Below are 461,373 nucleotides of genomic sequence, written 5' to 3' on the forward strand. Positions count from 1 at the left end.
CCGACGGCCACCCGGAGGACGCCCCCTACGACCGGGTGCTGGCCACCTGCGCCGTACGGGCGGTGCCGTACGCCTGGATCGAACAGACCGCGCCCAGCGGGATCGTGCTCGCGCCCTGGGAAACCCCCTGGCTTTCCCACGGACTGCTGCGGCTCACCGTCGAGGGCGACGGCACCGCCTCCGGCTGGTTCACCCCGCACCCCGCCTGTATGCCCCTGCGCGCCCACCGCACCGACCCGCGGATCCTCCGAGATGTCGTACGCGACGAGGACCAGCCGGAGGAGACCACCACCGGCGTCTCGCCCTGCGCGGTCACCGGGGACAACTGGAACGCCCGGTTCGCCATCGGCCTCCAGACCCGCGACATCTCACACACCTGGCAACACGACCCCGGCATCGACGGCGTGACCTCACGGCTCTGGCTCACCACTACCGATGCCACCTCCCGGGCCGCCATCGACCCCGATCCCGAAAACCCCGAAGGCCCGGAAGACGGGGAGCGGTTCACCATCCACCAGCACGGGCCCCGACGGCTCTGGGACGAGGTGACGGCCGCGCTCACCTGGTGGCACCAGGCCGGATCCCCCGGGCCCGAGCGGTTCGGGATGACCGTGCAGCCGGACGGGACCCATCACGCCTGGCTGGACACCCCCGACCGACCCGTCCCCCGGACCGGCTGACCGCCGGCGGACGACGGGATCCGGAACCGCCCCGGCCCCCGGCTCCGTGGGAACGGAGACCGGGGGCCGGGCGGGGTGCGGGAGTTGGCCGGAGGGTCAGCCCTCGACGCCGAGGCGGGACAGGATCAGCTCGCGGACGCGGGCGGCGTCGGCCTGGCCACGGGTGGCCTTCATGACCGCGCCGACCAGGGCGCCGGCGGCGGCGACCTTTCCGCCGCGGATCTTGTCGGCGATGGCCGCGTTGGCCGCGATGGCCTCGTCCACGGCGGCGCCCAGCGCGCCCTCGTCCGAGACGACCTTCAGACCGCGCTTCTCCACGACCTGGTCCGGCTCGCCCTCGCCGGCCAGGACGCCCTCGATGACCTGGCGGGCCAGCTTGTCGTTGAGGTCGCCGGAGGAGACCAGCTCGGTGACCCGGGCGACCTGGGCCGGGGTGATGGCCAGGGCGTCCAGCGGAGTGCCCGACTCGTTGGCGTGGCGGGCCAGTTCGCCCATCCACCACTTGCGGGCCTGGTCCGCGGGGGCGCCCGCCTCGGTGGTGGCGACGATCAGATCGACCGCGCCCGCGTTGAGGATGGACTGCATGTCGTGCTCGGAGACACCCCACTCCTCGCGGAGCCGGTTGCGGCGCACGCGCGGCAGCTCGGGCAGGGTCGCCCGCAGCTCCTCGACCCAGGCGCGGGCCGGGGCGACCGGGACGAGGTCGGGCTCCGGGAAGTACCGGTAGTCCTCGGCCTCCTCCTTCACCCGGCCGGAGGTGGTGGAGCCGTCCTCCTCGTGGAAGTGGCGGGTCTCCTGGACGATGGTGCCGCCCCCGCCGAGGACGGCGGCGTGGCGCTGGATCTCGTACCGCGCGGCCCGCTCGACCGACCGCAGCGAGTTGACGTTCTTCGTCTCGGAGCGGGTGCCGAACTTCTCGGTGCCGTGCGGGCGCAGCGACAGGTTGACGTCGCAGCGCATCTGGCCCATCTCCATGCGTGCGTCGGAGACGTCCAGGGCCCGGATCAGCTCGCGCAGCTCGGCCACGTACGCCTTGGCGACCTCGGGCGCGCGGGAACCGGCGCCGGTGATCGGCTTGGTGACGATCTCGATCAGCGGGATGCCGGCCCGGTTGTAGTCGAGCAGCGAGTGGGAGGCGCCGTGGATGCGGCCGGTGGCACCGCCGACGTGGGTCGACTTGCCGGTGTCCTCCTCCATGTGGGCGCGCTCGATCTCCACCCGGAAGACCTCGCCGTCCTCCAGTTGGACGTCCAGATAGCCGTTGAAGGCGATCGGCTCGTCGTACTGCGAGGTCTGGAAGTTCTTCGGCATGTCCGGATAGAAGTAGTTCTTCCGGGCGAAACGGCACCACTCCGCGATCTCGCAGTGCAGCGCCAGGCCGATCTTCACGGCCGACTCGACGGCGGTCGCGTTGACCACCGGCAGCGAGCCGGGCAGGCCGAGGCAGGTCGGGCAGGTCTGGGAGTTGGCGTCGGCGCCGAGCTCCGTCGAACAGCCGCAGAACATCTTGGTCCGGGTGCCGAGCTCGACGTGGACCTCCAGGCCCATGACGGGGTCATAGGCGGCGAGGGCGTCCTCGTACGGCACCAGGTCGGTGATGACGGTCACGGTGAAACTTTCCCTCTCAGCCGAACAGGACGTCGTCGTCACCGAGGCGCTTCAGCTCCCGCACCAGGATGGCGAGGCCGGTCGCGATGGCGGCGGCGGAGACGGCGGCGTCCAGCAGCAGCAGCGTGTCGCTGTCGGAGCGGGCCTTGCGGGCCTGCTTGATCACGCTCAGCGCGCCGAACGCGGTGGTGCCGATGGACAGATACGTACCGGTCCGGGACTTCTTGAAGCCCTTGGCCTTGGTCAGTGCGCTCACAGCGACGGAGCCTCCTCCAGCAGCGGGTGACCCCACTTTTCCACGAAGGCGGCCTCGACGGCGGCGCCGACCTTGTAGAGCCGGTCGTCCTTCATGGCGGGGGCGATGATCTGCAGACCGACCGGCAGGTTGTCCTCCGGTGCCAGGCCGCAGGGCAGCGACATGGCGGCGTTGCCTGCCAGGTTGGTCGGGATGGTGCACAGGTCGGCGAGGTACATCGCCATCGGGTCGTCGGCGCGCTCACCGATCGGGAAGGCGGTGGTCGGGGTCGTCGGGGAGACGATCACGTCGACCTGCTCGAAGGCCTTCTCGAAGTCCCGGGTGATGAGCGTCCGGACCTTCTGCGCCGAGCCGTAGTACGCGTCGTAGTAGCCGGAGCTGAGCGCGTACGTGCCGAGCATGATCCGGCGCTTGACCTCGTCACCGAAGCCCGCCTCACGGGTGAGGGCGGTGACCTCCTCGGCCGACCTGCCGCCGTCGTCCCCGACCCGCAGGCCGTAGCGCATGGCGTCGAACCGGGCCAGGTTGGAGGAGCACTCGGACGGGGCGATGAGGTAGTACGCGGAGAGCGCCAGGTCGAAGGAGGGGCAGTCCAGCTCCACGATCTCGGCGCCCAGCTCCTTGAGCAGCTCGACCGACTCGTCGAACCGCTGGACGACGCCGGCCTGGTAGCCCTCGCCGCGGAACTGCTTGACCACACCGACGCGCATCCCGGCCACCGAGCCGTTCCGCGCGGCCTCGACGACCGGCGGCACCGGGGCGTCGATGGAGGTGGAGTCGAGCGGGTCGTGCCCGGCGATGGCCTCGTGCAACAGCGCCGCGTCCAGCACCGTACGGGCGCACGGACCGCCCTGGTCCAGGCTGCTGGAGAAGGCGACCATGCCGTAGCGGGAGACCCCGCCGTACGTGGGCTTCACACCGACCGTGCCGGTGACGGCGGCCGGCTGGCGGATGGAGCCGCCGGTGTCGGTGCCGATGGCCAGCGGCGCCTGGAACGACGCCAGCGCGGCGCTGGACCCACCGCCGGAGCCGCCCGGGATACGGGTCAGGTCCCAGGGGTTGCCGGTCGGGCCGTAGGCGCTGTTCTCGGTGGAGGACCCCATGGCGAACTCGTCCATGTTGGTCTTGCCGAGGATGACGACGTCGGCGTCACGGAGCTTCGTGGTGAGGGTGGCGTCGTACGGTGGCAGCCAGCCCTCAAGGATCTTGGAACCGACGGTGGTCGGCATGTCCTTAGTGGTGAAGATGTCCTTCAGCGCCAGCGGCACACCGGCCAGCGGGCCGAGCTTCTCGCCGCGCTCGCGCTTGGCGTCCACGGCACGGGCCTGCGCCAGCGCGCCCTCGCGGTCGACGTGCAGGAAGGCGTGCACCTTCTCGTCGACGGCCTCGATCCGGGCCAGGTGGGCCTCGGTGACCTCGACGGCGGTGAGCGCGCCGGAGGCGATGCGGCTCGCCGTCTCGGCGGCGGTGAGCTTGGTGATGTCCGTCATCGTGTCAGTCCTCCCCCAGGATCTGCGGCACCTTGAAACGCTGCTGCTCCTGTGCCGGGGCGCCGGAGAGCGCCTGCTCGGGGGTGAGCGAGGGACGGACCTCGTCCGCGCGCATGACGTTGGTCAGCGGCAGCGGGTGGGAGGTCGGCGGGACGTCTTGGTCGGCGACCTCGGAGACGCGGGCGACCGCGCCGATGATGTCGTCGAGCTGTCCGGCGAAGTGGTCGAGCTCTTCCGCCTTCAGCTCCAGACGTGCCAGCCGGGCGAGGTGAGCGACCTCCTCGCGCGTGATGCCAGGCATGCAGCGATCCTCAGGGTGGGTGAATGTTGGTTTTGGCCCCAATCCTATGGGGCGCCGCGCACTGCCCGTGAAACGGTTTGGGGCGGGGCGGCCGACGACCCCCGCCGGGCCCCGGAACGATCCGTCCGCTCATGGGGGCCGGTGCCCCGGTGCCCGGCCCGGCAGGCGTGCCGAGTCCCCGCCGGTGGCGCCCCGGAGGCCGGACCCGATGAGCCGGTCGTGCCGGAGCGGTGGCCGGTGGTGGGTGTGGGCCGGTGGCGAGTGGGGGCCGATGGTGGGACGGGTGACCGACGGCGACACACCGGCGGCCGGGGATGCCGGGGGCGGTGCCTCGGAGACCGGGTGCGCTCCCGTGCCGCCGAGGGCCGGTGGCCGGGAGGCGGCGGGCCCGGGGGATGCTCGCGCCGTACGGCTGCGAGCGGGCGGCCGGTGGCACGGTGGCGGGTGGCACCCCGGTCCGGCTCACCCCGGAGGGATGTGGCGCGGTGCGCCTGCGGGAGTGTGCCCCGGTGGTACGCCCGCAGGGCCGTGAGCAGCGCCGTACGCCCCCGCGCCGGCGCACCGGTCGGACACACCCGCGCGCCCGGGCTGCCGCACCGCACGGAAGCGGGCCCCACACTCCCCCGCCGGGCGACCGGTGGGACGCGGCCCCCTCCGGCCGTACCCGTCCGGTGACACCCCGCCGACCGGCCGGACGGTCACCCCCGCCGCCTCCGCGCGGCGCTCACCCGGCCCCGACTGGGAAGAGTGTGAGCCGAGGACAGCACCCGCCCGGCCCCGCACCCCTATAGCCGGATGCCTCTCGTGGGGCCCCGGACGAAGTCTGGGGGAACGCGCAGGCCGCCGGGGAACGAGGGGGTCGAGCATGGTCGACCGTCGGCACCCGCACAAGGCGCCCCGGTGGGGCCCCCGGACGGGGTCTGGGGGAGAAGGAGCCCTACCAAGTCACGGCGTGGCCGCCGAAGAGGCCGGGGGTCCCGTGGGGGACGCCGGGCGGAGTTCGGCGGAGGGGGGGTGCCAGCCGCCCTCGCCGCGGGCGCGGAGCCAGGCGGTGGTCTCGGCGGGGGGCATGGCGGCGGCGACCAGCCAGCCCTGGACGGCGTCGCAGCCGAGGTCGCGGAGGCGCTCCCAGGTCTCGTCGTCCTCGACGCCCTCGGCCACCACGAGGAGGCCCAGGGAGTGGGCCAGATCCACGGTGCAGCGAACGATCTCGGCGTCCTCGGTGTCAACCGCCAGACGGGCGACGAAGGAGCGGTCGATCTTCAGCTCGCTGACCGGGAGGCGGCGGAGGTGGACGAGGGAGGAGTAGCCGGTGCCGAAGTCGTCGAGCGACATCTTCACCCCGTGGGCGGTGAGCCCGGCGAGGGTGTCGGCGGCGCGCTGGGGGTCCTCCAGCAGGACGTGTTCGGTTATCTCCAGCTGGAGCGCCCCGGCCGGGACGCCGTGGCGGGCGAGGCGGGCGGCGACGGAGCCGGCGAAGCCGGGGGTGTGGACGTCCCGGGGTGAGACATTGACGGCGACCGGGACCAGCAGGCCCTGGGCGCGCCAGCGGGCCACCTGGGCGAGGGCGGTCTCCAGGACGTACTCGGTGAGGTGGGGCATCAGCCCGCTGGACTCCGCGATGGCGATGAACTCGTCGGGCGGGACCTTGCCGCGCTCCGGGTGCACCCAGCGGACCAGGGCCTCCAGGCCGGCCACCTGGCCGTCGAAGCGGACCTTCGGCTGGTAGTGGAGCTCGACGTCACCGGCGTCCAGGGCGCGGCGCAGGTCGCCGAGGAGGCCGAGCCGGTCGGGGGTGTTGGAGTCGCGCTTGGACTCGTACACCTCCACGCCCGTGCGGTCCCGCTTCGCCTGGTACATGGCGACGTCGGCGCGCTGGAGGAGGCCCTCGGCGTCGAGCGCGTGGTCGGGGAAGACGGCGACACCCGCGCTGGCCTCCAGGACCAGGGTGAGGCCGTCCAGGTCGAGCGGGGAGGAGAACTCCGCGACCAGGTGGCGGGCGACCCGCTGGGCGCTGGTGGCGGAGTCGGTGGTGGGGAGCAGTACGGCGAACTCGTCGCCGCCGAGCCGGGCGGCCTCGGCGCCGCGTGGCAGGGCGAGCCGGAGCCGGTCCGCGATCTGGAGGAGTAACCGGTCGCCGGCCAGGTGGCCGAGGGTGTCGTTGACCGACCGGAAGCGGTCCAGGTCGATGAGGACCAGCGCCGCGCGGACGCCCTCGCCCTCGGCCTCCTCCAGCGCCGACCAGGTGCGCTCCAGCAGCCACTGGCGGTTGGGCAACCCGGTCAGCGGGTCGCGGAGCTGCTCCTCGGCGCGGGCGCGGGCGATCCAGAGGGTGGAGTCCAGGGCGATGAGCGGCACCGCGAAGAGCGGCAGCAGTACCGGCAGGGAGACGGCGACCACGCAGATCAGCGGGGCGATGCCGAGCAGGGCGACGGCGACCAGGCCCTGGCGCAGCAGCGCGGTGCGGGCGGCGGTGGGCAGCCCGCCGCTCTGCGGGGCCAGGGTGTACCAGAGCAGCAGCCGGGTGACCATCAGATAGGCGCCGGCGGCGAGGGTCACCTCGGGGACGGCCGTGAAGCCCCAGGCGAGGGGCTGCCAGGGCTGTTCCACCGAGGGCGCGTCCCCGAAGGCGGCGAGGACCAGCGCGGCCCCGCCGATGCCGAGGATGTCGGCGGCGCCGTGCAGCAGGCCCTGGCGCCAGCGGTGGCGTCGGGCCATTCCGACGAGGACGACGACGGCGAGGCTGACCAGGCCGGCCGGGACCCAGCCGTACAGCAGCAGGACGGCGAGGGTGAGGGCGGCGCCGGAGCCGGTGCCGCCCCACCAGCGGTCCCGGCCGAGCGCGACCAGGTGGCCGACGACCAGGCCGGTGAGGACGGCGAGCGACCAGCCGGGGGCCCCGCCGGGGAAGAGGCCCTGTCCGTTCTGGACGGTGCGGACGAGGCCCGTCGCCAGGACGAGACCGGCGAGGACGACGACGGCGGCGGGAAGCCGTACGGCCAGACCGGCGCGGACCGCGTGCACACGCGGTCGTGCCGCCGGGGTGGCGCTCTCGGTGGGTTTCATTGCGTCCCTCTCACAGCCGGCGGTGCCGATGCCACGCGATGGCCCGTTGTCATGCCACCACGACCGGAATCCACCCCGCAGCCGTGCACGACAGGCGCACCTTCCAACAGTAGGCCGCGGATGGCTTCGGCGGGCAGCGCTCTACAGGTCTTGCCCGAATGCGACCGCGCCACCCTTAACCGGCCGGTATGCGCCGTACGGGTGACTCTGAACTGCCCTATTCGGGTTGCTGTTCGGCCGAAACGGCTACCTCGCGGGCCGCGTCGGGCCCCTGTTCGAGCAGCACCGCGAACCCGTCCTCGTCCAGGACCGGCACCTTCAGCTGGACCGCCTTGTCGTACTTGGAACCGGGGTTGTCCCCCACCACCACGAAGGAGGTCTTCTTGGAGACCGCCCCGGTGACCTTGGCGCCCCGGCTCTGCAGGGCCTCCTTGGCGCCGTCCCGGGTGTGGTGCTCCAGGGTGCCGGTGACCACCACGGCGAGCCCCTCCAGCGGGCGCGGGCCCTCGTCCTCGCCGGTGGACTCCTCCTCCCACCGGACCCCGGCCGCCTTCCACTTGCGCAGGATCTCGCGGTGCCACTCCTCCTCGTGCCACTGCTTGATGGCGGCGGCGATGGTGGGGCCGACGCCCTCGGTGGCGGCCAGCTCCTCCTCGGTGGCGGCGAAGACCCGGTCGATCGAGCGGAACTCCCGGGCCAGCGCCTGGGCGGCGACCGGGCCGACATGACGGATCGACAGGCCGTTGATGATCCGGGCGAGCGGGCGCTCCTTGGCCGCCGCGATGTTGTCCAGCATGGCCCGGGCGTTCTTCTTCAGCTCGCCCTTCTGGTTGGCGAAGACCCGGGCGATCTTCTCCTCGCCGGTCTTCGGGTCGCGCTTGGGCAGCCCGCTGTCCGGGTCCAGGACGTACGCCCGGATGTCGAGGAGCTGCTCCTCCCGCAGATCGAAGAGGTCGCCCTCGTCGGCCAGCGGCGGCGCGGCGGGCTCCAGCGGGCCGGTCAGCGCGGCGGCGGCCACCATGCCGAAGTGCTCGATGTCCAGGCTGGAGCGGCCGCCCAGATAGAACAGCCGCTCCCGGAGCTGGGCCGGGCAGGCGCGGGCGTTGGGGCAGCGCACATCGATGTCGCCCTCCTTCATGGGCTTCAGCGGTGTGCCGCACTCGGGGCACTCGGCGGGCATCACGAACTCGCGCTCGCTGCCGTCCCGCAGGTCCACCACCGGGCCCAGAATCTCCGGGATGACGTCACCCGCCTTGCGGAGCACCACGGTGTCCCCGATGAGCACGCCCTTGGCCTTCACCACCTCCTGGTTGTGCAGGGTGGCGAACTCGACCTCGGAACCGGCCACCGTCACCGGCTCCACCTGGGCGAACGGGGTGACCCGGCCGGTGCGCCCGACGCCCACCTTGATGTCGATCAGCTTGCTGTTGACCTCCTCGGGCGCGTACTTCCAGGCGATGGCCCAGCGCGGCGCCCGGGCGGTCGAGCCCAGTCTGCCCTGGAGCGGGATCTCGTCCAGCTTGACGACGACCCCGTCGATCTCGTGCTCCACCGAGTGCCGGTGCTCGCCGAAGTGGGCGATGAACTCGCGTACGCCGTCGAGCCCGTCGACCACCTTGTTGTGCCGGGCGGTGGGCAGTCCCCACTCGCGCAGCAGCGCGTACGCCCCGGAGAGCCGGCCGGTGCCGGACCCGGTCCTCGCCCAGCCCTCGTGGGCGCCGATGCCGTGCACCACCATGTGGAGCGGGCGGGTGGCGGTGACCTTGGGATCCTTCTGGCGCAGCGACCCGGCCGCCGCGTTGCGCGGGTTGGCGAAGGGCTTGTCGCCCGCCGCCACCAGCCGGGCGTTCAACTCCTCGAACTTCTCCATCGGGAAGAAGACCTCGCCCCGGATCTCCACCAGGTCCGGGACCCGGTCGCCCTTCAGCCGCTCGGGGATGTCGGAGATGGTGCGGATGTTCGGGGTGATGTCCTCACCCGTACGGCCGTCCCCGCGGGTGGCGGCGCGGGTCAGCCGGCCTTTCTCGTACGTGAGGTTGACGGCGAGTCCGTCCACCTTCAGCTCGCAGAGGAAGTGGTACGACGAGGAGCCGACCTCCCGCGCCACCCGGTCGGCCCAGGCGGCCAGCTCCTCGTCGTCGAAGGCGTTGTCCAGCGAGAGCATCCGCTCCCGGTGCTCGACGGCGGTGAACTCGGTGGCGTACTGCCCGGCGACCTTCTGGGTCGGGGAGTCCGGCGTGCGCAGCTCCGGGTACTCCTCCTCCAGCGCCTCCAGGTCGCGCATCCGCCGGTCGAACTCGGCGTCGCTGACGACCGGCTGGTCCCGGACGTAGTACCGGAAGCGGTGCTCCTCGATCTGCTCGGCCAGCAGGCCGTGCCGCTCACGCACCTCCGCCGGAACCACGTCCTTCCGGTCACCGTCCCGCTGGTCACCCGCGTCGACAGCCACTGTCATTCCTCCCGTTACCACCGTCGCCAACGTCACTCAGGGTTGTCCGCGAGTGAGCGTGCCGCCTTGCCGCAGTGGGCGAGGACCGCACGGGCGTACGCGGGTGAGGCACCCGCCAGCCCGCACGTGGGAGTGACCGTCACGGACTCCGCGAGAGTCCCCGGATTCAGCCCCAGCCTGCGCCACAGCGTTCTGACACCCATGACGCTACCGGCAGGGTCGGACAATGGACCGTCGGTGCCGGGCACCACGCCCGTGAACAGGTGGGTACCGCCCTCGACGGCCTCCCCGATCGCCTCTTCCTCACGCTCGGTGAGCAGCGTGAGATCGAACGAGACGGCGGCGGCCCCCGCCCGGCGCAGCAGTCCGAACGGCACCGCCGGCGCGCAGGAGTGCACCGACACCGGGACCCCGGCGGCGGCGATCACCTCCCGGAGCGTGCCCTCCACCACCTGACGGTCCACCGCCCGGTGGGTGCGGTAGCCGCTGGCGGTCGGCACCCGGCCGCCCAGCACCGAGGTGAGCGCGGGCTCGTCCAGCTGGAGCACCGGCCGGGCGCCCGGGATCCGCCTGCCGACCTCGGCCAGCTGGGCGCGCAGCCCCTCCGCCAGCGAACCGGCCAGGTACCGGCAGGCGCCCGGGTCGCCCAGCGCCGCCTCGCCGCCGTGCAGTTCCAGGGTGGCGGCGAGCGTCCAGGGCCCCACCGCCTGGAGCTTCAGCGGGCCCTGGTACCCCTGGGTGAACTCCTCCAGGGCGTCCAGGTCCTCGGTCAGCCAGGACCGGGCCCGGCGGGTGTCGCGGCCGGGCCGGTCGCTGATCCGCCAGCCGCTCGGCTCCACGTGCGCGTACACGTCGACCAGCAGCCCGGTGGTGCGGCCGATCATGTCGGCGCCCGGGCCCCGGGCGGGCAGCTCCGGAAGGTACGGGAAGTCCTCGAAGCTGCCGGTGACGGTCTTCGCCGCCTCCCGGGCGTCGCCGCCCGGCATCGATCCGACCCCGGTCGCGGGGCCCCAGCCCGCGCTCACCGTCCGGGCCGGACCGAGAGGTCGGTGACCTCGGCGTCCCGGGGCAGGTCGATCGCGGTCAGCAGGGCGGTGGCCACCGACTCGGGGTCGATGTGCCGGGTCGCGTCGTACTCCTTGCCCTCCTGGGCGTGCACCTTCGCCTGCATCGGGCTGGCGGTGCGGCCCGGGTAGACCGTGGTGACCCGCACTCCGTTGCCGTGCTCCTCCTGGCGCAGCGCGTCCGCGAGCGCCTTCAGACCGTGCTTGGAGGCGGCGTACGCGGCCCACTCGGCGTGCGCGGCGAGCCCGGCGCCCGAGTTGACGAAGACGACATGGCCCTGGGAGGCGCGCAGCGACGGCAGGAGCAGCCGGGTCAGCTCGGCGGGCGCCAGCAGATTGACGTCCAGCTGGCCGCGCCACGCCTTGGCGGAGAGGTCCCCGACCCGGCCGAGGTCGACCACGCCGGCGATGTGCAGCAGGGAGTCGAGCCGGTCCGGGAGCTCCTGGTGGGAGAGGGCCCAGGAGAGCCGGTCGGGGGTGCCCAGGTCGCCCACGAGGGCGCGGGAGCCGGGGTAGGTGGCGGTCAGTTCCTTGGCGCGTCCGGCGTCCCGGGCCATGAGGATCAGGTCGTCGCCGCGCTCGTGCAGTCGGCGGGCCACGGCCGCGCCAATGCCGGAACCCGCTCCAGTGATCATGTGTGTAGCCATGCGCCCCATCGTCGCACTGGTCAGGCGCGGTGTCCGAGCCGGAGGGGCGGGGCGGAGCCGTAGCCCTGGTGACACCCCTGTGACACCCCTGCGACACCCCTGGTGACGTCCGGCCGGCCGGGCGGGACGCCGCCGCCGTGGCCGGTCCGGGGGGCCGGTCCAGTGGCGGCCGGGCGCGGGTCGTGGGTCGCCTGCGTGATCCCCGCCTCCGTGATCTCCATGTCCTCGATCTCCGTGTCCTCGAACTCCATGTCCTCGCGCGTGGCCGATTCCGCGCCCCGGGGAATCGGCGCTCCGGCGGGCTCGTTGGTCCGGGTATGACTCAAGGGCATCGCATCACCGTCGAACCGTCCACCGATCATGTACGGGTCGTCCACGACGGCCGTCTGGTCGCGGAGAGCCGGCGTCCGCTGGCGCTGCGCGAGACGGGCTGTCCCGTCCGGTACTACCTGCCTCCGGAGGACGTCAGCACCGAGCTGCTGACCGCCTCCGACACCCACACCACCTGTCCCTTCAAGGGCGTCGCCGACTACTGGTCGCTGCCCGGCGCGCGGGACGCGGTCTGGGCGTACCCGGACCCGAAGCCGGGGGTGGCGGAGATCAAGGACCACCTCTGCTTCTACGAGACGGAGGTGGTGTCCGGGGGCTGATCCCCCGGGATGGGGGCTGAGCCTCCTGGGCCGGGGGCTGACCCCCTGAACCGGGGCCGGCCGGCCGCCGCCCGCCTCCGGCCGGCCACCGCCCGTCCCGGGGCGCGTACGGCTCCGGGACGGGGGTGGCTCCGGCGGGGCTTCGCCGCACGGCCGCACGGATGGCCGGAAGTGCTCGAACCTTTGCGCCCCTCCTCACCCGGTCGATGAGTCCCGGGGCCGGCCCGGGTCTGCCCCGGCATGGAGAACCAGAGCGGGACACCGGGCGGGGTCACGGACACGGTCCGGGGGCGGGTCGCCTCGCGGGACGGCACGCCGATCGCGTACGAGCGGCGCGGGGAGGGGCCGCCGGTGGTGCTGGTCGGCGGGGCGCTCTCCACCGCCCGCAGCGAGGCGCCGCTGGCCGGGCTGCTGGCGGGCGGCGCGCGCCGGGCCGGTGACGGGGAGCACGGAGAGTACGGGGCGTACGGGGGCCACGGGGAGCGCACCGGACACCCGGGCTTCCGGGTCTACACGTACGACCGCCGGGGGCGCGGCGCCAGCGGGGACGCGCCCGGGTACGCGGTGGCGCGCGAGGTCGAGGACCTGGCGGCGGTGCTCGGGGCGGCGGGACCCGGCGCCCATCTGCACGGCGACTCCTCCGGCGGGGCACTCGCCCTGGAGGCGGCGGCGGCCGGGCTGCCGATAGGGCGGCTCTCGGTGTACGAGCCGCCGTACGGTACGGATCCGGCCGACCGCGCCCCCTTCGCCCGGGTCGCCGGGCGGCTGACCGGGCTGCTGGCGGAGGGCCGCCGGGAGGAGGCGCTGGCGTTCTTCCTGGGCGCGTCGATGCCGGCGGCCGAGCTGGACCGGTTGCGCAGCTCCCCCGCCTGGCGCGGGCTGACGGCCCTGGCGCCGACCCTGCGCTACGACCACGAGGTGCTCGGCGAGGGCCTGGTGCCGGGCGGCCGGCTGGGCGCGGTGACGGCGCGGGCGATGGTGGTGGACGGCGGCTCCAGCCCGGCCTGGCTGCGCACGGCCGCCCGGGCGGTCTCCCGGGCCCTCCCGCGCGGCCGGCACCGCACCCTCACCGGTCAGACCCGCACCCCGGCGCCCCAGGTGCTGGCGCCGGTGCTGGCGGAGTTCTACCGGGCGTGAGGCCCGCCGCGTACGCCCCTCGTACGCCCCCGGGCCGCCCCCGCGAGCGCCCGGGACCGAGCGCCCGGGACCGAACGCCCGGTACGCCCCTCGGGACCGGGGTCTCGCGGTCAGGCGCCGATCCGGGCGGTGCGGGGGCGGGTGCGGGTGGTGGCGGCGATGGTGGCGGAGCCGACGACCCGGGTGTCGTCGTACAGGACGATCGCCTGGCCCGGGGCGACCCCGCGCACCGGCTCGGCGAAGGTGACGTGCAGCTCGCCGTTCTCCAGGACGGCGGTCACCCCGGTCTCGCCGCCGTGCGCCCGGAGCTGGGCGGTGTAGGTGCCGGGCCCGGTGGGGGCGGTGCCGCACCAGCGGGGCTTGATGGCGGTGAGCGCGGTGACGTCGAGCGCCTCGGCGGGGCCCACCGTCACCGTGTTGTTCACCGGCGAGATGTCCAGGACGTACCGGGGCTTGCCGTCCGGGGCCGGGTGGCCGATGCGCAGGCCCTTGCGCTGGCCGATGGTGAAGCCGTACGCGCCCTCGTGGGTGCCGACCTTCTGGCCGTCCTCGTCCACGATGTCGCCCTCGGTACGGCCCAGCCGCCGGGCCAGGAAGCCCTGGGTGTCGCCGTCGGCGATGAAGCAGATGTCGTGGCTGTCCGGCTTCTTGGCGACCGCCAGGCCCCGGCGCTCGGCCTCGGCGCGGATCTCGTCCTTGGTGGTCAGGGTGTCGCCCAGCGGGAACATCGCGTGCGCGAGCTGCCGCTCGTCCAGCACCCCGAGGACGTACGACTGGTCCTTGGCCATGTCGGACGCCCGGTGCAGCTCCCGGCTGCCGTCCGGGTGCTCGACCACGGTGGCGTAGTGGCCGGTGCACACCGCGTCGAAGCCCAGCGCCAGCGCCTTGTCCAGCAGCGCGGCGAACTTGATCTTCTCGTTGCAGCGCAGACACGGATTGGGGGTGCGCCCGGCCTCGTACTCCGCGACGAAGTCGTCCACCACGTCCTCGCGGAACCGTTCCGCCAGGTCCCAGACGTAGAACGGGATGCCGATCACATCGGCGGCGCGCCGGGCGTCGCGGGAGTCCTCGACGGTGCAGCAGCCACGGGCGCCGGTACGGAAGGACTGCGGGTTCGCGGAGAGCGCCAGGTGCACCCCGGTCACATCGTGTCCCGCCTCGGCGGCACGGGCGGCGGCGACGGCGGAGTCCACCCCGCCCGACATGGCGGCGAGCACACGGAGAGGGCGCTGGGGAGTCTGATTCATAGCCCCACCAGGGTACGGGGCCCGGGAACCGTCGTCGCGCGCGTATGCGTTGACGCTCGTGTGAGCGGAGCCGACCGTACCGGGAGAGCCGGGGCGGCCGTGGCGGAAGGCGCGGAAGGCGCGGAAGGCGCGGAAGCAGGGAAGCGCGGAAGCACTGACGGAATCTTGGGACACCGGGATGCGCGATACGGGATACGGGGATGGCGGCCGGGTGGGCGGAAACAGCGGGAAAGCCGGGAACGGGGGAAGGAGCGGGTCCAGCGGAAAGAGTGGGAGGAGCGGGAGAGGCAGGGCCGGCGGGACCGGCGGGAGCCGGAAGGGGGGCGGCGGCCGGGGCGCCGGGACCGGGAAGGGCGCGGACGGCCGGCGGCTCGGCCGGCGGGCCCTGCTGATCGGCGGGGGCGCCGCCCTGCTCGGCGGGGCGGTGCTCGCCCGCGAGGAACTGGAGCGGTACTGGTGGCTGGTGCCGGGGGTGGAGAAGGAGCGGGTGGAGGGCGCGCTCGACCACCCGGGCGCGGAGTGGACGGCGGCCTCCCGCGCCAACTGGCGGCGGGCCGACCGGCCGGACGACTACCGGGTCGACCGGGTCGTCATCCATGTCGTCCAGGGCAGCTATCCGACCGCCCTGAAGGTGTTCAAGGACCCGTTCCACGGGGCGGCGGCCCACTATGTGGTGCGCGAGGACGGCCATGTGGCGCAGATGATCCGCGAGCTGGACGTGGCCTTCCACGCGGGCAACCGGGAGATGAACGAGCGGAGCATCGGCATCGAGCACGAGGGCTTCGTGGACCGGCCGGAGGACTTCACGGACGCGATGTACGCCGCCTCCGCGCGGCTGACGGCCGGGATCTGCGCGCGGTACGGCTTCCCGGCCGACCGGGAGCACATCATCGGCCACGCGGAGGTGCCGGGCACCGACCACACCGACCCGGGGCCGCACTGGGACTGGGACCGGTATCTGCGGCTGGTCCGCGCGGCGGCGCCGCCCCGGAAGGAGCGGGCCGGGGGGTGAGGCGTGGCGCCCCCGGCGGAGCCCGTACGGCCTCCCGGGGCGGGTGCGGCTTCCGTGCGGGACGCGCGTACGGCTTCGGCTCCCGGGTCAGAAGAGGGAGGCCATCCGGGCGACGAAGTAGCCGGCGACCAGGGCGGCGCCGATGATGACGAGCCACACCCACAGACCCGGGTGCTCCCACGGGCCGCCGTCGGCGCGCTCCTCGTGCGCCTCGGCCGTCGAGCCCTCGACGGGCGGTGTCTCTTCCGGCGGTACGAGTGGTTCGGTCATGTCTTCAGCTTGGGCCCGGTCCGGCCGGTCCGCATGCGGCGCGCGGCGGGCCGGGGACCCGGGCCCCGGTGTGACAGACGCGGAAACGGAAGGGCCGTGCCGCCCGCCCGGTACGGGGCGGGCGACACGGCCCGGGGCCGGCCCGACCGTGGATCGATCGGTCCGGCCCGGATCGGCTCGGAGTGGCTCAGGGCGCCTCAGAGCAGTTCAGGGGGATACCCCAGGTGGTCCCCGTCGGGCCGGGCGAAGGCCCGCCATGCCTCGAAGGGACCGGAGCAGTCCGGGAACACCTCGATGGCGAAGCCGTGCTCGCAGTCGAGCGTGAGCGCGCCCGCCCGGCCGAGGGTCACCCCGGCCACCCGGGGCCGGGCCTCGCCGAGCACACCGGTGAGCTTCTCGGCGTTGGTGTCGTACATCGTCTGAAAGGCGTCGAAGGCGTCCGCCCCCGCACCCTTGCGCGGGTATCGCATGTCCTGTGACCCGATGATCACCCGATCCTTGTGGAGGATCCGGAACCGGCACTGGATGTGGAGGGCCACCTCCCTGCCGTCCGGACCGGTGAACTCCATCACGCCCATGCTCACCGCCCGGCCCACGGACCGGAACACGGCCCCGTCGAACAGCGCCCGGACGTCGCCGGCGTCCGGACCGGTCTCCGTCCTCCGCTCGGTCTTCCGCTCAGCAACCACCGAACAACCCCTTGGCCTCCTCGATGATCCGATGGTAGTCGTAGCCCCGGCCGGTGATGTTGTCGTGCAGCGCACGCCGCTGGGCCGGGGTGATCTTCTTGCCGGACTCGCGCTCATAGGCGCGCAGGGCGTCGTTGAACTCCCGGTTCTCCGCCTGGTTGCCGCGCGGCGAGTGCTTGCCGTCGTCGTCCAGGTCACCGTTGTCCCAGGAGTTCTTGAGGTCCTCCAGGCCCTTCTCCCAGTCGAACCCGCCGTCGTTGTGCACCAGGACCGGGGTGTTCCCCGCCAGGGCGTAGAAGGTGTGGACGTTGCCGACGGAGAGGTTGTGGACCCGCTGGACCTGGGCCCACGAGCGGGTGCCGGTGACCGTGCAGGTGCCGCCGTCGGGGGTGCGCAGGGTGTCTCCGGGCACGATCCGCCCGGCCGGCACCCAGCTGCCCCGGCCGACCACCCAGAACGGGTGGTTGTCGGTGGCGGTGAGCTCGCCGCCGGTGGCGGCACCGGTGGCTCCGGCACCGGCGCGGACGGTCAGGCGCACCAGGCTCTTCGCGCCGCCGCCGGTGATGAGCCGCTGGACGGTCTGCGGCCCGGTGAGGCCCGTCCGGGGGTCGGTGGCGAGGACCCGGTCACCCAGCCGGACGTCCTGGATCTGCCGGTAGGTGCCGTCCGCCATGACCACCCGGGTGCCGGGGACGAGGCTGTTGGGCACCGGGACCTTGCACGCCTTCTCCGCGCGGCCGAACATGCCCTTGAAGAAGCCGTACGCCTTGTCGCCCCACTTGCCGAACTTGACGGCGGAGGCCCCGTATCCGGCGACCGGGACGGCCGAGGCGCAGGAGAGACCGGCGTTCAGGGCGTCGCCCTCGGAGCCGTACCAGGCGCAGTTGGCGCCGTCGGCGAACTCACCGACGCCGGGGACCAGTCCGGCCACGTCGAGCAGCAGATGCCCGCCGTCGGACCAGCTCCAGCCGGAGTCCTCCTCTTCCTGGGCCTCCTTCTCGGCGGCCTCGATCGCCTCGCGGATCTCCTGTTCGCGCGCCTTGCGGGCGGCCTCGTCGCGGCGCCGCTGCTCCTCCTCGGCGCGCCGCTTGGTCTCCGAGATCTTCTTGGCCTCCTTGGACGCCTTGTCGGCGGCGTCGGCGTCCTGGCCGGCGGCGTCGGCGGAGGCACGGGCCTGCCGGGCCGACTCCGACGCCTCGGCGGCGGAGCTCTGGGCCCAGGCGGCGGAGGCGCGGGCCTTCTCGGCGGAGATCCGGGCCTCACGGGCGGACTCGTTCGCCTCGGCCTCGGCCTTGCGGGCGGCCTTGGCCGACGCGCGGGCGTCCTCGGCCGACGCGGCGGCGGCGTCGGCGGACTTGTCGGCGTCGGCGGCGAACTTCTTCGCGTCGTCGGCGGCGTCCTTCGCCTTGGCCGCCCAGCCCTTGGCGTCGTCCGCCTTCTTGGCCGCGAGTGCGGCGACCCGCTTGGCCTCGGCGGCGTTCTGCTGGGCCTTGGCCGCGATCCCGGCGGCACCGGCGATCAGATACTGCACATCGGCCGTATGGGTGACGGTCAGGGCGTCCTTGCGCTTGGCCCGGTACTGGCCGACGGTGATGAACTGGTGGAGCGAGAGGGTGGTGCCCTCCAGCGCGATCCGGGCCGCCGCCTTGAGCTCCGGGCCGCCGGTGCTGATCAGCTGCGAGGCGCGGAGCCGTTCGTCATTGGCGCGGGCCGTGTACTGGCCGGTGGTGAGGAAGGTGCGCAGGGCGCCGGTGCCGCCGTCCAGGGCGGCCAGCGCCGCCTCCTTGGTCGCCGGTCCGCCGGTGCTCACGGAGCGCGAGACGCGCAGCCGGTAGTCGTTGGCGGCGGCCTCGTGCTGGCCGGTGGTGAGGAAGGCGTGGATCTTCGCGCCGTCCCCGGCGAGCGCCGTCTCGGCGGCGCCGCGGACGGCCGGTGAGTCCGCCTCGTCCGCGAGCCGCTCGGCCCGGGCGCGCTCGTCCTGCTCGGCGGCCTCGCGCCAGCCCGTACGGACATAGGAGACGACCTCGGCGTCGCTGCCACCGAGGGCGTCCTCGGCGGCGACGACGCTCCAGGGGCCCCGCGACTTCAGCGTGGTGAGGGCGAGCAGCCGGCCCTTCGCGGCGATCCCGGACCGATCGGCGCCCGGCTGGGCTGCGCGCTCGGTCAGCCCGTCCACCAGGGCGTCCAGGCCGGCGACCGTCTTGGCGGTCCGGGTGGCGCGGGCCGCCCGGGCGTCCTCCTCGGCCTTCTGCTCCCGGGCCGTCTCCATGGCGGCGGCGGTACGGGTGGCCAGTTCCTCGGCCTCGCTGCGCCGGGTCAGGTCGAAGACCTTGCGGGCCTGGGCCACCGCTGCGGTGGCCGTGTCGGCCGCCTTCTGGGCCTCGGTGGCGTGGGCGGCGGACTCCTTGGCCGCCTGCTGGGACTTGCCCGCCTGCTTGGCGGCCTCCTCGGCGGCCTTGGCGGCCTTCTCCGCGTGGTCGGCGGCGCTGTTGGCCGCGTCCCTGGCCTGGTAGGCGGCGGCCGAGGACTCATTGGCGAGGGCCTGGGAGGCGCTGGCCGCGCGGCCGGCCTCGCGCGCCTGGCGGCGGGCGGTCGCGGCGGCGGCGTCCGCCTCGGCGGAGTGCGCTCCGGCGGCGGTCGCGAGGCTTCCGGCGCGGGCGGCCTCGGCCGCCGCGGCGTCGGCGTTGGCGCCCGCGTCGGCCGCCGAAGCGGCGGCGGAACCGGCCGCCGCGGCGGCGATCCCCGCGGCCTGCGCGGCGATCGCGGCCTGCCGGGCCTGCTTGGCGATGTCCCGGGCCTGCTCGGCGGCCTTGCGGGCGAACGACGCGGCGTTGGCGTCGTTCGCCGCCGCGGCGGCGGCACCCCGGGCGTTGGCGGCGGCCTCGGCGGCACCCGCGGCCGCTGCCGCCGCCTCGGAGGCCGCGGCGGCGGCGACCCGGGCGGCGGAGTTGGCGGCCCGGGCCGCCGTGATGGCCTGCTGGGCGGCGGCGGCCGCGCCCCGGGCCGCCTGGGCCGCGCGGGCGGAGGCGTTGGCGGCCCGCTTGGAGTCCTTGCCGGCCTGGGCGGTCTCCTTGGCCGCCTGGACGGCGGCCGCCTTGGCCAGCTCGGACGCCTTCACGGCGCGGGCGGACGCCTCCTTGGCGGCGTCCGTCTGCCGCTTGGCCTGGACACCGGCCCGGGACGCCCGTTCCGCCAGCTGGGCGACGGTGGCGCGCTCCTGGTCCCGGGCGGCGGCGGTGTACTGGCCGACCTCCAGGAACTCCCGGATGTCGTCGATGGTGCCTTCGGTGGCGGCCATGGCGGCGGCCTTGGTGGCCGGGCCGCCGGTGCTCACGATCCTGGACAGCGCCAGCCGGTCATCCGCCTCCCGGGCGGTGTACTGGCCCTTCTCCAGGAAGTCCCGCACCTTTTCCGGGCCGCCGTCGAGCGCGGCCACCCCGGCCGCCTTGAGGTTGCCGCCGCCGGCGCTGACGAGCTGCGAGACCTGGAGCTGACGGTCACGGGTGAGCGGCTCCTGCCAGCCGTCCTTCAGGAAGGCGCTCAGTTCCTCCGGCTTTCCGGTGTCCAGCGCCTTGAGCGCCGCCTCCCGCACGCTCGGTCCACTGACCGAATAGATCTGCGAGAACAGCAGCTGCCGGTCATGACGCTCGGCAACGGCGTTCTCGGTGTCCAGGAACTGCCGCACATCGGCGTCGGATCCCAGCAGCGCGGTCTCGGCCGCGGCCCGTACGGCCGGTCCCCCGGCGTCCCAGAGCCGCACCACCCGCTCCCGGTCGGTGAGCGTTTCCGCCGCTGTGACCTGCGGTCCCCGCGCCTGGGCCGGAACGGCCGCCCCGAACGTCAGCGTGAGCGCCAGGGCACCGAGACACACCGTCCGGGTGCCACGGGCCCATCGCCCTCCCCCTGCTCTATTCACGTTTTGTTTTCCGTTCAATAAACCCGTCCGGTCATGACGGGTTCGCCGGACATCGGCGCGCAGAGCATATATCCGGCCTCTCGGCGGACATCGCCCGGAAAAAGTGGAATAATTAATTCCGGTGCGGATGCGAATTGCCTGACGGTGGTTGCCTTCACCATGAATGCGTTATTGTTTCGTTATGCATGCTGTCTGTGAAGAAATCGCGACGGCCAGTGGTACCTTCTGAAAAGGCCCTGGGGGAACGGGCCTTCTATGCGGCTGCCTGAGTGCGCCGCTCCGCTGAAAGGGAAAACTCGTGAAATTGCGCGCGCGTGGAGCACTGCTCGCGGGACTCGTGGGCACGGTCGCGGCGCTGGGGGGCACCCTCGCGACGACCACCGCGACCGCCACGACCCGGACCGCCACGACGGCCATGACGGCGACCACGGCGACCACGGCGACGGACGGAACGACGACCGCCGGGACCGCCGCGGTGGCGCCTGCCGGGGCGCCCGCGACGGCGACCGCCGGGGACGACACACCGCCGCCGGCCGTCGAGGACTTCGCCTACCCGGACGCCGGCCGGCTGCTGGCCGAGAAGGGCATCGCGCTGCGCCAGGGCGACGGCCACATCCTGCTGACCGACTGCGCCGCCCCGCACCAGATCCAGGTGTGGACCCTGCAGAACGCCGAGGGCCGCTACTGCTTCCGGGTCACCGGGAAGACCGGCTACCTCGCGCTGGAGGTCAAGCGGGTGCACGCCATCCGCACCGATGACCGGGCGGTCCGGGCCAAGCTGACCGTCGACGGCCAGTCCACCACGGTGGACATCCCGAAGGACGACTACAAGCCGGTGGGCGAGGGCGACCAGAAGGACCCGCGGCCGGCCGTGCTGGTGGAACTCAGGGTGACCGCGTGAGCCGGCCCGCCCCGGGCGCGTCGCGCCCGGAGACGCCGTACCGCGCCCCGATCACCGCCGAAGGAACCACCATGACCGCCACGCGCACCTCCGCGCGCCGGACCCGCACCGGCGTGCCCGGCCTGCTCTCCGCCCTCGCCGTCACCGCCGGCGCGCTGACCGCGGGCGCGGTCACCGCCGCCCCCGCGCACGCCGTCGCCGGCGGCGGGCCGGCGGACGCCACGTACGCCTACACCGCCAAGCTCGACATCGGCCCGGGACGCCGCGCCTGCACCGGGACGCTGGTGGACCAGCAGTGGCTGCTCACCGCGGCCTCCTGCTTCGCGGACGACCCGGCGACCGGCAAGGTCACGGCCGGGGCGCCCCGCTGGAAGACCACCGCCACCATCGGCCGCGCCGACCTCTCGGCCGGCGGCGGCAGCGTCGTCGAGGTGGTGGAACTGGTGCCCCGGACCGACCGCGACCTGGTGCTGGCCCGGCTCGCCGCGCCGGTCACCGGTACGGCTCCGGTCCGGCTCGCCACCGCGGCTCCCCGCGCGGGCGAGCAGCTGACCGCGCTCGGCTACGGCCGCACCGCCGACGAGTGGGTGCCCGACCGGCTCCGCGCCGGCGCCTTCGTGACGGGCGAGGCCGCGGCCACCACCGTCCCCCTGGAGCCCACGGCAGCGGGCACCGCCCTCTGCAAGGGCGACAACGGCGGGCCCGCCCTCCGTGAGACGGACGGCTCCACCGAGCTGGTGGCCGTCACCAGCCGCTCCTGGGCCGGGGGTTGTCTCGGCAGCGGGACGGAGACCCGCAAGGGGGCCGTCTCCACCCGGGTCGACGACATCGCGGACTGGGTCCGTACCACCACCTTCCGCGGCCGGATGAAGGGCGTCGACTGGAAGACGGCCGACCTGCTGGCCTCCGGCTACTTCACGGGCGGCTCGGCGGGCGGCAAGCGTCACATGGACCTGCTGGTCCGCTGGACGAACGGCTCGGTCTCGCTCTTCCAGGGCAGTGAGACCAGCAACCCGGAGACCCCCTTCTCGGCGCGGTACGAGCTGGCCAAGGCCGACAGCGTCTGGAAGCACGCCCGGGCCATCTCCGGGGGCGAGTTCACCTCCGGCGGCGACGGGTTGTTCGTCCGCTGGTCGGACGGCGAGGTCACCCAGTACGGCCGCGTCGACCAGAAGGGCTTCCACCAGGAGAAGATGCTGGCCAAGACCGAGGCGTGGAAGCAGGCCAAGCTGGCGACGGTGGGCCGCTTCAACGGCGGGACCAGCCGTGACGACCTGATGGTGGTCTGGGACAACGGCACCGTCTCCCTCTACCCGGACCTCGACACCAACGGGCTCAAGAAGGAGAACCAGATCGTCAAGACGTCCAAGACCTGGACGTACGCCGAGCAGATCGGCGCCGCCGAGTTCACCGGTGGCCGCACCTCGGACCTGATGGTGCGCTGGAAGGACGGCGAGACCACCATCTACCCGGCCGTGGACGAGAAGGGCTTCCACGGCGAGACCAAGATCCGGGAGCCGAAGTCCCCCTGGATCGACGCCAAGGTCCTCACCGTCGGTGCCTTCACCACCAACAAGGCGCCCAACGACGTGCTGGTCCGCTGGACCGACGGCAAGCTGACCCTGCACCCGAAGGTGGACGCCGCCGGCCTCCACAGCGAGGTCCGGATCAACGACTGAGCCGTCCGGCACACCGGCGGTGACCCCGATGCCTCGCGGCTCCGGGGTCGCCGCCGGCCGGGCCCCCGGACCGTCTCCCGGGCCCGCTCCGAGTGTCCCGTGCGGGCCCGCCTCGCGGACCGGGCGGGCCGGCTCCCGGACCCGCGCCGGGTGCGTGCCGGGCGGGCCGCGCGCCGGGTGCCCCGCGCGGGGCCGCCGTGTGAAGCCGCCCGGCGTACCGTACGCGCCCGGGCCGTCCCGGGCCGGCGCCCGCGAGGTGCCCGGGCCGTGAGGCACCCGGGCCGCGCCCCGGCATCCGCCCGGGCCGGCATCCGGTCGGCCCGGGCGGGCCGGGCCTTCGAGGGCCTCGGGTGCGGCTGCGCGGTTTCCGGGGCCGTGCCCTGGGACCTTCCGGGGCCGCGGCCTCGGAGGCTTCCGGGCCTGCGGCTTCGGTGCCGAGCGTGCCCGCGCCCGGCCCTGGGGCGAACTGCCGTACCGCGCATGGCGTTCGGCCGTGCCACACCGGAACTCGCGCCGTGCGCGCGGGCGGGCTCCGAGGCCGGGGCCGGACTTCCCGGCCGGGACCGGGCCTTCGGGGCTGCGGCTTCGGTGGCTCCCGGTCCGGCCCGGGCCTTCCGGGCCCGTGGCCCGAGGTGCGCCCCCCGACTTGGCCCGGGGCGGAGCCTCCGGACCGGGACCGGATCCCGCCGGGCTCGCCCGCCGCTCCGACGGTCCTCGCCCGGACGGCTCCCGGGCCACCGGACGCCGGATCGCCTCCGTGGTCCGTACCCCGCTTCTTCCCGACGTCACTCGTATGGCGTCGTCACTCGTATCGCGTTGCCACTCGTATCCCGTCGTACCGTCTCCCGTACCAGGAGCCCAGACGTGTCCCATGGACGCCCTCTCCGCCGACTCGCCGCCGTGCTGGTGGTCTGCGGAACACTGCTCACCCCTGCGACCGCGCTCGCCGCGCCCACCCCCGTACCCACGCCCACGCCCACGGCCTCGCCCACGCCCGGCCCGGCCGGTGACGGCTGGACGGTCGAGGAGGCCCTGCGGTTCTGGACCCCGGAGCGCATCAGCTCCGCGACCGACCCCGCCCCCGCCCCGCCGGCCCCGCTGACCTCCCGCCGGCCCAGGGCGGTCGGCCAGGGCCGGGAAGGGGGCGGCGACACCTCCGTCCACTTCGACGGCGTCGACTCGGTCGGCATGCTGTTCGCCGTCGACAAGGACATGCGGGCGCACTACTGCTCCGCCGCCTCGGTGCACGGCAGCGGGCGGGATCTGATCCTCACGGCGGGACACTGCGTCAACTCCAAGGCCGTGTTCGTCCCCCGCTACGACCCGGCCAAGCCCCTCGCCGGACAGCCGCACGGCATCTGGCCGGTGGAGGAGTGGTTCACCGACCCCCGCTACCAGCGCAACAGCCGCGCGGCCGACTCCGATCTGGACTTCGCCTTCGGCCGCGTCCGGGCGGACGGCGACCGGAAGCTGGAGGACGTGGTGGGCGGGAACACCGTCGCCCGCACTCCCAGTGCCGCCAATGACGTCACGGTCATCGGCTACCCCAGCGTCGGTCACAACCCCGAGGACCGGCCGGTGCGCTGCGCGACCCGGACGGCGGCGCTCGCCGGCTTCCACCAGATGCGGATCGACTGCGCCGGCATGTGGGGCGGTGTCTCCGGCGGCCCCTGGTTCTCCCGGCTGGACGCCAAGGGCACCGGCGAGATCATCGGCAATGTCGGCGGCTTCAACGGCGGCGGCCCCGCCGTTCCGTCGAGCGACCCGCTGTACAACCGGATCTCGTACAGCCCGCTCTACGGCGACCGGTTCCTCCGGCTCTACGAGGACGCCCAGCAGGACCGGCACAGCGACCCCGGCCCGTACGTCCCCCCGGCGGCGCCCTTCACACCGGGCACACCGGAGAAGTGGCGCAACGCCCGGCTGATGACCTCGGGCAACTTCACCGGCGCGAACCGCGACGACCTTCTGGTGGTGTGGACGGACGGCTCGGCCTCGCTGTTCCGGGGCAGCGACTCCGCCGACCCGGCCGTCCCGTTCTCCGCGCGGTACGAGGTGGCCAAGGCCGGCAGCGTCTGGAAGCACGCCCAGGCCATCTCCGCAGGCTCGTTCCGGCCGGGCACCGACGGCGTGGTGGTGCGCTGGGTGGACGGTGAGGTCACCGAGTACGCCCACGCGGACGAGCGCGGCTTCCACGACGAGAAGCAGCTCATCAAGGCCGAGGGCTGGCAGAAGGCCAAGCTGATCACGGTCGGCCGCTTCAACGGCACCGCCCGCGACGACCTCCTGGTGGTGTGGAGCTACGGCACCGTCACGATCTACCCCGACCTGGACACCCGTGGTGTGAGCAAGGGCACCCACCTGGTCGTGAGCGACAAGACGTGGACGTACGCCGAGCAGGTCGGCGCCGGGGAGTTCACCGGCGGCCGCACCTCGGACCTGATCGTGCGCTGGAAGGACGGCGAGACCACCATCCACCCGGCCGTGGACGAGAAGGGCTTCCACGGCGAGACCAAGGTCCGGCCGGCGAAGTCGCCCTGGGTCAATGCCGCTCTCGTCGCCCCCGGGGCGTTCACCGGGACCGGGGCCACCCGGGACGATGTGCTCGTACGGTGGACCGACGGGGCACTGAGCGTCTACCCGCAGGTGGACGCCGCCGGCACCCACCGCGAGGTGCAGATCGTCGGCTGACCCCGGCCCGGGGCCGGACCAGGATCCAGGTCCGGCCCGCCCGGATCGGCCCCGGCCCTCTTCGGAGGGCCGGGGCCCTGGCGTAGCGGAGAACGGCGCGGACCGGGGCGTACCGGAAACCGGCGCGGACCGGGGCGTGCCGGAAGACGGTGACGGGACCCGTCAGCTCAGACCGGCCGTACGGGCGCGCTCCACGACCGGGCCGATGGCCTTGGCGACGGCCTCCACATCGGCGCGGGTGGAGGTGTGGCCGAGCGAGAAGCGCAGGGTGCCCCGCGCCAGCTCCGGCGCGGTCCCGGCGGCCAGCAGCACATGACTGGGCTGGGCGACCCCGGCGGTGCAGGCGGAGCCGGTCGAGCACTCGATGCCCTGGGCGTCCAGCAGCAGCAGCAGGGAATCGCCCTCGCAGCCGGGGAAGGCGAAGTGGGCGTTGGCGGGCAGCCGGTCCGCCGGGTCGCCGCTGAGCACGGCGTCCGGAACGGCGGAGCGCACGGCGCCGATCAGCTCATCCCGGAGCGCGCCGACCTCCCGGGCGAACCGCTCCTGGCGCTCGGCGGCCAGCCGGCCGGCCACGGCGAAGGCGGCGATCGCCGGGACGTCCAGGGTGCCGGAGCGCACCTGTCGTTCCTGGCCGCCGCCGTGCAGGACCGGGACCGGGGTCTGGGACCGGCCGAGCAGCAGGGCGCCGATGCCGTACGGTCCGCCGACCTTGTGCCCGGAGACGGTCATGGCGGCCGTCCCGGAGGCGGCGAAGTCCAGTGGCACCTGGCCGAACGCCTGCACCGCGTCGGTGTGCAGCGGCACCTCGAACTCGGCGGCCACGGCGGCCAGTTCCGGCACCGGCAGGAGGGTGCCGATCTCGTTGTTGGCGTACATCACGGTGGCGAGGGCGACGGTCTCCGGGCCGCGTCCGATCGCCTCCCGCAGCGCCTCGGGGCTCACCCGGCCGAAGCGGTCGACGGGCAGATACTCGACGGTGGCGCCCTCGTGGGTGCCGAGCCAGTCGACGGCGTCCAGCACGGCGTGGTGCTCCACCGGACTGGCGAGCACCCTGACCCGGCGCGGGTCGGCGTCCCGGCGGGCCCAGTAGAGGCCCTTGACGGCCAGGTTGTCGGCCTCGGTGCCGCCGGAGGTGAACACCAGCTCGCTGGGCCGCGCCCCGAGCGCCTCGGCCAGGGCCTCGCGGGCCTCCTCGACGGTACGGCGAGCCCGGCGTCCGGCGGCGTGGAGCGAGGACGCGTTGCCGGTGGCGCCGAGCAGGGCGGTCATCGCCTCGGCCGCCTCGGGAAGCATCGGGGTGGTCGCGGCGTGGTCGAGGTAAGCCATGATGACCCCGATTCTACGAGCACCCCCGGAGCCCCGGGCACCGCCTCCGGCCCGGACGGGGACCGGTCAGAACAGGCCCCAGGACCAGGTGCGGTCCATCGAGACGAGAACGGCCAGTACGACGAGGTCGGCGATGCCCAGGCCGAGCCCCAGGAAGGCGCGGAAGCGGCGGGTGGTGCCGCGCCGGAGGGCGAGGAGCGCGAGGCCGATGGCGACGGGCCCGAGGACGATATTGCCGATCAGCAGGCCCACCAGGCCGAGGACGAACGAGGTGACGGCCATGCCGTCGGCGTCCCGGGTGCCGGTGCGACGGCGCGGGGATGCGGTGATCTCCACGGGGATGTCCTGATTCTGTGAGAAGGGGCTCGGTGGCTCGGGGCCCGTGACACGGAGGCGTCGCGGGCGGGGCGCTGTGCGTCGGGGTGCGTCGGAGGCGCGTCGGGCCGTGCTCCGGGATCGCGCCGGGCCGCGCTTCGGGGCCATGTCGACCCGTGTTTCAGGGCCGCTCCGGGCCGGGCTTCGGGCCGGGTCGGGCCCTGCTGCGAGCCCGGGTCGGCCCCGCCGCGAGCCTGGGTCGGGCGCTGGTTCACGGCCGGGTCGGGCCGGGAACCGCCAGGGGTCAGCGCTGGTGTCGGCGGCGGGTGAGGCGTTCGCGGCCGGCGAAGAGGAACAGCCAGGCCCCGATGACCACGGCGACGGCGATGCTGACCGGGACGGGCACATGGGCCACCGTCCCGAGGACGACACCCAGCAGCAACAGGGCGGCGACAAGGACGAACATGGACGTTTCCTTCCATGGGCGGGTGAACGGCCGGGCGCCGGTCGCGGATCCCGCACGACCCCGGGCGGCACGGACGGCGCCGGCGGCGGACCTCACGCCTGGTGGGCGGAGTTGATCGCCGGTCCGGATAGGCGTGTACCCGGCCTCGTCCCGTCTATCGCACGGCTCCCGCCCGTCGCCGCGCGAGCCGCGTCACAGCCCCCGGCCCGGCAGCGCGCGGGGGCCACGCCCAGACTCCCCCCGGCGCGCCTTCAGCGCCCAGGTCGCGTCACGGCGCCGGAGGCCGCCGGGCCCGCTCAGCCGAACTGGTCGACGCCGAGCTTGACGACCATGCCGGTCACCACCACCAGCAGCACCGTACGGACGAAGCCGGAGCCCCGCCGCAGCGCGGTGGCGGCGCCCAGCCGGGCGCCGAGGACGTTGCACACCGCCATCGCGGCGCCGAGCGTCCACAGCACCTGCCCCTGCGCGGCGAAGACCGTCAGCGCGCCCAGATTGGTGCCGACGTTCACCACCTTGGCCAGCGCCGAGCTCTCCAGGAACTCCATGGCCAGCAGGGAGGTGAAGATCATGATCAGGAAGGTCCCGGTACCGGGTCCGAAGACCCCGTCGTAGAAACCGATCCCGCAGCCGGCGAACGCCACCACGAAGATCCGCCGGTGCCGGCTGACCGCCTCCGGCGACTCCTGGACCGCCCCGAAGGCCGGCCGGGCGGCGACGAAGACCGCGACCACGATCAGCAGCGCCATGATCACCGGCCGGAACCAGGCGGCCGGCAGCGCGGACGCCGAGAGCGCGCCGAACCCGGCGGCCGGGACGGCCAGACCGGCGGCCGGCAGGGCGACGGAGCGGTCGGGTCCGGTACGCCGGGCATAGGTGACCGCGGCCACGGTGGTGCCGGAGATGGCGGTGAGCTTGTTGGTGCCGAGCGCCACGGCGGGCGACAGCGCCGGGAACGCCATGAGAAGCGCCGGGATCAGCACCAGGCCGCCGCCACCGACGACCGCGTCCACCCAGCCCGCCGCCGTCGCCGCGCCCAGCAGCCCCGCCGCCCCCAAGGCGTCCACCGTCATCTCCCCCGCTCAATCGGCCACTCGGCCACTCGGCCACCTGATCGACCGTCTCGCCGGCCGGCCGCGCCGAAGAGTACCCGGCGCGGCCCGGACCCAGCCGCCTCCCCGAGGCTGTGAAGGGAGGGGAGCGGCCCGGTCCGGTCCGGAGCACCAGGGCGACCCGGTACGGCTGCGCGCCGCCTCGCTCACCGAGCCCGGCTGGGCGGACGGGCTGATGTCCCCGGAGGCCGGCGCCCACGGGGGCGATGCCCCGGAAGCGGGTGCCCCGGAAGCGGGTGCCCCGGAAGCCGGTGCTCCGAAGGCGGGCGCATCGGAAGCCCGCGTCCCGGACGGGCCGGCGGCGCGGCGACCCGTCCTGGTGCCGGCCGAAGGAGTGCTGATGTATTTCGACCCGGCCGGGCTGGCCGGCTTCCTGACCGAGAGCCGCCGGGCGCTCGGGCCCCGGGTGGAGCTGGCCGGGGACTACTTCCACCCGAGGGTGGCGCTCAGCGACCGGCACCCGATCGTGAAGGCCACCGGCGCCCGGTTCCGCTCCGGCGCCCGGACCGGAACCGGGCGCCGGCCGCGCTCGCGCCGGGCCGGCGGCTGGTGGCCGAGCGCCCGGTCGCCGAGCTGGTCGGGCCGGTCCATGCGGCCGCCGCCGGGCTCTTCCGCGCCCTCAGCCTGGGCGGCCGGGCGTACGCGGTCGCCCACCTCCGCTCGACGGACCCGGACTGGGCCCGTCCGGCCCGGGCGGGAGCCGCCCCCGCCCGGGGTTCCCGCGCCTCCCCGGGCCGTCAGCCCCGGGGCGCGCGGGCCAGCTGGCGGGACTGGGCGACCAGCCGGTCGGCGCTGTCCCAGACCTCGGCGTCCTCCTCCAGGAACCCACCCGCCAGATTGCGGGTGGAGATGGCGACCCGCAGCGGCCCCGGGGCCGGGCGGCGGCGGATGTGCGCCGTCAGCTCGATGGTGGGCGTCCAGCCCGAGAGGCCCAGGTCGAACGAGGTCGGGGGCAGGGCGTCGACGGTCAGCAGCAGCGACAGCGGATCGGCGTCCCGGCCGTCGGCCAGCCCGAACCAGGCACGCATCTCGCCCTTGCCGGACGGGGCGCCGACCGCCCAGCCGGCCGTGGCCGGGTCCAGCCGGATGTCCAGCCGGTCCGCGATGGCCCAGGCGGACGAGTCCGGCGGCGCCGGGTGGTCGGCGGCGCCCAGGCAGAGTTCGCGCGGCGGGATGGCGGGCGGCTTGGCGGCGGTACGGGCCTCCTCCGGGAGCGCGCCGAGGTCGCCGTAGGTGGCGAGCACCCGGATCCGCTCGACCTCGGTGCCGTCCTCGGCGTACTGGAGGAGCGACGCCTGACCGGTGGAGAGCGTACGGCCGGTACGGATCGTCTCGGTGCGCACCACGGCGGGGCCGGGCAGCGAGGGGGTGAGGTAGTACGCCGAGACGCTGAACGGGTCGGTGTACGGCAGCGCCGCGCCGAGCGCCCGGCCGAGCACGGCCAGCGCGTAGCCGCCGTTGACGGCGCCCAGAATGGTCCAGCCGGCCGAGAGCCCGGCGTCGTACACCCCCGGCTCCCGGAGCGTGACGGCGGTGTCCCGGTCGAACTCGCTGCCGGACCCACCGCCGGCCCTCTCCGGACCGCCCGCCGCGCCCGTCCCCGGGCCATGAGTCGTCCGGCCTTCCGTCTCCCGGCCGTCCGTCTCCCGGCCTCGCGTCTCCCGGTCGGCTGCCTCGCCGCTCATGCGTCGCCCCTCTCCCCGGTCCCCGCCCGGCCGGTGCCGGCGGGCCTCGGCCGCACAGTACAACAGCCAACTACTAAGCGGTAGCTTTCCTTGCGGAAGGCCGGCTGCTACCGCCGGGCGGACTCCGGCCCGGCGAACGCCCGCCGGCCGTGGACGAGCAACTCGCGCAGCGCGGGGTTGTGCGCGCCCCGCCAGACCAGTGCGAGCAGCGCCGGCGTCTCGATGTCCTCGATGGTGCGGGCGATGAGCCGGTCTCCGTGATCCGCGGCCATCGAGGCGCTGAGGACGCCGACCCCGAGCCCGCGGGCGGCGAGGTCCGCGATGGCGTCCGCGGCACTGGCCTGGAGCGCGATCGAGGGCTGGAGGCTCCGCGCCGCGCAGGCGCGGTCCAGCACCGCGCGCAGGCCGGTGCCGGGCGGCATGCACACGAGGGGGTGGGCGACCAGGTCCCGCAGGGCGACCCGCCGCCGCCGGGCCAGGGGGTGTCCGGCCGGGACCGCCGCGACGAGCCGCTCGCTGACGATGGTCAGCGCCTCCAGCCCGTCCGGGGTGGCGGCCGCCGCACCGATGAGAGCCATGTCGACGGCACCGGCGCGCACTCCCTCCACCAGCCGGCCGGAGTTCTCCTCCAGCAGCGAGATCTCCACCCCGGGATGTGCCCGGTGGAACGCGGCGAGGGCGTCGAACAGCGGGGTGACGGTGCAGCCGATGACCATGCCGACCGCGAGCCGGCCCCGGATCAGCTCGGTCACCTCGCCCACCGCCTGACCGACCGCTCCGGCGGCGGCCAGTGCGGCGCGCGCGTGCTCGAGCGCGGCCTTTCCGGCGACGGTGAGGGTGACGGTGCGCGCCGACCGGTCGAACAGCTCGGCGCCGAGCTCCCGTTCCAGCCGGCGGATCTGGGCGCTGACGCCCGACTGGCTGATGTGCACTCGCTCGGCGGCCCGGGTGAAGTTCCGCTCCTCGGCGACCGCGACGAAGTACTCCAGCTGCCTCAGCTCCATGACTCCGAATTCTAGCTTCCAGCAAAACCATCTGTTGGACTTCTGACCGGCCGCCGACCACGCTGGAAGCACCGACGGACTGAAGGCCGAAGTCCGGACCGAAGACCGACGAACCGAAGACGGACGACCGAAGCCCGAAGGCCGAAGGTGGTCCACCGACGCCAGGAGGAGCCCATGCCGGAGCACGAGTCGACGGACAAGCCGGAGTACGCGAGGGCCATGCGGCCCGAGGAGATCACCCGGCTGTTCGTGGAGCGGTCCAACGCCGGGGACGCGGCCGGAGTCGCCGCGCTCTACGAGGAGGACGCGGTGCTGGCCTATCCGCCCGGTGAGCTGACGGTCGGGCGGGAGGCGATCCGCGCGCTGTGGGAGAAGGTGCTGTCCGGCCGCCCCCGCTTCGAGCCGGAATCGCCACTGCCCACGCTGATCAGCGGCGACCTCGCCCTCACCTCGACCCCGCCGAAGGACGGGGCCGGCGCCCGCGCCCAGGTGGTCCGGCGCCAGCCCGACGGCAGCTGGCTGCGCGTACTCGACCAGCCCGAGTTCACCCCGCCCGGCGCCTGACCCCCTCGGCCGCACCCCCGCGCCGCGGCGGTGGCCGGCACACACGCGCCCGCCGGCCGCCGGACGCACAGCGGTGACGGGCGGCTGGGCGGCTCGTACCGCCCGCCGTCACCGCGTACGCGAACGGGTGCGCAGGAACAGGGCGCTGGTGAGGGTGCCGAGGAGCACGAGGGCGGCGTTCACCGCGATCGCGACCTTCAGACCGCCGAGGACGGCCGGGGCTCCGGCCCCGGTCATGGCAGCGGTGGCGACGGCGCTCATGACCGGCGTGCCCATGGTGATGCCGACCTGCTGGGTCATGGTGGCGAGGCCGGTGGCCAGGCCCTGTTCGTGATCGGCGAGCCCCGAGGTGGCGGTGACCATGAAGCCCACGATGACGAGCATGTTGCCGACCCCACCGGCGAAGGTGCCGATCAGCAGCAGCCACATCGACGAGCGGTCGTCCCCGAGGCCGAGCAGCGCGGTCGTGAAGACGGTCTGCAGAAGGCCGCCGGTGATCAGCGTCGACGTGCTGCCGATCTGTCCGATGACCTTCGGGGCGATGGTGCCGCCGAGGACCGTTCCGATGCCGAGCACGCCGAAGGACAGCCCGGCGGCGAGCGGCGAGAAGCCGAGCACCTTCTGGAGGTGGAGCGTCAGCAGGAAGACCAGGGAGGTCTCGGTGAGGAACGCGACCAGACCGGCGATGTTGCCCCAGGCCACCGACCGCTTGCCGAGCACACCGAGCGGCACGAGCGGCGCGGACACCGTGCGCTCGACGGCGTAGAACACCAGCAGCAGGGCGACACCCACGGCCAGCGGCACCAAGGCCTCCACCGAGCCCCAGCCCTTCTCGCCCGCCCGGGTGAGCCCGAAGACGACAGCCAGCAGGCCGAGCGTGACACTGACGGCGCCGGGCAGGTCCAGCGCGGGGCGCTCGTCGGGACGGGACTCCTTGATGACCGCCGGGGCGATGACCAGCACGGCGAGGGCGACGGGCACATTGACGAAAAACGCCCAGCGCCACGACAGCAGGTCGGTCAGCAGACCGCCGAGGACGGCGCCGGTGGTGAATCCGGCCGACATGAGCGCCCCGTTGAGGCCGAGCGCCTTCTCACGCAGCGGGCCCTCCGGGAACGAGGTCGTCAGCAGCGAGAGTCCGGCCGGGGTGACCGCGGCGGTGGCCAGGCCCTGGAAGACGCGGGCCGCGATCAGTACCTCGGGGCTCCGCGCCAGACCGCCCACGAGCGAGGCCGCGCCCAGGACGACGAGGCCGCCGAGGAACAGCCGGCGGCGGCCGAACAGGTCCGCGACGCGGCCGAACAGCAGGGTGAAGCCGGCCGCGCACAGCGCGAACGAGGTGGCGATCCACTGCAGATGGGACAGCGAGAAACCCAGGCCCTCACCGATCACCGGCAGCGCCACGTTCAGGATGGAGAAATCCACGGCCAGCATGAACTGGGCCGCGAGCAACAGCACCAGCACCAGCCGGAGCCGGGGGGTGAGCGCGACCGGGGCCGCCCCGGCCGCGCTGCCGGAGGCGGTGTCCGCTGCGGTGCCGGAGGCGGTGCCGGCCGCCTCCACATCAGTGACAGACATGACGTCGAGTCCCTTTCCTCGTGTTTCCTGACACCCGGCGCGCTCGGTCGCGGCACGCGCGGTCACGAAGGAAGAGGCTCGTCGACACCCGGAATCCCAGCCAGGCCCCTCTCTCGCACAGCCGGCGCGAGGGTGGTCATCACACGACCACCCTGACGGCCTCCGGTCACCGGGCCGGGCGGGCATGATGGGGAAGTCAGTGGCCACGGCCTGTCGCACACCGCCGACCTGGAGGCATGGATGGACGCCCCGTCCGAGCTGGGAGACTTTCTCAAGTCGCGTCGCGCCGCACTGCGCCCCGAGGAGGTCGGCATCGCTCCGCACCCGACCCGCCGCCGCGTCAGCGGTCTGCGCCGGGAGGAGTTGGCGATGCTCGCCGGGGTCAGCATCACCCACTACACCCGTCTCGAACAGGGCCGGGCCACCGGCGCCTCCGACAGTGTGCTGGAGGCGATAGCGCGTACGCTGCGCCTCTCCGACGACGAGACGGCCCATCTGAAGGACCTCGCCCGCCCCGCCGCTTCGTCCCGGCCGGCCCCACCGCGGGCGGCCCATGCCGGCGCCTCAGCCCGGCAGTTGCTGGCGGCCATGAGCGAAGTTCCGGCCCTGGTCCTCAGCCGGCACAACGACGTCCTCGCCTGGAACCGCATAGGGCATGCGCTGCTCGCCGGACACCTGGCGCCCGAGAGCCCCGACACACCGGCCACCCGCCCCAACCTGACCCGGATGCTGTTCCTGGACGAGCAGTACCGGGATCTGTTCACGAACTGGAACGAGGAGGCGCAACTCGGCGTGGCCTCCCTGCGCCTGATCGCCGGCCGCCATCCCCACGACCGCGCCCTCACCGAGCTTGTCGGACAACTCGTCATGAATTCCGAGGAGTTCGCCTCTCGCTGGGCCCGGCACCCGGTGCGCACCTGCACCTCCGGGGTGAAGCACCTGCGGCATCCGCTGGTCGGCGCGATGGACCTGAGCTTCGAGAACCTCGTCATCCCCGGGGCCTCCGGCCAGCGCCTCATCGCCTACACGGCCGAGCCCGGCTCGCCGTCGGAGGCCGCGCTGCGGCTCCTCGGCAGTGTGACGGCCCCGATGGCGCAGGACCCGCCGGTCGCACCGGGCCCGACGCCGGTACGGCGCTGAGACACCGCCGTACCGCCGTACGGCCCGCCCGGCCCGCTCGGCGTCGGACGACACCACGGGATCGTCGGCCCCGGACGGCTCACACCGGACCGACGACGAACCCCCGGCTCAGGTCACTAGGCGCTCGGCTGGTCCTCCGGGGCTTCGCGGGCCGAGGAGCGCCGGTTCCAGGCGCGTGGCGCCCGCCAGCGGAAGCGGAGCGCGGCCAGCCGGATCAGGAACGCGGAGACCGCGGCCAGTCCGCTGGTGACGGGGTTGAGCGCGTCGAAGCGGAGGCAGAGCACCACCATGGTGGCGCCGACGATCGCGGGGACGGCGTAGAGGTCCCGGTCCCAGCGGAGCAGCGAGGGCACCTCGTTGGCGAGTACGTCCCGCAGCACACCGCCCCCGACGGCGGTGGCAAGTCCCATGACGGCGGACGAGGTGAGGCCGAGCCCGTACTCGTACGCCTTGGTGGTGCCGGCCACGCAGAACAGCCCGAGTCCGGCCGCGTCGAAGACGTTGACCGCCGCCTGGGTGCGCTCGACCACCGGGTGGAGGAAGAACACCAGCACGGTGGCGACCAGGGGCATCAGGAAGTACCCGAGGTCGGTGAAGGCGGCGGGCGGTACGGCGCCGATGACGAGGTCGCGGAAGAGGCCCCCGCCCAGCGCGGTCACCTCGGCCAGGACGGCCATGCCGAAGACGTCGAAGTTCTTCCGGACGGCGAGCAGCGCGCCGGAGATCGCGAAGACGAAGATGCCGACGAGGTCCAGCGCGTGTTGTACGGAGGGGGTGAACAGGTCCAGGAGCACCGGGCATTTTACCCCGCCCGGTGCTCCTGCCCGTGCTCCCACCTGGTGTTCCTGCCCGGTGCTCCCCCCGGGGCTCATGCCCCCTGGTGTTCCCGCCCGCCGGGGCCGGGGCCGGGGTCAGGACCCGAGCCATGCCCGGGGCCGGGTCCGGGACGCGGGTCCCCGCGTCGGCCGGACTCGCGCGCCCCGGGGCTGCCCGGCTAGCCCCGGTCGGCGGCCGGCTGCCCGGCTCCCCCAGTCGTTCTCCCGTGTCCGCCCTCGGCCGCTTCGCCGGGGCCGGCCGGCGGGGGTGCTCCCGGCGCCCCGGCCGGGCCCGGGGCGGGGGCGCCGCCCAGCACGCCGGGCACCGGCAGCTTGGGGTCCGCCTCCGCCGCGGGCGCGGGCACCCCGGGCACGGGGGCCGGCGGCTCCGGGCCGGACACCAGGTCCGGGGCGGGGCCGGCGTCCGCCGCCTCCGGCTCCTCCGCGACCGCCGCCGTCTCGGTCACCGCCTCGATACCGGTGGCCCGGGTGCGGACGAGGGTGCCCGCCTCGATCCCGGCCGTCCAGTGGCAGGCCACCCGGTGCCCGTCGCCGGTGTCGGTCAGCTCCGGCCGGTCGGTGGCGCACAGGGTGTCCTGCACCCACGGGCAGCGGGTGTGGAACCGGCACCCGGCGGGCGGGTTCGCCGGGGACGGCAGGTCCCCGTGGAGCAGGATGCGCTCCCGGCGGTCCTCCAGGTCCGGATCGGGCACCGGCACCGCCGACATCAGCGCCTTGGTGTACGGGTGCCGGGGCGCGGCGTACAGGGCGTCGCTGGGCGCCTCCTCCACCAGCGACCCCAGGTACATCACCCCGATGACGTCCGAGATGTGCCGCACCACCGCCAGGTCGTGGGCGATCACCAGATAGGTGAGGCCCAGTGACTCCTGGAGCTCCTCCAGCAGATTGATCACCTGCGCCTGGATGGAGACGTCCAGCGCGGAGACCGGCTCGTCGCAGATGATCACGTCCGGCTCCAGGACCAGCGCGCGGGCGATGCCGATGCGCTGGCGCTGGCCGCCGGAGAACTCGTGGGGGTAGCGGTTGAGCGCGTCGGCGGGCAGCCCGACCCGCGCCAGGATCTCCTTGATCTTCTCCCGGCGCTCCTCCCGGTCGGCGCCGATGCCGTGCGCGGCCATGCCCTCGGCGAGGATGGACTCGATGTTCTGCCGGGGGTTGAGGCTGCCCAGCGGGTCCTGGAAGACCATCTGGAGCCGGCGGCGGAAGCGGCGCATGGCCTCGTCGTCGAGACCGGCCAGGTCGGTGCCGTCGAAGACCACCTCGCCGGAGGTGATGCCGGTGAGCCGCAGCACGGCCCGGCCCAGGGTCGTCTTGCCGCAGCCGGACTCCCCGACCAGGCCGTACGTCTGGCCCGCCTCGACCTTCAGCGAGACCCCGTCCACCGCGTAGACATGGCCGACCACCCGGTCGAAGAGGATCCCCTTCCGGATCGGGAAGTGGACCTTGAGGCCGTCGAGTTCGAGCAGGCTCATGCCGGCACCTCCGCGGTGGGCGGGACGGCGGGCAGGACCGGGTTGACACAGCGCACCCGGTGGCCGGCGGCCCGTGGCTCGGTCAGTTCGGGGGTGCCGGTGAGGCACTCCAGTGTGTAGTGGTCGCAGCGCGGGGCGAAGGCGCAGCCGTCGGCCCAGGCGATCTTGTCGTTGATGGAGCCGCGGATGGGGTGGAGCGGCTCGCCGCGCGGGGCGTCCAGGCGCGGGATGGAGCCGAGCAGCCCGTGGGCGTACGGATGGGTGGGGTGGCCGAACAGCTCGCGGCGGCCCGCCGTCTCCACCGCCTTGCCCGCGTAGAGGACATTGACCTGGTCGCAGAGGCCGGCGACCACCCCCAGATCGTGGGTGATCATCAGCAGCGCGGTGCCCTCCTGGTCGACCAGTTCCCTGAGCAGTTCCAGGATCTGGGCCTGGATGGTCACGTCCAGCGCGGTGGTGGGCTCGTCGGCGATGAGCAGCCGGGGCGCGCAGGCCACCGCCATGGCGATCAGCGCGCGCTGCCGCATCCCGCCGGAGAGCTGGTGGGGGTACTCCTTGAGCCGCCGGCCGGGGTCCGGGATGCCGACCCGGTCGAGCAGTTGGGCGGCCTCCTTCCGGGCGGGCTCGCCCTTGAGCCCCCGGTGGCGCCGGAGGATCTCGGTGACCTGAAGGCCGATCGGGACGACCGGGTTCAGCGAGGAGAGCGGGTCCTGGAAGATCATGGCCAGCTCGCGGCCGCGCAGGTCGCGCATCCGCGCGGGGCTCAGGGTGAGCAGGTCGGTGCCGTCGAAGTCGGCGCGCCCGCCGACGGTGACGCCCTTGGCCGGCAGCAGCCCCATCAGGGCGAGCGAGGTCACGGACTTGCCGCACCCCGACTCGCCCACCAGGCCCACGACCTGGCCCTGGCCTACGGTGAAGGAGACCCCGTCCACGGCGGTCGACGGCCGGCGGTCACGGCCGCCGAAGGTGACGGTGAGTTCGTCAACGGAAAGCAGTGGCATGGGACTTCAGCCTCGCAGCTTCGGATCGAGCGCTTCGCGCATGGCCTCGCCGAGCAGCGTGAAGCCGAGGGCGGTGATGATGATCCCGACCGCCGGATAGACGGCCATCATCGGCGCGTTGTCGAAGAACCGCTGGGCCTGGGAGAGCATCACACCCCACTCCGGCACGGCCGGGTCCGGATTGCCGAGCCCCAGGTAGGAGAGGGCGGCGGCCTCGATGATGGCGGTGGCGAGGCTCAGGGTGGCCTGCACGATCACCGGGCTCAGCGAGTTGGGCAGGATCTGGGTGAGGACGATCCGCTTCCGGCGGATGCCGAGCGCCTTGGCGGCCAGCACATAGTCGGCGCCGCCCTGGGCGAGCATCGAGCCGCGCAACAGCCGGGCGAAGACGGGAATCTGCACCACCCCGACGGCGATCATGACGGTGGTGAGCGACTGTCCCATGACGGCCGCGATGGAGACCGCCAGCAGCAGCGAGGGCAGCGACAACAGGATGTCGATGACCCGCATGACCACGGTGTCGATCCGGCGTCCGGCCCGCCCGCCGAGGGTGACGGCGGCCCCGGAGAGCGTACCGATCAGCGCTCCGAGCAGCAGTCCGATGAGCATGGAGACCACCCCGACCAGCAGGGTCTGCCGGGCGCCGACGAGCATCCGGGAGAACATGTCGCGTCCCAGATGGTCGAGACCGAACCAGTTCTCGCCGCGCGCTCCGACGAACTTCCCCTGATTGGCGAGGACTTCGCCGCGCCAAGTCTGGGCCGTGGGTGAGTACGGCGTCACCCACGGGCCGACCACGGCCACGACGACGAACAGGGCGATCACCACGGCGCCGATGACCGCCATCCGGTTGGACCGCAGCCGCCGGAACGCCTCTTTCCAGAGGCTGTTGCCCACGGTGGCCCCGGTCCGCCGGGTCAGTTCGGCGAGCCGGTCGATCTTCGCGGCCCGCCCGGTCGCGACGGCCCCGGCGGTCCCGGCCGTTCCTGCGGCTCCACCGCTTCCCTGGCTTCCCTTGGCTCCCTGGCTTCCCTTGCTTCCCTGGCTTTCACCGCGTTCCTTGCTTCCGTCTCCGGCATCGCTTTCCTTGCCGGCCTGGGTTCGATTGGTTCCGGCGGTCATGTCAGTGCACCCGCACTCTCGGGTCGATGAGGCTGTACGCCAGATCGACCAGCAGGTTGATGAGGACGTACACCATCGCGATGAACATGATGAAACCGACGAGCACCGGGTAGTCCCGGGCGTCGATCGAGGTGCGGATGAAGGAGCCGATCCCGCCGAAGGAGAAGACGGATTCGGTGAGCACCGCCCCGGAGAGCAGGCTGCCGGTCAGCAGGCCCACGGCGGTGACCACCGGCAGCAGCGCGTTGCGCAGCACATGGCGGACCCGGACCACCCGCTTCTCCAGGCCCTTGGACTCGGCGGTACGGACATAGTCCTCACCCACCACCTCCAGCACACTGGCCCGGGTCATCCGGACGATGACGGCGAGCGGGATGGAGGCCAGGGTCACCGCCGGTAGCACCAGATGGACGAGCGCGTCCCAGGTGGCGTCGAACTCCCCGGTGAGCAGGCCGTCCAGGACGGCGAAGCCGGTGACACCGGTGGCGTCGAGACCGGTGGAGAGCCGTCCGTAGCTGGGGAAGAGGCCCAGGCCGACGGCGAAGACACCCTTGAGGAGCAGGGCGAGGAAGAAGACGGGTACGCAGATCCCGATCAGCGAGCCGGAGACCGCCGTCACATCGAGCCAGCCGCCGCGGCGCCGGGCCGCGAGGTAGCCGAGCGGGATGCCGGCCGCCACCGCGATCAGCATCGCGGCGACGCTCAGTTCCACGGTGGCCGGGAAGCGCAGTACGAACTCGTCCCACACCGGCTGGCCGGTCTGGGTGGAGGTGCCGAGGTCCAGCTGGACGACGCGCTTGAGGAAGCGGCCGTACTGGACCCAGACCGGCTGGTCGAGCCCGAGGGCCCGGTTGATGCGTGCCACGTCGGCCTCGGTCGCGCGCTCGCCCAGGATGGCCGAGGCGGGCCCGCCGGGGAGCCGGTTCAGCCAGAGGAAGAGCAGGACCGACAGGCCGAGCAGGGTGGGAATGAGCTGGAGCAGTCGTCGTACGACGAGACGCAGCACCCCGGGCCCCTTTCTTGTGTTCTCGGTGAGGTCGTCACGGACGCGCCCGCGGTCACGGATACGGTCCGGCCCCCGCACGCCGGCCGTGGTACGGGTCCAGCCCCGTGCGCCCGCCCGCGCACGAATACGGGCACGAGCACGCGCACGGGACGAGCACGGGCGCGGGAGCGGGGTCCGGATCCGGGTACGCCGGAGTGAGGTCCGCCCGGCCACCTGTGCTGGGGCCGGGCGAACCCGCGGGCTCCGCTGCTTACGTGAAGGAGACCTCGGCGAAGTTCTCCTGGGTCAGCGGAGAGACCTTCGGCGGGTTGACGTTCTTGCCGAAGGCGATGGCCGGCGGCGAGGAGGAGATCGGCACACCCGGCAGATAGGCCATGATCGTCTCATTGGCCTTCTTGTAGGAGGCGACCCGCTTGGCCGGGTCCACCTGCTTCGAGGCGTCGGTCACCGCCGCGAAGACGGCCGGGTCCTTGAAGCCCCACTGCTTGTCGTACTCGGCGAACCAGGTGCCGATGAAGTTGTAGCCGTCGTTGAAGTCACCGGTCCAGCCCAGCATGTGCAGGGCGCAGGCGCCCGCCTCGGTGGCGTCCAGGTAGTCCGGGCTCCACTTGAGCGGCTTCGGGACGACGGTGATGCCGGCCTTCTCCAGATCGGCCTTGATCAGCTCGAAGATGTCCTGCGGGGCCGGCATGTACGGCCGGGTGACCTCGGTCGGGTAGCAGAACTCGACCTTGAGGCTCGACTCGCCCGCCGCCTTCAGCAGTTGCTTGGCCTTGTCGGTGTCGAAGGAGTACTTCGTCACCTTGTCGGACCAGCCGGCCACCGTGTCCGGCATGAACTGGGTGGCGAGCTTGCCGCCCTCGGGGAGCTGCGTCTTGACGATGTTCTCGCGGTCCATGGCGTACGCGATGGCCTGGCGGACCTGCGGCTTCTTCAGCGCCGGGTTCTTCTCCTGGGTCATGCCCAGGTACAGCAGGTTGAAGACGTCCCGGGTCGGGACCTGATAGCCCTGCCCCTTCAGCGTCTTGACGTCGGCGGGCGACACCAGGTCGTAGCCGTCGATGTCACCGGCCTGGAGCGCCTGGCGGCGGCCCTCCTCGGTGTCGATGGTGCGGAAGACCAGGTTCTTCACCTTGGCCTTGTCGCCCCAGTAGCCGTCGAAGCGGGTGAGGGTGACCTCCTTGTTGCCCTTGTTCCACTTGGTGATCTTGTAAGGCCCGGTGCCGGCGACCGTGCCGGCCTCCTGGCTGTACTTCGGGTAGGTGATGGCGTCGCCCTTGCCGGACGCCGCCTGCTTCTCGTACTCCTTCAGCGCCTTGGGCGAATGGATCGCCAGCGCCTGGAGGGAGAAGCCGCCGGGCAGGTTGGCGGAGGGCCGGTCGACCTCGATGACGGCGGTGTTCTCGTCCTTCGCGGTGCAGGACTTGTAGTTCGCCTTGGGCGCCTCGGGGTCCTCGTTCTTGGCGAAGCCACCCATGATGGCCTGCCAGTAGTAGGAGACCGCGCTCGACTGGTAGGTGCCCTTCCAGTTGAACCAGTGGTCGTAATTGGCGCACACCGCCGCCGCGTTGAACTTCTCGCCGTCGTGGAACGTCACATTCTTACGGAGGTTGAACGTCCACACCGTGCCGGCCGGGTTGCTGGACCACTTCTCGGCCAGGCCGCCGACCAGCTTGGTGCCGCCCGGCTCGTGCTCCAGAAGCGCCTCGAACGCCTGCCGGGTGACCCGGAAGGTCTCGCCGTCACTGGCGAGCGCGGGGTCGAGCGAACCGGGGTCACCGGCACCGGCGAAGACAAAGGTGTCCTTGGCCCCGCCCTTGTCACCGTCCTTGCCCCGCTCACTCGCACACCCGGTGGCGATCAGGCCGACGGCGACCGCCGCCGTGACCGCTCTGGTGGTTCGGGATCTGAACATGCGCATGGGCCCACCCCAGGATTCCGCCGTGACACGTGGTCTTGACCGGCCGAACACTACCCACGCCTCCGGCGGCCGAGAACAGTCCGGATAGCGGTGATACCCAGTCGAGACCCGGACGCCCAACAAACCGGCCTGATACGGGACATGAACGTTCGGCGCGGTCATATGAGCGGCTTGCGGGACAGGCGCCGCGAAGCGCCGGGCGCCGACGGGCGCGGTCCGGGGGCGGGAGTCCGCCGGGGCCCGCCCCCGGACCGGCCGGAGCGGCGCCGGTGACGTGCGGGGACGTGCGGAAACGGCTCCGGAGACGCGGTACGGGTCCGGAGCCGGGGACGCGGGACGGCTCAGGCGCCCCGGGGCGGGTAGCCGTAGGCGGGACCGGCCGGCGGGGCGGCGTGCGCCTCGCGGTCGTAGAACGGCCGGGCGTTGGCGCGCAGCCAGAGAGTGACCGGATCGTGCGGGTCGGACATCGCGACCGTGGAGACCGGCAGCCCCTCGGGGACGGCGGTGACCGACTGGCGCATCATCGCCCGCACCGACTCCACGGCGGCGTGCCCGGCGTCGTACAGATCGAGTCCGATGGCGAGGTACGGCGAGCCCAGCGCCGGGTGCACCCAGGCGCGGCGCAGCGAGCGGACCACCGGAGTGCGGTGCGCGTTCTGCGCCAACAGGGCGTAGAACTGCGGCAGTTCGATGGCGGGTTCGGAGAGCCGCAGCGGCCCGGCGGGCATCCGGTCGAGCCCGGTGGCGATCCGGCGCAGGTCCGGCCAGGGAATGCCCACACCACCGCCGGGGGCGTGCGGGTTGAGCCAGACGCCCCAGCGGTCCGGGTAGAGGGCCCGGGCGATCTCCGGGCCGCCGACCACCTCATGGGCGCGGGTCCAGCCGGAGGCGGCCAGCTCCTCGGCGGAGGTGACGCAGGGCGCGTAACAGACGCCGTCGACCTCCATGTTGCCGTACTGGGCGTCGGGCGAGCCGGGCCGGCCGTGCCAGAGCAGCATCCAGAGCCGGCCGCCCGCCGGGTCGGCCAGGGCGCGCAGCAGCGCCTCGTAGGCGTCGTAACGCCCGGGCGCCACCTGGCGCAGCATGTGCTCGACCTGTCCGGTCGCCGGGGTGCCCGGTGCACTCACCCTCGGTCCCGCCCCTCTTCCGTCCACCGCTCCACTTTATGCGGGACTCCGCCGCGGATCTTTATCCGGATCCGCGGCCGGATCTCCCTCCGGACCTCTCCGCGGCTCTCTCTCCGGGCCTCTTCCCGGACCTCCGGGGATCTCGCGGTCTCGCGGATCTCGCGGTCTCGCGGACCTCTAGGCGGGGAGCCGCTGGTGGAAGGGCCGCACCCGCGCCAGCAGCCAGTCCCCCACCGGGTCCCGCACCACGTCCAGCAGGATCAGATGGACCGGCCAGGCCACTGGCGCCCGGCCCAGCGCCCGGCCCAGCGCGTCCAGGGCCACCGCCCGGCCGGCGTCCGGGGTCCACTCCTCGTGGAGCTGGACCCCGACGAACAGGGTGGGCGGCTCGCCCTCCACGCTGGCCAGCGCCCGGCGGGCGGTGAGCACCGCGCCGGAGGCCTGGAACTCGGCGGCGGCGGCGGTCAGGAAGTCGACCGGGTCCTCCTGCCAGTCGGGCTCGAAGAGCCGCACCCGGCCCCCGGAGGCGGGCCCGTCCAGCTCGGTGCGCCCGGCCCGGCAGAGCGCGGCCACCGCGGGGGGCGGCAGCGGGACGCCGACCGTGCCGCCCGGGTTGACCGCGATGCCCAGCTGGGGCGGCAGCCCCCGGGCGAACTCGACGGCGGGGGCGACGGTGTACGAGAGATGGGCGCCGGCGCCGCGCCGGAACTCCCCCTCGGAGCTGAACACCGGTACGTAGGGGGCGCCGTCCAGCTCCAGCGTCGGCAGGTCCAGGCCGGGGCTGTCGGGCGCGCCGCCGTTGGGCAGCGGCACCCAGACCGGGCTGCGCCCCAGCACCTCGACCAGCCGGGCGCCCGCGCCGGGGTCACCGAGCGAGGCGGCGAGCACCTCCTCCAACTCGTTGCCCGGCCAGACCGGTGCGTCCGGCAGCGACTGGTGGCCCGGCCATGCTGTGTCCACTGGTGGTTCCTCGCCCTTTCCCGCTCTCCCACGACCTCGGTACGGCCGGGTACGCGCCCGCCGGCGGTGACGGTGCCAGCCGGTACGCGCCTGCCGGCCCACCGCCATCGCCGGTACGCCCCTGCCCGCCGTTCCGTCGCAGCACGATAGGCCCTGGCCAGGGGCGGGTGCCAGACGCGCGGGCGAGGCCACCGGGCGCGAGGGGCGCCGGGCGGGCCGGCGGGGCAGGCCGGACGGCGCGCCCGGCGGTCCGACGCGACGGACCGGACGGGCTCGGGCCCTGTCCGGACGGGTCGCGCATGCCGGACCGGGGCGGGTCGGGGCTGCCGGGCCGCGTGTACGGCCCGGGGCCTGATCGGATCGGGCCCCGTCCGGACCCGGAACCGGCCGGACTCCCCGGCGCGGGCCCCGGGGGGCTCAGCGCCGGTCGGGGCCCCGGTTTCCCGGGCGGCCGGGAGCGTCGGGGCTCCCCGGACTCCCCGGCCCCCGGTCCGCCGGGGCTCACCGGCCGCCCGGCCCCACTCCGCCGTCCCGCTCGCCCGGCACCGCGCCGAACCCGATCCGCCGCAGGGCCGTCGCGGCCAGCCGGTCCAGCAGGGTCACCGAGGCACACCCGGCCGGCACCACGCCCCGCTCGGCGTCCCGCACCAGCCGGCCGGCCGCCGCGCGGTGCCGGGCGAAGGCGTACCGGGAGACCCCCCGGCCCCGATCCCGCTGGCCCTCGCGCGCGGCGTCGGGCGCCACGTCGAGCAGCAGCAGGTGCAGGCTCCGGCCGCGCCGCCGGGCCTCCCGGGCCAGCCAGCGGCGCACCCAGACCTGGGTCCCGCAGTCGTGCACCACCAAGTGGGCGCCGGCCCGCAGCGCCCGGCGCAGCCCCCAGTAGTGCGCCGCCCGGACCAGCGGGCGGTAGACGGCGTACGGCAGCCGGCCGGGCATCCGGCGCTCCCAGCGGTCCCGGGCATCCTGCGAGTCGACGCCCAGACCCCCGGCGGTGCGGGCGATCAGCGTGGACTTGCCGCTGCCGGGCAGCCCGGAGACGACCACCAGGTCCCCGGCGGCGAAGGTCAGCGCCCGGGGCCCGCGCCCGCCCCGGCCTCGCAGGTCCCGGACGACCGGCAGGACGGCGGCGAGCGGACGGCGCCGTACCAGCGCCCCGAACCGGTCCGGCCGTCCCGCCCGGCCCGCCGGCAGCGCCACCTCGGGGAGCCCCGGGCCCCCGGAGGCGCCCGAGACCCCGGAGCCGCCGGACATCCCGCCCCCCGGCAGTCCGGGCCGGCCCCCCGGGACCGCTCCGGCGGACGCGCCCGCCCGCGCCGCGCCCGCTCGTGTCCCGTACGCACCGGACCGCTGCGACACCATCGCTACTCCCCGCTACTCCCCCTGCTCGGGCTCGGCTGTCCGACCCTTGCCCAAGAAGTGTAAAGAATGGGTAATGAGTCACAACCGATTTGCCGAAGAGACCCCGCGTGCAATGATGTGCGCGCCAGGCGCCGCGCGGTCGGGAATGACGCGAACGCGCACACAACCGCATACCGGCCGCTCGAATCCGCGCGGGAGAGTTCCGGAACATGGTCGGACGTGATCACTTCACGACCGGGTTCCGGGCGCCGAAGGAGCAAGCACCTCCCTTGAATCTCTCAGGCCCCGTACCGCGCGAATGAGGCAACTCTGAAAAGCGGACCGCCCCGGCGGTCCCACCCAAGGTGCAAGCCGATACCCACCGGGTCGCGGCGAACCTCTCAGGTTCCGATGACAGAGGGGGAGGATCGTCCTCGTCCGCGAGGACCGTCCCCGCCCGTCGTGACCCGTGCCGTCATGACCCGCGCCCGTCATGATCCGTACCGGTCGTGGTCCGTGGGGGCCGTCCTCACCAGTCGTGCCGTCATCGCCAAACCGGGACCTCGGGAGCCACACCTCATGAGCACTGCCGCCGCCCCCCGCCGCACCGCGCTCGACGCGCTGCACCGTTCGCTGGGCGCCACCATGACCGACTTCGCGGGCTGGGACATGCCGCTGCGGTACGCCAGCGAGCGCGAGGAGCACCTCGCCGTCCGCACCCGCGCCGGACTCTTCGACCTCTCCCACATGGGCGAGATCACCGTCACCGGGCCCGGCGCGGCGGACCTGCTGGACTACGCGCTGGTCGGCAACATCGGCTCGGTCGCCCCGGGCCGGGCCCGCTACACCATGATCTGCCAGGAGGACGGCGGCATCCTGGACGACCTGATCGTCTACCGGCTGGACAAGGGTGAGGCCGCCGGAGCCGCCGGAGCCGCCGGAGCCGCCGAAGCCGCCGAAGCCGCCGAAGCCGCCGAATACATGGTGGTGGCCAACGCCTCCAACGCCCAGATCGTGCTGGACGCGCTGACCGCGCGGGCGGCCGGCTTCGACGCCGAGGTGCGGGACGACCGGGACGCCTACGCGCTGCTCGCCGTCCAGGGCCCGGAGTCGCCCGGCATCCTGAAGGCCCTCACCGACGCCGACCTGGACGGACTGAAGTACTACGCCGGACTGCCCGGCACCGTCGCCGGGGTGCCCGCGCTGATCGCCCGTACCGGCTACACCGGCGAGGACGGCTTCGAACTCTTCGTGGCGCCGGAGCACGCGGAGGAGCTGTGGCGGGCGCTCACCGAGGCGGGCGCGGGTGCCGGTCTGGTCCCGTGCGGGCTCTCCTGCCGGGACACCCTGCGCCTGGAGGCGGGCATGCCGCTGTACGGGCACGAGCTGACGACCGGGCTCACCCCGTTCGACGCCGGGCTCGGCCGGGTGGTCAAGTTCGACAAGACCGGCAACGACGGGGCCTTCGTCGGCCGGGAGGCCCTGACGGCCGCCGCCGAGCGGGCCGCCGCGAAGCCGCCCCGGAAGCTGGTCGGGCTGATCGCCGGGGGCCGCCGGGTGCCGCGCGCCGGGATGGCCGTGATGGCGGGCGGCGAGGTGATCGGCGAGGTGACCTCCGGCGCCCCGTCGCCGACCCTGGGCAAGCCGATCGCCATGGCGTACGTCGACGCCACGCACGCCGAGCCCGGCACCCCGGGTGTGGGCGTGGACATCCGCGGTACGCACGAGCCGTACGAGGTCGTGGCGCTGCCGTTCTACAAGCGCCAGAAGTAGCGGCCACCCGCACCCATGGGCCGGCCGCCCGCCTGTTCCCGCGCCGACCGCGTCCACGGACCGGCCGCCCGTCCCCGGCTCGCCCGCGACCGCGGACCGGCCGGCTCGCCCCGGGCCCCGCGCCCGTCCGCGACACGCGGGCACGGGTGGCGGCGGCGACACCCGCCGGACGGCGCCCCGGGCACCGGTTCGCGCCCATCCGGCGGCCGGGGCGCCGGCCCGCACCCTCCGGCGGCCGGCCGGTCACCCCGGCCGGCCAGGCAGGAGGGGCAGCACACCCCGGGTCACCACCCGCCCACACACCGCGATCGCACCATCCACATCCCGGACACCGGCCACCGGACCCGCAGGTCCGGCCCGGGCCCGGCCGGGACCCGGCCACGGCCCGCCCGACCGGTGGGCTCCCCGTTCACCAGCACTCCCCCGCGTACAGGAGAATTCAGGTCATGAGCAACCCCCAGCAGCTGCGCTACAGCAAGGAGCACGAGTGGCTGTCGGCCGCCGAGGACGGCGTCTCGACGGTCGGCATCACGGAGCACGCGGCCAACGCGCTCGGCGACGTGGTGTACGTCCAGCTCCCGGAGGTCGGTGACACGGTGACCGCGGGCGAGACCTGCGGCGAGCTGGAGTCGACCAAGTCCGTCAGCGACCTGTACTCCCCGGTGACCGGCGAGGTCGTCGCGGCCAACCAGGACGTCGTGGACGATCCGTCGCTGGTCAACTCCGCCCCGTTCGACGGCGGCTGGCTCTTCCAGGTGCGGGTCACGGAGGAGCCGGCCGACCTGCTCTCCGCCGACGAGTACACCGAATTCGCCAGCTGACCACGAGACCCCAAGGGACCGCCTGATGTCGCTTCTGAACACCCCTCTCCATGAGCTGGACCCGGATGTCGCCGCCGCCGTCGACGCCGAGCTCCACCGTCAGCAGTCCACCCTGGAAATGATCGCCTCGGAGAACTTCGCTCCGGTCGCGGTCATGGAGGCCCAGGGCTCCGTTCTCACCAACAAGTACGCCGAGGGCTACCCGGGCCGCCGTTACTACGGTGGGTGCGAGCACGTCGACGTGGTCGAGCAGATCGCGATCGACCGCGTCAAGGAGCTGTTCGGCGCCGAGCACGCCAACGTCCAGCCGCACTCGGGCGCGCAGGCCAACGCGGCGGCGATGTTCGCGCTGCTCAAGCCGGGCGACACGATCATGGGCCTGAACCTGGCCCACGGCGGTCACCTGACCCACGGCATGAAGATCAACTTCTCCGGCAAGCTCTACGACGTGGTGGCCTACCACGTGGACGACGCCACCGGCCAGGTCGACATGACCGAGGTCGAGCGGCTCGCCAAGGAGTCCAAGCCGAAGCTGATCGTGGCCGGCTGGTCGGCGTACCCGCGTCAGCTGGACTTCGCCGCCTTCCGCCGGATCGCGGACGAGGTCGGCGCCTACCTGATGGTCGACATGGCCCACTTCGCGGGTCTGGTCGCGGCCGGGCTGCACCCCTCGCCGGTGCCGCACGCCCATGTCGTCACCACGACCACCCACAAGACCCTGGGCGGCCCGCGCGGCGGAGTGATCCTCTCCACGGCCGAGCTGGCCAAGAAGATCAACTCGGCGGTCTTCCCCGGTCAGCAGGGCGGTCCGCTGGAGCACGTGATCGCGGCCAAGGCGGTCGCCTTCAAGGTCGCCGCGTCGGAGGAGTTCAAGGAGCGCCAGCAGCGCACCCTGGACGGCGCCCGCATCCTGGCCGAGCGCCTGGTGCGGTCGGACGTCACCGAGCACGGCGTCTCGGTCCTCTCCGGGGGCACCGATGTGCACCTGGTCCTGGTGGACCTGCGCGACAGCGAGCTGGACGGCCAGCAGGCCGAGGACCGGCTGCACGAGGTGGGCATCACGGTCAACCGGAACGCCGTTCCGAACGACCCCCGCCCGCCGATGGTCACCTCGGGTCTGCGGATCGGCACGCCCGCGCTGGCCACCCGGGGCTTCCAGGAGGAGGACTTCCGGGAGGTCGCCGACATCATCGCGGAGGCGCTGAAGCCTTCGTACGACGCGGAGGCACTGAAGGGCAGGGTCGCCGCCCTGGCCACGAAGCACCCGCTTTATCCTGGTCTGTGAGCCGTCCCGCGAGCTTCGCGACGCGTTCGCGGAGACGTTAGGTACGCAACAGACTGATTTGCGGGGCACCGCGCACACTGGAGAGTGAGTGCGGTGCCCCGTCCCTTGCCCCGCCCGACCGACCCGACCGCCCCACCGGCCGCCCGGCCCCGACCGGTCCCGCGCCATCGCCGTCCCGCCCCACCCCACCCCTTCCCGCCCAGCCCGCGTTGCCCAGCACCATCCGGCGGACAACGACGTCTTCCCCACGCTAGGAGTTCCCCCGTGGCCATCTCGGTCTTCGACCTGTTCTCGATCGGCATCGGCCCGTCCAGCTCCCACACCGTCGGCCCGATGCGGGCCGCCGGCCTGTTCGCGCGCCGGCTGAAGAACGAGGGCCTGCTCGCCCACACCGCCCGCGTCCGCTCGGAGCTGTACGGCTCCCTGGGCGCCACCGGCCACGGCCACGGCACCCCCAAAGCGGTCCTGCTCGGCCTGGAGGGCGAGTCGCCCCGTACGGTCGACGTGGAGACCGCCGACGAGCGGGTGGAGACCATCAAGTCGGACGGCCGGATCAATCTGCTCGGCGCCCACGAGATCCCCTTCGACTTCGACGAGGATCTGATCCTGCACCGCCGCGAGACCCTCCCGTACCACGCCAACGGGATGACCATCCGGGCGTACGACGCCGAGGGCGCGACCCTGCTGGAGAAGACCTACTACTCGGTCGGCGGCGGCTTCGTCGTGGACGAGGACGCGGTCGGCGCGGACCGGATCAAGCTGGACGACACCGTCCTCCGGCACCCCTTCCGCACCGGCGACGAGCTGCTCCGGCTCACCCGGGAGACCGGCCTGTCGATCTCCGCCCTGATGCTGGAGAACGAGAAGGCCTGGCGCACCGAGGACGAGATACGGACCGGGCTGCTGGAGATCTGGCGGGTCATGGAGGCGTGCGTGGCGCGCGGCATGTCCCGCGAGGGCATCCTCCCGGGTGGCCTGAAGGTCCGCCGCCGGGCCGCCAACACCGCCCGCAAGCTCCGCTCCGAGGGCGACCCGCTGGCCCTCTCCATGGAGTGGATCACCCTCTACGCCATGGCGGTCAACGAGGAGAACGCCGCCGGCGGCCGGGTCGTCACCGCCCCCACCAACGGCGCCGCCGGCATCATCCCGGCCGTCCTGCACTACTACGTGAACTTCGTCCCGGGCGCCGACGAGGACGGCGTGGTCCGCTTCCTGCTCGCGGCCGGCGCCATCGGCATGCTCTTCAAGGAGAACGCCTCCATCTCCGGCGCCGAGGTCGGCTGCCAGGGCGAGGTCGGCTCCGCCTGCTCCATGGCCGCCGGTGCCCTCGCCGAGGTCATGGGCGGCTCCCCCGAGCAGGTCGAGAACGCCGCCGAGATCGGCATGGAGCACAACCTGGGCCTCACCTGCGACCCGGTCGGCGGCTTGGTCCAGATTCCCTGCATCGAGCGCAACGGCATGGCCGCCGTCAAGGCCGTCACCGCCGCCCGGATGGCCCTGCGCGGCGACGGCAGCCACAAGGTCTCCCTCGACAAGGTCATCAAGACCATGAAGGAGACCGGCGCCGACATGTCCGTCAAGTACAAGGAGACCGCCCGCGGCGGCCTCGCGGTGAACATCATCGAGTGCTGAGGGGTCTGAGGGCTCTGAGGGCTCTGGCAGATCCGAGGAGTACGGCCCCGGGCAGCGCGTCCGGGTAGGTGAGCGCTGTCAGGGGCCTCAGGCCCCGGCGGGGCGCCGCCCCGGTCGGCGCTCCCCGGGTGACGACGTGCGCCCCGGGCGACGACGCCGGGCGGCTCGCGGCCGGCGTGCCCGTACGCGGCGGTCCGGGCACACGTGCCCGTACGCGGCGGTGCGGGCGCACCGGGGGCCGCACGCGGAGTGCGGCCCCCGGTGTGCCCGGTCCGGATCGGCGGCGCCGCTCCCCCGCTGCCGTGCGGGCGCGTCATCGCCGCGGCCGCCGGCCCGGGGACCGGTGAACGGGCGACCCGCTACCGCGCGGGCGTGTTCTTGCGGAAGACCCAGTAGTCGGCGCCCTCTTCCGCGATGTAGTTGGCGTCCGGCAGCTTGAACCGCAGCGTGGCCAGTTCCCTGACCTCGGGCGAGAGGGCGAACTCCTCGAAGCCGGTCTCGGTGGCGTAGCTGCCCCGGGTGGAGACCAGGATCAGGCCGCCGGGCAGGGCGTACTCGATCAGTGTGAGCAGCGCCGTCGGGCGCACATGGCCGAGCGTGAACACCCCGCTGCTGACGACGATGCCGTACTGCCCGAGCCGCTCGTCACGCTTCGGCTCCGAGAGGTCCACGCCGCCGAAGACCTTCCGGTAGGCCTGGGTCTTGCGCGCCTCGGCGGCCATGTTCTCCGAGAGGTCGACACCGTCGATCTCGTAGCTGCCCAGGGTGCTGAGGAAGCTGCCGACGAGGCCCGTACCGCAGCCCGCGTCGAATATCTCCGTGTCCGGCGATCCATAGGCCGAGGCGAGCAGGTGCACGAAGTTGGCCGCGACCCTCGGTGCCACCCACTTCTGATCCGCCAGGTCCCCGTTGTAGCCCGGCGCCCAGTCCTCGTAGTAGCGCTTCAGCCCGGGGGCGTCCTCGAAGAAGACATGGGACCGCGCGACCTTGGTGAAGGAGTTGCTCATGGAATTGCCTCTCTGTCCGGCCGAGCCGACGATCATGACCGTTCCTTTTTGCCGCCCCGCTGTGTCGCGTCGCCGTCCCGCTAGGTCACGACGGGCACACCCGACGCGTCCGAGCTCCGCTCGTCGTCATCCCCGCCGTGCCCGCCGCTCCCGCCGTTCCCTCCGTTCCTTGTGCGGGAGTTCTTCACGTCGAAGAACATGTAGACCCCGATTCCGGCGAGCACGAACAGGGCACCGGTGACCTCCGACCAGGTCGGCAGCCGCCTCTCCACCGGCAGACTCAGGATCGCTCCGAAAATCGTCTCCGTGGCGAGCAGCGGCCCCACCAGGGGCACCGGAATGCCCTGCGCCGCCTTCACCCAGATGTAGGTCCCCCACCAGGAGGCGATGACGCCGAGGAACACGCACCACGCGATGATTTTGAAGAGCGGATACGGTTCGAACGTCTCGGCCGGCGTGGAGGCGATGGCGAAGGGCAGCAGCACCATCGAGGCCCCGCCCGCCCCCATGGCGACAAGCCCCGCCCAGAGTGTGGGGTCGGGCTTCGTCTCCCAGGTCCGTTGCGACTGGGCGTTGCGGACCACGAAGTAGGACCAGGTCAGCATGGCCCCGAGCGCCAGCAGAATCGCGAAGAGGGAGTCGTTCGCGCCTTCCAGGTCGTCTCCCTGGATGAGGTCCGACACGCTGAGGAGCGTCAGGCCGACGATGATCAGGACGACCGGTGCGATCAGCTCGCGCCAGGACATCCGCTTTTCCGCGAAGTTGCCGGCCACGGCGATGGTGATCGGTGACGATCCCACGACGACCGCGGTGATGAAACCGCTGTCCATGGTCGCCGAGTACGAGACGCAGACGTAGAAGACGAAGTACCCCACGAAGCCGATGTACAGGCCGAAGAGGATTCTCCGGGTCGGCATCAGCCCGAGCTGCCTCCGGCCCCGCCACAGGACATAGAGGCCGCACAGGCCGAACAGGGAGTACCGGCCGGTGACCAGGAGCAGTTCACTCGCGGGCCGCACGGCCGCCGGGGCGACGAAGGCGAAGGCCCAGAGCAGGGCGGCCGTCAGCGCGGCGAGGACGTTCTTCTGCGTACTTCCCATGACAGGTTCTGTTCCAGTCCGCGGGTTCGTCCGGCGCCGAGGCGATTCCGCCCCGGCCGGTCCGGGTGGTAGATCGTGGTGAGGGTTGTCTCCGCCGCGCCTCCGCCGCGTCGGCGCCGTCCGACGGGGACGTCCGAAGGGGCCGCCCGACGGAGGCATCCGACGGGGGCATCCGCTGGGCGCGTCCGACGGAGCCGTCCGGCGGAGGCATCCGGCCGGGGCCGGCCCCTTCGGCCCGGGCGCCGGGCGGTGCACGGCGGGGAGCGGTCAGAGGGCGGAGTCGGGGATCTTGACGGAGTCGAGGATCGCGACGGTGTGTCCGACCTTCTCGCCCTTCTCCACCAGAGCCAGGGCGTCCACCGCCGGTATCTCGTGCGGCGCCAACTCCTCCTCGATGCGCAGGGCCTGCGCGCCGGCCGCCGCGACCGAGATGCCTCCGAAGGCCTCGCGCAGCACCTGCACCGGATAGAAGTGGAACGGCCCCAGGCCCTCCCGCTCCCACTGGGCGTATCCGCCGACCACGTCGTGCGGCTCGGACTGGACCTTCCAGGTGTAGGTCAGAATGCTGCCGTTGTATCCGGCGGCCCTGGAGAGAGTGAGGATCTCGGCCAGCGGGATCCTCGCACCGACCGATGAGAGCACCCGGCCGCCGACCCGGAGGAGCGGGTGCGCCTGCTGAAGGGCGAGATAGTGCAGGGTGATGAGGTTCTTCTCGGCGAAGCCGGGGATCTCCTCACTGCGCTCCGCGATGAAGGTGGAGCTCGCCTGGCCGTCATCGAGGTCGACCCTCCCCGCGATGGGGATGTTGGGAAGGTTCTCGTAGACGACGTCGACCTGCGACATCCTTCCGGCCAGCGGCGCGAGGAGGTCCCCGGCGCCTCCGATCAGCTCGACGTCCTGGCTGAGAAGATTGTTCCGGATGTTCTCCCGCGCGTAGTCGAGTACGTCGTCGTGGAGGTCCGTGAAGCCCACCGTGCGGGCGCGGAGAATCTCCACGGCCGCCAGGGCGTCCAGGCCGGCACCGGTACCGATGGTGCAGAACGTCGGCGCGAGAACGCCCATCCGGGCCAGCGTCTTGAACGCGGGCACGGCGACGCTGGCGACCCAGTCCGCGCGCGGCTCGTCCGCCTTCGGAAGGTACGAATGGTCCGAGAGCTTGAGCCCGACGGATGATCTGATCCGCTCCGTCTCTCCGAGCCGGAAGAACTCGCGTGGCGACACAACCAGTTCTACGAAGTCGGTGCGCGTACCCATGTCGGCCCTCCTGCGGTGGAAGTGACTTCACTATCCGCAGTTCCCGCCGGCCCTGTACAGGGGCGCCCTGTTGCCACTCCAGAGGCAACAGCAACAACGTGCGGGACCACGCGATGAGAGCTCGCGGTACGGCCACCGGACGGCGATCCCTGCGCGGCGGTGGTACGCGCGTTCCCGCCACGCCCCGTCCCTTCCCGCCCCTTCCCGCTTCGCGCGCACGGCTCCGCGCAGACGGCTCCGCACACCGGAGAGGTCATCGGTTCGACCGGCCACGAACCGTGCCGGGCACGCCAGTTGGGGTCGTTGACACCTTGAGAAACAGCTCCCTAGCATGTATCTATACCGGTTGGTATACGCAGGTGAGTCGCCCCCGATCCGAAGGAGACGCACGCGTGTCGCTCCGTGTGTCCGGTCACGCACCCGGCGGAACACTGCCTCTCCCCGCCACGGCAGGCGAGGAGGGCCCGTGAAGCCCGTACGCATCCGCGAGGACGCCGAACTCCAGCGCCAACTGCTGTCACGCGTCTGCCGGTCGCCGGCCTGGCGCGGCCGGCCGGGAAGAGCGCCCGGCAGCATCTCGGTCCGCTCGGACGAAGCCGTCATCATCACGACGGGTGAGACGGGTGATCCGTACGGGGACCCGGCCGGGCAGGACACCGTGATGGTCGATCCCTCGGACGGCCTGCCACTGCTCGGCGAGGTCGAGTGGCCTCCCGCCGAGACTCCGGCGCATCTCGCGATCCACCGGCGGCTCCCCGGCTGCGGAGCCGTGGTCCACACCCGCGAGCCGCACTCCGCCGCACTCGCCGCCCTCGCCGGCGGCGCCCGTGCGGCGGCCGGCGCGGTCGTGCTGGTGGCCGCCGGTGACCGGTACGGCACCTGCCACCTTCCCGACGACGCCGTGGCCCGTCTCGGCGCCCCGGCCCCGGGCGGGCCGGCGGCCCTCCTGGTCGAGGGGACAGGTGTCTTCACCTGGGGCCGCGACCTGGACGAGGCGCTCGGCGAGCTGGAGCGGATCGAGGAGCTCGGCCGTCCGCTCCTGCCGGAGAGCGCCGGCGGTTCCGGGGAGGCCGGCGCGGCCCGGGAGGCCGGGGAGGCCGCCGGGTGACCCTGCTGCAGATCATGCCGGCGGCCGGACCCGGGACGGTGTACCTGCGGACGGAGGACCTGGGCGCCATCCGCGGCGAACTGCTGAAGATCGGCGTGCGTTTCGCGCGGTGGCACGCCGCCCGCCGGATCCCGGCGGACGCCGACGACGCCACCATCATGAACGCCTACCGCAGCCATATCGGCCAGGTGAGCGCCGAGAGCGGCTACCGCGTCGTCGACGTCGCACGCCTCACCCACACCTCGGCCGATCCCGAACCGTCCGGGCCGGGCCGTCCGAACCGGGACAAGTTCCGCGAGGAGCACATCCACGACGAGGATCTGACGCGCTTCGTCGTGGCGGGGGCCGGCTGCCTCTATCTCCATGCCGCGGGCCTGGTGTACGCGGTGCTCTGCACGGGCGGTGACCTGCTGTCGGTGCCCAGCCGTACGGCCCACTGGTTCGACGCCGGAGCGCGCCCCCGTTACACGGCCGTCCGCTTCTTCCGCGAGGACGGCAGACGTACCACCCGGTTCCTGCCGGACGGCATCGCCGCCCGCTTCCCGACGCTCGACGACCTGCTGGCGCCGCCCTGAGCGGTGCGGCCAGTACGGCCGGTCGCGGCGGGACCCGCGCCGCTCACGAGGTCCACGACGGAGACGCTGTATGCGCTGTATGCGCTTTTAGGGGATGCACAGTGGTACGGAAACCAGCGCGGGGCTCGGCGGTCAACCGGCCCTCGCACGGCACGTCGGGCTACCCGCCGGACATCGGCGCCCAGGCGACGTTCGGGAAACTGCTCCGGGCCCACCGCGAACGGCGCGGGCTCTCGCTCGCCCAGCTCGCCACCCGGGTCCATTTCAACCGGGGCCACATCAGCAAGATCGAGACCGACAAGCGAACACCTTCGGTGGCCTTCGCGGAGGCGTGTGACCGGGTGCTGAACACCGGGACCACCTTCACCTCCATCGCCACGGCTCTGGAGGCGGCCGCCCGTCACCGGCCCGCCTGGATCGTGCCGGCCCAACTGCCTCCGGCCAAGCGTCACTTCATGGGCCGCCGGGACTGTCTGGAGCAGCTCACCCGTCGATTACAGGACGACGGGCAGTCCCTCGCCGTGCCGGTCGCGGTCATCGACGGACCGACCGGCGTGGGAAAGACCGCCCTGGCGGTGCAGTGGGCCCACCAGGCGGTCAGCGACGGCCGCTTCGCCGACGGGCAGCTGTTCGTCAGCCTCGGGGGCCCCGAGCCGGGCACCGCGGCCGATCCGTTCGACGTCCTGGAGGACCTGCTCCGGGCGGTGGGCGTACCGGCCGACCGCGTACCGGCGGATCTGGACCAGCGCTCGGCCACCTTCCGTTCCTACCTGCACGGGCGCGAGATGCTCCTGGTGCTGGACGGTGCCGTGGACGCGCGGCAGATCCTCCCCCTGCTGCCCGGCTCCGCGGGATGCGCCGTCGTGGTGACCAGCCGCTCGCGGCTGCCCGGCCTGCTGTCCCGGGTGGACGCCGTCACCGTTCCCCTGACGGAACTGTGCCGTCCGGAGGCCGCGAAGCTGATCCGGGCCATGATCGGTGACGCGCGCGCGGACGCCGACCCCGCCGCGGTGACCGCACTGGCCGAACGCTGCGGACACCTTCCGCTGGCCCTGGTGCTGGCCGCCGAGCACATCGTGAACCGCCGGCACCGCAGCGCCGCCCCGCTCACTGCCGAACTCCGGCTCGAAAGCGCCCGGTTGGACCCCGCCGAGGGTGACGTGACACTCCACGACCCGGTCGGCACCGGCGCACCCCACCGGGCTCTCGACGAGCAGAGCGCCCGCTTGTTCCGGTTGCTCGGCATGACCCCCGGCCCGGTGACCGGCGCCGCCGCCACCGCGGCGGCGACCGCGGGTGTCGGCCAGGACGAAGCGGTACGACTGCTGGTCGGCCTCGCGAGCGCGCACCTGGTCGGACACCAGGACGAGCGCCACCACCTCATGCAGGACCTGCTGCGCGCGTACGCGGCGGATCTCGTGAGACAGCTGGGCGGCGAGGCCCCGGGCGCGACGACCCGGCGGCGGACGGCCGACCCGGCCTTCACGGCGACCCCGCCGGCCCTCTCCACCCTCTCGGCCCTCTCGGCCCTCGTCGCCTAGCGCCCGCCCGGGGCCCGGGGCCCGCGCGTCACTCCGGGAGCGACCTCTCGATGAGGATCGCGGCCACCTGCTCGGCCCGGAGCACGGCCTGGTCCACCGAACCCATGGAGCCGGCGACACAGGCTCCCTCGTGCAGGATCAGCACCTGCGCGGCGAGTGCGGCGGGCGCCTCGGCGTTGCCTTCCCTCGCGAGGTCCTCGAGGTAGGCGAGGAACCAGGTCTTCTGGTCGCGGGCGACCTCCCGGCCGGGGTGGTCGTCCGGCAGTTCCACGGACGCGTTGATGAAGGCGCAGCCCCGCCGGTTCCGCTCGTGCATCCAGTCGCGCAGGGCGCCGAAGGTGGCCAGGATCTTCTGTCCGGCCGGCCCCTTGTGACCGTTGACGTGCCGCACCAGAGTGGCCCGCCACAGGCCGTCGCGAGCCCGCAGATAGGCGACGATGAGGTCCTCTTTCGAGCCGAAACAGTCGTAGAGGGTCTTCTTCGTGACGCCCGCCTGCTCCGCGATCGCCTCCACACCGATGGCCCGGATCCCCTGCTCGTAGAAGAGCCGTGAGGCGGCTTCGAGGATCTTCACACCGGCCGGCGTCAGATGCTGGGTGCCGCGCCGCTTTGTCCTTCTACCGGTGGTTTCGCTGCTGATGCTCACCCAGCGAACGGTACACCCAGCGGTATACCGAGGACAGCTTCCGAACCGGCCCGGCCCCCGGCTGAGCCGGGCGGCTCCCCCGCGCTGCCACAGGTGCCCCAACCACCTCCGTCGGCCTGTGACATGCCGCCGAACGGCCCAATGGGCGGCGTGCGCCGCTCCCCGGGTGAGCCTGTGCCGGGTGACGGCCGGCGCACGGCGCGACACCCGGACACGGAGATGGGGAGGGTGGATGACCCAGGCATACGACATCGAGGTCGTCGTTTTCGACGTCCTCGGCACCATGGTCGACCAGCCGGGCGGGCTGCGAGCCGCGATCCGCGACGCGGTGCCGGCGGCCGACGAAACGACGCTCGACCGGCTGCTCGCCCTGTGGCTGGAGCATGTCGAACACGAGCAGCGGCGCATCGAGGACGGGGAACGAGCCTACGCCGACTCCGCGGCCCTCGACCGCGAGGCGGCCGAACGCGTGGCCGAACGCACCGGCCTCACCGACCCCGCCGCCGTCCGGCACCTGGCCACGGCCGGCCAGCGCCTCGACGCCTGGGAGGACTCCCGCACCGGCCTGGCCCGCCTCGCGCGGCGGTTCCCCGTCCTGGGACTGACCCACGCCAGTCGCGCGACCCTGCTCCGCCTCAACGCCCACACCGGGCTGCGGTGGCACCAGGCCCTCTCCGCCGAGGATGCCCGCGCCTTCAAGCCCGCGAAGGAGGTCTACCAGCTCGCGCTCGACACGGCGGGCTGCCCTCCGGAGCGCCTGCTGATGGTCGCCGCCCACGCCTGGGACCTGCGGGGAGCCCAGGCAGTGGGCATGCGCACGGCCTACGTCCAGCGCCCCGGCGGCGACCCCCCGGGCACGGCCGACACCTTCGACTGGCACACCGACAGCCTGAACGACCTGGCCACCGAACTGACTTCGGCCGCCTAGGGGGCGGTGTCGCCGGGCACACTCTCCGGGTCGTACCGGTTGAGCCCCGCACACCTGTGAGGTGCGGCCTCGACGGATTCGCCGGGCCGGCCGGTGGTGACGAGGAACCAGCCGATGCGAGTGACCCCTTCGGGGTGGCGGAAGAGCCAGGCCATCGGGTCGGGCGCTGCCCGGCCGGGACGGCCGGCCGCCCGGCGCAGAAGCGCGGTGGCGAACCGGAGCACCAGGAAGAGGTGTTCACGACGGCGGATCCGCCCGCTCGCCCCGTGCGAAGTCGGCCCGCAGGCGCCGAAGACACCGGTCCGTGTGGTCCGGCGACTTCCACTCGGGCGGCACCGTGGCTTCCACGCGGGCGCGCAGCGCGTCCAGTGCCCGGTGCAGCTCCCGGTGGCGGACATACCGGCTCCACAGCTCCTCCAGCCACCGGAGAGGCCGTATGACACGGTCGCGCAGCCGAGGACGGGGCGGGCGGAAGATCCGGTCCAGGTTGCGTGCCCTGTTCCGCTCCGCCTCGGTGAGCGGGGGCTCTCCCCGCCCGAACCTCACCGGGGGCACCGCTGCTCGGTACGGGGAACGATGATGTACGGGCCCGGCTGCTCGGGCAACGGCGGTTTCCTGGGGTCCGGCACAGCGGGCGAACTCTCCAATCAGGGGTTCGTGCGGGGCGGTCGTTGAGGGCGTTCGAGCCGGAATGGCTCCGGGCCCACGACGGCGGTCACGCAGTCGCTCTGTCGGGCCCGGGAGCGAGGCCCACGGGCGGGAGCGGCGGCTCAAGGAAGCGGTACGGCGCCGCTGATCAGGCACCAGACTTGTTTGCCGGGGCCCTCCGGGCTCGGCCCGTACCCCCAGCAGTCGGTCAGCGCCTCCACCAGCGCCAGCCCCCGACCGTCCACGGCGCCGTCCCCCGCCGGGCGCGGCACCGGCGGCGCCGGAGAGGGGTCCGCCACTGTGACCAGCAGCAGCCCCTCCGCATAATGAGCGGCCAGCCGCACCACGTCCCCGGTGGAAGCGCACCCGTGCCGGACGGCGTTCGCCACCAGCTCGTGCACCGCCAGCACCACGGCATCCACCTCCGGGCAGCCCCACTTCGTCAACCGCTGCTCCAGCAGACGCCGTACGCCCGCGACCTCCGCGAGTTCACCCGGGATCACAGCGCTGAACGACTCCCGCACCGGCCGGGAAGCCGCCACCTGACCGCCGCTCACCACACCGCCACCGGCGGCGCGCCCTCCAGCAGCGCTTCGATGCGAAGTCATCCTGTCCCTTTCTCTCTTCAGGGCCCTCCCCGCCCGAGGTATTCGAGCCGTGGGGGGACTCGGTTTCGGTACGTTCGGGCGGGGAGGGGCTTGTCGCGGTCCGGGGTGTGCCGCCCGGCTGCCGGCTAGCCCCTTGCGTGGCGGTAGCCGGGCGGTCCCCGCCTTCTCGTGCCGGATCCATGGGCACATGACGCAGGGGGCGAGGGGTCTTGAGGGCTGCGGGAGTTCAGCGCGTCAGCACGACGGCCGGCAGCCAACCGAGCACGGCGTAGGAAGCCAGAGCGGCCAGGCAGATCAGGGCGGTACGGGCCACCGCCCACAGTCCTGTCCTGCGGCCGCACCTCCGGTGACCGGCCGGCGGGCGGGGTATCGGCTCAACACCCCTCTTGGCGCCTGCGATCGGCCGGCTCGGGCGGGCCGACAGCGTGACCCGGTGATACGGGTCCGAGAACACGGTGCTCCACACCTGCCCCGCTTTGACACGCTGGTGTGCGTCACTGTGGCCGGTGGTGTCCTCGCACCAGGCCCGTAACTGCCCGGCACACGCCACCACCGCGCGTTCCCCGGAGGTTTCGGGCACGCGGCCCAGCGGGTTGCGGTCCAAGGTCTCCGCCGTACGCCAGGCCGCCGAACACAGCCAGCGAAGCACCAGCCTCGGCCCCAGCAGGGACGTAGGAGACGCGTACGCGTACGGCACCGTGATCCCCTCGGCGATGAGCTCCTCCACCAGGACCTCACACCGGTAGTAACTGGGCTCCGGCGCGCTCACATCAACCGCCAGTCCGTCGACCGCCGGTGCGGATGCTGACGGATCACCTCCCCCCAGTCCCGCTCACCGGGCACCCCGCCGACCGAGGCCCGCTTTCCCCGAGCCACCCGGCACACCAGACACCGCTCGAAGACGACGGGCGGCTCCCCCTCCCCCAGCTGCACATCGGTGTGCCGCCGCCTCAGGCCCCCCACCCCGGCGCGGGCGCCGCCGGGCGGCCCTCCCGTCCTTGACCGCACGGACGTACTCTCGTTCACGTCAGCGCCCCTTCGCAGCGTCGTCCGCGCCCCCGAGCCGCTCCAACGGCTGTGGGGGCTTTTCCTTCTGAAGAGCTTCAACCACGTGCAGCTCCTCACGGAACGGCGAACGGGGAACCCCGCAAGCCCATTTGGGGAACCCCGCTCCCACTCGTTTGGGGTTCCCCGCCGGAGTCCTGGGGCTACGCTGGACGCAGATCACTTCGGTTCTTGGTAGGTGGCTACATGGGTGACCGCGCAGCTCGGCGGAGTGGATATCCGCTGACGATTCCCGACGCACTTCTCGACAGCGAGGCCATGCGGCAAGCCTGCGCCGCCCGGAACTTCCAAAAGATCTTCCGCCTTGTCAATCGCCGTACTGGATCAAGTCACGCTGTCATGGCGGCGGCTATCGGGAAAATGACCAGCTCTCGGGTCAGTGACATTATCCGTGGTGTCAGGGGAATCCGAGGGCGTGAGGTAATCGAGCGCGTAGCAGACGGATTCGGCATCCCTGGGGAAATACTCGGGTTGGCAGCGCGCCCTTGGGAAGGGCACACCAACACAGGGCAGACCCGCGTCGGGATTACGTGTGATCCCGAGGAACCAGCGCCACAGCGGGAGGAGCCGGTATCCGCCGACCGACGGACTTTCGCCTCAGGGTCTGCCGTCGCTTTGTCAGTGACGGCAACGCAGTTCGCTCGGGGACAGCGCGCCATCCAGGCACTTGAAGTGATGGGCAACGACAGCGTGAGCACGCTTCCCGTTGTCCTGGGTGATCTAATCGCCCACTACACACTGACCGTTTGCTCTATGCCTCCAGCGGATGTGTACGACGAACTACTGACCGTCAGAGCATACACAAGCGGCGTCCTGGAAACCCGCATGCCCGAGAAGAAACGAAGAGAAATCACACTATCCGTTGGCTGGCTTTCTTGCCTGCTGGGTATCGCAGCATGCGACATGGGGACGCACGCGGCAGCGCACATTTGGTGCAGCGACACTGAACGACGAAGCCAGGAAGTAGGGCACCCGGAACTTTCGGGATGGGCTGTTCTGACGAAGTCACTCATTGCCTTCTACCAGGGACGCCCCCATCAATCGCTGTTGCTGGCATCCCAAGGACAAGGTTCCACAGCGTCAGGAACCCTTGTCCACACAAAGCTAGCGACGCAGGAAATGCGGGCAGCGGCAATGACAGGCGACGCCGACCGCACGGAAAAAGCACGACGCTACGCAACGAATGAGATCGCAAGGCTGCCCGCTGATGTCAGCGTAACGGGCGCTTTTTCGATTTCCCCCGGAGAAGATCCTCCGTATACGGCCACATCCTTGATGCTGCTAGGCCGCCACGAAGAGGCGGTATCCGCGACTAAGCAAGTACTGCAAGTCCTCTACAGGCCGGACGCACGACAGCGCGGCGAGCACCCGTCCAGCTACGCCCGCGCCCTGCTGATCCTGGGACTTGCTCAAGCTGGGGCCGGAAATGTGGACGAAGCTGTCTCCGCTGGACATGAGGCCCTTTCGGGAAGCCGTCCGGCCTGGCCGACTGTAACGCTCGCTGGCCAACTCAGCCGCGCGCTGGAAGGCCGCTTCGCCAAAGCCTTTCAGGTAGAGGAATATCGAGACCGATACCTCGAAGTGACCAGCCAGCTGACCGGCAATACCATCTAGCCATACCCTCACACGAGAGGATGCGATGAGCGGCAAGGATCTCAGCTCGGAAGAGATTCATAAAATCACGAGTTTCGTAGATATTGAGGCACCACCACCACAGGGTGAACCAACCGCCCACATCCTATTCGGCACGAACCAAACTCAGCCGGTAGAAATTGCGGCGGACCGGTACCACAAGGGTCTAGCGCCGTTGATCATTGCGACTGGCGGGGTCAACCGGCACAACGGAATCGTAGAGGCACAAGTTTTCCGTGATCTCCTCATTGAGCGTGACGTTCCGAATGCTGTCATTCGATGTGAAGACCAGGCAGCCAACACCTGGCAGAATGTGGAATTTTCCCTACCCTATGTGCGCGAAGCCTTGGGTTCAGGTTTGAGGATCACGGCGGTCAGCAAGTGGTACCATCGCCGGACCGTTCACTGTCTGGCATCGGTCGTGCCTGGCCTCGACCTCTTCTACGCCATCTCCTGGGAACCCCTGTATTCCGATGAGGTAGTCGACCGCACTAGCTGGCCTTCCATCCCGGAAGGCAGGCGCCGTGTAGTCCGCGAATGGGAGGAGATTCCTCGGCGTGTCACAGAGGGGAGCTTCACAGTCCTGCGCCGCATTAACGGGGCCTGGAAAGTGTGCTCAACTACACGGCGATGCGGCTCACCCCTCCATGGGTCGCGAGCCAGTCAGGTGGACAATGTGGAGCCTCGTGACCGGCATTGACATGCAGCACTACGACCACCACGACGCCGCCGAGCTGCGCCCGCTGCTGCTCGACGTCTACGCCGAGGTATACGCCGAGGCCGCGGCCACCGATCCGTTCGCCAGTGTCGACCGCTTCGCTCAGGGCCTCGACGGCTGGAGTCGCCACCCCGGCTGGACATGCACCGTCGGCTACGACGGTGACCAGGCCGTCGGCTACGCCTATGGAGCCCCGCTCCCACCCGACGCGAAGTGGTGGGGCGGACTGCTCACCGACGTGCCGGCCGACATCATCAAGGAGACCGGCACCCGTACCTACGCCCTCTCCGAGCTGATGGTCCGTGCCCCGTGGCGCAAAACCGGCACCGCCCGCCGACTGCACGACGCACTGCTCACCCCACGCACCGAAGAACGCGCGACCCTGCTGGTCGACCGGGAACACCCCAAGGTCCGGGCATTGTACGAGTCGTGGGGCTGGACGACGCTCGCAGACCTGCGCCCCCGCATCCCGGACGCCCCGCTGTTCCACGCGATGCTGCTCGGCCTCCCCCAGCGCTGACCGGCCGGGCGGCGCGCCCTTGATGAATCCCGCACCGGTCGGCCTCCAGTTGGAAAGTGCGCTCACCCACACGGCGATGCGGCTCACGCCTCCATGGGTCGTGAGCCAGTCATGGGGACGACGCGGAGCCCCGCGACCGGCATCGGCATACGGCACTACGACCCAACGGCAGCCCCCGGAGGGTTCACCGAGGCCGAGATGCGCCAAGTCCTCGAACGGGCATGCGCGGCTGTGGGCCTCGACAGCGCAGACGCGCAGCTTCTCCGAGGACATACCAACGCTGTTGTCCTTCTCGAAGCGGAGAAGGTCGTCGTCAAGATCGCCCGAAAGGGAACAGCGGTCGAGGAGGTACGCCGGACGGTCGAGTTCGTGCGGTGGCTGATGGACGTCGGCTTCCCCACCGTGACGCTGCATCCCGCCGAAGTGGTGGCAGGTGGGCACGCGGCCATCTTGTGGACGTACCTGCCTCAGCCGGACCACTCCATAGAGGCGGCTCAACTCGCGAAGCCACTGTTCGGATTGCACAACCTTCCCACACCGCCGGCACCCCCTCCCGGGCATGACAATTTCGCTGCGATTCGACGGTCCCTCCAAGAGATCACCTGTCTGCCCTCGGAAGACCTGAGGTTCTTGCAGCGGCACGCCGAGCGGCTTTCGTCGGACCTGGAGACTGTGAGGTTCGCTCTCCCCGGAGGGGTCATTCAGGGTGATCCCCAGCGCCGCTGGTGCTCTCCATGTGGGTAGCGGCGATGCCGTGCTCTGCGATTGGGACACCGTGTGTATGGGGCAGCCGGAATGGGACCTGGTGACGGTGGAAGTCCACTGCCGAAGGTTCGGCCACGGCCAGGAGCACTACCAGGCTTTCGCTGACGCGTACGGATGGGACGTAACCCGCTGGTCGGGGTATCGGACACTGGCCGCCATCCGCGAGTTGCAGATGATCACCACCAACGCCCGCAAAGTGCCGGATGCCCCTCGTAGCCTTGAGGAGATCAAGCGACGCGTGGAAGGAATACGTCACCGGGACGAGCACATGCTGTGGAAGATCCTCTAGACGTGAACGCGTGGTGAGCCCTCGAGAAGTTCTCCGACGGGCTTGTGACGGCTCACTGCCTCGCATCGACAGCCGTGCGCGCTCGTCATCCGCGAGCTCCGGGGCGCCTGCTGACTCAGGGCCGGACGCGTATCCGCCGTCCGTCCTCTCGATCTTGAGCAATCCACCGAAGTAGAAGAGTGACCGGTCACCTTTCGGGAGAGACTGGCCGAACACGTCGCCGGCACGGACGAGGACATGGCGGCGCTCCTCAGCAGTTGCACGGCTTCGCCGTGCCGGGCGTCGGACGGGGCTGTCTCGCGCCATTCATCCGGGTGACCGAGCGGCTGGAGGTCGCCGCCTCAACGCTTCACAACGACAATCGACGGTGGCGGCAAGGCCGCCCCCACGCGGGCGTCTCGCCCGTACGGTGGGAGTCACAGCGAAGACCGCCGAGAGGTGGGTGTCCGACCCGTCGCGTGTGCCGCATCCGCGGACCCGCGCTGATGTCGCGAGCGTTTTGGGAGTGAGTCCAGAGGTGTTGTGGCCCAAGGCAGTCCGCTCCGCCGTGAAGACCGGCCCGGACCGCGAGATCGTGTCCGCGTACCCCTACCGCAACGCCTGCCCCACCTCGGTGTGGGCGAGCCTGATCGACGGGGCCTCCCAACAGATCACCTTCGCCGGTTACACCAACTACTTCGTCTGGCAGGAACAGCCCAGACTCGCCGCCCGCCTCGCACGCAAGGCCCAGGACGGCTGCGCGGTGCGGTTCATTGTCGGGGACCCCGACTCCGAGGTGACTCGGCGCAGGGAAGCCGCCGAAGCGGTACCGCTGACCGTGGGTACCCGTATCCGCATCACCCTGGACGCGCTGGAGAAGATCAAGCACTCCCCCGGCATCGAGGCGCGGTTCAGCGACGAGCACATCGCCCTGTCCGTCTTCACCTTCGACGACCAGATGCTGGTCACACCCCACATCTCCAATCTGCTCGGCCACGAGTCTCCCCTGCTCCATCTGCGCCGCCTGGGCGAAGACGGCCTGTACGACCGATTCGCCGCCCACGCCACCGCCCTCTGGCAGAACGGCCGCCCCATCTGGCCGGACGACGGGACGACAACGACCACGAGCTGACGCCGACATACTCGCCGTCGGCGGTGGCATCCCGCGATCATCGGCGGGCAGGCTGAGCGGCGGAGGTGGTCGGTGTGACCGAGCAGGGAAGTCATCCGCAGCTGTGCCAGACGGTGCTGGACTGCGTGGACGCCAGGGAGCTGGCGGAGTTCTACCGGGTGCTGCTGGGCTTCCGCTACCGGCCCGGGGACGAGCCGCCGGCGTCGGGACGGCCGGACGAGCGGGGGGCGGACTGGCTCGTACTGCGGGCGCCGGACGGCGGACGGCAGCTCGCCTTCCAGCGGGTCGACCGGCTCGCGCGGCCGACCTGGCCGGAGGGGCCGGTGCCGCAGCAGATGCACCTGGACCTGACCGTGCCGTCGGTGGCGGAGCTGAGGGCGCAGCACGAGCGCGTTCTCGCCCTGGGCGGGCGGCTGCTCTCCGACCGCAGCGACGACGCCGAGGAGCCGCTGTTCGTGTACGCCGACCCGGCCGGGCATCCGTTCTGCGTCTTCGTCGCGTGAGGGGGCTCGCCGGGCGACGGATCCACGTATGGGCGCCCCGGCACGGGACCCGGTGCTCGATTAACAAGGAATTTGTTAAAGTGGGTCCATGAGTGAATCGTCCATGCCGGGCACCGGGCCCGTCAGGCCCGTGTCCGTTTCTCTGCACGAAGGCACCATCGCGGCGGTGCGGGCGCGTACCGGCAGGCGGGGTATGTCGGCCTATGTCGAAGCGCTCATCCAGCGGCAGCTGGAGCGGGACCGGCTGAGGGAGCTCATCGAAGCGGCGGAGAGCCAACACGGGCCGGTCGATGCGGCGGCCGTCGAGAGCAAGCGAGCCATTCTGCGCGGTGACGCCGTGAGCCCGGCGGACGCCGCGTGAGCGGGACGGTCGTCCTGGACTGCGAGGGCCTGTCGAAGCTGGTCCGTCAGTCGGCGGACATCACGGAGTGGCTGGTCGCGGCGGAGGCGGAGGACATGCGGGTGATCACCAGCTCGGTCACCCTGGTCGAGGCGCGCCACCCGAAGACCGGTCAGGCCCGGTTCGACTACGCCGTGTCGCGCGTCGTTGTCGTCCCCCCTACCGAGGCGATCGCCCGCCACGCAAGCAAGCTCCTCGCATCGGCCGGTCTGCACGGCCACAAGTACGCACTCGACGCGATCGTCGCCGCCACCGCACTCGCCTCGCCCGCCCCGGTGACCGTATTGACCTCCGGCCCCGAAGACCTCCGGGCGCTGTGCGGGACGGGCGGCGTACGGGTGGCCAAGGTGTGAGAAGCCCGGTCGGGCAGCAGGGCGGCGAAGCGCACCGTACGGCCCGGGTGCGCGTGCGGGCCCGGCGGGCGGGGGCCGGGCCCGTACGGCGGAGGGTCAGGCGTTCTTGCTGAAACGCGCCCAGAACTCGTCGAAGGAGAGCAGGCCGTCGCCGTTGCCGTCCTGGGAGTTGATCACGGCCTGGGCGACCGTCTCAGTGACGTTGAAGTCGCCCAGCTGCGCCATGACGCTCTTGTACTCGGCGGCGGTGATGAAACCGTCCCCGTCCACGTCGAACCGCTCGAACGCCTTGCGCGCCGACTCGATGTCCGCCACTGGGTCCACCCCTTATTGCTTGGTGCGATCGCTTGCTGCGTTACTGACGGCGGTCAGATTAGCCGGAGAACGCACGATCACCACCACCGGTGGGGGTCAGCGGAAGACTCCGGTGTGGCCGAGGGAGTAGCGGCCGGGCTGCGGATAGACCGCCAGGCCGTGCGGGCCGCCGCCGACCGGGATGCGGGCCAGCTGCTCGCCGGTGCGGGTGTCGATGGCGTACACCTCCCCGTCGTACCGCCCGGAGAGCCAGAGCACCCGGCCGTCGGCGGAGATGCCGCCCATGTCGGGGGAGCCGCCGTCCGGAAGCCACCACTTCTTGGTGAGGCGCCGGGTCCGGAAGTCGAAGACGGAGATCGAGCCCTCGCCCCGGTTGGGCACGTACATCTCCCGGGAGTCGCGGGAGACGTACAGTCCGTGCGCGCCCCTGCCGGTGGGGAGCAGCGCCGGGGTGGTGAAGCGCTCGCCGTCCAGCGCCCAGATGCCGTGGGCCATCATGTCCGCCACATAGAAGGTGCGGCCGTCCGGCGAGAGCTTGACGTCCTGCGGCATGGCGCCCCGGAACGGCAGCTTCTGCCGGGCGGTGACCCGCATCCGGGCGGTGTCCACCTTGAGCAGCTCGCCGGAGAACTCGCAGGAGACGACGAAGTACCGGCCGTCGGCGGAGAAGTCCGCGTGGTTGACGCCGGAGCACTCGACCGGCTCGGTGTGCCGCACCGCCATGGTGTGCGGGTCCCGGAAGACCAGCTGCCGGTCGCGCGAGGCCATGACGACGGCGTGCCGGCCGTCCGGCGTGAAGTAGAGGTTGTACGGGTCGTGGACCGGCACGTCCGCGCCCCGCTCCCCGGTGGCGGGGTCGATCGGGGTGAGGGTGTGGCCCCGGTTGTTGTTGACCCAGAGGGTCTTGAGGTCCCAGGACGGGACCACGTGCTGGGGCTGCTTGCCGACCGGGATGGTCGCCACCACCCGATAGCGGGCCGGGTCGATGACGGAGACGGTGTCGTCCAGGGTGTTGGGCACATAGATCCGGGGCGGGAAGCCCCGGACGGTACGGGAGAGCCGGCCGGGCCGGTCGGCGGCGTAGACGTCCCGGGGGTCGAGCGGCGGCGGCATGCCGGGCAGCCCGGCCGGTGCCGCGCTCCCCGGTACGGGACGGGGAGCGGCCGTGCCGGGGGCCGGTGAGCCGGCGTGTTCCCCGCCGGTACCGCAGCCGGCGAAGAGGGCGAGGAGGCCGGCGAGCGCGGCCGGGGCGAGCAGCCGCAGAACCCGGATGGCGCGCGGACGGCGGGGCGGCGGTCCGCCGGGAAGAGCACTCGGGGGCACTCGATCATTTAAGGGGCGAGACGGGCATTTCCGGATGATTTGCGGCGGGGTGATTCGCGGCGGCCGGGGCGAGGGACCGGACGGGGCGAGGGGCCTGGCGGGGCGAGGGGCCGGATGGGGCGAGGGGTCGGACGGGGTGAAGGGCCTGGCGGGGCGACAAGCGAAGGGAGAGACCGTTCGTGGGCCGAGGTTTCGATGAAACACCCGCCCGATTCGATAGTCATTCATCGAATGGCAGGTCAGTGGCTCAGGTCACCTGGGATTCCACGAAGCGGTGCCGCTTTTGGGGTGGCATGGGATGCTTTGTCGTTTTGGCCGCTAGGCTCCCGTCTGCCATAGTCGGGTGCACGACCCCCATTGACCCGGGCCAGGTCGTTCACGCGGCGGGGATACACCCCAAATCTTCCACCGCCGCCCGCACGGAAGCCCCCGTTGCGCCCCCAACCGTGGCGCGAGGGGGCTTCCGCGCGTTCCGGCCTCCGGCCTCCGGCCTCGCCCACCGGGAAGGCGGTCAGCGGTCGGTGACGCGCATCTCGAACCAGGTGGTCTTGCCGCGCGGCAGCAGATCGACGCCCCAGCGGTCGGAGAGCTTGTCGACCAGGAAGAGCCCCCGGCCGCTGGTGTCCAGCTCCCGCACCGGCATCAGGCACGGCAGCCCGCGCGAGGGGTCACGCACCTCGATCCGGATCCAGCCCCGGCGCCGCAGCATCCGTAAGCCGAAGACCCGGGCCCCGGTGTGCCGGACGGCGTTGCCGACCAGCTCCGAGACGAGCAGGATCGCGTGCTCGGCGATCACCGGGGAGAGCCCCCACTGGCGCAGTACGACGCACTGGGTCAGCCGCCGGGCGGTACGGGCCGACTCGGGGCGGGACGGCAGCCGCACCTCCCGCTCGGTGGGATCGCCGTACGTCTCCCAGGCCCTGAGCGCGTCTTCGTCATCTGCCACCGGCGCCCATCGCGCGGTGCTCTCCAGCCTCGCCATGGACCCATCTTGGAGCGCCGCCGGGGGGCCCGGGGGCCGTTCGGTGAAATTGCATTCTGGCTCGGAGGGGCGCTCAAGAGGCTGGAAGGGGCGCACTCGGGGACGGGCCGTGCGCCGGTGAACCGGGCGCCAACTGCGGCGACCCCGGGCGCGTGGCGGGAGCACTCGGGAGATGGGAGAGTCCGGAGCCGGACCGCCCGGCAAGGTTGCCTTAAGGCCCCCTTGAGCCGCCCGTGAGCCAGGCCGGGGGCCCGGCGTGGCGAGCGGCGCCGGAGCCGGGGGCCGCAGCCCGGCCGGCGCCCGAGCCGGGGCCGCAGGCGCGGTGCCCGGCCTCGGACGGCGCGGCGGCCGGGCCCGGGCGGCCCGGCGCCCGGCCTCACGGGGCCCGGTGCCGGACGGGTCTCGCCCCGCGGGGCGCCCCGCCCGCGTCAGACGAACTTCGCCTTGCCCGGCCCCTCCTCCACGAAGCTGCGCATTCCGCGCTCGCGGTCCTCGGTGGCGAACAGCCCGGCGAACCAGGTGCGCTCGACCGCCAGTCCGGTGTCGATGTCGGCCTCCAGTCCGGTGTCCACGCACTCCTTGGCGGCCCGCAGCGCCAGCGCCGGCCCCCGGGCGAGCCGGGCGGCCCAGGCGTGCGCCTGCTCGTACACCTCGGCCGCCGGGACCACCCGGTCGACCAGCCCGATGGACAGGGCCTCGTCGGCCTTCACCTGGCGGCCGGTGAAGATCAGGTCCTTGGCGCGGGACGGGCCGACGAGGCGGGCCAGCCGCTGGGTGCCGCCGGCGCCCGGGATGAGACCGAGCAGGATCTCGGGCTGGCCCAGCTTGGCCGTGTCCCCCGCGATCCGGAAGTCCGCGCAGAGCGCCAGCTCGCAGCCGCCGCCCAGGGCGTACCCGGTGACGGCCGCGACGACCGGCTTGGGGATCCGGGCGACCGCGGTGAACGCCTCCTGAAGGCCACGGGACCGCAGCACCATGGCCGCGTGGTCCATCGCCCGCATCTCCTTGATGTCCGCGCCCGCCGCGAACACCTTCTCGCCGCCGTAGATCACCACGGCGCGCACGTCCTCCCGGCGGGTGGCCTCCTGGGCCAGTTCCAGCAGCCGGTCCTGGGTGGCGATGTCCAGCGCGTTCATCGGCGGACGGTCCAGCCGCAGGGTGCCGACGCCTTCGGAGACTTCGAGGGTCACAGTCATGACGGCAGGTTAGCCGCCGTTAACGACGGCGGACCCGGTGCCGTTGGTCACAGCACCGGGTCCGTAGGTCATGCGCGTCCGTGCGGGATGTCATGCGCGCCCGTGCGGGCGGGAGCCCGTACCCCGTCCGTCCCGGAAGGGGAACGTTTCTACTTGATCCACTCCGACCACGCCATGTTCCAGCCGTTGAGGCCGTTGTCCGGCTTGATGTCCTTGTCCTTGGAGTTCTTCACGACCACCACGTCCCCGATGAGGGAGCTGTCGTAGAACCAGGCGGCCGGGGTGTCCGGGTCGCCGGCGCCCCGGGCGTCCCGCAGGCCCACACAGCCGTGGCTGACGTTGCTGGAGCCGAAAGTCCCGCTGGAGGCCCAGTAGTTGCCGTGCACGAAGGTGCCCGAGGTGGAGAGCCGCATGGCGTGCGGGACGTCCTTGATGTCGTACTCGCCGCCGAAGCCGACGGTGTCGCCGTTCATCCGGGTCACCTTGTACTTCTCGCTGATGACCATCTGACCGTTGTACGTGGTGCTGGACGGGGCCCCGGCGGTGATCGGGATGTTCTTGATCTCCTTGCCGTCGCGGACCACCTTCATGGTGTGCTCGCTCGCGTCGACCGTGGAGACCTGGCTGCGGCCGACAGTGAAGGTGACGGTCTTGTTCTGCTTGCCGTAGACCCCGGGGCGGCCCTCGACGCCGTCCAGGCCGAGGCTGACGGTCACCTTGGTACCGGCCGCCCAGTACTTCTCGGGGCGGAAGTCGAGCCGGTCGTTGCCGAACCAGTGGCCCTCGATGGGCACCGCCGGCACGGCGGTCACCTTGATGGCCTTCTCCACGGCCGCCGGATCGGTGATGCCCCGGCTGAAGTTGATGGAGACCGGCATACCGACACCGACGGTGGAGCCGTCCTCGGGGGTGTACTGGCCGATGAAGGTGTTCTTCGGTACGAGGGTGGTGAAGGTGGTGTCCTTCGCGGACTCCCGCCCCTCCGCGTCCTTGGCGATCGCGTGCACCTTGTACCTGGTGCCGGCGGCGAGATGCCGTACGGGCTCCCAACTGGCCCCGTCGGCGGCCAGCTTGCCCTCCACCGGAGCGCCCTTGGCGTCGGTGACGGCGACGGTCTCCAGCTTGCCCTGCTCGGCGGTGACCTTGAGCGCCCCACTGGTGGCGACCGACACGGACCCGTCCTTGGGAGCCACGTTCACCATGGCCTCGGAGGCCGCGTTCCCGGCGGCACCGGCCTTGCCGTCCGCCTTGCCGCCGTCCGCCTTGTCGCCGCCCCCGCAGGCCGTCGCCAGCAGCAGCACCGCCGCCACGACCGCCGCCGCCGGACCGGTAACCCCGCGCCTGCGGCTCCGACCGGACCGTACGCCCGGCGCTCTCGATATCGGCGACCCGTTCACGATGGTTCTCTCCCCTCAGCGACCTGGCCCCGCCACGGTCGCACCCCCGCGTGCTGCTCTCACACGCACCGCGACAGATAATCACATCGCGAGTGGCGCGGAGAGTCCGGGAATGTCACCGTTCAGTTCCAAGTTTTTCCCCGCGCGTCACGGTCATGCCCGCTGGTCGGGGGCGCGTGGCAGCGCCACGGGGGCAGGAGGCGAACCGTCCGGTTCCGGCCTTTGTCGCCAAGTGGCTTGACGGGCCGGGGCCGTGGAGGCGTACGCCCCGGGACGGGGCCCGCGGGACGGCGGGAGCCGGGGTCGGGACGGTACGGGCGTCCCGGCCGGCCGACCGGGACGGTACGGGCCGGGGGGCCGGCCCCGAGCGGTACGGCCCGGGGCCGGTCCCGGGTCGTACGGGCCGGGCGGGACGCCCCCGGCTGCCCCGCCCCCGGCGCCAGGGCCAAGGGAGTGCCCGCCCTCGGGTGCCAGGCGCCAGGGGGGTGCCCGCCCCGCGCCAGGACCCAGGGGTGCCCGCCCCGGGTGCCGGGAGCCCCGCTCCGGGAACCCCCGGAGGCCCCGCCTCAGCCCGCCGCCCGGACGGCCGAGCCGGCCTTCCAGCGGGTCCAGCTCATGTTCCAGCCGCCCAGGCCGTTGTCCGGGGCCACCTGGCGGTCCGGCGAGTTGACCACCTCCACCACGTCCCCGACCAGCGTCCGGTCGAAGAACCAGCCCGCCGGGGTGTCCGCGCCGCCGCCCTTGACGTCCCGCAGCCCGACGCAGCCGTGGCTGACGTTCTCCTTGCCGAAGACGGACTCCGCCGCCCAGTAGTTGCCGTGCAGAAAGGTGCCCGAGTCGGTGAGCCGCATGGCATGCGGGACGTCCTTGATGTCGTACTCCCCCTTGCCGTCCTCCTTGGTGAAGCCGACGGTCGCCCCGTTCATCCGGGTGACGTCGTACAACTCGGTGACCACCATTTTCCCGTTGTACGTCGTGGACTTGGGCGCCCCGGCGGTGATCGGCACCGTGCTGACCAGGTCGCCGTCCCGCCGTACCTCCATGAAGTGCTTCTCCGCGTCCACCCGGGAGACCTGGGAGCGGCCCACCGTGAAGGTGACCGTCCGGTCCTGGATGCCGTACACCCCCGGCGCGCCCTGCACGTCCCGCAGCCGCAGGTCGAGGGTGACCCGGGTGCCGGGCTCCCAGTAGGCGCTGGGCCGGAAGTCCAGCCGCTCCCGGCCGAACCAGTGGCCCGCCACCTCCACCGGCGGGTCCGAGGTGATCCGGATGGCCCGCTCGACCGCCGCCCGGTCGGAGATGGGCCGGCTGAAGCCGAACGAGACGATCATTCCGGTACCGACGGTGGAGCGGTGCTCGGGCGAGAAGTAGCCGATGAAGCGGCGCTCGGGCACGGCGGTGGTGAAGGTGGTGTGGCGGGCCGCCCGGCGCCCGTCGCCGTCCAGGGCCACCGCGTCCACGGTGTACTTGGCGGCCAGCGAGAGCCGGGCGCCGTCCGAAGGGCGCCAGCTCCGCCCGTCCCGCGCGATCGTGCCCGGCACCACCGCCCGCTGGGCATCCTCCACCCGGGTGACCACCACCCGCTCGAGACGGCCGTCCTCGACCGTCACCTCCAGTCTCCCGTCCGGCGCCACGTCCTTCGCCCGGTCGTCCGGCGTCACCCGGATGGTCTCGTCGTCCTGGCCCTTGTCCCCGAACGGGAGGCCGAGCCCGCCGCCGGTGCAGCCGGCCGCCCCGGCCGCCAGCACCACACCTGTGAGGGCGACCGCCGCCGCGCGCCCTGCCCGCTTCAGTACGTTTCTCACGATCCGCCCAACGAGTGCCCCCCTGTGGGGGAAACGTCGGGATGCGTCTGGGAGCGGGCGCGTCCGGGCAGAACAGGGGGAGACGAGCGGACAGCCGAGCAGGGAGTCAAGGCGGAGACAGACAGAGACAGACAGGGACAGGCGAAGACAGGCGGAGACAGGCGAGACCAGCAGGGACAGACCAGGACCGGGCGGAGACAGGTCGGGACAGGCGGGTGGCGTGGCCGTGGCCGGGACGCCGCGCGCCCGGGGCCCGGAACCGGACGAGCCGTGGGAGGCCGGCAGGTGTCGAGCGCAGCCGAGCAGGAGGCAGTGGCCGGAGCGGTCCGGGGCGGGGCGCGGGACGGGGCCGCCGTCGCCGCGGACACCGGTACCCGCGGTGTGCTGAACGGGCGCCCCCGGAGCTCTCCGGGACTCGTACCGCCCGTGTGGCCGGGGGCGCCGACGCCGCTGGGCGCCCGGTTCCGGGACGGGCCGGAGGGGGTGGCGGGTACCAACTTCGCGCTCTGGGCGGGCGGGGCGGAGGCAGTGGAGCTCTGTCTGTTCGACGAGGACGGCACCGAGACCCGGCTGCCGCTGGGCGAGCTGACGCACGAGATCTGGCACGGTTTCGTGCCCGGCATACGCCCCGGTCGGCGGTACGGCTACCGGGTGCACGGCCGCTGGGACCCGTGGACCGGTGCCCGCTGGAACCCGGCCAAGCTGCTGCTCGACCCCTACGCCCGGGCGGTGGACGGGGAGTTCACGCTGCCGCCCGAGGTGTACGGGCACGTCCGCGACTGGCCCGAGCAGCATGTGGCCGACACCGTGCGGGACGCCCGGGACTCGGCGCCGTACGTCCCCAAGGGGGTCGTCGTCCACGATGACGACGACTGGTCGGACGACCGGCGCCCCAAGACGCCCTGGGCCGACTCGGTCATCTACGAGCTGCACGTCAGGGGCTTCACCATGCGCCACCCGGGGGTGCCGGAGGAACTGCGCGGCACCTACGCCGGGCTCGCCCATCCGGCGGCCGTGGAGCATCTGACGCGGCTGGGGGTGACGGCGGTGGAGCTGCTGCCGGTGCACCAGTTCGCCCACGAGGACCATCTGCTCCGCCGGGGCCTGCGGAACTACTGGGGCTACAACTCGGTCGGCTACTTCGCCCCGCATGCCGGGTACAGCGCCTCCGGCACGGCGGGCCAGCAGGTGGGCGAGTTCAAGCGGATGGTGAAGGCGCTGCACGCGGCCGGGATCGAGGTCATCCTGGACGTGGTCTACAACCACACCGCCGAGGCGGGCGAGTTGGGCCCGACGCTCTCGCTGCGCGGCATCGACAACCGGGGCTACTACCGGCTCCCGCCCGACGCCCGCCGGTACGCCGACTACACCGGCTGCGGCAACACCCTGCACGTGGTCCGGCCCCAGGTGCTCCGGCTGATCACCGACTCGCTGCGCTACTGGGTCACCGAGATGGGCGTGGACGGCTTCCGGTTCGACCTGGCGGCGGCGCTGGCCCGGTCCATGCACGACGTGGACATGCTCTCGCCGTTCCTGGCGGTGATCGCCCAGGACCCGGTGCTGCGGCGGGTGAAGCTGATCGCCGAGCCCTGGGACGTGGGCAGCGGCGGCTACCAGGTGGGGGCGTTCCCGCCGCTGTGGACCGAGTGGAACGACCGCTACCGGGACGCCGTACGGGACTTCTGGCGCGGCGCGCTGCCGGACGTACGGGACCTGGGCTACCGGCTCTCCGGCTCCAGCGACCTCTACGCCTGGGGCGGGCGGCGCCCGTACGCCTCGGTCAACTTCGTGACGGCGCACGACGGTTTCACCCTGCGCGACCTGGTGACGTACGAGCACAAGCACAACGAGGCCAACGGCGAGGGCAACCGGGACGGCACCCACGACAACCGCGCCTGGAACTGCGGCACCGAGGGCGAGAGCGAGGACCCGGCCGTCAACGCGCTGCGGCTGCGCCAGATCCGCAACCTGCTCACCACGCTGCTGCTCTCCACCGGGGTGCCGATGCTGGTGGCGGGCGACGAGATGGGCCGCACCCAGGGCGGCAACAACAACGCCTACTGCCAGGACAACGAGGTCTCCTGGCTGGACTGGTCGCTGCCGGACCGGCCCGGCACCGCGCAACTGCTCGCGCTGACCCGGCGGTTGCTGGCACTGCGCCAGTCCCATCCGGTGCTGCGCCGCCGGGCGTTCTTCTCGGGCCGGCCGCACGCCCCGGACGGGCTGCGGGACCTGGCCTGGTTCACCGCGTCGGGCGAGGAGATGACCGAGGCCGACTGGTGGGCGCCCGCCCCCTCGGTCTGCCTCTATCTCTCGGGCCGGGACATCCCCGGGCGGGACGCGCACGGCGAGGCGATCACCGACGTCAGCTTCCTGGCGATCCTGCACGCGGCCGGCGCCCCGGCCTCGTTCCGGCTGCCGGGCGAGCCCTGGGCCCGCTCCTACGAAGTGGTCGTGGACACCTCGCGCGAGGACCAGTCGGCCGAACCGGGCACGGTCCACCCGGGCGGTGCCTCGCTCCTGGTCCCGGAGCGGTGCGCGCTGCTGCTCCGGGTGCGGGAGTAGGGCCCCCGGGGCCCCGGCGGTTCCCCGGTGGGGGCGTACGGACCGGGCCTGCGGGGTGCCCCCCGGGCCGGGACGTACGGGCCCCCGCCGGGCGTGCGGGAGTCCCGGGCCTGGGCCGCCGGGCTCCCCCGGCTCGGAGCGGGCGGACTCCCCCGGTCGGCCGAAAAGCGGGTGAGCCGGGGCGGGGGCGGACCGTAGGCTCGGCCTGATGCCCGGAGAAGATGCAACCACCAAGGACCGTTCGGCCGTTCGCTCCCTGCTGCGGCTCTGGCCGTATGTGCGCCCGGTGCGGGCACGGATGGGCACGGCCGCCGCGGTCGCCGTCGTGGCGTCCTGCCTGGGACTGGTCATCCCGTTGGTGCTCAAGTGGATCGTGGACGGCCCGGTGGCGGCGCGGGATCCCGGCGGGGTCTGGCTGGGGGCGCTGGCGGTGCTCGGGCTGGGGATCGCGGAGGCCGTGCTGTTCGGTCTGCGGCGGTGGCTGGTGGCCCGGCCGCTGGCCTCGGTGGAGGCGGCGATGCGGGCCGACCTCTACCGGCACCTCCAGCGGGTGCCGGTGGCCTTCCACGACCGCTGGCCGTCGGGGCAGTTGCTCTCCCGGGCGACCGGTGACCTGTCGCTGCTGCGGCTGTTCCTGATCTTCCCGCTGACCTTTCTCTTCGTGAACGGTGTGACCATCCTGGTCGGCTGCGCGCTGCTGCTGGCGCAGGACTGGGCGCTGGGTCTGGTGCTGCTGCTGCCGGTGGTGCCGCTGATCGTGGTCTGCGGGGTCTTCGAGGGCCGGTACGCGCTGGCCGCCCGGCGCGCCCAGGACCAGATCGGGGATCTGACGACGCTGGTCGAGGAGAGCGTCCTCGGCATCCGGGTCGTCAAGGGCTTCGGCCGGCACCGCAGCCAGGCGCGGGCGTTCCGGGAGAAGGCCGGGCGGCTGCGCGGCACCGAGCTGGTCAAGGCCCGGCTGCTGGCGGCCATCTGGGCGGTGATCACCGCCGTACCGGAGGTGGCGATCGGGGCCGCGCTGGTGCTGGGCACCGTACGGGTGGCCGACGGGGAGCTGTCGGCGGGCACCCTGGTGGCCTTTCTCTCGACCGCGCTGGCGCTGCGCTGGCCGGTGGACTCGATCGGCTTCCTGCTGGCGATGAGCCAGGAGGCGGCGACCGCGACGGAGCGGTACTTCGAGGTGATGGACGAGCCCGCGGAGACCGGGGAGACCGCTCCGGCCCGCCCCGTCCCCGGCACCGCCCCGGCCCCGGCCGCCCCCGGCCCCGTCTCCGCCCCCGGCCCCGCCCCCGCTCCCGGCTCCGGCTCCGGCTCCGGCTCCGGCTCCGGCTCCGGCTCCACCCTTCCCGGCGGGCTGCGGTTCGAGGGGGTGAGCTTCCGTTATCCGGACGCGCCGCCGGAGGCCGCGCCGGTGCTGGCCGGGATCGATCTGTGGATCCGGCCGGGCGAGACCATGGCGCTGGTCGGGGCGACGGGCTCCGGGAAGACCACGCTCACCGCGCTGGTGCCCCGGCTGTACGAGGCGTCCGGCGGCCGGATCCTGCTGGACGGCGAGGACATCGCGGGGATGCCCCGGGAGCGGCTGCGCGGGTTGGTGACGGTGGCCTTCGAGGAGCCGACCCTCTTCTCCGCGTCGGTGGCCGAGAACGTGCTGATGGGCGGCGCGGCGGACGCGGGGCCCGGGGAGCTGGACCGGGCGCTCGCGGTGGCCCAGGCCGGTTTCGTACGGGAGCTGCCGGAGGGGACGGCGACCCAGGTGGGCGAGCAGGGGCTGAGCCTCTCCGGCGGCCAGCGGCAGCGGCTGGCGCTGGCCCGGGCGGTGGTGGGCCGGCCCCGGTTCCTGGTGCTCGACGACCCGCTGTCGGCACTGGACGTGCACACCGAGGCGCTGGTGGAGGCCGCCCTGCGGGAGGTGCTGGCCGGGACGACGGCGCTGGTGGTGGCGCACCGGCCGTCCACGGTGCAGCTGGCCGACCGGGTGGCGCTGCTGTCGGGCGGCCGGATCGCGGCCGTGGGCACCCACCGGGAGCTGCTGCGGGACAGCGCGGAGTACGCCTGGCTGATGTCGGGCGAGGCGACGGCCACGGCGACGGGCGGTGTGCGATGACGGTGACGAGCGGCGGCACCCCCGGGCCGGGCCCGGACGGCGGTACGGCTCCGAGTCCCGGCCCGGAGACGGGCACGGGCCCGGACGGCGGTACGCCCCCGGGCGGGAGCCCGCGGCCGGGTGCGGCCGGGCGGCCGGGCACCCCGCCCGCCGGGGACCCGGACGCGGCCAGGGGTCCGGACACGGCCGGGGACCCGTTCGACCGGGACGACCTGCCGGCGCCGAAGGGCGCGACCGGGGGGCTGCTCCGGTCGCTGCTCCGGCCCCGGCGCGGCCGGGCGGTGCTGGCCGTGCTGTTCCTGCTGCTCCAGCAGGCGGCCTCGCAGGCGGGCCCGCTGCTGGTCGCGTACGCCATCGACCGGGCCGTACCGGCGCTGCGCCAGGGCGACCACGGGCCGCTGGTGGCGGTGGCGGCCGGGTTCGCGGCCTGTACGGCCGGGTCCGGGCTCTTCCAGTACGCCTTCGTCCGGACGGCGGCCCGGGTCAGCCAGGACGTGCTGCTGGATCTGCGCGGGCGGATCTTCCGGCACGCCCAGGCACTGAGTGTGGACTTCCACGAGCGGTACACCTCGGGCCGGCTGATCTCCCGGTCCACCGCGGATGTGGAGTCGCTGCGGGAGCTGCTGGACGAGGGGCTCCAGGAACTCGTCACCGTGGTGCTGTCGTTCGCGTACATCTCGGTGCTGCTGCTCTGGCTGGACGCGGGTACCGGCGCGGTGGCGGTGGTTTCCTTCGTACCGCTGTATCTGCTGGTACGGCGGTACCGGCGGCGGGCCCGGGTGGTCTTCGGGGCCAGGTCCACGGCGATCGCGGCGGTGATCGTGCGGTTCGCCGAGACGGTGAACGGCATCCGGCCGGTCCGGGCGTTCCGCCGGGAGCGGGCCAACGAGGCGCGGTTCCTGGAGCTGAACCGGACGCACGAGCACACCAACGGCGACGCCAGCACGGAGATGGCCCGCTATGTGGTGGGCTCCCGGCTGGTGGCCAACACGGCGGTGGCCGCCATGGTGCTCTGGGGCGCCTACCGGGTGGCCGGCGGCGGTCTGGCGCTCGGGGTGCTGGCGGCGGCGGTGCTCTATCTGCGCCGGCTGTACGACCCGATCGACCGGCTGGGGATGTTCCTCAACTCCTACGAGTCGGCGGCAGCCTCCCTGGTGAAGATCGCCGGCCTGCTGGCCCAGACCCCGGCGGTGGCGGAACCGGCCGAGCCGCGCGAGCTGCCGGTCCGTACCGGCGCGCCGGGGCGTGAAGTGACCTTCGAGGGCGTCCGGTTCGCCTACCGGGGCGGCACCGAGGTACTGCCGCGCTTCGATCTGACGATCCCGGCCGGCCAGACGGTGGCCGTGGTCGGCTCCACGGGCGCCGGCAAGTCGACGCTGGCCAAGCTGCTGGCCCGGTTCTACGACCCGACCGAGGGCCGGGTGCTGCTCGACGGCGTGGACCTGCGCGAGCTGGCCGTGCCGGAGCTGCGGCGCGGGGTGGTGATGGTGACCCAGGAGGCGTTCCTCTTCTCCGGGACGGTCGCGGAGAACATCGCCGTCGGCCGCCCGGACGCCGGCCGGGCGGAGATCGAGGCCGCCGCCAAGGCGATCGGCGCCCATGACTTCATCACCGCGCTCCCGGACGGCTACGACACCGATGTGCGCAAGCGCGGCGGCCGGATCTCGGCCGGCCAGCGCCAGCTGGTCTCCTTCGCCCGGGCCCTGCTGGCCGATCCGGCGGTGCTCATCCTGGACGAGGCGACCAGTTCGCTGGACGTGCCCGGCGAACGGGCGGTGCAGCGCGCCATGGACACGGTGCTGCACGGCCGTACGGCGGTGGTGATCGCCCACCGGCTCTCCACGGTGGAGATCGCGGACCGGGTCCTGGTGATGGAGTCCGGCCGGGTGGTGGAGGACGGCTCCCCCGCCGGCCTGATCTCCGGCGACGGCCGCTTCGCCGCCCTCCACCGGGCCTGGCGGGAGAGCGTGGTGGGCTGAGGGACCGGTCCGTCCGTCCGGGCTCCACGGTCTCCTGGGCGCTTCCAGGCGACGAGGAGCACCGTTCCCGCCCTGGCCGCGTCCGGGGCCCCGGACGCCGCGGGCGGTACCGCGCCCGGGGCCCCGCGTACTCCGTACGGCGCGGGCCCCGGCGGCACCGACGGCCCGGACGGCGTCCGGCCGTCTGCGGTCTCCCGGCCGTACGGTCGTGGAGCCGTACGGGCCCCGGGACCGCACGGCGGCGGGGTGCGAGGTGGTGTCCGTGGGGCCCTGGCCCGGGGCTCGGGCCAGGGCTGCTCGGCGTCCGGGGGCGTTCCCCGGAGGGCGAGGCGGGGCTCAGAAGGCGAGGTGGAATCCGGCGCCCACCCCGCCGGCCGCGTTCAGCTCCGCGATGATGTCCTGCATCGCCGAACTGTGCTGCGCGCCCCAGGCGTTGCCGACCAGCGCCCCGTCCACGACCACGGGGGAGCCGGAGTCACCGCCGTTGGTCCAGATGAGGTGGGTGAACCAGATGCCATGGGTGCCCAGCTTGATGCCGCAGGTCAGTCCCGTGCGGTGGCCCTGCTTGCACATGCGGACCCCGTTGGCGGGTGGTGCGCCGATCGTCCGGATGGTCGTCTCGCCCACCGTGTCGGTGGGCGCGACCCGGGACTCGTCCAGCTCGATCACCGCGTAGTCCAGGCCCTTGGGGCCGAGGTTGAGCAGATTGTTCGGGGTGCTGACATAGGTCACGGTGCCGATGACACCCGTCGTGAGATCCGGGCGGCTCTCGGTCAGCGGGGCCGGGGCGGCCGCCGTGCCGGCGGGCGAGCTGTCGCGGTAGACCTTCTCGCCGACCAGTTTCCTGCCCTGGTCGTCGATGAAGCAGTGGGCGTTGGTGAGACCGACCAGGCGGCCCGCGGCGTCCCGGCCCACTGCGGTGAGCGTACAGACATAGAGGGCCTGCGGGTCCTCGGGACCCGGGCTCATCCGGAAGATGATCCCGGTGCCGCCGCCGATCTGGGTGAGGCCGTCGGCCGACCGGTCCGGGGCCTTCGCCGGGGCCGGGGACTTCACCGGGGCCGCGGTGTGGGCGCTCGCGGGCGGGGACACGAGGAGGGGGCCGCCTGCCAGCAGCAGGACGAGGCCCAGGGCACGTACGAAACGGAGCATGCGATCACTTCCCTGGTGGGGCCGGAGCGCGGGCGCGGCAGCGGTCGGAGTCCGGCCACCGGCCCTGCCGAGGTGACTCCGGCGCGGCGTGCGAAAGCCTCGCGGAACCCGCTGGAATTCCGATGAACGACCGCCCTGACGCGGCGGGCGGAGGCTTCGCGGGTGGCGGGTGGCGCGGGTGACACAGTGCGGCGGCTGCGGACCGATCTGCTCGGTCCGCCCGGGGCGGCGCGCGACGGAACACCGGGGGGAGCCGGGCCCGTTCGCCGGCGGGCCGTCCTCGCCGCGCCCGCCGCCCGGCACCGGTCAGCGCCGGGCGGCGGGCGCGCAGGGGGCGGGCAGCGGTCCGGTGCGGTCGTACGGGTCCGCCCCCGCGCCGGCCGACGGGGTGGGCGCCTGCTTGGCGAAGTACGGGTGGACGAAGCCGTCCGCCTTCCCGCAGTCGTGGTTGCCCAGGTAGTGGTGCTGCTCCACCGGGACCAGCGCCCCCGGCGTCTTCCCGGCCCCCGGTACGGCCCGGACCGCGACGACCAGTCGCCGGCGCACGATCGCCCGGGCCGCCTCCTCGGCCTCCACCCCCGGAATGGGAGCCGGGCGCCCGCCGGGCGTGGCGGCGGCCAGCGCGTACACAAAGGTGACGTCCGCCCGGACCAGCACCTCGCCGGAGCTCCGCCCCGGGCCGTAGCTCAGGGCGCCGAGCACCCGGGTCCCGCCCGTCAGCACCCGCACCTCGGCCGGGTCGAACCGGGTGACCAGCCGGGCCGGGTCGGCGTCCCCCTCCCCCGGCGCCCGCAGCGCGGCCGCCAGCCGGGCCCGGCTCGGCGGGTCCAGCAGCGCGAGCGCCCGCTCCGGCCGGCCGCCGGCCAGCACCCCCGGGTCCAGATTGGCGGCGGTCAGCAGCTCCCGCGTGCGCCACAGGGCGTCCCGCACCCGCTCGGCCGGCACCCCCGGCACGGCCCCGGCCGCCGGTACGTCGATGCCGCCCTCACCGGTCAGCCAGCCCCGGGCGGGCGAATTCCGGTAGGGCATCCGGGTGGTGAGCGGCCAGGGCGCGGGCCACTGGGCCTCCTCCAGCAGCGGGGCCGCGAACGGCTCGTCGGCCGGCCGCTTCCCGACCGACCCGTACAGCCAGCCGCCCAGGGCCGCCACGACCGCGACCGCTCCCACCGACACCCAGACGGTCTTCCGCCGCCGGGTCCGCCGGTCCGCCGCCAGCCTGCCCGCGCGCTCCGGGTCCGTCCGCTCGGCCCTCAGCCGCGCCACGAAATCATCCGGCTCCGACACCGTGATCCCCCCTCAGGTCGCGAGGACGCTACCGCACCCCTGTGACAGCGAGGCCCCCCGGGGCCCGGCACCGCACCGCACCGCACCGCACCGCACCGCACCGCACCGCACCGCACCGCACCGCACCGCACCGGGTGATTCTCCCCGTCACACCACCACCGGCAGCGACGCCAGGCCGCGCATCACGAACCCGGAACGCCGGACCGGCTCGGCGGCCGGCGCGAGCTTCGGCGCCCGTTCCAGCAACGCCCGCAGTGAGGCGGCCAGTTCGATACGTGCCAGCGGGGCGCCGACGCAGTAGTGGATGCCCGCGCCGAAGGAGATGTGCGGGTTGGACGCGCGGGTCGGATCCAGTGTGTCCGGGCGGTCGAAGACCTCCGGATCGTGGTTGGCCGACCCGAAGAGCAGGGCCAGTTCGGCGCCGCGCGGGACGGTGACACCGTCGATCTCGATCTCGTCCAGCACCCAGCGCTCGAAAAGCTGAAGCGGAGTGTCGTAGCGGAGCAACTCCTCGACGGCACCGGGCAGCAGGGAGTGGTCGGCCCGGAGCGCGGCGAGCTGCCCGGGGTTGCGGAACAGCGCCCACCAGCCGTTGGCGGTGGCGTTGACGGTCGCCTCGTGGCCCGCGTTGAGCAGCAGCACACAGGTGGAGATCATCTCCTGCTCGGTGAGCCGTTCGCCCTCGTCATGGGCGGCGATCAGCCCGGAGACCAGGTCCTCGCCCGGTGCCGCCCGGCGGGCCGCGATCAGCTCCCGGAGGTACGCCGAGAACTCCACCGAGGCCGCCACGGCCCGGGCGGCGGTCTCCTCGGAGGGCGCCAGCTCGTACATCCCGCAGATCGCCGCCGACCAGGGCCGCAGCAGAGGGCGGTCCGGCTCCGGCACCCCGAGCATCTCCGCGATGACCGCCACCGGCAGCGGCTCGGCCACCTCGGTCACCAGATCGCCGCCGCCCCGCTCGACCAGCCCGTCCGCCAACTCCTCGGCCAGCCGCCGCACATAGGGGCTCAGCCGCTCGACGGTACGCGGGGTGAACGCCTTGGCCACCAGTCGCCTGATCCGGGTGTGGTCCGGCGGCTCCAGGTCCAGCATCCCCTGGTCGTTGAGCGTGTGGAACGGCTCCTGCGCGGCGGGCGGCGCCGTACGGCCGAACTCCTCGTGGCTGAACCGGTGCCGGTACGTCCGCCCGAGCCGCCGGTCCCGCAGCAGCGCCGCCACATCGGCGTGCCGCGGCACCAGCCACTGCCGGGACGGCTCGAACCAGTGCACCCGCCCGCTCTCCCGCAGCCGCGCGTACGCCGGATACGGATCCGCCGTGAAGCCGGCGTCCCAGGGATCGAATACCGCGTCCATCCCCGGACGCTAGACGACCCCGCCCCCCCCTGTCACCCACGGGCACCCGGTCCGCCCGGTGGTCTCAGGGGCGGCGGCCGCGGGAGTGGTAGGGGGTGTTGTGGACGGACCAGGAGCTGTAGGCGGTGCGGTCGGCGCGGGCCTGGAGGCGGTGGTGCCGCTCCAGGAGGAGACCGTCGGTGTTCTCGGTACGGGAGCCGGCGCGGCGGAGGAGCACCGTGACGGCGGCCGCCACGGCGAGGCCCAGGATCCCCAGCAGGGTGATGAGTGCGGTCATGGTCGTCCCCCCGGATCGAACGGTGTGCGGAGGGGCAGTGGATCACACCGGCCGGGACGGTACAAGGAGTGGGAGGTCGGGATTCGGCCAGGGGGGTATGCCCGGCGGGGGCGGGAGCGTCACACTCCGTTCATCAGGTGACACACCTGATCCGCGCTGGGAGCGAAGACCGGTGACACGATGAAACGTCCGGTTAACGAACAGGGTTTTTCGGGCAACGGACCAATTCTGGCCAAGTTGTTGACGCGGTCCTGACATCACAGGGCGGCGGCTGTCACTCTTCCCACGTTCTCCGCACCAACCGTTCGACACGCGTTCCCATCGTGTTCGGACGGTGCCGCTTGCTCTGCTTGCTCGCCGGACGGCCCACCCCGCCGTCCGTAACCCCCCTCGCAAAAGGAGTCTGCGTGAGATCCACGCCCAGCCGTCGCGCCACCGCGACCGGCGCTCTGATCGCCGCTGCCGCCATGCTCGCCGTGGGAGTGCAGTCCGGTGCCGCCACCGCCGCCCCCGACACCTTCCGCGCCGCGCCCAAGGCGCAGGCCGCGGGACCGGCCAACCCCGGCGCGCTGCCCGCCGACCTCACCCCCGCCCAGCGCACCGCGCTGATACGCGCGGCCGACGCCGGCAAGGCCGAGACCGCCCGTGAACTCGGCCTCGGCGCCCAGGAGAAGCTGGTCGTCCGGGACGTGGTCCAGGACCGCGACGGCACCACCCACACCCGTTACGAGCGCACCTACGCGGGCCTCCCGGTCCTCGGCGGCGACCTGGTCGTGGCCGAGACCAGGGCGGGGAAGACCGAGAGCGTCAGCAAGGCGTCCCGGGCGGTGCTCAAGAACGTCGACGTCACCGCCGACGTGGCTCCGGCCGGCGCCGAGAAGCAGGCGCTGACCGCCGCCCGGGCGGAGGGCTCCAAGGCGGCCAAGGCGACGAACGCGCCCCGCAAGGTGGTCTGGCTGGCGCAGGGCAAGCCGGTGCTCGCGTACGAGACCGTCGTCGGCGGCCTCCAGCACGACGGCACCCCCAACGAGCTGCACGTCGTCACCGACGCCACCACCGGCGCCAAGCTGTACGAGTGGCAGGGCGTCCAGGAGGGCACCGGCAACACCCAGTACAGCGGCCAGGTCACCCTGGGCACCAGCGGCAGCGGCTCCTCGTACACGCTGACCGACACCGGGCGCGGCGGCCACAAGACGTACAACCTCAACCGGGGCACCTCGGGCACCGGCACGCTGTTCACCGGACCGGACGACGTCTGGGGCGACGGCACCCCGGGCAACGCCGAGACGGCCGGCGCCGACGCCCACTACGGCGCCGCGCTGACCTGGGACTACTACAAGAACGTGCACGGCCGCACCGGTATCCGGGGCGACGGCGTCGGCGCGTACTCCCGGGTCCACTACGGCAACAACTACGTCAACGCGTTCTGGCAGGACAGCTGCTTCTGCATGACGTACGGCGACGGCTCGGGCAACTCCAAGCCGCTGACCTCCATCGACGTGGCCGCCCACGAGATGACCCACGGCGTCACCGCCGCCACCGCCAAGCTGGTCTACAGCGGCGAGTCCGGCGGCCTCAACGAGGCGACCTCGGACATCTTCGCCGCCGCCGTCGAGTTCTACGCCAACAACGCCCAGGACAAGGGCGACTACCTGGTCGGCGAGAAGATCGACATCCGCGGCGACGGATCCCCGCTGCGGTACATGGACAAGCCGAGCAAGGACGGCGCCTCCAAGGACGCCTGGTACTCCGGCATCGGCAACATCGACGTCCACTACTCCTCGGGCCCGGCGAACCACTGGTTCTACCTGCTCTCCGAGGGCAGCGGCGCCAAGACCGTCAACGGCGTCAACTACGACTCCCCGACCTCGGACGGCCTGCCCGTCACCGGGATCGGCCGGGACAAGGCCGCGCTGATCTGGTTCAAGGCGCTCACCACCAAGTTCAACTCGACCACCAACTACGCCGCCGCCCGCACCGGTACGGTCGCCGCCGCGACCGAGCTGTACGGCGCGAACAGCGCGGAGGTGAAGGCGGTCGAGAACGCCTGGGCCGGCATCAACGTCGGCGCCCGTCCGGGCGGCGGCGACCCCGGCGGCAAGGTCTTCGAGAACACCGCCCGGGTCAACATCCCGGACAACGGCGCGGCCGTCACCTCGGCCGTCAACGTCACCGGGATCACCGGCAACGCGCCCTCGGCCCTCAAGGTGGACGTGGACATCGTCCACACCTACCGCGGCGACCTGGTCGTGGACCTGGTCGCCCCGGACGGCTCGGTCTACAACCTGAAGCCGTACAGTTCCTCGGACTCGGCGGACAACGTGAAGGCCACCTACACGGTGAACGCCTCCAGCGAGGTCGCCAACGGCTCCTGGAAGCTGCGGGTCCAGGACAAGGCCGCGCAGGACACCGGCTACATCAACGGGTTCAAGCTCACCTTCCCGTAACCCCGTGACCGGTCCGGTGGACGGCGGGACCTGTGAGTGAGTCCGCGCGCGGGTGAGTCCGTGCACGGGTGAGTACGGCGGTGGCCGCCCGGAAGACCCCGGGCGGCCACCTCGTGCGTGGTCGCACCTCGTGCGTGCTCGTGTCTCGTGCGTGCTCGTGTCTCGTACGCGGCCGGGCGGTGCGGTACGGCGCCGGGCCGCGCCGCACCGGCCGGGTCAGCGCATCAGGACCCCGGCGCCCTCCCCGGTGCTCTCGGTCGGCAGCGCGACCAGGCCCAGATCGGCGCCGGCCGGCAGCAGACGGTGGGCCGGCAGTATCCGGACGGTGTAGCCGAACGGCCCGGTGCGGTCCAGGGTGAGCGGGCCCTCGAAGACCCAGCGGCCCTGCTGGTCCGGGCCGCCGGCCGGTTTGAGCGGGAACGGCTGGGCGTCGGCCAGCGAGTCCTGGGCGTCCACCCGGCCGGCCACCGCCTGGACGTCCACGTCCTCGGGCCGGAGGTCGCCGAGGGTGACCCGGACCCGCAGCGCCAGGGTGGAGCCCAGTTCGGCCACCCCGCTGGCCTCGTCCACCTCCACGTGGTCGACCGTCACCCCGGGCCAGGCGGCGCGCACCCGGGCCTTCCACTCGGCCAGGTCGTGCGCCGCGGTGGCGTCCATGGCGCGGTGCGCCTGCGCGGCGGGGGCGTACAGCCGCTCGACGTACTCGCGCACCATCCGGCCGGCCAGCACCCTGGGGCCGAGGTTGGCCAGCGTGGAGCGGACCATCTCCACCCACCGCTGCGGCACCCCGGCCGGGCCCCGGTCGTAGAACCTCGGCGCCACCCGCTGCTCGATCAGCTCGTAGAGGGCATGGGCCTCCAGGTCGTCCCGGCGCTCCTCGTCGGTGGTGGGCCCGTCGGCGGTGGGGATGGCCCAGCCGAAGTCCGGCTCGTACCACTCGTCCCACCAGCCGTCCAGCACCGAGAGGTTGAGGCCGCCGTTGAGCGCGGCCTTCATCCCGCTGGTGCCGCACGCCTCCAGCGGGCGCAGCGGGTTGTTCAGCCACACGTCGCAGCCGGGGTAGAGCTTCTGGGCCATCCCCATGCCGTAGTCCGGCAGGAAGACGATCCGGTGCCGGACGCGCGGGTCGTCGGAGAACCGCACCAGCTCCTGCACCAGCCGCTTGCCGCCGTCGTCGGCCGGGTGCGCCTTGCCGGCGACCACGATCTGCACCGGCCGGGTCGGGTGGAGCAGCAGTTCGGTGAGGCGCTCGCGGTCCCGCAGCATCAGGGTGAGCCGCTTGTACGAGGGCACCCGGCGGGCGAAGCCGATGGTGAGCACCTCCGGGTCGAGCACCCCGTCGATCCAGCCCAGCTCGGCGGAGCCGGCCCCGCGCTGCCGCCAGGAGGCGCGCAGCCGGGTGCGGACCTCGGTCACCAGCTGTTCGCGCAGCTCCCGGCGGAGCTCCCAGATGGCCGTGTCCGGGATCTCCCCGACGGCCTCCCAGCGCTGCGCGCCGCCGAAGCTCAGCGCGTCCTCGGCCTGCTGGGCACCGATCCGCCGGGAGCCGAGCCGGAACACCTCGGGCGCCACCCAGGTGGGCGCGTGGACGCCGTTGGTGATGGAGGTGATGGGCACCTCCTCGGCGTCGAAGCCCGGCCAGAGCCCGGCGAACATCCCCCGGCTGACCGCCCCGTGCAGGGTGGAGACGCCATTGGCGCGCTGGGCCAGGCGCAGCCCCATCACGGCCATGTTGAACAGGTCGGGCCGCCCGCCGGGGTAGGTCTCCTGGCCGAGCTGGAGGATCCGGGCGGTGTCGAGACCGGGCAGCTCGGCGCCCTCGCCGAAGTGCCGGGCTACCAGCTCCCGGTCGAAGCGGTCGATGCCGGCCGGGACGGGGGTGTGGGTGGTGAAGACGGTGCCGGCCCGGACCGCCTCCAGCGCGGCGTCGAAGGAGACGCCCCGCTCGCTCAGCTCCCGGATGCGCTCCAGGCCGAGGAAGCCGGCGTGCCCCTCGTTGGTGTGGAACACCTCGGGCTCGGGGTGGCCGGTGAGGGCGCAGTACGCCCGTACCGCCCGGACACCTCCTATTCCGAGCAGCATTTCCTGGAGCAGCCGGTGCTCGCTGCCGCCGCCGTAGAGCCGGTCGGTGACGTTCCGCTCGGAGGGGCCGTTCTCCTCCACGTCCGAGTCGAGCAGCAGCAGCGGCACCCGGCCGACCCGGGCCACCCAGACATGGGCGTGCAGACAGCGGCCGGCCGGCAGCGCGAGCCGCACCCGGACGGGGGCGCCGCCGGCGTCCCGGAGCAGGCTGAGCGGCAGCTCGTTGGGGTCGAGCAGCGGGTACTGCTCCTGCTGCCAGCCGTCCCGGGAGAGCGACTGCCGGAAGTAGCCGTGGCGGTAGAGCAGGCCGACGCCGACGAGCGGTACGCCGAGGTCGGAGGCGGCCTTGAGGTGGTCGCCGGCGAGGATGCCGAGCCCGCCGGAGTACTGCGGCAGGGCGGCGGTGACGCCGAACTCGGGCGAGAAGTAGGCGATGGCGGCGGGGAGGTCGGCGTCCTGCTGGGTCTGGTACCAGCGGCGGCCGCGCAGATAGTCGTCGAGGTCGTCGGAGGCGGCGGCGAGGCGGCGCAGGAAGCGCCGGTCCCGGGAGAGCTCGGTGAGCCGCGCGGCCGGTACTGAGCCGAGCAGCCGCACCGGGTCGCAGCCGGCCGCGGACCAGCCTTCGGGATCGACGGCCTGGAACAGCTCGCGGGTCTCGGCATGCCAGGACCAGCGCAGATTCCGCGCGAGGTCGCTGAGCGGTCGCAGGGGTTCGGGCAGGACGGGGCGCACGGTGAATCGACGGATTGCCTTCACGTGTTCCACCTTCGCAGGGCAGGGGCGTCTCGGTACGTATTTGGCGCCGGTACGCGTTCGGTGAGCGTGGAGCGCCGGGCGTTGTGCGTGGAGCGCCGGGCGTTGTACGTGGACGGGGCGGGCGTCGTGCGTGGACGGGGCGGGGGGACTGGGGGTGCGGACGGGCGGGCCGTGCGGACGGGGCGGGCGCGCACGGCCGCGCGTCCGCCCTCGTCCGTCCGGCGGTAGTCGTGACGGTAGTCGTCCCGTGCCCCTGGCAACCACGGCGCACGGGACCGTACGCACCTCTCTCACCCGCCCGGCCAGCCTCGCCCGGACGGCGGTGCGGGGGCCGACCGGGCGACCCGGACGACACCCGCGCGGCTGGGGCGCGGGGGGCCGCCGGGACCGGCGGGACCCGCGCCGAGCTGCGGCGACGGCGCCCGACGGGACCGCCCGGGAGATGTCGGGCCGGGGAGCCGGGCGCCGGTCCGGCACCTCCCGGCGGGCCGCGCCCCGGGGGCGTACAGGGGGCGCATTCCTCCCGGTGCGCCGGGCGCGTATCGGGACCGCGCCCGGCCGGAAGGGGGAACCGATGACCCATCAGAAGATTCAGCGGGGCACGGCGGCCGGAATGTGGTACGGCGAACCCGCGTTGACCGCGGCCGGGTCGAAGGAGCCGGTGACGGCGTACCGGGCGGCGATCTCCCGGCGCTCCTCCGGCGGGATGACGGCGTCAATGTCGGTGAAGCCGCCGGGGGCCCGCCGGTGCGCCAGATCGATGACCACCTCGGGGCCGAGCCGGCGGTTGGCGTGCTGGAGCGCCGTCATGGCGGGCCGCCGCCCGGCCTCGTAGGCGGCGAGCGCCTCGACCGGGTCGTGGTGGCGGGCCAGCGCGTGGGCGAGGGCGCGGGCGTCCATCACGGCCTGGCTGGCGCCGTTGGAACCGATCGGGTACATGGCGTGCGCGGCGTCCCCGACCAGGGTGGTGCGGCCCAGGCTCCAGCGCGTCAGCGGCTCCCGGTCCGCCATCGGGTACTCGAACGCCCCGTCGGCCGCCCGCAGCACCTCGGGTACGCGCCAGCCGCCGAACTCCCAGCCCTCGTAGTGCGGGGCGAACCGGGCGACCGGCACCGGCCGGTTCCAGTCCCCGCGCGGCAGGTCCGGGCCGGGCCCGCGCGGATACGCCTCGGCGGCGGGCAGGGCCAGCGCCCAGTTGACGAGAACCTCGGAGCGGCCCGGCGTGGGCTCGGTGAGCGGGTAGAGCACCGCCTTCCGCCGGTCGTCGCCGGCGATGACCATGTACGGGGCGGTCCGCGCGGCGGCCATCCGGGAGACCCCGCGCCAGATCAGGGTGCCCTTCCAGGGCGGCTCGCCCTCGTCCGGACGGAGGGCGGCGCGGACGGCCGACCGGATGCCGTCGGCGCCGATCAGCAGATCGGGTTCGAGCGTGGCGAGCCCCTGCCGGCTGCCGTCCCGGTGCGCCAGCCGCACCCGGGGCCGGCCGTCCGGGCGCGGGTCGACCCCGGTCACCCGGACCCCGCCGACGATGGCCGCCGCGCCCAGCCGGGCCCGTACCGCGCCGGCCAGGACGAGCTGGAGATGGCCCCGGTGGACGGAGAGCTGGGGCCAGCGGTAGCCGGCGGCGGTGCCCCGGTCCTCCCGGGCGATCAGTCCGCCGCTCCGGTGGTAGTAGCGCAGCTCCCGGGTGCGTACGGCACCGGCGGCCAGCGCGTCCAGCACCCCGAGGGCGTCCAGTTCCCGGACGGCGTTGGGCATCAGGTTCAGCCCGGCGCCGACCGGTTTGATCTCGCGGGCCGCCTCCACCACGGTGATCCGCTCGTACCCCGCGTGGTGCAGGGCCAGCGCGGTGGTGAGCCCGGCGACGCCGCCGCCGGCGACGAGGATGTGCGGGGTCGCCGGGAGCACCGGGGGCGCCGGGGTCGTGGGGCTGATGGGGGTCGTCGGGCTCATGGGCGGTGTCCTTCACGTCCTGCTGCGTCCAGCCGTGTCCGGCACGTCCCGCACGTCCCGTACATCCCGCACGTCCGGCGCGCCGGCGCCTCCCGGGCGGCGCCCCGGGCCTCAGGCGGCCGGGGTGCGGGGGCGTTCGGCGGCACGGCGGACCAGCGTCTCGTTGTCCCGGGTCAGATCGAGCACGGTGCGCAGCAGGGCGACCGGCGCACCACCGCTGCCCGCCTCGTAGAGCCGTACCTCCTCGCCGTACGCCTTGCGGGCGATCCCGAAGTGGCGGGCCCGGAAGGTCTTCAGGATCCGCAGCAGCTCCGCCAGCGAGCGCGCGGACCGGGCGAGCGCCGGGGGCGTCCGGGACCCGCCCTCCCAGCTGAGCGCGGCGGAGAGCTTGCTGACGGCGGAGGTGCCGCCCCGGTGCGCGGACCGGAAGGCCCGCCAGGCCGGCAGGGCGTAGACGGCGGACTCGTCCAGGAAGGCGTCGTAGGCCGGGTCGGACCGGTCGCACTGCCACACCGTCAGGTCCACCAGCCAGAGCGGCACCTGGGCGGCGGCCGGGCCCAGATAGCGGCGGCCCGCGATCTCGACCTCCTCGAAGTAGGGGCGCAGGCCGCGCGCGAAGAAGACCGGCGAGACCTGGGCGACGGTGAAGTCGATGGAGTCGACCATGGCCCGCACCTGGTGGGCGGTACGGTCCAGGGCGGTGGCGAAGCCGGGGTCGTACGGTTCGAGCCGGGCCAGCTCCCCGCAGGTGTCCAGGGCGGCGACCAGCGCGGGGAAGACCATCCGGACGGCCTGCTGGAGATGGGCCTCCATCCGCTCCCCGGTGAACATCCGCTGCCGGGCGCCGGGCGGGTTCCAGGTGGTGTAGTGGTGCACGGTGTCCCGGGGGACCATCCCGGTACGCCTGCCGAGCGCGGCCAGCACCGGCAGGGCGTCCGGGACGGCGGCGAGCGGCTCGGTGCCGTGACGTTTCAGCGACCCGAGCAGCATCCCGAGGTCGCGCATCGCGGCCAGTGCCTCCGGCACGCTCCACCGGGCCACCCCGGCGGGGTCGGGCAGCAGCCCGCGCAGGGCGGCGGTGAGCGCGGGCACATCGGCGTCCCGGTTCATGCCGGGCAGCGCGGCGAGCGGCTGATCGGCGCCGAGCGGGTCGGCCGCGCGGATCTCGGCTATCCGGTAGCGCGGGTCGGCGCTGCCGTCGAGACCGGGCGCGACGAGGTCGTACAGGGTCAACGGGATGTCTCCCTCGGGCGGTGTCGATGACGATGCCGCGCCGGCGGCCGGCCGCCCCGGGCCACGACCGGTGCGCCGGCCCGGCCGGGCGGATCGGGGTGGCCGGTTCGGCCGGTGTGACCGGCATATTCGGCGTGATCGGCGTGATCGGCATCAGTGGTGTGATCGGTGTCAGTGGTGTGATCGGCTTGATCGACGTGAGTGCTGTGACCAGTGTGGTCATTGTGATTGCTGTGATTGCTGTGATTGCTGTGATCAATGGTGTCAATGTGACTGAGCGGGTCGATGTGATCCCGGTGGCCGAAGTGACCGACCGGGCCAGGGGATTCGGCCGCTCGGCCGGGGTGGCCGGTCCTCGCTGCGCGGGGCATCCGTCAGCCCCCCGGCGCGTGGCCGGCGGCACTGGACGCGTGGCCGGCGGCACCCGGCACGGGACGACCGCTCCCGAGGCCCCGGCCGGGCACCCCCGCCGTGCCTGCCGTGCCCACCGCACTCGCCGTATCCGCGCCGTTCACCGCCCGGGTGCCCCTCATGCCCGGCCGCTCCCCCGGTCACCCGGCCGGCCGTCGCCCCGGTCGCCGCCCAGTTCGTAGCCGGCCAGGCAGTCGCGGGCCAGTGCCTCGCAGGCGGCGCCGTCGCCCGCCCAGGCCTGCTGGGCCAGATAGACGTGCGGGGCGCCGTGGTAGAAGCGCTCGTACTGTTCATGGCGCCCGGCGAACTCCGAACCCAGCGCGTCCCAGGCCAGCTTGAGCAGTTTCACCCGCTCCTCCGCCGGGGTGCCGGGCGAGCGGACGTACTTGCGGATCAGCGGCCCCAGCTCCGGGTGGAGCAGGTCGTCGCCGGAGGCGGGCAGCTGGATGAGCCCGCCGCCCGCCAGCAGCTTGATCTCCCGCACCGCCCGGGGGTACAGCTCCCCGGCCATGATCCGGTGGGCGTACGAGATCTCGGTGCCGGGCATCACCCCGCCGCGCCCGCCGTCCACCTCCTCGTACGACACTTCGGCGGCCAGTACGAACGCCTTGGCCTGGGCGACCCAGCCGAGCAGCCGGCCGACGGACTGGACGACCTGCGGCAGCGCGTGGGTGTCGTTGGCCCGGGTCAGCAGGATGGCGAGGCCGGTGAGGAACTCCAGCTTGGTCCAGAAGCGGGTGGCCGCCTGGTGGACGAAGTTGACGTACGCCGGGGTCCGCCACCACATGTGATGGCTGGTCTCCACGTCCCGGTAGGTGAGGACGTTCTCCCAGGGGACGAAGACGTCGTCGCAGACGAGCAGCGCGTCGTTCTCGTCGAACCGGGCGGAGAGCGGGTTGTCGAAGACACTGCGGGCCCGGCCCTCGTAGGAGGTGCGGGCGATCAGTTTCAGCCCGGGGGCGGCCACCGGGAGCGAGAACGAGACGGCGTGCTCGATGTCGGCGGGGGCGAGCGGCTCGATGGTGCCGACGATCACCTCGTTGGCGAAGACCGTGCCGGTGCCGATCGTCTTGGCGCCCCGGACGACGATGCCGCCGTCCTTCTCCGCGACCACCCGCACCACCGGGTCGTCCTCCTCCTGTCCCGCGGTGGACCGGACGCGGTCGTTCCGGGGGTTGGTGAGGGTGAAGGCCGCGTGCAGGTCCCCCTCGGCCAGCCGCCGGTGGCAGGCGAGGGCGTTGGCCGCCCCGTCGTACGTCTCCCCGGTGAACACCCCGGGCGCGGCGGCGAATCCGGCCGCCCCGGCCGCCATGCAGTCCGGGGCGCGGCCCAGGAAGCCGTAGCTCGCCTCGGCCCACACCTTGTGGGCCCGGCGGCGGGCGACCAGGTCCGGGTGGTCGCGCGGGACGAGGAAGGCGCGGTGGACACCGTCCCGGGTGAGCACCGGGGTGTGCGGGGAGTCGTGCGCCAGGTCGTAGAGGCCGGCCAGCGAGGCGGCGGTGTTCCGGAAGGCCGGGTGCGCGGTGACGTCCGCGATCCGTTCGCCGTCGAGCCACACCTCGCGGCCGTCGCGCAGCGACTCCAGATACTCCCGGCCGGACCTCGTCAACCGTCTCTCCCCCTCTCCCCCGATCGATGACCCCCTGGCGGCTCCGCTCGCGGACCTCTCGTGGGCCCCTCGTGGGCCCTCGCGGACCCGCTCGCCCGGCCGGCGGGCATCCCTCGTGCGGATTCCGCGCGGATCGCTCGCGTCCCGCGGTGAGTCTTTGCCGGTGCAGAGCCTCTCCGGCGGCGTGTGTCCGGGGCAATGAACGTCCGTCCAGGGGTCCTTAAGAACCCGCCAGCGGCTGTCCCCACATGTCACGCATGTCAGGCGGCTCCGGTGTCATCGGTGTCACCGGGGTCAGGCGGCCCCGGCCGTCCCCGCCCGGTACTCCCCCGGGGTCTGTCCGAACCATTTGCGGAAGGCGAGATGGAAACCGACCGCGCTCTGGTAGCCGACCCGCTGCGGCACGGCCGACTGCGGCAGTGAGGTCTCACCGAGCAGCCGCGCCGCCTCCTGCATCCGGCGGCCGGTCAGATGGCGGGCCGGTGCCTCCCCGACCAGCGCCCGGAAGGCCGAGGTGAAGGCCGAGCGGGACATGCCGGCCTCCCGGGCGAGCGACTCGATGGTCCAGGGCTCGGAGAACCTGGTCGCGATCATCACCAGGGCCCGGCTGATCCCCGGGTGGCTCAGCACCGGCAGTGCCCCGGGGTTCTCGGTGAGCTCCCGCAGCAGCGGCCGGAGCGCCAGTACCAGCGCCATCTCGAAGGCGCGCAGGGTGATCAGCCGGTCGCCGGGGCCGGCCGGCCGGTGCGGGGCGGCGAGCAGGCGCAGGGTGTCCCGGAGCAGTGGCTCCCGCTTCACCTGGGTGCCGTCCAGCACCAGCGCCCAGGGCAGCGCCCGGTAGAGACCGGTGGCGGCGCTGGCGTCGTAGTGCAGGCCCGCGCAGAGCAGCCGGCTGACCGGTCCGGTGCCCTCGATCCGCAGCTCGCCTGAGGTGCCCGGCTGCCGCCCGGGCAGCACGGCGTTGAGCGGCAGGCCCTGCCGCTCGGGCCGGTCGGAGAGCCGGTGCGCGGTGCCGGTGGGGAAGACGGCGAGGTCGCCGGCGCGCAGCCGCAGCGGTGTCCGGCCCTCACTGGTGATCCAGCACTCGCCCTCCACGAGGTAGTGCAGGATCGCGCAGCTCTGCTCGGCGTCGCCCTCGATCGCCCAGGGGGCGCGGACGTGCCAGCGGCTGTCGAAGACGCCCGTCAGGCGCAGTGGTTTGAGCAGTTCGCTCAGGAGGTCGTCGCTGTCGGTTCCCACGGTGTCCATGGACGATCCTTCAACCCCCGCCCCGGTTTGTTAATTGATCGGCCAAAGCCGTCGCCGCCAGCCTGAGCAGTGTCGTCCCGGCGCAATCCCACCCTATCGAAGGGCCCTTCAGCCGTATGTCCGATCACATGCCGATGTGGGTGGCCGTCGTGGGGGCGACGGGTTTCCAGGGCGGTGCGATCGCCCGTCTCCTGACCGAGCGGAATCACCGGGTCCGGTCGCTCAGCCGGCGTCCGGCCGGCGACCGGCCGCCGCTGCCCGGCGTCACCTTCACCACCGGTGACCTGGGCGATCTGGACGACGTACGGCAGTTGTTCGCCGGGGCGACCCATGCCGTGGTGACCATGCCGCTGGTGTACGAGCCCGCCCGGGTGCGCGCCTACGCCCGCAACCTGGTGGTGGCGGCCCAGGAGACCGGGGTGCTGCGCATCGTCCACAACGCCAACACCCGGATCCCGGCGGGCGCCACCGGGGTGGCCGCCTTCGAGACCCGCCGGGTGACCGAGGAGCTGCTGGCCGCTTCCGGGGTGGAGCTGGTGGTGCTGCGGCCCCCGGTCTATCTGGACAACCTGTTCAGCCCGTGGACCGGCCCGGCCCTGGTGGACGACGGGATCCTCGGCTGTCCGCTGCCGGCCGCCGCCCCGGTGGCCTGGCTGTCGCACCGGGACCTGGCCGAGGCGGTGCTCGCCGCGCTCACCGCCGACGGGGTGGCGGGCCGCGCCTGGGAGCTGGGCGGCGGGCGGTCGCTGACCGGCGGTGAACTGGCGGCGGCGTTCGGCCGTGGGCTCGGCCGGGCGGTGCGCTACCGGGCCCTGGAGCCGGAGGTGTTCGAGCGGGGCCTCGCCCGGGTGCTGGGCCCGGGCCCGGCGGCGGGTGTGGCGGGCCTCTACCACCACCTCGCCACCGGGGCCGACCCGCTGCTGATGGCGGACGACGGGGGCGAGGCGGCCCGGGCCCTGGGGCTGCGGCCGGCCCCGGTGGAGGAGTGGGTCACCCGCCAGCCGTGGCAGATCTGGTCGTCCGCCCCGACCGAAGAGACCCGCCGCCGCGCCTGACCCGCCGGCAGGCCGCCGGTGGCCCACCGGCGGGGTCGCCGGTGACCCACCGGCAGGCCGCCGGTCGTATACAACCGCCCCGCCGCCCACCCCCCTCATACCGGTGGGACCACTGAGCCATCCGGGGGGCGTGAAGTGCTTGGACACTCCCGACAGGGGGCGCTTCCGTGATTTTCATCCGAATGGGGCCGGATCTCGCCGTACGACTACCCCCAGGTAGTTAACAAACGGCCGGATTGCCCACACGGAGTGTGTGGGAAGGCTCAACCGGTACCCGCCCACCCGAGTGAACCCGGACAGGAGCGGCAATGCCGGCGTCCCGTCCCGTGTCAACGGAACAGCTACAAAGAGCGCTATCCCGTTAAGCAACCGTCAGGTGATGCCGTGAACCCGCAGATCGGTCGTATCCCCGTATGTGACGTCAGCCCCCTGGTGGACTGCGGAAGAAGGCCCGCCAAGGCGGTGGTGGGCGAGAGTTTCCAGGTCACGGCCACCGTCTTCCGGGAAGGCCATGACGCCGTCGCCGCCAATGTGGTGCTGACCGACCCCACCGGCCGGCCGGGCCCGTGGACCCCGATGCGTGAACTGGCCCCCGGCACCGACCGGTGGGGCGCCGAGGTCGCACCGGACGCCGAGGGCCGCTGGTCGTACGCCGTGGAGGCGTGGGGCGACCCGGTCGCCACCTGGCGCCACCACGCCGGGATCAAGATTCCGGCCGGTATCGACACCGCCCTGGTCTTCGCGGAGGGCGCCGCCCTGCACGAGCGGGCCGCCGAGGGGGTGCCGAAGAGCGAGGGCCGGGAGGCCGTGCTGGCCGTGGTGGACGCGCTGCGCGACGAACGCCGCACGGACCAGGAGAGACTGGCCGCCGCGCTGGCGCCCGAGGCGGTGGCCGCGCTGGACCGCCATCCCCTCCGTGAACTGGTCAGCTCCTCCCGGCCGCTCCCCCTGCTGGTGGAGCGGGAACGGGCGCTCTACGGCTCCTGGTACGAGATGTTCCCGCGCTCCGAGGGCGCCCGGACGGCGGCCGACGGCACCCTGGTCTCCGGCACCTTCCGTACCGCCGCCGAACGGCTGCCGGCCATCGCCGCGATGGGCTTCGACGTGGTGTATCTGCCGCCGGTCCACCCGATCGGCACCACCCACCGGAAGGGCCGGAACAACACTCTCGCCGCCGCCCCGGACGATGTGGGCGTGCCGTGGGCGATCGGCTCGGAGGCGGGCGGCCACGACGCGATCCACCCGGACCTCGGCACCCTGGACGACTTCGACGCCTTCGTGGCCCGGGCGCGCGAACTCCGGCTGGAGGTGGCGCTGGACTTCGCGCTCCAGTGCTCGCCGGACCACCCCTGGGTGGCGAAGAAGCCGGCATGGTTCCACCACCGGGCCGACGGCACCATCGCGTACGCCGAGAATCCGCCAAAAAAATACCAGGACATCTATCCCCTCGCGTTCGACAAGGACATGCGGGGCCTGGTCCGGGAGACGGTGCGGATCCTCCGGCACTGGATGGACCACGGGGTGCGGATCTTCCGGGTGGACAACCCGCACACCAAGCCGGTGGTCTTCTGGGAGAAGGTCATCGCGACGATCAACAAGACCGATCCCGATGTGATCTTCCTGGCCGAGGCGTTCACCCGGCCCGCGATGATGCGGACCCTGGCGGCGGTCGGCTTCCAGCAGTCGTACACCTACTTCACCTGGCGCAACTCCAAGCAGGAACTGACCGAGTACGTCACCGAGCTGACCGGCGACGACTCCGCCGCCGTGATGCGGCCCAACTTCTTCGTCAACACCCCGGACATCCTGCACGCCTTCCTCCAGCACGGTGGCCGGGGCGCCTTCGCCTCGCGCGCGGTGCTCGCCGCCACCCTCTCCCCCACCTGGGGCGTGTACGCCGGGTACGAGCTGTGCGAGAACACCCCGCTGCGCCCCGGCAGCGAGGAGTACCTCGACTCGGAGAAGTACCAACTGCGGCCCCGCGACTGGGAGTCGGCCGAGCGGGAAGGCCGTACGATCACCCCGCTGATCACCGCGCTGAACCGGGTGCGGCGCCGGAACGCCGCGCTCCGGCAGCTCCGTCACACCCACTTCCACCATGCCGACAACGACGCGGTCATCGCGTACAGCAAGCGCTCGGGTTCGAACATCGTTCTGGTGGTGGTCAACCTCGACCCCCACCACACCCAGGAGGCGACGGTCTCGTTGGACATGCCGGAGCTCGGCCTCGACTGGCACGAGCACGTACCGGTGCGCGACGAGCTCACCGGCGAGACCTATCACTGGGGCAGGGCCAACTATGTGCGTCTGGATCCGGGCGTCACGCCGGCGCACATCCTGGTGCTGCGACCGTCCCCGCCGATCGGAGGGTCACCCACATCATGATCGTCAACGAGCCCGTCCACGACACGTTCGCGGACACTCCCGCCAAGGACCGTGACCCCGACTGGTTCAAGCGAGCCGTCTTCTACGAGGTGCTGGTCCGCTCCTTCCAGGACAGCAACGGAGACGGCGTAGGAGACCTCAAGGGCATCACGGCCAAACTGGACTACCTCCAGTGGCTCGGTGTCGACTGCCTCTGGCTGCCGCCGTTCTTCAAATCCCCGCTCCGGGACGGCGGTTACGACGTATCGGACTACACGTCCGTCCTGCCCGAATTCGGCGACCTGGCCGACTTCGTGGAGTTCGTCGACGCCGCACACCAGCGCGGCATGCGGGTCATCATCGACTTCGTCATGAACCACACGAGCGACCAGCACCCGTGGTTCCAGGAGTCCCGGAACGACCCGGAGGGGCCGTACGGCGACTACTACGTCTGGGCGGACGACGACAAACAGTTCCAGGACGCCCGGATCATCTTCGTGGACACCGAGACGTCCAACTGGACCTTCGACCCGGTCCGCAAGCAGTACTACTGGCACCGCTTCTTCTCGCACCAGCCCGACCTCAACTACGAGAACCCCGCCGTGCAGCAGGAGATCCTGTCCGCGCTGCGGTTCTGGCTGGACCTGGGCATCGACGGCTTCCGCCTCGACGCCGTGCCGTACCTCTACCAGGAGGAGGGCACCAACTGCGAGAACCTGCCGGCCACCCACGCGTTCCTGAAGCGGGTGCGCAAGGAGATCGACGCCGCCTACCCGGACACCGTGCTGCTCGCCGAGGCCAACCAGTGGCCGGAGGACGTGGTCGACTACTTCGGGGACTTCCCGTCCGGCGGCGACGAGTGCCACATGGCCTTCCACTTCCCGGTGATGCCGCGCATCTTCATGGCGGTGCGCCGGGAGTCCCGCTACCCGGTCTCCGAAGTCCTGGCCAAGACCCCGGCGATCCCGGCGGGCTGCCAGTGGGGCATCTTCCTGCGCAACCACGACGAACTCACGCTGGAAATGGTCACGGACGAGGAACGTGACTACATGTACGCGGAGTACGCCAAGGACCCCCGGATGCGCGCCAACATCGGCATCCGCCGGCGGCTCGCCCCGCTGCTCGACAACGACCGCAACCAGATCGAGCTGTTCACCGCGCTGCTGCTCTCGCTCCCCGGCTCGCCCATCCTCTACTACGGGGACGAGATCGGGATGGGCGACAACATCTGGCTGGGCGACCGGGACGGGGTGCGCACCCCCATGCAGTGGACGCCGGACCGGAACGCCGGCTTCTCGTCCTGCGACCCGGGACGGCTCTACCTGCCCACCATCATGGACCCGGTCTACGGCTACCAGGTGACCAATGTGGAGGCGTCCATGGCCTCCCCGTCGTCGCTGCTGCACTGGACCCGGCGGATGATCGAGATCCGGAAGCAGAACCCGGCCTTCGGACTCGGCTCGTACACCGAGCTGCCCTCGTCCAACCCGGCCGTCCTCGCCTTCCTCCGGGAGTACGGCGACGACCTGGTGATGTGTGTGCACAACTTCTCGCGCTTCCCGCAGCCGACCGAGCTGGACCTGCGCCAGTTCAACGGCATGAGCCCGGTGGAGCTGATCGGCGGGGTGCGCTTCCCGGCGATCGGGGAGTGGCCGTACCTGCTCACCCTCGCCGGACACGGCTTCTACTGGTTCCGGCTCCGCAAGGAGACCCTCAAGCCGGCCAAGCCCGCCAAGCAGGCGGTCTCCGGCGAGACGGTGGCGGCGGTGACCACGGCGCTGAGCGAGGCCAGGAGCGGCGCCAAGGACCCGAATCGCTGAGGGAGTTGCGGGCGGGGCGGTTTCCCCCGTCCCGCCCGGGGCACGCTCGGACTCGTACGTCTCGCACGCCGATTCGGATCGATCCGGCGGACGATACGGATCGATCCGGCGGCCGGCCGGTTCGGCTGGTCCGGCCGGTTCGGTCGGACCGGTAGGGCCAGTCGATTCGGTTGGTTCCGGTCGGCCCCACCGCTCGGCCGGCTCCACCGGCCCGGCGGTTCGGCCGCCCGACCGGTTCGTCCGGCTCGGCGGTCCGGCGGTCCGGCCCGGCAGCCGGTCGGGCTCTGTCCGGCAGCCGGTCGGGTCCGGCCCGGCAGCCGGTCGAGGTCGCCCCGGCAGCCGGCCGGGGTCGGTCCGGATCGGTCCACTGGTCGATCGGGAGCGGTCCGGTAGTCGATTCGGGTCGTTCTCGATCATCCCCGCACGACACGTCCCGCACAGCCGGACAGCACTCGCCGCATTCCGGGACACTTCTGCACGTTCTGTGCATTTCGTAGTACCCGGGGAAAGGACGCGCTGCCATGCCGGAGACCGCCTCCACTGCCCGGGTCCCCGTCGCTCTGCTCCCGTCACTGGCACCACTGCTCCATGAATGGCTGCCCCGCCAGCGCTGGTTCGCCGGCAAGGGGCGCCCCGTGATCGGCTTCAGCCTGGTCTCCGCCACCGAACTCCTGCCGCTCGACTCCACCGGACCCGGTCTGCTGCATCTGATGGTCTGTGTCCGGCAGCCCGGTCTCACCCCGGAGGAGACCGCCGCCTCCGGGGACTGCTACCAGCTGCTGCTGGGGGTCCGGGAGGCGCTGCCGCCCCAGCTGGCGCCCGCGCTGATCGGCCGGGTCACCGAGGGTCCGCTCGCCGGGCGGACCGTCTACGAGGGGCTGCGCGACCCCCGGCTCGCGGCCCTGCTGCTGGAACGATTGCGCACCCCGGGACCGCTGGGCACCCTCCGCTTCGCGCGCACCGTCCCGATCCCGGACGGGCTGGCCCCCCGGGTGCTCGACGCCGAGCAGTCCAACTCCTCACTGGTGTACGGGGACTCCTACATCCTCAAGGTGTTCCGCCGGGTCTACGCGGGCGCCAACCCGGACCTGGAGCTGCCGCTGGCGCTCGCCCGGGCCGGGTGTGCCCGGGTGCCGGCGCCGGTCGCCTGGTACGAGACCGACACGGACAAGCCGGAGGCCAGCACCCTCGGTGTGCTCCAGCCGTTCCTGCGCGGCTCCCAGGACGGCTGGCAGCTGGCGCTGGACGCGCTCGCCGCCGGGCGGGAGTTCACCGCCGAGGCCCGGGCGCTGGGCCGGGCCACCGCCGAGGTGCACACCGTGCTGGCCGAGGCCCTGCCGACGGTGACCCTGGGCCGGGTGCAGACCGAGCACCTGGCCGTCGCCATGGGCCGCCGGCTGGACGCCGCCGCCCAGGCGGTGCCGGCCCTGCTGCCGTACGTCCCCGGGCTGCGCGCGGCCTTCGAGGCGGTCGGCGGTCTCTCCGGCGGCGGCGACGGCCTCTGGCGGGCCCAGCGGATCCACGGCGACCTCCATCTGGGCCAGACGCTGCGCACCCCGGACGGCGACTGGTCGGTGATCGACTTCGAGGGCGAGCCCGCCAAGCCCCTCGCCGAGCGCCGCCGCCCGCAGCCCCCGGTCCGCGACGTGGCCGGGATGCTGCGCTCCTTCGACTACGCGGCCCGCTCGCACCGCCCGTGGAACGACCCCTGGGCCGAGCGGTGCCGGGACGCCTACTGCGCCGGGTACGCCGAGGCGTCCGGCACCGACCCGCGCGAGGAGGCCGCGCTGCTGCGCGCGTACGAGACGGACAAGGCCGTCTACGAGGTCCTGTACGAGGCCCGGCACCGCCCCGACTGGCTCCCGGTCCCGATGGCGGCGATCCGCCGTCTGGCCGGCCAGCCGACCCAGCCGACCCCCTGACACCGAGGAGGCTCTCCCCCGTGACCCCCCGTCGCCCCGCCCGGGCCGCCAAGAAACCGCCGGCGTCCGCCCCGAAGCCGCCGTCCGCGCCCACCGGTGGAGCCGACACCCCCGGTGCCGTACCGCTCGCCGGCCCCGCCACCGCACCGGCCGGTCCGGCGACCCCGGCCACCCCGGCGGGCGCCCCGGTGGCCGATCTGCCGGTGGGCGACGCCCCGGTGGTGACCCGTACCGGCGCCGTACCGGAACCGCCGCGCGCCGCCGCCGTGCCGGAACCGCCACGCGTCCCCGGGCCCGAGGCGCCGCGCAGCGCCGCCGAGGCCGCGGCGGCGGCCGCCGCCACCGTCCGGGAACCGTTCCCCGAGGCGACCGGGCTGCCGGTGCCGCCCGCCGGGGTGCCGCCGCACCCCCGCCGCCCGGACCCGGTGAGCGGCCCGGCGACCACGCCCGCGCTGAGCGAGGCCGACCGGGGGCGGCTGCTGGCCGGGGAGCACCACGACCCGCACGGGCTGCTCGGCGCCCACCCGGGGCCGGACGGGGTGGTGGTGCGGGTGCTCCGCCCGTACGCCCGCCGGGTCGCCGTCCTGACCGGTGAGGGCGCCGGCGGCGAGCGCACCGAGCTGCGGGACGACGGCGACGGGCTGTTCTCGGGCGTACTGCCGTGGACCACCGTGCCGGAGTACCGGCTGGCGGTGGCGTACTCGGGCGAGCCGGAGACCGTGACCGGCGACCCGTACCGCTTCCTGCCCGCCCTCGGCGAGCTGGACCTCCACCTCATCGGGGAGGGCCGCCACGAGCAGCTGTGGACCGCGCTCGGCGCCCATCCGATGACCCACCAGGGCGTGTCCGGCACCCGGTTCACGGTCTGGGCGCCCAACGCGCGCGGGGTGCGGCTGGCGGGTGACTTCAACCACTGGGACGGCACCGGGCTGCCGCTCCGCTCGCTCGGCGGCACCGGGGTGTGGGAGCTGTTCGTGCCCGGCCTCGGGGAGGGCACGCTCTACAAGTTCGAGGTGATCGGGCCGGACGGCGGCCACTCGCTGCGCGCCGACCCGATGGCCCGCCGCACCCAGTGCCCGCCGGAGACCGCCTCGGTGGTCACCGCCTCCCACTACACCTGGGGGGACGGCGACTGGATGGCCCGGCGCGGTGAACGGCCCGCGCACCGGGCGCCGTTCTCGGTCTACGAGCTGCACCTCGGCTCCTGGCGGCCGGGGCTCGGCTACCGGGAGCTGGCCGAGGTGCTGCCGGAGTACGTCCGGGACCTGGGCTTCACCCATGTCGAGCTGATGCCGGTGGCGGAGCACCCGTACGCCCCCTCCTGGGGCTACCAGGTGACCTCGTACTACGCCCCCACCGCCCGGCTGGGCGCCCCGGACGACTTCCGGCACCTGGTGGACGCGCTGCACCGGGCGGGCATCGGTGTGCTGGTGGACTGGGTGCCCGCGCACTTCCCCAAGGACGACTGGGCGCTGGCCCGGTTCGACGGCACCCCGCTCTACGAGCACCCGGACCCGCGCCGTTCCGAGCATCCGGACTGGGGCACCCTGGAGTTCGACTACGGCCGGACCGAAGTGCGGAACTTCCTGGTCGCCAACGCGGTCTACTGGTGCGAGGAGTTCCACATCGACGGCCTCCGGGTGGACGCGGTGGCCTCCATGCTCTACCTGGACTACTCGCGGGAGCACGGCGAGTGGGTGCCCAACGAGTACGGCGGGCGGGAGAACTTCGACGCGGTGCGCTTCCTCCAGGAGATGAACGCCACCGTCTACCGGCGCTGCCCCGGAGTGGTGACCGTCGCCGAGGAGTCCACCGCCTGGGAGGGGGTCACCCGTCCCACCGACTCCGGCGGGCTCGGCTTCGGGCTCAAGTGGAACATGGGCTGGATGCACGACTCGCTGGAGTACGTCTCCAAGGAGCCGGTGCACCGGAGGTACCACCACAACGAGATGACCTTCTCGATGGTGTACGCGTACAGCGAGAACTACGTCCTGCCGATCTCGCACGACGAGGTGGTGCACGGCAAGGGTTCGCTGGTCACCAAGATGCCCGGCGACTGGTGGCAGCGCCGTGCCACCCACCGGGCCTACCTCGGCTTCATGTGGGCCCACCCGGGCAAGCAACTCATCTTCATGGGCCAGGAGTTCGCCCAGGGCGCCGAGTGGGCGGAGGCGCACGGCCCGGAGTGGTGGCTGCTGGACGAGACCTACCACTCGGCCGGTGACCACCGGGGCGTCCGGGACCTGGTGCGCGACCTCAACACGGTGTACGCGGCCACCCCGGCGCTCTGGGAGCGGGACACCGACCCGGCCGGCTTCTCCTGGGTGCTGGGGGACGCCGCCGAGGACAATGTCTTCGCCTTCCTGCGGTACGACGGCCGGGGCAACCCGCTGCTCGCGGTGAGCAACTTCTCACCGGTGGTCCGGCACGACTACCGGCTCTGGTCGCCGGAGGGCGTGGCCGCCTGGACCGAGGTGCTCAACACCGACGCGGCCCGCTACGGCGGCGGCGACGTCCGCAACCCGGAGCCGGTGAAGCGCGAGCCGGACGGCGTACGGCTGACGCTGCCGCCGCTGGCCACGGTCTGGTTCCGCCCGGCCTGACCGGGCGGTCCGCCCCGGGACCCCGCGCGGGCCCGGGGCGGACCGCTCACTTCCTGGCCAGGGGCCGGATCACACCGAGCCGCTGGGTGGCCCGGGTCAGCGCCACATACAGGTCGTTGACCCCGTGCGGCGCGGTGGCCCGGATGCCGTCCGGGTCGGCCACCAGCACGGTGTCGAACTCCAGCCCCTTGGCCTGCCGGGGGTCGAGCAGCACCACCGGCCGGGTCAGGTCGGGGACCGGCCCGTACGCCGCCTCCGGCAGCGCGGCGGCGAGCGCCGGCAGCAGGGCGGCCGGCGCGATCACCGCGAGCCGCCCGGCACCGGCCCCGTCTTCGCCTCCGTTCCCGTCCTCGTCCTTCCTCGCGCCGGTGGGCTGCTCCCGGCCGACCGCCGCCGCCACCGCGCCGGGCAGGTCCTCGGCGGCCGCCTCCCAGGGCGGTACGCCGGTGGAGCGCACCGAGCGGGGCGGCTCGAACCCCGGGTCGCCGGCCCGGCGCACCTCGGCGGCGACGGCCATGATCTCGGCGGGCGTACGGTAGTTGACGCCGAGCCGCACCCGCTCGTAGCGGTCCCCGACGTACGGGGCGAGGATCTCGTCCCAGGAGCCGAGCCCGGCCGCGTCGCCGGTCTGGGCCGGGTCTCCGACCAGGGTCATGGAGCGGGTCGGCACCCGGCGCATCAGCAACCGCCAGGCCATGGCGGAGAGTTCCTGCGCCTCGTCCACGATGACATGGCCGAACGCCCAGGTGCGGTCGGCGGCGGCCCGCTCGGCGGCGGTGCGGTGGTCCAGCTCCTCGTGGCGCTCCGCGAACCGCTCGGCGTCGATGATGTCGTGAGCGGCCAGCACCTCGGACTCGGCGTCCTCGAACTCGTACGTCCGGGAGGCGTACGACACGTCCAGCACGCCCTGGGCGTACGCGATCCGCTGGTTCTTCCGGCGCAGGGCCGCGGCCTTCGCGGCGGTGTCGTCCTCGCCCAGCAGCTCCGCCGCCTCGTCGAGCAGCGGCACGTCGGCGGGGGTCCAGTCGGCCTCGGCGGTGGTCTCGCGGCGGACGAACTCGGCCTCGCCGTCCGGGAGGTAGCCGTCCGGGGCGGCGAGGAAGTCCGCGACCAGCCGCTTCGGGGTCAGTGTCGGCCAGAGGGTCTCGACGGCGGCGTGCACCTCCGGGCTGGCGGCCACCTCCTTGCCGATCTGCACCACGTCGGACCGGTCGAGCAGGTTCTCGCCGCCGAACGGGTCGGCGCCCAGCCGTTCCACCAGCTGGTCGGTGAGGGCGTCGATGATCCGGAAGGCGAACCGGGGGCGCGCCAGATTGTGCGGCAGCCCGGTGCCGCGGGCGTCCCAGCGGGCGTCCTCGGCCATCTCCCGGTCGAGCAGCAGGGTGCCGTAGTCCTCGTGGTCGATCTCCAGCGGCGCACCGGTCTCCGGTACGGCCTGCCGGTCGCGGACCACCCGGGCCAGCACCTCCGCCATGGTGGCGCGGCCCTTGATCTCGGCGGCCTCCGGGGTGTCGGTGCCGGTGGCGCGGACGCCCGGGAACAGTTCGCCGGGGGTGGCGAGCAGCACCCCGGTCTCGCCGAGCGCGGGCAGCACCTCCCCGATGTAGTCGAGGAAGGCGGGACCGGGACCCACGATGAGCACCGCCCGGCGGGCCAGCAGCTCGCGGTGGGCGAAGAGCAGATAGGCGGCCCGGTGCAGGGCGACGGCGGTCTTCCCGGTGCCGGGGCCGCCCTCCACGACCAGCACGCCCTGGTGCGGCGCGCGGATGATCCGGTCCTGCTCGGCCTGGATGGTCTGGACGATGTCGCTCATCCGGCCGGTGCGGGCGGCGTCCAGGGCGGCGAGCAGCACCGCGTCGGCGTCCCGGTTCTCGTGGCCGGTCCGGGTGGGGTCGCGCAGGTCGAGGATCTCGTCGTGCAGGGCGGTGACCTCCCGCCCCCGGGTGGTGATGTGCCGCCGGCGGCGCAGCCCCATGGGCGCGTGGCCGGTGGCGAGGTAGAACGGCCGGGCGACGTCGGCGCGCCAGTCGATCACCAGCGGGGTGCGGTCGTCGCCCTCGCGGATGCCGATGCGCCCGATGTGGTGGTCACGGCCATCCCGGAATTCCAGCCGGCCGAAGCAGAGCCCGTTCTCCCCGGCGTCGTACGCGGCGAGCAGCCCGGACTGCTCGGCCACCAGCACCTCCCGCTCCACCAGCGCCTGGCGGTTCTTCCCGACCTCCTTGCGCGCGGCCTTGACCGCCCGCTCCGCCTGGTCGCGCAGGGCGTCGAGGCGCGCGTAGAGGCCGCTGATGAATCGCTGCTCGTTCCGAAGTTCGCCGGCCGCCTGATCCCCGGTTGACAATTCGACTCCTGAAGCGCTACATTGCCGTTATCGACTTTCCGTCGCGGTTTTCTGTGTCCGCATACGGAAACGTCCAATATACGCGAGGATTCACGAGAATTCACCCCGGCCGCCCATGGTGGCGCCGGGGTTTTTGTTTGCCCTTTCACCCCGGGATACCGGCCGCGCTCCCTGCCACCGGCGCTTGACCCTGACACCTGCGGCAGGGTCGCACGATGACCGGCATGAACACCGACAAGAGCGGGAGCACCGCGGCGCGGGGCAGCGGGGTGGTCGTCGTCACCGGGGCCGGCACGGGGATCGGCCGGGCCACCGCCCGCGCCTTCGCCGCCGGCGGCGCCCGGGTGGTGGCGGTCGGACGGCGGGCGGAGCCGCTCCGCGAGACCGCCGCCGGGCACGGGCCGATCACCCCGCTGACCGCCGACATCACCGCCGAGGGCGAGCCCGACCGGATCGTCCGGGCCGTGCTGGCGGCACACGGCCGGCTGGACGTGCTGGTCAACAACGCCGGGATCGTCCGCGGCGGCGCCCTCGGGACGCTGACCCCGGAGGCGATCACGGCGCAGCTCGCCACCAATCTGGTCGCCCCCGCGCTGCTCTCCCAGGCCGCGCTGCCCGCCCTGGAGCGGTCGGGCGGAGTGATCGTCAATGTCAGCACCTCGGTGGGACAGCGGGCCTGGCCCGGCAACGCGGTCTACGCGGCGACCAAGACCGCCCTTGAACTGCTCACCCGAAGCTGGGCGGTCGAGCTGGCACCGCGCGGGATCCGGGTGGTCGCGGTCGCCCCGGGCGCGATCGACACTCCCATCGGTGAGCACCAGGGACTGACCCCGGAACGCCGGGCGGCGGTACGGGAATGGCAGCTGGCGCACACCCCGCTGCGCCGGATCGGCCGGCCCGAGGAGGTGGCCTGGGCGATCACCGGACTCGCCGCCCCGGGTGCGTCGTTCATCACCGGAGTGGTGCTTCCGGTCGACGGCGGGGCGGTCGTGGCGTGATAGGGCTTGTCCGGGAGGTGGCTGGAATGCGGATCGGTGAGCTGGCGGAGGCGACCGGGGCGACCGCCCGTGCGCTGCGGCACTACGAGCAGGCCGGGTTGATCTCCTCGGAGCGGGCAGCCAACGGCTACCGCGTCTACGACCGGTCGGCGGTGGTGCGGGTCCGCAATGTCGGCCATCTGCTCGCCGCCGGGCTCACCCTGGACGATGTGCGGGTGTTCCTGCCGTGCCTGGACGGCGATGTGGCCGCCGCGCCGCCCTCGCCGGCGGGGCTGCGGGTCGCGCGGGACCGGCTGGCCGTCCTCGACCGGCGGATCGCCGCCCAGACCGAGACCCGCGACCGGCTGGCGGCCGCGCTCCGGGAGGCGACCGGCAGCGGGATCCGCCCGGTCGCCTGAGCGGCCCCGCCGGACCCGGGGCCGGATCCGCCCGGTCGCCCGAACGGAGCCGCGGGACCCGGGGGCCGAATCCACCTGGGGTACGGGGACACGGGCCCGCCGCCCCGGGGCCGGGTCCACCCGCAGCCCGAGAGGACACGGGCCGACCGCGCCCGGCCCGGCGCCGGATCCGCCCGGAGTACGGGGACACGGGCCCGCCGCCCCGCCCCGGCCCGCCGCCCCGGCCCCGGCTCCGGCCGCTCAGTCCAGCACGTCCGCCAGTTCCTCGCGCAGCCGCCGGCCCGAGCGGGCGCCGACCATCGAGCGCACCGGCTCACCGGCCCGGAACAGCAGCAACGTGGGCGTGGCCAGCACCCGGTGGCGCAGGGTGGTCTCCGGATTGGCGTCCACATCCAGCCGGACGACCTTCAGGCGCTCCCGCTCCTCGGCGGCGAGCGCGCGCAGCACCGGCGCCAGTTGACGGCAGGGCGAGCACCACGCGGCGGTGAACTGCACCAGCACGGGCCGGCCGGCCGCCAGCACCTCCGTACCGAAGTTCGCGTCGGTCACCTCGATGACACCGGCCGTATCGGTCGCGTCGGACACAGCCGGTGCGTGGACCGCGCCGGTCACATCGAGACGGGTCGTACTCATTCCGCTTCTCCCTCTCTTCCCCCGAACTCGAACGCGCAGCGCGGTTCGGGAACTCCGGTCGCCAGGGCCAGCCGGGCGGCCACCTCGTCGCGCACCGAGTGGAGCCGGCCGATCAGCTCGTCCAGCTCCGCGAGCTTGCGCCGGTAGACCGCCACCGACGCGGAGCAGGAGTCGCCCGCCGGGTGTCCGGCGCGCAGGCACTCCACGAACGGGCGGGTCTCCTCCAGCCCGAAGCCGAAGTCCTGGAGGGTGCGGATCTGTTCCAGCAACCGCAGGTCGTCCTCGTCGTAGGTGCGGTGCCCGTTCTCCGCCCGCCGGGCGGGCAGCAGTCCCAGGGACTCGTAGTACCGCAGGGCTCTCGCGGTGGTGCCCGCCCGCTCCGCCAGCTCTCCGATGCGCATGCGGAGAACGTACGACCTGACGCGGACGTCAGGGCAAGCCCGGCCTCCCCACCCCACCTTGCTCTTAGTTTATTTCGACTATACGATCTCGACCATGCCGCGACGCACCCTCGACAACCCGCTGGTGCTCACCGTCCTCGGACGCCTGCTGGAAGAGCCCGCGCACCCCTATCAGCTCTACGCCGACCTCCGGAAGCGCGGCGAGCACCACGCCGCCGTCCTCAACCGGGGCTCGCTCTACAACGTGGTCGACGCCCTGGCGGCGGCCGGCTGGGTGGCCGCCACCGGCCAGGAGCGCGCGGGCAACCGCCCGGAGCGGACCGTCTACGCGCTCACCGAGGCGGGCCGCGCCGAGCTGGTCCGGCGGCTCGACGCCCATATCCGCACCCCCGAGCGGGAGTTCTCCGCGTTTCTGGGCGCCGTGAGCCATCTCGGCGCCCTGGGGCCGGAGGGCGCGGTGGCCGCGCTCACCGAACGGTCCCGCCGGCTCCGCGAGCGGACGGCGGCCGACGCCGAACGACTGGCCGGGGTGCTGGACTCGGGGGTGCCCAGGCTGTTCGTCATCGAGGCCGAGTACGCGCTTCACCAGGACCGCGCCGAGGCGGAGTGGGTGGACGCGCTGGCCGACGAGATCCGGGCCGGCGGCCTCCCCTGGCCCGCCGGTTCTCCCGCCTGAAACCACGCGCTTGAAACCACGCGCCTGAAAAGGAGAGTGCCCATGGCCCTGCTCTTCGGCATCTACCCGGGCGGCGTCTCCGGTGACGACACCGGGGGACTCGCGGTGGGTCCGCCGGACGACCCGGAGCGGATCACTGCGGCGCTGGACGAGCTCCAGGGCCGTCCGGACCGCCCCTTCCTGGTCCGCGCCTACCTGGCCTTCACCGACGCCACCCGCCCCGGGACCCACCACCCCACCGCCGCCCCCGCCGGGGCCGCCCGGTACGCGGCCCGGGGCCGGCGGCTGGACCTGGTGGCGCAGTACCAGTCCCGCTCCGGCGATGTGGCCGGCTACTGCGCCTGGCTCCGCGAACTGGTCGACCAGTACGGGGAGATGACGGCCACGCTCCAGGTGACCGAGGAGCCGAACGTCACCGGGAATCCCGCCCTGGACGGCGACTGTCCGGAGGTGGCGGAGGCGATCGTGCGGGGCGTCTCGGCCGTCAAGGCCCGCGCCCGGGAGCGGGGCCTGGACCACCTGCGGGCCGGCTTCAACACCACCCCGCTCTTCGGGCCGGCCACCTCCTTCGTGGCCGGGCTCACCGAACGCGGCGGCCCCGCCTTCGTCCGCGACCTGGACTACGCGGGCCTGGACTTCTTCCCGGACGTCTTCCGCCCGGTGGCCCCGGCCGGCCTGGCGGAGGCGGTGGCGGGACTGCTGCGCCACCACCGGGAGGCGGTGCTGGACCGGCCGGCCTGGGCGCGCTGCCGCTCCACCTCACCGAGCACGGCTGGCCGACGGGCCCGGACCGCTCCCCCGCCCGGCAGGCCGAGGTGGTCAGCACCGTCGTCCGTACCGCCGCCGCCCTCGCGGCCGAACTGAACCTCGCCGGCTACACCCACTTCGCCCTGCGCGACGCCGACAGCTCCCGCCCGGGCCTCTTCCACCAATTCGGGCTCACCACCGACGACTACACCCCCAAGCCCGCCTTCGCCGCCTTCCGCGACCTGGTGGCCGAGCACGGCTCCCCCACGACCCCATTCTCATACCGGTAGAGTGAGATCGGTATAGTTATTGGACACACAGAAGAGGCCCGCCATGATCGAGATCCTGAACTCCGCGCGGCTGGAGCGGGCGAGGGACACCGGCGCCCTGGTCGGAACCATCCTGCACACGCTGAAGCAGCGCAGCACGGTCGGGACGAATCTGCTGGACATCGACCGGTGGGCCAGGGAGATGATCACCGAGGCGGGAGCGCGGTCCTGCTATGTCGACTACGCGCCCTCCTTCGGGCGCGGCCCGTTCGGGCACTACATCTGCACGGCCGTCAACGACGGGGTGCTCCACGGGAAGCCGCACGACTACGCACTGGCGGACGGGGATCTGCTGACCCTCGACCTCGCCGTGGCCAGGGGCGGGGTGGCCGCAGACGCCGCGATCAGCTTTCTGGTGGGCGAGGCCAGGCCGGCGGAGAGCGTCGCGATGATCGAGACGACCGAACGCGCACTCGCCGCCGGCATCGCCGCCGCCAGGCCCGGGGCGCGCGTCGGTGACCTCTCCCACGCCATCGGCACGGTCCTCGGCGAGGCGGGCTACCCCGTCAACACCGAGTTCGGAGGCCATGGCATCGGCTCGACCATGCACCAGGACCCGCATGTCGCGAACGCCGGGCGGCCCGGCCGCGGATACCAGCTGCGTCCCGGACTGCTGCTCGCCCTGGAGCCCTGGGTCATGGCCGACACCGCCACCCTCGTCACCGACGCCGACGGCTGGACACTGCGCAGCGCGACGGGCTGCCGGACCGCGCACAGCGAGCACACCATCGCCATCACCGAGGACGGAGCCGAGATCCTCACCCTGCCCCCGCGGGCACGAGCGTAGGAAAGCCCGCACCGCCGCCTCCTCACCCGACGCCGGATCACCTCGGGGTGCCCGCCGCCGTCGGCCGGGGCGATTGTCGGTCCCCGGTGCGAGACTGCGTGCCATGACCGACATCACCGGCCCCAAGCCGAAGGCAGACCTGCACCGTTATCTCCAGACCGCCCGCGAGGCCCTGTTGTGGAAGCTCGACGGGCTCTCGGAGTACGACGTCCGCCGTCCGCTCACGCCCACCGGCACCAATCTCCTGGGACTGGTGAAACATGTGGCCAGCGTGGAACTGGGCTACTTCGGGGACACGTTCGGGCGCCCGTCCGGCGAACCGCTGCCCTGGTTCGCGGACGATGCCGAACCCAACGCGGACATGTGGGCCACCGCCGACGAGTCGCGCGAGCGGATCACCGGCCTCTACCGCCGTTCCTGGCAGCACGCCGACGCCACCATCGCCGCCCTGCCGCTGGACGCGCCCGGCCGTGTCCCCTGGTGGACGGCCGGACGGGACGAGGTCACCCTCCACCAGATCCTGATCCATATGATCGCCGAGACCCAGCGGCACGCGGGCCACGCCGACATCGTCCGGGAGCTCATCGACGGAGCGGTCGGCCTGCGCGACGGCAGCGACAACATGCCGGAGGGCGACCGCACCTGGTGGGAGGAGTACCGGAACCGCCTGGAGCGGACCGCCAAGGAGGCCGGCACCGTCTGACCGCGCGGGGCACCGGACGAAAGGCACGGGTCCCGGGGGCGTACACCCCGGAAGCCGTACGCACCGGAGCCCCCGTGCCCCTGCGACGACAGGGGTACGGGGGCTCCGGTGTCCGGCGGGCGGGCGTCGCCGCGCTCCGGCGGGCGCCCGCGTCCGGAAGGGGTCAGCCGCGCGGGCGGCGCGGGAGGAGCAGGGCGACCAGTACGGTGCCCGCGCCCAGGACGATCGCGCCGACCAGGCTGGTGTGGGCGACCGCGTCGGAGAAGGCCGAGCCCACGGCGTCCTTCATCTGCCGGGCGCCCTGGACCAGGCCCTCGGCCTGCGCCTTGAGCTGGGCCGCCTGGCGGGGGTCGGTCACCTTGGCCGCCTGCTCCATGAGGCCCTGGGCCTTCTGGCCGATGCCCTGGGCCACCGCGTATCCGGCGCCGACGGAGTCCTGGGCGGTGTCCAGCGCGTCGGCCGGCAGCTTGGAGCCGGCGGTGGCGTCACCGAGCTTGGCGGAGTACGAGGAGGCCAGCACCGAGCCGAGGATGGCGATGCCCAGCGAGCCGCCCAGCTCCAGCGAGGTGTCGTTCACCGCGCCGCCGACGCCCAGTTCGGACTCGGGGAAGGCGCCCATGATGGCGTCGGTGCAGGGCGAGAGCGCCAGCCCGATGGCGAGGCCGAGCACGATCAGCGGGGCCACGAAGTCGCCGTAGCCGGAGCCCGCGTCCACCCGGGTGAGCAGGGCGAGCGCGAGGGTGCCGAAGGCCATGCCGGCCGAGACGGTGACCTTCATACCGAGGCGCGGGGTCAGGAAGCCGGTCAGCGCCGAGCCGACGAAGACCGCGCCGGCCAGCGGCAGCATCCGTACGCCGGTCTCCAGCGGGTTGTAGCCGAGCACGAACTGGAGGTGCTGGGTCAGGTAGTAGAACGCGCCGAAGACCGCGAGGAAGAAGAGGGCGACGGCGAGGTTGGAACCGGCGAAGGCCCGGTCCACGAAGCGGCGCACATCGAGCACCGGGCTCGGGTGGCGCAGCTCCCAGCCGACGAAGGCGAGCAGCCCGACACCGGCGACGATCGCCGCGCCCACCGCCTTGGCGTCCCAGCCGAAGTGCGGGCCCTGAATGATCATGTAGACCAACGCGCCGACCCAGATCACCGAGAGGACGCCGCCGACGTAGTCGATCCGGTCGTGGCGGCCCGCCCTGGACGGCGGTACGAGGGTGAAGGCGCCGATGACGGCGAGCACCGCGACGGGCACATTGATCAGGAACGTGGACGCCCAGCCGTGGTTCTCCAGCAGCGCGCCGGCCACCAGCGGGCCGGCCGCGATGGCGATGCCGGCGGTCGCGGTCCAGAGCACGATCGCCTTGGCCCGCTCGGCGCGCGGGAAGGTGGCGGCGAGCAGGGAGAGCGTGGCGGGCATGATCATGGCGGCGCCGAAGCCCATCACCGCGCGGGCCGTGATCACCCCGGCGGAGCTGTCCACCAGTGACCCGGCCACCGAGCCCGCGCCGAAGACGACGAGCCCGAGGACCAGTGCGCCGCGCCGGCTGTACTTGTCGCCGATGGCACCGAGCAGCAGCATCAGCGCCGCGTACGGGACGGTGTAGCCGTCGATGACCCACTGGAGGTCGGAGCTGCTGAGCCCGAGGTCCTGGGTCATGTCCGGGGCCGCGACGGTCAGGGCGGTGTTCGCCATGACGATGATCAGCAGGCTCAGACAGAGCACGCCCAGCGCCCACCAGCGCCGTGAGTAGGGCCGGTCCATGGTGTCGACCGGCTCGTTCAGGACGAGGCGCATCAGCCTGGTCTTCCTTCCGTCTCGCTCACACGTTGCACAGCGCTGTGCAAGTACACATGAGTGTGCAATTTACGCTCCTGCACAGCCGTGTGCAAAATATGGGCGTGACTTCTTCCGGAAGGGCCGACGCGAACCGGCGTCGTATCGAGCGGGTGGCACTCACCGAGCTGCTGCGCGACCCGGACGCCTCCATGGACCAGATCGCCCGCGCCGCCGGGGTCGTGCGGCGGACGGTGTACGGGCACTTCCCCAGCCGGGACGCGCTGATCGCCGCCCTGGTGGACAGCGCCGTCGACTCGGTGGCGCGGGCCCAGGCGGCGGGCGTGGCGGGGGCGACCGGGCCGGCCGAGGCGATGGCCCGGGCGACGCTGCGGGTGTGGGAGATCGCCGACGGCTACCGGCTGCTGGTGTCACTGGCGCAGCGGAGCCTCACCATGGAGGGCATCCTCGACCGGCTCGCCCCGGTCCGGGCCGCCTGTACGGAGGTGCTGCAACGGGGCCTGGACGCGGGCGTGTTCGCCTCGCCACTGCCGGCCGGCGCCCTCGCCTTCGTCCATGAGCAGCTGCTGTTCGGGCTGATGGAGGCGGTGAACCAGGGCGCCCTGCCCGCCGAGGGCGCCGGCCGGGCGGCGGCCACCACCGCGCTGATCGCCGCCGGTATGCCGGCCGGCCGGGCGACCGCCCTGGTCGCCGCGCTGCCGGCCGGTGACGACGAGGACACGGGGGCGGCGGAAGCCGGAGCCGTGGCAGCGGAAGCGGGTGGGTCCAGGGGCGGCGGAGGCTGAGGCCGAGGGGGCGACCGGCGGCTGGCCCGCGCCAGCGCCCTGTCCGGGCCCCGCCCGCGCCACGGGCCGGATGCCCTCCCGCCGGACGGACGCCCGAGCGGAGTCGTACACCGTCGTCGGCGTGCACCGTCGTGGGGCGTGCACCGTCGTAGAGCGTGCACCGTCGTTGGCGTGCACCGTCGTAGAGCGTGCACCGTCGTTGGCGTGCACCGTCGTTGGTGTACGCCTCGGAGCCGTACGCGCTCGGGGACGCACCCCGCCGGAGACCACCCCGGGCCGGAGGCTCACGTCTCCGGGGCGGTACGTCCCCGGGACTGTACGTCCCCGGGGTCAGCCGGCCACCGGGCCGCCGGGGGCCGGTTCCGGGGGCTCCGGCACCGGGCGGGCCCCCGGCTTGTCCGCACCCGCGCCCGGGTCGCCACCCGCACCGGCTTCCGCACCGGCACCGGCGGGAGCGCCCACCGGGGCCTCCCCACGCGCCGCCGGCACCGAGGGCGCGGGGCCGGCACGCTCAGTGGGGCCGGCCGAAGCGGGCGGCGCCGGGGACGCGGCTGTCAGCAGATGGCCCGCCGTGGCCCCGGCGAACCGGCGGTGCCAGCGGGCGAGAGGCGCCGGCGCCCACCAGTTGGCCCGGCCGAGCAGACACATCGCGGCGGGCACCAGCACGCCCCGGACGAGCGTGGCGTCCACCAGCACCGCCAGGGCGAGCCCCAGGCCCAGCATCTTGAGGATCGTCAGCCGCGAGACGACCAGGGGCAGCAGCGCCAGGGCGACGACCAGGGCGGCGAGGCTGATCACCCGGGAAGTCCCCGCGACCCCGGCCACCACCGCGCCCCGCAGCCCGCGCCCCCGCGCGTACTCCTCGGTCACCCGGCTCAGCATGAACACCTCGTAGTCGACGCTCAGCCCGAAGGCGATGGCGAACATCAACAGCATGACGGGCATGATGAGTTCGCCGGTGGCGGTGTCGGCACCGAGCAGCGGGAGCAGATGGCCGTCCTGGAAGACGAAGACCACCGCACCGAAGCTGGCACCGAGGCTCAACACCCCCACCACGATGGCCTTCAGCGGCAGGACGAGCGAGCCGGTCAGCAGGAAGAGCAGCACCGTCACGGCGAGGGCCGCGCAGCCGGCCGCCCACGGCAGCCGGGCGGCCAGGGCGCGCTGGGTGTCGATGTGCCGGGCGGGCTCGCCCGAGACCAGATGACCGCCGGGTGAGCGCAACGCGCGGACCTCGTCCACCAGTTCGGGATCCTTGGAGCGATCCTCCCCGGCCACCACCTCCAGCCAGGTGGCGCCCGGCGCGGTGTAGAAGACCGGGTTGCCGACCGGACCGGAGACCCGGCGGCCGTCCCGGTAGGTGCCGGTCACGCCCTCCACCACCGCCACGTGCGACAGCGTCGAGACCCGGCGGGCGAAGGCGTCGAGCCGGGCCTCGTCCGCCAGCGCGTCGGTACGCGGCAGGACGACCTGGAGCGCCCGGTTCCAGGGCAGCGCGAACTCCTGGTCGATCTTCCGGGCGACGGCGTGCGACTCGGCGTCCCGGGGCAGCACCCGGGCGTCGCTCGGTCCGAACCGGACATGGGTGAACGGCAGCAGCAGACAGCCGAGCAGCACCGCGGCCCCGGTGCCGAGCAGCAGCGGCCGGGCGGTCACCACCCGGGCGATCCGGGTCCAGGAGAGAAACCGCGCCGGCCGCCCGCCGCCCCGGTTCCGGCGCGGTCGCCGCCGGCCCACCCGTTCCCCCAGCAACAGCAGGGCGGCGGGGAGCAACAGCATGGTGGCGGCGGCCGCCAGGCTCACCACGATCACCCCGGCCACCGCGAGCGAGCGCAGGAAGGGCAGCGGGAAGAGGAACAGCGCCAGCAGGCTGAGCACAATGGTGCCGGCCGAGAACAGCACGGCGTGGCCGGTCGTCCGCATCGCGGTGACCGTGGCCTCGCGCACCGGCGCCCCGGCGGCGAACTCGTCGCGGTACCGGGTGACCACGAAGAGCGCGTAGTCGACCGCGAGCCCGAAGCCCAGCGCGGTGGCGATGTTGGGCGCGAACACCGACACCGGCTGGACCAGGGCGACCAGCCGCAGGGCGGCGAGCGTGCCGGCGACGGCCACGCCCCCGACGACGGCGGCGAGCAGCGCGGCGGCGACCGAGCCGAAGGCCAGCCACAGTACGAGCATCACCAGCGGTACGCCGATGAGTTCGGCCCGCACCAGGTCCGAGGCACTGAACCGGGAGACCTCCGCACTGACCCAGGCGGCCCCGGTGGCGGAGACGTCCAGCGGCCCGTGCCGGCCGGTCAGCTCCGGCACCAGCGACCGGCCGATCCCGGCCGCGTCGGCCTCCGTACCGGCCAGTTCGAGGGTGACCAGCGCCACCCGGCGGTCCCGGGAGAGCAGCCGGGCGTCCCGCTCGGTCCAGTACGAGAACACCTGCCGTACGCCGGGCCGGGCGGCGATCCCCTCGACCAGCCGCAGCCCCGCGTCCGCCATGGCCGGGTCGTCGGCGTCCCGCTCGGTGCGGACCCGCAGCACCACATCGGGCAGCCCGGCGCCGAAGCGCTCCCGCAGCTCGGCGTCGGCGCGGGTGGCCTCGGTGCCCGGGGTGACGTAACCACCCGGCGAGAGACCCAGCGGTACCAGGAGCAGCACGGCGCCCATGAGCAGGGCGGCGAGCAGACCGCTCAGCACCACCCGCCGGGGATGGCGCAGCACAAGGCGGAGCGCGCGGGGCGCACGCCCACCGCGCACGGTCGGCGTGGGCGCGGCACGCGGAGCGTCGGCACTCATCGGCGCTGTCTTCCTCACTACTCTTCACCACGCAAGGCAGTCGTTCGAACACAGGGAGTCACACATGTTCAAGGCATCACCGCTCGGCCGCGCCGGGCAGCCCTCCGGTCCGGCGCTGCGCCGGGCGCTCCGGGCGGCGGCGGCCGGCGGGGCCGCGCTGCTGGCGGTCCTGGGCACCCAGACGGTGACCTCGCCGTCGGCGGACGCCGCGTCCGCGCACGTGAAGTGCTCCGCCCGTACGCTCCCGGGGCAACCGATCCGCATCAGCCCGGCCGTCAACTCCCGCACCAAGGCGGTGCGGGCCGAGGGCACCGTCGTCCTGGAGAACTGCACCTCGCCCGACCGCAGCCAGCGGGTGATCCGCTCCGGGCGGCTGACCTTCTCGGGGAGCGCCACGGCCAGCTGCACCGCGGCCCGGGACGTGCGCGGCAGCGCCACGGTGACCTGGTACGACGTCAAGGGCGGCAAGGTCGGCACCTCGACGGTGGTGCCGCGCCCGGGCTCGGGCGCGGCGCTCAACACTCCGCTGTCCGGCAGCGTCAGCAAGGGCCGGATGGCCGGCTCACCGGTGCGCGCCACGGTGCGGCCCACCAGCGACGTACGTGGCTGTGGCAGCAAGGGCCTGTCCTCCGTACACGGCAAGGGCAACGTCTCCTTCGGCTGACGACCCGTCCGGCCCGCCCCGGTGACGGCGGGCCGGCCCCGGGGCCGAACGCGGGGCCGGAACCGAACCCGGGACCAGGGCCGAATCCAGGTCCGGGACCAGAGCCGGAACCCCGTCCGGGCCCGGGGCAGCGGTGGGGCCGGTGCCCCTGACGGGCGCCGGCCCCACCGCTGCCCGGCCGGCCCACCGACGCGGGGTTCGCGTCCCGCGTCCGCACGGGCGGGAGGACTCGGGAAAGCCCCCGAAAGCGACCAAAGGCGCCAATCGGGAGATCAGCTGACGACCGCGCCCTGAAGGAACCACGAAAGAACCGGGCGCGACAACTTCCGCGCCCTCCGGTGTCACCCGATTGCCGGTCGCACACGCGTACAAGTGGGGTCCCGGAGCGCCGGAGGGGCCGCCGCCCCGCCCACGCACCCCGGGCACGCCAGGAAAGCCGGGTGGGCGGCGCTCGTCGCGCACTACCCACCCGGCCCCGTGGCTCGTGAACCGTGGCCTGTGGCCCGTGGTGTGGACCCAGGGTGTGACCCCTCAGACCTGCGCCGGACGCTTCTCCTCCGGCACGTCCGGGCCGTCGCCCCCGGCACCGGGAGCGGTCTCGGCGGCGCTCCCGGCCGGGCGGCCCCCCTCGCTCTGCTCGCCCTCGCCCTCACGCCCGTGCTCGTGCTCGTGCCCGTGCTCGTGCTCGTGCTCGTGCTCGTGCTCGTCCATCAGGGTGCGCTCGTCGAAGGGCACCCGGCCGGCCAGCACCGCGGCGGCCCGCTCCTTGTCGATCTCCTTGGTCCAGGTGCCGACCAGCACCGTGGCGACGGCGTTGCCCGCGAAGTTGGTGAGGGCCCGGGCCTCGCTCATGAACCGGTCGATGCCCACGATCAGGCCCACCCCGTCGACCAGGGCCGGCTTGTGCGACTGGAGGCCGCCGGCCAGGGTGGCGAGACCGGCGCCGGTGACGCCCGCCGCCCCCTTGGAAGCGATGATCATGAAGACCAGCAGCGAGATCTGCTCCCCCACCGACAGCGGATCGCCCATCGCCTCCGCCACGAACAGCGAGGCCATCGTCAGATAGATGGCGGTGCCGTCCAGGTTGAAGGAGTAGCCGGTCGGGACGGTGATGCCGACCACCGGCTTGCTGACGCCCAGGTGCTCCATCTTGGCGATCAGCCGGGGCAGCGCCGACTCGGAGGAGGAGGTGGAGAGGATCAGCAGGAACTCCCGGGCCAGATACTTCAGCAGCCGCCAGACGCTGACGCCCGCGAACAGCCGGAGCAGCGCGCCCAGGACGACGAAGACGAAAATCACACAGGTCAGATAGAAGCCGAGCATGATCACGGCCAGCGACTTCAGGGCGTCCACCCCGGTCTCGCCCACCACGGCGGCGATGGCGCCGAAGGCACCGACCGGGGCGGCCCACATGATCATCGCCAGGATGCGGAAGACCAGCCGCTGGAGGTGCCCGATGCCCCGCAGCACCGGCTCGCCGGCCCGTCCCATCGCCTGGAGCGCGAAGCCCGCGAGCAGCGCCACCAGCAGGGTCTGGAGCACCTCGCCCTCGGTGAAGGCGGAGACCAGGGTCTTGGGGATGACGCCGAGCAGGAAGTCGGCGGTGCCCTCGCTCGCACCCGCCGCCTGCTTCTCGCCGGCCGCCGCCACCTCCTTGGTCAGATGCAGGCTCGCGCCGGGCTCCAGCAGATTGCCGACGAGCAGGCCGATGCCGAGCGCCACGGTGGACATCACCATGAAGTAGCCCAGCGCCAGACCGCCGACCGCGCCCACCTTGGCGGCCTTTCGCACCGAACCGACCCCGAGCACGATCGTGCAGAAGATGATCGGCGAGATCATCATCTTGATCAGGTTGACGAAGCCGGTGCCCAGCGGCTTGAGCTCCACGGCCACCCCGGGCGCGAGGAAGCCCACGGCGATGCCGAGCAGCACCGCCCCGATCACGGCCAGATACAGATAGTGGGTGCGGTCCCGTCGTGGGCCTGGCACGGCTCGTACGGTCACGGGGTTCTCCTCGATACGGCGTTACGGCATTGCGGCTCCCGGCGCCCCGGCGCCCCGGTGCCCCGGTGCCCCCGGCGGACGGACCGCCGGACCAGTGGAACGGTGGCCGGTTGACCGCCGGACCGGTGGACCGGCGGCCGGTGGGGGCGCGTCCCGGCGTCCCTCCGAGCCGGCGTCCCGGCGTCCCCGCGGGCCACCGGCGTCGGCGTCGGTGGATCCCGCAGACCATCTCGCACCCTGTGACCCGGGTCACGATTGCGTGCGTTTCGTTCACGCGATTTCCGGCCAGGCACACTTGCCGCATGCCTCTGGTCCGCCGTCTCTTCCGGCGTCTCCCCCGGCCCCGCAGTCTCGCCGGGCAGCTCTTCGCCATGCAGGTGGTGCTGGTGGCCGCCGCCGTGGCCGGCTGCGCGCTCTTCACGTACGTCTCCGATCTCGACCAGGCGGAGGAGACCGCGCGCCGGCAGACCACCGCCACCGCCACGGCCGTGGCGCACTCCCCCTCGGTGGCCGCCGCCGTCCGGTCGGCCGACCCGGCCGCCGTGCTGGCCCCGTACGCCGCCTCGCTGATCGGGGACACCGGCGTCACCTTTCTGGTGGTGATGGCCCCGGACGGCACCCGCTGGACGCACCCACAGCCGGACCAGGTGGGCCGGACGTACATCGGCCACCGGGAGGCCGCGCTGCGCGGTGAGACGTACTCGGAGACGTACGAGGGCACGCTCGGCCCCTCGGTGCGGACCGTGACCCCGGTGTACGGCGGCGGCGACGGGGGACGGCGGGTGGTCGCCCTGGTCAGCGCGGGGATCACGGTGGACCGGATCAGCGCGCAGGTGCGCGGGCAGCTGACGGCGCTGGCGGTGGTGGCGGGCGGGGTGCTGCTGGCCGGCGGGCTCGGCACCTATGTGATCAACGCCCGGCTGCGGCGCCACACCCATGGGATGAACGCGGCCGAGCTGAGCCGGATGCACGACTACCACGAGGCGGCCCTGCACGCGGTGCGGGAGGGGCTGGTGATGCTGGACGGCCGGCGGCGGATCGCGCTCCTCAACGACGGGGCGCGGGAGCTGCTGGGACTCGGCCCGGACGCGGTGGGCGCCCGGGTGGACGAGCTGGGTCTGCCGCCGTCGCTGACCGGGGCGCTGCTGGCGGCCGGGGACCGGGTGGACGAGCTGCATCTGACGGCCGACCGGGTGCTGGTGGTCTCGACCCGGCCGGTGGTAGGCGGCGAGCGGCGCGGCACGGTGGTGACGCTGCGGGACCACACCGAACTCCAGGCGCTCTCCGGGGAGCTGGACTCGGAGCGGGGCTTCACCCAGGCGCTGCGCTCCCAGGCGCACGAGGCCGCCAACCGGCTGCACACGGTGGTCTCGCTGATCGAACTGGGCCGGGCGGACGAGGCGGTGGAGTTCGCCACCGCCGAACTGGAGCTGGCGCAGACCCTGACCGACCGGGTGGTGGACGCGGTCGCCGAACCGGTGCTCGCCGCGCTGCTGCTGGGCAAGGCGGCCCAGGCCAACGAGCAGGGCGTGGAGCTGGTGCTGGCCCCGGACAGCCGGATCGACGACGGGGTGCTGCCGGCCGCGCTGCCGGCCCGGGACCTGGTGACCGTGCTGGGCAATCTGATCGACAACGCCCTGGACGCCGCCCGGTCGACCGCCGCCGCCCGGGTGACGGTCACCGCCCGGGCCGAAGGGCGGGAGCTGCTGCTGCGGGTGGCGGACAGCGGGCCGGGCATCGGAGCCGGTGACCACGAGGCGGTCTTCGAACGCGGCTGGTCCACCCGGGGCGCCGGGCGCGGTCTGGGCCTGGCGCTGGTCCGGCAGGCCGCGCACCGGGCACGGGGCTCCGTGGAGCTGGGCGAGGGACCGGACGGCGGCGCCCGGTTCACCGTACGGCTGCCGCTGGAACCCGCGGGAGCGGACGCGTGACGGCCGGGGCCCCCGGGACGGGGGCGGTGCGGGTGCTGGTCGTGGAGGACGATCCGGTGGCGGCCGACGCCCACGCGCTCTATGTGGGCCGGGTGCCCGGCTTCCGCGTGGTGGGGGTGGTCCACTCCCGGTCCGCCGCCGCCCGGGCGCTGGAGCGGACCCCGGTCGATCTGCTCCTGCTCGACCTCTGTCTGCCGGACGGGCACGGTCTCGGGCTGCTCCGCTCGCTGCGCGCCGCCGGACACACCGCCGATGTCATCGCGGTCACCTCGGCCCGGGACCTGGCGGTGGTGCGGGAGGGCGTGTCGCTGGGCGTGGTGCAGTACGTGCTCAAGCCGTTCACCTTCGCCACCCTGCGGGACCGGCTGGTCCGGTACGCCGAGTTCCGCGCCGCCGCCGGGGAGGCCTCGGGCCAGGAGGAGGTGGACCGGGCGCTCGGGGCGCTGCGGGCGCCGGGCCCGGCCGCGCTGCCCAAGGGGCTGTCCACGCCGACCCTGTCGGCGGTGACCGGGGTGTTGCGGGCGGCGCCGGAGGGGCTGACGGCGGCCGGCGCGGGGGCGGCGGTGGGCATCTCCCGGATCACCGCCCGGCGCTATCTGGAGCATCTGGTCACCGCCGGGCTCGCCGCCCGGAGCCCGCAGTACGGGCAGGTGGGCCGGCCCGAGCTCCAGTACCGCTGGCTGGGCTCGGCCCGGTGAGCCGACGGGCCCCGTCCCGGGCAGGCTCTTGGGCCCGGGGGCCGTCCCGGGCCTCCCGGGTCGGGGACCGTCCCGCGAGCTATCGTCCTGGGCCCGGGATTCGGGGCCGCACAGGGCGCGGGAACAGTCCCGGGGACGGGCCCCGGGGCAACCCCCGTCGTGGGCGCGGAACGGTTCCGCCGGTGGGTCCTGTGGCCCGGGGCCGCACCCCGGGGGACGGCACGGGCCTCGTCCTGGCCGGGCTCCCGGGGCCTGGGCCTCGGCCGCGGGAAGCCCCCGGCGCTCCGGGCCCGGACCGGGGCTCCCGGGAGGAGGCGGGCCCGTACCAGGACCAAGCGCCGAGGTCGGACCGGGCGCCGGGCGTCAGGTGCTGCGGGCGCCGGGGCCTCAGTCGCCGGGGACGGACCCGGGGCGGGGGTCGAAGCTGAACGACTGGCCGGCGCCGTCGGCCGCGCAGGGTTCCTGGACGGCCGCCGCCCCCGGCGCCCGGGAGGCGCGGGCGACCGTCAGACAGAGCCCCGAGTGGGCCGAGCGGACCCGGTACCCGGGCGCCGTCCGGCCGGCCGGGAACGGCTCGATGAAGAACTGCTCCCGGGCGCCACGCGCCCCGCACTCCTCGTCCACCAGCGGGGTGCCCGCCGGACCGGTCGCGGAGACCGGGAAGCCCGCGCAACCGCCGCCGGGGCCCGCGCCGTCCGCCCGGATCCGCCAGCGACCGCCGCCCAGCGGGACCAGTGCGTAGCGCGGCACGGCGGCCGGGTCGCACGGGAGCTGGCGGATCACCCCGGCGTCCTCGCCCGGGCGCTCGCCCAGGCAGAGCCCGGAGTGGACCGCCCGCACCTCCACCGGCCTGGCCTCCGGGGCGGCGGCCGGCCGCCGGCCCGGCTCGTGGTCTGGCCGGCGGTGGCCGTCACCGCCCCGGACGAACGAGATCACGGTGGTGACGGCCATCAGCAAGGCCAGGATCCCGGCCAGCGGAACGAAGAGCCGGGCCCCGCGCCAAGGCCCCCCATGCGCGGTGGCCGGGCCGGCCGCCGGAGAGGCGAAGAGGGCCGGACCGCCGGCCGCGTCCGTGGCCGAGTCCGTGGCCGAGTCCGTGGCCGAGTCATCCGCCGGGCCGGGGGCCGAGCCGCCCGCCGGGGTACCCGCCGTCGGAGCGGCGGACGGGGCCCGGCTGCCGGCCGGACCGCCGGCCGCGTCCGTGGCGGGACCGCCCGCCGGGCCGGTGGGCGGCGTGTCCGCCGGACCGGTGCCGGAGGTGCCGCCCGAGGCGGTCGCCGGGCCGGTGCCGGAGGTACTGCCGGAGGTGGTCACCGGGCCGGTGGCCGGATCCCTGGCGGGAGTGTCCGCCGGGCCGCCCGCCGGGGCCGCGAGCGGGTCGCGCTGGGCCGGTACCCGGGGCATCCCGCCCGGCCGGGCGGGGGGCCGGGCGGCCGGGGGCGTGCCGGGGTCCGCCGCCGGGCCGGCCCCCGGATCCGTACGGCCACCGGCACCACCACGTCCATGACCACCGCCCTCGCCACCGTCACGGCCGTGGCCGCCGTCACCACCCGCGCCACCGTCACGGCCGTGACCGCCGTGACCGCCGCCGGAAGGCCTGTCGTCCGGTCCGGCACCGCCCTCACCACCGGACGCCGCGCCGGGGTGTCCGGCCTCCGGGCGCCCGTGCCCGTCCGGTCCGGGGCCCGGCAGGGGTGCCCGCCCGCTGCCCGACGCCGGATCCGTACCGGCGCCCGGCACGGATGCGCGACCGGCCCCCGCTGCGGGGCCGCCGGTGTCCCGTGGGTCGGGAGCTCTGCCTCCCGCCGCCATGCGCCTTCCCCCTCACGTCCGACCGGCTCCCGCACCTGAGCGGGCCATGTCCGGGGCAGCCGCCAGCCTGGTCGAACGGGCGCACCAACTCAAGAGGCTGGAGAGGCAATTGCGCGGCCGGATCCGGCGGCCCCGCACGACGAAGCGGCCCCGGCCGCCCGGCGCGGAAGCCTTCCGCGCGGACATACCGGGACCGCTCGTCCCATCCCTGTGCGCCATCCCTGTGCGCCATCCCTGTACGTCTCCCGCCGGACCGGCCGGCCGGAAGCCGGGCCCGACCGGCGGACCGGCCGCCGACCGGTCCTCGGCCCGCCCCGGCGGCACCCGCACCGGACCGTACGCGGCCGACCCACCGGCCACCGGACAGCGCTCCCGGTCCCGACGCCCCGTCGGGCCGCGCGGCCCCCGGCCCCGGGTGCCACCACCCGCAGCCGGCCACCGTGTCACCGAGGCCGACCACGGCGGCCGGCCACCACGGCCCGGCCACTCGCGTTCGGTCCCCGCGGCCGGTCAGAAGACCGACTCGGCCTCGTACATCCGGTCCTCCGGGACCGTCTTCAGCCGGGTCACCGCGTCGGCCAGCGGCACCATGTGCACCTGGGTGCCGCGCAGCGCCGTCATCCGGCCGAACTCCCCGCGGTGCGCGGCCTCGACCGCGTGCCAGCCGAACCGGGTGGCGAGCACCCTGTCGTACGCGGTGGGCACGCCGCCCCGCTGGACATGGCCCAGGATCACCGGGCGGGCCTCCTTGCCCAGGCGCCGCTCCAGCTCGGCGGCGAGCCGGTTGCCGATGCCCTGGAAGCGCTCGTGGCCGAACTGGTCGATGGCGCCCTTCTCGTACTCCATCGAGCCCTCGGCCGGGTGCGCGCCCTCGGCCACGCAGACCACGGCGAACTTCTTGCCGCGCGCGAACCGCTCCTCGACCATCTTCACCAGGTCGTCGACCTCGAAGGGCCGCTCCGGCAGGCAGATGCCGTGGGCGCCGCCCGCCATGCCGGACTCCAGGGCGATCCACCCGGCGTGCCGGCCCATCACCTCGACCACCATGACCCGCTGGTGCGACTCGGCGGTGGTCTTCAGACGGTCTATGGCCTCGGTGGCGACCGTGACGGCGGTGTCGAAGCCGAAGGTGCGGTCGGTGGCGGAGATGTCGTTGTCGATGGTCTTCGGCACCCCTACGACCGGCATGCCCGCCTCGGACAGCAGCCGGGCGGCGGTCAGGGTGCCCTCGCCGCCGATCGGGATCAGCACGTCGAGGCCGTACCGCTGGCGCAGCTCCTCGCAGTTCTCCGAGGCCTCGCGGAGCCGGGCGCGCTCCAGCCGGGCGGAGCCGAGTATGGTGCCGCCGCGGGCCAGGATGCCGCTGACCGCGTTGAGGTCCAGGGGCCGGTAGTGGCCGTCGAGCAGGCCCTTGAAGCCGTCCTCGAAGCCGATGACCTCGTCGCCGTGACCGGTGAGCGCCCGGTGCACGACCGACCGGATCACGGCGTTGAGGCCGGGGCAGTCGCCGCCTGCGGTGAGAACTCCGATGCGCATCGTGCTCCGTCTCCTGCTCGTGATGGTGCTCATGGTGGTGCTCGGGCGGGGCGCGCGCACGGACGCGCACGCTCCGGCGTCCGGCGCGTGCACGGCGGAGACGCATGCACGGCGGAAACGCGAAGGGCGCCCGGCGGATACGCGCGAGCCTTCCCGAATTGTCCCACGGAGACGGGCCCCCTCGCGTTCCCCCATCCGTGTCCATCCGTGTCCATCCACGCCCATCGGCACCCACCGGCGTCCGTCTGGCGTCCGTCGGCGCCCGCCCAGGTCCGTCGGCGCCCGTCCGCAGCGACTGACGTCCGTCCTCAGCTGTCGGCACCCATACCGCGCCCGCCGGGCCGCCGCCGGCCGGAGTGCGCCGCCCCGGGGTCCGTACCACCCGCCCCTCCGAGCTCCCTCCCGGACCGGCGGGCGTCTACCTCCGGCGGGCGCTCTACCCACCCGGAGAGGTATTGTCAAGAGGGTATCGGCCATCCTATCGGTGCTTTTTGTTTGGTCCCGGTTGACTGACGCATGCGTACATCCGGGTACCCGATCATCCGATGGCGCACGGCTTCGGGTATGGCTTTCGTTCGACAGGGAGTGCTTGCGTGGCGCGCAGCGTGTACGTGACCGGGATCGATCGCGGGGACGGCCGCCAGGTCGTGGAGCTGGGAGTGATGGAACTCCTGACCCGCCAGGTGGACCGGGTCGGAGTCTTCCGGCCGCTGGTGCACGACGGACCGGACCGGCTCTTCGACCTGCTGCGGGCGCGCTACCGGCTCTCCCAGGACCCGGCGACCGTCTACGGCATGGACTACCAGGAGGCCACCGCCCTCCAGGCCGAGCAGGGCACCGACGAGCTGGTCTCCCGGCTGGTGGACCGCTTCCACCAGGTGGCCCGGGAGTACGAGTTCGTCCTGGTGCTGGGCACCGACTTCGCCGCCACCCAGCTCCCCGAGGAGGTGGCGCTCAACGCCCGGCTGGCCAATGAGTTCGGCGCCTCGGTGATCACCGTGGTGGGCGGCAAGGGGCAGCCGGCCGAGTCGGTGCGCGCCGAGACCCGCAACGCCTTCCGCGCCTACGAGAGCCTCGGCTGCGACGTGCTCGCCGTGGTGGTCAACCGGGTGGCGGCCGAGGACCGGGCGGCGATCGCCGAGCGGCTCGCGGCCCGGGTGCCGGTGCCCTGTTACGTCCTGCCGGACGAGCCCGCGCTCGCCGCGCCGACCGTCTCGCAGATCCAGCACGCGCTGGGCGCCGAGATCGTGCTCGGTGACGACTCGGGGCTGGCCCGGGACGCCCTGGACTTCGTCTTCGGCGGCGCGATGCTGCCGAACTTCCTCAACGCCCTGACCCCCGGCTGCCTGGTCGTCACCCCCGGCGACCGGGCCGATCTGGTGGTGGGCGCGCTGGCGGCGCACTCGGCCGGGACGCCGCCGATCGCGGGCGTGCTGCTCACCCTCCACGAGCGGCCGAGCCGGGAGATCCTCACCCTGGCCGCCCGGCTGGCGCCCGGCACCCCGGTGCTCTCGGTGCCCGGGAACAGCTTCCCGACCGCCGCCGAGCTGTTCGCCCTGGAGGGCAAGCTCAACGCGGCGACCCCGCGCAAGGCGGAGACCGCGCTCGGTCTCTTCGAGCGGCACGCGGACACCGCCGAGCTGCTGAAGCGGCTCTCGGTGGCGCCCAGCGACCGGGTGACCCCGATGATGTTCGAGCACGAGCTGCTGGAGCAGGCCCGCGCCGACCGCCGCCGGGTGGTGCTGCCGGAGGGCACCGAGGAGCGGGTGCTGCGCGCCGCCGACGTCCTGGTCCGCCGGGACGTGTGCGAGCTGACCCTGCTGGGCGACGTGGAGGTGATCCGCAAGAAGGCCGCCGACCTCGGCGTGGACCTGCGGGGCACCCAGCTGATCGACCCGGCCGCCTCGGAGCTGCGCCAGCGCTTCGCGGAGCGGTACGCCGAGCTGCGCGCCCACAAGGGCGTGACGGTGGAGCTGGCGTACGACGTGGTGGCGGACGTCAACTACTTCGGCACCCTGATGGTGCAGGAGGGCCTGGCCGACGGCATGGTGTCGGGGTCGGTGCACTCCACGGCGGCGACCATCCGGCCGGCCTTCGAGATCATCAAGACCAAGCCGGACGCCTCGATCGTCTCCTCGGTCTTCTTCATGTGCCTGGCCGACAAGGTGCTGGTGTACGGCGACTGCGCGGTCAACCCGGACCCGAACGCCGAGCAGCTCGCGGACATCGCGGTGCAGTCGGCGGCGACGGCGGCCAGGTTCGGCGTGGACCCGCGGATCGCCATGCTCTCGTACTCGACCGGCACCTCCGGCTCCGGCGCCGACGTGGACAAGGTGCGGGAGGCCACCGGGCTGGTCCGCGCCGCCCGGCCGGAGCTGCGGATCGAGGGCCCGATCCAGTACGACGCGGCGGTGGAGCCCTCGGTGGCGGCGACCAAGCTGCCGGACTCCGAGGTGGCCGGCCAGGCGACCGTGCTGATCTTCCCTGACCTGAACACCGGCAACAACACCTACAAGGCCGTGCAGCGCTCGGCCGGCGCGGTCGCGGTGGGCCCGGTCCTCCAGGGGCTGCGCAAGCCGGTGAACGACCTGTCGCGGGGCGCGCTGGTCAGCGACATCGTCAACACGGTCGCCATCACCGCCATCCAGGCCCAGGGCTCCCCGGCATGACCGGCCGCCCGCCCCTCCCCCGTACCGCGTCCCCGACCGCGTCCGGGACCGGGGTCGGCTCCGGGTCCGGCTCCCACGACGCCGCCGGCCCCCGCGACTCCGCTGATCTCCCCGCCCCCCGTGACCCCTGGAAGGAAGGCCCCGCCTCCGTGACCTCCCCGAACACCGGCACCACCCCGAAGCCCGCCACCGCCACCCGGGTCCTCGTCCTCAACTCCGGCTCCTCGTCGGTGAAGTACCAGCTGCTCGACATGGCCGACGGCGCGCGGCTGGCCGTCGGTCTGGTGGAGCGGATCGGTGAGGAGACCTCCCGGCTGGTGCACACCCCGCTGACCGGCGGGGCCGAGCGCCGCGAGCGTACGGCTCCGATCGCGGACCACCGGGCCGCGCTGGAGGCGGTCGCCGCCGAGCTGAAGGCGGACGGCACCGGCCTGGACTCGCCGGAGCTGGCGGCGATCGGGCACCGGGTGGTGCACGGCGGGCTGAAGTTCTCGGCGCCGACGGTGATCACCGACGAGGTGCTGGCGGAGGTGGAGCGCCTGGTGCCGGTGGCGCCGCTGCACAACCCGGCCAACATCACCGGCATCCGTACCGCCCAGGCGCTCCGCCCGGATCTGCCGCAGGTGGCGGTCTTCGACACGGCCTTCCACACCACGATGCCGGAGTACGCGGCCCGGTACGCGATCGACGCGGAGACCGCCGACGCGCACCGGATCCGCCGGTACGGGTTCCACGGCACCTCGCACGCGTATGTCTCGCGGCGCACCGCCCAGCTGCTGGGCAAGGACCCGTCCGAGGTCAATGTGATCGTGCTGCACCTGGGCAACGGCGCCTCCGCCTCGGCGGTGGCCGGCGGCCGGTGCGTGGACACCTCCATGGGGCTGACCCCGCTGGAGGGGCTGGTGATGGGCACCCGCTCGGGCGACATCGACCCGGCGGTCGTCTTCCATCTGAAGCGGGTGGCCGGAATGTCGGACGACGAGATCGACGTCCTGCTGAACAAGAAGAGCGGCCTGGTGGGGCTCTGCGGCGACAATGACATGCGGGAGATCCGGCGGCGCATCGACGAGGGGGGCGACCAGGCCGCGGCGCTCGCCTTCGACGTTTACATCCACCGGCTGAAGAAGTACATCGGCGCCTATTACGCGGTGCTCGGCACGGTGGACGCGGTGGCCTTCACCGCCGGGGTCGGGGAGAACGCCGCGCCGGTCCGGGCGGCCGCCGTCGCCGGTCTGGAGGAGCTGGGCCTCGCCGTGGACGCGGGCCTCAACGCGGTCCGTTCGGACGAGCCCCGGCTGATCTCGCCGGAGTACGCGCGGGTGGCGGTGGCCGTGGTGCCGACCGACGAGGAACTGGAGATCGCGCAGCAGGTGTACGCGCTGGTGCGCTCGGAAGCCGCTGTTCCGGGTAATCGTGGTCCGACGGGTCCGGCACACGACTGAGCACCCTTCCGCCCATCTGTACATTCCACCAGCCGGAATATTCCGCGCCGAAACAAACCGATAGGATCCGCCTTATGCGCCGTTCCAAAATCGTCTGCACACTGGGCCCCGCCGTCGACTCGTACGAGCAGCTGAAAGCGCTCATCGAGGCCGGTATGAACGTGGCCCGCTTCAACATGAGCCACGGGTCCCAGGCCGAGCACGAGGAGCGGTACCACCGGCTCCGCCGGGCCTCCGAGGAGACCGGCCGGGCGGTCGGCGTGCTGGCCGACCTCCAGGGCCCCAAGATCCGTCTGGAGACCTTCGCCGACGGACCGGTCGAGCTGGAGCGCGGTGACGAGTTCGTCATCACCACCGAGGACGTGGCGGGCGACAAGTCGATCTGCGGCACCACCTACAAGGGCCTGCCGGGCGACGTCTCCAAGGGCGACCAGATCCTCATCAACGACGGCAATGTGGAGCTGCGCGTCGTCGAGGTCGACGGCTCGCGGGTGAAGACGATCGTCGTGGAGGGCGGGGTCGTCTCCGACCACAAGGGGATCAACCTGCCGGGTGCGGCGGTCAATGTGCCGGCGCTCTCCGAGAAGGACGTGGAGGATCTCCGGTTCGCCCTGCGCATGGGCTGCGACCTGGTGGCGCTCTCCTTCGTCCGGGACGCCCATGACGTCAAGGACGTCCACAAGGTGATGGACGAGGTGGGCCGCCGGGTCCCGGTCATCGCCAAGGTGGAGAAGCCGCAGGCGGTCGAGAACATGGCGGACGTCGTCATGGCGTTCGACGGGGTGATGGTGGCCCGCGGCGACCTCGCCGTGGAGTACCCGCTGGAGCGGGTGCCGATGGTGCAGAAGCGGCTGATCGAGCTCTGCCGCCGGAACGCCAAGCCGGTGATCGTGGCGACCCAGATGATGGAGTCGATGATCACCAACTCCCGCCCGACCCGCGCCGAGGCGTCCGACGTGGCCAACGCGATCCTGGACGGCGCGGACGCGGTCATGCTCTCCGCCGAGTCCTCGGTGGGCGCGTACCCGATCGAGACGGTCAAGACCATGTCGAAGATCGTCGTCGCGGCCGAGGAGGAGCTGCTCTCCAAGGGCCTCCAGCCCCTCGTCCCCGGCAAGAAGCCGCGCACCCAGGGCGGTTCGGTCGCCCGCGCGGCCGCGGAGATCGCGGACTTCCTGGACGGCAAGGCGCTGGTGGCGTTCACCAAGTCCGGTGACACCGCCCGCCGCCTCTCCCGCTACCGCGCCGCCCAGCCGATCCTGGCCTTCACCACGGAGGCCGCCACCCGCAGCCAGCTCGCGCTGAGCTGGGGCGTGGAGTCGTACGTCGTCCCGCACGTGGACAACACCGACGCCATGGTGGAGCTGGTCGACGCCGAGCTGCTGAAGCTCCAGCGGTACAACGAGGGCGACACCATGATCATCACCGCCGGCTCGCCCCCCGGCGTCCCCGGCACCACCAACATGGTCCGCGTCCACCACCTCGGCGGCGAACCGACCGCCTGACCGAGCGGCCCGCGCCACCCGCGCGGCGAAACGGCCTCCCCGCCGGGTTCGGTGGGGAGGCCGTTGGCGTAGGGCACGAGGGTAGGGCGGACGGTCAGCCCTCGATGTAGTTGTGCAGGCCGGGGATGGTGAGGGTGCCGCCGAACTGGGCGGCCTGGGTGACCTTGACGCTGGTGAAGAACGCGTACGGCACATTGAGCGGGGGCGGGCTGGACGGGCTGAAGGTGATCGGGAGGAACCCGAAGAGGTTCCCCTTCAGCTCCTCGGTGTACATCGTCACCGTGCCGCCCTCGATGGTGGAGGTGGAGCCGGGGCGGGAGGTGACATGGCCGGTGCGGCCCTCGGAGTGGACCGTCATCTGGTGCAGGTTGTCGATCTCCAGCGACGACGCGGTGAACTTCAGCACCTTCTTGAGCTCGCCGCCGGCGGTCCGTACCTCCACGATCCCCTTGTAGTCCAGGCCGTTGAGGGTGAGCTTGGTGCTCTCCAGCTTCCAGGGGTCGTCCGGCACCAGCGGGATGCCGGGCTCAGGCTCGGCCTCGGCCAGGGCCTTGGGGTCGGGGCTGGGGCAGGGGAAGCGGGGCTTGGCACCTTCGGGTATGTCCGCGTCCTCCCGCGGGTCGAGCCCCTTGGCGCCCTCGGGGAGTTCCTCGACCGCCCGGCCCGCCTTCCCGGCGGCGTCCTCGATCGCGTGTTTGGCCGCGTCCTCGGCCGGCGTCTCCTTGCCGGCGCCCTTGGGGCTGTCCGTCTCCGGCTCCGACTCCGGCTCGTCCTGCGGGGTCTTCTCGCCCTGTCGTCCGGCGGGCCGCTCCGTCGACTGCTTCCCGGTGGAGGGGACTGCGGCGGCCGGGGCCTTGGTGGTCGGGGCTTTCGGCGCCGGGGCCTTCGTGGCCGGAGTGGCGGCCGGGGAGTCGTCGGGGCCGTCGAAGATGTCCCGGAGGGCGTCCCCGAGGCCCAGCGGGTCCAGCGGGTCGCGGGTCCTGGTGGGCGTGGGCGCCGGGGAGTCGGGGGCCGGGGCGGTGTCGCTCGCGGAAGGTGACGAAGACGGAGCCGAGGGGGTGGGCTTCGGCTCCGGCTTGCCCGCCTGGGGGCTGGTGGACGGGGCGGGCGACCGGCTCTCCGAGGGGTCCGGGCTCCGGTCCGGCGCGGGCTTCGCGGCCGACGAGGCGCTCGCGCTGGGCGAGGGCGCCGGGGAACCCGAGGACTTCTCCGGGGCCGGCTCGTCGGAGCGGGTCACGCACGGGCCGGGGGCGAACGGGATGTCCTTCTCGTCCGCCAGGGCCAGCCGGGGGGTGAGGCCCATCCCGACGAGGACGGCGGTCGGCATGGCCGCCAGGGCCATCGCCTTGCCGGCCGGCGACTGGAGCTTGGCCAGCAGGGACTTCCGGGGGGCCGCGTGGCGCCCGCGCCCGCCTGTCGCCTGCCGGGCTTCCTCACCCCGCACTGTTCCTCCAGCCGTGAGCGTTGATGATGGGCCCGGCGTGGGTGTCCGTCGCCCCGGCGCCGTCCGGGTCGCCGTCCCGCGCCACCGGCTTGGCGGGCTCGGCCGGCGGCACCCCGGGCGCCCAGGCGACCGCCAGGGCACCGCCGATGAGCGCGAGCAGGAAGCCGACGACGAAGCCGCCGAAGTTGGCGATGGGGATCGAGACCAGGGCCAGCAGAATCGCGGCGATGCCCGCGAAGACCCGGACGACGGCCTGGAACCACATGGTCAGCCCGAGGGTGATCAGCAGGACGCCGATGATCAGCGACCCGGCGCCCGCGGTGGTGGCGAGGTTGACCGTCATCGCACCGAACTTGAGGCTCGCGTACGGGAAGTAGGCGATCGGGATCCCGCCCAGTACGGTCAACAGCCCGGCCCAGAAGGGGCGCTGGCCCCGCCACTCACGGAAGCGCCTCCGGAAGACGCGGAGGTAGTGCTCGTTCTTGTCCGGTGACTCGGCGCTCATGGAAAGCTCCCTGGAACTGGCATCGCTGGTGGAGAAGGGAGACGGACGGGCACGGCGCCGTGAGCCCCGGCCCGCCCGCACGGTTCACCGGTCAGTAGCACTCGACCTTGGGACCGTCGCCCCGGAGCAGCCGCAGGCTCAGCCCCTTGAGCTCGAACGAGCCGGCCGTGGTCGCCCACGCCTTCTGCTCGACATTGGTCAGCTCGGCCTTCTCCGCCTGCTGGGCGAAGCCGTTCTGGTTGATGTTCTTGTCCTTGACGGCCGGGCCCCAGCCGGAGCCTGGCTTGGCGGTGTCCTTGGCGGCCACGCCGATGTCGATGTTGGTGAACTTGGCGTTGGCGTCCAGTTCGGTGACGTCAAGGTACAGGTTCTTGGCGACGACCGGGTCCGACTTGCCCGCCGTCAGCTTCAGCGTGATCTTGCCGAAGACCGGTACGTCGGGGGTGACCACGGACTGACACATGTCGTGGATCTCGGCGTTCTTGAACGACGAGATCGCCACCGGGCGCGGGACGACCTTGTCGCCCTCCTTGATCTCGGCGTACCCCATGTCCACGCCGCCGTACTGGGCGAAGCCGTAGCCCTCCAGATAACCGGCCTTGACCTTGAACTCCTGGCCGGACACGGCGAACGACGCCGCCAGGGCCCCCTGCGCCAGGCCGACGCCGATCGCGGCCGTGGCGGCCACGCTGGGCACCATGACGACGGCGAAGCGCTTCCATCTGGTCCCACCACGAGCCTGGGACTGCATAGGTCTTCCTCCTTCTCGGACGTACATCTCCACAGGGCCGGAGGCCCGTATGGGAGGGGAGAAGTGCTACGTCCTCGGGAAGGAGAGCGCCTGCGGGTCAGGCGCGAGCAGCGTCCGAATCACCGGCGTTCACCCCCGAGCGACAACCACCGGGTGCGCCTGGTGCGCACCCCGAGCCGGACAGGCCCCGCCAGGTTGTGCGGGAACCCCCCTGTCCGCGGCCGGCGTCAGGTGTGCCGACCGGCTCGGTGGGGACCCGAGACCGCTTCGCGCGGCTGGTTGCCGGGCTGGTGCGGTGTCGGACCGAGCGTGGCCGATCGTGGTGCATTCGGGGCCGGGGCACAAGGGGTTCATTACCGGCTGGTAACGCGTGTATTGCCCCGCCACTGCGGAGCGGGGTCGAAACGGCGCACAGGGTGTTACCCGCGAGTTCGCCAAAAGGCGATGTATCACCCCATAGGGGGACATGAAGAGGGTGTGGATTTACTGCAAGTAACAGCGGCCGCGCTTACCAAGTTTTAGTAAAACGCGGCCGTTGTTTGTCACTCTGTCGACAGAGCGTCGGAATCCGTGGGGGTTCGGTGAACCCCGGCCGGGACGGTCGGAACGACCAGCACGGCCGGGGCGGCCGGCACGGTCAGAAGAGCACCCGGGCCAGCGCCGAGCGGGCCGCGGTCACCCGGGGGTCGTCGCCGCCGATCACCTCGAAGAGGGCCAGCAGCCGGAGGCGGGCCTTGTCGCGGTCGTCGCCCGCGGTGCGGCGCACGGCCTCCACCAGGCGGCCGAAGGCGTCCTCGACATGGCCGCCCACCAGATCCAGGTCGGCGGCGGCGAGCTGGGCGTCCACATCGGCCGGGCGGTCGGCGGCGTCCTTGCGGACCTGGCCCGGGTCCATCCCCTGGACGCGGGAGAGGAGTTCGGCCTGCGCCAGGCCGAGCGTGGCCTCGGTGTTGCCCGGGTCGTCGGCGAGCACGTTCTTGTACGCCTGGATGGCACCCGGGAAGTCATTGGCGTCCAGCGCCGAGACCGCCGCCTCCAGCAGGGCGTCGTACGGGCCGGGCGGCGCGGGCGGGGCACCTTCGGCACCGGCGCCGTAGGCCGCCTCGGCGTTCGGGTCGACGGCGATGCCGGTCAGCCCGAAGCGCTCCTCGCCCACCTGGATCAGCTGGTCCAGGGTCTGGCGGATCTGCGCCTCGGGGGCGGCTCCCTGGAAGAGCGGCAGCGCCTGACCGGCGACCACCGCGAAGACGGCCGGGATGCCCTGGACCCCGAACTGCTGCATCAGCAGCTGGTTGGCGTCGACATCGATCTTGGCGAGGACGAACCGGCCGTTGTACTCGGCGGCGAGCCGCTCCAGGACCGGGCTGAGCTGCTTGCAGGGCTCGCACCACTCGGCCCAGAAGTCGATCACGACCGGGACCTCGGTGGAGCGCTGGAGGACCTCGCGCTCGAAACCGGCCTCGTCGACATCGATCACCAGGGCGGCGGGCGGTACGGTCCCGCCGCCACCCTGCCGGGCGGCCTGCGCGCGGGCCTCCTCGGCCTTCGCCTTGGCCTCTCCGGCCGCCTTCACCGCGGCGAGGTCGACGACGCCGCTCATGGACATGTTCCTAGGCTGCATGGTCCCATCCTCCCCCTTCCGCGCGCGTGACCGGTACGCCGGGCCGCGAACCCGCGGCAGGACCGCGGCGCGCTCCGCCGACGCCGCCGGTGTGCGGCTCGTACGGGCGTACGCGATCCGGTACTTCATACTGGGCGCCAGGTCCCCACCGGGCGCCGGGTGGTCGTCGCTCGGGCTGTTGCGCACAGCCTTTCGCTACGGGTCGTAGCGTAACTGGACCGCCCCGGGCGCGGGAAGGGCCCGCGGGTGAAGTGCCTCACACGTACGGCGGGGAGGCAGCCGACCTACTGGCCGGTATGGTCGCCGTCATGTGCAGCCGTACCAGCTCTCGCAGCCGTACCGGGCGGCCCCGCAGCGCCGAGGCGGACGCGGCCATCCTGGACGCCACCCGCGCCGCCCTGGTCGAACTGGGCTGGTCCAAGCTGACCATGGGCGACGTGGCCACCCGCGCCGGGGTCGCCAAGACCACCCTCTACCGGCGCTGGGCGAGCAAGAACGAGCTGGTGGTGGACGCGGTCGCGGTCCTCTTCGACGAGCTGGAGCTCCCCGACCGGGGCAGCCTCGCCGCCGACATCGAGGGCGTGGTCCGGCAGTTCGCCGCCCTGCTGGAGCGGCCCGAGGCGAAGACCGCGCTGATGGCGGTGGTCGCGGAGTCCACCCGGGACGAGCCGCTGCGGCAGCGCATCCGCGCCTCGATCGTGGAGCGCCAGAAGCGGCTGGTGCTGCAGGGCCGCCGGCGCGCCCAGGAGCGGGGCGAACTGCCGCCGCCCGCCCCGGACTCCGGACCCTCCTCCGGCACCGACGACCTGATCTTCGACGTGGTGGCGGGCGCGGTGGTGCACCGGGCGCTGGTGAGCGCCGAGCCCGTCGACGCCGACTGGGCCCAGCGCTTCACCGCCCTGCTGCTCGGCGGACTCGCCGCCGCCACGCAGGGCTGAACCGGCGCGGTTCCGGACCCGGTGGGGCCCGGGGCCGAACCGGCGCGGTTCCGCGGCCGGTGGCGTGAGGGTCCCGGGCCCGGCGGACACACGGCCCTCCACCCGGTTCGCGCGGGTCCCGGGCCCTACACCTGGTAGCGGTGGGCCGCGAAGAGGTGCGGGTGGCCGGCGATCCACTCCGAGGTGTGCTTCAGCCCCTCCTCCAGGGTGACCTCCGGGCGCCAGCCCGCCCACTCCCGGGCCCGGCGGTTGTCGGAGAGCAGCCGCTCCACCTCGCTGCCGGCCGGCCGCAGCCGCGCGGGATCGACCACGACCTCCACCCCGTCCCGGCCGGACGCCTCGATCAGCTTCCGGGCCAGCTCCCCGACGGCGATCTCCTGCCCGGTGCCGAGGTTGACCACCTCGCCCAGCGCCCGGTCGCACTCGGCCAGCGCCAGGAAGCCGCGCGCGGTGTCGGTGACATAGGTGAAGTCACGGGTCGGGGTGAGCGAGCCGAGCCGGATCTCCCGTGCGCCCGCGTGGAGTTGGGCCAGGATCGTCGGGATGACCGCCCGGGCGGACTGGCGGGGGCCATAGGTGTTGAACGGCCGGACGACGGTGACCGGCAGCTCGAAGGCGTGCCAGTGCGAGAGCGCCATCATGTCGGCGCCGATCTTGGAGGCGGAGTACGGCGACTGCGGCTGGAACGGGTGGTCCTCGCTGATCGGAGCCGTGAGGGCGGTGCCGTAGACCTCGCTGGTGGAGGTGTGCACCATCCGCCGGACGCCGTGGCGGCGGCATGCCTCCGCGACGTTCTCGGTGCCCCCCACGTTGGTGGCGACATAGGCACCCGGCGAGTCGTAGCTGTACGGGATGCCGATCAGCGCCGCCAGATGGAAGACGGTGTCGCAGCCGGCCACCGCGTCCATCACCCGGCCGGCGTCACGGACGTCGCCCGCCACCGTCTCCACCCGGTCGAGGAGGTGGGCGAGATGGCCCCGCTCGCCGTACGGCTTGTAGTGGACGAAGGCACGGACCTTCGCGCCGCGCTCCAGGAGCAGTTCGGTGAGGGCGGACCCGATGAAGCCCTCCGCGCCGGTGACCAGCACGGTGCGGCCGGTCCAGTCGAAGGCGGGGCCCGGCATGGGGGTGGTGGTCATGCGGCGTACTCCTCGGTGCGGGTGGTGGTGGGGCGGGCGAGGTCGCGGACCCGCTCGGCGAGCAGATCGGCGGCGTGGGCGTGCGGGCCCGGGTCGGCGGCACCACTCATCGCGGCGAGCCGGGCCGGGTCGGCGAGCAGCGGCTCGACCAGCGCGGCGAGCCGTTCGGCGGTGGTGTCGGCGTCCGGCAGCAGCAGCCCGGCGCCGGCGTCGGTGAGCACCCGGGCGTTGTGGGTCTGGTGGTCGCCGGGGGCGTGCGGGTACGGCACCAGCACGGCGGGCACCCCGGTGGTGGCCAGCTCCGCGACGGTGGCCGAACCGGCCCGGCAGACCACCAGGTCGGCGGCGGCGTACGCCAGGTCCATCCGGTCCAGATAGGGCACCGCCCGGGCGACCGGACTGTCCCCGAGCGCCTCCCGGGTGGCGTCCAGGGCGGCCGGACCGGTCTTGACCAGCAGATACGCGTCGTCCCTGTGGCGCCAGCGGTGGGCCAGCCCCACGGCGGCCTCGGTGAGCCGCCGGGCGCCCAGGCTGCCGCCGTTGAAGAGCACCAGCCGCCGCCCCTCGGGCACGCCCAGCTCCCGGCGGGCGGTGCGGCGCGACGCGGACCGGTCGAGCCCGGCCACGGCGGCGGCGATCGGCATGCCGGTGGTGACGGCGCCCGGGAGATGGCCGGTGTCGAAGGCGACGGCGATGTGCGGAGTGAGCCGGGCGGCGAACTGGTTGGCCCGGCCGGGCACCGCGTTGGACTCATGGATCAGGCTCGGCAGCCCGGCGAACTTCGCGCCGAGGACGACCGGGGCGCTGGGGTAGCCGCCCATTCCCACCGCCACCCGGGCGCCCTGCTCCCGCAGCAGGGCCCGGCACTGGGCGGCGGACTTCAGCAGGGCGGCGGGCAGCAGATAGCGCCGGGCGCCGAGCGCGGGGTCGAAGGGGATCATGTCGACGGTGTGCAGCCGGTAGCCGGCGGCCGGTATCAGCTCGGTCTCCAGGCCCCGGGTGGTGCCGACGAAGGAGATCACCGCGTCGGGCTCGGCCCGGCGCAGCGCCTCCGCGAGGGCGAGGCCGGGATAGATGTGTCCGCCCGTGCCGCCCGCGCCGATCACGACGGAGAGTGGTGGTGTGGTGCGCATGGCACCGAAGCGTCGCGGGGCGGTTTAAGAGGCTTCTAAGAGGCCGTTTTGGCAGGCTGGGCCCCATGAGCGCAGCGAGGGTCCTGGTCGTCGACGACGAACCGGAGGTACGGGCGGCCGTCGAGGACGGGCTGACCGTGGAGGGGTACGAGGTCCGGGGCGCCGCCGACGGACTGGCGGCGCTCTCGGCGGTGGCCGCCTGGCGGCCGGACGCCATCGTGCTCGATGTGATGATGCCGGTCCTGGACGGGCTCGCGGTCTGCCGCCGGCTGCGCGCCCTGGACGACCGGACGCCGGTGATCGTGCTGACCGCGCTGGACTCGGTGAGCGAGCGGGTGGACGGGCTTGACGCGGGCGCCGACGACTATCTGGTGAAGCCGTTCGCGCTGGACGAGCTGACCGCCCGGCTCCGGGCACTGCTGCGGCGCACGGCTCCGGAGCCGGCCGGTCCGGAGGGACTCGGCTTCGCGGACCTGACCGTGGACCCGGAGACCCGTACCGGCCGGCGGGGCGGCCGGGCCCTGGAGTTCAGCCGCACCGAGTTCGCCCTGCTGGATCTGCTGCTGCGGCACCCCCGCCAGGTGCTGCCGCGCGAACTGATTCTGGAGCGGGTGTGGGGGCGGGACTTCGGACCGTCCTCCAACTCGCTTGCGGTGTACGTCGGTTACCTGCGCCGCAAGCTGGAGGCGGGCGGCGAGCCACGGCTGGTGCACACCGTGCACGGCATCGGCTACCGGCTGGACGAGTCATGAGGCCGGCACACCGAGCGGCACCGGAACGCGGTACAGCCGTCCCGGCCCCCGGCCCCGCCCCCACCTCGGCCACCGCCGGGTGCCGCCCGGCCACCGTCGCCGGGTCCGTCCCGGCTTCCCGTGGATGCGGCCCGGCCGCCGGCGCCGGAGCCGGCCCTTCCGGCGGGAGCGGCACGGCCATCGCCGCCCCCGCCGGGCCAGACGACCCCGCCCTCCCGGCCGCCGAGCCCGGGGGCGCCCCGGGCGCCGCCGGGGCCGGCCCCGCTCCCGGCCCTGCCGCCGATCCCGCCGGGCCGCGTGGACTCGGCGGGTGCCGCCCGGCCACCGGCCCTTCCGGCGGGGGCGGTACGGCCACCGGGGCCACCGAGCCCGGGGCCGGCCCCGCTTCCCGTGGGCGCGGTACGGCTGCCGGCGGGACGGGACGGGTTTCCGGTGCGCGCGGCGCGACCCGGTGCGGTGCCGCGCCTTCCGGAGCCGCCCCGGCCGCCGCCTCCGGGGCCGACCCGGGCTCCGTGCCCGCCGGGTCACACGGCCCCGCCCTCGGCCCGGGCGCCGATCCCGCCGGGCCGCGTGGCCCCGCCCTGCCGGAGGCTGACCCGGCCGCCGATCCCGCCGGGCCGCGTGGACTCGCCGGGTGCCGCCCGGCCACCGGCCCTTCCGGCGGGGATGGTACGGCCACCGGGGCCACCAACCCCGGGGTCGGCACAGCCACCGCCGGGGGCGGCCGGTGAGCGCGCGGCGGCGGTTGGGGGCGCGGTGGCGGCGGAGGCGGCCGCTGCGGACCCGGCTGGCGGTGGCGGCCTCGGCGGCGGTGGCGCTGGTCGCGGTCGGGGTGTGCGCGGCGGCCTTCCTGGTCATCCGGTACGCGCTCTACCACCAGCTGGACCTGAACCTCACCCAGTCGGCCACCCTCACCACCCAGCAGAACCGGACCGAGCCGCCCGGGGTCCTGGCGGGCGAGTGCCGGTTCCTGTCGGCGCCCGCCTGCGCCCAGATCGTCCCGGCCGGCCGGGCGGACGACCCGGGGACGCCGTACCGGCTCCCGGTCACCGGACCGGTGCGCGAGGTGGCGGCCGGGCAGCGGGCCGCGTACTTCACCAACATCACGCTGGCCGGGCGGCCCGGCCGGATGCTCACCACCCCGCTCGGGGACGGCCGGGCGCTCCAGGTGGCGCTGCGCGCCGACACCGTGGAGAAGGGCGTCCGGCAGGCGGCCGGGCTGCTGGCGGCGGTCGGCGGCACCGGGGTGCTGCTGGCGGCGGCGCTCGGCTACGGCGTCTCGCGCACCGGTCTGGCGCCGGTGGCCCGGCTCACCGCCACCGCCGAGCGGATCGCCGCCACCCGGGACCCCCGGCACCGGATCGAGCTGCCGCCCGGGCCGCCGGGCCGGGAGGACGAGGTGACCCGGCTCGCCGCCACCTTCAACACCATGCTGGGCGAGCTGGAGCAGTCGGTCACCGCCCAGCGGCGGCTGGTGGCGGACGCCTCGCACGAGCTGCGCACCCCGCTCACCGCGCTGCGCACCAACGCCGAGCTGCTGGCCCGGGCCGACCGGCTCACCCCGGCCCAGCGGGACCGGGCGTCGGCCGCGCTGGGCCGCCAGCTCCGGGAGGTGACCGGCCTGGTCAACGACCTGATCGAGCTGGCCAGGGACGAGGAGCCGCAGCCGCTCCTGGAGGAGGTGCGCCCGGCCGCGCTGCTGGAGCACGCGGTGGCCACCGCCCGGACGCACTGGCCCCGGGTCGGCTTCACGCTGCGGATCGCGCCCGAGGCGGCCGGGCTCACCGTGCCGGGGGTGCCCGCCCGGCTGGCCCGGCTGCTCACCAACCTGCTGGACAACGCCGCCAAGTTCAGCCCGCGGGACCCGGCCGGCGCACCGGTGGAGGTGGCCCTCGACGGACGGGAGCTGACCGTACGGGACCACGGTCCGGGCATCGACCCGGCGGACCTGCCGTACCTCTTCGACCGGTTCTACCGCGCCGAGTCGGCCCGCGCCCTGCCCGGCTCGGGGCTCGGTCTGGCGATGGCCCGGCAGATCGCCCGCGCCCACGGCGCCGAGCTGACCGCCGCCAACGCCCCGGGCGGCGGCGCGCTCTTCCGGCTCACCCTGCCGGAACCGTCCCCCGGGGTCGGAGCGGCCGGTGCATGATGTGCAGCCCCACATAGCCGTGCTCCGGGTGCCGGAAGCCCTCCGGGACGGTGCCGACGATCCGGAAGCCCAGCCGCTCGTAGAGCCGTACCGCGTGCTCGTTGGTGGCCACCACGGCGTTGAACTGCATGCCCCGGAACCCGGCCGCCCGGGCCCACGCGATGCTCTCCTCCACCAGCAGCCGGCCGATGCCGCGCCCGCCGTGCGCCGGGTCGACCAGGTAGCTGGCACTGGCGATGTGGGCCCCGTTGCCGTGCTGGTTGTTGTTCATCTTGGCGGTGCCCACCACCGCCCCGGTCGCCTCGTCCACCGCGACCACGGTGCGGTGGGGCGCGGTCAGCATCCACCAGCCGCGCCCCTCCTCCTCACCGAGACCGGTCGGGAAGGCGAAGGTCTCACCGGCGGCCACGACCGTGCGGAAGAACGGCCAGATGGCCGCCCAGTCCCCGGCGGTGGCCTCCCGGATCCGGACGGGCGCCGGGCCGGTGGCGGAGCCGGGGACTGGGGCGGGGGCGGGGGTCGGGTCGTTCATCGGCTCCTGATTTCGGGCGGGCGGCGCCGGCCGACGGTGCCGGCCGGAAGGGCGTACGGACGCACGGACGGCTCGCGCCGTCGTGCGCGCGTACCGCCGTCCACACCTACCAGCGGGTGCCCCGCCCGCGCACCCGCGTTTCCGGGCCCCGGAGCCCCCGTGCCCGGTGCCGGCCGTCGGAGCGGGTCAGAACCCCGGCGGCTCGGTGTAGGTGCCCCACTCGTCCCGCAGCACCCCGCAGATCTCACCGAGCGTCGCCTCGGCGCGGACCGCGTCCAGCATCGGTCCGATCATGTTGGCGTCGCTCCGGGCGGCGGCCAGCATGGCGTCCAGCGCGGCCCGGACCCGGGCGTCGTCCCGGTGGGTCCGGCGGTCGGCCAGGACCCGCACCTGCTCGCGCTCGACCTCGTGGCTCACCCGCAGGATCTCCAGGTCGCCGGTGACCGAGCCGGTGGCGACGTTCACCCCGACCACCCGCTTGTCGCCCTTCTCCAGGGCCTGCTGGTAGCGGAAGGCGGACTCCGCGATCTCCCCGGTGAACCAGCCGTCCTCGATCCCGCGCAGAATGCCCGAGGTCATCGGGCCGATGGGGTGGCGGCCGTCGGGGTGGGCGCGCAGGCCCCGCTCCTTGATCTGGTCGAAGATCTTCTCGGCGTCGGCCTCGATCCGGTCGGTGAGCTGCTCCACGTACCAGGCGCCGCCCAGCGGGTCGGCCACGTTGGCGACGCCGGTCTCCTCCATCAGCACCTGCTGGGTCCGCAGGGCGATCTCGGCGGCCTGCTCGGAGGGGAGCGCCAGGGTCTCGTCCAGGGCGTTGGTGTGCAGCGAGTTGGTGCCGCCGAGCACCGCCGCCAGCGCCTCTACGGCGGTCCGCACCACGTTGTTGTACGGCTGCTGGGCGGTGAGCGAGACCCCCGCCGTCTGGGTGTGGAACCGCAGCCACTGGGCCTTGTCGGTCCTCGCCCCGTACACCTCGCGCATCCAGCGGGCCCAGATGCGGCGGGCGGCGCGGAACTTGGCGATCTCCTCGAAGAAGTCCACGTGCGCGTCGAAGAAGAAGGAGAGCCCGGGTGCGAAGACGTCCACGTCGAGCCCGCGCGAGAGCCCCAGCTCCACGTAGCCGAAGCCGTCCGCGAGGGTGTACGCCAGCTCCTGCGCGGCCGTCGCCCCGGCCTCCCGGATGTGGTAGCCGGAGACCGAGAGCGGCTTGTACGCGGGGATGCCCGAGGCGCAGTGCTCCATCAGGTCGCCGATCAGCCGCAGGTGCGGCTCGGGCTGGAAGAGCCATTCCTTCTGGGCGATGTACTCCTTGAAGATGTCGGTCTGGAGCGTGCCGTTGAGCACCGCCGGATCCACGCCCTGGCGCTCGGCGGCGACCAGGTACATGCAGAAGACCGGGACGGCGGGCCCGGAGATGGTCATGGAGGTGGTGACGTCCCCCAGCGGGATGTCTTGGAAGAGGATCTCCATGTCGGCGGCCGAGTCGATGGCGACGCCGCAGTGGCCGACCTCGCCCAGCGAGCGGGGGTCGTCGGAGTCCCGGCCCATCAGGGTGGGCATGTCGAAGGCCACCGAGAGCCCGCCGCCGCCGGCCGCCAGGATCATCTTGTAGCGCTCATTGGTCTGCTCGGCGTTGCCGAAGCCGGCGAACTGCCGGATGGTCCAGGTGCGGCCCCGGTAGCCGGTCGGGTGGAGGCCGCGGGTGAAGGGGTACTCGCCCGGCCAGCCGATCCGCTCGAAGCCCGCGTAGGTGTCACCGGGCCGGGGTCCGTACAGCGGCTCCACGGGGTCCCCGGAGAGCGTGGTGAAATCGGCGTCGCGCGTCCGGGCGGCGTCGTACCGGGCCTGCCAGCGACGGCGGCCCTCCTCGATGGCGTCAGCGTCCATGCTGCAAATTTACTAGGACGTCCTAGTAAATGTCGATGGAACCGCCGTACGCATGTGTGGCGTACGGCGGCGGGGCGGGTCCCCCGGAAGGGTTCAGGCCTCGACGGGCGCGGGCCGGGCGCCGTCGATCAGCGGCTCGACCTCCCGCACCACCTGGCGCTCCACGAAGAAGGCGGCGAGCGGAATGGTGCCGGAGACCAGCACCCAGAGCAGCTTGCCGAACGGCCACTTCGCCTTGGAGCCCAGGTCGAAGGCGAAGACCAGATAGATGATGAAGAGGACGCCGTGGATCTGGGAGACCATGAAGGTCAGATCCTCGCCCTTGCCGAACCCGTACTTGGCGACCATGCATCCGCAGAGGATGAGCAACATGCAGGCCGTCACATAGGCCATCACCCGGTACCGGGTCAGCACGCTTCGTTTCATGAGGTCGAGCGTAACGGGCGGTTTTGGACGATCTTCGCGGGGGTCACCGCCGGCGTCGTACCGGGGCCGGGCCCGTCCGAGCCCGGCCGGCACCGGTTCCGCGCCGGTCGGCCGCCGTACCGGACCGGGCCGTCACCCGCCCGGTTCAGCCGCGTCCGGCGCCGCACCAGGAGCGACCGGTCAGTCCCGCTCGTCGAAGTCGGCCGCCGCGACCCGGAGCGGGCGGAGCATGGTGAAGATCTCCCCGCACTGCCCGGCGTCGTAGGCGCCGAGACCGAAGTCCATCGCCATCAGATCGGCGGTGGCGGCCTCCACCACCTCGCGCCCCTTGTCGGTGATGGAGGCGAGGGTGCCGCGCCCGTCGTCCGGGTTGGGCCGCTTGGCCACCAGGCCCGACTTCACCAGCCGGTCCACGGTGTTCGTCACCGACGTGGGGTGGACCATCAGCCGCTCACCGATCTTGGACATGGGCAGCTCACCCGCCTTGGAGAAGGTGAGCAGCACCAGCGCCTCGTAGCGCGCGAAGGTGAGTCCGTACGGCTTGACCACCGCGTCCACCTCCCCCAGGAGGATCTGGTGGGCCCGCATGATCGAGGTGATCGCGGCCATGGCCGGTACGGGCCCCCAGCGGCGCTGCCAGAGTTCATCGGCGCGGGCGATGGGATCGAAGGGAAGACTGAGCGGCTTGGGCACGGGACGACCTTACCGACTGGTCATATGCCGGTCAGCCCCGTCTCGCCCCTCGGTCCGCCCCGCCCCTCGGGAACCCTGCCTTCCGCTTGGCGGCTCCGGAGAGAACGGCCGCCCGGGCCCGTCCGCCCGGCCGGCGAGACGCCGTTCAGCCGGCGAGGTGCCGTTCGACCGTCTCGACCTTGGAGGTAAGCCCGTCGGTGACGCCCGGCCGGATGTCGGCCTTCAGCACCAGCGAGACCCGGGGCGCCCGGGCCTCCACGGCGGCGACGGCCCGGCGGACCACGTCCATGACCTCGTCCCACTCGCCCTCGACGGAGGTGAACATGGCGTCGGTGCGGTTCGGCAGCCCGGACTCGCGGACGACCCGGACCGCGTCGGCCACGTACGCGCCGACGTCCTCGCCGACACCGAGCGGGGTGATGGAGAAGGCGACGATCACGCGTTCACCACGCCCTCGCGGCGGGCCCGGGAGGCGATGATCGCGTCCTGGGCGGCGCGCTTGAGCCTGCGCTCGGCGTAGAAGCCGCCGAACGGCAGCACCGAGAGCACGAAGTAGAGGGCGGCGGTCGTGAACTGCCACTTGGCGCGGTTCCAGGCGTCCAGCCAGAAGACCAGGTAGATCAGGAAGAGCACGCCGTGGACCATGCCCATCACCGGCACGGCGTTGAAGTCGGTCGTGCGCTTGAGCACGGAGCAGACGATGAGCACCAGGAAGGAGACGGCCTCCGGGGCGGAGACCAGTCGCAGGCGGTGGAGGGCGGAGGCGGTCTTGATGTCCACGGGCGGCACCTTCGGCGTCGGTCGGATGGCGCGGTCCACCGGACCCGGGGCCCCGGGGCGGATCTTGTGAACGCGCGCACAAGCGTGGGCCCATTGTGACAGGCGGCTTTGCCGACCCGTGACCAGGGGTGCCGGACCTCGCCCACCGGGACCTCCCCTCCTGCCCTCGTACGGCGCCGGGCCCGCCCCTCGTACGGCGCCGGCGCCCGTGTCCGTACGGGTGGCGGGGCCCTGCCCGTACGGCATCGGGGCGCGTGGGCGGCCCGGGGGCGGGCGGGCCGACCGGGAGCGGGGTCCCGTTCCGGCGCGCGGCCGGTTACCTTCGTGCGGTGGCAACCTTCCGGCTCCAGGGGAGCAAAGTGCTCGCCGTCGATCTGACCGGCGACACCGTCAAGGCGAAGAACGGCTCGATGGTCGCGTACGACGGCCAGATGGCCTTCAAGAAGCTGTCCGGCGGAGGTGAGGGCCTGCGCGGGATGGTCACCCGCCGGCTGACCGGCGAGCAGATGACCATGATGGAGGCGAAGGGGCAGGGCACCTGCTTCCTCGCCGACCGGGCCTCCGAGATCAATCTGGTCGCGCTGCACGGCGACACCCTCTATGTCGAGGCCAGCAATCTGCTCTGCGCCGACGGCGGGCTGCGCACCGGCACCAGCTTCACCGGGCTGCGCGGCGGCGCGAGCGGCAACGGCCTGTTCACCACCACCCTGGAGGGCTCCGGCCAGGCGGCGATCATGTCGGACGGTCCGGCCGTGGTGCTCCGGGTCAGCCCGCAGTATCCGCTCTCGGTCGATCCCGGCGCCTACATCGCCCATCAGGGCAGGCTCCAGCAGAGCTTCCAGTCGGGCGTCACCTTCCGCACCTTCCTCGGCGAGGGCGGCGGCGAGGCGTTCCAGATCCGGTTCGAGGGCGACGGACTGGTCTATGTCCAGCCCAGCGAGCGCAACACCGTGGCAGGTGACGTCTGATGCCGTTCCGCGAGGTCAACTCCAAGATGGTCGAGGCGACCCTCACACCCGGGCAGCGGATGTTCAGCCAGCGCGGCGCGATGCTCGCCTACCGGGGCGAGGTCACCTTCACGCCGAACCTCACCGGCGGCCAGGGCGGGGTGATGTCGATGATCGGCCGCCGGGTGGCCAACGAGGCGGCGCCGCTGATGACCGTCGAGGGCAGCGGCACCGTGATGTTCGGCCACGGCGGCCACCACATCCAGGTGATCGAGCTGTCCGGGGACACCCTCTGCGTCGAGGCCGACCGGCTGCTGGCCTTCGACGGCACCCTCACCCAGGGCACCCTGTTCCTGGGTTCCCAGGGCGGGGTGATGGGCATGGTGCGCGGCCAGGTGACCGGCCAGGGCCTCTTCACCACCACCCTCCAGGGCCATGGCGCGGTCGCGGTGATGGCGCACGGCGGGATGATCGAGCTGCCGATCACGCCGGGCCGACCGGTGCACGTGGATCCGCAGGCGTACGTGGCCCACCACGGCGACGTACGGAACAAGCTCTCCACCGCGCTGGGCTGGCGGGACATGGTGGGCCGGGGTTCCGGCGAGGCGTTCCAGCTGGAGCTGAGCGGCAGCGGTGCGGTGTACGTCCAGGCGTCGGAGGAGAAGCTGTGAGCACACCCGTGATCTTCGACCCGATGACGCTGCCGAGCGACGACAACGTCAACGCGTACACCTTCTGCGTGGAGCTCAAGGGCTCCCAGTGGTTCCTCCAGAAGGGGAAGATGATCGCCTACTACGGGCGGATCGACTTCAACGGCATCGGCCACGGGCGGCTCGACCGGCTGGTGCGGACGAGCTTCCACTCCCCGCTGCACGCGAGCGACTGGGTGGTGGCCGAGGGCAGCGGCAAGATGCTGCTGGCGGACCGGGCCTTCGATGTGAACTCGTACGACCTGGACGAGGGCAATCTGACCATCCGGGCCGGCAATCTGCTGGCCTACCAGCCCTCGCTGGCGCTGAAGCAGTCGATCGTGCCGGGCTTCCTCACCCTGATCGGCACCGGCACGTTCGTGGCCGCCTCCAACGGCCCGGTGGTCTTCATGGAGCCGCCGCTCCGGGTGGACCCGCAGGCCCTGGTGGGCTGGGCGGACTGCCCCTCGCCGTGCCACCACTACGACCACGGCTATCTGTCCGGGGTGCTGGGCGGGCTGCGCTCGCTGACCGGGCTGGGCGGAGTCTCCGGCGAGGAGCACCAGTTCGAGTTCGTCGGGGCGGGCACGGTGCTGCTCCAGTCCACCGAGACCCTGATGCCGGAACAGTTCGCCGGGACGGTGCCGAACGAGCCGGGCGTCCCCGGCGCCGGACCGGCGGGTTCCGGCCACGGCGGCCCCGGCGCGGGCCAGGGCGGTATGGGCGGGGTGCCGCGCCTTCCCGGTCAGCTGGGGGACCTCCAGCGCCGCTTCGGGCTGTGAGCGGTAGGCTGCGAAGTGTGACGCCCTCGAACATCTGCGCCGTCCGGGTGGAGTCGGGGGCGGGGAACCGGACCGCTCGACCTCACCTGCCCCATTAATTCACAATTAAACTTCTTAGGATAGAATCCTCATCATGGAGACCGAGAAGGCCACCCGCTGGCTCAGCGACGACGAGCAGTGTGCCTGGCGTACCTATCTGGACGTCAACAGGCTGCTGACCTACCAGATGGAGCGCGACCTCCAGCCCTTCGGCCTGACCAACAACGACTACGAGATCCTGGTGAACCTCTCCGAGGCGCCCGACCAGCGCCTCCGGATGAGCGACCTCGCGGCCGCCACCCTCCAGTCCAAGAGCCGGCTCTCCCACCAGATCACCCGCATGGAGAACGCCGGTCTGGTCCGCCGGGAGAACTGCGAGTCCGACCGGCGCGGGCTCTTCGCGGTCCTCACCGACCATGGCATGGACACCATGCGCCAGGTCGCCCCCCACCATGTGGAGTCGGTGCGCAAGCACTTCATCGACCTGCTGAGTCCCGAGGCGCTGGCCGGTCTCCGCGAGAACCTCGGCCCCATCGCCGAGAAGCTCCGCGAACTGCGCGGCAAGCCGTAGCCCCTGTCGTTCAGCTCTCCTCCGCCACCGGCAGCCGCAGCTCGAAGAGCGCGCCGCCCCCGGGCGACCGCCGTACCGCCAGAGTGCCGCCGTGGCGGGCGGCGACGTCCCGGGCGATGGCGAGCCCCAGTCCGGCCCCGCCCTCGTCGCGCGAGCGGGCGTCGTCCAGCCGGACGAACCGCTCGAAGATCCGCTCCCGCTCCCCCTCCGGGACCCCCGCGCCGTCGTCCGCCACCCCCAGCACCGCCTGCCGCCCGGCCGTCCGCACCGACACGGTGACCGCCGCCTCCGCGTGCCGCTGGGCGTTGTCGAGCAGGTTCCCCAGCAGCCGCCCCAGCTGCCCGCGCGAGCCCGCCACCGGCGCCGGCTCCGCCGCCTCCACGGCCACCGGCACCCGGTCCCCCGCCCGCTGCGCCAGCTCCTCGCGCACCAGGGCGGCCAGCTCCACCCGCGCCTGCCCCGGCCGCTCCCCCGCGTCCAGCCGGGCGAGCAGCAGCAGATCGGCGGCGAGCTGCTGGAGCCGTACGGTGTCGGCCACCGCGCCCGGCACGTCCAGCAGCTCTGGATGGGCCGCGCCGACCTCCAGCTGGGTGCGGAGGCTGGCGATGGGGCTGCGCAGCTCGTGCGAGGCGTCCGCGACGAACCGCCGCTGCCGCTCCACCGACGCCTCCAGGGCGGCCAGCGTCTCATTGGTGGTACGGGCCAGCCGGGCCACCTCGTCATGCGTGCCCGGCTCGGGCACCCGCCGCGCCAGGTCCTCGGAAGCGGTGATGGTCGCCATCCGGCGCCGGATCGCCTCGACCGGCTTCAGCGCCCGGCCGGTGACCAGCCAGGTCACCCCCGCCACCACCACCAGCAGCGCGGGCAGGGCGGCCAGCATCGCGTCCTGGACGTCCGAGACCGTGGCCGCCTCGGCCGCCAGCGGAGCACCCGCCCAGACGGTGGCCTCCGTGCCGTCCGGCGCCTTCGCCTCCACCGCCGCGAACCGGTACGCGGCCCGCTCCCCGGCCACGGTGACCGCGCCCGACGCGTACGTCACGTCGTCCCCGACCTGTCCGCCGCCCTCGGTGTCGGCGTCGGTGTCCGTGTCGTCATCGCCGTCGGGCTCGGCGTTCCCGGCCGTCGGTACCGGGCGGGTCGCCCGCGCGGCGGTTCCCTCGATGGCGTCGATGTGCTTTCCGACGGCCACCACCCGGTCCTTGCCGTCCAGCACCTGGACGGGGTGCTCCTCGGTGTCGTCCGGCAGATCCAGCCGCCCGAACGGCACCCCGCCCGCCACCTGCTCGGCCACCGAACGGGCGGTGACATTGGCCTGGAAACCCGCCTGGTCGACCAGGTTGCCGCGCAGCACGGCCAGCAGGGCGATGCCCGCCGCCGCCAGGGCCAGCGCCACCACGAGCGTCGCGCCCAGGGCCGTACGGGCGCGGACCGAGCCCAGCGGACGCCTCACCGGGACTCCAGCCGGTACCCGGCCCCGCGCACCGTCCGGATGCGCTCCGCGCCGAGCTTCCGGCGGAGGGTGCTGATGTAGACCTCCACGATGTTGGGGTCGCCCTCGTAGGCGAAGTCCCAGACGTGCTCCAGGATCTCCGCCTTGGACACCACCTCCCCGGCCCGGGTGGCGAGTTGCTCCAGCACCGCGAACTCCCGCGCGGTGAGCGTCACCTCGTCGTCCCCGACGCGCACCCGGTGGCTCGCGGTGTCCACGGTGAGCTCCCCGGCCCGCAGCACCGGCGAGGCGCCCGGCCCCCGCCGCCGCAGCAGCGCCCGTACCCGGGCCAGCAGCACCACGTACGAGAACGGCTTGGTGAGGTAGTCGTCGGCGCCCGTGTCGAGCCCCTCGGCCTCGTCGTACTCGCCGTCCTTGGCGGTGAGCATCAGGATCGGCACCTCGTGCCCGGCCGCCCGCAGCGCCGCGCAGACCCGGTAGCCGTTCATGCCCGGCAGCATGATGTCCAGCACCACCAGGTCGTACGTCCCCGTCCCCGCCCGGTGCAGCCCCTCCCGCCCGTCGTGCTCCACGTCCACGGCGAAGCCCTCGGCCCGCAGCCCGGCGGCCAGGGACAGGGCGAGCCGCTTTTCGTCCTCCACGAGCAACAGGCGCATGCGCCCAGGGTCGCAGACGGACCTGAAGACGCCTTCAGCTCGCTTCAGCTCCCGTTCAGGCGGCCACCCGCACGGTGGTTGTCGTACGGAACGCACCACACCCGGAGGTACTCATGAAGCGCAAGCTGATCGTCGCGACCGTGGCCACGGCGGCCCTGCTCACCGGTGGCACGGCGGCCGCCTTCGCCGCCGGCTCGGACGACGGCGGCGCCACCACCGTCAAGCCGCCGAAGGTGACCGCCGAGCAGGCCCTCAAGGCCGCGTCCGCCAAGGGCACGGTGATCGGCCTCGACCTGGAGGACAACCGCTCCTGGGACGTCGACGTCCTGAAGAACGGCAAGGTCCAGGAGTGGCAGGTCGACGGCACCACCGCGAAGGTCACCCCGGACCACGACGACGAGGACTGACCCGTACGGGTCCTCCCGCCGCCCCGCCCCCCGCGGGGCGGCCCCCCACCGGAGCCCGGTGCCGCTCCCCTCGCGGCACCGGGCTCCGGTGTCGTCGGCCGGCGGTGGGGTGGGGCCACTGCCGCGTGGGCGGGTGCGGGTGGTCCGCTGCCGGTGGGACCTGCCGCCGCGTGGGCGGGTGCGCGATCGGGGGCTGTGGCGCCTGCGCGGTGCCTCGACGCACGGTGGGCCGATGGGCCGGTGTCGTTTCCCGTGCCTGCGGCGCTGGACGGTGCCTCGACGCACGGTGGACCCGTGCCGCTTCCGGCGCCTGCGGCGCGGACGATGCCTCGACCGCACGGTGGACCCGTGCGCCGCCGTCGCTTGCGGTGCCTGCGGCGCTGGACGGTGCCCCGACCGCACGGTGGACCGGTGCGCCGCCGTCGCTTGCGGTGCCTGCGGCGCTGGACGGTGCTCCGACCGCACGGTGGACCGGTGCGCCGCCGTCGCTTGCGGTGCCTGCGGCGCTGGACGGTGCCTCGACGCACGGTGGACCGGTGCCGCTTCCGGCGCCTGCGGCGCGGACGATGCCTCGACCGCACGGTGGACCCGTGCGCCGCCGTCGCTTGCGGTGCCTGCGGCGCTTTCGGTGGGTGGGTGGGGGCGTGGCCCCTCCGGGCTCGCCTCCTCGGAGCCGGCGGAACAACCGTACGGAAGGTTGGTGACCGGGTATGACCGCCGACTCCTGCGGGGGCGACCCTGCACGGCCCCACCCGGCCGCCGTGTGTCCGCGGACCGCGGCACCCGGGGCTACTGCCCCGTCAGCCCCGCCACCAGTTCGTCGGCCGCCGCGTACGGGTCGAGGGTGCCCGCCGTGATGCGCTCGGCCAGCGCGTCCAGGCGCTGGTCGCCCCGGAGGTCCCCGATCCGCTCGCGCAGGGCGGTGACCGCGATGGTCTCGACCTCCCGGGCCGCGCGGGCCCGGCGGCGCGCGGCCAGCACCCCGCGCTCCTCCATCCAGGCGCGGTGCTTCTCCAGCGCGGCCACCACCTCGTCGGTGCCCTCGCCGCGCGCCGCCACCGTCTTGACGATCGGCGCCCGCCAGTCGCCCGGCTTCCGGGCCTCGCCCAGGCCCAGCATGTGGTTGAGCTCCCGGGCGGTGGCGTCGGCGCCGTCCCGGTCGGCCTTGTTGACGACGTACACGTCACCGATCTCCAGGATCCCGGCCTTCGCCGCCTGGATGCCGTCGCCCATGCCCGGGGCGAGCAGCACCACCGAGGTGTCGGCCTGGGAGGCGATCTCCACCTCGGACTGCCCGACGCCCACCGTCTCCACCAGGACCACGTCGCACCCGGCCGCGTCCAGCACCCGGATGGCCTGGGGGGCGGCCCAGGCGAGGCCGCCGAGGTGGCCCCGGGTGGCCATGGAGCGGATGTAGACGCCGGGGTCGGAGGCGTGCTCCGACATCCGCACCCGGTCACCGAGGAGCGCGCCGCCGCTGAACGGCGAGGAGGGGTCCACGGCGAGCACCCCGACCCGTTTGCCGGCCCGGCGATACGCCGAGACCAGCGCCGAGGTCGAGGTGGACTTGCCGACACCGGGCGAGCCGGTCAGCCCGACCACGTACGCGTTCCCGGCGAGCGGGGCCAGCGCCGCCATCACCTCGCGCAGCTGCGGGGACGCCCCCTCCACCAGTGAGATCAGCCGGGCCACCGCCCGGGGCCTGCCCTCCCGTGCCTGGGCGACCAGTGCGGGGACGTCCACCTTCACGCGCTCTGCTCCTCGGATGACAGTGACGGCCGGGTCCTGACCGGTCAGGCCGACGGGGCGGGAACGCGGAGGATCAGCGCGTCGCCCTGACCGCCGCCGCCGCAGAGCGCCGCCGCTCCGGTGCCGCCGCCGCGCCGCCCGAGCTCCAGGGCGAGATGGAGCACCACCCGGGCGCCGGACATGCCGATGGGGTGACCCAGCGCGATGGCGCCGCCGTTCACGTTCACCTTTTCGGGGGTGACCCCGAGGTCCTTCATGGACTGGACGGCGACCGCGGCGAACGCCTCGTTGATCTCGATCAGGTCCAGGTCGGCGACGTCCAGGCCCTCCTTGGCGAGGGCGTGCCGGATGGCGTTGGACGGCTGGGACTGGAGGGAGTTGTCCGGGCCCGCGACATTGCCGTGGGCGCCGATCTCCGCGATCCACTCCAGCCCCAGCTCCTCGGCCTTCGCCTTGCTCATCACGACCACCGCGGCGGCGCCGTCGGAGATCTGCGAGGAGGTGCCGGCGGTGATGGTGCCGTCCTTGGTGAAGGCGGGGCGGAGCCGGCCGAGCGTCTCGACGGTGGTCTCGCCGCGAATGCCCTCGTCGGTGCCGAAGACCACCGGGTCGCCCTTGCGCTGCGGGATCTCCACCGGGGCGATCTCCGCGTCGAAGATCCCGTTCTTCTGGGCGGCGGCGGCGCGCTGGTGGGAGAGGGCGGCGATCTCGTCCTGCTCGGCGCGGCCGATGCCCAGCCGGGTGTTGTGGGTCTCGGTGGACTCGCCCATCGCGATGTGCTCGAACGGGTCGGTGAGCCCGTCGTACGCCATGGCGTCGAGCATCTCGACGGCGCCGTACTTGTAGCCCTCGCGGGACTTGGGCAGCAGATGCGGGGCGTTGGTCATGGACTCCTGGCCGCCGGCCACGATCACCTCGAACTCGCCGGCCCGGATGAGCTGGTCGGCCAGGGCGATGGCGTCCAGGCCGGAGAGGCAGACCTTGTTGACGGTGAGGGCGGGGACGTTCATCGGGATGCCGGCCTTGACGGCGGCCTGGCGGGCGGGGATCTGGCCGGCCCCGGCCTGGAGCACCTGGCCCATGATCACGTACTGCACCTGCTCGCCGGTGATCCCGGCCCGCTCCAGGGCGGCCTTGATGGCGAACCCGCCGAGGTCGGCGCCGGAGAAGGACTTCAGCGAGCCGAGGAGCCGGCCCATGGGCGTGCGCGCGCCCGCGACGATGACGGAGGTGGTACCGGTCGTTCCGGACATGAGGCGGATCCCCTTTCAGCCCGGGAGGGCTGCGGAGTGAACGAGGGTTTACCGACAATGTACTGAGCGGTACGGCGCCGGGTCACCGGGCGGACGGTGTGACGGCCCGCACGTTGCGTAACCACCCCCCGGGCGCTGCACTGGTGCCATGCTGACGAGAATCGACCACATCGGGATCGCCTGCTTCGATCTGGACAGGACCGTCGAGTTCTACCGTGCCACCTACGGTTTCGAGGTCTTCCACACCGAGGTCAACGAGGAGCAGGGGGTCCGCGAGGCCATGCTCCGGATCAACGGCACGTCGGACGGCGGGGCCTCCTACCTCCAGCTGCTCGAACCCACCAGGGAGGACTCCGGGGTGGGCAAGTGGCTCGCCAAGAACGGCGAGGGCGTCCACCACGTCGCGTTCGGCACCGCGGACGTGGACGGGGACGCGGCGGCGATCCGGGAGAAGGGCGTACGGGTGCTCTACGACGAGCCCCGGACCGGGTCGATGGGGTCGCGGATCACCTTCCTCCACCCGAAGGACTGCCACGGGGTGCTGACCGAGCTGGTCACGGCGGCCGGCCGGGGACAAGGGGACGCCGGGACCGACGGGACCGACGGGCCGCACGGCGGCTGACCGGGCGGGCGGCCGACCGGCGGGACGGCTCCGCCGCCGGGAGCACCCGGTGCGCCGGCCGGGACGGCGACCACGCCGGCCGGTGCGCCGACCCGGAGCACCGGGTGCGCTGACCGGGAGTCAGGGAGCCGCCGCACCGGGTGGTGAACCGCGCGCGAAAGCCCCCGTGACCACTGACCTCCTCTTTCCCGGCCCGGTAGAGTGGGCGGTTCCGGGCCGGGGACGACATTCGAGGCCGTGGCGTCGTCGCCGGGGTCCCTCATCTGACACCATTCCCCGGGGGTCCCGTTCGCCGCCGAACGGTGCCCGTGTCAGGAGAATTGCGACCAGGGGACGGATGGACCGCGCAGTGCGGGGCTACGAACGCCAGGAGAGCCACCGGGCTGACGACCACCTTTCGCGGTTCGAGGCCGAGATGGACCGGCTGAAGACCGAGCGGGAGAAGGCCGTCCAGCACGCCGAGGACCTCGGTTACCAGGTCGAGGTGTTGCGCGCCAAGCTCCACGAGGCGCGCCGGACCATCGCGTCCCGGCCCGCGTACGACAGCGCCGACATGGGCTACCAGGCCGAGCAGTTGCTGCGGAACGCCCAGGCGCAGGCCGAGCAGCTGCGGGTGGACGCCGAGCGTGAGCTCCGCGAGGCCCGGGCGCAGACCCAGCGCATCCTCCAGGAGCACGCCGAGCACCAGGCCCGTCTCCAGGCCGAGTTGCACACCGAGGCGGTGCAGCGCCGGCAGCAGCTGGACCAGGAGCTGGCCGAGCGGCGCCAGACGGTCGAGGCGCATGTCAACGAGAACGTGGCCTGGGCGGAGCAGCTGCGGGCCAGGACCGAGTCGCAGGCCCGGCGGCTGATGGAGGAGTCCCGCGCGGAGGCCGAGCAGTCGCTCGCCACCGCCCGCGCGGAGGCGGCCCGGCTCGCCGAGGAGGCCCGGCAGCGGCTGACCGCCGACGCCGAGACGGCCCGGGCGGACGCCGAGGCGATCCTGCTGCGGGCCCGGCGGGACGCCGAGCGGCTGCTGAACGCCGCGTCCGCGCAGGCCCAGGAGGCCACCGACCACGCCGAGCAGCTGCGCACCGCGACCTCGGCCGAGTCGGAGCAGGCCCGGCAGCAGGCGGCGGAGCTGAGCCGGTCGGCCGGACAGCGGCTGTCGGAGGCCGAGGAGAAGCTCCGCGAGGCGCGCGCCGAGGCGGAGAAGCTGGTCACGGAGGCCCGGGACGCGGCGGCCAAGCGGCTGGCGAGCGCCGAATCGGAGAACGAGCAGCGCAGCCGGACCGCCAAGTCGGAGATCGCCCGGCTGGTGGCGGAGGCCACCGAGGAGTCGGAGAGCCTCAAGGCGGAGGCCGGGCGGGCGCTCGCGGACGCCCGGGCGGAGGCCGAGAAGGTCGTCGCGCAGGCGGCCGAGAAGGCCCGTACGGCGGCGGCCGAGGACTCGGCGGCACAGCTGGCGGCGGCGGCCAGGACCGCCGAGGAGGTGCTGTCCAAGGCGTCCGAGGACGCCCGGGAGACCACCCGCAAGGCGGCCGAGGAGGCGGAGCGGGTCCGCCGCGAGGCCGAGGCCGAGGCGGACCGGCTGCGGGACGAGGCGGCCGACACCGCCGAGCAGCTGAAGGGCGCGGCCAAGGACGACACCAAGGAGTACCGCGCCAAGACCGTCGAGCTCCAGGAGGAGGCGCGGCGGCTGCGCGGCGAGGCCGAGCAGCTGCGCGCCGAGGCGATCGACGAGGGCGAGCGCATCCGGGGCGAGGCCCGGCGCGAGGCCGTGCAGCGGGTCGAGGAGGCGGCGAAGACCGCCGAGCAGCTGCTGACCAAGGCGAAGGCCGACGCCGACGAGCTGCGGAGCGCGGCCGACGGCGAGAGCGAGCGGCTGCGCGCCGAGGCGGCGGAGCGGGCGGCGGCGCTGCGCAAGCAGGCCGAGGAGACGCTGGAGCGCACCCGCGAGGAGGCCGGCCGGCTGAGCGCCGAGGCCGAGGAGCAGGCCGCGTCGGTGCGGGAGGCGGCCGAGCAGGCGGCGGCCGCGCTGCGCGGGGAGACCGAGCGCGCGGTGGCCGCCCGGCAGGCGGAGGCGGCCGAGGAGCTGGCCCGGCTGCACGCGGAGGCGGAGGCCCGGCTGGGCGCCGCCGAGACCACGCTGAGCGACGCCCGCGCGGAGAGCGAGCGGCTGCGCCGGGAGACCGCCGAGGAGACCGAGCGGCTGCGCACCGAGGCGGCGGAGCGCGTCCGGACCCTCCAGGACCAGGCGGACCAGGAGGCGGAGCGGCTGCGCACCGAGGCGGCGGCCGACGCGGCGGCCGCCCGCGCCGAGGCGGAGAACGCGGCGGTACGGCTCCGCTCGGAGGCGGCCGCCGAGGCGGAGCGGCTGAAGACCGAGGCGCAGGAGACCGCCGACCGGGTACGGGCCGAGGCGGCCGCGGCGGCCGAGCGGGTCACGGCGGAGGCGGCCGAGGAACTGGCCGCCGCGCAGGAGGAGGCCAACCGGCGGCGCCGGGAGGCCGAGGAGACCCTGGGCGCGGCCAGGTCCGAGGCGGACCAGGAGCGCGAGCGGGCCCGGGAGCGGAGTGAGGAGCTGCTCGCCTCCGCGCGCAAGCGGGTGGAGGAGGCGCAGACCGAGGCGCTGCGGCTGGTCGAGGAGGCGGAGCAGCGGGCCGGCGAGCTGGTCACCACCGCCGAGGCGACCGCCCAGCAGGTGCGGGAGTCGGTGGCCGGGCTGCACGAGCAGGCCGAGGAGGAGATCACCGGGCTGCGGTCGGCCGCCGAGCACGCGGCGGAGCGCACCCGGACCGAGGCGCAGGAGGAGGCCGACCGGGTCAGGTCGGACGCGTACGCGGAGCGGGAGCGGGCCGCCGAGGACTCGGCGCGGGTCCGTTCGCGCGCCCAGGAGGAGGCGGACGCGGCCAGGGAGCTGGCCGAGCGCACGGTGACGGAGGCCACCGCGGAGGCGGACCGGCTCCGGACGGACGCCGTCACGGAGGCCGACCGGCTGAAGGCGGACACCGCCGAATACGCCCAGCGGGTGCGGACCGAGGCGTCCGACTCGCTGGCCTCCGCCGAGCAGGACGCCTCGCGCACCCGGGCGGACGCCCGGGAGGACGCCAACCGGATCCGTTCCGAGGCGGCGGCCAAGGCCGAGCGGCTGGTGGGCGAGGCCGGTGCCGAGGCAGAGCGGCTCACGGCCGCGGCGGCCGAGACGCTCTCCGGCGCCGAGCAGGAGGCGGCCCGGCTGCGCGCCGAGGCGGAGACGGTGCTCGCGGACGGCGAGGCGCAGGCCGAGGAGCTGCGCGCGGCGGCCCGCGCCGAGGGCGACCGGGTGCTGGACGAGGCCCGCGAGGCGGCCGGCAAGCGCCGGGCCGACGCGGCCGAGCAGGCCGACCAGCTGATCGCGGAGGCGACCGGCGAGGCCGAGCGGATCGGCACCGAGACCGCCGAGCGCGCCGAGCGGCTGACCACCGAGGCGACCGCCGAGGCGGAGCGCCTGGTGGCGGAGGCCACGGCCGAGGCCGAGCGGCGGGTCGGCGAGGCCGCGAGCGAGGCCGACCGGCTGACCGGCGAGGCCGTCGCCGAGGCCGACCGGCTGGTGACGGAGGCGAACGCCACGGCCGAGCGGCTGGTCGCGGAGGCCACCGGGGAGGCCGAGCGGCTGCGCGCCGAGGCGGCCGAGACGGTCGGCTCCGCCCAGCAGGCGGCCGAGCGCATCCGGACCGAGGCCGAGCGGCACCGCGCCGAGACCGAGGAGGCGGCCGAGCGGCTGCGCGCCGAGGCCCGGGAGGAGGCCGACCGGACGCTGGACGAGGCCCGGGAGGCGGCGGCCAAGCGCCGGGCGGACGCGGCCGAGCAGGCCGACGAGCTGGTGGCGAAGGCCCAGGAGGAGGCGCTGCGGGCGACCGCCGACGCCGAGTCGCAGGCCGACACCATGGTGGGCGCGGCCCGCCAGGAGGCCGAGCGGATCGTCGCGGAGGCGACCGTGCGCGGCAACTCCCTGGTGGAGAAGGCCCGTACCGACGCGGACGAGCTGCTGGTCGGCGCGCGCGGCGACGCCACCGCCATAAGGGAGCGGACCGAGGAGCTGCGCCGCCGTACCGAGTCGGAGATCGAGGAGCTGCACGAGCGCGCCCGCCGGGAGAGCGCCGAGCAGGTGCGGACGGCCGGCGAGCGGGCCGACAAGCTGGTGGCGGCCGCCACCGAGCAGCGCGCCGAGGCCGAGGCGAAGGCCAAGGAGCTGGTGTCGGAGGCGGGTTCGGAGGCCGGCCGGGTCCGGATCGCCGCCGTGAAGAAGGCGGAGGGGCTGCTCAAGGAGGCGGAGCAGAAGAAGGCGGCGCTCGGCCGCGAGGCCGAGCAGATCAAGGCCGACGCGGAGGCGGAGGCGGAGCGGATGGTGGCCGAGGGCAAGCAGGAGCTGGAGCTGCTGGTCCGCCGCCGGGAGGACATCCAGACCGAGATCTCCCGGGTCCAGGACGTGCTGGAGGCGCTGGAGTCGTTCGAGGCCCCGGGTTCCGCCGGGAGTTCGGGCGCTGCGGGAGCCACCGGATCGCCGGACTCCGGCGGCCGGGAGAACGGCTCCGGGGGCGGCGGGGTCAAGGCCGGCGCGGGCGCGGGGGTTACCCGTTCCGGCGGCAAGTCAACCAACCGATAAGCCACTCAAAAGGCTGGACATTCTCCAGATTGACCGCGCATCCGCTCGATGACACGCCGTATGGGAGCCTAGGATTCCCCCTAACACCTCAGCCGGTCTCATCGAACGGAACCCCATGAGCGACACATCCTCCCCCTTCGGCTTCGAGCTCGTGCGGCGTGGGTACGACCGCGGTCAGGTGGACGACCGCATTACCAAGCTCGTCGCCGACCGTGACAGTGCGCTGGGCCGCATCACCTCGCTGGAAAAGCGGATCGAGGAGCTGCACCTCGAAACGCAGAATGCCCAGGCGCAGGTCAGCGACGCCGAACCGTCGTACGCCGGTCTCGGTGCCCGGGTCGAGAAGATCCTCCGGCTGGCCGAGGAAGAGGCGAAGGATCTGCGCGAGGAGGCCCGGCGCGCCGCCGAACAGCACCGCGAGCTGGCCGAGTCGGCGGCCCAGCAGGTGCGCAACGACGCCGAGCAGTTCGCGGCCGACCGCAAGGCGAAGGCCGAGGACGAGGGCGTCCGGATCGTCGAGAAGGCCCAGGGCGAGGCGAACACCCTGCGCGCCGACGCGCAGAAGGACGCCCAGTCCAAGCTGGACGAGGCGGACGCGGTCTTCGAGGAGACCCGCGCCAAGGCCGCCCAGGCCGCCGCCGACTTCGAGACCAACCTCGCCAAGCGCCGCGAGCAGTCCGAGCGCGACCTGGCCTCCCGTCAGGCCAAGGCGGAGAAGCGGCTCGCGGAGATCGAGCACCGCGCCGAGCAGCTGCGCCTGGAGGCCGAGAAGCTGCGCACCGACGCCGAGCGCCGGGCCCGCCAGACGGTGGAGACCGCCCAGCGCCAGGCCGAGGACATCGTGGCGGACGCCAACGCCAAGGCGGACCGGATCCGCAGCGAGTCCGAGCGCGAGCTCGCCGCGCTGACCAACCGCCGCGACTCGATCAACGCCCAGCTGACCAATGTCCGCGAGATGCTGGCCACGCTGACCGGCGCGGCGGTGGCCGCGGCGGGCTCCCCGGCCGACGACGAGCCGACCTCCCGGGGCGTCCCGGCCCAGCAGACCCGCTGACCCGCCGCCCCACCGACCCGCAGATCCGCAGATCCGCAGTGCTATGGATCCGTAGATCCACTGATCCGTCGGTTCGTCGGTTCGTCGGTCCGCTGATCCTCTCGATCCCTGATCCCTGATCCCTCGACCCGCCGGCGCTCCGGCCGGGCCGGCCGTCCCGGGTAGCTCCCCCGTCCACCCGGGCCTCTCCGCCCGCCGTCCGGTGTCCGGCGTCCGGTGTCGTACGCCGTCGAAGCCCTCCGCACGGATCCGGTCATTCCGGTGGCGGAGGGCTTCGCGCGCCCCTAGCGTGGTCGGATGATCGAGCTGGACGGTCTCACCAAGCGCTTCGGCGCGAAGACGGCGGTCGACCATCTGTCCTGCCAGGTGCGGCCCGGCGTGGTGACCGGTTTCCTGGGTCCCAACGGGGCGGGCAAGTCGACCACGATGCGGATGATCCTGGGGCTGGACCACCCCACCGGCGGCACCGTGCGGATCGACGGCCGGCACTACCGCGACCTGGAAGAACCGCTGAAGTACATCGGCGCGCTGCTGGAGGCGCGCGGACTGCACGGCGGACGCAGCGCGTACCACAATCTCCTCTGTCTGGCCCAGGCGAACCGCATTCCGGAGAGCCGGGTGACCGCGGTGCTCGGCCTGGTCGGTCTCTCCGCCGTGGCGAAGAAGAAGCCGAAAAGTTTTTCGATGGGAATGGGCCAGCGGCTGGGAATCGCCGCCGCACTCCTCGGAGATCCGCGGATCTTGATGTTCGACGAACCCGTCAATGGTCTGGACCCCGAGGGAATTCACTGGATCCGCAATCTGATGAAGGCGCTGGCCGCCGATGGACGGACCGTGTTCGTTTCCAGCCATCTGATGAGTGAAATGGCACTGACCGCCGACCATCTCATCGTCATCGGCCAGGGAAAACTGCTCGCGGACACCTCGATGGCCGATTTCATCCAGCGGAACTCCCGGAGCTATGTACGGCTCCGCTCCCCTGACCGGGAACGTCTCCTCGACGCGCTGGCGGCCGGCGGGCTGACCCCGGCCGACGCGGGCGGGGGCGTACTGGAGGTCGACGGGGTGAGCACCGAGGAGGTGGGCGAGCTGGCCGGCCGGAACGGCATCACCCTGCACGAGCTGAGCGCCCAGCGGGCCTCACTGGAGGAGGCGTTCATGCGGATGACGGCGGACGCGGTGGAGTACCAGGCGCACGGCGACCCGGCGGCCCCGCCGCCCGGCCGGCCGCGCTGGGGCGAGACGTCCGGCTTCCCTGCGAAGGGAGTTTGAGCCATGCCGGCCACCTCCGCCGTGCTCCGCTCGGAGTGGACCAAGATCCGTACGGTCTCCTCCACGGTCTGGACGCTGACCGCCGCCCTGGTGGTCACCGTCGCCATGGGCGCCGGGCTCTCCGCGCTGATGAACGCCAACTTCTCCGATCTGCCGCCGGAGCAGCGCGCCACCTTCGACCCGACCTTCGTCAGCTTCTCGGGGACGGTGCTGGGCCAGCTGGCGATGGTGGTCTTCGGGGTGCTGGTGGTCGCCACCGAGTACAGCACCGGCATGATCCGCACCTCGCTGGCCGCCGTGCCCCGGCGCGGCCGGTTCCTCTTCGCCAAGGTCGCGGTCGCCGGGGCGCTGGCCCTGCTGACCGGCCTCGCCACCAGCTTCCTCACCTTCTTCCTCGGCCAGGCGCTGCTGGGCGAGCACGCCACCTCGATCGGCGCGGAGAACGTGCTCCGCGCGGTGATCGGCGGCGGGATCTACATGGGGCTGATGGCGGTCTTCTCCATGGGCGTGGCCACGATGCTGCGCTCCCCCATGCTCTCCCTCGGCATCCTGGTCCCGTTCTTCTTCCTGGTCTCCACCATCCTGGCGTCGGTGCCCAAGGCGAAGGAGGTCGCCACGTACTTCCCGGACCAGGCGGGCTCCAAGATCATGCGGGTGGTGCCCGGCGCCCTGGACAGCGAGGCCGCCCCGTACGGCCCCTGGGCGGGCCTCGGGATCATGGTCCTCTGGGTGATCGCCGCCCTGGCCGGCGGCTATCTGGTCCTCCGCGAGCGCGACGCGTAGGCCGTACGCCCCGCGCCGAGGCCGGGCCGCACGGAAGCCCCCGGCCGTGCGCGCCCCGGAAGGCCCCCCGGCCGTGCGGGACCACCCCCGTCGTCACCCGTTCCGTACGGCCCGGCGGCGGGCTGTTACGGCTTGGCCGGAACCGTCAAGGGCTGGGTAGGCTCTTAGCTCCTACGGGGGGCACGGGCCGCGGCTCCACTGCCCCGATCAGTGAGCACGCGACCTGTCGATGGGGATGGAGAATGATCGAGGCAGTCGGCCTGACGAAGCGCTACGGCGCCAAGACAGCCGTGTACAACCTGTCGTTCCAGGTGCGGCCCGGGACGGTGACCGGCTTCCTGGGGCCCAACGGCTCCGGCAAGTCGACCACCATGCGCATGATCCTCGGGCTGGACCGGCCGACCGCCGGGCACGTCACCATCGGAGGCCACCCCTTCCGGCAGTTGCCCAACGCACCCCGGCAGGTCGGCGCGCTGCTCGACGCCAAGGCGGTGCACGGCGGGCGCAGCGCCCGGAACCATCTGCTCTCCCTGGCGCAGCTCGCCGGGATCCCGGCCCGCCGGGTGGACGAGGTGCTCGGGGTGGTCGGCCTCCAGGGCGTGGCCAAGCGGCGGTCCAACGGCTTCTCGCTCGGCATGGGCCAGCGGCTGGGCATCGCGGCCGCGCTGCTGGGCGACCCGCAGGTGCTGCTCTTCGACGAGCCGGTCAACGGCCTCGACCCCGAGGGCATCCTCTGGGTGCGCAATCTGATGAAGTCGCTGGCCGCCGAGGGCCGTACCGTCTTCGTCTCCTCGCACCTGATGAGCGAGATGGCGCTGACCGCCGAGCATCTGATCGTGATCGGCCGGGGCCAGCTGCTGGCCGACATGAGCGTCAAGGAGTTCATCTCGGTCAACTCCTCGGACTTCGCCCGGGTCCGGGCCCCCGGCACCGAGCCGGAGCAGCGGGAGAAACTGCTCGGCGTGCTGACCGAGGCCGGCGGCCAGGTGCTGTCCGAGCCGGACGGCGCGCTGCGGGTGACCGGGCTGGCGCTGCCCCGGATCAGCGACCTGGCGCACGAGGCGGGGGTGCGCCTCTGGGAGCTGTCGCCGCACCAGGCGTCGCTGGAGGAGGCGTACATGCGCCTCACCCAGTCGGCGGTCGACTACCGCTCCACGACGGACCAGAAGAACGGGCTGATGGAGCAGGCCCCGCCGGGTGCCTGGATGCCCCCGGCCGTCCCGGAGGTGCCGCAGCAGGGCTGGTACGCCCCGCCGCCGCCCGGACCGAACCCGTACGGGGGCGGCCCCGGCCCGTACGCCGGTGCTCCGGGCCGGCCGCCCGCGCCGCCGGCCGGCCCCTCGGCGCACCCCGGCGGCCCGCTGCCCGGGGCCACCGCGCCCGCCGCGCCCCCGGCCCCGGCCGGCCCGCCCGCGGCCGGTACCGCGCCGCAGCCGCCGGCCCGGCCGCCCGCCGCCCCGGCTCCCGCCCCGACCACGAGCGACTCCGAGGACGCCCGATGACCGCCGCCCACCCCCAGCCCCCGGCCCAGCAGCCGTACGCGCACCAGCAGCAGCCGTACCACCAGCAGCCGGGCGGATACGCCTACACCTCCCCCATCCCGCTGCGCCGCGCCCATCTCGGAGACGCGCTCGCCTCCGAGTGGACCAAGATCCGCTCGGTGCGCTCCACCCTGTGGACGCTGGGCGTCATGGTCGTCCTGATGGTGGGTGTCGGCCTGCTGGCCGCCGTCGCGGTCTCCGCCTCCGGTGCCGATCTGGAGGGCCAGTCGATCCTGCTGCTCGGCTTCTACGGGATGCTGCTCGGCTCCCTCTGCGTGGTGACCCTCGGCGTGCTCACCATCTCCTCCGAGTACGGCACCGGCATGATCCGTACGACCCTGACGGCGAGCCCCAACCGCAGCCGGGTGCTGGCGGCCAAGGCGATCGTCTTCTTCCTGCTCGCCTTCACGGTCACCACGGTCACCGCCACCGTGGTCGGCATGGCGCAGAGCGCCATCGTGGACACCGGCTCGTCCACCGGCGAGGAGTGGCTGCGCGCCACCGTCGGCGCCGGGCTCTTCGTGGCCCTGCTGGGGCTGCTGTCGCTGGCCATCGGCGCGCTGGTGCGGCACTCGGCCGGCGCCATCACGGTCATGATCGGCGTGCTGCTGCTGCCGCTGGTGGCCGCCATGTTCATGTTCTCGGAACAGCTGGAGACCGTACGGCAGTTCCTGTTCGCGTACTCGGTGCCGAGCCTGCTGGTGGCCTTCTACGGCGACGCCGGGCTCACCGAGTCCGGGCCGCACGGCTGGACGCCGCTGCTGATCATGGCCGGGATCACCGCCGTGGCGCTGGCCGGGGCGTTCCTCGCCCTGGAGAAGCGCGACGTCTGAGCCGCTCCGGGTCCCGGCCGGCCGGGACCCGCGGCCGGGCCCGGCCGGCTCTTCGGCCCCGGGGCACGTGCCTCAGTGGCGTGGCGCGTTGCGGGACCGCTGCACCTTCGCGGTGCGGCGGTCCTTCGCGTTCCAGCACGCCTTGTGCCAGTGCCGGCGGTCGTCCACGCCGCCGTACTCCGGCCAGGCCACCACATGGGCGACGCCGGAGGGGATCTCCTGGTCGCAGCCGGGGCAGCGGTAGCGCTTGGCGGTGGCGCCGCTGCCCGCCACATGCCGTACGGCCCACTCCTCGCCCTGCCAGGACTCGGTGCGCTGGAAACCGCCGTAGCGGTCGCCGCGCAGGGTGGCGCTCTCGGCGGACTCGGCGGAGCCGCCGGGTCCGGTGGGTTTCTCGCCGCCGCGGGGGCGGTTCCGGCGCGGGGACACGAGTCACCTCGAAGGCGGTCGGGGACAGGGCAGCACTACGGCGGACGTCCAGCCTACGGGCCGCGCCCGGGGGTATCCGTCACTTCGGAGCGACCGGGGAGTACGGGACGGCTCTTCCGTCCAGGTGAGTTACCGGACAATCGCAAGATCTTTGGGCCAGGCCGTTGCCTTTGGCACGTGTCGGGCGTTGTTGCCCATGAGAGGAGCCGCGTCGGCCGTCGAGGAGGCATGAGGCGATGCGCGTGGGAACGTTCGTACTGGCGGCCCAGTTCCCGGGTCAGGAGGCGGGCGAGGCGCTGCACCGGGCGGTGCGGTCGGCCGTGGTCGCCGAGGAGAGCGGGCTGGACTCCGTCTGGCTGGCCGAGCACCACTTCGTACCGTACGGAGTCTGTCCCTCGGCCGTGACGCTCGCCGCCCAACTGCTGGGCCGGACCCGCCGTATCCGGGTGGGCACGGCGGTGAGCGTGCTGCCGACGGTCCATCCGGTGGCGCTGGGCGAGCAGGCGGCGCTGCTCCATCTGACCTCGGGCGGCCGGTTCTCGCTCGGGGTCGGGCGGGGCGGGCCCTGGGTGGACCTGGAGGTGTTCGGCGCGGGCCTGTCCGCGTACGAGCGGGGCTTCCCGGAGTCGCTGGAGCTGCTGCTGCGGTGGCTGCGCGAGCCCCGGGTGGGCGCCGGAGGCGAGCGCTACCGCTTCCGGGAGGTGGCGGTGGTGCCGCGCGCGGGTGAACTCGCCGGGTGCGCCGGCCACACCGGGCCGCACGACCCCGCCGGGCTCCGGGTCCTTCCCGGCGCCGGCCCCGGGCGGGCGGCCCTCCTCGGTGCCGGAGCAGCCGGCCCCGACGGCCCCAGCGGTCCGTACGGCGGCCCGGACGACCCGGCGGGACCGGAGGTGATCGTCGCCTGCACCTCGCCCGCGAGCGTCGGACTGGCCGCCCGGCACGGGCTGCCGATGCTGCTCGGGATGCACTGCGGCGACGAGGAGAAGGCGGAGATGACCGCCCGGTGGCGGACGGACGCGCGGGCGGCCGGGCATCCCCCGGAGACGGTCGCCCGCGTCGGCGCCCGGCATGTCTCGGCCGGGGTGGCACAGCTCGCCGACCGGACCGAGGACGCCCGGGAGACGCTGGTCAAGACGCTGCCCGGCTGGCTGAAGCAGGGGCTGGACGCCCATGTGACGGTGGACGACCGGGTCCGGTCGATGCGCGACCCGGTGGCGTACACCGAGCTGCTCTGCCGGCTGCACCCGGTGGGCACCCCCCGGCTGGCGGCCGACCGGCTGGCGGCGACCGCCGAGCGGACCGGCATCACCCGGTTCGCGCTGCTGGTGGAGGGGTCGGGCCAGACCCTGGCCACCGAGGAGAACGTCCGGCGGCTGGGCGCCGAGGTGTTGCCGCTCCTCCCCGGGACCGAGGCCGGGGCCGGTGCCGGGACGGGGCCGGCGGCGGGCACCGGCGCTCCGGGGTGGTGATCCGGTTCCCCGGTGCGGTGATCCGGTTGGTGCCGGCCCGTTCGCCGGTGATCCGCTGGGCGGTGATCCGCTCGGTGCCGACCCGCCCGGCGCCGACCCGGTCGGCGGTGATCCGCTCGGTGGCGGTCCGGCCGATGGCGGTCCGGTCGGCGGTGATCGCTCCATGGCGGTCCGGCCGGCGGTGATCCGGTTGGTGGCGGCGGTGGCCGTGCGGCCCGGCGGACGGGCCGGGTACGGCCGCTCCGGCGCCCCCGCCCGGCGCTCCCCGGGCACGAGGCGCCGGAGCGGCGGCACACGGCGTCAGCAGTCCCGGAGTTCGGGCGACTGGTTGAGGAGCTGAGCCCGTACGGAGGTGAAGCGGGCGAGCCGTTCGTCCACCGAGGAATCCAGCGGGAAGACCGCGACCCGGTGACAGTTCTGGAAGGCCAGCCGGACGCCGAAGTGCCGCTGGAGCGCACCCCGGATCGCGTCACTCGCCAGCGCGCGGAGCAGCTGGCCCCGGGCCTGCTCGTCCGGCGGCGGCGTCTGGTTGTCGGCGAACGCGCCGCCGTCCACCTTCTGCTGGGCCACCAGAGAACTGATCAGCTCCCATGCGTAGGGCAGGGAGGTCCGGACGCAGTCGACGAAGTCGGCTTCGTCGACCTCGCCTCGCTCGGCCTGTTCCAACAGCGCCGGTGAGACGTCGAGCGACATGGGTTCTCCTCTCGCGACCCCGGGGCCCGGGGTCTTACGGGCAAGGGACGGAGCGCGCCGGCGCGCGACGGAGCGTGCACGACCGGCGACCTCCCGCGTCCACGGTATGCGCGCCGCCGGGACGGCACCAGGCGAACGGGGCCACAACCGGCCATGCAGGTAAGGGGATTTAGGGCCGAATCGCGCGGAAGCGGAGGTGTCGAGTAGCGTTGCGCACCATGCGTCTCGTCATCGCCCGTTGCTCCGTGGACTACGCGGGGCGGCTCACCGCCCATCTGCCCTCCGCCCCCCGTCTGATCCTGGTCAAGGCAGACGGCAGTGTCTCGATCCATGCGGACGACCGGGCGTACAAACCGCTCAACTGGATGTCGCCGCCCTGCACCCTGAAGGAGGGCGAGGACAACGTCTGGACGGTCGTCAACAAGGCGGGCGAGAAACTGATCATCACCATGGAGGAGGTCCTCCATGACTCCTCGCACGAGCTCGGTGTCGACCCCGGGCTCATCAAGGACGGCGTGGAGGCGCACCTCCAGGAGCTGCTCGCGGACCGGATCGAGACCCTGGGCGACGGCTACACCCTGATCCGCCGCGAGTACATGACCGCGATCGGCCCGGTGGACATCCTCTGCCGGGACTGCGACGGGGCGACCGTGGCGGTGGAGATCAAGCGGCGCGGCGAGATCGACGGCGTGGAGCAGCTGACCCGGTATCTGGAGCTGCTCAACCGCGATCCGCACCTGGCCCCGGTCAAGGGCATCTTCGCGGCCCAGGAGATCAAGCCGCAGGCCCGGGTGCTGGCCACCGACCGGGGCATCGGCTGCGTGATCCTGGACTACAACGCGATGCGCGGCATCGAGGACGACAAGCTGCGGCTGTTCTGACCGCCCCGGCGGCCACGGCGACGGCTGCCTCTGTGGCCGTACGGCCGCCCCTCCGCCGCTGACCGGTGCCCCGGTGGCCTCGCCACCGGGGCACCCGTACGCCCGGGGCCGGGCGGCGGGTCAGGCGGCCGAGCCGCTGGGGGCGGGGCCGGCGGAGGTGACGGACGCGGAGGCGGAGGCGGACGAACCGCCGCCGGAGCCGCCGCTGGTGGGCGAGCCACTCGTCGATGAACCGGTCGAACCGGAGGACCCGCCGGAGCCGCCGTTGGTGGAGCCGCCGGCCGCCCCGCCGCTCCCGGTGGAACCGCCGGTGGAGCCGCTCGTCGTGCCGCCGGCGCCACCCGTCCCGCCGGCACCGCCCGAGCCGCCGGTCTGGCCGCCGGCCGGGTTGCCGCCCGTCTGACCGCCCTCGGTGCCGGTGCCGCCCTGGGTGCCGCCGGACTGGTCGCCGCCGCTCCCGGAGCCGCCCGTACCGCCCGAGCCGCCGGTGCCGCCCGAGCCGCCGGTGCCACTCGTCGTGCCGCCGCTCCCGGTGGAGCCGCTGCCGCCGGTGGACGTACCGCCGCCGGACGGGCTGCCGCTGGGGCCGCCGGACGCCGAGCCGGAGGTGCCGGCCGAGGGGCTGCCCGAGCCCGGGCCACCGGTGTTTCCCGAGCCGGTCGGGTCCTCGCCGGGGGCCGACGGGGAGCCGGCCGTCCCGGTCTCGCCCGGAGTGCCCGGGGAGGTCCGGCCGCCGGAGCCCCCGGTGCCGCCCTGGCCGCCGGAGGTGCCGTCGCCCGGGCGGTAGGTGCTGTCGCCCGGGTCGCCGCCGGGGTCCTCGGTGGCCGGGTCGGCCGAGCCGGTGCCGGACGGGTCGGCGGACTGCCTGGAGGTGGTCCGGTCGGACACCTCCGTGCTGTTCTTGGTCCCGGAGGTCGCGCCGAGCGTCACCACGGTGCCCAGCACCGCCGCGAGCAGGGCGCCCGTCACGGCCGCGACCAGGTTCCGCCGGGCCCCCGTGAGGATGGCGCGCCGGGCCCAGGCTCCGCGCCCGCCCCGCACCCGGGGAGCCACCCGGGTGGGCGCCGCGCCGGTTCCGTGACCCGGCGTCCCGGTGCCCCCGCCGGGGGTGGCGGCGCCCGGGGAGCCGCCCGCGCCCGCCGGTACCGGCACCGCGCCGGTGGCGAGCCCGGAGCCAGGACCGGCGGCCGGCCCCGCGACCGCGCCGTGCCCGTGCCCGGGGACCGCGCCCGGCACCGTACCGGCACTCAGCACCGCTCCCGCCGCGCCCCGGGCGCCCCCGGCCGTGCCGTCGCCGGGGGGCGCCGCCTCCGGGGGACGGGCCTCCCGGTACGGCGCCGGGACCGGGTCGGGGTCCCCGCCCGGCAGGAAGCCCCGCTCCCGGTCGGCCACCAGCGCCAGCGCCCGGCGCCCGGCGACGGCACCCGGCTTGTCGGCCAGCGCGCCGCGCATGCCGATGGACGCCTCCAGTTCGGCGCGGGCCCGCTCCAGGTTCCCGGCGCAGAGCGCGAGGACGCCCAGCTCGTGGTGGAAGTACGCCTCCTCGGCCACCTCGCCCGCGATCCGCGCGGCCTCCTGACCGGTGCGCAGCGCCCGTTCCCAGGCGCCCCAGTGCGGCCCGGCGGCGAAGGCGGGGGCGGCTCCGCGCGCCAGCAGCACCGCCGCGCTCGCGTGTCCCGCCTCGCTGCCGGGCACCAGCGCGGCCATGGCGGCCAGCACCGCGTCGGCCTCGGCGGCGGCCCGCTCGGGTGCCACCGACGGATGGGCGACCCACCAGGCGTAGTGCTGGGCGGCGGTGTGGGCGCGGGCGGCGGACCCGTCCGCGTACCCGCCGTCGGCCAACTGCTCCAGCACCCCGGCCGCCAGCCGGTAGCGGGTGCCGACGGGCGTCAGCAGTCCGGCGCGCAGCAGCTCGCCGACGGCGGCGTCGGCGCGGGTGTCACCGGTGAGGGCCGGGAGGTGGGCCTGGTGCGGCACCTCGCCGCCGAGCGCCACCGCGAAGCGCAGGGTGTCCCGGGCGGCGTCGCTCATCCGGGCGGCGAGCGGCCGGGCGGGCGCGGCGCCCTCGCCCAGGGCCGGCAGCGCCCGGGCGCCGGTGAACACGTCGTCGTCGGCCGGGTCCCCGGCGGTGTCGTCGGCGGCGCCGTCGTCCGGCGCTCCGTGCAGTTCGTCGTGGCGCCGCAGCAGCGCGCCGGCCTGGACGAAGCCGCGCGGCAGTCCGTCGGACGCGAACCAGAGGTCGCCCGCCCAGCTCACCTCGTCCTCGGTGAGCGGCCTGCCGACCGTGTCCGCCAGCAGCTCCAGCGCCGCCGGCCGGGTCAGCCCGGTCAGCACCACCTCGTCGAGCGGCGCGCCGGCGGGCCCCTCCGCCCCGGGCGGCCCGGCGAGCACGAAGGCGCACTCGGGCGCGGCGTCCAGCAGCTCGTCCAGCGCGGCGCCGTCGAGCTCCAGGTCGTCCACGAGGACGATCGCCCCGGTCTCCCGGACGGCGGCGGCGAGCGCGGCACGGTCCGGGCGGTAGCCGGGGGTGTGCCGGACGGCCGCGTGAATCGCGTACAGCAGCTCGGCCGGGGTGCGGTGATGGCCGGAGAGCCGGATCACCCCGTCGGGCGCGGTGCCGGCGCACTCCGCCGCCACGGCGTCGAGCAGTGCGGTGCGCCCGGAGCCGGCCGGCCCGGTCAGCCGCGCCGAGCGGCCGCGCTCCAGCAGCCGCACCAGCCGGTCGAGTTCCTCCGCCCGCTCCAGCAGCCGCACCGGCGGCGCGGCCGGACCCGGCGGCACCGGGGGCGCGGCGGCACGCGAGAGTTCGGCGCGCTCCTCGGCGGTGCGGCGGCGGGGCTCCCCGGGCCGGCGGCCGGGCGGGCAGGGCTCTATCTCGCTGCCGTCGACGGGGTTGACGGTGAGCAGCAGATCGCCGGTGACCAGTTGCGCGGTACGGGCGCGGCCGGGCGGGCCGCCCTTGGCCCCCTTGGTGAGCGCGTGCGAGGCGGCGCCGCGTCCGGCGGCCGGGGCGCCGGCGACGCGGTCACCCGGGCGATGCTCGGTACGGTCGGCGTGGCTGCCCTGTTCGCGGTGGTTGCCGTGTTCGCCTTCGCCGTGGTCTCCGGCTGCCCGGTTGATCGGGTCCATGGTCAAAGCTCCCAAAAGCGTCGCGCGCCGAAGCCCCTCCCGGCCGTTCTGCACGCCTTCTGTCGCTTCTGGTCCGGTGCCCGCCGTGTGGGTCGTCATTCGGCAGTCGTTCGAAACCCTAGACGCTCACCCGGATTCCCGGAACATCCGGGGGCGGCTCTGCCCAAGACTTCACGTTCCGTTGGGTTTTGCGAGGATCGCGCGGTCCGCGCGCCTCACCCGGACGGCGGTTCCCGCCCGTACTCCCGCCGTGCGTACCGGTCCACGGCGCCATGCCGCCGTCCCGTACACCCCGAGCCGTAGGCCCGGATCCCGTACGCCGCGATCCCGTGCGCCAGGACCGGGCCGCGCCCCGGGGCCGTACCCGTCCCGGCGTCCCGGAGCCGTACGCCCGGTCCCGGTACGCCCCTCCTCCGCCCCCGGGGGCATCGGCTCAGCTCAGACGCGGGGAAGCGTTTCCGCCGCGATACCGCCCTCGATGGCGAGGATGCGGTGCAGCCGGGTGGCCACCAGCAGGCGCTGCAACTGCGGCGGCACCCCGCGCAGCACGAGCCGGCGGCCGCACCGCCCGGCCCGGCGGTGGGCGCCCATGATGACCCCGAGCCCGGTGGCGTCCCAGGAGTCGAGGCCGGTGAGGTCGAGGACCAGGTCTCCGGAACCGTCGTCCACAGCCGAATGCAGGACCGTACGGGCGTCCGCCGCGCTGCGGACGTCGAGGCGGCCCCCGACGACCAGCTCGGCATGGTCGCCCCTGATGTGCATATGCGCTCCCCTGGAGTGCGTCGTTTCCGTCGTCACGTCTTTCTATGCATCAACTTGACTGTGCCGCAGACACAGCAGTTGCGCCTTGTAAGCGAACCGATACCGAAATCACCCGGACGGGTGAGGTCGCACCACGGGGCCGACCGCGCGGAACCGGCCGGGTCCCCGGTGGACGGGGGCCCGGCACGGTGCACCCGGGGCGGCGCCCGGGGCGGGAATCAGTGCTTGTAGAAGCCCTGCCCGCTCTTGCGGCCGATGTCACCCGCGTCCACCATCCGGCGCATCAGCTCCGGCGGGGCGAACTTCTCGTCCTGGGACTCCGTGTAGATGTTGCTGGTGGCGTGCAGCAGGATGTCCACGCCGGTGAGGTCGGCCGTGGCCAGCGGCCCCATCGCGTGGCCGAAGCCGAGCTTGCAGGCGATGTCGATGTCCTCGGCCGAGGCCACGCCCGATTCGTACAGCTTGGCGGCCTCCACCACCAGCGCGGAGATCAGCCGGGTGGTGACGAAGCCGGCCACGTCCCGGTTGACCACGATGCAGGTCTTGCCGACCGACTCGGCGAACTCCCGCGCGGTGGCCAGGGTTTCGTCGCTGGTCTTGTAACCCCGTACCAGCTCGCAGAGTTGCATCATCGGGACCGGCGAGAAGAAGTGGGTGCCCACCACCCGGTCCGGACGGGCGGTCACCGCCGCGATCTTGGTGATCGGGATGGCCGAGGTGTTGGAGGCGAGCACCGCGTCCTCCCGGACCAGGGAGTCCAGGGTCCGGAAGATCTCGTGCTTGACGTCCAGCTTCTCGAAGACCGCCTCCACCACGATGTCCGCGTCCGCGGCCGCGTCCAGGTCGGTGGTGGTGGTGATGCGACCCAACGCGGCCTCGGCGTCGGCGGCTTCGAGCTTCCCCTTGGCCACGAACCGGTCGTAGGAGCTCTTGATGCCGTCCGTGCCCCGGGTCAGGGCCGCGTCGGTGACGTCGCGCAGCACGACCTCCCAGCCCGCCTGGGCGGAGACCTGCGCGATGCCGGACCCCATGAGACCGGCACCGATGACGGCGAGCTTCCTGGCCACGTTCTACCCCTTAACACCCGTTTACTTGTCGTCTCTCCGGCGGAGGTTATCGGGCCCGGCGGCCCGCCGGGCGGCGAAGAGATGCGCGTCACGCCCCGTACGACGGACATCACACCGGGCACGGCGCCGCACCGCGCGCCGGAGGCCGCGCGAGCACCACTCCGGAAGGCCGCTCCGAGCGGCGGGCCGCGGCCTCCGGGAGGACACGTACCGGTCCCGCCGAACCCCGTGCGGGGCGGCCGGGGCGCCACTACAGTCGACGGGGTGACCGACACCGCGACGGCCGCCCGGTCCGGGGGCGGCGACGGGCCGGAGGAGACGACCGGGGGGCGGGCGCCCGTGCACCCCTCGGTGAGCGAGGCGGGCCGGCTGATGTGCGCGGGCACCTATCTGGACCCGCGCTTCCGCGACCGGGTGATCGAGGAGCTGTACGTCCACGAGGAGCGGATCGCCGCCCCCGCGTACGGCTTCGACTCCGCCCGGGTCCTCGCCCACGCGTTACGGGCCCGCCGGTTCGGGCTCGGCTGGGCGGCGCTGCTGCTCGCCGGCTGGGCGGCCGGGACCGTGCTCAGCGGCGGGCTGCTGCCGCTGCTGCTCCTCCCCTTCCTGCTGCGGGCCCCGGCCGGCCCGTCGCCCGGCACCGGCCGGGGCGCGCCCCGGTTGCTGAGCGCGCTGCTGATGGTGGTGGCGGCCGTCGTCGGGCACTGGGTCAACCCGGCTCCGATGGACCTGCTGCTCTTCCCCCTTCTGCCGCTGCCGGAACAGCTCTCCTCCCCCGGCTACGGCGAGGAGTTGGCGGCCGTCGAGGCGGAGCCGGTGGCCGGCGACGCGGTCGGCTGGTTCCTGGCGTGTCTGCTCGCCCTCGCCGTACCGGCCGCCGTCATCGCGCTGCGGACCGGCTGGTTCGCCCGGCTCGTCCTGGACGACCTCGCGCCCGAGCTGTACACCGACCCGGAGACCGACCCCGCCGAGGCCAATCCGGGGGCCCGGTTCCGCCGGGTCCGGCGCAGGATCCGCGCCGAGCAGCACGCGCCGCTGATCCTCTTCGACCCCGACCGCCCGTTCTGCGGCGCGGGCACCCCGTACCGGCCGTGGCATCTCACCGTGGAGCTGCGCCCCCGGGACGACCTGGGCCCGGGCCGGGAGCCGGAACCGGAGCCGGTGACCAACGCGCGCATGGTGGAGCGGATCGTGCCGCTCATCGAGGAACTCCGGGTGCCCTCGCACCACGGTTCCTCCCGGGCCGAGGCGGCCGTCCTCGACCGACTGCGCGAACTGGTCGTGGACGAGTGTGTCTTCCTGCCCGTCCGGGGGCTGCCGCACCGCGAGGAGGCCCCGCTGTCGGCGGCCGCGTTCGCGCGGCACCGGGCGGACGCCATCGAGGAGGGCGGCGAGCAGCGCCGGCACTTCCTCCGGGCCCGGGTGGGCGGCTGGGACGAGAACCTGGTGGTCACCGTCTTCGTCCGGGTGCACACCCAGGGCGGGATGCTCATGCTGGAGGTGGCGCCGTACATCCTGCTGCCGCTGCCGACGCACTTCCGGGACGCCGACGCCCGCCGCCAGCTGCGCGGCAACGCCTTCGGCAAGGCGGTACGGGCGCTGGGGCGCGTACCGGCGTCCCTCGGTGACGCGATCGCCACCCTGGCCCGGGGGCTGGCGGCCGGGGTCCGGATCGCCGCCGCCGGCCACGGCGGGACGCTGCCGGAGGGGCCCGCGCTGTCGGTGCGTGAGCTGGCGGCGCAGCGGGCGGGCTCGCTGTTCCATCTCATGGACGCCCACCGGTACTTGAGGACCATCCAGGAGCGGGTGGTGAGCGGGGTCGCCCAGGCGCTGCACGAAGCGGGCTGGCACACCGAGGAGTTCGCCCGGCGCGCGGTCCATGTCGCGGAGGGCGGGGTGTACATCCAGTCGGTGAGCGCGAGTGCCTTCAGTATCGGCGGCAGCGAGGCGCGCAACAGCGTGCACGGTGCCCGGCGCGGTACCAACGGGGCGGGCGACGACCCCGACGGCTTCGGCGGCTTCGGCACGGCCGCCGGGCCGGCCATGCCGGGCGGCGCCCACATGGGCAAGGGCAGGGACAGGGGCAGGAACCGAGGCAAGGGGGAGATGGGCGATGGCGGCTGACGGCAGAGATCCGACGGTACGGCTGGGCGACATCAGCGGCAGCAGCTTCAGCATCGGCGGCAGTGGCAATCACAACACCACCACCCACACGGTGCGGCAGGACTCCGCCACACCGGAGCACACGGAACTGCTGGCAGCCGTACGGGAGTTGCGCGCCGCACTGGCGGAGCTGCCGCACTCCGGCGAGCGGACGGCGCTCGACACCGAGCTGGCCGGCGCGGCGGGCGAGCTGGAGCGAGCCGGGGCGGTCCGGCCCGGCCCGGTGGGCCGGCTCCGGGCCGCCCTGGAGCACTGGGCCCCGCTGGTGGAGACGGTGAGCGCGGCGACCGCTCTCGCCGGGCTGCTCCAGGCGTCCGGCGGCTGACCGTGGCCGCCCACTGGGACGCCCGGCGGCAGAGCTGGGTGGCGGACGACGAGGACCCGGCCGGCTCCGGTGGCTCCCCGGAGGCCGGGTACGCCCTGTACGCAGAGGACACAGCGTATGCCGCGTACGCCGGAGCGGGCGAGGACGGACCGGTGGGAGCCGCGGCCCCGGTGGCGCGGCCCGGCCTCCCGGGCCCGGACGCGCCCGCCACCGGCGCCCGGCCCGGGACCGGCCCCGTCTGGGACGGCACCGCGTGGTCCGGTGCGGCGCGCCCCGGGGCCCCGGCCGGGCGGCGGCGTCCGGTCCTGATCGCCGTACTGGTGGCGGGGGTGCTGGCGGCCGGGGCGGTGGGCGTCCGGCTGGGCTCGCGGGACACCGGCCCCGGGCCGGCCACCCCCGGGACGGCGTCCCGGAGCGGCTCCCCGGCCTCCAGCGCCTCCGCCTCCGATTCCGGCTGGCCGCCCGGCACCCGGCTCGTCCGGGACGAGGCCGGCTTCACCGTCGCGCTGCCCGACGGGTGGCAGCGGGAGCCGTTCGACACCGGTGCCACCTACCGTTCGCCCGACCGGACGGCCGTGCTCACCGTCCGCCCGCTCTCCGGGCTGTCCGTCACCCCGCAGGAACTGGTCCAGCAGACCGACCCGCAACTGCGGGCGAGCCTCGGCGGGTATGTCCGGATACGGCTGGACGGGACCCCGGGGACCTCCGGCGCGGGAGAGCTGGTCTACGAGTACGACGAGACACTGCCCCGCCAGCGCACCCGCGTCCTGGAGCGGGTGTTCACGAGCGGCGACGGCGGCGTGTGGGTGATCTTCACGGCCGGTCCTGCCAGTGACCCGAGCGCCGTGGAGGCGCGCCACCAGGCCGCCGTCGCCGGCTTCCGCCCCACCGCGTGAGCGACCCGGCCCGATGACCGATTCCTGAGCGATCCCCGCCCGACGACCGGTCCCACCCGACGACCGATCCCGCCGACGACCGGCCCGGTCCCGGGGCCGGATCCGGACCGACGACCGGTCGATCCGGCCCCGGGGAGGGTCCCGTTGCCGTCGCCCCGTCCCCCGACCGCCCCGCGCTCACTACGCTGACCCCATGGTCAATCTGACGCGCATCTACACCCGCACCGGCGACAAGGGCACCACGGCGCTCGGTGACATGAGCCGCACCGCCAAGACCGATCTCCGGATCGCCGCCTACGCGGACGCCAACGAGGCCAACGCGGCCATCGGTACCGCCGTCGCCCTCGGCGACCTCGGCGAGGACCTGGTCAAGGTCCTGATCCGGGTGCAGAACGACCTCTTCGACGTGGGCGCGGACCTCTCGACGCCCGTGGTGGAGAACCCGGAGTATCCGCCGCTGCGGGTGGAGCAGTCGTACATCGACAAGCTGGAGGCCGACTGCGACCGGTATCTGGAGGACCTGGAGAAGCTGCGCTCCTTCATCCTGCCGGGCGGCACCCCGGGCGCCGCGCTGCTGCACCAGGCGTGCACGGTGGTCCGGCGGGCCGAGCGCTCCACCTGGGCGGCCCTGGAGCAGCACGGCGAGACGATGAACGCGCTGACGGCGACGTATCTCAACCGCCTCTCCGACCTGCTGTTCATCCTCGCCCGCACCGCCAACAAGGAGGTGGGCGACATCCTCTGGGTCCCCGGCGGCGAACGCTGAGCCGACACCCCACGGCCCCCGGGCCCCGCGACCCGGCGCGGCTCGCGGCGCCCCGGCCCAGCCGCGCCCCGGCTCAGCGGCTCACCCGGGCCGGCTCGCGGTCCGCGCCGCCGGGTCCCGGGGCGGTGCCGCCGGGTGGCCGCTTCGGCCAGATGGCGTACGCCAGGGCGACCAGCCCATGGATGCCGGCCACCCGCCAGGCGGTGTGCGTCCACTGCTCCAGCGAGCCGGTGCGGCCCGGGTCGCCCACGTACCGGATGGCCAGCCAGAGCAGTCCGGTGGCGACGGCCGCGCCCAGCAGGGTGCCCAGCCAGAGGGTGGCCTCGTACCGGGCGCGGGCCATGCCGTAGCGGGGCGGCCCCGGCGGGCGCGGGGCGCCGGCCAGCCGGTGGGCGGCGTGGCCGTCGAGCCACTTCACGGTGCGGTGGCCGTGGCCCACCGTGTAGCCGATGTAGAGGGCCGCCAGGCCGTGCGCGGCGCTCGGGTCGGCGCCGTTCTTGAGGTCGATCGCCGTGGCGATCAGCAGCACGACCTCCAGAAGCGGCTCGCAGAGCAGCAGCGCGGCGCCGGTGCGGGGCATGCGCAGCAGATACCGGACGGCGAGTCCGGCCGCCAGCAGCACCCAGAAGCCGATCTCACAGCTGATGATCAGTGCCACGACCACGACGGCTCTCCCTTCTCCACTCCCCACCCCCAGCGTGGCGGCCGACCGCCGGCGGATCGTCGTCCTCGCCGGTGAACCGGGACTGCATCCTTCGATGTAGCGGGGCGCGCCCGGAACACCCCGCTCCGGTGAGGCCCGGGGCGGCCGGGGCGTATTGGATGGCGGAGTGACCCTCCCCCGCCCCCACCGCGATGATGTGCTGCTCGCCGCCGGCAGTCTGGCCCTCGGGCTGCTGCTCTGGTCGCTGGGGCTGCACACCCAGGGCGGTCGCTGGTTCTCCCAGCCCTGGCAGGCGCTGGTCCCGCTGGCACTGATGAGCGTGCTGGAAGTGGTGCGCCGCTCGTGGCCGCAGACGGCGCTGACGGCCGGGACGGTGCTGATCGTCGCGGACCAGTTCACCCAGGGCAATCTGGCCACCGTCCTGATGTTCGCGGACATCGTCTACGCGGCCGTGCTCTACGGGACTCCCGCCGCCGCCCGGCGCATCCCGGTGACCACGGCGGTGGTCACCCTCGCCGTCACGGTCGGCTTCCTGGCCTGGTTCCGGAAGCCGGACGCCCTGCTGATCGGCCTGGTCACCGGGCTGGTGTCGTTCTTCCCGGCGATCACCGGCGCGATCGTGCGCAACCACCGGGAGGCCGCCGAGACGGCCCGGCTGCGGGCGGCACAGACGGCGCTGCTGGCCGAGATGGACCGGGTGCAGGCGGTCACCGCCGAGCGGGCCCGGATGGCCCGGGAGCTGCACGACATGGTGGCCAACCATCTGTCGGCCATCGCCATCCACGCCACGGCCGCGCTCTCCCTGGAGGACCCGGCGACCACCCGGCGGGCGCTCGGGGTGATCCGGGAGAACAGCGTGGCCGGGCTGGACGAGATGCGGCGGCTGATCGGGCTGCTGCGGGACGGCACCGGGCACGAGGAACCGGCCGCCGCCCCGACGCTCGACGGGCTGGACGCCCTGGTGCGGGGGGTCGCGGCGCACGGCACGGCGAGCGGGCTGACGTACCGGCTGGAGGACCGGCGCGACCCGGCCGAGAAGCTGCCCGCGCCGGTCGGCCTGGCGGCGTACCGGCTGGTCCAGGAGTCGCTGACCAACACGCTCAAGCACGCCGGCGCCGGGGAGGTGGTGGTGAGCCTGGAGCGCACCGCCGACGCCCTCGTGGTGGCGGTCACCAGTCCGGGCGCCCACCGCTCGGGCCCCCGCGCGCCGGGGTCGGGCGCCGGTCTGGTGGGGATGCGGGAACGGGTCGCGCTGCTGGGCGGCACCTTCGAGGCGGGCCCGGTGGCGGCCGGCGACGGACCGGCGCCCGGTCCGGACCATGGCGCGGCACCCGGCGGTCCGGCACCCGGCCCGGACGGCGGCCGGGGGACCCGTACGGGCAGGGCCGCGGCGACCCGGCCGGACCCCGGCGCGGGCCCCCGCCCCGACGGGGACGCGGCCCTGGCAAGCGGCCCCGGCGGCGGCCCGGGGGACGGCTCCGGAAAGATCTGGCGGGTACGGGCGGTGTTGCCCGTACGGGACGACGGGGAGCCGGAAGCATGAGCGGGGCGACTGGTACGAGCGGGGCGACTGGTACGAGCGGGGCGGCGGCAGCGGGCACGGAGGGCGCGCGGACGGTGCGGGTGCTCGTCGCGGAGGACCAGAGCGCGGTACGCGCCGGTCTGGTGCTGATCCTGGGCAGCGCCCCGGACATCACGGTGGCCGGGGAGGCGGCGGACGGCGAGGAGGCGGTGCGGCTCGCCCGGGAACTCCGGCCGGACGTGGTGCTGATGGACGTGCAGATGCCCCGGCTGGACGGGGTGTCCGCGACCCGGCAGGTGGTGGCCGAGGGGCTGGCCGATGTCCTGGTGCTGACCACCTTCGATCTGGACGAGTACGTCTTCGGGGCGCTGCGCGCCGGGGCGGCGGGCTTTCTGCTGAAGAACGCCGAGGCGCGGGAACTGGTCGAGGCGGTGCGGACGGTGGCCCGGGGCGAGGGCCTGATCGCCCCGGCGGTGACCCGCCGGCTGATCGCGGAGTTCGCCGGGACGGCCCGGCCCCCGGCGGCGGACGCGCCCGATCCCTCGGTGCTCGACGCGCTGACCCGTCGGGAGCGCGAGGTGCTCTCCTGTCTGGGTCTCGGCCTCTCCAACGCGGGGATCGCGGAACGCCTGGACATGGCGGAGGCGACGGTGAAGACCCATGTGAGCCGGTTGCTGAGGAAGCTGGAGCTGCGCAGCCGGGTGCAAGCGGCGGTACTCGCGCAGGAGTTGGGTGTCTGACCTCCCTCGCTTCCTATGGTCTGGACCTATTGACGATTGGTCCAGACCTTCCTACGCTCACACGGCGCGCACACCCTTCCGGGGACCACCCCCACGTGTCCTTCCCCATCGTGAGGAGCACCGTTGAGCACTCAAGCACTCCCGGGCCGAGGCCCGGGCAGCGGGCGGATCAGGGCCAGAGCCACGGCCGGATTCACCGCACTGCTGCTGCCGCTGGCCGCCCTGGTCGGCCTCGCCACCCCCGCCGAGGCCGCCACGGGGGCCACCGCCACCTACACCAAGACCTCCGACTGGGGCTCCGGCTTCGGCGGCAACTGGACCGTGAAGAACACCGGCACCACCGCGCTGAGCTCCTGGACGGTGGAGTGGGACTTCCCCGCCGACACCAAGGTGACCTCCGCCTGGGACGCCACCGTCACCAACAGCGGCACCCACTGGACCGCCAAGAACCTGGGCTGGAACGGCAGCATCGCCCCCGGCGCCTCCGTCTCCTTCGGCTTCAACGGCACCGGCCCCGGCTCCCCGGCCGGCTGCAAGATCAACGGCGGCTCCTGCGACGGCGGCAGCGTCCCCGGCGACAACCCGCCCAGCGCGCCCGGCACCCCGACCGCGTCCGGTGTCACCGACACCTCGGTGAAGCTCTCCTGGAGCGCCGCCACCGACGACAACGGCGTCAAGAGCTACGACGTGCTCCGCGACGGCACCAAGGTCACCACGGTGACCGGCACGACCTACACGGACACCAAGCTCACCGCCGGCACCGACTACTCGTACGCCGTCCAGGCGCGGGACACCAAGGACCAGACGGGACCCGTCAGCGCCTCGGTCAAGGTCCGCACCACCGGCGGCGGCACCGACCCCGGCCCGGGTCCCGGCCCCGGCTCGGCGGTGAAGCTGGGCTACTTCACCAACTGGGGCGTCTACGGGCGGAACTACCACGTCAAGAACCTGGTCACCTCCGGTTCCGCCAACAAGATCACCCACATCAACTACGCCTTCGGCAATGTCACCGGCGGCAAGTGCGCCATCGGTGACTCCTACGCCGACTACGACAAGGCGTACACCGCCGACCAGTCCGTCGACGGGGTGGCCGACAACTGGGACCAGCCGCTGCGCGGCAACTTCAACCAGCTGCGCAAGCTGAAGGCGAAGTACCCGCACATCAAGGTGCTCTGGTCGTTCGGCGGCTGGACCTGGTCCGGCGGCTTCGGCCAGGCGGCGGCCAACCCGGCGGCCTTCGCCCAGTCCTGCTACGACCTGGTGGAGGACCCGCGCTGGGCCGATGTCTTCGACGGCATCGACCTGGACTGGGAGTACCCGAACGCCTGCGGTCTCACCTGTGACACCAGCGGCCCGGCGGCCCTGAAGAACCTGGTGCAGGCCGTGCGCGCCAAGTTCGGCGCCGACAACCTGGTCACCGCGGCCGTCACGGCCGACGGCTCGGACGGCGGCAAGATCGACGCGGCCGACTACGGCGGCGCCGCGCAGTACCTCGACTGGTACAACGTGATGACCTACGACTTCTTCGGCGCCTGGGCGGAGAAGGGCCCGACGGCCCCGCACTCCCCGCTCACCTCGTACCCGGGCATCCCGCAGGCGGGCTTCAACTCCGCCGACGCGATCGCCAAGTTCAAGTCCAAGGGCGTCCCGGCCAAGAAGCTGCTGCTCGGCATCGGTTTCTACGGCCGCGGCTGGACCGGGGTCACCCAGTCCGCCCCGGGCGGCACCGCCACCGGCGCGGCCAACGGCACGTACGAGAAGGGCATCGAGGACTACAAGGTCCTCAAGACCTCCTGCCCGGCCACCGGCACCATCGCCGGCACCGCCTACGCCCACTGCGGCACCAACTGGTGGAGCTACGACACCCCGGCGACCGTCACCTCCAAGATGGGCTGGGCCAAGAGCCAGGGCCTGGGCGGCGCCTTCTTCTGGGAGTTCAGCGGCGACACCGCCAACGGTGAGCTGGTGAGCGCCATCCACAGCGGCCTCGGGTAACTCCCGGACCGCCCCCGATCCCTCCCGCCGCGCGTCCATGGGCGCCCGGCCGGAGGAACGACGGAAGCCGCACCCGGCGGGGTGCGGCTTCTGTCATGTCCGTTCGTCCCTACCCGGTCTACGCGGTACGGGGCCGGTGCGGCCGGCCCGTACGGTACGAACCCGGCCGGCCAGTCGTACGTACGCGATCGGGCCGGTCACCCGTCAGGCGACATTCACTCTCTGTCCGGGCGGCGCGGCTTCCAGCCAGGCGAGGAAGCCGGTGAGGGCGTCCTCGCTCATGGCCAGCTCCACATGGGTGCCCCGGTGCAGACAGCCGAGGACCACCGAGTCGGAGAGCAGGGCCAGTTCCTCCTCGCCCTCGGGCATCCGGCGGGCCAGCACCTCGATCGCCGAGCGCTCCAGGACGCGGCGGGGGCGGGGGGCGTAGGAGAAGACCCGGAACCAGGCGATCCGGTCGCCGCCGTAGCGGGCCACGCCGTACACCCAGCCCTTGCCGGACGGCGTACCGGCCACGGAAGCGGCGGGACCGGCCGGCGGGGCGGGGACGGCGGGGGCCGGGCCGGTGTCCGCGTCGGGGGCGCCGGCGGGCTCCTCCCGGGGCGGGGCGTCCCAGCGCAGGCTGCAGTCGAAGGTACCGCCCGAGCGCTGGATCAGCCGGCGCCGCAGCCCGAAGGCGAACAGCCCGACCACCACCAGTGCGACGACCACGGCGCTCACGACCAGAGCGAGGAACATCTCCACCGACCTCCTCGCCTTGTCCCGTAACAACAGTTGTATGGCCCGGCTGGCTTCCGCATCGCCTCAGCCGCGGCTCGGTCCGAAGAGTTCCGGACCGGCCGCGGCTGAGGGGACGACGTATCGGCGCGGGGCGTCAGCGTACCGCCACCGCACGCAGCCGGACGTCCGCGCGCCGCTCGGCGGCGGCGTCCGAGTCGGCCTTGGCGCGCTCCAGGGCGCGCTCGGCGCGCTGGGCGTCGATCTCGTCGGCCAGCTCGGCGATCTCCGCCAGCAGCGACAGCTTGTTGTCCGCGAACGAGATGAAACCGCCGTGCACCGCGGCGATGACGGTGCCGCCCTCGGTCGTACGGATGGTCACCGGGCCCGACTCCAGCACACCCAGCAGCGGCTGGTGGCCGGGCATGACGCCGATGTCGCCGGAGGTGGTGCGCGCGATGACCAGGGTGGCCTCGCCGGACCAGACACTCCGGTCCGCGGCGACCAGCTCGACGTGCAGCTCAGCGGCCAAGGGTGGCTCCTCGGGTCTCCACCCGGCGGATGTGCCGGGTGTTGGGTCAATTCTAAGGGGCGTGCGGAGGGGGGCGGGACGTGTGCCCGCCCCCGTCCGTGAGTCACCGGCGGAGCCGTCCGCCGGGGGCCTCGCGGGCACCCCGGCGGAGGTCACCGGGAACGTCAGGAGACGCCGAGCTCCTTGGCGTTCTTCTTGAGGTCCTCAAGACCACCGCACATGAAGAACGCCTGCTCCGGGAAGTGGTCGTACTCGCCGTCGCAGATCGCGTTGAACGCGGCGATCGACTCGTCCAGCGGCACGTCCGAACCGTCCACACCGGTGAACTGCTTGGCGGCGTGGGTGTTCTGGGAGAGGAAGCGCTCCACGCGACGGGCACGGTGGACGACGAGCTTGTCCTCCTCGCCCAGCTCGTCGATGCCGAGGATCGCGATGATGTCCTGGAGGTCCTTGTACTTCTGGAGGATCCCCTTGACGCGGCTGGCCGCCTCGTAGTGCTCCTGGGTGATGTAGCGCGGGTCCAGGATGCGGGACGTGGAGTCCAGCGGGTCCACGGCCGGGTAGATGCCCTTCTCCGAGATCGGACGGGAGAGCACCGTCGTCGCGTCGAGGTGGGCGAAGGTGGTGGCCGGGGCCGGGTCGGTCAGGTCGTCGGCGGGGACGTAGATCGCCTGCATGGAGGTGATCGAGTGTCCGCGGGTCGAGGTGATGCGCTCCTGGAGGAGGCCCATCTCGTCCGCCAGGTTCGGCTGGTAACCCACCGCGGACGGCATGCGGCCGAGCAGGGTGGACACCTCGGAACCGGCCTGGGTGAACCGGAAGATGTTGTCGATGAAGAAGAGCACGTCCTGCTTCTGCACATCGCGGAAGTACTCCGCCATGGTCAGACCGGCGAGGGCGACCCGGAGACGGGTGCCCGGCGGCTCGTCCATCTGGCCGAAGACCAGCGCGGTCTTGTCGAGAACGCCGGCCTCCTCCATCTCGACCATGAGGTCGTTGCCCTCACGGGTGCGCTCACCGACGCCCGCGAAGACCGACACACCGTCGTGCAGCTTCGCCACACGCATGATCATTTCCTGGATCAGCACGGTCTTGCCGACACCGGCACCACCGAACAGACCGATCTTTCCACCCTTGACGTACGGGGTGAGGAGGTCGACCACCTTGAGGCCGGTCTCGAACATCTCGGTCTTGGACTCGAGCTGGTCGAAGGCCGGGGCCTTGCGGTGGATCGCCCAGCGCTCGGAGCCCGCCACGGAGGACGGCTCGTCGTTGAGCACCTGGCCGAGGGTGTTGAACACCCGGCCCTTGGTGACGTCACCGACCGGGACGGTGATGCCCGCGCCGGTGTTGCGGACCGGGGCCTGGCGGACCAGACCGTCGGTCGGCTGCATGGAGATGGTGCGGACCAGGCCGTCACCCAGGTGCTGGGCGACCTCCAGGGTCAGCGTCTTGGTCGCGCCGGGGGTCGCCGGGTCCGGGACCTCGACGGTCAGCGCGTTGTAGATGTCGGGCATCGCGTCGACGGGGAACTCCACGTCGACGACCGGGCCGATGACCCGGGCGACGCGGCCCGTGGCGGCGGCCGTCTCAACTGTCGTCGTCATTACTTGTCACTCCCCGCGGCGTCGGCGAGGGCTGCGGAGCCACCGACGATCTCGCTGATTTCCTGGGTGATTTCGGCCTGGCGGGCCGCGTTGGCAAGCCGGGAGAGCGAGTTGATCAGCTCTCCGGCGTTGTCCGTCGCCGACTTCATCGCGCGGCGGCGGGCGGCGTGCTCGGAAGCGGCGGCCTGCAGCAGCGCGTTGTAGATGCGGCTCTCGACGTACCGGGGCAGCAGGGCGTCCAGGACGTCCTCGGCCGACGGCTCGAAGTCGAACAGCGGAAGGATCTCGCCCTTGGTCCCGGACTCCTCGGCGGCCTGCTCCAGGGAGAGCGGCAGCATCCGGTTCCGCACGGGCGTCTGCGTCATCATCGACACGAACTCGGTGAAGACGATGTGCAGCTCGTCGACCCCGCCCTCGGCCGTCTCCTGGGTGATGGCCTCGATGAGCGGGGCGGCGACCTTCTTGGCGTCCGCGTAGCTCGGGCTGTCGGTGAAGCCGGTCCACGCCTCCGCGACCTTGCGCTCGCGGAAGCCGTAGTAGGCGACACCCTTGCGGCCGACGATGTACGTGTCGACCTCCTTGCCCTCGCCGCGCAGCCGCTCGGTCAGCTGGTCCGCGGCCTTGATGGCGTTGGACGAGTAACCGCCGGCCAGCCCGCGGTCGCTCGTGACGAGCAGGACCGCGGCCCGGGTCGGGTTCTCCGTCTCGGTGGTCAGCGGGTGCGAGGTGTTCGACCCGGTGGCCACCGCCGTGACCGCGCGGGTGAGCTCGGTCGCGTACGGCGTGGAGGCCGCCACCTTGCGCTGCGCCTTGACGATGCGCGAGGCGGCGATCATCTCCATCGCCTTGGTGATCTTCTTGGTCGCCGTGACGGATTTGATGCGACGCTTGTAGACCCGGAGCTGCGCTCCCATGAGTCAGGTCCCTTCCGTCGTCACTTCGAGACGTTGGCGGCGGCCGGGGCGTCCTCGGCCAGCAGCTTTCCGTCCGAGGTCTCGAACTGCTTCTTGAAGCCGGCGATGGCGTCCGCGACCGACTGGAGGGTGTCGTCGGACATCTTGCCGCCCTCGGCGATCGAGGTCATCAGGGGCTTGTGCTCCCGGTGCAGGTGCTCCAGCAGTTCGGCCTCGAACCGGCGGATGTCCTGGACCGGGACGTCGTCCATCTTGCCGGTGGTGCCGGCCCAGACGGAGACCACCTGGTTCTCGGTGGCCATCGGCTGGTACTGCTGCTGCTTCAGCAGCTCGACCATGCGCTTGCCGCGCTCCAGCGACGACTTGGAGGCCGCGTCCAGGTCGGAACCGAAGGCGGCGAACGCCTCCAGCTCGCGATACTGGGCGAGGTCCACGCGGAGCCGGCCGGAGACCTGCTTCATGGCCTTGTGCTGGGCGGAGCCACCGACACGGGAGACCGAGATACCGACGTTCAGGGCCGGACGCTGGCCGGCGTTGAACAGGTCGGACTCCAGGAAGCACTGACCGTCGGTGATGGAGATGACGTTGGTCGGGATGAACGCCGAGACGTCGTTGGCCTTGGTCTCGACGATCGGCAGACCGGTCATCGAGCCCTTGCCCATCTCGTCGGAGAGCTTGGCGCAGCGCTCCAGCAGACGGGAGTGCAGGTAGAAGACGTCACCCGGGTACGCCTCGCGGCCCGGCGGGCGGCGCAGCAGCAGGGAGACGGCGCGGTAGGCGTCGGCCTGCTTCGACAGGTCGTCGAAGACGATCAGGACGTGCTTGCCCTGGTACATCCAGTGCTGGCCGATGGCGGAGCCGGTGTAGGGCGCCAGGTACTTGAAGCCGGCCGGGTCGGACGCCGGGGCGGCGACGATGGTCGTGTACTCCAGGGCACCGGCCTCCTCCAGCGCGCCGCGCACGGACGCGATGGTGGAGCCCTTCTGGCCGATGGCGACGTAGATGCAGCGGACCTGCTTCTCCGGGTCGCCCGAGCGCCAGTTGTCGCGCTGGTTGATGATCGTGTCGACGGCCAGGGCGGTCTTGCCGGTCTGGCGGTCGCCGATGATCAGCTGGCGCTGGCCGCGGCCGATCGGGGTCATGGCGTCGACGGCCTTGTAGCCCGTCTCCATCGGCTCGTGCACCGACTTGCGCTGCATGACCGTGGGCGCCTGAAGTTCGAGGGCGCGGCGGCCCTCGGTCGCGATCTCGCCGAGGCCGTCGATCGGGTTGCCGAGCGGGTCCACGACCCGGCCCAGGTACCCCTCGCCGACGGCGACGGACAGGACCTCGCCGGTGCGGGTGACCGACTGGCCCTCCTCGATGCCGCTGAACTCACCGAGGACAATGGCACCGATCTCGCGCTCTTCGAGGTTGAGCGCGAGGCCGAGGGTGCCGTCCTCGAACTTCAGCAGCTCGTTCGCCATGGCCGAGGGCAGGCCCTCCACCTTCGCGATGCCGTCGCCGGCCAGGCTGACCGTACCGACCTCCTCGCGCGAGGCCGCGTCCGGCTTGTACGACTGGACGAAGTTCTCCAGTGCGTCCCGGATCTCCTCCGGCCGGATCGTGAGCTCCGCCATCTGGGTTCCCTGCTCTCCTTGTTGGGCCCGAAGTTTCTTTGGGGGTCCGGGGGGCGACCCCCAGGAATCTTCCGCGTGTGCACGGCCCAACCGGGCCGCTGGTGTTGCTGGTTGTACGGGGCTGGTGCGGGTGCCGCCGGGGCGGCCGGTGACGCCTGGGCGTCAGCCGGCCAGCCGGCGGGCCGCCTCGCCGAGACGGTCCGCGACGGTCCCGTCGATCACCTCGTCGCCGACCCGCACCGAGATCCCGCCGAGGACCGCGGGGTCCACGTCCAGGTTGAGGTGCATCTGGCGGCCGTAGAGCTTCGCCAGTACGGCGCCGAGGCGCTGCTTCTGCTGGTCGGTGAGCGGCACCGCGGAGGTCACCACCGCGACCATCCGGTCCCGGCGTCCGGCCGCCAGCCTGGACAGGGACTCCAGTCCCGCCTCCAGGCTACGTCCCCGCGGGTGGGTGACAAGCCGGGTGACCAGGCGCACGGTGGCCGGGTGGGCCCGGCCGCCGAGCAGACCGCGCAGCAGCTCGCCCTTGGCGGCGGCGGTGGCGGACTTGTCGGTCAGCGCGGCGCGCAGCTCGGTGCTGGAGGCGACGATCCGGCCGAACCGGAACAGCTCGTCCTCCACGTCGTCCAGGCCGCCGGTCCGCTGGGCCGCCGTGAGGTCGGCGGTGTCGGCCAGTTCCTCGGTGGCGTCCGCCAGGTCGCGCGAGCGCGACCAGCGGGAGCGGGCCATCCCGGAGACCAGGTCGACGGTCGCGCCGCCCACCTGACCGCTCAGGAGCCGCCCGGCCAGCTCGGCCTTGGCCTCGCCGGCCTGCGCCGGGTCGGTGAGGACCCGGCGCAGCGACACCTCGCGGTCGAGCAGCGCGGTGACGGCGGCCAGCTCCCCGGCGAGCTTCTCGGCGTCGACCGAGGTGCTGTCGGTCAGCGCGTCGAGGCGCTCGCGCGCGGCAGCCAGTGCCTCGCGGCTCGCTCCGTTCATCGGGCGGCTCCGGTGGGCACGGCCCGCTCCTCGAGCTCGTCGAGGAAGCGGTCGATGACGCGGCTCTGGCGGGCGTGGTCCTCCAGGGACTCGCCGACCAGCTTGCCGGCCAGGTCGGTGGCGAGCTTGCCGACGTCCTGGCGGAGCGCGGTGGCCGCGGACTTGCGGTCGGCCTCGATCTGGGCGTGGCCGGCCGCGATGATGTCCTCGCGCTGGCGCTGCCCCTCCGCCCTCATCTCCTGGATGATCGCGGTGCCCTGCTCCGTCGCCTCCTGGCGGAGACGCGCGGCCTCGTGGCGGGCCTCGGCCAGCTGAGCCTTGTACTGCTCAAGGACACTCTGGGCCTCGATCTGGGCCGACTCGGCCTTCTCGATGCCACCCTCGATGGCCTCACGGCGCTCGTCCAGAACCTTGTTGATGTTCGGGAGGAGCTTCTTGGCGAGGAAGCCGAAGACGATGACGAAGGCGATCAGGCCGATGACGAGCTCGTCGAGATGCGGGATGAGCGGGGGCTGCTCCTCCGCTGCTGCCGCAAGAAGCAGAGCGTTCACATCAGTGCCTTCCGTGGTGGTAAATGGCTGTCAGTGCGGCTTACTTGTAGACGAAGCCCATGACGATGCCGATGAGGGCGAGCGCCTCACAGAAGGCGAAACCCATGATCTGGTTGGTGCGGATCAGGCCGGCCGCCTCGGGCTGGCGGGCGAGGGCCTGGGTGCCGTTACCGAAGATGATGCCGACGCCGACGCCGGGGCCGATGGCCGCGAGGCCGTAGCCGATGGAGGCGACGTTGCCGTTGACGGCGGCGAGGGTCTCAAGAGCGGACATGCCGGTTCTTCCTTCTCTTTCAAGAACCCGGTGGGGGTTGGCCACCGGACGTCTGGGGGTGGAGTGGTGCGGGCCGGGGCGGGGCTCAGTGGTGCTCGGCGAGCGCGCCCTGGACGTAGCTGCACGCCAGGAGGACGAAGACGTACGCCTGGACGGCCTGGATGAAGAGCTCGAAGGCGGTCATCACGAGGACCATCACGAAGGAGGCGCCGGCGTAGACGATGCCGACCCCGTTGAGCAGGTACCAGGAGGCCAGGGTGAACATCACGATCAGCAGGTGGCCCGCGAACATGTTCGCGAAGAGCCGCACCGCGTGCGTGAAGGGCCGGATGATCAGGTTGGAGAAGAACTCCAGCAGCATGATCAGCGGGAGAATGGCGCCCAGGCTCTTGTCGTAGCCGAGGATGTTCTTCCAGCCGCCGGCGAAGCCGTGCTTCTTGAAGGTCAGGCCCACCCACATCACATAGACGACCAGCGCGAGACCGGCCGGGAAGGCGATCAGGGAGGTGACCGGGAACTGGGCGAGCGGGATGATGGACCAGAGGTTCATGATCCACACGAAGAAGAACAGCGAGACCATGAAGGGGACGTACTTCTCGCCGTCCTTCTTGCCGATGATCTCGTAGACGATGCCGCGGCGCACGAAGTCGTAACCGGCCTCACCGACCATCTGGAGCTTGCCGGGCACCAGCTTCGGCTTGGCGAAGGCGGCCCAGAAGAAGCCGACGATCAAGACCGAGCCGAGCAGCGCGAGCAGCATCGGCTTGTTGATCTCGAAGCCGGCGACGGTCGCGACAGGCTCGTAGATGAACGTGTGCAGGCCCGGAGCCGGGAACCCGCATTTGGTGAAGATGTGGCAGCTCGCGTCGAAGGCGAGCGTCTGGTCAGCACTCACCGCGGGCTCCTTCAGCGTGGCGCATGGGTACGGCAACCTCGTTGTGTCGTCGCGGCGCGCGGCCGCTGTTCGGCACTGGACTGGTCTTACGGATGGAGGGGCGGCGGTTCGGCGTCGAGCCTCGCGCTGGGACAGGCGTCAGCTCGGATGCCCGCGCCCGCAGTGCCGCAGTTGGCACCGGACGATAGCAGCATCTCGAACGCGCCTTTATACCGGCCCTACCTCTCACGTGGACGCCCCGGTCCTGGCGGGCCTGTCACCCTTGCCCGGCTCGGGTTCCACGTAGAGGATCTTGGCCTTCAGGTACGCCCGGGCCTGTGCGGCGACCCAGACCACGGTCACCGCGAGGAGCGAGAAGGCGAAGGCCTTGAAGTCGAACAGCGTCGTGCCCTTGAGCAAGGCCAGGACGATGAACAGCAGCAGCAGCTGAGCCGTATAGAGCATCAGCCCCATCATCTGGAACAGATGCGGGAACTGCTTGGCCGTCCGCTGGAGGACGATCAGTCCGACCCCCATGAAGACCAGCACGAGCAGCGTACCGGCGCCGGCTCCGATCGCTCCGTCGCCCCCCGCGACCGCGCCGCTCACGGCGGCGGCGACGACGCCGGCGGCGAGTGCGGGCACGGCGGTGTGCAGGAGGAGGCGGGCGTCGTTGGACGGCATGGCGGCAGCTCCGCTTACTGGTGGGGGCAGGGTGTCGTCATGGACGAGCGTAGTCCCGGTCCGAGGCAGGTCTCGGCGGCCGTGAACCGTTGCACTACGGTCCTTCGGCTCTGGCGCCGGGTCTCGTGAACCGTATCACAAACTATTTGATGAGGTCTTTACCCGTAAGTGTGCCAACTGTCACACATGAGAGTGACCCTGCGCGTCTGTGCGGGGCGCGCCCGTGAATTGTCTGGTAATGGACCGCGCTGCCGGTTTCGGCGAGGGCGGACGGGCCGTACGGCGGGCGGGCGTCAACCGCGCGTTCCGGCCTTCCTTCGCACGGGGTGGGTACTCCGGGCGCCCAGCGCCGTCGCCCCGTTGACCCCGGCGGGGAGCCGGACCTCCTCGCCGCCGTCCGGCCCGGGGGCGGTGGCGGCCGCCGGTCCGGCCGGGCTCGCGGGTGCGGCACCGGCCGCCGGGACCGGTCCGGCCGTCTCCGCCGGCTCCCCGGCGCCGGCCGCCGGGACGGCATCGCCGCCGGGGGTCCCGTCTTCGGGGGCCTCGTCGGCGGTGGCCGCCGCGTCGGGGCGGACCTTGCGGCGCCGGTAGCGGGGCGGCACGAACGCCTCCGCCCAGCGCGGGGCGCGCGGGGTGAAGCGCGGCAGCAGCAGGAGCACCAGGCCGATGGCGCTCAGCGCGACGATGCCCAGCACGATCCACATGGGCGCGGCCGAGTGCACGGAATAGGCCAGGGTGCCGAAGGCGATCAGCGCCGACCAGAAGTACAGGATCAGCACCGAGCGGCTGTGCGAGTGGCCGATCTCCAGCAGCCGGTGGTGGAGGTGGCCCCGGTCGGCGGCGAACGGCGACTGGCCGTTCCAGGTGCGGCGCACGATCGCCAGCAGCAGGTCGGCCATGGGGATGGCGATGATGGTCAGCGGCAGCAGCAGCGGGATGAAGACCGGCAGCGCGGAGTGGGTGGCCTCCCGGGCGGAGCCCTCGAAGATCTGGAGCACGTCCATGTCCACCTGGCCGGTGAGCGAGATGGCGGAGGCGGCCAGCACCAGGCCGATCAGCATCGAGCCCGAGTCGCCCATGAAAATCCGCGCCGGGTGCATGTTGTGCGGCAGGAAGCCCAGGCACATGCCCATGAGGATGACCGCGAAGAGCGTCGCGGGGGCGGCGGCCTCGACCGTGTAGCCGTACCAGACCCGGTAGGCGTACAGGAAGAACGCGGTGGCGGCGATGCAGACCATGCCGGCGGCCAGCCCGTCGAGCCCGTCCACGAAGTTCACCGCGTTGATGGTGATCACCACCAGGGCGACCGTCAGCAGGGTGCCCTGCCACTGGGTGAGCGCCACGATGCCGATGCCCGGGATCGGCAGCCAGAGGATGGTCAGACCCTGGACGACCATCACACCGGCGGCGATCATCTGGCCGCCGAGCTTGATCAGGGCGTCGATCTCGAACTTGTCGTCCAGCACGCCGATCAGCCAGATCAGCGCGGCGCCCGAGAGCAGCGCGCGCGGCTCGTTGGACTGGGCGTAGACGCTGTTGAGGTTGTCCAGGTGGTCCGCGACCAGCAGCCCCGCGCAGAGCCCGAAGAACATCGCGATGCCGCCGAGCCGGGGCGTCGGCTCCCGGTGCACGTCCCGGGCGCGGATCTCCGGCATCGCGCCGGCCGCGATGGCGAACTTCCGCACCGGACCGGTGAGCAGATAGGTCACCGCGGCCGTGACACAGAGCGTCAGCAGGTAATCACGCACGGGCTGCCCCACAGGAATCGCTGGCCATCTCAGCCCCACACCCTAGCCGTGCCGCCCACGTGGTGGAGGACACCAGGGTCGCCCCGGCCGGTTCCACGGTCCCCGGCCCGGTCGGTTCCACGGCGCTCACCCCGGTCGGTCGCGCGGGCCGCGCCCGCTCGGTTCCGGCCCCTACGGGCCCTGGTCCACCCCCTGATACGGCGGGAACCGGGCGGTGAGTTCACGTACGGCCGCACGGGTCCGGGTGCTCACCGTCTCGTCCGCGGCCGGGTCCAGCGCCCGGGTGAGCAGCCCGGCGATCCGCTCCATCTCCGGCTCCCCCATCCCCTGGGTGGTCACCGCGGCGGTGCCCAGCCGCAGCCCGCGCCCGGGGCCGGCCGGCAGGGCGCAGGTGTCCAGCACGATCCCGGCGGCGGCCAGCCGGATCCTGGCCTCCCGCCCGTCCGGGCCGAGCGGGGCGGGGTCGGCGGTGACGAGGTGGGTGTCGGTGCCGCCGGTGACGACGGCGAGACCCCGGTCCGCGAGCGCCGCCGCCAGAGTGCGGGCGTTGGCCACCACCCGCCGGGCGTACCCGGCGTACGCCCGGGTCGCCGCCTCCCCGAACGCCACCGCCTTGGCGGCGATGGTGTGCATCTGGGCACCGCCCTGGGTGAACGGGAAGACCGCCCGGTCGACCCGGGCCGCCAGCTCCGTGCCGCAGAGCAGCATCCCGCCGCGCGGCCCGCGCAGCACCTTGTGGGTGGTGGCGCACACCACGTCCGCGTACGGCACCGGGCTGGGCGCCACTCCCCCGGCGACCAGGCCGATGGGATGGGCGGCGTCCGCGACGAGGAAGGCCCCGGTCTCGTCCGCGATGGCCCGGAAGGCCGGGTAGTCGAGATGGCGGGGGTACGAGATCGAGCCACAGACGATCGCCTTGGGACGGTGCGCCCGGGCCAGCGCCCGGACCCGGTCGCAGTCGATCAGACCGGTCGCGGGATCGGGGCCGTACGGGACGAAGTGGAACCAGCGCCCGGAGAAGTTGGCGGGTGAGCCATGGGTGAGGTGGCCGCCCCGGGTGAGGGCCAGCGCCAGCACGGTGTCCCCGGGCCGGAGCAGCGCGGCGTACGCGGCCAGGACGGCGGCCGAGCCGGAGTGCGGCTGGACATTGGCGTGCGCGGCGCCGAAGAGCGCGGTGGCCCGGTCGGTGGCGATCCGTTCGGCGGTGTCCGCCAGGGCGCAGCCGCCGTGGTGGCGGGCGCCGGGATAGCCCTCGGCGTACTTGTTGGCGAGGGCCGAGCCGAGCGCGGCGAGTACGGCGGGCGAGACGAAGTTCTCGGCGGCGCTCAGCTGGAGCCCCTCCGCCTGCCGCCGCGCCTCCCCGGCGAGCACCTCGGCGAGCTCCGGGTCCTGGCGGCGCAGCGCCCCGGCGTCGGCCGGGTGGCCGGCCGGGTGCGCGGTCACCCGCGCGTCGGCGGCGGCTGCGGTGAGCGGCATCTGCGGCTCCGGGCGTGACGGACCGGTCCTCCGGCCGGGCCCCGGGGCGGGGTGCGGCCGGGTGTGCTTGCGGGTGTTCTCTCGGTGTGCTCGGTGTGCTCGGTGTGCTCGGTGTGCTCGGTGTGCTCGGTGTGCTCGGTGTGCAGCGGGATTCCCTCGGCGCTCTCCCAGAGTAGGCCGGTGCCGGGAGGGCCGCGCGCGGAGCGATTTCCGGCCATCCGCGGGACGCTGCCGTGCGGGCCGCGGCGGGGGCCGGCGGGAGGGGCGCGGTGGAGTGCGGGGGCCGGGCCGGGGAGGGCGGTGCCCGGGCGGCGGGGCGCCGGTGCGGTCCCCGGCGGGGCCGGGAAAGGGCGGGCCCGGGCGGCGGATTCCGGGGGCGGCGCGTTCCCGTGCGGGCGGGGACGAGGCCGGGGCCGGGCGGCCGGGGCGGGGCGGTGGGCTGCCGGGGCGGTGCCGGCGGGGCCGGGGTGGCGGGCTGCGGGTGCGCCGGGCTGCCGGTGAGGGGCGGGCGGCCTCGGGGGCCGCCGGAGGAACGGACGGCCGGGCTCAGTGGGCCGTCAGGCTCGGCGGGCGGCCGGGCTCAGCGGGCCGTCGGACGCCGGGGCGGGGCGGGCGGCCGGGGGCCGCCGGAGGAACGGACGGCCGGGCTCAGCGGACCGTCAGGCTCGGCGGGCGGCCGGGCTCAGTGGGCCGTCGGGACGCCGGTGAGGGCGGTGACGACCGGGTCCAGCGCCTGGTTGATCTCGTCCCCGACCGAGCGGAAGAAGGTGATGGGGGCGCCGTACGGGTCGTTGACCTCGTCCGCCTCGGCGTCCGGCGCCAGCAGCCAGCCCCGCAGTGCCGCGGCCGCCCGGACCAGGGCGCGGGCGCGCTCGACCACGCCCTCGTCCCGGGGGTCGGGCAGGGTGGCGGGGTCTATGGCCCGGACCAGCCGGGTGAACTCCTTGAGCGTGAAGGTGCGCAACCCGGCCGAGTGCCCCATGGAGATGACCTGGGCCCGGTGGTCCCGGGTCGCGGTGAGCACCAGATCGGCGCGGATGACGTGCTCGTCCAGCAGCTCCCGCCCGGCGAACCCGGTGGCGTCGGCGCCGAAGTCCGCGAGGACCGTCTCGGCGTTGGCCTCCATGGGCGCGCCCTCGTGGCCCCAGGTGCCGGCGCTCTCCACGACCAGGCCGCCGCCCAGCGGATCACCCAGCCGGGCCGCCAGGGCATGCCGGGTCAGCCGCTCGGTGATCGGTGAGCGGCAGACATTGCCGGTGCTGACGTGGAGGATCCGGAACGTGTCGCCGGTGGCGGCGGTGCCGCCTATGCCACGCCCCTCAGGGGCGGTCAATTCGCCACCTCGAGGTCGGGTACCACCTTGCGCAGCTCGGCCGGCGAGAGGGCACCCTCGCGCAGCAGCACCGGGACCTTGCCGGTCACGTCCACGATCGACGAGGGGACGTTGCCCGGGGTGGGCCCGCCGTCCAGGTAGACCGAGACCGAGTCACCGAGCATCCGCTGGGCGGCGTCGCAGTCCTCCGGGGCCGGGTGGCCGGTCAGATTGGCCGACGAGACGCCCATCGGGCCGACCTCGGTGAGCAGCTCGATGGCGACCGGGTGCAGCGGCATCCGGATCGCGACGGTGCCCCGGGTGTCGCCCAGGTCCCACTGGAGCGACGGCTGGTGGCGGGCGACCAGGGTCAGCGCGCCCGGCCAGAACGCGTCGACCAGCTCCCACGCCTGCTCCGAGAAGTCGGTGACCAGGCCGTGCAGGGTGTTGGGCGAGCCGATCAGCACCGGCGTCGGCATGGAGCGGCCCCGCCCCTTGGCCCCGAGCAGATCCGCGACGGCCTCCGCGCTGAAGGCGTCGGCCCCGATCCCGTACACGGTGTCGGTGGGCAGCACGACCAGTTCGCCGCGGCGGACGGCGGACGCTGCCTCACGCAGGCCGGTGGTGCGGTCGGTCGCGTCGTTGCAGTCGTATCGCCGTGCCATCAGCCGATCTCCCTTTTCCTAGTCACTCGGTTCTCCCCCTGCGTGCGGCGGGGGGACCCCCACGGAGCGCCAAAGGCGCTGCCGACGGTCGACCGTGCTCGGTCGCTCGCGCGGCGGCAGCCGCATGTCTGGCAGAGCCCTCGCAACCTCCGCGCACCCCCAGACTTCGTCCGGGGGTGCCCCCACTCCCTCTCGGCGGCACCGCGCCCCGTCAGCTCGCTCGCTCCGGGCGGGCGCACCGCGCAGCGCGGGAAAGCGGCCGCCGCGCCGCCGCCGGGAGTGGCACCGCGCGGGTGGGTCGCGCGGTGGAGGGGCGGCCTCGCCGTGTCCCGGGGCGGCCTCATGGCAGGGCCTTGCGGGCGGTGGCGAAGCGGGGGCGGTTGTTCAGGTCGGGGTGGTCGGCGGCGTCGGCCCAGCCGGCCGCCTCGTTGAAGATCCACGGCACCTGGCCGCCCTGGGTGTCGGCGTGCTCGACCACGACCAGGCCGCCGGGGCGCAGCAGCCGGTGGGCGGTGCGCTCCAGGCCCCGGATGGTGTCGAGCCCGTCCTCGCCGGAGAAGAGGGCCATCTCCGGATCGTGGTCGCGCGCCTCGGGGGCGACGTACTCCCACTCGGTGAGCGGGATGTACGGGGGGTTGGAGATCACCAGGTCGACCTGGCCGTCCAGCTCCGGGAGGGCGGTCAGCGCGTCGCCCTGGTGGACGGTGACCCGGGAGCCCTCGGCGTTCTTCCGGGTCCAGACCAGGGCGTCCTCGGAGAGCTCCACCGCGTGCACCCGGGAGCGGGGCACCTCCTGGGCGATGGCCAGCGCGATGGCGCCGGAGCCGGAGCAGAGGTCCACCACGACCGGTTCGACCACGTCCATGGCGCGTACCGCGTCTATGGCCCAGCCGACCACCGACTCGGTCTCCGGGCGCGGCACGAAGACCCCCGGACCGACCTGGAGTTCCAGATAGCGGAAGAAGACCCGTCCGGTGATGTGCTGGAGCGGTTCGCGGGCCTCGCGGCGGGCCACGGCCTCCCAGTAGCGGGCGTCGAAGTCGGCGTCCTTGACCAGGTGCAGCTCTCCCCGCTTGACGCCGTGCACGAAGGCGGCGAGCTCCTCCGCGTCGAAGCGCGGCGAGGGAACGCCGGCGTCGGCCAGCCGCTGGGTGGCCTGGGCCACCTCGGCTAGCAGCAGGGTGCGGGGGCCTGGGGGGCGCCCCCCAGAGTGTGGCTGCACGCTGGTCCTCCGGGCTGAACGGTGAGTGATTACGCGGCGGCGAGCTTCGCGGCGGAGTCCGCGTCGACGCACGCCTGGATGACGGCGTCGAGGTCTCCGTCGAGCACCTGGTCCAAGTTGTACGCCTTGAAGCCCACGCGGTGGTCCGAGATCCGGTTCTCCGGATAGTTGTACGTCCGGATCTTCTCCGACCGGTCGACGGTCCGCACCTGGCTGCGGCGGGCGTCCGCCGCCTCCTTCTCCGCCTCCTCCTGGGCCGCGGCGAGCAGCCGGGAGCGCAGGATGCGCAGGGCCTGCTCCTTGTTCTGGAGCTGGCTCTTCTCGTTCTGGCAGGAGGCGACGATGCCGGTCGGCAGGTGGGTGATGCGGACGGCGGAGTCGGTGGTGTTGACCGACTGGCCGCCGGGGCCGGAGGAGCGGTAGACGTCGATCCGCAGGTCGTTGGCGTGGATCTCGACCTCGACCTCCTCGGCCTCGGGCGTCACCAGGACACCGGCGGCGGAGGTGTGGATGCGGCCCTGGGACTCGGTGGCGGGCACCCGCTGCACCCGGTGCACCCCGCCCTCGTACTTCAGCCGGGCCCAGACGCCCTGGCCGGGCTCGGTGGCGCCCTGGCCGCCCTTGGTCTTCACGGCGACCTGGACGTCCTTGTAGCCGCCCAGCTCGGACTCGTTGGCGTCGATGATCTCGGTCTTCCAGCCCACCCGCTCGGCGTACCGCAGATACATCCGGAGCAGGTCGCCGGCGAAGAGGGCCGACTCGTCGCCGCCCGCGCCCGCCTTGATCTCCAGGATGACGTCCTTGTCGTCGCTGGGGTCGCGCGGCACCAGCAGCAGCCGCAGCCGGTCGGTGAGCTCCTCGCGGCGCCGGTCCAGTTCCTTCACCTCGGCGGCGAAGTCCGGGTCCTCGGCGGCGAGTTCGCGAGCGGTCTCGATGTCCTCGCCGGTCTGCTTCCAGGACCGGTAGACGGTGATGATCGGGGTCAGCTCGGCGTACCGCTTGTTCAGCCGGCGGGCGTTGGCCTGGTCGGCGTGGACCGAAGGGTCGGCGAGCTTCTTCTCCAGATCGGCGTGCTCACCGATCAGTTCCTCGACCGCCTCGAACATCGGGGGGCTCCTGTTGTCTGCTGTGTCCGCGCGCTCGGGGTCGCGGGTGGGGGCTGCTGCGGGAGACGGCAAACGCCGGTCCCGGCCGCCCCCGTCGGGACGGCCGGAGACCGGCGCAGTGGCTCGCTACTTCTTGGCGGAGCCGGCAGCCTTGCCGAAGCGGGCCTCGAAGCGGGCCACGCGGCCACCGGTGTCGAGGATCTTCTGCTTGCCCGTGTAGAACGGGTGGCACTCGGAGCAGACCTCGGCACGGATGGTGCCGCCGTCGATGGTGCTCCGGGTGGTGAACGACGCGCCGCAGGTGCAGCTGACCTGGGTCTCGACGTACTCGGGGTGGATGTCGCGCTTCAAGGTGTCTCCTAGTTTCGGGAGGGCACCGGGTCGCAGGCGCGGGATGCGCGTACGTGAACCGGGGCCGACGTACCAGTCTGCCAGGACCGGCCGTATCTCCCAAAACCGGGGGGCGGCCGGATCTATTCCACGGCCTCCGGGGGCGGCCGGCGCCCCGGACCTCTCGCCCTGCCCGGAGGCGGCCGGCGCGGCGCACCGGACTCGCTCGCCCTGCCCGGAAGCCGTCGGCCCGGCGGGCTCCGCCCCGCCGCCCCGCCCGGGGGCGGCCGGCTAGCGGACCAGGCCCTCGGCCTGCCCGGAGGCGGTGTCCTTGGTGGCGGAGGCGGGGATCGGCTTGTCCGCCCGGAGCGCCTGCCAGACCTGCTCGGCCTTGGCCTGGAGCGGGACCACCCGGTTCGGGTCGCTGGGGTCGTACTGCACCGGCAGGGTGACCATGTGGACGTCCTTCGCGCCGAGCCCGCTGAGCCCGCGCCCGAAGGAGGCCAGCTCATTGACGGAGTTCAGCTCGGAGTCGGGCTTGATCGCCTTGGTGGCCGAGTCGGCGATGTCCAGCAGCTTCTTGGGGTTGGTGAAGATCCCGACGCTCTTCACCTGCTCGATGAACGCCTTCATGAACGCCTGCTGGAGCTGGATGCGCCCGAGGTCGCTGCCGTCGCCGACGCTCTTGCGGGTCCTGACCAGGCCGAGGGACTGCTCGCCGTCGAGCGTGTGGGTGCCCGCCGGGAGCGTGAGGTGGCTCTTCTTGTCGTCGATCGGCTTGGTGGTGGTGATCTCGACGCCGCCGAGGTCGTCGATGAACTTCTTGAAACCGGAGAAATCGACCTCGATGTAGTGGTCCATCCGGATGCCGGACATCTGCTCGACCGTCTTCACCGCGCAGGCCGGGCCGCCGGTCTCGAACGCCGTGTTGAACATCGCCCGGTGCCGGGCCGGGGCCGTCCCGCCGTCCGGCGTCGGGCACTCCGGGCGCTGCACGATGGTGTCCCGGGGGATGGAGACCACGCTGGCCTTCTTGTGGCCCTCGTAGACGTGCAGGATCATCGCCGTGTCCGAGCGGGCGGCGCCTTCGTCGCGGCCGTACGAGGAGTTGGCGCCGGACCGGGTGTCGGAGCCGAGGACGAGCACGTCCATCGACCCGTTGTCGATGTCCTGGGGGCGGTCGTCGTCCTTGAGCTGGGCGTTGATGTCCACGCTCTGGATGTTGCCGTTGAGCGAGAGATAGACGTACCCGAGCCCCGCACCGCCGGCCAGCACCAGCCCGGTGGCGGCCCAGGCGGCCACGGTGACCTTCTTGTTCTTCGGAGCCCGCCCTCTGCGGCGGCGCCCGGTGGCGCGTATTCGGCTGCTGCCCTGGTCGGCCATGTCTCCCTCTGTCCTCGGCGAATCGCTACCCCCGACCATGGCGATCAGGCCATGGTCCGTAGCCGGTCGTGCGAAGCCGACCTGTCAGACGGGGAAGCGTCCCCGAGGGTTGCACGGGGTTGTGAGAAGAACTTGAGAATCGGAGCCGGGCCCATGGCCGCCGGTTCCGGGCCATTCGGCCCGCCGGTGAGCCGGCCGACGGCCGCGCGGCCATCCGGCCACCCGTCCGCCTGCCGGGCCGAGCCCCCCCGCGCCGGTACGAGCCCGGGGGCGTGGCCGCCCGGCGGCGGAGCCGTACCCCCGACTCCCGGCCAGTGCCGCGCGGTTCCCGTCCCGGGACACCCGCCCCTGGGCACCCGTACCGGTGCGGCCCGGGGACGGCCCACCCGGCAGCGGCGGGGCCCGTACCGCCGGGCCCGTACCGCCGGGCCCGGGCCTGAGCAGCGGTGACACCGGGGCCCCGGCTCCGGTGTGCCGGGCCCAGGACGCCGGGCCGCGTGACGACCCCGGGCCGTCCTGGACCGGACGCTCCGGCGCGGGCTAGGGAAGCGGAGCCGTACAGCGTCGTACGGCGGGGATCCGGGACCGGGCCGGCCCACGGGCCCGGGTGCCGGAAACGCCGGCGCGCCGTGGCCCCGTACCGGAAGTACGGGGCCACGGCGCGCAAGATGCCGGACGGCGGGCCGCTATGGCCCGGCGGCCGGGTCCGGCGGGGACACGGTGAGCAACACCGCGCCCCCACCGGACAGCCGGTCGGCCGGTCAACCAATCGGCCAGTCAGCCGGTCAGCCGGTCAGCCGAAGAGGTTGAAGGCGTTCCAGCCGCCGCCGATCTTCACCCGGGCCGCGAACGGCGCCGAGGCGGATCCGCGACCGGGGTAGAGCCAGAGCGTCCCGGCGCTGTCGCGGGCGAACAGGTCGGCCCGGCCGTCACCGTTGACGTCGCCGGTGGCGGCGAACGCGGTGAAGGTCCAGCCGCCGCCGATCAGCGTCCGGGCCCCGAAGGGCGCGGAGGCCGAGCCGGTGCCCGGGTAGACGTACAGCCGGCCGGCGGTGTCGCGGGCGAGCAGGTCGGCCCGGCCGTCACCGGTGTAGTCGCCGCGGCCGGTGAGGGTCATGGTGCCCCAGCCGCCGCCCACCCTGACGCGGGCGCCGAAGGTGCCGTCGCCCCGGCCCGGGTACGTCCACATCACGCCCGAGGCGTCCACCGCGAGCAGGTCGGCCGCGCCGTCGCCGGTCAGGTCGCCCGGGACCGCGAGGGACTTCATCGCGCCCCAGCCGCCGCCGATCCGGGTCCGGACGAAGGTCATGGTCCGCTCGTCCAGGTGGTACCAGCCCAGGTCGCCCTTGGTGGTGCGGTACAGGTACTCGAAGACGCCGTCCCGCTTCAGGTCGGCCTGGCGGACGAGGTTGACGTCGCTCCAGTTGCCGTAGCTCTCCCGGCCGCCCAGCGTGGTGCCGCGCGAGTAGTACTCGAACAGCTCGCCGCCGGTGGTGCGGGCCAGCAGGTCCGCCCGGCCGTCGTCGTTCAGGTCGGCGTCGTCCAGCCGCGGGGCTATCCGCCCGGTGTAGCTGGCGGCCTTGGCGAAGACGCCGTAGGCGCCCTTGGCCACGCAGTCGGTGACGCCCCAGGAGACCACGCCGACGATCCGGCCGCCGACCACGAGCGGGCCGCCCGAGTCGCCGTTGCAGGCCGTCACCGTGCCGGCGTCCTGGCCGGAGGCCGCGTTGCCCGCGCAGAACATGTTGCGGGGGGTGAACTCGCCGCCGTAGTAGCTCGCGCAGGAGGAGTCGGCCCGGACCGGGACGGTCGCCTTCTGGAGGGTCGGCGCCAGGTCGTCCTTGGTGGAGCTGGTGCGGCCCCAGCCGTAGACGGTGGCGGCGGTGCCCGCCTTGTACGAGGCGGTGTCGGTGGCCGGGGTCACCGGGAGCGTCTTGTACGGCAGCGGGGCGCTGAGCGTGAGCACCGCGACGTCGTTGTCGAGCGTGACGTCGTTGAAGGTGGGCTCCACCCACTGGCGGGTGACGCCGACGACGGTGGCGTTGTCGTCGAAGAGCTTCGCCGAGCCGGCCAGCACCGCGCCGCGCGAGGTCCAGTCGCTGCCGTACGCGCAGTGCGCGGCCGTCAGGACCTTGTTCGGCGCGACCAGGGTGCCGCCGCAGAAGAAGCTGTCGTCACCGTTCTCGTAGTACAGCTGCACCATCCACGGCGCCTCGTTGATCGCCGCGGACTTACCGCTGATGATCTTCGGGTCCACGGTGCGGCGCGGCGACCCGCTCGGCGCGGGCTGCGGCGCGGCGGTGACGGCGGCGGGCTCCGGGTCGTCCTGCCCGGCGCCCTTGCGCAGGGCCGCGCGGACGTCCGCCACCCGGGCGCGCAGCTCCGCCGCCGAGGGCGCGGCCGGCTCGCGCAGGGTGCGCGCGTCCGGGTGCGGAACCGGGGCGGCCTGGGCGGATACGGCGCCGAGCACGCCGCCTCCCAGGGTGAGTGCGGCGAGGGCCGCGGGGAGGGCGAGCCGCGCCCTCCGCTGAGCAGATGTCACTCAGGTCTCCTCTCCAGGGCCGTGCGGGGAGGGACCGAGCGGTCGGCGACCGCGACGCGGGACACCACCGGGAGAGGCACGGAGGGACCGGACCCGGCCGGATGGGCCGAATGGGCCCACGCTCCGGCGCGGAGCCGTGCCGCCGGCATGGCTCCGCCCACCCAGTGGGCCAGATTCGGAAATACGTTCCCCCCACTACGACCCGCTGATCGTACAACGCCGAACCGCCCCCGTCACGACGTGACGGGGGCGGTTCGGCGTACGGTGCGACACCCGGCCGGGCGGGGCACGGAAGGCCGGTCAGGACCGGCCGGAAGACCGGTCGGGACGGGCCGGAAGGCCGGTCGGGACAGGCCGGGACGGGCCGGAAGGACCCCTCCTGACGGTCGTCGCGGTCAGTCGTTTCCGTTGCCGGCCGACGGGGTCGTCTTCTGGATCTGGAGCAGGAACTCCGCGTTGGACTTCGTCTGCTTCATCTTGTCGAGCAGCAGCTCGATCGCCTGCTGCTGGTCGAGCGCGTGCAGCACCCGGCGCAGCTTCCAGACGATGCCCAGCTCCTCGCCGCCCAGCAGGATCTCCTCCTTGCGGGTGCCGGACGCGTCCACGTCCACCGCCGGGAAGATGCGCTTGTCCGCGAGCTTCCGGTCGAGCTTGAGCTCCATGTTGCCGGTGCCCTTGAACTCCTCGAAGATCACCTCGTCCATCCGCGAGCCGGTGTCGACCAGCGCGGTGGCCAGGATGGTCAGCGAGCCGCCGTCCTCGATGTTCCGCGCGGCACCGAAGAAGCGCTTCGGCGGGTAGAGCGCGGTCGAGTCGACACCACCGGACAGGATGCGGCCGGAGGCGGGCGCCGCGAGGTTGTACGCACGGCCCAGACGGGTGATGGAGTCCAGCAGGACGACCACGTCGTGGCCCAGCTCGACCAGGCGCTTGGCGCGCTCGATGGCCAGCTCGGCGACGGTGGTGTGGTCCTCGGCGGGACGGTCGAAGGTCGAGGAGATGACCTCGCCCTTCACCGACCGCTGCATGTCGGTGACCTCTTCCGGACGCTCGTCGACGAGGACGACCATCAGGTGGCACTCGGGGTTGTTGTGGGTGATCGCGTTGGCGATCGCCTGCATGATCATGGTCTTGCCGGTCTTCGGCGGGGCCACGATCAGACCGCGCTGGCCCTTGCCGATCGGCGACACCAGGTCGATGATCCGGGTGGTCAGCACGCCCGGGTCGGTCTCCAGGCGGAGCCGGTCCTGCGGGTAGAGCGGGGTGAGCTTGTTGAACTCCGGACGGCCCCGGCCCGAGTCGGCGGCCATGCCGTTGGCGGAGTCCAGCCGCACCAGGGCGTTGAACTTCTCGCGGCGCTCGCCCTCCTTGGGCTGGCGCACGGCACCGGTGATGTGGTCGCCCTTGCGCAGGCCGTTCTTGCGGACCTGGGCGAGGGAGACGTACACGTCGTTCGGGCCCGGCAGGTAGCCGGAGGTCCGGATGAACGCGTAGTTGTCGAGGATGTCGAGGATGCCCGCGACCGGGATCAGGACGTCGTCGTCGGAGACCTGGGGCTCGCCGCCGCCGGCGAAGTCCTCACGGCCCCGGCGGCCCCGGCGGTCGCGGTACCGGCCGCGCCGGCCGCGGCGGCCGCCCTGCTCGTCGTCGAAGTCGTCCTGCGGGCCGCTCTGGCCGCCCTGCTGACCGCCCTGGCGCTGCTGGCGCTGGCCACCGCCGCCGCCCTGCTGCTGGTCGTCGCCCTTGCGGTCGCGCTGGCGGTCCCGCTGGCGGTCGCCCCGGTCCCGGCGGCGATCGCGGCGGCCGTCGGCGCCGTCCTGGCCGTCGCCCTTGGCGGTGTCGGGCCGCTCCTCGGTGCGGGTGTCGGTCCTGGCCTCGGTGCGCACCTCGGTGGCGACGTCGCCGCGCGCCTCGGAACGGGACTCCGTGCGGGCCTCGCCCTCCGGGGCACCGGCCGGCGCGGTGGCGCGACGGCGGCGGCGCTCGGCCGCGGGCTGGTCGTCGCTGGCGGGCTGGCCCGGGATGTCGATCTGCTGCTGGGCGACCGGCTGGCCCGCCTTCACCGTCTTGGCGGCGGACTTCCCGGCGGCGGAGTCGGCGGCGCCGGCGGACTTGTCGGCGGCCTCCTCGCCCGTACGGGCCTTGGAGGTGGTCCGGCGCTTGGGCTTGGCCCCGTCCGCGTCGGCGCTCTTCGCCGCGGGGGCGCCGCCGGCCGCGGCCTGCGCCTCCTTGATGACCTCGATCAGCTGGCTCTTGCGCATCCGCGCGGTGCCCCTGATGCCGAGGCCGGACGCGACCTGCTGCAGCTCGGCCAGGACCATGCCCTCAAGGCCGGTGCCGGAGCGGCGGCGCCGTGCGGTGGTGCCAGTGGCAGCACCTGCGGCGGGCGCGGCGCTGTCGACACTGGTGTCGGCGGGCACGCCCATCAGATCGGTGGTGTCGCTCACGAAGGGTCCTTCCCTGGAGCGGACGTCGGCCTTCTGGCTCGGCGACCGGTTGTGCTGTCCGGCCCGGTCCGTGATCTCGTTCGATCGCGGCCGGAGCCGGGGCGGTGGTCCCGCCGGGATGTACGGCGGAAGAAGAAACAACGTGCGTGGGTCCGGCCCGAGGCCCCCTGCTCGGCCCACTCGCGCGGAGAGCGAGGGGTGTCGCGTGCCGGTTCCGGAGCGTGCTCGAAACTGCTCAGGCGGGCTGCTCAGGCAGTTGGGGAGGCTCCCGGAAGAAAGGTGGTCCCGGAAGGGGACACGCAGCACCACGCCACAAAGACGTCGGGTGCAGACTTGAGGTTAACACTACCGGCTCCAACAAACATTCCCCCTCTCCCACACCGGCAATCCCGCACCTGTGCGCGGCGCCCGCTCAGGCGGCCAGCGGCAGCACGCTCGCCCCGGAAACGTCCAGGTCGAGCCGGTTGGCGGCCCAGCCGTCGCCCGCCAGTCTGGCCACCTTCTCGGCCGTCCCCTCGTCGGCCAGCGCCAGCACCGTGGGCCCCGCGCCGGAGATGACCGCGGGTACGCCGTCCGCGCGCAGCCGCCGCACCAGGGCGACGCTCTCCGGCATGGCCGGCGCCCGGTACTCCTGGTGCAGCCGGTCCTCGGTGGCGGCGAGCAGCAGCTCGGGGCGCCTGGTCAGCGCCTCCACCAGCAGTGCGGCCCGGCCGGCGTTGGCGGCGGCGTCCACATGGGGGACGGTACGGGGCAGCAGCCCGCGGGCGGTCTCGGTGAGAACCGGCCGGTCGGGGACGAAGACCACCGGAACGACGGTGGCGGCGGGGTCCATCCGGATCGCGCGCGCCGCTCCGCCCTCGCTCCAGGCGAGCGTGAAGCCGCCGAAGAGACAGGCGGCCACGTTGTCGGGGTGTCCCTCGATCTCGGTGGCGAGCTCCAGCAGCGCCGCGTCGTCGAGCCGGGCGTCGCCGCCTATGGTCACCGCGCGGGCGGCGACGATTCCGGCGCAGATGGCGGCCGACGAGGAGCCGAGGCCCCGGCCGTGCGGAATGCGGTTGGCGCAGACGACCTCCAGGCCGCGCGGCTGGCCGCCGAGCAACTCGAAGGCGGTGCGCAGGGAGCGTACGAGCAGATGGCTCTCGTCGCGCGGGAGCGAGTCGGCGCCCTCACCTGCGATGTCGATGTGCAGTCCGGAGTCGGCGACCCGGACGACCACGTCGTCGTAGAGGCCCAGCGACAGGCCCAGGGCGTCGAAGCCCGGCCCCAGATTGGCGCTGGTGGCGGGAACGCGCACCCGGACGGCGGCGGCGCGGAACGCGGGACCGGCCATCTTGCGATGACTCTCCTTGGCTATGGACGACGTGCGGGGGACGGCGTGGCTGCGACGACCGGCCCGGACGGGCTCGCGCGGCCTGCGCGGCGCCCGTTCCGCCTCGCCCCTGGGGGCGGCGTCGGCAGCAACGGCGACGGTGCCGCGGCATATGCGGCGCGGCGGGTTCGGTACAGCCTATCGAAGGAAGGTTCTGGGACGACACAGGGCGCACAGGAGGCGCACGATGCGTGTCGCGGGGCCTCCGTGCTCCTTTGGGGCATGCGGTACGGCTTGCGGCTTTTTCCGGTACGGCGCCGGGCTCGTCCGGCCGGGAGGCGTACGGCGGCACAAGGCGCGCCGGGGCGTGAGACGCGGGCGGCACAGGGCACGTCGGGCCGTGCGACGTACGGCGTCGCCGGTCCCGGCCGGGCCGCGGGCGTACGGCCCTCACCAGGCACGCCCGCCCCGGAGACGTACGACGGCCCGGGGCGCACCGGTCCGCGAACGCCCGGCATTCCCGGGCACGTCGGGCCCGGACACGTACGACCGCACAGGGCGCCCCGGGACCATGGACGCGCGGCGGCGGGACGGGGCGCGCCCGATCCGGGGACGTACGACGGCCGCGACGACGTACGACGGGCCCGAGGACGTACGGCGGGCCGTAGAGGTACGACGGGCACGCGCGATCCGCGAACGAGCGGCGTCCCCGGGCAGGTCGGGCTCGGAGACGTACGAGGCGCCGGGCGCGCCCGGGCCGCGAACGGATGGCGCGGTTCCGGCCGGGCGGGCCCGATCGCCGCTCGGACGGCGGGAGTTCGGGCACCCTTCCGTCCGTCGACTTCCGGCCGGGTACCGCACACCGCGCCTCCGGCCGGGTACGCCCCCGTCGGCGGGCACCCGGCCCGGCGAGCCGACGCCACAGGCCCCGTCCCGGGACCCGGCCCGGGACGCGCCGGACGGGCGCCGGACACGCCGTCAGGAAGGGCGTCCCGCCCGGCTCCGGGTGGCCGGCACCGCACCGCCCGGCGTCACCGGCAGCGGGCGTTCCCGGGCAGGTCGTACGTCCAAGGCGACCGCCCGTGACCTGCGCACTCCCGCGCCGCGCCCGTGCGTCCGGCACGCCTCGGCGTCCCGTGCACCCCCGTGCGGAACGCGCACCGGGCCGCCGATCCCGCCCGGCCGGGCGAACGCCGGGCCCGCCCCGGACAGGACGCACCCGGCGCGACGGCGGCACGAGTCCCCGTCGGGCCGCCCCGGATCCGGAGCCGTCAGGCGAGGCCGAGGCGCCCGGCGGCGGCGGCCGCGTCGACCGGGACGGTGACCGGCTGCGGGGCTCCCGCGACCGCCCAGTCCGGGTCCTTGAGGCCATTTCCGGTCACCGTGCAGACGATGGTCTGGCCCGGGTCGACCTTGCCCTGCTCGGCCGCCTTCAGCAGACCGGCCACCGAGGCGGCCGAGGCGGGCTCCACGAAGACGCCCTCCTGCGCGGCCAACAGCCGGTAGGCGCGCAGGATCTCACGGTCCGTCACCTCGTCGATGAAGCCGCCGGACTCGTCGCGCGCGGCGAGGGCGTAGTTCCAGGAGGCCGGGTTGCCGATCCGGATGGCGGTGGCGATGGTGGACGGGTCCTTGACCACCTCGCCGCGCACCAGCGGGGCCGAACCGGACGCCTGGAAGCCCCACATGCGCGGGGTCCGGGTGGCCACGGCGTCCGCCGCGTACTCCCGGTAGCCCTTCCAGTAGGCGGTGATGTTGCCGGCGTTGCCGACCGGCAGGACATGGATGTCGGGGGCGTCGCCGAGCATGTCCACGATCTCGAAGGCGGCCGTCTTCTGGCCCTCGATACGGACCGGGTTGACCGAATTGACCAGCGCCACCGGGTAGTTGTCGGAGAGCGCGCGGGCCAGCGTCAGGCAGTCGTCGAAATTGCCGTCCACCTGGAGGATCTTGGCGCCGTGCACCAGCGCCTGGCCCATCTTGCCGAGGGCGATCTTGCCCCGCGGGACCAGCACCGCCGAGACCATCCCGGCGCGCACCGCGTAGGCGGCGGCCGAGGCGGAGGTGTTGCCGGTGGAGGCGCAGATGACGGCCTGGGCGCCCTCCTCCTTGGCGCGGGTGATGGCCATGGTCATGCCCCGGTCCTTGAAGGAACCGGTGGGGTTGGCCCCCTCGACCTTCAGGTGCACCTCACAGCCGGTGCGCTCGGAGAGGACCTGGGCCGGGACGAGCGGGGTGCCGCCCTCGCGCAGCGTGACGACGGGCGTGGTGGCCGTGACCGGAAGACGGTCCCGGTACTCCTCGATGATGCCGCGCCACTGGTGGGTCCTGGTCATGGGTCCTTACTCCCCTTCAACACGCATGATGCTGGCGACACCGCGCACGGTGTCGAGCTTGCGCAGCGCCTCGACGGTCCCGGAGAGGGCGGCGTCGGGCGCGCGGTGGGTGACGACGACGAGGGACGCCTCGCCGCCTCCGTCCTGGCGGCTCTGCTGGCGCACCGTGTCGATGGAGACACCGTGCTCCGCGAAGACCGTCGCGACCTGGGCGAGCACGCCCGGTTTGTCGGCCACGTCCAGGCTGATGTGGTACCGCGTCACCACGTCGCCCATGGGGCTCACGGGCAGCTGGGTGTACGCGGACTCGCCGGGCCCGGTCGATCCTTCGACCCGGTTGCGGCAGACGGCGACCAGGTCGCCGAGGACGGCCGAGGCGGTCGGCGAACCGCCGGCGCCGGGGCCGTAGAACATCAGCTGCCCGGCCGCCTCGGCCTCCACGAAGACCGCGTTGTACGCGCCGCGGACGGAGGCGAGCGGGTGGCTGAGCGGGATCATCGCGGGGTGCACCCGGGCGGTGACGGAGCCCCCGTCGGCGGCCCGCTCGCAGATGGCGAGCAGCTTGATGGTGCAGCCCATCCGCTTGGCGGAGGCGAAGTCGGCGGAGGTGACCTCGGTCATCCCCTCGCGGTAGACGTCGTCCAGCCGGACCCGGGTGTGGAAGGCGATCCCGGCGAGGATGGCGGCCTTGGCGGCGGCGTCGAAGCCCTCGACGTCGGCGGTCGGGTCGGCCTCGGCGTACCCGAGCGCGGTGGCCTCGTCGAGCGCCTCGGAGTAACCGGCGCCGGAGGTGTCCATCTTGTCGAGGATGAAGTTGGTGGTGCCGTTGACGATGCCGAGCACCCGGTTGACCTTGTCCCCGGCGAGCGACTCGCGCAGCGGCCGGACCAGCGGGATGGCGCCGGCGACGGCGGCCTCGTAATAGAGGTCCTGGCCGTGCCGCTCGGCCACCGCGTGCAGGGCGGCGCCGTCCTCGGCGAGCAGCGCCTTGTTGGCGGAGACGACCGAGGCGCCGTGCTCGAAGGCCGTGGTGATCAGCGTCCGGGCCGGCTCGACGCCCCCGATGACCTCCACCACGACGTCGATGTCGCCGCGCTTGACCAGCGCGGTGGCGTCGGTGGTGACCAGCTCGGGCGCGATGCCCGCGCGCACCTTGCCGGGGCGGCGTACGGCCACTCCGGCGAGCTCCACCGGGGCGCCGATGCGGGCGGCGAGGTCGGCGGCATGCGTCGTCATGATGCGCGCCACCTCTGAGCCGACCACTCCACAGCCCAGCAGCGCCACCTTCAACGGACGCGTACGCATCATCCGACCTCGATTCCTTCTCCAGCGTGAATGTCAACCAGTCTCACTCACCGGACGGGGCTTTCCGCCCGCGGTCCGGATCCTGAGACATGAATTTCATCACCCGGGCCTCGGGCACCGGGGCGGCCGCCCGGGCGAGGCGCGCGCGAGCATCGCCCCCCGACCAGCTTCTCATCGCCCCACCCGCGCCGGGCGGATCGGCCCCCACCTGACCGCGAGGTCCTCACCGGTCCGGGGCCCCACCGGACCGGAAGGACCCCAGCCGTCCGAGAACCCCACCTGGCCGGGAGACCTCCGGGTCCGGAAGGCCGCGCCGGGCCGGGAAGGCCCTCACCGGACCCGGAAGACCTTCGGATCCGGAAGGCCCCCGGTCCGGAGGGACCCCCGCCCCACTCCCCCTCGGCTCCCGGTCCCCCTCGCGGGAAGCTTCCCCTCACCCCACATCGAGACGGAGCAGGTCCTCCTCCGTCTCCCGGCGGACGATCACCCGGGTCTGCCCGTCCCCGACCGCGACCACCGGCGGGCGGAGGGCGTGGTTGTAGTTGCTGGCCATGGAGCGGCAGTACGCGCCGGTGGCCGGCACCGCGAGCAGATCGCCCGGCGCCACGTCCTCCGGCAGGAAGGCGTCCTTCACCACGATGTCGCCGCTCTCGCAGTGCTTGCCGACCACCCGGCTGAGCATCGGCCCGGCGTCGCTGGCCCGGGAGACCAGGGCGACCGTGTACTCGGCGTCGTAGAGCGCGGTACGGATGTTGTCGGACATGCCGCCGTCCACGCTGACGTACGTCCGCAGGCCCTCCAGCGGCTTCACCGTGCCCACCTCGTACAGCGTGAACGCGGTCGGGCCCACGATCGCGCGGCCGGGCTCCACCGAGATCCGCGGCGTCGCCAGCCCCGCCGCCTCGCACTCCCGGGAGACGATGTCGCGCAGCGCCTTGGCGATCTCGTGCGGCTCGCGGGGGTCGTCGTCCGGGGTGTACGCGATGCCGAGGCCGCCGCCGAGGTCGATCTCGGGCAGCTCGACGCCGTGCTCGTCGCGGACCTGGGCGAGGAGCTGGACGACCCGGCGGGCGGAGACCTCGAAGCCGGCCATGTCGAAGATCTGCGAGCCGATGTGCGAGTGGACGCCGATCAGCTCCAGGCCGTCCAGCGACAGCGCCCGGCGGACCGCCTCGGCCGCCTGGCCGCCGGCGAGCGCGATGCCGAACTTCTGGTCCTCGTGGGCGGTGGCGATGAACTCGTGGGTGTGCGCCTCGACCCCCACGGTGACCCGGATCTGCACCCGCTGCCGGACGCCCAGCGACTGGGCGGCGTGTGCGACCCGGACGATCTCCTGGAAGGAGTCGAGCACGATCCGCCCGACCCCGGTCTCCACGGCCCGCCGGATCTCCGCGTCGGACTTGTTGTTGCCGTGGAAGGCGATCCGCTCGGCGGGCATCCCGGCGTCGAGCGCGGTGGTCAGCTCGCCGCCGGAGCAGACGTCCAGGTTGAGCCCCTCCTCGGTGAGCCAGCGCACCACCGCGCGGGAGAGGAAGGCCTTGCCGGCGTAGAACACGTCGGCGTCCGGCCCGAACGCCTCCGCCCACGCCCGGCACCGGGCCCGGAAGTCCGACTCGTCCAGGATGTACGCCGGGGTGCCGAACTCCTCGGCGAGCCGGGTGACCTCGATCCCGCCGACCCGTACGACACCGTCGGCGCCGCGCTCCACGGTGCGGGCCCAGACCTTGCCGTCCAGGCCGTTGAGGTCGGTGGGCGGGGCCGAGTAGTGGCCTTCGGGGAACACATCGGCGTGGCGGGGACCGGCGGGGTGTGCGGAACGGCTCATGTCTCTCTCACAGGTTCACGTGTCACGAGGTCACAGAGGTCACAGAGGTCACAGAGGTCACAGGTGGACGGGTGCGCTGATGCCGAGCAGGGACAGGCCGCCGGCCAGCACCGTCCCGGCGGCTTCGGCGAGCGCGAGCCGGGCCCGGTGGGCGGCCGAGGGTTTCTCGTCCCCCCGGGGCAGCACGGTGTGCTGGAACCCCAGGAACGCGTCCGCCACGGCCTCCAGCTGCCGGGCCACCCGGTCCGGGGCCCGCAGCCGCGCGGCCCCCGCCAGCGTTTCCGGCCAGTCCCCGAGCGCCCGCAGCAGCCGGGCGTCCCCGTCCTCCCCCGGCTCGGCGCGCACCCCCAGCGCCTCGGCGTTCCCCAGCACCGCGCGGGTCCGGGCGTGGGCGTACCGGACGGTGAACAGCCCGTTGGCCTCCGTCTGCACCAGCAGCGGCGCGGGGTCCAGCGCCCGGTCGCGCCCGGCCGGCCGCAGCAGCGCCCAGCGCACCGCGTCCGCGCCGTACCGCCGTACGTCCGGATCGGCCGGCACCACCCGCAGCCGCTCCCCCCGGTCGGCCCGCACCTCCACCCGGGCCCCCTGCCCGCGCAGCAGCCGCGCCACGACCTCGGTCACCACCGCGGCCCGGGCCTCCCCGGGCTCCCGCAGCACGACCTCCGAGCCGCGCAGCCCGTCACCGCCACCGCCACCGACCCCGGCCGCCAGCGCCGCCCGGACCACCGAGGCGCCGCTGCCCCCGCCGAGCGTGAAGTTCAGAAACCCCGGCCCCGTGACATCCACCCGCTCGATGCCCGGTACGCCCGCCAGCCGGTCCCGCAGGATCTCCGCCACCCGCAGCGGCGGCAGCCCCACCGGCCCGGCGAGCCGCAGCGCCGCGTTGCTGGCCCAGTCGCCGCACCCGCCCGCGCGGGGCCGGCCGACCGTGATCCCGGACGGCGGCCCGGCCCCCTTCAGCGCTCCCTCGTCCATCGCACGCCGCACGGCGTCCTGGACGATCAGCGAGAGCTCGGCGGGGGTCACACGCCCAGCGTATGGGAGATCGGAGCCGCCCCCGCGACCGGTTCCGCGATGCGGTCACCCCGCCCGCCGCCCTACCGACAGGTCTGCTTCCCCGGCGGCGCCGGCGTCTCCCGCCGCAGCAGCTCCCGCACCACCCGCACCAGTTCCTCCGGCTCGAACGGCTTGGCCAGGAACGCGTCCACCCCGCTGACCCCCGCCTGCCCGCACCCGCTCACCATCGCCACCGGCAGATGGCTCGTCCGCGGGTCCTCCCGCAACCGCGCCGCCGTCCGCAGCCCGTCCAGCCGGGGCATGACCATGTCCAGCGTGATCACATCGGGCCGCACCCGGTGGACGACCTCCAGGCACTCGGCACCATCGGCCGCGGTCACCACCTCGAAGCCCTCCAGCTCAAGGTTGACCCTGATCAGCTGCCGGATGACCCTGTTGTCGTCCACAACGAGGACCCGGCCAAGGACGCCTGACACACCTCGAGCGTAGGACCCCGCCCCGCCCCGCGCCCCGGTTTTCCCCACTTCCACCCCCACGAGCGAGCACCCCCGCTCCCACCTCCCCGAACACCCGGTCACGGACACCCTCCCGGAGCTGGTAGTGTTCTACCCGTCGCCGCGAGAACGCAGCGAATGCCCCCGTAGCTCAGGGGATAGAGCAACGGCCTCCGGAGCCGTGTGCGCAGGTTCGAATCCTGCCGGGGGCACTCGCCAGACCACCTACGAAAATCCGTAGGTGCCCAGGGCGGATGTCTATGCGAGAGAGCGGGAGTCAGTCTCACTGACTCCCGCTCTTTCTCGTTGCCTCTCAGTATTCGCGACACACCTCCGACACATTCTCTAGAGCTTCGATGCTCGATCGTGGCCGCGCTGGGAATCGGGCCGGACCATCTGGACCGGTCGTGCGTGCTGGAGGCAATCAGCTTGGATCCAGGTGCCGTCCTCGCGGCCGTCACCATCGCCCAGATCCGCGGCGTGGTCGAGCGGTTGATCGCCGCTGGCCAGGAACAACGGAGATCCGGAGGGATCTCGACTTGCGCAGGCCAATCCCTTTGTGAACATCTGGTCCCGCGTTATGCACGGTCAGTCCGGTTGGTTAGCCGGCCGGCAACGCATTCACGGGTGTCGGCGCCCGTCAGCCGCTCGGTAGGCTCTCAGCCCTCGGCCGTGAGCGCGGCAGCGGTTGAGTGCACGAATGCGTCCGGATTGTCCAGCATGATGTTGTGCCCGCAATCGGGGATCGCGGCCACGCGCACACCGGCTTCCGCGAGTTCACCGGCACCGCTGAGCGGGCCGTCGGCCCGGGGGAACAGGAAGGCGCGCGGGATCCGCAGCCCCAACAGCAGCTCACGCATCGTGGGAGTGGTCCCACGGGCGAGGTGCACCGCGCTGCGGTGCAGGGCCTCACGGCCGGCTAGGCGCATCGTGGACCACCAGTGGGGGCCCGCCAGGTCGCTGATGTGCTGCCAGCCGCCCGCCAGGAACTCAAGCTCGGAGAGGGCGGCGATGCCGCTGCTCCCGGGGGCGCCGGGCACCGGCGTGACGGGGTCAAGGTTGGCGTCCACCAGGACCAGCCGGGACACCAAGTGGGGGTGACGGGTCGCCAGGACGATGGCGACGGAACCGCCCATGCTGTGCGCGATCACCTCCGCGCCGTAGACGCCCGCGCACGTCAGGGCGGCAGCCAGCGCGTCGGCGTGGGACTCGAGACGGTAGTCGAAGTCCGCGGGCCGGTCGCTGATGCCGTGACCCAGGAGATCGACGAGCAGCGACCGGTGACCCGCGAGAAGCGGATGAACAGCCGCTTCCGCGAAGTAGGCGGGTGAAGTGGCGCCCAGGCCGTGCACATAGACGCGGGCCGGCTCCTGCCCCGGCAGTTCCACCCAACGGATCTGGTCCCCTCCGGGCGTCACGGTGGCGTTACGCACTCTTCGCTCCCCTGCGGTCATCGCTGATCGGCAAGAGCGTAGCCACCGCCACCGGGGTAAGGGCGTGCCGGGGCTCTTCTCATCGCGAAGCCCGGAAGTCAGGCGGCCTTGGCGGACTCCGGGGCCGGATCGCTCGGCCGGGTGTCACGAGGAGCCTTGTTCCGGCCACGAGTGATCGCGGCCACAGCAGCGAGAATGAGCGCCGTTCCCGCGAGGTGGTGCCACGTCAGTTGCTCGTCCGCGAGAGTCGCGCCGAGCAGCAGCGCGATGACCGGGGTCACGAACGCGTACGCGGAGGTACGGGTGGGTCCCCATTCCCGTAGCAGGTACGTGTAGGCGGTGAAGCCCAGCACCGAGCCCACCAGCACCAAGTATCCCCAGCTGAGCCATGCCGGGCCCTCCTCCGGCAGCGGCTGCCGGAAGATCCGCTCCCCTTCGACGGCGACGGAGACGGGCAGCAGGATCAGGCCGCCCACGAGGTTCTCGAAGGCGGACATCAGGGCCGCGGGGTACCGGGACAGGACGTCGCCGCCGTAGACCCCCGCCCAGTCGTAAACGAGCGTGCCAACCACAATGGCCAGAGCGGCCACGATCTTCCGCGACGACCAGTCGCTGCCGCTCTGCCCGTACAGCAGGAGCACCACTCCGCACAGACCGATGCCTAGGGAGGTCCACTGGGTCCGTCCGATCACCTCACGGGTCATCGTGGCAGCGAAGAAGAACAGGCCGATCGGCACAAACCCCTGAACCAAGACGCCGGCCGTTCCCGAGTCGATGTACTGCTCGCCCCAGAAGATGAGGCCGAAGCAGACGCTGATCGCCCCTGCCGACATCACCGTCAGCGGTCGCAGGTCGCGGCGCGCGATCCGCTGCCAGCCGCCGAGCCACCGCGCGAGCAGGAGCAGGAGCAGACCCGCCACGATGAAGCGGGTCGCGGCGAACCACAGCGGAGGCATCGCGGTGACCCCGAATCGGATCGCCACCCAGGTGCTGCCCCACGCGACACAGAGAGTCGTGAAGACGGCCCAGGTGAACGCGGACGGCCGGCCGCGCGCCTCAGGCATGGGGGCCGCTCTTGCGCAACGCCAGCACCGTGGTGCTCCCGAAGGCGGCTGTGCGGCTGCTGAGGTCGGCAACGAGCGCGAACCCGTGCGCGCAGATCTCCTCGATGAGCTCGCTCGTCGGGCTCTCCTTGTACGGGACGAGGGGCAGCATGATGTCCGTGGTGCCGCCGTCCTCCAGCCGGATGCGGCGCGGGATGACGCGTCCGGGTATGACGGGGCCCACTGACTCGTAGTCGGGCACGGAGAAGAACCCGTCGAGCCACCGCTCACGGCAGTGCGCCACCAGGAACAGCCCGTCCGGTACGAGCAGCTCGTGCACCCGCCTCAGGTGGGCCGAGCGCAGGTCACTGTCCGGGAGCATGTGCAGGCATCCCATGTTGACGGCGAGGGCGAACCGGGCTCTGGGGAGGTCCGCCAGGACGCAGATGTCCCGTTCGAGGAAGGCGGCCGCGACCCCCGAGGCGGCGGCGCGCTCCCGAGCCTTGGTCAGTGCAGGACGGGCCACGTCGACGCCCACCACGTCGAACCCCCGGCCAGCCAGGTAGGTGGAGTCCCGCCCCTCGCCGCAGCCGAGGTCAATGACGGGGCACGGCTCGATGTCCAGCACGTCCAGCGCGTGTACGAGCGCGTCGTTGGGCTCGGGGGGTTCCCACAGGGGTGCTCCGGCGGCGTAGACGGTCGCGTAGCGGTCGGAGTAGCCGTAGTAGTAGTCACGCAGTGGAGGGATCGACTCGATCTCCGGAAGACGCTCGGGACACTCGATCAGCGCGTCCGGTGCGGCGGAGATCTCGACGACGACACAGGTCTCCGTTCCGGAGCTGGGCCTCAGGCCCGCCGATGCGCCCTGCTCCAGGCGGCGTGCCTGTCCTTCCCCGACCAACTCGGCAGGCGTCCCGCCGGCGAGGGGGATGAATTCCGCCCGGCCGGAGATCACTATGAGGAAGGCGTCGCCCTTCGCGGTGAGGCAGACCGGCCGGGTGACGCACCGCTTGGCGAGGGTCCGGCCGTCGGCAAGGCAGCGGCGGTCCTCGAGGCGGTGGAAGGAGTCGATGTCCACCGAGCCCTGGGTCAGCAGCATGGCGAGGGCCGGATCGTTGGTGCCGGGATCGAGGACAATCTCCAGCGAGACGGAGTGGTGCGGCTGGGTTCTCGCGGTCATCACATGGCCCCTTCGCCGGCGGTTGCACGGCTGAGCTTGATCCTGCGGACGAGCTGGCGCTGCTCGTCCGGCCACCAGGCGCCGCAGTCGTCACTGACCACACAGGCCGCGCACCGCTCCAGGTCGTAGACCCGCATGCCGGTGATCGGCGGCGCGTACAGGTGGAGGGTCACCGTCAGCCCGTCCGACGGGTTCTCCATGCTGTGGACCACGGAGCGGGGTGCGAAGTACCGTGAGCCGCACGGCTCCTCGCGCGTGAGGAACGGAACCGGTATGTCGTCCTGGTCCAGGGTGTACAAGGTGTGTCGGACCGTGCCCGACATGACGTTGATCCACCCGAACGACTGCCCGTGGTCGTGCGGAGCGCACGGGCGGCGCGCCGCCCAGTTCATGGCGAGGATCTCGATGTCCTGGGAGGCGTAGAGCTTCTTGCGTCCGTACGGGTACACGCCGGGATCACCGGCGTACGGAAGAATCTCGTCGAGCGAGGCGCCCACGTTCTCCCAGGCCTCCCGAAGTTGCTGCGGTGTCGGGCGAAGCAGGGTGTCGAACGCGCTGGAGATACGTTCCATCAGGTGCATGACGCAGCAACCTTCCGTGGTGGGTGACTAATCCGCGATGCCGCCGAAGGCGATGACACGGTCGACGGTGGCCCGGACCAAATACTCGCCCGGTACGGAGTTGCGGATCCCGTACCGTTCAGCGAGTTCCTCACCCATGTAGCGTCCGCCGATGCGGGTCGCCCAGTGCCTCAGCTCATGGGGGTCGTCCGTGAAGTGGGCGGTGCACTCCAGCATGACGTAGCCGTAAGGCGGTTCTTGGTCGTCAACACACAGCGCAACGGCAGGCGACCGGCGCAGCGCCTTCGCCTTCAGGGAGGCGTGCCAGGTGGTGAAGACGACCTGCGGCCGGCCGCCGGTGGTGTCGTCGAGGAGGAACCACACCGGGGTGACGTGCGGCCGTCCGTCCGCGCGCCGCGTCGCAAGCTTCGCCGTGCGGGTACCCCTCAGGACGAACGCGCGCCACTCGGCTTCTGACATGAGGTGCATGCAGACCTTGCTCCATACGGGGCTTTCACAGGGCGGCCGGGGGGCTGGGAAGGGTCACTGCTCCTCGGCGAGTTCATACATGCCGTCGCCGTCCAGGTAGTGGATGGTGCCGATGTCCCGCATCACGACCTCCTCCGTCTCGTGGAACAAGCGCACGAAGCCGACATAGGTGAAGTCGTCGACCGTGGGAACGACGGTGCCGCCGACCGGCACGAATTGCGACAGGTCGTGGAAGCTCTCCAGCTTCTCGATCTGGTCGAGGTACCGCATGGAATTCAGCGTGCCGGTCTTGGGCGAGACCAGCCCCACCGAGGCGAAGTACCGCTCGATCCGGTAGTCGTCCTCGCACCGCGCGTGGAACCGCTCTGGCCGTACGAAGGCGTCCACGGTCCAGTCGAACGGGGACTGGCCGGTCGCCTTCTGCACGTAGTGCGGGAGGTCGCCGCCGCTGATCCGGGCGCCCATCTCGATGAGCACCGGTCCCTCGGGGGTCAGCTTCAGCTCGATGTGGGAAGGGCCGTGCTGCACGCCGAGGGCGTCCAGGACCTCGAAGGCATAGGGAACAAGCTGGTCCTGGGCCTCACCACGGCGCGGCAGCAGGTACACGGAGTTACTGATGTCATGAACGCCATTCACGGAAATGCGCGTGGTGGCGATGATGTCGGTGACGTGGTGCCGGCCGTCCCGGCTGACGGTGTTGACCATGTACTCGCTGCCGTAGAGGTACTCCTGGGCCACGACCGCGTCATTGGTCTCGGAGAACAGGTCTTCGGACGCGGTGAGTTCATGGAAGGCGGCCGCGCTCTGCTCTGGGGTGTCACAGAACCTGACGCCGTTGTTGCCGGCGCTCCGCAGCGGCTTCACGACGATGCGGCCGCCGAAGTCACGGTGCCAATCCTCCAGTTCCCCGGCGCTCCTGGTGAGCAGCTGCCGGGCGCCTCGCAGGCCGGCGGCCTTGATGGTCTCGATCATGGAAAACTTGTTGCGGCGCGCGGCGCTCAGCTTGCTGCCGTTGGTGGGCAGGTTCATCGCCTCGCTGAGCCGGTCGGCGAACTCGACACCGAACTCGTGCCCGGCGAAGACGGCGGCTGGCTCGTACGCGCTGACGGCGCGTACCGTCTCGTCCAGGTCTCCGGTGTGAACGATGTTGTCGGCGTAGAGCGTGAGATCCAGCGAGTCCGCGAAGGCCGCCGGGGAATCCGGCGTGCTCTGGACGCGTACGCATTCGTAGCCGGCTTTCCGGAACTCTTCCGGGAAGAAGCGTGCTGTGCCGAATGCGTCGACCAGGACGACATAACGCTTGTTGGTCACCGGGATCCCCCTACTGGTTTCGTTATGTGAGAAGTCGGTAGTGATGTGCACGTCACGCGGAGGCGTTGGCCATGACCTGCGGCGGCTGATCCTCGGCGGCGCGCCGCCGGGCCAGTCGACTCTGTCCGAGGAGCGCGAGGACGGAAAGCGTGGCGCTTGTGAGTCCGACGACGGCGAAGGCCCAGACAGGGCCCTTCTCGTCCTGCACCGCGCCGGAAAGCGGGGCACCGATGCTGTTGCCGAGGGTGAGAGCCGTGCTGTAGCAGCCCATCACCACCCCGCGGGCCCCTGCCGGTGCCAGTTCGCTGGCGGCGCTCCCCGTCGCTGCGAAGGCAGGTGAGCACAGGGCCGCGGGCAGCACCATGGCGAGCGCGAGCAGACGCCAGTCATGGGTCGCGAATCCGCCGATGATGGTTGTCAGGCCGACGAGCCCGGTGATGACGGCGAAGCCGGGCGAGCGCTTCAGCGTGCCGTAGATCAGTGCACCGAACAGCGAGCAGAGGCCGCAGACTGTCAGCACCAGCCCTGCCCACTCGACCTGCCCCGAGTGTCGGAGCCCACCGACGATCGCCGACTCGTAACCCGCCGTGGCCAGCGTGGTGGCCGTGGTGGCCGCCAGCACCGGGAGGAGCGCGGGCGTGAACCAGTCCCGGAACTTCAGACGCCGCCCAGGGCCCCCGGTCGCGGTGCCCTTCGCGTCGCGCACCTGCGGGTTGAGCACCGCCAGGCCCACCCCGGTGAGGGCGATGACCAGGCCGAGGCCACGCATGGACGCGTCGCTGGAGACAGTAGTGGCGACGACCACACCGAGCGCCGGACCGGCCATGTACGAGATGTTGGACGTCATGGCGTCCAGGGCGAAGGCGGTGTGCCGCTGCTCCTCGGGGATGGCGACGGCGAGACGCAGGCGCAGGAGCGAGAACCCCGGAAGGTTCAGCAGCCCGCATCCGGCGGCGCCGACGACGAGCATCCCGTACGGCATGACGGGGCCGAAGCCCCAGAAGAGCACCTGGGCGGCGGCGCAGACCAGAAGGACGGGGCGCGCCCCGTACTTGTCCATCATTCGGCCCTGGACGGGGCCGCCGACGCCGACGCCGACGGCGTACGCCGCGATCACCATGCCCGCGGCGCCGAAGCCGAGACCGAGGCCGAGGACGACGCCGAGGTTGAGCACAACGGGGATCGCAACGATGGCGATCTTCGAGAGGGTCCCCAGCATCATGAGCGGGGTGATGCCCGGGCGGGTGAGTACCTTGCGGTATCCGTCCATCCACATGTCAGTTCCCCGCGCCCTTCGCAGAGACGTCCGCGACGCCGACCACCCGGGAGATCTGTGCCAAGAGGGCGGGGTCGGTGAATTCGTGCCGCTGCTGGAGCGAGGCCAGTCGGGCGGGGAGTGTGTCCCGGTCGCCGAGTTCGCAGGTGATGATCATGTTGGGGTACTCGGTCTCGTCGATGGTGAGCGTCTGCGTCCGAACGACGTCGAGCTCCTGGGTGACGTCCCGTACGAACGCGGGGGACAGCTCCCGGACCGGGAACTGCAGGCACACACGCTCCACGGCCGGCTCACGGTGTATCCCGGCCGGCCAGGTCCCGTTCAGGATGGAGAGCAGGCAGTCGTAGGTGTTGACCCCGGAGGCGGCGACGCACGGCACGGTCGTCCCGGTGACGCGTGGGTTGATCTCCAGGATCTGGTAGATGCCGTTCTCGTAGATCATGTCCAGGCCGATGGCGCCCTCGATGTCGAGCTGCCGGGACAGCCGCTTCAGCTTCTCGGCCAGCGGGGCGAAGGCCCTGTCCTCGGCCTCGCGCGGTGTCACATAGCGCAGGCGGCCGAAGTTGAACACCGGACCGGCCTCCGCCGGGCCCTGCCACACGACCGGCTGGACCAAGTAGTGTCCCTGGGCACCGACCACCTCCACCGAGCAGATCTCGCCGGTCGCACACTTTTCCAGGATGAAATTGCCGTGGTGTGGCTGCGCCAAGTGCGCCAGCAGTTCCGTCTCGTCGGAGAGGGCGACCATGCCGACGCCCATACAGTCCCACAGCGGTTTGCTGATGACGGGATAACCGATGTCGGCGACCTGGAGGAGAATCGAGTCGACGTAGGCCGGTATCGCCAGTCCGCGCCCGGCCAGGACGTCGTTGTCGACCAGCACTCCAGGCGGGGTGTCGAATCCGTGCCGGTCGAGCAGTGCCTTGGTGTCCCACTTGTTCGCCGCGAGGCTCGTGGCGCCAAGGGTGTGGCCGACCATCGCGATGTCCACAGTCTTAAGTAGGCGCTTCACCACCGCGTCACGCAGGGCGTTCTCGTCGGCGATGGACAGAGAGACCACACCGTCCGCGCCCCACTCGATCACCTTCTTGGCGAGGTCGCCAGCGGATATGTCACCCGGCACCTTCTCGGATTCCCCGGGAAAGTCATCCGGCCCGCAGATCCCGTCCGTGTAGAAGAGCTTGGGCTCGATTCCCTCTCTCTCAAATCGCGACCCGAGAGTCTGTAGGAACGGCCTGGTCTGCTGAATCTCAATGGAACGCAAAAACGCAACCTTGCGCATTTCTCAACCCTTTCGGGGACCGCGGCCATTCAAAAGGGCCGTGCCGTGGAGCGCGATGGGCCGACTCTGGCAGCAGCCCGTACCCCGACGGAAGAGATACTTGGTGTCCTAAGGCGGTCCGGCCGGAAGAGGTAGGCGACAAATGGCACAAGAACGGGCAGAAGGCGGCGTTGTGGTGCCGCCCCTCGGGCCGCACTCTTTGTCCCTCTATGAGTGGGTTCTGCGGAAGGGTGCGGTGCTGGACGTCCACGAGGCCGAGACAGAACTGGACCTGCCGGCGGGCGCGGTCCGCGACGCGCTGAACAACCTCCGGCACTTCGGGCTGCTTCTGCCCGCGAGTGAGGGCGGGGAGCTCATTCCGGTCGATCCCACCGTCGCCGAAATGACCATTCGCGCGCCACTGGAGCGGGAGATCCGCGAGCGGCAGCAGGAACTCGCCTCGCTGCACAGACAGTTGCGCCCTCTGGCGTTGCTCTTCGCGGAGAGCACTCGCAGCGGACGGCGCCCCGAGGGCATACGTGTCATCCATGAGGCCGCTGAGGTACGACAGGAGCTGTCCCTGATGACCCGCCTGTGCACTCAGGAAATGGTGAGCATGCAGCCGGGTGGCGGTCGCAATGCCGACACGCTCCACAGCATCGTGGCGGAGAGCCTCGCCATGCTGGAGCGCGGCGTGGCGCTGCGCACCCTGTACCAGCACACCGCACGTGCCAGCCTGACAACGCGGACGTACGTCCGGGCAGTGTCAGGCGCAGGTGGTGAAATCCGTACAGCCGCCGAGGTTTTCGACCGAATCGTCATCTTCGACCGCGAGACGGCGTTCGTACCGCAGTCCCGCTCGCCCGGCAGACCCCCGGGGGCATCGGTCGTCACCGACCCGACGGTCGTGGGCTTCCTGTACCGGATGTTCGAGGGCATGTGGCAATCGGGGCGGGTATTCGACGCCCAGGAGGAGGAGCAGCAGCGGCCCACCGACGAGCTGCAGGTCACCATTCTGCGACTGATGGCGGCTGGCCTCAAAGACGACGTGATCTCCCAGCGACTAGGCATGGCGCCCCGCACCCTGCGCCGGCACATGAAGAGCATCATGGACGAGCTGGACGCGGAGAGCAGGTTCCAAGTCGGATATCGCATATGGAAATTGGGCCTCCGCTTGGACAGCGGCAGCGAGGAGTGAGATTCGAAAATATGCTCGATAACTGGCCATGTGAATGAGCTACACTCCCCACTTTGCGATCGTCAGCTCAGAGGAGTCGACTGTGTACACAGCGAGGCCAGGCGCGGTGAGACCCACCGCAGAGGCACGTGCGACGTACGTCAACCTGGTCCGCAAGGAACTGGACCGCGAGGACGCACCGGAGAACTCCGGCACTCGTGCGGACGGTGTCACGGACCCGCACCTACTCAGAGAGCTCCTGGAGATGGGGATGGTGCGCGAAGACGCGTCCGGCGTCGAGAAGGTGGCCGCCGTGGACCCCGCCACCGTGGAGGCGCGGATTGGGGCGATGCTCCGCTCCGAGGCGCTGACCTTGCTGGAGGAGGCACACAACCTGTCGAACATGCTGCGGCCCCTGATCCAGGAGTCGGGTCGCGGCTCCGGCACAATGAGCACGGAGCGCCTCGTCAGAATTGAGGGCAAGGCCGCGATCAACGCGATCATCAGTGAGTCCGTGGAACGGTGCACGGAGGAGCTGTTCACCGCACAGCCAGGCGGCGGACGGCCCAAGGCGACGCTGGAGACCGTGCGTCATCAGACCGCTGCACTGCTCGACCGGGGGGTGCAAGTAAGAACGCTCTACCAGCACACAGCCTGGCACGACGGGCCAACGCGTGCGTTTGTAGCCGAAATGACGTCCTACGGTGCGGAGTTCCGTACCGTCGATGAGCTTCTGGACCGGGCCATCATCATCGATCGCCGTCTCGCGTTCATCCCTGCCGACAGTGAGAGAGACCAGGCCATCGCGATCAAGGAACCTGCCGTGGTCCGCTTCCTCGTGGGGGTTTTCGAGCGCAACTGGTTCAGAGCCAGGCCGTTCAAGGGATCGCGCAGTCCGGACGAGTCGAGCAGTATCAGCTCCGTCCTGAGAGAGACGATCATCAAGTGTCTCATCGACGGGGAAAGCGACAAGGCGATCGCCAAGAGAATAGGGCTCAGCACCCGCGCGTACGCCTCGCACCTCGCCAAGCTCAAGGAAGAGCTCAGGGTGGAGACACGCTTCCAACTCGGCTACAAGCTGGGCCGCTCGGTGGGCAGCTGTTCATGCGACAACGAGGACGCGGCGGGGCGTGAGGCGACCTGACGGTAGCCTCATGCCGCCTACGGTGAGCAGTGTGCGTGCTTAGGACGACGACACCCTGCTCGCCTTCGGCTCGTCTTCCCACTCCGCGTCGTGCAGCCGCCCGGCTCCCCCCGCGGCCGGTAGGTGGCCCACCGGGACCGGCTCGGCGGCGGGCCTGCGGTCCCGGGCGGGCGCGACCCGTCCGCCGGCCAGGGCGAGCACGTGGTAGCCGACGAGTGTGGCTACGGTGCCCAGGGCGATGCCGCTGATCGAGAAGCTCCCCATCGTGAGGGAGACACCGCCGATGCCCAGAACGCAACCCGCCGCTATGGGCACCAGGTTCACCGGGTCCGCGAGGTCCACCGACGCCTTGATCCAGATCTTGGCGCCGAGCAGTCCGATCATCCCGTACAGCACGACGGTTATGCCGCCGAGGACCCCACCGGGAGTGGCCGCGACGATCGCGCCGAACTTTGGGCAAAGCCCAAAGGCCAGGGCCGTGGCGGCGGCCATCCAGTAGGCGGCGGTGGAGTAGACCCGGGTGGCGGCCATGACCCCGATGTTCTCTGCGTACGTGGTTGTCGGGGCGCCCCCGACCGCGGTGGAGGCCGCTGTGGCCAGGCCATCGGCGAACACGGCACGGCCAAGTACCGGGTCGAGGTCACGGCCTGTCATCTCCGCCACCGCCTTGACGTGGCCGGTGTTCTCCGCGACCAGGGCGATCACGCCCGGCAGGACGAGCAGGGCGGCGGAGGCGCTGAACGAGGGGGCGTGCAGCGAGGGCAGGCCGAACCACTCGGCGGACGCGACGTCCTGGAGCTGCACCCGGAAGTGGCTGCTCACCGCCCCGGTCGGCCCAGGCGCCGTGATGGGACCCGCCACCCGGTCCAGAATCCAGGAGAGCGCGTAACCGAAGACCAGCCCGACGAATACCGCGAGTCTGCTCCAGAATCCGCGCAACAGCACACCCGTCGCGACGACCACGCACATGGTGGCGAGTGCCACCCACTGGTCCTGGGGCCAGTAGATGGTGGCGACCACGGGTGCCAGGCTGAGCCCGATGAGCAGGACGACGGCGCCCGACACGGCGGGCGGGAACGCCTTGTTGACGAGGTCTGGCCCGAGGTAGTGAATCAGTAGGCCGACCAACGCCAGCACCAGTCCGGCAACCAGCAGAGCGCCGGTGACCGTGGACGTGCTGCCGCCGGCGTCCCGGATCGCGACGACCGCGCCGACGAAGGACGCGCTTGTGCCGAGGTAGCTGGGGATCCTGCCCTGAACGACGAGCAGGAAGAGGACCGTCGAGAACCCGGACATCAGGATGGCCAGGTTCGGGTCGAGTCCCATGATGACGGGGAAGACGAACGTCGCTCCGAACATGGCCACGACGTGCTGCGCCCCCAGGCCCGCTGTCCGCAGCCAGGAGAGCCGCTCCTCTGGCATCACGGCGGCTCCCGGCCGTGGCACCCTGCCGTCGCCGTGGAGCCGCCAGCCGACGCCGATGAGCCCCCGTATGCGGGAGCGCGTACTTTCCATGGTTCCTCCGGTGGTGAGGTGTGCCGCCGAGTCCGGCGGAGCGCCCGCCGGGATCCGGGCCACGAGCGCGCTCTCACGCCTCCACGTGGCTGGAGATGCCCTCCACGGCGCGGTCGGCGTACGCGTCGGCCTGGGGCGGGGTCGCCGCCACGACGATGAGGTGGCCGAGGCGGGTGTGTGTCACATACGTGTCACCCACGAGCTCGCCCGGCTCCGCGCAGGAGCGGACGGCTATCACGTGAGGGCTCACGGAGAGGCCGGTCAGCTCGTGGAAGACACCGTGGTGCACCGTGCTGATGAAGCGGACGGCGGCGGCCTCTCTGCGCGCGGGCCGGATGTCAGGAGGCTGTCCCAAGGTGGCCTGGAGATACGTCCGGGCGACGTTCACTCCGGTCGCGTGTTCGATCATCTCCATGGTGGCGCCGTCCGGTGGTCCGGCCCCGACCTGGATGAGCTTGGACCCCTCGGATGTGAACGCCAGGTTGGTGTGTGCGATGCCATCACGCAGTCCCAGCACCTCCAGCCCGAGGCTCACCGCCGCGAGGATTGCTGCCTCGGTGTACGCCTCGACACCGGCAGGGACGGTCCGTCCGGTCACCTCGCGGACCGGTCCCCCGGTGGTGACTCCGGATGACCGCAACGTGTTCGGGCCTGCCGCCGTGCAGGACGGTCACGACGATGTACTCGGGTCCCTCCAGGTACTCCTGGATGAGAGCCACCGGGTGGCACGGGCCGCCGCACCCCGATGCGCGTGAGGACATCAGGGCCCGCCGGACGGCGCCGGGCAGCACGACGCGAGACGCCACCACGCTCATGCCCGCGGCGTCCGGACCGTTGGCGGGTGTGACGACGAGGACCCCTCCAGTTCTGCCGCGCGCACCTGTTCGTCGGCCGTCTCGGGGGAGCCGATGACCAGGGTGAACGGGCTGGGTACCCCGTTCTCGCGAAACGCCTGCGCCATATGCCACCTGTTGCAGGCGGCGCTGGCCCGGTCGGGGTCGTGGCCCGGCAGACGCAGCCGGGCGCTCAGCGCGGCGGCGGTGGGCGACAGGGAATCCCTGCTCACCGCCACCGCACCGATGCCTTCCCGGAGGTAATACGCGGCGAGGTGGTCGACGGCGCACTCAGGGATGTGGAAGTCGGTAAAGACGACACCGGAGAGCTGCTTGCGCAGCCGGTCACCGCACTGCTCGTACAGCGCCCGGGTGGTCGCGACATGGAGCCCGACCCCCAGCTGGCGGGCCGCTCGGACCCGTTGCTCAGCCGCGAGCCCTTCCGCACCCAGAAGCAGGACTGCCGTGCCCATGTTGTCCCCTCGCCCTCACCGATGTCATGCGTGATCGCCGAGCGAGTCACGTCATCACCCGCCGTAGGCTCTGCCGAACTTGCCGACGATGTAGTCGCCCGAGCGGACCGGCGCGTGCCGCGGCGGATTGTCCGGTCCGGTGCACGTGGGGATGCATTCGATGAGAGCGTCGTACGCGGGCTGATGGAAGAAGGGCACCGAGTACCGTTCCGTGCCGGCCAGCGCCCGCGGCGGATTCACGACGCGGTGTACGGTGCTCACCCAGCGGTTGTTGGTCCAGATCGCCATCAAGTCGCCGATGTTCACGACGAACGATCCCTCGATGTACGGCACGTCGAGCCACTGCCCCGACTTGTCCTGCACCTGCAGGCCGCCGGGGCCCTCGTCCTGATAGAGGATGGTCAGGCTGCCCCAGTCGCTGTGCACGCCCTTGCGCAGCTGGCCCGGGGCGGGGGGTATCGACTGGCGCGGGTAGTAGTTCGCCGTCAGGTTGGTCATGTGCCGGCGGATCTTCTCCTCGAACCAGTCCTCCGGCAGCTCCAGGGCCAGCGCGAACAGCCGCATAATGTCCGCCGCCAACACCTCCATGGCCGCGTAATAGGAGCGGTACGCCTCGGCGAACCCGGGGTCCACGGGCCACTTGTTGGGGGTAGCCAGGGCGGGATCTGCTTCCGCCGGGAGCATCCGGGGCCCGTCCGGCTCGCCCAGCCTGTTGACCGTAAAGGTCTCCGATATGTCGGGCAGCGCCCGCTCCCGCTCGACCAGGGCGTCCGCGTTGGACGCGGCGAGACTGCCCTTACGACCGAAGCCGCGCATCAGCGGATCGGCGGGATCCGCGAGGAGGTCAGCCTTCTTCTCGATCGGCAGCGCGAAGAACTCCCGAGTGGCTCGGTACATCTCCGAGATCGTGTGCTCCGGAACCCCGTGGCCCACGATCACCAGAAATCCGCTGGTACGGCAGACCTCGTCGATCACAGTGGCCAGCCGGCGGTCCGCCGCTTCCGACGACCGCGCGGACGATAGGTCGATGACCGGGACGTAACCGTCGACGACGGTGACTTCCGCGGCTTCCCCAACCGCACTGTCCAGATTCAGACTCACGCTCAACACCTGCTTTCGCTTCGGGCCCAGCGCGGCGGCGGGGGTTCCCAGTCCCGTACGAGCTGGAAGAATTCGTCCGCGTCACCCACGGGCGCGAGGGTGTTGACCTCCTGCTCACGGAGGAATCCGCTGGCGGACATGCGGGCGTTCATCCGCACCAGGAGGTCCCAATAGCCCTCGACATTCAGCAGCGCCATGGGCTTGGTGTGGTGGCCGAGGACCAGCCACGCCCATGCCTCGAGGATCTCCTCGGCCGTGCCCACTCCGCCCGGCAGAGCCACGAAGGCGTCCGCCAGGTCGGCCATCATCTGCTTGCGCTGGTGCATGGTGTCGACGATGTGCAGTCGGGTCAGCCCCCGGTGGGCGACCTCCGCGTCGACAAGATGCTTGGGCATTACTCCGGTAACGCTGCCGCCGGCCGCCAGGGCGGAGTCAGCGACGACGCCCATGAGTCCGGCGGCTCCCCCGCCGTAGACGATCTCGTGACCGCCGGCGACCAGTTCCTTGGCGAAGGCGTTCGCCGCCTCCTGATAGACCGGCCGGTTCCCCAGTGCCGATCCCGCGTAAAGGGTGACGCGCATAATGTGGTCCTCCGGCCGGTCAGGGGCTCACGCGTCCGAACTTCTCGAAAGCCTCGTGGGTCAGCGGCATCAGCCGGGCGAACTGCGCCTCCATCTGCTCGGCCACCAGCTCGATCTCCCGCTGCGGGTGGGACACATAGGTGGCGTCGGCGCGGTTGGTGCGCAGCCCGAGGAAGTGCATGAGCGAGCGGGCGTTGCAGGTCGCGTACACCGTGGAGTACGTGGCCACGGGCAGCACCACACGGGCGAGTTCGCGGGCGATTCCGGCGTCCAGCATGCGCTGGTACTCGCAGAAAGCGGCGCGGTAAGCCTGGCTGGTGGCCTCGCTGACCAGTTCGTAGTCCTGTTCGCTACCCGGCACGTACTGATAGTGGCCGGGCTTTCCCACCTGCTTCAGCGCTCGGTCGCGATCCGGTACGTAAAATACGCTCTCAAGGTCCTTGTAGCGCGCGCTTTCCTCGTTGAAGGACCACATCCGGTGGCGCATCATATGGCGGATCGTAAAGATCGGTGCGTGCACGAGGAACGTCATCGAATTGTGCTCGAAGGGGCTGCCGTGACGGCTCCGCATCAAATAGCGGATGAGCCCCCCGATGTACTCGTCGCCTCGTTCCTCGCGATGCGCCTCCTCGCCGGCGGTCGAGACACGTGCCGCCCGAACCACCCCGAGGTCCGAAGCTGTGTGGTCGACGAGCTCCACGCTGATATGGCTGCGCAGCTCGATCTCCGGGCCGAGGACCGTCGACTCGATGGTCTCGCTCTCAATGGACGGGCTGATCGTCATCGTTCATACCTCCGCTGGATTGGCGTAAGTTCGTTGGTCGGCCGGTGGGCCGGAGCTCAGTCCCAGCCGTGGTCGTTCAGCGGGTACTCCGCAGTGGCCACGGTCGCGCTTGCAACGGCTGTGGAAGGACTGGCCGACTGGACATCGGCGATGGCGATGGCGCCTACGACGGCGGCGATGACGACGGCTCGCATAGTGCGGCAATCAGTCGAGATGGATGTCTGAAAACCGATGTTCTTCATTTCCCCCGTGCCCCCGTATGACTCTCTGTGGCGGGTTCCCGCTCACAGCTCCCATTCTTCAGAAGCAAGGGGTGCGCTGTAGGATCAGACTTGTGCACTGCAGAAGTACGAACCTGATCACAGGTTCGAGGGCTGCCAGAGCAAGGACCCCCTGCTTGGGTGGGGCGTCCGGGCAGTGGGCAGGGGCCATGACCGACGCGCCTCCTGCGGGTGACCGTGAACGCCGGCACCTCCGAGTGAGGGCGCGTCCTGGTGGCGCTGTGGCCCCAGAGACTCACGAGTGCGGCGGGGGCCGGAATCCCCGCACTCTCCCCCTGGCCGCGGTGGACGGCGAAGTTGCAGCCTGGATTGGGTGAAGACACAGGAGGCGGCGAAGTCAGGGCACCCCAGGCTCCGCACCCGCACCACCACGCGTCGGCCGTCTACCGGCATACCGGCGTACCGTCCACGGTTCGCTCGTGATAGCTACGCGCTCGTCCGGATTCGGCCCCGGCTGTCGGGACACAGGAGGGCCGTCTCCTTCGGCGTGCGCGCCCGCGCCATCTCCGCGACCGTGTCGCTGGCCCATGCCGTTGCCGAGCAGATGCGTCCGGCCTTGGTCCATCTGACGCCGTGGCAGGTGCTGCACGCCCTGTCGCGCGGCTACATGCTGGCCAGCCAGGGAATGGGACGCGGGCTCGCGGAGCACTGGCCGAGTCTGAAGTACTGCGAGGCGCTGGACGGCAATCGCGCTGGCTCCATGGATCTCACCGAGAAAGGCAGCAGCTCCGAGCGCTGGTACAAGGGCATGCAGGCCCGGGAACTGGCCGTCGGCTTCGGGCTCGCCGTGGCGGAACACATCGTGCAGCAGCGCTACCCGGACCACATCGTGTCGGTCGTGGACACGAGCACGGTGCTGCGAGCGGGCTGGCCCGAGAGCGTCTCTCAGCGGAACAAGGGCTCACGGCCCCGGCCCGACCACCTCGTCGAGGTCACGTTCGTGGCCTGCCGCGGAAACCACCAGAAGCCGAGCAAGCGGACCAGCCGGACCGGCAGCACCACGATCCAGCAGCTGGTCAAGGGCTCCGAACTGACCGAGGGCATGCAGATCGGCCCGTGGAACACCACACCGTGCCTGATGCTGTCCACCGAACTCATCGGCCAGGGCAAAGTCGTGGTCAACATCCTGCAATCACCCGGCGAGGCGCTTCTGCCTCTCCGTGTACCGGGCGCCAAGGGAAACGCCGACGAGGAAATCCGAGACAAGTCCGGAATCCCCTACCCCAGCGCCATACGCATACCAGCCAGTGGAGGCAAAAGGGCGCGGACCGTCGACGGATTCCACGTGCCCGAGAACGACCTCAGCTGGTTCGGTCAACTCCTGACCCGCACCGCGACAGCGGGCCTGACCGCATTCGCGGGCGGAGGACCAACCACAGCCCGGTACCTCACCGCACGCCAAGGACAAAAGCACTACGCCGCGCCCACGTTCGCCGCCACATCCAGCTTCCACGACGCAGACATCGAGGTCGGCGATACGAAATTCGTCGGCACGGACCACGTCTTCCGCATGGAGACCGTACGCATCGAGGCGTTGTCCGGTATGGTCCCGAACTGTACGAACTCATCAGAGACGGCCGCGTAGAAGAGCACCGGCAAACGGCCTACGAACTCCGTTCGAAAATAAACACCACCGATGCAGCCGGGAAATGGAACGGCCCGATCTCGTTCCACGGCGACGGCACCGTCATGGCCCTGAGCATCCTGCCCATCCACAAACGGCGCCCGCCCTGAACCAAGAGCGTACGAGTCGGGCAGCGCAACATAGCTCGGGATCGCCGGTTGGCCAAACCGGCGATCCCTTACATCATTGATAGTCCACCGCCACTACCTGCCCACGTGCCGAAAGGCCGCATCCCAAACTCAACCTCACAACTCCACACGACGGCCGCCCTTATTCACGGTCGCTCCCCCCACGGAGGTGTAGGGGCGCCGTCGGGATTCAGCCCGTATGGCCACCGGCGTGCAGGGTTGACGAGCCAGGCCAAGCCGGCATCAGCAGTCTGACGGTAGAGAGCTTCGGCGCTGATTCGGTCCCTCGCTTCTTCCCGCATCCGGGCGAGGGCAGCCAGGGCGAAAGCGTTGCCTGCATCCGCCGCTTGGCGGTAGAGCGTCTCGGCGCCTTCCCGGTCTCCTTCCTCCTGCCGCGCCCGAGCTGAATCAACGAGTGGGAGGACATCATTGCTGTCCGCAGCCGTGTGCGCAGGTTCGAATCCTGCCGGGGGCACTTCGCGAGAAGTGCCAAGAAAGGCGCTGATCGGCAGAAATGCCGATCAGCGCCTTTCTTGCACCTACCGAAACGCAAGCGACTCTGCTGTCCGTCGCTCCCTCACAACCTGCCGCACCCCGCGCACCAGCCCCGGCTGTTTCGGCGCACGCGTTCACCCGCATCGGCCCCCTCACACCGGGCACTTGATCACCGCAGCAGCATTCCGGCACCGTCGACCTGACGCGTCGTCAGTTCACCGAGCGCCGATCTGTGGGGCGCACGCGCGGCTCTTGGCGTTCATGAGGCACGGTCTGCGTGGGCAGCCACTCCAGGTGCTGACCGTGCGGGCCGGTGCGGGCGAGCGGGTGCTCGTTCAGGGCGAGGGTGAACAGCAGGCTGTCGGGACCGGGGCCGGGCGGCAGCCGGCGGTCCACGGCGGGGAGGGTGCCCGGGGCCTCGTTGGAGATCCAGGGGCAGCCCAGCTCCCGCATGGTGGCGGTGAAGGTCTCGCGTTCCTCGGGTGGCAGGTAGGCGAGGACCGCGCTGTGGAGGACGACCGGGGTGGCGCCCGCCGGGGCGGCGGCGACCAGGTCGCGGACGGTCTCGTTGAGGTCGCCGCGGACCAGCACCGGGGGCTCGGCCCGCGCGATCCGCACGGCGTCCCGCAGCCGGGCCAGGCGCTGGTGCTGCTCGGGCCAGACCAGGCACTCCAGCCAGCGCGTGTCCCGGGGATCGGCCACATCGAGCGGGTTCAGATCGGCACCGGCCCGCCAGGCGATCTCCGGCAGCCGGGCGGGCAGCGGAACGGCGCCGGCCGTGCCGCACTCCAGGACGACCGGGCTGTCCGGGGGGCCCAACGTGTCTCCCCCGTCGTAGCGGTAGCGGTAGCGATCGGGGTAGAGGCAGAGACCGGCCGAGGCACCGACCTCGATGAGCGCCAGCGGCTGGGGCAGCCGGGCCAGCACGGGGAGCAGGACGGAGCACCGGCCCGGCTCGTTGGTCTGGGTCCGCCTCTCCAGCATCGTGGCGCGCACCCGGGCCCAGTGGGCGGTGGTCCACTCCCGGAAGGCGGCGAAGCCGTCGACGGGGCCGTCCAGATAGCGCACCGCGGCCAGCAGCAGGTTGGGCTGCCGCTTGTCCGCCGGGAGTTGGTCGATCAGCGCCAGCAGGGGTGGGGCGTCGGCGATCGCGGCGGTCAGCCGCTCGTACGCCGGGGAGTGGCCCCGCGCCTCCATCGCCGCGAACCGCCGGTACCGCTCCGCCGTGTCCACCACCGCGCCCCTTTCCGCCGACCGTACGGCAGCTTAGGCCACCGCACTCGGCTCGCCCGGGCCGGTGGCCGAGCCGCCTCACCGGGGTGGATGGGCGGCGCGGAGCCCGCCGGGTCCGGGGGGATCGGGCGGGCTCCGGGGTGGTGGGGTGATCAGGGGGCGGGGGGTCGGGTCATGGTGGCGAGGGTGGTGCGCCAGTCCTCGCCGGGGTGCGGGTGGAGGGCGGGGGCGAGGTGGTCGGCGCGGTAGTGCCAGGGGTGGTCGAGGTCCTGGGGGACCTGGTCGGTCTCGTGGATCTCGCTCGTACTGCCGAGCAGGCGGGCCAGTTCGGCGGCGAGGTCGCGCCAGGCCACATGGCCGCCGACGGCGTTGGCCACGCCGGTCACGGGGGCGTCCAGGCAGGAGACCACGGCGCGGGCCAGGGCGGCGGCGTGCACCCAGGGCGCCCCGTACCAGGGGCGGCCGGCGGCGCCGGGGCGGGGGACGACCAGAGGCCGGCCCTCGGCCGCGGCCTGGTACAGGGAGCCGGTGGCGCCCCAGCGGAGCTGGTCGCGGAGGCGGTCGTGGGCGCCCCAGACCAGCGGGGCGCGTACGGCCCGGGCGGCGCCCCGGCCCTCGGTGCCGGCCGCGCGCAACAGCAGGGCCTCGCAGTCGCGTTTGGCCCGGCCGTAGGGGCTGAGCGGTTCGGCGGCGGGGGTGTCCTCGGTGATCTCGTCCGGGCCGGGGTGGCCGTAGGCGTCGACGCTGCTGACGAAGACGAACGGGCCCCGCCGCCAGGCACCGGCCATCGCCGCCATGGCCGCGAGGTCGGTGTCGTGGCGGGTGAAGGTGCAGGCGGCGTGGACGACGGCGTCCGCCTCGCGCACCGCGGCGCGCAGCCCGTCCGGGTCCGCGAGGTCGCCCTCCAGGACGTCCACGCCGTCCAGGCCCGCCGCGGCGATCAGATGGGCCGACTCGGGGCGGGCCAGGGCGAGCACCGGGCGGCCCCGGGCGGCGAGTTCGCGCAGGACGAAGGTGCCGACCCCACCGGTGGCCCCGGTGACCAGGACCGCGCCCGTACGGGGGCGCCGGGGCCGGGTCGCGGTGGGCGCGGCCGCCGCGCGTTCGGCTGCCCGGGTGGCGAGCAGGGCGGTGAGCGCCCGGGGGGTGCGGGCCTGGAGGACGTCGAGCCCGGTGAGTGGCAGGCGCAGGGCCTCCCGCAGCCGTTCGGCCAGCCGGACGGCGGTCAGCGAGCCGCCGCCCAGGGCGAAGAAGTCGTCGTCCGGGCCGGGGGCGCGGCCGAGCAGGGTCCGGAAGCCCTCGGTGACGGCCTCGGCGGCCGGGCCGGTCGGCGCGGGGGCGGCGGGCAGGCCCGGAAGGGCGGTGCGGTCCGGGTCGCCGCCGGGCGTACGGGGCAGGGCGTCCAGCAGCGTGACCGCGGCCGGCAGCCGGTCCTCCGGAAGCCGGCCGCGCAGAAAGGCGCGCAGCTCGGCGGGCGGGGGGCCGGAGACGCCTCGTAGCACGGCGTACGCCAGCAGGGGACCGCCGTCCGGGTGGACCACGGCGGCCTCGGCGACGGCCGGATGGGAGAGCAGCGCCTCCTCGGCCGGGTGGCGGGCGGCGAGGGAGTACGCGGAGGAAGCGGCGGCGGGCAGCCGGGAGAGCGGCAGCGACGGGTCGGCGGCCACGGCGGCGAGCAGGGCGGCGTGCGCGGCACCGAGCGCGGCGGCGGTCGCCTCGTCCAGCGCCGCCCCGTGCCGGACGACGGCGGCCGGCCGGTCGGTGTCCCGCAGCGCGAAGGTGAGGTCGAACTTGACGTCACCGGTGGCGATGTCGACGTACTCCGCCGTACAGCCGGGCAGCCGCAGCACGGTGGGCTCACCGAGGACATCGGCGGTGCAGCGGACCAGCGCCGTGCCGTCGGGGTCGCGGGCGGTGGCGCCGAGCCGTTCCAGGACCAGGTCGAACGGGACGTCGCCGTGTTCCTGGGCGGTCAGCTGGGCGTCCCGTACCCGCTCCAGCAGGGTGGTGAAGGACGGGTCACCGGAGAGGTCCACCCGGATCGGCAGGGTGTTGACGCACAGTCCGACCAGGCCGCGCATGCCGCTGCCCCTGCGGTGGGTACCGGCGACGCCGATCAGCAGGTCGTCCTCGCCGGTGAGCCGGTGCAGGGTGGCGAAGGCCGCGGCGAGGGCGAGGGTGAACAGGGTGGCCCGGTGCCGGGTGCCGAGCGCGCGCAGGGCCTCGGGCAGCCCGTCCGCCAGGGGGTGGACGGCGGTCCCGGCGGCCCCGGGCGCCCCGGGCGCCGGGCGGGGCAGCCGGACGGGCGCGGCGCCCGCCAGCCGCCCGGTCCAGTGGCGCAGCCCGTCCGTGTGCGCGGCGGCGCTCTCGCGGCGGGCGTGGTCGGCGTACGAGGGCGGCCGCTGCTCCAGCCCGGGTTCGCCACCGTGGCGTGCGGCGGTGTACAGGGCGGTCAGCTCGGTGGCCACCGTCGCGAGGGAGGCGCCGTCGACGCTTATGTGGTGGAAGGTCAGCAGAACCGTGTGGTCCCGCTCCCCGTGCCGCAGGACCAGGGCCCGGGGCAGGGCGCCGGCGGCGAGATCGAAGGGGCGCCGCGCCTCCTCGGCCAGCCGGGCCGGGGCGGTGGCCTCGGGGCACTCCTCGACGGTGAGCGCGAGCCGGTCGGGGGCGGGCAGCGTCTGCTGGCTGGGCTCGCCGTCGTGCTCCGCGAACCGGGTGCGCAGCGCGGTGTGGCGGCGGACCACGGCGGTCAGCGCGGCAGCGAGGGCGTCGAGGTCGAGCGGCCCGCGCAACCGGGTGGCGAAGGGGACGCTGTACGCCGCCCCGGCGCCGCCCAGGCGGTCCATCAGCCACATCCGGCGCTGGGCGTGGGAGAGGGGCACCGGCCCGGTGGACGCGGACGCCGGAGCGGTGTTCGCGGAGGTGGTGTTCATGGGGGTGGTGTCGGCAGTGGGCCCGTCGGCCCCGGAGGGCCCGGCGGCTCCGGGGGCGGTGTCCGGAGGGGCGGCGGAGGTGGTGGACCCGAGCTCGGTGGGCCCCGTGGACGTGGTGGATCCCGTGGACGTGGTGGATCCCGTAGATCCGGTGGGACCCGTAGTCCCGGAGGCCGCGCCGGGGCGGGCGGCAGCGCGGGCCCGGGCCCGGCGGAGCAGTTCCTCCTGGCGGGCGGTGGTCGAGGCCGGGACCGAGGCCGAGGGGGTGGCGGGGGTGATGTCAGCGGCCATCGGTGGGCTCCGGGGTGTTGATGTCGGTGTCGGTGGACGGGGTGGAGTGGTGCGTGCTGTCGGTGGACGGGGCGGGATGGGCGCTGTCGGTGGACGAGGCCGGGTGGGTGGTGTGGGCAGACGAGGCCGGGCGGGGGGTGTCCGTGTACGGGTCGGGGTGGACGGTGTCGGTGGCCGGGGCCGGGGCCGGGTGGAGGGTGTCGGTGTACGGGTCGGGGTGGGCGGCCAGCAGGGCTTGTTCGAGCAGGGCGGCGTGCGCGGCCAGCGTGGGAGCGGCGAAGAAGTCGGCCAGGGCCAGTTCGACGCCCAGTTCCTCGCGGAGGTCGTCGGCCACGCCCATGGCGAGCAGCGAGTGGCCGCCGAGGGCGAGGAAGTCGGCGTCGGGGCTGGTCACCTCCGTGCCGAGGGCCCGCGACCAGATGTCCGCGACCGCCTGCTGGAGCGGGGTCAGCGCGGTGGCGGCGGGGGTGCCGTCTTCCGTCCCCGCGTCGAACAGGCCGGCCAGCGCCCGCCGGTCGACCTTGCCGGACGAGGTGAGCGGCAGCCGGTCGACGACCAGCAGTTCGTCCGGGACCAAGTGGGCTGGGAGCGTGGCGGCGAGCCGTTCGCGGAGGACGGCGGCGCGCGGGACGGGCCCGGCCGCCGGGACGACGCAGCCGGCCAGCCGGGCGTCGTCCGGCGTGGGGCGGTGCACGGTGACGGCCGCCTCGGCCACCTCCGGCTGCTCGCGCAGGGCGTGCTCGATCTCGCCCGGTTCGATCCGGTGGCCGCGCACCTTCACCTGGTCGTCCAGCCGGCCGTGGAAGAGAAGGACGCCGTCGGGGCGGGCCGACACCAGGTCGCCGGTGCGGTAGCGGCGCCCCGTGGCGGGGTCGTCCAGGAACCGCTCGGCGGTGAGGTCGGGGCGGCCGACATAGCCGGAGGACAGCCGGCTGCCACCGATCCACAACTCGCCGCGCGCACCGGCGGGGACGGGCCGGCCGGCCTCGTCCAGGATGTGGAGGGTGGCGCCGGCGACGGGACGGCCAATGGGCACCTGGCCGTCGCAGTCCGCGTCGGTGACCCGGTGGGCGGTGGCGAAGGTGGTCGCCTCCGTGGGGCCGTATCCGTTGACCAACTCCAGCCAGGGGAAGGCCCGCAGCACCTCACGGGCTGGCCGGGCGGCCAGTGCCTCGCCGCCCACCACCACACCGCGCAGCAGCGAGAAGATCCGGGAGCGGCGGGCGGCGAGCCGGTGGAAGAGGGCCGTGGTGAGGAAGGCCACCGTGACGCCGTGCCGTTCCACCTGCTGGGCCAGGTCCTCGAAGGAGGGCCGGTCGACCGTGCAGACCACCACGGCGGCGCCGTTGGCGAGGGCGCCCCACACCTCGAAGGTGGAGGCGTCGAAGGTGGCCGGCGAGTGGAACAGCACCCGGTCGCGCGGGGTCAGCGTCACGAACTCCGGCTCGCTGAGCAGTTCGGCGGCCGCGCGGTGCGGGACGGCGACGCCCTTGGGCCGGCCGGTGGAGCCGGAGGTGAACATGATGAAGGCGGTGGCGTCCGGGGCCGGTTCGGCCGGTCCCGGGTCCTCGGCGGCCGGCAGGTCGAGCCGGGGCAGCCGCAGCACCGGTCCGGAGAGCCCGGCCGACTCCAGCAGCTTGCCGTCACCGGCGATCAGGGTCACCCCGGCGTCGGCGGCCATGGCCTCGGTACGCGGGCGCGGATGCGCCGGGTCGAGCGGTACGCACACGGCGCCCGCCCACCACAGGGCGAGCTGGGCGACCACCGTCCCGACCGACCGGGGCATCAGCAGGCCGACCGGGTCACCGGGAGCGACCCCGTGTTCCCGCAGGTGTCCGGCGAGTGCCCGGGCGGCGGCGACCAGCCGGGCGTAGGTGAGCGTGGTGTCCCCGTCGACCACGGCCAGGGCGTCCGGGGTCCGGGCGGCCTGCCGGGCCACCAGGGCGGGCAGGGTCCGGGGGGCGTCCCCGGGGGCGGTGACGGGCACGGTGCTCTCCTCATGCGTACGCGTACGGGTATCTGTACGGGGCCCGGCCGGGCCGCGATCGGCGGTACGGGCGGGGGTGGGGGCAGGGGCGGGAGCGGCCGGCATCTCAGGTCCCCTCCGGTCGCCGGCCGGCGCCGCGCTCGTCCACCAGGGCGGCGACCGACCGCAGCCCGGGGGCGCGCAGCACCTCCGGGGCGCGGAGCCGTATCCCGGCCTCCCGCCGGATCACCGTCAGCAGCCGGGCGACGAGGAGCGAGGTGCCACCGGCGGCGGCGAAGTCGTCGTCGAGGGTGAGGTCCGGGCGGCCGAGGAGATCGCGTACGGCGGTGAGCACCAGCCGCTCGCCGGACGTGCCGTCCACCGGGGTGACGCCACTTCCACCGGCCGGTCCGCCGGTCGATCCGCCGGCCGGCCCGCCGATCGGGGCGGGCGTGGCGGCGAGCCGGGCCAGTTCGGCGCGGTCCACCTTGCCGTTGGCGTCCAGCGGAAAGGCGTCGGTGATCCGCACGGTGCCGGGCACCGCCTGCTCGGGCAGCCAGGCGCGTACGGCGGCGACCAGGGCGTCCTCGGTGGGCGTGGCGCCGGGGGCCGGGCGGACATGGGCGACCAGCCGGGCCGGGCCGCCGCCCGAGGCACCCGGGAGGTCCGGGGCGTCCTGGGTGCGGACCGCGGTGACGACGGCGGAGTGGACGTCCGGGTTCTCTTCGAAAGCGGCCTCGACTTCGGCGGGTTCGATCCGTACGCCGCTGATCTTGACCTGGTCGTCCAGCCGGCCGAGGAACTCCAGCAGCCCGTCGGGGCGCATCCGCACCCGGTCGCCGGTGCGGTAGACGCGGTCCACCCGGGACGGGACCGGGGACGACCCCAGGGGCGGGACGGACCGGGCAGGCCCGGCCGACTCCGCCGGTCCGGCCGACTCCGCTGGTCCGGCCAACTCTTCCGGCGGGGTGGTGAAGCGGCGGGCAGTCAGCTCCGGGTCGAGATAGCCGAGCGCCAGGCCCGTGCCGCCGATGCGCAGTTCACCCTCCTCGCCGATGGCGACCGGCCGGCCGTCGGGGTCGGTGACGACGACGGTGACGCCCGGGAGCGGCCGGCCGATCGGGGGCGCGGCCGACGGGTCGGCGGGGCGGTCGGCGGCCCGCATGGCGTGGGTGGTGGTGACGACGGTGGCCTCGGCGGGGCCGTACGCGTTGTGGACGGTGGCGGTCACATCGGCGCCGGGCCTGCGGCGCATCCGGTCACCGCCGGCGATCAGATGGCGGAGCGCCAGTCCGGCGGGCCAGGGCAGGTCGAGCAAGGGCTCGACCATGGGCGTGGCCGCGACGCAGACCGTGACTCCGGCCGTGCGCCACCAGTCGGTGAGGACGGCGGGGTCCCAGCGGACGTCGTCCGGGGCGGGCACCAGGGTCGCGCCCGAGGTCAGACCGGCCCACAGCTCCATCAGGTGCGGGTCGAAGGCGACGCCGATCAGCAGCGACTGCCGCTCCCCGGGGACGAGTCCGGTCTCCGCGCGGTACCAGTCGAGCACGGCGCCGAGGGCGGTTTCCGCGACGGCCACGGCCTTGGGGCGGCCGGTGGAACCGGAGGTGAGCACCGCGTAGAAGGTGCCGTCGGGGGCGCGCCGGGCACCGGGGGCGGGGCGGGCGAAGGCCGCGACGACGGTGGCCGGTGCGTTGGCACCCCGGTCGGGCAGCTCCAGTTTCCGCTGCTCGGCCTCCCGGTACCGGGGCGGCAGGGTGGCCGGCTCCCCGATCAGACAGACGACATCGAGGTCCTCGGTGACGGCCTCGGTGCGGCGGGCCCCGGGGCGCGGGCCGAGCGGCAGATACACCGCGCCGATCCGGGCCAGCGCGACGGCGGTGACCACCAGGGCGGCGGACCGGTCGAGGCAGACGCCGACCAGGTCTCTGGGACGCACCCGGTCACCCAGGGTGCCGACCATCTCGTCAGCAAACGAGGCGAGTTGGCGGTACGTCCAGGTGTGCGGGCCGTCGCTGATCGCGGGGGCGTCCGGGGTACGGCGTACCCACTCCTCGAAACGGGCGAGCACCTCCGGCGCGGAGGCCGGAGCGGCGGGCCCGTGCGCGATGGCGAGCGGGGCGGACTGAGCCTTCCGGACGGGCTGAGCGGTCTGAGCGGTCTGGGTCATCACGACTCCGTACGCGTGCTCGTGGCGGCGGTGACAGTGGTGGCGGTGGCCGCGAGGGCGTCGGCCTGGTCGGCGAGGACCGGGTGCTGGAAAATCAGGCGCAGCGGCGGGCGTTGACCCAGGTGCGGTTCCAGCCAGGCGGCCAACTGGGCGGCGAGCAGGGAGTGGCCGCCGGTGCGGAAGAAGTGTGAGGTCGCGTCGAAGCGGCCGTGGCCGAGCACCGCGCGCCAGCCGTCGGCCAGCAGCGCCGTCATGGGGTCGTCGCCGGCCGAGGCGGCGACCGGGCCGTCCAAGGCGACCGGGGCATCCGGGGCATCCGGCTCACCCGGGAGGGCGCCGGAGCCGTACCCGGCGGTCCCGAACTCCGCCCGGCCGGCCTCGCGTTCGAGCCCTGCGGCCTTGGCCCCGGCCCCGGCGGCCTCGGACCCGGCGGCCTCGGCGTCGGACCCGGCGGTTCCGGAGAGCCCGCCTCCGGCCGCCTCGGTCCCGGGTTCGTCCCGGTCGAGTGCGGCCGCGGCGCGGGTGAGTTCGGCCCGGTTCGGCTTGCCGCCCGCGAGGGTGGGCATGGTGGCGAGGAGCGTCCACCTGGCGGGCACCAGGGCCCCGGGCAGCCGCCGGCTCAACTCGGCGTACAGAGCCTGCTCGTCCCAGTCGGCGTCGCTGCCGGCGGCCTCCAGGAAGCCGACCAGGCGAGGACCGCCCGGGGCCTCCCGGTCCAGGACGACCGCGCAGGACCGGCCGCCGAGCGCGGCGGACGCGGCCGCCTCCACCTCCTCCAGCTCGATCCGGTGGCCCCGCAGTTTGACCTGGTGGTCGCGGCGGCCGAGGAAGTACAGCCGGCCGTCGAGGCCCCGGTAGCCGAGGTCGCCGGTGAGATAGGCGCGGCGTCCGCCGAGCGCCTCGACGGAGACGAAACGGGCGGCGGTCGCCTCGGGGTTGCCGGGATATCCCTCGGCAAGTCCGGCTCCGGAGATGGCCAGTTCACCGACGGCGCCGTCCGGGAGCGGCCGCAGGTGCGCGTCGAGCACATGCACGGTCTCACCGGGCAGTTCGGTGCCGAGCGGGATCTCGGCGGCGAGCGCGCCGTCGGAGTCATCGGGGCTGACGGGCCCCTCGGGGCTGACGGGGAGGAGGGACTCGGCGGTGATCTCGTGGACGGTGGTGCTGATCGCCGCCTCGGTGACGCCGTACACATTGAGCAGCCGCGCGTCGGTCCCGGCACGGAAGGCGCGCATCACCTCCGCCGGAAGACGTTCGCCGCCGAGGGCCAGGAGGCGGGGCGTCCAGTGGCCGGCCTCCAGGGCGCCGGCCAGCTCCTTCCGTACGGCCAGGAAGTAGCTGGTGGGCAGGTTGGCGACGGTGACCCGGGCGGCGGCCAGCAGTTCGGCCAGTTCGGCGCCGGTGGGCACCTCGTACGCGGGAACGACGAGACAGGCCCCGGCGTGCAGGGAGGGCAGCACCTCCTCCAGGGAGACGTCGAAGGACGGCTGGGCGAAGAGCAGCGCCCGGTCGCCGGGCACCAGGCCGAAGCGGTCGGCCACCCCGGTGAGGTGGTTCTCCAGGGCGGCCCGGCCGACCGCCACCGGCTTGGGCGTGCCCGTGGAGCCCGAGGTGTGGATGAGGTACGCCGCTCCCGGCACCGTCGCGGCGGCCCGGGCGCGCGGGAAGGGCGAGCCGTCGGCGGGGGTGAGAGCGGAGCCGACCTGAGCGGTCGGCAGCCCGTCGGGCACCGGGACCGGGGCGCCGGGAGCGGTCAGCACCAGCGCCGGGGCGAGGCGGCTCAGCAGCAGTTCGAGCCTGGCCGGCGGGTCGGACGGCGAGAGCGGACAGTAGACCGCACCGGTCCGCAGACAGGCGAGCAGCGCCACCACCGCGTCGGCGCCCCGGGGCAGTACGACGGCCACCGGCTGCCCGGCGGTCACCCCGGCCTCCCGCAGCCGCCCGGCCAATGAGGCCACCAGCGCGTCGAGTTCGCCATAACTGAGGCACCGGTCGCCGGCGAGCAGCGCGGGCCGCGCCGGGTCCTGGGCGGCCACCGGGTCGAGCAGATCGCGGCCGGCCGGCGCGGCGGCCCCGGCGTCGAGCGGATCACCCCCGGCTGCCCCGGCCGGCACCGGGCCCGACGACACCGGCACCAGGCCCGATGGCACGGACTCGGACTCGGACTCGGGCACAGGCACAGGTGCAGGTGCAGGTGCAGGCACAGGTGCAGGCGCAGGAGGCACCGGGGGCGGGGCGAGGTCGGCCAGGGCGGCCGAGGGGTCGGCCAGATAGGCCCGGAGCAGGCCGGCGAAGCGCTCGGCGAGCAGGGTCACCACATCCGCGCCGAACAGGTCGGCGTCGTAGTCCCAGACGAGCGTCATCCCGGCGGCCCCGTGCCGGGGGCTCACCCCCCGCCGGTCGTCGGGCAGCAGCACCACATCGAGGTCGAACCGGGTGGTGCCGGTGTTGAACCCCTCGAAGAGGGTGACGTCCAGGCCGGGGACGTCGATCTCGGGCAGCTCCGCGTCATGGGCGCTGAACATGACGCCGAACAGCGGATTGTCCGCGCCCGAGGTGTGCAGCCCGAGGGCCCGGGTCAGCTCCTGGACCGGGATCTCCTGGTGCGGCAGCGCCCGTATCAGGGTGTCGGTGACCTCGTCCGTCATCTCCTCGGCGGGCGCCGCCGGGTCCAGCCGCAGGGCGAGCGGGATGGTGTTGACGAACATGCCGACGGCGTCCTCGAAGCCCCGGGGACGGTTGCCGACCGCCGTGCCCACGACCATCCGGGAGCGTCCGCTGTGCCGGCGCAGCAGCTCCGCGAAGAGCCCGAGCAGGGTGGCGAACGGGGTGAGCCCCCGGGTACGGGCGTGCGCCCGCAGCCGCTCGGCCAGATCGGCGCCGATCGACTGGCGCAACTGGCCGCCGTGGTGCCTGCGACGGGTGCCGGGCCGGGTGAGGCCGGGCAACGGCAGGTCGTACGAGACCTCCCGCAGCTCCTCCGTCCAGAACTCCAGGCTCTCGTCCGCCTCGCCGGTCTGGCGGGTCTCGCCGGTCCCGCCCGTCTCGCGGGCCCGCCGGGCCGCGCGCTCGGCGGCCTGGGCGCGTACATGGTCGGCGTACGAGGGAGCCGGCGGGAGCGCCACCGGCTCTCCGAGGACATGGGCCCGGTAGACGGTGAAGACGTCCCGCAGCAGGATCGCGAACGAGTGGCCGTCGTGGATCAGATGGTGCTCCACATGGATCAGCCGGTGCCGGTCGTCCGCGAGGCGTACCAGGGTCCAGCGCAGCAGCGGCGCCTCATGGGTGTCGAGCGGGGTCTCCGCCTCGGTGCGCAGCAGTTCCTGGAAGGCGGCCTCGGGATCGGCCTCACCGCCGAGGTCCACGGTGCGCAGCCGGGGCGGGCAGGCGGGGGCGACCCGCTGTCCCGGTACGGCGCCGGGGACGGCGACCAGTTCCAGCCGCAGTCCGGGATGGCGGTCGAGCGTGGCGGCCAGGCCACGGCGCAGCGCCTCGGGGTCGAGGCTGCCCCAGAGGTCGAGTACGGCGGTGAAGTTGTAGGCGCGGCTGCCCGGTTGCACCTGTTCGTGCAGCCAGACGATCTCCTGCGAGGAGGAGAGCGGAAGCATGGGCGGTCCCTGAGGTCGGTCGTCGGGTCGGACGTGCGGCGGCCGGGCACGGTCGTACCGGGCCGGTGGTACGGGCCGGTCCACGGATCGCGCGGAACCGGCCGGTCGGGGGCGGTGGGCCGGGGCCGCCCGTCGAACGGGGCGGTGGACCGGCGGGGTGGTGGGCCGGGGCGGTGGTGGGCCGGATGCCGATCCGGTACGGCTCAGACCACCCGGGCACCGGCGGAGGCACCGGCGCCGGCCGAGGCAGCGGCGGCGGCCCGCACGGCACCGGCGAGCGCGGCGAACCCCCGCTCGGCGGCCTCGTCGGTGAGGATCGCGCGGTCCCAGGCCATCCGCAGCCGCAGCTCGGAGCCCTGGGTGACGGCGACGGCGAACGGTCCGCGCACCGGGCGGCCGTCGATCTGGATCTCGGTGCCCGGCACGCCGCCGAGGACGAGCGGCGGGCGGCGGCGCTCGTCGTCCACGGTGAGCAGGCCGTCGAGCCGTCCGGTCCAGCCGGAGCCGGCCGCGCGGGCGGCGTGCACCACCGCGTCGAAGGGGGTGTCAGCGTGGTCCAGGTCGTCCCACCACCCGTCGGCGGTGGAAGCGGCAGCGTGGCCGGAGCCGGGAGCAGAGCCGGGACCGGGACCGGGGGCGAGGGCGTCGCCGGTCCCGGCCGGGAAGACCACGGTGTTGAGGAAGCAGCCGAGCACCGGGGCGGCGCCCGGTGGCCGGCCGCCCCAGGGATAGCCCAGCGGGACGATCCGGTCCGGCCCGTACAGGGCGCCGGCGGCGGCCCGGCAGGCATCGAGCAGATCGGGGAAGGGCACCCCGTCCGGCCCTGCGGGCAGCCGGGCCTCCGCCGCGCCGCCGGGCAGCGCGCCGGGGGCGGCCGGGCCGGTACGCGGCAGGGGGGCGCATTCGCGGACCGGCCGGAGCCGCTCGCCCCAGTAGGCCAGGGCGGACGGGGAGGTGGCACGGTCCTCGGCGTCTAGCTGGCCGAGCACCGCCGCGCGGTAGGCGGCGAGTTCGGCCGCGCTGTCACCGGAGACCTCCCCGGCACCGGCCGCGTACGCGTCGCTCAGCTCCGCCACCAGCCGGGCGAGGGACTGCCCGTCGCAGGCGGCGTGGTCCAGCACCACGGCGACGATCTCCCGGGCGCCGCCGGGCGCGTCGGCCTCCTCGTACGTCACATAAAGCCGCAGCGGCGGGCCGTCCGGGGCCCAGGCGGCCAGGGCCCGGCGCAGCGCGGCGGCGGCGCTCTCCCCCGGCGCCCGGTCGACCCGGGTCACCGGCACGTCCGGGGCGGCGAGCGCCAGGGCGGGGGTGCCGCGCAGCACGGTGGGCCGGCCGCGCAGTACGGGATGGAGGGCGGCGAGCCGGTTCGCGGCGGCGCGCAGCCGCACCGGGTCCACGGTGCCGGGCGGAAAGGCGAAGAACATCGGCACGAGGTCCGGCCGGCCCGCCCGGTCCAGCGAGCGCACCAGCAGGAAGCGGCGCTGCGCCCCCGTGACGGGCAGCAGATGCGGCGCCCCGTCACCGGGGTCGAGCCGCCGGAAGCGGTCCAGATACTGGCGCGTGATGCTGGGCACGTGTTCCTCTCTCGGATGGCGCGGGTCCGCCCGCCCGGACACCCGGCGCGGGACGCCGGGGAGCCGGGCCGTACCGGACACCGCCGGACACCGGATCGCCGTGGGACGGCGGAGCGGTGGGCGGGCGGGGCGGCACAGCGGAGCAGTGGGTGAGGGGGTACGAGGCCGCGGCGGCACGGAGCCAAGGGGACAGGGGGATGGGGGGAGCAAGGGGGGCAAGGGACTGCTGATGCACGGCTTCAGAGCCACGGGCGTTCACAGAGCTACGAGGACACCCGGTCACTGATTCACTGATTCACCGGGTCACCGGATCGCCGGTCCACAGCGCCGCCGGGCCACCGGGGCCACCGGGGCCACCGGGATCATGGAGCTTCCGTCCCTACGGGCGCCCCGGACGTCCCAGGTGTCCCGGGCGTCCCACCGGCCCGGCCGGGGTCCTCGGTGGCGGCCGTGACGGCGGTGACGGCGGTGGCGGTGGCGGGGAGGTCGCGCAGGCGGCGCAGCGGGGAGAGCAGCAGGGGAAGCGGGAAGAGCAGCAGGCCCGCGGCACAGCAGACCAGCGCCGCGCGGGAGCCGAGGGCGTCGGCCAGCGCGCCGCCGGCGAGGGCCCCGAGGGGCAGGGTGCCCCACATGACGAACCGGAGGGTGGCGTTCATCCGGCCCAGGAGCCTCGGCGGGCACAGGGCCTGGCGGAGACTGACCTGTGCCACGTTGTAGACGACGGCGCCGAAGAAGACGGCGCCCGACCCGACCGCGAAGAGCACGGCGCCCGCTCCCCCGTACGACAACGGCCAGAGCAGGCCGAACGGTGCCGAGACCAGGGCCGACAGCCGGATGACACGGGCCTGGCCGAAGCGCCGGCCGAGGGCCCCGGCGCAGAGCGCGCCGGCCAGGCCGCCGACGGCCGCGGCGGAGAGGACCAGCCCGAGCGCGGCGGGGCGCAGGCCGAGGACCCGGACGAGAAAGACGGTCTGGGTGGCCATCAGCATCGCCGCGAAGAAGTTGGCAAGGCCGGTGGCGGCGGCGATCACCCGCAGCAGCGGGTGGCCGGCGACGAAGCGCAGGCCCTCGGCGACGTCCTTGCGGAGCGAGGCCCCGGGGACGGGCTCCGGGCGTTCCTCGGTGACTCTGATGCCGAGCAGGAACAGGGCGCTGAGCGCGTAGCCGATCGCGTCGGCCACGATCGCCAGCTGCGCGCCGAGGAGCTGGACCAGTCCGCCGCCGACACCGGGTCCGGCGACCTGCGCGGAGGAACGGACGGTCTCCAGCGCCCCGTTGCCGGCGACCAGGTGCTCGGTGCGGAGCAGGTGCGGCAGAAAGCTCTGGTGGGCCACGTCGAAGAAGACGGTGGCGGTGCCGGTGACCAGGGCGACGACATAGAGCTGGGCCATCGTCAGCACGCCGGCCGCACCGGCCACCGGGACGCTGGCCATGGCGAGAGCCCGTACGGCATCGGCGCGGATCATCAGCGGCAGCTTGCGCGCCCGGTCCGTCCAGGCACCGGCGGGTAGGCCGATCAGCAGGAAGGCGGCCGTCTCCGCCGCGGTGAGCAGCCCCACCTGGAACGCGGACGCGTCCAGGACCAGAACGGCCACCAGTGGCAGCGCCACCAGGGCGATCTGGGCTCCGGCCTGCCCGGCGGCGGCCCCGGCGAGCAGCAGGCGGAAGTCGCGCAGGCGCAGCGGGCCGCCACCCGGAGGGGCGGGACTTGTGAGGGACATGTGAACGACCATCACCGGACGGCCGATCGGAGGTCAAGGTTCAAAGCTCAGTTTTGATCATTTTCCTTCGATGATTCGGTGTTGTTTCAGTAAATCCTTCACCGAAATCGAGCGACTCCGGAATGAACAACTACGCGCGGCACGCGAAACACCGGGCGGTCACCCCCGATCGACCTTCACGATCGGAACAGCCGCACGGAGAGTCACCGACCGCACTCTGACCGAAAACGACCGTCAGGGCACCGTCGCGGACGGAATGGTCCATTCCGGGTGTTAGGGACCGGGATTCCCGGGGTGTCCTGACATGCACCTATCATGTCGGCCCGGCGCCCCGCCCGTGCGAGTACGCCTCCGCACCCACGCTGCCGTACAGCCGTACAGCCATATCGATGTATCGCCGTACAGCCGTATCGCCGTACACCACCATGACCGCGCCGGTCACCCGCCCGCCGCACGGCGGCCCGGCGCCCGGCCGCTCAGGCCGAGCGCTTGGGAGCGACCGTCTTCTTGGCGGGGGACTTCCCTGCCGCGGACTTCCCGGCGGCGGGCTTGGCCGTGGACGACCTGCCGGCGGACGACTTGGCGGCGGCCTGCCCGGCCTCGGCCGACTTGCCGGCGGACGACTTGGCGGCGGACGACTTGCCTGACGTGGAAGCGGACTTGGCGGCCGGAGCGGCGGACTTGTCGGTCCTGGCGGACTTGGCCGTCTTCTTCGCGGCCGCCGTCTTCTTGGCGCCGGAGCCCGCACCGGCGGACTTGGCGCCGGCCTTCCCGGCCGTGGCGGCGGACTTCCCGCGGCCCCGGGCGGGGAGTTCCGTGACGGACGCCTCCGCGGGCTCACCCCCGGGCTCCTCCCCGACACCCTCCCGCTCTTCGGCGGCCCGCTCCTCGCCCCGGGACTCCCGGGCCGCGCGGACGCTGCCCTCCAGCGCGGCCATCAGGTCGATCACCTGGCCGCCCCGCTCCCGCTTCGGCTCGGGCGCGGCCTCCAGGGCGCCCTCCGCCTTGGCGGCGATCATCTCCTCGACCGCCGCCCGGTAGTCGTCGTGCAGCTCGTCGATGTCCACCTGGCCCAGGGTGTCCATCAGGGCGTCCGCCAGGTCGAGTTCGGCGTCCCGGACACTGACCGAGGTGTCCGGGGCGACCCCCTCGGGGCGGCGGATCTCGTCCGGCCAGAGCAGCCCGTGCATGGCGATCACCTCGTCGACGACCCGCAGCATGCCGAGCCGCTCCCGGCCGCGCAGCGCGAACTTGGCGATGGCCACCCGGTCGCTGCGCTTCAGCGCCTCGCGCAGCAGGGTGTACGGCTTGGCGGCGGGCACCCCGTTGGCGGAGAGGTAGTACGCGGTGCCCATCTGGAGCGGGTCGATCTCGGACGCCGGCACGAAGGAGACGATCTCGATGGTCTTGGCGGTGGGCAGCGGCAGCGCGGCGAGATCCTCGTCGGTGATCGGGATCATGGTGCCGTCGGTCTCTTCGTACGCCTTGCCGATCTCCTCCGAGCCGACCTCCTCGCCGTCCAGCTCGCAGACCTTGCGGTAGCGGATCCGGCCGCCGTCCTCGGCGTGGATCTGCCGGAAGGAGATGGACCGGTTCTCGGTGGCGTTCACCAGCTTGATCGGAATGCTGACCAGTCCGAACGAGATCGCGCCATTCCATATCGACCGCACGTTTCCTCCTCGCGCCCGGCCCGGTGAGCGATGCGCACCGACTCGCACCTCTATGAGTGAACCGACTTGTACTTATATGTGCAAAAGGTGCGATTCTCATCGTATGACGCCGATCACGGAGGTGGCGGGGCGGCGGATCGCCCTCAGCAATCTGGAGAAGGTCATCCACCCCGCCACCGGCACCACCAAGGGCGAGCTGCTGCACTACTACGCCACGGTCGTGGACGCCCTCCTCCCCCACCTCCGGGACCGCCCGCTCTCCTTCCTGCGCTACCCGGACGGCCCGGACGGACAGCTGTTCTTCACCAAGAACCCGCCCCCGGGAACACCCGGATGGGTGAAAACCGCGCCCGTTCCCCGATCCGAGGACCCCGGGACCCGGCAGGTGATGGTGGACGGCCTGGCGTCGCTGATGTGGGCGGCCAATCTGGTGGTCGAGTTCCACACCCCGCAGTGGCGGGCGGCGGCCCCCGCCGTCGCCGACCGGCTGGTGCTGGACCTCGATCCCGGGGCGCCCGCCACCGTGGTGGAGTGCTGCCGGGTCGCGGCCTGGCTGCGCCGACGGCTCGCCGCCGACGGGCTGGAGGCGTACGCCAAGACCTCGGGCGCCAAGGGCCTGCACCTCTACGCCCCGCTGGAGCCGACCCCGTCCGAGCGGGTGTCGGCGTACGCGCGGGCGCTGGCGGTCGAGGCGGAGGCCGAGCTGCCGGAGCTGGTGGTGCACCGGATGGCGAAGGCGCTGCGCCCCGGCAAGGTCTTCGTGGACCACAGCCAGAACTCCGCCGCCAAGACCACCGCCGCCCCCTACACCCTGCGGGCCCGCCGGGAGCCGGCCGTCTCCACGCCGGTGACCTGGGAGGAGGTGGCGGGGTGCGGGGATCCGGCGCAGCTCGTCTTCCTGCTGCCGGACATCGGCCCCCGGCTGCGGCGGTACGGCGATCTGCTCGCCCCGCTGACCGCCGGGCCCCCGGCGGCCGGACGGCTGCCGTGACCCCGCCGGCCGGCGCGGACGGCGGCCGTGACCTCGCCGGCCGGCGCGGCTGGGGCGAGCAGGTCGGGCGGGCCGGGCAGCGGCCGGGACCGGCGGCCGGCCGCCAGGACCACCGGAACCGGCGGGTGGTCGCCGTGACCGGCGGTCCCGCCGCCCGGAGCGCCGGAGGGCCGGCATGAGCGACGGACCGCCGCGGCCGCCGGTGCGAGTGGCGCTCGCGGAGTGGGTCACCGACCTGCCGCGCGAGCCGGGTCTGGCGTACGAACCGAAGTTCGACGGCCACCGCATGGTGATCTTCCGTCAATCCGGCGACGTGGTGCTCCAGGCCCGCTCCGGGCGGATCGTGACCTCGGCCTTCCCGGATCTGGTGGCCGCCGCCCGGGCCCTGCCGCCGGGCACGGTGCTCGACGGCGAGGTGGTGGTGTGGACCGGCGGCCGGACCGACTTCGCCGCCGTGCAGGGCCGGGCCGCGGCGACTCCCGGCCGGGCGCCGGGGCTGGCGCGCCGGCTGCCGGCCTCGTACGCCGCCTTCGACCTTCTCGCGGCGGACGGCGAGGACCTCCGCACGGCCCGCTACGACCGGCGACGCGCCCGGCTGGTGGAACTGTTGGACAAAGTTGAACCACCTATTCAGGCCGTCCCTGCGACAACCGACCCGGACCTGGCCCTGACGTGGTACGAGACGCTGCCGCGCATCGGGGTGGAGGGGCTGGTCGTCAAGCGGCTGGACCAGCCGTACCGGGGCGGCCGGCGGGCCTGGCGGAAGCTCCGCCACACCCGCACCAGGGATGCCGTGGTGGTGGGCTACACCGGCGCCCCCGAACGGCCGAACGCGCTGGTCCTGGTGGTGCCGGACGACGACACGCCGTTCGTCTCCAGCCCGCTGCCGGCCGCGCTGCGGGCCCGCGCCGGGGCGGTGCTGCGGAGGCTGCCGCCCGGCGGCGAGCCCGGTTCGGCGGTGGCCCCGGGCCTCGGCGAGGTGGCCTACCAGGGGGTTCCGCCCGCCCTGACGGTGGAGGTCGCGACCGGGACGACCCGTCATGGGGTGGTGGCCGTACTGCGTCTCAAAGACGCCTGAACCGGGCGGTCCCGGGCACCCCGGCGGGCGCCGAGCGTGACGAAAACGGGACCTTTGGCCCTGTCCGATTGGCGGGTCATGCCGCCCGGCGGTGTGGTGCACTATTGCCCCCAAGCGCAGTGTTCATGGGGAGGGATCGGCGTGTTCACGGGGATCGACGAGGTCGACTGGACCTCGCTGGGCCATGCCTACGGCCCGGCCGACGACGTGCCCGCCCTGCTTCGCGGGCTCGCCTCCACGGACCCGGCCGAGCGCGAGATCGCGCTCGACGGGATGTACGGCGCGGTGCACCACCAGGGCGACGTGTACGACTCGACGCTCGCCTGCATCCCGTTCCTGCTGGAGCTGGTGGCCGATCCGGCGGTGCAGGACCGGGGCGCCCTGGTCGAGCTGCTGACCAGCATCGGCGGCATCGACCTGGACGGCGACGACGAGCTGGCGGAGCTGGACCCGGAGGACGAGGAGTTCGAGGACGCGGCCAACTACGCGATGGCCTCGGCGGCGGTGGCGGCGGGCGCCGATGTGTTCCTGGAGCTGCTGGGCGACGCGGACCCGGAGGTGCGGATCGCCGCCCCGGGCGCGCTCGCCTCGCTGCACGGCGAACCGGCCCGGGTGCTGGAGCTGCTGCGCGAACGGCTGACCGTCGAGCGGTCGGCGGAGGTGCGGCTCGCGCTGGTGGAGGCGGTCGGCCGGATCGCCCTGCGGTACGAGTCGCTGCGCGACGAGACCGTGGACTGGCTGGGCTGGCTGATGGGCGCCGCCCAGGACCCGGGGCTCCGGCTGGCCGCGCTCGCCCAGCTGGCCCGGTGCGCGCCCGCCCGGCTCCCGCGCGATGTGGTGGCGACCGTCACCGACCTGCTGGCGGAGCTGCGCGAGGCACCGGACGGGCCGGGCCGGGGCGCCCCGGCCGACCGCCGGGCCAACCGGCTGCCGCTGGACGAGCTGGCGGAGCTGGACGCCTGGGACGGGCCGGGGGACGGCTCCGGGGCCGGCGACGGCCCGGCGGGCCGGGGTGGCGGGCCGGCGGCGCGGGAGACCGCCGGCACCTGGGACGGCGCGGCGGCCAGGGACGGCTCCGGGGCACGGGACGGCTCCGGAGGCCGGGACGGTTCGGGAGGCCGGGACGGCTCCGGGGTCCGGGACGGACGGGAACCGGCCGCGGCACCGGACGGCGGGGCGGTGGCCCGGCCGTCCGCGCCGATCCTGATCGAGCAGGCGTACCAGGCGTGTCAGCCGTACGGCGCCCGGGGCGAGCGCGCGGAACTCCCGGCGGGGCGCGGCACCGCCTGGGCGGACGATCTGCTGCGCACCCTGCACGGCGCCCTGGACGACCGGGTGGAGGACCGGATCGCCCTGCTCACGGTCCAGTTGCGCAGCCCGGACTGGGGCCAGCGGGCGGACGCCGTCTGGATGGGCGGCGGTCTGGTGCACACCTGGCGGGGCGCGTACGACGAGGTGGTCCGGCTGATCGGGGCGCAGCTGGCCGACCCCGAACCCCGGTTGCGGGAGGCCGCGGCCGGCTGGCTGGGCGACCTCTTCGGGCTGGCCCGCCCGGCGGCCGACGCGCTGGCCGCCCGGGTCGCGGCCGATCCGGAGCCCTGGGTGCCGGAGCGGGCCGGAGGCTGGCCGGGCACCGGGAGCGCTCTGCTCGCCCTCACCCGTGCGGGTGATGCCAGGGCGGTGCCCGCGCTGATCTGCGCGCTGGAGCAGCCCGCGCTGGACGGTCCGCTGGCGCACGCCGTCCGCCAGCTGGGCCGGGCCGGCACCGCACTGGTGCCCGCGCTGCGCAGGCGGCTGGCCGGACTGCCGCTCGCCGGCCGGGCCGGGCCGGCGGAGCAGGCCGAGCCGCTGCTGCTCGCCCTGGCGCGGATGGGCGCCGCCGAGGCGCTGCCCGAGGTGCTGCGGATGTTGCGGGCGGCGGCGCCCGGACACCTCGGGGAGCGGCTGGCCGAGCCCGCGCTGCGCGCGCTGGCCGCGTTCGGCCCGGCGGCGGCCCCGGCGGTGCCGGAGCTGCGGGCGCTGCTGGCCGACGGCTCGGCCCCGGCGGCGGTGACCGCGACGGCGGCGCACGCCCTCTGGACGGCCGGCGGCGACGTACGGCCGGTGCTGCCGGTGCTGCGGACCATGCTGCTGGCGCCGGACACCCAGGACCGGTCGCAGGCGGCCCGGGCGGTCGGGGCGATCGGGCCGGCGGCCTCCCCCGCGGTACCGGAGCTGATGGCCGGCCTCTCCTCGCACCCGCCGCGGCTCCGGGTGGCGGCGGCGCTGGCACTGTGCCGGGTCACCCGGGACGTGGGCGAGGCGCTGCCGGTGCTGGTGGCGGCCTGGCGGGAGGACCGGCACAGCCGCCCGGGGATCGCGGAGTGCCTGTCCGAGCTGGGCCCGGCGGCGGCTCCGGCCGCCCCGATGCTCCGCGCCGAGCTGGCCCGCTCGCGGCGCCACCATGTGCCGGACGGCCGCTCCGGCGGCCGGGACATCCACCACGACGAGCGGCTGCTCACCCACTGCCGCCAGGCGCTGGGCCTGCCCGGCCCCTCGGCCTGACCGACCCCTCCTGGGGACTCCTTCCGGGGACTCCTCCCGGGGGGCTCCTCCGGCCTTCCGGTACGCGCCGGTACGTGCCGAAACGTACCCCGTCCCCGGGCGCCGGGCCCGCCCGGGAACCGGCCGGTGGGTGCCCGGCGCGGAGGGCGTCCGGTCCGGGAGAGGGCGGGCGCGGGGCCTCGACAGGGACCGGACGCGGCCCGGCGAGGCGGCGTACGGAGCCCGGGCATCCCCGGCAGGACCAGGACGGGCCCGGCCGGCGGTCGGGCAGGACCCGGACAAGGCCCGGCGGGCCGGCGCGAGTCCGGCGCGCGCACGGATACGGAAGAGGACCCGGCGAAGAACACCGGTCGAGGCGTCAGGGCCCGGCGGCGGCACGGGCGGAGCCCCGCCGGAAGCACCGGTGAGGATCCCGGCGGAGTACGGACGGAGACCCCCGCCGACAGCACCGGTGAAGACCCGGCGGGAGCCCGACCGGTGACCAGTGGGACCCGGCGGGAGCCCGGCAGGAGACCGGTGAGACCCGGCGGCAGCCCGAACGGTGGCCGGCGGGGCCCGGCGGCAGCCCGAACGGTGACCAGCGGGGGCCGGCGGCAGCCCGGCCGGAGACCGGCGGGACCCGGCAGAAGCCCGAATGGCGACCGGTGAGGCCCGGCAGAAGCCCGGCCGGAGACCGGCGAGGCCCGGCGGCAGCCCGAACCGTGACCGGCAGAAGCCCGGACGGTGGTCGGCGGGACCCGGCGGCAGCCCGGACGGCGACCGGTGAGACCCGGCGGCAGCCCGGCCGGAACACCGGTCAGATCGTCCGCCGATCGGACCGGTCGACAAATGGGACTTCCTGCCGAATATGGTGGTCGGGACCGACCGAACCCGGTGACCCGATCCCGATAGGAGCGCACGAGCGCCGTGAGCCCGCACCGTCCCGCCGCCCGCACGGCTCTGCTCCTGTCCATCGCGGCGGCGGCCGTCCTGCTGGCCGGGTGCGCCGACGCGGGCGGGCTGCGCGGGGCGGGGCCCACCCCCACCGCCGTCGGCCCGGTACGGCTCTGGCCCGGGCTGCCGCCGGTCACCGCGCCGCCCTTCGACTACGGCGAGAGCGACACCGAGCGGGTTCCGGGCGTCTCGCTGCCGGACGGCGACGTACGCAAGACCAGCCCGGTGGCGGTGCTCCAGGCCGAGGTGGCCGCCCATCCGGACCAGGTCACCGGCGCCGACGGGATGTACGAGGAGACGGCCCGGGCCATCCGGGACTGCGGGCGCCGGCCGAAGGGCTGCCCGGTGCTCCGGCCGTACTACCGGGACCTGACCGGGGACGGCAAGGACGAGCTGATCGTCGGCTTCACCATGCCCGACCAGCAGGTCGGTCTGCGCTGCTACATGCCGGAGAACGGCGGGCTGACCCGGATCATGTCCACCAGCGACCAGGTGGTGCGGGTGGAGCTGGCCGGCCGCGATCTGATCGTCCGGGTGGTCTCGGCCGGCATCCCGGGATACGAGTACCGCACCGCCTGGTCCTGGGACGCCCAGCAGCGGACCATGCTGCCGAAGAAGGACGAGATCATCCGGGTCAAGCCGGCCGCTCCGCCCGGGACCCCGCCGCCGGGGGACGACTCCGCCGCGCCGGAGGAGCCCGCGCCGCCGGAGGAGTCCGAGCAGGGCCCGTCGGTGGTGTCCGGCGGATCGCCCGGCGCCTCGGTGTCCGGCGCGTCCCCCGCACCCGCGGTCTCGGGCGAGTCCCCCGCACCCGCCGGGCCCGGGGAGTCGTCCGCGCCCGCCGCCTCCGGCGCTCCGGATCCGCGATGAGGCGCCGGCTCCGGCTGCCCGCCTGGACCGCCACCCTCACCTGGAAGGCCGCGGTCTTCATCACCGTCATGTGCTGCGCCCTGGCGGCGCTGCTCGGCGCCCTGGTCCATGTGTCGGTGACCCGCCAGACGGTGGACTCGGCCCGTGAGAAGGCCCTGGAGCGGCTGACCGACGTGACCGAGGCGTACGAGGCGGGCGAGCCGCTGCCCCGGTTCGCGGGCGTGGACCCGCCGGGGCTGCCGTCCGCGCTGCGCGGTCTGGCCACCGGGGGCCGGCGGGGCACCCTGGTCGCGAAGCTCGACGGGCGGCCGGTGATGTGGGCGGCCGGCCCCGCCGACGGCCGGGCGCTGGCGGTGCGGGTGGACTACTCGCTGAGCGCCCGCACCATCAGCGGTCTGGACAAGGCGATCGTGGGCTCGTCGGTGCTGGCGATCGGGGCGACCCTGCTGGTCGGGGCGTTCGCGGTCACCCGGATCACCCGGCGGCTGCATCTGACCGCCCAGGTGGCGCGGCGGATCAGCGCGGGCGATCTGGACGCCCGGGTCAACGACCCCCGCACCCGGGACCCGTCGCGCCCCGAGGACGAGGTGGCCACCGTCTCCGGGGCGCTGGACACCATGGCCTCCAGCCTCCAGGGCAAACTGGAGCGCGAGCAGCGGTTCACCGCCGATGTGGCGCACGAGCTGCGCACCCCGCTGACCGGTCTCTCGGCGGCGGCCGAGCTGCTGCCGGCGGGCCGGCCTTCGGAGCTGGTGCAGGACCGGGTGCGGACCATGCGGGCGCTGACGGAGGACCTGCTGGAGATCTCCCGGCTGGACGCCCGCTCCGAACAGGCCGACCTCGATGTGCACGAGCTGGGTCCGCTGACCGAGCGCGCGGTACGCGCCACCGGCACCGGGGCCGAGGTGCGGATCGTCCGGGACGTCCGGGTGGAGACCGACCGGCGGCGGTTGGAGCGGGTGCTCGGCAATCTGGTGGCCAACGCCCACAAGCACGGCCGGGTGCCGGTCGTGGTGACGGTGGACGGCCCGGTGGTGACGGTCCGGGACCACGGCCCGGGGTTCCCGGCGTATCTGCTGGAGCACGGGCCGCAGCGGTTCCGCACCGAGAGCGGTGGCAAGGGCCACGGGCTCGGGCTGACGATCGCGGTGGGCCAGTCGGCGATGATCGGCGCCCGGCTGGAGTTCGCCGACGCCCCGGGCGGCGGCGCACTCGCCCGGCTGACCCTCCCCGTCGGCCCGGAAGCGCCGGACGACGCTCCCTGACCCTCCGCCCGCGCCCCCACCCACGTCCGCACGCCCACGCCCACCCCCACCCCCACGCCCACGTCCATGTCCATGTCCATCGGCCGAACAACGAGCCACACGACTCCACATAAGCCACGTAAGGGACATAACCCTCCCCCCTTGCTACGTTGCCGTGCATGACCGCCACGACGGCCGACACCCCGCCGCCCCGGCCGCGGCGTGCCCGGCGGCGCGGGGTGGAGCTGTCGCTGCTGGTCGGCGCGGTGCTGGTCGCCGTGCAGGGGTACGTCTCCGTCGGCCTCGCCCGGGAGGGCGCCGTGCCGCCGGACGCGGTCGGCTACGGCGCCGGGCTCGGACTGCTGGCGCTGCTCGCCCATCTGGCGGTGCGGCTGTGCGCCCCGTACGCCGATCCCCTGCTGCTCCCGATCGCGGTGCTGCTCAACGGGCTCGGCCTGGTACTGATCTACCGGCTCGACCTGGAGACCCCCGCCGACCGCGCCGCGCCCGCCCAACTGGTGTGGTCCACCCTCGGGGTGGCGCTGTTCATCGTGGCCGTGGCGGTGCTGCGGGACCACCGGCTCGCCCAGCGGTACGCCTATCTCTCGGTCGCCACCGCGCTGGTCCTGCTGCTGGCGCCGATCTTCTTCCCCGCCGTCAACGGGGCGAAGATCTGGATCCGGATCGGCGGACTCTCCTTTCAGCCCGGTGAGTTCGCCAAGATCCTGCTGGCCGTGTTCTTCGCCGCCTACCTGGCGGGCAGTCAGCGGGCGCTCAACCACACCGGGCGGCGGGTGTGGCGGCTGCGGCTGCCGACCGGGCGGGTGCTCGGGCCGATCGTGGCGATCTGGCTGCTCAGCGTCGGGGTGCTGGTCCTGGAGCGGGACCTCGGCACCTCGCTGCTCTTCTTCGGACTGTTCGTGATCATGCTCTATGTGGCCACCGGCCGGATCGGCTGGACCGCCGTCTGGCTGCTGGTGGCCGGGGCGGGCGCGTTCGTGATCGGCCGGCTGGAGCCGCATGTCAACGGCCGGGTGGCGGACTGGCTGCACCCCTTCGCCTCCATCGAGGCCGGCCAGGGCCCCGGGCAGCTCGCCCAGTCGCTCTTCGCCTTCGCCGCCGGCGGGATGACCGGCACCGGCCTCGGCCTCGGCCACTCGGCGCTGATCGGGTTCGCCACGAAGTCGGACTTCATCCTGGCCACCGCCGGTGAGGAGCTGGGACTCGCCGGGCTGACCGCGATCTTCCTGCTCTACGCGCTGCTGGTGGCCCGGGGCTACCGGGCCGCGCTCGATCTGCGCGATCCGTTCGGGCAGTTGCTCGCGGTGGGGCTGGCCTCCATTCCGGCGCTCCAGGTCTTCGTCATCGCGGGCGGGGTGATGGGGCTGATCCCGCTGACCGGTATGGCCATGCCGTTCCTCGCGCAGGGAGGTTCCTCGGTGGTGGCCAACTGGATCATCGTGGCGCTGCTGATCCGGCTCAGTGACTCGGCCCGCGCCCCCGCGCCCGAACCCACCGGGCCCCCGGCCCCGGTGCCGGTCCCGGAGGGGGCCCGGTGATCCGGCCGATCCGGCGGGCGGCCGTGCTCGGACTGGTGCTGCTCGCCGCGCTGCTGGTCAACGCGGCACGGGTGCAGCTCTTCCAGGCCCGGGAGCTCAACGAGAACCCGGCCAACCGGCGGATCGCCATCAGCCGGTACGCCCAGCCGCGCGGGGACGTCCTGGTGCAGGGGGCTCCGGTGACCGGCTCCCGGGACACCCGCGAGCAGCTGCGCTACGAGCGCGTCTACCGGGACGGGCCGCTCTACGCCCCGGTGACCGGGTACGCCTCGCAGACGTACGGGACGACACTGCTGGAGCACGCCGAGGACGCGGTGCTCGCCGGGACCGACCCGCTGCTGGCGCCGTTCCCGTTCCTGGGCGGGGACGGGCAGGGGCGCTGGCCGGGCGGGGACGTGGCGACGACGATCCGGGCCTCGCTCCAGCGGGCGGCGTACGAGGGACTGGCCGGGCGGCGGGGGGCGGTGGCGGCGGTGGAGCCCTCGACCGGCCGGGTGCTGGCGCTGGTGTCCAGCCCCTCGTACGACCCGGGTCTGCTCTCCGGCACCGGGCGGGCGGTACGGGACGCCTGGGCCCGGCTGAACCGGGAGCCCGGCCGGCCGATGCTCAACCGGGCGATCCGCGAGACCTATCCGCCGGGCTCGACCTTCAAGCTGGTGACGGCGGCGGCGGCGCTGGACGAGGGGGTCGTCACCGATGTGGACGCGCCGACCGGGACGCCCGACCCCTATCTGCTGCCGGGCACCCGCACCGAGCTGCCGAACGCCTCGGACGGCTGCGGCGACGCCTCGCTCTCGTACGCCGTCCGCTGGTCCTGCAACACCGTGCTGGCCCAGGTCGGCGTCCGGGTCGGGCTGCGCGGGATGTCCGAGGCGGCCGAGCGGTTCGGCTTCAACGACCCGGGGCTGCGGATCCCGGCGGCGGTCGCCCCCTCGAACTTCGACACCGGGATGTCGCGGGACCAGCTGGCGCTCTCCTCGATCGGGCAGTACGACACCACGGCGACCCCGCTCCAGATGGCCCTGGTCTCGGCCGCCGTCGCCAACGGCGGGGAGCTGCCCCGGCCGCACCTGGTCGAGCGCACCACCCGGGCGGGCGGCGGCCTGGTCCGGGGTGCCGAACCGGACACCTACCGCCGGGCGATGAAGCCCTCGACGGCGGCCCGGCTGAAGGAGCTGATGGTGGCGGTGGTCGAGGAGGGCTCGGGCCACCGGGCGGCCGTCCCGGGCGCGGTCGTCGGCGGCAAGACCGGCACCGCCCAGCACGGCGTCGGCAACCTCGGCACCCCCTACGCCTGGTTCACCGGCTGGGCCCAGCCGGAGGACTCCGCCCGGCCGGTGGTCGCGGTGGCGGTAGTCGTGGAGGACGCCTCGGCCCGCCGCGAGGACATCAGCGGCGGCGGCAGCGCGGCCCCCCTCGCCCGAGCCGTCCTGGCGGCAGCGGTGACGGAGGCAGCGACCGAGGAGGCGGCCGAGCCCGAGGAGGAGTAGGCACAGCCGGGCGGGCAGGACGCTCATCGTGACCGCCCGGGGCGACCGGTGGCCCCCAGGTCGATGTCGAGACCGAACGGCACGGCGAGCCGGAGGTGGTCCCGGTGGACGCCGGTCGGCACATAGGCCCGGGTGGCCGGGTCGAGCTCGTGCACGTACACCACCGGCCGCACGTCGTCGTGCTCCACCCGCCAGTGGTGCGGGATGCCCGCCCGCGCGTACTTCAGGGGCTTGACCTCCCGGTCCCGGCCGGCGGTGTCCGGCGCCGTGACCTCCACCGCCAGCAGCACCTCTCCGGGGTGGAAGGTGACCTGGCGGGGCCCGGTGAGCGCCTCCCGCCGCACCACCAGGACATCGGGGTCCAGCCGGTTGCGGCGATCCAGGGTGATCGTCATATGGCGCTTGGCCTTCATCCCCTCCGGAGCCTGTTCGCGGAGCGCCCGGTCCAGCAGGCCGGTCGTCCGCTCGTGAAGGACCGTCTGCGGGCTCAGCAGCACCAGGGCCCCGTCGATCAGCTCCGTCTTCCGGGGCAGATGGGGCAGCAGGTCGAGATCGTCCGCCACCCATCCCCGGTGCGGCGGACGCACCCACGCGTGGTCGTCGGGCGGCCAGAGGTGGTCGGGATCGCGGACGGAGTCACCGACCGGGCCGCAGGCGGGGCCGGCGTCCCCCGCCGGGCCGCGAGCGGGGCCGGGGCCGTCGGCCGGGACGAAGCGGGGCCCGGCGGCATCGGTCGTGCCGGATTCATGGCGAGTCATGCCCACAGACTGTCGGCAAAACCGGCATCAACGGGCGCATGCGCCCGAACATCCCTAGAACGAGTGAACGACTGTGCGAGATTGACCGCGCCGCCGCCCACCGCGGTGAGCCACGGTGAGCCCCGCCGCGCCCGCGGCGCACCCGGCCGCACCGGACGGCAGACGCACCGGACCACAGCGGGCCGCGCCACCCGCAACGGGCCACACGCCACCCGCAACGGACCGCAGGAGCGGGTCCTACCGGCGCGGCCCGCTCCGCGGCTCATCCCCGGGCCCCGGGCCCCGCTCACTCCTCCGCGCCGCCCGCGGCGATCGCGGCCTGGACCTCGGCCACCCGGGCGGCCTCCTCCTCGGCGAAGCGGGCCCGGTCGAGTTCCTCGGCGACCTCCTCGTCCTGGGACATCAGCAGGTCCAGGTTGGAGTCGCCGAGGTCGAAGACGCCCATGTCCAGATAGGCCTTCTGGAGCCGCTCGCCCCAGAGCCCGATGTCCTTGACGCAGGGCACGATCCGGCTGAACAGCAGCTTCCGGAAGAGGTGCAGGAACTCGGACTGCTCGCTGTACTCCGCCGCCTCCCGCTTCGAGATGCCGAAGTTCTCCAGCACCTCCACCCCGCGCAGCCGGTCGCGCATCAGATAGCAGCCCTCGATGACGAACTCCTCGCGCTCCCGGAGTTCGGCGTCGGTGAGCTGCTTGTAGTAGTCCCGCAGCGCCATCCGGCCGAAGGCCACGTGCCGGGCCTCGTCCTGCATCACATAGGCCAGGATCTGCTTGGGCAGCGGCTTGTCGGTGCTGTCCCGGATCATGCCGAAGGCGGCCAGCGCCAGGCCCTCGATGAGCACCTGCATGCCCAGATAGGGCATGTCCCAGCGGGAGTCGCGCAGGGTGTCGCCCAGCAGTCCCTGGAGGTTGTCGTTGATCGGGTAGAGCATCCCGATCTTCTCGTGCAGGAACCGCCCGTAGATCTCCGCGTGCCGGGCCTCGTCCATGGTCTGGGTCGCGGAGTAGAACTTGGCGTCCAGGTCCGGGGCGGACTCCACGATCCGCGCCGCGCAGACCATGGCGCCCTGCTCGCCGTGGAGGAACTGGCTGAACTGCCAGGCGGTGTAGTGCTTCCGCAGCTCGCCCTTGTCCTTCTCGGTGAGCCGGGCCCAGTGCGGGGTGCCGTACAGCGTCAGCGCCTCGTCCGGGGTGCCGAGCGCGTCGTACGGGTCCACCTCCAGGTCCCAGTCGATGCGCTTGGCGCCGTCCCACTGCTTGTCCTTGCCCTTCTGGTAGAGCGCCAGCAGCCGGTCACGCCCTCCGTCGTACTCCCAGCCGAAGCGCGCCGCGCCGCTCGCCGGCACCTGCCAGACGGGCTCTCCGGGGTCCTTGGTGTACAGGTCACGCGTCGACACTGACGGCTCCTTCGCGTCCGGCACGCCCGCTCCCTCGCGGGTCCTTCGCAGGCTCACACTTGTTGGACACCGGGTCAACAAGTAGCGCACAGGGGATTGACGGCCTTGCTGACAAGCAGTCTCATAAGGGGTGACCGCTGGTAACCCGACCACGAGGTGCTCTCCGCCATGACGATCGCGACCGAACCCGGGACCCGCCTCCTCCGCGACGCACTGGGCCCGCTCCGGGATCGCGAGCAGGTCGCCGAGCGCCTGCTCGAGTCCTCGGCCAAGCACTCCTTCGACCCCGACAAGGACCTGGACTGGGACGCGCCCGCCGAGGAGGGCAAGTGGTTCTGGCCGCCGGAGCTGGTCTCGCTCTACGACACCCCGCTGTGGCGGAGGATGTCCGAGGAACAGCGGATGGAGCTCGCCCGGCACGAGGCGGCCTCGCTCGCCTCGCTGGGCATCTGGTTCGAGATCATCCTGATGCAGCTGCTGATCCGGCACATCTACGACCGGTCGGTCACCAGCAACCATGTCCGCTACGCCCTCACCGAGATCGCGGACGAGTGCCGGCACTCGATGATGTTCGCCAGGATGATCAAGAAGGGTGGCGCGCCCACCTATCCGGTGCCCAGGCTCTACCACAACATGGCGCGGCTGCTGAAGACCGTCTCCACCACCCCCGGCTCCTTCGCCGCCACCCTGCTCGGCGAGGAGATACTCGACTGGATGCAGCGCCTCACGTTCCCGGACGAGCGGGTGCAGACCCTGATCCGGGGCGTCACCCGGATCCATGTCGTGGAGGAGGCGCGCCACGTCCGGTACGCCCGGGAGGAGTTGCGGCGCCAGATGGTCACCGCGCCGCGCTGGGAGCGGGAGCTCACCCGGCTCAGCTGCGGGGAGGCGGCCCGGGTCTTCTCCATCTGCTTCGTCAACCCGGCGGTCTACGAGAACGTCGGCCTGGACCGGCGGGAGGCGGTGGGCCAGGTGAAGGCCAGCGGGCACCGCGCCGAGGTCATGCGGTCCGGTGCCGGGCGGCTCACCGACTTCCTGGACGACATCGGCGTGCTGCGGGGCCCGGGGCGGCGGCTGTGGCAGAGTTCCGGGCTCCTCGCCCGGTGAGCCCGGTGACCCCGGCCGGGCCCGGGACCGGGCACCGCCACGGGCCGAGCGGGCCGGCGGAGCGGGTGCGCCGGGGCCCGAGGGGAGCGGGCGGTTCCGGGGGCGGGTGGGCCGGTCCGTTCCGACCTGGTTCGCGTACCGGGGACTGCCGTTCGGAGCCGGGGAGTTACGCTGCGGGCATGACCGCTGCCGCCACGCCCTCCTACCGACGGCTCAGCGTGGAGGAGCGCCGCGCGCAGCTCCTCGGCGCCGCCCTGTCGCTCTTCGCGCACCGGGCTCCGGCGGACGTCTCGCTGGACGACGTGGCCGAGGCCGCCGGGGTCTCGCGCCCGCTGGTGTACCGCTACTTCCCCGGCGGCAAGCAGCAGCTCTACGAGGCCGCGCTGCGCTCGGCCGCCGACGACCTGGAGCTGTGCTTCGCCGAACCGGCCGCGGGCCCGCCGACCGAGCGGCTCGCCCGGGTGCTCGACCGCTATCTGAGCTTCGTGGACGAGCACGACGCCGGGTTCAGCGCCCTGCTCCAGGGCGGCAGCGTGGCCGAGACCTCCCGCACCGTCGCCGTGGTGGACGGGGTGCGCCGGGCCGCCGCCGAACAGATCCTGCTCCACCTGGGCGTGCCCGAGCCGGGCCGCCGGCTGCGGATGATGGTGCGCACCTGGATCGCGGCGGTGGAGGCGGCCTCGCTCATCTGGCTGGACGAGGGGAAGCAGCCCCCCGCCGACGAACTGCGCGGCTGGCTGGTCGACCATCTGGTGGCGCTGCTGACCGCCACCGCCGCGACCGACGAGCAGACCGCCGGGGTGGTCGCCGCGCTGCTGGCCCAGGAGACGACGGGCGGCCCGGTCGGCACCCTGGCCCGCCGGGCCCTGCCCGTCGTGGGCGGGGCCGGCCACCTGCTGTGACACTGGGGGCGTGCGAAGCGAGAACACCCCCTTCAGGGGCGGCCCCCTGGACGGCCGGACCCTGCCGGTACTGACCGGCCTCACCGGCCATCCGCCCACGTGGTACCAGGTGCCCGTCCCGGACGACGCCGGCGGGCCGCCGACCGTGTACGCCTACCGCCGGGTGCCGTCCGGATACACCAGACGGCTCGGCCTGCGGCGGGGCTGGGTCTACGAGTACGCCCCCGGCGGCAAGGAGCGCCGGGAGCTCCGCTGGCCGTGGTCGAAGCCGAAGCCGAAGCCGCCCGGGAGCCCCTGACCACCCCGCGCCCAGCCCCGTCCCCGCCGCCGCCGCTCCGGAACCGCCCGGACGGATGACGGCTGTGGGCCGAACCGCCTAGTCATGCGTTAGTCGTACGATCCTCCGCCGTATCCATTCCGGCGGAGGTGATGGGGTGTCAGAACCACTGCCGCGATCGTCCCGTACGCCCGCCGGACCCGCCGCGCCCGCGTCCGTCCGCCGGTCCGGGCACACTTTCGTCCGCGCCGCTCTCTGTACGGCGGTGCTGGCCGCCGCCCTGCCGCTGGCCCCGGTCGCCTCGGCGGCCCCCGCGCCCGAGCCGGACACCCCGGTCGTCGAGATCGAGGTACCGGAGCACACGAGTCCGGTGGCGGAGACCGGGAGTCCGGTGCCTCCGGTGCCTCCGGTGCCGGAGAGCGGCGGCCCGGCCGGTGACCCCACCGGGCCGCCCGGCGCCACCGGGGGCGCCGTCCCGGATCCCGCCCCGGGGCCCCCGGCCGCCGGGGCGCCGGCCTCCCCCGTCGAGGCTCCGGCCTCCCCGGTGGCGGCCCTGCTGACCCGGCTGCGGGCGCTCTACCAGGCGGCCGAGGAGGCGACGGAGACGTACAACGCCGCCGAGGAGGCGCTGCGGAGGCAGACCATCGAGACCCGGCGGCTCGGCGGCGACCTGGGCCGCACCCGGGACGCCCTGACCCGCGCCCGGGACGAGGCGGGGCGGCTGGCGCGGGCCCAGTACCAGGGGCGGCTCGGCTTCTCCCCCGCCCTTCAGCTGCTGCTGGCCCGGGACCCGGACCACGCCCTGGACCAGAACCACCTGGTCCGCAAGGCGGCGCGGGAACAGGCGCTCACCGTGGCCCGGCTGGAGCGCGGCGAGCGGCGGGCCGACCTGCTGGCGACCGCCGCCGGGCGGGCCCTGACCCGGGAACGGCAGCTGGCGGCCCGGCAGCGGCAGGCCCGGGACACCGTGCGGGCCCGGCTGAAGGCGGTCGAGGTGGTGCTCGCGGGCCTCTCCCCCGGTCAGGCGGGCGAGCTGGCCGACCTGGAGCGGGCCGAGACGGCCGGCGCCCAGCGCGATCTGCTGGCCGGCGGCGAGCTGGACGGCTCCCGCACCCCGTCCCGCCAGGGTGACCGGGCGGTGGCGTACGCGGTGGACCAGCTCGGCAAGCCGTACGTCTGGGGCGCCGAGGGCCCGGAGTCGTACGACTGCTCGGGACTCACCTCGGGGGCCTGGGCGGCGGCCGGCCGGCCCATTCCGCGCACCAGCCAGGAGCAGTGGCGCACCCTGCCGAAGGTGCCGCTGCGCGCACTGCGCCCCGGTGACCTGGTGGTCTACTTCCCCAGGGCCACCCATGTGGCGCTCTATCTGGGCGAGGGCCTGGTGATCCAGGCCCCGCGTCCGGGCGGCCGGGTCAAGGTCTCCCCGCTCGCCGCCAACCCGCTGCTCGGAGCCGTACGCCCGGACCCGGCGGCCGCGCCCCTCGCCGCGTACACCCCGCCGGAGCTCCCCGCGGGGGCGGCGGACGGCTCCGACCAGGGATACGACCGGGGCCGGGGGTAGGCCCCGGGCGCCGGCCGACCACACCCCGAAGCCCCGGGACTGGCCCCCGGGCGCCCGGCCGACGTCGTCCGAAGCCCCGGGCCGGTCCCGGGCGCCGACGCCCCGGCGGTCCGGGCCCCGGACCGAGCGGGGCCCGGGCCCGGGGCCGGGAAAGGCCCGGCCCCGGCCCGCACCGTCCCGGCCTACGCCGTCCCGGCCGAGGCCAGATAGCCGGCGGCCTTGTCGGGGTCGTAGAAGAAGTTCTCGAAGTCCGCCGGGTCGTCGAAGCCGTTGGCGAAGCGGTCGGCCACCGGGGGCAGCTCGCCCGCCGCGCCGATCAGGTTCAGGACGTGCTCCGGCGGCGGGGCGAGCATGGCGTTGGTCCACTTGGTGACATGCCGGGCGGTCTCCCAGTAGCGGTCGAAGGTGGCCCGCATCCACGCCTCGTCGAACGGCCGGTCGCCGTGGGCCGTGATCGAGTCGAGGTAGGAGGCCGCGCACTTGGCCGCCGAGTTGGCACCCTGGCCGGTGATCGGGTCGTTGGCGACCACCACGTCCGCGACGCCCAGCACCAGTCCGCCGCCGGGCAGCCGGCCGACCGGGTTGCGGACGGTGGGGGCGTAGCGCCCGGCCAGCGTGGCGTGGGCGTCGGTCAGCTCGACCTTGGTGGCCCGGGCGTACTCCCAGGGCGTGAACCGCTCCATCAGCTCCAGGGTGAGCGCCAGGTGCTCGGAGGGATCGCGGACGCCCTTGAACACATCGAGCGGCCCGCCCGGGACGCCCTCCCAGAAGAGGATGTCGGCCCGGCCGCTCAGGGTGTACGTGGGCATCACGAACAACTCGCCCGCGCCCGGCACCAGGTTGCAGCGGACCGCGTCGGTGTCCGGGTGCTCGGGGCGCGGCCCGAGGCCGTGCACATAGGCGACGGCCAGCGCGCGCTGCGGCTCGGCGTACGGCGAACGCGCCGCGTCCCGGCCGAACATCGAGACCAGCTCACCCTTGCCCGCCGCGACCAGCACCAGGTCGTAGGTGCGGGAGAAGTAGTCCAGGTCGGAGACGGCCGCGCCGTGGATCACCAACTGGCCACCGCGCTGGGCGAAGGTCTCCATCCAGCCGGCCATCTTCAGCCGCTGGTCGACGGATTGGGCGTACCCGTCCAGCCTGCCCAGCCAGTCCACCGCGCGCCCGCCGTCGGGGCCGGTGACCGAGACGCCCAGGCCCTCGATGCGCGGGGCCCGGTCCTCCCAGAAGTTGAGGCCGAGGTCCCGCTCGTGCTGGAGCGCGGTGTGGAACATGCACTGGGTGGACATGACCCGGCCGGACCGGATCTCGTCCGCCGTGCGGTTCGACATCAGGGTGACCTCGTACCCCTGGGCCTGGAGGCCGAGGGCGAGCTGAAGACCGGACTGGCCGGCACCGACTATCAGTATTCTGCGCATCGGTTCTGCGTCTTCTCCGCGGTACGTGCGTACGTTCGTACGGTGTGCAGGTGGCCCGAGCGGTCCCGGCCGCCCCGCGCCGGGGGCGGCGCCGGGGTTACTCGGGGGTGGTCTCCAGGGCGCGGGCGACCAGCGCGAGCAGGGTCTCGATGACGGTGAACCGCTTGCGGGCGTCCATGACGACGATCGGCACCTCCGCCGGGACGGTCAGCGCGTCGCGCACGTCCTCGGCGTCGAACCGCTCGGTGCCCTCGAAGTGGTTGACGGCCACGATGTACGGCAGCCCGCAGCTCTCGAAGTAGTCCAGCGCCGGGAAGCAGTCGGTCAGCCGCCGGGTGTCGGCCATGACTATCGCCCCGATGGCGCCGCGCACCAGGTCGTCCCACATGAACCAGAAGCGCTGCTGGCCGGGGGTGCCGAAGACATAGAGCACCAGGTCGTCGTCGAGCGTGATCCGCCCGAAGTCCATCGCGACCGTGGTGGTGAGCTTCTCCGGGGTGGCGGAGAGGTCGTCGGTCTCCTCGCTCGCCCGGGTCATCAGCGCCTCGGTGCGCAGCGGGGTGATCTCGGAGACCGCGCCGACGAAGGTGGTCTTGCCGACGCCGAATCCGCCCGCCACCACCACCTTGGTGGCGATCGGCGCCCGGGTGTGGTCCAGCTGCCAGGACTGCGGCGACTCCTCGGGATCGAGGAAGGGGTTGGCCGCCTCGGCCGCCTCCCCGCCGGGCCCCGGGGCCGTGGTTCCCGGGCCCGTGGTTCCCGCCCCGGTCGCGTCCGGGCCGGTGGTGTCCGGTCCGGCGGTACCGGGCGGGGCGCCGTCGGGCGCGGCCGGGTCCGTGCCGGGTTCGGTCAGCGGCGCGGTCGTGGTGGCCCCGGTGGACCGGACGCGCACCCCTCCGGAGACCTCTTCAGAGACGGCGGAGTCCACTGAGCACCCTTTCGAGCAGCGCGCGGTCGGGCTGGCCGGTGGCGTGACCGGTGCCGTACACGCGGATCTTTCCCTGGTCGGCCAGGTCGCTGAGCAGCACCCTGACGACCCCCAACGGCATCTTGAGCAGTGCGGAGATCTCGGCGACCGTACGCATCCGGCGGCAGATCTCCACGATGGCCCGCATCTCGGGCATGACGCGCGGCCCGGGGCCGCCGTTCGTCAGTTGCTTGCGCTCCTCCGGCGCCTCCAGCGCGGCGACGAAGGTCTCCACCAGCAGCACGTGCCCGAACCGGGTCCGGCCGCCGGTGAGTGAGTAGGGACGGACCCGGGCGGGTCGCCGTCCCTCGCCCCGGACCGGGAGCTTCCCGGCGGAGGCGGCGGCCGTCACTGGGCGTTCTCCAGCGACTTCCGCAGCTCGCTGCGGAGTTCGGGGGTGAGGACGTGTCCGGCCCGGCCGACGAAGAGCGCCATGTGGTACGCGACGACGCTCATGTCGCAATCGGGCGCGGCGTGCACCCCGAGGAGGGAGCCGTCGCTGATCGACATGACGAAGACGCTGCCCTCCTCCATGGCGACCATCGTCTGCTTGACCCCGCCGCCCTCCATCAGCCGGGCCGCGCCGACGGTGAGGCTGCCGATGCCCGAGACGATGGTGGCCAGGTCGGCGCTGGAGCCGCGCGGTCCGCGGGTACGGGGCCCGGGCGCGCCCTCCTTGTTCCGGTCGGGGTCGGAGGAGAGCAGCAGCAGCCCGTCGGACGAGACGACGGCGACCGAATGGACCCCCGGCACCTCCTCGACGAGGTTGCCCAGCAGCCAGTGCAGGTTGCGGGCCTCGCTGCTCAGTCCGAATGTGCCGGTGCCGGTCGTCGCGGTCAACTGCGTGCCTCCTCGACTGTGTCCCCCGTGTCTTCGGTACGTACCGCTTCGGTCCGCCGGGTGGTCTGGGCGGTGGTCCGTGTGGTCTCGCCGGCCGGGGCGGCCCGGCCGGCGCGGTCGTTCCCCGCCCGGGCGGTCCCGGCCTGGATGTCCCCGGCCTCGCTGTCCCCCGCTTGGGCGGTCTCCGCCTGGGCGATCTCCGCCTCGGCGTCGCGCCGCCCGTCACGGGCCCCCCGGTGGAACCCGCCGAGCCTCCGGCGCAGTTCCTCGGCGTCCACCCCGCCGGTGCGCGCGGGGCGCGGTCCGCCGGTGCTGACGACCCTGGGGGTGCGCTTGGGCAGCCCCTTGTCGGTGAACCTCGGTTCCCCGGCGTCCGGTTCCTCGGCGTCCGGTGCGCCGGCCGACTGGGCGCCGTCGGTGAGCGCCCCGTCCCCCGGGTGCTCCTGGGCGACGGCCTGGTCGGGGCCGTCGGTGCCCAGGGGGTGCGGGGCGGGGACGTACGACTCCGGGGCCGGGTGCTCCGGCCCCGCGGGCCCGGCGGCGTCCGGCTCCGGCGCCCGGCCGTGCGGGACGGCGGGAGCCTCCGGGGCCTCCGCCGCGGCCGGGGCCGCCTCGGGCGCGGGCGCCGGGGACGGCACGCGGAACTGCAGGGTGGTCTCGGGGTGCTCGGGCGACGGGGCCCCGGCGCGGGTGCTGTCGTCCGGCTCCTGGTCCAGGTCCCGGTACGAGCCGGGCTCCTGGTCCTGGTCCAGGTCCGCCGCACCCGTACCGGCGGCCGTGCGCCCGGCCGGTTCGGATCCGGCCGCGACCGTCGCCGCTCCGGCGCTGGCCTCCGTGCCCGGGTGCGTGTCCGGGCGGGCCTCCGTGTCCGGGCCGACGATCGTGTCCGGGCCGGTCTCCGTGTCCGGGCCGACGGCCATGTCCGGGCCGGTCTCCGTGTCCGCGTCGGCGTCGGTCCCGGTACGGGCGTCCGCACCGGTCCCGGCCGCCGAACGGACGGTCGGGTCCGCCGTCGTACGAGTCCCGACCGCCGTACCGACGCTCTCGTCCGCCGTCGCGTCGGCCTGGTCCGCCGTCCTACCGGCCTCGTTCGCCGTCGTACCGGCCTGGTCCGCCGTCGTGCGGGGCGCGGTCTCCGGACCGTCCGTCCCGGTCGCCGCCCCGGCGGACCGGTCCGCCGTCCCGTCCTCCGCCGTGCGGAAGGCCGCCTCGGCCGCCGCCACCAGCGGGTCACCGCCCGGGGCGTCCGTCGCCGGCCCGCCGGCGGGCGCGGCTGCCGGGTCGTCCGCCGCACCGCCCCGGCCCGGGCGGCCGGGCAGGGCGTTGGAGTTGGCCTCGGCGGCGGAGCCCGGCAGGGTCACCCCGGGCACCGCGCCGGGCGCCGGGGCGGCCGGGGGCACGGCGGCCGGCGGGGTCTTGGGCAGCAGGCTTCCCGGCAGCACCGCGACCGCCGTCATCCCGCCCGAGGACTGCTCCCGCAGCGACACCCGTACTCCGTGGCGGGCGGCCAGCAGGGCGGTGACGCGCAGGCCGAGGCCCTCGCCGCCCGCCGCCGCGCCGGCCCCCGTGAGGGCGTCGGGGACGTCCCCGGCGCCCGGGTCGGCCGCGGCGAGCCGGGCGTTCAGCTCGACGAGCCGCTCGGGGCTCGTCCCGATGCCCTCGTCCTGGACCGAGAGCATGATCTCGCCGCTCTCCAGCAGCCAGCCGGAGAGCTGCACCTTGGCGTCCGGCGGTGAGAACGCGGTGGCGTTCTCCAGCAGTTCGGCCAGCAGATGGCTGAGGTCGTCGGCGGCGAACCCGGCGACCTGGGCGTGCGAGGGCAGCGACTGGATGGTCACCCGCTCGTACCGCTCGATCTCGCTGACGGCGGCGCGGGCCACGTCGACCAGCGGGACCGGCGTCTGGGACGCGTGGGTGTGCTCGTGCCCGGCGAGCACCAGCAGATTCTCGCTGTGCCGGCGCATGACCGTGGCCAGGTGGTCGAGCTTGAAGAGGGTGGCGAGCCGCTCCGGGTCCTGCTCCCGCTCCTCCAGCCGCTCGATGACACCGAGCTGGCGCTCGACCAGGCCGAGGGTGCGCAGGGAGAGATTGACGAAGGTGTGCCGGACACTGTCGCGGAGCCGGGCCACCTCGGTGGTCAGTTCGGCGGCGCGGTCGCTCGACCGGGTGCGCTGCTCCTGGAGTTCGGCGGCGAGCTTCTTGCGCCCGGCCACCGCCGCCGCGCGCTCGCCGTCCAGCCGGGTGGCCTCGGCGGACAGCTCGGCCACCGTGCCGTGCAGGGCGTTGAGGGAGCGTACGACCTCGGCGAACTCGTCGTTCCGGCCGGTGAAGCGGACCGGTTCGGCGCCCTCGGGCTCGGCGGCGAGCCGGGCGGCGCCCCGGCGCAGCACGGAGAGCGGCCGGGTGAGCGAACGGGCGACGGCGGCGACCACGGCGACGGCGATCAGCACACAGCCGCCGAGCAGCGCCACGGCGATCTCCAGCGCGGTGACGTCCTCGTCCCGCAGCTGCTCCAGCCGGGTCACCTGGTCGGTGGCGAGCTTGGACTCCAGGCCGCGCATCTGCTCGATCCGGGCGGTGAGCGCCGCGTCCAGCTTCTCCGGGTCGGTCTTCCGGTCGGCGGAGGAGAGTTCCGGCCGGTCGGTGAGGGCGCCGAGGTAGTCCTCGGCCGCCTTGACCTCCGGGCCGGTGACGGTGGCGGCGAGCGCGTCGCGGGCGGTGGTGGACGCCTGGTCGAAGCCGGCCAGGGCGGCCTGCTCCCGGACCCGGGACTGCTGGGCGGCGGCGCTGAGGGTGTCCCGGACGTGAGCGGCCGACTCCTCCCCCTCACCGGTGCCGTCCGTGCCGTCCGTGCCGCCGGTGGCTCCGGCGTCGCCGCCGGTCCCGGAGCCGTCGGCGGGGACGAACGTACCGGTGGCGGGGTCGTACACGGTCCGGGAGCCGCCGCGTCCTTCGTCCTTCTCGTCCCCGCCGGGGACGGCCAGGGCGGCGAGGAGCAGACCCCGGGTGGCGGACGCCTGCTCGACGGCGTGGCCCAGGTCGGAGGTGGCCCGGGGGGTGGTACCGGTGGCGCGGGCGGGGGTCCGGTCCGCGAGGTCGGCACCGAGGGCCTGGAGCCCCGCGATGACCTCGGTGTAGGAGCGGTGGGCCGCCATGGCGGAGCCTTTGCCGGTGAGGGCGGTGTCCCGGAGGGTGGGTACGGCGGCGAGCGCGTGGCGCAGCTCGGCCGGGACCGTGTCCGCGTTCCCGGCGTTCCCGGCGCCCTCGGTGAACTCCCCGCTCGCGGTGAACTCGGTGAACTCGGCGATCTGCCGGTCGACCCGGGTGGCTCCGGCGGTGGCCCGGGGCTTGTCCTTGCCGTTCCGGCCGGCCGCGACCCAGGCGGTGACCCGGTCGCGCTCGTCGCTGAGGGAGTGGGCGAGGGTGACCGCCTGCCGGTCGAGCTGGGCGAGGGTGACCAGATCCTGGCTGTCCTTCAGCTCCGTGGAGGCGGTGAGCACGGCGGGCGCTCCGGCCCCGAGCACGGTGAGGACCACCAGTGCCGTGCCGACGACGAGCCGGCGGCGCACCCGGACCCGGCGGCCGCCCGGTACCTGGGGATCGCCGGGAGTCTCACTGCGCTTCGCCACCGGTGCTCACATTCTTGAACTCGTCCGCCCATGAAGCAGAGGTGACGACCGGTCATGTTCGCGAGCGCCTCCACCCCTGGTACGGCTTCCGACCTTTCCAGCGCCTCGGGGTGGGAGACATGCAACGGCCGCTCCGCCACCCGAAGGAGTGAACAGCATCCCCGAGTTGGCGAACAACTCGTCAGACCGGCCGTGGTGCGCCGGAGCGTGGGACCGGTTGGACTGTCCGCGCGGCCTTTGGCAGGATGCGCGCCCGCATCCCGCCGGAAGGGCCGCTTCCACGCCTCCGCACCGCCGTGACCTGCTGGTACAGGCCAATTCCGGCCACCGGCGGAGTCGGTACGAGGGCCGGTGGGCGCCGGCGCGGGGTCGGGCAGACTGGGGGCCATGCGTGGCGAGATCGCGTCGGTGCCGGGCGACCCGGACCGCCCCAACGAGGACTGGACTTCGGCCACCCTGCCCGCCTCCGGGCGGGGCGGGACGGTGGTGCTGCTGGACGGGGTGACCCCGCCGGACGGCGGTGACGGCTGCGTGCACTCGGTGCACTGGTTCACCGCCCGGCTCGGGGGCGCGCTGACCGAACTGTCCGGTTCGCGGCCGGACCTGACGCTGGCCGAGATCCTGTCGGCGGCCATCACCCGTACGGCGGAGGCGCACCGCGACTCGTGTGACCTTTCTCACGCTCGTACGCCACAGGCAACCGTCGTGCTGGCCCGCTGGGACACCGGGGCGGTCGACTATCTGGTCCTCTCGGACTCGGTGCTGCTCCTGGAATCCCCGTCCGGCGGGGTGCGCGCGGTGCTGGACGACCGGCTGGCCCGGCTGCCGCCCGGTTCGCTGGTGAGCGCGGCGGTGGCGGACGCGACGGTACGGAACCGGGAGGGCGGCTTCTTCACGGCGGCGGCCGACCCCTCGGTGGCGGCCCGGGCGGTGACCGGCCGGGTGCCGCTCGGCGAGGTCCGGGCGCTGGCCGCGCTGACGGACGGGGCGGCCCGCTGGACCGAGGTCTTCCGGTCCGGGGACTGGGCCGCCTGTCTGGGCGTGCTGCGCGCGGAGGGGCCGCGCGGGCTGATCGCGCGGGTGCGCGAGCTGGAGCTGGACGGCCCGGCCCACGCCCTGCTGGGCCGGAGCAAGGCCCATGACGACGCGACCGCCGTCTATGTGGAGCTGCGCTGAGCCGCCCCGCCCCCCCCTCACCCCTGCGGCGACGGCCCGTTGAGCTGGTGGAGCAGCCGGGCCAGCTCCGCGACCTCGGCCCGGTCCCAGCCGGCCAGCTTCCGCATGTACCGCTCCCGCCGGGCCTCCCGCACCCGCCGGACCCGGCCGCGTCCCTCGTCGGTGAGCCGGACCAGGGAGGCCCGGCCGTCGGCGGGGTCCGGGTCGCGGGCGACGAGCCCGAGCGTCTCCAGGGCGCGCAGCTGGCGGCTCATGGTGGCCTTGCCGACACCGAAGTACCCGGCCAGCCCGGTGGCGCGCTGGCTGCCCGTCTCGTCCAGCCGGACCAGCAGCCCGTAGGCGGCCGGCTCCAGCTCGGGGTGGACCTCCCGGGCCATCTCCCCGGAGGAGGCGCGGGCGCGGCGCAGCAGCACCGCGAGCTCCCGTTCGAGGGCGAGGAACTCCTGGTCCCCGCCGCCGGCCTCGGTACCGCAACCCTGCACGTTCCGTCCCTCTCACACGCCCTTCGCTGTCCCGGCCAGTATTTCGCAGCCCGCCCCCGGTCCCGCCCACGGGCGCCCGCGCGACCGGTAGGGGGTGCGGTCGCCGCCCGGGGAGCCCGCCCGGGCGGCGCGCCGCCCACCCGGCCCCGGTCGGCCCGGGGCTTCCGCCCACCCGTACGGGGCCGGGACGCACCACCGTCCCGGCCCCCGGCCCACGGCCCTCGATCCCCGGTGTCCACCCCACCGCAGGCATCCCACTGCGCCGACCGGGGCACTCCGCCACTCCCCCGCCACTCCCGACCGGCGAAGCGCGCCGGCCCCCGGCACGCTGGCCCCGTGATCAGACCCCGAACCCCGCGCCGTCTCCTGGCGCCCGCGCTCGCCCTGCTGACCGCGCTCGCCCTCACCCCGTCCGCCACCGCCACCGCGACGGCCGCCGCCGGTGCCGGCCACCGCACCGCCGCCGACACCGACCCGCCGACCCCGTTCCGGGGCGAGGCGTACCTCGGCATGGGCGTCGCCGCCCACGACGGCACCGGCCGTCCCCCGCCCGCCCCGCGCGCCGCCCAGTCCGAGGGCGTCGACGTCTCCAGCCACCAGGGCGCCGTCGACTGGCCCGCGCTCCGCGCCTCCGGGGTGGAGTGGGCGTACGTCAAGGCCACCGAGAGCGCCTCCTACCGCAACCCCTACTTCACCCAGCAGTACGACGGCTCCTACGACCAGGGCATGATCCGGGGCGCGTACCACTTCGCCACCCCGGACACCTCATCCGGCGCCGCGCAGGCCGACTTCTTCGTGGACAACGGCGGCGGCTGGTCCCCCGACGGCCGCACCCTGCCGGGCGTGCTGGACATCGAGTGGAACCCGTACGGCGCCGCCTGCTACGGCCGCACCCCGGCCCAGCTCACCGCCTGGATCAGCGACTTCGTCACCCGCTACCGCGCCCGCACCGGCCGGGACGCGGTGATCTACACGGCCACCTCCTGGTGGCGCCAGTGCACCGGCGACCACCCGGGCTTCGGCGCCGCCCACCCCCTCTGGATCGCCCGCTACGACTCCGCCCCCGGCGACCTCCCGTCCGGCTGGCCCGCCCACACCATGTGGCAGTACACCTCCACCGGCCCCACCGTCGGCGACCACGACCGCTTCAACGGCCCCCTCGACCAGGTCCAGTCCCTCGCCGACGGCTGAGCCCGACCCGGGCGGCCGGTGCGGCCAATAGGGGCGGCGGGGTGCCCGGTGGGCCGCCCCGCCGCCCCATGTCCGTTCAGCTCGCGGTCACTTGCCCGGCCTTGAAAACCGCCCAGACCGTCTTGCCCACCGAGTGCTCGTCGATCCCGAAGTCGTCCGCGACCTCCCGGACGAGCCACAGCCCCCGGCCCGAGCAAGCGTCCGGCGTGACACGTCGCGCATGCGGGCTGCCGTCCCCGCTGTCCCGCACCTCGATGCGAACCATGCCGGTGTCCAGGGTCACCGCCACGCACATCTCCCGACCGGTGGGCACACCGTGCAAAAGGGCGTTGGTCACCAGCTCCGACACGCAGAGCCGTATGTCGTCCAGCCGGTCCGTCCGCCCCCATTCGACCAGCGCCGCGCTCACGAACTCGCGAGCCACCGGGACAGCTCGGCGTGACCGGGGAAACCGTTGCCGACGTGTCAAAGGCACAGCGAAATCACCGCCTTCCGGACTGAGACCTGCTCCGCGAAAAACATAATACCTTTCGCGAAAGGCGGCAAGGTAGCCTCGGTGCGACAGTCGGTCGCGGCGATGTTTCGCGCTGCGCTTACCGTGTAGTCGACGCATGAGCCGAAGGGCAGGAGGCCGCATGGGCAACACCGAGTGGATCAGCACCTCGACGCCGTACCTGACGCCCCCGGGGTCCGGCCGGTCCGACGCCTGGGCGGCGGATGCGGCGGCCCGGGGTGCGAAGGGGCGTCAGCGCATCGTCCATGCCGGTGAGGTGCCGGCCCCGGAACCGGTCGCCGGACTGCTCGGCCTCCCCCGGGACGAACCCGTCGTCGTCCGCAGGCGGATCATGTACCTGGACGACACTCCCTGCGAGCTGACCGACAGCTACTACCCGGTGGCGATCGCGCGCGGCACCCCGCTGGCGGGCACGGCCAGGATCCCCGGCGGCGCGGTCACCCTCATGGCGGAGCTGGGGCACCGGGGAATCAGGGCCCAGGAGGAGGTGACGGCCCGGATGCCGTCGGAGGAGGAGCGCGCGGCACTGGAGCTCGGCCCGGGGGAACCCGTGCTCCGGCTGACCCGGCTCACCCTCGCCGAGGGCGACCGCCCCGTACAGGTCGAGCTGATGACCATGTCGCCCCGCCTGCAACGGCTGCGCTACGAGACCAGGATCGGATGACCACCCCATGACGGAAGCGCACGGCACCGACCCCCGCTCGCTGCACGAGCGGATCGCCGCCGACCTCCGGGACGAGATCATGAGCGGCGACCTCGCTCCGGGCGCGGCCCTGCCGACCACCGCACAACTCACGGCGCGCTTCGAAGCGTCCAACGCCACGGTGCAGAAGGCTTTGCACCTGCTGAAGAACGAACAGTTGGTGGTCGGGCGGGCCGGAGCTGCCGTGACGGTGAGGGAGCACCGGCAGCGCACCATGCGCCCCGCCGCGTACATGGCGCCGGCGGAGCACGGCGAACCCTACCGCTGGCTCACCGAGAACCGCAGGGCTGGCACCGAGGCGGGCAGTCGGCTGCTCACGGTGGGCGAGCAGGTGCCCCCGGCCGATGTGGCGCAGTCGCTGCGTCTGGCGCCGGGAGAACGTGCGCTGCTCCGCTCGCAACTGCTGATGCTCGATGACGAACCCGCCGAGTTGGTGGCCTCGTACTACCCGCCGGCGCTCGCACGGGGCACACCGCTGTACGAGCGCCGCCGCATCCGGGGCGGTACGCCGACGCTGCTGGCCGGGTTGGGCCATCCGCCCAGGCTCAGTGTGGACCGGGTCTCCGCCCGCGTTCCCACCCAGGAGCAGTACCGGGCACTGCGGCTTCCCGGTGATCTGCCGGTGCTGCGCACCCTCCGGGTCGTCTACACCGACGATGAACGGCCCATCGAGGCCACGGTGATGGTCAAAGCGGGACATCTGTACGAAGTACAGTACGCGTTCACCGCCGAGTGAGCGGCTCCGGGCGACCGGTGCGGCCGGTGCGGCCGCGCGCCGGAGGCCCGGGTCCGGGGCGCGGGGGCGCTCCGGAGCCGGGCCTTCGGGGGTTGGAGGCGTGCGGGTCAGGCGCAGCGGCCGGCGGGGCGGGGGCGGGTGACCAGGTTGGTCCAGCCGGTCGTGCCGTCCAGCCAGACGACCTGGGTGCCGCCGGCGGCGGACGGCGAGAACTGCTCGCCGCGGTTGCAGGAGACCCGCTCCTGGCGGGAGCCGTCGGTGGTGAACTGCCAGTTCTTCGGCAGGGTCTCGTTGCGGATCGCGGTGTCCGGGAGCACCGCGTTGAGCGTGACGGCCGACTCGGAGACGGTGAGGTCGGAACCGATCAGCGCGCCCGGCTTGTTCTCCGGGCTGATGTCGTAGGGGTCGGTGCCGTCGACATCGGCGCGGCGGATGCCGGTCTGGCCGTCGTCGCCCCAGTTGTCGTCGGTGATCCAGAAGACATGGGTGGCGTTGATGCCGGTCTGGCCGACGCTGGTCGGCTCCTCCGGCTGCTCGGCGGCGGTGGCCTTGCCGGTCTTCAGGTCCAGGATCTCGATGCCGAGCCGGTACGCGCCGGTCGCGTCCGGGCCCAGCTTGGCGTAGGCGATGCGGCCGTGGCCGATCGAGGGCAGGGCGGAGAGGACGTCGTCGGCGCCGCCGTCCGCGTAGACCGGGGTCGGGTCACCGGCCTTCAGATAGACCACATGGCGGCTGAAGACCTCGTTGAGCTCGAAGACGGTGACGCCGTTCTCCACCCGCAGCCCGGAGATGTCACCGGTGGAGGTGGAGTAGAGCTTCTTGATCGGGCCGCCGGCGAGCGGGCGGGAGAGGACGTCGAGCCCGGTCGGCCCGTACGCCGCCCACACCACGGTCTTGCCGTCGGTGGCCGGGTAGACGTGGTAGCGGCCGTCGTTGGGGCTCAGCAGCTTGGGCGCGCCCTTGCCGTCGACCCGGCCGGCCCACACCGAGTACGGCTCCGAGCCGTCGTCGTTGGAGCGCGAGGTGGCCCACCAGCCGCCGCCCGCCTGCACCCCGGTACCGGCGATGTTGACCTTGCCGAGCAGCAGGTCGGAGTCGACGCCGAGGGCGTCCTCCCAGTCGGAGACGATGCCGTGCGCGTTGAACGAGCGCTTGACGACGTTGAGTTGCCGGGCCGTGACCCCCAGGTCCTTGGCGGCGGCGACGACCGCGTTCCGGCCGTCGGTGAAGCCGTCCAGCGGGGTCAGGTACTCGCTGAGCGCCTTGTAGGCGATCCTGTCCGCGAGGGCCGGGTCCAGGTCCTGGCGGATGTCCCAGAGGGCGCCCGCGAAGATGGTGGAGTTGAGGTGCACCCCGCCGTTGTCGGTGCCGAAGGCCACGCCCAGGAAGTTCTTGGCGGTGGTGGCGCCGTCGTTGAGGTCGCGGAAGGCGCAGTCGCGCGGCTTGGCGGTACGGCAGAGGTCCTCGCCGATCAGCCCGGCGTCCGGGTCGGTCATCGGCGTGCCGGAGGTCTCGACGTCGATGGCGTTGCCGAAGTAGTCCGCGATCGCCTCGTTGAGGGCGCCCGACTGGCCCGCGTAGACCAGGTTGGCGGTGTTCTCGACCACGCCGTGGGTCATCTCGTGGCCCACCACGTCCAGGTCGGCCGAGAGCGGCTTGAACTCGTCGTCGCCGGTGCCGTACACCATCTTGGTGCCGTCCCAGAAGGCGTTGACGAACGGGCCGCCGAAGTCGGTGACGCCGACCAGGGAGTTGATCGAGGAGCCGCGTCCGTCCAGGCCGTTGCGGGCGTGCTTGGTGGCGTAGTAGTCGAAGACCTTGCCGGCCGCCCAGTGCGCGTCCACCGCACCGGACTCGGTGGCAGGGCTGCCGAACTCCGGGGCGGGCGAGGTGAATTCCTTCAGCCCCTCGGGCCAGACGCCGGAGACGTCCGAGACGTCCTTGCCGCGCGCGTCCCAGGTGCTCAGCAGGTTTTTGGTGGTGGCGGCGAGCCGGGCCCGGTCGACCAGGGCGTAACCGCTGTCCGTCGTGCTGACGTTCAGCTCCACCTTGCGGCCGTCGAGCCGGGTGCCGCTGCCTGCGGCGTGCTGTCCGGCCGCCGGGTCCTCGGCCGCTCCGGCGGCCCCGGTGCGCGCGGCCGTGGCGGCGGCGCTCGCCGCCTTCGGCGCGGCGATCGTCTTGATGGCGCTGTACTGGAGCACCGGGTAGCCGGCCCGGGCGTCGATGTAGACCTGCTGGAGCACCGGTTCGCCGGTGACCGGGTGGGCGCCGCGCACGGTGACCTGGTAGGTCAGCACGCCCTCGCCCAGCGGGATCACCACCAGGCCGCCGGCCGTACCGGTGAGCGGCGCGGCGGACCGGTCCTCGCGCACGGTCTGCCGGGCGTCCTTGGCGAGCCGGTGGCCGCCGAGCCGGGTGAGGGTGGCGGCGACCGCCCGGCGCACCGCCACGTCCTTGGCGACGGTCGGGGTGGTCCCGGTGGTGAGGCCGGTGAAGTACTTGCCTGAGGTGCCGGTGACGACCCGCTCGGCGCCGGTGTGCTCCATGCGGACGACGTACTGGCCGCCCAGCACCGGCACCCCGTGGTGCTTCTGCTGGAGCCGTACGGTCTCGTCGGCGCCCCGCCGCAGCGTCTGGAGAGGGACGAGATCGCGCCGCGGCTCGTCGATCTTGTAGCGGCTCTCCTTGGCGGCGAGGTGGTCGCGCGCCGCGTCGGCCGGGGCCGCCTTGGCGTCCACCGGCTCCCGCAGGCCGTCGACCAGGGCGGGGGTCTCGGTCTCCGCGCCCGGGATGACATCGGACGGCGTGGTGGTGGCCGGCGGTGCCGCCTGCGGGGTCGCCGCGATGGCCGGAACCGCCGTGATCAGGAGTCCCGCCGCGGCCAGCAGGGCCGCGCCCGCCGCCCCCGTCCTGCCGCCGGGTATTCCTGAAGGTGTGCTGGGTCTGCGCACTGTTGGTACCCCTCCCACGTGCTCATCAGCCGGTCAGGTGGTCATGGCCATGCAAGCGGTGGGGCTTCATGTCGGCAATGAGACAAGCGCGTTGAGAAGTGGGCACGCACACTTGTGTGTCCGGTGAAGGCACGGTGAGAATCCCACGCATGATCCAGGGGGAACTGACCACTCTCGGCCTGGGCCGGACCGAAGAGCGTGCCTACCGGGCGCTGCTGAGCGAACAGGCGGACGGGGCGGCGGAGCTGGCGCGCCAGCTCGGCCTGGAGCGGACGCGGCTGGACGCGGCGCTCGGCCGGCTGGTGGAGCACGGCTTCGCCCACCCGGCCGATCCGTACGACGCCGAGGCGCTGCCCCGTCCGGCCGCGCCCGCCGCCGCCATCCGGACGCTGATCCACCGGCGTCAGGAGGAACTGCACCTGCGCTCAGCCGAGTTGGAGCGGTTACGGCGGACCGCCGAGCGGCTGGAACCCCGGACCGTGCCGGCCGGCGGCGTGGAGACGGTGACCGGCCGGCCGGCCATCGCCGAGCGGGCCGACCGGCTGCTGGCGGGCGCGGAACGGGAGGTGCTGGTCCTGGACCGGCCGCCCTATGTCCGGGCGGGCATCGGCTGTACGGAGCCGGGCGGCCGGGCCCCGGACTGGGCGGCGCTGCTCGACCGGGGCGTCACGGTGCGGGTGGTGCTGGACCGGGCGGGCCTCGGGCTGCCCGGCCGGGCCGCCGCGCTCGCCGCCCTGGCCGCCCGGGGGCTGCGGGTCCGGGTGGCGACGGGGGTGCCGACCAAGCTGATCGCCGTGGACCGCCGGGTCACCCTGCTCCCGCCGAGCGACGCCGCCGACCCGCGCGCCGCCGCCCTGGTGGTGGGCGACGCCCTGCTGCGCAACGCCCTGGTGCCGCTCTTCGAGGCGGTCTGGGAACGCGCCGACCCGCTGGCCGAGCGGCGCGAGGAGGGCGGCGAGCAGCGGGAGTTGCTGGCGCTGCTGGCGTCGGGCCTGAAGGACGAGGCGATCGCCCGCCGGCTGGGCGTCCATGTGCACACCGCCCGCCGCCGGATCAGCCGCCTCCTGGAGGTCCTGGACGCCCGCACCCGCTTCCAGGCCGGCGCCCGCGCCCGGCAACGCGGCTGGCTGGACTGAGCCGGACGGGGCAGGACCGGGCGGGGCAGGACAGGGCTGGGCTGGGCTGGACTGGGCTGGGCTGGGCTGGACCAGTCGGCCGGGCGACCGGGCGGGCTCGGCCACCCCATCCGGCGGTGGGCCGCCGGGACCCGGATCACGACCGACGGGGCCCGGACCGGCGGACCGCCACGACCCGGCAGCCGGCGACCGGCAGCCGGGATCCGGCGCACGGCCGACGGGGTGCGCACGCCCGGGCGTGCGCACCCCGTTCACCCCTCCGTGCCGCTCGCCGGTCGCGGCTCAGGCGGCGGCCGGGACCGGTACCTCCGCCGGGGCCAGGGCCAGTTCCAAGACCTGTCGGACATCGGTGACCGGGTGGACCTCCAGCGCGTCGAGGATCTCGGCCGGGACGTCGTCCAGATCGGCCTCGTTGCGCTTGGGGATGACCACCGTGGTGATCCCCGCCCGGTGTGCCGCCAGCAGCTTCTGCTTGACGCCGCCGATCGGCAGCACCCGGCCGGTCAGCGAGACCTCGCCGGTCATCGCCACATCCGTACGCACCAGCCGGCCGGAGAGCAGCGAGGCGAGGGCGGTCGTCATGGTGACGCCCGCGCTCGGGCCGTCCTTGGGCACCGCGCCGGCCGGGAAGTGGATGTGCACGCCCCGGTCCTTCAACCCGGTGACCGGCAGCTCCAGTTCGGCGCCGTGCGAGCGGAGGAAGCTCAGCGCGATCCGCGCCGACTCCTTCATCACGTCCCCGAGCTGACCGGTGAGGGTCAGTCCCGCGCCGCCGGTCTCCGGATCGGCCAGCGACGCCTCGACGAAGAGCACGTCGCCGCCGGCCCCGGTGACCGCGAGTCCGGTCGCCACACCCGGTACGGCGGTGCGCCGCTCGGCCGGGTCCTGGGCCGACTCCGGCACATGGTGCGGCCGTCCGACGAGGCCCCGCAGATCCGTGTCGGTCACGGTGAACGGCAGCTTCCGCTCGCCCAGTTCGCTCTGCGCGGCCACCTTGCGGAGCAGCCGGGCGACCGCCCGCTCCAGGTTCCGTACGCCCGCCTCCCGGGTGTACTCGCCGGCCAGCTTGCGCAGCGCGCTCTCCGCGAGGGTGACCTCGCCCGCCGCGAGACCGGCCCGGTCGAGCTGCCGGGGCAGCAGGTGGTCCCGGGCGATGACGACCTTCTCGTCCTCGGTGTAGCCGTCGAGCCGGACCAGCTCCATCCGGTCCAGCAGCGCCTCGGGGATGGCCTCCAGGACGTTGGCGGTGGCCAGGAACACCACGTCGCTCAGGTCGAGTTCGACCTCCAGGTAGTGGTCCCGGAAGGTGTGGTTCTGCGCCGGGTCCAGCACCTCCAGCAGGGCGGCGGCCGGGTCGCCCCGGAAGTCGGAGCCGACCTTGTCGATCTCGTCCAGCAGCACCACCGGGTTCATGGACCCGGCCTCCTTGACCGCCCGGACGATCCGGCCTGGCAGGGCGCCGACATAGGTGCGCCGGTGGCCCCGGATCTCGGCCTCGTCCCGTACGCCGCCGAGCGCCACCCGGACGAACTTCCGGCCCATCGCGTGCGCCACCGACTCGCCGAGCGAGGTCTTGCCCACGCCGGGCGGCCCCACCAGCGCGAGCACCGCGCCGCCGCGACGGCCACCGACGACGCCCAGGCCCCGGTCCGAGCGGCGCTTGCGGACCGCCAGGTACTCGATGATCCGGTCCTTCACGTCGTCCAGGCCCGCGTGTTCGGCGTCCAGCACCGCCCGGGCGCCCCGGATGTCGTAGGCGTCCTCGGTGCGCTCGCTCCACGGCAGTTCCAGCACCGTGTCGAGCCAGGTCCGGATCCAGGAGCCCTCGGGCGACTGGTCGGAGGACCGCTCCAGCTTGTCGACCTCCTTGAGCGCGGCCTCCCGCACCTTCTCCGGCAGGTCGGCGGCCTCCACCCGGGTCCGGTAGTCGTCCGACTCGTCCCCGGCCGAGTCGCCGTCGAGCTCGCGCAGTTCCTTGCGTACGGCCTCCAGCTGGCGCCGCAGCAGGAATTCGCGCTGCTGCTTGTCGACGCCCTCCTGGACGTCCTTGGCGATGGACTCGGCCACGTCCTGCTCGGCGAGATGCTCGCGCAGCTGCTCGGTGGCGAGCCGCAGCCGGACGACCGGGTCCTCGGTCTCCAGCAGGGCGATCTTCTGCGCGGGCGTCAGGAACGGCGAGTAGCCGGCGTTGTCCGCGAGCGCGGAGACCCCGTCGATCTGCTGGACGCGGTCCACCACCTGCCAGGCACCGCGCTTCTTCAGCCAGCTGGTGGCGAGGGCCTTGTACTCCTTGACGAGCTCCGCCACCGCGCCCGGCAGCGGCTCGGGCACCGTCTCCGGGACGCTGGTGCCCTCCACCCACAGGGCGGCCCCGGGCCCGGTCGTACCGGCGCCGATGCGCACCCGGCCGCGACCCCGGATCAGCGCCCCGGGGTCGCCGTCGGAAAGCCGGCCGACCTGCTCGACGGTGCCGAGCACCCCGGTCCCGGCGTACGTCCCGTCGACCCGCGGCACCAGCAGCACCCGCGGCTTGTCCCCGGGCGCCCCGGACGACCCGACGGCGGCTTGCGCGGCCTCCACCGCGGCCCGCACCTCGGCGTCGGACAGGTCGAGCGGCACCACCATCCCGGGCAGCACGACCTCGTCGTCGAGCGGCAGCACGGGCAGGGTGAGGGCGGCGTTGTTCGCCGTGGACTCAGCAGCCATGATCTCCCCTTCGGCAGTCAAGTTGAGTTGCCTTGACTCAATGACTCAGTGCTGGACTCAATGCACGGGGAGGACGAGGTGTTCCCGGAACGCCGTTCGCTCTGAGCGATCTCCACCCGGCCGCCCGGCTGCCCGACCGCCCAGGCGTCCCCCCGCTCGGCTGTCCGACTGCCCGGCCGTCAGTTCAGAACCCGGGCGCCCCTGTCGCCATTCCGGCGCTCGGCGCCGAGTGCGGAGACGGGGCAGGAGCGGGCGCGGCCACCGCCCCGGCCGGGCTCAGCGGAGGTGCGCCGGGGTGACCCGGGCGGCCGCGCGGCGGACCAGCGGCCAGCAGGCCACGCCGAAGGCCAGGGCCAGCGGGTGGCCCCAGTTGGTGAGCGGGTCGTCCAGCACCAGCAGATCCTGGACCAGCATCAGGGAGACGCACCCCAGCACCGCGCCCCGTACCAGCGGGGTGAGCAGCCCGGCCAGCGCCCCGGTACTGGCCAGCAGGCCGAAGCTGATGCCGTAGTCGAGCCGGTGCAGGGACGTGCCCGGCAGATGGCCGGCGAGCACCGAGAAGGCGACCGGGATCTCGGTGGCCAGCGTCGCCACCACGTGCCCGAGCAGAAAGACGGCGGCCGTCCGCCAGCCGCCGATCCGCCGCTCCAGCGCGGTCAGGACGAAGAGGAAGCCGACGGCGTACGGCGAGAACAGCCCGCCCGCCACCCACAGCGCGCTGGCCACCAGCACCAGCAGGGGCGTACGGGAGAGGTGGACGACATCGGTGCTGGAGGCGCGCAGCACCGCCGAGACCGTGTCGGGGTCGCCGTACTCGGTGTAGAGCGAGGTGGCGAGCAGCAGCAGCGCGTAGCCGAAGGTGAACGGCGTACCGGTGGGCGAGGGCAGCCGCCGGAGCACGGCGCGCACCGGGCCGGCGCACCGGGCGGGGGCGGCGACGGCCGGGAACTCCACCACCGGCAGCGGGACGCCGTCGGCGGGAGCCCCCTCGGCCACGGCCACGGCGGCCGGTGTTCCGCCCACCGGGGACACGGAGCCACCGACCGCGGGCGGCACCGGCAGCGGCACGGAACCACCGACCGCGGGCGGCACCGGCAGCGGGGCCGACACCGGCACCGGCACGGCGCCCCGGCCCGTAGCCGCGGCCACCGGCACCGCGGGCGGGGGCGCGGGCAGCGGTCCGGCGGGCCGGGGGGCGAGCGCCACCGTCCCGTCACCGGCCGGTACGGCGCCCGGCGGCACCGCGGCGGCCTCCCCGGCCGCCGTCCCGGTTCCGGCTGTTGCGAGCTGGTGGTGCACCCTGCGGCCTTTCGTCCCGCCCCCGGGCAACCCCGGTCGACGCGGCCTCAGCCAACGCGATCGGTGAAGCCGCCGTCCATGACCCGGGTCACATCCCCGCCCGGGCGCCCCGTGAACCGCGAGGCCGAAACGGGTTTGTGGCCGCCCCGGTCCGGCGACAGGATGGACCACCGCCCGTATCGCGGCGGCTCCGTAACAACCTCGCACCAGCTCCGCAGCAGGAGGTCACCGCCATGTCCCTCCCCGCCCCCGGCGACCTCCCCGCCGCCGGCCACCACGACGAGACCGGCGCACCGGATCCGGCCGGCCCCGGATACGGGAGCGAGCCCGGGATCCCCGGAGGTCCCGGGTCCCCCGGACCCGATGTCACGGCCGGCGCCCCGGCGCCCGTGGTGCTCGACCGGCGCGAGGGGCCGTACGGGGAGGTCGTCCTGCGGCGGCGGACGGAGCCGGACGGCACGGCGGTGTACGAGATCATCGCCAACGGCACCTTTCTGATGGATACCTCCGACGGCCGCTCCGAGCGGCTGCTGATCGACGCCGCCCGGCGGGAGCTGGGCGAGGGCGTGGTCGGGGCGTCGGTGCTGATCGGCGGGCTGGGCGCGGGCTTCTCGCTCGCCCACGCCGCCGCCGACGCCTGCTGGGCCCGGATCGCGGTGGTGGAGCGGGAGCAGGCGGTCATCGACTGGCACCGCGAGGGGCCGCTGGCCTCGGTCTCCGGGGCGGCGCTGGCCGATCCCCGGACGGTGCTGCTGCACGCCGGGCTGGTCGAGTACCTGGAGACCTCCCCCGACACCTATGACGCGCTCTGCCTGGACATCGACAACGGCCCCGGCTGGACCGTCACCGAGGAGAACGCCGGCCTCTACGCGCCCGCCGGGCTGGCGGCCTGCGCGGCCCGGCTGAACCCGGGCGGGGTGCTCGCGGTCTGGTCCGCGCGGCCGTCCGCCGATTTCGAAGAGTCCTTGCGAAATGCCGGATTCCACGGGGTAAGGACGGAAGAGATCCCGGTTGCCCGGGGCGTACCGGACGTGGTCCACCTCGCCGTTCGCCCTGCGTAGCCGGGACGCCGTCGCTGCCCTTACGCTGCTGACCGGACGTACGGATCTACACGCGGTTCGCGCGCGGCGCGACAGGGGCGGGGCGATGGAGCAGACACACACCACCACCACCGGCACCACGGTCACGCCGGGTGCGCAGCGCCGGGTGCTGGTCATCGAGGACGACACCACGATCCTGGAGGCCATCTCCGCCCGGCTGCGGGCCGAGGGATTCCTGGTGCAGACGGCGGCCGACGGTCCCGCCGCGGTCGACGCGGCCGAGGCGTGGCAACCGGATCTGATGGTGCTCGACGTGATGCTGCCGGGCTTCGACGGCCTGGAGGTGTGCCGCCGGGTGCAGGCCCAGCGGCCGGTGCCGGTGCTGATGCTCACCGCCCGGGACGACGAGACCGACATGCTGGTCGGGCTCGGGGTCGGCGCGGACGACTACATGACCAAGCCGTTCTCCATGCGTGAGCTGGCCGCCCGGGTGCATGTCCTGCTGCGCCGGGTGGAGCGGGCGGCGCTCGCCGCGGTGACCCCGCGCAGCGGCATCCTCCGGCTGGGCGAGCTGGAGGTGGACCACGCCCAGCGCCGGGTCCGGGTCTCCGGTGACGACGTGCACCTGACGCCGACCGAGTTCGATCTGCTGGTCTGTCTGGCCAACACCCCGCGCGCGGTGCTCTCCCGGGAGCAGCTGCTGGCCGAGGTCTGGGACTGGGCGGACGCCTCCGGCACCCGGACGGTGGACAGCCACATCAAGGCGCTGCGCCGGAAGATCGGCGCCGAGCGGATCCGTACCGTGCACGGCGTCGGGTACGCCCTGGAGACCCCGGCCCCATGAGCGGGCGGGCGGCGGACCGCGCCGGGGAACGGGGTGCGGCCGGCCGGACGGGTGAGCCGCCGGAGCCGTACGACTTGGGGTCCCGTGGTCTCCGCGAGGATCCCCGGCAGGGCCTCGGGCACAGTCCGGGCGAAGGCAGCGGGACGGATTCCGTCCCGGGCGGCGGGAACGACCTCCCGGAGGATCCGCGCAAGGGCCGGTGGACACCTCTCCGCAAGGATCTCCCGAAGCCGCGGAAGGGCCCCCGGCGGGATCTCCGGAAGGAGCGGCAGAAGGAGCCGCGGAGGGGCCCCCGGCCGGACCTCCGGAAGCGGGGCCGCCGGAAGCGGACGGTGACGATCTCGGTCAAGACCAAGCTCGGCACCCTGGTGGTGGTCTCGGTCTTCATCACCACCGGGCTGCTGCTGGTCGCGCTGCGCACCGAGACCGAGCTGCGGTTCATCACCGTCTTCTCGGTGATCGCCACCCTGCTGATCACCCAGTTCGTGGCGCACGGCCTGACCGCGCCGCTGGACGAGATGAACACCGTCGCCAAGGGCATATCGCACGGCGACTACACCCGCCGGGTGCGCGGCGCCGACCGCCGGGACGAGCTGGGCGACCTGGCCTCCACCATCAACCGGATGGCGGACGACCTGGAGTCGGTGGACCGGCACCGCAAGGAGCTGGTCGCCAATGTCTCGCACGAGTTGCGCACGCCGATCGCCGCGCTGCGGGCGGTGCTGGAGAACGTGGTGGACGGGGTGTCGGCGGCCGACCCGGAGACCATGCGCACCGCGCTCAAGCAGACCGAGCGGTTGGGCGACCTGGTGGAGACGCTGCTCGACCTCTCCCGCCTCGACAACGGTGTCGTCACCCTGCGCGCCCGCCGGTTCGAGGTGTGGCCCTATCTCTCCGGGGTCCTCAAGGAGGCCAACCTCGCCGCCGCCCAGCGCGACCTGGGCTCGGGCTCGGGCCATCACACCCGCAAGGACGTCCACCTCCATCTGGACGTGCACCCGCCCGAGCTGACCGCGCACGCGGACGCCGAGCGGCTCCACCAGGTGGTCGCCAACCTCATCGACAACGCGGTGAAGCACTCGCCGCCGCGCGGCCGGGTGACCGTACGGGCCCGGCGCGGCGCCGCGCCGGAGTCCCTGACCCTGGAGGTCCTGGACGAGGGCCCGGGCATCCCGGAGGCGGAGCGGCACAAGGTCTTCGAGCGGTTCAACCGGGGCAACGCGCCGGCCGGGGCGGGCCCGGGCAGCGACGGCGGCACCGGTCTGGGGCTGGCGATCGCGCGCTGGGCGGTCGATCTGCACGGCGGGCGCATCGGGGTGGCCGAGTCCACCCGTGGTTGCCGGATCCAGGTCACTCTTCCGGGCGTACCGCGACAGCGCGGTTGACGTAAGGTTCGAACCCGGGACGCCCCGGACCGGGCGCCCGGGCGCCCCGGCACGAAACCGTCCCGCAACGGGCCCGGACCGAACCGGTCCCGAACCCGACCGGTCGCGGAAGCGACACCGCCGGTCGGCGGCGGTCGGCGCGACGGCCTCGCTTACCCGCTCAGGGCGGAACCACGCTTGTTTCCCGCCAAAAAACCCGCCGAAACCCCGCTTCTCATGTGATGTACGCGACGAAGGGACGCCCGGCCTGCACCTCCACGGTCAGGAGGCGTAGCCTTTATTTCCGCTGTCCATCACCTTGTGAAGCGGAAGAGGGCGGTTACCGCCGTGTCGTCTCAGTCCCCCAGTAACGCGAGCACTTCGACCGACCAAGACGGGCAGGGCCAGAACCCTGCCGCCGCCTTCGGTGCCAATGAGTGGCTCGTCGACGAGATCTACCAGCAGTACCTCCAGGACCCGAATTCGGTCGACCGTGCCTGGTGGGACTTCTTCGCCGACTACAAGCCGGGGGCCTCCGCGTCGTCCGGCGACAAGCCGGGGGCGTCCGCGTCCTCCGGCGCGGCGGACAAGCCCGCGGGTGAGGGCGCCGCGGCGGCGGGGGCCGCAGACGCCCCGCAGGGGGCCGGCGCCCCGGCCCAGCAGCCGGCGGCTCCCGCCCCGGCCGCCGCCCAGGCGAAGCCCGCGCAGGCCGAGCCGGCCGCCGCACAGCCGAAGGCGGCCCCGGCCAAGCCCGCCGCGCAGGCACCGGCGCAGCCGAAGGCCGCCGCCCCGGCGAAGCCCGCCCAGTCCGCCGCGCCCGCGAAGCCCGCGAAGAGCGAGAGCGCCGGCGCCGCCGAAGGCCCCGAGTTCGTGACGCTGCGCGGCCCGGCCGGCGCGGTCGCCAAGAACATGAACGCCTCGCTGGAGCTGCCGACCGCCACCTCGGTGCGCGCGGTCCCGGTCAAGCTGCTCTTCGACAACCGCATCGTCATCAACAACCATCTGAAGCGCGCCCGGGGCGGGAAGATCTCCTTCACCCACCTCATCGGGTACGCGATGGTGCAGGCCATCAAGGCCATGCCGTCGATGAACTGGTCGTTCGCGGAGAAGGACGGCAAGCCGACCCTGGTGAAGCCGGCGCACGTCAACTTCGGCCTCGCCATCGACCTGGTGAAGCCGAACGGCGACCGCCAGCTGGTCGTGGCCGGCATCAAGAAGGCCGAGACGCTCAACTTCTTCGAGTTCTGGCAGGCGTACGAGGACATCGTCCGCCGCGCCCGCGTCGGCAAGCTGACGATGGACGACTTCTCCGGCGTCACCGTCTCGCTGACCAACCCCGGCGGCCTGGGCACCGTCCACTCCGTGCCGCGTCTGATGCCCGGTCAGTCGGTCATCATGGGTGTCGGCTCGATGGACTACCCGGCCGAGTTCCAGGGCACCTCCCAGGACACCCTGAACAAGCTGGGCATCTCCAAGGTGATGACCCTCACCTCCACCTACGACCACCGGGTCATCCAGGGCGCCGCCTCGGGCGAGTTCCTCCGGATCGTCGCCAACCTGCTGCTCGGCGAGAACGACTTCTACGACGAGATCTTCGAGGCGCTGCGGATCCCCTACGAGCCGGTCCGCTGGTTCAAGGACATCGACGCCTCGCACGACGACGACGTCACCAAGGCCGCCCGGGTCTTCGAGCTCATCCACTCCTACCGGGTCCGGGGCCATGTCATGGCCGACACCGACCCGCTGGAGTACCGCCAGCGCAAGCACCCCGACCTGGACATCACCGAGCACGGCCTCACCCTGTGGGACCTGGAGCGGGAGTTCGCGGTCGGCGGCTTCGGCGGCAAGTCCATGATGAAGCTGCGCGACATCCTGGGCGTGCTGCGCGACTCGTACTGCCGCACCACCGGCATCGAGTTCATGCACATCCAGGATCCCAAGCAGCGCAAGTGGATCCAGGACCGCGTCGAGCGCGCGCACTCCAAGCCGGAGCGCGAGGAGCAGCTGCGGATCCTGCGCCGGCTCAACGCGGCCGAGGCGTTCGAGACCTTCCTCCAGACCAAGTACGTGGGCCAGAAGCGGTTCTCGCTGGAGGGCGGCGAGTCCGTCATCCCGCTGCTGGACGCGGTCATCGACTCCGCCGCCGAGTCCCGGCTGGACGAGGTCGTCGTGGGCATGGCCCACCGCGGCCGGCTCAATGTGCTGGCGAACATCGTCGGCAAGTCGTACGCCCAGATCTTCCGCGAGTTCGAGGGCAACCTCGACCCGAAGTCGATGCACGGCTCCGGCGACGTGAAGTACCACCTCGGCGCCGAGGGCACCTTCACCGGCCTGGACGGCGAGCAGATCAAGGTCTCGCTGGTCGCCAACCCCTCGCACCTGGAGGCGGTCGACCCGGTCCTGGAGGGTGTCGTCCGCGCCAAGCAGGACGTCATCAACAAGGGCGGCACCGACTTCACCGTGCTCCCCGTCGCCCTGCACGGCGACGCGGCCTTCGCGGGCCAGGGCGTGGTGGCCGAGACCCTCAACATGTCGCAGCTGCGCGGCTACCGCACCGGCGGCACGGTCCACATCGTCATCAACAACCAGGTCGGCTTCACCGCCGCCCCGGAGTCCTCGCGCTCCTCGATGTACGCCACCGACGTGGCCCGCATGATCGAGGCGCCGATCTTCCATGTGAACGGCGACGACCCGGAGGCCGTGGTCCGCGTCGCGCGGCTCGCCTTCGAGTTCCGCCAGACGTTCAACAAGGACGTCGTGATCGACCTCATCTGCTACCGCCGCCGCGGTCACAACGAGGGCGACAACCCGCAGTTCACCAACCCGCAGATGTACAACCTGATCGACAAGAAGCGCTCGGTGCGCAAGCTGTACACCGAGTCGCTGATCGGCCGGGGCGACATCACCGTGGAGGAGGCGGAGCAGGCGCTCCAGGACTTCCAGGGCCAGCTGGAGAAGGTGTTCGCGGAGGTCCGCGAGGCCGTCAGCAACCCGGCCCCGGCCCATTCCCCGGAGGCGCAGGCCGAGTTCCCGGTCTCCGTGACCACCGCGGTCTCCCAGGAGGTCGTGAAGCGGATCGCGGAGTCGCAGGTCACCGTCCCGGACCGGGTCAAGGTGCACCCGCGCCTGATGCCGCAGCTCCAGCGCCGCGCCGCCTCGGTGGACGACGGCACCATCGACTGGGGCATGGGCGAGACCCTGGCCATCGGCTCGCTGCTGATGGAGGGCACCCCGGTCCGGCTCGCCGGCCAGGACACCCGCCGCGGCACCTTCGGCCAGCGCCACGCGGTGCTGGTGGACCAGGAGACCGGCGAGGACTACACCCCGCTGCTGTACCTCGCGGACGAGCAGGCCCGGTACAACGTCTACGACTCGCTGCTCAGCGAGTACGCGGCGATGGGCTTCGAGTACGGCTACTCGCTGGCCCGCCCGGACGCGCTGGTCATGTGGGAGGCGCAGTTCGGCGACTTCGTCAACGGCGCCCAGACCGTGGTGGACGAGTTCATCTCCTCCGCCGAGCAGAAGTGGTCGCAGACCTCCGGCGTCACCCTGCTGCTGCCGCACGGCTACGAGGGCCAGGGCCCGGACCACTCCTCGGCCCGCCCGGAGCGCTTCCTCCAGCTCTGCGCACAGAACAACATGACGGTCGCCATGCCGACCCTGCCGTCGAACTACTTCCACCTCCTGCGGTGGCAGGTGCACAACCCGCACCACAAGCCGCTGGTCGTCTTCACCCCGAAGTCGATGCTGCGCCTGAAGGCCGCCGCGTCCAAGGCGGAGGAGTTCACCACCGGCGGCTTCCGCCCGGTGATCGGTGACGACTCGGTCGCCGCGGAGTCGGTGCGCAAGGTCGTCTTCTGCGCGGGCAAGGTCTACTACGACCTGGACGCCGAGCGGCAGAAGCGCGGGATCACGGACACCGCGATCATCCGGGTGGAGCGGCTCTACCCGCTGCCGGGCGCGGAGCTCCAGGCCGAGATCTCCAAGTACCCGAACGCCGAGAAGTACCTGTGGGCCCAGGAGGAGCCGGCGAACCAGGGTGCCTGGCCGTTCATCGCGCTCAACCTGATCGACCACCTCGACCTGGCGGTCGGCGCCGACGTGCCGCACGGCGAGCGCCTGCGCCGGATCTCCCGGCCGCACGGCTCGTCCCCGGCGGTCGGCTCGGCCAAGCGCCACCAGGCGGAGCAGCAGCAGCTGGTCAACGAGGTCTTCGACGCCTGAGTCGTGTCTCGTCTCACGTCTGAGCCGTACGCCCTCGGGCGGACCTCACCGGGCCCGGGCCCGCGCACCTTCCGCGCGGCGCCCGGGCCCGGGCGTTTTTCCCGGGCCAGGCCCGGGAGGCCGGGGGGTCCCGGGGGCCCAGGCAGCGGGAGCCGGGGCCGGTCCCGGGAGCCCGGGGGGCAGAGGCCGGCAGCCCCGGGAGCAGGCGCCGGGAGGCCGGAGAGCGGGAGCCGGAAGCCCGGGGAGCAGGGGCCGGGAGGCCGGAGAGCGGGAGCCGGAAGCCCGGGCAGCAGGGGCCGGGAGCCCCGGGAGCAGGCGCCGGGAAGCGGGTGCGCGGGGCCGCATATCCTGGCCGGTGAGCATCCCGTCCCCTTTCTGGAGCGACCCGTGTACTTCACCGACCGTGGCATCGAGGAGCTGGAGAAGCGGCGCGGCGAGGAGGAGGTCACCTTCGAGTGGCTCGCCGAGCAGCTGCGCACCTTCGTCGACCTCAACCCCGACTTCGAGGTCCCCGTCGAGCGGCTGGCCACCTGGCTGGCCCGGCTGGACGACGAGGACGACGAGGACGAGTGACCGTACGGCCGGGGGTGGCCGGAGGCGGCCGTACGACCGGGTGACCGGGCGGCCCGCGCGGGGCGCCCACGGGTGACGGGTGGCTGTCGCGACATGTCTCGTGCGGCATGTCCCCTCCGGTGCGTCTCGTCCGGTGTGCCTCGTCCGGGGCGGGAGCCGGGACCAGGTAGACCTCCCGCCATCCACGACATATCGTGTTCCGTGTCAGACGCGATATGTCGCGCCCTGCCCCGGGGAGGCCCCATGCCCGAATGGACCGTCGGCGCGTCCGCGCGTCCCGAGACCCCCGAGATCCTCGTCCTCGACGAACCCGTCTCGGCGCTCAAGGTGCGCCTGGTCAACGGCACGGTGAATGTGGTGGGCACCGACGAGCCCGGCCCCGCGCGGGTGGAGGTGTCCGGGGTGGCCGGTGATCCCGTGGTGATCACCCACCGGGGCCCGGAGCTGACCGTGGGCTATCCCGATCTGTCCTGGAAGAGCATTCTCGGCCGGCTCGTCCGCAAGGACTGGAACCGCAGCGCCGTCGTCTCGCTCACCGTTCCGGCCGGTGCGAGCGTGGAGCTGGGCGTGGTCGGCGCCGGGGCGGTGGTCTCCGGCATCCGGGGCCGCACCGAGGTGCGCGGGGTCAGCGGGGACACCGCCCTGGTCGCGGTCTCCGGACCGGTGCGCGCCGAGACGGTCTCCGGCAGCGTCGAGGCCCAGGCGGTCACCGGGGAGCTGGGCTTCCAGTCGGTCTCGGGCGACCTGACCCTCGTCGGGGCCGCCGGCCCCTCGATCCGCGCCGACACGGTGAACGGCGCGCTGACGGTGGACCTGGCCCCGGTGGCCACCCCCGCCGATGTCCGGCTGGCCACGGTGTCGGGCGCGATCGCGGTACGGCTGCCGCACCCGGTGGACGCCCGGGTGGAGGCGAGCACCACCACCGGGGCCGTCTCCAACGACTTCGAGCAGCTGCGGACGGACGGGCAGTGGAGCGGCCGGCGGATCACCGGCACGCTCGGCACGGGCGCCGGCACCCTCCGGGCGAGCACCGTCTCGGGCGCCCTCGCGCTGCTGCGGCGACCGGCGGACAGCGACAGCGACAGCGACAGCGACAGCGACAGCGACAGCGACACGGACTACCCGGACGGCCGGGCCGGGGAAACCGCCTCCCCCGAGGGAAAGGTGCTCTGACATGCCTCCCGTCTTCGCCCACGGCCGGCTCCGGCTCTATCTGCTGAAGCTGCTGGACGAGTCCCCGCGCCACGGCTACGAGGTGATCCGCCTCCTGGAGGAGCGCTTCCACGGCCTGTACGCGCCCTCGGCCGGCACCGTCTATCCCCGGCTGGCCAAACTGGAGGCCGAGGGCCTGGTCACCCACACCACCGAGGGCGGCCGCAAGATCTACTCGCTCACCGACGCCGGACGCGCCGAACTGGCCGGGCGCGGCGGCGAACTGACCGATCTGGAGCGGGAGATCCGGGACTCGGTCGCGGAACTGGCGGCCGAGATCCGGGAGGACGTACGCGGCGCCGCCGGCCGGCTCCGCAGCGAGATGCGGGCCGCCGCCGACCGGGCCAGGACCGCCGGGGACGGCCCGGGCGAGTCGGCCTGGCAGCGGGCCGGCCGGGAGTGGAAGGAGCAGGCGCGGCGGGCCGAGGACGAGTCCCGCCGGGCCCGCGAGGAGGCCCGCTCGGCGCGCCACCAGGCGAAGGAGGCCCAGGAGCGGGCCCAGCGCGAACTCCAGCGCCTCGCCCAGCAGGTGCAGGACCGCGTCTCGGCGGGCGACTGGCCGGCCGCCCTCTCCGACCTCACCGGCCGCCTCACCGACCTGCTGGGCGCCACACCGGCCCCCACGCAGCCCCCGTACGACGCCGAGCCGCCGAGCCCCGGAAAGCCGTCCGCCGACACGGAGCCCCCGTACGGCGAACGACCGCCCGCCGACACCGAGCCCTCGGCTCCCGGAACGGCGACTCCCGCGCCCGGTCCGGCCCCGGCCACCAAGACGGCAGCTCCGACGGAGGCCCCGGCCCCCGGCGCCCCCGCCCCGGAGGACCCGGCCCGGGAGCTGGAGCGGCTGCTCGACCGCTTCCGGGACGAGGTCCGCGACGCCGCCCGCGACCACGGGGTCACCCCCGCCCAACTGGCCGAGACCCGCCGCCACCTGGCCACCACGGCCGCCACCGTCACGGGGCTGCTGCGGAGCGGCCTCCGGTGACCGGCCCCGGCCGCGCTCTGGTGGCCCGGATCTCCTCCGGCCCGACGGGGCCTCCGAAGTCGAAGGTGTCCTCGTCCTCGATGAAGGCTTCGTCCCACACCCGGGTGGCGAGCGCCAGGCGATGAACGGCCTCCCGGACGAGCTCCGCCTCCGGGAGACCCCGGCGAATCGCCGCCGCCCTGATCAGCTCAAGGTCGGCCTGGTCCACGTACACATCGATGCGCCTGAGCCCCATACCCGGATGGTACGGGCGGCGTACCGTCCGGAGATCCCGTTCCGGGCGGTCCTGGGCTGCGGCGTGGGCGCCCGTGCCCGGCTCCGCTCGTCAGCGCCGTGGCTGTGCGGGAGCCCTGCGGCCGGGAGAGATCCGCAGGGACAGCGACCCGTCGCCCCGGATCGACCGCGACCCGCACCTCCGCCCCCGGCACGGCCCATATCCGCACCCGGGCCGCCGCGCCCGGTGCCGTCACCGTCGTACGGGGCCAGGCCCGGCCGCTCACCGTCACCCGCCATCCCCGCGGGCCCGGCGGCAGGGAGAGCACAGTGGGGCCACCGCGCCCGGCCAGATAACGGAACCCGCCCGGTCCCCGGGCGAGCAGCCGCCCCGCGACCGCCTCCGGGTACGGCGCCGCCGTCAGGTCCTTGTTGACGCGGAGCCTCCCCCGCTCGTCCAGGGCGCAGTAGCCGCCGCCGTAGCACCAGACGTACCCCGCCCAGCCGGAGGCGTAGCGGTCCAGCGAGGCCAGCGCGTCCCGGTAGAACCGGCCGGTGTTCGGCTGCGCGTTGTTGAGCGGGCCCCACTCCCCGACCACCACCGGCACCCGGTGCGCCGCCGGGTAGACCGTGACGGCCGCCTCGTACGCCTCGATCCAGCCGGCCGCCGGGTCGTAGTCGGCGCCCGCCTCCATCGCGGTGTTGTAGAAGTGCGGCGCGTACACCAGTCTCGGGTCCCGGATCCGCCCCAGACCGGTCGGTACGCCCTCCCCCACGACCGGCGTCGGCTCCACGAAGAGCCAGGAGTCCCGGTCCACCACCCGCACCGCCCCGGCCAACCGCCGGTACATCGGCGTCAGTTGCTCGCGCTCGATCCGCCGGGCGGCGTCCGGTGTCCCTTCCCCCGGCCGGAGTTCGCCCATCGGCTCATTGATCAGGTCGTAGCCGAACACCGCCGGGTGCTTCCCGAACCGGGCGGCGAGCAGCCGCCACATCGCGGCCTGGGCGCGCCGCAGATCGGCGTCCTCGTAGAGATGGGTGAACGCCCGCTGCACGGCGGGCTCGAAGTACTCCGCGAACCAGTCGTCCGGGTGGCGGGTGAAGGGCAGCCCGTCGGTACGGGTGGCCCACTCCGGGATGCCCCGGTGGCCGAACGCCGGTCCGTAGACGTCCTGGTGGGCGTCGATGACCACCCGTATCCGGTGCCGTGCGGCCCAGTCCAGCACCCGCTCGATCTTCCGCAGATACCCGGCGCTGTAGCGGCCCGGCCGAGGCTCCAGGTCGTCCCAGAAGACCAGCAGCCGGGCGAAGCCGAAACCGTACGCCCGCAGATCGCGGAAGTGCCGCTCGGTGATGGCGGAGAGCGCCGCCTCGCCCCGGTGCGTCTTGTCCTCCACGTTCCAGCCGCGCAGGGTCAGTTCGCGCCCCCGCTCGTCGATGAGCGGCGGAATTCCCGGCCGCCCGGGCGCGACAGGGGCGGACGGCGCGGCAGCGGGCGCGACGGCGGCGGACGCGGCGACGGGCGCCACACCGGCGGCGGGCGCCACACCGGCGGCGGGCGCGGTGACCGCCCCCGCCCTCGGCGCCGGCGCGGGAGGGGGAGCCGACGGCGTGAGCAGCAGAGACAGCAAGGGCAGCAGCGGCAGCAGGCAGAGCACCAGCGGGGCGGGCAGGGCCGTACCCCTGGGGCATCTCCGGGAGGACGTCATGCCCGGAGATACCACCAGCAGCCCCGCCGCCCCTCAAGACCGCATCGCGCCGTTCTGCCCGGCCGGGAGGAGACTTCAGCAGGTCAGCACGATCTTGCCGAACAGCTCGCCCGAGGCCATCTTCTCGAAGCCCTCCCGCGCCCGGTCCAGCGGCAGCACCTCGTCGATCACCGGCCGCACCCCGGTCGCCGCGCAGAAGGAGAGCAGGTCCTCCAGCTCGTCCTTGGTGCCCATGGTCGAGCCGACCACCCGCAGCTCCAGGAAGAAGATCCGGGTCAGCTCCGCGTGCGAGGGCCGGTCGCCGCTGGTCGCGCCGGAGATGACCAGGGTGCCACCGGGCTTCAGCGACTTGACCGAGTGCGACCAGGTGGCCGCGCCGACCGTCTCGATCACCGCGTCCACCCGGTGCGGCAGCCGGGCGCCCGGCTCGTACGCCTCGGTGGCGCCCAGCTCGACCGCCCGCTTCCGCTTCGCCGCGTCCCGGCTGGTGGCGTAGACCCGCAGTCCGGCGGCCTGGCCCAGCACGATCGCGGCCGTCGCCACCCCGCCGCCCGCGCCCTGGACCAGGACCGAGTCGCCGGGGCGGACACCCGCCTGGGTGAAGAGCATCCGGTACGCGGTGAGCCAGGCGGTCGGCAGACAGGCGGCCTGCTCGAAGGTCAGCTCACGCGGCTTGGGCAGCACGTTCCAGGACGGCACGGCGACCCGTTCGGCGAAGGTGCCCTGGTAGCGCTCGGTCAGGATCGACCGGGGCTCCCGGGGGCCGACGCCGTGGCCGCTCTGGCCGATGACGGAGTGGAGGACGACCTCGTTGCCGTCCTCGTCCACGCCGGCGGCGTCACAGCCGAGGATCATCGGCAGCTTGTCCTCGCCCAGGCCGACCCCGCGCAGCGACCACAGATCGTGGTGGTTGAGCGAGGCGGCCCGGACGGTGACGGTGGTCCAGCCGGTGCGGTCCCCGGGCGCCGGGCGCTCGCCCAGCTCCAGGCCGTTCAGCGGCTGATCGGGATCGATGCGGGCGGCATAGGCAGCGAACATGGCCCGACCCTAGGACGGTCCCGGGACGCGGCGGAACCACACCGGCGTGTGACGCGCGCCGCGTCCCGCGCGCTTCCCCTTACCGCTTCGGGTCTCGTCGCCGCCTCAGTCCCGACGGTACTGCGCGGGTGAGTTCTTCGTCGCCGGGTCCTCGTGGGAACCGGTACGGCCGCGGTCCACGTGGAAGGTGGTGAGGGTGGAGACCGGCGAGACGGGGTCCCGGCGGTCCCCGATCACCCGCATATGGGCGCTGAATCGTTCCGGCGTGGCCTCGTAGACGTCATAGCCGTACCGGTTGCCCTCGAAGTACTTCAGATGCGGGTTGGCCCGCCCCATCACCGGTCCGTTGGTGGCGTTCCAGTCGGCGGAGTAGCCGCCCGAGGTGACCGAGTGGGCGGTGAACTCCGTGCCGACCAGCGGTGAGGACGGGTCGTCGAAGTCGGTCCGGATGTCGTCCACGAAGGCCGAGTGCCAGTCACCGGTGATCACCACCAGGTCCTCGAGGCCGCTGGTGCGGACCTGGCCCAGCACCTCCTTGCGCTCCGCGAGGAAGCCGTCCCACTGATCGGTGAACATGTACGGGCCGCCCGGCCGGCCGCGCAGCTGGCTGAGCATGATCGAGTTGGCCCAGACGTGCCAGGAGTCCGGCGCCCGGTCGATCGTGCCCTTGAGCCAGGACTTCTGCGCGGCGCCCAGGATGGTGCCGTCGGGGAGGTTCTGGGCCGAGCGGTACGAGCGCAGGTCCAGCACGGTCAGCTCCAGCAGGTCGCCCCAGCGGCGTACCCGGTGGATCTCCGGGTCGGGCAGCGCGGTGGTGGCCGAGGCGTCCCGGTGCGGCTGGTGCTCGTACCACGCCTGGTACGCGGCGGCCCGGCGCTGGAGGAAGGGCGCCCCGCCACCGGTGCCGCTGTAGTCGTTCACCACCTCGTGGTCGTCCCAGGTGAGGAACCAGGGGTGTGCGGCATGGGCCTCCCGCAGCGCGGGGTCGCCCTTGTAGAGCGCGTGGCGGCGGCGGTAGTCGGCCAGGGTGAGCACGGCGGGGGTGTCGTGGTCGCGCACATGGTCGCCGCCGACCGGGCCGTGCTCGTAGATGTAGTCGCCGAGGTGGACCACGAAGTCCACGTCCTCCCGGGCGATGCCCCGGTGGGCCGCGTAGTAACCGTCGTGGAACGCCTGGCAGTTGGCGGCGGCGAACCGCACCCGGGGGACCGGGCCGACCGGGGCGGTGCGGGTCCGGCCGGTGCGGCTGGTCTTCCCCAGCGCCGTGAAGGCGTACCAGTGGACGCGGCCCGCCGCGAGCCCGCTCACCGGTACGTGGACGCTGTGGCCGAGCGTGGCGGAGGCGGGCGCGGTGCCCCGGGCGACCACCCGGCGCAGCTCCCGGTCCTCCGCGACCACCCAGCCGACCTCCACCACCTCGGGCAGCGGCTGCTCGGCGGCGAGCGGCTCGGGCGCCAGCCGGGTCCAGAGCAGCACCCCGTCGGGCACCGGGTCCCCGGAGGCCACGCCCAGGGTGAACGGGGCCGGGTCGTAGGCGGCGCCCAGCGCCTCGGCGGCCTCCCGTGCCCGGGCGGGCGAGAGCCCGGGGCTGAGCGGCCACACCAGGTTGAGCGCCCCGGCGGCCCCGGCGGCCTTCAGCAGATCACGGCGGTTCAGGCTCATGCGCGTACTCCCGTGGTGGTGAAGATCGGGGCGGAGCCGGACGCCGTGGACCCGGCGGCGACCGGGCTCAGGGTGAGCGAGATCCCGTCGGCGTAGCCGTCGTTGGAGGTGCCCCCGCCGGTACGGGTGAGGACCAGCAGCACCCGGGCGGTGCGGGCGCCGGGCGGCAGCAGCGCCCCGGCCGTGCGCTCGACCAGTCCGGTACGGCTCCGTCGCTCGGCCGCGGTGACCGGACCCAGCACGCTGAGCGCCACCGGGGTGCCCCGCCCGTCGCGGAACTCCACCGAGAGCCGGGCGCCGTCCTCCTGGGCCGCGTAGCCGCCGAGCCAGGCGGCCACCGCGTACCGGACCCGCCCGGCGTCGACGGCGTCCCGCCCGGTGGGCCCGGCGGCGGGCAGGGCGATGTCCTGGAGCAGTGCGGTACGCGGGCTGTCGCCGCCCGAGAAGAACCGGCTGCCGCGCTGGGCGGGCCCGGGGTCGGCGGTGGTCGGGTAACCGCCGCCGAGCGCGTACGCGACGAGGGCGGGCGCCCCCTGGACCATCCGCCAGCCGGTCACGCTCCCGACGGGGGCGGCGGTCCCCCCGGGCCCGCTCTCGGCATCGCCGTTGACGACCAGGTTCACTCGCGCCTCCTGCTGCTGAGGTGGATGGGTGCGGCGCCAAGTGGCGGCGGGCGCATCACAGCAGCCGGGGGTGAACCCGGGGAGGAGCCCGGGCGAACAGCACACGGGCGATCCACGTCCCCCCACGGAAAACCCCACCGCCCCACCGGTCCACCACCCAGCCAACCCACCGCTCCGTCGGCCCCCGCGCACCACGGTGTCGCGGGCGGTCCGGCCCCGGAAGGCACGCCCCCGACGCCCCGCCGACCCCCGCGTACCACGGCATTGCGGGCGATCCGGCCCCCCGTACCACGGCGTTGTGGGCGCCCGGAAGGCGCCGCCCCACCGCCCTCACGCATTCCTCCGCCCCCGCGCACGCCGACGGACAGGCGGCGGTCATGCGGCCTCCGGCGACACCGCGCTCTTCCGGTCCGCGCCCCGCCCCGGCCGCGATCCCCCGCCCGCACACGCCCCCACGCCCCACCCCACACCGCGTCCCGCGCCCGTACACGCCGAGGGCCCCGCCCCCGCCGCCCCCGGTGAGGGGGACGGACGGGGACGGGGCCCGGTGAACTCCGGCGCGGACCGTCCCGCTCAGCGGCGGGCGACCCCCTCCGCGCGCGCGGCGGCGGCCACGGCGGCGGTGACCGCCGGGGCGACCCGCTCGTCGAACGGCGACGGGATCACATAGTCGGCGGCCAGCCGGTCACCGACCACATCGGCCAGCGCGTTGGCCGCGGCGATCTTCATGCCCTCCGTGATCCGCGCGGCCCGCACCTGGAGCGCGCCCGCGAAGATGCCGGGGAAGGCCAGCACATTGTTGATCTGGTTGGGGTAGTCCGACCGGCCGGTGGCCACCACGGCCGCGTACTTGTGCGCGACGTCCGGGTGGACCTCCGGGTTCGGGTTGGCCATGGCGAACACGAACGCGCCCGGCGCCATCGAGGCGACCGCCGCCTCCGGGACCGTACCGCCCGAGACCCCGATGAAGACATCGGCGCCGGCCAGCGCGTCCTCCAGGGAACCGGAGATCCCGGCCCGGTTGGTCAGCTCGGCCAGCTCGCGCTTGACCGGCGTCAGGTCCTCCCGGTCCCGGCTGACGATGCCCTTGCGGTCCGCGACGGCCACGTCCCCGAGCCCCGCCTCCAGCAGGAACTTGGCGATGGCCACCCCGGCGGCGCCGGCGCCCGAGATCACCGCGCGCAGCTCGCCGAGCCCGCGCCCGGTGAGCTTGGCGGCGTTCCGCAGGGCGGCGAGGGTGACGACGGCGGTGCCGTGCTGGTCGTCGTGGAAGACCGGGATGTCCAGGCGCTCCTGGAGCCGGCGCTCGATCTCGAAGCACCGGGGTGCCGAGATGTCCTCCAGGTTGACGCCGCCGAAGGAGGGCGCCAGCCGGACGACGGTGTCCACGATCTCGTCGGTGTCGGTCGTGGCGAGCGCGATCGGCACCGCGTCCACGCCACCGAACTGCTTGAAGAGGATCGCCTTCCCCTCCATGACCGGAAGGGACGCCTCCGGCCCGATGTCGCCGAGCCCGAGCACGGCCGTGCCGTCGGTGACCACGGCGACGACCTGGGACTTCCAGGTGTAGTCGTGGACCAGCTCGGGGCGCTCGGCGATGGCGCTGCACACCTTGGCCACGCCGGGGGTGTACGCGAGGGACAGATCGTCCCGGTCCCGGATAGGGACGGTGGCCTGGACGGCCATCTTGCCGCCCCGGTGAAGGGCGAAGGCCGGATCGAAGGGCTCGCCGGGCGCGCTCTCCGTTCCGTTGGCGGCCGGGCCGCCGGGCTCGGCGCCCGCGGTCTCCGGACCGCCGACGCTGTCGCTACGAGGGTTGATGATCTCCGCTGCCATTGGTTGGACCCCTTAAGTCTTCACGATCGAGGGTGGCCACTCCTGGTTGAGGAGGGGTGGGCGGGCACCGCGTCCGTGCCCCGCCCTGGCGGTTGGCCCGCCCCGGCGGGGGGAGGTACGAACGCGCGGGCGCGCCGCACAACGCGCCCTGAGCCCCGGATGAGGGGTGTAAGGATCCTTCTTACCGGACGGACGGCGCCGCCGACGAGTCCATATGGCGCAGAGTGCCGAACCGCGTGCTCCACGTCGTACAAGAACCTCCGGGGCGCGAGCGCGCCGGTCGGCACCCGGCGCACCTGACTCATGGCCGGATATACGGGATAAGCGGACAAGTCCCCTGTGGACCGGTATTTCGCTCGCAATTCCGTCCGCATACCGAGATGACCCGGAGATTTTCCGGTAGCTCGCGCGAAACCCCGTAGAAGGTCCGGCCTTGATCGTCGGGCCCGTTGGGGTTCGGGGGTCACCCGTTATCCGATTTTGACATGCGTACCCCCCTATTTGGGCTAGTCCGAATGGCAAGATGCCGTCACCACACGAGGTCGCGACACCCGAAGGTGTGTGCCCGACCCTTGGCAACTCCCACGTAGCCGGAGGAACCCGACCATGACCGCAAGCACCACCCACTGCACGACCGCCGCCGGGAAGCCCCGGACGTCTCGGACGTTCCGGCTGGCCGCGGTCGCCGCAGTCGCGGTCACCGGCTCCATGCTGATGACCGCCTGTGGCGACCAGACCGAGGCCGGACAGCAGAAGTCCGGCGGGGCCAAGAGCAGCAGCGCCCCGCTCTTCGGCAAGCTGCCGGAGAAGTACCAGAAGTCCGGTGTGGTGAAGGTCGGCACCGACGCCGCCTACGCCCCGATGGAGTCCATGGACGGCACCAGGATCGTCGGCATCGACCCGGACATCGCGGAGGCCCTCGGCACCAAGCTGGGTGTGAAGTTCTCCTTCGAGAGCGGCAAGTTCGACGGCCTGATCGGCTCGCTCTACTCGGGCCGCTACGACCTGGTGATGTCCGGCATGACCGACAACAAGGACCGCCAGCAGGGCCTGGACGAGGGCAAGAAGGCCGGCGAGGGCGTGGACTTCGTCGACTACTTCCAGTCCGGTACGGCCATCCTGGTCAAGAAGGGCAACCCCAAGGGCATCAAGACCCTGGACGACCTGTGCGGCAAGAAGGTCGCCGTCCAGCTCGGCACCACCTACGCCGACGCCGCCACGGCCCAGTCCGCCAAGTGCGAGAAGGCCGGCAAGCCCAAGATCGCCATCGAGACCCCGGACACCGACGCCGAGGCCCAGGTCCGGGTGAAGTCGGGCGGCGCCGACGCCGACCTCAACGACTTCCCGGTCGCCGTGCACGTCGCCAAGACCGCCGACAACGGCAACTCCTTCGAGGTCGCCGGCGACCCGGTGGACGCGGGCCCGTTCGGCATCGCCGTGGACAAGCAGAACGCCCAGCTGCGGGACGCCGTCAAGGAGGCCCTGGACGCGATCATCGCGGACGGCACCTACAAGAAGATCCTCGACAAGTGGGGCGCCTCGCAGAGCGCGATCGGCAAGGCCGCGATCAACGGCGGCAAGTGATCCTCGCGCTCTGGTGAAAGGCAGTCGTCGTGACTGAGAAGCTCAACAAGGGGCCCGCCGAGACCCCGCCGGAGAAGAACTCCACCCCGGCCGCCCAGGCCACCCCGGCGAAGACGGACACCACCCCCGCCACCACCACCCCGGACCCGGCGGCCACGCCGGACGCCGAACCGGCGACGGAACAGGCGGCGACCACGGAAGAGGCCACCGGGGCCGCGGCGGCGGAGAAGCCGGCGGCGACCACCGAGAAGCCCGCGGAAGCCCCGGCGACCGACACCCCGGCAGCCACCGTCGAGAAGCAGCCCGCGACCACCCCGGCAGCCACCGTCGAGAAGCAGCCCACCGGGGCCGCGGCGGCGGAGAAGCCGGCAGTGGAGAAGGCCACCACCGAGGCCCCCGGGACGTCCGAGCCCGCCCCCATCCTCTCCAAGGAGCCCGCCCCGGCCGGGGGGCCCGCGCCGGAGACCATCCGCGCGATCCCGGTCCGCCACTACGGCCGGTACGTCAGTGGTGTCCTGGTGCTGGCCGCCCTGGTGTGGCTGATCAACGCCTTCGCGGGCGGCAACGTCAACTGGGGCACGGTCGGCAGCTACATCACCGAGGGCGACATCGTCGCCGGCATGGGCCGTACGCTGATGATCAGCGTCATATCGATGGCCATCGGTCTGGTGCTCGGCGTCGTCCTCGCCGTGATGAGGATGTCCAAGAACCCGGTGACCGGCGCGGTCTCCTGGCTCTTCATCTGGGTGTTCCGCGGGACACCGGTCTATGTGCAGCTGCTCCTCTGGTACAGCCTGGCGCTGATCTTCCCGATCTTCGAGATCCCGTTCATCTACAAGGACGAGATGACGGACGTCATGACCCCGCTGGTCGTGGCCCTGCTCGGACTGGGACTCAACGAGGGCGCCTACATGGCGGAGATCGTCCGGGCCGGCATCCAGTCGGTCGACGAGGGGCAGACCGAGGCGTCGCACGCCCTCGGCATGACCAGCTTCCAGACCATGCGCCGGGTGGTGCTGCCGCAGGCGATGCGGGTGATCATCCCGCCGACCGGCAACGAGTTCATCAACATGCTCAAGACCTCGTCGCTGGTGGCCGTGGTCTCCTACCCCGACCTGCTGCGCAGCGCGCAGATCGTCTCGGGCCGCACCTACGCGGTGATGGAGATGCTCTTCGTGGCCTCCTTCTGGTACCTGGCGCTGACCAGCGTCTTCAGCGTCGGCCAGTTCTACCTGGAGCGTAAGTACGCCCGGGGAGCGCTGCGTGAACTGCCCAAGACCCCGTGGCAGAAGGTCAAGGCCAATCTGTCCACCCTGCGACGCCCGGAGGTTGCGCGATGACCGCCATGGTGAAGGCCGAGGGCGTCCACAAGTCCTACGGGGCCGCCCACATCCTCAAGGGCATCGACCTGGAAGTGGCCCCCGGTGAGGTGTTCTGCCTGATCGGCCCCTCCGGCTCCGGGAAGTCCACCTTCCTCCGGTGCATCAACCACCTGGAGAAGATCAACGCCGGACGGCTCCACGTCGACGGCGAGCTGGTCGGATACCGCCAGAAGGGCGACAAGCTCTACGAGCTCAAGGACAGCGAGGTCGCGCTCCAGCGCCGGGACATCGGCATGGTCTTCCAGCGCTTCAACCTGTTCCCGCACATGACGGCCGTGGAGAACGTCATGGAGGCGCCGGTCCAGGTCAAGGGCGAGTCCAAGTCCTCGGCCCGGGAGCGGGCGCTGAAGCTGCTCGACCGGGTGGGGCTGGGCGACAAGGCCGGGAACTTCCCGTCCCAGCTCTCCGGCGGCCAGCAGCAGCGGGTGGCGATCGCCCGGGCGCTGGCGATGGAGCCGAAGCTGATGCTCTTCGACGAGCCGACCTCGGCGCTCGACCCGGAGCTCGTCGGTGATGTGCTGGACGTGATGCGGGACCTGGCCCAGACGGGCATGACCATGGTCGTGGTCACCCATGAGATGGGCTTCGCCCGCGAGGTCGGTGACTCGCTGGTCTTCATGGACGGCGGTGTGGTCGTGGAGTCGGGCCACCCCCGCGAGGTGCTGGGCAACCCCCAGCACGAGCGCACCAGGTCCTTCCTCTCCAAGGTCCTCTAGCCCTCTGGGGCTCCAGCCCCGCGAGAGCGACCCCCACAAGAACGGCGAGGAGCACGGCACACAACCCCGGGGGGGCGGTACGGACACCCCGCACCGCCCCCTCCCCTCTCGCCTCCCCTTCCCCTCACTTCAGCGCGAGCACCAGCGCGTCCGAGGGCGAGGACCAGACCGTGCGGGCCTCCGCGAAGCCGGCGGCCCGCAGGGTCCGGACGTGCCATGCGGCGGAGGGGGAGTCGCCGTCGGCGTGCTCGCCGTAGATCTCGAACCGCTCGGCGGTCGGGGCGGCGAGCGCCGGATCGGCGGCGGCCAGCCGCCACCAGTCCGACCAGTCCACCGCGCCGGCGGCCTTGGCACGGTCCATCGCGGCATGCCGGTGGGCGCGCTCCAAGGCGTTGATCCGAGGCGTGCGCTCGTCCGGCATGTGGTCGGCGTTCATGAAGACGCCGCCGTCCCGCACCAGACCACCGAGCTGCCCGTACAGCGCGGTGAGCGGCTCCTGGTGGAACCAGTGGAGGGCAGTGGCCGTGAGCACCGCGTCGTACGAGTCGTACGGCAGCGCCCGCGTCCACTCCGGGTCCTTGAGGTCGGCCCGGACGAAGGTGACCCGCTTGTCCCCGGCGAAGTAGCCACCGGCGATGGTGAGGAGCGCGGGGTCGAGGTCGACCCCGGTGCTCACCGCGTCCGGGAGGCGCTCCAGCAGCCGGTCGGTGATGGTGCCGGTGCCGCAGGCCAGGTCGAGGACGCGGGGCGCGGGGCCGGCCACCGCCTCGACCATGTCCAGCATGACCCGGAACCGCTCCTCGCGGTCGGGCATGTACCACTCCTGCTGCCGGTCCCAGCTCTCCTGCCAGCCGTGCCAGTCGGTGGTCGCCGCCGCCTCGGTCATTTTCGCCTCCGTAACACTCGGGTCGGGCAGTCATCTCTTACCCTTGACCCGACCGACCCTAGACCGCCCCGGTAAGGATTACTAGTGGAACTGGCCTCTTACTCGGACTACGCCGTACGTCTGGTGAACACCGAGGAGCCGGCGCGCAACAAGGACTCCCTGACCTCGGTGGAGGCGGTGCGCGAACTCTTCGGCCCGGCCTCCCAGATGGCCCGCCGGGCGACCGACGCGGACGTGACCCGGTTCCGTTCGGTACGGAGCCGGCTGCGGGCCGTCTTCACCGCGGCCGACGCGGGCGACCAGACCGGGGCGGTCGACCTGCTCAACTCCCTGCTGCTGGAGTTCCCGGTGAGCCCGCAGATCTCGGGCCACGACTACCTGGACGACGAGGGACGGCCGCGCTGGCACATGCACCTCGCGGACCACCCGTCCAACGCCACGACCGGGTACGCCGCGATCGCCGCGATGGGGCTGGCCTTCCACCTCACCGGGCACGGCGCCGACCGGCTGGGGCTCTGCCAGGCGGCGCCCTGCCGCAACGCGTACCTCGACACCTCCACCAACCGGTCCCGGCGCTACTGCTCCGACCGCTGCGCCACCCGCGCCAACGTCGCCGCCTACCGGGCCCGCAAACGGGAGGAGTCCGAGCGCGCGGGCACCGGCCGCACGGCCGAGAACAGCCAGGAGAGCACCGCCCCGACCGAGCGCTGACGCCCCGGCCGCATCCCCCGGTACCGGACGAGCACCCGCCCGAGGAGCAGCTCCTCCGGAACCGCGCCGAACGACCGGCTGTCCACCGCCTCGGCCGCCCGGTTGTCCCCCAGCACCCACCAGCCACCGTCCCGCCGCCCGGTCAGCCGCTTCACGATCAGCAGATCCTGCTGGAGCGGATGGCGCAGCACCACCACGTCCCCGGCCCTGGGCTCGGCCCCGTACCGCACCAGCAGCTGATCGCCGTGGCGCAGCGTCGGCACCATGGACACCCCCGCCACCTCGGCCAGTCCGAACGGCGGCCCCGTGCCCGCCCCGCGTCCCGTCATCCGGCGCCTCCCAGCCCTTCCTCCACACCCCTCCACGGGGTCCCGCACGGCCTCGGACTTTTGACCCAAGCCCGAGGGGGCACCCGCGAAAACGCGTCCCTCACGGAGTAATGTCCCACCTGAGAAGACGATCACGAGGAAGGACAGCTCCATGCTCTCCCGCCTATTCGCCCCCAAGGTGAGGGTCAGCGCCCACTGCGACCTGCCCTGCGGCGTGTACGACCCCGCGCAGGCCCGCATCGAGGCCGAGTCGGTCAAGGCCATCCAGGAGAAGATGGCCGGCAACGACGACACCCACTACCTGGCACGCGCGACGACCATCAAGGAGCAGCGCGCCGAGCTCGCCAAGCACCATGTGTCGGTGCTCTGGAGCGACTACTTCAAGCCGCCGCACTTCGAGAAGTACCCCGAGCTCCACCAGCTCGTCAACGACACCCTCAAGGCCCTCTCGGCCGCCAAGGGTTCGACCGACCCGAAGTCGGGCGAGAAGGCCCTGGAGCTCATCGCGGAGATCGACCGCATCTTCTGGGAGACCAAGAAGGCTTGATCCCTACCTAGGCGCTCTGACCTGCGGTTTCTCGGGTCAGGGCGCCTGGCTGTCCGCACCCGGTCCGCAGGCCGCCGAGCACGGCGTCCATGACGGCCCGGGTGCGGTCTTCTTCGCCCGGCCACAGGTGCGCGTAGATCCGCAGCGTGATGACGGCGGAGGCGTGCCCGAGGACGAGCTGCACCTGCTTGACGCTCGCGCCGCCGGCGATGAGCGCGGAGGCGTAGAAGTGCCGCAGATCGTGGGTGACCATGTGCGGCAGCTGGACGGCCTTTCGACCCTCCCGCTCGGCGGCCCCGTTCTCGGCCGCCTGGAGCGCCTTGCGGGCGCAGTTCCACTCGGTCTTCCACCGCCGGTACTGAAGCGGCCCGCTCTCCTCTGTGGTGAACAGCCACTCCTTCGACGGATATGCGGCGAGATGCGAGAGGAGTGTGTCGGCGACGACCTCGCCGACCGGGACCGCCCGCCGGGACTTGGCCGTCTTCGGCGGACCGATCTTCCCCGACTGGAGCCGCTGCCGCTCGATGCGGAGGGTCCCGGCCTTAAAGTCGACGTCCGCCACCTTCAGGCCGAGCAGTTCACCGATGCGCAATCCTGAACCGGCGAGCGTGACGATGGCCGCGCGCATGTACGGCGGCATGACCCGGGCCATCGCCTCGACCTGTTCGACCGTGGGCGGAGTGACCTCCTCGTCCGGCATGGCCGGAAGGGTGATGCGGCGACACGGGGTGGAGGCGATGACCTTGTCGTCCACCGCCGCCGTCATGGCGCGCACGAGGACGTCGTAGACGTTGCGCACGCTGCCGGGACCGAGCTGGTCGGAGAGGTGCTTGAAGAGCACCTGGATGTCGTTGCGGCGTATCGCCGCCATGGGCCGGGCGCCCAGCGCCGGGACGAGGTGCAGCCGGAGCGCGTTGTCGGTGATGCGCTCGCCCGCCTCGCTCGCGATGAGCGAGCCCGCCCACCTCTCGGCGTACTTCTCGAAGGTGACGCGACCGGCGCGGGGGTCGACGTACTGCCCGGTGACCACGCTGGCCGTGACTTCGTCGAGCCAGCGCTGCGCGTCGAGCTTCCGGTCGAAGTGGCGTGCGTGCTCCTTGCCGTCAAGGTCGCGGTAGCGGGCTCGCCATTTGCCGTTGGGGCGCTTCTGGATGTTCGCCAAGTGGCTTCTCCTTCATGTCGGTTGTCAGTAGTGGCCGCCGTCCTCGATATCGCCGCTGAGTGCGCGCGCGTCGCGCTCGTCGCCCATGAGGCGGAGGCACTGCTCGTGGATCGCCCGCGAGCTGTCGGGGTGGGCCTTGATGTGGTCGGCGATGGCGACCACGGCGCGGTGAAGACGGTCGTGGGCGTCTCGGGCCTCGTAGAACGCTTCGACGGCCTCTTGGACGAGCCGTCGGCTGTCGATGTCGAGACCCTCCAGGGGCGGTGACATCAGCTCTTCGAGAGGGAGCTCGAAGACGCGGGTGAAGGCCAGGGCCTCGTCGAGGTTGATGCGGCGGCGAGGGGTGCCGTTCTCGATGCGCCAGACGGCCGTCTGGTTCATCTTGACGCCGGCTCTGGTCACCCGATCCGCCAGCTCGGTGGTACTCCACCCCCTGACCTCGCGCTCCAGGGCGACGCGGACTGCCACGTTCCCTTCGCTGTAGAGCAGCGGCATCTCGCCGCCTCCCGGCTTGTCGCCTGCCATCGAACCTCCGTCGTCATCGTCGCTATCCCAATTGAAACATGGGCTTCCCGATTTGGGTAACCGTCGATCCTGGGGTACAACTCTATGCAGAACGACTCGCCACCTAGCCGAATGGGAATGCATGCGATATCTGACCACCGCCGAGGTCGCCGAGCGCTACCGCACAGCCGAGAGCACCGTCCGCTACTGGCGACAGGTCAAGAAGGGGCCGCTCGGCATCAAGGTCGGCAAGAGGGTGCTCTACCCCGAGGCTGAGCTGCTGCGCTACGAGCGCACGCTGATCGACGGCCGGGACGAGTGGGGCCTGGCTTCGTGAACTGCCGGCGCCCCCGAGCACAGCAACGGCCCTCGGCGCGCCAACGCCGAGGGCCGGAGATTCCCCTGCACGTCGCCCATCCCTGAACGAACGAACAGACCGGTGAGGGGCAGGACCTTGCCCGTCCCGTCCCTCACCTGAGAGGAACGTCGATGGAGGACTCTACGTCCCCCGCCACCTCGAACGCATCCGAGGTCGTCTGGCCTGTCACTGCGGTCCCCGGCCAGGGCGTCCCCTGGCGTGCTGCGGACAAAAGCGGGGACCGTACGGAGTCACGGTCCCCCGCTGCATCCGCCAGCGTCGATACCTCGGCGCATGTTTCGGTCTCGGACCGGAACATCCCTAGCGCAGCATCTGCACAGGTCAGTGGCCTGGGGGCCGGTCCTGCGGGAGCGGAAGCCGGGGACGGAGCGGAGACATCCAGCCCGCCGGTCCCCGGACCAGTAACCCGAATCCCGGACGAGCGCGGCGCGTCTCAAGCTCCTGATGAGGACCACGGTCCTGACACGTCCGCCCAGCCCCCGGTCCCCGACGAGGAGTCGAGGACTGGGGACCGCGCCGGTGGGAGCGACGAGACGGCCGACGGAGGCGCCGCGCTGCTGGATGACCTCCGGGCGGCGATCAGCAGGTATGTGGTGCTGCCGAGCGACGAGACCCTGACGGCGGTCACGCTATGGGTGGCGGCCTCTCATATCCAGCCTGCACTCCAGCACGCGCCACGGCTGGCGGTCGTAGGACCGACCAAGGGGTGCGGCAAATCCCGCGTCCTCGACGTACTACACGAGACGGTGCACCAGCCGATGATGACGGTGAACACGTCGCCTGCCGTGGTGTTCCGCGTCATCGGTAAGAACCCGCCGACGCTGCTGGTGGACGAGGCCGACACCATCTTCGGCCCGAAGGCCGGCGACAAGGAGGACCTACGTGGTCTGCTGAACGCCGGGCACCAGCGCAACCGACCCGCCTGGCGAATATCCGGCCCGGAGCACAAGCCGACGGCCTTTCCCACCTTCGCCATGGCCGCGCTGGCTGGGATCGGCGACCTGCCGGACACGATCATGGACCGAGCGGTCGTCATCCGCATGCAGAAGCGCAAGCCGGGCGAGCGGATCACCCCGTTCCGCTCGCGATACTCACTGCCCGAACTGCACGCCCTAAGGGGCCGCCTGACCGCCTGGCTGGCCCCGCTGCGGAGCAAGGCGGCGGGCTCAGTTCCGCACATGCCAGTCGAGGACCGCGCCGCCGATACCTGGGAGCCGCTGGTCATCGTCGCAGACCTGGCCGGCGGACACTGGCCCTCGCGGGCCCGTGCCGCCTGCCTGGCGATGACGCGCAACGAGGTGGTCCAAGACGAGCAGACGACGCTCAGGACACGGCTGCTGCGTGACGTGCGCCGCGTGTTCGAACAGGAAGGCCAGAAGCAGGCCATGCGCAGCCAGGACCTTCTCGCTGCCCTCATCCAGGACGCGGAGGCACCGTGGGCTGAGTACGGGACGAAGGGCCTGAATGCCTACCACCTGGCCAACCTGCTGCGCGACTTCGGCATCAGTCCGGCCAACCACCGCTTCGAGAACGGCAGGCAGGCCAAGGCGTACGCCCGCAACCAGTTCCTCGATGCCTGGGCCCGCTACTGCCCCGACCCCGCCCAACCGGCACCCGCAGCAGAGGAGACCGTGCCCGTACGTCGAGTCCAGGGTAAGCCACCCGCCCTTCCGTCCGGGACGCTGCCCGTCGGCCCGCCTGGCGGCCACACCCGCCCCCAGCGCACCCGCTGATACCAGCTCCGTATCAATCCGTCGCATCCGTCCCCGCGCAGGTCAGCGCGGGGACGGACTTCCTCGCTGATACGGATCCCTCCGTACCTGGGACCGCCTCCGTACCTGTCCTGACCAGCTATGGGACGGATGCAACGGACGTGACGAAGCCCCACCCCACACGACCACCGGAGCACCACCATGCCCGAAACGAGCACCGACAACACCCCCGTCCGTCGCCGCAAAGGATTCTTCGGCCTGCCCCGCCGATCAGCAGCAAGCTGGAGCGAACGAGCCTCTAACGAGGCTTCGTCCGCGCTTGCCCCCGCCCCATGGGTGGCGGAGGAGGAAGCCGGGCGCCAGGGGGCGCCCGAGCCGGAGGAGGGCATAGACGAGACCGGCTGCCCGCCCGCAGCCGACTCCCTCGCCCCGCGCTCTCAGCCGCCTGCTGATGTCCAGCCGCCCGTCGAGCAGCTTTCCTGGCGGGATCCCGACGCTCCCGTCCTGCCCGCACTGATGAACCGCAAGCGCACGGTGGAGAAGCGCGACCAGGAGAAGACCATCCGCTTCACCCGCACCGCCGTTGGCGTGATCAACGCCGCCGCTCACCAGCGCGGTCAGAAGTTTGCCGGATTCGTCGGCGACGCCGCCCTCGCCGTCGCCCTCGGCAAGGCAGGACTCGTCGGCAGCCCGGAGGACGATCCCCTCCGCCCGCTGATCGAGGCCGTCGAGGCGCACACGGTCGCGCTGAACCGCATCGGTGGCAACCTCAACCAGATCACCGCAGCCATCCACCGAGGAACGGTGCCCGAGCGCGCCGAGGCGGTGCTGGACAGCGTCGAACAAGCAGCCCAGAACAGCTACCGACTGATCGACCAGCTCCTGGCGGAAGGCACCGCACATGGTTCCTGACGTCTCCACCGGTTCCGACACCCGGGGGCTGATCGTCTACCTCTTCGGCCCCGGCCGACGCGATGAACACACCGACCCTCACATCGTCGCCGCCTGGGACATGGCCGGCGCCCCCGATCCCGGCCGCGACCCGGCAGCCACCTTTACCCAGCTCGCCAAACGCCTCGACCACCACGTCGACCTGCGCACCCGCGAGGTAGGCGGCAAGAAGCCGCCGCAGCACGTCTGGCACTGCCCGGTCCGTACTGCGCCCGGTGATCGCTACCTCACCGACGCCGAGTGGGCCGAGGCTGCCCGCCGCATCGTTCACGCCGCGGGCATCGCTCCCGAAGGCGACGAGAAGGCATGTCGGTGGGTCGCCGTCCGGCACGCCGACGACCACATTCACATCATGGCCACCACCGTCCGCGCCGACGGACGCCGCCCGCGCACGCACCGCGACGGACAGCGGGCCCAAGCCGAGTGCCGCAAGATCGAGGCCGAGTTCGGCCTGCGCCGCTTGAAGTCTGGTGACCTCACCGCGCCCCGCACTCCCACCGGCGCCGAACGCGCCAAGGCCGAGCGCCAGGGCCAGCCGGTCACGGCACGGCACTGGCTGCGCGAGCAGGCGTACGCGGTCGCCGCAGCAGTACACAACGAATCCGACTACTTCACCGTGCTGCAGTCCCTTGGCATCAAGGTCAAGGCACGTCTCGGCCCCGAGACCGGCGACGTCATCGGCTACAGCCTCGCCGCACCAGGCGACACCAATGCGGCCGGCGAACCCGTCTGGTACGGCGGCTCCAAACTCGCCCCCGACCTCTCCATCAACCGCCTACGCGAACGCCTTCCTGACCAGCAGGTAGCTGACCGCCCCCGGTATGTGGCGGACCCCGCCGACCCATGGCGCCACACCACCACCGCCATCCACACGGCACGCACCGTACTCGACTCCGGTGACGATGCCGCGGCCCAGGGCCACCTGGCCGCCTTTGGCGACGCCCTGTACAACATCGCCAGCGCCACGACCGGCCCACACCGGGCGGAACTACGAGCAGCGGCGATGGCGTTCAACCGCGCCCGCCGCTCCGCCACCCGCGCCGACCACCAAGCCGCCACCGCCCTACGCAAGGCCGCCAAGGAACTCGCCTACGCCTCCAACGAGCCGGGCGGACTCGCCATCGCCCTGCTCTTCGCCACCGTGCACCTGGCCCGCGCCGCCGCCAAGTGGCACGAGCAGCGCGGCCACGAGCAGCAGGCCACTGCGGCCGAAGAAGCCCTCCGCCACCTCCAGGCGGGCTACCAACAGGCCGCCACACCCGTCCTGGCTGACCTAACCCGCCGAGCACCAGGAGCCGCAACCGCCCGCCGCTTCGAGCAGGACGTTCATGCGGCTCTCCCGGACGACGCTGATCGGATCCTCGCTGACCGCGCTTGGACCGCGCTGACCACAACGCTCGCCCACGCGGAAACCGCTGGCCACAACCCCCGACGGCTCTTGGCCGAAATAGGCACCCAGCGGGAACTCGACAGCGCCGAGCACCCCGCCGAGGCCCTCACTTGGTGCATCACGGCTCACCCGAACAGGAGGGCTCAAGCGGCACGCAGGCGCAGCAACGGCATCGCCACCCCCGCTCAGACGACTGAGGCGCCACGTCCCTCAGGAGCGGCGGCCGGCACCATGCATGGCCGAGGCCAGGCGCGTGGGCGTCGGATCGCAGACCGGTGATCCCTATAAGCTGCGAGGCGTATTTGGGGGATGTTCCGTCTCACGGAAGCTATCTCGCTTTAGGGGGCGCGGCAGTGCGAGGGCAGACGTCACTGACTCCCATGCCTAGGTTAGTGCTGCTATGGGGAGCGACGGTAGAGCCCGCCGCCGTATGCCTAGTCCACCGGTGTGAGCGGCCCAGTCAGATCATCCTCAATGGCGACCAACTCGGCGATCTTAGTTGCAATGTCTGCCATCGAATCGTCCGCGGTGTTCAACCCGTTTCGGGAGGCGAGCAAAGGGCTGACGCTCCGTAGTTCGTCGTAGGTCGTCTCGTGCACCACAGGAATCAGCAGGTCACGTGCCAGGAGCTCCGAGAGTTCTTTGTCAGAGACACCCCGACTGTCGACACGGTGCAATAGCGCAGGGGTGACTAGGACGAGCCCTGTACGTGATCTTGCCAAACCTCTGTCGATCTCCCGCATGAAGGGTTGGCCAAGCACGATGCTCTTTTCGCTGAACCAGACCGACACGCCCTCCTCCTTTAGCAGGTCGTGCAACTCCATGGCCGCACCACGCCGGTCATCCCAGGCGTGGCATAGGAAAACATCGCAAATGTCTGGCTGTTGACGCATGCGCAACTCGACGGTGCGTCGGACGGGAGTCAGCGCCCGCACCTCCGCAGGCGTGTACGTCACGGAGGAGGTGCTCGGCGACCAAGGCGGCCGCGTTCTACCGCTCAAGGACCCGCCTTCACTGCTCGCGCCGCTCCCGCTGTTGCTTCGCGGCCTGTAGTCCGGCTGAGAGTAGGAGGACCGGGTCGATGAATATCCGTAGCGGCCGCTGCAGGCAGGGCACGCCGCCGCTGCGCTGGAGGTCCGATGGCCCCGGACCGGGGCCGTACAAGAACTCATGGCTACATGGTACGGGCCCCGCGTCTCTGGAGGACCCTGCGTCAACCGCATTACACCGATTGCCTGACGGAACGTCCTCTCAGCTCTGCCGGCTTCTAGCCGCCGCCAGCGCTGCGAGGAGCACGTGAATGTCTCCGTTGTGGATGATCACTTCCTCGTCCTCTTCTGGTGGGTCGAAGCGGGCAAAGAAGTCGTCGAGGGCCTCGGGGGTGACCATGAGGGCGTTGGCGTCCTCACGCTGGTTGCGCTGGGTCAGGCGCCGCAGCAACTCAGTGCGGTCGGTGGGGAGGTACACGACCAGGGGGTGGCCGCCCGCCTCTCGGGCGGCCTGCCGCCAGGCGTCGCGCTCGGTGCGGCGCCACAGCCCGTGGTCCAGGACGACGTCGTTCCCGGCCTCGATCTCGCTGACGAACCTGTGCCGGACCGTCTCGACAACGGGCCGTTCACGCTCGAAGTAGGTGTGTTCGGGGTAGTCCACGCCGTAGCGACCGTGGAGGCGGTGCACCTCCTCATCGACGGACAGCCGGGTGAAGCCGTGGCCGGCCAGAGCTTGGGCGACCGTGGTCTTCCCGGAGCCGGTCAGACCGGCCAGGAGAACGGCGAGGGGCACGTGGCCATCCCTTCCAGGACGAGCTTGCGCGAGCATCGGGAATTGTCTCAGTCCTGGCCGCTGTGGGCGTGTGACCGCCAGGTGGTGTGGATGCTCCGGGCCTCGGCGGGCCAGTCGGAGGGCATCCGGTCCAGGCTCACTCGGCGGAAGGCAAACCGCGGGTCGCTGACGTTGATCGCGCCACCGTGCCTGCCGACGTGTGCCAGCAAGCGGCCCGCCTCATCGCGAACGGCCGGCGTGTGCTCCTCCCAGGTACCCGAGGAGAAGTGCTGGATCCGGCGGCGGAGGTCGTCCAGGATGCCCGAACGCCACTTGAAGTGGTGGACGGCGCAGAGGCGGTCGGCGTCGGGCCGGTGGCTGGGGGAGCGGTGGTTGCCGGAGGCCACGGCCACGTCGTGACGGGCGAGCACGATCTTTCGGGGATCTCCGCGCAGTAGTCGGTGGGTGAGATGGCCGCCGAGAGGATAGGCGGTCTCGAGTCCGCCTTCGGGGCGCCAGGTGGTCAGGCTTCCGCTCCCGGTGACGCGGTCGAGCATCAACCCGCCGACCACGTGGTGGCCGGACTCGTCGGCCTGGGTGATCACCTCGCCGAGTGGGGCGGGGTACTGCTGGAACTCATCGACATCCGCGAGTAGGTGCCAGCCGGGTCCGGCCCGATGCCGCAGTGAGTCTCGAAGCTCGGTGTTGGTGTGTTCGTGCCACGGTCCGGTGCTGGTGCCGGTGGGGACGATGCCCAACTCACGGGCGGTGGCTTGGAGCTCGTGTCGTCGGACGTCGGAAACGTGGTCGGGGAAGTGGAAGGCGATCAGGAACCGCTCGACACCCAGACACCGGTAGTGGCGGACCCAGGCGGCCAGCAACGGCGACTCGACCGGCCCGACGACGGCGATCAGGGCGGGAGACAGGTGGGGCATTCAGGACTCCTTCCTACGCAAGCCGGAGAAGGTTCTGGAGAGAAAGTCGGCCTGTCCAGCGGCCGGCCGCATCCCCAACAGTTCGGGCGCTTCGGGACCCGGCAGTGGGAGGGGCTGGCGGATGACACTGTGCAGGGCATCGGCGAGAGCGGCCGGGTCACCGGCGGGAAAGGTCAAGGCCCAGGGCTGGTCCCTGAGGCGGGCGGTGAGAGCGCCGTCGTGTTGGGAGACGATCAGGGGGACGCCGAGACCAGCGGCGTCCATCACGAGCCCGGATTCCTTACCTGTCCCGGCGTGGCGGCTGACGAGGGTTGCGTCAGCGGCGGCGTACACCAGCCGCAGCGCGGTCTCGCTGACCGGGCCCGGGATGGCATGCACCCGGAGGCGGGGCAGGGCCCGCCACCGCTCCAGGACGGCTTCGTCGAGCGGGGCGCCGGTGACCACGAGGTTCAGGGGCTCCTTCAGCCTGGTCAGGGCCGTGCCGATGACGGTGATGTCCTTGTAGGGCCACCAACCACCCACCAGGCAGACCACGGCCTCGGCGGCCGGGATGTCGAACGCGGCCCGGCCGCCCTCGCGCTCAGCAGCGGACAGGCGGCGGCTGCCGTCCACCGCGAAGCTGCCGACCACCGCGGGCAACTCAGGAAAGGCCGCGGCAAACTGGTCGGCGATGGCCCGCGTTGGATACACCGCGACCACGCGCCCCTCGCCTCGACGGGCGAGCCGGCCAAGCAGCCGTAGGACAGCATCCTCGGTGGTGACCAGCTCGTGGACGAACCGCAGGTGCGGTTGACCGCCCAGGAGAGCGGCGGCCCCGTGCAGCGCCTCGCTCGCGGTCAGGATGACCACCGCGTCGGCGTCGGGCTCCAGCCGGCGGGCGGCCCGAAGCGCGGACCCCTCGGTGAGACAACGGGCGAGGAGGGCGATCTGGTGCGGCAGCCGCCGTAGTCGGCGTGGCCAGCGACGCGACCGGAACAGACGTTGTCCGATCGCGGCGAAGGCGGCCGCCATCCGAGCGGCCGCCAGCAGGACGCTCCCTGCCCACCCGTCGGGTCCGGTGACAAGCCGAGCGCTCGTTTCGCGCAGTGCGTGGACCGACTCGGAGGCGATCCCGCGCGGAGCGATGACCATGCTGCCGGGCCGGGCCTGGGCAAGAGCCACCAGCGTGCGCTGGTGGTGCCCGCCCAGGCGGTTCGCGTACGGCTCGATGAGCACCAGCGGACCGGTCACCCCGCCACCGCCTGGTCTCCATGAGCGGAGGTGAACCGCTTCCACAGCCAGGCGGGGTCGCTGAGGTGGTCGAACCGTTGCGAGTCGCGGGCGGCCTCGCCGGCGAAGGCGACGCCCTCCTGGGCCCCGGCAGCGGCGTAGGCGGCGAACTCGCCGTTGCGGCTCGTCGTCCATGCTTGAATCCGCTGGCGGGCTTCGTCGTCGGCCATCCCGTACTCGCTGCCACGGGAGAGCATCGCGCACTCGCGGAAGCCCGCCTTCCAGGCGTGGAAGGGGCTCTGGTTGAACCGCGTGATCCCCGCCGTGTCCCGGGCGAACTCGATCCGGCCGGGCAGAGCCGCGAGCACGTCCACGGCCTCGCCCATCTCCCGGAGGGCACTACGGCGGATCAGCTTCAGTCCGCCGTAACCGTAGGTCAGACCATTGACCGGATTGACCGCCCGCCACACCCGCATGGACACGCCCTCATCCAGCGGTTCAACGGCCGCCACATCGAAGTCGGTGTCGATGGCGAAGTCACCGTCGGCGAGCAGGAACTGCTCGCGGTCGACGAGTTCGGCGCACAGCCGGTAGGCCCGGCGCATCCCCTGCACGCCGTGCAGGCGCTTGACGGTGCCGCCCACGGTGCGCTGGAGCCGGGAGTGCAGGAAGTTGGCCATCGGCTCGTCGTACGAGAGGAGGACGGCGTCGAAGCCGGTCACGAGACGGCCTCCAGATAGCGGGCAGCGATTCGGTCGGGGGCGAACTCGGTGGTGGAGGCGTGGGCCCGCTTGGCGTGCACGGCGTGGAACTCGTCGTCCGTGGCAAGGCGCTCGGCCAGGGCGACGGCCTCATCCGATGTGCCGAAGCACAGCTCCGGGTCGATGTGTTCTGCGAGCCAGCCGAGCCGGGGAGAGATGACCGGCAGGCCCATGCCCTGACAGTCGATGACGCTCATCGACCACGGGCAGCCCGGCCGGAACGGCGCGATACCGAGGCGGGCACCGGCCAGCAGGTTCCGGTAGCGGACGCGGTCACCGCGGTCGGAGACGACCTGCACGTGCGGCAGCGCGGCGAGCTGGTCACGCATCCTCTCCGGACTGCCGTCGAGGCTCGTGCGTTCGACTCGACGCTGGCCGAACAGGTCCATCACGCGCAGCCGCACGGCGCCGGAAGCCACGAGGTCGCGGGCCAGGTCCACGAACCGTCCTGTCCCGTAGTGCGCGTAGAGCCGGTGGTTGTAGATGCCGATCGCCCCTTCGGAGCCACTGACGGGCGGAGTGACGGCCGGATCGCGGACCAGGCGCTCGTCACGGGGAGCGGGCACGATCCGCAACCGGTCATCCAGCTTCACGGTCATCTGGGCGGCTGCGGCCGACACCCACGAGGCGGCCGTGGGGGAGTGGACCATCACCCGGTCGCACGCCGCCAGGCCGGCCGCGAATGCCAGCAGCACCGGCCTGCCCAGTCCCATGTCGTCCAGGGACGAGTCCAGGAGGAGCCGGTCCTCGGTGAACGAGAAGGGCAGGTAGTGGCAGTAGCCCGCCAGCAGGGCGTCCGATGCGGCCTCCAGCAGGGCCGTACGGATCGCCGGGGCCTCCTCGATCTGGTTGGCCACGACCACGTCCGGTCGCTCAGCTCGGATCAACGCCACCAGTTCGTCGATGTCGGTCGAGAACCGGGCCCGGTACTTCGTCCCCGGCACTTTGGTCTGGCGGTAGCCGCAGCGACCGTCTCCGGCTGCGGCCGGAGCGGCGACGGTCACCTCGGCGCCGGCGTCGATCAGAGCCGGAGCCAGCAGATCCGCGAAGATCCATCCCGAATCCGCCGACAGCCGATCGGGGTTGGAGATGTTCAGTAGGTACAACACACGCATGCCGCGTCGCCTCCTTCATCAGCCCGGATGCTTCGATCCGGGTCGCTGAGGGAAGGAAAGCGGCGACATGGTCCGTGACGGGATGATGAACTGGCATCACTCACGGCTCATTCATGCTCACCAGCACGCGACGCGGGGCGAGGCTCGATGGAAGCGCACAGCGAGGAGATCACCGTCGAGCAGGCGGCGAAGGACTTCGCGGCCGAGATCATGAGGTGGCGGGAGGTACGCGGCCTGTCCAAGCGGGCGTTAGCCCAACTCATGGGCTTCGACCCCTCCTACGTCAGCCACATGGAGTCCGGGCGCACCAAGCCCGGCGAGGAGTTCGCCCGCCTCGCCGACGACGCCCTGAACACCGGGAAGGCGATCTGGCGCCGCTGGCGCGACTACGAGCAGGCCCGCACCCGCAGCAAGCACATGCCCGCCACCCCGCCGACTCCGCACCGACCCGAGCAGTCATACGCAACGGGTTCCACCCTCCTTGTCGAGCACGACGCCGCCCACCTGACGTACGACGGCTGCTCCTACCGGCTCACCATGCGCAGGTTGCTGCGGAACATCGGCACCGAGCCGGTGACCCGCTACCTGGTGCGCATCTCCGTCGACCGCTACCCCGGCGACCCCGAGCAATCCAACACTCACTACCGAGCGCACCCGTTGACCTGGGATGAGCTCAGCCTGACGGCCACCTGCCGCGGCGAGGCGATGCGCCGAGAGGTCAAGCACGACCGTGACGCCTTCAAGGAAGTCTGGCTGCTGTTCGACAACGAACACGGCCGCTTTCCCCTCTACCCGGGCGAGTCCGTGTGGATCGAGTACGCGTACACCGTCGGCGACGACAAGTGGGGCAACTGGTTCCAGCGGGCCGTCCGCCTGCCCACCGAGCACCTTGAAGTCCAGCTCTCCTTCCCGGCCGCGCTCGACCCTGTCGTCTGGGGCACCGAGACCTCCATGACCGCCGAGGCTGCCCCACTGCGGACCGCGCCCGTCCAGAGCGGCGACGGTGAACTACGACGATTCACATGGATCACGGCCACACCCGCGCTGCACGCTCGGTACCGTCTTGAGTGGCGGTTCCGGGCCCGGCCCGAACGCGACAGGGATCAGAAGGAGTTCAGGTGAGCGTGGTGCGCCCCAGCCAGCAGATGCGAGACCTCGGAGTCATCCAGCTCGGCGCCGGCATCCTCACCGAACCGGCCCGTCCCTTCGATCTGCCCGCCGAGCGCGAGGAGGCCGAGCGCATCAGCGACGAGCTGTTCGCGGCCATGGAACGGATCGCCCAGGTCCACCCCTTCGCCAAGGGCATGGGCATCGCCGCCCCGCAGATCGGCATCAGCCGAGCCGTCGCCGTCGTCCAGCCGCCGGACGACGCCCCCGCCATCGTCCTACTGAACCCGCGCATTACCGACCACTCCGATGAGACGGACGAGCAGTTCGAAGGCTGCCTCAGCTTCTTTGACGTCCGCGGCCGCGTCCCCCGTCCCCTGAAGATCAGCGTCGAGACCATGTCACTGACCGGCGAGTCCGCCACTACCGCGTACGACCGGGCCCTCGCCCGCTTGGTCCACCACGAGATTGACCACCTAGACGGCCTGCTGTACCTCACCCGTATGAGGGAGAGCGTGGGACCAATCCCAGTAGAAGAATACCGGCAGACTGGACGTGCATGGACATATTAGGTCGCCTATCGATGGCAAAAGTGTTTGCTTTTACGGAATCCTCGCGCAGCCGAGCTCCGAGTTGGCGGGATGATAAACCGCCCGTGATTGTGGCTTGATGTCATTCTTGAATATTCTCGTTCACTAACGGAGCTACCTCATCTCGTCGCCCGTCTTCCTCCTGCATCAAGCTGAGGTGTGAAGCTTGACTAATCGAATACGACGACAACATACTGTCTCCAGATTCTATTTGAACGGATTTTCGGACGATGCGGGAAGGGTGCGCAGGGTTGCACTTCCCGGAAGTTCTGGACCCGTTCTCTCGACGGGCGACGCGAGTGTAATTAAGGACTTCTATACGGTAACGCTCCCGGATGGGTCCTTGTCGGATTTCTTCGAGAGGGCCTTCAGTAAAATTGAGGGTTCGGCCGCCGAAGCGCTGAAGCTAATCCTTTCTGGGGTCTGGCCTATCTATGGCGAGCGCCGGAAGTCTTTCTCTACCTGGGTTGCGCTGCAGTACTTGAGGGCTGAGCAGGTGCGGCAAAGTCAAACCAATCACAACGCGCAATTCATCCGACTAATTGTTGGAGTCTCTGGGAAAGAGGCGTTGCGCTCACACATTCAAAAGGCCGAGTGCCGGGACGTTTCCGATGAGGAGCTCGACATCGAGTGGCGTGACCTCACGAAACCAGGTGGTCCCGACATGGCAGCCGATGCGAACGATCATATTCAGTTGCTGGGGGACCTCCTACCCGGAACTTCTGCCTACATCAATGACTGCCAGTGGACGCTGTTCAAGTTCATGCGCCGCTCTATAATCACGTCCGACCACCCGGTTTCCCTTGTTGTTGCCCCCGACTATCCAGCGTGGCGGGGGGTGGGTATCTTCACGGCTGACCTGTTCTTGGTCCCACTTAATCGTCGTCACGCCCTAATAATCCGACCCAAAAACCTCCGGGAGAACGTGCAGATCCCTGACTTCACTGTCGAGGGGACGACTGCGATTGCACGAAGCATCAACCAGGAAACGGCCTTGGGGGCTCGAAAGTGCATCTATCATCATCCTGAAGAATTTCCGCTCGAGGGGATACGTCTGCCGCATCCTCTAGCGCGCGACCACCCTCCGGTGCCTGGCATCGATGCACTCGTCAGCGAGAGAGGGCTTTTCAGTGGGATTCCGGAAGCAAGCTTGCAGGCCATGTCGCAGGCAGGCCCTCCCGGGGATCGAAAGAGTGGCATGACGCTAGACGACCTGGCTTGGCCAATTCCCGGTCGCCGTCGACCCGCTGCTGACAAGTGAGGCCGGCAGTCGTCCGGCGGATGTGACCGACCGTGGTACAGCACCCCAGTCCGCACACAGTCCGCAGGACACCCGATCATGACCGTCGCACCCCATCGCCAGCCATCAGCAAAAGGCCAGGTCAGCGCCCCGCAGGAGAGATCCCCGCAGGTCACTGACCCGGCCCGTTACTAGGAGATCAAGAAGGCCTGACCCGGCCCTCCCCCCTCTCCCCCACCGCACCCGGACCGCCCACCGGCGGCTCCGGGTGCGGTCGTGTGCGGGGGTGGTGTCAGGCGATCCAGGTGAGGGTCGCCTGGTGGTGGCGGGCGGTGGTGTGGAAGAAGGTGGCCAGGGACTGGTGGTGGACGGCTGCCCAGTCCAGGGGTTCGCCGCGCTCCCAGGTGCCTGGGGGTATGTGCGCGCGGCGGCGAGGTCGGAGGGGGTGACCTCCGCGATCAGTGCTTCCGGGGTCGTCGTGGCGAAGGCTTCGGCGGCGGTGCGGACCTGGTCGGGGGTGAGGACGCCCGGGGGGCCGTGGCCCCAGTCAGGGCTGCCCGGGAGTTCCGCCTCGCGGTGGACGACGTCGACGGGGAAGCCGGCGCGGCGGAGCAGGAGGGCGAGCGCGTCCCAGGCCCGGTCGGTGGTGTGGCAGCGGGTTCCGGGTGAGCCCTGCCGCCCGGTGGCGAACTCCCGGGCTCAGGCCGGATCCTGCCGGGCCCGGTTCAGTTCTGCCGCGGTCAGACAGAGGTACTTTCCGGCCATGCTCATGCCCGGAGGGTAGGGGTGGCCTCGGACATCCGCGTTCCGGGCGCCGGTGCGTCCGGGATCAGGCCGCCTCCAGCAAGGGGCTGTTGTGGTGGAGGAGCCACTGGCGGTAGGTGGTGGTACGGAGGGCCACCTCGCGGTAGGCGGTGGCGAGTTCCTCGTAGGCCGCGTCGGCGTCGGTGTCGGGGCGGTGGCAGAGGAACAGCCGGACGGCCAGGGGGTCGTCGCGTAACGGGCGGATCGCCATGTCCTCGCGGGCGGCCGAGGTCGGCTGGCAGGGGGCGACCGCCTCGCCGACGGCTATCAGGGAGGCCGCCGTGTGGTAGTCGCCGTGCAGGATCGGCGGGTCGATTCCGGCCGCGCCCAGCACCCGGCGCAGCCCGTCCCACTCGCCGTCCACCGTGGGGTCGACCATCCAGCGGTCGTCCGCCAGGTCGGTGAGCTCGACCACGGGCGCGGCGGCGGCGGGGTGGTCCCGGGCCATCGAGACGAACTGCGGCTCCCGCTCCATCAGCACCCGGCGCTCCAGCCCCTCCGGGATGCGCAGCGGGCAGCCCTCCACCTCGTGCACGAAGGCCACGTCCAGTTGCCCGACGGCGAGCGCCCGGAGCAGGGAGTTGGCCGAGACGTCCATGTGCAGCGAGATGTCCGTACCCGGCAGCCGGCCGCGCAGCCCCCGGAGCCAGCCGGCCAGCGCGCGGCTCGCGGTGGAGCCGACCCGCAGCCGGGCCCCGTCGGCGCGGGCGACCGCCGCCCGGGTCTCACTGACCAGCGCGGCCATCTGCGCCACCAGCGGACGGGCCCGGCTCAGCACCTCGTGCCCGACCGGGGTGGGCCGGCAGCCGGTCCGCTCGCGGGCGAACAGCTCGGCGCCGAGTGCGTGCTCGATCCGGCGCAGCTGGGTCGTCAGGGAGGGTTGGGTCACGCCGAGTTGGCGGGCGGCCTTGTGGACACTGCCCGCGTCCGCGATGGCGCACAGCGCCCGCAGATGTCTCACCTCCAGCTCCATGTCCCGAGACTAGGACGGCTCCGGGCCTCGCACCAGGGACAAAAGGGGAGTTGGGGAGGGGGATAGATCCGGCCTATCAGCCCTTGGCATCATCCGCACCGGGCCCGGCTCCTCGAAACTCTCCCCAACCGAACGGTCCACCCAACCGTTCAGAGCCGAACGGCCCACCCAACCGTTCCGGACGAAGGAGCCCCCCATGAGACACCTGAAGTCTGTCCTGGCCGCTGCCCTGAGCACGGCTGCCCTCGTGGCCGTCCCCGCCACCACCGCTACCGCGGCCCCCGCCCCGGTCGCCCCGACCTCGGTCGCCGCCGCGCAGGGCTACACCGCGTACGCCGGCTCGCCGCAGGAGGCCAAGGCCAACAAGGCGTTCTTCGAGGCCGTGGTGAAGTCGGTCGCCGAGAAGCGCGCCGCCAACCCGAGCGCCGCCGCCGTCACCGTCGTGTACTCCTCCGCCAACGCGCCCACCTTCCGCTCCCAGATAGCCCGTTCGGCGCAGATCTGGAACAGCTCGGTGAGCAATGTGCGGCTCCAGGAGGGCGGCAACCCGGACTTCACCTACTACGAGGGCAATGACTCGCGCGGCTCGTACGCCAGCACCGACGGCCACGGCCGGGGTTACGTCTTCCTCGACTACCGGCAGAACCAGCAGTACAACTCCACCCGCGTCACCGCCCACGAGACCGGCCACGTCCTGGGCCTGCCGGACCACTACTCCGGCCCGTGCAGCGAGCTGATGTCGGGCGGCGGCCCCGGCCCGTCCTGCACCAACTCCCAGCCCAACGCGCAGGAGCGGGCCCGGGTCAACCAGCTCTGGCAGAACGGCTTCGCCGCCGCGCTCGCCAAGGTCTCCTGACCCACCGCCGCGAGGCTCCCTGAAGCAGGTGTGACGCGCCCGGCCCTGTGCCGGGCGCGTTCGCGTACGAGGCGCAGGGGCGGGGAAGCTGGGTCAGGCGGGCGCCGGGAGGGCACGGCCCAGGCGGGAGCCGGCCGGGAGCTGCCGCAGGATGCGGTCGAGGGCCCGGTCGAAGTCACCGCCGGTCACCCCGGAGCCGTACGCCGCTCCCCCGCAGTGCAGGGTGAGTTGGAGCTCCACCCGCTCGGGCTCCCCGCCCGCCCCGGCCTCACCCAGCGAGAGCAGGCAGCTGAGTGTGGCGTCGAGCCGGGTGCCGGGAACCTCCCCGGTCTCCACCGGGAGCGGCAGGTCCCACTCCAGCGCGCAACCGGCCAGTGGCAGCGCGCCGTCCGCCCCGGCAGACCCGCCCGCTCCGTCGGCCCGCAGCGCGGCGAAGGTCTCGCCGCCGTACTCCACGCCCCTGATCCGGACGGCCACCCGCCGTCCTCCCACCGTGAGCGCGATGGCCTCCGCGCCCCGGCGGTCCCGGTACCAGCCGGTCCATACTTCCGTCGACTCCACTGACATGGCGCGGACTGTAGCGGTAGCGGGGCCCGGGCGGAATCGCCGCCTCCCGCCTACCGGCCGGCCCTGGCCAACGGGCACCGGAGACCTACCGGGTGCGGCGGGTGACGAACTCGGCGAGGGCCAGCAGATCGCCGGCGGCCTCCAGGTCCGGGACCGCGACGGAGAGTTGGTGCACCGCGCGGCCCATCCGGTCGGCGGCCTGTTCCTGGGCCCAGGCCCGGCCGCCGGCCCGCTCCACCAGCCCGGCCGCCCGCCGTACCGCCGGCTCGTCCAGCACCGGGCGGGCGTAGAGCGCGGCCAGTTCGGCGGCGGCAGGCGTGCCGGAGGTGAGCGCGGCGACCACGGGCAGCGACTTCTTGCGGGCCACCAGATCCGCCCCGGCGGGCTTGCCGGTCCGCTCCGGGTCCCCCCAGATGCCGATCAGGTCGTCGATCAGCTGGAACGCGAGGCCCGCCTCCCGGCCGAAGGCGTCCAGCGCCGCGACCTCCGCCGGGTCCGCGCCCGCGCAGAGTGCGCCCAGCGCGCAGGAACAGCCCAGCAGCGCGCCGGTCTTGGCGGTGGCCATGGTGAGGCACTCGTCCAGGGTGATCGCGTCCGGGGCGCGTTCCTCGAAGGCGCAGTCGGCCTGCTGGCCCGCGCACAGCTCCATCACACAAGCGGCGAGCCGGGCCGAGGCGGCGGGCGCGGCCGGGTGGTCGTCCTCGGCCAGCAGCCGGGCGGCGAGCGCCAGCACGGCGTCCCCGGCGATCAGCGCGTCCGCCGTGCCGAAGACGGCCCAGGCGGTGGGACGATTCCGGCGGGTGGCGTCCTGGTCCAGGATGTCGTCGTGGAGCAGGGTGAAGTTGTGCACCAGCTCCACGGCGACCGCCGCCCGCACCGCCGGCGCGGGGTCGCCGCCCAGCGCCCGGGCGGCGGCGAGCACCAGGGCCGGCCGGATCGCCTTGCCGGGCGGCCCCTCGGCCGGGCTGCCGTCCGGGTGCTCCCAGCCGAAGTGATAGGCCGCCACCCGGCCGAGCCGGCCGGGCAGTGAGTCGACGGCGGCGCGCAGTCCGGGCGTGACGGCCGTCCGGGTATGGGCCAGGAGGGCCGCCGCCCGCCCATCGGTGGCGGCGTCCGCGCTGGTCATGGTCACGGGCACTTCCTCGGGGGAGGGGGACGGGAGGGATGGGGGGAGGGATGACGGAGGGTGGGGGGTGAGTGGGGAGGGATGGGCGTCCCCTGCGTGACGGGGGGCGTCCGGGACGTCGGCGGGCTGGTGGGCCGATGGACGGCACCGGGCCCCGGCTCCGGCAGGCGCGCGCACCGGGCCGTGGAAGCGGGTGGGGCTTCCGGAGGCACTGCGGCACTGCGGCCCGATGCCCGGCAGGGGTACGGACGGAGTGGACAGCCGAACCGGGCCGGTCCCGCCCCCGCCAGGCCCACCCGGCCCGAACCCCCCGCCTGCGCCAGGCCGGTCCGTGCCAGACCCAACCGGACCCGGCCCACCCGGGCCCAGTGGTTCACCCGGGCCCGGCCCACCCGGGCCCAGTGGTTCACCCGGGCCCGGCCCACCCGGAGCCGGCCCCACTGCGGCCCGAGCGCCTCGGCCGTCGGCGCCCCGGCCCCGGCCCCTCCGGATCCGGCTCCCCAGGGCTGTCGGCCGATTCCGGCCCCGCCCGGCTCCGCCCGTACCGCGTTCCGGCTCACCGCCAGCGGCTGACCTCCACGTTCTCCAGGACTCCGAGGGCGTCGGGCACCAGGATCGCCGCCGAGTAGTAGGCGGTGACCAGGTAGGAGATGATGGCCTGCTCGTCGATGCCCATGAAGCGGACGGAGAGGCTCGGCTCGATCTCGTCCGGGATGCCGGTCTGGTGCAGGCCGATCACGCCCTGCTCGGCCTCGCCGGTACGCATACAGATGATCGAGGTGGTCCGGGCCTCGGAGACCGGGATCTTGTTGCAGGGGAAGATCGGCACTCCCCGCCAGGTCGGGATGCGGTGGCCGCCCAGGTCGATCGATTCGGGCACCAGACCACGGCGGTTGCACTCCCGGCCGAAGGCGGCGATGGCGCGCGGATGGGCGAGGAAGAGCTTGTTGCCCCGGCGGCGGGAGAGCAGCTCGTCCAGGTCGTCCGGAGAGGGGACGCCGTCGTGCGGCTGGAGCCGCTGGCCGTAGTCGCAGTTGGAGAGCAGGCCGAACTCGGGGTTGTTGATGAGCTCGTGCTCCTGGCGCTCCCGCAGCGCCTCCACGGTCAGCCGCAGCTGCTGCTCGGTCTGGTTCATCGGCTGGTTGTAGAGGTCGGCCACCCGGCTGTGCACCTTCAGCACGGTCTGGGCGACGCTCAGTTCGTACTCCCGGGGCGCGGCCTCGTAGTCGACATAGGTGTGCGGCAGCAGCGCCTCGCCGACATGGCCGGCGGAGAGGTCGATCGCCTTCTCGCCGTGCTTGTTGGTCCGCTGCCGGGGCAGATCGGCGGCGGCCGCGAGGCGCTCGGCCAGCGAATCGGCGCGCTCGGCCAGGTTGAGCACATCGGAGCGGGTCAGCTCCAGCACCACGCAGTCGGTGGCGGCCCGAGCGGTGTACTCCCAGGTGGCGTCGGCGTCCACCAGTGCGGCGTCGCCGAAGTGGGCGCCGTCCGCGAGCACGCCGAGGACCGCCTCGTCGCCGTACGGCCCGGTGCCCAGCTTCTCCACCTTGCCGTGCGCCAGCAGATGCACCCGGTCCGTGTCCTCCCCGGCCACGGCGATGACCTGCCCGGCCGCGTACGTCCGCTGGCGGCAGCGATTGGCCAGCTCGGTGAGCGCGTCCTGGTCGTCGTACCCCCGGAGCGCCGGGAGTTCGGCCAGCTCGCCGGGGACCACGGCCACCCGGTCGCCGGTCTGCACGAACGTCACCCGGCCGTCCCCGACCGCGTAGGTGAGCCGCCGGTTGACCCGGTAGGTACCGCCCTGCACCTGCGTCCACGGCAGCATCTTCAGCAGCCACCGGGAGGTGATCTCCTGCATCTGCGGCGCGGACTTGGTGGTGGTCGCCAGATTCCGCGCCGCGGCCGTACCGAGACTCTGCTGCGAGCGGGTCCGCTCGTCGTGCGCCTCGCCCCCGACCGCACCGGCCGAATCGACAGAACCAACCGACATGAACTGTTCCCCTCGCTCATGGAATTGCCGTCGGGGAAAGCCTGTCAGCGCGCTCTGTGCCCGCGCCATTACTCGAAAGAGTGGGACTGGTTTCCCTCCTGGCGGGAATGACACGTCTTTTCACCCGCTCGGACCAGGAATCGACCGTCCACAGCACCGGCCACGGCGCCGATCACGGCATCGGGCCCGGGCGGAGCGCCCTGTCCGGATCGGCTCGCACGGCCGAACCGAACACCGGAGGCCCGGCTTCCGTATGGGTAGGCAGCGGCACGGACCTCCGGGTCCGGCATCCCCACCGGCGCGGCCGGGCGACCCGGCCACCGCCGGCCGCCCGGCCGTACCGACGCCGCACGTCCGACACCATCCATCAGCACCACAGCACGAAGGAGGCGGTCATGGCCCCACCCATGTCCGCGAACAGTTTCCTCAGCGCCCTGCGCGGCGAGGGGCTGAACGTCGTCCAGGTCGGCGACTGGCGCACCCACAACCGGAACCACAAGGGCCCCTGGGGCCCGGTCCACGGAGTGATGATCCACCACACGGTCACCCAGGGCTCCGCGAGCACGGTACGGCTCTGCCGGCAGGGGCACGACGCGCTCCCCGGGCCGCTCTGCCACGGCGTGATCACCAAGGACGGCCGGGTGCACCTGGTCGGGTACGGCCGGGCCAACCACGCGGGTTCCGGCGACGACGACGTCCTGCGCGCGGTCATCGCGGAACGGGGGCTGCCGCACGACAACGAGTCCAACACCGACGGCAACCGGCACTTCTACGGCTTCGAGTGCGAGAACCTCGGGGACGGCGAGGACCCCTGGCCCGAGGCGCAGCTCGACGCCATCGCCCGGGCGGCCGCGGCGGTCTGCCGCCACCACGGCTGGACGGCCCGCTCGGTGATCGGGCACCTGGAGTGGCAGCCCGGCAAGGTCGATCCGCGCGGCTTCACCATGAACGCCATGCGGGCCCGGGTCGCGGAGCTGCTGAAGTGAGGCCGCCCGGGCACCCGGCTGCCCGACCACCCGGCCTCGCGGATGTCCGGCTCCCCGACCACGCGGATGCCCGTCGGCCCGGCCACGCGGGCACCCGGCCGGCGGACCGCCCGGGCACTCCCGTCCGGCCACCCGGGCGGCCGGATGCCCGTGCCCGGCCGCCGGCCTGACAATGGGCGTGTGAACGCGCACCACCCCGCCAACAGCGCCGACAGCGCCATCAGCACCGGCACCGAGCCCCCCGGCGGCCCCGCGGGCCCCGGCGGGCTCGGTGTCCGGCTGCCCTCGCCGCTGCTCCCGGCCGAGGACGAGCGCTTCGGCCGGCACGGCGTCCGGCTGCTGCTCAAGCGGGACGACCTGATCCACCCGGAGCTGATCGGCAACAAGTGGCGCAAGCTGGCGCCCAATCTGGCCGGGGCGGCCGGCCGGGCGCTGGTCACCTTCGGCGGCGCCTACTCCAGCCATCTGCGCGCCACCGCGGCGGCCGGGCGGCTGCTCGGGCTGTCGGTGACCGGTTTCGTACGCGGTGACGAACTGGCCGGACGGCCGCTCAACCCGTCACTGGCCCGGTGCGCGGCGGACGGGATGCGGCTGGTCTTCACCGACCGGGCCCGCTACCGCGCCAAGGACGATCCCGAGGTGCTGGCCGCCCTGCTGCGGGAGGCGGGGGTGGCGCCGGACGCCGTGCTGGTGCCCGAGGGCGGCAGCAACGCCCGGGCGGTACGGGGCTGCGCCGCGCTGGGCGCGGAACTGCGGGGGCGGGCCGATGTGGTGGCGGTGGCGTGCGGGACGGGCGGCACCCTCGCGGGGCTCGCCGCCGGTCTGGACCCGGAGCAGCGGGCGCTCGGCATACCGGTCCTGCGGGGCGGCTTCCTCGGCGGCGCGATACGGGCACTTCAGGAGGAGGCGTTCGGCGGGGTCCGGGGGCGGTGGAGCCTGGACGAACGGTTCCACTTCGGTGGGTACGCCCGTACGACTCCGGAGCTGCTGGAGTTCGCCGAGGACTTCGGGGCCCGGCACGGAATGGCCGTGGAGCGACTGTATGTGGCCAAGATGCTGTACGCGCTGCTCGCCCTGACCGAGGAGGGCGCCTTCCCGCCCGGCACCGCGCTCGCCGCCGTGATCACCGGCACCCCGGGCCCGGAGCAGCCCCCGGTGACCGTACCGCCGGCCACCGACAAAGCGGCCGAAGCGGCCAAGCGGATCACACCGATCGAAGCGACGAAACCGACCGGCCGCCGGTGACCGTGTCCCGCCGCCGGCCGAGGGCGCCCGGTGACCCTACCGCCGCCCACCGACACATCGACCGGAGGGAGCAGGCGCCCGAGGACCACCTCCCCGGCCGACGACCCGGCCCTCTCACGCCGACCGTACCGCCGCCCACCGACAACCCCCGGCGGCCGGCGCGCGGCCGCACCGCTCGCCTCACCGTCCCGAGGGCCCCGACCGGCCCGGGCCGCCCTCGCGGTACGCGGCCGCCTCCTCCAGGTCCAGCCGGCGCAGCAGGGAGCGCATCATCTCGTCGTCGATGCGCCGCTCGTCCCGGAGCCGTACGAACACCTCCCGTTCGGCGTCGATCATCTCCCGCGCCAGCCGCCGGTAGGTGTCGTCAGCCGACTCCCCGGTGAGCTCGTTGACCTGGCCGAGCCGCTCCCAGACGGCGTTGCGGCGCCGCTCCAGCACCGTGCGCAGCCGGTCGGCCAGTGGCCCGGGCAGCGCGTTCCGCTCGTCCGCCAGCAGCGTGTCGAGCCGCTCCTCGGAGGCCCGGGACGCCTCGCTCTGCGCCTGCGCCTCGGCCAGCGTCTCGGCCTGCCGGTCCCGGCCCGGCAGCCGCAGCGCCCGGATCAGCGGCGGCAGGCTGAGCCCCTGCACCACCAGGGTGCCGATCACCGTGGTGAAGGTCAGGAAGAGCACCAGGTTCCGGGCCGGGAACGCCTCGCCGCCCGAGGCCACCGGGATCGAGAAGGCGACGGCCAGCGAGACCACCCCGCGCATCCCGGCCCAGCCGACGATGACGGGCGCGGTCCAGTCGACCCCCGGCTCCCGCTCCCGCACGCCCGGCGAGAGGGCGCGCGGTACGAAGGTGGCGGGGAAGACCCAGAGGAAGCGCACCAGCACCACGGCGACGAAGACCCCGGCGGCGTACCCGGCCGCCTCCCCCGTCCCGTACCGGCCGAGTCCGCGCACCACATACGGCAACTGGAGCCCGATCAGCGCGAAGACCGAGGACTCGAGCAGAAAGGCGACCACCTTCCACACCGCCTCCTCCTGGAGCCGGGTGGCGAAGTCCACCTGCCACGCCCGGTGTCCGAGGTAGAGCGCCACGACCACCACCGCGAGCACCCCGGAGGCGTGCACCCGCTCGGCGGCCGCGTAGGCGACGAACGGGATCAGTAGCGAGAGGGTGTTCTGGAGCAGCGGGTCGCGCAGCCGGCGCCGCAGCCAGTGGATGGGCACCATCAGCACCAGACCGACGGCGGTGCCGCCGAGCGCGGCGAGCGCGAACTCCGCGATGCCGCCCGCCCAGCCGATGCCCTCGCCGACCGCCGCCGCCAGCGCCACCTTGTACGCGGTGATCGCGGTGGCGTCGTTCACCAGGGACTCGCCCTGGAGGATGGTGGTGATCCGGTTCGGCAGCCCCAGCCGGCGGGCGATCGCGGTGGCGGCCACCGCGTCCGGCGGCGCCACCACGGCCCCCAGCACCAGCGCGGCGGTCAGCGGCAGATCGGGCACCAGCAGATGGGCCAGCCAGCCGACGGCGACGGTGGCGAACAGGACGTAGCCGACCGAGAGCAGCGCCACCGGCCGGGCGTTGGCCCGCAGGTCCAGATAGGAGGAGTCCAGCGCGGCGGTGTGCAGCAGCGGCGGCAACAACAGCGGCAGCACGATGTGCGGGTCCAGGGTGTAGTCCGGCACGCCCGGCAGATACGCGGCGGCGAGCCCGGCGGCCACCAGCAGCAGCGGCGCCGGTACGGGGGTCCGGCGGGCCAGTCCCGCGAGGGCGGCGCTCACCGCCACCAGTGCCACCAGTGGCAGCGCGTCCATGGTTCCTCTCCCCGCTCTCGTACGTTCTCCGCGCGCGTCCGCGGTTTCCCGCAGTTCTCCACGGCCTCCAGGCCTCTACGCCCTCCGCGGTCTCCACAGTCTCCGTGGATCATTGCGGATCACTGCGGATCGTCGCGGATCGCCGCGGATGACCGCGGACCGTCGCGGTCTTCCGTCCGCCGCTCTCCGCCGCCGTCCGCAGCTCTCTGCGGCCTCCGCGGCACCGCGTGTTCTCCGCGCGTCCGCCGGGCCCCGCCTGTCACAGGCCCGGCGTAACCTGGCCATCATGAGCGAGTGTCCGCATGTGGCAGAACTGCCGCGCCCCGAGCCGGCGCCGGCCACGGAGACGTGCCCGGAGTGCCTGGCCGACGGGACGCACCCCGTCCAGCTGCGGATCTGCCTGGCCTGCGGGCACATCGGCTGCTGCGACTCCTCGGCGGGGCGGCACGCCACCAAGCACTACGACGAGACCGGCCACCCGGTGATGCGCAGCTTCGAACCGGGGGAGAATTGGCGGTGGTGCTACGCGGACGGTTCGATCGTCTGACGCCTGGGTACGTCAACCCTCCGCCGCATTCTCGCGATTGACCCCGGCAACCCCCTAGCCACTGAGCGTACTCATATGCTTACCATGAGTGATAGCCGCTGGGTCGAGGGCCTGGCGACACGGTGCCATGGATCGCGATAGCGTCACGGCGGAGTACGCAGACCCGCGTAACCGCACGGCCCCGGAGAGGTTGTTCCCTTCCGGAGCCCTGAAAGAGCTTGTGCCATCTTGGAGGTGAGGGTGTCCCAGATCGCTGGCGAGCCCGGGACCCAGGACTTCGTGGAAGTCCGGCTGCCCGCTGCGGGTGCCTACCTGTCCGTGTTGCGTACGGCCACGGCCGGTCTGGCGGCCCGGTTGGACTTCACCCTGGACGAGATCGAGGATCTGCGCATCGCGGTGGACGAGGCGTGCGCGATCCTCCTGCAGCAGGCCGTGCAGGGGTCGGTCCTCAGCTGTGTGTTCCGTCTGATCGACGACTCCCTGGAGGTCACGGTCTCGGCACCGACGACCGACGGCCGCGCGCCGGAGCGCGACACCTTCGCCTGGACGGTGCTGTCGGCACTGGCCGGTAAGGTCGACTCCTCCGTCGACGAGGACCGTACGGTCTCCATCAGCCTGTACAAACAGCGCGGCGCCGGTCCCGGCCCCGCGTGACGAACGGGGGAGGTCCGGTGCGGAACGAGGAGCGCGGCCCGGCCCGTGCGGCGTCGGGCATCCCGGAGCAGCAGGCACGGCCGCACCCGGTGGACGGCCTGGTCGGCGGAGGACCCGGCGGACTGACGGACGGACTGGCGGACGATCTGGTGGACGGCCTCGCGGACGGCCCCGCCGAGCCCCCGGCACGGGGCCCGGAGCGGGCCGGCACGAGGCGAGCGCGGGCGGAGCGGGCGGACCGGATGAGCGAGCAGCAGCGGGAAGAGCAGCGGCCACAGCACCAGCACGCCCCGCAGGACCGGAGCGGCGCACGGGCGATGTTCATCGAGCTGCGCTCCCTGCCGGACGACTCCACCGCCCGCGCCGAGCTGCGCAACCAGCTGGTACGGATGCATCTGCCGCTGGTGGAGCACCTGGCCCGGCGGTTCCGCAACCGGGGCGAGCCGCTGGACGACCTGACCCAGGTGGCCACCATCGGGCTGATCAAGTCGGTGGACCGGTTCGACCCCGAGCGCGGCGTCGAGTTCTCGACGTACGCGACACCGACGGTGGTGGGCGAGATCAAGCGCCACTTCCGGGACAAGGGCTGGGCGGTGCGGGTGCCGCGCCGGCTCCAGGAGCTGCGGCTCTCGCTCACCTCGGCGACGGCCGAGCTCTCCCAGCTGCACGGGCGTTCACCGACCGTTCACGAGCTGGCCGAGCGGCTGGCCATCTCCGAGGAGGAGGTCCTGGAGGGCCTGGAGTCGGCCAACGCCTACTCGACGCTCTCGCTGGACGTGCCGGACACCGACGACGAGTCGCCGGCGGTCGCGGACACCCTGGGCGCCGAGGACGAGGCGCTGGAGGGCGTGGAGTACCGGGAGTCGCTCAAGCCGCTCCTCGAAGGGCTGCCGCCGCGCGAGAAGCGGATCCTGCTGCTGCGGTTCTTCGGGAACATGACCCAGTCGCAGATCGCCCAGGAGGTCGGCATCTCGCAGATGCACGTCTCCCGGCTGCTGGCCCGCACCCTGGCCCAGCTCCGCGAGCGGCTGCTCGTGGAGGAGTGAGCGGGGCCGTACGGAATCCGGGGCAGCGGTACGAACCGGGCCCCGCACCGCTCCGGACCGGCGGGCTTCACCCCGGACGGGTCCGCCCCGGCGGTTCCGGCGCCCGCGTGCCGACCCGGGCCCCGTACGCCCCCGCTCGGCACGGGCCCGGTACGGACTCCGCACGGTCCGGGCTCTCGTACGACCCCGTACGACCCGGCCCCGTACGACCCGTTCACGGGCCGGTCCCCGGTGTCAGGCGCGGCGGCGGATGCCCAGGGCCTCGGCGGTCGCCGGGTGGAGCAGCAGCACCAGCCCGGTGACGGCGAGCGCGGCCAGGGCGATACCGCCCGGAATCGCCGCGCTCGTGGCCTGGAGCAGCGTCCAGGCGACCGGCAGCGCCATCAGCTGGGTGATGATCGCGGGGCCCCGGCTCCAGCTCCGGCGGCGCAGCAGCCCCCGGGCGGCGGCCAGCGGGATGAGTCCCAGGGCGATGAGCGTGACCCCGCCGGTGAGCGCCTGGGTGAGGTTGTCGGGCCTTCCCGTCACGCTGGTGATCAGCACATAGAGCCCGCCGACGATCAGCGCCAGGGCCTCCACGCCATTGACGGCGGCGGCGCCGGTGAGCCGCCGGGGGCGGTCGTGCGGCGGAGTCCCGGTCGGGGAGGCGTCCGGGGTACCGGGACCGGCGGCGCCGGCACCGGGGGCACGGGTGGCGTCCGGGGTGCCGGGGTCGGGGGTCTTGCGTTCGAGCCTGCTCACCCCTGCAGGGTAGCCGCCGGGCGGGCCGGGCCGACGGGCCCGGGGCGGGGTCCGGCCACCGGGCCGGGGCTGGGAGGAGTACCGCCCGGTAGGTAACCTGGCGGGCATGCGCGCGCTTCTCGTGGTCAATCCGGCAGCCACCACCACCAGTGCCCGCACCCGCGACGTCCTGATCCACGCGCTGGCCAGCGAGATGAAGCTCGACGCCGTGACGACCGAGTACCGGGGGCACGCCCGCGATCTGGCCCGGCGGGCGGCGGAGTCGGACGACATCGAGCTGGTCGTGGCGCTCGGCGGCGACGGCACGGTCAACGAGGTCGTCAACGGACTGCTCCACCACGGCCCCGACCCGGAGGGCCTGCCCCGGCTGGCGGTGGTGCCGGGCGGCTCCACCAATGTCTTCGCCCGCGCGCTGGGCCTGCCGAACGACGCGGTGGAGGCGACCGGGGCCATTCTGGACGCGCTGAGCACGAACAGTGACCGGACGATCGGTCTGGGCCTCGCCTCCGGGACCCCCGGGACCGAGGACAAGTCGGTGCCGGCCCGCTGGTTCACCTTCTGCGCCGGGTACGGCTTCGACGCCGGGGTGATCGGCCGGGTCGAGCAGCAGCGCGAGCGGGGGAAGCGGTCGACGCACTCCCTCTATGTCCGCCAAGTCGTCCGCCAGTTGCTGGACGAGCCGCACCGGCGGCACGGACGGATCACTCTGGAGCGGCCCGGCGACGACCCGGTCGAGGACCTCGTGGTGTCCATAGTCTGCAACACCGCCCCCTGGACCTATCTGGGGAACCGTCCGGTGTACGCCTCCCCCGGCGCCTCCTTCGACACGGCGCTGGACGTGCTCGGGCTGAGCCGGCTGTCCACCCCCGCCGTCGCCCGATATGCCACGCAACTCCTGATGTCCACCCCCGAGCGCGGACCCCAGGGCAAGCATGCGCTCACGCTCCATGATCAGACGGACTTCACCTTGCATTCAAAGGTGCCTCTGCCCTTCCAGATGGACGGAGACCATTTGGGAGTGCGTACCAGCGTGACGTTCACAGGCGTTCGCCGTGCACTGCGTGTGATTGTGTGAGTGGAAGAGGCGTTAGTCCTTTATCTCGAACGTATGGGCTGCCATCCACCCCATAGAAGTACGGCTGTGACCTACCCGACACCGAGGAATCAAAAAAAACTTTCCGGAAGGGGTTGTATCCGCAGCCGAGGTTTGCGAATCTCTACGTGGCGATCGGGACGGCCCGCAACACCGGCCTCCATGGATAGCCAGAACCCCTCCTCACTTCACGGACCACACCAGTTCTTCTGGCCGTCGGCCCTTCACGTGTTGGGGGATTCGTGAAAGCGTTCACATTCACAAGCACCGTGCAGCAACACCAAGGAGAGGTAGCAGCCATGGACTGGCGTCACAACGCCGTTTGTCGTGAGGAAGACCCCGAGCTGTTCTTCCCCATCGGCAACACCGGTCCTGCGCTGCTGCAGATCGAGGAAGCCAAGGCTGTCTGCCGGCGCTGCCCCGTCATGGAGCAGTGCCTGCAGTGGGCGCTCGAGTCCGGCCAGGACTCCGGCGTCTGGGGTGGCCTCAGCGAGGACGAGCGCCGCGCCATGAAGCGCCGCGCCGCTCGCAACCGGGCGCGCAACGCCAGCGCCTGAGCGACGCCACCGCGACGAGCCTCGGCCCCGGCGGCGTGTGCAGTGCGCACACAATGACCCGCTCCCCGAGCCGCAGCGCGCAGCAGTAACCCACAAGCGTTCGAGCCCCGGACCGTCTTCACGGTCCGGGGCTCGCTGCTGTGCGCGTCGGATACGGCGGGGGGTGGCGTCCGAGGGGAGGCTTCGGGCGGCCGGGGAAGCCACCGGAGGCCGTCGGAGGCCGCGGGGCTCGCTCGTGGTCGCCGGTACCCGCCGGAGGCCGTCGCCGCCGACGGCTGCGCACCCGAGGTCATCGAACGCCCGGCCGTCAACTTCCGCGCCTCACGGGAGGGTTGCTCTGCTGAGAGCCGGTCCGCTCGGCTGATCGGCGGACCATCCCGGGAGATGCGTACCGCCGTACAACCGCTCCACCCTTCACCCACTCGGGTGAGAACGAGCCCCGGCGGGCACCGGCCGGCGGCGGTCCGCCACGACCGGGGTCACTTCTGGGAGCGCACGGGGATGTCCAGCACCACCCGGGTGCCGCGCTCCGGGGCCGGGCGCATGTCGAAGGTGCCACCCAACTCGCCCTCCACCAGGGTGCGGACGATCTGGAGGCCGAGGTTCCCGGCGCGCTGCGGGTCGAAGCCCTCGGGCAGTCCCCGGCCGTCGTCCTGCACGGTGATCAACAGCCGGGCGTCGGCGGAGCGGGCGTCGCCCCGGACCGCCGACACCTCGACGGCGCCCTGCTCGCCGGGGGCGAAGGCGTGCTCCAGGGCGTTCTGCAGCACCTCGGTGAGCACCATCGAGAGCGGGGTGGCGACTTCCGCGTCGAGAATGCCGAAGCGGCCGTTGCGACGGCAGGCGACCTTGCCGGGCGAGATCTCCGCGACCATGGCGATGACCCGGTCGGCGATCTCGTCGAACTCCACCCGCTCGTCCAGGTTCTGGGAGAGCGTCTCGTGCACGATCGCGATGGAACCCACCCGGCGCACCGCCTCGTCGAGCGCCTCCCGGCCCCGGACCGAGTCCATCCGCCGGGCCTGGAGACGGAGCAGGGCGGCCACCGTCTGGAGGTTGTTCTTCACCCGGTGGTGGATCTCCCGGATGGTGGCGTCCTTGGTGATCAACTCGCGCTCGCGGCGGCGCAGTTCGGTGACGTCCCGGAGCAGCACCAGGGAACCGATCCGGCTGCCCTTGGGCTTCAGCGGGATGGCCCGCAGCTGGATGACCCCGCCGTTGCCCTCCACCTCGGCCTCGCGCGGGGCATAGCCGCTGGCCAGCTTGACCAGGGCCTCGTCCACCGGCCCCCGGGACGGGGCGAGGTCGGCGGTGATCTGGCCGAGGTGCTGGCCGACCAGGTCGGTGGCGAGACCGAGACGGTGGTACGCGGAGAGGGCGTTGGGCGAGGCGTACTGGACCACCCCGTCCGCGTCCAGCCGGATCAGCCCGTCACCGGCCCGGGGCGAGGCGTCCATGTCGACCTGCTGACCGGGGAAGGGGAACGTTCCGGCAGCGATCATCTGGGCCAGGTCGGAGGCCGACTGGAGGTAGGTGAGCTCCAGCCGGGAGGGGGTCCGCACGGTGAGCAGATTGGTGTTGCGGGCGATCACCCCGAGCACCCGGCCCTCCCGGCGGACCGGAATGGACTCGACCCGGACCGGGACCTCCTCCCGCCACTCCGGGTCGCCCTCCCGCACGATCCGGCCCTCGTCCAGCGCCGCGTCCAGCAGCGGACGCCGGCCGCGCGGCACCAGGTGGCCGACCATGTCGTCCTGGTAGGAGGTGGGGCCGGTGTTGGGCCGCATCTGGGCGACGGAGACGTACCGGGTGCCGTCGCTGGTGGGGACCCAGAGCACCAGATCCGCGAAGGAGAGGTCGGAGAGCAGCTGCCACTCCGAGACCAGCAGGTGCAGCCATTCGAGGTCGGACTCACCGAGGGCGGTGTGCTGGCGTACGAGGTCGTTCATGGAGGGCACGGGTGCGAGGGTACCGGGGGGACGGAGCCTGGCGCGGAGGCGGTCCATGCGGGAGGATGGGGCCGGCACACCGTCCCGCGACACCCGGCACCCCGGGGGTGCGGCACCCGCGCGGGACGTGGACAGGCCGAATGGTCTAGTCCACAATGACTACTGGTCCACCATGACGACAGCTTGCCCGGTTCCGGGACCGCCCGGACCGGTTCGGACTTCCGCCCTCCCCGCACAGGAGGGTGGAGCCCTCCGCGAGGAGGGTGCCCGAGGGAGCGGCGCTCTCTGCCCTGACCGCGCCCGCCCCTCACCTCGGCCGGGGGACCGCACACCCCGCCGGCCGGGCAGCTCCGGGCTGCGGTGCCGGACGGGTTGAGGGTCCCGTCCCGGCGCCGCGGCCCGCGGGTACTTCCGGTGTCGCGGGTGCTCCGAGTGCGGAGCCCGTCCCCCGTCAGGGCCAGGCGAGCATCGCGGTGGCGGCCACCGCCTCCAGTTCCTCCCGCCCCGCCCCGTCGCGGGCCTGCTGGGACATGCCCTGGAGCACCGCCCCGCAGAACCGGGCCAGCGCCCCCGCGTCGGTCCCGGCCGGGAGCCGGCCGGCCGCGACATCGGCCCGGATCAGCCGGGCGAAGCCCGCGATATTGGTCTCCCGCCGCTCCCGCAGCTCCTCGGCCACCCCGGGGGTGGAACAGTTGGCCGCCGCGGAGATCATCAGACAGCCGCGCGGGCGGTCCGGGGCGGTGAACTCCGCCGCCGCCTCCCGCAGCATCCGGCCCAGGCCCGCCCGGGCGGTCGGCTCCTCGGCCAGAGCGCGCACGGCGTAGCCGCCGTACTCCGTCGCGTACGCCGCCACGACCTCCAGGAACAGCGTCCTCTTGTCCCCGAAGGCCGCGTAGAGACTCGGCGCCCCGATGCCCATGGCCCGGGTCAGGTCCGCGATGGAGGTGGTCTCGTACCCCTGCTCCCAGAAGACCGTGGTGGCCCGCTCCAGGGCCGCGTCCCGGTCGAAGGAGCGAGGCCGTCCGCGCTGTCCGGTGGTCGCCATGCGGGGATTCTATAGCGGGTGTTAGGGAATATCGCCGCGCCCGTCCCGCCCGAGGACCTCGGGCGAGGACCCCGGGCCCAGATGTGCGCCGGGCCACCCGGTTCCACGATGGAGGCAGGAGGGATGGCGGCCCCGCGAAGCCACCGCGCGGGCCGGACGGCCCCGAACCGGGCGGACCCGGGCCCGGAAGGACCCCGAGCCGGGCGGACCCGGGCCCGGGACGACCCCGAAACCGGCGTGCCAGGAGCCGTACGGGCCCGAACCGGGACGGGCCCGACACCGGGACGGGCCCGACACCGGGACGGGCCCGACACCGGGACGGGCCCGACACCGGGACGGACCCGACACCGGGACGGACCTGGCCCGGACGGACCCGGGACGGACCCCGGACGGACCCGGGACGACCCCGGCCGACCCGCGTGAACCGGCCCGCGCGAGCTCTCCGCCCCCGGGACCCCTTCTGCTAGATTGGTCTATACCACTTTGAACAGCGCACGGACATCCCCGTAGACCACTCAAGATCGGCAGGCTCAGCGTGGAAGTTGTCATCGTCCAGGACGCGGCGGCGGGCGGCGAACTCATCGCGGAGGGCATCGCCGCCCTGCTGCGCCGCAAGCCCGACGCCCTGCTCGGCGTGGCCACCGGCTCGACCCCGCTGCCCATCTACGACGCGCTGACCGCCAAGGTCCGGTCCGGCGCGGTGGACGCCGCGCGCGCCCGCATCGCCCAGCTGGACGAGTACGTCGGCCTGCCCGTCGGGCACCCGGAGTCGTACCGCTCGACCGTGCTGCGCCAGGTGGTCGAGCCGCTGGGGCTGGACGCCGGGGCCTTCATGGGCCCGGACGGCTCCGCCGAGGACGTCCAGGCGGCGTGCGAGGCGTACGACCGGGCCCTCGTCGAGGCGGGCGGGGTGGACCTCCAGATCCTCGGCATAGGCACCGACGGGCACATCGGCTTCAACGAGCCCTGCTCCTCGCTGGCCTCGCGCACCCGGATCAAGACCCTCACCGAGCAGACCCGCGTCGACAACGCCCGGTTCTTCGAGGACGACATCGACCAGGTGCCGCACCATGTCATCACCCAGGGCATCGGCACCATCCTGGAGGCCCGTCACCTGGTGCTGCTCGCCACCGGCGAGGGCAAGGCGGAGGCGGTGGCCCAGGCGGTGGAGGGCCCGGTCGCGGCCCTGGTGCCGGCCTCCGCGCTCCAGCTCCACCCGCACGCCACGGTGGTGGTGGACGAGGCGGCGGCCACCAAGCTGAAGCTCGCGGACTACTTCCGCCACACCTACGCGCACAAGCCCGCCTGGCAGGGGCTGTAACACCTCGGGTGGGGTGCCCGGACGCGGGAGAGGGGCCGGTTCCTCACGGGAACCGGCCCCTCTCCGCTCCTCCTCACACAGTGGCTTCTCGGTGGCGGCGCGGGACGGGTTCAGCCCGCCGCGCCCACCAGCACCTCGGCGGCGGCCAGACCGCACACCCGGGCCGCGCCGCGCGTCGCGATGTGCGGCGACCCGGCCGGCGGCGCCTGGTCGACGCCCATCTCCACCACGGCCGTGTCGGGGCGGGCCGTCAGCACGGCGTCCAGCAGCTCGCCCATCCACGGGTGCCGGTGGGCGTCCCGGACCACGGCGACGATCCGCCGCTCCCCCGCGTCCCGCAGCACCTCGTCCGCCCCGGACCCGGCGCCGTACGTCGCGGTGCCGGTGCCGGGCAGCAGCCGGGCCAGCTCGGCGCCGACGCCCCACGGGGTCTCGTCGCCCACCGCGATGTTGGAGGCCGAGACGAGCGCGGCCACATGGGCGGGGCCGGTGAGCGGCCGGCGCTCGCCGGTCACCCGTACCGCCCGCCGCGCGGCTACCAGCCCGATGCCGGGCGCGTCCGGGCGGGCCGTGTCCGCGGAGCCGGTCTCCGCCGTAGCCGTCACCGCTGTCGCTGTCGCTGTCGCTGTCGCTGTCGCTGTCGCTGTCGCTGTCGCCGGGAACTCCCCCGTGGGAGTGAGGGTGACGGTCTCCCGGGTGACGGGCCGTCCGGTGCCGTCGGGCGGGCCCTCCCCGGGCGGCCGACCGGTGCCGTCGGCGGGGCTCTGCCCGACCGGTCGGCCGGGCTCCCGCGGGGACTCCTCCCCCGGGCGCCGTCCGGTGCCGGGCGCGGTCCCCTCCTGTGCTGCCGCGCCCGGCTCCGCGGCCCCCCTGCCCCGGTGAGCGCCGGTCCAGGCGGCCAGGGCGCGTACCCGCGCCGCCGCGTCGGCCAGTCGCTCCTCGGGCAGTTCACCGCTCCGTACCGCGTCCACCAGCGCGTCGCGCAGCCGCAGTACGGTCCCCTCGTCGCACAGGCCGCCGCCGACACAGATGGCGTCGGCGCCCGCCGCGATCGCGAGGACGGAGCCGCGCTCGATTCCGTACGCCCCGGCCACGGCCCGCATTTCCACCGCGTCGGTGACGATCAGGCCCTCGTAGCCCAACTCCTGGCGGAGCAGGCCGGTGAGGACGCGCGGGCTCAGGGTGGCCGGACGTTCGGGGTCGAGCGCGGGGAGCAGGATATGCGCGCTCATCATCGATTGGGAACCCGCCGCGATGGCCGCCCGGAAAGGCACCAGCTCACGGGCGCGCAGTGTGGCGAGGTCCACATCGATCCGGGGCATGGCGTGGTGCGAGTCGATGGCGGTGTCGCCGTGGCCGGGGAAGTGCTTGACGCAGGCGGCGACCCCGGCGGCCTGCATCCCCTCGACGTACGCGACGGTGTGGCGGGCCACCAGTTCCGGGTCGGCGCCGAAGGAACGGACGCCGATGACCGGGTTGCCCGGGTCGGAGTTGACGTCGGCGGAGGGCGCCCAGTTGAGGTCCACCCCGCAGTCGGCCAGCCGGCGGCCGAGGTCGTGGGCGACCGCCCGGGTGAGCGCGGGGTCGTCCACGGCGCCGAGCGCGTAGGCGCCCGGGTACGAGGAGCCGGTGCGCACCTCGAGACGGGTGACGTCACCGCCCTCCTCGTCGATGGCGATCAGCACGTCCTCCCGCTCGGCGCGCAGCCGGGCGGTGAGGGCGGCGACCTGTTCGGCGGCGACCACGTTCCGGCCGAACAGGCCCACGGCGGAGAGCCCCTCGGCCACCCGGCGGAGCAGCCAGTCCGGCGGGGTGGTGCCGGCGAAGCCGGGCTGCAGAACGGTGAGGGCGTCCCGGGTCAGGGTGCCGGACGTGCCTTGGGTGAGCGTCGTCATGCGGGCGTCATCCCTTCACCGCGCCGGCCGTCAGACCGGCGGCCATCTTGCGCTGGACGAGGAGGAACAGGACCACGATGGGAACCGCCATCAGAGTGGCACCGGCCATCATGGGCGCGTACTCGGTGCCGTGCTTGGTGGTGAAGTTGCCCAGCCAGACGGTGGCCGTCTGGTTCTGCTGGCTCATCAGCATCAGGGCGTAGAGGTACTCGTTCCACGCCTGGATGAAGCCGTAGACCGAGGTGGCCACCATGCCGGGGGCGAGCAGCGGGAACACCACCCGGAGGAAGGCGCCGGTGCGGGTGCAGCCGTCGACCATGGCCGCCTCCTCCAGCTCCTTGGGGATGTTCACGATGAAACCGCGCAGGGTCCACACCGTGAAGGGGAGGATGAAGGTCAGATAGGTGATGATCAGGCCGGTGAGCTTGTCGTACTGCCCCAGGTCGTTGAGGAGCAGGAAGACCGGGATGATCATGGCGACCAGCGGCACCATCTGGACCGCCAGGATGCCGACGATGACGACCTTCCGGCCCCGGAAGGCGAACCGGGAGATGGCGAGCGCGGCCAGCATCCCGACCACGATTCCGATGACCACGACCACCAGCGAGACGATCAGGCTGCGCCCGACCGGGCCCCAGAAGTCGGCCACCTGGAAGGCGCGGTCGAAGTTCTCCAGCGTGAAGACCCGGGGGAAGAAGTGCGGGTCCGGGTCGATGGCGTCCTTGGCGGGCTTGAACGCCGTGTTGAGCATCCAGTAGACCGGGAAGCCCGCGACGGCGAAGACCAGCAGCCCGAGGAGATTCCAGCCCCAGCGGCCGCGCCGGGGCCCCTCCTCACGGGTCCGGCGGGCGAACCGGGGCCGGCGGGCGGCGGCCGGGGTGGTGGCCCCGGCGGTCGCGGCGCCCGGGGGCGAACCGGGGCCGCCGGGCGGCGCGGCGGCGGGCGGGGCGGCGGGCACGGTCACTCCACCTCTCCGATCTTGAGCATCTGGCGCATGTACACGGCGACCACGCCGAGCAGCAGAAGGACGGTGACCAGGGCGATGGCGGAGCCGCCGCCGTAGTCGTTGACGACGAACGCCTTGTCGTACGAGTACGTGGTGAGCAGCTGGAACTCGGCCTCCGGATGGCCGTTGCGCATCACGAAGACCTGCGGGAAGACACCCATGTCCCAGATGACCGAGAGGGTCGTCAGCATCACGATGACCGGCTTGAGGATCGGCAGGGTGACGTACCGGAAGACCCCCCAGGCGCCGGCGCCGTCCAGCCGGGCGGCCTCCTCCAGCTCCTTGGGTACCTGGGTGAGCCCGGCGCTGAGGGTGATGACCACGAACGGCACCGCGCCCCAGACCACCAGGAGCATGATCACCGCGAGCCCCTGCGGGCCGCTGGCGAACCAGTTGTGGCCCACCATGTCCACACCCGGGAGCCGGCTGAGCAGCCAGTTGAGGACGCCGTAGTCGGAGTCGAAGAGCCACTTGAAGATGGCGGTGGCGACGACGATCGGCATCCCCCAGCTGGCGATCAGGGCCACGTTGACCAGCGCCTTGACCCAGCCGGAGACCCGCTGGAGCAGCAGCGCGATCAGCATGCCGAGGACCATGGTGAGGATCACCGCGCCGCCCGCGAAGACGACGGTCCGCAGCACCACGGCCCAGAACTCGGCGTCCCCCAGGATCTTGGTGAAGTTGGCGAGGCCGACCGACTCGGGGTCCTGGAAGCCCCACAGCTGCGGCTGGCCGAACTTCTGGAAGGAGAGGGTGACCAGCCGCACCAGCGGATAGCCGAGGACCAGGACGAGGACGATCAGGCAGGGCGCGAGGAGCAGCCAGGGTGCTCCCGCCCCGCCGCCCGGCCGGGTTCTCCCGGGTGCCCCGGGGCCGGAGCCGCGCGGTGCGCTCTCCGGGGCCGTCGACGGCCGCGTGGGCGGCACCTTGGCGGTGGTTGTGTCTGCGGCGCTCATCGCGTGCTCCTCAGCGGTCCCTCTTCTCGTACGGGCGGCAGGGCCCCGTCGCGGACGGTCGCACACGTCACGGACGGGGCCCTGCCGTCGGGGGTCACTTGGTGTTGATGACCTTGTCGATGGCGGCGTCCGCCTCCTTGGCGGCGTCCGCGACCGACTTCTTGCCGGTGCCGATCTGCTGGAGCATGGTCTTGAGCGTCTGCGCCTTCTCGACCTGACCCCAGCCGGGAGCCATCGGGACGAACCAGTTGGACTCGGCGGCGGTGGCCGGGACGACCGTCTTCGGGTCGTTCTTCAGGGTCGCCAGGTCGGTCTTGTTGTTGGGCAGGTTGCCCTTGGCGAGCAGCCCCTTCTGGCCCTTGGCGCCGGTGAAGGCGTTGATCCACTCGGCGGCGGCGTCCTGCGCCCGGGACTTGACCGGGACGGCCAGGTCGGAGCCGCCCAGGAAGACCGGGAGCGGCTTGCCGGACGGGCCGGGCATGACGAAGTTCTCCAGCTTCTGCGCCAGCCCGCCGACCTTGTCGTTCTTCGGGTCGGCGGCGGTGCCGCCCTCCCAGGCCGCGCTGAAGATGGTGGCGGACTTGCCCTGGCCGAAGACGACCGGGCGGTCGGCCTCGTCCTTGGTCTTGTCGCCGTGCATGTAGCTGTCGACGATCTTCTTGTACGCGTCGAGCCCCTTCTGGGACTCGGGCGAGGACAGGTTCGCCTTCCAGGTGTCGCCGTCCTTCTTGGCGATGGAGCCGCCGGCGTCGTAGACGAAGGACATCGCGGCGTACCAGTCCGGCGAGGGCTGGTACCAGGCGCTGAAGCCGGCGCCCTTCTTCTGCTGGATCTTGTCCAGGGCGGCGGTCAGCTCGGCGTACGTCCTGGGCGCGGCCTTGACGCCGACCTCGGCGGCGATGTCCTTGCGCCAGGTGCCCACCCGGCCGCCCGCGTAATAGGGGACGCCATAGGTCTTGCCCTCGTAGGTGACCGACTCCTTGAGGCCGTCCAGCCACTGGTCGGACTGCTCGAACTTCTTCGGGTCAACCGGGGCGAAGGCGCCCTTCACCATGTAGCCGAGCATCTCGGTGTTGCCCATCTCCACCACGTCCGGGGACTTGTCGGTAGCGAGGACGGCGTCGAGCTTGGTGTTCTTGTCGGGCCAGCCGTAGTACTCGTGCTTGACGGTGAGGCCCGGGTGCTTCGCGGTGACCGCGGCGTCGGCCGCCTTGACCAGGTCGGGCCAGTTGTTCTGCGCGTCGACCGTCAGCCAGACCGTCAGTTCCTTGGCCTCGCCGCCGGTGGAGCCCCCGTCGCCGGAGCCGCACGCCGCGACACCGACCATCATGCCCGCGACACCGATCGCCGCGATGAGCTTGCGCTTCACGCCACCCTCCTCAGGGCTGTCCGCAACCCCCCTGCGCCCACCGCGAAGCCATACCCGTACGACTGGTCGTGCTCGTGGGACGTGGGACTGGAAACCGGTCTTTAATGGTTTAGACCAGTAACCCGGAGCTTGGCCTAGACCTTTAGGGGTGTCAAGGGTGTATAAGAAGGGCAGTGGGCTCCGTTACCGGACCGACACCTGTGGCGGGACGACCACCCGTGACCGGTCCGTGTCACCATGTGAGCCCGTTCGGACCACCGGTGCGGATCCGGCTGATCAGGCCACCGGTCCGGCCGATCGGACCGAGCAGGCCGGTCAGGCGGGCCAGGCCGGTCGGGCCGCCGGAAGCGGTCCGGCCGTCGCCGGTCCGGACCGGCGACCGTACGGCCGTCGGCCCGGACCCCGTGGCCGGGCCGGAGGGGCCGGCCGGCGGCCGGTTTCCGGCCCGAGGGGCCGGGCACCGGGTGGCGGGACCGGACACCGGGGACATCATCGGGCGGTGAGCCCGGGCATCATCGGCCGACAAGGCCCGAGCGGAACGGCCGGACAGGCCCAGGGACGGAGGAGCCGGTGACGGCAGGCAGTGCGGGAGTCGGGCCGGTGACGGCGGCGGCACAGGAGTCGGCACAGGAGCGGGAAGGGCGGACCATGGCCACGGACGGGGGCGGCGACGGCGCCGAGGGCGGCGGGACGGCCGTGCGCACCGCGCGGGTGCCCAAGTACTACCGGCTGAAGCGGCATCTGCTCGACATGACCGAGACCCTCCCGCCCGGCACCCCCGTACCGCCCGAGCGCACCCTCGCCGCCGAGTTCGACACCTCCCGCACCACCGTGCGCCAGGCGCTCCAGGAACTGGTGGTGGAGGGCCGGCTGGAGCGCATCCAGGGCAAGGGCACCTTCGTCGCCAAGCCCAAGGTCTCCCAGGCGCTCCAGCTCACCTCGTACACCGAGGACATGCGCGCCCAGGGACTCGAACCCACCTCGCAGTTGCTGGACATCGGCTACGTCACGGCCGACGACACCCTCGCCGGGCTGCTGGACATCTCCCCCGGCGGCCGGGTCCTGCGCATCGAACGGCTGCGGCTGGCCAGCGGCGAGCCGATGGCCATCGAGACCACCCATCTCTCGGCCAAGCGGTTCCCGGCGCTGCGCCGCTCGCTGGTCAAGTACACCTCGCTCTACACCGCGCTGGCCGAGGTCTACGACGTCCATCTGGCCGAGGCGGAGGAGACCATCGAGACCTCGCTCGCCACCCCGCGCGAGGCCGGACTGCTGGGCACCGACACCGGTCTGCCGATGCTGCTGCTCTCCCGGCACTCCCTGGACCGGGACGGCGAGCCGGTGGAGTGGGTCCGCTCGGTCTACCGGGGCGACCGCTACAAGTTCGTCGCCCGGCTCCGGCGCCCGGCCGACTGACCGGCCGGCCCGACCCGACCGGGGCCGGTCCGGCCGACCCGTGGGTGGCCGGCCTGCCCGACCGGCCGATCTGCCCCGCGGCCCGACCGGGGGCCGGGGTGCCCGACCGCTCCGGCCCCGACCGGCTGCCGGTTGCCCGGCCGGCGGCCCTCCCTCCCGTACGGACCCCGGCACACGTCCCGGGCGCGAGGGCCCGGGAGCGGGTCACCGGACCGAGACCTGTCCGGTATGCGGATAGGGGTTCCCTGGCGCGGAACCGTCCCCTAGATTTCCTGCCCATTACGCGTGTGATCGCGGGTGACCGGCGAGGGGACGGAGCCACGGCATGTCACAGCACCATCAGCGGGACGCGGCGGACGGCGGAGCGGCGGCTGGGACGGGCGGGACGGGGAGCGCGGCACCACCGGGCGCACCACCAGGCGCAGCGCCGGTGGTGACACCGGTACGGGTGGTGATCGCGCTCTGCCTGGCCGCGCCCTTCGTGGCGATGCTCTGGGTGGGCTCGTACGCCAAGGCCGATCCGGCCTTCGCCGGTATCCCGTTCTTCTACTGGTACCAGATGCTCTGGGTGCTGGTCTCGACCGCGCTCACCGCGCTCGCGTACCGGCTCTGGCAGCGTGACCAGCGAGTGCGCCGGGGCGGTGGGGCGAAGTGAGGGACGGCGTGAACGGCGTGGCGCTCGCCGTCTTCATCTTCTTCTTCCTGGCCGTCACGGTGATGGGCTTCCTCGCCGCCCGCTGGCGGCGCGCCGAGAACGAGCACAGCCTGGACGAATGGGGGCTCGGCGGGCGCTCGTTCGGCACCTGGGTCACCTGGTTCCTGCTCGGCGGCGACCTCTACACGGCGTACACCTTCGTCGCCGTACCGGCGGCCATCTACGCGGCGGGCTCGGCCGGCTTCTTCGCCGTGCCGTACACCATCCTGGTCTACCCGCTGATCTTCACCTTCCTGCCCCGCCTCTGGTCGGTGTCGCACCGCCACGGGTACGTCACCACCTCCGACTTCGTCCGGGGCCGGTTCGGCTCCCGGGGGCTGTCGCTGGCGGTCGCGCTCACCGGGCTGCTCGCCACCATGCCGTACATCGCCCTCCAGCTCGTCGGCATCCAGGCGGTGCTGGACGTGATGGGCGTGGGCGGCGGCGAGACCACCCACTGGTTCGTCAAGGACCTGCCGCTGCTGATCGCCTTCGGCGTGCTCGCCGCGTACACCTACTCCTCGGGGCTGCGCGCCCCGGCGCTGATCGCCTTCGTCAAGGACACGCTCATCTATGTGGTGATCGCGGTCGCGATCATCTACATCCCGATCAAACTGGGCGGCTTCGGCGCCATCTTCGACGCGGCGGGTGATGCCTTCGCACAGGTGAACCCGGCCACCGGGAAGCCGCGCGGATCCCTGGTGCCGGGCGAGATGGGCCAGTGGGGATACGCCACCCTGGCGCTCGGCTCGGCGCTGGCGCTGTTCATGTATCCGCACTCGATCACGGCCACCCTCTCCTCCCGCAGCCGGGAGGTGATCCGCCGCAACACCACCATTCTGCCGCTCTACTCGCTGATGCTGGGCCTGCTGGCGGTGCTCGGCTTCATGGCCATCGCCGCCGGGATCAAGGTGAAGAACACCCAGCTGGCCATCCCGCAGCTCTTCGAGGACATGTTCCCGGACTGGTTCGCGGGGGTGGCGTTCGCGGCCATCGGCATCGGGGCGCTGGTCCCGGCGGCCATCATGTCCATCGCCGCCGCCAATCTCTTCACCCGGAACATCTACAAGGACTTCCTGAAGCCGGACGCCACCCCGGAGCAGGAGACCAAGGTGTCCAAGCTGGTGTCGCTGCTGGTCAAGGTGGGCGCGCTGATCTTCGTACTGACCATGGACAAGACCGTCGCCATCAACTTCCAGCTGCTCGGCGGGATCTGGATCCTCCAGACCTTCCCGGCCCTGGTCGGCGGCCTGTTCACCCGCTGGTTCCACCGCTGGGCGCTGCTCGCCGGCTGGGCGGTCGGCATGGTCTACGGCACCGCGGCGGCGTACGGGGTGGCCTCCCCGACCCAGAAGCACTTCGGCGGCTCGTCGGCGGAGATCCCGGGCATCGGCGAGATCGGCTACATCGGGCTCACCGCCTTTGTGCTCAACGCGCTGGTCACCGTGGTCCTGACCGTGGTGCTGAAGGCGGCCGGGGCGCCGGACGGGGTGGACGAGACCTCGCCGTCCGACTACACCGCCGACGCGGGTGACCCGGGCGTCCGCACCGAGCTGCCCAAGGTCACCGAGGGCGCCGGCCACTGAGCCGCTCCCCCGGGCCCCGGGCCGTCGCCCCCTCCGCCGCCGAGCCGGTACGGGGAGGGGTGACGGCCCGTCGCCGTGTCCCGGGACGGTACGGGCGTACGCCCCGGAGCCGGCCGGTCCGCGTACGGCGCCGCGCGCGGGCGGGGCGGCGGGTTCCGGGCGAGACTGCGGCCATGGACTTCACCATCAGGGCCGTACGATCCGACGAGCACACCGCGCTGGGCGAGCTCACCGCCCGGGCCTACCTCCACGACGGGCTGCTGGACTTCGGGGAGAGCGACGAGCAGCTGTCCCTGCTGCGCGATGTGGCCGCCCGGGCCGCCGGGGCGCGGGTCCTGGTGGCGGCCGACTCCGACGGCGAGGGCCGGCTGCTGGGCGGGGTGACCCTGGCGCCGCACGGCGGGCCGTGGGCCGAGCGGGCCCGGCCCGGCGAGGCCGAGCTGCGGATGCTCGCGGTGGCGGCCGGGGCGCGGCGCCGGGGAGTCGGTGAGGCCCTGGTGCGGGCCTGCGCCGAGCACGCGGCAGGGTTCACCGGCGCGGCGCGCCCGGCCCGTACGACCCCGCCGGCGTCCACGGCGCGTACGGCCCTCCCGGCGCACCTGGCGCGTACGACTCCGCCGGCGCGACCGGCGCACAGGACCGGGGCGGCGCACCCGGCACGCACGGCCGGGGCGACGCATACGCCCGGATCCGGTCACGCGGCCCCCGCGACGGACCCGGTGACGGCGGCGGCCGCGAGCGCCGGCGCGCCCGGCGAGGCGGTCCCCGGCGGCCCCGCGGAGGTCTCCCGGCTGGTGGTGTCGACCCGGTCCGCGATGCGCCCGGCGCGCCGCCTCTGGGCGCGTCTGGGCTTCGTACGGACCCCCGATCGGGACTGGGAGCCGCTCCCCGGCGTCACGCTGCTCACTTACGCGCTGACGCTCTGAGGCGCCACGACACACAACATGTGGGGGGCGCTTCAGGAGGCTCCCCCCACATGTATGCTCGTCCTCGCTGTCGTCGCAGGGGAATCCGGTGGAAATCCGGAACTGTCCCGCAACGGTGTATTCGGTGCGCCTTTGTACGACCGAGCAGTCCGAAGACCTGCCGGCAGCGCTTCCGTGCCGCCCGGTCCGGAAGCCAGACGTCCGGGCCTCGCGGAATGGGCCTGCGGATGCGGTCACGCGCGCCCTGGTGCCCCCGGCGTGCCCCGCTCCGCCGGTGCCCGCCGCAGGTCCCCAGCCGAGCGAGGGAGAGCCCCCACCGTGACCATCGCGCCAGCCGATCCGGCCTCAGCAGTCACGAGCCAGGAGACGGAGACGGACGGCCCCGGGACCGTTCTGCTGCGGACCCTGACCGACCTCACCGCCGACCTGCCCGACACCGACCCCGGTCGGGTCGCCGCCGCCGCGCTGCGCGGCCGGCACGCGGGTTCGGACGAGGCCGAGCTGCGGGAGCTCGCCACCGAGGCGGCCGCCGGTCTGATCGGTGACGACCCGGCGTACTCCCGGCTCGCCGCCCGGCTGCTGACCCGGACCATCGCGGACGAGGCGGCCAGCCAGGGCTCGGTCTCCTTCTCCGCCTCGGTCGCCGTGGGACACCGCGAGGGGCTCATCGCGGACCGTACCGCCGCGTTCGCCGAGCTCCACCGGGAGCGGCTGGACGCGCTGATCGACACGGCCGCCGACGACCGCTTCGGCTACTTCGGGCTGCGCACCCTCTACAGCCGCTACCTGCTGCGCCACCCGATCACCCGCAAGGTGATCGAGACCCCCCAGCACTTCATGCTCCGGGTGGCCTGCGGACTGGCCGAGGACGAGTCGGCACGCGCGCTGGACGAGGTGGCGTCGCTCTACGGGCTGATGAGCCGGCTGGACTACCTGCCCTCCTCCCCCACCCTCTTCAACTCCGGCACCCGGCACCCGCAGATGTCCTCCTGCTATCTGCTGGACTCGCCGCTGGACGAGCTGGACTCCATCTACGACCGCTACCACCAGGTCGCGCGGCTCTCGAAGCACGCGGGCGGCATCGGCCTCTCGTACTCCCGGATCCGGTCCCGCGGTTCCCTCATCCGGGGGACCAACGGCCACTCCAACGGCATCGTCCCGTTCCTGAAGACGCTGGACGCCTCGGTCGCCGCCGTCAACCAGGGCGGTCGCCGCAAGGGTGCCGCCGCGGTCTACCTGGAGACCTGGCACTCGGACATCGAGGAGTTCCTGGAGCTCCGCGACAACACCGGTGAGGACCAGCGCCGTACGCACAACCTGAACCTGGCGCACTGGATCCCGGACGAGTTCATGCGCCGGGTCAACGCGGACGCCACGTGGTCGCTGTTCTCCCCGGCCGACGTGCCGGAGCTGGTCGACCTGTGGGGCGACGAGTTCGACGCCGCGTACCGCAGGGCGGAGGCCGCCGGGCTGGCCCGCAAGACCATGCCGGCCCGTGAGCTGTACGGCCGGATGATGCGGACCCTGGCGCAGACCGGCAACGGCTGGATGACGTTCAAGGACGCCTCCAACCGCACCGCCAACCAGACCGCCGAGCCGGGCCACACGGTCCACTCGTCCAACCTGTGCACCGAGATCCTCGAGGTCACGGACGACGGCGAGACCGCGGTCTGCAACCTGGGCTCGGTCAACCTCGGCGCCTTCGTCGAGAACGGCGACATCGACTGGGAGCGGCTGGACGCCACCGTGCGCACCGCCGTCACCTTCCTCGACCGGGTCGTGGACATCAACTTCTACCCGACCGAGCAGGCCGGCCGCTCCAACGCCAAGTGGCGTCCGGTGGGCCTGGGCGCGATGGGTCTCCAGGACGTCTTCTTCCAGCTGAAGCTGCCGTTCGACTCCCCCGAGGCACGCGCCCTCTCCACCCGGATCGCCGAGCGGATCATGCTCGCCTCCTACGAGGCGTCCTGCGACCTGGCGGAGCGCCACGGACCGCTGCCCGCCTGGGAGAAGACCCGCGCCGCCCGCGGTGTCCTGCACCCGGACCACTACGGCAGCGCCGTGGAGCTGACCTGGCCGGAGCGCTGGGCCGCGCTGCGCGAGCGGATCGCCGCCACCGGCATGCGCAACTCGCTGCTGCTGGCGATCGCCCCGACCGCGACCATCGCCTCCATCGCCGGTGTCTACGAGTGCATCGAGCCGCAGGTCTCCAACCTGTTCAAGCGCGAGACGCTCTCCGGTGAGTTCCTCCAGGTCAACGGCTACCTGGTGGAGGAGCTGAAGAAGCTCGGCGTGTGGGACGCGCAGACCCGCGAGGCGCTGCGCGAGGCCAACGGCTCGGTGCAGGGCTTCTCCTGGGTGCCCGCCGAGGTGCGCGCGCTCTACCGCACCGCCTGGGAGATCCCGCAGCGCGGCCTGATCGACATGGCGGCGGCCCGGACCCCGTTCCTGGACCAGTCGCAGTCGCTCAACCTGTTCCTGGAGACGCCGACCATCGGCAAGCTCTCCTCGATGTACGCGTACGCCTGGAAGCAGGGGCTGAAGACGACGTACTACCTGCGCTCCCGGCCGGCGACCCGGATCGCCCGTGCCGCCTCCGGCTCGGCTCCGGCCGCCGCCACCATCCCCGTACAGCAGGCGGCCGATCCCGAGGCCGTCGCCTGCTCCCTTGAGAACCCCGAGTCCTGCGAGGCCTGCCAGTAATGAGCTCCACCGAGAAGAACCTGCTCGATCCGGGATTCGAGCTGACCCTGCGTCCGATGCGCTACCCGGACTTCTACGAGCGCTACCGCGACGCGATCAAGAACACCTGGACCGTGGAGGAGGTCGACCTCCACTCCGACGTGGCCGACCTCGCCAAGCTGTCCCCGGGCGAGCAGCACATGATCGGCCGCCTGGTGGCGTTCTTCGCCACCGGTGACTCGATCGTCGCCAACAACCTGGTGCTGACGCTCTACAAGCACATCAACTCGCCCGAGGCCCGCCTCTACCTCTCGCGCCAGCTGTTCGAGGAGGCCGTGCACGTCCAGTTCTATCTGACGCTGCTCGACACCTACCTCCCCGATCCGGAGGACCGCGCGGCGGCCTTCGCGGCGGTCGAGAACATCCCCTCCATCCGCGAGAAGGCGCAGTTCTGCTTCAAGTGGATGGACTCGGTCGAGACGATCGACCAGCTGGAGACCCAGGCCGACCGCCGCCGTTTCCTGCTGAACCTGATCTGCTTCGCGGCGTGCATCGAGGGCCTGTTCTTCTACGGCGCCTTCGCGTACGTCTACTGGTTCCGGTCGCGCGGCCTGCTGCACGGCCTGGCGACCGGCACCAACTGGGTGTTCCGCGACGAGACGATGCACATGAACTTCGCCTTCGAGGTCGTGGACACCGTCCGCAAGGAGGAGCCGGAGCTCTTCGACGAGCAGCTCACCCAGCAGGTCACCGACATGCTGAAGGAGGCCGTCGAGGCGGAGCTCCAGTTCGGCCGTGACCTGTGCGGCGACGGTCTGCCGGGCATGAACACCGAGTCGATGCGCCAGTACCTGGAGTGCGTGGCTGACCAGCGCCTCCAGCGCCTGGGCTTCGCCCCGGTGTACGGCTCCGAGAACCCGTTCTCGTTCATGGAGCTCCAGGGCGTGCAGGAGCTGACCAACTTCTTCGAGCGCCGTCCGTCCGCCTACCAGGTGGCGGTCGAGGGCTCGGTGGACCTGGACGAAGACTTCTAGTCTTCCGGTCTTCCGGTCTTCCGGTCTTCCGGTCTGAGCGTGCCGCCGGTACGCCGAAGGGCCCGTTCACCCGTGCTTTCACGGAGTGGACGGGCCCTTCGGGGTTTCCGCGCGGGTTCCCGGCGGTACCGGGCACGCTGCCGGGCGGCCGGGGGCGTCAGCCCTGGGCGGCCAGCACCGAGCCGATCTCGCTCAGGAAGTCGTCCAGGTCACCGGGGTTGCGGGAGGTGATCAGCGTCCAGCCGTCGGCCTCGCAGCGCACCGCCGGGCCGTCCTTCCAGGTGCCGCCGGCGTTGATGATGTCGGTACGGACCGAGGCGTACGAGGTGAGGGTCTTGCCCCGCACCACGTCCGCCTCCACCAGGGCCCACGGCCCGTGGCAGATGGCAGCGACCGGACGGCCGGTGAGGGTGAAGGCGCGGACGGCCGCGACCGCCTTCTCCTCCAGCCGCAGCTGGTCGGCGTTGACGGTGCCGCCGGGGAGCAGCAGCAGGTCGTAGGCGGACACATCGGCGTCGGCCAGGGTGAGGTCGGGGGTGACGCTCTTGCCGGGGTCCTTGTCCCCGACCAGCGTCTGGACCGGCTCGTTCTTGACGGCGGCCACGTCCACCTGGGCGCCCGCAGCCCGCAGCCGCTCGACCGGGACGACCAGCTCGTCCTGCTCGACGCCGTAGTTGTGGACGACGGCCAGGACCGCCCGGCCGGCCAGCTCGTTCTCTGCCATGGCTGTTCTTCCTCTCGTCTGCTGCCATGGCACCGCGTACCCGCCCACCGGCCGCCCAGACCGGGCATTTCCCACCCATTCCGCCGCAGGCGCGGTCACGGGCGCGGGGTGACCGCGTCACTGGGCCGGTCCGTGCCGGGCGCTCGGCGGGGGCCAAGCCGTGGCCAGAGGTTGGCGAGTCGACGCCAACTCGGGGTGGCGGAGCCTTACGGCGTCCCGGGCCGGGGCAGAACCGGGGCGGACACCCCGCGTCCACCCCGTTCACCCCGTTCGCTCACCCCGACCAGGAGGCCACCCACCATGACCACCACCGGCACGCCCCCCGGCGGCGCGGCGGCCGCGCGGGCCCTGTCCCGGGCCCGTACGGCTCCGCTCACCCTGCTCGCGGCACTCGGCGCACTGCTGCTCGCCGCCGCTCCCGCCCCGGCCGCCGCGCTCGCGGCACCGTCCGACGTGAGCACCCGGGGCACCGCTCCGGCCTGTGTCACCCGGGACGTCATCAAGCAGAAGAAGACCGTCACCATCAGAAACGGCTGCGGAAAGGCCATGCATCTGAAGCTGGTCATCGACAACGGCCCGGACGGCCAGTGCTGGACCTATCAGAACGGCGAGGCCTACGTCTGGACCTGGAAGTCCGGCTCGTACGGCAAGGTGGTGACCTGCTGAGGCCGCGCCCCGCGCACACCGCACCCGCCGGAGGCCGCCGGCCGGGAGCGCCGGGGCGCCGGAGCGGCTCAGTCGTTGGCGACGACCGGGTAGCGCGGAGTGCCCTCGGCCATCTGCCGCAGCGCGTCCTTGCGCTCCCGCTTGGACAGCCGGTCGATGTAGAGGTAGCCGTACAGGTGGTCCGTCTCGTGCTGGAGGCAGCGGGCGAAGTAGCCGGTGCCGCGCACCTTGATCGGATTGCCCTGGGCGTCCTGGCCGCGCACCACCGCGTAGTCCGGGCGGGCCAGCGAGGCGTAGGCGGTCGGCACGGAGAGGCAGCCCTCGTTGGAGTCGTCCAGCACCCGCAGCTCGGGGGCCAGCTCCTCCAGGACCGGGTTGCAGACGACGCCGACATGGCGCACGCCCTCGTCGTCCGGGCAGTCGTAGACGAAGACCTTCCGGTCGACCCCGATCTGGTTGGCGGCCAGGCCCACGCCCTCGGCCGTCCGCTGGCTGGCGAACATGTCGTCGACGAGCCGGGCCAGTTCCTCACCGAACTCGGTGACGTCCTGGCACTCCTTGTGCAGCACCGGGTTGCCCACGACGGTGATGGGGCGGGAGGTGCCGCGCTCGCGGTGGGCCCGCTCGCGCTCCTCGCAGTCCTCGGTGTCCACGACGAACCCGTCGTTGATCTGCTGGTCCGTCTCCTGCTGCGCCATGTCCGCCTCTGCGCCTCTCTGCCTGTCTCCGCCTGCTCGGCCGGATGCCCCAGGTTCCGTGCCCGCCGGGCCCCGTGCGGGGAGCCGCCGGGACCGGGCCGGGGTGGTCGATGTGTGCGTACAGCCTACGGGCAGCGCGGGACGGCCCGGGGAGCGGTGGCGTGATCCGGTCCGCTCCCGGGCGGTGTCGCCTCCGGGTCCGCATCCGCCCGGGACGCACCGGCCGGAGACCGGAGCCCCCGGAGGCCCGGGGGCGACCGGACCGTCAGGTCAGCAGACCTCTTCCAGGTCCCGCCACTCCCGGCTGTCCGGGCTGTCCGCCACCCAGCCGTCCAGCAGCCCCCGCACCAGTCCGGCGGGCGCCGCGATGCCGCACTCCCGCTCCGGCACCCACAGCTCCCCCGGCGAGCGGTGGCCGAGCGGCCCCGGGTGGCCGGGCTCGCTGTGGTCGTGCGGGTCCAGGTGCTCGCCCTCGCCCTCGGCGCTGGGCATCCGGGACTCCGAACAGGCCCGGCAGAGCAGCCGGACCGACGAGGACCAGTCCTCGGCGGCGAACCCGGCATCGGCCGCCAGCCGCTCCAGCGCGTCCCGGTCCGCCTCGGTGGCCGCCTCCAGCAGCACCACCCAGGTCGGCACCGGCGAGGGGGCCCACAGCTCGATCTCGTCGAAGACCGGGAAGCTGTGCCCGGCGCTGGTGGTCCGCTCGCCGTGCGGGACGCCGTCGTGCAGCACCACCTCGCCCCAGCGCCGCCCGGAGGACGGCAGCGGAATGGAGAGCACCTCCATCCGGGCCGGGTCGAGCCGCCGGCCCCACACCACCTCGGCCTCGCCCTCCGGCGACAGCCGCACCGCCGCGCTGCCCAGCTCCATTCCGGCCGGCTCACCGCCCGCGGCGACCGCCCCGGGCACCTTGAGCCCGTACGCCTGCCAGGCCCGGCGGGCCAGCGGCCAGTCCTGGAGCGCGGTGGCGGCGATGCCCACGTTCCACCAGTCGGGCGCGCCGGTCTCCTTGTCGAGCAGGGCCACCGCCCGCAGCCCGGCGGTGCGCGCCTGCTCCCAGTCGTGCCGGAACTTGTGCAGCAGCGCCAGATTGAACCAGGACTCCGAGAGCCAGGGCTCCAGGTCCGCCGCCCGTGTCAGCAGCGCGCCCGCGTCCTCGTACCGCCCGTCCCCGATCAGCGTGAACGCGCGGTCGGTGGCCTGCCGCCACGAGGCGGAGGGCCGATGCCGTACCTTCCCGAAGATCCTCACGATTCCCGCCTAGCCGGTCGCTGAAGGTCACTGCCCCCGGACACCCTCCAGGGCCTGTCTTTCCGGGCCCCTGCCCGGTGCTCTGGCCGGGCCCCCGATCCCGCGACGGGGCCCTGGGCCGCTTCCGGCCCTCGCTGGCATCCAACCATGCCCGGTCGGGCGCCCGCTCATTACCCATGGGTTACCCGGTGCCCGCACCCCCGACGCCGCCCCGGACCGTCCGGGCGCCGGTGCGTTCCACCGGGTCCCGGGCGGCGGACCCGCCCGGGGTGCCGGCCCTCCGACCGCCTTCCCCCGCCCCGCCGTCGTACGCGCCCGGCCGCCCCGGTCCGGCGCAGCCGCCCGGCCGCAGGCCCCGGACAACGGCGAGCGAGGAGCGGACATGGCGGAGGGGGCGCCCACGCCATCGGTGGTGCGCCCCCTCCGTACGGACTCGGCCCCTCTTCTCTTTCGCGGGTCTTCGCCCACCGCGAACCCGCGAACCAGGGACCGCGAACCGGGTGCCGCTCCGGAACCGGGGCTACTCCTGGGTGGCCGGCCGGGGGTCCTCGCGGACGTCCCGGTCCGGGACCGGCTCACCGGCCCGGATCAGCTCGATCCGGCCCATGACCTTGGCCCGCAGATCGGCGGGCACGTCGTCATGGCCGCAGCACCGCTTGACCAGCTTCTTCACGGCCTGCTCCAGGCCGTACTTCTCCAGGCAGGGCGAGCACTCGCCGAAGTGCACCTCGAACTTGGTGCAGTCGCTGTCGGGCATCTCCCGGTCGAGGAACTCGTAGAGGTGATCGAGCACCTCCGAGCAGTCCGTCTCGTGCGGCTCTCCGCAGCTCATGAGCCCGCGCCCTTCCCGTCGTTCGTCGACTCCCCGGCTCCCGCCGGCACGAGCCCGCGGTCCCGGGCGTAGTCCTCCAGCATGGAGCGCAGCTGACGACGGCCACGGTGCAGCCGGGACATCACGGTGCCGATGGGCGTCCCCATGATGTCCGCGATCTCCTTGTAGGCGAAGCCCTCGACGTCCGCCAGATAGACGGCGATGCGGAACTCCTCCGGAATGGCCTGGAGCGCCGACTTCACATCGGAGTCCGGCAGATGGTCGAGCGCCTGCGACTCGGCCGACCGGAGCCCGGTCGACATGTGCGACTCGGCGCGCGCCAGCTGCCAGTCCTCGATCTCCTCGGCGGCGCTGCGCTGCGGCTCCCGCTGCTTCTTCCGGTACGAGTTGATGAAGGTGTTGGTCAGGATCCGGTACAGCCAAGCCTTGAGGTTGGTCCCCTGCCGGAACTGGTGGAAGGAGCCGTATGCCTTGGCGTACGTCTCCTGCACCAGGTCCTCGGCGTCGGCCGGGTTACGGGTCATCCGCAGGGCCGCCGAGTACATCTGGTCCAGGAACTCCAGAGCGTCCCGCTCGAAGCGCGCGTTGCGCTCGCCGGTCGTCTCCTCCGGGCCTTCGCCCGTCCCCGTGTCGGTCGCAGTGACCGGACCCACCTCCTCCAGCGTCGCGGCGGGACCGAGTGCGGACCCGCTCGATTCGGAGAATAGTCCACGGTCCGGACGGTTCGCCCCTTCCGGCGTCCGCCCCTCCCGCTGCGCCCGCTGTGCTCCGCCGGACCGCCCGGAGGTGGCCGCGGGCAGCACCGTCCACTCCAGCTCCGTGGCGCGCGAGCGGTTCGGGCAGATGGTCGCACCCATGCGGCGGACTCCCTCTCCTGGCTGTTCCGTTCACCGACGCCTCCCACAACACGGGCGTCCCGTCCCGCATTCCCGCGCCCCTACGCGCGTCACGCGGGGTTTCGCCGAGAGCTCACCCCGCCGGCAGCGCGACCAGCCAGCGCCCGGCGGCGGCCGTGATGATCTCCAGTGCCGCGTCCTGGCCGAACGGGGCCCGCTTGGGTACGGCGAAGGAGTGATCGCCGTACGGGACCTCCACCAGCTCGTGGCCGCCGGGCGGGAACTCCCCGGGACGCCCGAACGGGTCGTTGCCGCCCTGCACGACGAGGACCGGCACGCCCGCGCCCAGCAGCTCGTCGGCGCGCGACTTCTCGGGGCGGCCCGGCGGATGCAGCGGAAAGGAGAGCGCCAGGACGGCACGGGCGCCGAGCGCGGCGGCGGTGCGGCAGGCGACCCGGGCCCCGGCGCTGCGGCCGCCCGCCACCACCGGGGCGCCGGCCGCGCGCAGGGCCGGCCAGATGTCCCGCCACGCCTCGTCCAGCGTCTTCGGCGCGGGCGCCACCTTGCGGCCGGCCACCCGCCAGGGCTGCTCGACCAGGGCGACGGTGACCCCGGCGGCGGGCAGGGCGGCGGCCAGCGCCCGCAGGTCCCGGGCCGCCACCCCGCCACCCGCGCCATGGCCGAGGGCGAGCACCGACCGGGCGTCACCCCCGGCGGCGTACCAGGTGATCCGGGCGTCCCCGGCCCCGGTGGGCACGGTCTCGGTGGTCCCGGCGGGCTCGGTGGTCCCGGGCGGCTCGGTGGGCTCGGCGGTCCCGGAAGGCTCGGTGGTCATCCGCCCATCCTGCCCCGGGCGGCCCCACCGTACGGCCACGGGACGCGCGGCCACCGGAGCGGCCCGGAGGCGGCTCAGCGGCGACCACGGAGGCGCACCCCGGCCGGCGGGGCCCCGGCCCGGAGGCGGCTCGGGCGGCACAGCCGGCTCGGAGGCGGCTCAGAAGAGCGTGCCCTCCTCCGGCGCCTCCAGCTCGGTCAGCAGCTCGGGCCCGTTGTTGCGGACGTTGCTGACCGCCGAGGTCACCGGGTACGCCCGCATCAGCCCCTCGGGCGGTGGGGCCAGCAGCTCGCGCAGCTCCCCGGGCTCGGTGCGGGTCGGGTCCAGCCAGGCGTCCCAGCGGTCGGGGGTGAGCATCAGCGGCATCCGGGGGTGGATGTCCGCGAGCGAGCGGGGGCCCTCGGCCGGGGCGGCGGCCAGCGGGGCCGTCTCCGCCGCGGTGGTGATCACCGTGCAGGTCACCCACCAGGCGTCCGGGTGGTCGTCCGGCAGGGTGCGGTCGCGCCAGAACTCGTACAGTCCGGCCATCGCGAAGACCGAGCCGTCGGCCGGGGTGACGAAGTACGGCTGCTTGCGGGAGCGTTTCCGCTTCCCCTGCTCCTCCAGCTTCCGCTCGTCGCCGCCGGTGACCCACTCGTAATAGCCGTCGGCCGGGAGCAGACAGCGGCGGGCGGTGAACGCCTGCCGGTAGGACGGCTTCTCGTGGACGGTCTCGGCGCGGGCGTTGATCATACGAGCGGCGCCCTCCGGGTTCTTCGCCCAGGACGGCACCAGTCCCCACTTCAGCGGCCGCAGCTGGCGAACCGGACGGCGCGGATCCGCGTCCTTCTCCTTCGGCGGGCCCTCCGCGGCCTCCGGCGACGTCTCCGAGGTCTCCGGAGCCCCGGGAGCGGTCCGCCGGGGAGTCCCGGGAGCCCGGGGAGCCTTGAGGGGACGTTCGAGGACCGCGTACACCTCCTTGGTGGGAGCCACGTTCCAGTCCGGGGCCAGGGTCTTCGCCGGCTCCCACTTCTCTATGCCGAAGAGTCCGGTCAGGTCCTCGGGCCCACGACTCGCCGCATAACGTCCGCACATACCGGCCCAGCCTGCCATGGGTCCCGAGCCGCCGAGGAGCCGTTCTCACCAATGGCCAGCACCGATCTCCTCTCCGATCTCCAGAGCACCCAGCCGCCGCCGGAGGTCTGGCTGGTCGTGGCGACGGCGGTGGCCGCGCTCGCGGTGACCGTCCCGCACCGGGTCTGGCGGCTGGCCAGGAACGCGATCACCATCGCCCACGAGGGCGGCCACGGCCTGGTCGCCCTGCTCACCGGGCGCCGGCTCGACGGCATCCGGCTGCACTCGGACACCAGTGGCCTCACCGTCAGCCGGGGGCGGCCGACCGGGCTCGGCATGATCCTCACCGCCGCCGCCGGCTACACCGCGCCCTCGCTCCTCGGGCTCGGCGGTGCCTGGCTGCTTGCCGCGCACCGGATCACCCTGCTGCTCTGGGTGGCGACCGCGCTGCTGCTGGTCATGCTGGTGATGATCCGCAACGCCTATGGGGCGCTGACGGTGGTGCTGACCGGGGCCGCCTTTCTGCTGGTCTCCTGGCTGACCGGCCCGGACGTGCAGGCCGCCTTCGCCTACGGGGTGGTGTGGTTCCTGCTGCTGGGCGGGGTGCGGCCGGTCTTCGAGCTCCAGTCGAAGCGACGGCACGGCGGCGCCCCGGACTCGGACGCGGACCAGTTGGCCCGGCTCACCCACGTACCGCCGGCGCTCTGGCTCTTCCTCTTCCACGCCGTTTCGCTCTGTTCGCTGATCGGTGGTGGCCGCTGGCTGCTCGGGCTGTGATCGGGCCTGCCCGAAGGGGTCCCGCAACGCGACTAAAGTGAGAGGCATGACCGAAAGCGCCGTGCATCTCGATCTCTGGCCCGCCCCGTTCGCCGACGGGTCCGTCGCCGCGACCGTCACCGTGCCCGGATCCAAATCGGTCACCAACCGCGCCCTGGTGCTGGCCTCGCTCGCCTCCGAGCCGGGCTGGCTGCGCCGGCCGCTGCGGTCCCGGGACACCCTGCTGATGGCGGAGGCGCTGCGGGCGCTGGGCGTCGGCATCGAGGAGACGATCTCCTCCAGTTCCTCCAGCTCCGCCGCCGCGCCCTCGGTCACCGGCGACCCGGCCGGGGCGGGCGAGGCCTGGCGGGTCATCCCGTCCGGACTGCACGGCCCGGCCACCGTCGACGTGGGCAACGCCGGCACCGTGATGCGCTTCCTGCCGCCGGTCGCCGCCCTCACGGACGGCCCGGTCCACTTCGACGGCGACCCCCGCTCCCACGAGCGCCCGCTGCACGGGGTGATCGACGCGCTGCGGGTGCTGGGCGCCCGGATCGACGACGACGGCCGGGGCGCCCTGCCGCTCACCGTGCACGGCGGCGGCGCGCTGGACGGCGGCGTGGTGGACGTGGACGCCTCCTCGTCCTCCCAGTTCGTGAGCGCCCTGCTGCTCTCCGCCCCGCGCTTCAACCAGGGCGTGGAGGTGCGGCACACCGGCGCCCGGCTGCCCTCGATGCCGCACATCCGGATGACCGTGGACATGCTGCGCTCCGTCGGTGCCCAGGTGGACGAGCCGGAGACCGGCGGCGAGCCCAATGTCTGGCGGGTCTCGCCGTCGGCGCTGCTCGGCCGGGACCTGACCGTCGAGCCGGACCTCTCCAACGCCCAGCCCTTCCTGGCCGCCGCGCTGGTCACGGGCGGCCGGGTCACCATCCCGGACTGGCCCGAGCGGACCACCCAGCCGGGTGACGCGCTGCGGCAGATCTTCACCGAGATGGGTGGCTCCTGCGAGCTGACCGAGGCGGGACTGACCTTCACCGGCTCCGGCCGGATCCACGGCATCGACGTGGACCTGGGCGAGGTCGGGGAGCTGACGCCCGGCATCGCCGCCGTCGCCGCGCTGGCCGACTCGCCGTCCACGCTGCGCGGGGTGGCCCACCTCCGGCTGCACGAGACCGACCGGCTGGCCGCGCTCACCAAGGAGATCAACGAGCTGGGCGGCGATGTCACCGAGACCGCCGACGGCCTGGTGATCCGCCCCCGCCCGCTGCACGGCGGTGTCTTCCACACCTACGACGACCACCGGATGGCCACGGCGGGCGCGGTGATCGGCCTGGCGGTGCGCGGCGTGGAGATCGAGAACGTGGCGACCACCGCCAAGACCCTGCCGGACTTCCCGCAGATGTGGGCCGGAATGCTCGGGGCCTGACGAGATGCGCCGCTACGGCAAGCACACCGACGAGGACGACATCCGCTCCCGGCCGAACCGCAAGGGCAACCGGCCGCGCACCAACATCCGCCCCAAGCACGAGGACGCCGCCGAGGGCATGGTCCTCACCGTGGACCGGGGCCGGCTCACCTGTCTGGTCGACGGCCGCGCGGTGACCGCCATGAAGGCCCGTGAGCTGGGCCGGAAGGCGGCGGTGGTGGGCGACCGGGTGGCCCTGGTCGGGGATCTGTCCGGCGCCAAGGACACCCTGGCCCGGATCGTCCGGATCGGGGAGCGGAACTCGGTACTGCGCCGGACGGCGGACGACGACGACCCGTTCGAGCGGGTGGTGGTCGCCAACGCCGACCAGCTCGCCATCGTCACCGCCCTGGCCGACCCGGAGCCGCGACCCCGGCTGATCGACCGCTGTCTGGTCGCCGCCTACGACGGCGGTCTGGAACCGCTCCTGGTGCTCACCAAGTCGGACCTGGCCCCGCCGGAGAAGCTGCTGGAGCTGTACGGCGAGCTGGACATCCCGTACGTCGTCACCAGCCGCGAGGAGCTGTACGACGCGGACGGCGGGGTCGTCGGCGGCGCGGCGGCGGACCGGGTGCGCACCCATCTGGCCGGCCGCACCACCGCCTTCGTGGGGCACTCCGGTGTCGGCAAGACGACGCTGGTCAACGCCCTGGTGCCGGAGGAGCGCCGGCGCCTGACCGGCCATGTCAACGCGGTCACCGGGCGCGGCCGGCACACCACCACCTCGGCCCTGGCGCTGCCGCTGGGCGGCGCGGACGGCTGGCTGATCGACACCCCGGGCGTCCGGTCCTTCGGGCTGCACCACGTCGACCCGTCCCGGGTGATCCACGCCTTCCCCGACCTGGAACCGGGCACCGCCGACTGCCCCCGGGCGTGCGGCCACGACGAGCCGGACTGCGCGCTGGACGCCTGGGTGGCCGAGGGCCATGCCGACCCGGCCCGGCTCGCCTCGCTCCGCCGGCTGCTCGCCACCCGGGAGCGCCGCGAGGGCGACTGACCGGGTGCCCCGCCCTTCCCGTGGGCGCACCCGGGCGCGGCCGGGCCGTGCCGCGGGCCGCCGCGCCGGGCGCCCGCGCCTGATCCCCGCCCCTCCCCCGGGCGCGCCCGGGCGCGTTGCTGCCCGGAGCGGACCGGTCGGGGCGTACATAATCGCCCGAAGCGGGGCAAACCCCTGCCCGGCGGAGCCCGGTGGCGAGCGGTGACCGGCGGGCGGCGCCCGGGGCGGTGACCCAGGTGGGAGGCGCTGATGGCGGCGTGGCTGCTGGTGATGGTCGCCGGTCTGCTGGAGACGGGCTTCGCGGTCTGCCTCAAGCTCTCGCACGGCTTCACCCGGCTCTGGCCGACGATCGCCTTCGCCGCCTTCGCGCTGGGCAGCTTCGGACTGCTGACCCTCTCGCTGCGGCGCCTGGACATCGGCCCGGCGTATGCCGTCTGGACCGGGATCGGCGCGGCGGGCACCGCCACCTACGGCATGGTCTTCCTCGGCGATCTGGTCTCTCCGCTGAAGCTGGTCTCGATCACCCTGGTCATCCTGGGCGTCATCGGTCTCCAGCTGTCCGGCTCGGCCCGCTGATCCCACCGGGCCCGCTCCCCGGAGCCCCCATGGCGGTACGGACCAGGGCGCCCAGCTCGCGGGAGCCGGGGGCCACCACGTACGACAGCGCCAGCCGGACCGCCAGCTCGCAGTGGAGCGCCAGTTCGGAGCGGGCGTCCGCGCCCGGCAGCCCCGGCGAGAGAACGGCCAGCGACCGGTCCCGTACGGCGTCCGCGAGCCGGCCCGGCGCGGGTGGACCGGCGTCGACAGACCGTACCGGCGGACCGCTCGGCCCCCGCCCCGGGCGCGGCACCCGGGGCGCCCGGGGCGGCCCGGCCGGGTGGGGCTCGGGCAGCGGTTCGCCCCAGCAGCCGGTGAGCAGCGCCCGGACCAGCGGCTTGGACCGGGCCTCGGCCACGATCCACTCGGCCGCCGCCACCAGCCGGTCGGCCCCGGTGTCCGCGGCCGCCCCGGCGGATCCGGCCGCCGGACGGTCCGGCGCACCGGCGGGCCCGCCTCCGGGCCGGGGTACCCCGGGAGCCGTCCGCTCGCCCGTCGCCCCGGCTCCGGTCACCGCGCCGATACCGACCCCTGCCCCGGCGGCGGCCTCCGCGCCGACGCCGGGGCCGGGGCCCGTACCCGAGCGCAGCACCGTCTCCACTCCGTGCAGCCAGGCGTCCGCCTCCCGCACCACCAGGGCACGGGCCAGTCCCTCCTTGCTGCCGAACTCGTTGTAGAGGGTCTGGCGGGAGACCCCGGCCGCCGCCGCGATCTCGACCATCCGCACCGCCGGCCAGGGCCGGACGGCGAGCGCCGTCAGCGCGGCGTCCAGCAGGGCCTCTCTGGCGGTGGGCATCGTCGCCTCCCAGATCGTCCCGTCGCATCCGGGGCCCAGCGGCTCCGTGCTCAGCGTTGCCGCACGGACACGTACTGTCAATAGCGCCGGAGGGCGCTCCCGAGGGGCCGCAGTCGGCCGGAACGCACCGCGCGGACGGCCGGGCCCTCACGGCGGCCGGGCCCTCGCGACAGCCCGGCCCGCGCGGCGGCCGGCCGGAACCGGGGGTGACGGCCGGCCGGAACCGGGCGGTCCGGGCCGCCGCGATCCCGGAAACGGGCTCCGGACCTGCCCCTGACCGGACCCGGATCCGGTCCGGAACCGACGGGGACTCGGGCCGGGATCGGGGGCGCGCGGCCCGGGATAGAGTGCGCCCCATGGCCGATTACCAGGACGATCTGCGTCTCGCCCACGCCCTCGCGGACGCCGCCGACGCCGTCACCACGGACCGGTTCCGGGCGCTCGACCTCCAGGTGGAGACCAAGCCGGACCTGACGCCGGTGAGCGAGGCGGACCGGGCCGCCGAGGAGCTGATCCGGGCGGGCCTGGAGCGGGAGCGGCCGGCCGACGCGATCCTGGGCGAGGAGTACGGCCTGGTCGGCTCGGGGCCGCGCCGCTGGGTGGTCGACCCGATCGACGGCACCAAGAACTATGTGCGCGGGGTGCCGGTGTGGGCCACCCTGATCGCACTCATGGAGGAGGGCCCGGACGGCTTCCGGCCGGTGGTGGGCGTGGTGTCGGCACCCGCGCTCGGCCGCCGCTGGTGGGCGGCGAGCGGGGCGGGCGCGTACACCGGGACCGGTCCGGCCGACGGCACCCGGCTGACGGTCTCCCGGGTGACGGACCTGGCGGACGCCTCGTTCGCGTACTCCTCGCTCAGCGGCTGGGAGGAACAGGGCCGGCTGGACGGCTTCCTGGAGCTGGGCCGGGCCTGCTGGCGGACCCGTGGCTACGGCGATTTCTGGCCGTACATGATGGTCGCGGAGGGCTCGGTCGATCTCTGCGCCGAGCCGGAGCTGTCCCTCTGGGACATGGCGGCGCTCGCCGTGATCGTCGAGGAGGCGGGCGGCGTGTTCACGGGACTCGACGGCCGTCCCGGCCCGCACAGCGGCAACGCGGCGGCCTCCAACGGGCTGCTCCACGAGACGCTGCTCGAATACCTCAATCGCGGCCACTGAGCAACCCATTGGCGTGAGGTCGCCAGGGAAAAGCGATCCCCTTGTTTGACCGGCGGAAGCCTGCCACTCTGAAAGTGCCCACACTTGTGAACTTGTGAACGGCTTCTCATGGGTGCCGGTGTCCCGGTGTCCGTGCGGCCGTCATCGAGGAGGTGGCTCCGCCCATGCTCGTCCGAGACGCCATGAGTACGGTGGTCCTCACCATCGGCCCGGCCCACACCCTGCGCCAGGCGGCCGGCCTGATGTCGGCGCGCCGCGTCGGCGCGGCCATTGTTCTGGACCAGGACACCAGCGGCGTCGGGATAATCACCGAGCGCGACATCCTCAACTCCGTAGGAGCCGGGCAGAACCCGGATCTGGAGACCGCCGGAGCGCACACCACCATGGACGTGGTCTTCGCCGCACCCGGCTGGACGCTGGAGGAGGCCGCCCAGGCCATGTCCCACGGCGGCTTCCGGCATCTGATCGTGCTGGACGGCGACGGCCCGATCGGTGTCGTCTCCGTCCGGGACATCATCCGTTGCTGGGCGCCGGGCCGGGAGTCCACCGCCCGGCGGGAGGCGAGTCTCGCCGCGGGGTGAGCCCGGCGGCCCCGGCCACCCCTCCGCGCGGCATACCGGAGGGGCCGACGGCATACCGGAGGGCCGGCCGCCGCCTCCCCGGAAATCCGGGAGAGGCCGCGGACCGGCCCTCCGTCCTACGACAAGCGGTCCAGTGCTGTTCAGCCGCGCAGGGCCTGGACCGCGGCCTCCAGCCGCTTGCCGAAGTCTCCGTCGGCCTGACGGAAGTTGTTGACCGCGCGCTCCGCGATGTCGTCGCGCGAGACCTTGGAGATGAACTGCGCCAGGTTGCCCACCAGGCGCTCCTTCTCGTCCTCGGCCATCAGCCGGTAGAGGTTGCCGGCCTGCACGAAGTCGTCGTCCTCGGCGTGCCGGGGCGCCTCGTGGTCACCGGTGACGCCCGAGACCGGCACCGGCTGCCAGAGCGGGCGGTCGGTCTGGACCGGGCCACCGAAGCTGTTCGGCTCGTAGTTCTTGGTGCCCGCGTGGCGGCCGTCGTAGAGGAAGCCGTCCCGGCTGTTGGTGCGCGCCTCGGTGGCGTGCGGCCGGTTCACCGGGAGGTGATCGGCGTTGACGCCGACCCGGTAGCGATGGGCGTCCCCGTACGCGAACAGCCGGCCCTGGAGCATCTTGTCCGGCGAGGGGCCGATGCCCGGCACGAAGTGGGCGGGCGAGAAGATCGACTGCTCCACCTCGGCGAAGATGTTCTGCGGGTTGCGGTTGAGCTCCAGCTTGCCGATCTCGATCGGCGGGTAGTCCTCGTGCGGCCACACCTTGGTGAGGTCGAACGGGTTGAAGCGGTAGGTCGCCGCGTCCGCCGCCGGCATGATCTGCACCTGCACCGTCCAGGACGGGAACTCACCGCGCTCGATCGCCTCGCGCAGATCGCGCTGGTGCGAGTCCGGGTCGACGCCGGAGAGCCGGTTGGCGTCGTCGGTGGTGAGGTTCTTGATCCCCTGGTCGGTCTTGAAGTGGTACTTGACCCAGAAGACCTCGCCGTCGGCGTTGTTCCACTGGTAGGTGTGCGAGCCGTAGCCGTTCATGTGACGGTACGAGGCGGGGATGCCCCGGTCGCCGAAGAGCCAGGTCACCTGGTGGGTGGACTCGGGGGACAGCCCCCAGAAGTCCCAGACGTTGTCCGCCTCCTGGGAGCCGGTGTACGGGTCGCGCTTCTGGGTGTGGATGAAGTCGGGGAACTTCACGGCGTCCTTCACGAAGAACACCGGGGTGTTGTTGCCGACGAGGTCGTAGTTGCCCTCCTCGGTGTAGAACTTCAGCGCGAAGCCGCGCGGGTCCCGCACCGCGTCCGCCGAGCCGAGGTTGCCGGCCACGGTGGAGAAGCGGAGGAAGGTCTCGGTCTGCTTGCCGACCTCGGAGAGGAACTTCGCCCGGGTGTACCGGGTCACATCGGCGGTCACCGTGAACGTGCCGTAGGCGGCGGCACCGCGCGCGTGCACCACCCGCTCCGGGATGCGCTCGCGGTTGAAGTGCGCGAGCTTCTCCAGGAGGAGCTGGTCCTGCACCAGAACCGGACCGCCGGCGCCTGCGGTCTCGCTGTTCTGATTGTCGGCCACCGGCGCGCCGGCCTCCGTGGTGAGCGGTCCCTGCGTCACGTACGCCTCCTGCGTCACTGCTTGCGGTCCTGTCCCTCGGCCGACGGTCCGGGCGCTTCCCCGCCGACCGGCCCGATCACTCCCGATCACGGTGGGTCACCCCCACCCGTCTCGGGCCACGGTCGATCGCGCTGGTCAGCGCCCCTGGTACCGGAAGTTCCCGGAAGTTCTCGAGAGTTTCCGGGCCCTTGGCCAATGCCGTAGCCGATCCTACAATGGACTTTGTCTAAGTCAATCCCTCATCCAATCCCACACTCGTTCGGGACTGGAGCGCTCCCCTGTTAGGCTGGTACGCATGAGCGACCTGTTGGAACGCCTCCGTGGCCGCGGCTGGCGCTTGACCGCGCAGCGACGTGTAGTGGCGGAGGTGCTCGACGGGGACCATGTCCACCTGACCGCCGACGAGGTGCACGCCCGCGCGGTGGAGCGCCTGCCGGAGATCTCCCGGGCGACCGTCTACAACACGCTGGGTGAGCTGGTGAGCCTCGGCGAGGTGCTGGAGGTCTCGACCGACCGCCGCGCCAAGCGGTACGACCCGAACGCGCACCGCCCCCACCACCACCTGGTCTGCGCCCGCTGCGGCGCGATCCGGGACGTCCGTCCCTCCGGCGATCCGCTGGCCGACCTGCCGGCCTCCGAGCGCTTCGGATTCACGGTCTCGGACGTCGAGGTCACCTACCGGGGCGTCTGCCCGGAGTGCGCCACCGCCTGATCGAAGCAGCCGGCCTCCGCCTGCCCGGGGCCGGCCGCCCGACTGCCCGCCGCTCTTCCCGCTGCCCCCGGCGCACCCCCGCGCCGGGGGCAGCGGCATGTTGGACGGCGAGGCGCCGGGGGCAAGGCCCTGGGGGGATGTCGCGCGCAGACGCAGACGGCACAGGAGAACCGGAACCTCCGAAAACACCGAAGACCCGGATCGCTCAGGATCCGGGTCTTCGGTCTTCAGTAGCGGGGACAGGATTTGAACCTGCGACCTCTGGGTTATGAGCCCAGCGAGCTACCGAGCTGCTCCACCCCGCGTCGGTGAACACCACCTTACGGGACCGGGGGCGCCGGTGCAAATCGCTGGTCGCGGGCCCGGTTCTCACGCGGTGAGCTCCTGGTGCAGCGCCTCGCTCAGCCGGGCGGCGCGCTCGGCCACCTCGGCGGGCCCCAGCTCGACGGCGCGGGTGCACCAGCGCCGCCCCTCGGCCAGCTCACCGCGCCGGGCGGCGAGCAGCGCCAGCCGGAGGGCGGCCCGGCCGTGACCGGCGCGGGCGGCCCGGCTCCACCAGAGCGCCGCCTCCCGCTCATTGCCCTCCCGGGCGAGCAGCAGCCCCAGGTTGAAGGCGCCGTTGCGGCTGCCCGCCTCGGCGGCCTCCCGGTACCAGCGGGCGGCCTCGGCCCCGTCCCCGCGCGCGGCGGCGAGCATGCCGATCCGGACCTGGGCACGGCGGTGGCCCTGCTCGGCGGCGCGCTCGTACCACTCCTCGCACTCGGACTTCGGCTCCTGCGGCCGCCCGAGCGGCGCGGCCCCGGCCGGCGGGCGCCGGGCGTCCAGGACCGTCGCCAGCCGGAACGCGGCCTCCGCGCTGCCGCCCCCGGCCGCCGTGCGCAGATACCGCTCGGCCGCCTGGTCGTCGCCGTCCCGCAGGCAGGCGATGCCCACCTGGAGCGCGGCCTCGGTGTGCCCGGCCGCCGCGGCCCGCTCGTACCAGCGCAGCGCCTCGCGGTCGTCGTCCCGGCTCGCGTGGAGGATGCCCAGGTTGAAGGCGGCGTCCACGCTGCCGGCCTCGGCCGCCTTGGAGAACCAGGGCTCGGCCCCGTACGGGTCACCGCTCTGGAGCAGCAGGATGGCGAGGGCGTTGGCGGCCTCCCGGTGGCCCGCGTAGGCGGCGCGGCGGTACCACTGGTCGGCCTGGGCGATCCGGTTCTGCGCCGCGTACAGCAGCCCGAGGTTGTAGGCGCCGTTGACGTCGCCCGCCTCGGTGGCGGCGCGGTACCAGCGCTCGGCGGTCTGGTGCTCGCCGCGCGCCGCGTGCAGGGCGCCCAGCGCGTTGGCCGCGTTGCCGTCGCCGTCCTGGGCGGCGCGCAGCCACCACACGGCGGCGCTGTCCTCGTCGCCCGCGTCCCGCAGCAGGAAGCCGAGGGCACAGGCGGCCCGGGACTCGCCGTCCTTGGCGGAGGTGAGGTACCAGCGGCCGGCCTCCTTGAGCTCGCCGCGCCGCTCCAGGATGGCGCCCAGGTGGAGGGCGGCCCGGCGGTGCCCGCGCGCGGCGGCCTGCCGGTACCACTGCTCGGCGGTCTCGGCCCCGTCGGCCGGCCCGCCCGTACCGGTGGCCCCGGCGCCGGTGGCCCCGGCCGCGCCGGCGCCCCGGCCGGTGCCGTCCGGGCGGTCGTCGCGGATGCCGCCCGCGCGGTCGTCGCGGCGGTCCAGGGCGCGGGCGAGCCGGTACGCGGCCTCCCGGTGGCCCTGCTCGGCGGCGGCCCGCAGCCACCGGCCGGCGCCCGCGTCGCCCCGGTGCTCCAGCAGATCGGCGAGGGCGTAGGCACCCAGCGCGTGGCCCTGCTCGGCGGACTGGCGCAGCCAGTACTCGGCGGCCGGCTCGTCGCCCCGCTCCCGGTGGTGGCGGCCCAGGGCGTGCGCGGCGGCGGCCGACCCCGCGACGGCGGCGATCCGCCACCAGCCGGCCGCCTCGTCGGCGTATCCGCGCTGGTGCAGCAGGACGCCGAGGTTGTTGGCGGCGGCCCGGTCGCCCTCGGCCGTGGCGGCGCGCAGATACGGCTCGGCGGCGTCCAGTTCGCCACGGCGGAGCAACAGGGCGCCGAGGACACTCATCGACGCGGTGTCGCCGCTCTCGGCGGCCATCCGGTGCCGCTCCTCGGCCACCGTGTCGCCGCCCTCGGCTCCGTCCAGTACCGCCGCCGCGTCCATCGCGTCACCCGCGTCACTGTCCATGGCGTCGCCGGCCGGCCCGGTCCCGCTCGCCGTCTCCGCGGCGTCCCGGGGCTGCCGCCGTACAAACCGCCCTGTCTCCAAAAGAGTTGCCCTGTCCCCCATGAATTCCATCGTCGCACCACCTGCTACCCGCGTACACCTGGTATACCGCAGCCAGTGAGGTCACTTCAGCGTTTTGTCGACTTGCCCACAGGGAGACAAGTCAAACACGTTACCCCGTCAACGCGCCGTTCCCGCACGCTCGTTCCCTCCGCCACCGGTTCGGACCACCGAAAGGCCCCTGCCCACCACCCCCGCTTCCGCCCGGTCGCCTGGCTCCGGATACGCCGAAGGCCCGGATCTGAGCAAGATCCGGGCCTTCGGTCTTCAGTAGCGGGGACAGGATTTGAACCTGCGACCTCTGGGTTATGAGCCCAGCGAGCTACCGAGCTGCTCCACCCCGCGTCGGTGAAACCACCGTATCACGGGACGGAACAGGGCCGTTTCCCCGCCCTCGGAGCTGGGGCCGGGCCCCGTACCCCTCACCAGGGCGGACGACCGTACCCCCCGCCCAGGGGGCGGACGACCGTGCCCCGGGGCCCGGACGGGCCGGTCCCCGGGGCGCGGGTGCACAGCATCAGCCGCCCGAGCCCTCCGAAGCCTCGGACGAGCCCTCCGGGGCGGACGACGCGGCCGGAGCCGACGGAGCCGACGACGCGGCCGGGGCGCCCGAAGGCCGTGCGGGTGCCGCCGGCTTCCCCGAGGCCGCCGGGGACGACGGGGCCGCCGGCTTCTCGGCGCCCTGCCCGGCCCGCCCGGACTTCATCCTGCTCTCGGCCTCGGCCGCCTCCCGCAGCGCGTCCGCCAGGGCCTTCTGGGCCTTGCCGTACGCCTCCCAGTCGACCTGGGCACCGGGCTTGCGCAGCGCCGCCTCGCTGTCCGAGAACGCCTTCTGCGCGTCGGCGATGGCCTGCCGGAGCGCGGCCTCGTCGGTGGCCGGCGGCTGCGGGGTCTCGCCCGGCGGCCGCTGCCCGGGCGGGGTCGTGCCCTCCACCCCGAAGACCGCGTTGAGCGCCTCGGTCAGGGTGTTCTCGAAGACGGTGGTGTCCTTGGTGGTGTCGCCGGACGGCTGGTCCGCGTCCACGTAGGAGACCGCCACCTTCTTCAGCAGCGGATAGAGCGCGTTCCGGCCCTGCGCGTACACCGGTTCCACGTAAAGGAAACCGCCGTCCAGGGGAACCGTCAGCAGATTTCCGTACTGGATGTCGGAGTCGGCGCCCCGCATGTCCCGGACGAACTGCGCCACCGACGGCAGACCGTTGAGCTTGCTCTGCACCTGCGCCGGGCCCGGCACGTCCGAGGTCACCCGAAGGAGTCTGATCCGGCCGTAGTCCTTGCTGCCGGCGTCGGCGTCGACCGCCATGAACCCGCCCAGGTTGGGCCGGCCGTTGGGGGTGAACGTCGTCGTCAGGGCGAACTGCTGCTGCTTGTCGCCCGGCATCTTCATGCTCAGGTAGTACGGCGGAACCGCGTTGCCGTCCTTGTTGGTCGGGTCGGCCGGCACCTGCCAGGCGTCACTGCCGCTGTAGAACTGGGCGGCGTTCTCGACGTGGTAGCGGGTGAGCAGCTCGCGCTGGACCTTGAACATGTCCTGCGGGTAGCGCAGATGGGCCTTGAGGTCGGCCTCGATGGCGCTCTTCGGCTCGACCGTGCCGGGGAACGCCTTCATCCAGGTCTTGAGGACCGGGTCCTCGGTGTCCCACTGGTACAGCTTCACCGTGCCGTCATAGGCGTCGACGGTGGCCTTCACCGAGTTCCGGATGTAGTTGACCTGGTTCTGCTGGGCCACGACCGCGCGGGTCTGGTTGCCGGCGGTCAGCGAGTCCGTGGTGGTGGAGCCCAGCGTCGTACGGGAGGCGTACGGGTAGCCGTCCGAGGTGGTGTAGGCGTCCACGATCCACTGGATGTGGCCGTCGACGACGGCCGGGTAGGCGTCGCCGTCGATGGTCAGCCAGGGGGCCACCGCCTCCACCCGCTCCTTGGGGGTGCGGTTGTAGAGGATCCGCGAACCGTCGCCGATGGCGCCCGAGTAGAGGATCTGCGGCTCGCTGAAGGCCACCGCGTAGGCGGCGCGGTTGAACGCGCTGGCGAGGCTGACGCCGCTGTTGCCCCGGTAGCTGGTGGTCTTCTCGCCGTTCTCCTCGTAGTCGAGCTCCTTCTGCGGGCCGCCGACGATCGAGTACTGCTCGGTCTTCTCGCCGTAGTAGATCCGCTGCTCGTACTTGCCCTTGGCGACCTGGCCGGTGGTGGGCAGCCCGGACTCGGTGAAGACCGGGGAGCCGTTGGCGTCGGTGGTGGTGCCGGTCGCCATGATGGCGCCGTAGCCATGGGTGTAGGTGAAGTGGTCGTTGATCCAGTTCCGCTTGGGGATGCCCTTGATGTTGAGCTCACGCAGACCGACGATCGTGTCCCGGCCCTGGTAGCGGTCGACGTCCAGGGTCATCGGGAACTGGTAGTACCGCCGCTTCTGCTCCAGCTGCTGGAAGGTGGGCGAGACGATGTTCGGGTCCACCAGGCGGTAGCTGGCGGCCGTGCCGGCGTCCGCCCGCAGGGTGTCCTTGTCCTTCACCGTCGACTTGCCGGAGTAGTTCTCCAGCTTGGTGGCGTCGATGTCGTACGCCTTGCGGGTCGCGTCGATGTTCTTCTTGATGTACGGCGCTTCCTTGGCCTGCTCGTTCGGCTGGACCTGGAACTTCTGCACGATCGCCGGGTAGAGCCCGCCGATCAGGATCGCGGAGAGCACCATCAGACCGAAGCCGATCACCGGCAGCTGCCAGGTGCGGCGCCAGAGGGTGGCGAAGAAGAGCACCGCGCAGATGACGGCGATGCAGAACAGGATGGTCTTGGCCGGCAGATAGGCGTTGGCGTCGACATACCGCAGGCCGGTCCAGTTGCCGGTGGCCTTGAAGTCGCTGGACTTCACCGCCAGGCCGTACCGGTCGAGCCAGTACGCGATCGCCTTCAGCGCCACGAAGACGCCCAGCAGCACCGAGAGATGACCGGTCGCGGCGGCGGTCGCCCGGGCTCCGGGACTGGTGATCCGCAGCCCGCCGTAGAGGTAGTGGGTCAGCGCGGCGGCGACCAGCGACAGCACGGCGGCGGCGAACCCGAAGCCGAGCAGGAAGCGGTACCAGGGCAGGTCGAAGGCGTAGAACGACACGTCCATGTCGAACTGCGGATCCCTCTGGCCGAACGGCACCCCGTTCACCCACATCAGCCAGGTCTTCCACTGCCCGGAGGCGGAGGCACCGGCGATCAGCCCGATCAGCGCGGTGACCGCGAGCAGCACCCACTTCTTGAACGGGGCCACCCCCATCCGGTACCGGTCCAGGCTCTGCTGCTCCAGCGACATCGCGCTGAGCGGCGGCCGCAGCCGGTGCGCCAGCCAGATGTTGAGCCCGACGGCCACGGCCATGAGCAGACCGAAGACCAGGAACAGCCCGATCTTGGTCCACAGGGTGGTGGTGAAGACCGAGGAGTAGTGGACGGACCGGTACCACAGCCAGTCCGTCCAGAACCCGGCGAACATGACGAAGAGCATGGCCAGCACGGCCAGCACGCCCAGTGTCATGAGCAGGGTGCGGGCCCGCCGGGACGGCCGGCCGACTCTGATCCGTGGCCCGGTCGGGCCTCCGCCGCGGTCCGGCATCTGGAAAGCCAACGTGCGCCCCTCGAGTTCGCGTTCTGTTGTCGTGGTCGGTGTGCTGTGCGCTCGCGTACTGCCTGCTCGCGTACGGCGTGCTCGCACACCGCGTACTGGGTGGCGGGTACTGCGTACCGCGCACCGCGTACGGGTGTGCCGCGTGTCCGCGCCGTCACACTGAGCGGCGGCGGCCGGGGCCCGGGGACCACCGGACGGGACTGGACAAGGGTCCAGCGATCGTAGAGCCCACTGATGCAACTTACTGATGCTTTACCTAGTTCCCGTCCCGGGGTGGAAAGGAGGCAGGATGTTCCCCATGTCCAACGTTTCTCCCTCAGGTCCTCCGATGGCCGCCGGTCCGCTGACCCGCGCGGTGCTCGAAATCGACGAGTACGCGGCCGGGCTCGGCTGGGACCAGCCGGCCAGGCTCTTCGCGCTGGTCGACACGGCCCGGCTGCGCCGGCAGGAGCCGGAACTCGCCGCCCAGCTGGGTCTCGACGCCGATGGCGAGGGCGAGGAGGCCGCGCCCGCCCCGCTCACGCCGATCGAGCAGGACGAGATCCCCGCCGACCAGCCGCTGGACGAGTTCCTCGGCACCATCGCCTGGCCCGACGCGGTGGCCGGGTGCGCGATGACGGTGGAGCGGCTGATGCTGCCGCCGTCCGCCGAGGCGTCCGTGCCGGACGGCCTGGACGAGGCCGGTCTCGCGGCCTGGGTGGCCCGGCACCCGGACCGGCAGGAGGTCCGGATGACGGTGGCGGTGCTGCGGGACGGCGCGCGCGAGTCGGCGCTGCGGCTGCGCGAGAAGGACTCCCCCACCGAGGTGCTGACCGGCTCCGACCTGGTGCCCAACCTCGCCGAGGCGCTCTCCGCCACCTTCGAGGGCTGACCCAGGGCCGCCCGGGGCGCAGAGCCGGAGCCACCCGCCACCCCGGGGCCCGGCCCGTCCGGGGCCCGCCAACCCCCCGGGGGACCCGGCCGGCTCCGCTCCGGGCGGCCGCCCGGCGGGTGGTACCCGCCACCGATGCCGTACGACTCCGCCGCTCGTCCGGCCACGAGCCCGCGCACTCCTCGGAGCGCGGGTCCCGACCGCCTCGTCCCCGGGCGCCGCTCGTCAGGAGTCCCGGGGTCACCGCCCCGTCCCCCGGCGCCCGGCCCGTCCGCCCCGCTCGTCAGGAGGTCTTGCAGGCCGGCAGCGCGGCCGTGTCGCCGGCGCGCAGCTTCTCCAGGGACCGCACGGCGTCATGGAGCGTGTCGACCTTGATCAGCTTCAGCCCCTCGGGGGTGTCCGAGGCGGCCGCCGCGCAGTTGTCGGCGGGGGTCATGAAGTACCGGGCGCCCGCGTTCCGCGCACCGACCAGCTTCATCCGGATACCGCCGATCGGGCCCACTTTGCCGGTGTCGTCGATGGTTCCGGTGCCCGCGATGAACCTGCCACCGGTGAGGTCGCCCTCGGTCAGCTTGTCGACAAGGCCCAGCGAGAACATCAGCCCGGCGCTGGGCCCGCCCACGTCGGCGAGCTTGATGTCGACGGTGAACGGGAAGGTGTGGTCGGTGCCGGCCTGGATGCCGACCATGGCCCGGTCGCCCTCGGGCGACTTCCGGGTGGTGAGCTTCAGCTTCTCGGTGGTGACCGGCTCCCGGCGGGCCTTCTCCGCCTCGGCTGCGTCCTTGGCCGGGACGACGGTGAACTCCACGCTCTGTCCGGGCCTGTGGCGGGTGACGAGCTTGACCACATCGCCCGGCTGGGTGACCGGGGTGCCATCCACCGCCTTGACCACGTCACCCGCGTGCAGCTTGCCCTCGGCGGCGCTGTCCTTCTGGACCGAGGAGACGACCACCCGGGACGCGACCGGGATCTTCAGCTCCCGCAGGGCCGCGACCTTGGCGCTCTCCTGCGACTGGCTGAACTCCTCGGCGTTCTCCTGGGTGGACTGTTGCTCGGTCTTGCCGTCCGGGTAGAGCGTCTCGTGGGGCACCACCACACTGTCGTGGGCGAGCCAGCCCCAGAGCGCCTCCGCAAAGTTCATCTGATAGTCCGCACCGGTGACCCTGACCGTCGTCATATTGAGATGGCCGCTGGTGGGGTAGGTCTGGTGACCGGAGATCCGGAGCACCGGATCGGCGCCGTCCCCCAGGACGTTGACCGTCGGGCCCGGGCTCATCTCCGCGTACGGCACCTTGATGAACACCCCCGCGCAGAGCAGCGCGATGAGGGCGAGGGTGGAGGCGAGCATCGTCGCGGTGCGGCGTGGCATGGAACGACAGTACGGGAAGGGTCCCTCCGTGCACGCCCGGGGCCGGTCCGTCGGAGCGACGCGGGGACAGCGGCGGGAAGCGGCGGAGCAGCGGATCGGCCCGGGGGGTCAGCCGCCGGCGCGGGACTCCTCCAGCACCGGCTTCCCGGCACTTCCGGTGCGGCCCGGCCCGTCGGCCCGTTCGTCCTGGTCGGCGCCGGCCGCCCGCCCGGCCCGCTCGGCTTTCTCGGCGGCCGAGCGCTCCATCACGTCCCGGAAGCGCTCGTAGCCGGTCAGCTCCGCCGTGTCGCCCACGGTGCGGTCGCGGGAGGCCCAGCCGCCCCATATCGCCGCGCCGAGGCAGGCGAACAACGGGATCAACAACCAGGCGAGTGCTGCCATCACGACCTCCCATCCCCTGGAGCGTCCAGAGCTTGCACCTGACTGATCAGCAGATTAATCGCTGGCTGATTCAACGCTGGTGCCCGGGGTGGGGTTACGCAAATCGGGGCGCTTGACCGCCGAGTGGGTTTGATCCGCAGGTTTGAGGCCGGGCTTTCTGGTCACCCCGCCGGACGAAGGTCATGACCGGCCGGACGAGCTCCGGACGGGCGGCCCGGAGCGGCGGGGGTCAGGGGCGGGATCAGCAGGCGCCGACCCACTCGTCCGTGCCGTCCGAGAAGCGCTGGTGCTTCCAGATCGGCACGGAGTGCTTGAGGTCGTCGATCAGCATCCGGCAGGCGTCGAACGCCTCGGCGCGGTGCGGGCAGGAGACCGCCACGATCACCGCCACGTCGCCCACCCCCAGCTCGCCCACCCGGTGAACGGCGGCCAGCGCCCGGACCGGGCGGTTGGCCACCACCTTCTCGGCCACCCTGCGCAGTTCCGCCTCGGCCGAGGGGTGGGCAGAGTAGCCGAGCCCGGCGACATCGGCGCCGCCGTCGTGGTTCCGTACGGTGCCCACGAACAGCGCCGTACCGCCGGCCGCCGCGTCACCGACCGCCCGGTGGACCTCGTCCAGGGAGAGCGGGGTGTCCCGGACGGCCAGCAGCCGGATCGGGTCGTCCGCCGCGTGCTCGCCGGGGTGGTCGTACATGGGTGCCATGGCATCCATCGTGCCGCACGGGGCGGGTGACGCGGAATTGCCGTTTCACCCGGGCCGCCGGCTCCCCGTCTTGGAGCCTCCTACAGCACCCGCCGGCCGTACGGACGCGGCCACGGCGCCCGCCCGGGCCGTACCGGAGGCACCCCGGGCCGTGCGGAAGCGCCCGCCCGGCCCGGGCCCCGGGGTTCCCGTTCCGGGCTTCCGGCGCCGGCCGCGCGGCCTCCGTCGGGGCTACAGCCCCCGGCGCCGCCGGGCCCGGCGGACCAGGGCGGCGGTGCCGAGCAGGGCGACGGTGGCCCCCGCGGCTCCGGCTGCCGTGGCGTCCTTGCGGCCCAGTCGGCGGCCCGCCACCGTGTGGCGGCCCTCCACCTCGGCCAGCAGCGCGGCGAGCACCTCCTCGTTGGTCCAGGCCGGCCGCCAGCCCGCGTCGTGCAGCCGGCTCACGCTCACCACCCAGGGGTGCATCGTGTAGGCGAGGTCGCCGGCCGGCGAGGGGGTGAGCCCGATCCGGTGGAGCCGGGCCGCCGCCCCGAGCGCCACGGCGGAGGGCAGCTCCATCCGCCGGATGCCGCTCAGCTCCTCCACCTCCTCCTGCTCCAGCCAGCCGTCGCAGCCGACCGCGAGCTCCCCGTCCACCTTCTCCAGGGCCGCGTACTCCAGGGCGCTGACCAGGTCGTCCACATGGCAGAACTGCCAGGTCGGGTGCGATCCGGCGACCACCAGCAGCCGGGGCGACTCGAAGTAGCGGGTCAGCGCCGTGTCGGTGCCGCCGACCAGGACGGCGGGCCGGACGACCGTGACCTGGAGCCCGGGGTGGGCCCGGGGAGCCCGGCGGCCGAGCCGCTCGATCTCCAGCAGGTCACCGACCCCGGTGGCCTCGGCGGTCGCCCGCAGCTCGGCGTCCTCGGAGAGCGGTACGTCGTTGTCGGGCAGGGCCCCGTAGACCATCGCGGAGGTGCACAGCACCACCCGGCGCACCCCGGCCGCCGCGGCGGCGGTCAGCACGGTCTGGGTGCCCCGCACGTTGTACGCCGTCCGGGCGGCCGCGTCGGTCTCCAGGTCCAGGTCGAGCGCGAGATGGACCACCACGTCCACGCCGCGCAGCCGCTCCGCGATGGCCGGGTCGCGCACGTCCAGCAGATGCCACTGCGCCTCGGACACCTCGCCCCGGCGCTCGTCGATGGCGATGACCTGCTTGATCTCCTCGGACGCGGCCAGCCGCCGGGTCAGCAGATCACCGACGCCGGTGGCGGCGCCGGTGACCGCGACGACGGGGCCGCGTCCCCGCCCGGCCGGCGGGGTCGATGGGTTTCGCGCTGCGCGAACCTGCGGATCTGGGGAACTCACCAGGCGTCTCCAGCGGTTGTCTTCATATACGTACGTCATTCGTACGCCAGGGGCACGTCCGTACCAGGTGGCGTCCATCCTGCCGCAGCCCACCGGCGGCCGGAGCACCGAGCCCGCCCGGCCGCCGCCGGGCGGGCGGGCGAAGGACCGGAACCGCCCCCCGAAGGGCGTACGGCACGGCCCGGCAGGACGCGCGGACGAGGGCGTACGGCGTCCCCGGCGCGGGTGCACGGCGTCCCGGCAGGGCCGTACGGCGCCCCCGTACGGCGCTCCGGCGGGGGCGCGCGGCGTACCGGGCGGGCGTACCGCCCCGTCCGCCGGACGAGATCATGACGACACGACCTACGCTGGGAGTGTTGTCGGGCAACCGCCGCCGGCCGGAGCCGGTGGCCCTACGAGCCGAGGAAACCCGTGAGTGACACCCCATTCGGATTCGGCCTTCCGCCGGAGGAGCCGGAGAACGGCGACGAAGGCAAGAAGAAGGGCCCCCAGGGTGACCCCTTCGGGTTCGGCGCGCTGCCGGGCGGTGGCCCCGGCGGGGCGGACAACCCCTTCGCCGCGATGTTCGGCTCGCTGAACCCGGCCGACCTGGGCCAGGCGTTCCAGCAGCTCGGCCAGATGCTGAGCTACGAGGGCGGCCCGGTCAACTGGGACATGGCCAAGCAGATCGCCCGGGGCACCGTCTCCCAGGGCGCCCCGGACGGCTCCAAGGACGCCAGCGTGGGCGTGGCCGAGCGGGCGGCGGTCGAGGAGGCCGTGCGGCTGGCGGATCTCTGGCTGGACGACGCGACCTCGCTGCCCTCGGGCGCGCACTCGGCCGTGGCGTGGAGCCGCGCCGAGTGGGTCGAGGCGACGCTGCCGGCCTGGCAGCAGCTGGTGGACCCGGTGGCCGAGCGGGTCGGTGCGGCGATGGGCGATGTGCTGCCCGAGGAGATGCAGGCCATGGCGGGCCCGCTGATCGGCATGATGCGCTCCATGGGCGGCGCCATGTTCGGCCAGCAGATCGGCCGGGCGGTCGGCGCGCTCGCCGGCGAGGTGGTCGGCTCCACCGATGTGGGGCTGCCGCTGGGCCCGGCGAACAAGGCCGCGCTGCTGCCGCTGAACATCGAGCGGTTCGGCAAGGACCTGGGCGTCGGCCAGGACGAGGTGCGGCTCTATCTGGCCCTGCGCGAGGCCGCCCACCAGCGGCTCTTCGCCCATGTGCCGTGGCTGCGCTCGCACCTGTTCGGCGCCGTCGAGGGCTACGCCCGGGGCATCAAGGTGGACACCTCCAAGCTGGAGGACGCGGTCGGCCAGCTCGACCCGGCCAACCCCGAGCAGCTTCAGGAAGCACTCCAGCAGGGCATGTTCCAGCCGGAGGACACCCCGGAGCAGAAGGCCGCCCTGGCCCGCCTGGAGACGGCGCTCGCGCTGGTCGAGGGCTGGGTGGACGCGGTGGTGCACGCCGCCGCCAAGTCCCGGCTGACCTCGGCGGACGCGCTGCGCGAGACGTTGCGCCGGCGCCGGGCGACGGGCGGTCCCGCCGAGCAGACCTTCGCCACGCTGATCGGGCTCGAACTGCGCCCCCGGCGCCTCCGGGACGCCTCCCGGCTCTGGGCCTCGCTCACCGACGCGCGCGGCGTCGACGGGCGGGACGGCCTCTGGGAGCACCCGGACATGCTCCCGACCGCCTCCGACCTGGACGACCCGGACGGCTTCGTGCACCGCGAGCACGCGGACTTCTCCGAGCTGGACAAGATGCTCGGCGAGGCGGCCGGCGGGCGGACGAGCCTCCGCAAGGACGCCGCCGACGGCGACGCCGACAGCACCGGTTCCGACGCCGCCGGGAAGGCCCCCGGCGACTCCGACCAATCCGGGGATTCCGGTGCGTCCGGGGATTCGGGCCCGTCCGGCTCGGACGAGGGCCCCGGCACCGCCCCCGGCACCGACCGGTGAGCCTGCACGACGACGCGGCCCTGGTGCTCAAGGAGTACCAGGGCTCCGGGGACCAGCCGGAGCTGTGCCAGGTGTTCCTGGACCATCTGGCGGCCCACCCGGACGGCATGTGGAAGGCGTGCGGGGCCGGCCATCTGACCGCCAGCGCCCTGGTGGTCGACCCGGAGCGGGGCCGGGTGCTGCTCACCCTGCACCGGAAGCTCGGCATGTGGCTCCAGATGGGCGGCCACTGCGAGCCGGGCGATCCGACGCTGGCCGCGGCGGCACTGCGGGAGGCCACCGAGGAGTCGGGGGTGCCCGGGCTGACCCTGCGGCCGGGCGGCCCGGCCCGGCTGGACCGGCACCCCATCCCGGCGCCCTGCCACTGGCACCTGGACGTGCAGTATCTGGCGGTGGCGCCGCCGGGAGCGGTGACCGCGATCAGCGACGAGTCCCTGGACCTGCGCTGGTTCGGGTACGACGAGGTGGCGGAGGTGGCCGACGCCTCGGTGGTCCGGCTCGCGGAGGCGGCCAGGGCCGCGTTCGGACCGGCCCGCTGACCGTCGGCCGACGCGCCGGCCGGCCGGCGGCCTGTGCGCTGACCGGCGGCCGGACGGCTGACCGGTACGCGTACGGGCCGGGGTGCGGGGCCGCTGTCCCCGCACCCCGCTCCGGCTCAGCTCCAGGCGTTGCCCTGGTTCTGGGCGTGCGCGCCGTGCTGGCCGACGCCGTACTGGGCGCCGAGCCCCGAGCCGATCCGGGCGTGCTGCGGGGGCAGCACCTCACTGGGCTGGACCAGGGCGAAGCCGTTCCCCAGGAAGCTCAGTTCCCAGCCCTCACCCGAGGAGCCGCGCCGCCGCCGGACACTGGAGGAGTGCGTCTGCGCCTGCATCTGGACGCGCAGCCCGGAGGACCAGGCGACGATCGCGTCCGCGTCGGCGGTGGCGTACGTCTCCGGGGTGATCCGCATCATCAGCGGCTGACCTGACGTCATCAGCGCGACCCTGCCGCGCCCCGAGATGTTCAGCTGGTACTTGCCGGAGCCGGAGATGCCGTACTGGCTGTCCACCGCGATGACCTCGGTGTGCAGGGCGGAGTCCAGCGCCAGGACATAGGCGCTGTCCACGGTGAGGCCCTCCTGCTCGACCTCCACCACATGGATGTACTGGGCGAGGTTGGCGAAGTAGACCGTGCCCTGGCCGGAGCAGCGCATCAGATCGAGGCCCTCGCCGGTGGCCGCCCGGGCGCGGCGCTGCCCGGGGGTGCGGTACTCGCCGTCGAAGTCGATCAGCCCCTGGTAGGCGACCATGGCCCCCTTGCGGGCGAGCACGTCGTCGTGGCCGGTGAGCGCCACCCGCAGCAACTGCGGGTTCTGCACGGCGTACCGCTCCTGGCTCTGCTGTTCGGTGTGGCTGAAAAGCGGACTCTGCATGACGTGTTCTCGCTCCCCCTCAGCCCCGGACCCGAAGCCGGTCGGTGCTGTCCTCACTCGGCTGTACGACGACGATTCCCTGGCCCGAGAAGGCCATCTGGTACGCCTCCCCGCTGCCCCGGCCGATCAGCGAGGACGCCGTGAAGCTGCGCTTGCCCTTCACCTTGAGCGCGGGCGACCAGGCGACGAGCGCGTCCGGATCGACGTAGGTCTCGTCCTCCCCGCGCCCGCAGTCGACCACCACCGGGGTGCCGAGGGAGGTGAGGGCGACCCAGCCGGTGCCGGAGAGGGTGACGTTCCACAGGCCCTGTCCGCTGAACTTGGCGAGTCCCTTCACCCGCTCCACGCCCCACTGGAGGTGGGCGTCGAAGGCGAGGACGTTGGAGCCGTTGACCGAGAGGGCGTCATTGTCCAGATGCAGTACGACGACATCGGCGCCGTAGTCGGCGAGGTAGAGCAGTCCGTCGCCGGAGCAGCGCATCAGCGGCATGCCCTCACCGGTCACCCACTGGGCGGCGATCTGGCGGACGGCGGGCGGATTGGGCTCGTACTGGACGAAGCCCTCATAGGCGACCATCGAACCGGTCCTGGCGTACAGGTCCTGGCCGGCGGCCATGGCGACCTTGAGCATGGCCCGGCCGTGGTTCTCCATCCGGGCCGTGACGGGGGTGGGGGCGTAGCCCGCGAGCTGCTGGTTCATTCCGGGCTCCCTCAGACCTCGTAGGGCTGGACGACGATGAAGTTGCCGGGGGCGCCCCGGAACTGGAGGTTGACGGTCTCGCCGCTGTGTCCGGGGTAGGCGTTGCGGCGCAGCCGGACCTGGCTGGAGAGGATCACCTGGGACGCGGACGACCAGGCGACGACGGCGTTGGCGTCGGCGAAGGTGGTCGGCGTGACGGGGAGGACGACCGGGGTGCCCCGGGTCTTCACCACTACCGTGCCGCTGCCCTGGAACTGCATGGTGAACAGCGCGCCGCCGGGTATGCCGTGGCCCTCGATGCGGCGGACCTCGTGGTGCAGGGACTCGTCGAAGGCGAGCACGTTCTCGGCGGAGACGCAGATGCCGTCGCCCTGGAGCTCGATCGGGTGCAGATGGGCGCCGTCCTCGGCGAGGAAGACCTGGCCGCGTCCGGTGCAGCGCATCAGCTGCATCTCCTGGCCGGTGGCGTTCCCGACGATCCGGCCGGTGAAGCCGGCGCCCTTGTAGCCGAAGTCGACCTTGCCCTGGTACATGACCATGCTGCCCTGCCGGGCCAGTACGGGCGTCCCGCCCATCGCCAGGTCGACCCGCATGAGCTGCTGGTTCTGCGGGGTCCAGCGCTGGCCGGTCGGGGTCTCGCGGTACTTCTGGAGGGCGGCCGCGAGCCCGGGCCCGCCGGCCGGCGCGGCCGCCGCTGGGGGTTGCTGGCCGTAGGGCGCCGGCTGTCCTCCGTACCCCGGGGGCCGGCCATGGGGGGGCGTCTGGCCGGGGGCCGGCGGCTGTCCGTAGCCCTGGGGCGCGCCGGCCGGGGGCTGGCCGTAGCCGGGCGGCTGCCCGTACCCCGGGGGCTGTCCGTAGCCGGGCGGCGGGGTCTGGCCGTGGCCGGATGGTTGCTGGCCGTGCGGGGCGGGGGCGCCCGGGTGCGGGGGCTGACCGGGGTGGCCCGGGGCCCCGGGCTGCGGGGGATCACCGTAGGGCGCGGCCGGCGGGGCGAGCGGAGCGGCCAGGGTGGGCGCGGAGTGCAGCTGCGGCGCCGGGGCCGGGGCGGGGACCGGGGCGCCGAACGGCGGGGTCCCGGCCGCCGGGGCCGGAGCGGGCGGCGACGGAGGCGCGGCGGACGACGGGGCGGCCGGGGGCGCCGGGGCGGCCGGGGGCGCGAACGCCGGCGGCGCGAAGGCGGGCGGCGCGGCGGCCGCCGGCTCCTCCTCGGCGACCTCGCCGCCGAAGTTCTTCAGCAGCGCCTCCAGACCGCCGTCGAAACCCTGGCCGACGGCGGCGAACCGCCAGCCGTCCTTCCGGTAGAAGTCGCCCAGCATCACCGCGCGCTCGGTGCTGAACTCGGAGCCGTCGAACGCGTACCGCGCGACCTCCTCGCCGCCCGCGACGATCCGCAGATACCCGGAGCCCGTTCCGGACATCTGCCCGGCGCCGTCGATGGCCGCGGTGAAGGAGAGCCGGTGGATGTGGTCGGGCACGCGGTCGAGCGTGACCCGGAAGGACTCGGTGTCCCCGGCCTGCGCGCCGAGCAGCTGGATGGACTCCTCGGGCGACTTCGGCTGATTGAAGAAGACGAAATAGCGGTCGTCGGAGAGCCGTTCGGCGGCGTCGAGTCCGAAACAGCTGATGTCGAAGGTCAGTCCCGGAGCGTCGATCCGCACACCCACGTACAGATCGGTTCCGGGAGTGAGATCACTGATCCTGGCCTTGTGGCCGCGCTGGAATTCCCTGGCCATGCGTAACGACCGTCCCCCGTCCGTACCGGAATGCGATTGCGTCGCGCCAGGCTAACGGCTGCCGGCGACATCCGGCCAAGACGGTACGGATTCGGTACCGGACAGGTCCGGCAGAGCACGGGTTGGATACAGGGTGAGTCCGGTGCCGGGCGGGTGCGGTACGGACGGGTTCGGTACGAACGGGTGAGGCCGGTGATCCCGGCGGTGTTCACTCTCCGCCGTCGTCCGGCGGGCCCGGCAGCCGGCCGGCCGCCACCACGCCCTCCAGGAACCCCCGGGCCCGCTCGGTGCGCGGGTACGCCTCCAGCAGCCGCCAGAAGTCCGGCCCGTGCCCCGGCACCAGCAGATGGGCCAGCTCGTGCAGGAGCACATAGTCCACGACGTACTCGGGCATGCCCCGGAGCCGGTGGGAGAGCCGGATGCTGCCCTCGGCCGGAGTGCAGGAGCCCCAGCGGGTGTTCTGGTTGGTCACCCAGCGGACCGTCGCCGGACGCGCCCGGCCGCCGAGGTACTGCGCCGAGAGGCGGGCCGCGCGCTCGGCCAGCTCGCTGTCGCCGGGCCGGCGGCGGCTCTCCTGGGCGGCGAGCTTGTCGAGCATCACGCCGACCCAGCGCCGCTCCTCCGCCTCCGACATCCGGGCCGGGATGAGCACCACGGTCCGGTCGCCCTCGCGGTAGGCGGACACGGTCCGGCGCCGCCGGGAGCTCCGGCGGACCTCGATCGCGCTCGCCCCGGCGTCGCGGGACGGGCCGCTGAGCGGACTGGGATGGTGGTCGGCGGGCACGCCCCGACGTTACCCGCTGTCAGCGCCCGCCGTCCGCCCGCGCCACTCTCCCGTGGCGACCGGCGCAGCGCGTCGCGGACCCGGAGAAGACCGCCGGCCCCGTCGGCTCGGCTCATCTCAAACGATGAAAGACCCGCCCCTGTGGACAACTTTCCGCGTGCTCTTCGCGGGGCGGGCATTCTGACGAACACGCCGAAGAAACGGCACGAGCGACAGCGTCAATGACAGCGAGACGGAAACACACAGCCCCGGCGCGAGACGCACGAGACGCCGGAGATCACGGGGGACGGCATGCATCCAAGACTGAAACCGGCGCTGCGGAGCGCCTGGCGGAGTTTGCAGCAGGTGCAGTTCGGCATCACGCCGGCGCACTCCGTGCTGCTGGGCCCGGTGGACACCACCACCGGAAGTCTGCTGAGCCTGCTGGACGGGACGCGCGGCCCGGAGCTGCTCCGCGAGGCGGCGCGGAAGCTGAGACTGCCGGACGGGCGGCTGGAGCTGCTGCTCGACCGGCTGGCGGCGGCGGGGCTGCTGGACGACCCGGCCGACGGCGATCCGGCGGTCATCGCACTGCGCGAGCGCCCGGAGGCCGACCGGCTCCGCTCCGACCTGGCCTCGCTCTCCGTCGTGCACCGGGAGCCCGGGGCGGCGGGCCGGCGGCTGGCGGCCCGGCGGGAGCTGCGGGTCCAGGTGCGGGGCGCGGGGCGAGTGGGGGCGGCGGTGGCGGCCCTGCTCTCGGCCGCCGGTGTGGGGCGGGTCGATGTGCTGGACGGCGGCCGGGTGCGGCCGTGGGAGGTGTCGCCCGGCGGGCTGCCCGGCGACGCGGTGGGCGAGCGGCGTGACACGGCGGCCCGGCGGCTGGTCGGGCGTTCGGCCCCGGGCGGGCGGCTGCCCAGGGCCGCGCCGGAGGGAGCCGGGCGCGGGGCCGGGTCGGGGCCGCTCGCGGAGCCGGGGCTGGCCCTGGTGGTGGTCGCGCCCCGGGACGGCATCGGGGTGTACGCGCCGGACTCCCGCCCGGCCGAGGACTGGATGGCCACCGGGACGCCCCAGTTGTACGCCGGGGTGGCCGAGGCGACCGCGGTGGTGGGCCCGCTGGTGCTGCCGGGCGGCACGGCCTGCGCCCGCTGTCTGGAGCTGGAGCGGGCCGACCGGGATCCCTCCTGGCCCCGGTTGGTGGCACAGTGGCGGTCGGGGCTGCGGGAGCTGCCGCCGCCCTGCGACGTGGCGCTGGCCTCGGCGGTGGCGGGGCTGGCGGCGGCCCACGCCCTGGCCTTCCTCGACGGCGACCTCCCGGCGAGCACGGGTGCCCGCTGGGAGGCGTCGCTGCCGCTCCTGGAGTGGCGCTCGGAGCGGCTGGCGCCGCATCCGGAGTGCCGCTGCGGGGCGGCCGGACGGGCCGGCGGGGAGGAGCCCGGGGCGGCGCCGGAAGGGCAGGACACAATGGGCGGGACAGCGGTCACCGGCGGGGCCGGCGGCCCGGGACGGACGCGGCAGGGCAGTCAGGGACTTGGAGGGGCGTATGTCTGATCTTCCACGCAAGGCGGTCACCCGGACCGCCAAGCTGGCCGCGCTGCCGCTGGGCTTCGCGGGCCGGGCCACCTGGGGCCTGGGCAAGCGGATCGGCGGCAAATCGGCCGAGCTGGTGGCCAGGGAGCTGCAACAGCGCACGGCCGACCAGCTGTTCAAGGTGCTGGGCGAGCTGAAGGGCGGGGCGATGAAGCTCGGGCAGGCGCTGTCCGTCTTCGAGTCGGCCCTGCCGGAGGAGGTCGCCGGCCCCTACCGGGCGGCCCTCACCAAACTCCAGGAGGCGGCGCCACCGCTGCCCGCGGCCACCGTGCGCGCGGTGCTGGCGGAGCGGCTGGGCCCCGAGTGGCGGGAGCTGTTCCAGGAGTTCACGGACACCCCGGCGGCGGCCGCCTCGATCGGCCAGGTCCACCGGGCGGTCTGGCGGGACGGCCGCGAGGTCGCGGTCAAGGTGCAGTACCCGGGCGCGGGTGACGCCCTGCTCTCCGATCTCACCCAACTGAGCCGGTTCGTCCGGCTGCTGGGGCCGCTGGTGCCGGGCATGGACATCAAGCCGCTGATCAGCGAGATGCGCGCCCGGGTGGCCGAGGAGCTGGACTACGGCCTGGAAGCCCGGTCGCAGCGGGCGCACGCCGAGGAGTTCGCGGACGATCCCGATGTGGTGGTCCCGGCCGTGGTGCACCAGTCGGACCAGGTGCTGGTCACCGAGTGGATCGACGGGGTGCCGCTCTCCGAGGTGATCGCGGACGGCACCCCCGAACAGCGCGACCGGGCCGGTCAGCTGCTGGCGAGGTTCCTCTTCTCCGGCCCCGGGCGCACCGGTCTGCTCCACGCGGACCCGCACCCGGGCAACTTCCGGCTGCTGCCGGACGGGAAGAGCGACGGAGCCGGCTGGCGGCTGGGGGTGCTGGACTTCGGCACCGTGGACCGGCTGCCGGGCGGTCTGCCGGAAACCATAGGCGCCTCCCTGCGGCTGGCCCTGGCGGGCGAGGCGGAGAGCGTCTACGGGCTGCTGCGTCAGGAGGGGTTCGTCCGGGAGTCGATCGAACTCGACCCCGACGCGGTCTACGAGTACCTGGTGCCGATCATCGAACCGGCCAGAGCCGAGGAGTTCACCTTCACCCGGAGCTGGTTGCGCACCCAGGCGGCTCGGATCGCGGACCCCCGCTCCCCCGCACACCAGTTGGGCAAGCAGCTCAATCTGCCGCCCTCGTATCTGCTGATCCACCGGGTGACGCTGAGCACCATCGGGGTGCTCTGCCAGCTGAACGCGACGGTCCGGCTCCGCGACGAACTGGAGTCCTGGCTGCCCGGTTTCCTGCCGGAGGAGCGGCCGGAGATCCCGGAGCAGCAGTCCGCGCCCGCCGAGCCGGCCACACCGGCCACCCCCCGGAGCTGAGGGCCTGCCGGCCTGCGGGCCTGACAGTACGACCGTCGACCGCGCCCCCGGACCGGCAGCCACGGGGCCGGTCGGGCCTGGGGCTGGTCGGATGCGGGTCGGCCACCGGGCCGGGCGGCCACCGGCGGCGACGGTCACGGCCGGGGCGACTGGGGTGCCGACGGTCACGGCCGGGGCCCCGGCGTTCCCGGCGCGGACGATCCCCGGCCGCACGATCTCCAGCCCGCACGGTCCCCGGCCGGGGCCGCCGGGCCGGACCGGCGGGGCCCCCGGGGGGCGCGCCGGCGGGCAGTCGGCAGGCCGCACCGGCGTCCGGCGGGGCGGCTCACCACCAGGATGAGTCGAGCCTGCTCTCGATGGCGCGGATGTGGTCCCGGGCACACCGCTCGCAGAAGTACTGACGGGTGCCGTTCTCCACGGAGCAGAGCCAGGTCGCCGGCACGCCGTCGGCGGTCGCGCCGCAGCGGGCGCAGACGGCACCGGGCGCCCCGGGGCCCGGGGCGGAGGAGGACACGGCAGGAGCGGAGGGCGGAGTCCGGTCGTTCACCACGAGACGATAACCCCACCGGCCACCGGCACCGGGGAGAACTCACGGAAGAGCCGGTCCGGCCCTCGAACACTCCTGAACGCCCGTGGGGGCCGGTCCGGAGCGGACCGGCCCCCACGGGGAGCTGAAGGAGCTGACGGGATCTGGCCGGGTCAGTGCATGACCGCCATGGCCAGCGCCCGGCGGGCACGCAGCGAGACGCGCTCGGCGCGCCGCTGCATACGCCGGGCCGCCACCAGGCGCACGGCCTGGCGCTCCGCCTCGGCTTCCCGCAGGCGCTCGTGCATATGCGCACGGGCCAGGGCTTCTTGGAGCAATTGCATGTCACGGATCCTGTTCTGGCGCGACACGGGCGCGCCGGTGGCGGAAGGAAAGTCCAGGTGGTTCGCGGAGCCGAAGGGCTCGCGGGTGGAAGAGGTCATCTGAGCCTGCTTCTGGGGGTCGTGCGTCAGGGGGCGATCGATGGTGCCGGTGGCGTTCATGCCGAGACCGGGTTCTTGCGCGGACGGCCACGCGGCCGCTTGCGCGCCACGACCACTCCCTGGACGAAGAGCTCACCGCCCCAGACACCCCAGGGCTCGCGCCGCTCCTTCGCGCCCGCGAGGCAGGCGGCCATGAGCGGGCAGGTGCGGCAGAGGGACTTCGCGTACTCGACGTCGGCCGGCGACTCCGCGAAGAAGACCTCGGGGTCATAGGCGCGGCAGGGCACGGGCGTGGCGAGGTTCTCGATGGCGTCGTCGAGCGCGGTGAGCGCGGTGAGCGCGGTGAGCGGAGCGAGGGGGGTCAAGTCGGGGTCCTCCGTGAGGGGCGGGGCGATCGCGTCGGAAGGCGGTACGGACGGGGCGTGCGCTTCGAGTTGCACGGTGGTGTCTTCCTCGTCTGGTTCGGTCCGGCCGGTCGGCCGGTGGGCTGGTACCGGGTTCTGCCTGTCCCGAGGCCCCTTCGGTCCGTTCCGCCCGGTCGGGCAAAACAGAAGGGCCGCGGATCCCGGGTGGGGTTCCGCGGCCCTGAAGGCGCCGGCCTGATCACTGGATCAGGCTGGATCACTCCAGGGTTCGAGCCCACGGAAGGCCCACATGGTGTGGTGCTGCGTCTGCTGCTTGTGTTCGGCACCGGTCGCCGCGCAGGCATAGGCCGTGGCCTCCGCCGCCGCTACTCCTGCTTCCAGCGCCTTGGTCGGTCGCTCATTCCGCTCCCGGACGGGCAGAGCCGCCGGGAGGGCCAGGGGACGCACGGCTGCGAAGCCGGACATACCGGTGCCCTGGACCTGGAACGCCGAGGCGGAGAGGCCGAGCGAGCAGGTGGAGGCGGAAATCGGGCGATCGGTCAGTTTGGCGGTGGTGCTGGTGTTGATGCTGATCACTGGACTCGCCTCCTCTCGGCGTCTCGGGGGGAGACCGGCCGGGGCCGGCTCCGCACGTATTCGGATGGATTAGTACAGCACGAGGACCGGGCTTCCAGGAAGCCGCCGTTCTCGTGGTTAAGAACCTATGGGGATCGCGGGCGCCCGCGCAAACTATTTTTCCGATGACTTCTCACGCATCTGCCAGGTGGTCTGATCCACCGTTCTGACCTGCGCAGATGGCCAGGACATCGGCGCCGAAGCGGTCCAGCTTGCGGACGCCGACGCCGGCGATGCGGGCGAGCTCCCCGGCGTCCGACGGGACCGCCTCCGCGATCGCCATCAGCGTCTTGTCGGTGAAGACGCAGTAGGCGGGCTGGGCCAGCTGCCGGGCCTGTCCGGCCCGCCAGTCGTGCAGACGGTTGTAGAGGCCCTCGTCCATGTCGGAGGGGCAGTCCTCGCAGCGCGTCAGCTTCATCGCCCCGGCCTCGGTGAGCGTGGTGCCGCAGACCCGGCACCGCACCGGGCCGCGCGCCCGGCGCCGGCCGCCGCCCGTGCCGCGCCCCGCGCCCCCGGGCTCCCCGGCCGCGTCGAGCGGTGAGCGGGGTCCCGGTGCCGCCGCCGAGCCGGTCCGCAGGCCGTGCAGGAACCGGCTGGGGCGCCGGGAGGCCCTGCCCCCAGGCGAGCGGGAGAGCGCCCAGGAGAGGGCGAGGTGCAGCCGGGCCCGGGTGACCCCGACGTACAGCAGCCGGCGCTCCTCCTCGATCTGCTCCTCGGTCCTGGCGTAGGTGATCGGGAGCATGCCCTCGGTGAGCCCCACCAGGAAGACCGCGTCCCACTCCAGGCCCTTGGCCGCGTGCAGCGAGGCGAGCGTCACGCCCTGGACCGCCGGGGCGTGCTGGGCGGCGGCCCGCTCGTCCAGCTCCGCGACGAGGTCGCCCAGGGTGGCGCCCGGCCGGGCGGCGGCGAAGTCCTCGGCCAGCCGGACCAGCGCGGCCAGCGACTCCCAGCGGTCCCGGACCGATCCCGAGCCCGCCGGGGGCTCGGGCGTCCACCCCTTGGTGGAGAGCACCGCCCGCACCTGGGACGGCAGGTCCACCACGTCGTCGAGCAGCGCGTCATTGCCGCCGAACCGGGCGGCCCCGCGCAGCGCCGCGCCCGCCTCCCGGACCTCCTGCCGCTCGAAGAACCGCTCGGCCCCGCGCAGCTGGTAGGGGACCCCGACGTCCGCGAGGGCCTGCTCGTAGACCTCGGACTGGGCGTTGATCCGGTACAGCACCGCGATCTCGCCCGCCGGGACACCGGCGGCGATCAGGTCCCGGATCCGGCGGGCGGCGCCCTCGGCCTCGGAGGGCTCGTCACCGTACTCGGTGAAGACCGGCTCGGGGCCCGGGTCCCGCTGCGAGACCAGGGCGAGCCGGTGGTCGGCGGCCCGGCCCCGGGCCTGGGCGAGCAGACCGTTGGCCAGGTGGACGACCTGGGGGGTGGAGCGGTAGTCCCGGACCAGCTTCACCACGGTCGCCCCGGGGTGGCGGGTCCGGAAGTCCAGCAGGTGGTCGGGGGTGGCGCCGGTGAAGGAATAGATGGTCTGGCTGGCGTCCCCGACCACGCAGATGCTGTTCCGGTCCCCGAGCCACAGCTCCAGCAGCCGCTGCTGGAGCGGCGAGACGTCCTGGTACTCGTCCACCACGAAGTGCTGGTACTGCCGTCGCACCTGGTCCGCGATGTCGTGCCGGTCCTGGAGGACGGCGACGGTCAGCAGCAGCACGTCCTCGAAGTCGATGACGCCCCGGTCCCGCTTCAGCTGCTCGTACATGGCGTAGATCTGGCCGATCTCGGCCCGGTCGCGGGGGGCGTCCCGGCCGGCCCGGACGGCCGCCGCCGGGTAGTCGGCGGGCACGGTCTGGGTGACCTTGGCCCACTCGATCTCGCCGGTGGTGTCGCGCAGCTCGTTCCGGTCCAGCCGGACCCGGCAGCGGGCCGCCGCCTCGCCCACCAGCTGGACCTTCCGCTCCAGCAGCCGGGGGATCTCGCCGCCGATGGCTTTCGGCCAGAAGTACTGGAGCTGCCGGAGCGCCGCCGAGTGGAAGGTCCGCGCCTGCACCCCGCCGGCGCCGAGCTGCCGCAGCCGGCCGCGCATCTCCCCGGCCGCCCGGTTGGTGAAGGTGACCGCGAGCACCGTCGCGGGCTGGAGGATGCCCGCCCGCACCCCGTAGGCGATCCGGTGGGTGATCGCCCTGGTCTTGCCCGTACCGGCGCCGGCCAGCACACACACCGGCCCGTGCAGGGCGGTCGCCACCTCGCGCTGCTCCGGGTCGAGCCCGTCGAGCACCGCGTCGGCGTCCTGCGGCGGCAGCGCGTACTGGCTCGCGCCGGCGGTGCCGGAGGCATGCGGGAAGAGGGTGGAGTGCGGGGCTGATGTCACCCTGCCATGCTGCCAGGTCTCCCGGCGGCTGCGCGGCGCCCGTCCACAGTCCCGTCCCGACCATCACATTTTCGCCACCGCAGAGGATCAAGGAACGCCGGTGTGGCCGGGGCCGCACCGGGAATGGTTCGCCGGGTCCGGACGTTCTCCGGTGCGACGACGCCGAACCCAGAAGGAGCGCGAGAAGCGATGCAGGGCACTGTGACGATGTACAGCACCACCTGGTGCGGCTACTGCCGGCGGCTGAAGAGCCAGCTGGACCGCGAGGGCATCGCGTACACCGAGATCAACATCGAGCAGGACCCGGAGTCGGCCGCGTTCGTGGAGAAGGCCAACGGCGGCAACCAGACCGTGCCCACCGTGCGTGTGGCGCCCGCCACGGGCGGCGCGGAGGTCGTCATGACCAACCCGAGCCTGGCCCAGGTGAAGCAGGCGCTGGCCGTCTGAGGCACCGGACGCGCCCGTCGCGAGGAGGCCCCACCGCCGGAAGGACCGGGCGGCGGGGCCTCACGCGTGCCGGGCCCGGGCCGGCGGGCGGCGGGGGCCGCGGCTGCCGGGCCGGGGGTCAGCGGGTGGGGAGGGGTTCGCCGTACCAGATCTCGATGAGGCGGGAGGCGATGGAGATGCCGAACGGCGGCAGCACCTCGCCGGAGGCGAAGGCGGCCCGCAGCTCGGCGCGGGAGAACCAGCGGGCCTCCTCGATCTCGTCGCCGTCCACCTGGATCTCCGTCGAGGTGGCGCGGGCGAAGAAGCCGAGCATCAGGCTGGAGGGGAACGGCCAGGGCTGGCTGGCGAGGTACTCGACCTTGCCGACGGCCAGACCGGCCTCCTCCTGGACCTCGCGGGCCACCGCCTGCTCGATGGACTCGCCCGGCTCCACGAAGCCGGCCAGGGTGGAGAAGCGGCCCTCCGGCCAGTGCACCTGGCGGCCGAGGAGCACCCGGTCCTGGTCGTCGGTGACCAGCATGATCACCGCCGGGTCGGTGCGCGGGTAGTGCTCGGCGCCGCAGGCCTGGCAGCGGCGGATGTGGCCGGCCGCGGCGATCACCGTGCGCTCGCCGCAGCGGGAGCAGAAACGATGCATCCGCTGCCAGTTCTCCAGCGCCACGGCGTGGACCATCAGGCCCGCGTCCCGGTCGCCGAGGAGCAGACCCGCCTCGCGCAGTCCGGCCGCGCGGGCGGACTGGTCCATCCGGCCCGGCAGGCTGTCCTTCTGGAGGGCGAAGTAGCTGACGCCCGCCTCGTCGGTGCCGAGGAAGTACCGGTGGGTCTCGGTGAGCGGCGCCTCGAAGGACGGGGTCATCACCAGCTCGGTGCGGCCGTCCGGGGTGTCGTCGATCAGCACCTGGCCGCCGGAGACCACGAAGACCCGGGTGGAGGGGTGGCTCCAGGCGGCCGCCAGCCAGGCCTCGTCCAGGCGGTGGTGAGCGGCACGGTCGATGCCGCTCGGTGCGGTGAGGCCGATGGGCTGCCGCCCGGCCTCGTCACTGATGGTGCTCACTTGAGGTTCCTACTCCCCCGGATCACTGGGTCGGGTACGTCTGGTCGGCGGGTCGGCGGAGCGCGTCCGGCAGGTCGCTCCACAGGTGGGCGGCGGCCTCCGCGCCCTTGAGCAGCAGGTCCAGCTCGACCTTCTCGTTGGGCGCGTGCCAGCCGTCGGACGGCACCGAGATGCCGAGGAACAGCACCGGGGCCGCCAGCACGTCCTGGAGGTCGGCCGCCGGGCCGGAGCCGCCCTCACGGGTGAACCGGATCTTCGCGCCGTCGAAGGCCGCGCTCATCGACCGTACGACGGATCGGAGCGCGGGGTGGTCGAGCGGGGTGAGGCAGGGGCGGGTGGGGGCGCCGAAGACGATCTCGTGGCGGATGCCGGGCGGGACCTGACCGGCCACCCACTCCCGTACCGCGGTCTCGATCTTGTCCGGATCCTGGCCGGCGACCAGCCGGAACGACAGCTTCAGCCGGGCCGAGGCGGGCACGATGGTCTTGCCGCCGGGGCCCTGGTAGCCGCCGCCGATGCCGTTGACCTCGGCGGTGGGCCGGGCCCAGACCCGCTCCAGGGTGGAGTACCCGGCCTCACCGGAGGCGGCGTACGACCTGGCGGTGCGGAGCCAGGTGGCCTCGTCGAAGGGCAGCTCCGCGATGAGCGCCCGCTCGGCGTCGGTCAGCTCGGCCACGTCGTCGTAGAAGCCGGGGACGGTCACCCGCTCCTGCTCGTCGTGGAGCGCGGCGACCAGCCGGGCGGCGGCGGTGGCCGGGTTGGGCACCGCCCCGCCGAAGGCGCCGGAGTGGATGTCCTGGTCGGGGCCGGTCAGCTCGATCTCGCAGTCGGCCACCCCGCGCATCCCGGTGCAGACGGTGGGGGTGGTCTCGGACCACATCCCGGTGTCCGAGACGATCACCACACCGGCGGCCAGCCGCTCCCGGTGCTCCTCCACCAGCGCCCGGAAGTGCGCGGAGCCGGACTCCTCCTCGCCCTCGACCAGCAGCTTGAGGTGGACGGCGGGCGCGGTCCTGCCGGTGGCGGCGAGATGGGCCCGGACGCCCAGGGTGTGGAAGAACACCTGGCCCTTGTCGTCGGCGGCGCCGCGCGCGTACAGCCGGTTTCCCCGGACGACGGGCGCGAAGGGGTCGGTGTCCCAGCCGTCCTCCCGGACGGCGGGCTGCACGTCGTGGTGGCCGTAGACCAGGACGACCGGCGCGTCCGGGTCGCCGGAGGGCCACTCCGCGAAGACCGCGGGACCGCCGTCCCCGGCCGTCTCCCAGACCTCCGCCACCGGGAAGCCGGTGTCCCCCAGCGTCTCGGCCAGCCACTCCGCGCTGCGCCGCACATCGGCGGCGTGCTCGGGCTGGGCCGAGACCGACGGGATGCGCAGCCAGGCGGCGAGGTCGTCGAGGAAGGCCGCGCGGTGCTGCTCGACATACGCGCGTACGGGATGGACGGCACTGTCCGGGGTGTCGCTCATATGACCGAGCCTATCCGGCGTCCGGAGTGGATCGGCCGGCCCCGGGGTGAGCTTGATCATGGGGCGCGGGCCCGGGCGGACCGCCGGCCGGGGCGGGCTCGGGGAGCAACAGGCGTTCCAGCTCCCGACGGCCCGGAAGACGGCCGGGGCGGACGACCTCCCCGGTGCGGACATAGACGAAGGCGGCGCCCACCTCGTCCGCCGGCAGACCGTGCGCCTCCGCCCAGGCCAGCCGGTAGACGGCCAGCTGGAGCGGGTCCCCGTCGCGGGTGCGGCTGGTCTTCCAGTCCACGATCTCGTACGCCCCGGTCGCCTCGTCCCGGTAGACCGCGTCGATCCGGCCCCGGACCACCCGGCCCGCCAGCTCCAGCTGGAACGGGGCCTCCATCCGGTACGGGGTGCGGCGGGCGTACGGGGTGTGCTCGAACGCCTCCTTGAGCGCGGCCAGGTCGCGTTCGTCGGCGATCTCGGGCTCGTCCGCGTACACCTCGCCGCCCGGCAGCTCGTCCGGGCCCAGCATCGGCAGCGGCAGCGCCTCGAACCGCGCCTCCACCCAGGCGTGGAACCGGGTGCCGCGCCGGGCGGCGGGCTGCGGGGGGCGGGGCATGGGCCGGGCCAGCTCCTGGGCGAAGGCGTCCGGGTCGGCGGCGAGCCGGAGCAGCTGGGAGGCCGAGAGGGAGGCGGGCAGCGGGACGTCCCGGACGGTGGCGCGGGCCCGCAGCAGCTCGCCGGTGAGCGCGTCGAGGTCCCGGTCCCAGGAGGTGATGGCCCGGGCCTCCTCGGGGGTGAGCGGCTCCCCGGGCTCCCGGGGAGCGGGCAGGGCGGGCCGTCGCCCGGGGGGCTTGACTCCGGCGGGCGTGGTGCGGGGTGCGGTCCCGGCGGCCGGGGTTCCGGCGGCTCGCGCCTCGGTGGCCGGGGTCCCGGCGGTCCGGGGCCCGGGGGCCTCGTCGGCGGTCGTGTCGGACCGGGCCGGCCGGTCCTCCCACGCGCCGGGGTCGGGCGGCAGGTCGTCCTCGGGCCAGGGCTCGGACCGGAACTCGGGCCAGGGCTCGTCCCACGGCTCCGGGGGTTCGCCGTCCGCCGGGCGCCCGGAGGCGGGCGGGAGGTCCGCCCAGAGGTCCGCGTCCGGGTCGGCCTCCGGAGCGGCCGGAGCGGTCCATGCCTCCGGAGCAGCCGGGTCGTCCGGATCCGCCGGGGCCGCCGAAAAGTCCGGGGCCACCGAAAAGTCCGCCGGGACCGGGGAAACGTCCGGGGAAAAGTCCGCCTCGTCGGCCGGCGCGTGCGGAAAGTCCGCCGGGGCGGTCGAAAAGTCCGGCCGGAGGTCCGCCGGGCCGGGGGAAAGGTCCGGGCGGGCGTCCGCCGCATACATGCCGGGGTCCGGGTACGTGCCGGGGGAAAGGTCCGGGCGGGCCTCCACCGGATACGCAACGGGGCCCGGGCCCGCGCCCAGGTCCGGCTCCCGGTCCGCGTCCGGGCCAGCCGCCGCTTCCAGATACGCCAGCACCCGGTCGCGGGCCTCGCGGCGGCGGCGGAGGGAGTCGGGGTCGAGCGGCAGCGGCCAGGGCTGCTCGGTCGTGGCGGCGGCCAGCGCCGGGTTCTCGTCGCCCGCGTCCGGGTCGGGTGCCTCCGCCCAGGCCTCGACCTCCCCGTGGCCGGCCGCGCAGTGCTCGTACAGCGCCTCCAGGAAGGGCGACGGGCCCCGGGGGCGCTTCTGGGTCGGCCCCCACCAGTGGGCGGAGGCCAGCAGCAGCGACCGGGGCCGGGTGAAGGTCACATAGCCGAGCCGCAGCTCCTCGGTGTGCTGGTGCTCCTTCATCGCCTCCTTGAAGGACTTCATCGCCCCGGCGTCCCAGGTGTCGATGCCCGGCAGGGTGGGCGCGTCGCCGCGCAGGGCGTGCGGGAGCACCTGGGGCTGGGCCGTCCAGGACTCCCGGGCGCGGGCGCTCGGGAACTGCCCGGCGACCAGTCCGGGGACCGCCACCACGTCCCACTCCAGGCCCTTGGACTTGTGGGCGGTCAGCACCTTGACGGTGTTCTCGCCGCCCGGCAGCGCGTTGTCCAGGCCCTTCTCGTACTGCGCCGCGGTCCGCAGGAAGCCCAGGAAGGCGAGGAGCGACGCCTCCCCGTCGAGCGAGGCGAAACCGGCGGCGATGTCCAGGAAGTGGTGGAGGGTCTCCCGGCGGCGGGCGGCCAGGGCGTGCGGGGACGCCGACAGCTCGACCTCCAGGCCCGTCTGGGCCAGCACCCGGTGCAGCACGTCCATCAGCGGGTCGGCCAGCGAGCGGCGCAGCTCCCGCAGCTCGGCCGCGAGCCGGGCGAACCGGACCCGGGCCTCGGCGGAGAACGGCAGCCCGCCGTCATCCGTGCCGGAGCCGGAGCCGGGGCCGGAAAGGGAGCCGCCCGCGTCCAGGAAGGTGTCCAGCGCGTCGGCGAGGGATATCACCTCGGCCGGGTCCACCCCCTCCACGGCGGCGGCGAGACGCTGGTCCGGGTCGGTCTCCTCGCCCGGGCGGTGGACCAGGAGCCGGGCGCGGCGGCCGAGCAGGGCCAGGTCCCGGGGGCCGATCCGCCAGCGGGGCCCGGTGAGCAGCCGGACCAGGGAGGCGTTGGCGCCCGGGTCCTGGAGCACCTCGCAGACCGCCACCAGATCGGCCACCTCGGGGAGGTGCAGCAGCCCGGAGAGGCCGACCACCTCGACCGGCACCTCCCGGGCGACCAGCTCGGCCTGGATGCGCGGGAAGTCGGTGGCGGTGCGGCAGAGGACGGCGATCTCGCCCGGCTCCTTGCCGGTGCGGACCAGATGGGCGATCGAGTCGGCCAGCCAGGCCAGCTCCTCGTCCTGGGTGGGCAGCAGGGCGACGCGCACGGAGCCGTCCCGCTCGGCGCCGGGGGCGGGGCGCAGCGCCTCCACGCCCTCGTGCATGGCCCGCAGCGGGGCGGCGAGGCCGTTGGCCAGCTCCAGCAGCCGGCCGCCGCTGCGCCGGTTCTCGCTGAGCGCGTACCGGGCGGCGGGGGTGCCGTCCCGGTGGGCGAAGTGCTCGGGGAAGTCGTCCAGATTGGCCACCGAGGCACCGCGCCAGCCGTAGATGGCCTGGCAGGGGTCGCCCACGGCGGTGACCGGATGGCCCGTGCCGCCGCCGAAGAGGCCGGAGAGCAGCAGCCGCTGGGCGACCGAGGTGTCCTGGTACTCGTCGAGCAGCACCACCCGGAACTCGTCCCGGAGGATCGCGCCCACCTCCGGCCGCTCCAGGGCGAGCCGGGCGGAGAGGGCGATCTGGTCCCCGAAGTCGAGCAGGTCGCGCTCGCCCTTGGCGGTCCGGTAGCGCTGGACCAGGCCCAGCAGCTCGCGGCGGGCGGCGGCGGCCTCCGGGATCTTGCGCAGGTCGGCGTTGCTGAGCCGGGCACCGGCCAGCTCGTCGAGCAGCCCGGTGTCGTACGCCAGCAGCTCGGCCGGCTCGACCAGGTGCTCGGCCAGCTCGGCGTCGAGCGCCAGCAGATCCCCGACCAGGGTGGCGAAGGACTTGGTGAGCGCGGGATACGGGCCGGGGGCCTCGCGGAGCACCCGGGCGGCGAGCTGGTAGCGGGTGGCGTCGGCGAGCAGCCGGGCGGACGGCTCCAGGCCGATGCGCAGACCGTGGTCGGTGAGGAGCTGCCCGGCGAAGGCGTGGTACGTGGAGATGCGCGGCTCGCCCTGGACGGCCGGGTCGCCGGTGGCCGGGTCCACCGCCGGGTCGGGGTCGGTGATCCCGGCCCGGACCAGCGCCGTACGCACCCGCTCGGCCAGCTCCCCGGCGGCCTTGTTGGTGAAGGTGAGGCCCAGCACCTGCTCGGGCGCGACCTGCCCGGTGCCGACCAGCCAGACCACCCGGGCGGCCATCACCGTCGTCTTGCCGGAGCCGGCGCCGGCTACGACGACCCCCGGGGCGGGCGGGGCGGTGATGCACTCCGTCTGCTCCGGGGTGAACGGGATGCCGAGCAGCTCCTTGAGCTGGTCGGGGTCGGTGAGGCGAGCGGTCACCCCAGAGAGGCTAACCGGCGCCACCGACAGGCCCGATTCGCCCTGTCTGTCCGGCCCTCTGCCGGGCCCTCTGCCCGAGGGCTGCCCGGGGGGGCTGTCCGGGCCGCCGGTCGCCGCGCGAGCTGCTGGCCCTCCGCCCTGCCGCCCGCCGCCCGCCGCCCGACGGCCCGGCGGCCCGCCTTCCGGGCTGTTGTCCGGGCTACCGGTCACCCGGTGGACCGGTGACTCCGACGCCCGGTCACTCCACGAGCCGCCGGCCTCCTGCCCGCCGCCCGACGGCTCGACGGCCCGACGGCTCGACGGCCCGACTGCCCGACTGCCCGGCGGCTCGACGGTCCGGCGGCCCGCCTTTCCGGGGTGCTCCACCGACCGGGCCGCCGGGTCACTCCACGATCTGCCGGCCCTCCGGGCGGGCGCTGCACGCCGAGCGGAAGGAGCAGTGGGCGCAATGCTGCCCGGCGGTCGGGGTGAACCGCTCGTCCAGCACCCGGCCGGCGGCGGTGGCCAGCAGCTCACCGACCCACTCGCCCGCCAGTGGCTCCTGGGCCTGCACCTTCGGCAGGGTCTCGCCGCCCTCCTTCCTGGGGGCGGGCTGCCTGAGCTGGACGAGTTCGGCACCCCCGGGCTCGGGGCGGCGGCCGTCGAAGACCTCGTCCAACGCGCCCTCCCGGACGGCGAGCTGGTAGACCGCGAGCTGGGGGTGGCGGGCGACCTCGTCCTTGGTCGGGGCCTGCTTGCCGGTCTTGAAGTCGACCACGTACGCCCGGCCCCGCTCGTCCGCCTCCACCCGGTCCATGGAGCCCCGGACGCGGACCTGGTACTCCCCCGCCGCCAGGGTCACGTCGAACTCCTGCTCGGTGGCGACCGGGGTACGGCCGGCCCGGTCCATGACGTGCCAGCGCAGGAACCGTTCCAGCGCGGCCCGGGCCTGCTCCTTCTCCTGGACCGACTTCCAGGGGGCGTCGAAGGCGAGGGCGTCCCAGACCGAGTCCAGGCGTTCCATCAGCACGGTGAGATCGGCCGGGGTACGGCCGGAGGCCACCTCGTCGGCCAGGACGTGGACCACGTTGCCGAACCCCTGGGCGGCGGTCGCCGGGGCGTCGGCCTTCACCTCCCGGCCCAGGAACCACTGGAGGGCGCAGGTGTTGGCGAGCTGGTCCAGCGCGCTGCCGGAGAGCGCCACCGGCCGGTCCCGGTCGCGCAGCGGCACCGTGGAGCGGGTCGGCTCGTCCAGCCCCCACCAGCGGTACGGGTGGGCGGCCGGGACCAGCGGCTGGCCCTCCTCGTCGGTGAGCCCGGCCAGCCGGGCCAGCCGCCGGGCGGCCGCCTCGCGCAGCGCCTCGGACGCCTCCGGGTCCACGGTGGTGGCCCGCAGCTCCGCCACCAGGGCGGCCACCGCCAGCGGGCGGCGCGGGCGGCCGGTGACGTCCTTGGGCTCGACGCCCAGTTCGGCCAGGAACCGGGAGGGCTGGTCGCCGTCCTCGGCGGGGGCCTTCACGGCGGTGACCACCAGCCGGTCGCGGGCCCGGGTGGCGGCGACGTAGAACAGCCGGCGCTCCTCGGCCAGCAGGGCGCCCGGGGAGAGCGGTGCGGCCAGTCCGTCCCGGCCGATCCGGTCGGCTTCGAGCAGCGAGCCCCGGCGGCGCAGATCGGGCCAGAGTCCTTCCTGCACCCCGGCGACCACGACGAGCCGCCACTCCAGGCCCTTGGCGCGGTGGGCGGTCATCAGCCGTACGGCCCCGGGACGGACCGGGCGGCGGGAGAGCGTGTCGGCGGCGATGTCCTGGGCGTCGACCTCCTCCAGGAAGTTCAGCGCGCCGCGCCCGCCGGTGCGCTCCTCGGCCCGGGCGGCGGTGTCGAACAGGGCGCAGACGGCATCCAGGTCCCGGTCCGCGTTGCGCCCGGCGGCTCCCCCGCGCAGGGCGGCATGGTGGAGCCGCTCGGGCCAGCGGGTGCCGTCCCAGAGCCGCCAGAGGGCCTCCTCGGCCGTCCCCCCGGCCCGGAGCAGGGCCCGCACGTCCCGCAGCAGGGCGCCCAGCTGCTGGGCCTTGCGGGCGTGCGCCGGGTCGTGGACGGCGAGCCGCTCGGGCTCGGCCAGCGCCCGGGCGAGCAGCACGTCGGAGGGCGGCGGGAACGCGTTGCCGCCGGCCCGCTCCTCGTCGCGCAGCGCCCGGCCGAGGCGGCGCAGCTCGGCGCTGTCCATGGCGCCGAGCGGGGAGGTGAGCAGCCCGATGGCGGTCTCGGTGTCCAGCCAGCCGGGGGACCCGTCCCCCGGGGCGCCGTCCGCCGGGGCCCCGACCCGGTCGGCCCCACCCGTCTCCGCCGGGTCGGCCCCGCCCGTTTGCGGGTCGCCGGCCGGGCCGTCGGGCACGGTCTCGTCCCCGTCCCGCCCGGCGGCCGGCTCCGCCGGACCGTCCTCACCGGCCTCCTCCGGAGCGTTGTCCGCGCCCCCCCGCCCGTCCTCGCTCGCGTCCGGGTCGCCTCCCGGCCCGTCCTCGCGCTCGCCCCGGCCGCCGGCCGTCTCCGGTTCGACCCCGGCCGTCTCCGGACCGGCCCCAGTCGTGTCCAGGACGACCCCGGTCGTCTCCGGCCCGGCCCCAGTCGTCTCCGGACCGGCCTCGCTCGTCCGCGGGTCGCCGGCCGGACCACCCGGCGCGGCCTTGTCGCCGGGCCACCCGGCGGTCTCGCCCCCGGGGTCGTCCCCGTGCTGCCCGGCGGCCGGCTCCTCCGGGCCGTTCCCCCCGGGGTCGGCGCCGGGGCTCTCCGGCTCCCCCCGCAGCTCGGCCCGGGCGGCGGCGCGCAGGGCGGTCAGCAGCGGGGCGACGGCGGGCTCATGGCGGAGGGGCACGTCGTCGCCGTCCACCTCCAGCGGAACCCCGGCGGAGGTCAGGGCGCGCCGGAGGACCGGGATGGTGCCGCCCGCGCGGACCAGGACGGCCATCTCGTTCCAGGGCACGCCCTCCTCCAGATGGGCGCGGCGCAGGATGTCCGCGATGTTGTCCACCTCGGTGGAGGCGGTCGGGAAGGTGTACGCCTCCACCCGGCCGCCCTCCCGGGTCGCGGCGAGCTCCCGGTGGGCCCGGACCCGCTCGGTCGGGAGGCGCGGCAGCGGCATCCGGGCGGTGAGCAGCCGGGTGGCGGCCAGCAGTCCGGCCCCGGAGCGGCGGGAGCGGGTGAGCACGGCGACCGGGGCGGGCGCCCCGCCGGAGCGGCGGAAGTCGTCCGGAAAGCCGAGGATGCCGCCCACGTCCGCGCCCCGGAAGGCGTAGATCGACTGGTCCGGGTCACCGAAGGCGTACAGCGTCCGGCCGCCGCCGGCCAGCGCCCGGAGCAGTCGCACCTGGGCCGGGTCGGTGTCCTGGTACTCGTCCACGAAGACCGCGTCGTACTCCGGCAGGGTGACCTCCCGGGCGAGCAGCACGGCCCGGTGGACCAGCTCGGCGTAGTCCAGTACGCCCTGCATGTCCAGTACGTCCAGGTACTCCGCCAGGAAACCGGCGGCGGCCGTCCAGTCCGGGCGGGAGGTCCGGGCGGCGAAGTCGGCCAGCGCGCGGGGGCCCAGGCCCAGCTCCCGGGTGCGGGCGAGCACCGCGCGCACCTCGTCCGCGAAGCCCCGGGTGGTCAGGCAGGCGCGCAGCTCGTCCGGCCAGTGGACACCGGCCAGCCGGGTGCGCTCCAGGTCCAGCTGGCCGGCCAGCAGCTCGCGCACGGCCAGATCCTGTTCCGGGCCGGAGAGCAGGCGCAGCGGCTCGGCGAAGAGCCCGGCGTCCTGGTGGGCGCGGACCAGGGCGTAGCAGTAGCTGTGGAAGGTGGTGGCCCGGGGCGCCCGGAGACCGCCGAGCCGGGCCGCCATCCGGTCGCGGAGTTCGACGGCGGCCTTGCGGCTGAAGGTCAGGACCAGGATCCTCTCGGGGTCGGCGCCCCGCGCCACCCGGGCGGCCACGGCCTCCACCAGGGTCGTGGTCTTGCCGGTGCCCGGTCCGGCCAGCACCAGCAGCGGGCCTCCGGGGTGCTCAACCACCGCGCGCTGGGCGGCGTCCAGGAGAGGGGGTTCCACCCTCGCCGGCGGGGTGCGCACCAGCCGGTATCCGCCGGGGGCGCGCCGCCGGGCGGGGTCCGGATGCGGCCCCTGGCGCGGTACACGCCGGGCGGTGGAGGAGGAACTCACGTGGATCGCCGGTCCTGACAGGTGTGCGGGCGGGGCGGGCTGGTGATCGTACGACTCATGGGGCCGTGCGGGGCGGACGGGAGAGGGACGGAGGACGGGTGGGCAGGTGGGCCGCGGACCGGGACGGTCGTACGACTGACCGATGATGGACGACCGGCGACCGGCCGACGGCCACTGGACAGCGACCGGCCGACGGCCAAGCGACCAGCCGACGCCATCGGACAACGGCCGGACAACGGCGACCGGACAACGGCGACCGGCGGACGACGACCGGGGACCGACGGACGGCAAGCGACGACCGGCGAGCGGTGACCGGCGACAGACTGACGAGGGAGCGGAACGGGTGGACGGGACGGCACGGCGGACGGGGCGCACGGCCCCGGCCCGGCCCGCGGGACACGGCGGCCCGGTGCCCCCGGGCGCTCCCGGCGAACCGGCCGCCCCCGCCGGGCGACCCGTACACGCTACGCGCTCCGGGACCGGACCCGGGACCGGCACCCGGGCTTCCGCCGGGACCCTGCCCCGGAAGTCCCGCCCCCGGTTCCGCCCGTCGGCCCGGTCCGGCCCGGGCGGCCGTCCGGTGGGGCCGGCGCCGCTCCGGCCGGCCGGCCGGGCGGCTGGCCGGTCAGCTGTGAGTCCCGCCACTCGGGGCGGCGGGGTCCTCCGCCCCGGTGCCGTCCCAGCGGGCGCGGCGGAGGTCCAGCCGGGGCAGATGGCCCTCGGCCGCGCGGCCCGCGTCCCGCAGCGGGGTGCCCTCGGTGCGGTAGTGGTCCAGGGCCCGCAGCTCATGGCCGGGCAGCAGCCGGCCGTCCGCGCGCACCACCCGCCACCAGGGCACGGCGGAGCCGTAGAGCGACATGACCCGCCCCACCTGGCGGGGGCCGCCCTCGCCGAGCCACTCGGCCACGTCCCCGTACGTCATCACCCGGCCCGGCGGGATGAGATCGGCCACGTCCAGCACTCGTTCCGCGTAGGCGGGAAGCTCCTCCGTGCTCATCCCGGCCATCATGCCGCAGCCCACCGACAAGCACCGACGGCGCGGACAGGCACCGACCGGCGCCCCGGCGAACGCCGACCGGCTCCGGCGGGTGACGGCCGGTCCCGACCAGCCCCGGCCCGCCCGGGGCGCGCGCCCGGCGCACCGGGACCGCGAGAGGGCCGGGCCACCCTGCCCGCCCACGGCGCCTCCCGGGCATGCCACCATCTTCCGGGCGGTGACTGGTGATACGAGATCAACAAGAGACGGCGACGACGAAGGGGCAGGACATGCGGCCTCCCGGGCCGGGGGTCGATCCTGTGGTGGAGGTCGGTCCCGACGAGAAGGGTTCGGTATGCGTGAATCTGCACACCGACGACTCCAACAACGCCGGCAGCTCAGGCAACACCGACAGCTCCGGCAATGCCGACGACACCGACGGCACCGAGCGGCACCCGGAGGGACACATCGACGGCGTCTCCGGTGACGAGCCGCTGCTCGCCGCGCGGGTCCACCGCCCCTCGGACCTGCTCCGGCTGCTCGTCGGCGTGCTCGCCATCGCGGTGGTCGTCGCCGTGGCCGCGTTCGCCCATGCCACCACCTCCGGCCTGGAGGCGGACATCAACAAGGGCACCGGCCAGGCGCCCGACGTCTTCGTCAAGCTCGCCGGGCTGGTCTCCAGCATCGCCGTGCTGCTGGTGCCGGTCGCCTTCGCCATCGAACGTCTGATCAAACGGGACGGACTGCGCATCGCGGACGGGGTGCTCGCCGCCGTCCTGGCGCACGGGGTCACCCTGGCGACCGACCTCTGGGTGGCCCGTGCCGCCCCCGAGACCATCCAGGACGCGCTGACCCGGGTGCAGTCCGGCGGCGATCTCAGCGATCCCGTCCACACCTATCTGGCACCGGTCATCGCCTATATGACCGCCGTCGGGATGGCCCGGCGGCCCCGCTGGCGGGTGGCGCTCTGGGCGGTGCTGCTGCTGGACGCGTTCACCATGCTGGTGGCGGGCTACACCACCGCCCTGTCGATCATCCTGACCATCCTCATCGGCTGGACGGTCGCCTACGGGACGCTCTACACGGTCGGCTCGCCCAATGTCCGGCCGACCGGCCAGACCCTGCTGGCCGGGCTGCGCCATGTGGGCTTCCGGCCGGTCAGCGCGCTGCGGGCGGAGGACGTCGCGGACATCGCCGAGCAGGGCGACCGGGGCCGCCGCTATCTGGTGACGCTGGAGGACGGGCCGCCGCTGGACGTCACCGTGGTCGACCGCGAGCAGCAGGCGCACGGCTTCTACTACCGGGTCTGGCGCCGGCTCACCCTGCGGGGCATCACCACCCGGCGCTCGATCCAGTCGCTGCGCCAGGCGCTGGAGCAGGAGGCGCTGCTGGCGTACGCGGCGATCGCCGCCGGGGCCAGGGCGCCGAAGCTGATCGCCACCTCCGAGCTGGGCCCGGACGCCGTGATGCTCGTCTACGAGCACCTGGGCGCCCGCACCCTGGACTCGCTGACGGACGAGGAGCTCACCGACGCGGTGGTGTGCGGCTGCTGGGAGCAGGTGAAGGCGCTCCAGTCGCGGCGCATCGCGCACCGCAGGCTGACCGGGGACGCCCTGCTGGTGGATCGTTCCGGCAATGTGATCATCACGGATCTGCGGGGCGGCGAGATCGCCGCCGGTGATCTGGTGCTCCGGATGGACGTGGCCCAGCTGCTGACCACCCTGGGCCTGCGGGTCGGCGCCGAGCGGGCGGTGGCCGCCGCCATCGAGGTCATCGGCCCGGACCGGGTCGCGGACTGTCTGCCGCTGCTCCAGCCCATCGCGCTCAGCCGCTCCACCCGCGCCACCCTGCGCCGGCTCGCCCGGGAGCGGGCCCAGCGGGAGCGGGAGGCGGTGCTCACCGCGTCCGAGGCGGCCAAGCGGGCCCGGCTGGCCGACGCCGAGGGGGCCGCCCTGGACGAGAAGGCCGAGCGGAAGGCCGTACGGGCGGAGAAGCAGGCCGAGAAGCGGGCGCTGGACGAGGCGCTCGACGAAGCCCGCGAGGAGGACCTGCTCGCCCAGATCCGGCAGCAGGTGCTGCTGATCCGGCCGCAGGCGCCGGTCGAGCCGGTCCGGCTGGAGCGGATCAGGCCGCGCACCCTGGTCAGCCTGATCGCCGGCGCCATCGCCGCGTACTTCCTGCTGTCGCAGATCGCCAGCGTCCCGCTCGCCATCATCAGCGACCCGGACTGGGCGTGGGTGGCGGCGGCCGTGCTCTTCTCCGGGCTCAGCTATGTGGCGGCGGCGATGAGCCTGCTGGGCTTCGTACCGGAGCGCATTTCCTTCCTCCGTACCGTGTTCGCGCAGGTGGCGGGGTCATTCGTCAAGATCGTCGCCCCGGCGGCGGTCGGCGGAGTGGCCCTGAACACCCGGTTCCTCCAGCGCTCGGGCGTCCGGCCGGGGCTGGCCGTGGCGAGTGTCGGCGCCTCGCAGCTGTTCGGGCTCGGCGCCCACATCCTGCTGCTGCTCTCCTTCGGCTATCTGACCGGCACCGAGAAGACCCAGGACTTCACCCCGTCCCGGACGGTGATCGCCGGTCTGCTGACGGTCGCCGTGCTGCTGCTGGTGATCACGGCGGTGCCGGTGCTGCGGAAGTTCGTCGTCACCCGGCTGCGCTCGCTCTTCGCGGGCGTGGTGCCCCGGATGCTGGACGTGCTCCAGCGCCCGGTGAAGCTGACCACCGGCATCGGCGGCATGCTGCTGCTCACCGGCGCGTTCGTGATGTGCCTGGACGGCTCGATCCGCGCCTTCAACGGCGGTGAGCAGCCGCTGAGCTACGCCAGCCTCGCCGTGGTCTTCCTGGCCGGCAACGCGATCGGTTCGGCCGCGCCGACGCCGGGCGGTGTCGGCGCCGTCGAGGGCGCGCTGCTGGGCGGTCTGGTGCTGGCCGGGGTGCCCAAGGAGGTGGCGGCACCCGCCGTGCTCCTCTACCGGCTGCTGACGCTCTGGCTGCCGGTGCTGCCGGGGTGGCTGTCGTTCAACTCCCTGACCCGCAAGGGCTTCCTCTGACCCGCGAGGGCTTCCGCCGACCCACAAGGGATTCCGCCGGCCCGCGAGGGCTTCCGCCGACCCGCGCCCGGGTGAGCGTCCGGCCCGCCGCCGGACGAGCGGTACGCCCCTCCCGGGACGTTGGGGATACGCCCCTCCCGGGGACCGGGGACGGGCCCGGGTGCCGCGCGGCAGGCACACCTCCGAGGTCGCGCGGGTACGGGCCCGGGTGCCGTGCGGCAGGCACACCTCCGAGGTCGCGAGGTACGGGGCCTCCCCGGGACGTCCCGGGTCGTGCGGTACGGCCGCCCCGCGGCCCGCGCGGCCACCCGCTTGGAGGCGGGCGCGGGCGGGGCGCGCGGGTGGGGCGCACGATAGGACCATGCCGACCTTCCGCGCGCCCCGGCGGACCGCCGCCCTCGCCACCGCCACCGCCGCAGTCCTGGTCACCGGGGGCTGCTCCGGCGGCGACGCCTCCGGACAGGGCTCGGACCGGCCCACGGACCTGGCCGCCCAGACCCTCGCCTGGAAGCCGTGCCCGCCGCCGTCCCCGGCCGAGGGCGAGGGCACGGCGCCGTCCCCGCTGCCGGGCGGCACCAAGTGGGAGTGCTCCTTCATGGACGCCCCGCTCGACTACGGGAAGCCGGACGGCGAGACCATCGAGCTGGCGCTGATCCGGGCGAAGGCGGCCGACCCCGGGAAGCGGATCGGTTCGCTGATCTTCAACTTCGGCGGACCCGGCGGCTCCGGCATCACCGCCCTGCCCTCCTTCGGCGCCGAGTACGAGTCCCTCCGCGCCCGCTACGACCTGGTCAGCTTCGACCCGCGCGGGGTCGGCCGGAGCGCCGCCGTGGAGTGCGAGGACAACCGGCAGCTGGACGCCTACTACGCGCGGGACGCCACCCCGGACACGGCCGCCGAGGAGAAGGCGTACACCGACGGCCTGAAGAAATACGCCGACGCCTGCGAGCGGAACTCCGGCAAGGAACTGCCCTGGGTCGGCACCACCAACGCCGCCCGGGACATGGACCTGATGCGACAGGTGCTGGGCGACGACAAGCTGTACTACTTCGGGATCTCGTACGGCACCGAGCTGGGCGGCGTCTACGCCCACCTCTTCCCGAAGCGCGTCGGCCGGGCCGTCTTCGACGCGGTGGTGGACCCGAACTCCACCGCCGAGCGGGGCGCGCTGGGCCAGGCCCAGGGGTTCCAGCTGGCCCTGGACAACTTCGCCAAGGACTGTGTGCGCCGGGGCGACGCCTGCAAGCTGCCCGGCGCCACCCCGCAGGAGATCGAGAAGTTCATCGCCGGACTGCTGGCCCGGCTCGACAAGAAGCCCATCCAGGGCATCGGGAACCGGAAGCTCACCCAGACCCAGGCCACCAACGGCATCGCCCAGGCGCTCTACTCCAAGGAGTACTGGAAGTACCTGGAGCAGGGTCTCGACGAGGCGGACGGCGGCAACGGGGGGCTGCTGCTCGCCCTCTCCGACTCGATGAACGGCCGGGAGCAGGACGGTACCTACAACAACATGGGGGCCGCCAACTCCGCCATCAACTGCGTGGACGACAAGTCCCGGTTCACCCCGGAGCAGACCAGGGCGAAGCTGCCCGAGTTCCGCAAGGCGTCGCCTATCTTCGGGGACTTCCTCGGCTGGGGCATGCTCGGCTGCACCAACTGGCCCGTCCCGGGCACCTGGGACCACCCGGACGTCAGCGCTCCGGGCGCGGCACCCATCGTGGTCATCGGCAACACCGGCGACCCGGCCACCCCGTACGCGGGCGCCAGGGCCATGGCCACCGCGCTCGGCAAGGGTGTCGGCGTGGAGCTCACGTACAAGGGTGAGGGCCATGGCGCGTACACCGGCGGCGACGCGTGCGTGAAGGGCGCGGTGGACGGCTATCTGCTCGACGGCAAGGTCCCGCCGGCCGGCAAGGTCTGCCCGGAGTAGGACCGGAGGAGAGACCGCGCCGCCGATCCGGCCACGGGGGGGGCACGCCGGGGGGCCGGGTCCCGTGCCAGGACCCGGCCCCCTTCGCGTACGGCCGCCGGCGGGGCGGAGGGGCCGTCAGTAGACGGGCTTCTCCGGCTCGATCTGGTTGACCCAGCCGATGACGCCGCCGCCGACGTGCACCGCGTCCGAGAAGCCGGCGGACTTCAGGACGGCCAGCACCTCGGCGCTGCGGACACCGGTCTTGCAGTGCAGGACGATCTTCTTGTCCTGTGGCAGGTCCTGGAGGGCGGTGCCCATCAGGAACTCGTTCTTCGGGATCAGCCGGGCGCCCGGGATGGAGACGATCTCGTACTCGTTCGGCTCCCGGACGTCGATGACGTCGATGTTCTCGCCGTCGTCCAGCCACTCCTTGAGCTGCTTGGGAGTGATCGTGGAACCGGCCGCCGCCTCCTGGGCCTCCTCGGAGACGACCCCGCAGAACGCCTCGTAGTCGATGAGCTCGGTGACGGTGGGGTTCTCGCCGCAGACCGCGCACTCCGGGTCCTTGCGGACCTTGACCTGGCGGTACTGCATCTCCAGGGCGTCGTAGATCATCAGCCGGCCGACGAGCGGCTCGCCCGTGCCGGTCAGCACCTTGATGGCCTCGGTGACCTGGATGGAGCCGATGGACGCGCAGAGCACGCCCAGCACCCCGCCCTCGGCGCAGGAGGGGACCATGCCCGGCGGCGGGGGCTCCGGGTAGAGGCAGCGGTAGCAGGGGCCGTGCTCGGACCAGAAGACCGACGCCTGGCCGTCGAAGCGGTAGATCGAGCCCCAGACGTACGGCTTGTTCAGCAGCACACAGGCGTCGTTGACCAGGTAGCGGGTGGCGAAGTTGTCCGTGCCGTCCACGATCAGGTCGTACTGCGCGAAGATGTCCTTCACATTGTCGGCCTCGAGCCGCTCCTCGTGCAGGACCACGTTCACATACGGGTTGATCCCGAGGACCGAGTCACGGGCGGACTCCGCCTTGCTCCGGCCGATGTCCGACTGGCTGTGGATGATCTGCCGCTGGAGGTTCGACTCGTCCACCTCGTCGAACTCCACGATGCCGAGCGTGCCGACCCCCGCCGCCGCCAGGTACATCAGCGCGGGCGAGCCGAGACCGCCGGCGCCCACACAGAGCACCTTGGCGTTTTTCAGGCGCTTCTGCCCGTCCATCCCGACGTCCGGGATGATCAGATGACGGGAGTACCTGCGGACCTCGTCGACGGTGAGCTCGGAAGCCGGCTCGACCAGGGGTGGCAGTGACACGGGAACCTCATATCGGGTAGCCGGTATGTCGGTACGGGGGTCGCTCCGTACGGGTGTTCTTTCCGTAACACTGCCATGCCCCTTCTCATTCCGAGATGCCGGGTCCGATCCGCGAGACGATTTCGTCCCAGTAGCCGGGCAGGGCCTCGAACGGGCTGTTGTGCGAGGTGCTCTCCGGCCAGTTCTCCGGACAGCTTTCCGCGCTGCTCACCGTGCCACCGCCGGGGCGGCCCCCCGAGCTGTTTCCAGTGGCTCTGATGATCCCGGCAATTCCGGTGATTCCGGTAATCTCAGCGATCCCGGCGCTCCTGCCCGCCCGGCCGGTTCCGCCGGGCCCGGCGATCCCGTCGGCCGGGGGCGGGGTCCGGTGGGCCGTGCGGTCGGTGAAGAAGATCGTCCCGGCGCCCTGCCAGCGGGCGATCCGCATCGCCTCCTCCAGGTGACCGCGCGGCACCCCGTGCACCAGATGGGCGAACCGCTCGGGCGGGTGGTCCGCCGTCCACGGCGCCGCCTGCGACCAGCGGTAGTCCGCCCAGGGGCCGGAGAAGGTGACCAGCTGTCCGGGGAGCTCGGCATAGCCGGGCCAGGGGTGGCTGCCGTGCCCCAGCACCAGGTGGCAGCCGTCGGTCCCGCCGGGTTCCACCAGCGCGGTCGCCGTCCGGCGCACGGCCGGCAGGCCCGTCCGGTCCGTGGGACAGCGGTCCAGGTAGTAGCCGGCCACCCGGTACCACTCCGCGAACCGGGCGGCGTCGGCCAGCAGCTCGGCGCCCGGCCGCGTGCCGTGGCGCAGGTCCAGATGGCCGAGGACCCGGACGCCCGCGTTGCGCAGCCGGCCGGCCGCCTCCAGGCAGTGCGGGTCGGGCCGGGCGCCGGGCCCGTCCGCCACATTGAGCACCACCCAGTGGAGCGGGGTGCCCGGCCGGGTCAGCTCGGCCCACTCGACCGGGGCGACCAGCGGATGGGCGTACCCCGGCACCCCGAAGCCGAGCCGGTCCGCCCCGGTGGCCGAGAGCTCCGTCCCGGTGCGGGTCAGATGCGACACGCCGCCTCCATCCAGATGTCGGCCAGTGACTCCTCCAGGCCGATCCGGGGGCGCCAGCCGAGCCGGTCCCGGGCGGTGCGCACATCGGCCTGCTGCCAGCTGCCGCAGCCGTCCGGGTACGGGAACGGGGCGTGGGACGGGGGCAGCTGGTCCGACGGGCTCTCGGTGCGCTGGGCGCCGATCACCGGGCGGTGCGCCGAGGCGTCCAGCTCGTGCAGGGCGCCCGCGTAACCGGCCACCCGGGCCAGCACCCCGGCCGCGTCCCGGAGCCGGACGGCCCGGCCGGTGCCGATGTTGACCACGCCCTGGGCGGCCGAGAGCGAGGCGGCGTGGACCGCCCGCGCCACGTCCCGGACGTCCACGAAGTCGCGCTGGACGCCGAGCCCGGCCAGCCTGAGTTCACCGTCGCCCGCCTGCATGGCCCGGCGCATCGCCTCGGCGAGCCGGCCGAGCGGGGAGCCGGCCGGGGTGCCGGGGCCGACCGGCGAGAAGATCCGGAGCACCACGGCGTCGAGCCCGGAGCCGAGGACCAGCTCGGTGGCGGCCAGTTTGGAGACGCCGTACGGCCCGCCGGGGCGGGGCACCGCGTCCTCGGCGGTGGAGGAGCCGGGCTGCGAGGGGCCGTACTCCGAGGAGCAGCCCAGCTGGACCAGCCGGGCGCCGCAGCCGCTGCGGCGGAGCGCCTCGCAGACCGTGGCGACGGCGACCGTGTTGTGTCTGGTCAGCTCCCGGGCGCCGCCCCGGGTGGCACCGGCGCAGTTGATCACCACGCCGGGGTGGACCGCGTCCAGGAAGCGGGTGAGGGCGCCGGGGCTGCCCCCGGCGAGGTCGAAGCGTACGTCCGCGTCGTCGCCGCGCCCGAGGGCGGTGAGGTGCACCGCGGGGTCCGCGAGCAGCCGGTCCGCGACATAGCGGCCGAGGAAACCGTTGGCGCCGATCAGCAACACCCTCATCGCGCGGCCCCTTGATGCCGACCGGCCATTGTCCGGGTGGGGTGGGTCATCTGCGTTCTCTCCTTGATGTGTGGTCGCACAGGACGGGACGGTTGGCCCTCCCGCGGCGTCGGCTCCGCGGGTGGGCGCGAAGGTCTCAGGGGCCCGGCCGGGACGGGGCCCCGGCCGGGACGGCCATGGCGTGGAGCAGCAGGCCGAGCGCGGCGGGACCACCGGACCGGCGCCGCCCACCACCTCCGGAACCGGGGCCGACGAGGTGCCGTGCTCCCCGCCGGTCCCGCCCGCCGCGACCCCGCCCGCGCCGGCCGCCGGAAAGCACGCCCGCAGCTCGGGGCCGTACTCGCTGACCAGCAGGGGGATCCCGCAGAAGCGTTTGGCCAGCGGCCCCGGCAGCGTGGCGGGGCCCGCGGAGTCGGCGTGGCGGAGATCGACGCCCGCGAGCCCGTCCTCGCCGTACCAGTCCAGTCCGAGGGGGGTCAGCGCGCGGGCCGGTCCGTCGGCCGCGTCCAGCAGGTCCGCCACGGTCGCCCCGAGGCCGCTCCGGCGCGCGCGGGGCGCCCGGCAGCCCGCCTCCAGCACCCGGAGCGCCGTCCCGGAGCGGAGCGCGCCGCCCAGTCCGCCGTACTCCCCGGCCGGCTCCGCCAGGCCGTACGGCGCTGCGGCGAAGCCGCTCTCGTCCGAGCCGCGGACGGCGCCGACCAGTCCTTCCCACAGAGCCGCAAAGCGCGCCCGGCCGCGCCGCCCGGGTCGCCGCCCCGGGCGGGGGCGCCGCCCGCGTGGGCGTCCGCCGGCCGGCTCGCACACCCGCCCGGGGCGGTCCGGCGCCCGGAGCGCCGCGGTGCGCACCCGGCGGACCCGGGGCGGCAGCGGGACGAACCCGGCGCTCTCCTGCCGGGTGTTCCGGCTGAGCGCGCAGACCTCGAACTCATGGTGCGCGAGCCCGCGCACGAGCCGGTCGCACCAGGCCGTGGCACCACCCGTCGCGAACGGATGGCCGCCCCCCGTGAGCAGTCCGACGCGCATGAACACACCCCTGATCTCCCTTGTGCACGGCCGCCGTTGGCACGGCGACTCGCAGCGGGAAGAAGGTAAGCGGATCGGGGGGTGGCGCGACGGACGGTTGTCCGTCGCGCCACCGGAAGGGGTGAATGCACGTAACTTTCGCCCACCGGGCGCGTTCGGTGGCGCTATGGAGCGGCGCTACTACCCTGGGTGGAACTGCTCGCCCGGGTCAACCAGTCGGCCGACCCAGCCGACCCGCCGATCGACCGGCTGATCGGTCGATCGGTCAACTGCTCGGATAGACCCAGGGGTTGGGGCGGCAGGCGATACCGTCGAGCTTCAGCGACTTGGTCTGCTGCTGCATCACCGGGGCGAGCGCGCCCGGCGTCCGGCAGGAGACATGGTCGTGCCCCAGCCGGTGCCCCACCTCGTGATTGATCAGCATCTGCCGGTAGGGGTGCATCGCCTTGGCGCCGAAGGTGACCGAGCCCTGGGCCCAGCGGTAGGCGTTGATCATCACCCGGTCGGTGGCCGCCGAGTCGCAGGAGACGTTGTCGACCGTGGTGTCCAGGCCCGACTTGGCGCACCAGACCCCGGTGGTGCCGGGGCTGGCCAGGGTGATCACGAAGTCCGGGGCGCCGGTGGCGACCCGCTCGAAGGTCATGGCACCGCCGTGCGCCCAGCTGCGCTTGTCGTTGAGGGTCCGCTGCACGGCGGTGGCGAAGAGCTTGCCGTCCAGGCCGAGCCCCTTCTCGACGTCCACCCGGTAGCGCACCTTGCGTCCGGTGCCGGGCGCCTTGTCGAAGCCAGGGACGGCGGTGAAGGCCCCGGAGCCCTTGAGCTTCGGGTCGAGCGGGAACTGCCGGCTCATCAGCTGGGGGTACGTCGGGGCGGGCAGAGCCGGCGCAGGCAGGGGCGGGGCGGGCCGTCCGTCGGAGCGGGAGGCCGGGCCGTCCGCGCCCTCCCGGCCGGACGCCTCGCCCGCCGCCCGGTCGGCCCCCCGGTCCTGTTCGGCGCCGGTCACCTGGCCGGCCACGACGACGGCGAGGACGGTGGTGACGGCGGCGGCCGCTATGCCGGTGATCGTCCGGCCCTTGCCGGCCCCCCGGGGCGCCGGATCCTTGTCCGTCGCCACGCCGTTCGCGCCGGAGCCGGGCGGCGGCGGCGAGGAAGCGGACCGGCCGGCGGCCTGCGCGGCCCCGGGGGTCCCGGCCGCCGGGGCCGTGGTGGCCGGCCGCGCCGGAGCGTCCCCGGCCGCCCCGGACGACGCTCCCCGGTCGGCCGGGGACGCGGCGCCGAAGGCCGCGAGGTACTCGCGCCGGGGCCCGGGCACCCGGGCCGCCGGAACGGGCTTCGGACCGGAGCCGTCTGCCGGTTTCCGGCCGGTGGCCCCGGCGGAGCCGGACGCGGGTACGGCACCGCCGCCGCCTCCGGTACGGCCGCCGGGCCGGGCTCCGGAGGGGCGGCCGTCGCCACGGGCGCCCCAGCCGCCGCCGGGCTCACGCTGCTCGGGATGACCGCCGCGCACCTCCCGGGCCGCCTCCTCCGGGGCCCGGGGCGTGCCGTGCGGCGGGGTGCCGTCGGACCGGCCGCCCCTGCGCCGTCGGCCGGTGCCGGGCCCGGCGGCCGGTCCGGCGCCCTGCGGGGCCCGGCTCCCGGCCGGGACGCCCTGGTACGCCGGGGCGGCCGGCTCGCCCGCTCCCTCGGAGCCGGACGCCTCCGGCTCCGCCGGGCCGGCCGCGGCCGGGGAGCCCTGGGGCGCCGGGCCCCTGCGGCTGTGTCGTCCCACGCCCCGGATCAGCTCCCGCCGTTGTCGTCGTCGCCGGCGCGGTGGCCGCCGGTCTCGCCACCACTGTGGCCGTTGTCTCTGTGGCTGTTGTCGCAACCGCTGTCGGCGCCGTCGAGGGGGCCGCGCCCGCTACCGCCGCCCTCGCCCCGCACGCCGTCCCCGCGCCTCTGGCGGGCACCGTACTCCTCGAGCAGTTCCCGTACCGCCGCGGCGACCGTCTCCGGGTACTCCATCATCGCCACATGGCCCGCGTCCGGCAGCGTCAGCAGCCGGGAGTCCCGGAAGGCGAGGGCGGCCCTGCGCGCCATGCGGTACGAGACCACCCGGTCGCGGCCGCCGTAGACGAGGAGCGTGGGCGCGAGCACCCGCTCGGCCTGCCGCCACAGTCCGTGCTGACCGCCCAGGGTGTAGGCGTCCACGATGCCACGGGTGGAGCGGACCATCGCGTCCCAGAAGTAGGGCAGCGCGAGACGCCGCTCCATCTCCGCCACGGCGGCCCGCAGGCCCTCCTCCGAGACCCGGCCGGGATCGCCGTAGCAGAGCGCCAGGACGTTCCGCACCCGCTGTTCGGCGGTCCAGCCCCTGGTCATCCGGGTGAGCAGCGCGGCCACCCCGGGCACCGCGAGCATGGCCGTCGGCCAGGCACTGCGCTGGGCCCGGAGCTCCGGAAGCGCGGGCGCGATCAAAGTGAGCGTCCGGATCAGATCGGGCCGGGCCGCCGCGACCCGGGTGGTGACGGCACCCCCGAGGGAGTTGCCGAACAGATGAACGGGCCCCCGGCCGCTCGCCTCCAGCAGCCGGATCACGGCCCGGGCGTGAGCGGTCACCGAGTAGTTGCCGTCGTCGGGCGGCGGGGAGTCCCCGAAGCCGGGCAGGTCCACCGCCTCGCCGTCCACCACGTCCTCCAGCAGCGGCATCAGCGCCGACCAGTTCTGCGAGGAACCGCCGAGCCCATGGACGTACAGCGCGGGCGGCCGGCCCGTGGGAACCGGCCGGGAGGGGGTCCGGAAGCGGACCGACAGCGTCAGCCCGGGGAGTTCCACGGTGCGCAGCCGCTCGCCCGGGGCGACCCGTACGGCACCCACGCGCGGTTCCACCGCGGCGGTGACGGATGCGGGCAGCTCGGTCGAAGACATGCGGCAATGTTACGAGACGATCACGCCGACCGGGTGTGGTGGGCGTCACAGATCGTATAGCGCCTGGCGGAGCGGCCTTCTAGGCTCGACTTGCCAGGAACTCCTGGCACTCCAAGCACGCCGGGAACACCAGGACACCGGCCCCGGGGCGCCGCCCGGCGGCACCCATGAACCGGCCGGCCCCCGGGCACAAGATCCATGAGCGGCCCGGGTGCCCGGGCCGCCCGGGCCCCGCCCCCCGTGCCGCTCGGGACAGCTTCCGCCCCGGCACGGGGACCACCCGTCCACGACACCGGACCCGAGCCGCCGGAACAAGCGCCGGAACAGGTGGAGGCGGGCGAAGACACAGGAAGACAGGTACGCGCGAAAGCCGGTGAACCGGTGAACCGGTGAAGAGGCACGACGCGCGACGACAGGTGAGAGGGAGACCATGACCGTCGATCCGACCGACCCCGAGACCTTCGAGGAACTGCCCGAGGAAGCCGCCGCCCCGGAGAGCGTGGGCGGAGCGGGACTCGACGGGGAGACCCCGGAGGCGGATGCCGCCGAACAGCTGGCCGAGCTGCGGCCCCGCTCCGACGATCCGCTGAGCGAACTGCGCGTGGACCAGGCCAATGAGGCGGACGCCGTGGAGCAGGCACGGGTGGTGGCCCCCGATGACGATGACGACTACCGCTGACTGACGCTGACCAACGCTGACTACCGCTGACGGGGACGACCACGGCCGACGGGTGACGGCCACCGCCGGCGAGGACGACCATCGCCGGTGGGGACCGCCACCGCCGGATGAGAACGGCTGTCGCAGGTGAGGACGGATGTCGCCGATTTGGGCAGACTCTCGCCTGAATGGCCGTTTTGACGCCGACCCTTGTGTGATACGCGGCTTCCGGGCGCGCCCGGTACATGAAATTCTGCGCTCGCACCGCGCGCACCCGGGTTACCCAAAAGTACGATGGCGGACGCGGCGCGCAGCGCCACATGGATCGAATTTGGGAGGCGGCGTGACAGCCATCGAGCAGACAGAGGCGGCGCGCCCACGAGGCACCCGTCTGCCGCGCCGAGCCCGACGCAATCAGCTCCTGGGCGCGGCCCAGGAGGTTTTCGTCGCCCAGGGTTACCACGCGGCCGCGATGGACGACATCGCCGAGCGGGCGGGCGTGAGCAAGCCGGTGCTGTACCAGCACTTCCCCGGGAAGCTGGAGCTCTATCTCGCGCTGCTGGACCAGCACTGCGAGTCGCTGCTCCAGGCGGTGCGCACCGCGCTGGCGTCCACCTCGGACAACAAGCTGCGGGTGGCGGCCACCATGGACGCCTACTTCGCGTACGTGGAGGACGAGGGCGGCGCCTTCCGGCTGGTCTTCGAGTCGGATCTCACCAATGAGCCGGCCGTCCGCGAGCGCGTGGACCGGGTCTCGCTCCAGTGCGCCGAGGCGATCTCGGAGGTGATCGCCGAGGACACCGGGCTCTCCCGGGAGGAGTCGATGCTCCTCGCCGTCGGCCTGGGCGGTGTGTCGCAGGTGGTGGCCCGGTACTGGCTCTCCAGCGAGTCGTCCATCCCACGTGACAAGGCGGTCCAGTTGCTGACCTCGCTGGCCTGGCGCGGTATCGCGGGCTTCCCGCTGCACGGCGCGGAGGGCCAGGGACACGAAGCCCCCTGAGTCACCCGGCCGAGCTTCCTGAGCCACCCGGCCGGGACACCCGGTCGCCGCCGGGGCCACGGGCGCGCCGGGAAGCGGCCCGGCCGTCCGGCCCCCGGCGAGCCCTGTTCGCTCCCGGGCGATCCGTATGCGCTCCCGGGCGGTCCTTGTTCGCTCCTGGCGTGCGGCATCCGCCCGTGGCCTGTGCTCTCTCCGGGTTAATGTGTGCAGCGTACGGCGCGGGCGACCGCGCCAACGCCGACCGTTTCGAAGGGACATAGCCGTGGAGGTCAAGATCGGCGTGCAGCACGCGCCGCGGGAGATCGTTCTGGAGAGCGGGCAGTCTGCCGAGGAGGTCGAGAGCATGGTGGCGCAGGCGCTCTCCGGCACGTCGAAGCTGCTCAGCCTGACGGACGAGAAGGGCCGCAAGGTCCTGGTGCCGGCCGACCGGATCGCCTATGTGGAGATCGGCGAGCCGGCGGCGCGGCGAGTGGGCTTCGGCGCGCTCTGAGCGGTCGCCGCACGGCGCCGTCGCCGCGCGTCGGCACGGACGCCGCGTAACGGAACAGCACGGCCGAGGGCCCGGCGGGAGGACCGCCGGGCCCTCGGCGTACGCGCGGAGCCCCGCGCGCACCATGGATACGGCCGGGCCCCCGCCGGATCGGCCACGGGGGGCCGCGCCCCGCCGGATCGGCCACGGGCCGCGCTCCGGCCCCCTTCCAGCGGGCCCGCTCCCGTCCCCCCTCCTGCGGGTTTTCAGCAGGCCGGAGGGCGAGCGAAGGCCCGTCCGGCACGCCCGGCGGGAGGGTTGTCAGGCACGTATGCCGGGTAGGACCGGCAGTGACCGTTCTGCCCGCCCCGCCGTCCGCGAGGTGATGATCCGTGGTGTTCTGGGAAGCTCTCGGCTCCGTCCTGCTCGGGCTCGCGTTGTCCTGGGCCGGCATGCGCCGGCTGGCCGACCGGTTGCCCTCGCCGCGAGTGGTCCTGCTCGCCGGCCCCCTGGGGACTCTTTTCGGCGCGCTGCTCACCCACGCGGCCCTCGGCCCGGGCCATGCCGCCGTCACCCTGATCGGCGCGGTGGCCGTGGGTGCCGTGGTGCTCTCCCTGCTGCTCCGCCCCGCGCCGCCCCGCCGCCTGCGCCGATCAGCCGCGTAGGCGCCGGCCGGCGCCAGGCCCGGGACTCCGGGCCGTGATCACGCCCCGGCCGCCGGGCCGCACGGGACCGACAGGCGGATCGACGAACCGACCGCCGGGCCGACAGACGGATCGACGCACCCACTGCCGGACCGACTAATGGATCACCGGACCGGCTGCCGGAGCACCAGGCCGACTGCCGGGCCGCCGGGCCGACCGCGACGACCGTACGCCCGCCCCTCCCTGCGGCGCCCCCGGCCCCCGCAGGCGCTCGGGGCCGCGCGGCAGCCGGATCCCAGGGACGGAGTGGACGGATCGGCCAGCCCCCTGAAGAGACCCTGAAAAGGCCCGAAGAGGCCGGGCGGGATCGGGCGAAGCTCAGGCGGCGAGGCCGAGGGCGGCCATGCGCTTGGTGTGGGCCTTGGTGATCCGGGAGAACATCTCCCCGACCGCCGCCAGGTCGAAGCCGTCCGCGACCCCGCCGACCAGCATCGTGGAGAGCGCGTCCCGCTCCGCCACCACCCGCTGGGCCTGGGAGAGCGCCTCGCCCATCAGCCGGCGCGCCCAGAGCGCCAGCCGGCCGCCGACCCGGGGGTCGGCCTCGATGGCGCCCCGGACCTTCTCCACGGCGAAGTTGCCGTGCCCGGTGTCGTCCAGCACCGCGAGCACCAGGGCGCGGGTGTCGGAGTCCAGCCGGACCGCGACCTCGCGGTAGAAGTCACTGGCGATGGAGTCGCCCACATAGGCCTTGACCAGGCCCTCCAGCCAGTCGGACGGGGCGGTCTGGCGGTGGAAGTCGTCCAGCGCCCGGGCGAACGGCTCCATGGCGCCGGTCGGCTCCGCGTCGATCGCGGCCAGCCGGTCGCGCAGCCGCTCGAAGTGCTGGAACTCGGCGGAGGCCATCTTCGCCAGCTCCGCCTTGTCACCGAGAGTGGGCGCCAGCTTGGCGTCCTCGGCCAGCCGCTCGAAGGCCGCCAGCTCCCCGTAGGCGAGCGCGCCGAGCAGGTCCACGACGGCCGCCCGGTACTGCGGGTCGGCGGAGGCACCGGCCCAGTCCTGGGCGGCGATACCGGTCGGTCGGTCGGCGGCAGTGGCGTTGTCAGACGTCTCCATGGAGCGCACAATAGCCCGCCCCGGTGACCCGGCACGGGGCCCCCGGGCGAGTGTGACCTCCCCCTCCTTGTGAATCGGCCCATTACACCTGCGCGGTTCCGGGGTACAGTGGTATTGCGCCTGCTGGGTGTACGAAGACGACGGACACGGCAGCCCGGCCGATCGCGAAGCGGTCGCTCCCGGACGCCGGCACCGTTCCCGACGTACTCGGCGGGCCATCTCATGAATGAGGATGCCCGGTCGGTGGCCCGATCGGCTCCGAACCGACAGCCCTGCGTGCGCGTCGTCGCACGCGAGGGATCCCTCAGCGGTATGGCGCTGGAGCGACGGACGTGGTCCTGTGCCACCCGGCCGTGTCCTGGACGGACCGCCGCCGGAGCAACCGGCGCGGTAAGACCCCCGGCGTTCGCCCCATGCCGCGTCTCACAGAAGAGGCAGCACCCTGACTACGACTTTCCGAGCTCTCGGAATCCTTCCCGAGACCGCCGAAGCCCTTGAAGCCGTCGGCATCACCACCCCCTTCCCCATCCAGGAGATGACCCTTCCGGTCGCCCTCTCCGGCACCGACGTCATCGGCCAGGCCAAGACCGGCACCGGCAAGACGCTGGGCTTCGGTCTGCCGCTGCTGGAGCGGGTCACCGTCCCCGCCGACGTGGAGGCGGGCCGGGCGCGGCCCGAGCAGCTGACCGACACCCCGCAGGCGCTCGTCGTCGTTCCGACCCGCGAGCTCTGCACCCAGGTCACCAACGACCTGCTCACCGCCGGCAAGGTCCGCAACGTCCGGGTCCAGGCGATCTACGGCGGCCGGGCCTACGAGCCGCAGGTCGAGGCGCTCCAGAAGGGTGTCGACGTGGTCGTCGGCACCCCGGGCCGGCTGCTCGACCTGGCCGGCCAGCGCAAGCTGAACCTGTCGCACGTCCGGGCCCTGGTGCTCGACGAGGCCGACGAGATGCTGGACCTCGGCTTCCTGCCGGACGTCGAGAAGATCATCAACCTGCTGCCGGCCAAGCGGCAGACCATGCTCTTCTCGGCCACCATGCCGGGCGCCGTGATCGGCCTCGCCCGCCGTTACATGTCGCAGCCCACCCACATCCGCGCCACCGCGCCGGACGACGAGGGCGTGACCGTCGCCAACATCACCCAGCGGGTGTACCGGGCGCACTCCATGGACAAGCCCGAGATGGTCTCGCGGATCCTCCAGGCCAACGGCCGGGGCCTCGCGATGATCTTCTGCCGCACCAAGCGCACCGCCGCCGACATCGCGGAGCAGCTGGAGCGGCGCGGCTTCGCGTCCGGCGCGGTCCACGGCGACCTGGGCCAGGGCGCCCGCGAGCAGGCGCTGCGCGCCTTCCGCAACGGCAAGGTGGACGTGCTGGTCTGCACCGATGTGGCCGCGCGCGGCATCGATGTGGAGGGCGTCACCCATGTGATCAACTACCAGACGCCGGAGGACGAGAAGACCTACCTCCACCGGGTCGGCCGCACCGGCCGCGCGGGCCGCACCGGTACCGCCGTGACGCTGGTCGACTGGGACGACATCCCGCGCTGGCAGCTGATCAACAAGGCGCTCGGCCTGAACTTCCACGAGCCCGCCGAGACCTACTCCACCTCCCCACACCTCTATGAGGAGCTGGACATCCCGGCCGGTACGAAGGGTGTCCTGCCGCGCTCGGAGCGCACCCGGGCCGGGTTGGACGCCGAGCAGCTGGAGGACCTGGGCGAGCCGGGCGGCCGTGGCGGTCGCGGTGGCCGGAGCCGTACGGACCGGAGCGCCCCCGCCGCCGAGGAGCGCCCGGCGCGCACCCGGGCGCCGCGCCAGCGCCGCCGTACCCGGAACGGTGCCCCGGTGGCGGACGCCCCCGCGGCCACGGCCGCTCCGGTGGCCGAGGCCGGTGCCGAGGCCCCGGCGACCCGCACGCCGCGCCGCCGCCGTCGCACCCGGGGCGGCTCGGCGCCGATCCCGGTGGCCGGCGCGACCCCGGTGACCGCCGAGGCGCAGCCGGTGGCCGAGGCCCCGGTGGCGGCTCCGGTCGTGGCCCCGGCCGTCGCGGAGCCGGTGGCTCCGGTGGCCCCTGCCGCACCCATGGCCGAGGCCGTGGCGACCGCCGCCGAGGCCGTGGCCCTGGTCACGGAGGAGGCGCCGGTGAAGCCGCGCCGCACCCGTACCCGGAAGGCCGCCGCCAAGACGGCCGAGCCGGTGGCCGCCGAGCCCGCCGCCGTGGTGGCGGACACCGCCGAGCCCGTGGTCGCCGTGGAGCCGGCCGAGGCCCCCGTCGCGGAGTCCAAGCCCCGGCGCCGGACCCGCAAGGCCGCCGCAGCCCCGGTGACCTCGGTGGACGAGGCGCCCGTCGTGACCGAGGTCGTGGCGGAGGCCGAGCCCAAGCCGCGGCGCACCCGCAAGGCGGCCGCCAAGAAGGCCGAGCCGGTCGCGGAGCAGGTGTCCGAGGCCGTGGCCGAAGCCCCGGCCGAGCCGGTGGCCGAGGCCAAGCCCCGCCGCCGCGCCCGCAAGGTGGCCGAGGCCCCGGTGGACGAGCCTGTGGCGGAGGCCGAGCCCAAGCCCCGGCGCACCCGCAAGGCGGCGGCCAAGAAGGCCGAGCCGGTCGCGGAGGCGCCCGCCGCCGAGGCCGTGGCCGAGGCCGAGCCCAAGCCGCGCCGCCGGACCCGCAAGGCGGCGGAAGCGCCGGTCGCGGAGCCGGAGGCGGCGGCCGAGGCCAAGCCCCGGCGCACCCGGAAGGCGGCGGCCAAGAAGACGGCCGCGCCCGCCGAGGCCGCTGCCGAGTAGTCGCCCGCCGGTCCCGTGCGGGCCGGCGAACCGAGGGGCCCCGCCATCACTGGCGGGGCCCCTCGGCGTATCGCCTCCCCGCCTGCCGGGGGCCGTCCCGGGGCCGGTTAGCCTCGTGCCATGAGCCGGCCGCCCACCTTCGTCCCGCCCGCCTGCGCCCGCGCCCGTCGGCTGCGTACCGCCCGGGGCGACTTCGCCGTACTGGAAGCCACCCCCCGGGACGGACTCGGCCCCCGGGGCACCGCCCTGCTGCTGCCCGGCTACACCGGGAGCAAGGAGGACTTCATCGCGCTGCTCCAGCCGCTGACCGAGGCGGGTTACCGGGTGCTCGCGGTGGACGGCCGGGGACAGTACGAGACACCCGGGCCGGACGACGAAAGTGCCTACGCCCAGGGGGAGTTGGCGCTGGATGTGCTGGCCCAGGCGACGGCCGCCGACCCCGCCGGCGCGGGCGTGCACCTGCTCGGGCACTCGCTCGGCGGCCAGATCGCCCGGGCCGCCCTGCTGGCCGACCCCTCGTGCTTCACCACCCTGACGCTCATGTCCTCCGGACCCGCCGAGGTGGCTCCGGCGCAGCGGGAGAAGGTCGCGCTGCTGAGCGGCGCCCTGGCGACGATGACCATGGCCGAGGTGTGGGAGGCGATGCGCGCCCTGGACCCGCCGGAGGAGGCGGACGACCCGAAGAGCGACCGGGCCGACCTGCGTCACCGCTGGCTGCTGCACAACCCGGCCCAGCTGGTGGCGACCGGCCGGGCGCTGACCGTGGAGTCGGACCGGGTGGCCGAGCTGACCGCCCTGCGCCCGGCGCCGCCGGTCCATGTGATCTCCGGCGTCCGGGACGACACCTGGCCGGTGCCACTGCTCGACGACATGGCGACGCGGCTCGGGGCGCACCGTACGGTCGTCGCGGGCGCCGAGCACTCCCCCAACACCGACCGCCCGGCCGAGACCGCCCGCGCCCTCGCGGCCTTCTGGGACCGCCACCCGGCGGACGGCCGCCGATAACCGCGGGCGAACCACCGGACAGCGGCCTCAGAGCCGGGCGCGGAGGTGCTCCCAGAAGCCGTCCCGCAGGGCCCGGCGCTGCACGGGGTGACCGCGCAGGGAGCGGCCCAGCATCCGTTCGGCCTCGATCAGCAGATCCTGGTCGACCGCGCCCGGCAGATACGGGTGGCCGGTCAGCAGCTCGGCCATCGCCTGCGGCCCGCGCGCGGTCAGCCACTCCGCCCCGATCCGGGCGCCCACGAACCGCACCTCGTCCCGGGAGGGCGGCGGCTCGCCCTCGTTCTCGTACGTCGTCACCGGCCGGCGGGTCACATAGGGGCGGCAGAAGTCCAGGTCGAAGACGCGGGTGGAGTCGGCCTCCCAGCGCAGCGGCTCGGCCTGGTTGGAGCCCTCGGCCGCCTCGACGCCCCACAGATGGACCCGGGTGCCGTACGCCTGGGCCGCCTCCACGGCCGAGACCAGGTCCTCGTCGCCGCCGACCAGGGCCGCGTCGCTGATGGCGCGGTGCCGGGCGAGGGTCTCCAGGTCGGAGCGGATGAGCGAGTCGACGCCCTTCTGCTGGTTGTTGGCGTTGAGGTTGCCGAGCCGCACCTTCACATCGGGCAGGGCGGCGACGGACTGCTGCTCGGTGGTGTGGATACGGCGGCGGGCGCCGTCGTACCAGTAGACCCGGAGCAGCCGGCTGTCCGCGAAAATGGTGCGGGCGGTGTCGATGAGGGCGGCGATCAGGCCCTCGGTGTCCAGGTCGAAGGAGCGCCGGTCCTCGGTGCCCGCCACCAGCAACCCGGCCGAAGCATGGACGTAACCCGCGTCGACGAAAATGGCATGGGTCGAGAGGGCGGAGGGCGTCTTCGCCACCTCGACCAGCATGCGCCGCAGGAGCTCATTGGTGCGCTCCAGACCGGCTTCGACCCGGGCGAGCGCCCCGTCGTCACCACCGGCGCCACCGCCGGCGCCGTCACCACCACTACTGCCGCCGGCCGGCGCCGCCGGGAAAAGGTCCGTGTCATTCATACGGGCCCCATTCTCCGCCGTACCGCCGGGCGCGACCCCCCGGCCCCCGGGACCGCGAGTCCCCGCTCGACCCCGCCCGCCCCGCCCCGCACCGGACACGCCCCTTCACACCCAGCAGTGCTTAGACAACGAAAGATTTTCTTTAGTGTAGGGAATGTTTGCGATCCGCGTGCTGTTGCACTCGTACAGCCACCAGTTCTCCATCAGGAGGATCAACTCCGACGAAGGGAGAAGCCCATGCGCTTCGAAATTCTGCGACTCGACGACGTCGACGGCACCGCCGTGGACAGCACCGTCGTGGACGCCGCCTCCGTCAACCTCATCGTGCAGCAGGCCGCGTCGGTCGGCCAGCGCATCTATATCCGCCCGGCCGGGGACCCGGTCTCGTAACCCGTTCCTTCACCGGAGCACACGGCACCGCGCCCCCGCACGGACTTCCCGGAAGGAGAATCCGTACGGGGGCGCAGTGCTGTCCGCACGGTCGGCGACGGACTCGGATTCAGGAGCCCCGGATTACCTGGGTGACGCCGTTGATGATCTGCTGAACGGCGATCGCGGAGAGCATCATGCCGGCGAGCCGGGTGACCAGCACCACGCCGCCGTCCTTGATCACCCGGATGATCAGCAGCGAGTAGCGCATGGTCAGCCAGAGCACCACATGCATGGCGGCGATCGCCGCCCAGACGGAGATCTGCTGGCTGACGCCCTTGGCGTGCTGCACCGCCAGGATGACCGACACGATGGCACCGGGGCCGGCGAGCAGCGGCATCCCGAGCGGTACGAGCGCGACGTTGACGTCCTTGGTCTGCTTGGGCTCGTCGGTCTTGCCGGTGAGCAGGTCGAGCGCGATCAGCAGCAGGAGCAGTCCGCCGGCGATCATCAGCGCGGGCACCGAGACATGCAGATAGCCCAGGATCTGCTGGCCCAGGATGCCGAAGACGGTGATCACGCCGAACGCGACGGCCACCGCCTGCCAGGCCATCCGGCGCTGGACCTTGGCGGGGCGGCCGGAGGTCAGGGCCAGGAAGATCGGCGTGATGCCCGGCGGGTCCATGATGACGAACAGGGTGAGGAAGAGGGAGCCGAAGACGGCGAGGTCGAACACGGTGGTTCCTTGCGGGGTGTGCGAGACGTACGAGGCGGTGCGAGGCGGAGGGGCCGGGCCGACGGGGGTGCGGCCGGCCGGGGGCGACGGGAGAACGGCGCGCGGGGCGTGCGGGTGACACGCACCGGGCGGAGTGCGGGACGTTACGGGCGTCCGCCCGCGCCCGGCACCGGGAACGCGCCGGTCGCGCGCCGGGTGATCTCGCCGTAGGTCTCGGGGTCGGTGGTGTACTCGCCGAGCCGACAGGTCTTGCGGGTGCCGTGGTAGTCGCTGGAGCCGGTGGTGAGCAGCCCCAGGTCGGCGGCGAGGCCGCGCAACCGGTCCCGGGCCTCCGCGTCGTGGTCCATGTGGTCGACCTCGACGCCGTCGAGACCGCAGGCGGCGAGTTTCGCGATGGCCGCCTCGGAGACCGTACGGCCCCGTTTGACGGCGAGCGGATGGGCGAAGACGGTGACCCCGCCCGCCGCCTTGACGAGCCGCACGGCCTCGCAGGCGTCCAGCTCGTGCTTGGGCACGTACGCCGGGCCGCCGTCGCCCAGCCACTGGGCGGTGAAGGCGTCCGAGACGGTGGGTACGAGACCCAGCTCGACCAGCGCCTCCGCGAGGTGCGGGCGGCCCACCGAGCCATCTCCGGCGATGGCCGCGACCCGCTCCCAGGTGATCGGGACGCCCAGCTCGCGGAGCTTGGCCACCATGGTCCGGGCACGCGGCACCCGGTCGTCCCGGACCAGCTCGCGCTCGCGGAGGAGGTCGGGCTCGTCGGGGTCGAAGAGGTAGGCGAGCAGATGGACCCCGGTGCCCTCGATGCGGCAGGACAGCTCGGCGCCGGTGACGAGGGTGAGCGGCCGGTCCAGCCCGGCCAGGGCGGCGGCGGCCTCGGCGTGGCCCCGGGTGGTGTCGTGGTCGGTCAGCGCGACGACGTCCAGGCCGCCGGCGGCCGCGGCGCGGATCAGCTCGGCGGGGGTGTCCGTGCCGTCCGAGGCCGTGGAGTGGGTGTGCAGATCGATGCGCACGACTCAGGGCTCCGGAGCTCGGGGCGGACAGGGGACGCTCAAGGATAACCGGGCCCGGCCCCCGCCCCGTCCGGCCACCATCCCGTCGGGCTCCCATCCGGCCCGGCCGCCATCCCGTCGGGCTCCCGCCCCGACCGGCCGCCATCCCGTCGGGCTCCCATCCCGCCCGTGCGCCGGCGCCTGGCCCGGCCCCGTGTGCGGTACGGGCCCACGCCTTCCGGTCGGGGCCCCGCCTCGTCCGGGCGCCGTCCGGCCCCGCGCCCCTCCGGTCCGGCCCTCGCGCCACGCGTACGCCCCGCGCCGGTTGCCGCCCGGCCCGGCCCTGTGCGCCGGCCGGGCGCCGCACCTTCCGGTTGCCGCCCGCGCCCTCCGGGCGCCGTCCGCCTCCACCACGGGGAGCTCAGCAGCCAGTGGGCAGCCCAGCGGCCGGGGGTCAGCTCAGCAGCCGGGGGCTGAGCGCGCCGCAGGGCAGCAGCTCGACCTCGGCGCCCGCCTCCCGGAGGTCGGTCAGCACCAGCTCGTCGTACATCAGCAGGCTGGACTCCTCGGGCCAGACGATGGCCCAGAGCCAGAGCCCGAGCGCCTCGCCCGCGAAGACGGCCCGGTCGCCGGGGGCGCCGCCGACGTGCCAGAGCGGGGTGGGTCGTCCGGAGGTGAGCACCTTGGCCTGCGGCCGGGCGTCCACGCAGAGGTGCGGGCCCGGGTCGGGGCCGTCGATCCCGGCGTACCGCGCGCCCAGGCCGACGCCCAGCTCCTCGGCGACCAGCAGCAGCTCCCCGACCCCGCCGAGCGGGCCGGGACCCGAGCAGGCGACGGCGGTGGCGCGACCGCCGCCGCGGTCGTCCCCGGCGCTGGCCACCCCGGTGAAGAGCCAGCCGACCGGCAGCGGCCAGGGCATCCAGACGGGGACCTGAGCCCGGTGGGTGACGACTCCGAGCGCCTCCACGCTGGGCGGAACCACGGGTTGCAGCGGGTGAACGGCACCGTGGACGTCGCACTGCCAGGAATCGGCGAAGAGACCGGGCGCCCTCACCCGGCCACCGCACTTCGGGCAACTGGGTTCGCCCCTCATAGCGTTCCACGGTCCTCCCCGCCCGCCGCCGCGTCAAGGACGATCACCCTCCGGGGTGGACCGGCCGCGTCCCGGGTATGCATGCCTCTTGCATTCATTAGCCTCGCTAAGCTAATATATGTAAATACCAACCACTTATTGGGAGCACCGCCCCGGCCACAGCCGCCCGGGCCCCGCGTCCCCTCGGTGACCGAAGGAGCGACATGCACGGAAAGGAATCGGCCCCAGCGGCCCCGCGCGAGGAGCTGGACGGCGCGCCCGACCCGCTGGACGAGGGCGCCGGCAGCATCCTGCGCCAGCCGAAGGCGGTCTGGGCCACCGCCGGCGCCTCGGTCGTGGCCTTCATGGGCATCGGCCTGGTGGACCCGATCCTGCCGTCCATCGCCCAGGGGTTGCACGCCACTCCGAGCCAGGTCTCGCTGCTCTTCACCTCGTACTTCCTGATCACCGCCGTGGCGATGCTGATCACCGGCTTCGTCTCCAGCCGCATCGGCGGCCGGAAGACCCTGCTGGCCGGACTCGCCCTGGTGATCGTCTTCGCCGCGCTCTCCGGCACCTCGGGCTCGGTCGGTGAACTGGTCGGCTTCCGGGCCGGCTGGGGGCTGGGCAACGCCCTGTTCGTCTCGACCTCCCTCGCCGTGATCGTCGGCGCGGCGGCCGGCGGCAGCGCGGCGGCCATCCTGCTCTACGAGTCGGCGCTCGGCCTCGGCATGGCCTGCGGCCCGCTGCTCGGCGCCCTGCTCGGGGACGCCAGCTGGCGCTACCCGTTCTTCGGCACCGCCGCGCTGATGGCGATCGGCTTCCTCTGCATCGCCGGCTTCCTCAAGGAGCAGCCCCGCCCGGCCCGCAAGACCTCGATACTCGATCCCATCCGGGCGCTCGGCCACGGCGGCCTCGCCTCGGCGGCCGCCTCCGCCTTCTTCTACAACTACGCGTTCTTCACGGTGCTGGCCTTCACGCCGTTCGTGCTGGACATGACCCCGTACAAGTCGGGTGCGGTCTTCTTCGCCTGGGGTGTGCTGCTCGCCGTCTTCTCGGTGCTGGTCGCGCCCCGGCTCCAGGAGCGGTTCGGTTCGCTGAAGGTGCTGGGCGGCTCGCTGGTGCTGCTCGCCGCCGATGTGGTGGTGCTGGGCTACGGCAACCACACCACGGCGATCGTCTGCACCATCCTCTCCGGCGCCTTCATCGGCGTGAACAACACGGTCTTCACCGAACTGGCCCTCGGCGTCTCGGACGCCCCGCGCCCGGTGGCCAGCGCGGGCTACAACTTCGTCCGCTGGTTCGCCGCCGCCGCCGCACCCTTCCTGGCGCCGAAGATCGAGGAGTGGACCGACATCCACATGCCCTTCGTCGTCGCCGGTGCCGCCGCCCTGATCGGTGCCGCCGTCGTCTGGGCCCGCCGCCGCTCCCTCACCCACGAGGCCGAGGAGCTCCAGCCGCGGCACAAGACGGAGGACGGGGTGGCGGTCTTCGCCAACTGAGCCGTCCCGGGCTCCTCTTGGCGCTCTTCCCGAGGGGGAGGTTTCCACGCGGAACCTCCCCCTCGGCCGTGCCCGCTCCGGAATACCGGGCCGATGACGCGACGACCGTGGCTGGTGTGGACCGGCACCGCCCTCGCGCTCGGGGGTCTCGCGCTCTTCCTGAGCCGCCAGGGACTGGACCGCGCGGACCAGTGGAGCAGCGTGCTGAGCCTGTTCCTCGCGGTGGCCGGCTTGGGGACCGGACTGGCCGGGCTGGTGGGCGGCGGGCGCCCGGCCGAGGCGGGCCAGTCCGCCGACGACGCCTCCGCCGGGGGCTCGATCAGGCTTCCGCAGCAGCATGGACCGGCTGGGCCAGGCCCTTCAGACCCTCGGGCCCCAGCGGGTGGGCCGGGAGAGGGATCTCACCTGGTACACCAGCCAGGAGCAACACCCGCTCAACATGGCCCAGTTCGATACCCCCAGTGGGCGCCGAGGCCGTCCAGGTCCTGCGTTACGGCGGCGACTGGAGCCAGGCGACGAGTGGGCTCATCGAGGACCGGGCCGGCGAGCGCCGCATGCCGTAGGGCGCGCCGAGGCCGTCCGGGTGCTCGCAAACCGGCCGGCGATCACTGGCGGTCCCTTCGACCTGAAGCTGAGCCGGATCGCCCGAGAGGACGAGGCGCCCTCCGTCCGCGAAACGGCCGTCACCGCGCTCGCCCGGTTCCGCCCGCGCCCCACCTCCTGACCGACCTCACCCGCCACGCCCCCTCCCCCGCCGTCCGCCTCGCCGCCCTCCGCGGGGTCGTCCAGCACCACCCCGACGACCGGCGGACGCTGGAGCTCCTCTCCAAGTGCGCCGAGCGGGACGAGGACACGGAGGTACGCGAGACGGCGGCCGAGCTGCTCTCGGCGCTGCGGCCGGACCTGACCCCGGGTCACCCCGCGAGTCAGTCCAGCCCGACCGGCCGCCGCCCCGGGTCGCGGAGATCCGTGCCGCTCGTGAGCCAGCGCTCCTCCAGGGCCTGGGCGCCATGGACGCGCTTCCAGGCGGCCTCGTTGGGCGTCATCGGCAGCAGCGGCAGGAAGCGCACCGGGTCCAGGGGGGCGTCCAGCTCCAGGTCCTCGACCAGCCCGCCCGGCTCGGCCACCAGGACGGAGGTGAAGGGCGCCCCCGGCCAGAGCGGATCACCGAGGTCCAGGGAGGCGCCCGGGGCCACCACGACGCCCTCGACCTGCGGGGAGGCGGCCAGCACGGCGAGGGGCCGGAGCACCTGGTCCGTGTCGGCGCGCCCGGCCCGCACCGAGAGCAGCAGCTCGGCGCGCGGGCCCTTGACCGGGTCGGCCAGCGCGGCGGTCGGATCGGTCATGGGCTGGGCGGACATGCCGAGGGTGGCGTACCGCACGAGGTCACCCCCGGCATCCTTGTCGCGGAAGCGGAGTACCTCGATCCGGTCGGTGCCCAGAAAGGTCACCGCCGCCCGGGCGTCCGGTTCACCGAGCGCGGTACGCAGCCGGGCCTCGACCAGTGCAAGAACTTCTGCCATGCGGTGAGCATAAAACGCGTATGCGGAGGGCAAAATAAGGGATTGACCCATGAGCGGCTGGTAGTCTTGGCCGCTGGTCGGGACGGCGCGCGAAGCGTGCTCCTCAGTCCCGGCGACACGTCATCCCCCACGGGGGACCGGCCGGAGGAGGTGGGGCTGCGGTGGATCGAAGTCGACCGTGCAGTACCACCCGCTCTTCCGCCCGCGCTCCCCGGCGCTGACCTGATCTCCGTTCCCCGCATCCGGGCATCCGGACGGAGCCAGATCCTTTTCCGGGTCGGCGCACCCCGCCGTACGGATTCTCCCCGGTCCGGCGGGTACACGACTGGGCGATCCATCGCGTACGAGGACGTACGCGCGCCCGCGACGGAAGAGCGCTGAGCATTCCTCTCCCCGCCTGTCCGTAGCGAACGCCGTCATCGCGTCCCGCGGTGCCGCCCGCTTTGCGGACGTACGCAACGCCCACGCGCTGCCACGTCCACGTTCCGGGCTGTGCCACACCTCGCCGGCGGCCTCTCCGTGAAGGAGCTTGCCCATGTCGATGATCCGCGACCTGCGCGCCGTGGTACGCCCGTCCCTGCGCAAGATCAACACCCCGTACAACACGTACAACTCCTATGACCCCACCCGCGACCCCTCCGCGTCGAGCGCCGTCGTGGACTGCGCCGTCTACCGTGACGGCCGCCGGCTGCGGGACGCCACCGACGGCGCGGTGCTGACGCCCCGTGAGGCGATGCGGGAGGTCCGGGACGGCGGGGGCTTCGCCTGGATCGGGCTGCACGAGCCGACCGAGGCCGAGTTCGCCGGGATCGCCGCCGAGTTCGGGCTGCACCCGCTGGCCGTGGAGGACGCGGTCCACGCCCACCAGCGGCCCAAGCTGGAGCGGTACGACGACACCCTCTTCACCGTCTTCAAGACCATCCACTACGTGGAGCACGCCGAGCTGACCGCGACCAGCGAGGTGGTGGAGACCGGCGAGGTGATGTGCTTCACCGGCCATGACTTCGTGATCACCGTGCGGCACGGCGGCAAGGGCTCGCTGCGCAACCTCCGCCACCGGATGGAGGGCGAGCCGGAGCTGCTGGTCAAGGGCCCCTCGGCGGTGCTGCACGCCATCGCCGACCATGTGGTGGACGGCTACATCGCGGTGGCGGACGCGGTGGAGGTGGACATCGACCAGATCGAGATCGATGTCTTCTCGCCGCCCGCCAAGGGCAGCACCCGGGGCGCCGACACCGGCCGGATCTACCAGCTCAAGCGCGAGGTGCTGGAGTTCAAGCGGGCGGTGACCCCGCTGCTGCGGCCCATGCAGCTGCTGAGCGAGCGGCCGATGCGGCTGGTGGACCCGGACATCCAGAAGTACTTCCGGGACGTCGCGGACCACCTGGCCCGGGTCCAGGAGCAGGTGGTCGGCTTCGACGAGCTGCTGAACTCGATCCTCCAGGCGAGCCTGGCGCAGGCGACGGTCGCGCAGAACGAGGACATGCGCAAGATCACCTCCTGGGCGGCCATCGTCGCCGTGCCGACCGCCGTCTGCGGGATCTACGGCATGAACTTCGACCACATGCCGGAGCTGCACTGGCGGTACGGCTATCCGATGGTGCTGGCCGGGATCATCGGCGTCTGCCTCGCCATCCACCGCACCCTGAAGCGCAACGGCTGGCTCTGACGGGCCGCGTCCTCCGCCGGCGCGGGCAAGGCGGTTTCCTCCGGCTGGCTAAGCTGCCGGGCATGACGGATTCGCTGCTCGACCGGGCCCTCGCCGAGGAGGCCACCAAGAAGTCCGGCCTGATCTGGGTGCGCGGTACCGGGCCCGCGCGGGCGCTCTGGCACGTCTGGCTCGACGGCGCCGCGCTGGTGGTGGGCGACGGACCCGGGGAGCAGCCGCTGCCGGGGCTGGCGGACGGCGCCACCGCAGAGGTCACCGTGCGCAGCAAGGACAAGGGCGGCCGGCTGGTCGGCTGGACCGCCGGGGTACGGGAGCTGGCGCCCGGCTCCGAGGAGTGGCAGGCGGCGGTGGCGGAGCTGAAGGGCAAGCGGCTGAACGCCCCGGACGCCGAGACGATCACCGAGCGCTGGGCGCGCGAGTGCCGGGTGCTCCGGCTGGCGCCGGGGGCGGTGACCACCGCGCACCCGGACGGCTCCCTGGCGGCCACCCCGCTGCCCACCCCGGCCACCACCCGCCGCCCGGCCCCGGCCGCCCTCCCCCGGCTGCTGGGCCGGCGGAGGCGGAACGGCTGAGCCCGGGGCGGGCCGGCCGGCGGCGGTGGAGCGGCCGGTCCCGGGACGGTTCATTCGCTGGTACGGGGCAGCTCCCGGCCGTAGTCCACGGTCTCCGCCGGGGACGGGGCGCGCAGCGCGAAGTCGGCGTTCCACTCGCTGAGGGTCACCACGCCGGCCGCGCCGCCCCGGGCGTACTGGAGCGGGTACGGGGTGCCCTCCAGGGAGACGTCCAGCGTGCCGCCCTCGCCCTTCGGGCCGCCGAGGACCTTGATCGTACGGACCCCGCCGATCCGGTCCCGGTCCCCCTTGCCGGCCTCGCCGTGCACCTCCAGCAGGCCCCGGAGCAGCGCCCGCATCTCGGTGAAGCCGCGCAGCTGCTTGTACGAGGGGTCGTCCCGCGGCACCTTGACGTACTTGTCGTCCAGCTTGCCCGCCGCCTCCGAGTCGCCGTCGCCCCCGCCGGAGTCCGAGCCCGGACGCGACCCCGGCTTGGCGTCCGGCTCCGCGTGGGTCCAGAAGTCCGCGTCCGCCTTGAGGTAGAGGGCGTCCGCCACCCGCAGCAGCTCGAAGGTGGAGTTCTTGGTCACCACCGAGCCCTGGGCGCCGTCGCCCTTCAGCCGCATGTTCAGTTTGTAGGTGCCGCCCTTGCTGACCAGTGTCCCGGAGAGCCGTACCGCCCGGGCCGCGTCCGCCGCCGTCCGGGCCTTGGTCTCGATCTCCTGGGCGGTGAGCCTGCCCACGCCATTGGTGCCCGCGTCCGGGTCCGGCGGCTCCTCCCCGCAGGCCGTGAGGGCCAGCGTCAGCCCGGCGCAGAGCGCGGCGGAAAGAAGGGCGGCCCGGCGGGGACGCGAAGCCGGGGGGAGAGCGGTCACCAGCGCACTGCCTCTCATCTGGCTGTGGAGATGGGGATGGACCTTGGAACAGGGGACGTGTGGGAAGCGGGCGGACGGGAGAGACGGGGGAGGACAGGAAGGGCTTCAGGAACTCCGGACAACGGGCGGGCCGCCGCCGGGTGCGGGGCCGCCGCCGGCCGGGGCCGGAGAACCGGACGCCCGGCTTCCTGTGGGGTGGCGTACGGCAGCGTACCGGTGCCGTGGACCGTCCCCCGCAGCGAGCCGTACGTCCCCCGGGCCCTGCCGAGGCGGCCGGTCCCGGGACGGGCTAGCCTGAACCGGCACGGAGCCCACGGAACCACAGGTGAACCACCCCAGGAGGTGCGCGGCATGGCGGCAGGCGCCCCCCGGATCTTCGTGTCGCACCTCGCCGGGGTGCCCGTCTTCGACCCCAACGGCGATCAGGTCGGCCGGGTCCGGGACCTGGTGGCGATGTTGCGGGTGGGCCGCCGTCCGCCCCGGCTGCTCGGTCTGGTCGTGGAGGTGATCGGCCGGCGCCGGATCTTCCTGCCGATGACCCGGGTCACCGGGATCGAGTCCGGCCAGGTCATCACCACCGGGGTGCTCAATGTCCGGCGCTTCGAACAGCGCCCCACCGAGCGCCTGGTCCTCGGTGAACTGCTGGACCGCCGGGTGCGGCTGGTGGAGGACGGCGCCGAGGTGACCGTGCTGGACGTCGCCATCCAGCAGCTGCCCGCCCGCCGGGACTGGGAGATCGACAAGGTCTTCGTCCGCAAGGGCGGCGGCGGGGCGCTGCGGCGCCGGGGCGAGACGCGGACCGTGGAGTGGTCGGGGGTGACCGGCTTCTCGCTGGAGGAGGAGGGCCAGGGCGCGGAGAACCTGGTCGCGACCTTCGAGCGGATGCGCCCGGCCGACCTCGCCAATGTGCTCCACCACCTGACGCCCAAGCGGCGCGCCGAGGTGGCCGCCGCGCTCGACGACGACCGGCTCGCCGACGTACTGGAGGAGCTGCCCGAGGACGACCAGGTGGAGATCCTCGGCAAGCTGAAGGAGGAGCGGGCCGCCGACGTGCTGGAGGCGATGGACCCGGACGACGCCGCCGACCTGCTCTCCGAGCTGCCCGAGGAGGACAAGGAGCGGCTGCTGACGCTGATGCGGCCGGACGACGCGGCCGATGTGCGGCGGCTGATGTCGTACGAGGAGCGCACGGCGGGCGGGCTGATGACGACCGAGCCGATCGTGCTGCGCCCGGACGCCACCGTGGCCGACGCCCTCGCCCGGGTACGGCAGCAGGACCTCTCCCCCGCGCTCGCCGCCCAGGTGTACGTCTGCCGGCCGCCGGAGGAGACGCCGACCGGCAAGTTCCTGGGCACCGTGCACTTCCAGCGGCTGCTGCGGGACCCGCCGTTCACCCTGGTCTCGGCCGTGGTCGACACCGATCTGGAGCCGCTGTCCCCGGACACCCCGCTCCCCGTGGTGACGAGCCATCTGGCCGCCTACAACCTGGTCGCCGCCCCGGTGGTGGACGACAGCGGCTCGCTGCTGGGCGCGGTGACCGTGGACGACGTACTGGACCACCTGCTGCCGGACGACTGGCGGGAGACCGAGTTTCACCATGACGAGGCCCCGACCCCGGGCCACGGGACCGGGACCACGGCCGGGACCGGGATTCCCGCCGCCGGGACGGACGCCGCCGAGGGGGCCGGCCATGGCCGCTGACCGCACCCCGCGCACCGGCGGCGAGCGGACCGCCGGCCGCGCCGGAACCGCCACCCGCGCCGGAGGCGAGCGGGGCGGGGCCGAGCGGGTCGCCGCTCCGCCGCGCGTCCGGCTCGACCAGCCGCGCGTCCGGCGGCCCCGGCTGCTGCCGGAGTACGACCCGGAGGCGTTCGGCCGGCTCTCCGAGCGGATCGCCCGCTTCCTGGGCACCGGCCGGTTCATCGTCTGGATGACGATCGTCATCATCCTCTGGGTGGTGTGGAACATCGCGGCGCCGGACCCGCTGCGGTTCGACAAGTACCCGTTCATCTTCCTGACGCTGATGCTCTCGCTCCAGGCGTCGTACGCCGCCCCGCTGATCCTGCTGGCCCAGAACCGGCAGGACGACCGGGACCGGGTCAACCTGGAGCAGGACCGGAAGCAGAACGAGCGGTCCATCGCGGACACCGAGTACCTGACCCGGGAGGTGGCCTCGCTGCGGATGGGCCTGGGCGAGGTCGCCACCCGCGACTGGATCCGCTCCGAGCTCCAGGACCTGCTGAAGGAGCTGGAGGACCGCCAGAACGGCCACCATCAGCCCGGCCAGCACGGCGAGCACGGCGAGCACGGACATGACGGCCGCCACGGCCGGGGCGGCGGCGAGCGGACCGAGGGGCGGCAGCGCGATTCATTCCCGCACGCGGCTTCCCGGGGACGTGACGAAGGCGACCGCTGACGCTCTTTCCGGCCGCCCCGGCGGGCGCCGTACCATCTCACTATGGCTACGGAAGACGCGGTGCGCGAAGCACTGGCGACGGTGAACGACCCGGAGATCAACCGGCCGATCACCGAGCTGGGCATGGTCAAGTCGGTGGAGATCGGTCCGGACGGGGCGGTCGCCGTCGCCGTCTACCTCACGGTCTCCGGCTGCCCCATGCGCGAGACCATCTCGGCGAACGTCCGGGAGGCCGTCGCCCGCGTCGAGGGTGTGACCTCCGTCTCCGTGGACCTGGACGTCATGAGCGACGAGCAGCGCAAGGAGCTGGCCGCCGCGCTGCGCGGCACCACCGCCGAGCGCGAGGTGCCGTTCGCCAAGCCGGGCTCGCTGACCCGGGTCTACGCGGTCGCCTCCGGCAAGGGCGGCGTCGGCAAGTCGTCCGTCACCGTGAACCTGGCCGCCGCGATGGCCGCCGACGGCCTGAAGGTCGGGGTCGTGGACGCCGACATCTACGGCCACAGCGTGCCGCGCATGCTGGGCGCCGACGGCCGGCCCACCCAGGTCGAGAACATGATCATGCCGCCGTCGGCCCATGGCGTGAAGGTCATCTCGATCGGCATGTTCACCCCCGGCAACGCCCCGGTGGTCTGGCGCGGTCCGATGCTCCACCGAGCCCTCCAGCAGTTCCTGGCGGACGTCTACTGGGGCGATCTGGACGTGCTCCTGCTCGACCTGCCGCCCGGCACCGGCGACATCGCGATCTCGGTCGCCCAGCTGGTGCCCAACGCCGAGATCCTGGTCGTCACCACCCCCCAGCAGGCCGCCGCCGAGGTGGCCGAGCGGGCGGGCTCCATCGCGGTGCAGACCCACCAGAAGATCGTCGGCGTGGTCGAGAACATGTCCGGGCTGCCCTGTCCGCACTGCGACGAGATGGTGGACGTGTTCGGCACCGGCGGCGGCCAGAAGGTCGCGGACGGCCTCACCCGGACGACCGGTACGACGGTCCCGGTGCTGGGCGCCATCCCCATCGACGTACGCCTCCGCGAGGGCGGCGACGAGGGCCGCCCCGTGGTCCTCACCGACCCCGACTCCCCGGCGGGCTCCGCGCTCCGCACCATCGCCGGCAAACTCGGCGGCCGCCAGCGGGGGTTGTCGGGGATGTCGCTGGGGATCACGCCCCGCAACAAGTTCTGAAGGCGCGCTCCCTCGTTGTGAGGCTCTTTCGCCTCCGGGGCGCTTTGTGCGGGTGTCGACGGTCGACCGTGCTCGCCCCCAAGTTCCCCGGAGGCTCCGCGCTCCCCCAGGCTTCGTCCGGGGGACCCCACTCCCTTTCGACACCCGCGCGCCCCTTCGGCTCGCTCGCCCAGGGGGACGGCGTACCGGTGAAGGCCGGGCTCGGCAGCGCGCCGGTGCCCGGCCTTGCTCGTCGGTCCGGCAGCCCTCGGGGCGCGGCCCGGCGGGCGCCTCCGGTGCTCAGCCGCAGTAGCGGCTCAGGTCCGGGAGCGCCGCGAAGCCGAGGCCGTACGCGCTGATGCCGCGGCCGTAGGCGCCCAGGTGGACGCCGGCGCCGGTGGTGCCGGCGAGGATCCAGCCGTACTCGGACTCGCGGTAGTGGAAGGGCATCGGGACCCCGTCGACCGGCAGGGAGAGCGTGGCCCAGTCCTCGCCGCCGAGGTCGTCCGCGAGCTCGAAGGCCGTCTCGGTCTGCTGGGCCACCCAGTCGTCCCGCAGCGAGTAGTCCATCTGGGCCGGCCAGGTGTAGGCGATCAGTCCCGAGCCGGCCAGCCAGGCGGCCGACGACACGCTGGTGGCGTCCAGGACGCCGGTGCCGTCGCCGGAGCGGCGGACCGGGCTGGCGGCGACGGTGACGACCGCCGCGAACCGCTCCTTCTCCAGGCCGTCCTCGACCTTTATCGACGGCTGGTCCCCGTGCCCGGTCGAGCCGTGCTGGACCGTGCCGTCGGCGGAGGTGCCGACCTGCATCAGCCAGCGCGGACCGGTGAACGCCTGGTCCAGGCCGTACCAGGGAAAGGTGGCGCGCAGGTAGCCCTCCACCACCCGGCGGTCGGCCGGTGTCCGCTCCTCGGACGCGGCGTCCCGCTCTCCTGCCCGGCTCGTCGTGTCCATCTGTCCGGCCGCCTCCTCGCTCCCTGGCGTCCGGCGCGGACAGCCCCTCGGGCGACCTGGCTACCGGACAGATGGAGAGGATAACCACCCGGCGCCGCCCGGTCCGGAAAGGGCACCGCTCCGGCGGCGTCGCCGTACGGTCCCGGGGGCCGGGCGGCTCAGGTGGCGTCGGAGTCGAACGGCGGACGCTCGCCGGGCTCCGGCCGGTCCCGCTTCTTCAGCAGGTCCGGGGTGCCCGAGCCGTTCACCACGGCGGGGACGGAGCTGCCGGTCTCCCGGCCGGTCACCGCGTCGGTCACCTCGTTGATCTCCTTGCGGAGGTCGAAGCTGCTGCGCAGCTCGTGCAGGTCCTTGAAGTCGTCGTTCTCGGTGAGCTGCTTGCGGATGAAGTTCTTGGGGTTGAGGTCCTCGAAGTCGAAGTCCTTGAAGTCCGGCCCCAGCTCGCTGCGGATGTCCTGCTTGGCGTTCTCCGAGAAGTCGCGGATCTTGCGGATGAACCGGGCGACGTCCTGGATGACCTTCGGCAGCTTGTCCGGGCCGAAGACGAGCACGGCGAGGACGACGAGCACCAACAGCTCCATTGTGCCTATGTCATTGAACACCTTGCCGCTCCTTCACAGCGCCCGGCTCTTCCGCTCGTCCGGGACCGTCCGTCCGCTGGGGCCCGGTCCACGGTACCTGTCCGAAGTGTCCGGGCGGTACCGACCCGGTGCCGGTCAGCCGTCCGAGGAGGAACCAAGGGTCAGGGTCACCGCCCGCTGAGCGCCCGCCCGCTGCAGGGTCAGCCGGAGCCGGTCGCCGGGGCGGTGGGCGCGGATCCGGACGATCAGCTCCTCGCCGCTGTGCACCCGCCGTCCGTCGGCCGCCGTGATGACGTCCCCGGGGCGGATGCCCGCCTGGTCGGCGGGGCCGCCGGGGACGACCGCCGGATCGCCGTCGGTGCCGTCGGTGCCGTCGTCGGTGTCGTCGTCGACCCGGGCGCCGTCGCCGTCGTACTTCATGTCCAGGCTGACGCCGATCACCGGGTGCCGGGCCCGGCCCGTGTTGATGAGCTCCTCCGCGACCCGTCTGGCCTGGTTGACCGGGATGGCGAAGCCGAGCCCGATGGAGCCGGACTGGCCGCCGCCGCGGGCGGTGCCGTTGTCGGCGGCCCGGATGGCGCTGTTGACGCCGATGACCCGGGCGCGGGAATCGACCAGCGGGCCGCCCGAGTTGCCGGGGTTTATCGGGGCGTCGGTCTGGAGCGCGTCCACATAGCTGACATCGCTGCCGCCGTCCTCGCCGCCGGCGGTGACCGGCCGCTCCCGGGCGCTGATGATCCCGGCGGTGACGGTGTTCCGGAGGTCGAAGGGGGCGCCGATGGCCACCACCGGATCACCCACCCGGACATCGTCGGAGTTGCCCAGCGGCAGCGGGGTGAGGCCCTCGACCCGGGAGACCCGGACCACCGCGAGGTCGTAGCCGCCGTCCTTGCCGACCAGTTCGGCGGTGGCGGTCTCGCCGCCGCTGAAGGTCACGCTGATCCGGCCGGAGGCGCCCGCCGCGTCGATCACATGGTTGTTGGTGAGGATGTGGCCGCGCCGGTCGAGGACGAAGCCGGTGCCGGTGCCCTGTTCGGAGCCGCCGCTGACATGCAGGGTGACCACCCCGGGCAGCGTCCGGGCGGCGATCCCGGCCACGCTCTCCGGCGGCCGGCCGGTGTCCTCCCGGGGTGCCTGCGGCAGCTCCACGGTGGTCAGGGCGCCGCTGCGCTCGGCGTACGCGCCGACCCCGCCGCCCACCACCCCGGCGACCAGGGCCAGCAGCACGGCGCCGATCACCCCGGGGCCGCGCCGCCGGCTCCGGGGCGCGGCCGGGTGGTCCGTGCGGAACAGCGGCTGCCCGGCGCCCGGAGCCCCCGGGCCCTCCGGGGCGCCCCAGGGGTCGTACCGGGTCCAGGCGCTGGTTCCGGGTGTCCCGGGGGCGGCGGCACCCGGGGCGCCGAGAGGGGGTCGCCCGGGGGCGTCGTCCCACTCCGGCGGCTGCGGCGGCCGGCCCTGGGACGTACCGCCGTCGGAGGTGCCGTGGTCCATGATCTCCCCGCTCCCCTGCGCCCGGCCGGGCGCCCCCGGCCGATTGAACCAGGTCCGGGGCGCCCCGCGCAGGGGTGTGGACCGGCTTTCCGACGGGTCGGCGGCCCGGGCCGCAGTCCCCGCCGGGGGCGGGTCAGCGCCGGGCGGTCAGCGGCAGGGAGGACGAGGGGGGCACGGCCAGCGCGGCGGACCAGGGGGTGACCGGGGCGGGCGCGGGCCGGGGCGTACCGATCGCCGCCGCGCCGCCGGTGGTCGTACCGTCCGGCAGCGCACCGGCCTGGACGGCGAGCGGCAGCGCCAGCGGTACGGCGAGTGTGCTCCGCGCGGCGGTGCCGGACAGGCCCACCTGCCGGGTGGCCGGAAATGGCTGTGCCGGAAGGGGCTGCCCGCCCACGACGGGCCGGTCCCCGCGCGGTGCCGAGCGGGCCGGCGGGGTCGCGGGCCTCTCCGGTGAACGGCCCGCGCCGGTATCGGTCCCGGTACCGGTGAAGCCGGTGGCTCCGCCCCGGCGGCGGTTCTCCTGGGCCGGGGCGGCACTGGGAGCGCGCAGCGGGGTGACGTTGTTGCTCTTCACCTCGCCCCGGACGTCCAGCGCCGCGCCCCCGGTGGGCACCGCGCCGCTGCCCAGGGCGATGGCGGCCAGGGACACCGCGCCGGCCGCCGCGAAGGCGAACCTGCGCCCGCGCCCCGGGGCGCCGCGCTCCGCCTCGGCCGCACCCGGCTGGTAGACCGCGAAGCCGTGGCCCGGGCGCCCGGCGAGCACCGGGGCCCGGCCGAAGACACCGGGGCCCGGTCCGGACGGGCCGTTCTCGCGCTCGGCCGCTCCCGGTCCGCGGCCGCCGCCGGTCCGGCCGTATCCGCCGAGCGGCTCACCGGCCGCGAACAGCCCGGGGCCGAGGGGGCCCCCGAACTCCTCACCGCCGTCCGTCCCGCCGCCGGGCAGTCCGTGGAGGCGGGCGAGCAGCCCGGCCGACGGGGGCGGCGGGGGCGCCTGGGCGAACACGCTCTTCAGCCGGCGCTGGGCATCCGCCTCGGACTTGCACTTGGGGCAGGTCGCCAGATGGGCGAGGACCCGCTCCCGGGCGTCATGACCCAGCTCGCCGTCGACGAGCGCGGCGAGCCGGTCCCCGAGATGCTGTTCCGCCGGGGTCGGACGGGTGCCACTCACGCGGCGCCGCCCTCCGCGCCGGCCACCGCGAGCTGCCGGTGCGCGCTCCGGGTCTCCGGAGCCCGGTGCTTGAGGGCCTTGCGCAGATGGGAACGCCCGCGGTGGATGCGGCTGCGGACCGTGCCGAGCTTCACGCCCAGGGTGGCGGCGATCTCCTCGTACGAGAGTCCCTCGATGTCGCAGAGGACCACGGCGGCCCGGAACTCCGGCGCCAGGGTGTCCAGCGCCTGCTGGACATCGGCGTCGAAGTGGGTGTCGTGGAAGACCTGCTGCGGAGAGGGCTCACGGCTGGGCAGCCGCTCGGCGGCGTCGTCACCGAGGGCGTCGAACCGGATCCGCTGCTTGCGGCGGACCATGTCCAGGAACAGGTTGGTGGTGATCCGGTGCAGCCAGCCCTCGAAGGTGCCGGGGGTGTACGTCGAGAGGGACCGGAACACCCGGACGAAGACCTCCTGGGTGAGGTCCTCGGCGTCGTGCTGATTGCCGGTCAGGCGGTAGGCGAGGCGGTAGACGCGGCCACTGTGGGTGCTGACGATCTCCTCCCAGGTAGGAGGAGTCCACGCCTGCGAATCCGCATCCGGTGCGAAGGTCGCGGTGGTCGGCGCGGAGTCGGTGGCGCGGGAACGGTCAGCGGTGTCGGTCACGGATTTCGGCCCACTCCCCGACCTGAGCAGGCGCCGCAGCACCCCGCCCCGGTCAACAGGCGCGGCCGCACCTCCCCTGTCGGCTCTGGTGGTGTCCAGTGGAGCCCCTACCATAGCCACCTCGCCCGTTAGCTCCGGATAAGAATCTTTACGCGAATTTGGGGCCGACTTCCGGCCACGCTCCGGGGGCCGCCACGCCAGGTGCCCCCGCCTTCGCCGCGGTTCGCGCCTCATGTCCTCTTCACCCCGGTTGCCTCGGTTCCTCGCCGGTTCCCTTCGCTTCCTGTCGCTTTCCGGCGCTCCCTGGTCGTTTCCCGGTCGTTTCCCGGTGTTTTTCAGGGCTTCCGCCGTTTGGGTACGCCCCTTCCGGCCCTCTCCGGACGCCCTCTGCGGCTCTCCTCCTCCAACGTGTGGTCCCATCTGCGGGTTCCCGGGCCCGAACGGATACAGTCACCGTTGCGCCAACTACGGGGACAGGAGAGGGTCATTACCGCCAACCGGCAGACGAGCTGGGCGTTCGCCGACGCCTACGTCGCCGAGGACGAAGCGCTGCGCTGGGCCCGGGACCGGGCCCGGGAAGCGGGGCTGCCCTCGGTGTCGCCCGGCACCGGTGCCGCGTTGCGTCTGCTGGCCGCCGCGGCCGACGCCAAGGCGGTGGCCGAGATCGGCACCGGAACGGGTGTCTCCGGACTCCATCTGCTGCACGGAATGCGCCCGGACGGGGTATTGACCACGGTCGACCCGGACCAGGAGAGCCAGCAGCTGGCCCGGCAGGCGTTCCGGGCGGCCGGGTTCGCCGGCAACCGGGCGCGGTTCATTCCGGGCCGGGCCCTGGAGGTGCTGCCCCGGCTCGCGGACGGCGGTTACGACCTGGTCTTCTGCGACGGCGACCGCACCGAGTGCCTGGAGTACCTGGGTGAATCGTTGCGGCTGCTGCGGCCGGGCGGGCTGGTCTGCTTCGAGGGCGTCTTCGCCGACGGCCGCACGGTCGACTCGGCGGCCCAGCCGGCCGAGGTGCTGCGGCTGCGGGAACTGCTGCGGGCGGTGCGGGAGAGCCAGGAGCTGATGTCCTCGCTGCTGCCGGTGGGCGACGGCCTGCTCTGCGCGGTACGCCGGGGCTGACCCCGCCGCGCGCGGGCAACCGGACCGTACGGGCCGGGTCGCGGGTGCCGGATCCGGCGGGCCGGGCCTCAGGGAACCGGGCCGCCCGGGCCGGGCCTCAGGGGCCGGATCTCAGGGACCGGCCGGGCCGTGCTCGCGGGCCGCGGGGCGGTGGTCGCGGGCTGGCCGCGCGGCGGCGGTGGGTGGTGGTGGTTGCGGGTGGCTCCGTCGGGCACCCGGGGCATACGGCCCCAGATACGCGGAAGCCCCGGCGGGCGGCGCGTTGCCTGCCGCACCGGGGCTTCGGAAGACCCGGATGCTCCGCGTCAGCCGACGACCTTCTTCAGCGCGTCGCCCAGGGCGTCCGCCTCGTCCGGAGTCAGCTCGACGACAAGCCGACCGCCGCCTTCGAGCGGAACGCGCATGACAATGCCCCGCCCCTCCTTGGTCACCTCGAGCGGGCCGTCGCCCGTTCGCGGCTTCATGGCCGCCATGCTCGTTCCCCTTCCTGAAACCAGCTCATCGTCAGCCGACGGCCCTCTGGCATGGGCACGCATCACCGGCATCGAACACATTGCTTCCAGGTCATTATCCCGCATGGCGGTACCCGATGACCAACATCGGGCGGCATCGCTTGCGCAACGCGCTCGCGCAAAACCCCCCATTTCGGGGACCGGCCTGCGATACTTCGCCGCCACCCGTGCCAAAGCCGCCCCCCAGCGCTTTGACGCAGGTCACATCGCGGGTGGCGGCGGCCGCGTATCCGCGCCCGGCGATCTCCGCCATGCTGGGCGCGGACCGAACCCGGTCCGGCCGAACCGACCGCCGAAGGGGACCCCACCATGGCCGACACGGTGCTGTACGAGGTGAACGACGGGCTCGCCACGATCACGATCAACCGGCCCGACGCCATGAACGCCGTGAACACCGAGGCGAAGGCGGCCCTCCGGGACGCCCTCCGGCAGGCCGCCGGCGACACCGCCGTACGGGCGGTGCTGCTCACCGCGACCGGCCGTGCCTTCTGCGTGGGCCAGGATCTCAAGGAGCACGTGGCCTCGCTCGCCGCCGACCGGGAGGCGGGCACCGCGCGGACCATGGAGACCGTACGGGAGCACTACAACCCGATCGTCCGGGCGATCACCGGCATGCCCAAGCCCGTGGTGGCGGGGGTGAACGGGGTGGCGGCCGGGGCGGGTCTCGGCTTCGTCCTGGCCGCCGACTACCGGGTGGCCGCCGACACCGCCTCCTTCACCACCGCGTTCGCGGGCGTGGCGCTCACCGCCGACTCGGGCGTCTCGTGGACGCTCCCCCGGGTGGTGGGCCCGGCCCGCGCGGCCGACCTGCTGCTCTTCCCGCGCTCGATCGGCGCTCCCGAGGCGTACGAGCTGGGCCTGGTCAACAAGCTGGTGCCGGCGGCCGAGCTGGCGGCCGAGGCGGCGGCGGTGGCCCGGGCCCTGGCGGCGGGGCCCACCGTGGCCTACGCCGCGATCAAGGAGTCGCTCGCCTTCGCGGCCGGCCACACCCTGGAGGAGACGCTCGCCAAGGAGGACGAGCTCCAGAACCGGGCCGCCGCCGCCGAGGACCACACCATCGCGGTGGAGGCCTTCCTCGCCAAGGAGAAGCCCCGCTACGTGGGCCGCTGACGGTCACCGGCCGGAGGGTCCCCGGGCCGGAAGCCCCCGGGGCACGCGAGCCTCGCCCCTCCGGTCGGGGGTTCACGCCCACGATGCCCGGGGCCCGGGCCTCTCGGCCGGGGTTCCCGGGGCCGGGAGAAACCCGGTCTGGGTCTTCCCAGCCGAGCTTCCCGGGCCGGCTTCCGGGCTCCGGGACTCCGGGCCGGGGCCCCCGGCCCCGGGTTCGGGGCTCCGGGCTTCCCGGTCCGGGATCCCCCGTGCGGGCCGAGTCTCGGGCTCCCCGGTCCGGATTCGAGAACCAGGCCTCCCGGCCGGAATGTGCGGGGCCCGGAGAAACCCGGTCTGGGTCTTCCCAGCCGAGCTTCCCGGGCCAGCTTCCGGCTCCGGGACTCCGGGCCGGGGCCCCCGGCCCCGGGCTTCCCGGGCCGGCTTCCGGACTCCGGCCTCCGGCCTCCCGGTCCGGCTACCCGGACCCGGGGCCTCCGGGCCTGGGTCCGGGACCTCGGGCTTCCCGGCTCGGGATCCCCCGTCCGGGCCGGGACCCTCGCCTCCCGGTCCGGGTTTCCGGGCCTCGGGCTCCCCCTCCGGGCCCGGGCCCCCCGGTCCTGCTTCGGCTCAGCCCGTGGTGGCGCCCCGGGCCGCGCAGTCGGCCAGGTGGTCGTCGACCAGGCCGCACGCCTGCATCAGCGCGTACGCCGTGGTGGGGCCGACGAACCGCAGGCCGCGCCGCTTCAGCTCCTTGGCGAGCGCGGTGGACTCGGGCGTGACCGCCGGGACGTCCGCCAGGGTGCGCGGGACCTGGCGGGTGGCCGGATCGGGGGCGTACGACCAGATCAGCTCGTCCAGCTCGCCGGGTGCCCAGCCGGCGAGCTCCCGGGCGTTGGCGAGGCTCGCCTTGATCTTGGCGCGGTTGCGGATGATCCCGGCGTCGGCGAGCAGCCGTTCCTCGTCGGCGTCGGTGAACTCCGCGACCGCCGCGATCCGGAAGCCCGCGAAGGCGCTCCGGAAGCCCTCCCGGCGGCGGAGGATGGTGATCCAGGAGAGCCCGGACTGGAACGCCTCCAGGCAGAGCCGCTCGAAGAGGGCGTCGTCGCCGCGGACCGGGCGGCCCCACTCCTCGTCGTGGTAGATCACGTAGTCCTCGGTGGAGATGCCCCAGGGACAGCGCAGCCGGCCGTCCGGCCCCGGGATCGCGCCGCCGCTCATCGCCCGCCCTCCGGCTCCGTGGCCGGGTCCGCGCCGGTACGGCCGCCGGCCGCCCCGGCCCCGCCGTGCCGGTGGTCCCCGCCGTCCCGGCCGTCGACGCCGTCCCGGTCGTCCTCGCGCGCGGGGGCGGCGGGGGTCTCCTCCGGGGCGGGCGGCGGGGGCGCGCCCGGCTTGTCGAAGAGATCGCCCGAGCCGGTGGCGGTCGCCTGGGCGCCGGCCAGCGCGGCCTCCAGCTCCGCGATCCGGGCGTCCCGCTCGGCCAGTTCGGCACCGAGCCGGTCCAGCACGTCGTCCACGTCGGACATCCGGTAGCCCCGGGGTGCCAGCGGCAGCCGGAGCTGCTCCAGATCGGCGCGGCCCACCGGGCGGGACAGCGGCAGCGGGTCCACCGTCCGTTCGGGGCCGGCCTCGGGAAGCACCTCGCCTTCCCCTCCGCCCACCACGGCGAGCGTGACCGCGGCGACCACCACGACCATCGCCAGAGCCAAGAACCAGAACACAGCGTGCCTCTCCCCGGTGTCCGAAGCAGTACTGGGCAGTACTGAGCAATACGTCCGCCGCCGATCGTCCCACGCACCACCGACAGCGGGGACCGGCCGCCCGACCCCGGCCCCGCCGCGGCCGCCGGGCCGCCCCGGGACGGCGACCGGCCCCCCGCCCTCCGCGGTCGGCGCCGTCCCGGGGCGCCGGGCGGCTAAGGTCGGCAGGCGACCGGTACGGCGAGGAGGACATACGGGATGCTGCGGTTGGGACGACGCGAGTTCGGCGCGCACGAGCCGGTGATCATGGCGATCGTGAACCGGACCCCGGACTCCTTCTACGACCGGGGCGCCACCTTCCACGACGAGCCCGCGCTCGCCCGGGTGGACCAGGCGGTCGCGGAGGGCGCCGCCATCGTGGACATCGGTGGGGTCAAGGCGGGTCCGGGCGAGGAGGTCACCGCCGAGGAGGAGGCCCGCCGCACGGTCGGCTTCGTCGCCGAGGTGCGCCGGCGTCACCCGGACGTGGTCATCAGCGTGGACACCTGGCGCCACGAGGTGGGCGAGGCGGTCTGCGAGGCGGGGGCCGATCTGCTGAACGACGCCTGGGGCGGGGTGGACCCGAAGCTGGCGGAGGTGGCGGCACGGTACGGGGCCGGGCTGGTCTGCACCCACGCGGGCGGCGCCGAACCGCGCACCCGGCCGCACCGGGTGGAGTACGCCGATGTGATGGCCGACATCCTGCGGGTGACGGTCGGCCTGGCCGAGCAGGCGGTGGCGCTGGGGGTGCCCCGGGAGTCGGTGCTGATCGACCCGGGCCACGACTTCGGCAAGAACACCCGGCACAGCCTGGAGGCGACCCGACGGCTGGGCGAGATGACGGAGACCGGGTGGCCGGTGCTGGTCTCGCTCTCCAACAAGGACTTCGTGGGCGAGACGCTGGACCGGCCGGTCAAGGAGCGGCTGATCGGCACCCTGGCGACCACCGCCGTCTCCGCCTGGCTGGGCGCCCAGGTCTACCGGGTGCACGAGGTGGCGGAGACCCGCCAGGTGCTGGAGATGGTCGCCGCCATCGCGGGCCACCGCGCCCCCGCCACCGCCCGCCGCGGCCTGGCCTGACCCCGCCGCCGGACGCCCGCCCGGACCCCGAATCCCGCCCGGACCGACGGACCGGCCCCGGACCCGCCGGGGCCCGGCCGCCCCTGTCACGCGACGGGCGCCCGGGGACCGGGAAGTCCGGCCCGGCCACCGCCCGGAGGGCGGGCGGACCACCGGATCGCGGGGTACGCCCCCGAGCCGCACCGAACCGACCCCGCCCCCGGCCCGGCCCTGGGTCACGGGCGTACGACCCCGGACCCGTCCCCGGGCCCCGCCCGCACAACCGGACCGGTCTCCCGCCCCCGCCCGGACCACCGGACCGGGCCCGGCCCCCACCTGAACCGCCGGACCGGCCCCGGGGGCACGGCCCCTCGGGCGGCGCCGGCCGGCGGTCTCGCCCTGCTACTGCCCGGTCTCCTTGGTGACCAGGGCCACCGCCTCGTCCACGTCGTCCGTGACATGGAACAGCAGCAGATCCCGCTCGGACGCCTTGCCCTGGGCGATCACCGTGTTCCGCAGCCAGTCCACCAGACCCGACCAGTAGGCCGAGCCGAAGAGCACGATCGGGAAGCGGGTGACCTTCCGGGTCTGCACCAGCGTGAGCGCCTCGAACAGTTCGTCCAGGGTGCCGAATCCGCCCGGCAGCACCACGAACCCCTGGGCGTACTTGACGAACATCGTCTTCCGTACGAAGAAGTAGCGGAAGTTCACCCCGATGTCGACGTGCGGGTTGAGCCCCTGTTCGAAGGGGAGCTCGATGCCCAGGCCTACCGAGATGCCCCGGGCCTCGGAGGCCCCCTTGTTGGCCGCCTCCATGGCGCCGGGACCGCCGCCGGTGATCACCGCGAAGCCCGCCTCGGTCAGGGCCCGGCCGATCCGTACCCCGGCCTCGTACTCCGGTGAGCCGACCGGGGTGCGCGCCGACCCGAAGACGCTGATGGCGTTCGGCAGTTCGGCCAGTGCGCCGAACCCCTCCACGAACTCCGACTGGATGCGCATGACCCGCCACGGGTCGGTGTGCACCCACTCCGAGTCGCCCGCCGTGTCCAGCAGCCGCTGATCGGTCGTGCCGGGCTTCACCTGCTCTCTGCGGCGCAGCACAGGCCCCTGGCGCTGCTCCGCGAGCGCCCTCGGTACCTCCGCCTCGGGGTTGCCCATGATCCGCTCCCTCCGCTGAACATCGTTGCTGGGCACAGGGTAGGTCGGCGGAGGTGACGAACGGTGAAATTAACGAGGTCGGGCGGAGAGCCAGTCGTACAGCCGCCGCTCGCAGTGGACGATCCGCTCCACCACCACGTGCTCGTCCCGCTTGTGCGCGTACAGCGGGTCGCCCGGCCCGTAGTTGACGGCGGGCACCCCGAGCGCGCTGAACCGGGAGACGTCGGTCCAGCCGAACTTGGGCTTGGCGATGCCGCCGACGGCGGCCATGAACGCGGCGGCGGCCGGGTGCGAGAGGCCGGGCAGCGCGCCTCCGGTGTGGTCGTCCACGACGAACTCGTCCACCCCGCAGTCCGCGAACACCTCCCGGACGTGTGCCTCGGCCTGCTCCGGCGAAAGGTCGGGGGCGTAGCGGTAGTTGACCACCACCGTGCAGGCGTCGGGGATGACATTGGTGGCGACCCCGCCCTCGATGCCGACCGCGTTGAGCCCCTCCCGGAACTCCAGGCCGTCGATCACCGGGCGGCGCGGCTCGTAGGAGGCGAGCCGGGCCAGGATCGGGGCGGCGGAGTGGATCGCGTTGGAGCCCATCCAGCCCCGCGCGGAGTGCGCGCGCTCGCCCCGGGTGCGCAGATGGACGCGGAGAGTGCCCTGGCAGCCGCCCTCCACCTCGCCGGTGGTGGGTTCCAGGAGGATGGCGAAGTCGGCGGCGAGCCAGTCGGGATGGGCGTCGGCCACGTGCCCCAGGCCGTTGAGATGCCCGGCGACCTCCTCGTTGTCGTAGAAGATGAAGGTGAGGTCGCGGTTGGGCTCCGGGACGGTGGCGGCGATGCGCAGCTGGACGGCGACCCCGGACTTCATGTCGGAGGTGCCGCACCCCCAGAGCACGCCGTCGTCGTCCAGCCGGGAGGGGACGTTGTCCGCGATCGGGACGGTGTCGATGTGCCCGGCGAGCACCACCCGCTCGGCGCGCCCGAGGTGGGTGCGGGCGATCACATTGTTGCCGTGCCGGTCGACGGTGAGGTGCGGAAGGGCGCGGAGGGCCTGCTCGATGGCGTCCGCGAGCGGCTTCTCGGTGCCGCTGACGGAGGGGAAGTCGACCAGCGCGGCGGTCAGCGCGGGGCCGTCCAGGGTGAGATCGAGCGCGGCGGCGGGGCCCGGGGCGGGCGCGGCGGCGGGGCCGGACGGGGTGCCGGAACCGGGTGCGGGCGTGGTGTCGGGCATGGGACCGACCCTATCCCGGGCTCAAGTACGGTGGACCGCGTGTCCGACTCCGTCCCTCCGCTTCGCTCCGCCCGCCGGGATCGCCGTGCCCGCCGGGGCCGCCGCGCCCGGCCGTTGGTGGCGCTCGCCGTGCTGCTGGCGGTGGCCGGATACGTGGTCGCGCAGTATGTGACGGGCGGGCCCGGTGCCCCGCACTGCACGGTGGGCGACGGCTCGGGGTCGTACGAGCTGACGCCCGAGCAGGCCGCCAACGCCGCGACCATCTCCGCCGTCGGCACCACCCGGGGGCTGCCCGAGCGGGCGGTGACCATCGCGCTGGCGACGGCGATGCAGGAGTCGGGGCTGCGCAACCTCGGGCACGGCGACCGGGATTCGCTGGGCCTCTTCCAGCAGCGGCCCTCGCAGGGCTGGGGCACCGAGCGGCAGATCACGGACCCGGTCTTCTCGGCCGGGAAGTTCTACGACCATCTGGCCGAGGTGCCGGGGTACTCGCGGCTCCCGCTGACGGTCGCCGCCCAGCGGGTGCAGCGCAGCGGTTTCCCGCAGGCGTACGCCAAGCACGAGCCGGACGCCACCCTGCTCTCCGCCGCGCTCACCGGCCGCTCGGCCGCCTCGCTGAGCTGTGTGACGGGCGGCGCCCCGACAACGCCGGGCGACCCGGCGAAGGTGCGGCGGGAGCTGGTGCGGTCGTTCGGCACGGGCGTGCTGCCCGACCGCGGTACGTCCGCCGGTACGGCCGGGGCCGCCGGGGCCGAGCCCTGGAAGATCGCGCTGCCGGTCGCCGCGGTGGGCGCGGCCGGCCCCGGGGACGCTTCCGGCTCGCCGGACGGCGGCTCGCGGCGCGGCTGGGAGCTGGCCCAGTGGGCGGTGGCCCGGGCCAGTGAGCTCGGCCTCGCCGAAGTGCGGTACGCCGACCGGGTCTGGACCGCCCGCGACGGCTCCGACGGCTGGCGCGCGGCGGACGGCCCGGCCGCCGACGAGGTCCGCCTCACGGTCGCGCGCTGACCGCTCCACGGAGCGGCCCGTGGCGACCCCCGCCCCCGAGCCGTCCGCCGAGCCTCGTCCCTTCCCCGAGCGCCGGCCGCCCGGGGTGAGCGGCGGCCCCTGCGCTGCCGCGGGCCCCGGATCGGGGGCCGTGCCCGCCCCGGATTCCCGCCGGCCGCCCGGGCGGGCACCCGGCTCGTGTGTGCCGCCCCGGTCACCCGCGGTCCTGCGCCGGCCGCGACACCGCCGCCCCCACGTTCCGGAAGCCACGGCCGGGATCGGTACATCGGCCCGGGGCCGCCTCAGCACCCCGGCGCACGAGCCGAGGTGCGCGGCGGGCGATGCGGCCGTCCGCCGCGCGGTGGTCGTCCCTCCGCGCGGTGGCTGCCGGCGAGTCCTCCGGCAGGCGTACGGTCCGGTCGGGAGCGCCGTACCCTCTCCCCTCACACCCGGACGTCACCTCGTCCATGCGTGCGGTGGGCCACTCGTACGCGTGGTACCCCCACCTCCCCCTGCCGCCCTCCGGGTGCCCTCGGCGGTCGTCGTCCGGGCCGGGTGGAGCCCTTGCGACCACAGGGAAGTGACGCTTCGCCTGCCGCTCCTCCGACCGGCTTCTTTGCCCGGTTTTGAGAGGAACCGATAATGCGACGCGTTACCAGTTCTTTATCTTCGGCCACCGCAACCTCCCCCGGC

381 protein-coding genes, 3 tRNA genes, 5 pseudogenes and 2 riboswitches are annotated in these 461,373 nt (G+C 73.3%); of the genes and pseudogenes, 162 read left to right on the forward strand and 227 right to left on the reverse strand.

Translation table 11 applies throughout. The features are described from left to right. A partial coding sequence (locus NX801_RS00005) for a methyltransferase domain-containing protein (protein ID WP_487403411.1) occupies positions 1–680 on the forward strand: 680 nt, incomplete at its 5' end. Between the two features lie 96 nt (positions 681–776). Here the strand turns inward: NX801_RS00005 and gatB are convergent. The 9 genes from gatB to NX801_RS00050 form a co-directional block, all read right to left on the reverse strand. After that, the gene (gene gatB / locus NX801_RS00010) at positions 777–2,288 is read right to left on the reverse strand and encodes an Asp-tRNA(Asn)/Glu-tRNA(Gln) amidotransferase subunit GatB (protein ID WP_258784609.1); all 1,512 of its coding nucleotides are present in this window, start codon (positions 2,286–2,288) and stop codon (positions 777–779) included. 16 nt (positions 2,289–2,304) lie between these two features. Beyond that, positions 2,305–2,544: a hypothetical protein gene (locus tag NX801_RS00015; RefSeq protein WP_258784610.1), complete on the reverse strand. Its 240-nt coding sequence runs from the start codon at positions 2,542–2,544 to the stop codon at positions 2,305–2,307. Then, positions 2,541–4,034: an Asp-tRNA(Asn)/Glu-tRNA(Gln) amidotransferase subunit GatA gene (gene gatA, locus NX801_RS00020; protein WP_258784611.1), complete on the reverse strand. Its 1,494-nt coding sequence runs from the start codon at positions 4,032–4,034 to the stop codon at positions 2,541–2,543. Before gatA ends, NX801_RS00015 begins: the two co-directional genes overlap by 4 nt. 4 nt (positions 4,035–4,038) lie before the next feature. Beyond that, positions 4,039–4,335, reverse strand: coding sequence for an Asp-tRNA(Asn)/Glu-tRNA(Gln) amidotransferase subunit GatC (gene gatC / locus NX801_RS00025; protein ID WP_010984178.1), 297 nt, complete (start codon positions 4,333–4,335; stop codon positions 4,039–4,041). A gap of 945 nt (positions 4,336–5,280) precedes the next feature. Next, positions 5,281–7,401: a putative bifunctional diguanylate cyclase/phosphodiesterase gene (locus NX801_RS00030; protein ID WP_258784612.1), complete on the reverse strand. Its 2,121-nt coding sequence runs from the start codon at positions 7,399–7,401 to the stop codon at positions 5,281–5,283. Positions 7,402–7,618: 217 nt separating this feature from the next. Next, a complete protein-coding gene (ligA, locus tag NX801_RS00035; protein ID WP_428986025.1) occupies positions 7,619–9,856 on the reverse strand; it encodes an NAD-dependent DNA ligase LigA in 2,238 nt (745 codons plus the stop codon). A gap of 26 nt (positions 9,857–9,882) precedes the next feature. Then, a complete protein-coding gene (locus NX801_RS00040; RefSeq protein ID WP_258784614.1) occupies positions 9,883–10,875 on the reverse strand; it encodes a methionine synthase in 993 nt (330 codons plus the stop codon). Continuing rightward, entirely contained in the window at positions 10,872–11,561 is a 690-nt protein-coding gene (locus tag NX801_RS00045) for an SDR family oxidoreductase (RefSeq protein WP_258784615.1), read from the reverse strand. The genes NX801_RS00040 and NX801_RS00045 overlap by 4 nt, the downstream gene beginning before the upstream one ends. Before the next feature lie 20 nt (positions 11,562–11,581). Further along, positions 11,582–11,893: a hypothetical protein gene (locus tag NX801_RS00050; protein WP_258784616.1), complete on the reverse strand. Its 312-nt coding sequence runs from the start codon at positions 11,891–11,893 to the stop codon at positions 11,582–11,584. Here NX801_RS00050 and NX801_RS00055 point away from each other — a divergent pair. Continuing rightward, the gene (locus tag NX801_RS00055; protein WP_258784617.1) at positions 11,879–12,211 is read left to right on the forward strand and encodes a DUF427 domain-containing protein; all 333 of its coding nucleotides are present in this window, start codon (positions 11,879–11,881) and stop codon (positions 12,209–12,211) included. The genes NX801_RS00050 and NX801_RS00055 overlap by 15 nt on opposite strands. A 240-nt stretch (positions 12,212–12,451) precedes the next feature. Beyond that, positions 12,452–13,348 (forward strand): alpha/beta fold hydrolase, encoded by an 897-nt coding sequence (locus NX801_RS00060; RefSeq protein WP_258784618.1) that lies wholly within the window; start codon positions 12,452–12,454, stop codon positions 13,346–13,348. Positions 13,349–13,458: 110 nt separating this feature from the next. On the opposite strand, the gene mnmA is transcribed toward NX801_RS00060, so the two are convergent. Beyond that, entirely contained in the window at positions 13,459–14,595 is a 1,137-nt protein-coding gene (gene mnmA / locus NX801_RS00065) for a tRNA 2-thiouridine(34) synthase MnmA (RefSeq protein ID WP_258784619.1), read from the reverse strand. A 385-nt stretch (positions 14,596–14,980) separates the two neighbouring features. Here mnmA and NX801_RS00070 point away from each other — a divergent pair, with 385 nt between their 5' ends. Continuing rightward, entirely contained in the window at positions 14,981–15,607 is a 627-nt protein-coding gene (locus tag NX801_RS00070) for an N-acetylmuramoyl-L-alanine amidase (RefSeq protein ID WP_428986044.1), read from the forward strand. Between the two features lie 87 nt (positions 15,608–15,694). On the opposite strand, the gene NX801_RS00075 is transcribed toward NX801_RS00070, so the two are convergent. The 3 genes from NX801_RS00075 to NX801_RS00085 form a co-directional block, all read right to left on the reverse strand. Next, positions 15,695–15,877: a DUF6480 family protein gene (locus NX801_RS00075; RefSeq protein ID WP_258784621.1), complete on the reverse strand. Its 183-nt coding sequence runs from the start codon at positions 15,875–15,877 to the stop codon at positions 15,695–15,697. A 197-nt stretch (positions 15,878–16,074) separates the two neighbouring features. Further along, positions 16,075–16,566, reverse strand: a complete 492-nt coding sequence (locus NX801_RS00080) for a hypothetical protein (protein WP_258784622.1) — start codon at positions 16,564–16,566, stop codon at positions 16,075–16,077. Next, entirely contained in the window at positions 16,556–20,437 is a 3,882-nt protein-coding gene (locus NX801_RS00085; protein WP_258784623.1) for a polymorphic toxin-type HINT domain-containing protein, read from the reverse strand. The genes NX801_RS00080 and NX801_RS00085 overlap by 11 nt, the downstream gene beginning before the upstream one ends. Positions 20,438–20,786: 349 nt before the next feature. Between NX801_RS00085 and NX801_RS00090 the strand changes: the two genes are divergently transcribed. The 3 genes from NX801_RS00090 to NX801_RS00100 all read left to right on the forward strand — a co-directional run bounded on the left by NX801_RS00090 (position 20,787) and on the right by NX801_RS00100 (position 25,753). After that, complete coding sequence (locus tag NX801_RS00090; RefSeq protein WP_258784624.1) at positions 20,787–21,383, forward strand: hypothetical protein; 597 nt, start codon at positions 20,787–20,789, stop codon at positions 21,381–21,383. Positions 21,384–21,454: 71 nt separating this feature from the next. Beyond that, the gene (locus tag NX801_RS00095) at positions 21,455–23,062 is read left to right on the forward strand and encodes a S1 family peptidase (protein ID WP_258784625.1); all 1,608 of its coding nucleotides are present in this window, start codon (positions 21,455–21,457) and stop codon (positions 23,060–23,062) included. An 864-nt stretch (positions 23,063–23,926) separates the two neighbouring features. Beyond that, positions 23,927–25,753, forward strand: coding sequence for a trypsin-like serine peptidase (locus tag NX801_RS00100; protein ID WP_258784626.1), 1,827 nt, complete (start codon positions 23,927–23,929; stop codon positions 25,751–25,753). Positions 25,754–25,915: 162 nt separating this feature from the next. On the opposite strand, the gene NX801_RS00105 is transcribed toward NX801_RS00100, so the two are convergent. From NX801_RS00105 to NX801_RS00135, 7 genes are all read right to left on the reverse strand, one after another. Next, positions 25,916–27,079: a cysteine desulfurase family protein gene (locus tag NX801_RS00105; protein WP_258784627.1), complete on the reverse strand. Its 1,164-nt coding sequence runs from the start codon at positions 27,077–27,079 to the stop codon at positions 25,916–25,918. 66 nt (positions 27,080–27,145) lie between these two features. Beyond that, complete coding sequence (locus tag NX801_RS00110; protein ID WP_258784628.1) at positions 27,146–27,415, reverse strand: DUF4190 domain-containing protein; 270 nt, start codon at positions 27,413–27,415, stop codon at positions 27,146–27,148. A gap of 283 nt (positions 27,416–27,698) precedes the next feature. Next, the gene (locus tag NX801_RS00115) at positions 27,699–27,860 is read right to left on the reverse strand and encodes a hypothetical protein (protein WP_258784629.1); all 162 of its coding nucleotides are present in this window, start codon (positions 27,858–27,860) and stop codon (positions 27,699–27,701) included. Positions 27,861–28,156: 296 nt separating this feature from the next. After that, a complete protein-coding gene (locus NX801_RS00120; protein ID WP_258784630.1) occupies positions 28,157–28,933 on the reverse strand; it encodes a TSUP family transporter in 777 nt (258 codons plus the stop codon). Between the two features lie 462 nt (positions 28,934–29,395). After that, entirely contained in the window at positions 29,396–29,563 is a 168-nt protein-coding gene (locus NX801_RS00125; protein WP_258784631.1) for a hypothetical protein, read from the reverse strand. Positions 29,564–29,709: 146 nt separating this feature from the next. Beyond that, positions 29,710–30,657 carry a thioesterase family protein gene (locus NX801_RS00130; protein ID WP_258784632.1) on the reverse strand — a complete coding sequence of 316 codons (948 nt, stop codon included), beginning with the start codon at positions 30,655–30,657 and terminating at the stop codon, positions 29,710–29,712. A 107-nt stretch (positions 30,658–30,764) separates the two neighbouring features. Further along, a complete protein-coding gene (locus tag NX801_RS00135; RefSeq protein ID WP_258784633.1) occupies positions 30,765–31,661 on the reverse strand; it encodes a LysR family transcriptional regulator in 897 nt (298 codons plus the stop codon). A 174-nt stretch (positions 31,662–31,835) separates the two neighbouring features. Here NX801_RS00135 and NX801_RS00140 point away from each other — a divergent pair, with 174 nt between their 5' ends. Next, a complete protein-coding gene (locus NX801_RS00140) occupies positions 31,836–32,225 on the forward strand; it encodes a YybH family protein (RefSeq protein ID WP_258784634.1) in 390 nt (129 codons plus the stop codon). Between the two features lie 108 nt (positions 32,226–32,333). Here the strand turns inward: NX801_RS00140 and NX801_RS00145 are convergent, their stop codons facing one another. Further along, complete coding sequence (locus tag NX801_RS00145; protein WP_309505752.1) at positions 32,334–33,803, reverse strand: MFS transporter; 1,470 nt, start codon at positions 33,801–33,803, stop codon at positions 32,334–32,336. A 240-nt stretch (positions 33,804–34,043) separates the two neighbouring features. Between NX801_RS00145 and NX801_RS00150 the strand changes: the two genes are divergently transcribed. After that, positions 34,044–34,943: a helix-turn-helix transcriptional regulator gene (locus tag NX801_RS00150; protein ID WP_258784635.1), complete on the forward strand. Its 900-nt coding sequence runs from the start codon at positions 34,044–34,046 to the stop codon at positions 34,941–34,943. Positions 34,944–35,059: 116 nt separating this feature from the next. On the opposite strand, the gene NX801_RS00155 is transcribed toward NX801_RS00150, so the two are convergent. The 9 genes from NX801_RS00155 to NX801_RS00195 form a co-directional block, all read right to left on the reverse strand. Further along, positions 35,060–35,737 (reverse strand): trimeric intracellular cation channel family protein, encoded by a 678-nt coding sequence (locus NX801_RS00155; RefSeq protein WP_258784636.1) that lies wholly within the window; start codon positions 35,735–35,737, stop codon positions 35,060–35,062. A 200-nt stretch (positions 35,738–35,937) separates the two neighbouring features. After that, positions 35,938–37,251, reverse strand: a complete 1,314-nt coding sequence (locus NX801_RS00160; RefSeq protein ID WP_258784637.1) for an ABC transporter ATP-binding protein — start codon at positions 37,249–37,251, stop codon at positions 35,938–35,940. Beyond that, on the reverse strand, positions 37,248–38,252 hold the full coding sequence (locus tag NX801_RS00165; RefSeq protein ID WP_258784638.1) for an ABC transporter ATP-binding protein: 1,005 nt from the start codon (positions 38,250–38,252) through the stop codon (positions 37,248–37,250). Before NX801_RS00165 ends, NX801_RS00160 begins: the two co-directional genes overlap by 4 nt. A gap of 6 nt (positions 38,253–38,258) precedes the next feature. Then, the gene (locus NX801_RS00170) at positions 38,259–39,374 is read right to left on the reverse strand and encodes an ABC transporter permease (protein ID WP_258784639.1); all 1,116 of its coding nucleotides are present in this window, start codon (positions 39,372–39,374) and stop codon (positions 38,259–38,261) included. A 1-nt stretch (position 39,375) separates the two neighbouring features. Then, positions 39,376–40,380: an ABC transporter permease gene (locus tag NX801_RS00175; RefSeq protein ID WP_258784640.1), complete on the reverse strand. Its 1,005-nt coding sequence runs from the start codon at positions 40,378–40,380 to the stop codon at positions 39,376–39,378. Between the two features lie 250 nt (positions 40,381–40,630). Then, complete coding sequence (locus NX801_RS00180) at positions 40,631–42,301, reverse strand: ABC transporter substrate-binding protein (RefSeq protein ID WP_258784641.1); 1,671 nt, start codon at positions 42,299–42,301, stop codon at positions 40,631–40,633. A 341-nt stretch (positions 42,302–42,642) separates the two neighbouring features. Next, a complete protein-coding gene (locus NX801_RS00185) occupies positions 42,643–43,428 on the reverse strand; it encodes an enhanced serine sensitivity protein SseB C-terminal domain-containing protein (RefSeq protein WP_258784642.1) in 786 nt (261 codons plus the stop codon). A gap of 177 nt (positions 43,429–43,605) precedes the next feature. Beyond that, positions 43,606–44,388: an enhanced serine sensitivity protein SseB gene (locus tag NX801_RS00190; protein ID WP_258784643.1), complete on the reverse strand. Its 783-nt coding sequence runs from the start codon at positions 44,386–44,388 to the stop codon at positions 43,606–43,608. A 501-nt stretch (positions 44,389–44,889) separates the two neighbouring features. Beyond that, positions 44,890–45,639: an ATP-binding protein gene (locus tag NX801_RS00195; protein WP_258784644.1), complete on the reverse strand. Its 750-nt coding sequence runs from the start codon at positions 45,637–45,639 to the stop codon at positions 44,890–44,892. 290 nt (positions 45,640–45,929) lie between these two features. Continuing rightward, a riboswitch (glycine riboswitch) is annotated at positions 45,930–46,050 on the forward strand. Positions 46,051–46,305: 255 nt separating this feature from the next. Between NX801_RS00195 and gcvT the strand changes: the two genes are divergently transcribed. The 4 genes from gcvT (at position 46,306) to NX801_RS00215 (ending at position 51,237) form a co-directional block, all read left to right on the forward strand. Then, positions 46,306–47,499, forward strand: coding sequence for a glycine cleavage system aminomethyltransferase GcvT (gene gcvT, locus NX801_RS00200; RefSeq protein WP_258784645.1), 1,194 nt, complete (start codon positions 46,306–46,308; stop codon positions 47,497–47,499). A 446-nt stretch (positions 47,500–47,945) separates the two neighbouring features. Further along, positions 47,946–48,320 (forward strand): glycine cleavage system protein GcvH, encoded by a 375-nt coding sequence (gene gcvH / locus NX801_RS00205; RefSeq protein ID WP_258784646.1) that lies wholly within the window; start codon positions 47,946–47,948, stop codon positions 48,318–48,320. A 25-nt stretch (positions 48,321–48,345) separates the two neighbouring features. Beyond that, positions 48,346–49,605: a serine hydroxymethyltransferase gene (gene glyA, locus NX801_RS00210; protein WP_258784647.1), complete on the forward strand. Its 1,260-nt coding sequence runs from the start codon at positions 48,346–48,348 to the stop codon at positions 49,603–49,605. 264 nt (positions 49,606–49,869) lie between these two features. After that, a complete protein-coding gene (locus NX801_RS00215) occupies positions 49,870–51,237 on the forward strand; it encodes an L-serine ammonia-lyase (RefSeq protein ID WP_258784648.1) in 1,368 nt (455 codons plus the stop codon). A gap of 359 nt (positions 51,238–51,596) precedes the next feature. On the opposite strand, the gene NX801_RS00220 is transcribed toward NX801_RS00215, so the two are convergent. From NX801_RS00220 to NX801_RS00230, 3 genes are all read right to left on the reverse strand, one after another. Continuing rightward, positions 51,597–52,244, reverse strand: coding sequence for a class I SAM-dependent DNA methyltransferase (locus NX801_RS00220; RefSeq protein WP_258784649.1), 648 nt, complete (start codon positions 52,242–52,244; stop codon positions 51,597–51,599). A gap of 80 nt (positions 52,245–52,324) precedes the next feature. Beyond that, the gene (locus tag NX801_RS00225; protein ID WP_258784650.1) at positions 52,325–53,344 is read right to left on the reverse strand and encodes a DMT family transporter; all 1,020 of its coding nucleotides are present in this window, start codon (positions 53,342–53,344) and stop codon (positions 52,325–52,327) included. Positions 53,345–53,611: 267 nt separating this feature from the next. Next, the gene (locus NX801_RS00230; protein ID WP_258784651.1) at positions 53,612–54,598 is read right to left on the reverse strand and encodes a class I SAM-dependent methyltransferase; all 987 of its coding nucleotides are present in this window, start codon (positions 54,596–54,598) and stop codon (positions 53,612–53,614) included. 466 nt (positions 54,599–55,064) lie between these two features. Between NX801_RS00230 and NX801_RS00235 the strand changes: the two genes are divergently transcribed. The 3 genes from NX801_RS00235 (at position 55,065) to NX801_RS00245 (ending at position 57,822) form a co-directional block, all read left to right on the forward strand. Next, complete coding sequence (locus NX801_RS00235; protein WP_258784652.1) at positions 55,065–55,706, forward strand: class II aldolase/adducin family protein; 642 nt, start codon at positions 55,065–55,067, stop codon at positions 55,704–55,706. Next, the gene (locus tag NX801_RS00240; RefSeq protein ID WP_258784653.1) at positions 55,703–56,281 is read left to right on the forward strand and encodes a cupin; all 579 of its coding nucleotides are present in this window, start codon (positions 55,703–55,705) and stop codon (positions 56,279–56,281) included. Before NX801_RS00235 ends, NX801_RS00240 begins: the two co-directional genes overlap by 4 nt. Before the next feature lie 101 nt (positions 56,282–56,382). Then, positions 56,383–57,822, forward strand: coding sequence for a helix-turn-helix domain-containing protein (locus NX801_RS00245; RefSeq protein WP_258784654.1), 1,440 nt, complete (start codon positions 56,383–56,385; stop codon positions 57,820–57,822). 28 nt (positions 57,823–57,850) lie between these two features. Here the strand turns inward: NX801_RS00245 and NX801_RS00250 are convergent, their stop codons facing one another. Beyond that, entirely contained in the window at positions 57,851–58,468 is a 618-nt protein-coding gene (locus tag NX801_RS00250; RefSeq protein WP_258784655.1) for a TetR/AcrR family transcriptional regulator, read from the reverse strand. A gap of 232 nt (positions 58,469–58,700) precedes the next feature. On the opposite strand from NX801_RS00250, the gene NX801_RS00255 reads away from it, so the two are divergent. Continuing rightward, positions 58,701–59,396 carry a haloacid dehalogenase type II gene (locus NX801_RS00255; RefSeq protein ID WP_258784656.1) on the forward strand — a complete coding sequence of 232 codons (696 nt, stop codon included), beginning with the start codon at positions 58,701–58,703 and terminating at the stop codon, positions 59,394–59,396. Here NX801_RS00255 and NX801_RS00260 read toward each other — a convergent pair. The 4 genes from NX801_RS00260 to NX801_RS00275 form a co-directional block, all read right to left on the reverse strand. Continuing rightward, on the reverse strand, positions 59,393–59,620 hold the full coding sequence (locus tag NX801_RS00260; protein ID WP_258784657.1) for an NUDIX hydrolase: 228 nt from the start codon (positions 59,618–59,620) through the stop codon (positions 59,393–59,395). The two genes, NX801_RS00255 and NX801_RS00260, sit on opposite strands and share 4 nt — an antisense overlap. Before the next feature lie 13 nt (positions 59,621–59,633). Next, positions 59,634–59,951 (reverse strand): hypothetical protein, encoded by a 318-nt coding sequence (locus NX801_RS00265; RefSeq protein WP_258784658.1) that lies wholly within the window; start codon positions 59,949–59,951, stop codon positions 59,634–59,636. Positions 59,952–60,166: 215 nt separating this feature from the next. After that, complete coding sequence (locus NX801_RS00270) at positions 60,167–60,652, reverse strand: ATP-binding protein (protein ID WP_258784659.1); 486 nt, start codon at positions 60,650–60,652, stop codon at positions 60,167–60,169. Positions 60,653–60,878: 226 nt separating this feature from the next. Then, positions 60,879–61,421: a hypothetical protein gene (locus tag NX801_RS00275; RefSeq protein WP_258784660.1), complete on the reverse strand. Its 543-nt coding sequence runs from the start codon at positions 61,419–61,421 to the stop codon at positions 60,879–60,881. A 554-nt stretch (positions 61,422–61,975) separates the two neighbouring features. Here NX801_RS00275 and NX801_RS00280 point away from each other — a divergent pair. The 9 genes from NX801_RS00280 to NX801_RS00315 all read left to right on the forward strand — a co-directional run bounded on the left by NX801_RS00280 (position 61,976) and on the right by NX801_RS00315 (position 68,008). Then, a complete protein-coding gene (locus tag NX801_RS00280) occupies positions 61,976–63,331 on the forward strand; it encodes an NsdA family TPR-like regulatory protein (protein WP_487403414.1) in 1,356 nt (451 codons plus the stop codon). A 25-nt stretch (positions 63,332–63,356) separates the two neighbouring features. Continuing rightward, complete coding sequence (locus NX801_RS30930) at positions 63,357–64,049, forward strand: YdcF family protein (protein ID WP_428986026.1); 693 nt, start codon at positions 63,357–63,359, stop codon at positions 64,047–64,049. Next, the gene (locus tag NX801_RS00285; RefSeq protein WP_258784662.1) at positions 64,036–64,587 is read left to right on the forward strand and encodes a GNAT family N-acetyltransferase; all 552 of its coding nucleotides are present in this window, start codon (positions 64,036–64,038) and stop codon (positions 64,585–64,587) included. Before NX801_RS30930 ends, NX801_RS00285 begins: the two co-directional genes overlap by 14 nt. Before the next feature lie 111 nt (positions 64,588–64,698). Then, positions 64,699–65,331, forward strand: coding sequence for a phosphotransferase (locus NX801_RS00290; protein ID WP_258784663.1), 633 nt, complete (start codon positions 64,699–64,701; stop codon positions 65,329–65,331). Between the two features lie 37 nt (positions 65,332–65,368). Then, on the forward strand, positions 65,369–65,641 hold the full coding sequence (locus tag NX801_RS00295; protein ID WP_258784664.1) for a hypothetical protein: 273 nt from the start codon (positions 65,369–65,371) through the stop codon (positions 65,639–65,641). 505 nt (positions 65,642–66,146) lie between these two features. After that, positions 66,147–66,752, forward strand: coding sequence for a hypothetical protein (locus NX801_RS00300; protein ID WP_258784665.1), 606 nt, complete (start codon positions 66,147–66,149; stop codon positions 66,750–66,752). 74 nt (positions 66,753–66,826) lie between these two features. After that, on the forward strand, positions 66,827–67,255 hold the full coding sequence (locus NX801_RS00305; protein WP_258784666.1) for a VOC family protein: 429 nt from the start codon (positions 66,827–66,829) through the stop codon (positions 67,253–67,255). Positions 67,256–67,343: 88 nt separating this feature from the next. Further along, positions 67,344–67,616, forward strand: coding sequence for a hypothetical protein (locus tag NX801_RS00310; RefSeq protein WP_258784667.1), 273 nt, complete (start codon positions 67,344–67,346; stop codon positions 67,614–67,616). Further along, entirely contained in the window at positions 67,613–68,008 is a 396-nt protein-coding gene (locus tag NX801_RS00315; RefSeq protein ID WP_258784668.1) for a type II toxin-antitoxin system VapC family toxin, read from the forward strand. The genes NX801_RS00310 and NX801_RS00315 overlap by 4 nt, the downstream gene beginning before the upstream one ends. Positions 68,009–68,104: 96 nt before the next feature. Here NX801_RS00315 and NX801_RS00320 read toward each other — a convergent pair whose 3' ends face one another. The 6 genes from NX801_RS00320 to NX801_RS00345 all read right to left on the reverse strand — a co-directional run bounded on the left by NX801_RS00320 (position 68,105) and on the right by NX801_RS00345 (position 75,026). Beyond that, a complete protein-coding gene (locus NX801_RS00320; RefSeq protein WP_258784669.1) occupies positions 68,105–68,323 on the reverse strand; it encodes an EF-hand domain-containing protein in 219 nt (72 codons plus the stop codon). A gap of 96 nt (positions 68,324–68,419) precedes the next feature. Next, positions 68,420–69,595 carry a YncE family protein gene (locus tag NX801_RS00325; protein WP_258785187.1) on the reverse strand — a complete coding sequence of 392 codons (1,176 nt, stop codon included), beginning with the start codon at positions 69,593–69,595 and terminating at the stop codon, positions 68,420–68,422. 562 nt (positions 69,596–70,157) lie between these two features. Continuing rightward, a complete protein-coding gene (locus tag NX801_RS00330) occupies positions 70,158–70,628 on the reverse strand; it encodes an ATP-binding protein (protein ID WP_258784670.1) in 471 nt (156 codons plus the stop codon). 428 nt (positions 70,629–71,056) lie between these two features. Continuing rightward, the gene (locus NX801_RS00335) at positions 71,057–71,824 is read right to left on the reverse strand and encodes an enoyl-CoA hydratase/isomerase family protein (RefSeq protein WP_258784671.1); all 768 of its coding nucleotides are present in this window, start codon (positions 71,822–71,824) and stop codon (positions 71,057–71,059) included. Positions 71,825–71,973: 149 nt separating this feature from the next. Continuing rightward, the gene (locus NX801_RS00340) at positions 71,974–73,221 is read right to left on the reverse strand and encodes a L,D-transpeptidase (RefSeq protein WP_258784672.1); all 1,248 of its coding nucleotides are present in this window, start codon (positions 73,219–73,221) and stop codon (positions 71,974–71,976) included. Between the two features lie 566 nt (positions 73,222–73,787). Next, the gene (locus NX801_RS00345) at positions 73,788–75,026 is read right to left on the reverse strand and encodes a L,D-transpeptidase (RefSeq protein ID WP_258784673.1); all 1,239 of its coding nucleotides are present in this window, start codon (positions 75,024–75,026) and stop codon (positions 73,788–73,790) included. A 285-nt stretch (positions 75,027–75,311) separates the two neighbouring features. Here NX801_RS00345 and glgX point away from each other — a divergent pair, with 285 nt between their 5' ends. The 3 genes from glgX to NX801_RS00360 all read left to right on the forward strand — a co-directional run bounded on the left by glgX (position 75,312) and on the right by NX801_RS00360 (position 81,677). Continuing rightward, complete coding sequence (gene glgX / locus NX801_RS00350; protein WP_428986027.1) at positions 75,312–77,591, forward strand: glycogen debranching protein GlgX; 2,280 nt, start codon at positions 75,312–75,314, stop codon at positions 77,589–77,591. A gap of 208 nt (positions 77,592–77,799) precedes the next feature. Further along, positions 77,800–79,698 (forward strand): ABC transporter ATP-binding protein, encoded by a 1,899-nt coding sequence (locus NX801_RS00355; protein WP_258784674.1) that lies wholly within the window; start codon positions 77,800–77,802, stop codon positions 79,696–79,698. Next, positions 79,695–81,677 (forward strand): ABC transporter ATP-binding protein, encoded by a 1,983-nt coding sequence (locus NX801_RS00360; protein WP_258784675.1) that lies wholly within the window; start codon positions 79,695–79,697, stop codon positions 81,675–81,677. The genes NX801_RS00355 and NX801_RS00360 overlap by 4 nt, the downstream gene beginning before the upstream one ends. Positions 81,678–82,013: 336 nt before the next feature. On the opposite strand, the gene NX801_RS00365 is transcribed toward NX801_RS00360, so the two are convergent. From NX801_RS00365 to NX801_RS00380, 4 genes are all read right to left on the reverse strand, one after another. Then, positions 82,014–82,829: a S1 family peptidase gene (locus tag NX801_RS00365; RefSeq protein ID WP_258784676.1), complete on the reverse strand. Its 816-nt coding sequence runs from the start codon at positions 82,827–82,829 to the stop codon at positions 82,014–82,016. Between the two features lie 306 nt (positions 82,830–83,135). Beyond that, positions 83,136–84,113, reverse strand: a complete 978-nt coding sequence (locus NX801_RS00370) for a hypothetical protein (RefSeq protein ID WP_258784677.1) — start codon at positions 84,111–84,113, stop codon at positions 83,136–83,138. Between the two features lie 147 nt (positions 84,114–84,260). Beyond that, on the reverse strand, positions 84,261–85,466 hold the full coding sequence (locus NX801_RS00375; RefSeq protein WP_258784678.1) for a cytochrome P450: 1,206 nt from the start codon (positions 85,464–85,466) through the stop codon (positions 84,261–84,263). A 64-nt stretch (positions 85,467–85,530) separates the two neighbouring features. After that, positions 85,531–85,743, reverse strand: a complete 213-nt coding sequence (locus NX801_RS00380) for a hypothetical protein (RefSeq protein WP_258784679.1) — start codon at positions 85,741–85,743, stop codon at positions 85,531–85,533. A gap of 407 nt (positions 85,744–86,150) precedes the next feature. Here NX801_RS00380 and NX801_RS00385 point away from each other — a divergent pair, with 407 nt between their 5' ends. After that, positions 86,151–88,190, forward strand: a complete 2,040-nt coding sequence (locus NX801_RS00385; protein WP_258784680.1) for a M4 family metallopeptidase — start codon at positions 86,151–86,153, stop codon at positions 88,188–88,190. Between the two features lie 216 nt (positions 88,191–88,406). Here NX801_RS00385 and glgP read toward each other — a convergent pair whose 3' ends face one another. The 5 genes from glgP to NX801_RS00410 form a co-directional block, all read right to left on the reverse strand. After that, complete coding sequence (gene glgP, locus NX801_RS00390; RefSeq protein WP_258784681.1) at positions 88,407–91,028, reverse strand: alpha-glucan family phosphorylase; 2,622 nt, start codon at positions 91,026–91,028, stop codon at positions 88,407–88,409. A 591-nt stretch (positions 91,029–91,619) separates the two neighbouring features. After that, on the reverse strand, positions 91,620–92,981 hold the full coding sequence (locus NX801_RS00395; RefSeq protein ID WP_258784682.1) for an FAD-dependent monooxygenase: 1,362 nt from the start codon (positions 92,979–92,981) through the stop codon (positions 91,620–91,622). Between the two features lie 111 nt (positions 92,982–93,092). Beyond that, a complete protein-coding gene (locus NX801_RS00400; RefSeq protein ID WP_258784683.1) occupies positions 93,093–94,214 on the reverse strand; it encodes a monodechloroaminopyrrolnitrin synthase PrnB family protein in 1,122 nt (373 codons plus the stop codon). A gap of 529 nt (positions 94,215–94,743) precedes the next feature. Beyond that, a complete protein-coding gene (locus NX801_RS00405; protein ID WP_258784684.1) occupies positions 94,744–96,234 on the reverse strand; it encodes a 4-hydroxyphenylacetate 3-hydroxylase family protein in 1,491 nt (496 codons plus the stop codon). Positions 96,235–96,528: 294 nt separating this feature from the next. Beyond that, positions 96,529–97,482, reverse strand: a complete 954-nt coding sequence (locus tag NX801_RS00410; protein WP_258784685.1) for an AraC family transcriptional regulator — start codon at positions 97,480–97,482, stop codon at positions 96,529–96,531. 116 nt (positions 97,483–97,598) lie between these two features. Here NX801_RS00410 and NX801_RS00415 point away from each other — a divergent pair, with 116 nt between their 5' ends. From NX801_RS00415 to glgB, 5 genes are all read left to right on the forward strand, one after another. Further along, the gene (locus NX801_RS00415) at positions 97,599–98,537 is read left to right on the forward strand and encodes an SDR family oxidoreductase (protein ID WP_258784686.1); all 939 of its coding nucleotides are present in this window, start codon (positions 97,599–97,601) and stop codon (positions 98,535–98,537) included. A gap of 384 nt (positions 98,538–98,921) precedes the next feature. Next, positions 98,922–100,922, forward strand: coding sequence for an alpha-1,4-glucan--maltose-1-phosphate maltosyltransferase (locus NX801_RS00420; protein ID WP_258784687.1), 2,001 nt, complete (start codon positions 98,922–98,924; stop codon positions 100,920–100,922). Further along, positions 100,919–102,721: a maltose alpha-D-glucosyltransferase gene (treS, locus tag NX801_RS00425; RefSeq protein ID WP_258784688.1), complete on the forward strand. Its 1,803-nt coding sequence runs from the start codon at positions 100,919–100,921 to the stop codon at positions 102,719–102,721. The genes NX801_RS00420 and treS overlap by 4 nt, the downstream gene beginning before the upstream one ends. Before the next feature lie 521 nt (positions 102,722–103,242). Further along, complete coding sequence (locus tag NX801_RS00430; protein ID WP_258784689.1) at positions 103,243–104,643, forward strand: maltokinase N-terminal cap-like domain-containing protein; 1,401 nt, start codon at positions 103,243–103,245, stop codon at positions 104,641–104,643. Between the two features lie 20 nt (positions 104,644–104,663). Next, on the forward strand, positions 104,664–107,246 hold the full coding sequence (glgB, locus tag NX801_RS00435; RefSeq protein ID WP_258784690.1) for a 1,4-alpha-glucan branching enzyme: 2,583 nt from the start codon (positions 104,664–104,666) through the stop codon (positions 107,244–107,246). A 46-nt stretch (positions 107,247–107,292) separates the two neighbouring features. Here glgB and NX801_RS00440 read toward each other — a convergent pair whose 3' ends face one another. After that, positions 107,293–109,590 carry a HelD family protein gene (locus tag NX801_RS00440; protein WP_258784691.1) on the reverse strand — a complete coding sequence of 766 codons (2,298 nt, stop codon included), beginning with the start codon at positions 109,588–109,590 and terminating at the stop codon, positions 107,293–107,295. Positions 109,591–109,805: 215 nt separating this feature from the next. Between NX801_RS00440 and NX801_RS00445 the strand changes: the two genes are divergently transcribed. Both NX801_RS00445 and NX801_RS00450 read left to right on the forward strand, forming a co-directional pair. Beyond that, the gene (locus NX801_RS00445) at positions 109,806–110,588 is read left to right on the forward strand and encodes an SDR family NAD(P)-dependent oxidoreductase (RefSeq protein ID WP_258784692.1); all 783 of its coding nucleotides are present in this window, start codon (positions 109,806–109,808) and stop codon (positions 110,586–110,588) included. Between the two features lie 26 nt (positions 110,589–110,614). Then, on the forward strand, positions 110,615–110,986 hold the full coding sequence (locus tag NX801_RS00450; protein WP_258784693.1) for a MerR family transcriptional regulator: 372 nt from the start codon (positions 110,615–110,617) through the stop codon (positions 110,984–110,986). Between the two features lie 240 nt (positions 110,987–111,226). On the opposite strand, the gene NX801_RS00455 is transcribed toward NX801_RS00450, so the two are convergent. Together NX801_RS00455 and NX801_RS00460 are read right to left on the reverse strand one after the other, a co-directional pair. After that, the gene (locus NX801_RS00455; RefSeq protein WP_258784694.1) at positions 111,227–111,619 is read right to left on the reverse strand and encodes a thioredoxin family protein; all 393 of its coding nucleotides are present in this window, start codon (positions 111,617–111,619) and stop codon (positions 111,227–111,229) included. Next, on the reverse strand, positions 111,616–112,020 hold the full coding sequence (locus NX801_RS00460) for a MerR family transcriptional regulator (RefSeq protein ID WP_258784695.1): 405 nt from the start codon (positions 112,018–112,020) through the stop codon (positions 111,616–111,618). The genes NX801_RS00455 and NX801_RS00460 overlap by 4 nt, the downstream gene beginning before the upstream one ends. Positions 112,021–112,114: 94 nt before the next feature. On the opposite strand from NX801_RS00460, the gene NX801_RS00465 reads away from it, so the two are divergent. From NX801_RS00465 to NX801_RS00480, 4 genes and pseudogenes are all read left to right on the forward strand, one after another. Continuing rightward, positions 112,115–112,696 (forward strand): PadR family transcriptional regulator, encoded by a 582-nt coding sequence (locus tag NX801_RS00465; RefSeq protein WP_258784696.1) that lies wholly within the window; start codon positions 112,115–112,117, stop codon positions 112,694–112,696. Between the two features lie 42 nt (positions 112,697–112,738). After that, positions 112,739–113,733 (forward strand): annotated as a pseudogene (locus NX801_RS00470) (hypothetical protein). A 43-nt stretch (positions 113,734–113,776) separates the two neighbouring features. Beyond that, a complete protein-coding gene (map, locus tag NX801_RS00475) occupies positions 113,777–114,559 on the forward strand; it encodes a type I methionyl aminopeptidase (RefSeq protein WP_258784697.1) in 783 nt (260 codons plus the stop codon). Between the two features lie 112 nt (positions 114,560–114,671). After that, positions 114,672–115,262: a DinB family protein gene (locus NX801_RS00480; RefSeq protein ID WP_258785190.1), complete on the forward strand. Its 591-nt coding sequence runs from the start codon at positions 114,672–114,674 to the stop codon at positions 115,260–115,262. A gap of 163 nt (positions 115,263–115,425) precedes the next feature. Here the strand turns inward: NX801_RS00480 and NX801_RS00485 are convergent, their stop codons facing one another. Beyond that, positions 115,426–117,048 (reverse strand): MFS transporter, encoded by a 1,623-nt coding sequence (locus NX801_RS00485; RefSeq protein ID WP_258784698.1) that lies wholly within the window; start codon positions 117,046–117,048, stop codon positions 115,426–115,428. Between the two features lie 98 nt (positions 117,049–117,146). Here NX801_RS00485 and NX801_RS00490 point away from each other — a divergent pair, with 98 nt between their 5' ends. After that, entirely contained in the window at positions 117,147–117,833 is a 687-nt protein-coding gene (locus NX801_RS00490) for a TetR/AcrR family transcriptional regulator (RefSeq protein ID WP_258784699.1), read from the forward strand. A 330-nt stretch (positions 117,834–118,163) separates the two neighbouring features. Here NX801_RS00490 and NX801_RS00495 read toward each other — a convergent pair whose 3' ends face one another. Then, entirely contained in the window at positions 118,164–120,620 is a 2,457-nt protein-coding gene (locus NX801_RS00495; RefSeq protein ID WP_258784700.1) for an MMPL family transporter, read from the reverse strand. Between the two features lie 64 nt (positions 120,621–120,684). Between NX801_RS00495 and NX801_RS00500 the strand changes: the two genes are divergently transcribed. Then, complete coding sequence (locus NX801_RS00500) at positions 120,685–121,284, forward strand: hypothetical protein (protein WP_258784701.1); 600 nt, start codon at positions 120,685–120,687, stop codon at positions 121,282–121,284. A gap of 531 nt (positions 121,285–121,815) precedes the next feature. Here the strand turns inward: NX801_RS00500 and NX801_RS00505 are convergent. After that, positions 121,816–123,288, reverse strand: coding sequence for a cation:dicarboxylate symporter family transporter (locus NX801_RS00505; RefSeq protein WP_428986028.1), 1,473 nt, complete (start codon positions 123,286–123,288; stop codon positions 121,816–121,818). 302 nt (positions 123,289–123,590) lie between these two features. On the opposite strand from NX801_RS00505, the gene NX801_RS00510 reads away from it, so the two are divergent. Both NX801_RS00510 and NX801_RS00515 read left to right on the forward strand, forming a co-directional pair. Further along, positions 123,591–125,219: a sensor histidine kinase gene (locus tag NX801_RS00510; RefSeq protein WP_258784702.1), complete on the forward strand. Its 1,629-nt coding sequence runs from the start codon at positions 123,591–123,593 to the stop codon at positions 125,217–125,219. After that, positions 125,216–125,917, forward strand: a complete 702-nt coding sequence (locus tag NX801_RS00515) for a response regulator (protein ID WP_258784703.1) — start codon at positions 125,216–125,218, stop codon at positions 125,915–125,917. The genes NX801_RS00510 and NX801_RS00515 overlap by 4 nt, the downstream gene beginning before the upstream one ends. 387 nt (positions 125,918–126,304) lie before the next feature. On the opposite strand, the gene NX801_RS00520 is transcribed toward NX801_RS00515, so the two are convergent. Both NX801_RS00520 and NX801_RS00525 read right to left on the reverse strand, forming a co-directional pair. After that, positions 126,305–127,321, reverse strand: a complete 1,017-nt coding sequence (locus NX801_RS00520; RefSeq protein WP_258784704.1) for an RICIN domain-containing protein — start codon at positions 127,319–127,321, stop codon at positions 126,305–126,307. 918 nt (positions 127,322–128,239) lie between these two features. After that, complete coding sequence (locus tag NX801_RS00525; RefSeq protein WP_258784705.1) at positions 128,240–129,265, reverse strand: ATP-dependent 6-phosphofructokinase; 1,026 nt, start codon at positions 129,263–129,265, stop codon at positions 128,240–128,242. Positions 129,266–129,858: 593 nt separating this feature from the next. On the opposite strand from NX801_RS00525, the gene pta reads away from it, so the two are divergent. The 3 genes from pta (at position 129,859) to pyk (ending at position 134,881) form a co-directional block, all read left to right on the forward strand. Then, complete coding sequence (gene pta / locus NX801_RS00530) at positions 129,859–131,934, forward strand: phosphate acetyltransferase (RefSeq protein ID WP_258784706.1); 2,076 nt, start codon at positions 129,859–129,861, stop codon at positions 131,932–131,934. Between the two features lie 149 nt (positions 131,935–132,083). After that, complete coding sequence (locus NX801_RS00535; protein WP_258784707.1) at positions 132,084–133,376, forward strand: acetate kinase; 1,293 nt, start codon at positions 132,084–132,086, stop codon at positions 133,374–133,376. Positions 133,377–133,450: 74 nt separating this feature from the next. After that, positions 133,451–134,881, forward strand: a complete 1,431-nt coding sequence (pyk, locus tag NX801_RS00540) for a pyruvate kinase (protein ID WP_258784708.1) — start codon at positions 133,451–133,453, stop codon at positions 134,879–134,881. Between the two features lie 94 nt (positions 134,882–134,975). Here pyk and NX801_RS00545 read toward each other — a convergent pair whose 3' ends face one another. From NX801_RS00545 to NX801_RS00560, 4 genes are all read right to left on the reverse strand, one after another. Then, on the reverse strand, positions 134,976–136,325 hold the full coding sequence (locus NX801_RS00545; RefSeq protein WP_258784709.1) for a hypothetical protein: 1,350 nt from the start codon (positions 136,323–136,325) through the stop codon (positions 134,976–134,978). After that, positions 136,315–136,830, reverse strand: a complete 516-nt coding sequence (locus NX801_RS00550; protein WP_258784710.1) for a DUF6114 domain-containing protein — start codon at positions 136,828–136,830, stop codon at positions 136,315–136,317. Before NX801_RS00550 ends, NX801_RS00545 begins: the two co-directional genes overlap by 11 nt. A gap of 91 nt (positions 136,831–136,921) precedes the next feature. Next, positions 136,922–137,581, reverse strand: coding sequence for a DUF6230 family protein (locus tag NX801_RS00555; RefSeq protein WP_258784711.1), 660 nt, complete (start codon positions 137,579–137,581; stop codon positions 136,922–136,924). Between the two features lie 637 nt (positions 137,582–138,218). After that, complete coding sequence (locus NX801_RS00560; RefSeq protein WP_258784712.1) at positions 138,219–139,202, reverse strand: tetratricopeptide repeat protein; 984 nt, start codon at positions 139,200–139,202, stop codon at positions 138,219–138,221. A 308-nt stretch (positions 139,203–139,510) separates the two neighbouring features. Between NX801_RS00560 and NX801_RS00565 the strand changes: the two genes are divergently transcribed. Continuing rightward, positions 139,511–140,140, forward strand: coding sequence for a TetR/AcrR family transcriptional regulator (locus NX801_RS00565; RefSeq protein WP_258784713.1), 630 nt, complete (start codon positions 139,511–139,513; stop codon positions 140,138–140,140). A 125-nt stretch (positions 140,141–140,265) separates the two neighbouring features. Here the strand turns inward: NX801_RS00565 and NX801_RS00570 are convergent, their stop codons facing one another. Further along, positions 140,266–141,279, reverse strand: coding sequence for a GDP-mannose 4,6-dehydratase (locus NX801_RS00570; RefSeq protein WP_258784714.1), 1,014 nt, complete (start codon positions 141,277–141,279; stop codon positions 140,266–140,268). Next, a complete protein-coding gene (locus tag NX801_RS00575) occupies positions 141,276–142,412 on the reverse strand; it encodes a UDP-N-acetylglucosamine--N-acetylmuramyl-(pentapeptide) pyrophosphoryl-undecaprenol N-acetylglucosamine transferase (RefSeq protein WP_258784715.1) in 1,137 nt (378 codons plus the stop codon). The genes NX801_RS00570 and NX801_RS00575 overlap by 4 nt, the downstream gene beginning before the upstream one ends. Positions 142,413–142,477: 65 nt before the next feature. On the opposite strand from NX801_RS00575, the gene NX801_RS00580 reads away from it, so the two are divergent. Beyond that, the gene (locus tag NX801_RS00580) at positions 142,478–143,164 is read left to right on the forward strand and encodes a response regulator transcription factor (RefSeq protein WP_258784716.1); all 687 of its coding nucleotides are present in this window, start codon (positions 142,478–142,480) and stop codon (positions 143,162–143,164) included. 727 nt (positions 143,165–143,891) lie between these two features. Next, on the forward strand, positions 143,892–145,313 hold the full coding sequence (locus tag NX801_RS00585) for a sensor histidine kinase (RefSeq protein WP_258784717.1): 1,422 nt from the start codon (positions 143,892–143,894) through the stop codon (positions 145,311–145,313). On the opposite strand, the gene NX801_RS00590 is transcribed toward NX801_RS00585, so the two are convergent. From NX801_RS00590 to NX801_RS00615, 6 genes are all read right to left on the reverse strand, one after another. Next, a complete protein-coding gene (locus tag NX801_RS00590; RefSeq protein WP_258784718.1) occupies positions 145,267–145,845 on the reverse strand; it encodes a GNAT family N-acetyltransferase in 579 nt (192 codons plus the stop codon). The genes NX801_RS00585 and NX801_RS00590 overlap by 47 nt on opposite strands. A gap of 186 nt (positions 145,846–146,031) precedes the next feature. Beyond that, on the reverse strand, positions 146,032–147,732 hold the full coding sequence (gene icmA, locus NX801_RS00595) for a coenzyme B12-dependent isobutyryl-CoA mutase large subunit (RefSeq protein WP_258784719.1): 1,701 nt from the start codon (positions 147,730–147,732) through the stop codon (positions 146,032–146,034). 93 nt (positions 147,733–147,825) lie between these two features. After that, on the reverse strand, positions 147,826–148,158 hold the full coding sequence (locus tag NX801_RS00600) for a DUF3817 domain-containing protein (protein ID WP_258784720.1): 333 nt from the start codon (positions 148,156–148,158) through the stop codon (positions 147,826–147,828). A 180-nt stretch (positions 148,159–148,338) separates the two neighbouring features. Continuing rightward, entirely contained in the window at positions 148,339–148,851 is a 513-nt protein-coding gene (locus NX801_RS00605) for a MarR family winged helix-turn-helix transcriptional regulator (RefSeq protein ID WP_258784721.1), read from the reverse strand. Between the two features lie 145 nt (positions 148,852–148,996). After that, a complete protein-coding gene (locus NX801_RS00610; RefSeq protein WP_258784722.1) occupies positions 148,997–149,290 on the reverse strand; it encodes an MTH1187 family thiamine-binding protein in 294 nt (97 codons plus the stop codon). Beyond that, positions 149,287–149,631, reverse strand: a complete 345-nt coding sequence (locus NX801_RS00615) for a DUF3817 domain-containing protein (RefSeq protein WP_258784723.1) — start codon at positions 149,629–149,631, stop codon at positions 149,287–149,289. Before NX801_RS00615 ends, NX801_RS00610 begins: the two co-directional genes overlap by 4 nt. Positions 149,632–149,960: 329 nt before the next feature. Here NX801_RS00615 and NX801_RS00620 point away from each other — a divergent pair, with 329 nt between their 5' ends. The 4 genes from NX801_RS00620 to NX801_RS00635 all read left to right on the forward strand — a co-directional run bounded on the left by NX801_RS00620 (position 149,961) and on the right by NX801_RS00635 (position 152,659). Beyond that, positions 149,961–150,599, forward strand: a complete 639-nt coding sequence (locus NX801_RS00620) for an AIM24 family protein (RefSeq protein WP_258784724.1) — start codon at positions 149,961–149,963, stop codon at positions 150,597–150,599. After that, on the forward strand, positions 150,599–151,249 hold the full coding sequence (locus tag NX801_RS00625) for an AIM24 family protein (RefSeq protein ID WP_258784725.1): 651 nt from the start codon (positions 150,599–150,601) through the stop codon (positions 151,247–151,249). Before NX801_RS00620 ends, NX801_RS00625 begins: the two co-directional genes overlap by 1 nt. Next, positions 151,246–152,049: an AIM24 family protein gene (locus NX801_RS00630; protein WP_258784726.1), complete on the forward strand. Its 804-nt coding sequence runs from the start codon at positions 151,246–151,248 to the stop codon at positions 152,047–152,049. The genes NX801_RS00625 and NX801_RS00630 overlap by 4 nt, the downstream gene beginning before the upstream one ends. Before the next feature lie 133 nt (positions 152,050–152,182). Continuing rightward, positions 152,183–152,659: a MarR family winged helix-turn-helix transcriptional regulator gene (locus tag NX801_RS00635; protein ID WP_258784727.1), complete on the forward strand. Its 477-nt coding sequence runs from the start codon at positions 152,183–152,185 to the stop codon at positions 152,657–152,659. A 10-nt stretch (positions 152,660–152,669) separates the two neighbouring features. Here NX801_RS00635 and NX801_RS00640 read toward each other — a convergent pair whose 3' ends face one another. After that, positions 152,670–154,109 (reverse strand): sensor histidine kinase, encoded by a 1,440-nt coding sequence (locus NX801_RS00640; protein ID WP_258784728.1) that lies wholly within the window; start codon positions 154,107–154,109, stop codon positions 152,670–152,672. After that, positions 154,106–154,765, reverse strand: coding sequence for a response regulator transcription factor (locus NX801_RS00645; protein ID WP_258784729.1), 660 nt, complete (start codon positions 154,763–154,765; stop codon positions 154,106–154,108). The genes NX801_RS00640 and NX801_RS00645 overlap by 4 nt, the downstream gene beginning before the upstream one ends. Positions 154,766–154,878: 113 nt before the next feature. On the opposite strand from NX801_RS00645, the gene NX801_RS00650 reads away from it, so the two are divergent. After that, positions 154,879–155,172 (forward strand): PepSY domain-containing protein, encoded by a 294-nt coding sequence (locus NX801_RS00650; protein ID WP_258784730.1) that lies wholly within the window; start codon positions 154,879–154,881, stop codon positions 155,170–155,172. 789 nt (positions 155,173–155,961) lie between these two features. Here NX801_RS00650 and meaB read toward each other — a convergent pair. After that, entirely contained in the window at positions 155,962–156,921 is a 960-nt protein-coding gene (meaB, locus tag NX801_RS00655) for a methylmalonyl Co-A mutase-associated GTPase MeaB (protein WP_258784731.1), read from the reverse strand. A gap of 44 nt (positions 156,922–156,965) precedes the next feature. Beyond that, the gene (locus NX801_RS00660; protein WP_258784732.1) at positions 156,966–158,174 is read right to left on the reverse strand and encodes an acetyl-CoA C-acetyltransferase; all 1,209 of its coding nucleotides are present in this window, start codon (positions 158,172–158,174) and stop codon (positions 156,966–156,968) included. A 148-nt stretch (positions 158,175–158,322) separates the two neighbouring features. Here NX801_RS00660 and mce point away from each other — a divergent pair, with 148 nt between their 5' ends. The 7 genes from mce (at position 158,323) to NX801_RS00695 (ending at position 168,906) form a co-directional block, all read left to right on the forward strand. Further along, positions 158,323–158,796, forward strand: coding sequence for a methylmalonyl-CoA epimerase (gene mce / locus NX801_RS00665; protein ID WP_258784733.1), 474 nt, complete (start codon positions 158,323–158,325; stop codon positions 158,794–158,796). Between the two features lie 349 nt (positions 158,797–159,145). Next, complete coding sequence (gene scy, locus NX801_RS00670; RefSeq protein ID WP_258785192.1) at positions 159,146–163,423, forward strand: polarized growth protein Scy; 4,278 nt, start codon at positions 159,146–159,148, stop codon at positions 163,421–163,423. Between the two features lie 115 nt (positions 163,424–163,538). Continuing rightward, the gene (locus NX801_RS00675) at positions 163,539–164,477 is read left to right on the forward strand and encodes a coiled-coil domain-containing protein (protein WP_258784734.1); all 939 of its coding nucleotides are present in this window, start codon (positions 163,539–163,541) and stop codon (positions 164,475–164,477) included. 297 nt (positions 164,478–164,774) lie between these two features. Next, positions 164,775–165,749 (forward strand): ATP-binding cassette domain-containing protein, encoded by a 975-nt coding sequence (locus NX801_RS00680; RefSeq protein WP_258784735.1) that lies wholly within the window; start codon positions 164,775–164,777, stop codon positions 165,747–165,749. 3 nt (positions 165,750–165,752) lie between these two features. After that, positions 165,753–166,532, forward strand: coding sequence for an ABC transporter permease (locus NX801_RS00685; protein ID WP_258784736.1), 780 nt, complete (start codon positions 165,753–165,755; stop codon positions 166,530–166,532). A 242-nt stretch (positions 166,533–166,774) separates the two neighbouring features. Next, positions 166,775–168,034, forward strand: coding sequence for an ABC transporter ATP-binding protein (locus NX801_RS00690; RefSeq protein ID WP_258784737.1), 1,260 nt, complete (start codon positions 166,775–166,777; stop codon positions 168,032–168,034). Beyond that, positions 168,031–168,906 carry an ABC transporter permease gene (locus NX801_RS00695; protein WP_258784738.1) on the forward strand — a complete coding sequence of 292 codons (876 nt, stop codon included), beginning with the start codon at positions 168,031–168,033 and terminating at the stop codon, positions 168,904–168,906. Before NX801_RS00690 ends, NX801_RS00695 begins: the two co-directional genes overlap by 4 nt. Before the next feature lie 72 nt (positions 168,907–168,978). Here the strand turns inward: NX801_RS00695 and NX801_RS00700 are convergent, their stop codons facing one another. Further along, positions 168,979–169,335, reverse strand: coding sequence for an ATP/GTP-binding protein (locus NX801_RS00700; protein ID WP_258784739.1), 357 nt, complete (start codon positions 169,333–169,335; stop codon positions 168,979–168,981). A 236-nt stretch (positions 169,336–169,571) separates the two neighbouring features. On the opposite strand from NX801_RS00700, the gene NX801_RS00705 reads away from it, so the two are divergent. After that, positions 169,572–170,804: an LLM class flavin-dependent oxidoreductase gene (locus NX801_RS00705; protein ID WP_487403412.1), complete on the forward strand. Its 1,233-nt coding sequence runs from the start codon at positions 169,572–169,574 to the stop codon at positions 170,802–170,804. 300 nt (positions 170,805–171,104) lie between these two features. On the opposite strand, the gene NX801_RS00710 is transcribed toward NX801_RS00705, so the two are convergent. After that, positions 171,105–171,497, reverse strand: coding sequence for an SCO5389 family protein (locus tag NX801_RS00710; protein ID WP_258784740.1), 393 nt, complete (start codon positions 171,495–171,497; stop codon positions 171,105–171,107). 218 nt (positions 171,498–171,715) lie between these two features. Between NX801_RS00710 and nucS the strand changes: the two genes are divergently transcribed. Continuing rightward, the gene (gene nucS, locus NX801_RS00715; protein WP_258784741.1) at positions 171,716–172,378 is read left to right on the forward strand and encodes an endonuclease NucS; all 663 of its coding nucleotides are present in this window, start codon (positions 171,716–171,718) and stop codon (positions 172,376–172,378) included. A gap of 120 nt (positions 172,379–172,498) precedes the next feature. Here the strand turns inward: nucS and NX801_RS00720 are convergent, their stop codons facing one another. The 3 genes from NX801_RS00720 to NX801_RS00730 form a co-directional block, all read right to left on the reverse strand. Beyond that, positions 172,499–175,507, reverse strand: coding sequence for an ATP-binding protein (locus tag NX801_RS00720; RefSeq protein WP_258784742.1), 3,009 nt, complete (start codon positions 175,505–175,507; stop codon positions 172,499–172,501). A 438-nt stretch (positions 175,508–175,945) separates the two neighbouring features. Next, the gene (locus tag NX801_RS00725; RefSeq protein WP_258784743.1) at positions 175,946–176,269 is read right to left on the reverse strand and encodes an STAS domain-containing protein; all 324 of its coding nucleotides are present in this window, start codon (positions 176,267–176,269) and stop codon (positions 175,946–175,948) included. A gap of 218 nt (positions 176,270–176,487) precedes the next feature. After that, the gene (locus tag NX801_RS00730; RefSeq protein WP_258784744.1) at positions 176,488–177,336 is read right to left on the reverse strand and encodes a 3-hydroxyacyl-CoA dehydrogenase family protein; all 849 of its coding nucleotides are present in this window, start codon (positions 177,334–177,336) and stop codon (positions 176,488–176,490) included. 264 nt (positions 177,337–177,600) lie between these two features. Here NX801_RS00730 and NX801_RS00735 point away from each other — a divergent pair, with 264 nt between their 5' ends. The 4 genes from NX801_RS00735 to NX801_RS00750 all read left to right on the forward strand — a co-directional run bounded on the left by NX801_RS00735 (position 177,601) and on the right by NX801_RS00750 (position 181,486). After that, a complete protein-coding gene (locus NX801_RS00735; protein ID WP_258784745.1) occupies positions 177,601–179,460 on the forward strand; it encodes a hypothetical protein in 1,860 nt (619 codons plus the stop codon). Next, positions 179,450–179,824 (forward strand): hypothetical protein, encoded by a 375-nt coding sequence (locus NX801_RS00740; RefSeq protein WP_258784746.1) that lies wholly within the window; start codon positions 179,450–179,452, stop codon positions 179,822–179,824. The genes NX801_RS00735 and NX801_RS00740 overlap by 11 nt, the downstream gene beginning before the upstream one ends. Before the next feature lie 2 nt (positions 179,825–179,826). Beyond that, positions 179,827–180,720 carry a hypothetical protein gene (locus NX801_RS00745; protein ID WP_258784747.1) on the forward strand — a complete coding sequence of 298 codons (894 nt, stop codon included), beginning with the start codon at positions 179,827–179,829 and terminating at the stop codon, positions 180,718–180,720. A gap of 193 nt (positions 180,721–180,913) precedes the next feature. Then, positions 180,914–181,486, forward strand: coding sequence for a cob(I)yrinic acid a,c-diamide adenosyltransferase (locus tag NX801_RS00750; RefSeq protein WP_258784748.1), 573 nt, complete (start codon positions 180,914–180,916; stop codon positions 181,484–181,486). A 73-nt stretch (positions 181,487–181,559) separates the two neighbouring features. On the opposite strand, the gene NX801_RS00755 is transcribed toward NX801_RS00750, so the two are convergent. Next, entirely contained in the window at positions 181,560–182,150 is a 591-nt protein-coding gene (locus NX801_RS00755; RefSeq protein WP_258784749.1) for a hypothetical protein, read from the reverse strand. Between the two features lie 166 nt (positions 182,151–182,316). On the opposite strand from NX801_RS00755, the gene NX801_RS00760 reads away from it, so the two are divergent. The 3 genes from NX801_RS00760 (at position 182,317) to NX801_RS00770 (ending at position 186,407) form a co-directional block, all read left to right on the forward strand. Continuing rightward, on the forward strand, positions 182,317–183,693 hold the full coding sequence (locus NX801_RS00760; RefSeq protein WP_258784750.1) for a sensor histidine kinase: 1,377 nt from the start codon (positions 182,317–182,319) through the stop codon (positions 183,691–183,693). Beyond that, positions 183,690–184,412 carry a response regulator gene (locus tag NX801_RS00765; protein ID WP_258784751.1) on the forward strand — a complete coding sequence of 241 codons (723 nt, stop codon included), beginning with the start codon at positions 183,690–183,692 and terminating at the stop codon, positions 184,410–184,412. Before NX801_RS00760 ends, NX801_RS00765 begins: the two co-directional genes overlap by 4 nt. Before the next feature lie 123 nt (positions 184,413–184,535). After that, positions 184,536–186,407 carry a glycoside hydrolase family 18 chitinase gene (locus NX801_RS00770; RefSeq protein WP_258784752.1) on the forward strand — a complete coding sequence of 624 codons (1,872 nt, stop codon included), beginning with the start codon at positions 184,536–184,538 and terminating at the stop codon, positions 186,405–186,407. A gap of 204 nt (positions 186,408–186,611) precedes the next feature. On the opposite strand, the gene NX801_RS00775 is transcribed toward NX801_RS00770, so the two are convergent. The 26 genes from NX801_RS00775 to NX801_RS00900 all read right to left on the reverse strand — a co-directional run bounded on the left by NX801_RS00775 (position 186,612) and on the right by NX801_RS00900 (position 217,656). After that, positions 186,612–187,145 (reverse strand): DUF2550 domain-containing protein, encoded by a 534-nt coding sequence (locus NX801_RS00775; protein WP_258784753.1) that lies wholly within the window; start codon positions 187,143–187,145, stop codon positions 186,612–186,614. Positions 187,146–187,281: 136 nt separating this feature from the next. Then, positions 187,282–187,656 (reverse strand): F0F1 ATP synthase subunit epsilon, encoded by a 375-nt coding sequence (locus NX801_RS00780; protein ID WP_258784754.1) that lies wholly within the window; start codon positions 187,654–187,656, stop codon positions 187,282–187,284. Positions 187,657–187,820: 164 nt separating this feature from the next. Next, positions 187,821–189,263, reverse strand: a complete 1,443-nt coding sequence (atpD, locus tag NX801_RS00785; RefSeq protein WP_258784755.1) for a F0F1 ATP synthase subunit beta — start codon at positions 189,261–189,263, stop codon at positions 187,821–187,823. After that, positions 189,263–190,177: a F0F1 ATP synthase subunit gamma gene (locus tag NX801_RS00790; RefSeq protein ID WP_258784756.1), complete on the reverse strand. Its 915-nt coding sequence runs from the start codon at positions 190,175–190,177 to the stop codon at positions 189,263–189,265. The genes atpD and NX801_RS00790 overlap by 1 nt, the downstream gene beginning before the upstream one ends. Before the next feature lie 20 nt (positions 190,178–190,197). Next, on the reverse strand, positions 190,198–191,796 hold the full coding sequence (gene atpA, locus NX801_RS00795) for a F0F1 ATP synthase subunit alpha (protein WP_258784757.1): 1,599 nt from the start codon (positions 191,794–191,796) through the stop codon (positions 190,198–190,200). A gap of 162 nt (positions 191,797–191,958) precedes the next feature. Beyond that, positions 191,959–192,774 (reverse strand): F0F1 ATP synthase subunit delta, encoded by an 816-nt coding sequence (locus NX801_RS00800; RefSeq protein ID WP_258784758.1) that lies wholly within the window; start codon positions 192,772–192,774, stop codon positions 191,959–191,961. Beyond that, positions 192,771–193,325, reverse strand: coding sequence for a F0F1 ATP synthase subunit B (locus NX801_RS00805; RefSeq protein ID WP_258784759.1), 555 nt, complete (start codon positions 193,323–193,325; stop codon positions 192,771–192,773). Before NX801_RS00805 ends, NX801_RS00800 begins: the two co-directional genes overlap by 4 nt. A gap of 40 nt (positions 193,326–193,365) precedes the next feature. Then, the gene (gene atpE / locus NX801_RS00810) at positions 193,366–193,599 is read right to left on the reverse strand and encodes an ATP synthase F0 subunit C (RefSeq protein ID WP_010474382.1); all 234 of its coding nucleotides are present in this window, start codon (positions 193,597–193,599) and stop codon (positions 193,366–193,368) included. 85 nt (positions 193,600–193,684) lie between these two features. After that, positions 193,685–194,494 (reverse strand): F0F1 ATP synthase subunit A, encoded by an 810-nt coding sequence (atpB, locus tag NX801_RS00815; RefSeq protein WP_258784760.1) that lies wholly within the window; start codon positions 194,492–194,494, stop codon positions 193,685–193,687. 225 nt (positions 194,495–194,719) lie between these two features. Next, positions 194,720–195,157 (reverse strand): Cg1360 family ATP-synthase-associated protein, encoded by a 438-nt coding sequence (locus NX801_RS00820; RefSeq protein WP_258784761.1) that lies wholly within the window; start codon positions 195,155–195,157, stop codon positions 194,720–194,722. 293 nt (positions 195,158–195,450) lie between these two features. After that, complete coding sequence (locus NX801_RS00825) at positions 195,451–196,905, reverse strand: MraY family glycosyltransferase (RefSeq protein WP_258784762.1); 1,455 nt, start codon at positions 196,903–196,905, stop codon at positions 195,451–195,453. Positions 196,906–197,076: 171 nt separating this feature from the next. Continuing rightward, positions 197,077–198,381, reverse strand: a complete 1,305-nt coding sequence (locus NX801_RS00830) for a serine hydroxymethyltransferase (RefSeq protein WP_258784763.1) — start codon at positions 198,379–198,381, stop codon at positions 197,077–197,079. A gap of 682 nt (positions 198,382–199,063) precedes the next feature. Next, positions 199,064–199,714, reverse strand: a complete 651-nt coding sequence (locus tag NX801_RS00835; RefSeq protein ID WP_258784764.1) for an arsenate reductase/protein-tyrosine-phosphatase family protein — start codon at positions 199,712–199,714, stop codon at positions 199,064–199,066. Next, entirely contained in the window at positions 199,711–200,358 is a 648-nt protein-coding gene (locus NX801_RS00840; protein ID WP_258784765.1) for an L-threonylcarbamoyladenylate synthase, read from the reverse strand. The genes NX801_RS00835 and NX801_RS00840 overlap by 4 nt, the downstream gene beginning before the upstream one ends. Before the next feature lie 340 nt (positions 200,359–200,698). Further along, positions 200,699–201,580 (reverse strand): peptide chain release factor N(5)-glutamine methyltransferase, encoded by an 882-nt coding sequence (gene prmC / locus NX801_RS00845; RefSeq protein WP_258784766.1) that lies wholly within the window; start codon positions 201,578–201,580, stop codon positions 200,699–200,701. A 29-nt stretch (positions 201,581–201,609) separates the two neighbouring features. Next, positions 201,610–202,686, reverse strand: a complete 1,077-nt coding sequence (gene prfA, locus NX801_RS00850; protein ID WP_258784767.1) for a peptide chain release factor 1 — start codon at positions 202,684–202,686, stop codon at positions 201,610–201,612. Between the two features lie 126 nt (positions 202,687–202,812). Beyond that, the gene (gene rpmE / locus NX801_RS00855; protein WP_258784768.1) at positions 202,813–203,037 is read right to left on the reverse strand and encodes a 50S ribosomal protein L31; all 225 of its coding nucleotides are present in this window, start codon (positions 203,035–203,037) and stop codon (positions 202,813–202,815) included. 270 nt (positions 203,038–203,307) lie between these two features. Further along, positions 203,308–204,399, reverse strand: a complete 1,092-nt coding sequence (locus tag NX801_RS00860) for an LCP family protein (protein ID WP_258784769.1) — start codon at positions 204,397–204,399, stop codon at positions 203,308–203,310. 793 nt (positions 204,400–205,192) lie between these two features. Continuing rightward, entirely contained in the window at positions 205,193–206,941 is a 1,749-nt protein-coding gene (locus NX801_RS00865) for a trypsin-like serine protease (protein WP_258784770.1), read from the reverse strand. 395 nt (positions 206,942–207,336) lie between these two features. Then, positions 207,337–209,388 carry a transcription termination factor Rho gene (gene rho, locus NX801_RS00870; RefSeq protein ID WP_258784771.1) on the reverse strand — a complete coding sequence of 684 codons (2,052 nt, stop codon included), beginning with the start codon at positions 209,386–209,388 and terminating at the stop codon, positions 207,337–207,339. Between the two features lie 412 nt (positions 209,389–209,800). Further along, the gene (gene thrB / locus NX801_RS00875; RefSeq protein WP_258784772.1) at positions 209,801–210,718 is read right to left on the reverse strand and encodes a homoserine kinase; all 918 of its coding nucleotides are present in this window, start codon (positions 210,716–210,718) and stop codon (positions 209,801–209,803) included. Positions 210,719–211,968: 1,250 nt separating this feature from the next. Then, positions 211,969–213,033 carry a threonine synthase gene (gene thrC / locus NX801_RS00880; protein WP_258784773.1) on the reverse strand — a complete coding sequence of 355 codons (1,065 nt, stop codon included), beginning with the start codon at positions 213,031–213,033 and terminating at the stop codon, positions 211,969–211,971. A gap of 6 nt (positions 213,034–213,039) precedes the next feature. Further along, the gene (locus NX801_RS00885) at positions 213,040–214,341 is read right to left on the reverse strand and encodes a homoserine dehydrogenase (RefSeq protein WP_258784774.1); all 1,302 of its coding nucleotides are present in this window, start codon (positions 214,339–214,341) and stop codon (positions 213,040–213,042) included. Positions 214,342–214,771: 430 nt separating this feature from the next. Next, a complete protein-coding gene (lysA, locus tag NX801_RS00890; protein ID WP_258784775.1) occupies positions 214,772–216,163 on the reverse strand; it encodes a diaminopimelate decarboxylase in 1,392 nt (463 codons plus the stop codon). 57 nt (positions 216,164–216,220) lie between these two features. Next, a complete protein-coding gene (nrtL, locus tag NX801_RS00895) occupies positions 216,221–217,189 on the reverse strand; it encodes an ArgS-related anticodon-binding protein NrtL (RefSeq protein WP_258784776.1) in 969 nt (322 codons plus the stop codon). Positions 217,190–217,260: 71 nt separating this feature from the next. After that, a complete protein-coding gene (locus NX801_RS00900) occupies positions 217,261–217,656 on the reverse strand; it encodes a response regulator (protein ID WP_258784777.1) in 396 nt (131 codons plus the stop codon). A 158-nt stretch (positions 217,657–217,814) separates the two neighbouring features. On the opposite strand from NX801_RS00900, the gene NX801_RS00905 reads away from it, so the two are divergent. Beyond that, positions 217,815–217,886: transfer RNA gene (locus tag NX801_RS00905), tRNA-Arg, on the forward strand. Between the two features lie 447 nt (positions 217,887–218,333). Here NX801_RS00905 and NX801_RS00910 read toward each other — a convergent pair. The 8 genes from NX801_RS00910 to NX801_RS00945 form a co-directional block, all read right to left on the reverse strand. Continuing rightward, positions 218,334–219,107: an alpha/beta fold hydrolase gene (locus NX801_RS00910; RefSeq protein ID WP_258784778.1), complete on the reverse strand. Its 774-nt coding sequence runs from the start codon at positions 219,105–219,107 to the stop codon at positions 218,334–218,336. Positions 219,108–219,205: 98 nt separating this feature from the next. Next, positions 219,206–220,171, reverse strand: a complete 966-nt coding sequence (locus NX801_RS00915; RefSeq protein ID WP_258784779.1) for a DMT family transporter — start codon at positions 220,169–220,171, stop codon at positions 219,206–219,208. Beyond that, positions 220,164–221,330 carry a class I SAM-dependent methyltransferase gene (locus NX801_RS00920; protein WP_258784780.1) on the reverse strand — a complete coding sequence of 389 codons (1,167 nt, stop codon included), beginning with the start codon at positions 221,328–221,330 and terminating at the stop codon, positions 220,164–220,166. The genes NX801_RS00915 and NX801_RS00920 overlap by 8 nt, the downstream gene beginning before the upstream one ends. Further along, the gene (locus tag NX801_RS00925; RefSeq protein ID WP_258784781.1) at positions 221,330–221,911 is read right to left on the reverse strand and encodes a cysteine dioxygenase; all 582 of its coding nucleotides are present in this window, start codon (positions 221,909–221,911) and stop codon (positions 221,330–221,332) included. Before NX801_RS00925 ends, NX801_RS00920 begins: the two co-directional genes overlap by 1 nt. 27 nt (positions 221,912–221,938) lie before the next feature. Beyond that, complete coding sequence (locus NX801_RS00930) at positions 221,939–222,379, reverse strand: PPOX class F420-dependent oxidoreductase (protein WP_428986029.1); 441 nt, start codon at positions 222,377–222,379, stop codon at positions 221,939–221,941. 54 nt (positions 222,380–222,433) lie between these two features. Beyond that, on the reverse strand, positions 222,434–223,690 hold the full coding sequence (locus tag NX801_RS00935; RefSeq protein ID WP_258784782.1) for an ATP-grasp domain-containing protein: 1,257 nt from the start codon (positions 223,688–223,690) through the stop codon (positions 222,434–222,436). 52 nt (positions 223,691–223,742) lie between these two features. Beyond that, positions 223,743–224,960 carry an MFS transporter gene (locus tag NX801_RS00940; RefSeq protein ID WP_258784783.1) on the reverse strand — a complete coding sequence of 406 codons (1,218 nt, stop codon included), beginning with the start codon at positions 224,958–224,960 and terminating at the stop codon, positions 223,743–223,745. A 7-nt stretch (positions 224,961–224,967) separates the two neighbouring features. Continuing rightward, positions 224,968–226,089, reverse strand: coding sequence for an ATP-grasp domain-containing protein (locus tag NX801_RS00945; RefSeq protein ID WP_258784784.1), 1,122 nt, complete (start codon positions 226,087–226,089; stop codon positions 224,968–224,970). A gap of 301 nt (positions 226,090–226,390) precedes the next feature. Here NX801_RS00945 and NX801_RS00950 point away from each other — a divergent pair, with 301 nt between their 5' ends. Together NX801_RS00950 and NX801_RS00955 are read left to right on the forward strand one after the other, a co-directional pair. Beyond that, entirely contained in the window at positions 226,391–227,425 is a 1,035-nt protein-coding gene (locus NX801_RS00950; RefSeq protein ID WP_258784785.1) for a LuxR C-terminal-related transcriptional regulator, read from the forward strand. 34 nt (positions 227,426–227,459) lie between these two features. After that, complete coding sequence (locus NX801_RS00955) at positions 227,460–228,548, forward strand: hypothetical protein (RefSeq protein WP_258784786.1); 1,089 nt, start codon at positions 227,460–227,462, stop codon at positions 228,546–228,548. 39 nt (positions 228,549–228,587) lie between these two features. Here NX801_RS00955 and NX801_RS00960 read toward each other — a convergent pair whose 3' ends face one another. The 7 genes from NX801_RS00960 to NX801_RS00990 all read right to left on the reverse strand — a co-directional run bounded on the left by NX801_RS00960 (position 228,588) and on the right by NX801_RS00990 (position 234,077). Next, entirely contained in the window at positions 228,588–230,063 is a 1,476-nt protein-coding gene (locus NX801_RS00960) for a uracil-xanthine permease family protein (RefSeq protein ID WP_258784787.1), read from the reverse strand. Positions 230,064–230,136: 73 nt separating this feature from the next. Next, positions 230,137–230,661, reverse strand: a complete 525-nt coding sequence (locus tag NX801_RS00965) for a hypothetical protein (protein ID WP_258784788.1) — start codon at positions 230,659–230,661, stop codon at positions 230,137–230,139. Between the two features lie 213 nt (positions 230,662–230,874). Next, positions 230,875–231,369, reverse strand: coding sequence for an ATP-grasp domain-containing protein (locus NX801_RS00970; protein ID WP_258784789.1), 495 nt, complete (start codon positions 231,367–231,369; stop codon positions 230,875–230,877). A gap of 54 nt (positions 231,370–231,423) precedes the next feature. Beyond that, complete coding sequence (locus NX801_RS00975; RefSeq protein WP_309505755.1) at positions 231,424–232,479, reverse strand: isopenicillin N synthase family dioxygenase; 1,056 nt, start codon at positions 232,477–232,479, stop codon at positions 231,424–231,426. Further along, complete coding sequence (locus NX801_RS00980; protein ID WP_258784791.1) at positions 232,473–233,051, reverse strand: LOG family protein; 579 nt, start codon at positions 233,049–233,051, stop codon at positions 232,473–232,475. The genes NX801_RS00975 and NX801_RS00980 overlap by 7 nt, the downstream gene beginning before the upstream one ends. A gap of 19 nt (positions 233,052–233,070) precedes the next feature. Next, positions 233,071–233,835, reverse strand: coding sequence for an FAD-dependent thymidylate synthase (gene thyX, locus NX801_RS00985; protein ID WP_258784792.1), 765 nt, complete (start codon positions 233,833–233,835; stop codon positions 233,071–233,073). 56 nt (positions 233,836–233,891) lie between these two features. Then, the gene (locus NX801_RS00990) at positions 233,892–234,077 is read right to left on the reverse strand and encodes a hypothetical protein (protein WP_258784793.1); all 186 of its coding nucleotides are present in this window, start codon (positions 234,075–234,077) and stop codon (positions 233,892–233,894) included. Positions 234,078–234,603: 526 nt separating this feature from the next. On the opposite strand from NX801_RS00990, the gene NX801_RS00995 reads away from it, so the two are divergent. Beyond that, positions 234,604–235,701 (forward strand): hypothetical protein, encoded by a 1,098-nt coding sequence (locus NX801_RS00995; RefSeq protein ID WP_258784794.1) that lies wholly within the window; start codon positions 234,604–234,606, stop codon positions 235,699–235,701. Positions 235,702–236,573: 872 nt separating this feature from the next. Here NX801_RS00995 and NX801_RS01000 read toward each other — a convergent pair. The 8 genes from NX801_RS01000 to ku all read right to left on the reverse strand — a co-directional run bounded on the left by NX801_RS01000 (position 236,574) and on the right by ku (position 253,529). Beyond that, entirely contained in the window at positions 236,574–237,599 is a 1,026-nt protein-coding gene (locus NX801_RS01000; RefSeq protein WP_258784795.1) for a DUF2332 domain-containing protein, read from the reverse strand. Positions 237,600–237,748: 149 nt separating this feature from the next. After that, positions 237,749–240,529: a condensation domain-containing protein gene (locus tag NX801_RS01005; protein ID WP_258784796.1), complete on the reverse strand. Its 2,781-nt coding sequence runs from the start codon at positions 240,527–240,529 to the stop codon at positions 237,749–237,751. Between the two features lie 280 nt (positions 240,530–240,809). After that, positions 240,810–242,807: a non-ribosomal peptide synthetase gene (locus tag NX801_RS01010; RefSeq protein ID WP_258784797.1), complete on the reverse strand. Its 1,998-nt coding sequence runs from the start codon at positions 242,805–242,807 to the stop codon at positions 240,810–240,812. 106 nt (positions 242,808–242,913) lie between these two features. Then, the gene (locus tag NX801_RS01015) at positions 242,914–244,956 is read right to left on the reverse strand and encodes a non-ribosomal peptide synthetase (protein WP_258784798.1); all 2,043 of its coding nucleotides are present in this window, start codon (positions 244,954–244,956) and stop codon (positions 242,914–242,916) included. Continuing rightward, positions 244,956–248,564, reverse strand: a complete 3,609-nt coding sequence (locus NX801_RS01020) for a non-ribosomal peptide synthetase (RefSeq protein ID WP_258784799.1) — start codon at positions 248,562–248,564, stop codon at positions 244,956–244,958. The genes NX801_RS01015 and NX801_RS01020 overlap by 1 nt, the downstream gene beginning before the upstream one ends. 203 nt (positions 248,565–248,767) lie before the next feature. Then, positions 248,768–250,138 (reverse strand): condensation domain-containing protein, encoded by a 1,371-nt coding sequence (locus NX801_RS01025; RefSeq protein ID WP_258784800.1) that lies wholly within the window; start codon positions 250,136–250,138, stop codon positions 248,768–248,770. Positions 250,139–250,500: 362 nt separating this feature from the next. Further along, complete coding sequence (locus NX801_RS01030) at positions 250,501–251,859, reverse strand: MFS transporter (RefSeq protein WP_258784801.1); 1,359 nt, start codon at positions 251,857–251,859, stop codon at positions 250,501–250,503. A 476-nt stretch (positions 251,860–252,335) separates the two neighbouring features. After that, positions 252,336–253,529, reverse strand: a complete 1,194-nt coding sequence (gene ku / locus NX801_RS01035) for a non-homologous end joining protein Ku (protein WP_258784802.1) — start codon at positions 253,527–253,529, stop codon at positions 252,336–252,338. Between the two features lie 103 nt (positions 253,530–253,632). Between ku and ligD the strand changes: the two genes are divergently transcribed. The 7 genes from ligD (at position 253,633) to NX801_RS01070 (ending at position 264,238) form a co-directional block, all read left to right on the forward strand. Then, positions 253,633–254,520: a non-homologous end-joining DNA ligase gene (ligD, locus tag NX801_RS01040; protein WP_258784803.1), complete on the forward strand. Its 888-nt coding sequence runs from the start codon at positions 253,633–253,635 to the stop codon at positions 254,518–254,520. A gap of 175 nt (positions 254,521–254,695) precedes the next feature. Then, positions 254,696–255,598, forward strand: coding sequence for an ATP-dependent DNA ligase (locus tag NX801_RS01045; protein WP_258784804.1), 903 nt, complete (start codon positions 254,696–254,698; stop codon positions 255,596–255,598). Positions 255,599–255,739: 141 nt separating this feature from the next. Continuing rightward, on the forward strand, positions 255,740–258,142 hold the full coding sequence (locus NX801_RS01050; RefSeq protein ID WP_258784805.1) for a HEAT repeat domain-containing protein: 2,403 nt from the start codon (positions 255,740–255,742) through the stop codon (positions 258,140–258,142). A gap of 906 nt (positions 258,143–259,048) precedes the next feature. Continuing rightward, positions 259,049–259,945, forward strand: a complete 897-nt coding sequence (locus tag NX801_RS01055) for a hypothetical protein (protein WP_258784806.1) — start codon at positions 259,049–259,051, stop codon at positions 259,943–259,945. Next, complete coding sequence (locus NX801_RS01060; RefSeq protein ID WP_258784807.1) at positions 259,942–261,210, forward strand: sensor histidine kinase; 1,269 nt, start codon at positions 259,942–259,944, stop codon at positions 261,208–261,210. Before NX801_RS01055 ends, NX801_RS01060 begins: the two co-directional genes overlap by 4 nt. 158 nt (positions 261,211–261,368) lie before the next feature. Then, on the forward strand, positions 261,369–262,748 hold the full coding sequence (locus NX801_RS01065) for an FtsW/RodA/SpoVE family cell cycle protein (protein ID WP_258784808.1): 1,380 nt from the start codon (positions 261,369–261,371) through the stop codon (positions 262,746–262,748). Beyond that, the gene (locus tag NX801_RS01070) at positions 262,745–264,238 is read left to right on the forward strand and encodes a penicillin-binding transpeptidase domain-containing protein (protein WP_258784809.1); all 1,494 of its coding nucleotides are present in this window, start codon (positions 262,745–262,747) and stop codon (positions 264,236–264,238) included. Before NX801_RS01065 ends, NX801_RS01070 begins: the two co-directional genes overlap by 4 nt. A gap of 23 nt (positions 264,239–264,261) precedes the next feature. Here NX801_RS01070 and NX801_RS01075 read toward each other — a convergent pair whose 3' ends face one another. Further along, the gene (locus NX801_RS01075) at positions 264,262–264,996 is read right to left on the reverse strand and encodes a Uma2 family endonuclease (RefSeq protein WP_258784810.1); all 735 of its coding nucleotides are present in this window, start codon (positions 264,994–264,996) and stop codon (positions 264,262–264,264) included. Between the two features lie 286 nt (positions 264,997–265,282). Further along, positions 265,283–266,392: a ferritin-like domain-containing protein gene (locus NX801_RS01080; RefSeq protein WP_258784811.1), complete on the reverse strand. Its 1,110-nt coding sequence runs from the start codon at positions 266,390–266,392 to the stop codon at positions 265,283–265,285. Positions 266,393–266,560: 168 nt separating this feature from the next. Here NX801_RS01080 and NX801_RS01085 point away from each other — a divergent pair, with 168 nt between their 5' ends. From NX801_RS01085 to NX801_RS01100, 4 genes are all read left to right on the forward strand, one after another. Next, a complete protein-coding gene (locus tag NX801_RS01085; RefSeq protein ID WP_258784812.1) occupies positions 266,561–267,499 on the forward strand; it encodes an AurF N-oxygenase family protein in 939 nt (312 codons plus the stop codon). Positions 267,500–267,678: 179 nt separating this feature from the next. Then, a complete protein-coding gene (locus tag NX801_RS01090) occupies positions 267,679–268,401 on the forward strand; it encodes a TetR/AcrR family transcriptional regulator (protein ID WP_258784813.1) in 723 nt (240 codons plus the stop codon). Positions 268,402–268,411: 10 nt separating this feature from the next. Next, positions 268,412–268,699, forward strand: coding sequence for a hypothetical protein (locus NX801_RS01095; protein ID WP_258784814.1), 288 nt, complete (start codon positions 268,412–268,414; stop codon positions 268,697–268,699). A gap of 136 nt (positions 268,700–268,835) precedes the next feature. Beyond that, on the forward strand, positions 268,836–270,239 hold the full coding sequence (locus tag NX801_RS01100; RefSeq protein WP_258784815.1) for a C40 family peptidase: 1,404 nt from the start codon (positions 268,836–268,838) through the stop codon (positions 270,237–270,239). A gap of 182 nt (positions 270,240–270,421) precedes the next feature. Here the strand turns inward: NX801_RS01100 and NX801_RS01105 are convergent, their stop codons facing one another. The 5 genes from NX801_RS01105 to NX801_RS01125 all read right to left on the reverse strand — a co-directional run bounded on the left by NX801_RS01105 (position 270,422) and on the right by NX801_RS01125 (position 277,093). Further along, positions 270,422–271,657 carry a styrene monooxygenase/indole monooxygenase family protein gene (locus tag NX801_RS01105; RefSeq protein ID WP_258784816.1) on the reverse strand — a complete coding sequence of 412 codons (1,236 nt, stop codon included), beginning with the start codon at positions 271,655–271,657 and terminating at the stop codon, positions 270,422–270,424. Positions 271,658–271,754: 97 nt separating this feature from the next. Continuing rightward, on the reverse strand, positions 271,755–272,585 hold the full coding sequence (locus NX801_RS01110) for a GTP-binding protein (protein ID WP_428986030.1): 831 nt from the start codon (positions 272,583–272,585) through the stop codon (positions 271,755–271,757). Continuing rightward, positions 272,566–272,976, reverse strand: coding sequence for a DUF742 domain-containing protein (locus tag NX801_RS01115; RefSeq protein WP_258784818.1), 411 nt, complete (start codon positions 272,974–272,976; stop codon positions 272,566–272,568). The genes NX801_RS01110 and NX801_RS01115 overlap by 20 nt, the downstream gene beginning before the upstream one ends. Beyond that, entirely contained in the window at positions 272,973–273,464 is a 492-nt protein-coding gene (locus tag NX801_RS01120; RefSeq protein ID WP_258784819.1) for a roadblock/LC7 domain-containing protein, read from the reverse strand. Before NX801_RS01120 ends, NX801_RS01115 begins: the two co-directional genes overlap by 4 nt. Further along, positions 273,461–277,093, reverse strand: coding sequence for a nitrate- and nitrite sensing domain-containing protein (locus tag NX801_RS01125; protein ID WP_258784820.1), 3,633 nt, complete (start codon positions 277,091–277,093; stop codon positions 273,461–273,463). The genes NX801_RS01120 and NX801_RS01125 overlap by 4 nt, the downstream gene beginning before the upstream one ends. 387 nt (positions 277,094–277,480) lie before the next feature. Here NX801_RS01125 and NX801_RS01130 point away from each other — a divergent pair, with 387 nt between their 5' ends. Continuing rightward, the gene (locus NX801_RS01130; protein ID WP_258784821.1) at positions 277,481–278,269 is read left to right on the forward strand and encodes a hypothetical protein; all 789 of its coding nucleotides are present in this window, start codon (positions 277,481–277,483) and stop codon (positions 278,267–278,269) included. Positions 278,270–278,286: 17 nt separating this feature from the next. On the opposite strand, the gene NX801_RS01135 is transcribed toward NX801_RS01130, so the two are convergent. Next, positions 278,287–278,751 carry a MarR family winged helix-turn-helix transcriptional regulator gene (locus NX801_RS01135; RefSeq protein WP_258784822.1) on the reverse strand — a complete coding sequence of 155 codons (465 nt, stop codon included), beginning with the start codon at positions 278,749–278,751 and terminating at the stop codon, positions 278,287–278,289. Positions 278,752–279,087: 336 nt separating this feature from the next. On the opposite strand from NX801_RS01135, the gene NX801_RS01140 reads away from it, so the two are divergent. Continuing rightward, positions 279,088–279,942: a lysozyme gene (locus NX801_RS01140; protein ID WP_258784823.1), complete on the forward strand. Its 855-nt coding sequence runs from the start codon at positions 279,088–279,090 to the stop codon at positions 279,940–279,942. Positions 279,943–280,018: 76 nt separating this feature from the next. Here the strand turns inward: NX801_RS01140 and NX801_RS01145 are convergent, their stop codons facing one another. Next, positions 280,019–280,417, reverse strand: coding sequence for an ATP-binding protein (locus NX801_RS01145; protein WP_258784824.1), 399 nt, complete (start codon positions 280,415–280,417; stop codon positions 280,019–280,021). 160 nt (positions 280,418–280,577) lie between these two features. Here NX801_RS01145 and NX801_RS01150 point away from each other — a divergent pair, with 160 nt between their 5' ends. Next, positions 280,578–281,120, forward strand: coding sequence for a GntR family transcriptional regulator (locus NX801_RS01150; RefSeq protein ID WP_258784825.1), 543 nt, complete (start codon positions 280,578–280,580; stop codon positions 281,118–281,120). A 7-nt stretch (positions 281,121–281,127) separates the two neighbouring features. Continuing rightward, positions 281,128–281,895: a GntR family transcriptional regulator gene (locus NX801_RS01155; RefSeq protein WP_258784826.1), complete on the forward strand. Its 768-nt coding sequence runs from the start codon at positions 281,128–281,130 to the stop codon at positions 281,893–281,895. Positions 281,896–282,002: 107 nt separating this feature from the next. Here NX801_RS01155 and NX801_RS01160 read toward each other — a convergent pair whose 3' ends face one another. After that, positions 282,003–284,846, reverse strand: coding sequence for a M4 family metallopeptidase (locus NX801_RS01160; protein ID WP_258784827.1), 2,844 nt, complete (start codon positions 284,844–284,846; stop codon positions 282,003–282,005). Between the two features lie 149 nt (positions 284,847–284,995). On the opposite strand from NX801_RS01160, the gene NX801_RS01165 reads away from it, so the two are divergent. Next, positions 284,996–285,982, forward strand: coding sequence for a helix-turn-helix transcriptional regulator (locus tag NX801_RS01165; RefSeq protein ID WP_258784828.1), 987 nt, complete (start codon positions 284,996–284,998; stop codon positions 285,980–285,982). A gap of 282 nt (positions 285,983–286,264) precedes the next feature. Here NX801_RS01165 and lon read toward each other — a convergent pair whose 3' ends face one another. After that, positions 286,265–288,688, reverse strand: a complete 2,424-nt coding sequence (gene lon / locus NX801_RS01170; protein ID WP_258784829.1) for an endopeptidase La — start codon at positions 288,686–288,688, stop codon at positions 286,265–286,267. A 276-nt stretch (positions 288,689–288,964) separates the two neighbouring features. Beyond that, on the reverse strand, positions 288,965–289,987 hold the full coding sequence (locus NX801_RS01175; protein ID WP_309505756.1) for a rhomboid-like protein: 1,023 nt from the start codon (positions 289,985–289,987) through the stop codon (positions 288,965–288,967). Between the two features lie 233 nt (positions 289,988–290,220). Here NX801_RS01175 and NX801_RS01180 point away from each other — a divergent pair, with 233 nt between their 5' ends. From NX801_RS01180 to NX801_RS01210, 7 genes are all read left to right on the forward strand, one after another. Continuing rightward, the gene (locus NX801_RS01180) at positions 290,221–291,048 is read left to right on the forward strand and encodes a spermidine synthase family protein (RefSeq protein ID WP_258784830.1); all 828 of its coding nucleotides are present in this window, start codon (positions 290,221–290,223) and stop codon (positions 291,046–291,048) included. 85 nt (positions 291,049–291,133) lie between these two features. Beyond that, positions 291,134–291,871, forward strand: coding sequence for a response regulator transcription factor (locus tag NX801_RS01185; protein WP_258784831.1), 738 nt, complete (start codon positions 291,134–291,136; stop codon positions 291,869–291,871). A gap of 332 nt (positions 291,872–292,203) precedes the next feature. Beyond that, positions 292,204–293,256, forward strand: a complete 1,053-nt coding sequence (locus NX801_RS01190) for a HAMP domain-containing sensor histidine kinase (RefSeq protein WP_258784832.1) — start codon at positions 292,204–292,206, stop codon at positions 293,254–293,256. Between the two features lie 327 nt (positions 293,257–293,583). After that, positions 293,584–297,459, forward strand: coding sequence for a multifunctional oxoglutarate decarboxylase/oxoglutarate dehydrogenase thiamine pyrophosphate-binding subunit/dihydrolipoyllysine-residue succinyltransferase subunit (locus NX801_RS01195; protein WP_258784833.1), 3,876 nt, complete (start codon positions 293,584–293,586; stop codon positions 297,457–297,459). Positions 297,460–297,846: 387 nt separating this feature from the next. Next, the gene (locus NX801_RS01200) at positions 297,847–298,032 is read left to right on the forward strand and encodes a DUF6104 family protein (RefSeq protein WP_010061466.1); all 186 of its coding nucleotides are present in this window, start codon (positions 297,847–297,849) and stop codon (positions 298,030–298,032) included. A gap of 243 nt (positions 298,033–298,275) precedes the next feature. Then, positions 298,276–299,205: a DUF4097 family beta strand repeat-containing protein gene (locus NX801_RS01205; protein WP_258784834.1), complete on the forward strand. Its 930-nt coding sequence runs from the start codon at positions 298,276–298,278 to the stop codon at positions 299,203–299,205. A gap of 1 nt (position 299,206) precedes the next feature. Further along, entirely contained in the window at positions 299,207–300,229 is a 1,023-nt protein-coding gene (locus NX801_RS01210) for a PadR family transcriptional regulator (protein WP_258784835.1), read from the forward strand. Here the strand turns inward: NX801_RS01210 and NX801_RS01215 are convergent. The 6 genes from NX801_RS01215 to NX801_RS01240 all read right to left on the reverse strand — a co-directional run bounded on the left by NX801_RS01215 (position 300,198) and on the right by NX801_RS01240 (position 307,310). After that, positions 300,198–300,464 carry a ribbon-helix-helix protein, CopG family gene (locus NX801_RS01215; RefSeq protein WP_258784836.1) on the reverse strand — a complete coding sequence of 89 codons (267 nt, stop codon included), beginning with the start codon at positions 300,462–300,464 and terminating at the stop codon, positions 300,198–300,200. The genes NX801_RS01210 and NX801_RS01215 overlap by 32 nt on opposite strands. Next, positions 300,418–302,151, reverse strand: coding sequence for a glycoside hydrolase family 5 protein (locus NX801_RS01220; protein WP_258784837.1), 1,734 nt, complete (start codon positions 302,149–302,151; stop codon positions 300,418–300,420). The genes NX801_RS01215 and NX801_RS01220 overlap by 47 nt, the downstream gene beginning before the upstream one ends. 75 nt (positions 302,152–302,226) lie before the next feature. Then, positions 302,227–303,189, reverse strand: coding sequence for a zinc-binding dehydrogenase (locus NX801_RS01225; protein WP_258784838.1), 963 nt, complete (start codon positions 303,187–303,189; stop codon positions 302,227–302,229). 105 nt (positions 303,190–303,294) lie between these two features. Continuing rightward, positions 303,295–304,851, reverse strand: coding sequence for an alkaline phosphatase D family protein (locus NX801_RS01230; protein WP_258784839.1), 1,557 nt, complete (start codon positions 304,849–304,851; stop codon positions 303,295–303,297). After that, positions 304,848–305,474, reverse strand: a complete 627-nt coding sequence (locus tag NX801_RS01235) for a phosphoesterase (protein ID WP_258784840.1) — start codon at positions 305,472–305,474, stop codon at positions 304,848–304,850. Before NX801_RS01235 ends, NX801_RS01230 begins: the two co-directional genes overlap by 4 nt. 573 nt (positions 305,475–306,047) lie before the next feature. Next, complete coding sequence (locus NX801_RS01240; RefSeq protein WP_258784841.1) at positions 306,048–307,310, reverse strand: NAD(P)-dependent malic enzyme; 1,263 nt, start codon at positions 307,308–307,310, stop codon at positions 306,048–306,050. Between the two features lie 606 nt (positions 307,311–307,916). On the opposite strand from NX801_RS01240, the gene NX801_RS01245 reads away from it, so the two are divergent. The 3 genes from NX801_RS01245 (at position 307,917) to NX801_RS01255 (ending at position 310,992) form a co-directional block, all read left to right on the forward strand. Continuing rightward, positions 307,917–308,894 (forward strand): ABC transporter substrate-binding protein, encoded by a 978-nt coding sequence (locus NX801_RS01245; protein WP_258784842.1) that lies wholly within the window; start codon positions 307,917–307,919, stop codon positions 308,892–308,894. A 419-nt stretch (positions 308,895–309,313) separates the two neighbouring features. Beyond that, positions 309,314–310,234, forward strand: coding sequence for an amino acid ABC transporter permease (locus NX801_RS01250; RefSeq protein WP_258785195.1), 921 nt, complete (start codon positions 309,314–309,316; stop codon positions 310,232–310,234). Next, a complete protein-coding gene (locus tag NX801_RS01255) occupies positions 310,231–310,992 on the forward strand; it encodes an amino acid ABC transporter ATP-binding protein (protein WP_309505757.1) in 762 nt (253 codons plus the stop codon). Before NX801_RS01250 ends, NX801_RS01255 begins: the two co-directional genes overlap by 4 nt. 124 nt (positions 310,993–311,116) lie before the next feature. On the opposite strand, the gene NX801_RS01260 is transcribed toward NX801_RS01255, so the two are convergent. Beyond that, complete coding sequence (locus NX801_RS01260; RefSeq protein ID WP_258784843.1) at positions 311,117–311,878, reverse strand: class I SAM-dependent methyltransferase; 762 nt, start codon at positions 311,876–311,878, stop codon at positions 311,117–311,119. Between the two features lie 84 nt (positions 311,879–311,962). Here NX801_RS01260 and NX801_RS01265 point away from each other — a divergent pair, with 84 nt between their 5' ends. Next, a complete protein-coding gene (locus NX801_RS01265; RefSeq protein WP_258784844.1) occupies positions 311,963–312,589 on the forward strand; it encodes a CGNR zinc finger domain-containing protein in 627 nt (208 codons plus the stop codon). On the opposite strand, the gene sodX is transcribed toward NX801_RS01265, so the two are convergent. Beyond that, on the reverse strand, positions 312,496–312,918 hold the full coding sequence (sodX, locus tag NX801_RS01270; RefSeq protein WP_258784845.1) for a nickel-type superoxide dismutase maturation protease: 423 nt from the start codon (positions 312,916–312,918) through the stop codon (positions 312,496–312,498). The two genes, NX801_RS01265 and sodX, sit on opposite strands and share 94 nt — an antisense overlap. 151 nt (positions 312,919–313,069) lie before the next feature. Here sodX and sodN point away from each other — a divergent pair, with 151 nt between their 5' ends. Next, positions 313,070–313,465, forward strand: coding sequence for a superoxide dismutase, Ni (gene sodN, locus NX801_RS01275; protein ID WP_258784846.1), 396 nt, complete (start codon positions 313,070–313,072; stop codon positions 313,463–313,465). Positions 313,466–313,472: 7 nt separating this feature from the next. On the opposite strand, the gene NX801_RS01280 is transcribed toward sodN, so the two are convergent. Together NX801_RS01280 and NX801_RS01285 are read right to left on the reverse strand one after the other, a co-directional pair. Then, entirely contained in the window at positions 313,473–314,627 is a 1,155-nt protein-coding gene (locus NX801_RS01280) for a tyrosine-type recombinase/integrase (RefSeq protein ID WP_258784847.1), read from the reverse strand. A 24-nt stretch (positions 314,628–314,651) separates the two neighbouring features. After that, on the reverse strand, positions 314,652–315,152 hold the full coding sequence (locus NX801_RS01285; RefSeq protein ID WP_256104655.1) for a helix-turn-helix transcriptional regulator: 501 nt from the start codon (positions 315,150–315,152) through the stop codon (positions 314,652–314,654). 121 nt (positions 315,153–315,273) lie between these two features. On the opposite strand from NX801_RS01285, the gene NX801_RS01290 reads away from it, so the two are divergent. The 4 genes from NX801_RS01290 (at position 315,274) to NX801_RS01305 (ending at position 319,842) form a co-directional block, all read left to right on the forward strand. After that, positions 315,274–315,468 (forward strand): helix-turn-helix transcriptional regulator, encoded by a 195-nt coding sequence (locus NX801_RS01290; protein ID WP_256104654.1) that lies wholly within the window; start codon positions 315,274–315,276, stop codon positions 315,466–315,468. 452 nt (positions 315,469–315,920) lie between these two features. After that, the gene (locus tag NX801_RS01295) at positions 315,921–317,243 is read left to right on the forward strand and encodes a DUF3631 domain-containing protein (protein ID WP_428986045.1); all 1,323 of its coding nucleotides are present in this window, start codon (positions 315,921–315,923) and stop codon (positions 317,241–317,243) included. Between the two features lie 315 nt (positions 317,244–317,558). Next, complete coding sequence (locus NX801_RS01300; RefSeq protein ID WP_256104725.1) at positions 317,559–318,134, forward strand: MobC family plasmid mobilization relaxosome protein; 576 nt, start codon at positions 317,559–317,561, stop codon at positions 318,132–318,134. Then, entirely contained in the window at positions 318,124–319,842 is a 1,719-nt protein-coding gene (locus NX801_RS01305; RefSeq protein ID WP_258784848.1) for a relaxase/mobilization nuclease domain-containing protein, read from the forward strand. Before NX801_RS01300 ends, NX801_RS01305 begins: the two co-directional genes overlap by 11 nt. A gap of 155 nt (positions 319,843–319,997) precedes the next feature. Here the strand turns inward: NX801_RS01305 and NX801_RS30655 are convergent, their stop codons facing one another. From NX801_RS30655 to NX801_RS01335, 6 genes are read right to left on the reverse strand one after another with little or no spacing between them, the layout of a single operon-like run. Beyond that, a complete protein-coding gene (locus NX801_RS30655) occupies positions 319,998–320,786 on the reverse strand; it encodes a toll/interleukin-1 receptor domain-containing protein (protein WP_309505758.1) in 789 nt (262 codons plus the stop codon). Positions 320,787–320,814: 28 nt separating this feature from the next. After that, positions 320,815–321,345 carry a P-loop nucleotide/nucleoside kinase family protein gene (locus NX801_RS01315; protein WP_258784849.1) on the reverse strand — a complete coding sequence of 177 codons (531 nt, stop codon included), beginning with the start codon at positions 321,343–321,345 and terminating at the stop codon, positions 320,815–320,817. Between the two features lie 47 nt (positions 321,346–321,392). Next, positions 321,393–322,259 carry a glycosyltransferase family 2 protein gene (locus tag NX801_RS01320; protein WP_258784850.1) on the reverse strand — a complete coding sequence of 289 codons (867 nt, stop codon included), beginning with the start codon at positions 322,257–322,259 and terminating at the stop codon, positions 321,393–321,395. After that, positions 322,260–323,489, reverse strand: coding sequence for a glycosyltransferase (locus NX801_RS01325; RefSeq protein ID WP_258784851.1), 1,230 nt, complete (start codon positions 323,487–323,489; stop codon positions 322,260–322,262). After that, the gene (locus tag NX801_RS01330) at positions 323,486–324,190 is read right to left on the reverse strand and encodes a hypothetical protein (RefSeq protein ID WP_258784852.1); all 705 of its coding nucleotides are present in this window, start codon (positions 324,188–324,190) and stop codon (positions 323,486–323,488) included. Before NX801_RS01330 ends, NX801_RS01325 begins: the two co-directional genes overlap by 4 nt. Beyond that, the gene (locus NX801_RS01335; protein ID WP_258784853.1) at positions 324,187–325,344 is read right to left on the reverse strand and encodes a glycosyltransferase; all 1,158 of its coding nucleotides are present in this window, start codon (positions 325,342–325,344) and stop codon (positions 324,187–324,189) included. Before NX801_RS01335 ends, NX801_RS01330 begins: the two co-directional genes overlap by 4 nt. A gap of 147 nt (positions 325,345–325,491) precedes the next feature. Here NX801_RS01335 and NX801_RS01340 point away from each other — a divergent pair, with 147 nt between their 5' ends. The 3 genes from NX801_RS01340 (at position 325,492) to NX801_RS01350 (ending at position 328,302) form a co-directional block, all read left to right on the forward strand. Continuing rightward, positions 325,492–326,466, forward strand: a complete 975-nt coding sequence (locus tag NX801_RS01340) for a helix-turn-helix domain-containing protein (protein ID WP_258784854.1) — start codon at positions 325,492–325,494, stop codon at positions 326,464–326,466. After that, a complete protein-coding gene (locus tag NX801_RS01345) occupies positions 326,463–327,023 on the forward strand; it encodes a peptide deformylase (protein ID WP_258784855.1) in 561 nt (186 codons plus the stop codon). The genes NX801_RS01340 and NX801_RS01345 overlap by 4 nt, the downstream gene beginning before the upstream one ends. Positions 327,024–327,207: 184 nt before the next feature. Next, the gene (locus NX801_RS01350; RefSeq protein ID WP_258784856.1) at positions 327,208–328,302 is read left to right on the forward strand and encodes a DUF4238 domain-containing protein; all 1,095 of its coding nucleotides are present in this window, start codon (positions 327,208–327,210) and stop codon (positions 328,300–328,302) included. A 105-nt stretch (positions 328,303–328,407) separates the two neighbouring features. Here NX801_RS01350 and NX801_RS01355 read toward each other — a convergent pair whose 3' ends face one another. After that, positions 328,408–328,896 (reverse strand): DUF1877 family protein, encoded by a 489-nt coding sequence (locus tag NX801_RS01355; RefSeq protein ID WP_309505769.1) that lies wholly within the window; start codon positions 328,894–328,896, stop codon positions 328,408–328,410. A gap of 214 nt (positions 328,897–329,110) precedes the next feature. Next, positions 329,111–330,058, reverse strand: coding sequence for a LysR family transcriptional regulator (locus NX801_RS01360; protein ID WP_258784857.1), 948 nt, complete (start codon positions 330,056–330,058; stop codon positions 329,111–329,113). Between the two features lie 196 nt (positions 330,059–330,254). Between NX801_RS01360 and snpA the strand changes: the two genes are divergently transcribed. After that, a complete protein-coding gene (gene snpA, locus NX801_RS01365; RefSeq protein WP_258784858.1) occupies positions 330,255–330,914 on the forward strand; it encodes a snapalysin in 660 nt (219 codons plus the stop codon). 93 nt (positions 330,915–331,007) lie between these two features. Here snpA and NX801_RS01370 read toward each other — a convergent pair whose 3' ends face one another. The 3 genes from NX801_RS01370 to NX801_RS01380 all read right to left on the reverse strand — a co-directional run bounded on the left by NX801_RS01370 (position 331,008) and on the right by NX801_RS01380 (position 334,597). Next, the gene (locus tag NX801_RS01370) at positions 331,008–331,481 is read right to left on the reverse strand and encodes a DUF6304 family protein (RefSeq protein ID WP_258784859.1); all 474 of its coding nucleotides are present in this window, start codon (positions 331,479–331,481) and stop codon (positions 331,008–331,010) included. A gap of 85 nt (positions 331,482–331,566) precedes the next feature. Then, the gene (locus NX801_RS01375) at positions 331,567–332,607 is read right to left on the reverse strand and encodes a family 2 encapsulin nanocompartment cargo protein polyprenyl transferase (RefSeq protein ID WP_258785203.1); all 1,041 of its coding nucleotides are present in this window, start codon (positions 332,605–332,607) and stop codon (positions 331,567–331,569) included. 556 nt (positions 332,608–333,163) lie between these two features. Beyond that, positions 333,164–334,597, reverse strand: a complete 1,434-nt coding sequence (locus tag NX801_RS01380) for a family 2B encapsulin nanocompartment shell protein (RefSeq protein WP_258784860.1) — start codon at positions 334,595–334,597, stop codon at positions 333,164–333,166. Between the two features lie 395 nt (positions 334,598–334,992). Between NX801_RS01380 and NX801_RS01385 the strand changes: the two genes are divergently transcribed. Both NX801_RS01385 and NX801_RS01390 read left to right on the forward strand, forming a co-directional pair. Continuing rightward, the gene (locus tag NX801_RS01385; RefSeq protein ID WP_258784861.1) at positions 334,993–335,583 is read left to right on the forward strand and encodes an N-acetylmuramoyl-L-alanine amidase; all 591 of its coding nucleotides are present in this window, start codon (positions 334,993–334,995) and stop codon (positions 335,581–335,583) included. A 219-nt stretch (positions 335,584–335,802) separates the two neighbouring features. After that, positions 335,803–336,828 carry a 1-aminocyclopropane-1-carboxylate deaminase/D-cysteine desulfhydrase gene (locus NX801_RS01390; RefSeq protein ID WP_258785205.1) on the forward strand — a complete coding sequence of 342 codons (1,026 nt, stop codon included), beginning with the start codon at positions 335,803–335,805 and terminating at the stop codon, positions 336,826–336,828. 180 nt (positions 336,829–337,008) lie between these two features. Here NX801_RS01390 and NX801_RS01395 read toward each other — a convergent pair whose 3' ends face one another. Beyond that, positions 337,009–338,628 (reverse strand): Na+/H+ antiporter, encoded by a 1,620-nt coding sequence (locus tag NX801_RS01395; protein WP_258784862.1) that lies wholly within the window; start codon positions 338,626–338,628, stop codon positions 337,009–337,011. Between the two features lie 286 nt (positions 338,629–338,914). Here NX801_RS01395 and NX801_RS01400 point away from each other — a divergent pair, with 286 nt between their 5' ends. The 3 genes from NX801_RS01400 to NX801_RS01410 all read left to right on the forward strand — a co-directional run bounded on the left by NX801_RS01400 (position 338,915) and on the right by NX801_RS01410 (position 340,875). Further along, positions 338,915–339,175: a UBP-type zinc finger domain-containing protein gene (locus tag NX801_RS01400; protein WP_258784863.1), complete on the forward strand. Its 261-nt coding sequence runs from the start codon at positions 338,915–338,917 to the stop codon at positions 339,173–339,175. Positions 339,176–339,415: 240 nt separating this feature from the next. Then, on the forward strand, positions 339,416–339,829 hold the full coding sequence (locus NX801_RS01405; protein WP_258784864.1) for an ATP-binding protein: 414 nt from the start codon (positions 339,416–339,418) through the stop codon (positions 339,827–339,829). 17 nt (positions 339,830–339,846) lie between these two features. Continuing rightward, complete coding sequence (locus NX801_RS01410; protein WP_258784865.1) at positions 339,847–340,875, forward strand: RNA polymerase sigma factor SigF; 1,029 nt, start codon at positions 339,847–339,849, stop codon at positions 340,873–340,875. 234 nt (positions 340,876–341,109) lie between these two features. Here NX801_RS01410 and NX801_RS01415 read toward each other — a convergent pair whose 3' ends face one another. Beyond that, a complete protein-coding gene (locus NX801_RS01415; protein ID WP_258784866.1) occupies positions 341,110–341,616 on the reverse strand; it encodes a hypothetical protein in 507 nt (168 codons plus the stop codon). Positions 341,617–341,722: 106 nt separating this feature from the next. Between NX801_RS01415 and NX801_RS01420 the strand changes: the two genes are divergently transcribed. Together NX801_RS01420 and NX801_RS01425 are read left to right on the forward strand one after the other, a co-directional pair. Beyond that, positions 341,723–342,691 carry a diacylglycerol/lipid kinase family protein gene (locus NX801_RS01420; RefSeq protein ID WP_258784867.1) on the forward strand — a complete coding sequence of 323 codons (969 nt, stop codon included), beginning with the start codon at positions 341,723–341,725 and terminating at the stop codon, positions 342,689–342,691. A gap of 317 nt (positions 342,692–343,008) precedes the next feature. After that, positions 343,009–343,266 carry a WhiB family transcriptional regulator gene (locus NX801_RS01425; protein ID WP_003953983.1) on the forward strand — a complete coding sequence of 86 codons (258 nt, stop codon included), beginning with the start codon at positions 343,009–343,011 and terminating at the stop codon, positions 343,264–343,266. 479 nt (positions 343,267–343,745) lie between these two features. Here the strand turns inward: NX801_RS01425 and NX801_RS01430 are convergent, their stop codons facing one another. Together NX801_RS01430 and NX801_RS01435 are read right to left on the reverse strand one after the other, a co-directional pair. Further along, complete coding sequence (locus NX801_RS01430; protein ID WP_258785207.1) at positions 343,746–345,215, reverse strand: sensor histidine kinase; 1,470 nt, start codon at positions 345,213–345,215, stop codon at positions 343,746–343,748. 451 nt (positions 345,216–345,666) lie between these two features. Then, positions 345,667–346,260, reverse strand: a complete 594-nt coding sequence (locus tag NX801_RS01435; RefSeq protein WP_258784868.1) for a TetR/AcrR family transcriptional regulator — start codon at positions 346,258–346,260, stop codon at positions 345,667–345,669. Between the two features lie 535 nt (positions 346,261–346,795). On the opposite strand from NX801_RS01435, the gene nagB reads away from it, so the two are divergent. Continuing rightward, on the forward strand, positions 346,796–347,581 hold the full coding sequence (gene nagB / locus NX801_RS01440) for a glucosamine-6-phosphate deaminase (protein WP_258784869.1): 786 nt from the start codon (positions 346,796–346,798) through the stop codon (positions 347,579–347,581). Positions 347,582–347,691: 110 nt separating this feature from the next. On the opposite strand, the gene NX801_RS01445 is transcribed toward nagB, so the two are convergent. From NX801_RS01445 to NX801_RS01460, 4 genes are all read right to left on the reverse strand, one after another. Then, complete coding sequence (locus tag NX801_RS01445) at positions 347,692–349,476, reverse strand: glycoside hydrolase family 3 protein (RefSeq protein ID WP_258784870.1); 1,785 nt, start codon at positions 349,474–349,476, stop codon at positions 347,692–347,694. A gap of 7 nt (positions 349,477–349,483) precedes the next feature. Continuing rightward, positions 349,484–350,266 carry a carbohydrate ABC transporter permease gene (locus NX801_RS01450; protein WP_258785208.1) on the reverse strand — a complete coding sequence of 261 codons (783 nt, stop codon included), beginning with the start codon at positions 350,264–350,266 and terminating at the stop codon, positions 349,484–349,486. 170 nt (positions 350,267–350,436) lie between these two features. Continuing rightward, entirely contained in the window at positions 350,437–351,438 is a 1,002-nt protein-coding gene (locus NX801_RS01455; RefSeq protein ID WP_258784871.1) for a carbohydrate ABC transporter permease, read from the reverse strand. A gap of 94 nt (positions 351,439–351,532) precedes the next feature. Then, entirely contained in the window at positions 351,533–352,807 is a 1,275-nt protein-coding gene (locus tag NX801_RS01460; protein WP_258784872.1) for an extracellular solute-binding protein, read from the reverse strand. A gap of 648 nt (positions 352,808–353,455) precedes the next feature. Here NX801_RS01460 and NX801_RS01465 point away from each other — a divergent pair. The 7 genes and pseudogenes from NX801_RS01465 (at position 353,456) to NX801_RS01495 (ending at position 361,145) form a co-directional block, all read left to right on the forward strand. Next, positions 353,456–354,223 carry a GntR family transcriptional regulator gene (locus NX801_RS01465; RefSeq protein WP_258785210.1) on the forward strand — a complete coding sequence of 256 codons (768 nt, stop codon included), beginning with the start codon at positions 353,456–353,458 and terminating at the stop codon, positions 354,221–354,223. A 430-nt stretch (positions 354,224–354,653) separates the two neighbouring features. Next, positions 354,654–354,878 carry a DUF3311 domain-containing protein gene (locus NX801_RS01470; RefSeq protein WP_258785212.1) on the forward strand — a complete coding sequence of 75 codons (225 nt, stop codon included), beginning with the start codon at positions 354,654–354,656 and terminating at the stop codon, positions 354,876–354,878. Then, positions 354,875–356,503, forward strand: coding sequence for a monocarboxylate uptake permease MctP (mctP, locus tag NX801_RS01475; protein ID WP_258784873.1), 1,629 nt, complete (start codon positions 354,875–354,877; stop codon positions 356,501–356,503). The genes NX801_RS01470 and mctP overlap by 4 nt, the downstream gene beginning before the upstream one ends. A gap of 173 nt (positions 356,504–356,676) precedes the next feature. Further along, positions 356,677–357,102 (forward strand): annotated as a pseudogene (locus tag NX801_RS30935) (GNAT family N-acetyltransferase); the annotation flags it as partial. A gap of 189 nt (positions 357,103–357,291) precedes the next feature. Continuing rightward, positions 357,292–357,429 (forward strand): annotated as a pseudogene (locus tag NX801_RS30940) (N-acetyltransferase); the annotation flags it as partial. Between the two features lie 50 nt (positions 357,430–357,479). Then, positions 357,480–357,608: riboswitch (cobalamin riboswitch) on the forward strand. Between the two features lie 139 nt (positions 357,609–357,747). Continuing rightward, on the forward strand, positions 357,748–360,132 hold the full coding sequence (locus NX801_RS01490; protein WP_258784874.1) for a ribonucleoside-diphosphate reductase subunit alpha: 2,385 nt from the start codon (positions 357,748–357,750) through the stop codon (positions 360,130–360,132). Continuing rightward, positions 360,132–361,145, forward strand: a complete 1,014-nt coding sequence (locus NX801_RS01495; RefSeq protein ID WP_258784875.1) for a ribonucleotide-diphosphate reductase subunit beta — start codon at positions 360,132–360,134, stop codon at positions 361,143–361,145. The genes NX801_RS01490 and NX801_RS01495 overlap by 1 nt, the downstream gene beginning before the upstream one ends. 157 nt (positions 361,146–361,302) lie before the next feature. On the opposite strand, the gene NX801_RS01500 is transcribed toward NX801_RS01495, so the two are convergent. Beyond that, positions 361,303–361,869: a type 1 glutamine amidotransferase domain-containing protein gene (locus NX801_RS01500; protein ID WP_258784876.1), complete on the reverse strand. Its 567-nt coding sequence runs from the start codon at positions 361,867–361,869 to the stop codon at positions 361,303–361,305. Positions 361,870–362,169: 300 nt separating this feature from the next. Here NX801_RS01500 and NX801_RS01505 point away from each other — a divergent pair, with 300 nt between their 5' ends. Next, positions 362,170–362,535, forward strand: a complete 366-nt coding sequence (locus NX801_RS01505; RefSeq protein ID WP_258784877.1) for a hypothetical protein — start codon at positions 362,170–362,172, stop codon at positions 362,533–362,535. A 68-nt stretch (positions 362,536–362,603) separates the two neighbouring features. Here the strand turns inward: NX801_RS01505 and def are convergent, their stop codons facing one another. The 6 genes from def to NX801_RS01535 form a co-directional block, all read right to left on the reverse strand. Next, the gene (gene def, locus NX801_RS01510) at positions 362,604–363,233 is read right to left on the reverse strand and encodes a peptide deformylase (protein WP_258784878.1); all 630 of its coding nucleotides are present in this window, start codon (positions 363,231–363,233) and stop codon (positions 362,604–362,606) included. A 270-nt stretch (positions 363,234–363,503) separates the two neighbouring features. Beyond that, the gene (locus tag NX801_RS01515) at positions 363,504–364,484 is read right to left on the reverse strand and encodes a tetratricopeptide repeat protein (RefSeq protein ID WP_258784879.1); all 981 of its coding nucleotides are present in this window, start codon (positions 364,482–364,484) and stop codon (positions 363,504–363,506) included. A 520-nt stretch (positions 364,485–365,004) separates the two neighbouring features. Next, positions 365,005–365,316: a mycothiol system anti-sigma-R factor gene (gene rsrA / locus NX801_RS01520; protein WP_258784880.1), complete on the reverse strand. Its 312-nt coding sequence runs from the start codon at positions 365,314–365,316 to the stop codon at positions 365,005–365,007. Beyond that, positions 365,313–365,969, reverse strand: a complete 657-nt coding sequence (locus NX801_RS01525) for a sigma-70 family RNA polymerase sigma factor (protein ID WP_258785214.1) — start codon at positions 365,967–365,969, stop codon at positions 365,313–365,315. Before NX801_RS01525 ends, rsrA begins: the two co-directional genes overlap by 4 nt. A gap of 316 nt (positions 365,970–366,285) precedes the next feature. After that, positions 366,286–366,987, reverse strand: coding sequence for an alpha/beta hydrolase family protein (locus NX801_RS01530; protein WP_258784881.1), 702 nt, complete (start codon positions 366,985–366,987; stop codon positions 366,286–366,288). 159 nt (positions 366,988–367,146) lie between these two features. After that, on the reverse strand, positions 367,147–368,061 hold the full coding sequence (locus NX801_RS01535; RefSeq protein WP_258784882.1) for an SOS response-associated peptidase: 915 nt from the start codon (positions 368,059–368,061) through the stop codon (positions 367,147–367,149). A gap of 51 nt (positions 368,062–368,112) precedes the next feature. On the opposite strand from NX801_RS01535, the gene NX801_RS01540 reads away from it, so the two are divergent. The 4 genes from NX801_RS01540 to NX801_RS01555 all read left to right on the forward strand — a co-directional run bounded on the left by NX801_RS01540 (position 368,113) and on the right by NX801_RS01555 (position 371,837). Further along, positions 368,113–368,817, forward strand: a complete 705-nt coding sequence (locus NX801_RS01540; protein WP_258784883.1) for a M50 family metallopeptidase — start codon at positions 368,113–368,115, stop codon at positions 368,815–368,817. Between the two features lie 46 nt (positions 368,818–368,863). Continuing rightward, positions 368,864–370,225 carry a 3-phosphoshikimate 1-carboxyvinyltransferase gene (aroA, locus tag NX801_RS01545; RefSeq protein ID WP_258784884.1) on the forward strand — a complete coding sequence of 454 codons (1,362 nt, stop codon included), beginning with the start codon at positions 368,864–368,866 and terminating at the stop codon, positions 370,223–370,225. A 4-nt stretch (positions 370,226–370,229) separates the two neighbouring features. Next, positions 370,230–371,261, forward strand: coding sequence for a ribosome small subunit-dependent GTPase A (gene rsgA / locus NX801_RS01550; protein ID WP_258784885.1), 1,032 nt, complete (start codon positions 370,230–370,232; stop codon positions 371,259–371,261). Positions 371,262–371,510: 249 nt separating this feature from the next. Continuing rightward, the gene (locus tag NX801_RS01555) at positions 371,511–371,837 is read left to right on the forward strand and encodes a DMT family transporter (protein WP_258784886.1); all 327 of its coding nucleotides are present in this window, start codon (positions 371,511–371,513) and stop codon (positions 371,835–371,837) included. Here the strand turns inward: NX801_RS01555 and NX801_RS01560 are convergent. Beyond that, a complete protein-coding gene (locus tag NX801_RS01560; protein ID WP_258784887.1) occupies positions 371,803–372,654 on the reverse strand; it encodes a TetR/AcrR family transcriptional regulator in 852 nt (283 codons plus the stop codon). The two genes, NX801_RS01555 and NX801_RS01560, sit on opposite strands and share 35 nt — an antisense overlap. A 356-nt stretch (positions 372,655–373,010) precedes the next feature. Between NX801_RS01560 and hisN the strand changes: the two genes are divergently transcribed. Both hisN and NX801_RS01570 read left to right on the forward strand, forming a co-directional pair. Then, positions 373,011–373,811, forward strand: coding sequence for a histidinol-phosphatase (gene hisN, locus NX801_RS01565; protein WP_258784888.1), 801 nt, complete (start codon positions 373,011–373,013; stop codon positions 373,809–373,811). Between the two features lie 164 nt (positions 373,812–373,975). Next, positions 373,976–374,392, forward strand: a complete 417-nt coding sequence (locus tag NX801_RS01570; protein ID WP_258784889.1) for a CBS domain-containing protein — start codon at positions 373,976–373,978, stop codon at positions 374,390–374,392. Positions 374,393–374,532: 140 nt separating this feature from the next. On the opposite strand, the gene NX801_RS01575 is transcribed toward NX801_RS01570, so the two are convergent. Continuing rightward, positions 374,533–375,984, reverse strand: coding sequence for a catalase (locus tag NX801_RS01575; protein WP_258784890.1), 1,452 nt, complete (start codon positions 375,982–375,984; stop codon positions 374,533–374,535). Positions 375,985–376,279: 295 nt separating this feature from the next. Between NX801_RS01575 and NX801_RS01580 the strand changes: the two genes are divergently transcribed. Next, positions 376,280–376,696, forward strand: a complete 417-nt coding sequence (locus tag NX801_RS01580) for a Fur family transcriptional regulator (protein WP_258784891.1) — start codon at positions 376,280–376,282, stop codon at positions 376,694–376,696. Between the two features lie 231 nt (positions 376,697–376,927). On the opposite strand, the gene NX801_RS01585 is transcribed toward NX801_RS01580, so the two are convergent. From NX801_RS01585 to NX801_RS01600, 4 genes are all read right to left on the reverse strand, one after another. After that, positions 376,928–377,001, reverse strand: a tRNA-Met gene (locus tag NX801_RS01585). A gap of 64 nt (positions 377,002–377,065) precedes the next feature. Beyond that, positions 377,066–379,030, reverse strand: a complete 1,965-nt coding sequence (locus tag NX801_RS01590; protein WP_258784892.1) for an SEL1-like repeat protein — start codon at positions 379,028–379,030, stop codon at positions 377,066–377,068. Positions 379,031–379,289: 259 nt separating this feature from the next. Next, a tRNA-Met gene (locus tag NX801_RS01595) sits at positions 379,290–379,363 on the reverse strand. Between the two features lie 172 nt (positions 379,364–379,535). Beyond that, the gene (locus NX801_RS01600; RefSeq protein WP_258784893.1) at positions 379,536–382,607 is read right to left on the reverse strand and encodes a UPF0182 family membrane protein; all 3,072 of its coding nucleotides are present in this window, start codon (positions 382,605–382,607) and stop codon (positions 379,536–379,538) included. A 310-nt stretch (positions 382,608–382,917) separates the two neighbouring features. On the opposite strand from NX801_RS01600, the gene NX801_RS01605 reads away from it, so the two are divergent. Continuing rightward, positions 382,918–383,490 (forward strand): PPA1309 family protein, encoded by a 573-nt coding sequence (locus tag NX801_RS01605; protein WP_258784894.1) that lies wholly within the window; start codon positions 382,918–382,920, stop codon positions 383,488–383,490. 283 nt (positions 383,491–383,773) lie between these two features. Here NX801_RS01605 and NX801_RS01610 read toward each other — a convergent pair whose 3' ends face one another. The 4 genes from NX801_RS01610 to NX801_RS01625 all read right to left on the reverse strand — a co-directional run bounded on the left by NX801_RS01610 (position 383,774) and on the right by NX801_RS01625 (position 387,290). After that, positions 383,774–384,859 (reverse strand): YlbL family protein, encoded by a 1,086-nt coding sequence (locus NX801_RS01610; protein ID WP_258784895.1) that lies wholly within the window; start codon positions 384,857–384,859, stop codon positions 383,774–383,776. A gap of 108 nt (positions 384,860–384,967) precedes the next feature. After that, positions 384,968–385,240 carry a hypothetical protein gene (locus tag NX801_RS01615; protein ID WP_258784896.1) on the reverse strand — a complete coding sequence of 91 codons (273 nt, stop codon included), beginning with the start codon at positions 385,238–385,240 and terminating at the stop codon, positions 384,968–384,970. A gap of 241 nt (positions 385,241–385,481) precedes the next feature. Continuing rightward, the gene (locus tag NX801_RS01620; RefSeq protein ID WP_258784897.1) at positions 385,482–385,943 is read right to left on the reverse strand and encodes a molybdenum cofactor biosynthesis protein MoaE; all 462 of its coding nucleotides are present in this window, start codon (positions 385,941–385,943) and stop codon (positions 385,482–385,484) included. 231 nt (positions 385,944–386,174) lie between these two features. Beyond that, entirely contained in the window at positions 386,175–387,290 is a 1,116-nt protein-coding gene (locus NX801_RS01625; RefSeq protein ID WP_258784898.1) for an SDR family oxidoreductase, read from the reverse strand. Between the two features lie 411 nt (positions 387,291–387,701). Here NX801_RS01625 and NX801_RS01630 point away from each other — a divergent pair, with 411 nt between their 5' ends. Both NX801_RS01630 and NX801_RS01635 read left to right on the forward strand, forming a co-directional pair. Further along, positions 387,702–389,225 carry a zinc-dependent metalloprotease gene (locus NX801_RS01630; protein ID WP_258784899.1) on the forward strand — a complete coding sequence of 508 codons (1,524 nt, stop codon included), beginning with the start codon at positions 387,702–387,704 and terminating at the stop codon, positions 389,223–389,225. After that, entirely contained in the window at positions 389,222–389,764 is a 543-nt protein-coding gene (locus NX801_RS01635; protein ID WP_258784900.1) for an NUDIX hydrolase, read from the forward strand. The genes NX801_RS01630 and NX801_RS01635 overlap by 4 nt, the downstream gene beginning before the upstream one ends. 116 nt (positions 389,765–389,880) lie before the next feature. On the opposite strand, the gene NX801_RS01640 is transcribed toward NX801_RS01635, so the two are convergent. From NX801_RS01640 to NX801_RS01655, 4 genes are all read right to left on the reverse strand, one after another. After that, positions 389,881–390,636: an AIM24 family protein gene (locus NX801_RS01640; protein WP_258784901.1), complete on the reverse strand. Its 756-nt coding sequence runs from the start codon at positions 390,634–390,636 to the stop codon at positions 389,881–389,883. A 19-nt stretch (positions 390,637–390,655) separates the two neighbouring features. Next, a complete protein-coding gene (locus NX801_RS01645) occupies positions 390,656–391,336 on the reverse strand; it encodes an AIM24 family protein (RefSeq protein ID WP_258784902.1) in 681 nt (226 codons plus the stop codon). 11 nt (positions 391,337–391,347) lie between these two features. Next, positions 391,348–393,069, reverse strand: a complete 1,722-nt coding sequence (locus tag NX801_RS01650; RefSeq protein WP_258784903.1) for a TerD family protein — start codon at positions 393,067–393,069, stop codon at positions 391,348–391,350. Positions 393,070–393,277: 208 nt separating this feature from the next. Then, complete coding sequence (locus tag NX801_RS01655; RefSeq protein WP_258784904.1) at positions 393,278–393,853, reverse strand: M48 metallopeptidase family protein; 576 nt, start codon at positions 393,851–393,853, stop codon at positions 393,278–393,280. A 291-nt stretch (positions 393,854–394,144) separates the two neighbouring features. Here NX801_RS01655 and NX801_RS01660 point away from each other — a divergent pair, with 291 nt between their 5' ends. After that, positions 394,145–395,380 carry a TOMM precursor leader peptide-binding protein gene (locus tag NX801_RS01660; protein WP_258784905.1) on the forward strand — a complete coding sequence of 412 codons (1,236 nt, stop codon included), beginning with the start codon at positions 394,145–394,147 and terminating at the stop codon, positions 395,378–395,380. After that, on the forward strand, positions 395,373–396,776 hold the full coding sequence (locus NX801_RS01665) for an ABC1 kinase family protein (RefSeq protein ID WP_258784906.1): 1,404 nt from the start codon (positions 395,373–395,375) through the stop codon (positions 396,774–396,776). Before NX801_RS01660 ends, NX801_RS01665 begins: the two co-directional genes overlap by 8 nt. 325 nt (positions 396,777–397,101) lie before the next feature. Here the strand turns inward: NX801_RS01665 and NX801_RS01670 are convergent, their stop codons facing one another. From NX801_RS01670 to NX801_RS01690, 5 genes are all read right to left on the reverse strand, one after another. Next, a complete protein-coding gene (locus NX801_RS01670; protein ID WP_258785216.1) occupies positions 397,102–397,290 on the reverse strand; it encodes a hypothetical protein in 189 nt (62 codons plus the stop codon). Between the two features lie 185 nt (positions 397,291–397,475). Beyond that, the gene (locus tag NX801_RS01675) at positions 397,476–397,805 is read right to left on the reverse strand and encodes a hypothetical protein (RefSeq protein ID WP_258784907.1); all 330 of its coding nucleotides are present in this window, start codon (positions 397,803–397,805) and stop codon (positions 397,476–397,478) included. Continuing rightward, positions 397,802–398,185 carry a WhiB family transcriptional regulator gene (locus NX801_RS01680; RefSeq protein ID WP_258784908.1) on the reverse strand — a complete coding sequence of 128 codons (384 nt, stop codon included), beginning with the start codon at positions 398,183–398,185 and terminating at the stop codon, positions 397,802–397,804. Before NX801_RS01680 ends, NX801_RS01675 begins: the two co-directional genes overlap by 4 nt. Positions 398,186–398,356: 171 nt before the next feature. Beyond that, positions 398,357–398,686, reverse strand: coding sequence for a hypothetical protein (locus NX801_RS01685; protein ID WP_258784909.1), 330 nt, complete (start codon positions 398,684–398,686; stop codon positions 398,357–398,359). A gap of 172 nt (positions 398,687–398,858) precedes the next feature. Further along, the gene (locus NX801_RS01690; protein WP_309505761.1) at positions 398,859–401,090 is read right to left on the reverse strand and encodes an ATP-dependent DNA helicase UvrD2; all 2,232 of its coding nucleotides are present in this window, start codon (positions 401,088–401,090) and stop codon (positions 398,859–398,861) included. A 189-nt stretch (positions 401,091–401,279) separates the two neighbouring features. Between NX801_RS01690 and NX801_RS01695 the strand changes: the two genes are divergently transcribed. Continuing rightward, complete coding sequence (locus tag NX801_RS01695; RefSeq protein ID WP_258784910.1) at positions 401,280–401,537, forward strand: mycoredoxin; 258 nt, start codon at positions 401,280–401,282, stop codon at positions 401,535–401,537. 118 nt (positions 401,538–401,655) lie between these two features. On the opposite strand, the gene nudC is transcribed toward NX801_RS01695, so the two are convergent. From nudC to NX801_RS01720, 5 genes are all read right to left on the reverse strand, one after another. Next, complete coding sequence (nudC, locus tag NX801_RS01700) at positions 401,656–402,591, reverse strand: NAD(+) diphosphatase (RefSeq protein ID WP_258784911.1); 936 nt, start codon at positions 402,589–402,591, stop codon at positions 401,656–401,658. A gap of 22 nt (positions 402,592–402,613) precedes the next feature. Then, a complete protein-coding gene (locus tag NX801_RS01705) occupies positions 402,614–404,056 on the reverse strand; it encodes a dipeptidase (RefSeq protein ID WP_258784912.1) in 1,443 nt (480 codons plus the stop codon). Between the two features lie 10 nt (positions 404,057–404,066). Next, positions 404,067–408,074, reverse strand: coding sequence for an ATP-dependent DNA helicase (locus tag NX801_RS01710; protein ID WP_258784913.1), 4,008 nt, complete (start codon positions 408,072–408,074; stop codon positions 404,067–404,069). A gap of 382 nt (positions 408,075–408,456) precedes the next feature. After that, positions 408,457–412,242 carry a UvrD-helicase domain-containing protein gene (locus NX801_RS01715; RefSeq protein ID WP_258784914.1) on the reverse strand — a complete coding sequence of 1,262 codons (3,786 nt, stop codon included), beginning with the start codon at positions 412,240–412,242 and terminating at the stop codon, positions 408,457–408,459. Between the two features lie 625 nt (positions 412,243–412,867). Continuing rightward, positions 412,868–413,239, reverse strand: a complete 372-nt coding sequence (locus tag NX801_RS01720; RefSeq protein WP_428986031.1) for an MGMT family protein — start codon at positions 413,237–413,239, stop codon at positions 412,868–412,870. A 269-nt stretch (positions 413,240–413,508) separates the two neighbouring features. Here NX801_RS01720 and NX801_RS01725 point away from each other — a divergent pair, with 269 nt between their 5' ends. Further along, positions 413,509–416,265, forward strand: coding sequence for a lysylphosphatidylglycerol synthase transmembrane domain-containing protein (locus tag NX801_RS01725; protein WP_428986032.1), 2,757 nt, complete (start codon positions 413,509–413,511; stop codon positions 416,263–416,265). Between the two features lie 361 nt (positions 416,266–416,626). Continuing rightward, on the forward strand, positions 416,627–418,195 hold the full coding sequence (locus tag NX801_RS01730) for an alpha/beta hydrolase (protein WP_258784917.1): 1,569 nt from the start codon (positions 416,627–416,629) through the stop codon (positions 418,193–418,195). Between the two features lie 117 nt (positions 418,196–418,312). Here NX801_RS01730 and moeZ read toward each other — a convergent pair whose 3' ends face one another. The 6 genes and pseudogenes from moeZ to NX801_RS01760 all read right to left on the reverse strand — a co-directional run bounded on the left by moeZ (position 418,313) and on the right by NX801_RS01760 (position 425,413). Next, a complete protein-coding gene (gene moeZ, locus NX801_RS01735; RefSeq protein WP_258784918.1) occupies positions 418,313–419,491 on the reverse strand; it encodes an adenylyltransferase/sulfurtransferase MoeZ in 1,179 nt (392 codons plus the stop codon). 85 nt (positions 419,492–419,576) lie between these two features. Further along, positions 419,577–420,533, reverse strand: coding sequence for a spherulation-specific family 4 protein (locus tag NX801_RS01740; protein WP_428986033.1), 957 nt, complete (start codon positions 420,531–420,533; stop codon positions 419,577–419,579). Next, positions 420,521–421,486, reverse strand: coding sequence for an NAD-dependent epimerase/dehydratase family protein (locus tag NX801_RS01745; RefSeq protein WP_258785219.1), 966 nt, complete (start codon positions 421,484–421,486; stop codon positions 420,521–420,523). Before NX801_RS01745 ends, NX801_RS01740 begins: the two co-directional genes overlap by 13 nt. A 345-nt stretch (positions 421,487–421,831) precedes the next feature. Next, positions 421,832–422,509 (reverse strand): annotated as a pseudogene (locus tag NX801_RS30945) (DUF3492 domain-containing protein); the annotation flags it as partial. Between the two features lie 265 nt (positions 422,510–422,774). Continuing rightward, a complete protein-coding gene (locus NX801_RS01755; RefSeq protein WP_258784919.1) occupies positions 422,775–424,277 on the reverse strand; it encodes a DUF3152 domain-containing protein in 1,503 nt (500 codons plus the stop codon). Between the two features lie 8 nt (positions 424,278–424,285). Beyond that, complete coding sequence (locus tag NX801_RS01760) at positions 424,286–425,413, reverse strand: alpha/beta fold hydrolase (RefSeq protein WP_258784920.1); 1,128 nt, start codon at positions 425,411–425,413, stop codon at positions 424,286–424,288. A gap of 430 nt (positions 425,414–425,843) precedes the next feature. Here NX801_RS01760 and NX801_RS01765 point away from each other — a divergent pair, with 430 nt between their 5' ends. The 4 genes from NX801_RS01765 (at position 425,844) to NX801_RS01780 (ending at position 428,205) form a co-directional block, all read left to right on the forward strand. After that, positions 425,844–426,092, forward strand: coding sequence for a hypothetical protein (locus NX801_RS01765; protein ID WP_258784921.1), 249 nt, complete (start codon positions 425,844–425,846; stop codon positions 426,090–426,092). Between the two features lie 322 nt (positions 426,093–426,414). Next, the gene (locus tag NX801_RS01770; RefSeq protein WP_258784922.1) at positions 426,415–427,071 is read left to right on the forward strand and encodes a TetR/AcrR family transcriptional regulator; all 657 of its coding nucleotides are present in this window, start codon (positions 426,415–426,417) and stop codon (positions 427,069–427,071) included. A 262-nt stretch (positions 427,072–427,333) separates the two neighbouring features. Then, positions 427,334–427,561 (forward strand): DUF3107 domain-containing protein, encoded by a 228-nt coding sequence (locus NX801_RS01775; RefSeq protein WP_258784923.1) that lies wholly within the window; start codon positions 427,334–427,336, stop codon positions 427,559–427,561. A 374-nt stretch (positions 427,562–427,935) separates the two neighbouring features. Further along, complete coding sequence (locus NX801_RS01780) at positions 427,936–428,205, forward strand: hypothetical protein (protein ID WP_258784924.1); 270 nt, start codon at positions 427,936–427,938, stop codon at positions 428,203–428,205. 357 nt (positions 428,206–428,562) lie between these two features. Here the strand turns inward: NX801_RS01780 and NX801_RS01785 are convergent, their stop codons facing one another. Beyond that, positions 428,563–429,297: a ferritin-like fold-containing protein gene (locus tag NX801_RS01785; RefSeq protein WP_258784925.1), complete on the reverse strand. Its 735-nt coding sequence runs from the start codon at positions 429,295–429,297 to the stop codon at positions 428,563–428,565. Positions 429,298–429,832: 535 nt separating this feature from the next. On the opposite strand from NX801_RS01785, the gene NX801_RS01790 reads away from it, so the two are divergent. After that, positions 429,833–432,079, forward strand: coding sequence for a DEAD/DEAH box helicase (locus NX801_RS01790; protein WP_258784926.1), 2,247 nt, complete (start codon positions 429,833–429,835; stop codon positions 432,077–432,079). Positions 432,080–432,199: 120 nt separating this feature from the next. Continuing rightward, positions 432,200–433,084 carry an alpha/beta fold hydrolase gene (locus NX801_RS01795; protein ID WP_258784927.1) on the forward strand — a complete coding sequence of 295 codons (885 nt, stop codon included), beginning with the start codon at positions 432,200–432,202 and terminating at the stop codon, positions 433,082–433,084. A gap of 27 nt (positions 433,085–433,111) precedes the next feature. Here the strand turns inward: NX801_RS01795 and NX801_RS01800 are convergent, their stop codons facing one another. Continuing rightward, the gene (locus NX801_RS01800; RefSeq protein WP_258785221.1) at positions 433,112–433,954 is read right to left on the reverse strand and encodes an NYN domain-containing protein; all 843 of its coding nucleotides are present in this window, start codon (positions 433,952–433,954) and stop codon (positions 433,112–433,114) included. Positions 433,955–434,335: 381 nt separating this feature from the next. Here NX801_RS01800 and NX801_RS01805 point away from each other — a divergent pair, with 381 nt between their 5' ends. Further along, positions 434,336–434,488 (forward strand): hypothetical protein, encoded by a 153-nt coding sequence (locus tag NX801_RS01805; protein ID WP_258784928.1) that lies wholly within the window; start codon positions 434,336–434,338, stop codon positions 434,486–434,488. 109 nt (positions 434,489–434,597) lie between these two features. Here NX801_RS01805 and NX801_RS01810 read toward each other — a convergent pair whose 3' ends face one another. From NX801_RS01810 to NX801_RS01820, 3 genes are all read right to left on the reverse strand, one after another. Then, a complete protein-coding gene (locus NX801_RS01810) occupies positions 434,598–435,203 on the reverse strand; it encodes a MarC family protein (RefSeq protein ID WP_258784929.1) in 606 nt (201 codons plus the stop codon). 143 nt (positions 435,204–435,346) lie between these two features. Further along, entirely contained in the window at positions 435,347–436,216 is an 870-nt protein-coding gene (locus tag NX801_RS01815; protein ID WP_258784930.1) for a PHP domain-containing protein, read from the reverse strand. A gap of 433 nt (positions 436,217–436,649) precedes the next feature. Then, complete coding sequence (locus tag NX801_RS01820) at positions 436,650–437,288, reverse strand: DUF6758 family protein (RefSeq protein ID WP_258784931.1); 639 nt, start codon at positions 437,286–437,288, stop codon at positions 436,650–436,652. Positions 437,289–437,491: 203 nt separating this feature from the next. On the opposite strand from NX801_RS01820, the gene NX801_RS01825 reads away from it, so the two are divergent. The 3 genes and pseudogenes from NX801_RS01825 to NX801_RS30950 form a co-directional block, all read left to right on the forward strand. Then, on the forward strand, positions 437,492–438,769 hold the full coding sequence (locus tag NX801_RS01825; RefSeq protein ID WP_258784932.1) for an MFS transporter: 1,278 nt from the start codon (positions 437,492–437,494) through the stop codon (positions 438,767–438,769). 583 nt (positions 438,770–439,352) lie between these two features. Beyond that, the gene (locus tag NX801_RS01830) at positions 439,353–439,493 is read left to right on the forward strand and encodes a hypothetical protein (protein WP_258784933.1); all 141 of its coding nucleotides are present in this window, start codon (positions 439,353–439,355) and stop codon (positions 439,491–439,493) included. Continuing rightward, positions 439,490–439,606, forward strand: a pseudogene (locus NX801_RS30950) (hypothetical protein); the annotation flags it as partial. The gene NX801_RS01830 and the pseudogene NX801_RS30950, both read left to right, overlap by 4 nt. An 89-nt stretch (positions 439,607–439,695) precedes the next feature. Here NX801_RS30950 and NX801_RS01835 read toward each other — a convergent pair. Continuing rightward, a complete protein-coding gene (locus NX801_RS01835; RefSeq protein WP_258784934.1) occupies positions 439,696–440,292 on the reverse strand; it encodes a suppressor of fused domain protein in 597 nt (198 codons plus the stop codon). Between the two features lie 535 nt (positions 440,293–440,827). On the opposite strand from NX801_RS01835, the gene NX801_RS01840 reads away from it, so the two are divergent. Then, positions 440,828–441,961, forward strand: a complete 1,134-nt coding sequence (locus NX801_RS01840) for a magnesium and cobalt transport protein CorA (protein ID WP_258784935.1) — start codon at positions 440,828–440,830, stop codon at positions 441,959–441,961. Between the two features lie 62 nt (positions 441,962–442,023). Then, a complete protein-coding gene (locus NX801_RS01845; protein WP_258784936.1) occupies positions 442,024–442,533 on the forward strand; it encodes a hypothetical protein in 510 nt (169 codons plus the stop codon). Between the two features lie 50 nt (positions 442,534–442,583). Here NX801_RS01845 and NX801_RS01850 read toward each other — a convergent pair whose 3' ends face one another. Beyond that, entirely contained in the window at positions 442,584–443,387 is an 804-nt protein-coding gene (locus NX801_RS01850; protein WP_258784937.1) for a hypothetical protein, read from the reverse strand. 351 nt (positions 443,388–443,738) lie between these two features. Between NX801_RS01850 and NX801_RS01855 the strand changes: the two genes are divergently transcribed. The 3 genes from NX801_RS01855 to NX801_RS01865 are packed head-to-tail and all read left to right on the forward strand — an operon-like array spanning position 443,739 to position 446,979. Further along, complete coding sequence (locus tag NX801_RS01855) at positions 443,739–445,088, forward strand: magnesium transporter MgtE N-terminal domain-containing protein (protein WP_258784938.1); 1,350 nt, start codon at positions 443,739–443,741, stop codon at positions 445,086–445,088. After that, the gene (locus tag NX801_RS01860; protein WP_258784939.1) at positions 445,078–445,803 is read left to right on the forward strand and encodes a DUF1003 domain-containing protein; all 726 of its coding nucleotides are present in this window, start codon (positions 445,078–445,080) and stop codon (positions 445,801–445,803) included. Before NX801_RS01855 ends, NX801_RS01860 begins: the two co-directional genes overlap by 11 nt. Before the next feature lie 42 nt (positions 445,804–445,845). Further along, positions 445,846–446,979 carry an Mrp/NBP35 family ATP-binding protein gene (locus NX801_RS01865; protein ID WP_258784940.1) on the forward strand — a complete coding sequence of 378 codons (1,134 nt, stop codon included), beginning with the start codon at positions 445,846–445,848 and terminating at the stop codon, positions 446,977–446,979. Positions 446,980–447,258: 279 nt separating this feature from the next. Here the strand turns inward: NX801_RS01865 and NX801_RS01870 are convergent, their stop codons facing one another. The 5 genes from NX801_RS01870 to sigE all read right to left on the reverse strand — a co-directional run bounded on the left by NX801_RS01870 (position 447,259) and on the right by sigE (position 451,910). After that, positions 447,259–447,912 carry a hypothetical protein gene (locus tag NX801_RS01870; RefSeq protein ID WP_258784941.1) on the reverse strand — a complete coding sequence of 218 codons (654 nt, stop codon included), beginning with the start codon at positions 447,910–447,912 and terminating at the stop codon, positions 447,259–447,261. A gap of 158 nt (positions 447,913–448,070) precedes the next feature. Then, a complete protein-coding gene (locus NX801_RS01875; protein ID WP_258784942.1) occupies positions 448,071–448,514 on the reverse strand; it encodes a sec-independent translocase in 444 nt (147 codons plus the stop codon). Between the two features lie 114 nt (positions 448,515–448,628). After that, positions 448,629–449,984 carry a S1C family serine protease gene (locus tag NX801_RS01880; protein ID WP_428986034.1) on the reverse strand — a complete coding sequence of 452 codons (1,356 nt, stop codon included), beginning with the start codon at positions 449,982–449,984 and terminating at the stop codon, positions 448,629–448,631. A 133-nt stretch (positions 449,985–450,117) separates the two neighbouring features. After that, a complete protein-coding gene (locus NX801_RS01885; RefSeq protein ID WP_258784943.1) occupies positions 450,118–451,152 on the reverse strand; it encodes a zf-HC2 domain-containing protein in 1,035 nt (344 codons plus the stop codon). Then, on the reverse strand, positions 451,149–451,910 hold the full coding sequence (sigE, locus tag NX801_RS01890; protein WP_258784944.1) for an RNA polymerase sigma factor SigE: 762 nt from the start codon (positions 451,908–451,910) through the stop codon (positions 451,149–451,151). Before sigE ends, NX801_RS01885 begins: the two co-directional genes overlap by 4 nt. A gap of 342 nt (positions 451,911–452,252) precedes the next feature. On the opposite strand from sigE, the gene NX801_RS01895 reads away from it, so the two are divergent. Next, positions 452,253–452,918 carry an O-methyltransferase gene (locus NX801_RS01895; protein WP_258784945.1) on the forward strand — a complete coding sequence of 222 codons (666 nt, stop codon included), beginning with the start codon at positions 452,253–452,255 and terminating at the stop codon, positions 452,916–452,918. 305 nt (positions 452,919–453,223) lie between these two features. On the opposite strand, the gene NX801_RS01900 is transcribed toward NX801_RS01895, so the two are convergent. Beyond that, positions 453,224–453,391, reverse strand: a complete 168-nt coding sequence (locus tag NX801_RS01900) for a DUF3117 domain-containing protein (RefSeq protein WP_003966491.1) — start codon at positions 453,389–453,391, stop codon at positions 453,224–453,226. Between the two features lie 348 nt (positions 453,392–453,739). Between NX801_RS01900 and chcB the strand changes: the two genes are divergently transcribed. Next, positions 453,740–454,540 (forward strand): 2-cyclohexenylcarbonyl CoA isomerase, encoded by an 801-nt coding sequence (gene chcB / locus NX801_RS01905; protein ID WP_258784946.1) that lies wholly within the window; start codon positions 453,740–453,742, stop codon positions 454,538–454,540. Positions 454,541–455,146: 606 nt separating this feature from the next. Here chcB and NX801_RS01910 read toward each other — a convergent pair. Together NX801_RS01910 and NX801_RS01915 are read right to left on the reverse strand one after the other, a co-directional pair. Then, entirely contained in the window at positions 455,147–455,737 is a 591-nt protein-coding gene (locus NX801_RS01910; protein ID WP_258784947.1) for a DNA-3-methyladenine glycosylase I, read from the reverse strand. Next, positions 455,734–456,237 carry a DivIVA domain-containing protein gene (locus NX801_RS01915; RefSeq protein WP_258784948.1) on the reverse strand — a complete coding sequence of 168 codons (504 nt, stop codon included), beginning with the start codon at positions 456,235–456,237 and terminating at the stop codon, positions 455,734–455,736. Before NX801_RS01915 ends, NX801_RS01910 begins: the two co-directional genes overlap by 4 nt. A 237-nt stretch (positions 456,238–456,474) precedes the next feature. On the opposite strand from NX801_RS01915, the gene folP reads away from it, so the two are divergent. Continuing rightward, on the forward strand, positions 456,475–457,335 hold the full coding sequence (gene folP, locus NX801_RS01920; RefSeq protein ID WP_258784949.1) for a dihydropteroate synthase: 861 nt from the start codon (positions 456,475–456,477) through the stop codon (positions 457,333–457,335). 381 nt (positions 457,336–457,716) lie between these two features. Here the strand turns inward: folP and NX801_RS01925 are convergent, their stop codons facing one another. Then, on the reverse strand, positions 457,717–458,472 hold the full coding sequence (locus NX801_RS01925; protein ID WP_258784950.1) for an LOG family protein: 756 nt from the start codon (positions 458,470–458,472) through the stop codon (positions 457,717–457,719). A gap of 69 nt (positions 458,473–458,541) precedes the next feature. After that, positions 458,542–459,696, reverse strand: coding sequence for a succinyl-diaminopimelate desuccinylase (dapE, locus tag NX801_RS01930; protein ID WP_258784951.1), 1,155 nt, complete (start codon positions 459,694–459,696; stop codon positions 458,542–458,544). 39 nt (positions 459,697–459,735) lie between these two features. Here dapE and NX801_RS01935 point away from each other — a divergent pair, with 39 nt between their 5' ends. Then, positions 459,736–460,701, forward strand: a complete 966-nt coding sequence (locus NX801_RS01935; protein ID WP_258784952.1) for a VldE C-terminal domain-containing protein — start codon at positions 459,736–459,738, stop codon at positions 460,699–460,701. Positions 460,702–461,373: the final 672 nt, after the last annotated feature.

Origin of the sequence: Streptomyces pyxinae (genome assembly GCF_024756275.1) — a bacterium.
Classification (GTDB): domain Bacteria; phylum Actinomycetota; class Actinomycetes; order Streptomycetales; family Streptomycetaceae; genus Streptomyces; species Streptomyces pyxinae.

Coding starts and splice junctions, on each gene's coding strand:
- gatA (WP_258784611.1), bottom strand. CDS start 4,034: ATGACGGACATCACCAAGCTCACCGCCGCCGAGACGGCGAGCCGCATC.
- gatC (WP_010984178.1), bottom strand. CDS start 4,335: ATGCCTGGCATCACGCGCGAGGAGGTCGCTCACCTCGCCCGGCTGGCA.
- NX801_RS00030 (WP_258784612.1), bottom strand. CDS start 7,401: ATGAAACCCACCGAGAGCGCCACCCCGGCGGCACGACCGCGTGTGCAC.
- ligA (WP_428986025.1), bottom strand. CDS start 9,856: ATGACAGTGGCTGTCGACGCGGGTGACCAGCGGGACGGTGACCGGAAG.
- NX801_RS00045 (WP_258784615.1), bottom strand. CDS start 11,561: ATGGCTACACACATGATCACTGGAGCGGGTTCCGGCATTGGCGCGGCC.
- NX801_RS00055 (WP_258784617.1), top strand. CDS start 11,879: ATGACTCAAGGGCATCGCATCACCGTCGAACCGTCCACCGATCATGTA.
- NX801_RS00050 (WP_258784616.1), bottom strand. CDS start 11,893: ATGCCCTTGAGTCATACCCGGACCAACGAGCCCGCCGGAGCGCCGATT.
- NX801_RS00060 (WP_258784618.1), top strand. CDS start 12,452: ATGGAGAACCAGAGCGGGACACCGGGCGGGGTCACGGACACGGTCCGG.
- mnmA (WP_258784619.1), bottom strand. CDS start 14,595: ATGAATCAGACTCCCCAGCGCCCTCTCCGTGTGCTCGCCGCCATGTCG.
- NX801_RS00075 (WP_258784621.1), bottom strand. CDS start 15,877: ATGACCGAACCACTCGTACCGCCGGAAGAGACACCGCCCGTCGAGGGC.
- NX801_RS00095 (WP_258784625.1), top strand. CDS start 21,455: ATGACCGCCACGCGCACCTCCGCGCGCCGGACCCGCACCGGCGTGCCC.
- NX801_RS00105 (WP_258784627.1), bottom strand. CDS start 27,079: ATGGCTTACCTCGACCACGCCGCGACCACCCCGATGCTTCCCGAGGCG.
- NX801_RS00115 (WP_258784629.1), bottom strand. CDS start 27,860: ATGTTCGTCCTTGTCGCCGCCCTGTTGCTGCTGGGTGTCGTCCTCGGG.
- NX801_RS00120 (WP_258784630.1), bottom strand. CDS start 28,933: ATGACGGTGGACGCCTTGGGGGCGGCGGGGCTGCTGGGCGCGGCGACG.
- NX801_RS00125 (WP_258784631.1), bottom strand. CDS start 29,563: ATGGACCGGCCCGACCAGCTCGGCGACCGGGCGCTCGGCCACCAGCCG.
- NX801_RS00130 (WP_258784632.1), bottom strand. CDS start 30,657: ATGAGCGGCGAGGCAGCCGACCGGGAGACGCGAGGCCGGGAGACGGAC.
- NX801_RS00135 (WP_258784633.1), bottom strand. CDS start 31,661: ATGGAGCTGAGGCAGCTGGAGTACTTCGTCGCGGTCGCCGAGGAGCGG.
- NX801_RS00140 (WP_258784634.1), top strand. CDS start 31,836: ATGCCGGAGCACGAGTCGACGGACAAGCCGGAGTACGCGAGGGCCATG.
- NX801_RS00145 (WP_309505752.1), bottom strand. CDS start 33,803: ATGTCTGTCACTGATGTGGAGGCGGCCGGCACCGCCTCCGGCACCGCA.
- NX801_RS00150 (WP_258784635.1), top strand. CDS start 34,044: ATGGACGCCCCGTCCGAGCTGGGAGACTTTCTCAAGTCGCGTCGCGCC.
- NX801_RS00160 (WP_258784637.1), bottom strand. CDS start 37,251: ATGAGCCTGCTCGAACTCGACGGCCTCAAGGTCCACTTCCCGATCCGG.
- NX801_RS00165 (WP_258784638.1), bottom strand. CDS start 38,252: ATGCCACTGCTTTCCGTTGACGAACTCACCGTCACCTTCGGCGGCCGT.
- NX801_RS00170 (WP_258784639.1), bottom strand. CDS start 39,374: ATGACCGCCGGAACCAATCGAACCCAGGCCGGCAAGGAAAGCGATGCC.
- NX801_RS00180 (WP_258784641.1), bottom strand. CDS start 42,301: ATGCGCATGTTCAGATCCCGAACCACCAGAGCGGTCACGGCGGCGGTC.
- NX801_RS00195 (WP_258784644.1), bottom strand. CDS start 45,639: ATGTCCGGCGGCTCCGGGGTCTCGGGCGCCTCCGGGGGCCCGGGGCTC.
- gcvT (WP_258784645.1), top strand. CDS start 46,306: ATGAGCACTGCCGCCGCCCCCCGCCGCACCGCGCTCGACGCGCTGCAC.
- gcvH (WP_258784646.1), top strand. CDS start 47,946: ATGAGCAACCCCCAGCAGCTGCGCTACAGCAAGGAGCACGAGTGGCTG.
- glyA (WP_258784647.1), top strand. CDS start 48,346: ATGTCGCTTCTGAACACCCCTCTCCATGAGCTGGACCCGGATGTCGCC.
- NX801_RS00220 (WP_258784649.1), bottom strand. CDS start 52,244: ATGAGCAACTCCTTCACCAAGGTCGCGCGGTCCCATGTCTTCTTCGAG.
- NX801_RS00225 (WP_258784650.1), bottom strand. CDS start 53,344: ATGGGAAGTACGCAGAAGAACGTCCTCGCCGCGCTGACGGCCGCCCTG.
- NX801_RS00230 (WP_258784651.1), bottom strand. CDS start 54,598: ATGGGTACGCGCACCGACTTCGTAGAACTGGTTGTGTCGCCACGCGAG.
- NX801_RS00255 (WP_258784656.1), top strand. CDS start 58,701: ATGACCCAGGCATACGACATCGAGGTCGTCGTTTTCGACGTCCTCGGC.
- NX801_RS00270 (WP_258784659.1), bottom strand. CDS start 60,652: ATGACTTCGCATCGAAGCGCTGCTGGAGGGCGCGCCGCCGGTGGCGGT.
- NX801_RS00280 (WP_487403414.1), top strand. CDS start 61,976: ATGCGGCAAGCCTGCGCCGCCCGGAACTTCCAAAAGATCTTCCGCCTT.
- NX801_RS30930 (WP_428986026.1), top strand. CDS start 63,357: ATGAGCGGCAAGGATCTCAGCTCGGAAGAGATTCATAAAATCACGAGT.
- NX801_RS00290 (WP_258784663.1), top strand. CDS start 64,699: ATGGGGACGACGCGGAGCCCCGCGACCGGCATCGGCATACGGCACTAC.
- NX801_RS00295 (WP_258784664.1), top strand. CDS start 65,369: ATGGGGCAGCCGGAATGGGACCTGGTGACGGTGGAAGTCCACTGCCGA.
- NX801_RS00310 (WP_258784667.1), top strand. CDS start 67,344: ATGAGTGAATCGTCCATGCCGGGCACCGGGCCCGTCAGGCCCGTGTCC.
- NX801_RS00330 (WP_258784670.1), bottom strand. CDS start 70,628: ATGGCGAGGCTGGAGAGCACCGCGCGATGGGCGCCGGTGGCAGATGAC.
- NX801_RS00335 (WP_258784671.1), bottom strand. CDS start 71,824: ATGACTGTGACCCTCGAAGTCTCCGAAGGCGTCGGCACCCTGCGGCTG.
- NX801_RS00355 (WP_258784674.1), top strand. CDS start 77,800: ATGCCCGGAGAAGATGCAACCACCAAGGACCGTTCGGCCGTTCGCTCC.
- NX801_RS00360 (WP_258784675.1), top strand. CDS start 79,695: ATGACGGTGACGAGCGGCGGCACCCCCGGGCCGGGCCCGGACGGCGGT.
- NX801_RS00365 (WP_258784676.1), bottom strand. CDS start 82,829: ATGCTCCGTTTCGTACGTGCCCTGGGCCTCGTCCTGCTGCTGGCAGGC.
- NX801_RS00375 (WP_258784678.1), bottom strand. CDS start 85,466: ATGGACGCGGTATTCGATCCCTGGGACGCCGGCTTCACGGCGGATCCG.
- NX801_RS00380 (WP_258784679.1), bottom strand. CDS start 85,743: ATGACCGCACTCATCACCCTGCTGGGGATCCTGGGCCTCGCCGTGGCG.
- NX801_RS00395 (WP_258784682.1), bottom strand. CDS start 92,981: ATGAGCCCGACGACCCCCATCAGCCCCACGACCCCGGCGCCCCCGGTG.
- NX801_RS00410 (WP_258784685.1), bottom strand. CDS start 97,482: ATGGACACCGTGGGAACCGACAGCGACGACCTCCTGAGCGAACTGCTC.
- NX801_RS00415 (WP_258784686.1), top strand. CDS start 97,599: ATGTCCGATCACATGCCGATGTGGGTGGCCGTCGTGGGGGCGACGGGT.
- treS (WP_258784688.1), top strand. CDS start 100,919: ATGATCGTCAACGAGCCCGTCCACGACACGTTCGCGGACACTCCCGCC.
- NX801_RS00430 (WP_258784689.1), top strand. CDS start 103,243: ATGCCGGAGACCGCCTCCACTGCCCGGGTCCCCGTCGCTCTGCTCCCG.
- NX801_RS00445 (WP_258784692.1), top strand. CDS start 109,806: ATGACCGGCATGAACACCGACAAGAGCGGGAGCACCGCGGCGCGGGGC.
- NX801_RS00450 (WP_258784693.1), top strand. CDS start 110,615: ATGCGGATCGGTGAGCTGGCGGAGGCGACCGGGGCGACCGCCCGTGCG.
- NX801_RS00455 (WP_258784694.1), bottom strand. CDS start 111,619: ATGAGTACGACCCGTCTCGATGTGACCGGCGCGGTCCACGCACCGGCT.
- NX801_RS00460 (WP_258784695.1), bottom strand. CDS start 112,020: ATGCGCATCGGAGAGCTGGCGGAGCGGGCGGGCACCACCGCGAGAGCC.
- NX801_RS00465 (WP_258784696.1), top strand. CDS start 112,115: ATGCCGCGACGCACCCTCGACAACCCGCTGGTGCTCACCGTCCTCGGA.
- map (WP_258784697.1), top strand. CDS start 113,777: ATGATCGAGATCCTGAACTCCGCGCGGCTGGAGCGGGCGAGGGACACC.
- NX801_RS00485 (WP_258784698.1), bottom strand. CDS start 117,048: ATGCGCCTCGTCCTGAACGAGCCGGTCGACACCATGGACCGGCCCTAC.
- NX801_RS00490 (WP_258784699.1), top strand. CDS start 117,147: ATGGGCGTGACTTCTTCCGGAAGGGCCGACGCGAACCGGCGTCGTATC.
- NX801_RS00495 (WP_258784700.1), bottom strand. CDS start 120,620: ATGAGTGCCGACGCTCCGCGTGCCGCGCCCACGCCGACCGTGCGCGGT.
- NX801_RS00500 (WP_258784701.1), top strand. CDS start 120,685: ATGTTCAAGGCATCACCGCTCGGCCGCGCCGGGCAGCCCTCCGGTCCG.
- NX801_RS00510 (WP_258784702.1), top strand. CDS start 123,591: ATGCCTCTGGTCCGCCGTCTCTTCCGGCGTCTCCCCCGGCCCCGCAGT.
- NX801_RS00520 (WP_258784704.1), bottom strand. CDS start 127,321: ATGCCCCGGGTACCGGCCCAGCGCGACCCGCTCGCGGCCCCGGCGGGC.
- NX801_RS00525 (WP_258784705.1), bottom strand. CDS start 129,265: ATGCGCATCGGAGTTCTCACCGCAGGCGGCGACTGCCCCGGCCTCAAC.
- pyk (WP_258784708.1), top strand. CDS start 133,451: ATGCGCCGTTCCAAAATCGTCTGCACACTGGGCCCCGCCGTCGACTCG.
- NX801_RS00550 (WP_258784710.1), bottom strand. CDS start 136,830: ATGAGCGCCGAGTCACCGGACAAGAACGAGCACTACCTCCGCGTCTTC.
- NX801_RS00555 (WP_258784711.1), bottom strand. CDS start 137,581: ATGCAGTCCCAGGCTCGTGGTGGGACCAGATGGAAGCGCTTCGCCGTC.
- NX801_RS00560 (WP_258784712.1), bottom strand. CDS start 139,202: ATGCAGCCTAGGAACATGTCCATGAGCGGCGTCGTCGACCTCGCCGCG.
- NX801_RS00565 (WP_258784713.1), top strand. CDS start 139,511: ATGTGCAGCCGTACCAGCTCTCGCAGCCGTACCGGGCGGCCCCGCAGC.
- NX801_RS00570 (WP_258784714.1), bottom strand. CDS start 141,279: ATGACCACCACCCCCATGCCGGGCCCCGCCTTCGACTGGACCGGCCGC.
- NX801_RS00575 (WP_258784715.1), bottom strand. CDS start 142,412: ATGCGCACCACACCACCACTCTCCGTCGTGATCGGCGCGGGCGGCACG.
- NX801_RS00580 (WP_258784716.1), top strand. CDS start 142,478: ATGAGCGCAGCGAGGGTCCTGGTCGTCGACGACGAACCGGAGGTACGG.
- NX801_RS00590 (WP_258784718.1), bottom strand. CDS start 145,845: ATGAACGACCCGACCCCCGCCCCCGCCCCAGTCCCCGGCTCCGCCACC.
- icmA (WP_258784719.1), bottom strand. CDS start 147,732: ATGGACGCTGACGCCATCGAGGAGGGCCGCCGTCGCTGGCAGGCCCGG.
- NX801_RS00600 (WP_258784720.1), bottom strand. CDS start 148,158: ATGAAACGAAGCGTGCTGACCCGGTACCGGGTGATGGCCTATGTGACG.
- NX801_RS00625 (WP_258784725.1), top strand. CDS start 150,599: ATGCCGTTCCGCGAGGTCAACTCCAAGATGGTCGAGGCGACCCTCACA.
- NX801_RS00635 (WP_258784727.1), top strand. CDS start 152,183: ATGGAGACCGAGAAGGCCACCCGCTGGCTCAGCGACGACGAGCAGTGT.
- NX801_RS00645 (WP_258784729.1), bottom strand. CDS start 154,765: ATGCGCCTGTTGCTCGTGGAGGACGAAAAGCGGCTCGCCCTGTCCCTG.
- NX801_RS00650 (WP_258784730.1), top strand. CDS start 154,879: ATGAAGCGCAAGCTGATCGTCGCGACCGTGGCCACGGCGGCCCTGCTC.
- NX801_RS00660 (WP_258784732.1), bottom strand. CDS start 158,174: ATGTCCGGAACGACCGGTACCACCTCCGTCATCGTCGCGGGCGCGCGC.
- mce (WP_258784733.1), top strand. CDS start 158,323: ATGCTGACGAGAATCGACCACATCGGGATCGCCTGCTTCGATCTGGAC.
- NX801_RS00675 (WP_258784734.1), top strand. CDS start 163,539: ATGAGCGACACATCCTCCCCCTTCGGCTTCGAGCTCGTGCGGCGTGGG.
- NX801_RS00680 (WP_258784735.1), top strand. CDS start 164,775: ATGATCGAGCTGGACGGTCTCACCAAGCGCTTCGGCGCGAAGACGGCG.
- NX801_RS00685 (WP_258784736.1), top strand. CDS start 165,753: ATGCCGGCCACCTCCGCCGTGCTCCGCTCGGAGTGGACCAAGATCCGT.
- NX801_RS00690 (WP_258784737.1), top strand. CDS start 166,775: ATGATCGAGGCAGTCGGCCTGACGAAGCGCTACGGCGCCAAGACAGCC.
- NX801_RS00695 (WP_258784738.1), top strand. CDS start 168,031: ATGACCGCCGCCCACCCCCAGCCCCCGGCCCAGCAGCCGTACGCGCAC.
- NX801_RS00705 (WP_487403412.1), top strand. CDS start 169,572: ATGCGCGTGGGAACGTTCGTACTGGCGGCCCAGTTCCCGGGTCAGGAG.
- NX801_RS00710 (WP_258784740.1), bottom strand. CDS start 171,497: ATGTCGCTCGACGTCTCACCGGCGCTGTTGGAACAGGCCGAGCGAGGC.
- nucS (WP_258784741.1), top strand. CDS start 171,716: ATGCGTCTCGTCATCGCCCGTTGCTCCGTGGACTACGCGGGGCGGCTC.
- NX801_RS00720 (WP_258784742.1), bottom strand. CDS start 175,507: ATGGACCCGATCAACCGGGCAGCCGGAGACCACGGCGAAGGCGAACAC.
- NX801_RS00725 (WP_258784743.1), bottom strand. CDS start 176,269: ATGCACATCAGGGGCGACCATGCCGAGCTGGTCGTCGGGGGCCGCCTC.
- NX801_RS00740 (WP_258784746.1), top strand. CDS start 179,450: ATGGCGGCTGACGGCAGAGATCCGACGGTACGGCTGGGCGACATCAGC.
- NX801_RS00750 (WP_258784748.1), top strand. CDS start 180,914: ATGGTCAATCTGACGCGCATCTACACCCGCACCGGCGACAAGGGCACC.
- NX801_RS00765 (WP_258784751.1), top strand. CDS start 183,690: ATGAGCGGGGCGACTGGTACGAGCGGGGCGACTGGTACGAGCGGGGCG.
- NX801_RS00775 (WP_258784753.1), bottom strand. CDS start 187,145: ATGTTCCTCGCTCTGGTCGTGAGCGCCGTGGTCGTCGCACTGGTGGTG.
- atpD (WP_258784755.1), bottom strand. CDS start 189,263: ATGACGACGACAGTTGAGACGGCCGCCGCCACGGGCCGCGTCGCCCGG.
- NX801_RS00790 (WP_258784756.1), bottom strand. CDS start 190,177: ATGGGAGCGCAGCTCCGGGTCTACAAGCGTCGCATCAAATCCGTCACG.
- atpA (WP_258784757.1), bottom strand. CDS start 191,796: ATGGCGGAGCTCACGATCCGGCCGGAGGAGATCCGGGACGCACTGGAG.
- NX801_RS00800 (WP_258784758.1), bottom strand. CDS start 192,774: ATGAACGGAGCGAGCCGCGAGGCACTGGCTGCCGCGCGCGAGCGCCTC.
- atpE (WP_010474382.1), bottom strand. CDS start 193,599: ATGTCCGCTCTTGAGACCCTCGCCGCCGTCAACGGCAACGTCGCCTCC.
- NX801_RS00820 (WP_258784761.1), bottom strand. CDS start 195,157: ATGCCGTCCAACGACGCCCGCCTCCTCCTGCACACCGCCGTGCCCGCA.
- NX801_RS00830 (WP_258784763.1), bottom strand. CDS start 198,381: ATGCCGCTCACCGCAGCCGCCGCCGACGCGCGGGTGACCGCGCACCCG.
- NX801_RS00840 (WP_258784765.1), bottom strand. CDS start 200,358: ATGGCACGGCGATACGACTGCAACGACGCGACCGACCGCACCACCGGC.
- prfA (WP_258784767.1), bottom strand. CDS start 202,686: ATGTTCGAGGCGGTCGAGGAACTGATCGGTGAGCACGCCGATCTGGAG.
- NX801_RS00860 (WP_258784769.1), bottom strand. CDS start 204,399: ATGGCCGACCAGGGCAGCAGCCGAATACGCGCCACCGGGCGCCGCCGC.
- thrB (WP_258784772.1), bottom strand. CDS start 210,718: ATGGCCGGTCCCGCGTTCCGCGCCGCCGCCGTCCGGGTGCGCGTTCCC.
- thrC (WP_258784773.1), bottom strand. CDS start 213,033: ATGACCAGGACCCACCAGTGGCGCGGCATCATCGAGGAGTACCGGGAC.
- NX801_RS00885 (WP_258784774.1), bottom strand. CDS start 214,341: ATGATGCGTACGCGTCCGTTGAAGGTGGCGCTGCTGGGCTGTGGAGTG.
- lysA (WP_258784775.1), bottom strand. CDS start 216,163: ATGAGCCGTTCCGCACACCCCGCCGGTCCCCGCCACGCCGATGTGTTC.
- NX801_RS00915 (WP_258784779.1), bottom strand. CDS start 220,171: ATGCCTGAGGCGCGCGGCCGGCCGTCCGCGTTCACCTGGGCCGTCTTC.
- NX801_RS00920 (WP_258784780.1), bottom strand. CDS start 221,330: ATGACCGCGAGAACCCAGCCGCACCACTCCGTCTCGCTGGAGATTGTC.
- NX801_RS00925 (WP_258784781.1), bottom strand. CDS start 221,911: ATGCACCTGATGGAACGTATCTCCAGCGCGTTCGACACCCTGCTTCGC.
- NX801_RS00930 (WP_428986029.1), bottom strand. CDS start 222,379: ATGCACCTCATGTCAGAAGCCGAGTGGCGCGCGTTCGTCCTGAGGGGT.
- NX801_RS00940 (WP_258784783.1), bottom strand. CDS start 224,960: ATGGACGGATACCGCAAGGTACTCACCCGCCCGGGCATCACCCCGCTC.
- NX801_RS00950 (WP_258784785.1), top strand. CDS start 226,391: ATGGCACAAGAACGGGCAGAAGGCGGCGTTGTGGTGCCGCCCCTCGGG.
- NX801_RS00955 (WP_258784786.1), top strand. CDS start 227,460: ATGAGCTACACTCCCCACTTTGCGATCGTCAGCTCAGAGGAGTCGACT.
- NX801_RS00960 (WP_258784787.1), bottom strand. CDS start 230,063: ATGGAAAGTACGCGCTCCCGCATACGGGGGCTCATCGGCGTCGGCTGG.
- NX801_RS00970 (WP_258784789.1), bottom strand. CDS start 231,369: ATGGGCACGGCAGTCCTGCTTCTGGGTGCGGAAGGGCTCGCGGCTGAG.
- NX801_RS00980 (WP_258784791.1), bottom strand. CDS start 233,051: ATGCGCGTCACCCTTTACGCGGGATCGGCACTGGGGAACCGGCCGGTC.
- thyX (WP_258784792.1), bottom strand. CDS start 233,835: ATGACGATCAGCCCGTCCATTGAGAGCGAGACCATCGAGTCGACGGTC.
- NX801_RS00990 (WP_258784793.1), bottom strand. CDS start 234,077: ATGAAGAACATCGGTTTTCAGACATCCATCTCGACTGATTGCCGCACT.
- NX801_RS01005 (WP_258784796.1), bottom strand. CDS start 240,529: ATGAACACCACCTCCGCGAACACCGCTCCGGCGTCCGCGTCCACCGGG.
- NX801_RS01015 (WP_258784798.1), bottom strand. CDS start 244,956: ATGACCCAGACCGCTCAGACCGCTCAGCCCGTCCGGAAGGCTCAGTCC.
- NX801_RS01020 (WP_258784799.1), bottom strand. CDS start 248,564: ATGCTTCCGCTCTCCTCCTCGCAGGAGATCGTCTGGCTGCACGAACAG.
- NX801_RS01030 (WP_258784801.1), bottom strand. CDS start 251,859: ATGTCCCTCACAAGTCCCGCCCCTCCGGGTGGCGGCCCGCTGCGCCTG.
- ligD (WP_258784803.1), top strand. CDS start 253,633: ATGACGCCGATCACGGAGGTGGCGGGGCGGCGGATCGCCCTCAGCAAT.
- NX801_RS01045 (WP_258784804.1), top strand. CDS start 254,696: ATGAGCGACGGACCGCCGCGGCCGCCGGTGCGAGTGGCGCTCGCGGAG.
- NX801_RS01060 (WP_258784807.1), top strand. CDS start 259,942: ATGAGGCGCCGGCTCCGGCTGCCCGCCTGGACCGCCACCCTCACCTGG.
- NX801_RS01065 (WP_258784808.1), top strand. CDS start 261,369: ATGACCGCCACGACGGCCGACACCCCGCCGCCCCGGCCGCGGCGTGCC.
- NX801_RS01075 (WP_258784810.1), bottom strand. CDS start 264,996: ATGACTCGCCATGAATCCGGCACGACCGATGCCGCCGGGCCCCGCTTC.
- NX801_RS01085 (WP_258784812.1), top strand. CDS start 266,561: ATGACGATCGCGACCGAACCCGGGACCCGCCTCCTCCGCGACGCACTG.
- NX801_RS01090 (WP_258784813.1), top strand. CDS start 267,679: ATGACCGCTGCCGCCACGCCCTCCTACCGACGGCTCAGCGTGGAGGAG.
- NX801_RS01105 (WP_258784816.1), bottom strand. CDS start 271,657: ATGCGCAGAATACTGATAGTCGGTGCCGGCCAGTCCGGTCTTCAGCTC.
- NX801_RS01130 (WP_258784821.1), top strand. CDS start 277,481: ATGCGTGGCGAGATCGCGTCGGTGCCGGGCGACCCGGACCGCCCCAAC.
- NX801_RS01150 (WP_258784825.1), top strand. CDS start 280,578: ATGGGCAACACCGAGTGGATCAGCACCTCGACGCCGTACCTGACGCCC.
- NX801_RS01155 (WP_258784826.1), top strand. CDS start 281,128: ATGACGGAAGCGCACGGCACCGACCCCCGCTCGCTGCACGAGCGGATC.
- NX801_RS01165 (WP_258784828.1), top strand. CDS start 284,996: ATGATCCAGGGGGAACTGACCACTCTCGGCCTGGGCCGGACCGAAGAG.
- lon (WP_258784829.1), bottom strand. CDS start 288,688: ATGGCTGCTGAGTCCACGGCGAACAACGCCGCCCTCACCCTGCCCGTG.
- NX801_RS01180 (WP_258784830.1), top strand. CDS start 290,221: ATGTCCCTCCCCGCCCCCGGCGACCTCCCCGCCGCCGGCCACCACGAC.
- NX801_RS01185 (WP_258784831.1), top strand. CDS start 291,134: ATGGAGCAGACACACACCACCACCACCGGCACCACGGTCACGCCGGGT.
- NX801_RS01205 (WP_258784834.1), top strand. CDS start 298,276: ATGCCCGAATGGACCGTCGGCGCGTCCGCGCGTCCCGAGACCCCCGAG.
- NX801_RS01210 (WP_258784835.1), top strand. CDS start 299,207: ATGCCTCCCGTCTTCGCCCACGGCCGGCTCCGGCTCTATCTGCTGAAG.
- NX801_RS01215 (WP_258784836.1), bottom strand. CDS start 300,464: ATGGGGCTCAGGCGCATCGATGTGTACGTGGACCAGGCCGACCTTGAG.
- NX801_RS01220 (WP_258784837.1), bottom strand. CDS start 302,151: ATGACGTCCTCCCGGAGATGCCCCAGGGGTACGGCCCTGCCCGCCCCG.
- NX801_RS01225 (WP_258784838.1), bottom strand. CDS start 303,189: ATGTTCGCTGCCTATGCCGCCCGCATCGATCCCGATCAGCCGCTGAAC.
- NX801_RS01230 (WP_258784839.1), bottom strand. CDS start 304,851: ATGAGCCTGAACCGCCGTGATCTGCTGAAGGCCGCCGGGGCCGCCGGG.
- NX801_RS01240 (WP_258784841.1), bottom strand. CDS start 307,310: ATGGCAGCGGAGATCATCAACCCTCGTAGCGACAGCGTCGGCGGTCCG.
- NX801_RS01245 (WP_258784842.1), top strand. CDS start 307,917: ATGACCGCAAGCACCACCCACTGCACGACCGCCGCCGGGAAGCCCCGG.
- NX801_RS01255 (WP_309505757.1), top strand. CDS start 310,231: ATGACCGCCATGGTGAAGGCCGAGGGCGTCCACAAGTCCTACGGGGCC.
- NX801_RS01260 (WP_258784843.1), bottom strand. CDS start 311,878: ATGACCGAGGCGGCGGCGACCACCGACTGGCACGGCTGGCAGGAGAGC.
- sodX (WP_258784845.1), bottom strand. CDS start 312,918: ATGACGGGACGCGGGGCGGGCACGGGGCCGCCGTTCGGACTGGCCGAG.
- sodN (WP_258784846.1), top strand. CDS start 313,070: ATGCTCTCCCGCCTATTCGCCCCCAAGGTGAGGGTCAGCGCCCACTGC.
- NX801_RS01285 (WP_256104655.1), bottom strand. CDS start 315,152: ATGGCAGGCGACAAGCCGGGAGGCGGCGAGATGCCGCTGCTCTACAGC.
- NX801_RS01290 (WP_256104654.1), top strand. CDS start 315,274: ATGCGATATCTGACCACCGCCGAGGTCGCCGAGCGCTACCGCACAGCC.
- NX801_RS01305 (WP_258784848.1), top strand. CDS start 318,124: ATGGTTCCTGACGTCTCCACCGGTTCCGACACCCGGGGGCTGATCGTC.
- NX801_RS30655 (WP_309505758.1), bottom strand. CDS start 320,786: ATGCGGTTGACGCAGGGTCCTCCAGAGACGCGGGGCCCGTACCATGTA.
- NX801_RS01320 (WP_258784850.1), bottom strand. CDS start 322,259: ATGCCCCACCTGTCTCCCGCCCTGATCGCCGTCGTCGGGCCGGTCGAG.
- NX801_RS01335 (WP_258784853.1), bottom strand. CDS start 325,344: ATGCGTGTGTTGTACCTACTGAACATCTCCAACCCCGATCGGCTGTCG.
- NX801_RS01340 (WP_258784854.1), top strand. CDS start 325,492: ATGGAAGCGCACAGCGAGGAGATCACCGTCGAGCAGGCGGCGAAGGAC.
- NX801_RS01360 (WP_258784857.1), bottom strand. CDS start 330,058: ATGGAGCTGGAGGTGAGACATCTGCGGGCGCTGTGCGCCATCGCGGAC.
- snpA (WP_258784858.1), top strand. CDS start 330,255: ATGAGACACCTGAAGTCTGTCCTGGCCGCTGCCCTGAGCACGGCTGCC.
- NX801_RS01370 (WP_258784859.1), bottom strand. CDS start 331,481: ATGTCAGTGGAGTCGACGGAAGTATGGACCGGCTGGTACCGGGACCGC.
- NX801_RS01375 (WP_258785203.1), bottom strand. CDS start 332,607: ATGACCAGCGCGGACGCCGCCACCGATGGGCGGGCGGCGGCCCTCCTG.
- NX801_RS01380 (WP_258784860.1), bottom strand. CDS start 334,597: ATGTCGGTTGGTTCTGTCGATTCGGCCGGTGCGGTCGGGGGCGAGGCG.
- NX801_RS01385 (WP_258784861.1), top strand. CDS start 334,993: ATGGCCCCACCCATGTCCGCGAACAGTTTCCTCAGCGCCCTGCGCGGC.
- NX801_RS01395 (WP_258784862.1), bottom strand. CDS start 338,628: ATGGACGCGCTGCCACTGGTGGCACTGGTGGCGGTGAGCGCCGCCCTC.
- NX801_RS01400 (WP_258784863.1), top strand. CDS start 338,915: ATGAGCGAGTGTCCGCATGTGGCAGAACTGCCGCGCCCCGAGCCGGCG.
- NX801_RS01420 (WP_258784867.1), top strand. CDS start 341,723: ATGCGCGCGCTTCTCGTGGTCAATCCGGCAGCCACCACCACCAGTGCC.
- NX801_RS01425 (WP_003953983.1), top strand. CDS start 343,009: ATGGACTGGCGTCACAACGCCGTTTGTCGTGAGGAAGACCCCGAGCTG.
- NX801_RS01430 (WP_258785207.1), bottom strand. CDS start 345,215: ATGAACGACCTCGTACGCCAGCACACCGCCCTCGGTGAGTCCGACCTC.
- NX801_RS01435 (WP_258784868.1), bottom strand. CDS start 346,260: ATGGCGACCACCGGACAGCGCGGACGGCCTCGCTCCTTCGACCGGGAC.
- NX801_RS01445 (WP_258784870.1), bottom strand. CDS start 349,476: ATGACGACGCTCACCCAAGGCACGTCCGGCACCCTGACCCGGGACGCC.
- NX801_RS01455 (WP_258784871.1), bottom strand. CDS start 351,438: ATGAGCGCCGCAGACACAACCACCGCCAAGGTGCCGCCCACGCGGCCG.
- NX801_RS01465 (WP_258785210.1), top strand. CDS start 353,456: ATGGCCACGGACGGGGGCGGCGACGGCGCCGAGGGCGGCGGGACGGCC.
- NX801_RS01495 (WP_258784875.1), top strand. CDS start 360,132: ATGAGCTCCACCGAGAAGAACCTGCTCGATCCGGGATTCGAGCTGACC.
- NX801_RS01500 (WP_258784876.1), bottom strand. CDS start 361,869: ATGGCAGAGAACGAGCTGGCCGGCCGGGCGGTCCTGGCCGTCGTCCAC.
- NX801_RS01505 (WP_258784877.1), top strand. CDS start 362,170: ATGACCACCACCGGCACGCCCCCCGGCGGCGCGGCGGCCGCGCGGGCC.
- def (WP_258784878.1), bottom strand. CDS start 363,233: ATGGCGCAGCAGGAGACGGACCAGCAGATCAACGACGGGTTCGTCGTG.
- rsrA (WP_258784880.1), bottom strand. CDS start 365,316: ATGAGCTGCGGAGAGCCGCACGAGACGGACTGCTCGGAGGTGCTCGAT.
- NX801_RS01530 (WP_258784881.1), bottom strand. CDS start 366,987: ATGACCACCGAGCCTTCCGGGACCGCCGAGCCCACCGAGCCGCCCGGG.
- NX801_RS01535 (WP_258784882.1), bottom strand. CDS start 368,061: ATGTGCGGACGTTATGCGGCGAGTCGTGGGCCCGAGGACCTGACCGGA.
- NX801_RS01540 (WP_258784883.1), top strand. CDS start 368,113: ATGGCCAGCACCGATCTCCTCTCCGATCTCCAGAGCACCCAGCCGCCG.
- aroA (WP_258784884.1), top strand. CDS start 368,864: ATGACCGAAAGCGCCGTGCATCTCGATCTCTGGCCCGCCCCGTTCGCC.
- rsgA (WP_258784885.1), top strand. CDS start 370,230: ATGCGCCGCTACGGCAAGCACACCGACGAGGACGACATCCGCTCCCGG.
- NX801_RS01555 (WP_258784886.1), top strand. CDS start 371,511: ATGGCGGCGTGGCTGCTGGTGATGGTCGCCGGTCTGCTGGAGACGGGC.
- NX801_RS01560 (WP_258784887.1), bottom strand. CDS start 372,654: ATGCCCACCGCCAGAGAGGCCCTGCTGGACGCCGCGCTGACGGCGCTC.
- hisN (WP_258784888.1), top strand. CDS start 373,011: ATGGCCGATTACCAGGACGATCTGCGTCTCGCCCACGCCCTCGCGGAC.
- NX801_RS01570 (WP_258784889.1), top strand. CDS start 373,976: ATGCTCGTCCGAGACGCCATGAGTACGGTGGTCCTCACCATCGGCCCG.
- NX801_RS01580 (WP_258784891.1), top strand. CDS start 376,280: ATGAGCGACCTGTTGGAACGCCTCCGTGGCCGCGGCTGGCGCTTGACC.
- NX801_RS01590 (WP_258784892.1), bottom strand. CDS start 379,030: ATGGAATTCATGGGGGACAGGGCAACTCTTTTGGAGACAGGGCGGTTT.
- NX801_RS01600 (WP_258784893.1), bottom strand. CDS start 382,607: ATGCCGGACCGCGGCGGAGGCCCGACCGGGCCACGGATCAGAGTCGGC.
- NX801_RS01605 (WP_258784894.1), top strand. CDS start 382,918: ATGTCCAACGTTTCTCCCTCAGGTCCTCCGATGGCCGCCGGTCCGCTG.
- NX801_RS01610 (WP_258784895.1), bottom strand. CDS start 384,859: ATGCCACGCCGCACCGCGACGATGCTCGCCTCCACCCTCGCCCTCATC.
- NX801_RS01615 (WP_258784896.1), bottom strand. CDS start 385,240: ATGGCAGCACTCGCCTGGTTGTTGATCCCGTTGTTCGCCTGCCTCGGC.
- NX801_RS01620 (WP_258784897.1), bottom strand. CDS start 385,943: ATGGCACCCATGTACGACCACCCCGGCGAGCACGCGGCGGACGACCCG.
- NX801_RS01640 (WP_258784901.1), bottom strand. CDS start 390,636: ATGCAGAGTCCGCTTTTCAGCCACACCGAACAGCAGAGCCAGGAGCGG.
- NX801_RS01645 (WP_258784902.1), bottom strand. CDS start 391,336: ATGAACCAGCAGCTCGCGGGCTACGCCCCCACCCCCGTCACGGCCCGG.
- NX801_RS01650 (WP_258784903.1), bottom strand. CDS start 393,069: ATGGCCAGGGAATTCCAGCGCGGCCACAAGGCCAGGATCAGTGATCTC.
- NX801_RS01660 (WP_258784905.1), top strand. CDS start 394,145: ATGCATCCAAGACTGAAACCGGCGCTGCGGAGCGCCTGGCGGAGTTTG.
- NX801_RS01665 (WP_258784906.1), top strand. CDS start 395,373: ATGTCTGATCTTCCACGCAAGGCGGTCACCCGGACCGCCAAGCTGGCC.
- NX801_RS01675 (WP_258784907.1), bottom strand. CDS start 397,805: ATGAACGCCACCGGCACCATCGATCGCCCCCTGACGCACGACCCCCAG.
- NX801_RS01695 (WP_258784910.1), top strand. CDS start 401,280: ATGCAGGGCACTGTGACGATGTACAGCACCACCTGGTGCGGCTACTGC.
- NX801_RS01705 (WP_258784912.1), bottom strand. CDS start 404,056: ATGAGCGACACCCCGGACAGTGCCGTCCATCCCGTACGCGCGTATGTC.
- NX801_RS01720 (WP_428986031.1), bottom strand. CDS start 413,239: ATGAGCACGGAGGAGCTTCCCGCCTACGCGGAACGAGTGCTGGACGTG.
- NX801_RS01725 (WP_428986032.1), top strand. CDS start 413,509: ATGCGGCCTCCCGGGCCGGGGGTCGATCCTGTGGTGGAGGTCGGTCCC.
- NX801_RS01730 (WP_258784917.1), top strand. CDS start 416,627: ATGCCGACCTTCCGCGCGCCCCGGCGGACCGCCGCCCTCGCCACCGCC.
- NX801_RS01745 (WP_258785219.1), bottom strand. CDS start 421,486: ATGAGGGTGTTGCTGATCGGCGCCAACGGTTTCCTCGGCCGCTATGTC.
- NX801_RS01760 (WP_258784920.1), bottom strand. CDS start 425,413: ATGTCTTCGACCGAGCTGCCCGCATCCGTCACCGCCGCGGTGGAACCG.
- NX801_RS01765 (WP_258784921.1), top strand. CDS start 425,844: ATGACCGTCGATCCGACCGACCCCGAGACCTTCGAGGAACTGCCCGAG.
- NX801_RS01785 (WP_258784925.1), bottom strand. CDS start 429,297: ATGGAGACGTCTGACAACGCCACTGCCGCCGACCGACCGACCGGTATC.
- NX801_RS01790 (WP_258784926.1), top strand. CDS start 429,833: ATGACCCTTCCGGTCGCCCTCTCCGGCACCGACGTCATCGGCCAGGCC.
- NX801_RS01795 (WP_258784927.1), top strand. CDS start 432,200: ATGAGCCGGCCGCCCACCTTCGTCCCGCCCGCCTGCGCCCGCGCCCGT.
- NX801_RS01800 (WP_258785221.1), bottom strand. CDS start 433,954: ATGCTGGTCGAGGTGGCGAAGACGCCCTCCGCCCTCTCGACCCATGCC.
- NX801_RS01805 (WP_258784928.1), top strand. CDS start 434,336: ATGCGCTTCGAAATTCTGCGACTCGACGACGTCGACGGCACCGCCGTG.
- NX801_RS01820 (WP_258784931.1), bottom strand. CDS start 437,288: ATGAGGGGCGAACCCAGTTGCCCGAAGTGCGGTGGCCGGGTGAGGGCG.
- NX801_RS01825 (WP_258784932.1), top strand. CDS start 437,492: ATGCACGGAAAGGAATCGGCCCCAGCGGCCCCGCGCGAGGAGCTGGAC.
- NX801_RS01835 (WP_258784934.1), bottom strand. CDS start 440,292: ATGGCAGAAGTTCTTGCACTGGTCGAGGCCCGGCTGCGTACCGCGCTC.
- NX801_RS01840 (WP_258784935.1), top strand. CDS start 440,828: ATGTCGATGATCCGCGACCTGCGCGCCGTGGTACGCCCGTCCCTGCGC.
- NX801_RS01845 (WP_258784936.1), top strand. CDS start 442,024: ATGACGGATTCGCTGCTCGACCGGGCCCTCGCCGAGGAGGCCACCAAG.
- NX801_RS01855 (WP_258784938.1), top strand. CDS start 443,739: ATGGCGGCAGGCGCCCCCCGGATCTTCGTGTCGCACCTCGCCGGGGTG.
- NX801_RS01860 (WP_258784939.1), top strand. CDS start 445,078: ATGGCCGCTGACCGCACCCCGCGCACCGGCGGCGAGCGGACCGCCGGC.
- NX801_RS01865 (WP_258784940.1), top strand. CDS start 445,846: ATGGCTACGGAAGACGCGGTGCGCGAAGCACTGGCGACGGTGAACGAC.
- NX801_RS01870 (WP_258784941.1), bottom strand. CDS start 447,912: ATGGACACGACGAGCCGGGCAGGAGAGCGGGACGCCGCGTCCGAGGAG.
- NX801_RS01880 (WP_428986034.1), bottom strand. CDS start 449,984: ATGGACCACGGCACCTCCGACGGCGGTACGTCCCAGGGCCGGCCGCCG.
- sigE (WP_258784944.1), bottom strand. CDS start 451,910: ATGGTAGGGGCTCCACTGGACACCACCAGAGCCGACAGGGGAGGTGCG.
- NX801_RS01900 (WP_003966491.1), bottom strand. CDS start 453,391: ATGGCGGCCATGAAGCCGCGAACGGGCGACGGCCCGCTCGAGGTGACC.
- chcB (WP_258784946.1), top strand. CDS start 453,740: ATGGCCGACACGGTGCTGTACGAGGTGAACGACGGGCTCGCCACGATC.
- NX801_RS01910 (WP_258784947.1), bottom strand. CDS start 455,737: ATGAGCGGCGGCGCGATCCCGGGGCCGGACGGCCGGCTGCGCTGTCCC.
- folP (WP_258784949.1), top strand. CDS start 456,475: ATGCTGCGGTTGGGACGACGCGAGTTCGGCGCGCACGAGCCGGTGATC.
- NX801_RS01925 (WP_258784950.1), bottom strand. CDS start 458,472: ATGGGCAACCCCGAGGCGGAGGTACCGAGGGCGCTCGCGGAGCAGCGC.
- dapE (WP_258784951.1), bottom strand. CDS start 459,696: ATGCCCGACACCACGCCCGCACCCGGTTCCGGCACCCCGTCCGGCCCC.